Here is a 461,373-nt window from a genome sequence, read left to right on the forward strand (position 1 = left end):
TGCTGACGGTGGTTGTCACACCCCCGTTTACCCTGGTGAAACCAAACAAATTGATTTTGATATCGATCAACCAGCTGCTACCCTTTGGATGCACGCCCATCCATGTCCATCCACTGCCGAACAAGTTTGGCACGGTTTAGCTACCGCTGTCGTGGTTAAGGATGAAGAAGAAGCTAAGCTCCCATTACCACGGAACTACGGTGTTGATGACATTCCTTTGATCTTACAAGACCGTCGTTTCCACGAAGATAACCAATGGGATTACCAAGCTGATTATGATCCAGATGGTGTTGCTGGACCAACCCCAATGATTAACGGAACCATCAATCCATACTTTGACGTTACTACCCAAAAGGTTCGTCTTCGGGTTCTTGATGGTGCTAACCGAAGAGAATGGAGACTCCACTTTAGTGATGATTTGAAATTCACCCAAATTGCAGGGGACGGTAGCTTGTTACCCCACCCCGTTGACTTTACGAAGGTTTTAATTGGTTGTGCTGAAAGAATGGAATTTGTTGTTGACTTTGGTCAATACAAGCCTGGTGATGAAGTCGCCCTATACTCTGATAACGTTCCAATCGTTCGTTTTAGAATCCACGAATTCGCCAAGGACGATACTGAAATTCCAGAAACACTGACTAGCACCCTTCCAGATCCAGAAGTAACCCCTGATGCACCAATTCGGAAGGTTGTAATGTCTGGAATGGACGAATCAGTTGCCCTTAATGGTAAGAAATTTGATATGAGTCGGATCGATACCAAGACCAAGTTGAACAACGTTGAATACTGGGATGTTACTAATTCTAATGATATGGATGGTGGGATGCTTCACCCTTACCACATGCATGGATGTGTATTTAAAGTCGTTTCTCGTGATGGTAAAGCTCCTCATCCAAATGAACTTGGCCTTAAGGATACGATTGAAGTTAATCCTGGTGAAACTGTCCGTCTTAAAGTTTGGTTCCCATGTGTTGGAGTGTTTATGTACCATTGCCACATCATTGAACATGAAGATGGTGGGATGATGCTTCAATTTGAAGTTCCAGATCCAAAGCATCCAGATGAATTACCACAACCATTAATGGATCACCATACATTAATGAGCGCCTTCGCAAAGGAACGGGGCGTTAAGATGGAAGACCTTCATTTAGGTGGAATGGAATCTTATCATAAAATGAACATGAAAATGTAAAAATTGTTTGACATTCCATTGAAAAAATATTATAGTAATAAAGATGGAAAAAAGAAAAGATTACTAAATCGGAGGTGGACAAAATGACAGAATTAACATTTGATCCTGGAGCGACGAGTGAGTCGATGATGGGAAAGTCGAAGTCATTTAATAAGTCGCCAAGGAGTTTTCATGGTAGATAATTAATGACAGCCGATTTTCCCGAAAAACATTAATTTAATTGTTTTAATCTAATCAATCTTTTTCATATTGAAAAAGTAATTATCAAGCAATCGATGGTTAAAATAATTACGAAGCGTGTCCTATAGGAAAATTAGTTGTTGTTGATTATCTCGGTGTCTTCAATTATTCTAAGGTATTGACGTACTTATAATTGAAAAGGTAATCACGTTGCTTATGATGCTCTACTAGATGGGGAACCATTTGGGGAGGTACTGAACAACAATTTTAATTTTAAACTAAATTTTAATTTTACATTTTATCTGATAAACTAAAAAAGCATTCAAACTTTTGTTTGAATGCTTTTTTAGTTCTTAATTTTTAACTGGTAAGTATTCTTGAACATACTTATCGGACTGTTCTGAATTGAATTCTCCTTCAGACTTTCCAATAATAACGGTAGCAAGTGAATTCCCAACCACATTAACTGCGGTCCGCCCCATATCAACAATTCGATCGATTCCAGCAATAAACGCAAGGCCAGTTACTGGAATCCCAACTGTAGAAACAGTTGCAAGCAACACCACAAATGATGCTCCAGGGACTCCTGCCATTCCCTTAGAAGTAATGACTAATACCAATAACACCATGATTTGTTGGCCAATTGATAAGTGAATATTATAGGCTTGGGCAAGAAAAATAACTGCTAATGATTGATAAATTGCGGATCCATCAAGGTTAAATGTATATCCAGTTGGAATTACAAATGAAACAATCGATTTATCAACCCCGAATTTCTGCATTTTATCAATTAACCTTGGTAATGTTGCTTCCGAACTAGCAGTTGAAAATGCTAATACAATCTCATCTTTAATTACAAATAAAAGGTTTTTAAGGCTAAATCCGAATAGCTTTGCAGCTAATCCCATAAATACTAAGATAAATACTAACATCGTCGCATAGGCTAAAAATACAAAGTAACTAAGTGGCGCTAATGCCCCTACCCCCATTTGTGCAAGGGTCGCACCAATCAGTGCACAGACCCCGATCGGTGCTAAACTCATCACCCAGTTAGTAACCTTAAACATTACTTCTGAAACAGCAGTTAGAAAATCAATAATGATCTTACCACGTTCACCAATTGCGGCAGTTCCTAGTCCAAAGAATACTGAGAAAACAATCACTGGCATCATATTGCCATCACTTAATGATTTAAAAATATTCGTTGGAATCAAGTTCATAATCGTTCCCCAACCGCCACTTTCCTTAGCAGCATTGGCAGTTGATACATACTTACTAATGTCCTCACCCTTTAAGGCATGAATATTAATAAAGTCACCTGGATGCGTAAAATTAGCAACTACTAACCCCAATGCAATTGCAATCGTGGTCATAACTTCAAAGTAGATGATGGTTTTTCCACCAATTCGCCCTAGCTTTTTAATATCACCAATACTGGCAATTCCAACAGTTAAACAAGAAAGAACGATCGGCAACACAATCATTTGAATCAGATTAATGAACATCGTTCCAATATTAGACATTGTAGTAATCGCCGTTTGATTCTGGTAAAAGACAATTCCTAATACAATCCCTAACACTAATCCAATCATGATTTGCCAACCAATCGTTAGCTTAAACCTCTTCATAAAAATCCTCTTCCCATATTAATATACTATATGTAAATTATTATCATTATAATTTGCATGACTTATTATATTTTATCATAAATAGGTGATATTTTTGTATATTTATTAAAACAAATAAAAAACATCCGTAAAATTAATTACGAATGTTTTTTGTTTGCGTGGCAACGTCCTATCCTTGCAGGGGGCGATCCCCCAACTACTTTTGGCGCTCAAAAGCTTAACTTCTGTGTTCGACATGGGAACAGGTGTATCCTTCTGGCCATCATCACCACACTATTTATCTGTGAGAACTTCGTTCTCTCAAAACTAGATAATATTTTATTCTTCCATGAGAACAACCTTACTTGGTTAAGTCCTCGACCAATTAGTACTGGTCCGCTCCATGCATCACTGCACTTCCACTTCCAGCCTATCTACCTGATCATCTTTCAGGGGTCTTACTTCCATAAAGGAATGGGAAATCTCATCTCGAGGTGGGTTTCACACTTAGATGCTTTCAGCGTTTATCTCATCCATACATAGCTACCCAGCGATGCGCCTGGCGGCACAACTGGTACACCAGCGGTATGTCCACTCCGGTCCTCTCGTACTAAGAGCAGCTCCTCTCAAATTTCCTACGCCCGCGACGGATAGGGACCGAACTGTCTCACGACGTTCTGAACCCAGCTCGCGTACCGCTTTAATGGGCGAACAGCCCAACCCTTGGGACCAACTACAGCCCCAGGATGCGATGAGCCGACATCGAGGTGCCAAACCTCCCCGTCGATGTGAACTCTTGGGGGAGATAAGCCTGTTATCCCCAGGGTAGCTTTTATCCGTTGAGCGATGGCCCTTCCATACGGTACCACCGGATCACTAAGCCCGACTTTCGTCCCTGCTCGACCTGTATGTCTCGCAGTCAAGCTCCCTTCTGCCTTTACACTCGTCGAATGATTTCCAACCATTCTGAGGGAACCTTTGGGCGCCTCCGTTACTGTTTAGGAGGCGACCGCCCCAGTCAAACTGCCAACCAGACACTGTCTCCCACCACGATCAGTGGTGCGGGTTAGAGTGTTCATACAGCGAGGGTAGTATCCCACCAATGCCTCCATCGAGACTAGCGTCCCGACTTCTATGGCTCCTACCTATCCTGTACAAGCTATACAAACACCCAATATCAAGTTACAGTAAAGCTCCATGGGGTCTTTCCGTCCTGTCGCGGGTAACCTGCTTCTTCACAGGTATCTCAATTTCACCGAGTCTCTCGTTGAGACAGTGCTCAGATCGTTACGCCTTTCGTGCGGGTCGGAACTTACCCGACAAGGAATTTCGCTACCTTAGGACCGTTATAGTTACGGCCGCCGTTTACTGGGGCTTCGTTTCTGGGCTTCGCCGAAGCTAACTCATCCACTTAACCTTCCAGCACCGGGCAGGCGTCAGCCCCTATACTTCATCTTACGATTTTGCAGAAACCTGTGTTTTTGATAAACAGTCGCCTGAGCTTTTTCACTGCGGCTGCACATAGTGCAGCACCCCTTCTCCCGAAGTTACGGGGTCATTTTGCCGAGTTCCTTAACGAGAGTTCACTCGCTCACCTTAGGATTCTCTCCTCGACTACCTGTGTCGGTTTGCGGTACGGGTAGTTAACTACTAACTAGAAACTTTTCTCGGTAGTGTGACATCAACGACTTCCCTACTAAATTTCGGTCCTCATCACACCTTGTCAACGCGGTATTAAGCATTTGACTCAATACCTGACTTAGTGCTTGAACATCCATATCCAACAGGATGCTACGTTTAGCCTCCTACGTCCTTCCATCGGTCAAACATAGTTAACTAGTACAGGAATCTCAACCTGTTATCCATCGCCTACGCCTCTCGGCCTCGGCTTAGGTCCCGACTAACCCTGGGAGGACGAGCCTTCCCCAGGAAACCTTAGTCATTCGGTGGATCAGATTCTCACTGATCTTTCGCTACTCATACCGGCATTCTCACTTCTAAGCGCTCCACCAGTCCTTACGGTCTGGCTTCATTGCCCTTAGAACGCTCTCCTATCACGCAACATAAGTTGCGTCCACAATCTCGGTAATATGCTTAGCCCCGGTAAATTTTCGGCGCAGAATCACTCGACTAGTGAGCTATTACGCACTCTTTAAATGGTGGCTGCTTCTGAGCCAACATCCTAGTTGTCTATGCAACTCCACATCCTTTTCCACTCAGCATATATTTAGGGACCTTAATTGGTGGTCTGGGCTGTTCCCCTTTCGACGGTGGATCTTATCACTCATCGTCTGACTCCTGGATATAAATCAATGGCATTCGGAGTTTATCTGAATTTAGTAACCCAAGACGGGCCCCTCACCCAAACAGTGCTCTACCTCCATGATTCTCGACTCCAAGGCTAACCCTAAAGCTATTTCGGAGAGAACCAGCTATCTCCAAGTTCGTTTGGAATTTCACCGCTACCCACACCTCATCCCAGCACTTTTCAACGTACACGGGTTCGGCCCTCCGGTGTGTTTTACCACACTTTCAGCCTGGACATGGGTAGATCACCTGGTTTCGGGTCTATCACAACATACTATATCGCCCTATTCAGACTCGCTTTCGCTACGGCTCCGACTTTTCATCTTAACCTTGCATGTTATCATAACTCGCCGGTTCATTCTGCAAGAGGCACGCTATCACCCATTAACGGGCTCTAACTGCTTGTAGGCACATGGTTTCAGGAACTATTTCACTCCCCTTCCGGGGTGCTTTTCACCTTTCCCTCACGGTACTGGTTCACTATCGGTCACTAGGGAGTATTTAGCCTTGGGAGATGGTCCTCCCGGATTCCGGCAATGTTTCACGTGTATTGCCGTACTCAGGATCCTGAACTGAGGGAATTAGATTTCGTCTACAGGGCTATCACCTTGTGTCGCAGAACTTCCCAGATCTTTCGACTATCTAATTCTTTGGTAACTCAAATGTTCAGTCCTACAACCCCACCGAGTAAACTCGATGGTTTGGGCTGTTCCCCGTTCGCTCGCCGCTACTGAGGGAATCGAATTTTCTTTCTCTTCCTGTGGGTACTTAGATGTTTCAGTTCCCCACGTCTGCCTTTCAATGAGTATGAATTCGTCATTGAATAATAAACGATTAAATTTATTGGGTTTCCCCATTCGGAAATCTCCGGATCAAAGCTTACGTACAGCTCCCCGAAGCATATCGGCGTTAGTCCCGTCCTTCATCGGCTCCTAGTACCAAGGCATCCACCATGCGCCCTTAATAACTTAACCTATTACCACTTAGTGGTATTTGGTTAATTGAGTAAATACGAATAAAACTAATTTAAAAAACTCAAAATAACGCGGTGTTCTCGGTTGAAATTGTATTTAATACAATTCAATAATTTGGAAAAATTAAAATATTATCTAGTTTTCAAAGAACCAAGTATTATGACACTTACGTGTCAATGGAGAATAGCGGGATCGAACCGCTGACCTCCTGCTTGCAAAGCAGGTGCTCTCCCAGCTGAGCTAATTCCCCATACCATTTAAATTAAATCAATCAACAAGTGATTAATAATGGGCCTAAATGGACTCGAACCATCGACCTCACGCTTATCAGGCGTGCGCTCTCACCAACTGAGCTATAGGCCCAAAGAAGCGTGGTTCCATAGTTTGAGAGTAGACCTCTCAAAACTAAACAAAACTATGACTGTGTAAAGTTCCGAATTATTCCTTAGAAAGGAGGTGATCCAGCCGCAGGTTCTCCTACGGCTACCTTGTTACGACTTCACCCTAATCATCAGTCCTACCTTAGGCGGCTAGCTCCTCAAAAGAGGTTACTGCACCGACTTTGGGTATTACTAACTCTCATGGTGTGACGGGCGGTGTGTACAAGACCCGGGAACGTATTCACCGTGGCATGCTGATCCACGATTACTAGTGATTCCAACTTCATGCAGGCGAGTTGCAGCCTGCAATCCGAACTGAGAACGGCTTTAAGAGATTAGCTTGACCTCGCGGTTTCGCAACTCGTTGTACCGTCCATTGTAGCACGTGTGTAGCCCAGGCCATAAGGGGCATGATGATTTGACGTCGTCCCCACCTTCCTCCGGGTTTGTCACCGGCAGTCTCACTAGAGTGCCCAACTTAATGCTGGCAACTAATAATAGGGGTTGCGCTCGTTGCGGGACTTAACCCAACATCTCACGACACGAGCTGACGACAACCATGCACCACCTGTCATCCTGTCCCCGAAGGGAACGGCTAATCTCTTAGCTTTGCAGGAGATGTCAAGGCCTGGTAAGGTTCTTCGCGTAGCATCGAATTAAACCACATGCTCCACCACTTGTGCGGGTCCCCGTCAATTCCTTTGAGTTTCAACCTTGCGGTCGTACTCCCCAGGCGGAATGCTTAATGCGTTAGCTGCGGCACTAAAGGGCGGAAACCCTCTAACACCTAGCATTCATCGTTTACGGCATGGACTACCAGGGTATCTAATCCTGTTTGCTACCCATGCTTTCGAGCCTCAGCGTCAGTTACAGACCAGACAGCCGCCTTCGCCACTGGTGTTCTTCCATATATCTACGCATTTCACCGCTACACATGGAGTTCCACTGTCCTCTTCTGCACTCAAGTTTCTCAGTTTCCGATGCACTTCTCCGGTTAAGCCGAAGGCTTTCACATCAGACTTAAAAAACCGCCTGCGCTCGCTTTACGCCCAATAAATCCGGACAACGTTTGCCACCTACGTATTACCGCGGCTGCTGGCACGTAGTTAGCCGTGACTTTCTGGTTAAATACCGTCAAAGCTTGATCATTTCCTATCAAACTTGTTCTTCTTTAACAACAGAGTTTTACGAGCCGAAACCCTTCTTCACTCACGCGGCGTTGCTCCATCAGACTTGCGTCCATTGTGGAAGATTCCCTACTGCTGCCTCCCGTAGGAGTATGGGCCGTGTCTCAGTCCCATTGTGGCCGATTACCCTCTCAGGTCGGCTACGTATCATTGCCTTGGTAGGCCATTACCCCACCAACAAGCTAATACGCCGCAGGTCCATCCTAAAGTGATGCAAACGCATCTTTCAAACAAAAACCATGCGGTTTTTGTTGTTATGCGGTATTAGCACTTGTTTCCAAATGTTATCCCCCGCTTTAGGGCAAGTTACCTACGTGTTACTCACCAGTTCGCCACTCACTTCGATGTTAAGTCAAGTTAATGCAAGCATCAACTATCATTAACGGAAGTTCGTTCGACTTGCATGTATTAGGCACGCCGCCAACGTTCGTCCTGAGCCAGGATCAAACTCTCATCTTATGATGAAAAGCTTAACGTTAGCTCTTCTTAATATTTGTTACTTTTTAAAGCGAATTGACTTCGCATAAGTTTTTTGTACTTCATTTAAAATGAAGTTCCTTACACATTTTTTGTCATAATTTTGTTCAGTTTTCAAAGATCTACTTTTGTGCGTCGCTCTTAACGACAACTATTTAATAATATCAAATTGCTAACTGGATGTCAACGATTTTTTAAAATTAAATTTTGAATTATCAATCGCAATCGCTTTAACGCGTTGCTCAAATGACAACGTTTTATATATTATCAATTATTCAAATATAAGTCAACATGTTTTCAAACTTTTTTTCAAATTTATTTTCAAACTGATAAATCAATACTCTATTAACTTTTTACAAACTTGTATTTTAATCCAATCGGCAGCTTAAAAAATAATGTATACTAAAAAATAATTATCACGATTGAAATCGAAGGAGAATTTAAATGGAAGAAGTTGTAATCGTTAGCGCAGTTAGAACCCCAATTGGTAAATTTGGCGGAAGCTTAAGTAAATTATCAGCCGTCGAGCTTGGAACCATCGTTACTAAGGAAGCAATTAAACGTGCGCACCTTAACAATCATCAAATTGATCAAGTCATCTTTGGAAACGTCCTTTCAGCAGGAGCGGGACAAAATATTGCCAGACAAATTCAAATAAACGCTGGGATTAGTGAAACTAAAACTGCATTCACCGTAAATCAAGTCTGCGGTTCCGGGCTTCGTGCAGTTAGATCGGGACAAGCAGCGATTGCAGTCGGTGATGCAGACATCGTCGTCGTTGGTGGAACAGAAAGCATGTCAAATGCACCATTCATAAACAAAGAAATGCGTTTCGGCCATAAACTTGGTGCAATTACAATGGAAGATACTATCCAAACAGACGCTTTATTAGATGCTTTTTCTGGTCAACCAATGGGTGCTACCGCAGAAAAGGTAGCTGAGCAATTCAACATCTCAAGACATCAGCAAGATGAATTTGCTTATCAATCATATCAAAAAGCAATCCTGGCACAAGATAATAACTACTTTAAAGACGAAATCGTTCCCATCAAATTAAAAAATGGCGTAATCATTAAAGATGATGAAAGCGTTCGCCGTGATACAACCATGGAAAAACTTGCTAAACTGAAACCAGTATTTAAAAAAGATGGTAGCGTCACCGCTGGGAACGCAGCCAGTCTAAACGACGGTGCTTCTGCACTCGTTTTGATGACTAAAAATAAGGCCGACCAATTAGGAATTGAGCCGCTCGCTACCATTAACGGCTACCAAGAAACTGGCATTGATCCATCCATAATGGGATACGCACCATATTATGCAATCAAACAATTGGTGGATGCTCAAGGAATTAACGTTAGTGACTTCGAGCAAGTCGAACTAAATGAAGCGTTTGCAGCTCAATCACTTGCAGTTATTAATGATCTAAACATTGATCGTAACCGTGTCAATGCAACGGGTGGTGCCATTGCCCTGGGCCATCCCCTTGGTGACTCCGGTTCTAGAATCATCGTTACATTAATCAACAACTTAAAACGTAATCATCAAAGTAGAGGTCTTGCAACCTTATGTATTGGTGGTGGAATGGGAATGGCAATGGATATTTCCATTTAGTCTATAATTAACCGTTAAATCTTTTTGATTTAACGGTTTTTGTTTAACTAGTTTCTGTTAAGAGTCATTACTGCATGGTAAAATTAAAGTAGTTGAGTGACTCAATTATATTTATCGAGGTGATTAAGTACATGCCAGTCAACACAAGTTTTTCAGCAATAATCGTAATGGGTGCCCAAAACATATATGTGCAAATTATTGATTTAAATAATTCCCAAATTGTGGAGAACACTCGTTATGATATCGACCTTGGAGAAGATGTTTTCTCCGAAAGAGTTGTTCATAGTAATACCGTAAACGAAATCGCAACTGCTTTAAAGGTAATTCGGAACCTACTTGATGAATATCAAGTTAAGTCCTATCAATTCTATGCAACCCATGCATTTCACGAAGCCAAAAATTCGGAATTCGTTAGGGAACAATTAGAAGAACGGAGTCATTTCGATATCCAATGGATTAGCCAAAGCCAAGAAGCACTTTATCGTAATCTGGCTACTAATACTTATCTAAAGGATTTTGACCAAATTACCCAGAAAAATACTCTTTTGATCGACATCAGTTCAGGAAGCGTGGAGCTGATCGCCTATAAACATGGTAAATTCACATCATCTAGGACCCTTAAACTAGGCCCACTTCGGGTTTATGAATCAACACGTGATATTAAGGAGTCTGCTCCCGACTACTTTGCAATCTTACGAGACTACATTGACAGTAGATTAATTGATTTTGTTAGATTCCTCCCTGATATCGAAAAAACTGAAAATGTTATTTTAATGGGTTCATCGATATCAATTTTAAAGCCACTAATTAGTGACCTGCATAAAACACTCAAAATCTCAATTAACGAATTTAATGTCCTTTATAATGAAATCAAGAAAAGCAACGACCAGATGCTGGTACAAAAATACGATGTAGATGAAAGCGACGTTCCGCAAATCTTGCCCATTATGACAATGTTGCACGAACTATTTAAAAACTTTAATACTAAGCATCTATGGGTATCTGATCTGAAATTCATCGATGGCTTATCTTATGATTTAATTTCTAAAATTAGTGGCAATAAGAAAAACGATGCGTTGAAAGATCAAATTTTAATTTCAGCTCACAATTTAGCTAAACAATATCGGGTCGAGGCGCGCCACCAAGAATTTGTTGAAAAATTTGTTATGAAGCTCTTCGACGAACTCAAGTTTCTCCATGGTTTAAACGCTAGAGACCGCCTCTTATTAGAAATATCGGCCATTGTGGATGACGTTGGTTCTTTCATCAACAATCACAATCACTATGTTCATTCAGAATATATTATTCAAAACTCAGAAATCATTGGACTCTCGGAATCAGAACTCCGCATGGTTGCCGCAATTTCTAGATACCACAGCCATAAGGCAACCTCATCAGCTTTAAAGCATCTTGATAATCTAAATATTGACCGTCGAATGAGGATCATGAAAATGGCTGCCATTTTAAGAATTGCTGATGCATTAGATGCTAGTCGGAAACAAAAAATCAAGTCCATTGAAATTGGTACTGGCGATCCCACTCAAGTAATCATTACCGCAACTGCAGATCAAGAAATTGAATTAGAGAAGCTCAATTTTAACCGTAAGGGAGCATTCTTTGAATCCGTATTCGGTGTTAAACCTACATTGAAAGGAAGATTAAAAATATGAAGTTCGATAATCCAGAATACTTCAATAGCCGTGAACTAAGTTGGCTCGATTTTGACAGCCGCGTTTTAGATGAAGCCAATGATACTACTAACCCCCTCCTTGAAAGACTAAGATTCTTGGGAATTACCCAGAGTAATCTAGATGAATTTTTCAACATTCGGGTTGCATCCCTGCATAAACTCGTTTCAGTTGGCTACGAAAAACCAGATGCAGCTGGTCTTACCCCATTACAACAACTAAAGGGGGTTTCCAAAAAGGCCCATGCGTTAGTTGATAACCAATACAACATCTTATTTAAGGACATCCTTCCTAAGATGGCGAAACGCAACATCCACCTGCTTAAAATGGATGAACTCAATAATCGCCAAAAGGATTTCTTGGATGACTACTTCCACCAAAAATTATATCCAGTTTTGACCCCCCTTGCAGTCGATGTTTCAAGACCATTCCCATTCATTGCCAATAATACGTTGAACATCGCATTGATCATTACCAAAAAGGGCCACAGCAAACAGGAATCATTTGCTACCGTTCAAGTTCCAGATGTTTTCTCACGGGTCATCAAATTACCAGATGCCGTAAACGACTTCGTACTCCTTGAAGAAGTTATTAAATACTACGCTGGGGAATTATTTGTTGGCTATACTGCACATGATTTAGCATGTTTTAGAGTTACTCGGGACATGGATATCGAAGCGGATGAAGATACATCTGACTTAATGCGTGAAATCAAGCATGAACTGCGTCAAAGAGAACGGGGGCAGGTAATGCGACTAGAGATTGAATCTAGTATGAGCAACCGCCTTCGCGATCGTTTGATCAATGAATACCACCTTGATTACGATGCAATTTACGTTGTCGATGGTCCAATTGACCTTACATTTGTCAGCAAGTTGATTAAACAAGTTACTTACCACCCGAACTTGCTCTTCCCTAAATTTACACCGTACTTCCCTGCTCCACTTAAGGATGAAACGATGTTTGAGGCAATTTCTAAAAGTGATGTCTTTGTCCACCACCCCTATGATTCCTTCCAACCAGTATTGAATTTCATTAACCAAGCAGCTAACGATCCAGATACTTTAGCAATTAAGATGACTCTTTATCGGGTTTCACCTAATTCCCCAATTATCAAATCACTAAAGCGGGCTGCACAAAATGGTAAACAAGTTACCGCATTGGTGGAACTAAAGGCTCGATTTGATGAAGCTAACAACCTTCATTGGGCAGATGAACTAGAACGGGCTGGTTGTCACGTTATCTACGGACTAGTTGGTTTAAAGGTGCACAGTAAATTAACCTTGATCGTTAGAAAAGAAGAGGATGGAATCAAGCGTTACATGCACATGGGAACTGGTAATTACAATGATGTTACCGCTAAGCTATATACCGATATGGGAATCTTTACCGATAACCAGGAAATGGGAATTGATGCTACTAACATCTTTAACATGTTATCAGGATTTTCAGAACCCCCTTACTTCCATAAACTGACCATCTCCCCTAACGGAATCAGAAATTACCTAATGGAACGTATCGATGATGAAATTGAAAACGTGAAGGCTGGTAAGAAGGGTTTCATTCAAATGAAGATGAATTCACTTTCTGATACAATTATCATTAAAAAGTTATATGAAGCCAGTGCTGCTGGAGTCAAAATTAACTTAATCGTTAGAGGAATCTGTAACTTACGGGTTGGAATCAAGGGAGTTAGTGATAATATCACCGTCCATTCACTAGTTGGCCAATTACTTGAACACAGCCGAATTTATTATTTCTACGCTGATGGTGAAGAAAAGGTATTCCTCTCTAGTGCTGATTTAATGAAGCGAAACCTCAGCCGAAGAGTGGAATTATTATTCCCAATTCTGCAGGATGATATCCGTGAACATATTATCAGAATTTATGATATCCTTTGGAATGACAACGTTAAAACGCGGGTGCTACAACCAGATGATACTTGGCCACATGCGAAAGCAGACGATCAAGAACCATTAAACGCACAGTCATTCTTAATCGAAAATCGTAAAAAGATTGCTGATTCATTGTTCGATCATGACTTTAAAAAACCTGCTAAACGGAAAAACACTAGATTCATGCCAATTCGTAACCATAATGGAAGGAAGCTTTAGTTAATGGAATATTTCGCAGTAATTGATTTAGGTTCAAACTCAGCTAGATTAGCCGTTACCAAGATTAAAGATGATGGCACATTTGAAAACGTCATTGAAAGAAAAGAAGCCGTTCGCCTTTCCGAGAACATGGGTGAAGAACGCACGTTAAAACAACCTGCAATTGATAGAACGATTACCGCTCTTAAGGCTTTTAAGGATTGTTTCAAAGACTTCCCTAATTTAAAGATTCGGGCCGTGGCCACCGCCGCTACTAGAATGGCAGCTAACCAGGCCGATTTTTTAAAGGAAGTTAAGGATAAAACTGGAATTACGTTAGAAGTCATCGCTGGAACAGAAGAGGCTTATTACGATTACCTTGGGGTCATCAATTCCTTACCCATCGTCAACGGCATCATTATGGATACCGGTGGCGCCAGTACCGAACTAATCCTGGTCCAAAATAAGCGAATCGTTAACCTGATCAGTTTACCAGTAGGTTCGGTCACCCTTTCTGAAGAAGATGTCAATCCAGATAAGGTCTCCGCTGCACAAATGTACCGCGTTTTTGACCAACTCAATGATATTTATAATGATATCTGGTGGCTTTACCGTGGCACTAACCTTCCAATCATTGGGCTCGGTGGTTCTAATCGGACCCTTGCTAAAATTAAGCGACGGAATGATCCTGATAGAAGACACTGGGATGACATCCACGGCTTCCACTTAAGTGCTAAGGAAGTAAAGGAAATTTTCTTAAAGCTAGTTGACTCGACCCTTGAAGAACGTAAGAACATCCCAGGGCTATCCAAGGAACGAGCTGACATTATTGTGGGTGGACTTGCTCCTGCAATGTCATTGATCTGGCGGCTCAATTCCGATCGGATGATTTTCTCTAAGCAGGGATTACGGTTCGGGGTTCTTTATGAACACATTGAAAAACTAAGAAACGTAGAAACCCAAGAATTTATGCAAATGCCAAAGGAGGATCAGGAAAACGATGATTAAATCAGACTTTGATGTTCAAATTAAGTTAATGATTATGTACATCATCGGAGTAATCGTCGTATTATCCTTACTGGCCTATCTCATTTACCGACGCAAAAAGCTATTTACGAAGTTCACCACTCCGCTAATGGTCGTAGAACTAGTTATGATTTATGTATTAGTAACGGTCATTCGATTATCATAATCAAAAAGCAGGCCCGCGGGTCTGCTTTTTTAATTTATTTAATTACCACTTTGGTTCCCATTGGAACGTTTTGGTTAATCCACTTTGCATCTGGAATCGATAACCGAATGCAGCCGTGTGAATTAGCGGTTTTGCCTAATTCTTCAGCTTCAGACTTAATATATTGACCGTTTGCGTTCGTTGGAACGGTATGGAATAGATAAATCCCATGGTCCTTCCATGAAGTCCAATAACGCGCACCTTCTTTAGATTCCTGATTATAAAAGAAGTTCCCCCGCTCAGCTTGAATATAGTAGGTTCCACGCGGCGTTGAATTATTGGCCCCCGTTGAAGCATTCATGGTATACAAGACTTTATTAGTAGCACTCATAATAAAGACCCGTTGTTGCTTAATCGATACTTTGATCCAATTGTGACGACTTAATTGCATGTTTGGATATGGTTTATTTTCGGATGGTTTCCGCCAATTAATCTGCGTTTGTTTAACGGTCGATTTAGCGGTACTTAATTTCTTTTGGTGATAGCTATAAGCACTGACCGAATTAGAACTAGCATGTTGATTGTTATTACTGCTACACCCACTTAGCATTAGGATCAATAGCAGCGGGAATAATAAAAATCGTTTTGGCATTTAAACACCTTCTTTTACCATTATTTTATAATTGATTCAATCAATAAATCAATAAGCACTTACTAATCATCATCATTGATTCGGACTAGCAGGTGCTTATTATTTAGGTTTATTTATTTTCAGAACCGTTAATATTAATGTTATCTAACTTAGTGACATTAATATCTTCAACTTCTGTCCAATTTAAGTTCAAATGATTTCCTTCGTGGAAGAAGAATCCAGTCATGGTCTTATAGCCATCATTAATAAACAATTCAAATACCGTATTATCAAGGTATAGTGAACAATTTTCAACCTTATCATTGTTAAAGCGAATGCTTCTTGTTTCATCTTGACCATCGTTTTCAACATCCTTACGATGAAGGGTCAACTTCTGACATTCGTTATCGATATCAATTACCAAGTGTGTATTGCCAGCAGTAATTGCAACTTGGTTATCAGATTCTGGATTTACTTTGAAGTTGATCAAACTTTGCTTTCTAACTTCCATCCCATTAAACGTATCCTCGGAGCCCAATGCTAATGACTTCATTTCATGAACTGGTTTTTGAATCAAGTGACCATCTTTCACACTTAATTCACGAATCATGGATAAACCACCTTCCCAACCTTCGTCATCGGAAGGATAGGTAGTATCTGGGAGCCCTAGCCATCCACAGATCAAAGTCCGTCCATCGGGAGCATTAATCCCTTGGGCAGCATAAAAATCAAAACCATCATCTAATTGACGCATCTTAGATGGATTAATTAATTTCATCGTTTCCCAATTAATATCATCGGCAACAATATAAGCATTTGGATGAACATTATCGTACTTAAATGAGCTCTTATCAGCTCCCTGTGGACAAAAAGTCAGTACTGGATGCCCATCGACGAACAATAAGTTTGGACATTCTGCCATATATCCCAAGTTATCATTCCCAATATCTAGTTTGCTATAGAATTCCCAATCACGATCAACGTTAGCAGAACGATATACAACCACTTCTCCATTTTCATCAGTGGTTTGCGCACCGATAAATGCATAGTAATAATCATCATGCTTAATTACTTGTGGATCTCTGAAGTGTCCAGTGACGCCCTTTGGTGGGTTGGCAATTAAGGGCTTTGCTAATTTTTCAATATTATTATCCTTGTCCATCCAAGCCCCATCTTGATATGGATGACGAACTTCATTCATCTTTTCCCAGACGTTTCCAGTGTACATTAAGAATAACTTGTCTCCGACTGGAATCGCAGAACCTGAATAACAACCATGCCGATCATACTTAGTATCAGGGACCATTGGTTTATCAGTGTTCTTCCAGTGTACTAAATCATCAGACACCATATGCGTCCAGCTCTTTAACCCATGAATTCCACCAAATGGAAACGCTTGAAAGAACATGTGCCATTGACCATTAAAGTATGAAAAACCGTTCGGATCATTTAATAATCCAGTTTCAGTTTGAATGTGATATCCTAAACGCCAATGTGACTTTGCGATTTGTGCCTTTAGCTCATCAATTCGTTCACTTGGCCAGTCTTTATACAAACGATTTAAGCGTTCTGTATTCCAATATTTTTTATCCATAATTTAAGCTCCTTTATCAAAAATAAATTTAATTATATTTTACCATAATTATGTTTTATACCTATACTGATAAATTGCATATGATATGATTATAATATAAAAAACATTGCGGGAGGGGTTCCAGTGCCAAATAACGAATTGTTAAAAATATTCTTAAATCATCAAAATAAATGGTTATCAGGAAATAGTCTAGCTGAGCAGTTAAACATTAGTAGAACGATGATTTGGAAGCACATCAATGCGCTAAGGGAAACTGGGTATCAAATTGAGCGTAAACATAATCTGGGGTATCGTTACATCGGCACTGATAAATTAAGTGCGACAGCAATTGAACATTTTTGTTTACAATCAGTCCAGGTCCACGCTTTTAATCAACTCCCCTCCACTAATAAATACGCAAAAGAACTAGTTAACCAAAACGTCATCGAACAGCCATTTGCAGTCATCGCTAATCAACAAACAGCTGGTTATGGTCGACGGGGACGGCAATTTTATTCACCAGCTAATTCAGGACTCTACCTGACAATTGCCGTTCCAGTTGGTCATGACTCAACAATCGATCCAGGACTATTAACTACTACGACCGCAGTAGCAATCGTAAAAGCATTAAAACAAAGTTATCCAGATGTTTCATTTCAACTCAAATGGATCAATGATATTTGGGTTAATAATCACAAGGTGGGCGGCATTATGACCGAATCAATTATGGATATTGAATTAATGCAGCCTTCGGTAATCATCGTTGGAATTGGGATTAACCTTGCGACTACTGATTTTCCCGCTGAAATCGACCAACCGGTTGCATCGATTGGGACCCAATTAATCGATCGAAACAAAATCGCTGCTGACATCATTAATCAATTCCTGAAGAGCTATCCCACCTATCAAACGGGACAAGCAATGGCTGATTACCGTAAATTGTCGGTCGTCATTGGCAAGCAAGTCACCATTAGCACTAAAAAACAACCATTAGTTGGGATCGTTGATAATATCGCAGATAATGGGGCGTTAATTTTAAAAACCGCAGATGGTAAAAAACATCAAATCATGACCGGAGAAGTTACCAAGGTTAGGATTACGACTAACAAAGAAACCGATTCATAATGAATATGGTTTCTTTTTTTGTAAATTCATGTATAATAGTTAACCGTTAAATAAAAAAGGTTAACTATTATGGAGGAACCCATGAAAAATAGGGATTTATCACAGATTGCAATTATGATTGCTTTAATTATCGTTTTAGGAATGATTCCAGGAATCCCGATTGGCATCATCCCAGTTCCAATTGTTTTGCAAAATTTTGCGATCATCTTAGCTGGACTACTATTAGGCGGCCGCAATGGAACGATTGCAGTTGCTATCTTTATTTTATTAGCAGCACTGGGGCTGCCGATTCTATCTGGATTTAGAGGTGGGCTGCCAGTTGTGCTAGGCCCAACGGGGGGTTATATATTAGCATGGCTACTGACGCCTTGTTTAATATCACTGGGTATCCAGATAATTAGTAAATGGAAAAAAAAGCCGCTTAATTTTAGCGAACTATTATTAGTAACACTGTCAGTTAGTATTATATGCATCTACCTAATTGCGGTTAGTTGGCTCAGTATTCAATCTCACATTCCATTCATGGTTGCATTATCGGCGAACGCTCTGTTTGTTCCGGGGGATGTGATTAAAGCAGTGATTGCAGTGATCATTGCCATGCGCTTAAATCAATCACTTCACTTAAATAAACCATATTAAAAAAGCGACCATTTATGGTCGCTTTTTATGGCTAAAGTAAATTTAAAATTAAACCAATGTTGACAAACATCAAGGTAATTGCAAATGCATTAAATAATATACTCCGTTTTTCAATAAAGATTCGCACCACATCGGCATCTAAATCATCATCAGATTCAAAAGCATGAATATCAACTTGATGATGTTCACGATAAATTGCAATTAACGTTTTTGATAGTGTTCCAATAATTACAATTACAAATATCATTAAGGCCAAAAATTTAGTTAGTTTCGTAAATGGGACCACGGCCATGATCAATCCCGAACATAACAAACAGGCAATTTGGGCGATAAAGCTCCAAAGGCGATGCTTACCAATAAAATCAACTTTGTGAGCATTGAGACCAGTGGCTCGCATAAATTGCCAATACTTAATTCCCAATGCAGCTGAAACCAAAACCGCTACTACGGGACAAACGAACGTTAACGTTAATAAGATTAAATAAAATAACAAGTTATTCCTCCTAACTGATTTATGAATCGTGAATTGGAACTAATTGATTGATTGAGAGTAGATACAAGAATCTTTTTTCAACGGGGCGCCCTAAAATTTTAGATAATGCTAATCCATATAAATTAACCTGTCCGCGGTACTTATCAATGATTCGTTTCAACTGCGCATCCCGATTACGTTGCCCAACATAATCAGTCTTATAATCAAATAAAATTACCCCATCTTCAAGCACCAAATAACCATCAATAATTCCATGAATTAAAATCTTTTCATCAGCAGCAGGATTAAATCCATCGAAAATCTTATTTGCAGACATGATCAAAGAAAACGGCGCTTCCCTGTGTAGCTGATTGGGATGTTCTAGGATCAATTGCCCTAATTTACTATCAAAGAACTGCAAAATTGATTGCCGATTGATTTGGTCTGCAACCCGATCAGCAATTACTCGATCAACGACTAACCGTTTGATCAACTTATCTAGTGATTCCTTTGTTGGAGCCACATTCAGATCTATTTGCTGTAAGATCAAATGCGTTGCCGTCCCAATCTCAGTAGGCTTGGGCTTAGTAACCGTTTGTAAAAATTCTGGCTGGGCAAAGTTGCTGGCAACATAACGATTAGTTTGTTTATCAGCATCACTTAATCCTTCGAAATCCCCCATTTGAATTGCATCAGGATCATCAAAAACCTGCTTTATCTCTGAGACCGCCTGATAAGCGGTTGTAGTTGTTGCTGTGCGATTGGGGTATTGATAATTCATAATGGAACGAATTTGTGCAGCATTATCAACATCGAGCCCATTAGCAACCTTTTGATTCATTTGTTCAATGAATTCATGACGATCATTTTCTAATTTAGCGGGGGCATTTTTATATAGATCAGATGGATGGATAAACTGAAGTGATAAATTAGTATCATCATCTTTCAACCCATCAAATGTATCACGATTATTAAATGAAACTTTTAAATGGGGGTGGCGCACAACAGCAGGCAAAATCCAATCTAAATAGGTTTTTGCACTGCTTCTCAAGGCTGGGCGCAATAGTAGTTGATCGCTTTGCGCCGCCTTATGCGACCACTCCTCTAAGATATCAGCATCCTTTTTTTGCGGCTTCAAAGCACCCACAATAAATAGCTGCTGTTCCGTTCTCGTCAATGCAACGTATAGTTTCCGCATCTCTTCATCCAGCGTATCATTATCAATTTGGCTTTGTACCACTTGCCTTTGGAGGGTGGAAATTTTTTCACGATTATCGGCATTAAAATAGGTAATCCCTAGTCCCAAATCATCATCCAATACATATTCACCCCTGGAGTCTTGCATATTGAACTGGTGATTAGCATCGATCAAAAATACGATTGGGTATTCCAGCCCCTTACTTCCGTGAATCGTCGTTACTTGAACCGTATTATCATCTGGATTGGCAGCGGGCTCAGCAAGGTCATTATTACCATCGCGCATCCGTTCAATAAAGCGCACGAATTGGAAGAGCCCCTTAAAACTACTCTTCTCATATTGGGCTGCTCGATCGTAGAGGGCGTGAAGATTAGCTTGTCTTTGTTTTCCAGCTGGCATCCCACCAATATAATCTAAGAACCCTGTTTCTTCATAAATACTCCAGATCAATGGCACTAGTTCCTTTTGTTGAGCAATATTTCTGAATTTAACTAACTGTTCCAAGAAGCGATTGACCCGTTCAAATACCTGATCACCAAACTCGGTTGGCGATTGTTTATGATAATTCCGCACAAAACTAGTCACGGCATTATAATAGTCACCAGTTTTGGAGTTAATCCTCAGATACGCAAGCTGATTTTCATTTAACCCTACGATTGGTGAGCGCAGGACTGCGACCAAGGGAATATCCTGATATGGATTATCAATGATCGTAAGCAATGACATCATAATTTGAATCTCTGTCGTTTTAAAATAACTCTGGGTGTTGTTGATTGTCACTGGAATATTGTGTTGGGCGAAAACATCTGAAACCACCAAGTTGTTCTTTTTTGTCGCAGAAATCAAGGCAATGTCTGAGAACTTCACTGGGCGCGTTCCCTGTGCATCTCCACCTCGATCATAGACTAGTTGACCATTATTCTTTAATTCAATGATTTTTTGGGCAACTAGTTCCACTTGACCATGGATTCCATCTTCAATTTGAAACTGCTCGTTCAATGGTTCTGAGTCATTAGAACTAGGATCATCTTGATTGAGGTAGAGCAAAATCTCAACATTTGATTCTAAATGCTCGGGATAGTAACCAGCTCCCGCAACTAAATTATTATCACCCTGGTATTCAATTTTGCCGACTTCCCGACTCATAATTTGATTAAAAATTAAGTTCACAAAGTTATCCACATTTTTCATTGAACGGAAATTTTCCTTTAATAGGATGGTCCGATCTGGATTATCGTCCAATTGATAACGATCCATCCGTTCCAAAAACATTTCCGGAGCAGCTAGTCGAAAGCGATAAATCGATTGCTTGACATCCCCCACCATAAACATATTTTGCGTGTTGCCAGATTGATCATGGGTAGCAATCGTAGTTAAGATCGCATCTTGGAGCCGATTATTATCTTGGTACTCATCGACCATAATTTCATGATATTGTTCTTGCAAAGTAGCACGTACGTTTTGCTTACCATTGGGATGATTAAAAATATCAAGAGCAGCATGTTCGATATCAATAAATTCCATCAAATGACGTCCGTGCTTCAATTCTTGATAAGCATCACTAAAGCGCTTCACCACTTCCACTAATTTTTCAATTAACTGATTCGAAGCCTTCATCACCGCCAAATTTGTCTGCTCGTCGCTTGCAAAGTAACGATCCGCAACTTTTTTCAACTGATCTTTGGCAATGTTACGTAAATTCATCACCTGCTTATGGGCCTGCTTTTCTATTTCATTGGCCCCCCGAATATGTGGAAATGTAACAAGCTTACTATTGAACTGAGCCCTTAATTGATTCCAAGATTCAGTATCTAAATCCGCCTTTAATTGTTCAATGTAGGCGACTTCACTTTCTTCAAAAGCAGCCTCTTTTGCTAGTTGTTGATCCTTCGCAAAATCAACCGCTGCTTGAAAATTAATTTGCACTTGATTCAACTGGTCCAATAAAGTTGGTTTCAAATCATTTTGGTAAAAGTCGCTTTCAGTAATCGTCCCGTCAACATGATAAAAATTAGGTAAATTGGTCAACCACTCACGCGGATCTCGATTAACATTCGCATATTCGTAAAGATTATAGACTAAGTTAGTCATTCCATCGTCTGAACGGTCATTAGAAAAGTTTTCAGTCAACCGTGCAAAGCTGCCGTCCTTATCGTTGGCATAATAGTCTTCACGGATATTATCCCAAACTAAGTCTCGTAACATTTCGGTTTCCGTTTGATCAATTAAAATTCGAAAGTCGGGATCTAGGTCAATGATGTAGTAATAACTTTGGACGATCTTTTGACAAAATGAATCGAGCGTACTAATGTCTGCAACCGGTAGTTTGCGAACTTGAACATTAAGATGGTTTTTCAACTTTTGATCATCAGTACTGCGGATGGTTTCTTGAAGAGCAACTAAAATCCGATCCTTCATTTCCTTAGCAGCAGCACGGGTAAACGTAACGATCAGCATTTTATCAATCTCTTCATAATTAACTAACTTATTGATGACGCGATCAACTAGGACCCGCGTCTTCCCAGAACCAGCAGATGCAGAAACTAATACATTCCCTTCAAAGTCATCATAAACCGCTGTATGTTGGGACTTAGTGTATTCCATTTTCTCGTTCCTCCCTTAATTTCTTAATTACATCAGCCATACTTAATTCCTCAACATTACGATAGTTATTTTCAGTTAACAACGGGTCGAACTGCATGATCGACTTGAATGGTGAATACTGCAGTGCGGTCCCCTTTTTATCCTTAAACGGAGCTAAACTAACGTCACCACTAAGAATCCTAACCCCAGCGTTTTCAATTAACCTTTCGGTATGTTGTAAAATCAAGTCTAAATCTTCAGCAGAAATAACATCACTGCCCTTTCTTAAACCACTATCCTTATTGATTCCAAACGGATAAATTAATGAGCTTCCGCCCCCTTGAATTTGACTATCAATTAAATGCAGGAGCTCATCATCATTGACTAAGAGGCCTTTATACTTCTGCTTTTTCATAATAGCAGTTTCAAAATTAGTCTTATTAATATCAGTTTGCGACAATTTAGGGTTAAACACGTGGAAGTATAGTGCACCTGCTAATTCAGCCTTTTGGTCATCAGTAAAGCGCGCCAAGTTCTTTTTAATCACATCCAAGTAGGTAAGCAACTGCATGGCGGTTCCATCATAAGCTTTCCCAATTTCAAAGTCCTTATCTCCAGACTTGTAATCAACGAGTTCCAAATAACGTTTGTCAGGAGCATCCATTGCATCGATTCGATCAATTCGGCCCCGCACACTCACCTTTTGACTTCCAAGAATCAAGATTCGCTTAGAAATATCGAACGTCAACGGGGCTAAATCATTCGCCGTGCCATCACGGCCAAACGTAATTTCGGTTTTTTGAGGGCGCATCGGCGTCCACTTACTTTGCCAGTGCATCGTCAATGCCATTCGTTCCACAGTCTTGATCAATTGTTGTTTTAAATACCCCATTCGATAGGAGCTTTGTAAAATGGCATATTGATAGTTATTGGGATCGTTCAGTATTTGATCAGCAATCTCATTAACGAATTGGTTTAAGTTCTGCTCATCAAGATCCTTAATATCAATATGCTCATCGTGGATGCGTTTCATCAGCAGATCTAATGAAGCGTGGTAAAATTCACCTGCACTGTTCGGCGTTAATTCAAATACCTCCCGTTCATGAAGCTTTAGACCATATTTTAAGAAGTACTCATACGGATTAGCGTAGAATTTCTCTAATTGAGAGATTGAAGTTTCAATTTCATTGCCATACAGTCCAGTAATAATTTCATTGGTCAACTTAGTTGGGGTATTGTTGTAATCCAAGCCCCCTAATAGTTTTTCGGTCAATGCCTTAAAGGATTCGTTCTCGTTGATCAAGTCATGATATACCAATAACCATTCCGATGACAGCGGGCGTTGATAATACTTGTGATCATAACTAGCCTGAACTAAATAACTTAATGTCGTCCGCATTGTCCCCACGTACGGCAATATTTCTGCGCTATTAGCAACTGGAGTGCCAACATAATGGGATTCTTTAATTTCAAAATGCTTTTTAATCAGAGCAACATATGGTGAAATCTGAACCCCAGTTTCTTTATCGCTATCATTTGCTAAACAGTATGAAAAGATCAACCGTTCGCTCCCCGTCATGAATGCAAGGTAGTTCAGATAGGGATCGTTTGCCATCTGGTTTTCACTAGTATCACGAATATATTGATTACTCGAAAAGTATTTTGTTAAATCATCACGATCACTATCATTAAATAAATTATCATTTGTAATCCGATCAGGCATCACATCGTCAGTTGAACCAACCATGAACACTACTTTATAGTCTGGCATTTGTACGATTCCACTTTCTGAAATCGTTACTTGGTCCAACGTGGAAGGAATTTGTGAATAATTAGCCCCTTCGAACCCCGCCTTTAAGAGTGCCAAAAAGTCATGCAACTTGAACTCATTGCGATCCCCTAAAACGGTCACAAAATCATCCAATAAATCACAGAACGTCTGCCAAACTTGCTCTGGCTGGGCTGCCTGTGATAAATCGCCATCAGCGATCGAATCTGCTCGCCATTGTTGCATGCGCTCGACCACGCCTTGATCAACTAAAAATTGGTACAACACCTTAGCAGCACTCTTAATATCCTTTGCTCGTTTGATCTTTTTAAAGAACGGGGGCAATGTCTGTTTTACATAGTTGCGAATTCGATTAATCTTTTTATCAATAAATTCATTAGGCAGTTGCTTCGTTTTAAAATCACTTTCGTTCAACCAAACGTAGTGCCAGTCGGCATCTTGCAGCCACCGAAAGCCCTCGTAACCATTCTTTAGAATAATATTTTCCGTAAGGGCCAGATCATCCCTAAAGGCCTGAATATTCATAAAGTGACCATCGGCTTCGCGTGGCACTAATAATTCTGTTTTTAAAAGGCGCATTATATCATCATAACGGTAATTTCGGTGCCCATCACCTGGATCCACACTAAAGAGCGCATCGATCAATTGGACTAATGGATGGTCGACCATTGATTTTTGAACATCGTTAAAATATGGAATTTGCTGCATGTTAAAAATGGGTTCAATGATATTTTGGTACTTGTCCAAATGCCTCGTTAAAACTAAAATATCGCGGTATAAGTATTTACCACTGGCCACTAATTGCCTAATTTTAATTGCGACTGCTGATAATTCTGAGTAAAAATTATCAGCTTTAACAACCTGAATATTGTCACTATCAATTGGATGATTTTTTTGATCATCATCTACGCCACCGGTTTGAATCCAATAATTGCTTAAATCAAATAACTCTTTATTAACACGCATTACATCTGCAGATTGATCCATCATGATTGGAATATTATTATCACGGGCAAATTGATATAAATGATGGTACAGCTTAGCTGGTTGAAGGAATAGGTCAGGTTCACTTGGAAGATTAATTGCAGGACGATCTAGATTTAAATCAATCACAACGTCAGCTGATTTTTTCATCATGATCGTCACTAGTTCACGTTCTTGGGCGGTGAGTTGGGAAAAACCACTGATCAAAAAGTGCATATTTGATAAGTCATTACGCTCTAAAAACTCACATAGCAGCTTCAACGTGTCATTTTGATGAACAAACTGACCAATGGTGGCCGACTCAAATGCTTTATAAATAATAACGAAATCATGTAGTTTATCCCGCAGGTTGGGATTCAACGATTCACGATTCGTATTATAAAGGGCTTCAAGATCATCAGCGTTTAATTGGCCAGCTTCCATTTCTGAAATCTGGCTTGCAATCTTATTAATGAATCCAGGTTGGCCACTTTCTCCTCTGAACACGGTTAATTCATCTTGATGATCATTGATGATTTGATAAATCAACATGTTAACGCCTGCAGCGCTTAATCTAGGAATCTGATAAGCTGACTCATGGCTTAAAAAATACCAAGCCAATCGGGTCAATGAAAAAATTTGAACGTTCGTTTGTGCGTATACATCATCTTGATTATGGTTAAGTCGTTTCAATGTCTTTACTTCTGATTCAAATTTAATATGGTTCGGAACCAAATAGAAGTACCTGTCATTAGGCTGACTTTGTAATTTTTGTAATAGCCAATCGGTTAATTTTGCAGCATGATCCATATCAGCAGTTCCCAGAATAAATTGCAGTGCCATTATCATTCTCCCCTTCAATTATGTAAAAAGTCATTGACGATTTGCCAATGACTAATTAGTTGCCAATTTATTTTCAGCAAGGACTTCATTAATACATTCATCCATTGTTTGAACCAGTTCTTCCATATTTTCAGCACCCTTCATGCTGGCAGAAGCGGCATCATGTTCAGCAACCGCCCAGCGAGCCAGTGCATCAGTGACAGGAACAAAGTCGCGAAGGATCCGCATTGGCGTTTCACTATTGCGTGCCTGTTTCATATTTTCGTATCCATTGCGGTCAATCACCAATCGAACATTTCCATTCAACATTGGGTCAAAGGTTTCAAAAATAATAAAATGCGAAACTTGTTGTGCTCTCGATAATTGTTCTTTTACTTGATCTAGCTTTTCACGAGTTAAATCCATTATTTAAACACCTCTTTAGTATTTTGCACCAGTCCAATTGACTGATTAACATATTTATTGTCAATTGCTGCTGAAACAGCAATTTTTGCAACTGTTTCACGTGAAACAATTCCTGCTGGCATTGGCTGCCCTTCATTATAAATCTGTAAATCACCATCCGCTTGGTTAACTAACGTCACTGGCCTTAAAATGGTGTATGGAATTTCCTCCTCATCAACTATCTTGATTGCATATCGTTGTTGATTCAGATATTGCCTTACGTCGCTAACTTTCTCCGGATACTTCAAACTACCTTGCACTTCGTTATCAATCCCCGCAGTTGATAACATTACAAAATCATCAATTTGACTATTACTGGAACGAATTGCATCAAATAGACCTTCAAACGCAATATCCACATCTAGTGGGCCTAGGAACGAGATGATAATATCAACTTTTTCGATAAATGGTAAATAGATTTTTTCATAAGTCACATCCACTTTTTGATCATCTAATTCAATCACTTTCACATCATCAATGTGCTTTAATTCTTGAACTGCTAACTTGGCAATTGACTTTTGACTTCCTAATACCAAAACGGTCTTCAATTCAATTCCTCCTCATTAATTTCACTAATTTAATTATACCTAATATGCTAACCAGATTTAAATAGCAAAATGTTTTTAAATTGCGTTAATTGGTATCATAATAATATTATTAGTATGAAATATTTTTTTAGGAGGAATTATTTATGAAGGAAAGAAATGTTCAAATTGGTAAATCAGGGGTTCTCAGCACGCCCCTTGGCCTGGGTACCAATGCTGTGGGCGGCAACAACTTATTCCCTAATTTAAACGATAATACTGGGATGGAAGTTGTCAAAACCGCACTTGATTCTGGAATTAAATTGTTAGACACTGCATTTGCATATGGAATGGGGCATTCGGAAGAATTGATCGGCAAAGTTATTAAGGACTATGACCGTGGTAGCTTTGCGATTGCCTCCAAGGGTGCTCAAGATGTGGTCGGTGGCAACGTTCAAGTAAATAACGATCCTAAATTTTTAAAACAAGCAGTTGAAGAAAGCTTAGAGCGGCTTCATACCAATTACATTGATATTTTCTATATTCATTTTCCAGACGATCACACCCCTAAAAATGAAGCAGTCGCAGCACTAAATGAACTTAAAACCGAGGGTAAGATCAAAGCGATTGGTGTTTCTAATTTTTCAATGGATCAACTAAAAGAAGCTAATCAAGACGGCTTCGTTGATGTCGTTGAAGACAAATATAGTTTAGTAGAACGCGGGGCTGAATCAGAACTATTCCCATACCTAAAGAAAAATAACATTGCATTCGTTCCTTACTTCCCATTAGCTTCGGGACTGCTAACTGGTAAATACGATAATGCGGCGGTTAATTTTGCGGAAGATGATATTCGGCACAATAATCCTAATTTTCAAGGAGCTCGATTTGCTAAAATCATCGCAGCGGTTAATAAAATCAGACCATTAGCTGAGCAACGTCAAAGTACGGTCGCACAAGTCGTTTTATCTTGGTACATCAAAAATCCTAATATTTCAGTGGTGATTCCAGGTGCTAAGCAACCAGCACAAGTGGCTGCAAATGCTAAGGCCATGGAAATTCAACTCTCTGATGAAGAATACCAAGCAATTGACGATGCGTTTGCCGCATTTAAGTAATTTCCCCCTTTTAGGCCTTAAAAGATAGTTATTGTTCGTGAATTTGCGCAAAAGTTAACATTGTGTTAAGATGTAGTTTGTGATTTTATTGAAAACCGAATATTTAACAAGGAGTGGCCTCATAATGGGAGCTAAAATAGCTAACTTTTTTCACTTTGACGAATTAGGTACGAATTTCAAGACCGAAACAATTGCCGGTCTGACTACCTTCGTCTCAATGGTTTACATCTTATTCGTAAACCCAAACGTATTAAGTGCTTCAGGCATGGAAAAGGGGGCTGTCTTTACCGCAACCGCCCTTGCTACTGCCATTGGATGTTTCTTGATGGGTCTAATCGCCAACTATCCAATTGCACTATCCACTAGTTTAGGGATGAACGCATTCTTTGCCTACTCTGTTTGTATCGGAATGAAGGTTCCTTGGCAAACAGCTTTAGCTGGGGTATTCCTAGCATCATTGATTTTCTTGATCTTAACCCTGTTTAAGATTCGTGAAATCATCATTGATGCGATCCCGAACGACCTGAAAAGCGCCATCAGTGGTGGGATCGGGTTATTCATTGCCTTTCTTGGTTTGAATCAAGGGGGTATAGTTACCGCCAGCAAGAGTACCCTGGTTGAACTAGGGTCCTTCCACGTTGGGAGTACCTGGTTAACCATCTTCGGATTGGTCCTAACGCTGGTCTTAATGTCAGCACGGATTCCTGCTTCCATCTTTATTGGAATGGTTGCTACGGCAGCCCTAGGGATGATCACTAAGTTGATTCCGCTTCCTGGTCAATGGGTATCTGCAGTGCCAAGCTTGAAACCAATTTTTCTACAATCGATCAAGCACATCACTGATATCAACACCGCCCAGTTGTGGATCGTCGTATTAACCTTCTTATTGGTTAGTTTCTTCGATACTGCCGGGACGTTAGTTGGCCTCGCTGAACAAGCTGGCTTCATCAAGAATAACAAGATTCCGAGAATCGGGGGCGCATTGCTTGCTGATTCTACTGGAATGGTGGCTGGTTCATTACTCGGGACTTCCCCAGTGGGTGCGTTCGTTGAATCATCCGCCGGAATTGCCGTGGGTGGCCGTTCAGGATTTACGGTAATCGTTACCGGGATCCTCTTCATCTTAGGAACGTTCTTCTCACCATTGTTGGGAGTGATCACTGATCAAGTTACCGCCCCAGCATTGATCATCATCGGAATTTTAATGGCCCGCTCACTTAAGAACGTCCATTGGGAACACTTTGAAATTGCTGCTCCAGCATTCTTGATTACATTGGGGATGCCGCTGACTTACAGTATTTCAGATGGGATCGCCCTTGGGTTCGTTATCTACCCAATCACCATGCTTGCTGCTAAGCGTGGCAAGGAAGTTAACCCAATCATGTACGGATTGGGCGTTGTCTTCCTAATCTTCTTCTGGGTCTTAAATGAATAGTTAATTTAAAAAACCACGAAACGGAAAATTTCCGCTTCGTGGTTTTTATTTTGCCTAAATTAACACGCTAGTTGCGACTTCTCCCTAACTTTAATACTATCAGTAATATTTATTTTTATACAAATAGTTAAAATAAATCATTAATAAATTCTAAAGATGATTGTTAATCGTTATATAAGTATGTATACTACTAACATGTAATATTTATTAGGTTATCCTAAAAATATGATTATTAACATATAACTATGTTCATAATGTCTAATTACCCCCCTGTAGCAAATACAAAGGAGTGTATTGAATGCTTAATGTTAGGAACCTGTCCGTTTCCTACGGCGAAACGCCGGTATTTTCGGACCTATCAATTCAAATTGATTCCGGTAAGATCACTGGAATCATCGGCCCCAATGGAGCTGGTAAATCAACGTTCATCAAGGCCGTCCTCGGCTTGATTAGATCCCAATCAGGGACCAGTGACTATGATGGCAAACCGATCAAGGCGATTCAAAAACAAATTGCCTATGTAGAGCAACGGAAGGACATCGATTTGACCTTCCCGATCAGTGTGTTTGACGTCGTATTGACTGGTAATTACGCCCACCTCGGGTTGTTCAACATGCCTGGTAAAAAGCAAAAAGCAGCTGCAATGGATTCGTTACAACAAGTAAAAATGAATGAATTTGCTAACCGCCAAATCGGCAATCTTTCTGGTGGGCAGCTTCAACGGGTCTTCGTTGCCCGCGCCATTTTACAGCAAGCCGACATCGTGATCTTAGATGAACCGTTCGTTGGAATCGACCTGCAAAGTGAAAACGCCATTATGGCCATCTTGAAACAATGGCGTGACGAAAATAAGACGATTCTAGTGGTTCACCACGACTTAAATAAGGTCCACAACTACTTCGACGATTTGATCATTATGAACCACGGCATCGTTGCTAGCGGCCCTACTGAGCAGGTCTATACACCTGAAAACATCGGGAAAGCATTTAGTGCTGACCTTTCCGCCGTCTTATTCGACTCAAAGGAGGCCCAATCATGAAAATCGCAGCATTTATCGAAGCGCTTGGTAAGTATGACTTCTTACAAAGTGCCATGCTCACCGCCATTATGGTCGGGGTCATGTCCGGAATCATCGGTAGTTTCATCATCCTGCGTGGAATGTCATTGATGGGGGATGCGATTTCTCACTCCATCCTCCCCGGGGTTGCGGTCGCCTACATGTTAGGCATCAACCTATTAGTCGGCGCATCGCTTTTCGGGGTTTTAGCCGCCCTCTTAATTGGTTTCGTTTCGACGCACAGTAAGATTAAAGTCGACACCTCGATTGGAGTCGTGTTCAGTTCGTTCTACGCCCTCGGGTTCATCCTAATTTCGCTGACCGAAAGCTCGACCAACTTACACCACATCCTCTTCGGGAACATCCTAGCGGTCAGCAATTCCGACATGGTCACGACTGCGATCGTATTGGGAATCGTGCTCCTCTTCGTTGTGATTGGCTACAAGGAACTCTTAATTACTTCGTTCGACGAAACGTTCGCTAAAACTTACGGACTGAAGACGCAACTAATTCACTACGCCTTGATGTTAGTATTAACGTTAGTAACGGTATCAGCTCTGCAAACCGTCGGAATCATCCTAGTCGTTGCAATGTTGATCACCCCTGCTGCGACTGCATTCTTCTGGACGAACCGTTTGTCCGTGATGCTAGTCTTCTCCGCAATTTTCGGGACGGTTGCTTCCATCGTGGGACTATACCTCAGCTACACGTTCAACTGGGCATCTGGTCCTGCAATCGTAATCGTGGCAGCAATCCTATTCTTAATTTCATTCGTCTGCTCACCTAAGCAAGGGTTCATCCGTTTAAAAAATAACATCCAGAAAAGAGGAATTTAAATGAAGCGCATCTTAATCGCACTGGCATCCGTTATCGTCCTAGTTGGTGGAATCTTTTTATTCATCAACCAGCGCAGTGCTAGCAAATCGGCAAACTCCACTAATGATAAAAAGGAACTCAGCGTCGTTACCACCAATTCGATTTTAGAAGACATGGTCAAAAACGTTGGGAAGGACCGCATTCACGTCTACAGCATGGTCAAGCGTGGGACCGATCCGCATGAATATGAACCACGCCCAGAAGACATTGCAGAAACCACTAATGCCAACGTTGTTTTCTACAACGGACTGAACTTAGAAACCGGAGGGAACGGTTGGTTCAAAAAGTTAGTCAAGACCGCTCATAAGCAGTTCGGCAAACAGGTCTTTGCAGCCAGTGAAGGCGTAACCCCACTGCATTTGACCACCAACAAGAACGAAGTCGACCCCCACGCTTGGTTGGACCTAGCTAATGGGATTCAATATGTTAAAACCATTACCAAGGTCTTAAAGGAAAAGGATCCGCAAAATGCAGATTATTTCCAGAAGAATGCCGATGCTTACATTGCTAAGCTATCCAAGTTGAATCAAGAAGCTAAGGCTAAGTTCTTAGACATCCCCGCAAAACAACGGGTCTTAGTTACTTCCGAAGGCGCGTTCAAGTACTTCTCCAAGGCCTACCACGTTAAGCCGGTCTACATTTGGGAAATCAACACCGAATCCCAAGGGACCCCAGAACAAATGCGCCGCGTCCTAGCTGCCATCAGAAAGTACGATGTAAAACACCTCTTCGTTGAATCATCAGTTTCACCAAAATCAATGGACAAGGTCTCATCCGAAACAGGCATCAAGATCTATTCCAAGATTTTCACCGATTCACTTGCGAAGGAAGGCACCGATGGTGACACCTACTACTCAATGATGAAGTGGAACCTAGATCACATCCACGATGGGTTAGCAAAATAAGCAATAACTAAAAATAGATTGGTCCTCAAAAATGAGTGCCAATCTATTTTTAATGTTTTAATTTAGCATCAATTTGTGTCAACACCGCAGTTAAATCATCAGGATTATTCACAAAGTCGTACTTGTCACCATTGATCTTTAACTTCGGACTAATGTCGTAGTTCTCAAACCACTGCTGATAAGCCACCCGCAGTTCGCGGTAGTATTCCAACAGGTCATCAGACTGTTCAAAGTCCCGCCCCCGTTGGTGAATCCGCTTTAACTGGGTTTCCAGACTGACTTCAATGTAGACCAGCATATCGGGCCGCTTCTTTTTGGCTGCGTATGGCAATTCTTCCATCATGTTGTCCAACAAGTCATGGTAAACAGCGGCTTCAGTGTCATTGATGTTGCCCAACTTATGATTCAAGTCGGTGAACAACGCATCTTCGTAAATCGAGCGGTCCAAGACGTTATTATCATCTTGTTGCGCCTTTTTAATCATCTCAAAGCGTTTGTTCAAAAAATAAATTTGCAGCAAAAAGCCGTACTTTTGCTTATCCTGATAGAACAGTGGCAACACAGGATTGTCGCCAACTGGTTCATAAAACGCCTTGGTGCCCAGGTGTTTGGACAGCCGTTCGGTCAACGATGACTTGCCCGCACCGATGGTTCCTGCTAATACGATCATTGTCATAATCTGCCCCTTTCAAATTAAGTGATTACTTAGTTGCTAAACGCTTGGCAAACCATGGACTCTTGGTAAACGCCAAGATATCATTACCGATGTAGAGCATGTAGGTTACGAATAGGACTGGTGAAGCACTCCCCTGTGCTGCGGTAATTCCCCACAGAATCACTGATAGCACCCCTTGTGCCAACCAGAAATAGTAGGTTTCGCGTTTCTTCAACGTGGTTAGGATCGCACCCATGATTCCAGTCGTTGCTGAAATCGAGTCGATCAATGGCCGTGGACTATCAGTTAAACTGGTCAATAACGTGTGCATGATCAACACGACAATAACAAAGCCAATTACGTATGGAAACCAGTTCTTGCAAGTCTGAGCAGTAGTTTCGCCCCGCAGACCAGAAATCCTGTTTTCAGCATCTTGATTCCAGCTCGGCATTAACAGGACTGGCACATCTAACAATACGATGTAGCTGAGCTGCATCACAATTTCCATGTAGTTCTTGGCGCTAAACGCAACCGCAATTAGTAAGATCGCACTGATCAATCCCAACCATCCATTGATCGGTTTGGCGTTGTTAATCGCTAGCACGCAGGTTAACCCGAGTGCCCCAGCAATGAACGTTACGATACTAATCGTAGTAATCGGACTGCTGAGCGTTAACGCTAAGTTAAACCCCAACCCAAAGAACAGTAGGATGTATGATTGGACGTTCCAACCTAGTAATTGGCTCCATAGCCACTTAAAATAATTCATTTGAAAAGCTCCTAGCACAATATATAGTATTAAAATAACTATCTATATCTATATATAGTTATTTTAATCAACTCGTTCTATTATACAGAATTTAAAATCGATTTCAATCTTAGGGATTGAACGATTAGATCGGGAACGGAGTATTTTTTTAAGCATGCTAATTTTAAAATAACCAGGATAAGAATTGTCATGCATATTAATATTGGAGGGAACAACATGAATTTTATCAAGGGAGTCGCCTTTCTCTGGCTAATTTTAATGCTGATTGCCTGCCTAATCATTTTTGTAATGCGGGGATGTTTCGATTTGATCGTCAATCACACTTACGACATTCATTTTTATATTTTTGAAATGGGCAAATATGCCATTCAAGGCTTAGTATCTGCCGTTTTGATTCAAATCGGTGAAAGTATTATTGAAAGACACAAACGGAAACAAAAATAAGTGGTGAACTGCCCTTCCAATTTGAATCAATATTCATACGGAACTTTTTTAGCCGTTGGTGGTTTGTAATCTTTCAACATTGCTGATATAATGGCTTTTATAATCTCGCAGGAGGGATGCCCTATGGCTAAAAAAGACATTAATAGTAAAAAACCCCATACTGTTTATTTAAGCGATCTAATTTACCAAGAAATTAATGGCACTAACATAAATGGCATTAAAACATTCTCTGAAAAGGTAAATTACATTTTAAATAAATACACAAACCAAGATCAGAAAGTAGCAAACAATGATGATATCGAAGACCGTCATGACCAAAAAATAAGGTATATCGACCTTTTTGCTGGAATCGGTGGAATTAGATTAGGATTTAGTGAAAACGATAAACAAACTCAGTGTGTTTTTTCAAGCGAATGGGATAAATTTGCAGTGCAAACTTACGAGGCCAATTTTAAAGAAAAACCATTCGGTGATATTACTAAAATCAAAGCTGAGGATATCCCAAATTTTGATGTATTATTAGCCGGCTTTCCTTGTCAGCCATTCAGCAGTATCGGTAAAAGAGAAGGGTTTAAGCACAAAACGCAAGGCACATTATTTTTTGATGTCCTAAGAATTATTAAGCACCACAAACCCAAGGCATTTCTTTTAGAAAACGTTCCCGGCTTATTAACGATCCAAGAGGGGCAAGCATTCGAGATAATTAGGCAATCACTAGTAGATAGTGGATATAACGTCTACCACAAGGTCTTACAAGCAACCGATTATGGATCTCCCCAATCCAGAAAAAGAGTAATAATTGTCGGTTTCAGAAAAGACATCGATAGCTCTAATTTTTACTTCCCAGATAGTAATGATCAAAACACTTACGTTGGGGAAATATTAGAAGATAATCCCACTGGATATTCTATTTCTAAAAATTTGCAAAAAAACTACTTATTCAAAAAGGATGACGGGCATCCATTTGTCGTAGATAAAAACACTAAAAAATACGCAAAAACTTTAAACGCTAGCTATCACAAAATACAACGATTAACGGGGACGTTTGTAAAGGGTGGTGAAACTGGAATAAGGTTACTTTCAGAACTAGAATGTAAGAGGTTACAAGGTTTTCCAGATAATTTCATAATTCCAGTTTCAAGAACCCAAATGTACAGACAAATGGGAAACAGTGTTTCAATCCCAATGATCAAAGCAGTTTCCAAAAACATAAAAGATGTTTTGCGAAACAAAAAAATAGACGTCAAGGGAAACCATGCTACTATCCAGTTAAATCTAATATAGAAAGCCATGATTAGTAATGCCAAACTATAAAAAATTCAATATTGGAGAATGGTCTGAATCCTATGTTTTCCTTAGGTTGTTATCCTCAAACGGAACTTTAAACATAGCCGATAATAACTTAAATTCTATTCCTAACCAATTTTTCACAATCAAGGCAATTATTAAACCAGATGTTATTTATGAAATAACCAGCCAAGATCCAGAAATTCACATTCAAGAAAAAGACAAGCCTTCATTTTCAGTTAACAAAAATCAATTCTTACATTATTCGAATTTTTTATTAGACAAATTATTAAGCAAAAAGGGAAATTTCGAAGTTCCAGCCGTTGAAGACTTTCTTAAATCAGTAAAGCTAGATAGTTTAAAAGCAAAGAGCAAGTTAAAAAGTGATATCGATATTAAAATACACGATCCATTCACAAATACAGAACCAACAATCGGTTTTAGTATTAAATCTTATTTAGGTAGCCGCCCCACCCTTTTAAACGCATCACAACAAACGATTATTAATTACAAACCTTCTAAGGAGCTAACTAATAATTTAACTCCCACCGAATTGGACGCTCTCAACGCCAAAGGAACTATATTAGACAAAATAAATCGATTAAAAAGTAAAAATATCAATTTAACATTTAATAATCTAAACTCAAACACCTTTGAATTTAATTTAAAAATGATAGATTCGGAAATGCCTAGCATTTTAGCTGATTTATTTTATTGTTCTTATTTTGTACGCGGCAAAAAGATCTCTAAGGTTGTAGATTATTATTGTGATAATTTTCATAAAAATCACGATTTAATAGAATACAAGGTTAAAGAACTTTTGATTAGCATTGCATTAGGAATGGTGCCCAATACCAAATGGGACGGTTTGGATCAAGCTAACGGCGGCTATATTGTCGTAAAACAGACTGGCGAAATCGTGGGTTACAACATATACGAAAGAAACAAGTTAAAGGGTTATCTCTACAATTCAACAAGTTTCGATACCCCCTCTTTAAGTCGATATAATTGCGGAAACATTAATGAAAGAGGAGAAATGAGCTTAGGCTGTATGATTAGGTTTTGGCAATAATAAACAAACGACCCCGATCGGTTGAACAGGAAATGTTCAGCATATCGGGGTCTTTACTTTGGAGAAAAATAATAATTATCGATGTGGTCTAATCGATTTTTAAATCGCCATGCCAACAAATGCTGCTAAAATTCCTAACAACGTGGTTGAAATGAAATATAAGCCAGCCCATGTCGGACGCTTAATCTGAAGCCTTACCGTTTCATTCATAAACGTGGAAAACGTGGTATACCCACCTAAAATCCCACTGCCGATTAGATAAGCCATTGAACTATCAGCAAGTTGCCCAGCTAACAAACCCAGGAGAAACGACCCTGACACGTTGATTACCACGGTAGCGAGTGGAAATTCCTGCCACCCCATTTTGTTTCCAATCAATTCGATCATCGCATAACGAATCACCGCACCGAACGCAGCAGCGAGTCCGACAATTATAATTTTAGATAACATTATTTTGCACCCGCCTTTGCAATTAAGTAGTTCGCTAATTTGATTCCAACTAATGCGAATATATATCCAAAGACTAAACTAATTGAAAGATACCAAAAAGAATTAATTAGTGAAGTTTTGAACAGCTTTACAAAATCAACCGTAAACGTTGAAAAAGTGGTAAAACTACCAATAAAGCCAACGCTAATCCCACTAAGGAGTTCACTTGAGATTTTGAATAACAATGGCAAAATGCTAACCAGAAAGGCTAGTAAGAAAGTCCCTAATAAATTAATCGCAATAATCATTGCAAAGTGATCGTTTCCAGATAAAAGCGTTAACCATTCGCGAAGTGCCCCGCCAAAGAAACCAAAAAAGATAATATAAATAACTTTCCGCAATTTAAATTGCCCCCTTATTATCCCCTTATCGTATCACAATTAAGATATCTTATACTTTAGTTAATAAATTCACAAAATATTTAAAAATTATACCAATTAATTTTTTATTCATGCAATCGGTTTAAATATGAATAAATATATAAAAAGACATGATTTAAGCTAAAAAGTTTGTGAAACTGTTAACTATCATTAGCATTAAATCAACATTTAACTTTGCTTACATCATGTTGTAACAATGTGACTTTATTCATTTATAAATCCAATTATCTTTATATTTAGATAAAATGGCAGTTGATTATTTATCAATAATCATTAGTATTATAGGTGTAATCAATTGGTGCTAAACGCTAAATGTTTGGAAACAAATGGTTATTTCATATAAAATAGTTATTGAAGCTGGGTCATCCGATCTGGTTAAAAAATTTATATTATTTAAAGGGGATATTTACACATGAAAGCATTAGTATTAACTGGTACTAAACAAATGGAAATCCAAGATTTAGATACTCCAACTCCAAAGCCTGACGAAGTCTTAGTTAAGACTGCTTACGCTGGTATCTGTGGTACCGACGACGCACTTTACAACGGTCTTCCAGGTTCAGCAGACGCTGTTCCTCCAATCGTTTTAGGTCACGAAAACTCAGGTGTTGTTGAAGCTGTTGGTGCTAACGTTACCCAATTCAAGAAGGGTGATCGTGTTGCAGTTGACCCTAACATCTACTACCCTAAGGACAAGTACTTCCGTGTTGACCGTCCACAATTAGCTGAAGACCTTTCAGCTGTTGGTGTTACTCGTGATGGTGGTTTGGAAGAATACTTCACTGCTCCTGAATCAGTTGTATACCACGTTCCAGCCAACCTTTCATTAAAGGCTGCTTGTTCAACTGAACCAGTTTCATGTGGGGTTCACGGTATCCGTCGTCTTAGCTTACAACCACATTACAAGGCTCTTGTTATGGGTGATGGTTACATGGGTCTTCTATTCGTTGAATTATTAAAGGCATACGGTGTTCAACACGTTGACTTAACTGGTCGTCACGATGACAAGTTAGCCGAAGAACAAAAGCTTACTGGTGCTGATCACGTAATCAACACTGAATCTGGTGACATTAACGAAGAATACGACATCGTTATCGAAGCCGTTGGTCGTCCAGAAACTCAAGAAAAGGCAATCGAAGTTGCAGGTAAGGGTGGTCAAATCCTTATGTTTGGTGTTGGTCGTCCAGATCAAACATTCACTGTTAACACTTACGAAGTATTCCAAAAGGAATTAGACATCAAGGGTTCATTCATTAACCCATACTCATTCGATGACTCCCTTGCATTAATGGCAAGTGGCAAGATTGATGTTGAACCACTTATCAAGAACGTTCTTAAGCTTGACGAAGTTGTTGGTAAGCTTGATGGTTCTGACAAGCGTCCTGGTAAGTCAGTTGTTGAACTTGACGGAAGCTTGAAATAATTAATTTCTACGGAGGAAAATAAGATGGCTTTACAAGATTACTTTACTGGACTCCAACACGTTGGAATTCCTTCAAAAGACTTAGACAAGACCATTGCTTTTTACGAAAAGCTTGGCTTTGAACAAGCAGGTTTATTCCACAATGGCGAAAACCGTTGTGCTTTCATGAAATACAACAACCTTACCATTGAAACTTGGGAAGGTGACCCCGTTACTATGAAGAACGGTGCTATCAACCATTTCTCAATGAACTGTACTGACGTTGACAAGGCTTTCGAAGCTGCTAAGGCTGAAGGCTTTGACATGGTCAACGATGAAATTCAATCCATCCCTTCATTCTGGGATCATGGTATTCGGTTCTTTAACATCTTAGGACCTAACCACGAAACAATTGAATTCTGTCAAATTCTTGACAAATAAAAACTAAAAAAAGCGCTGGTGATTTTCCACCAGCGCTTTTTTTGTACATAATTACTTGATGCCCTGAACCGCATTATAGCCAAAGTATTTTTCAGCTAACTTAGTAAGGGTCCCATCCTTCTTCATTTCAGCAATTGCCTTGTTCAATTTAGCAATCTTACCAGTATTGTTCTTAGCAAATGGTAATGCTACGTTGACGGTTGCAGCACTTCCCTTTAGGATCTTCCATGCATAATGCTTTTGTTTGATGATAGCAGAGAGGTTATTTCTGGTATTAACCACCCCATCAACGTGTCCTGCCAATAGTGCTTCGTAAGTTAAATCACGGGCATCAAACATCTTAAACTTGATCTTATTATTGTAGTTCTTTAGGTTTTGCGAGTTATTGGATGCTGAGGCTCCTGAAACGGTTTTACCTGATAATTGATCAATGTTATTCAAACTTGACTTCTTATCAACGGCAACTGCGGTTTCTTCCTTATTGTAAACGTCAGTAAACTTGTACTTCTTGGCCCGTTCTGGAGTTACGGCGATGTCATTGGCCACCGTGTCTAATTGACCATTGTCAACTTGACCTAAGAGCCCATCGAATTCACCAGTCACCCATTTAACCTTATAACCAGCTCTTTTAGCCGCATCGTTTAAGACATCGACATCAAAACCAGTTAATTTGCCATTGGCCTTATAAGTATTGGGATAACTAGTGCCCGTTACCCCCGCTTTAATTACATTCTCACTATTTTTGGAACCGTTGCTAGTTTGGTTGAAATAAAAGAACCCCCCAGCAATTACTACTAATACAGCTACGATTGCGCTAATGATAATTCCACGATTTCCAGTTTTCTTCATATTAAGACAACTCCTCTACTTTTTTAAAATGCATTTCTTTCGTAAAATTCTTAATTCTGTCTGGACCATGTTCAGAAAATAATTCATCAGTTGATCCATGGTACTTAACTGCGCCATCTTCTAAAAAGACGGTACTGTCGCTAACCTCTCTGGCAAACTCAATTTCATGCGTCACGATCACCATTGTGATGGATTGTTGAGCGAGCTTGGAAATAATATTGAGTACTTCTTTGGACATTTCTGGATCGAGTGCGGAAGTAGGTTCATCAAAGAGGATGATCGATGGTTGCGAAGCGATGGCGCGGGCGATTGCGACCCGTTGTTGCTGACCACCTGATAAACTCACCGGATAGTTGTTAGCAACGTTGGCTAACCCCATCTCGGTCAATAACTGCTGGGCCTTAGTATGTGCAGCGTCCCATTTCAGTTTATTATTTAACAATTCTGGGGCCATTACGTTCTCTACCGCCGTCATGTTCCTAAATAAGTTAAAGCGTTGAAACACCATTGCTGATTGCAACCGATATTCATAAATTAATTTTTTCGTGGCTGTTTTAGGGGTCAGCTCCACATCATTCACCGTAATCGATCCACTAGCGAATGGTTGTAAGTAATTAAAAGTCCTCAGAAGCGTGGTTTTCCCTGCTCCACTGGGCCCAATGATTGCTGTGACCTTCCCCTTTTCAATCTGGAGGTTAATATCTTTTAAGATCGGCGTGCCGTTGATCACAACCGATAAGTCCTTCGTATTAATTGCATTCATAAGCTTAAATTCACCTCCGCTAGATTAACTCTGGTATGGAATTGAAATGTGTTTTTCAATGATGTTCTGTAAAAATGTATAGATAATAATTAAAATCCAATATAAAATCCCAACCGCTAAGTATGTTTCAAAATACTTAAATGAAGCTCCAGCTAATAGCTTCCCTTCGGAAAACATTTCGGTAATCCCTAGCGAAAAGGCTAACGATGTTTCCTTTATCAAGCTGATAAAACTGTTCCCCGTTGATGGCAATGCGTTCACGAATGCCTGGGGAAAGACGACGTATCTAAACAACTTCGCAGGCTTGATGTTCAGCGTTTTTGCGGCTTCGATCTGACCACGATCGACTGAATCGATTGCTGCCCGAAAAATTTCTGCCAGGTAGGCCGATTGCTTGAAGCCCAGCCCAATAATCACGGCAATGAATGCTGGCAACCCTCTAAAGAAGGGAAATATCTGCGGTAATCCATAGTAGATGATAAATAACTGTACTAAGCTAGGCATCCCCCGAAAAAATGAAATATAGACGTTCGCAACATAATTCAAAGGATGGTTTTTAGAATATTTCAATAACATGATCACTCCACCTAATACCGTTGCTAAAATCATCGACAACAATGCGAGCAGCAATGTAATTGGAATAAACTCAATTAACGTTGGAAAAACTTCAATAAAATATTTAAAATCAAAATTCATCTTTCAACTCTCCTTTGTTCAGAGTAGCTAACCCCAAATTATTTAATTGGGCTGCTCTTTCAAGGATCGTCTGATCTAGGATCTTCACCATATAAACCGTTAAGTGATCAGCGTATTTACGTTGTGTAGCAATTGGTTCATAGCCAATCCCGTTATAAAAAGAAGCAAGCCATGGGTGTTCAACTGCCGTTCCTAATGTAACAGCGGGCGAATGCATCTGTAATTTAATCACGTGTTCTTCGACCCAATGAATGAGCTTTTTCGAATAACCCTGGTGTAAATAATCACCATTAGTGGCCACCCAGCCTAGATGGGGTACTAAATATGGGCTTTTATTCAATGACCATGGCAAGCGAACCGAAACCGTTGCAATAATCTTTTCATCATCAACCGTCACAAACGTTTTCATCGTCGCCATTTGCTCTTTCATTTCTGCCATTGTGATCGTTGCTGCTTTAAAATGAATCCCTAATTCTTGATCAGCTTGATATGCAGAATGCAGTAAATCATTCAGTTGTTCTAACTCTGTCGCTTTAATTTCCCGATTGATCGTTGTGATCACTCACACCCCCCTTAAAACGTGATTCAAGTCCTTGATGCTACCAGTTTTTAAAATCGTGAGTAGTTGTTGCACATCTAAATCGACCCCGTTATTAGCAATTGCGTTTTGTAATTTGGCTAAGATTTGAGCATTTGAAAGGCGATTTTTGGGAGACCCCTTAGGCGTATTAACCGCAATTCTTTTAACGGGCCCATTTTTTAAATGGACTTCCAATTCAATTGGCCGGTCATCAGGGGATTGAGCAACTAGGTCGTTTTGCCTTGCGAACAGGGATTTCGTTTCAGTTTTAAATAAGTTGGTTGACACCTGATCATCGAACAATTGATCATCAACATCACCATTTTTCAAAATTTGCCAAAAGATATATTCGATCGAAAACTTCCCCGCTTGGCCAGTAGCAGGCGTGGTGTAACGTAACACCTTATCGCCCCCCGCCACGAAATGAAAGATGACTTTTTGAATGTCAGCAAGCTGCGTCCCCTGTTGATAAAGCAACTTTGCAGCATCATAACCAGACATCGCTGCTGAACAGAATTGGTGGAGCTTGAACCAGATTCCAGGATCAATTATTTGCGGAGGGTTGAACCATTGAGCAGTAATGCGCTCGACATCGAGTGGTTGGTTTGCAACCACGATGTTCCAGCCGTTTTCATTGTTAAAAACATCCTGGTTCGTGGTTAAGCTACCCTTTAAAAATAAAGCGGCTTGCACGGCATCACTGGCTGCTAACCCAGCATGTAGTGGTTTGGTATCACTCCCCGCTTCGATTCCTAGGCCTGCAGATTGGGTCGCCGCAAATGACAGTAAGCTCACGATCTCTGCCACTGATAATTTTTGCAACTTTGCAATCGCAACAACCGCCCCAAACACCCCGAGCGTTGCAGTCGTGTGGTAGCCCATTAACTTATAGGCTGGGTTTAATTGCGCGCCTAGTTGCGCGGCAAATTCGACCCCGACCACGGATGCGAATAAAAAATCATTCATGGTAACCGTTGCATCGTTCAAACTCAACAAGGCTGAAAAGATGACCACGCTGGAATGGCCCCTTAAATTTGATTGGACATCGTCAAAATCAAGATAATGGGCGGCAAAGCCGTTGAACAAGGCGGCCCGTTCAGGCGTTGTAGTTAGGGATTGACCAATTAGTTGTGCCTGCCCATCCTTCAACGCTAACCGTTTCGCAAACCGAGTCACCGTTGGTTGCTGACTGGCACTCACCAAGCAGCTAATGTAGTCGATCAAACACTCCCGAGCAATCGGCAGCGTCTGTAAATAATCCTCCTGGTGGGTATTAAAGATTAACTCTGCCAGCCGTTTCGTATTATTAGTTGCCAAATTTCTCAGCTCGATCGTTTGCTTCTTCCCAAATGCTATCATCGGGGCCGAGCGGAATGATTCTTGGCAGGTCACTTTGTGGAGTATGGTCAACTTCATAGAACCGTTTTCTCATTGAATCAAAGTCGGTGTTGTTCCCAAATGCGGGGATTGAATAAAGATCCTTGGCATAGTTCCAGAGGTTTGGATAATCAACTAGCCGCTTCTTGTTCACGTAGTATTTTTGGTAGAACACCAGGTCGAATCTGGATAGCGTTACGAACAGGTTAATATCAACTAGGGTTACCTTGTCACCGAGTAAGTAGCGTTGCTTGGATAAGCGGTCTTCTAACCAATCTAATCGATTGAAAATGCGGTCGTACCACTTCTTATAATCAGCTTGTGAGCGCCCGTGACCCGCTTCATTGACGGCGTAGTTCACGTCCATCAAAATAATATCGCTCAAATTATCAATATCCTCTTTTAAATCATCAGGATATAAATCAACGTCTTGATTAGTTTGGTAATCCTTCCAGGCATCGCTCAATTCCTTGATTAGATTGTTGTAGTCGTTATTAACGACCTTGCCCGTTTGAATATCAACAAGTGCTGGAACGGTATTGCGTTTTTGATAATCGGGGTCAGCTTTCTTGTATGCTTCGCCTAGTGAATGAATCTTAAGGACTGGATCTTGGTGATTCTCATCTAGATCAAAGAACCAATCTCCGACAACCCCGGCTGGTCTCAATGGATCAACAACGCCCTTTGAGATGACCTGGTCTAAGCCGAGATAATCAATGGCGATCGCAATCCGATTTGCCCATGGACAGTGGCGAGACCAGATTAATCGATAGCGCCCTGGTTCAACTGGTAGGGTCCCGTCTGTAAATTTATTTTGAAATGCTGGACCTTGATATGCCGCAAACTTAGCCCGTTCATTAAAGTTCGACTTATCACCTGCATTCGCATAGTCCTTTTGTTTTTCGTTGGCCCTCGGGTTAGCTACCTTCGACTTCGAAAAATCAATTGGACATGCTTGTAAATCTTGAGATACTTCAATTTTGGCTGCTTCTGCTTTTAGTTTGTTATCACTCATGTTTAAATCTCCAATCTATTGATTAATAAATTCATCCTGTAATCTAAGTGCGCCGTAGTAATACCATTCATAGGCCGTTTGAATCGCCTTGTCACTAATCACTAAGTCTGAATGGTGCCAGTCTGAATTCCCCTCACTGCCGATAAAGGCGAAAACACTCGGCACTTTGTCGGTATAATCAGAAAAATCTTCACCAGCATTTGATGGATCCCCTTCAACGAAATTAGCATGGCGCTTCGTTTCATCAATGATGACATCGGTCAGCTTCGGATCATTCAAAACCACCTTGGGGCCATTGATCCATTGAATATCAACAGCCAAGTTAAACGATGCTGCCTGACCATTTACGACTTGATAGAAACGTTGCTTCGCTAATTTTTGAGCATCTAAATTAAAATTACGATTAGTCCCCTCAAAGCTAGCTTGTTCTGGTAAGACGTTCCAAGTATTACCAGCTGCAACGTGGGTAACTGATAAAACGGATGTGTTTTTAGGATCTTCATTTCTGCTAACAATCGTCTGGAGGGCGGTAATCGTACTTGCTAAGCCAACGATTGGGTCATTTCCTAAGTGCGGCATCGCAGCGTGGGTTCCCTTCCCCTTGAAGGTCACTTTAAACTGATCAACGGCAGCCATTTGACCACCCTTTAAAATACTAACTTCACCAGCTTTTAAGTCGGGTTTGTTGTGAAAACCAATGATCGCTGAAAGCCCGTCAATCCCACCAGCATCAATCACCTGCTTTGCCCCTGTATGAATTTCTTCACTGGGTTGAAAGATCAACCTTAGTTTGACCTTTAAATCATTGCGGTGTTCTGCGAATAAATAAGCAGCCCCTAGTAAACCAGTCATGTGTAGGTCATGGCCACAGGCATGCATGACGCCTTGATTAGTAGAGGCAAATGATAATCCAGTTGTTTCTTGAATTGGTAGGGCATCAATGTCAGCCCTAAGTCCAATGATAATTTTAGAATCACGTGGGCCGATTTCCGCAATCACCCCAGTATTTAAACCTTTTGGAGTAACAATCCGATAATCAAGTTGCTCTAAAATATTTTTAATATAATCAGTTGTTTTGAATTCATGATCAGATACCTCTGGATGCGCATGTAGGTAATGACGAATGTCAACTAATCGCTGATCTAAATCACTAGTAGAAATAAAACATCAACCTTCCTCCAAAAAATTTCAAAAAAAAGACCAATTAGACTGATAAATCGTCTAACTGGTCTTTTTTAAGATGGTGAATATTTTAAAGTTTCAATTCGGCCACAAAAAGAAGCGAATTTTCTTAAAATTAATTTCAACTAGCCCGTAAACTAATCAAAACCCCAGTTAGACTTAACTTATTGCATCTAACTGAGTTCACTAAAATAACTTCACTTAGATACAGACGACGCAACGCCTGTATCCAAGAATACAAACGTTGCTAAATCATGCAGCAAGCAAAGCAACAGCAACTAAATTCGAAGTGATTAGTTATTTTAGTCATAAGAAAATTCCTCTCTTTTATTTGATGAGTACATTTAAACACACATAATATAATCTTGTCAACATCTATTTTTAATCTTTTCTAACCTGAATGCAATCAATTATTCATAACCATTGCTAAATCAACGTTAAAAATGATAAAAAAAATACATTTAGTTATTTAATCATAACTAAATGTATTGATGTTACTTAACTGCTTTAATAAAACTCTTATTCGATGTAAAGTGAGTTCCATCTAAGCCAATTGTAATTGTCTTAGTTCCCTGTTGCTTAAAGGAACTAACGTCTAGAATCGTGCCGCTCTTAACGTGTTTTACACGGTGATTTGAGCTATTGTAGATATAAATTCCATTTTTAGCAATCACCTTAACTTTTTTAACCTTCTTCGAAGAGTAATAAACCTTACTATTAACTTTTGGTTTCATGACGTTAATCGTAACTTTCTTCTTGGTACTGATCGAATGTTTACTTACACTTGAACCATCGGTAGTTGTGTTATTACTGTATGAAGTGGTCCCAGAACTAGATTTAGAAGTTGAACTAGCACTTGAAGAAGCAACTGCAGAACTAACGGAAGAAGCTGCAGATGAACCAGCAGAGTTAGCGGATGAAGCCGCACTACTGGTAACAGTTGCAGAGCTGCTTGCTGTGGAAGTAGTTGCGCCACTACCAACCCAAAATGACATTGGCTTCCCACCATCTGGAATCACAGAGGCATCGACCTTTTGATTCAAAGCGGTACTATATTCACTATCAGTGAATTGCCATAATCCATAGGTATATGAAGGATCAGGTTCACCAGCCCCATAAGATGCTACCCATAAAGTATCATAGTCATTTTTAGAATTACCAATGGTATTACTCATAAAGTAAAGCCCACTGTATAAAACGATTGGTCTAGTCGTCAACGTCCGCATTTCTGCTGCCCAAGATGATGTCGCAGCATCCAGTGTGGCACTATTCATTCCGTTCGTTTGTTCCAAATCATTAACGTAGAATCGTGCATTCGGCACCCGATTATAAAGTGTCTGGGCCTCACCCTGTGCTTGAGCAACAGAATTATACAGACTATAGCTATACACACCATATGGCACATCGTATTTATCTAACAATTTAAGGTTATTTTGATAAACGCGATCAGCATAATTACTGCCATATTGAACTCGAATAATCACAAAACTAGCTTCATTTTTTAACTTTTGAACTTGTGAATCGGTTAGCGCATTTTGCCATTCGGACAAATCATACGCTGGATTCATTTGAACAGAAGCGTGTGCTGTAAAGCTGGGTTTTCCTAATTTCGCAACGTTAACCAGCCCTAAGGTTACGATTCCAGTTGATAATACTAGTCCTGCTTTCGTTAGTACATGTCTTATCTTCTTCATATCTAGGATCCCTTTTTATTAATTATTTAGCGTCAATTGCCGATTGCATTGCTGTTTCTGGAGTACTTCCAGTCGCGGTGTGAACAGTCTTGCCTTCTTGCCATTTAACTGTTGTTTCATTAGAGTCAATATCCGCACTTACATGCCCGTAACCGCTTGGAATTGGTAATGTATGGCTTTGTAAGTAAGCAACCATCTGCTTAGCTGCAGGAGTAGCGGTATCGCTGGTGTTCACTTCAGTCCCACGTACTGTTAATGACCACCGTCCCATGTTAAAACTAACGAACACTTGTCCGGCACCAGCATCCTTAACACCAGTAATTCCACTGCCTAAATCAACAGTTGGTAATCCAGAAGTTGAGGCCTTTGATTGATAACCGACCTTGTTCTTAGCAGCCTCTTCGCTTGCGTAAGTCTTTGAAGAAACCTGGCTATCACTACCTGCATTTTCTGATGAACTGTTGCTCATGCTGTCACTTGTGCTTTCTGAGCTAGAAGAACTAGAGGATGCTTTTGATGAATTCTCTGCACTCTTCTTAACCACGTGTGTCTTGCTACTGCTATTTTTCATTGACGCATTTTGATTATCACTATTCTTACTTCCACAGCCAGCTAATAGTAAACCTAGAATCGCTACTGGAATTAATTTTTGGTATGTTTTCATCTTTAAATGTTACCTCCTGAACGGTAAAAGAACTTTGTAATTAGTATACCAAATTGTGTTATAAAATAAACCTTAGTCACGATTTTTTAATTTATCGTAACCAATTGCAATTAGGTAAAAAGCGCTTTCTATCGCTGCTATAAAGAAACTGACTGGCCAATCTGTAATATAACTGAAATATAATCCAGCCCAGGTCCCAACCAATGAAAAGATAAAAGTTAGCAAAATCATTCCCCAAACATTATGCACAAAAAACTTTGCAGCAGATGCTGGAATCGTCAATAACGCAAAAATTAATAATGATCCAACGATTTGAGCAGTTACACTAACCGTTGAAGCTAATAGGATCAAAAAGATAATTGAAATCAGGGTGTCATACCCTGCATTAAAATGAGAACCCGTCCCATCAAAAGAATTGTATTTTAGTCTTCGATAGATTAGTAAAATCGCAATAATAATAATCACGCTTAAAATAATTAACGTTTTTAAATCATTAACCCCAATCCCAACGATGCTACCAAATAAGATATTCGTTGCATAACTAGATTGGGTATTGGCTAATGAAAGAAATAAAATCCCTAATCCAATGAATAATCCAGAAAACACACTGATTGAAGATTCACGTCGACTAACTCGATTACCGACAGTCCCAATCATTAAGGAACTTAAAATTGTGAAGATCAGCATTCCAATTACAGGTGAAGTACCCAGAAATAATCCAAATGCTGCTCCAGCAAATCCAATTTCTGACAAAGTGTGGGTAAAAAAGGAAGTTTTTCTGGAGACAACAAAAACCCCCATGAACCCACATAAAATCGATATAAAGAAGCTAGCAATGAAGCCATACCTCATAAATGCGTAAGCTAACATTATGCTTGGCCCCCCCTTACTTCATGCATCACACCATGCTTATTTGCAATTTCTAAATTATAGTCACCAAACCGTTTAATCAATTCAGGATCGTGGGTAATAAACATTACAGCAGCTCCAGTTCGTTTAATAATATCTACCACCACTTGAAGAAGATAGATTCTAGAATCCTTATCCAAACTAGCAGTAGTTTCGTCTAAAATTAATAGTTTTGGATTAGTAACTAACGCCTGTGCTAAATAGGCCCGTTGCTTCTGTCCACCCGAAGCCCGTCCCAAAGGTTCGTTTTCAATTTCAGTTAGTTTAGTCATATCAAGCACTTTTTGAATTCGGCTTTTTTCTGATTTAGTCAACCATGGCAAAAAAGAATTTTGCAAGCTAAGGCTCACAAAATCCTTTATTTTAATCGGATAATCATCGTCAATGTTCCGAAATTGTGGAACATATTGGACTTGATCCGGCCGAACCAAAAAGTGAACCTGTTTTGTCTGATGCCGTTTACACTTTAATAATGCCTTTACCAAGGTTGTTTTCCCAACTCCATTTTCACCAGTCACGCAAGTAAGTGCGCCACCATAAATAGAAAATGAAAGGTCATTAATCAAAGTTTGGTCATCAACAGCAACATCAAGATGTTGAACAGTTAACACTTTTGATTTCAATACTATTTCTCCTTTTGAATTGCTAATAGATTCTTGTATTGAGAAGCCATCCAATCCTTGTAATCCATTCCATCAGGCATTGTTTCTGTAACCTTAAGAACGGGTACTTTGTATTGGTTAGCCATCTTAACGAGGTTTTGAACAACCTTGTCGCTGGCTTGGCTATTATCAACAAAGAATGCAATCTTCTTGGACTTGATATCATTTTGAATTTCCTTGATATCGGATGGTGATGGATCAGTCCCCTTTTCAACTGACTTAGCGTAGCCGTTATCAGCAACCTTGTAACCAATTTCTTGTAATGAGTAATCGAAAACTGGTTCACTAACCCCAACTAGCTTATTGTTAGCCTTATTAGCATTATCCTTAAGCTCATCAATCAACTTCATATTTGAGTCAAGTGACTTAATGTACTTAGCAGCATTCTTCTTGAATTCATCCTTGTACTTAGGTTCTTTCTTACCGAATTCAGCTGCTAACTTATTAGCTAACGTAGGCATCGTCTTGCTGTTATACCAGATGTGTGGATTGTCACCAGTTTGTTTGCCCATCAAACTACCGACATTAACAGATGTTAAATCATCTGGTCCGTTGCTAGTTAACTTCTTCATCCATGAATCGTATCCCAATCCATTGTAAATAACGAAGTCAGCTCCAGCAACTTGTTTTGCGGTCTGTGCAGTTGGTTGGAAATCATGTGGGTCAATCGTTGATTTGGTGATGATTGACTTAACAGTCCCGTGGTTACCCAAAACAGCACGGGCAGCATCACCATAAAAATCAACGGAAGACACAACGTGAATTCCCTTACTACTTTCACTCTTAGAGCTACTACACCCTACTAAAACAAACACCATGCTTAGTACAACAACTAAGCCCATCAATGATCTCTTAACAAATTTAAACATTATAAAATGTTCACTCCTTCAATTTATACTGCCCCCAAAAGCAATAAAAATTGATTTAATATCGTATTTGCTAGATAATCTTAAATAAGGTTAAAATTATTCTATTTAACCAATCATTAACATTTTACTTGAAAATTACAAGGGTGGCAAAGATTATGAATAAAAAAATCCGTTCTTTTTTATCAGCTTCCCCAGGTGTTTGGATGATTCGATTAATTATTACTGCTTGTATTGTCGGAATCATCGTTATTGAAGCTGGAATTTACCTTGCACGTCCACTAGTTACCGCTCATTCAATCAACTTAAGATCGAACCCTAAGATATCATCTAAGTTAGTTAGTCGGATTGAGAATGGAACGCGCTTAAAAGTAATTAAAAAGAACGCAGAGACAGACTGGTGGTATGTAAAAGCTAATGGCCACACCGGTTGGGTTGCCTCGTGGTTGATCAATCAAACTAAATACAATGCTAAAACAGCAAATAAAATTGCTGAATCAACAATTGTGTTGGATCCAGGCCATGGCGGAGAGGATACTGGGACCCTATCACATTTTGGTAGTGGTGCTGATAATGAGGAAAAAACCTACACCTTACCACTTGCACTTCGGGTTCGTGATTTACTCAGACCGACTTATGCACGGGTAATTATGAGTCGGACCACTGATAAAACAGTTGGTCTTCAAGAAAGGGCTGATTTATCTAATAATTCGAAAGCTAATTTATTCATGAGTTTTCACTATAACTCCTCCAACGTTGCTAATGACGCAACTGGCTTTCAAATTTTTAAATATCACAATAATGCCGATATTTTTGCCGAAATTTTAAATAATAATTTTTCAGGCCTACCATTGGTCAATCGTGGCATTGATTTTGGTAACTACCTCGTTCTCCGTAACAATAAGCAGCCCGCCGTACTGATTGAAATGGGCTTCATGGATAATTCAAAGGATCTCCAATACATTCGTAACGCAGATTATCGTAACACTGTAGCAAAAGATGTAGTAAAATCAATGAAACAATATTTGGATGCGGAGTGATTAATGATGATGAATCTATGTACTTTTAATTTAGATAATGCAGAGATTAAGTTAGCAATGCCAGAAATTCGATTTGCAAAACCACTCTATGCATTAATTGACCAAGATCGTGAATCACTTGCCCGATATTTACCATGGGCTGCTGAAATGGAGGGGCCTGATGATGAGGCTAACTTCTTAGAATTTGCACGGGAACAATTCGTTGATTCTAAATTATTCCTATTCGTAATTCTTTATAACGATCAACCTGTTGGCATGATTGATTTACATAACATTAATAATGATAATCATTCAGCTGAAGTTGGTTATTGGCTATCAAGTCCTGTGCAGGGGCGCGGAATTATGACGAATGCATTAAAACAAATGATCATTAACGTCCAGCCAGAGTTACAGTTGCATAAAATCACCGTAATTGCCGATGTTGAAAATATCGCAAGTCGATCAATTCCCCAAAGATTAGGGTTTGTTCACGAAGCCGTCTTAAAAGATCATATTTTCTCAAATGGTCAATATCACGATGCCGATGCTTACATTCGATTGTTCAATAATTAAGAAAGATTGGAATTAATTTACTAATCACTTTAAAATAATATATAATTAGATTGTTAGTATTTTTTAAAATTTATTATTAAGGAAGGTTTTATATGCCAATTTTAATTGGAATTTTACCAGCACTTTTATGGGGGATTGGTCCGCTAATCGCCACCATCGCTGGAGGACGTCCAATTGACCAACTAATGGGGACCGTTTATGGTCAAGTAGCCGTTGGTTTAGTGCTTTATCTTATCTTTAGGCCAGAGTTAACGCTAAGTGGTTTCATTTGGTGTTTTGCTGGAGGAGCACTTTGGGCAATTGCACAATTAATGCAGTTCGCTGCATTTACAAAGATGAATGTCTCAACCGCAATGCCAATTTCAACTGGATTGCAATTAGTGGAAATTCCATTAATTGGGGTTATCGTCTGGGGTGAATGGGGTTCAGCAACTTCTAAAATGATTGGTTTTATCAGCATCTTAGTTCTAATTGTTGGAATCACATTAACCAGTATTCAAGATGGTAGTGTTGAAAGACCTAAAATGGATTACAAATCTGGGTTAACCCTCTTAATTGTTGGTTCATTAGGTTACACTGCTTGTTCCGTGTTTCCACGGGTCCCAAATGCAGCCGGTTTATCTAGTTTATTCCCACAAACCCTTGGGATGTTCTTTGGTGCATTAGTACTTGGGTTGTACATGCAAAGTAAAGATCATAAACCACTATTCTTTACTAAGCCGACATTAAAGAGTACTTCAATTGGGATTGCTGGTGGTTTCGGGGTGCTTGCATATTTAACTTCTTTAAAGCTAAATGGGGTTGCAACCGCCTTTCCACTAACCCAATTAAACGTTATCATTTCTACATTAGGTGGAATTGTTATTCTCCACGAACACAAAAATAAAAAGGAACTTACATTTACCATTATTGGATTAATTCTGGTAATCGGAAGTGCCTTCATGATTAGTCAACTAGATTAACGTAAATAAAAAATTGTGCTGCAATCGCAGCGCAATTTTTTTATTTAGTCATCCATTAACATTAGTTTTTTAATTTATTTATAAACGACTTTAAATCTTTCAAACAGGCACGGCATTTGGGGATTAAAACGCTGGCCAATTTTTGCATATTCACGTTTAAACAAATTCAAATGAGTCCTTTTCCAATGCCTTAAAGAACGATCACCATCTTGATGAGCATTTTCAGCTGACACTTGATCAAATGCTATTGTCTCAATCGATTCAGTTCGTGTAATACAAATCGGCGATTCAGATCCATCTAAAATGACATTGTAGTCCCCCACTTTGGGAACATCTTCGTTATTAGGAGCGTATAATCCAACTGCCGATGAAGAGGTAGTCTTTACCCCATTAGCGATTAACTTAGCTAGCTTGTCAGCCTGCCTTTTCCCATTTCCATCAGAATAAACATCAAAGTAATCCACGTTGTACAACGCAGTAGTATTTAGAAATTGTTCCCAGTATTGTTCAATCTTAGCAGTTATCATATTAATGCCCCCTCAATATTTTTAATCATTATAAGGCTAAAAAATGCCACCGGAAACAGATCCGATGGCATCTTTAATTGATGTTAATTGATTTAATCACTACTTAATTGCTTTAATGATTACTTAATAATGGCTTTTTGAAATATTTTAACTGGATTCCAATCAAGATTATTTAACAAAATTACGGTACCAATCAAAAATCGCCCGTGCCTGTTGCTCTGGCAGGTAACGATAATCATTTGCTTCGGCTTTAAACCCGCGGCGAATATCAATTGATAGGTGGGCGCGTTTGGAACGTACCATCCAAATCGACTGACGGAGGTTGATGCTTTGAATTTGGTGCCAATTGATTATCTGGGTCTCACGGGTTAATAAACTGGCAGTCTGAACCGCAATTTGGTCCGCATTAATCTGCGTTACGGCAGTCACCCGCCCCTTATAGATTCCATTTAAAATCGCCAGGACAACGATAATCACCGTGAGGACTACCATCCAGGTACTCCCGAAATTGGTAAAAAAGGCAACCCCAGTTAAAGAACCTAAAAAGACCAGGATCCAAAACACGCCGTTTCTAGCAAAGAGCCACTGACTATAGTGATCACCAGCCTTAAAATTAATTTGCCGATTGGGAATTAAGTCAATAAAATGATTCACGACTTGAAACGCCTTTTGATCCTTGACTACGGGCATTACGGTTACGACACTTTTTTCATCATCACGACCAGAGTTTGTGACCAAGTCCATTTGAACGGTCGTTAAGTGAAATAGTTGCCGAACTGCGTTTTGCTTAAAAATCACCGCTTGAATCTTATTGATCGGCAGATTAATCGTCTTACGTTGGAAAAAGCCCTTTTCAATCACCAGATGATCACCCTGCTTCGTTAAGGTGAACTTATAAAACTTGATGAATGTTTTGACTAACCCAACTAGCATCAACAGTAGCACCAAAAAGATGATTGACTCCACGATACGGTAAATGCTAGTCGCAAAGTTATTGTAAACATTGATTGCGCTTCCTACGTTCAAGTGTAATTCGTTCAAGATCGCCACAAGGGCAAAAATTTCACCGAAAAAGTGGATATCGGTCAGTCCAAACGTGAACATGTCTGTACCGTTAATGCGGTATTGATCGCCCGATTTAGCTTGAGTTGAATGTAATTCTTGTTCAGTGGTTTGCTCTTCTGAAACTTCACTTCCAGTTGCATTGCGATGATACTTTTCGATCAACGGTGCGATTGAAGTATTAACTGCGGGGAGCTTAACCTGACTCTTACGGTCGTCTGATCCAGCGGTGTTGACTACCACCTCTTCGACTCCGAACGGTCGCAAGAAGAACCACTGCCGATTTTGAATCGTTTGAATTCGATCATATGGAACGTGGCGTTGTTTCTTGAAAATAATTCCGTGACGAATAAATAGCTCGTTCGGCAAAATCGAGTAGCGAAAGGTAGCGTATTTAATAACGGCTAAAATCGCTATTAAAACCAGAAAGATGGCTACGCTTAAAAATGGATTCCGATTCGCTAAGAAAAAAACGACCAGGGTAACCCACCCATTTTTAAACGCTTCACCGATAAACATTAATATCGCCAACGGATGCAAGTGTTTATTGTGCATTCTTGGCCTCCAATGCTAGTTGCATGACCCGATTCTTTAACTCTTCGGCATGCTGCTTGGTGAGGGCATCGATTGAATGGCTCGAACCCCCAGTATCAATGTCGATCTGGTATAACTTCTGGCTGATCAACAATGGTCCCTGATTCAAGTCAACGTTTTGCACCCGCGCGATTGGAATTGCAATGTGGTGTCTAAAAAAGAAGCCCTTTTCGATCTCAACGTCGGTCTCGTTGACCCGAAAGTGATAGAAACGATAACGGTATGGAATCAACAATAATTGCGTGACAACGGACAGGATTCCTAGACCAATGATAATGAATGTCCCGAAATGCGGTAACCACGACCATATATTAATAATAAAGGCGTAAGCAGCGCTGCCGAGCACCCAAAAACAGGCCTCGATCAGGGCGCTAAATAGCCATACTAACTTAACACGGTTGGGTAAACTTTGCATGGTTCGCTCCTTAAAAGTCTGCGTCAGCACTTCGATTAAAGTACTTTACATAGTAGTTATCATTTTGTAGGGTAATTTTTGTCACCGTCGTATTATCTGGTTCTTGAATCACCATTACGTCAGTCGGGTTGCCTAGTGCAGCTAAAACAGCGGCTTTGATCGTAAAGCCATGCGTTACTACAATGATTTTTTGGTCAACACCTTGCTTATTAACGTCAAGCATAAAGTCATCAACCCGTTGAATCACAGAATCAAAAGTTTCACCATCTGCTAACAATGAATATGATGGTAATACATCGTTTAAGACAGGATCGAACACTTCAGGATGGTCTCTTTGTAAGTCAGCATTCTTCTTACCATCCCACTTACCATATGAAATTTCTAGCACCCGTTTATCCAAAGTAATCGGGAGTTTCGCAGTCTGGTTCAAATAAGCAGCCGTATCTTGAGTCCGCTTCAAAGGACTAGCGATAATCCGATCCGCAAAGGAAATATCAAAGTTTTCGTATAAATTTTGGGCTTGTTGCTTACCCTTCTCAGAAAGATAGGTAATCGGGGTGTTAATACATCCCTGCTTTAAGCCCGCCGCATTAGCAGCGGTCTGGCCGTGGCGTACAAAATAAAAATCAGTCATGTTGGTCCCTCCAAGGTTAATTTTCTATAATTATCTCATATCTAATATCTCAAAACAAAAGCATTTTTAATTTTATATTGCATTTTAAAAAGAGGTGTGTTAAATTTAGGTTATAAAGAAGGGGAGGATTTCTAATGAACATTACTATTTATAATCTAAATAAATTTAATATCGTTAGCTCAAAAAGTTCCTCTCGGTCTACAGTGACATTTATGTAGGCCTATTTAAAATGACACTTTAGTCTGGTCTTGCATAGATGTCTTCTACATCACTGCGGGACCGGGAATTATACCCTTGAAGAAGCTCCCGCAGTGAAATTATTGCGGGGGCTTTTTGTTTCCACTTTTTTATAAAAAATCCACATAAGGGGTCTTAATTGATGACAGTTTATAATTTTTCAGCTGGTCCAGCGGTCTTACCAAAGCCAGTCATGGATCAAATTCAAAGGGAGCTCCCATCGCTCCAGGGTAGCGGAATGAGCATTTTAGAGATTTCACACCGTACCCAGCGTTTTCAAGATATTTTGGATAACACTAAGCAAGATTTGAAAGATCTGCTTCAAGTTCCTGATAATTATGAAGTCCTATTTTGTCAAGGTGGTGGAACTGGTCAATTTGCTGCCGTACCACTTAACCTAGCCAATCATCATCGTAAAATCGCATTGCTCGATAGTGGCCATTGGGCATCTGGAGCTGCTACCGAAGCTGCTGACTTAGGATATACGGTGGATGTCGTTGGTAATACCAAGGCTGAAAAGTACCAATCACTACCATATCCAGATCGCGAACTATCATCTAGTGAGTATGACTACCTATACACAACCCTTAATAACACGATTGAAGGTACTACTTATCACAATGCCATCCTGCCTGACCATAAGGACATCACCCTCGTAGGTGATATGTCATCCAACTTCATGGCAGAACGTTACAACGTAAGTGACTTTGGATTGATCTTTGCAGGAGCACAAAAGAACCTGGCACCCGCTGGGGTCACGATCGTCATCGTTAGAAAAGATTTAATCGACCCTGCAGAACACACGCCAAAGATTCTGAATTATGAACCATACGTTAAAAAAGATTCGATGTTCAACACGCCACCAGTATTTCCAATCTATGTCGCAGGGCTAGTTACCCAGTGGCTTAAAAACCTCGGCGGCGTTGATGAAATGGAAAAGATCAACAAACAAAAGGCAGCCGTATTATACGACTATCTTGATGAATCCAAATTATTCAAGAACCATGTCAAACCATCACAACGGTCATTGACTAACATCACATTCTCGACTGGCAACGCAGATTTAGATGCTCAATTCGTTGACTTTGCGACCCAAAACGACCTTATGAGCGTTAAGGGCCACAGAAGCGTTGGCGGACTTAGAGCCAGTCTTTACAACGCCATGCCAATTGATGGTGCCAAAGCATTAGTTGATTGCCTACACAAATTTGAACAAACCCACTAGGAGGAATTTTAAAATGTACAACGTAAAAACTTATAACGCAATTTCACAAGCCGGAATCGACAACTTATCAGATCAATACCAAGTTAACCAAACTGATAATGCAGATGCATACTTAATTCGTTCTGTTGACCTACACGAAGCAGAATTTCCAGAAAAATTAAAGGTGATTGCTCGGGCTGGTGCTGGTTTCAACAACATCCCATTGGACCGCGTTACCGAAGCCGGAATCGCAGCCTTTAACACCCCTGGTAGTAACGCCAATGCCGTCAAAGAATTAGTGATCGCCATGCTCGTAGCTTCCGCTCGTCACTTATTCTCAGTAACCAAGTACACTGCTGAACACATTGACATCGATATCTCACTGATGAAGAAGACCAATGACCGCTTCAAGGGAACTGAATTACTAGGCAAGAAATTAGCCGTTATTGGTTTGGGACACGTGGGTTCATTAGTTGCCAATGCTGCGCGCGACTTAGGGATGGAAGTAATTGGTTTTGACCCATTCCTTTCATCAGATGCAGCTTGGAACGTTTCGAACCAAATTGAACGTGCTAATTCAATGAAGGCAGCGATTAGCGACGCTGACTTTGTAACCGTCCACGTTCCAAAGACAGAAGACACGACTGGATTAATTGGTGCAGATGAAATTAAAGCCATGAAAGATGGCGTTCACCTATTGAACTACTCACGCCTAGGCATTGTTGATAACCAAGCCGTTGTAGATGCCATCAACGCTAAGCACGTGGCTTCATACATCACTGATTTTGGTCAAGACATTCTCCGCGATAACGACGATATCGTTGTCACTCCCCATATTGGTGGATCAACTGAAGAAGCAGAAGCTAACGGTTCCGTTCGGGGTGCCAACATCATCATGACCTACCTCGAAACTGGAAACGTTAAGGGCGCATTAAACCTGCCCGACTTAAACGTTCCATTCAATACTCCTTACCGAATTACGTTAATTCACGAAAACATTCCAAACATGGTGGGACAAATCGCTACTAAGGTGGCTGATTACGACTTAAACATCGAAGGAATGAGTAACGCCGCTAAGGAACACACTGCCTATACTGTCATTGATTTAGATCAAGAACCAACCCAAGCAGTAATTGATAACCTATCCCAAATCAATGCTGTGATTAGAGTACGGGTCATTAAGAATCAAAAATAAGCCTTGATTAATAATTATATTCAAGGTAGAATACATGTAATTACAAAGCATTTTAAATTAGTCCTGTGAGGCTAGCAATTGACGGTGCATATTTCTATCCATTTCCGCTTAATCGGGAGTGCTTTAAAGCCGGCTAGTCTTACAGACTGGTCGGCTTTTTTATATAGAAAGGTGAAACTGATGAGACCAATTATTATTGCGCTGGATTTTAAAAACCAACAAATTTGTTTTGATTTTCTAAATCGGTTTACCCATCCTGAAGAACTATTTGTAAAGGTTGGGATGGAATTATTTTACTTTGCGGGACCTAGTATTATTACTAAATTACGTAAAATGGGCGTCAAAGTGTTTCTTGATTTAAAACTGTATGACATTCCCCACACCGTTGAAAAAGCGGCAGAACAAATTGGGCGCCTCGACGTTCAAATGACCACGATCCACGCTGCTGGTGGAGCTGAAATGATTCAAGCTGCCAAGCGCGGTTTAATCAACGGGAGTCAGACCATTAATGGCACCCCTGCAAAATTATTAGCGGTGACCCAATTAACATCCACTTCAGAAGCGCAAATGCAATCAGAACAATTAGTTGACGCTAGTCTCAAAGAATCAGTCACCCACTTAGCTAAGTTAGCCGCTACCAATGGAGCCGATGGAACCATCTCATCAGCACTAGAAACGCCACTAATTCATGATGCTGCTGGCAACGAATTTCTATGTATCAACCCAGGGATTCGGTTGAAAAATAATAGTACCGATGATCAAAAACGAATCACCACTCCCGCTCAAGCCCGTGAATTGGGTAGTAACGGAATCGTTGTGGGGCGGGCAATTACCCAGGCAAAAGACCCACAAGCTGCATATCAAATTATTAAACAAGAATGGGAAGGATAATTAACATGGCACTTAAAATTGAAAAACAAATCGCATCAGGACTACTCAGAATCAACGCAGTCACTTTATCACCCAACAAGCCATTTACCTGGGCTAGTGGAATCAAATCGCCGATCTACACTGATAACCGACTCACGATTGGCTATCCTGATTTAAGAACCCAAATTGCCGATGGCCTGGCCAACATGATTAAGATTGCATATCCAGAAGCCAACGTAATCGGCGGGGTAGCAACTGCAGGGATTCCGCATGCCGCACTAGTTGCAGATCGACTAAACTTACCAATGGTCTACGTTCGTTCCAAGCCTAAGGACCACGGTCAAGGACGGCAAATCGAAGGCCATCTCCCAGCCGATGCAAAGGTCGTATTGATTGACGATTTAATCTCAACTGGTGGTAGTGTCTTAGATGCTGCTAAGGCGGTTGATAAGGAAGCTGATGCAAAAGTCATTGGGGTTGCTGCTATTTTTACCTATGAACTATCAGACAGCACTAAAAACTTTGCAGATGCCAAAATTCCATTGACCACCCTCACTAACTATTCTAGCTTAATTGAACAGGCTAAGGATGAATCATTGATTACTCCTGAAGATCATAAATCACTATTAAAGTGGCGCCAAGATCCATGGAGTTGGGGTAAATAAAAGTTAGGCATCTTTCAAGGAAAAGTGACGAATCGCTTGATTTTGTATCTTTTTTGTACTATTATTACAATAATGTACATTGTGAATATCCAATGTATTGAGCTAATTATTACTATCCTAAAAACTTTCTTTTGAAATCTATAAAAAGACCATACGGGGCTGTGTGGTCTTTTTATCTATTGACGGGGAGGAATTAATTACCATGAGTAAAGTATCAATGGAAAAAACAGAAGCTAAAAACAAGCAACAAGCCACTAATGCCAATTCTAGACATTGTGATTGTGCTACTCGCAAACAAGCCTAAACTAAAAGCCAGTTCGAACTTAAAATTCGAACTGGCTTTTTTATTTTAGTATGCGAATCAAAAAAATTAATATTTTTGATTTCGTGATAAAATTCTGCCATGGCGCATTTTATCGTTGATATGACTCTGCTAAATTGCCCCTTCTGGATCCATTTATGAAAGATAATAATAGACACGCAAAATAGGTCGTGGTATATTATATCGTACACGATGTAATTAATTATTATCGTTATGAATTCTGTTTCAGAACATTATATTTTAAGAAAGAGGGAAAATCTTTATGTTTAAACACACTCGTAAATTGCAATACAACGCTAAGCCTGATCGTCCAGATCCATTAATGGCACGTCGTCTACAAGAAGCTCTTGGTGGCCAATGGGGTGAAACCACTGGGATGATGTCATACCTTTCCCAAGGTTGGGCATCCACTGGAGATGAAAAATATAAAGATTTACTTCTCGATACCGGGACAGAAGAAATTGGACACGTGGAAATGATTTCCACGATGATTGGTTACCTCTTAGAAGGTGCGCCAACCACTGCGACTGAAGAAGCAATCAAAAAGGACCCCTCCCTTGCTGCCGTTATCGGTGGGATGGATCCAGAACACGGCCTCGTTCACGGAATGACTGCTAGTCTGAACAACCCTAACGGTGCCGCTTGGAACGCCGGTTACGTTACTTCAAGTGGGAACCTCGTTGCCGACATGCGTTTCAACGTGGTTCGTGAATCAGAAGCCCGCCTTCAAGTTAGTCGGCTTTACTACATGACTGAAGATGAAGGAGTTCGCGACATGCTTAAGTTCTTATTAGCTCGTGAAACTCAACACCAACTTCAATTCATGAAGGCTCAAGAAGAATTGGAAGAAAAATACGGTGTGATCGTCCCTGGTGACATGGGTGACATCGAACATTCAGAATTTGCCCACACCATCATGAACTTCTCTGATGGCGACGGTTCTCGGGCCTTTGAAGGACAAGTGGCTAAGGATGGTCACAAGTTCGAATTCCAAGAAAACCCTGAAGCAATGGGTGGCATTCCAAAAACTAAGCCTGCTGATCCACGCTTCAAGAACAACCAAGGTTAATTTAAATTGAATCACCTCACTTGCTTATGATGCATAAGTATCGTAAGTAAGCCTAATAATTAAGAAAACGGCGCTGAATTTACTTTCAGTGCCGTTTTTTTGCGTTAAAGTTATTTTTTTAATACCCTTAGATAAATATCAACTGCCAATAACGTCTTAACATTACATGATTAAATCATGACTTTGTTTATTATAAGATTGGTGCCAATAGTCTACTAAATTGCTGCTTAAACCGCAGCCACCTTGATTGTTGACTAAACATTTCCGATGTAATCAGCTTACTACTTGCCATATCTTGTTTATAAATATTAACTAGCTCTTCGCCGATTTTTTCATCGTACATAAACGCATTAATTTCGAAATTCAGCTTAAAGCTGCGGTAATCAAGATTGGCTGACCCGACTGAAGCGACCTTCCCATCAATTACCATTGTTTTAGAATGAATAAAGCCATTCTGGTAGAAATAGATTTTAATTCCATCATCAGCTAGTTGGCGAGCATAGTACTGCGTCGCCCGATAAACGAATGGGTGATCCGGCTTACATGGTACCATAATTCGAACATCGACCCCTGACATCGCAGCAATGCGGAGCGCATCAATCATGCTATCATCTGGAATCAAATATGGCGATTGAATCCAACAGGTCCGTTCCGCCATTTGAATCAACTTAATGTAGCCGACCTTGATTTGTTCCATATCAGAATCAGGCCCACTGGTCACGATTTGCATATCAGTACTTCCATCCACCTCAGTTACAGGGAAGTGTTCTGGACTGTCGTCATCCATTGGATGCTTATCGTCAGTGGCGTTCCAGTCTAGGATGAACTGCGACTGCAACCCGAACACCCCGGCGCCAACCACGCGAATGTGGGTGTCACGCCAGTGGCCGAACTTTTTCTTGCGCCCCAGGTATTGATCACCAATGTTAAAACCACCGACATAGCCTACCTTGCCATCAATTACAACGATTTTGCGGTGATCCCTAAAATTAATCCGAAAATCAAAAATGGCTGAATGCGTATGTAAAAATGGTTCTGCAATTCCACCAGCTTCAGTAAGTGGTTTAAAGAACTTTGCATTGGTTCCCATCGAGCCCCAACTATCATAAATCACCCGCACCGTGACCCCCTGCTTAGCCTTTTCAACTAACAAGTCACGCATTTGAGTCCCAATCTGATCACTATAAAAAGTGTAAAATTCAATGTTAATACTGTGCTTAGCAGCTTTAACCTCAGTCAACAACCGATTAAAAAGTTGATTGCCATCGGTAAATACGGTGACGGCATTTTTACGGGTTAGGAATGAATCGTCCATATTATCAAATAATCGAATCAGTCCCCGTGACTTATAAGCCACCCGATCAGCTGGAATCGACTGGACGTTTTTAAACATCCCTAATTGCTTATCCAAAATCTTGCGCATGTTGGCAACGTTTTGCGCTTGAAATCTAAATAACCGTTTCTTGGGGAGCTTCCGCCCCAAAAAAGCGTAGATAATAAAGCCCACCCCTGGTAAAAACGAGAGTACCAATAACCACGCCCAGGTGGCTGCAATATCACGTTTTTGTCTAAACACGGTCAACAACGCTAGTCCCGCATTAATCCAAATAATTACATCAATAATATTGGTTAGCATCTATATCACGAATCCCTCCTAATTTTAATATCTAGTATTTCTAATTATCCGATTTTGCTTTGAAAAGATAGGATTATTAATTTTACTGATCAACCAGCATTACTAATACACAATCGTGTATTGATTTATATCTTACACCATTCATTATCAAATGAAAAATTAAAAAAGCGCCCTCAAATTAGGACGCTCAGAAAATAATATTTAGTTCTTACATTTTAATAGCCTGATTGGTAATCAAATCCACTATATTTTTTTGGACCAATTTTCTTGGCGAGTGATTTGGTCTGGTAGTAATGCGCGATAACTGAAATCGTAGCTCCTTCAGCTTCGGTTAACACCCGATGACCCCCAATTGTTTTAACGCTATAAAAAGACCCGTCTCCAGCAGATTGTTGCCAACCACGGAAATTATACCAGGTATTGCCATTATACTTAAACACAGTTGCATATGACCAAGCAGCCGTCTTAGAAACTTCCTTTTGAAGCTTTGCATTATAAGGATGGAATTTCGTTGCACTTGCATTTAGATGCAGTGTATATAACTTTTTCTTGCTGCCATCAAAGCCAATGTAAGTATACCAAGTCCCCTGAATACTCTTAGGGAAAGACTTTACATATGTAGGCTTACTTGCATTGGCCTTCGTTTCAAAATCACTAGCAACAAAGATTGAACCAGCTAGTGAAGTTAGTAATAACATGCTTAGTAATGATTTCTTTCTAAGAACCATAAATATCATCTCCGTTGATAATCAATATGAAACAATTTAAATATATCAGAAATTAATTTTAAAAGCAAAAAAGCGATATTTTTAATATCGCTTTTTAAATTAAATAACTGAAGCTACTTTTTATCATTGGCATCCCAAATCTTCTTTAAACTCGCCATCCGACCGTATTGATCAGCTTGATCGATTGGTGTCACGATTAAGTTACTATCAGATTGAGCTAATCCAGCAAAGGCATTGATCGATTGATTTTCAAAGTATTTTTCATCAGCATTCGCTAATCCAGACTGAATCGTATCAATTCGATATTTTTCAGCATCAGCTTTAATTCGCGTTGCTTTGGCATTGGCGTTAGCAGTGGCAATTAAGGCTTCGTTTTGTGCCTTGGTCCGCAGTTGAATTGACTGGGCATCCCCTTCGGCCTTTGAAATTTCAGCCTTACGTTCCCGATCAGCGGTTAATTGCTTATCCATTGCTTCTTGAATCGCTGAAGATGGTGTCAATTCATCAATATTAATGCGGTCAACGTTGATTCCGTATGTATTAGTTAAATCACCGATGGCCTCAGCTAAATCCTGGTTAATTTTAGCGGTGGAGCCGAGCACTTCGTTCAAGTCCATTCGCCCCACGATATCACGTAAATGCCCCCGTACTAATTGGGACATTGATTCAACTGAATCCGTATTTTCATATTGGTATTTAGCTGAATCAGTAACGTGATAATTTAAAGTCACGCTAGCGGAAACTTCCGCATTATCCTTAGTGATAATCGAATACTTCTTCAATGAGATTGGGCGCATTGCAAGGCTAACGGTCCTAATCTTTTGTAAAAATGGAACGTAAACATTTAACCCTGATTGAACGGTTCGACTGTACTTCCCTAGGGTTTCAACTAACCCTTCGCAATTTTGTTTAACGATTTTTAATCCAAATGGCATCTTAAAGGCCTCCTTTTTTATTTTTGCCGAAGCAATAACACGTTTCCATTGGTCCCCACCACTTCATATTCTGCCGAAGCAGATGGTTGTGATTCATTCAGTAGGTCATAACGGTAGTAAATCCCCTGCATTAAAACCAGTCTGCTCTTTTTGCTAATTTGATCCCCACTCACGGTGCGACCAACAAACTGGCGCTGCTCTAAGGTACCACTTTTAACGGTCGTTCTCAACACATTTTTAATATATTCATCGACCGTCCGATGTTCAACTTCAGCAGCGCGCTTAATTTGATCGGCTAATTGCGCATCCAAATTGATTGTAAACTTGATGTTTCACACCTCCCTAAATTGTTTCACGTGTAACATTATCACATTAATTGTTATTATTACAACCAAAATATAAATCGTGATATACTAAATTATAATTATTATAAGACTTGGAGGACTCATGGATGGCTACTAACTTACAATTACGCAGTATGTTAACTTTGGAATCACAACCAGGACCATTTATTTCAATTTTTGTCCCACTTGATAACGTTCGTGATCGTGACTTTGTTACCAATTTAGGTAATCGGGTGAAAAATTCCTTTGTTAATAAATATCCCGATAAAGATTGGTCTCCATATCAAGATAAATTCAATAAAATGCGGATTCCGAGAATGCTCGGCGCGAGAAATACCAAGGGGCTTGCGATTTATGTTGGTCCAACAATTTTAAAAGTATTTAAATTAAACCATGAAGTTAATGAATCGATCATTATGGATGATACCATGAAAATCATTGAACTAATCATGGATACCCAGTTCAAGCACATCCAAAGATCACATCACCTTTTTGATGCAGCAATCAAAAACATTAAAGTGCACTACCATGAAGCTAGTCAAATGGAACTAACCAGTGATAAATTAGACGACATTGTAAAGCTAGCACCAGCTGGACGAATCGATGCCCTAATTATTAATACTGCTGCTTCCCAAGAAGCTAAAAACCATATTTTAAATGACCTTGCCATTACCGTCATTGGATTTGGCGGAAACGTTTTCCTATTAAACAACAGTGAAATGCCTGAAAATAAGGGAGTTGCAGTGATCAAAAGGGGTTAAAAAAGACACTCATTGAGTGTCTTTTTTTATCTCACAAACGGATGGCCACCAGCAACGATAACCCCTAGTAAAATTACTACTATTAGAAGCGTCGCTAAAATTAAAACCATCCGTTTATTGAGTTGATTATGCTTTTGTTTTGCAAATGAAACCTCAATGACACCAATTAATCCAAACGCTGCAACTACTTTAGCCACGGCAAGAAATGGACTGCGCGCCCAGGCGTGCGGGAATAAAACTATTCCACTAACAATAAAAACTAAGTAACAAAACCGAACTATCATTACATAGAATTGGTTGCCACTACTAAGCGATAGGGCCATCACTGTAGAGATAATCATAATCAAAGCAAAAATGATGTGAAGCCATAATAGCATCCTAATTCCCCCAACTAGTCATCCCTTGTTTTTTTTCGCCTTTTTTCAGCCAATAACTTTTCGGCAGTTTTGGCATTAATTTTAACGGAACCATTAGCGTCCAACAGTGGAATCAAAGAACTACCATATCCACCATATTCAACGCCAGTTTCACGATCAACATATACTGAAACGCCAGTAAAAGATTCCTCTAATAATTTAAAGCGTTTTGCCATCTGTGTGTCGCCCCCAGTCTCTTTCCCATTTATTTTACCACAAAAAAACGTATGACTTGAATTACATCAGTCCTACGCTTTCATTACAATTTAACTTAGGGAATCCCATGGAGCTAATTCGACTGGCGATTGGTTCAATAAATCGCGTTGGGCATCGGAAAGATACTTCTTATTGATCACTACTTCGTAAACAAATGCATCCATCCAGCTGTCATCCATAGTAAAGTAGCCCTTGTTGCCGTTCTTATCGCCCCAACTATTTTCTACTTTCCAACGGACGGGTTCATCATTAACTAAGTCAACTCCAGTTAACACCATTGCATGTGAAACTTCAGCTTGATGGTATTGAAAACGTTCGGCTTTACTCATCACCAGATCAATATTAAACAATTCAGCTCGATGATAAAGATTAGCATCTAAAATCCCCTCTTTGCGTTCCGATTGTTCAACAACGTCATTGCCAAACCAAACGGTCCCGCCATCCTTTAGTTGTTGAATGGCAGTTGCCTTCAAAACATTCATTGGTAGATTTAAAAATTGAATTTGTTTGCCACCGACAACGTTATTTTGACTAGGCAAACTATATAGTTGGTTGTACTCCTTATCAGGAGCATTAGAAAGTACCACATAATCATCCAGATCATCTGTAAAGTACTTATCAAAAAATTGCTTGGGAGTTAACCCTTGGTCTAAATGGTAGTTTTGTTTATCATCCCGATACTCAAAATCAAATTTTTCAGGTGGAACCCCGACTGAATACCCAACGATGCGGTAAACTTCACTCAACATTTTTTGCCGTGCTTGCGTTAGTTCTTCATCACTAACGCCGTCATTCACTAAATTCCGTAAACGCATTCCATCACGCCGTAATTTTAAGTTCAATAATGAATTAAGGTCGCGAGTATTTTTGGTAACGTTATTTTCTGGGAAAACGCTCGTGGGAACGACCCCATATTTTTGGACCAACGCAGCTGACATTGCCCATTGGCCACCATCATTACCAGGCCCCGCAAGATAAAATTGAACTGTTCGATCTGTAGTTGGTAAATTAGCCGTACTAATCATCCGATCATAAAAAATGTTCGCACGTTCAATTTTATCCCAGAAAAAGAGGTAGCTTTGCGATAGTTCAAAGTCCTTTACACCATACTTTTCAGCAAATTGATGCCGTAAGTTATTTGTAAGCGAAAATAACCAGCAACGCCCACTTTGCCGTTGATTAGTCACTCCACCGGTCTTAACTTCCACTGAAAAAACATGGTTAGTCCGAACGGCAGCTTTTGGATCCTTTGCAACGTTATTGACACCATTTTGTTGGATTGCACGAGCAATTACATCTGCTTGAGGTTGCTTAGCATAATCTTCTTCAAGTGCTGCAATGTCAGCATCAGTTAATTTATTATTATTTTCTGTCATTATCGTTCCTCCAATTTCATATTAATCCCATGCGTTCAATTCGATTGGGGTCTGTGTGAGCATTCTTTGCTGTTCATCAGTTAAATACTGCTTTTTAACAATCACTTCATAAACAAAGTCTTCCATCCAGTCATCAGCCATCGTGAAATAGCCCGATTCACCGACTTTGCTGCCCCAACTATTTTCTACTTGCCATTTAGTCGTCTTTCCATCAATAACGTCGACTCCGGTGAACGTCATTGCATGGGAAGCTTGCGCCTCAGAATATTCAAAACGTTGCTTCTTAGTCATGTCTAAATCAACATTAAATAACCGATCACGACGATATAGCTTACTATCTAGTAATCCTGGTTTAGTATCGGATTGAGCACCCACATCGTTACCGAACCAAACTGGTTCGCCATCCTTTAGCTGTTGTAACGCCATTCGTTTTAGATCCGCCATTGGTAAGTTCAAATAATGAATGTGTTGGCCCCCTACCACGTTATCCGATACTGATTGTTGGTATAGTTTGTTATAAGCACGATGGGGATAATTACATACGGAAATATATTGATTCAAATCAATTCCAAAATACTTATCATAAAATTGTTTGGGGGTAATATTTTTATCAATATGATAATTGTCCTTATCATCTCGGTATTCAAAATCAAACGTTTTTGGCGGTACGCCAATACTCATCGCAACAATGCGGTAAACTTCAGTTAACATTTGTTTTCTAAATTTACTGATTTCATCTGGGTTGGCACCATTGTTAATTAGTTCGCGAAGCTTCATTCCATCCCGCCGTAGTTTGAATGACAATAATCGGTCGAACTCAGCGGTATTGTTAGCAACTTGCGTTCTTGGAAATGCTGCGTCTGGCAATACCCCATACTTTTGGACAAGCGCAACGGCCATATCCCACTCACCACCGTCTTCATCTGGTGATGATAAGTACACTGATAATTCACGATCACTTGTATCCTTAGCAGCCGTTCTAATAATTTGATCATAGTATGCATTGGCCCGTTCGATTTTATCCCAAAAGAATAAGAAGTTAGATGATAGTTGAAATCCCTTTACATTATACTTTTTAATAAATTCATGCCGTAAAACATTCATTAATGCAAACATCCAACAAAAACCAGCTTGTTTTTGATCAGTGATTTGATCATTTTCACTTGCTTTTAAATCAATTGAGAATGTTGGATTTAACCGTACTTTTACTTGATTATCAATCGCAACCTTATTAATTCCATTTTCCTGGATTGCTCTCGAAATAACGTCTGCTTGTGGTTGCCGATTATATGCAGATTTAAAACGTTCTAAATCGGTGTTATTTAACTCATTTGCCATTCTCGATTCCCCCTACGCTAATAGTTTTAAAAATATTTGTAACTATACTATAATTTTCACCCAATTAAAGCAAATTAGTAGAATTAAAAAAGAGCCCCCTTAACAAGGAGCCCTCAATCAAGGCAATCAACTAAGCTTTTGATTTGGCAATATCATCATAAGTGCTTGTCATTTTTTCAATCACAGCAGTTAAATTAACATCATTTAAATCAACAGTGGTCGTTAAACAATGGTATGGACGATAATAATAAATTTTAAAATCACTACCATCGACCCGATGATTAGGTAACTTTTCAAAGTAGTTTTCTACAGTGGATAGTTCTGGATAATCCTTGATATCAAAAACACCCCAGTCTTCCAATTGAAGTGGAATCAATACCCGAACTTGATGGTCGTTATGAACTTGGAACTGGATTTCGCAATCTCCCTCATTAACAAGTCCCACCATTGCCCAGTAAGGTGTTTCTGGGATGATTTTTAAATCTGAAATGCTGTAGTTACTATTTGCTTTAACAGATTCAACAGCAGATTCAATTGTATCGATCATCTTCATTAAATCATATCCTTTCTCAATATTAATACAGATTAAATTATACCATTATATTAGATAAACAATTACTATTATCTATTGGATTTAGCTGATTTTTAGCATTTTTTGAAACATATTTTTAAATATTATCTATATAAATAAAGATTATCAAAAAATTTTATAAAGGTGACTATTTTCATGTATTATTTATTTAATAATTGTGATAACATATTAATTTGTGAATGATAGATACTTTTTGTTAGTGAAATTTTAGAACTTTTTCAGTAAAAAATATGTTTTTAAGTGAGAGGTATTAATATGTTTTTAGGAAGTAAAATTGCTCAACAACGTAAGGAAAAGAATATCACCCAAACTGATTTGGCAAGCGATATTTGTACTCAAAACACAATTAGTAAGATTGAAAAGCACAATGTGCCACCAACTACTAAGATTTTAATCAAGCTATGTCAAAGAATTGACCTCACATTAAACGATGTCTTTTCTGACTTTAGCCGTCCAGATAGTGACGTAGATGCACTTTTGAATAATGCTGAACATTCACTATATAACTACAATCATGAAAATGCAGATGAGATTGAAAGCAATATCGCTAAGCTAAAGAATTATCAAATCGAAGCTGAAGCACTGGTCCAATTTCAATTCATCAACGCATTCTTAAAATTTAGACAGGGACAATTCGAAGATGCTATCTTTGAATGTGATAAAGTTCTTGCAAGCACCCGTAGTGAAGATGCTAACGTTTACACAACCTTGGCTTACACAATTAAGGGTGATTCTTACAAAAAACTTGATAAGATCAGTAATGCTGAATACTACTTCAACATTGCGGATAAATTTATCAAGAGCTACAAGTCAGAAAAGGGCCTTGATTACAGTTCTATTCAGGTCATCTTTATTTGTAATCAATTAGCTCACTACTACATTTTAACTAATGAATTTAAAAAAACGATGCGGGTTGCAAAGACTGGAATTCAGTTAAATGATCAACTCCACACGACTTACTTTATGAATTCACTATTCAACACCGCTTTTGAAGCTGGTAAAGAACTTAATTTAGAACCCGCTTTGTTAAAGAATTATCAAAAATTCGCTAATTTATTTGAACAATACAACGGATTTGAAAGTATTAACGCATAATAAAAGGATCCTGATTATATTATGATTAACATTAAACAACACATTCGGATGTATGCTGAAACGGCAGTTCAAAATGGTGACTTAGCAACTACTGAAGATGTTCAATCTTTAGCCCAAGCTGATCACAAAACATGGAATGTTTCGGTCAAACATTTCCAAAACAATAATGGTGTTATCAACATTACACTAGCGCCTGTTTCAGAATCAAAAGATTATCAAGTATTGGATGGCAATAATAATATTATTTGGCAAGGTCAATTCACAGAAGCAAACTTTAACTCTATTATTCAAAATGTTCTAATGAAAATAAATATTATTTAGCTATTAAAAATAAAAAAGAAGTTCACACCATGATTGATGTGAACTTCTTTTTTATTCATATGCTAAAGAATTAATATTCTTTTGTTGTTGTTTATTAGTATTATTGCTGTTGAAAGGCCATGGCCATTCAAAGACGTGAACCACTCCCATGATCTTATCCTTTGGAACGAAGCCCCAGTAACGACTATCGTTAGAAACGCTTCGGTGATCACCTAATACAAAATATTCACCCTTGGGAACCGTAACGGCTTGTTTATTCTTCGGCCAATTAGCAGCTAATTTCTTAATGTCCCAATTTGTAATCTTATAAGTTGGCACCTGAGTCCCCGTGGTTTGTTCATAATTACTAATGAACGTTTGGGAGACCTTCTTATCATTAACGTAAATCGTCCCAGCCTTGAAAGCTACCTTGTCACCAGGAAGTCCGATAACCCGCTTCACATAATAATCGGGATTCCCAGATGCTTGGGGATCTTCTCCAGAAGCATTAAAAACAATCACACTTAGATGCTTAATTTTTGCTTGGCGGTAAACAACAATGGATTGATTGTTCTTAAGGTTCGGTTCCATCGAAGGACCACTTACTCGCACCTTAGTAATTAAAAAGTTGTTTACTAATCCAAGGACTATCAATGTTACCACAATTGGTAAAATATAGTCCAAGATAAATTGAATCACTCTATTTTCTGATTTCACAATAACGTCTCCCGTTTCAATTTTGACAAATTTATTCATATTATAACATTTTATAGCAAATGTTTGCGATGTTGATATTTTCTTAAAAAAGTACCTGTGGATAAATTATCCACAGGTACTTTTAATTCTAATATCCCAACGAATTGATGTTATAACGTTGCTGACTATTTGTATTGTACTTATTGAACGGCCATGGCCAACCATAAACATGAACCACGCCCATAATCTTATCCTTTGGAACGAATCCCCAGTAACGACTATCATTAGAAACACTACGGTGGTCACCTAGTACAAAGTACTTACCCTTTGGCACGGTAACGGCACCTTGATCAACCTTCCAATACTTAGATAGGGTTTTTAAATCCCAATTTTTAAAGGTTGGAATCCCATCAGAAGTATTTTGGACTTGTGTCCCAGTAGTTGCTTCATACTTACTGATGAAAGTCTGTGGGACTTTTTTATCATTAACATAAACGGTTCCATCTTTAAAGGCGACTTTATCCCCAGGCAACCCAATAACCCGCTTAACATAATAATCAGCAGTCGGGGTTGCGCTAGGATCAACTCCACTAGCATCAAAAACAATCACGCTCTGATGCTTAATCGGTGCTAGCTTCCAGACGACCAATAATTCCTTATCGTTTAAGTTAGGCTGCATTGACGGCCCGCTGACCCGCATTTTATCAACAACAAAAACCCTTAATAAAACCACGAGCACAATTGCAAACACGACTGGAAAAACATAGTCACGAATCGCTTGGAATATTTTATTTTCTTTCAATTTGAAAAACTCCTAAATTTATGTAATTTATAACTAATATATACCTTTTTTAAAAATTAAATACTAATTTAATTAGTTTATAAGAAAAAATTAAAAAGCCATGTTGGCATTTTAATACCAACATGACTTCTTAAATAATGATTATTTAGTTTTGGCAATCCGTCCCTGTTGAATGTAAACACTTAAGATCGCGATATCAGAAGGATTAACTCCACTAATCCGTGATGCCTGTGCAATACTGTGTGGTTGGATCTTTTTGAGTTTTTGATGTGCTTCAGTTGCCAGACCGTCAATTGCGTCATAATCAATGTTTTCAGGAATCTTCTTTGCTTCCATCTTCTTTAATTTTTCAACGTTTTCTTCAGCCTTTTTAATGTAGCCAGCGTACTTAGTACGAATTTCAACTTGTTCGATCACCCGCCGACCAAGTGGCTTAGCTGGTTCTGGAATGAAACGCTTCAAGATGTTGTAGGTAACATATGGGCGCCGTAGAAATACTGAGGCCAAAACCCCATCTTGTAACGGTTTATCCCCATGTTCTTGAATAAATTGGTTGACCTCATCGTTCGGCTTGATCCGAATGCTGTTCAGGCGTTCAATTTCACCCTCCACAGCTGCTTTCTTTGCTAAGAATGCTTGATACCGTTCTTCTGAAATAAGGCCTAATTCGTATCCCTTTTCAGTTAACCGCATGTCAGCATTATCATGCCGCAAAAGTAATCGATACTCAGCCCGACTAGTCAATAACCGATATGGTTCGTTGGTCCCCTTAGTTACCAGATCATCAACCATAACTCCAATATAGGCTTCGTTCCGTTTCAAAATCAATGGATCCTTGCCTTGGGCGCGTAATGCAGCGTTAATTCCAGCGTACATCCCTTGTCCCGCTGCTTCTTCATAACCTGAAGTCCCGTTGGTTTGCCCCGCAGTATAAAGATTCTTTAATACCTTAGTTTCAAAGGTTGGTTTCAATTGGTATGGATCGACAACGTCATATTCAATCGCATAACCAGGCCGCATCAATTCAGCATTTTGCATTCCAGCAACTGAATGAATCATGTTTTGTTGAACTTCTTCTGGCATTGAAGTCGACATCCCATTCACGTAGTATTCTTGGGTTTCGCGTCCTTCTGGTTCCAAAAAGACCTGGTGGTGATCCTTATCAGCAAAGCGCACGACCTTATCTTCAATCGAAGGACAATAACGAGGTCCAATTCCTTCAACGGTTCCGTTAAACATTGGTGCCCGCCCTAAGTTTTCCCGAATGATTTCATGGGTCTTTTCATTGGTGTAGGTCAACCAACATGACAGTTGATTCTTAAGGTCAAGGTATTGACTATCTGGCGTTTCGTAACTGAAGTGGTTCACTTCTTCATCACCAGGTTGTTCAGTCGTTTGACTAAAGTCAATCGTATTCCCATCAACCCGTGGTGGAGTTCCAGTTTTGAACCGCTTTAATTTAAAGCCTAAATTCTCCAAATTCTTGGATAATTCTAGGGCTGGTTGGGTATTATTAGGCCCGGATGAGTATTGTAACTCACCGATAATAATGCGACCACGAGCAGCAGTTCCAGTACATAGAACCACCGTTTTAGCGTTATATTTAGCACCAGTGTTGGTAACGACACCCTTACAAACCCCATCTTCGGTAATCAATGAATCAACGATTCCCTGCCGTAACGTCAAGTTCGGTTGATTTTCAATCGTTTGCTTCATTGCGCGGTGGTAGGCATGCTTATCAGCTTGGGCCCGTAAGGCTCTCACTGCAGGGCCCTTACCCGTGTTTAGCATCCGCATTTGAATGTAGGTTTTATCAATGTTGCGACCCATTTCACCACCCAGGGCATCGACCTCACGCACCACGATTCCCTTGGCAGGCCCTCCAACAGAAGGATTACATGGCATAAATGCGACCATTTCTAAGTTGATCGTAAGTAATAATGTTTTGTTGCCCATTCTGGCCGCTGCTAATGCCGCTTCACAACCAGCATGTCCGGCCCCAACTACGATCACATCATAGTCTGGGCCTTGGTAAGTCTGCTTAACGTGACTTAAAATTTCACTCATAATTTCCTCCAAAAAGTTATCCACATGTTAATTACTTTTTATTTTCAATAAAGTTATCCACAGTTACTTTCCTAAACAGAATTGACTGAATAATTGATCAAGCAACTCGTCGTTATAGCTATCTCCTGTAATTTCACCCAGAAGCTCCCAACAACTAGTCATGTCAATTTGCACCAAATCAACAGGCATGTCGTTTGCAATTCCGTTAATAACATCATCTAAAGCAGCAGTCGCTTGGTTCAACAATCCAATGTGTCTTGCATTCGTTACCATTACGTTAGATTGTGAATTTTCAATTCCCTCTTCAAAGAAGAGTTTGGCAATCCGTTCCTCAAGTGACCTAAGTCCGTCAGCCTTCATGGCAGAAGTGGAGATGATGTTATCCTTACCAACTAGTTGTTCAACTTCAGCTAATTCAATCTGCGTTGGTAAATCGGTCTTATTTAAAATGACGATTCGTTTCACATCATTGGTCAAGGTTAACAATTCACGATCTTCGTTCGTTAGTGGTTCACTAGAATTGAGCACTAGAAGTACTAAATCAGCACTGTTGATTGATTTACGGGAACGTTCGACCCCGATTTTTTCCACTTGGTCATCAGTTTCCCGAATCCCAGCAGTATCGATCAATTTAAGTGGCACCCCACTAACATTGACGTATTCTTCCAATACATCCCGAGTCGTCCCAGGGACGTTGGTAACAATTGCTTTATCCTCATGCAATAAATGGTTGAGAATGCTAGATTTACCAACATTGGGCCTACCAACAATCGCAGTGGCTAACCCATCACGGAGCACCTTCCCCTGTTTGGCAGTCTTTAATAATTGCTGTAAGCTAGCCTTGACTTCATTGGCCTTACTTAACAATAACTTAGTCGTCATTGTTTCGGCCGCATCATATTCTGGATAATCGATATTGACTTCAACGTTGGCCAAAACATCTAAAATGTCCTGTCGTAAGTTCCGAATCAGGTGGGAGAGATTCCCGTCCAATTGATTTAATGCTGCTTTCATGGACTGATCAGTCTTGGCTTCGATCAAATCCATTACCGCTTCAGACTGTGATAAATCAATTCGCCCATTCAAAAATGCCCGCTCTGTAAATTCACCAGGATTCGCCATACGCGCCCCGTTGCTAAGCACAATTTGTAAGATGCGGTTCGTTGCAACAATTCCACCATGGCAGTTAATTTCAATCACGTCTTCTTTGGTGTAGGTGTTGGGAGCCCGCATTACTGAAACCATTACCTCATCGACGGTTTCGTTGCCGTTTGCTGGATCAACAATATGTCCATAATTAATAGTATGGCTAGCAACTTGGTTGAGGTCTTTTCCACGATAAATAGCAGTAATTACCTTCATTGCATCTTCACCACTAATCCGCACGATTGCAATCCCACCTTCACCAGGCGGAGTCGAAATTGCAGCAATGGTATCGAATTCAGTTGTCGTTAGTGCCATATGATGACTTCCTTTCTTTCATTTCAAATCAATTTAAAATACAAAAAAAGTGCCCACACCACGCCCTTAAACCGCGTGGATAAAGCACTTTCACTACTTCATCTAGCTATATTAATTTTTACACGACAAATAACATTTATATCATATATTGATATAAACGGTTTGTCAATTTGGTTGCTTATTTATTTTTTTACTTTGGGACCACTACTACTGCGCGATAGGGCTCTCTTCCAGCCGAGTAGGTACGAACGTATTGATGGTTCTCTAATGTTTTATGAATTTTCTTTCTTTCAAATGATGGCATCGGATCTAAGTAAACTGGTTTCCCCTCTGCTACAACGTCTCGAGCTGTCTTTTCTGCCAATTTTTCTAAAATATCTAAGCGCCGTTGACGATAATTAGCGGTATCTAATTCAACAACGACATGGTAAATTCCTAATCGATTTAAATAAATCTCAGCTAAAGTTTGAAGGGCGTTGATTGTTAAACCATGCTTACCAATCAATAATCCTTCTTCTTTTGTTTCAAAATCAATCTTAACCGTTTTACTATTTTTAAAAATTACTTTTGATGTTGCATGGATGCTTAATTGAATTACAATTGCATCCAAATATTGTTGAAGCTGATCAACTGCTTTTTTAATTTCATCTGAATTACTAGTTGGTTCATCATCCTCATTTTGAGAACGACTGAACTCAATGCTAGCTGACTTAGCAGCATTCGATGCCCTTGTATTAATTTCTTGGTCATCACTTGATGACTTTGGTGTTTCTTCTGCTGTTTTTTGAATTTCCGTTACTTCAACAATTGCATCGCGCTTGCCAAAGCCAAGAAATCCCTTCTTTTCAGTTTGAATTACTTTAATATTTGCTTGATTTTTTTCGATTGCTAGTTTGTTGAGTCCGTTTTGAATCGCTTCCTCAACATTCTTTCCGGTAAACGTGTTCATGAATGTGAATCCCCCAATAATTTTTGAATAACATTATAATGATAGCACAAGAACAACAAAAAAAGACACCAAAATAAGTAGATTTGGTGTCTTTTAATTAAGGTTTAAATTTATTTTCGACGGCTCTTCTTCGCCTTGCGAATTGCCTTAGCAACTTTACGTTCATGTTCCTTACGAACAAATTCCTTTTCTTCACGTTCCCGTTGAATTTTCCATGGGTTTTGAAGAACGAGAGTTTGGACAGCTTGGAACGCATTGGTAATCACCCAGTAAAGTGATAGTGCAGATGGAACGCTTAAAGCAGTAAAGAAGATAATCAATGGCATCCCAAACGTCATAATAGTTGTCATACTATTCTTTTCGGGTTGAGATTTCATTGCAAGCCATGAACTAACAAAAGTCAATAAAGCAGCCAAAATTGGTAGAACAAAGAATGGATCTTTATCACCAAGTTTTAGCCATAAAAATTGACCAGACTTCAAGATTTCAGTTCTTGAAATCGATTGGTAAAGTGCGTAAATAACCGGCAATTGGACAATTAATGGTAAACAGCCCGCAATTGGATTAACACCAGCTTCTGAATAAAGCTTTTGTTGTTCTTCACGCAACTTTTGCATTGTTTCAGTATCCTTTGAAGAATACTTCTTTTGCAATGCCTTTAACTGTGGTTGAATTTCTTGCGTTTTCTTCATGCTCCGAGTTTGGAAAATCATCAAAGGTAAAATGATGATTCGGATAATAATCGTAAATACGATAATCCCAATTCCATAACTGGAACCGAATAGCTTAGATAACCAAATGATAGCACGTGAGAAGTTTAAAACAATTCCCCCGTCCCAAAAACCAGTACTATGATTAGTAATTGGAGTCGTACTACATGCACTCAATAGGAAGACTAAACTAAAAACAGAAGCTAACGCTAAGTATCTCTTTAGTTTTTTATTCAATTTTTTGATCCTCACTATAATTAGGACTAAGTAAATTTGCTAATTTTAATACATGAATCAAATTATACTTGATGGCTTTCATCGATTGGCCTGAAGCATGGGGACGAGCAATCACTAAAATATCAACATCACTGCGCAAAGCAGGTTTTAATTCTAAAAGTGATTGTCTGATCCGTCGCTTTACCCAGTTTCTATGAACTGCGTTTCCAATTTTTTTACCAACAGAAATCCCAACTCGAAAATGAGGTTGACTAGGTTTGTCCATTTGATAAATCACAAACATCCGATTAGCCACTGAGTTATGGTTTTCAAATACCGTCTGGAAGTCAGCTTCCTTTTTAACGCGATATGATTTTCGCATAATCCATCTCCAAGTAACGATTCAAAATATACATAATAATGAAAAAGACCACTGAATGGTGGTCAGTGATCTATACAGACAATGATTTTCTGCCTTTTCTACGACGACGTGCTAACACTTTGCGTCCGTCACTAGTTAACATGCGTTTACGGAAACCGTGTACGCGAGCACGATGACGTTTCTTTGGTTGGTAAGTTCTCTTCATTACTAACCCTCCTTAGACTTGTTCAATTTCTATTTAAGTTTACAATACAATTCCTAAATATAATAACACAACTCAAATTAATTTTAAATAGTTATTTTCCGAAACATTCATAATTTTTTATCAACAGGGTTGTGGATAAAAAATGTTACTCAACTTTTAAATCAAAAATATTTAATAAGTTATCCACATGTTATCCACATGTTATCCACATATCCACAGCCTGTGGATAAAGTTATCAACAGGTGTGGATAAGTTTTTATAAATGTTTATATATTAACATTACAAGCCCTTTTTTTATCCACAGCCCCTGTGGATAACCTGTTTTTTTACGATTATTTTATCTGTTATCCACAGCCTGTGGATAAAGTAATCCACAGGGTGTGAAACAAATTTATTTTCATTCACAGCCTGTGGAAAACTCATAATTTTAATGCTAAAATATTTTTTGTATTTTTAAGAAAGGAGGTAGGCATTTTGGATGCTAATTCTCTATGGGAAAAAATTAATGATCATCTCAAAAATGATTTTACCCCCGTCAGTTACCGAACTTGGTTTAAAGATGTAAAGCCAATTAAACTAGATCATAATCGATTAACACTTCAACTTCCTTCTGATTTACACATTGACTATTGGCAAAAAAACATTACCAGCAAGGTAATTGAATACTCCTTTCAAATCACTGGCAAGGATATTAATCCAATATTAGTCACTGAAAATCAAGTTGAAGATGAAAAACAAGAGCAAGCTGAAAGCAAACCGTTTCCACCTGAAGAAGAAAAAAATAATCAGTTAAATCCTGATTATACATTTGATAAATTTGTGGTGGGCCGCCCAAACATGTTTGCCCAAGCTGCTGCCCTCTCCGTTGCAGAAGAACCAGTGACTATTTATAATCCCCTTCTTATCTATGGAGGTGTGGGATTAGGAAAGACCCACTTAATGCAAGCCATTGGTAATTTTATATTAGAACAAGATCCCACCAAAAACGTCGTATTTATTACTAGTGATAAGTTTACTAATGAATTTGTTAGCGCCGTTAAAAAGGATGCCCATGGTGGCAACGAAATGGAAAAGTTCAAAGAAAAATATCGAAATGTTGATACCCTACTAGTTGATGATATTCAATTCTTTTCTAGTAAGGATAAGACCCAAGAAGAATTCTTTCATACATTTAATGAGTTGCATAAGGATGGTAAAAAAATTGTCATGACTTCTGATCGATTACCTAACGAAATTGCAAAGCTGCAGGATCGACTAGTTTCTAGATTCAACTGGGGACTTGCGGTCAGTATTGACGAGCCTGACGTTGCGACCAGAACCAAGATACTACAAAGTAAGGCTAAATATGCCAATATTGAAATTACAGACGAAGCACTAGAATACCTCGCTGAAAGTATTAACTCTAACGTGCGGGAGCTAGAAAGTGCATTATCAAGAGTTAAGGCTTTTTCTGAGCTTAAGGGAAACCACGTTAAGATCAATACCAACTTAGTAAAGGAAGCGATGGGTGGAATTGATTTTTCAAGTCGAGTTGAGAAAAACGTTGATATTAATGACATCCTCCAAAAAGTCGCCTCCTATTATGACGTTTCTGTAGATGATATAAAGGGCAAGAAGCGTTATAAAGAAATTGTTGCCCCTAGACAGGTTGCAATGTATCTATCGCGGGAACTTACAAGAATTTCTTTACCTAAGATTGGCAAAGCTTTCGGTGGCAAGGATCATACTACCGTTATCCACGCTTATGAAAAAATAAAGAAGGCATTGGATAACAATGATCCTCAAATTAAAGATGAGGTCAATGATTTAAAAACTGAGCTACTTCGATAACCATTATCGGTATTAAAATGATCATTTGATGTTATAATTTCAACATGTGTTTTGGATGTTTTTATTTACTTATCCACAGGTTATCCACAGGAAGTAAGGACTTATCCACAGGTTATCCACAGGGTTAATCCCTTACGCACCATGCGATTAGCTTACATTTGGCTGACTTATCCACAGGACTTATCACCATCATTTATATAATAACTTATTACTACCACGCCAGGAGGAAATCATAAATGAAATTTTCAATTAAAAGATCTGCTTTCATCAAAAGTTTAACCACTGTATCTAGATCAATCTCTTCAAAGACTACGATTCCAATTTTAACTGGAATCAAAATCACTGCTGATAACGAAGGATTAATTCTTACCGGTAGCAATGCAGATATCTCGATTGAAACTCAAATTAAAAGTAATGACCCTAAAAACGAATTAGTCATTAGTGAAGAAGGCTCAGTAGTATTATCTGCTGGATTCTTTATTAGCATTGTTAAAAAACTACCAGAAGTAACAATGACCGTATCGGTAGGAAATGATTTACAAACAACCATTAAGTCTGGTCAATCAGAATTCACAATTAATGGATTAGATGCCAGCAATTACCCTCACCTACCAGAAATTGATACTGATGATTCCGTTACTTTTTCTGGTGATATCTTTAAAGAAATCATTAGTCAAACTGTAATTGCTGTATCTACCCAGGAAAGTCGCCCTATTTTAACTGGGGTTCATTTTGAATTACGTGATGGGAAATTATTAGCAGTCGCAACTGATAGTCATCGACTCAGTCAACGTTCGATCGAATTTTCAGGTAGTGATCGTGAATATAGTTTCGTGATTCCAGGAAAGAGTCTGAACGAACTTTCCAAAATGATTGGTGATCATCAAGACCTTGAAATGAGAATTGCTGAAAACCAAGTCCTATTTATTTTTGATGATAACTACTTCTATTCAAGATTGCTCGAGGGGAACTACCCCGATACTTCACGTTTAATCCCTGAAGAATCAACAACTAAAATTCAATTAGCCGCCCCTGAATTATTAGCTTCAATTGAACGGGCTTCAGTCCTTTCACATGCTTCTCGAAACAACGTAGTTAAATTAACTATTATGCCAAGTGATGTTAAAATTAAAATTACTGGTGATTCTCCAGACGTTGGGACGGTTGAAGAAGAATTAGAACCTGACTCAGTGACTGGCGATGAATTGGAAATCTCATTCAATCCTGATTACGTTAAGGATGCTTTACATTCATTTGGGAAATCAATGATTGAAATTTCATTTTCTGCAGCATTACGGCCATTCACTTTAAAGCCAACTGAAGATGGCGATAGCTTTATTCAATTAATAACACCAGTACGGACGTTCTAGGGTCCGAATAAAAATTCTTTTGTGGGGTGGTTTAAATGTCAAAATTAGAATCAGTTCAAAAATGGACAGCTGAACAAGGAGCAGATGTTACCTACATCAGTAATCCAAAGACGATTGAATATTTAACTGGATTTTATAGTGATCCAGTTGAACGGGTTTTAGCTTTAGTGGTATTTGCAGATCAAGAACCATTTATATTTGCACCAGCACTAGAAGTTGAAGTTGTTAAGGGGACTGGTTTCAGCCATCCTGTTTATGGTTACTTAGACCATGAAAACCCATGGCAAATGATTGGCGACCAAATTAAAAAGCGGGTTGCAGACCCTAAACACATTGCATTGGACAAGGCCTACTTGCCAGTTGCTCGTGAAGAAGCTTTACAAAATGTGTTAACTAGTGCCGCTTTTGATATCGATGTGACTTCATTTATTGATCACATGCGCTTATTTAAAACTGCTGATGAAATTGCGAAACTAGATGCTGCTGGTCGCGAAGCTGATTTTGCATTTGAACAGGGATTTGCTGCGGTTAAGCCTGGCGTGACTGAAATGAGTATTGCTGCCAAATTGGAATACGAGTTGAAAATGCGTGGGGTTAGTAACATGAGTTTTGATACCTTAGTTCAAGCGGGTGCCCATGCAGCTAATCCACATGGTGATACCAGTGAAATTAAAGTTCAAAACAACCAGTTAGTATTATTTGACCTAGGAACGGTTCATGATGGTTATATTTCAGATGCATCTAGAACCGTTGCGGTTGGGAAACCAACTGATAAGGAATTAGATATCTATAAGGTTTGTTTAGAAGCCCAGTTAAAGGCAATGGATGCAGCTAAGCCAGGCATTACTGCAGAGCAACTAGATGCGGTGGCCAGAGATGTTATCAACAAGTCTGGTTACGGTGAATACTTTATCCACAGACTCGGTCATGGGATGGGGATGAGTGAACACGAATTTCCATCAATCATGGAAGGCAATAAGATGGAATTACAACCAGGAATGTGTTTCTCGATTGAACCTGGGATCTACATTCCAAATGTTGCTGGAGTCCGAATCGAAGATTGTGTTCACGTCACTGAAACTGGTGTTGAACCATTTACTCACACTTCAAAAGAACTAACTTATGTTGACAAATAAAAATTAACTTAAATTAAAGCGTGGAACTAATTATTTAGTTTCACGCTTTTTTTGCGTAATTTCAGCTAAAATTTACGATTTAAGGTGTTTTTTCTTTTATTAGACTAATTACATATAATCAACTTAAAATTGCTGTAAAGGCCTGATAATGTGATTACAGTGTACTTTTTGTTATTTTAAGGTTATAATAGAGGTTGTAAAAGAGGGGTGAAAATTTGAAGAAAACTGTTTTTATCTCTACTCCGTATATAACATTAGGACAAATGTTAAAGGAGGAGACAATTGTAGGATCTGGCGGTCAGGCAAAATGGTACCTTCGTGAAAATACAGTCTTATTGAACGATGAACCAGAAAATCGGCGTGGTAAGAAATTGTACGATGGTGACAATGTCTCGATTCCAGACGTTGGGATGTTTTTCATTCGAGCAAAGCAGGATGATTAATGAAAATTGCTAAATTAGAATTAAACCATTTTAGAAACTATGAGCATTTAGCGGTTGATTTCGATAGCGGAGTAAATGTCTTATTGGGTAATAATGCCCAGGGCAAAACGAATCTATTGGAATCAATTTATGTATTAGCACTGACTAAGAGTCATCGCACTAATAATAATCACGATTTAATTCAATGGAAAAACCAAAGTGCCCAGTTGAAAGCCTTAGTTAATAAGGAATCTGGTAAGTTAGACTTAGAATTAAATCTTAGTAAAGATGGGAAACTATCACGGGTTAATCATATTGAACAGCCTAAGCTATCATCTTACATTGGTAATTTGAACGTAGTTTTATTTGCCCCAGAAGACCTTTCAATCGTAAAGGGGTCCCCTCAGATTCGGAGACGTTTTATGGATATTGAGTTTAGTCAAATGAGTAATCAATACCTTTATAATAGTGTTCAGTATCAACGGGTTTTGCGGCAAAGAAACAAGTATCTTAAGTTATTGCAAATTAAAAGAGCTTCTGATTTATTGTATTTGGATGTTTTATCTGATCAACTAGCTGGTTATGGTGCAGAGATCATTTACCATCGGTTGATGCTACTAAAAAAATTGGAACAATGGTCGAGTCAAATTCATGCGACGATTTCACAAAACCAAGAGCATCTGAGTTTTAATTACGTTACGCGCTTAAGAAAAAAGCAGTTAGGTTCGGTTAAGGATATCTATGATGGGCTAATGCAAGCGTTTCAAGATGAACGGAATCGTGAAATTAAAATGGGCACATCCGTTTTAGGCCCCCATCGTGATGACTTAAAATTTCAAATTAACCGAAATGATGTTCAGACGTTTGGTTCGCAAGGTCAGCAACGAACAACAGCATTGTCTGTTAAGTTAGCTGAAATTGATCTAATGAAGTCAGAAACTGGTGAATATCCAATTTTATTATTAGATGATGTTTTATCAGAACTAGATGATGATCGACAAACCCATCTGTTAAGAGCAATTCAAGATAAGGTTCAAACGTTTTTGACAACGACGAGCTTAAGTGGAGTTGCTAAGGATTTGATTCATGATCCAAAAGTATTTCATGTTAACGATGGAAATTTAAATGTTGATTGATGATTTGTGATTAAAGGAGGAGTTAAAGGTGACTGACGAAGAAAAGCGACGTGAAAAAGAAGCTGAAAAGTATAATGCCAGCCAGATTCAAGTTTTAGAGGGCTTGGAAGCCGTTCGGAAGCGACCAGGGATGTATATTGGTTCCACTAGTGTTCAAGGCCTCCACCACTTGGTGTGGGAAATTGTTGATAACGGAATCGACGAAGCCCTCGCTGGGTTTGCTGATACCATTCATGTAACGGTTGAAAAGGACAATAGTATTACCGTTACTGATAATGGACGTGGGGTTCCTGTTGACACCATGACTAAGACTGGGAAACCAGCTTTGGAAACGATTTTCACTATTCTGCATGCCGGTGGTAAGTTTGGCGGTGGCGGATATAAGGTTTCTGGTGGACTCCACGGGGTTGGGGCATCAGTAGTTAACGCCTTATCAACAGAATTAGACGTGACTGTCAAACGTGGTGGTAAAGTTTATTACATTGACTTCAAGCGCGGCCACGTTCAAGATCAAATGAAACAAATTGGGACCACGTCCGAAGAAGAACATGGGACCAAGGTACATTTTGTTCCAGATCCAGATATTTTCACCGAAACCACTACTTATGATATGGACACCTTGACGAATCGGGTCCGTGAACTGGCTTTCTTAAATAAGGGCCTTCGGATCACAATTCGGGATGAACGGCCTGAAAAACCAATTGAACATGATTTTCATTATGAAGGCGGTATTAAGCATTACGTTGAATACTTAGATGAAAATAAAGATACCCTATTTGAGACGCCGATTTATGTTGAAGGCAATGAAAACAATATTAACGTTGAAGTAGCCCTTCAATATACCGATGATTACCATAGTAACCTCCTAACCTTTACGAATAACATCCACACAATTGAAGGTGGAACCCACGAAGAAGGTTTCAAACGGGCCTTGACGCGTGTGATCAACGACTATGCTCGCAAGAACAACCTCTTGAAGGGTAAGGATGCTAAGTTGACTGGTTATGACGTTCGTGAAGGCTTAACTGCTGTTATTAGCATCAAGCATCCAGATCCACAATTTGAAGGTCAAACTAAGACCAAGTTGGGGAACTCCGATGCACGGGTTGCTACGGATCGAATTTTCAGTGAACATTTCAACCGTTTCCTATTGGAAAACCCGAGCGTTGCTAGAAAGATCGTTGAAAAGGGATCAATCGCATCCAAAGCACGGGTGGCAGCTAAGCGGGCGCGTGAAGTTACTCGGAAGAAGAGTGGCTTGGAAATCAGTAACCTGCCAGGAAAGTTAGCTAATAACACTAGTAATGACCCTAAGATTTCAGAATTATTCATTGTCGAAGGGGATTCTGCTGGTGGATCAGCAAAGCAGGGACGGTCTAGATTAACGCAAGCAATTCTGCCAATCCGTGGGAAAATTCTAAATGTCGAAAAAGCAAGCATGGATCGGATTTTAGCAAATGAAGAAATCCGTTCGTTGTTCACTGCCATGGGAACTGGTTTTGGTGATGATTTTGATATTTCTAAGGTTCACTATCATAAATTGATCATCATGACCGATGCCGATGTCGATGGTGCACATATCCAAACTTTATTATTGACGTTGATTTATAATTACATGCGCCCATTGTTAGATGCAGGGTATGTTTACATTGCGCAACCACCTTTGTATCGTTTAAGACAGGGGAAATTACAACGTTATCTTGATACTGATCAAGAGTTACACAAACTGTTAAGTGAACTACCAGGTTCACCAAAGCCACAAATTCAACGTTACAAGGGGCTTGGTGAAATGGACCCAGAACAACTTTGGGAAACAACTATGAATCCAGATAATCGACATCTACTGAGGGTCGATTCTGAAAACGCTGCTGGCGCTGCCCAGGTATTTGCAATGTTAATGGGGAACCAAGTTGAACCACGGCGGAAATTCATTGAAGAGAATGCTAAGTTTGTTGAAAACTTGGACGTTTAATTAATTGTTACACGTGTAACATCATGATTCATGAATTTAAATGTTTCACGTGTAACATCGATTAAAAATAGACCATGAATGGAGGCAAATAAAGTGGCCGACGAAGAGATTGTAAATCACCGCATCACAGATATTGATTTATCCAAAAAAATGAAAACATCATTCTTGGATTATGCAATGAGTGTTATCGTTGCCAGAGCGTTACCAGATGTTCGGGATGGACTGAAGCCCGTTCATCGCAGAATCCTTTACGATATGCATGAATTAGGGGTGACCCCCGATAAGCCGTACAAAAAATCAGCCAGAGTAGTTGGGGATGTGCTAGGTAAGTACCATCCTCACGGTGACTCAGCTGTTTATGGTTCCATGGTCCGAATGGCGCAAGACTTTAGTTATCGCTACATGCTAGTCGATGGTCATGGGAACTTTGGATCCGTCGATGGTGACGGCGCTGCCGCAATGCGTTACACCGAGGCACGGTTAAGTAAGATCGCGTTGGAAATGCTTCGTGATATTAATAAGGATACCGTTGATTTTCAAGATAATTATGATGGTACTGAAAAAGAACCGACCGTATTGCCATCTCGTTTTCCAAACCTATTGGTCAACGGGGCTTCTGGGATTGCCGTGGGGATGGCTACAAATATCCCCCCACACAATTTAAGTGAAGTAATTAGTGCCATTCATATTTTAATGGGTAACCCAGATGCAACGACTGCTGATTTAATGGAAGCATTACCTGGTCCTGACTTCCCAACTGGTGGGGTCGTAATGGGTAAATCTGGCATTCGAAAAGCATATGAATCTGGAAAAGGAACAATTGTCCTACGGGCTAAGGTTGATATTGAAGAGGTAAGGGGTCATCAACAAATCGTTGCGACAGAATTACCTTACATGGTCAACAAGGCCAAGTTGATTGAACGGATTGCCGATTTAGTTCGTGAAAAGCGAATCGAAGGAATCACAGACATTAAGGATGAATCCGACCGTGAAGGTTTGCGGGTCACGATTGATGTGAAGCGCGATGCAAGTGCGGAAGTTGTTTTGAACAACCTCTACAAATTAACGCTGCTACAAACTTCATTTAGCTTCAATATGTTAGCAATCGTTCACGGCGCACCGAAAGTCTTAAGCCTAAAAGAAATCCTGCAAAACTACTTGGAACACCAAGTAGAAGTGATCAAACGGCGGACTGCCCATGATCTTAAACGGGCTGAAAATCGTGATCACATTCTTCAAGGGTTGTTGATTGCGCTAGATCATATTGATGAAATCATTCGAATCATTCGTGAATCCAGAACGGGTGCGATTGCCAAAGCTCAATTGATTGATAACTACGATTTATCTGATAAGCAAGCTCAAGCAATCTTGGACATGCGATTAGTACGGTTAACTGGTCTTGAACGCGAAAAAGTTGAAGAAGAGCATCAAAAACTGTTAAAAGATATCGAAGAATTCAAGGCCATTCTAGCTAGCCGTGAAAAGGTAAATGAAATTATCTACAATGAATTATTGGAAATTCAAGATAAGTTCGGGGATGAACGGCGGACCAAGCTATTGGTTGGTGAAGTTCTAAGTATTGAAGATGAAGACTTAATTGCAGAAGAAGATGTGATGGTTACCTTGACCCACAACGGGTATGTCAAGCGTCTCCCAACTTCTGACTTTAAGACTCAAAATCGCGGTGGTCGTGGGATTCAAGGTATGGGTGTTCATAATGATGACTTCATTGAACACCTAGTTGCCACTTCTACTCACGATACGCTCCTATTCTTTACCAATGCAGGAAAGGTATATCGAATGAAGGGATATGAAATCCCTGAATATGGTCGGACTGCTAAGGGAATTCCAATTATCAACTTGCTAGGAATTAAACCTGAGGAAAAGATCGAAGCGGTAATTAATGTTTCTGCTAAAAATAAGGAGGAAGAAAAATTCCTATTCTTTACTACCTTATTAGGTCGTTCCAAACGAACATCAATTAATGAGTTCTTCAATATTCGGAGTAATGGACTTAAGGCAATTAGTCTAAAGGAAGATGATGAATTAATTCGAGTTTCAGTTGTAAACAAGGAAGATAATATTATTATTGGAACCCATCAAGGCTATGCAGCTAGTTTTAAAGCGGAAGATGTGCGCTCAATGGGAAGAACTGCGAGCGGGGTTCGTGGAATTAATCTTCATCCAGATGATTATGTAGTCGGTGCAGACGTGTTAGCTCCAAATAGTTTCGTCTTTGTTATCTCTGAAAAGGGGTATGGGAAACGGACGCCAGCTAATGAATATGCAATTAAAGGACGTGGCGGGAAGGGAATCAAGACCGCTAAAATTAGTGCTAAAAATGGTCCCATTGCAGGATTAGCAACCGTTGACGGTGACGAAGACATCATGTTGATTACCGATAAGGGTGTTACGATTCGATTTGATGCGAATAACGTATCTGAAAGTAGTCGGGTTACCTTAGGAGTTCATTTAATTAGAATGGATGGCGAATCCAAGGTTGCTACAATGGCTAAGGTCGCTAAGGAAGACGATTCTGAAGATTCAAGTAACGAATCATAAAAAATTTAAAATAAAATAACGGCTTTTTAGCCGTTATTTTATTTGTCTGCGTATTTTAACTATGTATCGAAAATACTCATCTCGTTATTAATTTTATTGATTATTTTTAGCAAGCATGCTATAATTTTTACTTGTGAATATTGGTGTTTTCCAATATTTTCCTTGCCCCTTAGAATTGGCTATGGGGCCTCAGACCACAAGGAGGTGTAACTCATGGAAGAAAAGAAATACGAAATTACTTACATCATTCGTCCTGATTTAGATGAACCAGCTAAGAAGGAATTAGTTGATCGTTTTGACAAGATCTTGACTGATAATGGTGCTAAGATTATTGATTCAAAGGATTGGTCAAAGCGCCGTTTTGCTTACGAAATTGGTGGTTTCAATGAAGGTACTTACCACATTGTTAACTTAACTACTGATAAATACGAAGCATTACAAGAATTTGATCGTTTATCCAAGTATAGTGATGGTATCTTACGTCAAATGACTGTTTTAAGATAATTAAACTGATCATTGTAATAAAAGAGAGGAGTTTTTCAGCATGATTAATTCTGTTGCATTAACTGGACGTTTAACCCGAGATGTAGATCTTCGATACACACAATCAAAAAGAGCGGTTGCTCATTTTACATTAGCGGTAGATCGTAACTTCAAGAGTGCCAATGGTGATCGAGACACTGATTTTATTAGCTGTCAAGCTTGGGGGAAAACAGCTGAAACCCTTTCTCAGTACGTACACAAGGGAAGCTTAATTGGTGTAGAAGGTCGTATTCAGACTGGTAGCTATGAAAAACAAGGAACTCGCATTTATACTACTGATGTTGTTGTTGAAAACTTTTCATTTTTAGAATCACGTAATTCTGCTAACTCTAATCGGGGTGCAGCAAGTGTGAATAATTTTGGTAATGGTGGTTACAACAACGATAATGGTTCATCTTTTCAAAATGGAAATATGAATGGATTCGATAATCATGTTTCTGGGAATGGTAATTATAATAACCCCCAGCCTAATAATGGTTGGAACGGTGGGAATCAAACCCCATTTCCAAATAATATGAATGGTGGTAACCAAACTCCATTCTCAGATAATATGAATGGTGGTAACCAAAACCCATTTTCAGATAATATGAACGGTGGGAATCAAACTCCATTTTCAGATAATATGAACGGTGGGAACCAAACTCCATTTTCAGATAATATGAACGGTGGGAACCAAACTCCATTTACAGATAATATGAATGGTGGGAATCAAACCCCACATTCAGACAATGTGGATGGTGGACACCAAACTGAAAATTCAAATCCTAATGATTTGAATAATAATCAAAAACCTGATTCAGGTAAAGATGATTATAATGATCGAAACGACAATAAAGCTCCTTTTAAAGGGAAAGATGATAAGAATAATCGAAACTTAAAGCTTTCCGATGATAATTTACCATTCTAAATTAAACTTAAAATTAGAGTTGTTAAATAAAAATCAAATTATAAAGGAGTGAAAATAATGGCACAAAGAAGAGGCGGACGTCGTCGTCGTAAGGTCGATTATATTGCTGCTAATCATATCGATTACATCGATTACAAGGATGTAGCTTTATTAAATCGTTTTACATCAGAGCGTGGTAAAATTTTACCTCGTCGAGTTACTGGTACCAGCGCTAAGAATCAACGTAAGTTGACTGCTGCTATCAAGCGTGCTCGGATCATGGGCTTAATGGCCTTTGTAAGCGAAGACTAATCAGATTAGTTAGAAGGGGAGTGGGATCAATTGGTCCTACTCCTTTTTTTACTATCAAAATCAGATTGTGATAAAATATAGTTATCTCAAAATATAAGAGGTATCATAATGAAGAAAAAAGATTCATTTAAAAACATACCACCCTTTCTTAAAAATAAAAATTTAAGATGGGTAACCTTGTTTACTTCCGTTTTATCGATTTTAGGAACGGTAATTGCATTTCTTTATAGTATCTACACTGGAATAGTCCTTTTGACATTTGTTTGCATTGGCTTGGCGTATACTTTCAATTTATTGAATCATTTAAGCGCTAATCGTAATCAGTATATTTCGGATTTATCATATCGGATTCACCGTGGTGAAAGCGAAACAATGCTTGAAATGCCAATGGGTGTGATGATTCTAAGTGATGATCAAAAAATCGAATGGGTTAATCCGTACTTACAACCATACTTTGGTGATCAGGTTGTGCTTGGGAATACAGTAGTTGAAGTTGCACCAGGCTTAAATTCTTTAATTTCCAAATATTGGAATTCGAATGAAGCAAATGATGTTACTTGGAACCACCATCATTTTTCAATGTTAGTTCAAAAAGAATTTCATACCGTTTATTTAATGGATGTCACTAGTTATTACGATATTGAGGAACGTTATAATAATGAGAAGGTTTCAATTGGAGAAATCTTTTTAGATAACTATGATGAAATTACTCAGTCGATGACCGATCAAGAAATTTCTAATCTTTTGAATTATGTCACCAATGAGCTAACTGCTTGGGCTCGTGAGTTCGGGATGTATTTAAAGCAAATTGATGATGATCATTTTATGATTATTGCATATGCTAGATCGCTAGCTGAAATCGAGGATGATAAGTTCAAGATTTTAGATAAAATTCGTGAAAGCACTTCTAAGCAAAATTTCCCATTAACACTGAGTGTCGGAATTGCTTATGGTGATGACAATTTAAATAGTCTGGCTGATCAAGCCCAAAGTGATTTAGACCTTGCGTTAGGACGTGGGGGTGACCAAGTGGTTGTTAAGGCTAAGGATAAAGAGGCCCGTTTCTATGGTGGAAAAACAAATCCAATGGAAAAACGGACTCGTGTTCGGGCACGGATGACTTCACAAGCCCTTCAAGAAATTATGAAGGAATCAGATCAAATCTTTGTTCAGGGTCACCAACGTCCAGATATGGATGCAATTGGAGCTTGTTTTGGAATCAGAAGAATTGCTAAGATGAATAATAAACAATGTTGGATCGTTGTTGATCAATCACAATTGCATTCTGATGTAAAACGCTTAATTGCAACTAGTAAGGATTATCCAGAAATTTATGATTCGATTATTACTCCTGAAGAGGCTCTCCAAAAGGCAACTGATAATAGCTTATTGATTATGGTTGACCATTCAAAACCATCAATGAGTATTTCTCAGGATCTTTATAAACGTTTGGCTAGTCGGGTGGTAATTATTGATCATCACCGCCGTGGTGAGGAATTCCCTCCAAACCCAATTTTGGTTTATATTGAGCCTTATGCATCATCAACTTGTGAATTGATTACGGAAATGTTTGAATATCAATCACAAGATGCAGAACCAATTAATAAACTAGAAGCAACAGCCATGTTGACTGGAATCTTTATTGATACTAAGTCCTTCTCGATGCGAACTGGAACCAGAACGTTTGATGCAGCAAGTTATTTGCGGTCTGCTGGTGCTGATTCTGAGGAGATGCAACAGTTCATGGAAGAGAATGTGGATGATTATCTTGCTAGAAACCACCTCATTTCTTTGGTTAGATTTGTGGATAAAGATCGTCATATTGCAATGGTGATTGGTGAAGATGATAAGACCTATGATCCAGTTACGGCTGCTCAAGCCGCTGATTCAATCCTCTCCATGTCGGGAGTGGAAGCTTCGTTCGTTGCAACCCAACGTCCTGGTGGAGTGGTTGGAATTTCTGCTCGTAGTAATGGAGAAGTAAACGTTCAAATAATCATGGAACGGCTTGGTGGTGGAGGTCATTTATCAAGTGGAGCTACTCAAATCAGTGATAAGAAAGTATCTGAAGTTGAACCAATTTTAGTTGAAACGATTAAAGATGTTCTTTCAGACGAGACGGATTCGGATAGTAATGATAAAATAGATGAGTAAGATTTAAAGAGTCTGATTTATTTAATTAAATCAGTACAAAGGAGTGGATTCTAAATGAAAGTTATCTTTTTAGAAGATGTTCGCGGAAAAGGAAAACGCGGCGAAGTTAAGGATGTCCCACAAGGATACGCACAAAACTTTTTAATTAAGCATGGTAAGGCTAAGGCTGCTACTGGTTCAGCAATTGGTAAGCTTAAGGCTGAACAACGTGCTGAAGCTAAAAGTGAAGCCGAAGAACTTGCGAATGCCAAAGAATTAAAAACAACCTTGGAAAATGATAATACAGTTGTTGAACTAACTGCTAAGGCTGGTTCAGATGGACGTTTATTTGGCTCAATTCCAAGTAAACAAATTGCCCAAGCATTGGATAAACAATTTAATATCAAAATTGATAAGCGGAAAATTGAATTATCAAATCCAATTCGCTCACTCGGTTATACAAACGTACCCGTTAAATTACACCCAACTGTGACTGCTACAATTAGAGTTCATGTTGATGAAAAGTAATGATTTGAGCTATTAAAACAATACCAAGAAATACTGGGGCCAACACGCTCCAGTATTTTTGATTAAAAATAAAAAGAGGAAATCCAATGAGTAATGAAGTAATGAGTCAAATGCCACCGCAAAATATTGATGCAGAAAAAGCGGTATTAGGTGCAATTTTTCTGGATACTGAATCATTGCCGGATGCTATGGAACAACTGCAATCTGATGATTTTTACAAAAATGCTCATCGGATCATCTTCCAGGCAATGGAGGCATTAAGCGATCGTGATGATAAGATCGACTTTGTGACCGTAGTTGACTATTTAAAATCAAACCAAAAATTAGATGATGTTGGTGGCCCATCTTATTTAGCAGAACTATCCCAGTCTGTTCCGACCGCTTCTAATATTGCATACTATGCCAAAATTGTTCGCAATAAATCAATTGCTAGGAAGCTAATCGAAACGGCGACTAGTATTGCCACCGAAAGTTACAATAATAGCGATGATATTACCACCCTATTAGATGATGCTGAAACTAAGATTTTACAAATCTCCGAAAATCGTGGGCAATCAGGATTTAAACAAATTGATGATGTTTTAAAAAATACGCTTAGTGATATTAGTAAACTAGCTAAAAATAGTGACACTGTAACGGGAATTTCAACTGGTTTTCAAAAGTTAGATGAAATAACCACTGGGCTGCATGAGGGTGAATTAATTATTCTAGCAGCACGGCCGGCCGTCGGGAAGACTGCATTTGCTCTGAATGTAGCCCAAAACGTTGCTACTAAGTCAGATAAAACGGTTGCGATTTTTAGTTTAGAAATGGGCGCAGAGCAATTAGTGAATCGAATGATTTGTGCTGAAGGTAGTATCGATGCCAATCACTTACGAACTGGTAATTTAGATAACGATGAGTGGAATAACCTAATCGTAGCGATGGGGAGCTTGTCTAGAGCCAGTGTTTATATTGACGATACCCCAGGAATTAAAATGTCAGAAATTAGGGCTAAGAGTCGACGCTTAGCTAAGGAGAAGAATAACCTAGGCCTAATCGTGGTTGATTATCTTCAACTAATTGAAGGTGGCAATCGTGAAAATCGACAACAACAAGTTTCTGCAATTTCACGCCAAATGAAAAAATTAGCTAACGAGCTAAAAGTGCCCGTAATTGCGTTGTCACAACTCTCACGTGGGGTTGAACAGCGTCAGGATAAGCGGCCAGTTCTTTCCGATATTCGTGAATCAGGGTCGATTGAACAAGATGCAGATATCGTTGCCTTTCTCTATCGGGATGACTATTATGAACGTGAAGGAAATAATGATGATGATAATAGTGACCCTAAAGAGGATAATGAAGATATTGGAGAAGTTGAAGTGATCATTGAAAAGAACCGTTCTGGAGCCCGAGGAACGATAAAGCTCTTATTTGTGAAATCACATAATAAGTTCTCATCTATTTCATACATGGATGATGGTCGTTAAATAAAGAAGTGTTCTTTTGAACACTTCTTTATTTTTTTACTTAATTATTTAAATAACCTTAAACGCTATATCTTATTTTTATAAATCACTGTTAAAATAAGGATAATAAAAAAGAATGGAGCATTAAGCAAATGCAAATTACATTTAGACCACCTAATATGGATGATTTAGACGAATTGTTACACGTGGAACAAAGTTGTTTTGAACCTGAAGAAAGAGCCAACAGAAAAGACTTCATTAACTTTATCAATTATCTTCCCCAAACAACTTTGATTGCTGAAATGGATGGTAAAGCTGTCGGAATGTTGATCGGTAGGACCACTAACGATAACTTATTGAACAATGATAGCTACACGAAGGACTTAACTCGAAAACCAAGCGATAAGTATCTGGGAATATTAGGACTTGCGGTTTCTCCTGATTACCAAGGATTGGGAATCGCAACCCAACTATTGGACCGAATTGAAGAACTGGCCAAAAAACAAGAACTATCAAGATTGATCCTTGATTGTCGTGAACGCTTAATCCCATTCTATGAAAAACATGGGTTTGAACTATTGGGACATTCAAATTCTAATTTTGGTGGAATTGAATGGTTCGGAATGCAAAAAAGTTTAAAATAATTTTTGATTTTCACAAAGTGGGGTTAACTGCTAGAACGGCAGTTAATCCCGCTTTTATGTTTACGCATACTATATATTGTGCTATCTATCATTCATAACACATACATATTGTGTTTGGTAGTCTTTTTCTTCTAATAATTATGTAATAGGATGGAAGTAATGATTAACAAGGAGTGATGGATTTTGCAACGAACGACGATAACGTTTCGTTCTAATATGGTTAGCAATCGGATGAAACAATTTCTAAAGGGATGTGGCCCAGGGATGATTGTAATGCTAGCTGATACGGATGCTGGTTGTTTAATAACCGCCGCTCAGTCGGGATCCAGATTTGGTTATTCAATGATTTTACCGCAATTATTGTTGATACCGATTTTATTTATGGCCCAAGAGATGACGGTTCGCTTAGGAATCATTACCAAAAAGGGACATGGTGAATTGATTCGTGAACACTTTGGGAGTAGTTGGGCAGTCCTTTCCGCAGCGACGTTATTGATTTCAGTTGTTGGTGCGTTACTGACTGAAATGATTGGAATCGCTGGAGTTGGGGAACTATTTGGAATTTCCAAATGGGTGACAGTACCATTGGCAACCCTTTTACTAATTAGCATCGTATTCCGTAATTCCTACCATCGGGTTGAACGAATCGGGGTGGCGGTCGGTTTATTTGAACTACTGTTCATCATTGCATTATTTGTCGTTAAACCGAACGGGAATGACATTGTTAACGGCATGCGTTCCATGCCCACTCATGATTCATCATATTTATACTTAGTCGCTGCCAACGTTGGGGCGGTCATCATGCCCTGGATGATTTTTTATCAACAGGGAGCGGTAATCGATAAGCAATTAACGCCAAAGATGATTCGTAGAGAACAATTAGACACTGGAATCGGCACGTTGATTACTCAGGGAATCATGATTGGTTTTGTAGTTTTATTTGCTGCGATTACGACTCAAAATGGTCAGCTACCATTAAATACGGTTGCGGACCTGGTTAATTCATTAGTGCCGTTTTTAGGTAGTGGGATGGCCAAAATAATTATTGGTGGCAGCCTGCTTGGCGGAGCTCTTGTTGCCGCAATCGTGGTCAGTTTGTCTGGAACTTGGGGGATTACAGAGGTTTTGCACATTCGCCATAGCGTCAATGACCGCTTTAATAAGCAAAGTTTCGGTTTCTACTTCATATTGATCTTGATTTACATTAGTGGTGCCGCAGTGGCCCTTCTCAATTCTCATACAGTTGAATTAGCGGTGCTAGTAGAGGTGCTCAACGCCTTGATGTTACCAATCGTGCTGGGATTCTTGTTATTGCTAGAAGCGAAGGCACTTCCTAAAAAGTACCGAATGAAGGGGCTTTATCGCTGGATTGTAATTAGCCTTAGTTTAGTTGTGATGGGATTTGGAATCTATATGGTCGGACCAACTCTCCAAATTTGGTAAAGTGCTACTATTCGGCGGTTCTTTAATGTAAAATGAATTGCAACGGTGGTGAAAACGATGGTATTTTTATTATTATTACTTTTATTGATATTTGGTGGAGTTTCATTATTTTTTAGTTGTTTAGGAACGATTTTAGCGATCGCGGTAATCATTGCACTGATCATAGTTGCATCATGGATAGTTCTATACGGTGTAATCGTGCTACTTGTATTTTACTTAATATACCGTTTTTGGAAATGGCTATTAATTAAGCATCCCCGCTTAGTCCAACGCCTTAACCTAATTCGCTTTAATGAATGGCTCATTCGAGCTAATAATGGGAAAACAAAGCAAAATGTTTTAATTTTGCTAGTTGCGGTGTTAATCATAATTTGGCTAATTCGTAGGTGAAAATATTATCTGTCTGATATACAGATGTGCTATTATTGACCTATTAAGTATTTTTCATAACTAAGGAGTAATTCAATATGCTATGTATTATGAATTTTAAGACTTTAATGCCTGTTAGAGAACAACAAAAAATGATGGATGATGTTGAAAAACATTCTTTTAAGCCTGACTTAATCATTTCACCAGTGATGTTGCAACCTAATCATTTTAATCATTTCCAAGAAGCATCCCAAAACATTACAATTACCAAGCGGACTGTCGGTGAACCATCCGCTGATGAATTGCATTACCTTGGCATCAAGTATGCTTTTGTTGGACACTTGGAACGGCGGATTCAGTTACACGAAGGATACGACATTATTCACAACAAGCTGGAAAATGCCCTGCGTCATAAAATTGTTCCAATCATCTGTATGGGATCTCAAAACGATGAAGATGGAATTGAAGAAGAATTCAATAAAATTGTTGGGGACTTGGACTTAAGTAATCATGAAGTAATCATTTCATGGGAATCAATTAAGTCGACCTTGGAAGGCAAGCGGCTTTATACTGATGAGACTGCCGAACGGACCTTCAAAGAACTCAAAAAGATTCTCTCTAAGTATGACAATGTTAAGTATCGTTTAGTATTGGGTGGTCACGTTGAACCACGAGAAGCTAAATTAGCTAAGCAACTTGGGATTGACGGGGTCTTAATCGGTGATCGGTTCAAGACTTTTGAACAACTTGATACGATTTTAAAACCATTATCATAATAAAAAAATGCACTTCATTTTGAAGTGCATTTTTATTAATCATTGAATAGTGATGAATATTTGTAAATTGCGGCAATCATTCTTGCTTGGTCTTTAGAACCCTTTTTATCATTTAAGGTGGTAACGATCAACCGTTGACCGTTATTCTTACTCGTACTTACTAAACAGTAGCCAGCAAGTGGAGTATAACCCGTCTTGAGGCCATCGACCTTAAGGGCGGGATTGTAACTACTACCACCAGGAAGCAGTTCATTTTCATTTTTAAGCGTTTGACCATCTAAAGTAGCGTAACGATGATTAGCATCGTTGACGATTGATGGATATAACTTAAGTAGGTGTTGGGCAATGGTTGTTATTGCTCTTGCGCTGACTTTGTTATAATCAGAACGACTACCGTATTTGAATCCGTAACGGTAAAGGTCTGTGTTTTCCAATCCAGATGCTGAAACAAAATGGGCTTGGTTGGCAATTCCCCAAGCATCAGCTTGCTTATTCATCATTGCGATGAATTTATTATTTGATCCAGCAACGTATTGGCCCAAAGCAATCGCAGCGCTATTTGATGATGCGATCAAAGCGGCTTTATAAAGGCTGCGAACGGTATAACGACTCCCTGTGTTCATCCTAAAATTACCTAGATCATAACTCTTGCTCATCTTACTAAGGCTACTGGAAATCGTTACTAAGTGTCCCCATTGATTTAATCTTTTGGCCTTTTGAATGGCGAGGTAGAGGGTCAATAACTTGGTGGTAGATGCAATTGCATATTTAGTACTACCATTTTTGGAATATACAAATTGACCGGTACTAGAATCCATTGCAGCGGCTGCCACTGCACTATTCTTAAGTTTGCTAAGTGCAGTTGCGGAAGTAATTAGCTCATCATCACCACTGATTCCTGTTGAAGCATTGTAATCTGGTGTATAACTAGCATTTGTAACCGCAGTTGTAGCAACCGTACCGAAAGTCACGGAGGTCACTAAAATAATTGAAAATCTTTTGATACTTGATTTGTGAAACATTCAATTCACCTCTAAAATTTATGTAATTATATTAATCATATTCCTAAATGAACATTTATTTATAAATGTTATCCTTTTGTAAATTAAAATTCACGATTATGAAATAATAATCATGGATTTAGGGTTATTTAACTAGTTGATTTTTGACAATGTTTAAATTATAAAAATAAAGAGGAGCGATTTAATATGGCGATTCAACATAAGGAAACGATCCCCGACGACATCAAAGTCTACGGGGCTAAGGTCAATAACTTAAAAAACATTAACGTATCAATTCCTTTGAACGCATTCGTTGCGATCACGGGAGTTTCTGGTTCTGGCAAATCATCACTTGCGATGGGGACACTGTATGCCGAGGGGGCGCGGCGTTATTTAAATGCGCTTTCTACTTACACACGGCGGCGAATTGGACAAGATTCCCATCCCAACGTTGATAAAATCGAGTACTTACCATCAGCAATTGCACTACGACAACGGCCAACGGTTCCTGGGAATCGCTCGACCGTCGGTACCATGTCTGAGGGGTTGAACGTTTTACGATTAATGTTCTCACGGCTGGGATCTTATACCTGTCCGAACGGTCACACGGTGCCACCCACGATTAAGGTGGCCCAGGCAATGGATGTTGAGGGTCATGAGATGGGCAAGATTCAGTGTCCAACCTGTGGGGTTAAATTCTCCGCCCCCAGTGCGGAATCATTTGCATTTAATGCCGAGGGGGCATGTAAGGAATGTCAAGGGACTGGTAAGGTGCGCCAAATCCTTAAATCAGCGTTGATCGAGGATGAGAACGAAACGATTGAAGATGGTGCCGTTGCTTCTTGGCACTTACCAGGTCGAAACTTCATGCCAACTGTTGCTAGGGAGGTAGGGATTCGCATCGACGTTCCATTTAAGGATCTGACCGCACGCGAAAAGGACCTCGTGTTCAATGGACCTGGTAAGAAGTATCAAATCAGCATGCCATCTAAGACGGGACGGGTGTTCAACTTGAATGCGAAGTATGAAAATGCATTCGCAGCCGTTGAAGATAGTATGAAGACCACCAAGAATCCCCGTTCGATCAAGCGCTTGAATCGCTTTTATGCCTTTGATACATGCCCACGTTGTCACGGGCAGCGGTTTGATCCAGATGTTTTAACAACAAAGCTATTTGGCAAAGACATTGCCGAAGTCAGCGAGATGACACTCCTCGACTTAGTCCCATTTTTAGCTGATTTAGATCATTCATTACCAAATGATATGCATGAACTGGTAACTAGTCTAATCAACGAATTTAAGGCGGCCATCAAACCGTTATATGACCTGGGATTAGACTACTTAACATTGGGGCGTGCTGGGAATACATTATCAACTGGTGAATTGCAGCGGATTCAATTGGGCCGAACGCTAAGGAGTCAAACGACCGGTGTTTTATACGTATTAGATGAACCCTCAGTGGGGCTACATGCCGCGAACGTTGCTGGCTTGATCGAAATTTTGCGACAATTAGTTAGCCAGGGGAATTCATTGGTCGTGGTGGACCATAATATTGATATCATTTCAGCAGCTGATTACATCATTGAAATTGGCCCGAAGGCAGGACGCCTGGGTGGCCAGGTAATTGATTATGGAACGCCTGATGAGGTTAAACAAAAACCCAATTCGATCATTGCACCTTTTTTAAAGGGCCAGGGAAAGATTATCGAACGTCCTCAAGCAGCTGCAAATCAAATTTTTCAAAATGGGCAACTTGAGCTCCACATCACAAAGCAGCATAACTTAAATGACGTTGGGATTAAGATTCCAAAAAATCGGCTGACCGTCTTTTCAGGATACTCTGGAGCAGGTAAGTCAACGCTAGTCATGGGCGGATTGGTCAAAGCCATGCAATGCCAAGCAGATGCGCAGCCACTGCCAAATTACATTGACCACTTCAACAGCAACGGCCTTAGTCGGGTGATTGAAATTAATTCGGTCCCCATTGGTAAAAACGTACGTTCCACGGTGGCAACGTATTGTGGAATTTGGGATCCAGTGCGCAAATTATTTGCCAATACCCCTTTGGCTAAACAACACCACTGGAACGAAGGGCACTTCTCCTACAACGTTAAGGACGGGGCCTGCCCTAATTGTCAGGGGACGGGAACGATCTCACTAGATGTTCAATACCTTCCCGATATGACGATGACTTGTCCAGTTTGTCATGGGAAGCGTTATGCTCCTGATACCCTAGCTGTAAAGTGGCATCACTACAGCATTGCCGATATTTTGGCGTTGTCAGTTACCGATGCGTTGCAAGTCTTCAAGGATGAACCAAAGATCGCAGCCACCTTAAATGCACTTGCACAGATGGGGCTCGGTTACTTGATCCTGGGCGAAAGTACGCCCATCTTGTCCGGTGGTGAGGCGCAACGTTTGAAGCTGGTATCTCAAATGGGGCGCAAGCAAGATGATACCCTATTCGTATTTGATGAACCATCTGTCGGGTTGCATCCCAAGGACGTTGAGGTCTTGAACCAAGTTTTTCAACAGTTAATTGATAAGGGTGCGACAGTCTTTGTGATCGAACACGATTTGGACGTGATCATGAATGCCGATTACGTCATTGATCTGGGTCCTAAGGGTGGTAACCTAGGTGGTAAAGTGGTGGCTACTGGCACCCCAGTAGACATCGCTAAATCTAAGGAAAGCCAGACGGGCAAGTATTTAGCAAAGCGCATGCAACTGGACCGACTGTTGTAAACAATTGTGATTAAATTTAGGTGTATAATGATGATGCATCCTAAATTTACATAAGAGGGTAATCAAATGAAAAGATTATTTTTGCTTCTATTTGCGGCGGTTAGTCTTTCGATGGCTGGTGCTACAACAGTGAATGCTGCGTCGCTGAATGGCTATTGGCATAATAGTGATTTAAAGGTATTGGTAAGTGGTAAGCGGGCCAACGTTAATGGTCAGTACGTCAAAATTAAGCAGACCAGTGCTAATCATTGGCGGAGCGTTGCTAATAAATCTTCCCAACCATTTTCATTAGTAAAGAGCGGCAACAAGTTGACCTTTATTTCTGGGATGGATAAGGAAGTGCTTCATAAGTAAAAAAATGGTAACTGACTAAGGGTTAAAGTCGGTTACCATTTTTAATTTTCATAAAGTTGATGTCCAATAAATGCCAAATGAAAAGGCTACCCAAAATGAATTGAATAGCCTTACATCCCGCTACACCCAACGGTTTATTTTATAAAAAACGCTACTGACATTCATACTGACATTGAATGCCAAAATAAATGCCATTGAACAATAATTCTTAATATGAAAAATCTGCTCTAGAATGCAAAAAAAGCTATTATGATAGGCCTTTAAACCTTATCATAATAGCTACTTCTCATTTGATGGGCAGTCAGGGGATCGAACCCTGGACCCACGGATTAAGAGTCCGTTGCTCTGCCAGCTGAGCTAACTGCCCAAATGTTTCGGAAATCGATATCACTAAAATATCAACGATTTATATAATATCATTTGAGAAATAAAAAGGCAACCCTTTTTTTCAAAAAAGTTTAAAAAAGTTCTTTAATTGCATTTTAATACAATGAACAAAGGGTATGTCCGTGATATAATTTAATTTGAAGCTGATAATTTATTAGCTGTTCAAACCTAAAAGTAATCGAAAGTACCAAAAAAAGAAAATATAACTAGAAATCGTTTTTTAAGAGGTAAATTAAATATGAAAAAAATTCTTGTAGTAGATGATGAAAAGCCAATTACTGATATTGAAAAATTCAATTTGGTAAAAGAGGGCTATGATGTTTCAGTCGCTTACGATGGAGAAGAAGCACTTGAAAAAGTCGATGAAGAAAATCCAGACTTGATTATTTTGGATTTAATGCTTCCCAAAATCGATGGACTAGAAGTTGCTCGTCAAGTGCGGAAAAGTCATGACACACCAATAATCATGGTGACAGCTAAGGATTCTGAGTTAGACAAGGTGTTAGGGCTAGAATTAGGGGCTGATGACTATGTTACCAAACCGTTCTCAAATCGAGAATTGGTAGCGCGGGTAAAGGCTAATCTACGTCGGCAAACCGCTAATGATAACTCTTCCGATGATGATAACCAAGATATTAAAATCGGTGATTTGGTAATTCATCCCCAAGCTTACTCAGTTACCAAACGGGGCGAAAGCATTGAATTAACGCACCGTGAGTTTGAATTATTACATTATTTAGCACAACACATTGGTCAAGTGATGACCCGTGAACATTTGTTACAAACGGTGTGGGGATATGACTACTTTGGTGATGTCCGCACCGTAGACGTTACCGTTCGACGGTTACGTGAAAAAATAGAAGATAATCCTAGTCATCCAGTATGGTTAGTGACCCGCCGTGGGGTTGGTTACTACCTTAGAAACTCAGAAAACGAGTAGGGGGACTAGCTTTTAAAGGGGTATTCCTGTTTTGAATAAGCGATTCAAGTTCTTTCAATCAATTGATTTTAAAATGGCATTAGTGTTCGTTTTGATGCTATTAGTAACTTTGGAAATTGTCGGTGGCGTTTTTGTTACCCAGTTGGAAAAGAAAAACGTACAAACATTTGAAAATCAGCTACAATTACCAACTTATGTTAATAACGCTCTAACCAACCAACTTTCCAAAACTAATACTAAAAAGGCTGACGCTTCGATTCGTTCGCTGCTTTCTGATATTGATAATAATAATGATAATCAAGTGCAGATCATTGATAGCAAGGGGATTATTCGGGGGACTAATCAAGCGAATAATCAAGCTATCGTTGGCCAAAAATCGGTTGATTCAGGCATTAAAGATGCCATTCATAATAATAAAACTGTGACGAGGACGATTCAGCCTGATGATAATAAGTACTTTATTAAGGTAACGCCTCTTTTGCGGAGCCAAAATGGGGACGTTGTCGGTGCGATTTACATCAAAGCGAGTCTAAATCCAGTTTATACAACGATTAATAATATTACGATCATCTATTTAGCTGCTGCTGCAATTGCGGTGCTATTGGGTATTTTAATGTCGATTGTGATTTCACGTGCGATCACCCGTCCGATTGATGAAATGAAGAAGCAGACATTGCAAATTGCGCGAGGCGATTATTCTGGACAAGTGCAGGTCTATGGAAAAGATGAGTTAGGACAATTAGCAATGGCGGTCAACAACCTTTCTGTGAAGGTTGAAGAATCACAAGAGACGACTGAATCTGAACGGCGGCGGCTGGATTCAGTTCTTTCTAACATGACCGATGGGGTGTTAGCTACTGATCGACGTGGAAATATTATTATTGTTAACTATGAAGCTGCAAAGTTCTTGGATTTAGCTGAAGAACACATCATTGGGCATTCAATCCTTGATATTTTAGGGATTCAAGATGATTACTCCCTCCGTCAATTACTAGAACAACCAGAAGAGATTTCATTAGATTACACCCATGAGGGGCGTGATTTAATTTTGCATGCCCATTTTACATCGATCCAACGGGAGTCTGGTTTTATTAGTGGGTTAGTGTGTGTATTACGGGATGTTACTGAGCAACAAAAGATTGATAAAGATAGAAAACAATTTGTATCTAATGTTTCCCATGAATTAAGGACCCCGTTGACCAGTGTTCATTCGTATATTGAAGCTTTACAGGATGGGGCTTGGCAAGATAAGGAAATTGCCCCGAACTTCTTGAAGGTTGCTCAAGACGAAACTGATCGAATGATTCGGATGATCAACGATTTATTGACCCTTTCACGGATGGATTCCGGGACTCAAAAAATCAATAAAGAGATGATTAATTTAAATGAGTTGTTCAATTATATTTTAAATCAATTTGATATGATCATTAAGAACGGCAATAAAACCGAACAGGGAATTGACGTAAATAATAACTATAAAATCGTTCGTAATTTTACTAAACAAACTCTGTGGGTTGAAATCGATGCCGATCGTTTTACCCAGGTGATTGATAATATTATGAACAATGCCATGAAATACTCACCAGATGGAGGACAAATCACCTGCTCACTTTATGAAACTCATAATCAAGTTATCTTGAGCATTTCCGATCAGGGACTAGGAATCCCGAAGAATGCAATTGACCATATTTTCGACCGATTTTATCGGGTTGATAAGGCGCGCTCCAGAGCCCAAGGTGGGACTGGATTAGGGCTTTCTATTTCGCGTGAGGTAATTGAAGCACAAGGTGGTCATATTTGGGTTAAAAGTGAGGATGGCAAGGGTTCGACATTCTTTATTTCGCTCCCTTATGAACCAATGGAGGAGGATTTATGGGATGAGAATTAATCGCTTGGGAAAATATTTACTACCTTTTTTACTGACTGTGGCAGTGATCATTAGTATTATTTTATCTGGATCGCTTTGGTTGAATCCATCGCATTATAAAAATAATGCTTCTAGCAGTGCAGGTACGAATATTAAAAATCAACTAAATAACAAGCCATTATATGATGTTTATGCACCGACCCAATTAATGCATATTGATGAAAATGGTAATCAGCATTTATTAGTTAATCAATCGATTAACTTAATTGGTGAAATTAGGGAGGACATCCATAATTTTAAGGATGTGAAAATTGAATCCACTACCTTTGGATCTAAGGAAGAATACCTTAGATTGTTGAGACGTTCTGATTCATATATGCTCAATTATTCTAGCCAAGTTTCAATGCCAATCTTAAACGAATTTATGAATAAGAGTTTTGGTAAATTTCCTGATTATAAGGTGAATCGGGTAATTTTGCCATTGGATGATTCCAGACACATTTATTTATTAAATGATAATGGGTACAGGATTTATAAGATATCAATTAAAAAGCATAGCTTAAGTAGTTTGAATGACTTTTTGGATACTAAGATGAAACGAATTGATGTTTCAATGAAATTTTTCAATAACCAACCACTAATCTACTTTAAAAAAGATCAAGAAATGCCTCAGTATGCTTATTTAGTGAACGTTCAACAGCAAAATTACTATGTTACCAGATTGCTAGGCGAGTCGCTGAACTTTAACGTTAAACATGAAAGTCATTCAACGGTTTATAATGACCAAGACTCCAAACAGATAACTTTTTATAGTAATAATGATGTTAAGTACGTTGATGAACGACCAAAGTCCATCCCAGATAGCCTGAATCAAATTTTGTATAATAATTATAATATGTTAATTAATTCTGGAATCTCACTGGATAATGTGAAGTACTTTGGTTATAACGATAAGAACCAAACCACGACTTATCGTGGCTATGTTGAAGGATTTCCAATTTTTAATAACATTAATTCTGGGTTCATTAGCATGCAGGTAGATAATAACTCTTCATTAAAATACCAATTCTCACTGGCTAGTTTACAAATTCCAGTCCCAAGTGGGGTGCCTGATGTAAAGCTACCAAGTACGGAGGATGTTTTGGAAACCCTTAAGAAATTAGGTTATAAGAGCAATAAAATCAATGGAATTGAGTTAGGGTATAGTTGGCATGGTAGCTCTAAAACGGATGTATTGGTTAACTTAATTCCAACTTGGTATGTTCGTTATGGCAATAATTGGATTAGTTACGATGATATTTTAGCTGGTAAATAATGGAGGATAGAAGATGAACTTTAAAAGAATTCAAATTATTTTTTTAATTACGTTTATAATTATCGACATCATGCTATTTTCCATTTTGAATCAGAATATAAATCCGCAAACGCAAACTGATGGTTCTGGGGATTCAAACATTATTAAAGAAATGCGAAATGATCAAATTACGTTAAAAACGCCAACTAAGACGAATGGTAACGGGTACTATATTTCCGGAACTCGTGATGACATAATTAGGCAATCTGTTGGTCAATTAGAAAATCAAACGACTAAATTTAGTAATCACACCTTGCAAAGTGAGTTTAAACGACCAATTGCAATGTATTCATCTCATCCTGAAGAAAAGTTGAACCAGTTGATCAAGAGTGATTCATTTGTTATTAATGGAAGTGACTATCAATATAATAGTCAACTATCCAGCAGTTCAACCATTGTTTACGTCCAAAAGTCATATGGTTCTCAATTATATTCAAATTATGGAGAGATTCGTTTTAACATTAGCAATAATGATGGTGATAAAAGATTGGTCAGTTATACTCAGACTTATTTGGATAACTTAGTAACGCTTCGTGAAAAATCACAGACAATTTCTGAAGAACAAGCATTAAGTGCGTTGTATCAATATAATGAAATTCCTAATAATTCACGAATTGAATGGACTAGCTTGTCATATACCCAATATATTGCCGTTAAACAAAACTATATTTTTATTCCAACATGGATTATTGCATATAAGACGGCTAACTCTGATGGGTTACAAATTAAGTGTATTAATGCGTTTAGTGGTTCGATCATCGATAATGATAGTCTCAAAAATCAACTGGCAAATATGTAAAAATAATTAGAAATGCGTGATTAAATAAATGAGTAATGATTCAAATATAATGCGGGTTAGTATTCTCTCTAGCGGAAGTTCAGGCAACGTCGCATATATCGAAACTAATGAGCACCAAATTTTATTGGATGCGGGATTGAGTGGTATCAAAATTAGCAATTTGTTGAAAAAAATCGATCGTTCAATTAATGACATCGACATGCTTTTTGTTTCACATGAACATTCTGATCATGCGAAGGGGGTCGGGGTCCTAGCCAGACGCTGCCCGAAGCTGAAAGTTTTTGCTAACCAAGAGACTTGGGATGCCTTCCCAAATTCAATAGGTGTAATTGCAGAAAAACAACGGGTCGTTTTTCCAGTGGGCACGATTCAAGAATTCGATGATGTTAAAGTGCAAAGTTTTGGGGTTTCCCATGATGCAGCACTGGAACAATGTTATATGTTCCAAAGCGGGACTAAGAAATTTGTTCTAATTACTGATACTGGATATATTTCAGAAACGATTCAGAAATACATTAATGATTCGAGTGCATTCGCATTAGAATGTAATTACGATGTTGAGATGTTAATGAACGGATCTTATCCTTGGCCTTTGAAGCAACGGATTATAAATGATACTGGACATATGTCTAATGAAGATGAGGCTGTTGTTTTGGCGAACGTAATTGGCGATGATACCAAGGCGATTTTTATTACCCATCGAAGCCATCATAACAACACTAAGCTAGTTGCCCATCAAACAGTTGCTAATATATTGACGGCCAAGGGGTTCGATGTTGAGAATGATTTTTCAATTTATGATACAGATGTATGCGAACCAACAAAATTAATTAATTTATAAAATGGTAAAAATAAGTTAAAACATTACCATTTCTAATTTAAAATTAGGTATGATATGTTAAAAGAAATAAGGGAGGAAGCGTTTTATTAACGCGCTGTCTATGAAATCAAAATCGCTACTTTTTAAGGTCGGATTGACTTCTCTTGTTACGGGGCTCCTTGGTGGAGGGATTGCATATGGTGGCATTTCCTATCTCCAAAACGATAATCCAATTACTGGAGAAGTAGCTGTTCCTAATGGATCCAATTCTGGCGGAACTGCTCAAAATAGTAATTTAAAAGTAAATGTTCAAACTCAGGCTGAATCGGTTTATAAAAACGTCAAAAATTCAGTTGTATCAGTTATTAATCTCCAAAAGGTTAGCTCATCTAGCGACTCCTTTGCATCATTATTCGGTAATTCTTCTAAGTCATCTGGTTCTACTTTGCAAACCACTAGTGAAGGTTCTGGGGTGATTTATAAAACGAGTGGTGATAGTGCTTATATTGTTACTAATAACCATGTGGTTGCTGGTTCTTCAGCTTTGCAGGTTATTTTGAGCAATGGGCAAAAAATGCAAGCTAAAATTGTGGGGAAGGATTCAGTTACTGACCTAGCAGTTATTAAAATTAGCTCTAGCAAGGTGACTCAAGTCGCTTCATTTGGTGATTCCGATAATATTAAGGTCGGTGAAACTGCGCTTGCGATTGGTTCTCCATTGGGAACGAATTACGCTTCATCTCTTACCCAAGGGATCGTTTCGGCTAAGAATCGTCAGGTGCCACTTACGACAGAAAGTGGGCAAGCCACCGGTAACTACGCTTCTGTAATTCAAACCGATGCCGCCATCAATCCTGGTAACTCAGGTGGCCCATTGATTAACCTAGCTGGCCAAGTGATTGGAATCAATTCGATGAAGTTATCCTCTGATACCTCTGGGACTAGTGTTGAAGGAATTGGATTTGCAATTCCAAGTAACGAAGTTATTAAGATCATTAACCAGTTGATCAAGAGTGGAAAGATCGTGCGTCCTGCACTGGGGATTGAATATGTTGACCTATCGAATGTTTCAAGTAGCGATCGAAAGTCCATCTTAAAACTTCCTGATGATGTTACTTCTGGAGCTGCAGTTATGACTGTTACTGCAAATTCACCAGCAGCTAATGCTGGATTGAAGAAGTACGATGTAATTACCGAATTGGGTGGCAAGAAGATTACTAATCAAGATCAAATTAGAAATATCCTTTACTCCTATAAATTAGGCGATACTGTTTCATTGACTTACTACCGTGATGGTGAAAAGAAAACTACTAATGTTAAACTAACTGAGGAATCTTCTCAATTAAAGGTTAATAATAGCAGCAGTAGTAGTAGTTCTCAAAAATAAAATGTTTCACGTGAAACATATAAATAAGCGGCTTTCCAATTAATTGGGAAGCCGCTTATTTTTTACCATTGTGGTTGATCTGAATTATCAGAGATTTTTTTGATGTATTGCTTATTTTGATTTGACCTAAAGGCCTTAACAATTTTTTTATAGACCTTTTTATTTCGATCATTTTTATTCACTACGATTACATTTACATCAGCATTATTTATTAGTCGCTGTGGTTCTAAATAAAGTGCCTGTTTAGTAGTTAAATGGTTTGCCATTGCAAAGTTATTATTTACGACCGCAATTGTAGAATCACTCATATCACGGACGGTTTGGGATGCATCAACGGTGAAAAATCTAAATTTATGCCGATTTTTGGTTACATCGCTAACTTGGGGTGTTGGATCGTGATTGAGCTTTAATACCCCTGCATCCTGTAATAGGCGCAGTGCACGTGCTTTATTAGCATCATCACTTGGCAATGCAATCGTATCTCCACGCTTAAGCTCCGATAACTTTTTGATGGAGCGCGAATAAATCCCCATTTGTGACGTATAAGTTTTACCAATTGCCGTTAAGTTAGCCTTATTTTCATGATTCCAATCCTTTAGGTAGGCATTAGTTTGAAAGGCATTGATATCAATCTCATTGTGGAACAAAGAGCCATTGGGTTGATCATACGAACTGAACTGGGTTAGGACTAGGTCGATGCCCTGCTTTTTGAGTTTATCAACTGTTGGTTGCCATATTTTAACGTCAGTATCAATAATGCCGATTTTTACTCGCGTTGCTTTTTTACCACAACCCGCAAGGCTAATTGTTAAAAATAGGATTGCAATAATTGCACTCAATCCCTTAATTGATTTGTTCAAGTTGAATTCCCCTCAATGCTCATATTATTATTAATCGTATTTTAACATAAATTAAGCCACTAATATTGACAAATATTTTATTCCTTGTATACTTAATGTAACGTTTTATAACATATGGTGAATTTAAGGAGATGCATTTTGATGCGGATTGAAAAAGATTGTGTTGGCGAAATGAAAGTTCCAGACGATGCTTTATATGGGATTCATGCTTTACGAGCAGCTGGTAACTTCCCAATAACAAAGGAAAAGAACGACCCCTTGTTAATTCAAAGTTACATTGAAATTAAAAAAGCAGCGGCTCAAATCAATGCTAATGCAGAAACTCTAGATCGAAAAAAAGCAAGTGCAATTGTGGATGCATGTGATAAGTTATTACATGAAAAGGACTTTTCAGCTTTTATCGTTCCATCAATTCAAGGTGGGGCTGGGACTTCTACTAATATGAATACGAATGAAGTTGTTGCCAACGTCGCAATGAAATTGCATCCAGATGTTAAAATTCATCCTAATGATGACGTTAACCAAAGTCAATCAACTAATGATACCTACCCAACTGCTGGTAAAATGGCAATGCTAAAGCTACTGCCACCTTTACGTGCACAGGTAAAACGATTGGTTGATCAATTTAAAAATTTAAGCAATCGCTATAGTGAAACCATTAAAGTAGGGCGGACTCAGTTACAGGATGCTGTTCCCACTACATATGGAAAGAGTTTTAATGCTTATGCAACTCTGTTTACACGCGATCTAAAACGAATCAGTGCGGCAACAAATGAATTAAAGACCGTCAGCCTTGGCGGAACTGCAATCGGAACGGGGATTAATGCGACTGATTATTACCAGAAACATGTAGTAGAAGCTTTGAACGTTGTTTCAGGACTAGAATTAGCGACTGATGAAGATTTAATTGACGCAATTCAAAACAGCGACCATTTTGTTACGTTTTCTGGGGTGTTAAAGACATTGGCACTTGACCTTTCAAAGGTAAGTAACGATTTGAGATTGTTAGCAAGTGGTCCTAAGGCAGGATTGAACGAATTGGCCCTGCCTAAGCGCCAGGCGGGTTCATCTATTATGCCAGATAAAATTAACCCGGTAATTCCTGAAGTAGTTAATCAAGTGGCGTTTGAGGTTGCTGGTTTTGATACGACAGTTTCGATGGCTGCAGAGGCCGGTCAACTAGAATTGAATGCCTTTGAACCAATCATGTTTAAGAGCATTTTGACTGCTGAAGAGCATTTAACAGGGGCGATTAAAACTTTGGTAGATAACTGTTTGAATGATCTTAAAGTAAATGAAGAACAGTGTGCTGCTGATGTTGATAATTCCGCAGTTACTGCAACCGTTCTAAGTCCTAAGATTGGTTATGAAAAAACAACTCGCCTAATTAAAAAGGGCTTAGCAGAAAATCGATCCGTTAAAAATGTTGCGATCGAAGAGAAGTTATTACCAATTGATGAAATTGAACATCTTTTTTCACCAGCTGTACTAACGAATGAAGAAAAATAATTATGTGAGACCTTGATTTGTGATCAAGGTCTTTTTTATTCTTAAATATTCATTTTGGGAAACAAGCTGAATTGATTGTGAAAAATAATTTTTAAAATGTTAAAATATTCTAGTGTTTATAAGGAAGTTAATTTAACATTTTGTGAAATATCAAAATAAACAACGTGAAACAATTGCGCTTCACGTTGTTTTAATAGTAATTATTCATTATTAGGCTGTTATTGGATTAATCACTTATCAAAAATCAATATATGGGTAAAAAAATTGTCCCAAACACAAAATACAGGGGTAGTTATCCACAAGTTATCCACAGGTTTATGAAAAACTGTGGATAACTAATAAGGAGATGTATAAAAATGAACATAAAACTGGTAGTGGTTGGCAAATTAAAGGAGAAGTATTTTAAAGCGGGGATCCAAGAATATGCTAAACGCCTCTCGCGATTCTGCAAATTTAAAATCGTAGAAGTCCCCGATGAGCAAGCTCCTGAGTCCCTAAGTCAAGCCCAAATGAATGATGTGATCGAAAAAGAGGGGGCCCGAATTTTAGCAAAAGTTAGTGATCGGGAGTATGTATATGCACTTGCTATTTTAGGGAAGGAACGTTCTTCCGAAGAATTTGCTAAGGAAATCGATCAACTGGCGACTTATGGTCATTCCGACATTACGTTCGTGATTGGTGGATCGTTAGGGCTATCAGAAGCGGTATTAAAACGTGCCGATACCCAGATTTCATTCGGGCGGTTTACACTTCCCCACCAATTGATGCGTTTAGTCTTAACTGAACAAATTTACCGTGCATTTATGATCAATGCTGGATCACCATATCATAAGTAGTCAAATTGGATTATAATTAACCCAATTAGATGATAAAGGGGCTGAATTTATGGCTAGAAAAATTGGAATTATTGGATTGGGACACGTTGGTTCAACGGTAGCCCATCAAATTATCGTTGCTGGATTAGTTGATGACTTAGTATTGATTGATCCAAACGAAGAAAAGTTACAAGCGGATAGTTTGGACTACTTACAAGCAATGCCAAATCTAGGAACCAAAACGAATATTATAACGAATGATTACGATGCGTTACAAGATGCAGATATTGTGATTTCAGCACTAGGTAACATTGGCATTGAAGAAGATGGCAATCGCTTTGGTGAAATGGTGTTCAATATCCAACAAGCTAAGCAGGTTAGTGCAAAGCTCAAGGCAATTAATTATCAAGGGGTTTTAATTGTCATTACCAATCCATGTGATGTGATTACCCAAGTTTATCAACAGTTTACTGGTTTTGATAAAAAGCGGGTGTTTGGGAGTGGAACGATGCTCGACTCAGCACGGATGAAGACGATTGTCGGCAAACAGTTTAACGTTGACCCCCGTTCAGTTAATGGCTTTAACTTGGGTGAACATGGTAATTCACAGTTTACAGCATGGTCAACAGTTTCAGTTCGTGGTCATTCTATGGCTGAGTTGAATCAAGATGGCCACTTGGATCTAGATGCATTATCACAACAATCAATTAGCGATGGTGATAAGGTCTTTTTCGGTAAAAAGTATACTAATTATGCCATTGCAGCAGCTGTTACTAGGTTAGCAACGATTGTGTTAAATGATGGGAAGACCGAAGTGGTGGTCTCCAATTACCGTCCTGATTTCAATAACTACATGTCATATCCAGTCATTGTTGGACGGCATGGAATCATTGAAGATGTGCCAATTAATTTAACTGATGACGAAAAAGAGAAGTTAGCTAAGTCCGCTCAATTTATTACCGATAATTTTAATCAATATAAGGATGAATAATAACAAAGCCACCAGGGGAAATCCCCATGGTGGCTATTTTAGTTTGATTTAATTGATTAATTTGCTGGTTAAAATGGTTTATTCGTTATGCCGCCAAAGCCAATACCCATAGATTGAGTTGATTAACTTCATAATTTGCAATGCTAGCATGGTTGTGGATGCTGGACTAAGCGCTTGAAATTGGTTGAACCAAATGACAAGACTAATAACGTTTAAAATGATCCAGGCAACCCACTGCGAGCTATATCCGTAGGTCATTAATATCTGGCCTACGATACCAAGCGGGAGTAGGGCGGCATCGAGGTAGATCTGTGTGCCGTTTAACGCCTTGCTGAAATGTAATACGACCAAGTAACTAATGATACATACAATTGTCCAACAAAGGCCCTGTAAGAATGTCATCTTCCGAGCATTCAATTCGCGGTGGTCAGCTTGGCGATTGATTTCTGCATTCCAAACCGATAGGCCCACGAATTGCATGACCCAGTAAAATAACTGGGAAGCGATATCACCAATGAGGCGATTCTCGGCTGCGATAATTAACCACACACTGACGCTGATCAAGCCCCAAAAGTAGTTGGTAATTCGTCCTTGGTCAACCAAGATGAGGTTGAAGACGGTTGAAATCGTGGTAGCTAACCCAATCCAACCGAGCCAGGAAAAATCCTTAGCAAATATGAATACGATAATGTTTGTAATGGTCATTAACACCATTAAGATCATTGTAAATGGTTTTAATGAAATTAACTCATTTACGATTCGCTTCGGATTAAAAATAACTCTTAAATCATTAGGGATGCGGATTAGGCCGTTCCAAAATGATGTGATACTAATTGTTTTCATTTAAAAATCTCCTTGTTGTTTTTAGCCAGCCGTGTTCGGAAGCAACGCTGGTTGTGTAATTTAAAATTACAGCAAATTAATCATTTTTAATTATACATGATTATGGTAATAAAAAAAGTCGCTCAATGAGCGGCTTTTTTAAAACTAATCTACGTATGCATGGGCAAAATCCCAAAGTGGACCGTTAGGGAAGTACTTAATCCCCTTGATATTGGACTTAATTACTTCAGGCATACTCTTTTGGTAAAGTGGAATTACCCCTTGATCTTTCATTAAGATCTTTTCAGCAGATACTAAATCATCCCACCGTTTTGCTGGATCATTGGCATCTTGATCCTTTGAACGTGCAACTAGTTCATCGTATTGTTTGTTCGACCACTTAGAAGTGTTGATCGCGTTACCGGTCACCTTAGTTTGAAGTGGTGAAACGGGGTCTGTGATGGATGGGTTCCAACCAGAAACACTGATTTGGTAATCAGACTTAAGTGTCTTACCTGTAACTGTGGTGTGTGGTAATAATTCGTTCGTAACCTTTAAGCCAGGTAGTTTCTGGAATTGGCTTTGAACAAATTCATTTACCTGTTTACTTGAATCATCATCACTATTTAGGATTGATACATTAAGGCTCTTGATACCAACTTCGCTTAGGCCTTGCTTCCATAGTTGTTTAGCCTTTGTTAGGTTGTAGCTAGAAGAATCTGGGACGTAAGCGGCATCAGCGAAGTCCTGCCCATTTCTAGATGCGAGCTTCTCTTGAACGAATCCCTTAGCAGCAAGCGATCCATCACCTAAGATATCATTTACTAATTGGTTTCGGTTGATCGAAAGTGAAAGGGCCCGTCTAATTTTCCAATTCTTGAATGCGGGAACTGTCGTTTGGTTAACAGAAAGGTAAACCATTGAAAGGGTGTTTCGGTTAACTAATTGCTTGCTATTTTTAAAGTTTTTAACTTGTTCTTTTCCAGAAAGTTGTAATTCATCCAATTTACCAGTTTGGTATTGGTTTAAACCAGTTTGTGGATCTTTAATAACGTGGTAGTTAATATTATTTAGCTTAGTGGCGCTAGCATTCCAGTAGTAAGGATTTTTCTTAAGCGACCATTTATCATTGCTACCAGTCCATTTGGTAACCGTGAATGGTCCATTGGAAACAATCTTTTGGCTAGTGGTTCCGTAACTGGATCCATATTGCTTAACCACGGCTTCGCTTTGGGCGTAGAAGATTGGTAGCGTAACTAACGTCTTGAAGTAAGTTTGTGGTTTTACCAAATTAAAGACGAGCTTGTATTTACCCTCTGCCTTAACCCCTAGGGTCGTTGGCTTTGCCTTACCACTTTGAATTGCATCGTATCCAGTAATGTTACCAAGGTAATAGGCCATTTGAGAAGCAGTCTTAGGATTGGCGCTTCTTTGGATCCCATATACGAAATCTTGGGCAGTCAACGGTTTACCATTACTCCATTTAGAGTGACGTAGGTTGAAAGTATATGTTTTACCATCCTTAGATACTGAATAACTTTTGGCGATCCCAGGCGAAACTTTATTTTCACCTGCAAGGACCAATAATCCCTGGTTGCTATTATAAAGGGTTTGATCACTAATTTGATCAACGGCTTTGGATGGATCTAGAGTGGCAATTGATGCAGGACTCATCCATTCCAAAGTCTTCTTGGAACTAGCATTAGAATCCGAAGAATTCTTGGTGTTGCTACACCCAGCTAACACCAATACTGCTAGTGCAGCTGTTAATCCAAATTGACTTAATTTTTTAAAACGGGTTGCCATAAAACTTCACTCCAATATATATAAATTAATTTTAACAAACAAAAAAGCCCCGTTAGGTGTCGACTAGCGACATCTAACGAGGCTTTTCTAAATTTTTCATGCTATTAATTAAGTGTGTTCAATTAATCTACTTATCTAGCACAAAAAGATTCTAGAAACATTGCAATCGTCAATGTCGACTAAAATTGAACACATACAAAATTCAGTTTTTGGGTCTACAAATAACATAGCAATATTTCCTCCGTTCGTTTTAAATTAATATTAATATATCATTAAGAAAATATTAAAGCAAGTGTAAATTTTAATTAGATTAAATTTTTCCAACCTTCATGCATGATCGAAGGGAATAGTGGCGCCAGTTGTTCCCTTTGTTCACGGTTGAGCTTCAGTGCGATTGCTGGTAAAACTCCATTAATGAAATCTTCGGCCTCTTCACTTACTTCAGTAGCACCAACTAGATGGTCATCATGATCAAAAATTAATGCTTGATCAGCAATCTGATCTTGAGTAATTTGTCGGAACCATGCTCCCGTAACGTCGCTTTCAACTAATTTGTATTGTTCGGGATGGGCCTTTGCTTCCTCAACTGATACCCCAGCTTCAGCGATGCGAGGTGATGTAAATGTCACGGTCGGAACCACGTAGGGCTGCATGTCCTTGTCAGTATCGCCCATGATAAAGTGGGCGATGTAATTAGAATGATGAGTTGCGGTCGGGGTCAACTTAGGTTGGTCGGTATCAGCAACATCACCTGCGGCAAAGATATTCGCAATGTTGGTCTGCATCTTACCATTAACCTGAATCCCATGGTCACTATAATTAATTCCTAGTTCATCTAGTCCATAACCAGTAAGGTTGGGATTCCGTCCGGTAGCATCTAAAATCCAATCGGTAGCTAATTTTTGGCCATCTCGATATTCAACAACGAGTTGGTCATTCTCCTGAGTAATACCAGTTACGTTTGCGTTGGGGATGAATTTAACGCCACGCTTAGTGAGGTCATCGACTACCTTTTGAACGTATGGTTCATGAAATTTACGTAACGCGCGGTTACCGTGCATCATGATGGTGACTTCGCTACCGAATGCATTGGCAATCGTTGCAAATTCCATGCTGATGTAGCCAGAGCCGATGATCGTCATTCGTTTGGGGAGCGGTTCAAGGTCTAAGAAATCCTTACTATCATGAGTCAATTCAATTCCTGGTACGTTTAATTTATTTGGGTGCAGCCCAGTTGCAATTACGAATTGATCCGAAGTGAATTTGTGCCCATCAATGTCGACAGTATGGGAATCCAATAACTTAGCCCAGCCCCGAATGACATCGATGCCCGCATTGACGAATCGTTTTTCCATATTCTTATCTAGCGGTCTAATCACTTGATGCTTATGTGCCATGTTAGCATCCCAGCTCATTTTTAAATCGCCCCGTGCGATCTTAGCCAATCGTTCCTGGGTTCTAGCTAGTTCAACGGCACCATCTAAAACGACCTTAGCGTTACAAGCCCAGTTCGCACAGGTGCCACCGACGCGTTCAGCTTCGATTTTAGCAACTTTGTAGCCATTTCGAACTAGTAGTGACGCCCCGTCCGAAGCATGCCCTGCGCCAATGAACATTACATCGTAATCGTATTGTGGATTCTTCATGCTGCTTCCTCCTTAATATATCTACCTACAAAAAAGGAGCGTTATAATAGCGCTTCTTTTTGGTTATTCGCTGAATCATTTCAACTGAATAATATTGGGGGTTAATAAATATCAATTAACATCTTTCATGATATCACAAAATAGATTGTGTACAAGGTATTTGTTTGCTTTCGTCCCATTAACCTACGATACCATTCCACTAAACATTTAGATAATTAACTTTGCACACTTACTAGTCTTATAATAAAATTATATTAAGTTAAATTATATATGGGAGTGGTTGTTTATGGGTGATAAGCCAAGATTTGGCACTTATTCTGATAATGATGATGATCAAAATAAATCGCGATTACATAGAAAAGTTAATAATAGTTCTAGGCTTAACAATCGGAACAAAAATGGTCATATAGCAGTCCTTGAATGGATAATCAATGTTTTTAAAATGCAACCACTAAGCTTTTGGTTGGTTCAATATGGTTTCGGAATCATTGGTTTTATTATTTATGGCTGGTTTTTTATTAATTCAGGAATATATAATTTATTGAATTTGGTATTATATCCATTTACAGTTACGATTTTAAGAGAAATTGGCAGCAAAGTTGGTGATAGTAGCACTTTTAGCCAAATGTTTTTTGCATCATCGCTCTCGTTATCAGTTAATGGTCTGGGCTCCCGTGCCGTTATTATCTGGATTTTGATAAAACTATTTATCTTTATGTTGAGATATGCCTTTAGTTTTTTGACGGGGATATTTGGATTAATTTATATCGTTGTGCAAGCAAGGAGATTTTATAAGTAATTGGGGGGAGTGATATTAATGAAACATGTAATTTTAGTGGGTGATGGTTTTGGGAAGTGCCATAACCTTAAGGATGCAATTAATCAAGCTAAAAGTGGTGACCGCATTATTTTAGATCCAGGTGAATACAAGATTGATAACTTGGAGATTCCGCATAAAGGTTATGTTGAACTTTGTGGTAATGGTAATTCTCCAGATGATGTTATTTTGCATACGCACTTGATTATCAATGGTGGTGGTACAGCAAAGCTGGAAAAAATAAGCTTAATTAACGAAGGCGCACAATATAATCTATGTAATATTAAAAATGATAGTAAGCTAATCGCAGATAATGTTGCCTTTGAAAGCAATGCTGATAGTAACTATCCGCTGCTTTGGCTTGAGAACAGCAGCTGCATTCTGACTTCCTGTAATGTAAAACATAAAGATAATGGTAATGGAATTTGTGCCATCAATGATAGTTATGCGTTAATCTCTAATTGTGATATTACTAAACCACACGTTGCTAGTTCTAAATTGGAAATACAATCTAGTAAAGTTCATGGAAGAATTAATGTTAAAGATAATGGATTATTAGAATCGGACCACTTGTATTTAGGCGACGGTCCTAAGGAAAGTGAAGGTTCTGAAAATAATGATATAATTTTAATCAAGAATCACTCAGTTGTTAATATTAAGACATTGGAGCTATTTGATGATTTTTCAGAAGGATTGATTTTTGACAGTGATTTAAATATTAATGTTACTAAGCCTGAGAATTCCTTTGGCACTATTAGTAATAATAACTGTAATGTTAATGTTCCAGGATCAATTAATTTAAAATTAAATCAACCGACCCCCCTAAATGATGAAAAAATTAATGTTCCTGAAGATAATCTAGACGAACTAGATGCCACTGATGAACCAGCAATTGATCAATTACATCAAATGATTGGATTGCCAAATCTGAAAAAGCAAGTTGATGCATTTATAAAAGTTACCAAGTTCAATCAAAAAAGAGCAGCTCAAGGGGCGAAAACGACTAATCAATCTTTACATTCAGTATTCCTTGGTAACCCTGGAACTGGTAAGACCACCGTTGCTAGGTTAGTGGCGAAGGTAATGTTTGAAGAGGGTGTATTGCCAAAAGCAAACTACGTTGAAGTAAGTCGTCAGGATTTAGTGGGCCAAACGGTAGGCTCAACTGCTCCTAAGACCCAAGCAGTATTAGAAAAAGCCAACGGGGGCGTATTATTTGTTGATGAAGCCTATACCCTTTTTAAAAGTGGGGGGAGTGATTTTGGGCAAGAAGCGGTTGATACGATCCTTAAGTACATGGAAGACCATCGTGATACGATTATGATTATTTTTGCCGGGTACATGAAAGAAATGAATGATTTCTTGAACATGAACCCTGGCTTATCTTCTCGGATACCAAATAAATTTTATTTTGATGATTATAAGCCAGATGAAATTGCCAAAATTGGAATCTTATATCTTCATGATCATGACTTTAATGTTGATGAAGAATACTATGCCAATGCAATTAAGGAAGCATTCAAATCTAATAATGATAATAGTAACGGAAGATGGGTTCGTAATTTTAATGAAAAATTGATTTCAACCTTTATTTCTAATCAAACCAATGATGAATCTGAAGATGTTCCGACAATTAAAAATTCCGATATTGATGAATTGACAGGTGGTAATAAACAACAGAAGGGGCAAGAAGTAGACGCCTTGTTGGATGAATTGAACTCAATGATCGGATTACAAAAGGTTAAGGATTTTGTGAACAATTTAGTCAATCAAGTTAAATTGGAGCAAAAACTAAAGGGTAAAATCCCCGAAGATAATGCTACTTATCACATGATTTTTTCTGGGGCACCTGGAACGGGAAAGACCACCGTTGCTAGAATAATTGCTAAGTTATTCTACAATTTAGGGATTTTACCTAAGGATACCGTGACCGAAGTATCACGCCCTGATTTGGTTGGAGGATATCTTGGACAAACCGAGTTAAAGACTAAAAAGGTAATTAGAGATGCAATGGGTGGAGTTTTGTTCGTTGATGAAGCTTATCAATTAACGAATAGTGGTTACCCGTAGTGACTACGGGAAGGAAGCCATAGAAACGTTTATTACTGAATTAGAAAATAATCGTGATAAATTCATTGCAATTTTTGCCGGGTATACTGACGATATGAACAAATTTCTCGATGCCAATGAGGGACTCCGTTCTAGAATTCCATTAACGTTGGAATTTGATGACTACACACCTGAAGAAGTGGCGCAGATCGTTAAAGCCATTATTGATAAAGACTGGCAAGTAAACGATAAATTATTAACATCGATCGTTGCTAATAAGTATGAACAGCTGCCCCAAAACGAACGTTCAAACGGTCGTTGGGCCCGTAACTTTGCGCAAAAATTGGTCAAAGAGCAAAAGGTTTGGTTGGGTGAGCACCTAGATGAAGTTGGGGATGACTATCTCCATATTCAAGATAGCCTGTTAATTGAAAGTATTAGGTGGTAATATTCATTGTCTCATGTTATATGGAAATAAATTGAAACTGATCTGGAGGGAATTATAATGAAAAAATGTCCTAGATGTGGCGATTTAGTAAGTGAAGATACGCGCTTTTGTCCCAATTGTGGTTATCAATTTAACGAATCAGCAACAAGCAGTGCGGAACATCATATTTATGATTCTGCTGAGCAAAATGATAACCTTGCCGAAGGGGCTAGAAACGTGAACGTTTCCAATGGCGAAGAACAAAAGCAACCAAAAAGCAAAGCGAATAAATTGGTGATTACATTAATCACAGTGATCGTCATCTTGGTCCTGATTGGAATTGGTGCTGCTTACATCTTCATATTTAGTCCAGGTAACAATAATTCAGCAACACAAAATAGTGCTAGTTCCAGTAGTTCATCTAGTAGCGCTTCTGCTAGCAGTAGTTCTTCAGTTAGTACCAGTTCTGCTGATAATAGCCAATCGAACAGTACCTCTAACGTTACGATCTCTGCTGATGATGCCAATGACGTTTTAGGGAACTTATTTAGTTCAGTTAGTGAAGATGTTTCTGACAGTGGGAATGCAAGTGATATTGCCGATAGCTTTGTTGATGGAACTGCCAATAGTAGCTACCAAGATATGAATGGTTGGGTCAAATTACAAAGTGGAAACTCTAACGTAGCCTCCGTTAATATTGAAGTGCAGAATTTAACTACTCGTGGCAACGTGGCAAGTTTCCAGGCTAAGTATGATTTTGAACAAACTGGTGGTCAGCCAGACCATATTCAAATCTATGATTTTACTGCCAAGATGATTGATAATGGTGGTGAATTAAAGATTCAAACCTTAGCGGGAGCCTCTAAACCAACATCCGATTATGATGAAAACAACTAATGAAAAAAGCTGCTTACGGTTAAATACCGATGCAGCTTTTTTTATTTGCGGTAATTTTGAACGGATTTGGCATCTCATGTGCTGAAGCATTTAACATCTTAAATTATAATCGTTATTTTTAAATAAAAATTTGATATAATTATAAGGATAGTGAAAAACAAGGAGATGTTTAATATCGAGGCTTCAATCGAACAATGTACCGTAAATGATGTTCGCCAACTACAATCAATTAGTCGCAATACCTTTGCTGACACTTTTGGCGCAGATAATACCCCGAAGGACATGGCTAGATATTTAGAAGCAGCATATAATATCGACAAGTTAACGAAAGAAATTCAAAATCCTGATTCATTCTTTTACTTTATTAGGGTGGATCAAGAAGTTGCCGGATACCTGAAATTAAATATGGGTCCTGCCCAAACCGAAGCAATGGGGCCTGATACCTTAGAAATCGAACGAATCTACGTTGAATCCGCATATAAGCACCAAGGACTGGGGAGCCAATTGTTTGCTAAGGCGCTCTCGGAAGCAAAACAACACCATAAGACTGAAATTTGGTTGGGCGTTTGGGAACATAATGAAAATGCGAAGGGTTTTTATGCGCACAAGGGCTTTGTGCCATTTGGTGACCATGTCTTTATGGTCGGATCTGATAAGCAACGTGATATTTTAATGAAAAAGACACTTTAAACGAAGCCTTTTTATTTGCTCTATAGTTAACTATAAGGTTTATGATATTGATAAATATAAAGGAGGTTATTGAATATGACTTTAAAAGATAAGGTAATTGTAATCACGGGAGCTAGTTCTGGAATGGGTGCTGCAACGACCAAGTTAGCCGTTGATCAGGGAGCCAAGCTAGTAATTGGTGCACGAAACGCTGAAAAGTTAAACGCTTTAAAGCAAAGTACTAGTCATCCAGAAAATGTGATTGCTAAGGTAACCGATGTTTATCAATTAGACCAAGTTGAGGCATTAGTAAAAACTGCTGTTGATGAATTTGGTAAATTAGATATTATTTACAACAATGCTGGGATTATGCCCCAAGATACAATTGCCGATAGTGACCCTAAGAGCTGGCAACAAATGGTTGATACCAATATCATTGGGGTCTTGAATGGAATCAAGGCCAGTCTTCCCCAAATGCATAAGCAGGGACATGGGTTAATTATGGCCACTGATTCAGTTGCTGGACATGTGTTATACCCAGGTTCTGCAACTTATAATGGGACTAAGTTCGCTGTTCGTGCAATTATGGAAGGCCTGCGCCAAGAAGAACATGGCAATGGTATCAAGACGGGGATCATCTCACCAGGGGCCGTGAATACGAATTTGTTCGATAGTGTAGGGAACGAAGAAATCGCAGCGAACTTAAGAAAAATGGTTGCGAATAAGAACATGGCATTAAGTCCTGAAGACGTTGCAAATGCAGCAATTTTCATGATGAGTCAACCAGACACGGTAGATGTCAATGAAATTCTTGTTAGACCAACTGGACAAAGCGTTTAATGCGAATCAATCAGGTTGCCAAGCAATTTAACGTGTCACCACAAACCCTTCGTTATTGGGAACGTATCGGGTTATTAACCGATGTCAATAAGGATCGGAGTGGTTATCGTGATTACAATAATGTTAATTTAGAGCAATTAAATTTTGTAATTTGCATGCGTGGCACGGGGATGCCAATTGTAATGCTTCAAGAATATTTAAGGTTGTTTCAGCAGGGACAATCAACAATTGATGATCGAAAAGCCATTTTAATCGCACAATTGAAAAATATTGATCACCAGATGGTATCTTTGCGTAAGGCTAAGCAACTCCTAAAATATAAAATTGAACATTACGATGAACTATTTAAAAAATAAAAAGATAACGATTAATTTAATCGTTATCTTTTCTTATTTATAGGGTTCATTTCTTAAATAGTTGTAGTGGGTATGCTTGTTTAGCAAATCGTAAAATTGAATTCCACAGATTTCTTTGAACAGTAACTGGAAATTTTGATAGTACATTGGAATTTCACTGTCTAACCAAACGGTAAGGATATCAATAATGTTGCTAACAACCAATTTTAACTGATAATGATTAACGTTTGGCATTAGTGTTGTCACTAAATAAATTGCCCGTTCTCTAACGAATGATAGCCAAATTTCTTTCGCATCGCAGGTCTGCAGAATCTTTAAGCGATCACGTTCCTCATAAATAATCGGAATTACTATTTCCACAAAAATGTCTAAGAGATTGCGCGGGGTGATTTTCTGAATCCCCATTGAATTAATTTTATGATAGTAATTTTTAACAATAAGGTTTAAAAAATCTTTTTCAAATCTTTTGAGAATGTCAATTTTATTATTAAAATGTTTATAAAACGTACTTCGCGAAACATTAGCAGTATAAATAATTTCACTATCTGTAATTTCAGTCAATGACTTTTGATTGATTAAAATTAAGAAAGCATCAATGATTTTGCCCTCATTACCTTGCATTTAAAAATTCAGCTCCTTCCACAATTCCATTAATTGAAGAGTTAATTAATTTATTTAACTTTAAGTTGATCGTGTCATAGTCTGAGGCTGATTTTTCTTGAATCCAAATTTCAATTGCAGAAGTGGTAAACATTGTAACTAGTTGCATAATTAAATTACTTACTTGGTGTTTGATCATGGTCGTAAGCAACGCGTCGTACAACTCCTTTTGTAGCGGATCCTTCCAGAGGTAATTTAATTTAGATCGATCGAGGTCATAAAGTAATTCCAGATTTTCATTGAAGACGGGTAATAAAATTTCAAGCAACAGTTTAGTATATTGATTAACATTCTCAATTTTATCAAAAACACTATCCTCAATTTTCTGGTTGATAGGGATGATCATTTTAGTTTCAATTGTTTTACTGATTGCATTGATTATATCTTCACGATAGGTAAAGTAATTATAGAAGGTTCTTTTTGAAATTTTAGCTTTTTTAATAATATCATCGTTGCTAATTTCAAAAATGGACTTTTCTTGAATTAAATCAAAAAAAGATTTGATAATTTTAGTTTTGGTTTCCAATTTAACAAACGCTCCCTAAATAATATTGTTAATATTATAATCTCAATTAGATAGTGGTCAACTAAAATTATAAAATAAAAAAATTACAAAAAAAAGAAGCGATTCAATTACTAACAACAAATTTAACATTTGACTGTGCTAGTGATTGAGCGCTTCTTTTTATTATACTTCCCAGCTGCCACCAAAAAGATATTCTTTTAAGTCCTCTGCAGATGGATTATCTTCAAACCCACGGAATGGCTTTAGTGCTTGGAGGGCACCATCTTGGTATTCACGGCCGAGCTTAACAGCATATTCAACTAATGAATTATCCTTGATCTTTTCTTGAAGTTGACCACTAGGGGTAAGGCGTGGATATTTAACCCGTAGTTCCATATCTTGAATAATTTCTTGATATTCAGGGCCAGCTTGAATTGAATTAACAAAAAATTTTAATTGCCGAATCAATGATGCAGCATGTAATTTATACGTACATTCATCTGGCTTTTCTAGTGCCACATTATCATTCATTTCATTAGCTCGGTCAAGCGTTTTAACAACTTCGCTCGGCTTTAGTGATGGACTCATGATAAAGTAAGTGGCCATTAATCTTAGGAATCGGATGGTACCCGTTCTGATACCGACTGAGCTACTTGGATCCAAATCTAACATTCTGAGTTCGATATATTGAATCCCAGACTTTTTCATCTTATCCAAATCATTATCACCACGGAGTCTTACGGGTCCTTGACCTTCTGCGGTGGTTAATAAAGTCTTATTTTTAACGGCTTCATTCATTGAATCAACATAGGTATCTAAGTTAGTGTAGTCAGCAAAGAACTTAGCCCCAAATCCGAAACTGGTGCTTTGCCGTAAACTACGGACGGGATGTTTAGGACGATTATCACTGTCAAAGTAGTTTTCTTCAGCGATTGGACTAGCACCGAATAGATATGTAATTAACCACCGATATCTAATGAATCCTTGCGCCATCGTCATGTACAAGTAGTTCTTAACTTCTTGTTCAGACTTAAACCGATTTGGAAAGTTCTTATAGATAATGCTAATAATGTGTGGACGAATACTTAAATTAATGTGGGTACCACAAGGAGCCCCTTCAGAAATACTGTGTTTTTTTAACCATGTTTCGAAGTATTTTTGTTTCTTAGGAGTGGTGTGGGCAATGAGGGTCTTATCCTTAACCTTAGGCATGATTGGTGGCATCGATAATGGCCATAAAATTTCACCAGGAGAAAGGGCAGTCCGTAATGAAGTATTGATCCCGTATAAGTAGTGAACCGCATCAATGGCGTTTTTAGCAGGAGGGGTAACGACCTCAGACATTGCCTCTAGAAAATCGTTAGTTATCCATGGGTTGGTGGTTTCATCACCAATGGTGTTTGGATATGGTTCTGTACTTAGGTGGCCAGTTTCATCGGCACGATCCATTTCAACTTCCAGACCCATTTTAAAGTCTGATGTTTTTGAAACGGCTTCGTTTTCAAATATAACTTGTCCAATTTTACTAAACATAATAATTCCTCCCTTGACTGACTATAGTTATGGATAATGATATTACTAAAATAATTATAAGTAAAATTAATTTTTATGATTGTTAGATTAAATTAAGTAATTTGATTAAAAGAACACTGATATATCAATTTTATTATGAACTATAATTTAATCATTAGTTTTTTTAATGTATCTTTACTGTAAATTAGATTGACTTATTAATGATTGGTAGATAGAATATTAGACATTATTAAGATAATAAAGATGTAAATTAATTATATGGATTCAGTTATTAGTTCTATTCAGCGAGCACTGTTGGATGGAAGGGTGTTAGAGCTAATGACTTAAAGATTGATTATTATTGTTCGTTTTACGAGATGAACTGGTGGTGCCCATTATCGCACGACAGAATTTACTGTTTCTGTATGAGATGGCATCTGTGAAGATGACTTAAAATTGGGTGGTAACGCGTTCGAACGTCCCTTAGCTAAATGCTAAGGGGCGTTTTTGATTCGAAGGGAGTTTTGATAAATGAGTAAGATAGGATTTAAGAATGCAAACATTTTTGATGGGGTGAATAATGAGATTCAAAGGGCAGCTTGGATGGTCGTTGATGATCAAAGTGGGCGAATCGAACAAATTGGTTCGGGAACGATGCCAACGACTGATCAAGTAATTGATGTGGGCGCCAAGTACATAATGCCTGGAATGATCAATGCCCATACTCATATTACGGATGACCCATCAGAGAGTGACGGTGGGGTGAAAAACATTACTGAGACGATCGTTGATGCAATTCATTTCATGCATCAGTTTTTAAAGTCTGGTTGTACTTATATTCGACAGTGCGGGAGTACTTATGGAGTCGATATTCAAATTAACGACTTAATTAAAAAGGGAAAAATCAAACACGTTCCCAATATGATGGCTTCTGGTCGAGCATTTACCATGACTGGTGGGCATGGTGATTATCCGCATGGTGGCTACATTGTTGACTCTGAAGATGAAATGCGCAAAAAGGTGCGGGAAAATTTCAAATTAGGTGCTGACAGCATTAAAGTTATGGCTAGTGGCGGTGTAATGTCACCGTGGGATGCGATGGATGAAGCTCAATTGACCGTTGATGAAATTAAAGTGGCCGTTTATGAGGCTCATAACAAACATGCGATCATTGCTGCACATGCAGAAGGGACTTCATCGATTCAAAATGTAATTGATGCGGGTGTTGATTCGATTGAGCATGGCTTTTATGTAACTGAAAAGCAAGTTGAAGAAATCAAGCAACGGGGCATCTACATCGTCCCAACGATTACTGCCGCTTGGTCAGTGGTTACGTATGGTGCAGATGAATTACCGAAGTGGGAACATAAGAAGATGAATGATGCAATTGAAGATGTTTATTCTAATATTCGGATGGCATATGAACATGGTGCCAAGATTGCATTAGGAACTGATGCTGGGACGCCATATAATGATTTTACAATTACGACACCAAAGGAATTAGAGTTATTAGTTGAAAAGGAAGGTTTCACGAACTTTGATGCCTTGTATACTTCCTATCGTGCCGCTGAATTGATGCAAATCGATAAGGACTATGGTTCGATTGAGAGCGGTAAGGTTGCTGATTTTCTAATTATTGATAACGATCCACTTACTGATATAAAGGCGGTTCAACAAGTTGATAAGGCCGTCTATAAAAATGGAATTAGGGAATTTTAAGGTTAAAAGGTTTAAAATTATAACTTTGCCAATGCAGAAAAAAGGCATCCATTTCTGGATGCCTTTTAATTTTGCAATGTGAACAATTTATTCGCTATACGAGTCTGATTCTGAATAATAAGCACGTTTGGCTAATGAAAGATTTCCAATAATCGATAACTTCCGATTCGAATTGGAAGGAGCGACGATGTAATCATCGATCGAACCAACGTCAACGTAGTTATTTAACACCTTAGCGAATTGTTTTTTGATTTTTTCGAGCTCAACTTCGTTAACGATGTCGCCACCGATAATAATTTTTTGTGGACGGACCATTAACGTTGCTTGGACCGCCGATTGTGCAATGTAATAAGCACAAATATCCCAAATGGGGTTGAACATCGAAATTTCCCGATAACTTTTTCCAAAGCGGGCTTCAAATGCTGGCTCAGATACTAAGCCCTCTAAGCAATCGCCCTGGTAGGGACATGTTCCTGGAAAGGTTTGATCATCTGGATGGCGTTCTGGATAAATATGGCCAATTTCAGGACTACCTTGATAGCCAATTAATTCGCCATCGTTCACGATTCCAGCACCAACCCCCTTACTAATGGTAATATATACTAGTGATAAGACGGGGTCGTTTTTTAAAATTGAAATAATGTATTCACCATAGGCAGTACTATTTACATCGGTGGTGAATGACATTGGTAACTTGAGATACTGTTTGAGGGTTCCTAATAGGTTCACATTGGACCAGTTCTTGCGCGATGAGTCCATAATGTAGCCATACTTGGAAGAATAATTTCTTAATTCGAGGGGGCCAAATGATGAAACCCCGATTGCTTTAATTTGATCGAAGCCCTGAAAATAGTTCACGACTTTTCTCAACGTCTCTTTGGGATCTAATAGTGGAAAATCAACTTTGTCTTTGATGTCGACATGTCCATCACCAACGGCACAGGTTACTTCATTATCGCGAAATTCAATACTGCCTAATAGCATGAGACGATTCCTCTTTTCACAGGTTAATTTAAAACATTTGATAGTTTAAAAATAGCACATTAAGAAAGCGCTTTCAATTATTTTGCCCTAAAAAAAGAAAAAATAAAAAAAGAAGGTGCTTTTTATTGAAAACGCTTTCAAGTAATGCTATCTTTTACTTGTAGAAAAGAAAAATTCTATTGATTGAAATAAAAATAAGTAAAATAATTTGAACCAATTAGAGGTGGTTACAATGTTATTTGGAAGTATTGAAGCCGGTGGAACTAAGTTCGTTTGTGCAGTCGGCAATGAAGATTTTGAAATTAAAGATAGCATCCATATTCCTACAACGACCCCATCGGAAACGATCGGGCAATGTGTTGAATATTTTAAAAAATTTCCAGAAATTAAGGCGATTGGGATTGCATCATTTGGCCCAATCGAAGTGCGGGTAGATAACCCAAAGTATGGCTATATTACTGATACGCCTAAAAAGCACTGGTCAAATACCAACTTTTTAGGAACCATGAAGAAGTACTTTGACGTCCCAATGTATTGGACGACTGATGTTAACGGTTCTGCATATGGTGAATACATCACCTCGATTAAAAATCATAATCCAGTGCATTCATTAGTTTACTACACCATTGGGACTGGAGTTGGGGCTGGGATCGTTAATAACGGTCACTTCTTAGGCTACATTGGCCACCCTGAAGCTGGGCACGTTAAAATGAAGCGTGCAGAAGGTGACAAGGACTTCAAGGGAATTTGTCCTTACCATGGTGATTGTTTGGAAGGGCTTGCCGCAGGGCCTACTTTCGAAGCACGGACTGGTAAGAAGGGTCAATTCGTACCATTGACTGATCCTGCATGGGATTACGTTGCTTACTACGTTGCTCAAGCCGCAGTTCAAGCAACGCTGTTCATCCGTCCTGAACGCATCATCTTTGGTGGGGGAGTCGTAAGTGAAGAGTTCTTGGATATGGTACGCGTTCACTTCAAGAACATCTTTAACGACTATGTTGCCGTGGGTGACTTGAATGAATACATTCAAATGCCTAAGGTAGCCCACAATGGTTCGGCCACCGTTGGGAACTTTTCGTTAGCACTCAAGCAATACTACAAGGAAAATATCGTTAAAATTTAATATAATCTGTATGAGGTGATTGTAATGACAAATGTATCATTTGATGAATCAGCATTAACAAACTTTGTAGCACCAAACGAACTTAAAGAAATTAAGCCAATGTTAGACACTGCTCGTGATGAATTAGTCAACGGGACGGGAGTGGAAAGCCAAATGCGTGAATGGCTTACCCTTCCAAAGGACTATGATAAGGAAGAATTTGCGCGGATTCAAAAGGCTGCTAAACAAATTCAATCCGACTCGAAGGTCCTTGTCGTAATTGGAATTGGTGGTTCATACCTTGGTGCAAAGATGGCATTAGATTTTCTTCACGATAATTTCTATGAAGCAACTCCTGATGACCAACGTGAATTTCCACAAGTGATTTTTGCAGGGAACTCAATTAGTGGCTCATACGTTAACGACCTTGTGAAGTTGATCGGCGACCGTGATTTTTCAGTGAACGTCATTTCAAAGTCTGGGACCACCACTGAACCTGCAATCGCATTTCGGGTGTTTAGAAAGTTATTAGTTGAAAAGTATGGTGAAGCTGCTGCTAAGCAACGAATCTACGTTACCACTGATGCTAAGAACGGTGCGTTGAGACAAGAAGTTAAGGCTAACGGTTACGAATCATTCATTATTCCAGATGGAATTGGTGGTCGTTACTCAGTCCTTTGTCCAGTTGGTTTATTACCAATCGCAGCTTCTGGTGTGGATATTAAAGAATTAATGCAAGGGGCTGCTGATGCACAAGACTACTACAATGCTAAGCCACTTGCTGAAAACGGGGCACTCCAATACGCTGCATACCGTAACATTCTTTATCGGAAGGGTTACACTAACGAAATCTTGGAAAACTATGAACCAAACCTACGTTACCTTTCAGAATGGTGGAAGCAACTTGCTGGTGAAACAGAAGGAAAGGACAATAAGGGGATCTACCCAAGTTCTGCTAACTTCTCTACTGACCTGCATTCATTAGGTCAATACATTCAACAAGGGGTTAGAAACCTAATGGAAACCGTTGTGATGGTCGACCAACCAGCTTCTGACGTTGACGTGCCAAAGACTGGTGATAACGGTGATGGAATCGAATACCTTGAAGGAAGAACGATGAACTACGTTAACAAGAAGGCCTTTGAAAGTGTGATTCTAGCCCACACTAACGGTGGCGTACCTAACATGGTCGTATCCGTTAAGGACCAAAGTGCTTATAGCTTAGGTGAATTGATCTACTTCTTTGAATTCGCGATTGCTGTTTCAGCTTACTTGAACGGCATTAACCCATTCAATCAACCAGGAGTGGAAGACTACAAGCAAAACATGTTTGCATTGCTCGGCAAGCCTGGTTACGAAGATTTGAAGCACCAAATTGAAATTAATGCGGCTGCTAAGAACCAAAAGCAAGCCATTAATAGTCAAGAATCAAAAGACGCTGCTAAGTAGTGTGATTAGAATTAAAAAAGCCCAGCTAATGTTAGCTGGGCTTTTTGTATGCAATGGTAGTTGAACAGCGCTATAATATTAATAATTATTTTAAAGGGAGGGTTGGTCAATGCATTCAAATCTTTTGAAGTTATTGCTACTTGCTAAAAAAATGAAAATTATTGTGATTGTAATTGACCGCCTTCGAGCGGTGTTAAAACCGATTTCTGTTGAATTTGGAATCGAATAAGATAGAAAGAGGTTTTAACGATGAAATGGATTTGTAAACGTTTTGATGAATTAACGAACCACCAGATTTGGGAAATGTACCACATTCGTGCTGAAACGTTCTGTGTGGAACAAAACCGCACGACCGTTGATGCAGATGAACAAGACCTGACTGCCTACCACGTGATGGGCTTTGATGATCAAGGCAAGTTGGTTGCGTATGCCCGATTTTATGAAGTCGATTGCGTGCTAGACTTTGGAAGGGTATTGACCGTTCCTTCCGTTCGTGGAACTGGAATGGGTAAACAGCTCATGGACTATTTGTTGGACCAAATTGAACGGGTATATCCAGGGCATCGTAAAATTGTGATTACCGCCCAGGAAGATAAACAGGGCTTTTATGAAAAATTTGGATTCAAGACCCAGGGGGATGTCTTTATTCATGCCCAGACCCCTCACATTACAATGGTTAAAGAAGCACGGGAGGAATAATGAATGGCTGATGTTTATATTCGGAAGGGTACACTAGCTGACTTGCCAGCAATTATGCAGGTCATTAATGATGCTAAGCAGTTGCTAAAGGAAAGTGGGAGCACTCAGTGGCAAGCTGGTTATCCATACGAATCGACTTTACAAGCAGATATTGAAAATGGGATTAACTACGTTTTAATTGATGCTGGTGAGATTGCGGGAACGGCATCGTTACTATTTGATGTTGAACCCACTTACCATGATATTGATGGAGCTTGGCAAAAGCCGACCGATCGCTATTCCACGATTCATCGGATTGCAATTGCCAGTAAGTTTCGTGGTCAGCACCTTAGTTCCTACTTTCTATCCAACTTAATTACGGTGACTGCCATTAATGGGATTCAAAATGTTCGTTTTGATACTCATCGACTGAATAAGGCAATGCAAGCTGCTGGAGAGCGTTTTGATTTTAAATACCGCGGGATTGTTGAAGTTAATAATACTGATGATCCAAAGCGCTTAGCTTACGAATTGAATCTATAAGATTTAATAATTGGTTGAACATAATTAATAAGAAAATCAAGATAACTTTATGATTCAATGTTTCACGTGTAACAATAAAATCTAGTTAATCAATCAAGTTGCTTTGCAATTCTATTACTTTCCGTGGCCAACCCCACGCATAACATGATCAGAATGTTCAACTGCTTCATTAATAATGTCAAAAATATGCGGATCATCAACTTTGTATTCTTTGGACTTGCCGACTTGCTTGACGCTGACCAGTTGGAAGTCACGCAAAATTTTTAATTGATGCGAAACGGCTGATTGCTCAAGTCCTAGGGCAACCACCAATTGGTTCACCGTTTTAGCCTCGTTATCTAATAGGTATAAGATTTTTAAACGGTTAACGTTACTAAGCATTTTAAAGATAGATTGAACTTCTAATAAATGTTGTTCGTCAATTTTAAATTTCGAGTTCAAATGAATCACCCCTCATATTAATAATATATTATCAAAAATTGCAATTGCAAAACAACTTCTTAAAGAATGTTAAAAGAAATTTACATTGCCTTAATTCCTTTCGTTTATGGCAAAAATATAGTATCATTATTGATATACCAGTATGTTAATACAGGACAATATTAATTCATGGTATATCTAAGGTCGATTCTCCATCAGGGAATTAGGCCTTTTTTTCGTGCCTTCAAATATTCCAAACTATTTTCATCCTTGATCTAGCACACTGGATCTAACTTTGATAAAATTTATTTAGATAGAATGAATACAGTTGATCCAAAAAAATATATACATATGGGGTGTAAGAATGGATTTTAGAGAAAAGGTTAATCCAAGTGTGCAGAGTATTTCCGATGTTTTTAGTATGAATCGTTATCGGATTCCTAGTTATCAACGGGGTTATTCATGGGAAGATGACCAAGTTTTAGATCTGTGGGAAGATTTGATGGAAGTTGTAGATGGGGCTCGTGATTCTCACTTCTTTGGTCAGTTAGTAACTTTTGATACGGAAGATAGTCGTCAAGAGATTATAGATGGACAACAAAGAATCACTACCAGCCAATTATTACTTGCCGTGATCAGTAAGCATGCCAATCAAATTCAAAACGAATTATTTGATAATAATAATGATACAAATCGAAACTTGATTGGTTTAATTACTACCATTACATCAGCTTTGAATAATGCTTTAGATAGTGGGAACCGATTAACGATTAGTAAGTCTAGCGATGAAAGCGGCGTCCAGGATGCTTTCAATAATTTGTTGCGCAATGGACTTGTTATTAATAATCCTTCATCTAATAAGGCCATTAATAACATGAAGAATACCTATCAAAAATTTGATACTAAAATTAGTGGCGAATTGAAAAAGATGAACTTAATGGAGCAAGCTAAACGCTTGAGTGCCATTTATGATGCATTTTACAATCGCTTTTATGTTGTGAAGGTTCTAGCACCCAATAGACAGGATGCGTTTACGATTTTCCAAACTTTAAATAGTCGCGGAGCTGACTTAACTGCATCTGATATTATCAAGAGTCACATTATTTCCCTAATGAGTGTTAATAATGGCGAACCCAACCAATCAAGTGGCTCTGAATCGGCAAGTTCCGAATGGAATATTGTTGATAGAACCCTGGGCAGTGATAGTAAAAAAATCAATAATTTTATTCGCTCCTATTGGGGAGCAAAGGTTGCCCATGTAACTGAAAATAAATTGTATCGGAAGGTCATTAAGGCAATAAACACGCAAGCGGATGCGCAAGAATTTCTAAAAGAGACCTCTGACTTAGTACATCTATACAAGTTGTTGAAGGACTATGGCAATCGGAAGGAATATAAAAATCCGCGAATTAATTACATCTTAAGTATTTTAAGTAAGGCTAATTTTACCCTTTACTATCCAATTATGCTCTCACTAGCACATAATAAATTTTCTGAAGATACGATCCTAAGGGTGCTATATAAGATAATTTCGATATTTGTAAGATATCGTTTAATTTGCAACAAGACGACGAATTCATTGGAAAATGGTTTTTCAAATGTAGCAATTAAAATCTGGAACGGTGAGTTGAATAATTCTGATGCAATCGTAGCAGATTTGAATCGATATAACGTTAGCGACAATGAAGTTAATTCTTCATTTACTAACTGTCATAAAGAGGGCTCTTCAACTGGTCAAAAACGTTGGGTTTTAGATTATTTGTTAGCTAGTATTTATGAATTCACTTTTGAAGATGTTTTTAAATCAGACATTGAAATGTATGATACTGTTTTTGCCAAAAATGATTACGTCCCAATGCATATTAATGAAGAAATTGAACCTGAGGATCTGAGAAACTATCTGGGGAATTGGGTAATTATAGAAAATACGATTTATTCTAATCCATCTAAAAAATATAATATTCAAGAAACGGTGGCAATGCTTGAAAAATCTAGTTTGAAATCTAATAAAAGGCTAGCTGATCAAATTAAGAACAATGATTACCAATGGAACTTATCAGATATTGAAAATATGCAAAAAGAATTAGGTAAAAATGTAACCAGTATCTGGTATTAAAGTGGGGAGATATTAAATGAGTAATTATGATTATAAAAACTTATCTTATTCTAAGGACTTAAGAGATATTCAAATTCCCAAGTTTCAACGTTCATTAGTTTGGAAAAAGCATCAAAAAATTGATTTATTGACTACTTTGCATCGTGATTTTCCATTCGGTTCCCTGCTTATTACCCCGATTCAGGGAAGTGATAAGAAGTATAATTTGCTCGATGGGCAACAACGCCTATCTACAATTAAGGATTATGATAATAACAAGATCAAGTATTGGAAGGAACTGGATAAGCAACATTATTTAGACTTATTTAATCGATTCAACCAAATTCTAAAGGAAACTGATGTTAAACCGCTTAAGCAAAAGGACTTTGACTCATTAATTGATAATGAATCAGAGGTTAGTCATTGGCGGAAAGACATGATTGAAAAGGTTAAACGAGAAGATAATGACGAAAAGCGGATTAAACTTTATGAGGCGTTCGATGAAACCATTTTGCCCTTTATTAATCTGGTAAGTAATGAAGTGAGGGACTATATTGACTTAGACCATTTAGATATTCCAGTCCTAGAATTTACTGGCGATGAGGTTGACCTACCAGAAGTATATGAGAATCTAAATAAGGGTGGGGTCCCATTAAACAAGTATGAAATATTGAGTGCTTCTTGGTTTGATGAAAAGATTGTTATTCCTAAAAATAGTTTACATGGAAATGAAATATTGAACTTAGTCAAAAATTACTATAATGAATTAATTCAAGATGGTACTTTTGCAATTTCTGATTTTTCGGAAGATGATATCACAAGGACTCGTGAGATAAACCTAGCTGAATTCGCCAAGGCGTTGGGGGCGTTGGTCGTAAACAACTTGCCAGCACTGATTAAATCCACTTCTTCGGTGATTGATGAAATTGGCTTTGGCTTAATGGGCATTATTACAAATGTTGATAATAAGCGGATCGCAATCATTCATAATAAAAAGGGCTTCATTCAAAAAAACATTAATCCCATTGTTGATAAAGCGTATGTATTTGCAAAGCGAATTAATGCGATGTTCGAGAGAATCCTAAATAAAAATATTTTTTACTCCGATGATGGGCATGCTAAAAAAGATGAGTATGCATATGGTTTATCATCAACATTTAAAGTTCTTTCCTATTTTGCTAGTATGTGGGATTTAGATGAAAGCGATGTTAAGAAAACGCTAGACAATATTCCGGCGTATTATGTATATGATAGTATTGCCAAGGTATGGAACGGGCATGGTGATACGCGGTTATTTGATTACTATAGTAGTAATATGCGTAGGAACTACCTTGAGCCGATTGATACCAAAACATTTCAGACTGCATTTAAAGCATGGATTATAGACAATCCCAATGTTCATGTTAAATTTAACGATGAAGTGAGAGCACTAATTACGATTCACGCTAACTTAACGTACCTTAAATCTGGGGTGCCAACATCTGAAGACTACGAATTTGAGCACGTGATCCCAAGGGCACGGATTCTTAAATATGATGCAAAGCCAAATTTTACGCATATTGCTAGTTTAGGGAATGGGATGTTTTTACCCAAAAAATTAAATAATAAAAAAAGTTCTAATACGCTATATGAATATAATATTAAAAATCCAGACTTTGACTACAGTTCTTTAATTAAGGAATCTGATTACTTTTCAAAGAATCAATTTAATAAAATTTTTCTGGAACTTGAGAATAAACAGTTTAATCAAGTTAACGAATTAATTGACAAGCGTTCTGAAGAAATGGCGAAAAGCATTATTGAGGGATTGGATGCACGGAATAATGTATTTCATCGGACTGCTCCTAAACAGGATTCTAACAAGTTAAGCCGCTATTAGGATTGAAAAAATTTATAAGTGTAATTCCCGACATTTTGCCTGAACTCGTGTATAATAAAAAACAGTCGCGCTTCTAAGGATTTTGTGAAGGAGAATGATTATATATGGCAAACTTATCAGATTCCCAGATTTTACAGTCACTTTTGCATTTAAGCGATCAGCAGGTTGAAACTGCATTTAAGCATAATCCGAACCTGCTGCAGCTAATTGCCACAAAACATTTAGACCGTTCATATTTAAATGATGAACAGCTTGAACAGTGGAAACTGATCCGTCAGCTATATTACCGTTGTAATGACGAATCACTTAACTTTGGTCGAAAACTAATTGACATTGATGACTTCACTGATCGATTAAAGCAATATTATCACGGGAAACGTTATGAAGAAGCCATTGTATACGGCATTCAGGGTGATGGTAAATTAGTCGATTATGTATCCGTTGGAAACGGGAGAGGTGAAAAGGCGGTCATTAACGTCCAAGCAATTGTTGAATTTGCTGCTGAATCACGTTCTGATGCGATTATTTTTGTTCACAATCACCCATCACCAGTAGATAGCGCTGAGCCTTCTAAAGAGGATATTGAGACCATGAAACTTATAAAGCAACTCCTTGATATCTGTGGCGTTCCATTAATTGATAGTATTATCTTTTCTGGGAATGATAGCTACTCCTTTGCGCTTGAAACTGACCTTCTTGGTAAGAACTTTAAGGGACATTCAAGACATTCAAAGGGGGACGCCTAGTTTGCTCACGCACCTAAAAAATGTATTTGGCAGACCGGTTATTATCATCTATGCATTAATGGCTGGAATCATTCACTTTATTTTATTACAAATTCCGTTTAACTTCGGTGGCAAACTAATGCCTAGTAATATGATGTTGATGGTTAATATGATTTGCTTTCCATTCTGTTATATGGATCTTAAAGTAATCCCAAATTTAAAGCTTGAAGAAATGTGGCATGATTTCAGATTATGTTTGAAAGATCCCGATAAATATGGGACATTTTTTAAGTGGTACCTGATATGCATACTATCAATTCCAGTTTATCTGTGTTCATTCTTCTTAGGACCACTAGTAGTCATCCTAGAGATTATTAATTACTTAATTATACGTCGAGAATCTAATCAAGGTAAGTAAGGGAGCGGACTATATTGAGAAAAAATGACAATATCTATATTTTGGTTGTAACTGATGATGATGGATCAATTTCGATGCCAATGGAACTTACCGTTGGAGCTGATGGGGTTAACATCCCACCCTACGTTGTATCTGCATTTGCAGTTAAAGCTAAAGACGGCATAATTAGAATTCCATTGAGCGAAGTTGGTGAAATCAAGACTGCTGAATTGAACGAAGATGCTATGATTAAGCGCCGACTTGATGGATATCGGCCATTTTTTGCAAGTACATCCACTGAAGTTGCCCGCTTCTTTTTGAGTAAGGACAGATTAGATCACCGTAAGTTAAACTATTTGGTATACCTTGCTTTTGTTGAATATCTAATGGTCCATAATCACAGCAAGGACAATATTAAAAAACTTTTGTTCAGCCGCAGCATTTCAGTTGAAGGGTATGGCCCTAATTGCCTGCGTCAATTGTCTGTCTCCAAAGATATTCATGGAAATTATCGGCAGCTTGATCCAAATCATGCTGATGATGGGCTAGATAGCGACATCATTAACATATTGAATCGGGTTTGGCATCGGTATCAAAATGCCAGCGCCGATAAGTTGGAGAAGTTGATTGCGGGGACCTATGCAATGACATTTGCGTGGTTTAGCCAGGGTGAATTAGATATTAATACCATGAATCCGAATGACATCTACCAATGTTATGATGAAGATAAACGATAATTTACTGTTTGGCTGTATCCATATATAATATAGATAAATGGGGGGAGATTTTTAATGCTATACGCAATTATAATTATTTTAGCAATTCTCTTCGGAATTTATATTTGGAGAGCTAGTAAGCATCAACAACGGCAAGCTGAAAAGGTTCAGCATCGGGTTGATGTGATTAAAGATAGTGATGATAATGACGTTCAATTAAAGCACTTGAAGCAACTGCTTGATTCGGGTGCAATTGATCGTGAAGACTATCAACAATCAAAACAAAAAATCTTAAAAAATAAAATTTAATAATTAGAAGATCGGCTGATGAGTATTGCTCGTCAGTCGATTTTTATTTACGGATGTATTTTAAAAAAATCATTTTGCAATTTAATACATTACTTTTACAATCTATTTACTTTAAATTTAAAATGGTTGGCTATAATGAAGACATCATAAACTTAGGAGTGAAAGAGAAAATGATAAAGCCATTCAAAAAATTTGTGTTTGTTTCTGCAACCTCGTTGACCTTATTCGCCAGTGTTACTCCCTCACTAATTAACGCCGTTACCACTACTGCTAATGCTAGTTCAATTAGCACCCTTAAAAAGCAAGCTGGAAAGCAAATTAAGCTTTCTGGAGCTGTTAACGTTCGTGATCTTGGTGGTTACACTAATAGTAAGGGTCAAACCATCAAGGCCAAGAAGTTGATTAGAAGTGCCCAATTGAACAACTTAACTAAGGGCGATATTAAGAAGTTAACAGATACATACCATGTTGGCGTCGATGTCGACTTTAGAACTCCCAAGGAAGTTGCTAAAGCCAAAGATCCTAAAATCAAGGGCGTTAAGTACGTTAAGGCCCCAGTAGTTTCAGACAAGGAAAACGAAGAAGACATCAAGGTTTATAATAAGGATGGGGAAAAGGGAATGATTCTCTACTACACCTACTTTATTAATAAAACTGGACGGACTGAATATCGAAAATTATTTGATGAATTATTAAGTACTCCTGATAACAAAGCTGTTCTTTACCACTGTAGTTACGGAAAGGATAGGACCGGTTTCGCCACTGCATTAATTTTAACTGCATTAGGTTTTGATAAGAAGACCATCTATAAGGACTACCTTCTTTCCAACAAGTACCGTGCAGCTGCTACTAAGGCTGACTTAGCTGAAATGAAGAAGAATGGTTCATCCGCTAAGGATATTAAGAACGAATACTATAACGATATCGTTGAAAAGCCATATCTTGATAAAGCTTATTCACTTGCTGAAAAGAAGTATGGTTCAATGATGGGCTACTTGAAGAAGGGGCTCGGTCTTACGAACGCTGATATTCAAAAGCTACAAAGCAAATATTTAACCAAGTAATTATTAATCAATCCATTTAAAAAAGCATTGCAGGATTTTATTCCTTGCAATGCTTTTTTATTATCCAATTGCTTTTTTAATTTTCGCAACTGCATCCGCTAATGCAGCTTCGTCAATAATTAATGGTGGCAATAATCTTAACGTGTTGCCCCGTGCAGAGAGGGTTAATACTCCATCATCTTGGAGTTTTTTAATTACGTCGCCGACCTTAACATCATCAGTTAAATGAATTCCGATCATTAAACCAGTGCCAGAAATACTTTTAACGTGGTCGAGTGGTTTGATTTCCTTATTTAGCATTTCAGCTAATTTAGTACCCTTAGCTTGAACCGTTGCTAAAAATTCTGGAGTTAGTTGGTCTAAAACAGCATTTGCTGATGCCATAACGACCTTGTTGCCACCAAAGGTATTTCCATGGTCACCAGGTTGAAAGGCCTTCGCCACGGATTCCTTAGCCAACATTGCACCAACGGGGAGCCCATTGGCAAGTCCCTTAGCAACCGTAATGATGTCTGGTTGTAAGTCAAATTGTTCGAATGCGAACTTGTATCCAGTCCGCCCCATCCCTGATTGCACTTCATCAACGATCAAAAGGGTGTTGGTTTCATGACACTTGGCTTGAACGGCTTGTAGCCATTTCTTATTACCAACGTTAACGCCACCTTCACCTTGAACGACTTCTAAGATGACTGCGGCAGTTTCTTCAGTAATCGCTGCTAATGAAGCATCGTCATTGTATTCTTCGAACTTAATGTCTGGAACCAATGCAGCGAAGCCATCCTTAATGTGAGGGTAGCCAGTCATGGAAAGTGATCCGTAGGTCCGACCATGGAATCCAAAGTTGAAGGCAACGATTTGGGATTTGCCAGTGGCTTTCCGTGCTAACTTCATTGCAGCTTCGTTGGCTTCGGTCCCAGAGTTACAGAAGAATGCTTGATAACCCTTTGGACAAAGTTTTTCAGCTACTTGTTCGGCCTTACTATTGACATATAGATTAGAGATATGCCAGATGTGGTCAACTTGTTTTTTAACGGCATCCTTAACCTGTTGGTTACTGTAACCGAGGTTACAGACCCCGATTCCAGAAGTTAAATCAATGTATTCCTTGCCGTTTTGATCGATTAAATGGTAGTCATGACCATCAACTGGTTCGATCGGAAATTGTGCGTATGTGTTAATTAAACTTGTCATTAAATATTTCCTCCTAATTTACGATTGCGGTGCCGACTTTACTTAAGTCGTTCGTGATTGAGACGTGCTTGATGCCATTATCAACGGCCTTGAATGCAGCATTGACCTTTGGAATCATCCCGTTAACTAGCTTTTGGCTTTCAACGAGTTTAACTGCGGTTTGGTGGTCGAGTTGACTTAACACCTCGTCATCTAGCATTACCCCAGGAACGTCAGTTAATAGGATCAATTGGTCGGCATTGACCATGCTAGCAATTGCTTCGGCAGCCATGTCGGCATTCACATTGAGCTTTTGGCCTTCCGGACCAATGGCGATGGATGAGCAAAGACCAACTGATTGGTATGTCATCACATCGATGTAGTTCGCCTTGACCTGATTGATTTCACCAACTTCACCATAGGTAGCCTTATCAATGTAGTCACCCAATAAAAATGGGTAGTTATCAGAATTCATCATGGTACTTTTAATGCCGTGGGCGCTAAACTGTTTGTGTAGTTCTGGTTGAATGATGCGGTTTAAAACGTTGCTCGTAATGTCCATCAGCTGTTCATTAGTGACCCGAATCCCGTTGATTTTATGGGCTGGTTGACCGATGAATTTACCACATTCAGAAATGAGGTTACCCCCACCGTGAACGATTAAAACCTGTTCGCCTTGTTCTTGAAGGGTCTTAATTGAGTTGAAAAAGTCTGTGGTTAAGTTTTTAACCATGTTACCACCAATTTTAATTACGATCATAATCATTACTCCTCGTATGCTGCGTTGATTTCAACGTATTTATAAGTTAAATCACAGCCCCATGCAACGCCGCTGTAATTACCAGCAGCTAGATCTACTGTGATGTTAATTTCATCATTGCCTAGTTGTTTTCTAAGTGCATCCATGTCGATATCTTGAAGTTGACTGTTCTTAACGACTTCGGTGCCTTCAATGCTAATCGCTAATTGGTCCAGGCTGATCTTAGCTTCGGTCTGGCCAAGGGCTTGAACGATTCTTCCCCAGTTAGCATCTTCACCGAAAATCATCGCCTTGATTAAGTTGGAGCCAACGATTGCTCTTGCAACGTGGTTGGCATCTACTTGACTAGCAGCATGGTTAACGTCTGCTTCGATTAGTTTGGATGATCCTTCTCCATCACGGGCAACTAACTTTGCGAGGCCAGTGAGGACATAGTTGAATGCGTTCACGAATTCATTGAATTCTGGATGGGTAGCATTGAGGGGTTGATTACCCGCTTCACCATTAGCAAGGGCGATTACCATGTCATTGGTGGACATACAACCGTCAACTGTAATTTGGTTGAACGAATTTACGATCTTAGCACTGAGGATCGATTGGAGGACTGATCCTTCAATGTTTGCATCGGTCGAAATAAAGCTAAGGGTGGTTCCCATGTTCGGATGGATCATCCCGGAACCCTTGGCAAACCCAGTGACAGTTATGGTTTGACCATCAATTTCAGTTTCGACACAGACCTTCTTGGAAGTGGTATCTGTGGTAATGATTGCTTCTGGAGCGTCCGTGCTATCAGAGAGGGTGAGATGATTTAAGCCATTTTCGATAACGTCCATTTGCAGTTGCTTGCCAATGATTCCAGTGGAGGCAATTCCGATTTCATCTGGTTTTACGTTGAGCTTATCTGCAACCCACTTGGCTTCGGTGTTCACGTTTTGAATTCCCTGTTCGCCAGTAAATGAGTTTGCGTTCCCACTGTTGACCACGACGGCCTTTAGCTGATGCTTAGCATTAATGTGTTGCTTAGTTACTTGAACGGGGGCTGCTTGAAATTGATTCTTGGTGTAGACCCCAGCTGCAGCACATGGTTGATCAGAAACGAGCCAACACATGTCTAATTTCTGATCAGCTTTAAAACCAGCGTGAACGGCACCAGATTGGAAGCCCTTAGGCCATTTAAATGCGATGATTTTCATATTGGATCCTCCTATGGTAATACTGGGGTTAATTTAAGCCCGTAGTCAGCGTCAAATGCAAAGAGTTGATTGAAGTTTTGGATGGCTTGGCCCGCAGCACCCTTGATCATGTTATCGATCACACTGTCGACCAATAGGTACTTAGTAACGGGGTTGTAACTAAGTCCGATGTGGCATTCATTGGTACCAACGACACTCTTAACGGTTGGTAATTCGGTTGTAGAAACCTTTACGAATGGATGATCCTTGTACAACTTAGCAAATTGTTCTTGAATCGTTTCTTCGCTTATTCCATCTTTAATCTTTACATAGATCGAACTCATAATCCCACGGTTGAACGGTGCTAGGGTGGTCATGAATTGGATGTGGTCAATCTTTGGATTCCATTGCTTGAGCATTGCCATAATTTCTGGGATGTGCTTATGTTCATTTGGCTTGTAAATTTGCAGGTTATCATGGGCTTGTACGAAGTGGCTTGATTCAGTCAATTTCTTACCAGCTCCCGATAAGCCAGATTTTGCATCGATGACGATGTTATCAAGATCGGCGATATCCGCCTTGATCAGTGGAGCGAGCCCTAATAGCACTGAAGTAGCGTAACAACCTGGGTTAGCGACGTAATTCTTACCAGGGTTGTTAGTAATATCTGCGAGACCATAATAAGCGTTGTCTAATTCGGTTTGTGGAGCAGCTGGTTTTTGGTACCACTTTTCGTATTCCTTTGGATCCTTTAGCCGAAAGTCGCCTGATAGATCAATTACTGGAAAGTCGGCAGCAAAGAATGGTTCAGCTAGCTTAGAAGTAATGCCAGCTGGTGTTGCAAAGAAAACGGCATCGTTTTCAGTGATGATTTGCTTCGCATCATATGGCTTAACCGCTTTAGTGTAGTAAGCGTATTGTGGGGCTAATGTTTTCAATGGAACGGATTCCTTAAGATCATGTTGATAAATATTGATTTTAATGATGCCGGGATGCTTTTGAAGGAGTCCGAACAATACCATTCCTGCATAACCTGTGATTCCAATAATTGCAACGTTCATTTTAAAACAACCTTTCGATTTCTAAATTTTGGGAATATACATATTACCGAGCGTAGCGGCGATGATGGCCTTGATTCCATGTTTTCTGTTTTCTGCTTCGTCGAATTGGCGAGCGTATTTACTGTTGAAGACTTCATCGGTAATTTCTAATTCACTGAGGTGGTATTTTTCGAAGACTTCTTGGCCCACTTCAGTATTTAAGTCGTGGAATGCTGGGAGACAGTGCATTACGATTAATTTTTCATTATATCCATATATGTTACCGGTCTTTTTGAGGGCACTCATGTTAACTTGGTATGGTTTTAACAGATTGATTCGTTCTTGCCAGTTATCTTCACCCATTGATACCCAAACGTCAGTAGTTACTACGTTGGCACTCTTTAAACCACTGTCAAGATCAGCAGTGATTTCAATCTTAGCACCACTTTCATCGGCATACTTTTGTGCGATTTTGATTACATCGTAGGCAGGGGTTAATTCCTTAGGGCTAACGATGGCAACGTCAATACCAACCATTGCACAACCAACGAGGAGGCTGTGGGCAACGTTGTTACGACCATCACCGAGGTAGGCGAGCTTCACACCCTTGAACGAACCGAAGTTTTCCTTGATCGTGATCAAATCAGGAATCGTTTGGGTAGGGTGCCATTCATCAGTTAGACCGTTCCAAACAGGAACGCCTGAATACTTAGCCAGTGTTTCAACGTCTGATTGCTTGTAACCACGGAATTCAATTCCGTCATACATACTACCCAATACCTTAGCAGTATCGGCAACTGATTCTTTGTGTGAAAGGTGGATATCATCCTTCCCCAAGAAAACGGGGTTAGCACCAAGCTCAAATGCAGCAGTGGTGAATGCAGATCTAGTTCGTGTTGAATTCTTTTCAAAGATGAGGGCGAGGTTCTTACCTTCAAGGTACTTAGTGTAGTTATTTTGCTTTGCTTCTGCTTTTAAGTGGAGCCCGAAGTCAACTAAGTAGTTCATTTCGCTTGGGGTAAGGTCAGTTTCAGCAAGAATGCTTCTGCCATGGAATTGATTTGAAAAGAAATTGAATTGATTTTGCATAATGATTCCTCCGTTAAATTTAATATACAAGCTATATGTATATAATGTGCTTATTTAGAATTTATATTCATTATATTATCACTAATCATAACATTATTCAACTTTTTTGTGTATTTTTATGCCGTTTTATTTTAATTAATTGTATATATATACTAATAATATTCATTTTAACGGTTAAAAAGCCTTTATTATGCATACATCTTTATTCATTCAAATCAATTGTGTTGATTTTTGAATGGGCGTAAGTTAGGTGATGAGGTGAATAATAATGAATATTTTAGTTGCAATTGCAAATGATAATTTTAAAATCGATCAAATTAAGCAGTTGTTTGATAAGGATCAAGCTTTTGCTAATGACCAGCTTTACTATGATTTTGAAAACCCATCTGTTGATCTAGATCAAATTGACGTTATGATCGGCTATGGTCATGATGAATTGAATTACATGTTGGAAAGTGCCAACTCGCACTTAAAGTGGGTTCAAGCCCTTTCCGCCGGGGTTGATTACTACCCACTAAAGAAGATGCAGGCTAAGGGGGTGATTTTGACCACGGTCAATGGTATCCATGCTGAACCAATTGCCGAATCAGCAATTGGCATGATCTTAGGTCAATATCGCTTCCTATTAGAATCAGCTCGCAAGCAGGGATGGCTAAAGCCGACCCATAGTTTGAAGATGATTCATGGTAAGCATGCTGTCATCTTCGGCACGGGCCACATTGGACAACGGATTGCAGAATTACTGGATGCCTTTGGGGCGCAGGTGACGGGGGTGAACCACGATGGTCATTCCGTCGCTGGTTTTGCCAACACCGTTAGTAATACTGATTTGCAAAATCCCGCCATTACCGCGGCTGACATCATTGTAAATGCGCTGCCACTAACCAGTGCAACTGAGGGAATATATAATGAAGCGTTTTTCAATTCTTTAACGAATCAACCGATCTTCATCACCATTGGACGCGGGCCTAGCACCAATACCGATGATTTATTGGCGGCGATCGATAATCGTCAATTAGGGGCGGCGGGACTAGATGTGACCGATCCAGAACCACTGCCTGCTGATCATCCGCTCTGGCAACGGGAGAATGTTTTGATCACTTCGCATATCTCAGGAATCCATGCTGAATATTTAGAAGAATCATTGCAGATTTTGAACCAAAACTTGGCGCAGTTTAAGCAGGATGGGACAGTGGCAGTTAATGAAGTAAATTATAATAAGGGGTATTAAAAACCATAAAAAATAAGCTCCATCAGAAATTTCCTGATGGAGCTTATTTTAATTTAGCGAATCGCTAATTATGATCGACTACTTAGTAGAAGCGCTGTTCAATTGAAGGTTACTCCAGAAGTAGTTGTTAGCAGGGGAAGTAGTGTAGTTCACAACCCGCTTGTTAACTGGTGACCATGAAAGTGAGAATGCGTTAGGAGCGTAAGCTGTTTGATCATTCATGAATTCTTGCCAATCCTTGAATTGTTTTACTCTGTAACTTTCGTTCCAAGCCTTGTCATTGTTCATGTTAGCCAAGAGTTGGTCGTTTTGCTTGTTTGCAAAGTGTCCCATGTTAAATGCTGCTGAGGTACCGAAGATTCCAGTAGGAGTTGGTTCACTATTAGTAGTGAAGGCACCGGTATAGAAATCAATCTTGTTTTGTTGTGGCTTTTGTAGGATTGCGTAGAAGCTGTTCATTTCCATTGGCTTACCACCAGCGAATTGAACGTTCAAGCCTAGCTTGTGCCATTGTTGCAATTCGTATTGTTGAATTGCAAGGGTAGTGCTAGTTCCTTGCATTGCACCGTAGTAGATCGTAAGTGGTTTCCCATTTGGTTGGGTTCTCCACTTGCCCTTCTTCTTGTAACCAGCTTCATCAAGGAGCTTTTCAGCCTTCTTGAAGTCGTATGGGAAGCCGGCAGCTTTACTGTCGTAGTACTTCTTAAATGCTGGAGGAAGGAGCGTGTTAGCGTGCCAGCTAAGTCCGTAACCGAACTTTTTGTAAACTTGATCAAGGTTAAGTGAGTACATCAATGCTTGACGAAGGTTCTTGTTACCCATCTTAGCGTTCTTGTCGGTAACACTAACGCCTTCCTTGTTCGCATGACCAAGGACGAAACCGAAGTAACTAAATGAAAGGGCAGGGGAACCAACGGCAGTGTAATCACTCAACTTCTTGACTTGAGGATATTGACTACTTACACCACCAAATGCGAAGTCGTACTTCTTAGCCTTAAATGCAGCAGCGAAGTTACTTTGTGAAACAACTTGGATCGTGATGTTCTTGATCTTAGGAGTTGGGCCGAAGTAGTACTTGTTAGGAACCCAAGTAGTTGATTCACCTTGTACTTGTTTAGAAAGCTTGTAAGGTCCAACGAAGATTGGGTTCTTCCGAACTTGAGCACTGGAAGCAAGCTTGTCAATTGGAACGTTCTTAAAGTATTCGTATGGTTCAGCAGCTTGCCACATCGTAGAATTACCTAAGTACTTCAACGAAGGTGGGAAACTATTGAACTTAATCTTAAGGACATTGCCGTTTTGGCCATCTGGGTATGTAAATCCGGAAATTGTCTTAGCCTTACCAGCGTGATATTCAGCTAACCCATCAATCTTGTTCATATCAGCTGAGTATTGTTGGGAAGTCGTCTTAGGGTTCGCAATGATTTCGTAGGCGTATTCAACGTCCTTTGCGGTAACCTTCATCCCGTTTGACCACTTAGCATCTTTACGAACGGTAACGGTCGCGGTCTTGGTAGCCTTATCAAGCTTCAAATTAGCTAAACCACCATCAACAATCTTGTAGTTCGCATCAACATTGAACAGTGCTTGTTGACCTGGTGAGTATACATCGCCATCTTCAGCATTAACTTGTAATGTAGGAGATGTAATTCCGGCGAATGGTGAATTATTAACTTCAGCAACTTTTAATGTGCTGTTGTTCCCACTAGTGGTTCCCTTTCCTGAGGTATTATAAGAAGTGGGTAAATCGGCATGCTTTGAGCTGCCGCTATTATTGCTGCTGTTTGAACACGCAGCTAACGTAAGTGCTGATAGCATCGCAATTCCTGCTGTCAGCCATTTTTTATGTTTAATCATAAACAATTCCTCCAATAGTGAAACGATATTTTTTTGAAACTAACTCATAAACAATGTTCACCACCTGTTATGTAAATCTATTAATTATTTTTTAATAAAAATATTATAGATAACATTCTAATCATTTTTTAATTAAAATTCAAGTGTTTTATTAAGATTATTTTTAATAAAGTTAAAAATAACTAAAAAATCGGGCGTTTGCCCGATTTTAGTGTGTTATAAAATTAAAAAAAGATTAGTTACCACGTCTTTGCATAACGCTAGTTGATCTTCTAACTGCCTGCCCGATGTAACTGATGGCAAGACACATGATCACCACTTCCGCAGCAGCTGGCAACCAGTTCCACCAGTATTGCGTAATGTTAGTAGGGTCACTGGCGTTTCCAATTAACGTCCCTAGTGAAGGAGTGTTCAATGGGAGCCCAAACCCAAGGTATGATAGTCCGGTTTCAACCCCGATATTTTCGGCGAAGGAAAGGGTCGTATCAACAATGATGAGTGATGAAATATTAGGCATAATTTCGCTAAAGATAATTTTTAGATTGCTAGCGCCAGAAGTTTTAGCCGCAAATACGTAGTCGCGGTGCGCTTCTGAAGATGTTCTCGAACGAATTAGCCGAGACGTCCCCATCCAGTAGAAAATCGAAAGGATTAACGTCAACGTAATGGCATTGTAGTGGGGAATGATGGTTACCAAAACAATGATGAACATTAGCATTGGAATGATCATCATAAAATCATAGAGTCTTTGCATTGCTAAATCGACAAACCCACCAAAGTATCCTGAAATCAGCCCGTAGGCAATCCCAAAGGTGGACGAAATAATGGTCAAACCAATTGCGATACCGATTGAATTTCTAGAACCAACGATTAGTTGCTTGGCGATCGAACGCCCAGAAGCATCTGCTCCTAACCAATATTCTGGAGTGAATGGCTTGCTGAAACTATCCATGATGTTAGTTTGCATCATGGCACTTTGGTTGATGAAAAACGATGCGATCACCGTAAATAAAATAAATGATACTAATGCAATAAGTGAAATTAAGGCGAGTTTGTCGGCCTTAAATTCGTTCCAAATCACCCTCAGTTGGGAGGGCGAGGCATTTTCCTCAGCTTCCTTAGTGAGGCGTGCTAAATCATCAGCACTTAAGTTGTTAATGTTTAAAGTTTTGTTCTTCATTTTTACCCCTCCTATTCAACCCGAATTCTTGGATCAACGACACTTAAGATGATGTCAGATAACAACGTCCCAAGGAGGTTCAAGAATCCATATAGTAGCACAAGAGCGGTAATAACAGTGTAATCACGATAGCTAATTGCATTTAGGAATAAGAGCCCCATTCCAGGGTATGAGAAGATTTGTTCCGTAAAGATGGAACCGCCTAATAGTCCTGTGATCGAATAACCCGCAAATGCGGTAATTGGCAACAGCGAATTTCTAAAGATATGGTGTTTGTAGATGTCCTTTACTGGCACCCCTTTAGAACGGGCCGTCTTAACGTAGTCGGAACGCTTAGCATCGATCACTTCAGAACGAAGGTATTGCACGATTCCAGTGGTCCCAAAGAATGCTCCTAAAAGGGCGGGCAAAATGATGTGCCCAATTCTGGAAAGTAAGGTACCACCAAGTCCGCTGGCGGTTGGGGAAACGGAGCCGCTAGTTGGGAACCAGCCGAGTCCATATCCAAAAATCCAAACCCCAAGCACCAAAATAACGAAGAATGGAACTGACATGGTTACGTATGAGTAGATTCGTACCAATGAATCTTGCCACTTACCTTCATGCTTCCCGGCATAAATCCCGAGTGGCAACCCAATTGCGTATGTAAGGACCATGGTAGCAAGTGCTAACCAAAGGGTGTTACCACCCCGTTGCGCAATCAATGTTGTAACTGGTTCTTGGTATTCATAACTCATCCCTAAGTTACCGTGGAATAAGTGGACTAACCAATTCCAGTATTGTTGATACCATGGATCATATAGTCCGTTGATCTTCATCAAGTGATGCATCTGAACGGCATTTAATTTAGGGTTAATGGCTCCTGTAAATGGATCACCAGGCATGGCCTTTGCTAATAGGAACACAAGGATGCTAAGGATAAATAGTTCTGGGATCATAATTAAGACCCGTCTTAAAATTGTTTTCCACATTAGTCTGCCACCTCCTGATCATTGGATTTTTTAAGTTCAGCAATGGCTGTTGCTGGTAATGCCACCCAGTGAGTAGGCGATAGTTGTTGAAGGGGCAAGGCCAATCCTTCGTCATCGTAGTACTGATCGCTTTCTTCACGGTATTTTTGTTCAATTGCAAGGCGGTGCTTGCGGTGGGCTTCGCGTTCATCGACGTTGGTACTTGGAATCGCAGCAAGGAGGCGCTTCGTGTAGATGTGTTGGGGGTGGTTGTAAATTTCATCACGGGTCCCAATTTCAACTAAACGCCCCCGATTCATGATCGCAATATTGGTACACATGTGCCGAATAACCCCTAGATCATGGGAAATGAATAGGTATGAAACGTTGAATTCCCGTTGAATTTTCTTCATGAAATTCAAGACCTGCGCCTGAACTGATAGATCCAAGGCAGAAACTGGTTCATCCGCCACGATCAATTTAGGGTTAGTGGCAACGGCCCGAGCGATATCAATTCTTTGTCGTTGTCCACCTGAGAATTGGTGGGGGTACTTATAAATTGATTCAGCACTGATCCCAACAATATCGAGGAGTTCGATCACCCGTAGTTTGATCTCTTCCTTATTTAGATCGGTAAAATTATGCAGTGGTTCAGCAATGATATCGTAAATCCGTTTTTCAGGATTCAAACTGGACATTGCATCTTGGAAAATCATTTGGACATCCTTATTATATTGCATTTTATTACGGACGCTTTTTTTGGTAATATCTTGCCCGTCGTAAATGACTTCTCCAGACGTCGCTTGTTCCAGACCAACGATCGTTTTACCAGTTGTTGATTTTCCAGAACCGGATTCGCCAACGAGGCCAAACGTTTGGCCAGGTTCAATCTTAAAGCTGACCCCGTCAACGGCCTTGACGTTGTTTACGATGCGGTTCCAAAAACCGCCTCGCACTGGGTAGTAAACTTTTAAGTCTTTAACTTCTACTAAACTCATACAGCACGGCCTCCTTTAGCTTCATCTGGGAACGTAAAGTTCTTATAGCAGATACATCTGACGAAGTGACCGGCCTCTACTTCATGCATCGTTGGGTGTTCTTCGTGTTGATCAGCTGGGACCCATGGAATCCGTGGGGCGAACTTATCACCAGTCTTAGGCATCTTCTTAAGTGATGGCACCATTCCGTTGATCACGTATAGTTCATCGTTTTCAGAATCTGCTTGCGGAATCGAGCGGATCAACGAACGGGTGTAGGGATGTTCGGGGTGCGTGAAAACCTGCTTTGTGCTCCCCAGTTCAACAATCTCACCAGCGTACATAACCGCCACTCTGTCTGCTGATTCAGCAACCACCCCTAAATCATGGGTGATCAAGATGATTCCGATGTGGTTTTCCTTTTGAATTTTACGAAGCAGGTCCAAAATTTGGGCTTGAATCGTAACGTCAAGGGCCGTCGTGGGTTCATCGGCAATGATCAAGTCGGGCTTACATGCGATCGCAATTGCAATCATCACCCGTTGTCGCATCCCACCGGAAAGTTGATGGGGGAATTGATGCCCCACTAATTTTGGATCATGGATTCCAACTTGGTCGAGTAACTCGATCGCACGGTCGTAACGTTGCTTAGCGTTTAAATCGTTATGGTAAAAGAGGGTCTCACCAATTTGATCACTAATCCGTTTGAGCGGATTCAATGCTGACAATGGATCTTGGAAGATCATCCCAATCTTGCCACCCCGAATTCGATTGTACTGTGCTTCGTTTAATGAAAGTAAGTCTGTTTTACCTTCAAAAATAATTTTCCCCGAAGTTTTGGAATCATTGGGATTTTGTAATCCCATGATGGTCGTGGCAAGGGTACTCTTCCCACAACCAGATTCACCAACAAGTGCTAAAATTTCATCTCTGTTAACCGTAAGATTAATCCCTGAGATGGCGGGATAATACTTGCCATCGATTTTAAAGGACGTCCCAACATTTTGGATATCTAGAATTTGTTGATGAGCTTTACTTGCATCTGTCATTTTAAACCTCACCCTTCAATTGTTATTACCTTTAATGATTATTTCATTAATGCACTATATTCTAATGATAATTTAATCAAAAAGCAAGGATGATTTGAAAATGATAACAATATTATATTAAATGATTATTTTTATCTAAATTGAATGATTAAAATTAAATTAGATTGGTCGATTTAAATCCAAACAGGAATATTTTGATGAGTAATTTAATCATAATTGGAGTTTAAATCCAATTTGAATTTAATTAATTGAAAATATTTTAAATCCCGTTAATAGTTTGTATATCAACGTTGAAAGGGGATTCTGGTTAACCTATTTGGGACTAAATTAAAAAAGAATTAGAAAAACTGTTGACATTCCCAACTAAACTTCGTAGAATGTAATCAATTAATCAAATCGAATTCAAATAAACAAGATGATCAGGAGAGTAACGATTAAAGATGGTTCAGAAAGTCTACGGTTGCTGTGAGTAGACCGATTCGATATTCGTGAAGATGGCCTGTAATTTGGCGGCGTTGATATTTAAACGTCGATGGGGTGGCAACCATTATTCACTGCACACGTTGTTAGACGTTAGTGAGGATATTTGTGTAAACAATTATCGAAATAGAATGGTACCGCGGAAATCCGCTTCTAGTATATACACTAGGAGCGGATTTTTTTATTTGAATTATGAATCGAAGGGAAGTAACAATATGCCAAAATTTAACGGACAACCATTGCACTACGATATTGTCGGAAGTTTCTTAAGACCAAAAGAATTAAAGGATGCTAGAAAAGACTTTGAAAACCATGCTATCGACCATGATCAACTCACCAAGGTCGAAAACGAAGAAATCACCAAGTTAGTTGCCAAGGAAAAAGAAGTCGGCTTAAAGATCGTGACCGACGGAGAATTCCGCCGCAGCTACTGGCACTTGGATACCTTCTGGGGCTTTGATGGAATCAAGCATACCAAGCAAGAACACGGGTACATCTTCCATGATGTTGAAACCAGAAATGATTCGGCCCAAGTCGAAGGGAAGATTAAATTTAACCCGAACCATCCGGACCTAGTTGCTTACAAGTTCCTCTACAACTTGACGAAGGATGACGACTCGATCGTAGCGCGCCAAAGCATTCCTTCTCCAGCGCAACTATATGCAGAACTAGTGCGGGGCCCTGAAAATATCGCTGCCTTGGAAAAGTTCTATGGTAAGGATACCGATGCATTGGTTCATGATGTTGGTCAAGCATACCATGATTTGATCATCGCCCTTTATGAAGTTGGTTGTCGCGATGTGAAGTTTGACGACTGTACTTGGGGGATGCTTGCTGACAAGGACTTCTGGAAGACAATGACCGATAACTATAACGACATCGAAGATTTACAGAAGCTCTACTTACGCTTTAACAACGAAGCACTCAAGGACTTGCCTGATGATTTGCGGGTCAGCACCCATGTTTGTCGCGGGAACTACGCTTCTACTTGGGCTGCGAGCGGCGGTTACCAACCAGTTGCACACACGTTGTTTTCCGAAGAAAACGTTTCAGCCTACTACTTGGAATTTGACGATAGCCGTTCCGGTGATTTCACACCATTAAAGGAAGTTACCCCTGGCAAAGAAGTCGTGTTAGGGTTAGTGACCAGCAAGAAACCAGAATTAGAAGAACCAGCTAACTTGGTTAACCGGATTCATGAAGCAGCTCAATATGTCCCATTGGAAAACTTATCATTAAGTACCCAATGTGGTTTTGCTTCAACCGAAGAGGGTAACCATTTAACCGAAAAACAACAATGGAAGAAAATTAAATTAGTAATCGATACTGCGAATGAAGTTTGGCAAACGGTGCAAAACTAATTCGCATTCACTGAAGGGATGAGTAACTAATTGCCCCCGTCACAGAAAGCTGCGGTTGATGGAAAGCAGTACGGAGGGGTTAGTGAAAATGGTCCTGGATCAATAATCGTTAACGAGCGACTAAGCAAGTTAACGGCGCGTCGAACGCGTTACCAACGAAGAGATGGTGGTCGAACGGCCACTAAGTAGGGTGGTACCGCGTATGAATTACGCCCCTAGGTTCATTAAGTGTGAATCTGGGGGCGTTTTTTAATTGCTAGTAAACGAGGGTGATAAGAATGGCAACAGATGTAATTAATTTCAAAAAAGTTAATAAGTCTTTCGACACCGATGATGGTGTTAACCACGTATTGAAAGACATTGACCTCTCAATTCCGAAGGGCAAAATCTTCGGGGTGATTGGTTACAGTGGAGCTGGAAAGTCCACTTTGATCCGTTGTATCAACGGCTTAGAAAAACCAACCGATGGAACGGTAACGTTCAATGATCAAACGGTCAACGAACTAGACCACAAATCATTGTTGAACCTGCGCAGTAAGATCAGCATGATCTTCCAACAATTCAACTTGATGCCTGGTAGAACGATTGCTGAGAACATCGCATTACCGATCAAGTACCGCGGCTTCTCCAAAGAAGAAGTGGCCAGCAAAGTCCGTAAACTCTTGGACTTAGTCGGGTTACCAGATAAGTATTCCGCATATCCTTCTTCATTATCAGGGGGGCAAAAGCAACGAATCGCAATTGCGCGGGCGTTGATCAATGACCCAGAAGTGTTGCTCTGTGATGAAGCAACGAGTGCTTTGGATCCTGAAACGACTGATTCGATCCTGGATTTATTAAAGCAGTTGAATCGCGACTACGGGATTACGATCATCATCGTGACCCATGAAATGCACGTGATCGAATCGATCTGTGATGACATTGCGGTGTTGGACAAGGGGAGCATCGTTGAACAAGGCAATGTTTACTCGGTCTTCTCTGATCCGAAGGAAGCGTTGACGAAGAAGTTCATCAACACCACTTCGAACCTGAAAATTTCACAAGAACTGGTCGACACGATCAACTTGAGACCTGGACAGAAATTGATCAGATTGAGTTATCGAGATGGTGAGACGGTTACCCCATTGATTTCCGATATTTCACGGAAATTCAATGTGAACGCAAATATCATCATTGGGGATATCAAATTGATTCAAAAGCAACTATTGGGTGGTTTGATTATCGTCTTAGATGGTAAGCAGGCGGATGTTGATTCTTCTGAACAATATTTACAACAACAAAAAGACGTTGAAGTGGAGGTGATTGATAATGCTAGATAAGTATTTTCCAAACGTTGGTGCGAACTGGCAAGCATTTACAGAATCAATCCTAGAAACGATTGAAATGGTGATCATCGCTGGTTTGATATCCTTCGTCGTGAGTTTAGTGTTAGGGATTATCTTAGTGGTTACCCAGTCTGATGGGATTGCACCCAATCGGGTCGTCTGGAACATTGTGGATAAGTTGATCAACCTCTTCCGATCGATTCCATTCATCATTTTGATCGTTGCGTTGATTCCACTTACGACCGCGATTTCTGGAACTGCGATTGGGGTACGAGGGACCATTTTCCCACTGGTAATTGGGATCACGCCCTTCTTTTCCAGACAGATTGAATCAGCATTGAACGATACCGATTCTGGTTTGGTTGAAACTGGTGAAGCGATTGGGTTGACCAATTTCCAAATCATCAAGTCGATCTACTTACACGAAAGTATTTCAAGTTTAACCAGAATGACCACTACGACCATCGTGAGTCTGGTCGGGTTGACCGCCATTGTCGGAGTTGTTGGTGGTGGGGGCTTAGGAAACTTTGCCATCCAATATGGTTATCAACAAAACCAATTCGACGTAACGTTGGCATGTATCATCGTGTTATTGATTATCGTAACGATCGTCCAAATTTTAGGAACATTAATATCTGAAACATTAAAACATTAGGAGATGGCATAAATGAGCAAGAAGAAAAAATTACAATGGACATCCTTAGGGATTGTCGGAGTATTAGTCGTTATTTTAGGATTCGTGATTTTCTCAGGAAAGGGAAATTCCAATTCAACTAGTTCTAGTTCTGATGGTGGCAAGACCAAGGTCGTGAATGTCGGGGTTACTGGTTCGACCGATATTCCAATCTGGAAGGAAATCAACAAGGAATTGGCCAAGGAACATATTTACGCCAAGGTCAAGGTCTTTAGTGATGGGGATGCGTTGAATCAAGCAACTGCCAACGGGCAAATTGATATTAACTCATTCCAACACTATGCATTTCTAAAGCAAGAAGAACAACAAAAGCATTATAAGTTTGCTGTCATTGGTCAAACATACATCCAACCATTGAACATCTACTCCAAGAAGATCAAGAGCGTTAAGGACCTCAAGGATGGCGATAAGATCGCAATTCCAAACAACCCAACCAACGCTGGACGGGCTTTGAAGGTGCTTGAAAAGGCCGGTTTGATCAAGACTAATCCTAAGAAGGGTTACTCCCCAACTTTGACTGACATCACTAGCAACCCTAAGCACCTTAACATTATTGAAGTTGACCCTGCTGCCATCTTGAAGTTATTACCAAACTTTGCAGCTGGAATTACGAATGCTAACTACGTTCAAGCTAACCACATGAATCCAGCTAAGGATTCCATTTTCCAAATCGCACCTGATATTAAAGATCCATACAACAAGCCTTGGATTAACATTTTGGTAACACGGGAATCAGAAAAGAACAACGCTACATTTAAGAAGGTGGTTAAAGCATACAATTCTAAGGCAGTTTATGATTTAATCAAGAAGGAATACCAAGGCGTTGATGTTCCAGCATTTAATTACTAATTTGATAAGTTTAAATTTTAAAAACAGGAAGGTTGATTATTTATGGCTAAAGTAGAAAGTTTCACACTCGATCACACAAAGGTTCATGCTCCATACGTTCGTTTAATTACTGAAGAAAAGGGTGAACACGGCGACGTAATTTCCAATTACGACCTCCGCTTAGTTCAACCAAATGAAGAAGCAATCCCAACCGCTGGGTTGCACACCATCGAACACCTCTTGGCAGGCTTGCTTCGTGACCGCCTTACTGGCGTGATCGACTGTTCACCATTTGGTTGTCGGACTGGTTTTCATTTAATCACTTGGGGTTCACATTCCACTGAAGACGTTGCCAAGGCATTGAAGAGCTCCCTAGAAGAAATTGCTAACAACGTTGAATGGAAGGACGTTCAAGGAACAACTGCTGAAAGTTGTGGAAACTGGCGTGACCATTCACTTTTCTCCGCTAAGGCATGGGCAAATACGATCTTGGATCAAAAGATTAGCACCGACCCATACGTTCGGAAAACGATTTAATTAGGCTAATTTAACTGAGGAGGGATCGGCATGGCACTTTTTGACAACTACATCGTTCGCGCAATCTTACTGGTGGGTTTTTGGGTGGCATACCTGGCCCTCGTTAAGTTCGCGTTTCGCAAGAAATCATCGGATCAAAAATATAAGCATAAGTAAAAAAGATGAACTCGTCACGAGATGGCGGGTTCATCTTTTTTTGGTTTGAAAGCAGATTGATTGAAATTAATGAATTTGAACGCATATAATATGGGCATCAAATAAATTAAAGAGGGCGTTCAAATGAAAATTGGATTTATTGGGACTGGAGTGATGGGAACTGGGATGGTTCTCAACTTACTCAAGCATGATTATGACGTAACCGTTTATAATCGGACGAAAGCACATGCTGAAACCGTTATGAATGCAGGTGCTAAGTGGGCAGATACCCCCAAGGCATTAGCAGCTGAAGTCGACGTAGTGTTGACGATCGTTGGGTTCCCACAGGATGTTGAGGAAGTATACTATGGCGAAGACGGGTTATTTCAATCTGCCAAGGCGGGCCAAACGTTGATTGAAATGACCACCAGTAAGCCGAGTTTGGAAGTTAAAATTGCTCAAACTGCTGATTCCAAGGGAATTAAGACCCTGGATGCACCAGTTTCTGGTGGTGATGTTGGTGCTAAGAACGGGACGCTGACCATCATGGTGGGTGGTGAGCAGGCTGTTTTTGACGAAATGAAGCCAGTTCTAAGCGCGATGGGGAGCAATGTGAACCTGTTTGGCGACCATGGCAAGGGGCAACACACTAAGATGGCCAACCAAATCATGATTGCCGGAACCATGACTGGATTATCTGAGATGTTGGCCTACGGGAAGGCGGCCGGGTTGGACCTGACCGCGTTGGTCAAGACCGTTTCCCAAGGTAGTGGGGACAACTGGAGCCTGGATAACTACGGGCCACGGATTTTAGAAGGCGACTTCAAGCCTGGGTTTGCGGCGAAGCACTTCTTGAAGGACCTTCGGATTGCTCTGCAGGAATCCGAAAAGATGGATGTGCCACTTCCAGCAACTGAGCAGGCCAAGTCACTCTACGAAAAGGTGGTCGATCAAATGAACCTGGGCAACGATGGAACCCAGGGGTTGGTGAAGTTGTATGAGAAGTAAGATGAATTAATAAAACGCAGAAGGATATAAATTGACTTTCTAATCAACGAAACTATATCATATAGAGAAATAAAGAGCCCTGATTGTAGTCAGGACTCCTTAATTAGCAAGCTGCTTTAAAAGCAGTGGCTCAGTTAGATATTAAACAGCATTAGCCGCTCACATCACTTCGCCAAAAGCTTGGGGCGGCTTTTTTGTTACTTTCGATCGTTGAACTACACGAATATATTATTGTTTTGATTGTAACTTGCTAGTGATTGGTTTAATTAATGCTTACTAATTAATAGTGTAACTGTTAATTTTTATTAAATTAATTATCACCAAACATTTCATCATGAGTACCAATGTTGATAGCAGTTACAATTAAATCACCATAGTTAATAGAATAAGTTACTATAATATCATTTAATGGATTTGATTTACCTCCCTTAGGAGTATCTCTAATGTGAAATTCTCTGTAATCGCTTAGTTGGTAAGATAACTGATGATCATTGAATTCCTCTGGCAAACTATTCATATCTAAAAGTACATCAATGGCATCACGAACTTCGCTAACTATTGATCTATCAAGCTTAGCCAGCTTTTTAAGGTTTCGGTTAAACTCGGGGCTAGGTCTAAATCTTAATTTTGCCATTAAAACTGATTCCAGTACTCATCATTAGATTTAACAATCGGATCAGGAGCAATGATTCCCTGGCGAATTAATTGGTCACGCGCAATGGCATGCATTTTTGTATCTGGTTCTGATTGAGCAAACTTTTCAAGCCAATTTAATTTTTCCTGACTTACCACTGCAATCGATTTATTATTACTTCTAGTTACATAAATAGTTTCATTTTCATTATTAATTTGATCTAAATATTTTTTTAGTTCATTTCTAAAGTTGCTTTGGGTAATAGCTAGCGTCATTTTACCAGTCCTCCTTGTGGATTGTTTATAGTAATTGTACGTTATTTAGTACATTGATTCAATTGATAGTTATTTTATTTGCTATTTAAAATCGAAACATTTAAATTGACTTTCTACTCAGCGAAGCTATATCATATAGATAAATAAAAGAGCCCTGAGTGCAATCAGGACTCCTTAATTAGCAAGCTGCTTTAAGAGCAGTGACTCAGTTTAACAAGAAATTAAATAGAATTAGTCGCCCGCTTCACTTCGTCAAAAGTCTGGGGCGGCTTTTTTGTTACTTTCGATCGTTAAAATACACGAACATCGTAAACAACAACGATAGTTCTTGTATCAACAATGATAACGCTTGGTAAGCGTTCATCGTAACTAACTCGTTGCCTTCCATTAGATTTATGATGCATAAGCATCACCTCCAATCAAAGTCCGAGCCACCGCCCTCAAAACTAAATGCTAATTGAAAATAATTATACCATATGTAAATATTGAATTAGATCAAAACTTTTAAATTGACTTTCTACTCAACGAAGCTATATCATATAGATAAATAAAGAGCCCTGATTGCAGTCAGGACTCCTTAATTAGCAAGCTGCTTTAAGAGCAGTGACTCAGTTTACAAACAACTATAACAATTAGTCGCCCGTATCACTTCGCCAAAAGCTTGGGGCGGCTTTTTTGTTTCGCCAAAAATCATACGATTTATATAAAAATTCCTATCGTTAGAACTATGTTAAACTATTATCATTACACTACAAAGGAATGATTAATAATCAACTATTTTAAAAGCATTGCCATCATCATTTCATACCTCATCCTATTGGTTGGAGTGATTATGGTTAGCGTCGGCTGGTCACTATTTAAATTCCGTGCCCTTAGAAATAAGCCAGCCTGGGATGGATGGGGTGGCAAGGTACTGAAAGCTGGAATTTGGGTATTGATTCTCGGTTTGATCTTAACTGGGGCATCGTTATATTTACTTGGCAATTAAAATTAAAAAGCGTCCACAAGTTATTTTTACAAACTTGTGGACGCTTTTTGGATTGTATCAGGTTAATTAATTTTAAATACTTGGTGCGTTATCTTCCTTCCGTCTCAAGATACTTGAGAGGTAGATTAGACCTGCAGCCACAATTCCAATAATCAAGATTACCCATACCGCAGGGGCCATTGTTGCAGATCCGCTTTGGTAGTAAAGGGAGTTGTTGAACATTTGGAGACTGAAGCGTAGTGGCAACCAACTGTAGATGAAGGTTCTGTAGAATGAACCCAGCATTTCTGGAGCGTAACTCATCATTGAAGTGGAGAAGATCCAAACCACAATTAGAATTGGCCAACCACCTAACCCGGTCCAGTCTAGAACTGTGGTTTGAATTAGGTAGAATACGAACATGTTGAAGAATAGCAATAGAATTGCCTGGCTAACATTCGGGAACGGAACGCCGTATGCGCTGAGCAAGAAGTAAATGGTAAATGATAGTACAACCGACATAATTGCACCAGATAACATTTGACTGTTAATTTCAGAAACTGAGAAGTGGCCATCTGGACTAGCCTTCTTGTGTTCACGCCATAGTAGAATTGCTGGCACCATAGAACCAAACCAAGCGAGCACTACGAGTAGCATTGGAGCAACACCATGGGCACTTTTACTTGGAATCTTATGAACAGTGGTCGTTTTTACATTAATCGAGTTGTTGACGGCAGCCCATTGAGCGGCAGTTAATGAAACGTTCTGCTTGGCAAGTGCAGCTTGTTTTTGTTGAGTCACCCGTTGGTTCAATGCTTGTCCCATGTTTGTAAGGGCAGTGGTTAAAGTGTTAGCAGCAGTCGCGTTCATCCCTTGGTTAATGATGACGTTAATTTCAGCAGCTGCAGGCTTGTTACTTAATTCAGCGGTAGCAGCTTTCAGTTGAGCTTGCATTTGTGCTGGGAGAGTCGTCTTTTGTTGAGCAGCAGTGAGTTTTTGACTGATAACCGTTGCCTTCAAGTAATTTTGTTGACTAGTTAAGTTATCATCAAAATTATTCTTAATGACCACTGCCCCGTAGTACTTCTTATTCTTAAAGCCATCTGTTAGCTCTGACTCATTCTTGACCTTGACCCACTTAATTGCAGCGGATTTTTTATCAAACTTTTTCTCCAACTGACTTTTAATTTTATTACTGGTCGTGCCGTTTGAACTATCTACCAATGCGACTGGAAGTTGTTTCATCTTCATGGTGGTATTGGTACCAACCTGTGCGACTGAGAATAGTCCAAGGACTACGATCATTAAAATGACGTATAGCCAGAATGCTTTACTCTTAATAACTTTGAACATATTAATGATCCCCTTTGAATTAATTTAAGATTCTATATACTATCTTAAATTATTCTAAAGGTGATTCAATCATCAATTTACGATAAATGTCTTATTTTCAAAACAAATTAAAAATCCCTTTGTTGGTCACAATGTTAATAAAGGATAAAATTTGTTCTTCACTATACTGGGGCTTACTCAACCAAAGTTTAATGATCCCAACTAATCCCGTAGCGTGATAGCTACAAATTAAATCAATTTCTGAATCAGAACGATTGGGATTGATTTCTCTTATGGAATTTTTAACCATATCAAATAGCTTATTTTCAAGACGGTCGTGAAAGCCGCTTTGTGATCTGGGGCTAATTAAAATGCTAAGGTTATGCTGATCATTTGCAAAAATATCGAAAATGCCACGGATGTTATCTTCATCAAATAGGGAATGGGTGGTTTGAAAATGATCAATTATTCGATAACGTTGCTGTTCTAATTTTTCAATCATTTGATCTTCATAGAATTCAATTAACGCTTCCTTATCAACGAAGTAGCGATAAAAGGTACTGCGGTTAACGCCGGCTTGGTTAACAATATCATTGATGGAAATTCGATTTAGCGGGCGCTTGGTCAGTAATTCTAAGGTTACATCAATTAGTTTAGTTCTAGTTTGGTTGGCCTTTTTTTCGTAAACTCCGATAGTGATCACATCCTTAAATTTAAATTATACACAAAAAGACCACCACATTAAAAATGTGATGGTCTTTATCGATTTAACTATTTAACTTCTTCGCTAGTTTCTTGATCCCGTTGATCAGGAATTGCTGAATTAGCATGTGAGATACTGTAAGTGAAGTAAATGATTACCCCGATGATGAACCAAACGACGGAGTAAACCTTAGCTTCGTAATCAAGCCCTAAGAAGATGGCGAGTGAACCCAAGAAACCAAGGGCAGGGAAGATTGGGTAAAATGGTGCCTTGAATGGAGCAACTGGCAAGTCCTTACCTTCACGTCTTCTAAGTGGGTACATTGCAAGGGATACGAACATGAATGCGATCAAAGTCCCAGTTGAAATCAATTCAGCCAAGAATGTGAATGGGAAAACCCCACCCATGACGATTCCAACGATTGTGATAATCCAAAGGGCAACGCTTGGCAAGTGGTTCTTGTTAAGCTTACCAGCAACCTTAGGAAGCATCTTGTCACGACCAAATGAGTAGATCAAACGTGAACCAGCCATCATCATGGCGATCAATGCAGTGAACATTCCAAGAACGGCAACTGCAGTAACAACTGAAGAAATGATTACGTGACCTTGTTGTCTCAATGCCCAACCAACTGGTTCAGCATTGTTAGCGTAGTTAGTGTATTTGAACATTCCAACCAATACTAATGAAACAAAGACGAAGAAAATCGTACCGATGATCAATGAACCAATGATACCACGAGGCATTGTCTTCTTAGGGTTCTTAGCTTCAGCAGAGTTAGAAGCAATTGAATCAAACCCAATGTAGGATAGGAAGATGGTTGAAGCACCAGCGTAGATTCCTTGCCAACCACCAAAATCAGTTCCTGGCTTATTAGCAGGAATAAATGGAACGTAGTTTTGCGCCTTAATGGCAGTAGCACCAACCACAATAAACGTAACGATGGCAAGTAACTTAAGTACAACCAATAGGTTAGCAACCTTAGAACTCTTATCATCACCCAAGAATAGGATGAAAGAAACGATTGCAACGGTTAGGACGGCAATAATATCAACGACCCCACCGTTAGTTCCTAGTCCATATGCGAGGGAGTTAGGTAATTTCCAACCTAATGGTGAAATTAATCCCTTCACATTGGCGGAGAGCCCAGATGCCACGAAGGCAACGGCAATTAAGTATTCAGCTAGCAACGCCCAACCGACGATCCAGCCCCAGAACTTTCCAAACACCACGCTGACCCATGAATAAGCGGATCCGGCAAATGGTAATGATGACGCCATTTCAGCATAGTTTAGGGCAACTAAACCAGCAACGATGGCAGCAACTAAATATGAGAACACAACCGCTGGACCAGTATGTAGCGCAGCCACAATTCCTGGAAGCGTAAAGATTGAAGTGGAAAGGATGGTCCCAAGTCCTAATGCCAAGAAATCCTTAACGGTTAGCTTCTTTTCGAGGGCCTGATCCTTCTTTTGATAAAAGCGGAAGTCCACTTTTTCATTCATTTTTTTCCAAACAGACATACACAAAACTCCTTTTATTTTTACCAGCCAATGCCTTTCAAGGCCGCTGAATCTTTAATTATACCATTCTTTAAATCATTCATGGCATGTTTTATAATTTCTAATCCTTCGTATAGTTCTTCCTTAGTAATGACTAACGGAGGTTGGAACCTTAAAATATTACCGCGAACGGTAATCATTAACGCTCCTAGTTCAAAAATGCGATAAATTAACTTAGTTGCTGCTTTATCATCTGCCTTTCCAGTATTAGGGTCAACGATGTTAATTCCACCATTTAAACCGTATAATCGTACGTCCCCGATGAAATTGAATTGCTTTTTTAAGTCTTGGAAGTACTGTTCGGCATATTGACCGAGTTCATGACTTCTTTCAACGAGGTGCTCTTCTTCAATAACATCTAAAGTAGCAAGAGCTGCTGCTGCTGAAACCGGATTTCCAGCAGTCGTATAAACATTCCCAGGGGTTCCTAATGAATCCATAATTTCCTTCCGTCCCACTACGGCACTGAGTGGTAATCCCGAAGCAATTGACTTACCAACTGCAATTAGATCGGGATGGATATCTGGGAAGTGGTCAATTGACCACATTTTACCAGTTCGGCCTAACCCTTGGTTAACTTCATCGATTGCTAATAAGATGCCATTTTCATGGGCGAACTCAGCTACCTGTCTCATGTATCTTTCTGGGACCTTAGCAAATCCACCATCACCTTGAATGGCTTCGATTTCAATTAACGCTGTTTCATCAGCGGGTAAGTAAGTGTCAAATGGTAATTTAAAGGCTTCGAACATTCGATCGATAAATTCGTCTTCAGTCTCACCTTCATGTTTGTACCAAGGACTAGGGAAGGGCACCTTTACAACACCAGGTAACAATGGCCCGATTTTTCTAGTCATGTTTAAGCTCACGCCTGATGTTGTAATGGAACCATAAGTAGAGCCGTGATAAGCACCGGTGAAGCTAACTATGTATTGACGTCCTGTATAGGCTCTCGCAAACTTAATGATTGCGTCGTTAGCATCTGAACCTGAATTTCCCCAGGTAACCTTAGCAGCCCCCTTGATCGGCGCAATTTCAGCCAATCTTTTTGCAAGCCTAGTTTCCGGTTCGGTCGCAAAGTAAGCGGGGGTATACTGAATTAGCTTAGCAGCTTGATCTTGAATGGCTTTTACAACTTTGGGATGGGAATGACCAGTATTAGTGGATGATGCGCTGGATAATAAATCAATGTATTTATTACCGTCAGCATCCGTTAAAATGGCTCCCTGACCAGATTTGATAACGATGTCAAAGTATTTAATTCTGGAAGCTTTTGCGTAATATTTACGCTCCTCTTTTGTTAAATGCTTATTTTCGTTTGCCATGTGAACAACTCCTTCATTAGTTTTATCAATTTAGATGTGATTAAAATTAAAATTGATAATTGATTCTAATTAGTTTTTAATTATATATGGATTTATTAAAATGTCAAATCGAGATTGAGTGATGGACCTTGATAACTTACTAAAATAAAAGGGCTGAAGCGCAATTGCTTGCGACTCAGCCCGTTTTTTATATTTAATCATATTTAATTGTAGTAATTACCAAATTCCATTGCCATATATAAATCATTAGTACCAGCAGCATGATAAAAACTAATCCCGACTTCCTTATTATTTGAATCCATGTCATTGACGTAGTGACCATGTTCATTACCGTCACCATTTTCAGGACCCTCAGCTTGAAAGGCAGTGATAATTTTGTTGCTAACAGAAGCGGGGGTATCACCGCCAACGTAGAAGGACTTCCCCAGATTTTCAGCAAGGAAAGTAGAGTGCTTATTAATATCAAGGCCTAGTTGTTGTGCATCATCATATGCAATTAGGTTGTTGTTCGCATCCCGATGATTGAAGTTAGATGCAATTTGTTGTGCCCGCATTTGAGCAATCTTAGTTAATTGGTCATTGATCGTTAGTGAAGCAATCCCTGAAGCATTTCTAATTGCGTTAAGTTGGTTGAGTGCTGATTGAGAAATTGCGGAAAGGGTATTAGGATCGTCCCAGTTAACGCCACTTTGATTCATTAAACTTAAAACGGTACTACTTGGGTTATTGCTAGCTGCGTTACTGTAATCCATGTTAGGGATTGCAGTGGATGCATTCGGATCGGTATTGGTTGTCTGATTTGTATCCGTTGATGGATTGCTATTCGTGTTTTGAACTGCGGTAGATGTTTTTGTTGTATTAGTGCTTGAGTTTGTTTTTTTCTTAACGGTAGTTGTCTTAGTTGTGATCTTATTAAGAGTACTTAATTTGAACCAGCCGACTTTATTACCATTTTTAGTGAGGAGTGCGTATTTGACCCCATGAACCGAAGCAATCGATGCCGATGAGAATGACCCAGAGAGCTTGTAATTGCTTTTCCCCTTTACCTTTTTAGAGGTGGGTAAACTATTGTACATGGTTGTTTTTTTAACTTTTGATTGGTATGTAATCGTTTCTTTTGCTTGAGCACTTTCAGTTACTTTAAAGCTGGACAAAGTTACAAATGCTAAAATGCTGGTAATTAAAAATTTATGATTGCTCATACAAAGGACCCCTTAATTATGAAATATTATATTGGATTAACAAACTTAGTATAACGTATTTTAAATCTAATTTCGAAATTTTTTAGAACATAAAAAAAACGAAGCCATTTAATTGGCTTCGTTTTTATCGATATATCCAAACGTCCTTGTCAATATCTATCCTAACCCTTTTTTATTAAACATCAAGTAAAAGCAACTTATTTTTCGATATGCAGGGTCATTGCATTGATGGCAACGATCACCGTACTCATTGACATTAAAATTGCTCCAACCATCGGGCTTAGAATGATTCCAGCAAATGCTAAGATACCAGCGGCTAATGGGAGGGCGATAATGTTATATCCAGCTCCCCACCAGAGGTTTTGGACCATCTTATCTTCAGATGATCTAGCGAGTTTCAACAGGGCGATGACATCCTTTGGATCGCTATTAACTAAAACAACATCGGCTGAATCAATCGCAACGTCAGTCCCAGAACCGATCGCAACTCCTAAGTTAGCCTTAGCCAAACTGGGGGCATCGTTGACCCCATCACCAATGAACATGACGGCACCAGCTTGTTGATACTTGGTAACTAATTTTTGCTTGTCTTCTGGCTTCAAATTAGCTTCCACCTTAGTGATACCAAGCGTTTTGGCAACCTTATTCGCAGTTTGCGCATTATCACCAGTCAACATTACAGGTTGGATATTTTGGGAAATCAAGTACTTGACCATCTTATCTGAATCAGGCTTGATTTGATCACCTTCAGCAACTAGGGCAAGAGCTTTACCATTAGCAACTAAATAACTAACCGTATTCCCCTGTGAAGCAACTTGGTTGAATTGTTGTTCATCAAATTGAATCTTTTGTTCAGTGAGGTATTTACTAGAAACCACTTGGTAATCCTGGCCATTAATGGTTGCTGATAATCCAGCACCAGTAATTTGCTTAACGTTCTCGGCACTTTCTAGCTGCAACTTCCGTTCCTTAGCAGCTGCTAAGATCCCACTGGCTAACGGATGGCTAGAAGTTTGTTCGGCACTAGCAATCAACTTAAGGGCATCGTCATCTGAAAGTGAATCAGAAAGACTCTTTACCACGTTGACCTTGAATTGCCCCTGGGTTAGTGTCCCAGTCTTATCCATTAGTGCATATTTTAACTTCTTGGTTCCTTCCAATGCATCCCGATTTCTAATCAATAATCCATTGGTAGCCGCAAGGGCTGTCGTCCGTGAAACGACCAGTGGAATTGCCAGCCCCAATGCATGGGGACATGCAATAATTAAAACGGTAACGGCAGTGGTAGTGGCAAATGAAACACCACTTACGAAGCTCCAAATCAGCCATGCAACAATGGCGATGGATAATGAAGCGTAAAAGAGGTAGCCAGACACCTTATCAGCAAGGTTTTGATTCTTCGACTTACTGTTTTGGGCGCTGGAAACTAAGTCCTTTACCTTGGAAAGGTAGCCAGAATCACCAGTCCCTGTAACCTTGAATTGAATACTACCATCATCATTGGTAGAACCACCGATCACTTTATCATTGACATTCTTGTCAACACTTCTGGATTCACCAGTAACTAGCGATTCGTTGACCTTACCACTACCATCGATAATCACACCATCGGCTGGAATTTTTTCACCAGCTTTGACTAACACGATGTCGTTATTTTTTAAGTCATTTAATGAAATCGCCTTAAAGCTACCATCAGGTTGCTTCACACTGGCGGTGTTAGGCAATAAATTAGAAAGTTTATCAACGGCGGAGCCAGCATTCATGATCGTATTCATTTCGATCCAGTGCCCCAATAACATGATGACGATCAGGGTAGCTAATTCCCAAAAGAAATTGCTGACCATCGTGCCACTATTAGATAAATTATTGTGAATCACTGAATAAAGGCTGTAAACATACGCAACCGAAATCCCCATTGAAATTAATGACATCATGGCGGGTTGTTTCGATTCTAATTCACCCTTAGCACCACTAAAGAATGGCTTGCCACCATAGAAGAATAAGATGGTCCCTAAAATGGCAACGACCCAATCCGATCCCTTAAAGAAGAACTGGAAGGGCAGCTTCATGCCCATCATTGGTGACATGATCAAAATTGGAATCATTAAGACAAAGGAGACCCAGAACTTTTGTTTTAGATTTCCCATGTTCATCATGTGGCCACCATGCATCATCATCATTCCGCCACCGCTCATGTCCATGCCTTTCATATCATGGTGACCATGACCCATGTCCATGCCTTTCATATCATGATGACCGTGATCCATGTTCATGCCTTTCATATCATGATCACCATGACCCATGTCCATGCCTTTCATATCATGATCACCATGACTCATGTCCATGCCCTTCATATCATGATCACCATGACCCATGTCCATGCCTTTCATATCATGGTGACCATGACCCATGTCCATGCCTTTCATATCATGATCATCGTGATTCATTTTCATACCGTGGTGGTCTTGATCGTCATTACCGCTGTCTTCTGAATCCTTGTCATCATGGTGTTGATGGTCGTGGCTGCAGTGCTTATGACCATTTTCATCAACCGTACAGCAGCTATCATGCTTATCATCATGGTGCATCTTTTGCATATCCTTATCATTCATTTTCATACCATTCATCTTATCGTCTTTCATTCCATGTCATCTCCACATCTCATGTATTGATCATCTAAACAGTTACATTGAACCTTATCGGGAGCCGTTTTCTTCTTTTCGTTCAATTTATCGATTAACATTTGGATATCATCCTTGCTGATCGAAAAATTATCGATAATCGTCCCGACTTCTTTGCCCACTTTCATCTCACACATGTTATTGAATAAGTCGACTGAAACAGCATTCATGGCATCCTTTTCACTAATGTTTGGTGAGTAGATGTATCCACTGCCGTTCTTTTTAGTGTTCAGATAGTTTTTATTCTTGAGCCGAGTGATTAACGTTTTGGTAGTTGACGGCTTCCAGCGGTTCTGTTTTTCCATTTCATCAATGATGCTTCTGCTCGTACACTGCTTTAGCGTCCAAACGATTCGCATTACGCACCATTCAGAATTAGTAATACTAACTGTATCATTCACCATATCACTTCCTTTATCGAACTGCTCTACGGGTATAATATACCATTTCGGTTTACATGTGTAAACAAAAACGCTCAATCAGCAATTTGAATCAATTTATGATTAAATGGAATTAATAATTACGCAGGAGGAATTTTAATGGCAAAGTTTATTTTTAATCCCAATCCAATCGCAGAACTTGCTAATGAGTACGATTTGATCGTGATTGGTTCTGGATCAACTGGGTTGGTCGCTGCATTACAAGCATATGAGTTGGGGTTACATCCAGTGATTTTAGAAAAGATGGGTCAACTCGGTGGGAATACCAATCGGGCATCATCAGGGATGAATGCTGCCGAAACTGAGGTGCAGTTAAATCATCACATCGTGGATAGTTTTGATGCTTTTTACAACGATACCTTTATTGGCGGGGACAAGCAGAACAACCAAGCGATGCTGCATTACTTTACAACGCACGCGGCATTGGCAATTGACTGGCTCGCCGACCATGGAATTAAATTGGATGATGTTACGATCACTGGCGGGATGAATACGAAGCGGACGCACCGTCCTAGCAGTATGGCCCCAATTGGTAATTTCTTAGTCACTTCGCTTTTAAAGTTGATTGAAAAAGCCCACATTCCAGTTTTTAATCAAGTCACCGTTCAAAAATTGATTAAAGATGCTGATAAGGTGACTGGGGTGGTTGCAGAGCTAACCGATGGATCCCAAAAGCAGATTAACGGATCTGCCGTGATTCTGGCAACGGGGGGGTTTGGCGCTAGCAAGTCCGTTATTGCAAAGTATCGGCCCGACCTCGTTCACTACCGCACCACGAATCAACCTGGGGCGACTGGCGATGGGCTCAAATTAGCAACCGATATTGGAGCGGCCCTTGTTGACATGGATAAAATTCAAGTCCATCCCACCGTTCAGCAGGATAACGACCATGCCTTTTTAATCGGTGAGGTGGTGCGCGGAGAGGGAGCAATTTTAGTTGATGCGAACGGGAAACGGTTCGTAAATGAGCTAGCGACCCGAAAGAACGTTACCGCTGCAATCAATGGGCTGGCGGATAAGAGTGCCTATCTAATTTTTGATCAGGGAGTTCGTGAACAGGTAAAGGCAATTGAATTTTACGACTCAATTGGGCTGGTGGAACATGGCCCTAGTTTAGCCGAACTAGCATCAAATATCGGCGTTGATCCAGAAACGTTGCAATCAACCGTTGAACAATGGAACCACGCGGTCGTAAATCATTTCGATGAATCATTTGGGAGAAGGACGGGAATGGAGCGGCAATTGAGCCATGCCCCATTCTTTGCGATCCACGTTGCCCCAGCGGTTCATTACACGATGGGGGGCTTAAAGGTCAATCAACTGACCCAGGTGCTGAATCACGATGGGCAGCCAATTGCAGGATTGTTCGCTGGTGGCGAAGTAGCCGGTGGTTTACATGGTGATAACCGAATTGGTGGGAACTCGATTGCAGAAACCGTCATTTTTGGTCGTCAGGCAGGGCAACAAGCGTATCGCTATCTTCAACATGATTAAACAAAAAACCATTTCCGAATTTCCGGAAATGGTTTTTAAATTAGTCTAAACCGTTTAAGTTATTAGTGTATTGACTGAGTCGTAAGACCGTCTTGGGATCGGTATGGTCAGCTGAGACCCCGTCCTTTCTGTCAAGTCCATCGATTTGTTTCATTTCATCATCGGAAAGGCTGAAATCAAAGATATCAACGTTTTCCTTGATTCTTTCTGGTTTGGCACTTTTGGCAATTGAAACGATGCCGCGTTGGAACAACCATCTGAGCATTACTTGACCCACGCCCTTACCGTGAGTTTCGGCAATTTGCGAAAGGGTCGGGTTAGTAAAGATATGGTCGTACCCCTGCGCAAATGGAGCCCAGGCTTCTGGTTGGATGCCATAACTCTTAAGGTAATCGACCGTGGCCTTTTCTTGGTTCCAAGGGTTGATTTCGATTTGGTTGATCGCTGGTTTAACCTTGTTGAATTGAGCTAGATCGGTAATTTGATAATCAGGGAAATTAGAAACCCCGATCGATTTGATCTTACCAGCAGTTTGCGCTTCTTCCATTGCCCGCCAGGAACCATAGTTATCACCATAAGGTTGGTGAATGAGGTAGAGATCGAGGTAGTCTAATTGTAATTTTTCAAGGGAACTATCAATCGCTTTCTTGGTCTTATCGTACCCGTTATCGCTGATCCAAACCTTGGAAGTAACGAACAACTGGTCACGTGGAATCCCATTTTGTTTGATTCCCTGGCCAACTAAAGCTTCATTAGTATATACCCGTGCAGTATCGATCAATCTGTAACCAGCACTAATTGCATCATCAACGATGTCAGCAGTGTTAGCGGGATCGGTCAACTTGTAAGTCCCAAAACCAACCGCTGGCATCTTGTTACCATCATTTAATTCAAAGAATTCCATTCTAAATTTCCTCCATTATTTATTCCCAGGAATCAGTATCGTCTGGGTTATTAAAATTTTGTTCATCAGAATCGTCAGGATCGTCGTCAACTGGATTGTCATAGTCATCGCGATCTTCGGCAGTATCTTCGCCAATGTCATCCGTGATGTCACGATCATCATCATCGGCAGTGTCAGTGTCAAAGTCATCGGTCGTATCATCGTCGTTATCGTCCCAATTGTCGTTGTTATCATCGGGAGCGTTATCATTAACAACTCGGTTTCCATCACCACTCAAATCTTCGAGTGGATCTGCGTCTTCATCACTGTAATTATCTTCATCAAAAATATCATTTAAATCATCGATGTTATCAACATCGTCATCATCATTTTTGTATGACATACTTATCACCTTACTATTTAAGATTTTGATTTTAGTTTAGCACAACCCCATTCAAGATTATATTAATATGAATTTGATTCTGGAACAATTAAATAAATTCCAGGTTAGCTTGACATTTTGTTAGGTTGCGGTATTATATAAGTAGAAACAAACGAATCGAGAATATCGGCTAAGAATGATAACAGGTAAACGGTGTTAAGTCACTATTACCTGTTATTTTTTTATCATAAGATGGGATGGTGACTTACTTGGAACAATGGCAAAAAGATTGGGCCTACAATAAATATTGGGTAATGGCGCATTCTCAACAGGCGTATAATCATATTCGCCAACTGGCTAAGAATAATGATTGGACGGCTGCCAAGCGTATTGAGTATCAACAGCTCCTTTTGGATTTAGAGCATCTCCAGCCGACGAAGGCGACGCTTACGACTTCATACCAGCATGTTTGGGGCTACTTTAAGAAGGTGGCGACTCCTGAAGAACGGAACCAATACGTTCAGTTGTTGGATCAATTAACCCCAGATGATGATCGATTGGGACCGTTTTTAGTGACGCTGACTGATAAATATCAAGTGGATTATCTGTTGGATTCCAGAATAATTCAAGAACTAAGGAGGGACGCTTAGATGCGACTTTGGCACCAGAGTTTGATTACCAAACTCCCCCGCCAACAATTATTAGGTCAGCACCGTGAAGCGTGTGCACTACGCGGAAATGGATGGGGAAAGAAGCATGCGACCGTTGATTATGTATTTAACTATTCGCCGTATAAGCTATTTCAATTTCATGAATTGGTAATGGCTGAAATGCATCGGCGTGGTTATCACCCAGACGAACGGTGGGCAGATCCCAATTACCGTGGCAGTACCTGTGAGCCATATCATGACCTGCCACCAGTTGATCTAACAACGCCGATCTATCCCGAACACGATGCAGCGTACCTGGCAGAGTGTTTAGCCAATTTAAGAACGAAGGGGATTGAAATTGAATAGATAGGTTGTGTGCTAATTAATTGCTAAAAGTTCATTTCTATTTATAATATTAACAAGATAGTTATGAAAGGGGATTTTATGATGGATCAAGCAAGACAAACAGAGGTTTTAACGTCATTACGGAGAACCCGTTCTCACATTATCAACGCTTTGGATGGTACGAATGAAAAAAGTAATGTGATTAAAGATATTGACCGCTTCGTTAACTTTTTGAATACGACCCCACTAGATCAAATTACTGAAAAAGATGTTGATTATAATTACTCAATTATCAAGGCTGAAATCAACTGTTCACTAAACTGCTTTACCCATGCTTTGAACGCAATTAAATAGTTCCAAACAAAAATCCCATGCCTGAGATCAACAGCATGGGATTTCTTACTGCCCCGGTTGGACTCGAACCAACAACCTACGCATTAACAGTGCGGTATTCTACCATTGAACTACGGGGCAAGAAAATGATATTTAATTACGCTCCCAAGGGGAGACAACTGCTCAAGTTGGACTCGAACCAACAACCTACGCATTAACAGTGCGGTATTCTACCATTGAACTATTGAGCAATGAAGTGATTTAATTATGCTCCCGAAGTGGGAAGCAACTGCCCCGGTTGGACTCGAACCAACAACCTACGCATTAACAGTGCGGTATTCTACCATTGAACTACGGGGCAAGAAGTAAGATTTAATTATGCTCCCAAACGGGAGACAACTGCTCAAGTTGGACTCGAACCAACAACCTACGCATTAACAGTGCGGTATTCTACCATTGAACTATTGAGCAATGAAGTAATCTAATTATGATTCCCAAAGCGGGAGGCAACTGCCCCGGTTGGACTCGAACCAACAACCTACGCATTAACAGTGCGGTATTCTACCATTGAACTACGGGGCAAGAAAGTAAGATTTAATTATGCTCCCAAAGCGGGAGACAACTGCTCAAGTTGGACTCGAACCAACAACCTACGCATTAACAGTGCGGTATTCTACCATTGAACTATTGAGCAATGAAGTGATCTAATTATGCTCCCAAAGTGGGAAGCAACTGCCCCGGTTGGACTCGAACCAACAACCTACGCATTAACAGTGCGGTATTCTACCATTGAACTACGGGGCAATAATAACTTGATTGAAATAAAAAGGACTCGCATCTTTTAAGTGAAATGCGGGTCCTTTTGGTATTACAGAATTTAAAAGGGTATCCACACTTCCGATTAAGTATGGATACAAGTTAGTTTTAGGCGGTTACCACGCTAAAGAAATACCCATACGAATTACAATTATTATTATTACTATTTCGATTATTATTATTGTAATTTGAATTGGTATTATTATTAAATGACTTATTTGCTACAATCATCTTTTTCGTTAGCATGGTTTCGCCTCCTTATATTTCGATTTAATTGATGTTTTTATAATAATATGATTAGAAAAGAATGTCAAGGTTTATTTTTATTTAAGTTATTTTTCATATATGAGAATTTAATGATAATTCATCTCAAACCGTGCCCTTAGTTAATGAAACGCTTTTAAAGCCGCTGTTACATTTAGATTACATTTTATGATTAATCTTTATAACAGAATATTTAATATTATATAATTATGATGTTGTTTTTTCGGAAAGTACGGGAGTGATTAAAAATCTTAAATTATAAAATAAAGCGCGGCATCTATACGCTTTCAATTACAACTGCGACCTTTATTGGCGCATTGACAATTGGTAGTAGCCGTGTGTTAGCGGATACGAATGCTAGTGCTGCTAGTAATGCAGCTGTTACATCTACGCAAAGCAGTAATGCTAATGTTAATAGTAGTAGCGCAAGCTCAGCCGCTAGTGGGCAGAGTGAACCCGTTTCAAATAGTACAAATTCAACTAAATCCAATAGTAGTAATGCAAGTTCGGCTGATAATCGGCAACAAACTAGTGCTAGTTATGCAAAGTCATATAAGTTAAGTTCAGCTGCAAGTAAGGCCGTCAACAGTAGCACTTTGAAAGCTAATAATGTCAGTAAGTTAAGTGCAGACAAGCAATATGTTAAAGAACAAGGCAGCATGAGTGCAAAAATGAAAGTTACGAATGCAGATGCTAATGTTTATTCTGCGCCAGCTAAAACTAAGGATGCTGAAAAACTGGGGACTGCAAGTAGCTTAGGGTTAACTGATCAATGGTTGACCGTTAATTACCGTAAGTACACCAACAAAAAAGAAGGCTATTTCCGAGTAACTAAGGATGGCACTGATTATTATATTGATGGCAAAGACATGGAATTTGACCTTAGTGGGTTAGACAGTGGGAATGCTAAAATTGAAGCTGCAATTAAAGCTGGTGAAGCATTGGTTGGCAAATCACCTTACTCATGGGGTGGAGGTAGAAATGCAGCCAGTATTGCTGGGCATCATTTTGATTGCTCCTCATTCATTAGATATATTTACGCTAAAGCAGGGGTCAACGTTGGTCCAGTAGCATCTACTACTACTTATACTTTAGCTAGGCAAGGACGTTCGGTAAACTACAATAGTATGAAACGTGGTGACATCTTCTTCTTTAACGATAAGAAGGAGGGGGCATTTTGTCACGTTGGAATTTATCTTGGTCGGGGGCTGTTCTTAAATGACTCCCCATCGACCGATACGCACGGGGTTGGCATCTCTAGCTTATCAGATCCACACTGGTCAAGAAGGGTCAATCACGTAGTTAGACGGATCGTTTAAATTGATTGAAAGCATTGCTATGATGGCAATGTTTTTTTATTTGTCAGGTTTTAAATTTTTGTATAATACCATAAATTATGAAACAATATTAAAGTAACGTAGCTACTACGTGTTAAATTAGGAGGATTTGAAATGAAAGATACCAAAACATTATTTCAACACGGAACATTAGCCCTTCTAGTTCCTGGTCTTTTTGATGGAACTATTAAAATGGACGAATTTATGAAACATGGTGATACTGGAATCGGAACGGGAGAGGGTCTTGATGGCGAATTGATCGTTGTTGATGGCACTCCTTACCAAATTGATGGGGCAGGCAACGTCAACAAGCTAGACAGTAGTTTTACACTGCCATTCGGGAACATGCACTTTGCTGATTACAAGCCTTTTAAGCAGTTTACTGATTTGGACTTTGCTAAGTTTCCAGAAGCAATCCTTAGTGCAGGGGGCTTGGAAAACAGCTTCTTTTCAATTCAGCTTCATGGCACTTTCAAGACCATGAAGACCCGTTCAATCTACAAGCAAGAAAAGCCATACCCAACCTTAGCTGAATGTGCTGGGAAGCAACACGTCTTTGATGGAACTGATAAAACTGGGACCGTGGTTGCTTATTACTCTCCTCAATTATTCAACGGGGTTGCCGTGGGGGGCTTTCATAGCCACTTCTTAGCGGATGATCTCTCACAAGGTGGACACATCCTTGATTTCACTGGCTTTAATGGTTCAGCTGAAATTCAAGTGTTTGAAAATCTAGACCAATCTCTACCAGTTAACAATGCCGAATTTAAGAATCATGATTTTTCAAAGGATGACATTGCTGGTGCAATCGAAGCATCTGAATAAAAATATGTATAAAAAAAGAGGTGCTGATTTTAAATCAGAGCCTCTTTTAATTTTGCTTATTTGTAGTCGTAAACAATTTGACCGTTACTTACGCTTTGCTTAACCCATTTGTTTTGGTCAGAGATGTAAACGTAAATGTTAGTAGGAGTTTTATCTGAAGCATTCTTTACTACATACCATAAAGTACCATTCGATGCTTTGAATGTGCTAGATACCTTTGCATCTGATGAATCAGGAGCATACTTAGAAAGATAGTAAGTAGTTGATGAGCTTGAGCTTGAGCTGTTACTTGAAGAGGTACTAGTATATGGGAAAACATTAATGTTAGTGAATTGAAGATCATTTGATTCAGGAACAGTTACCGTTTGACCACCCATTTGGAGTTGGTATAGAAGTGAACTTCCAGTATTAATAGCCTTAACTTGGTATTGATCACCAGGATTAATGGTAACACCATTAGCGGTGTATGCCTTGGAATTAAATGCTAGGTATGCATTACCATAGTCAGTTGCTTGGTAAATGTCAGGAGTAACGGTTTGGTAATTACTACTTACTGTAACGACTTGTTTGTTGTTGGTGCTGTTAGTGTTATTTGATGAATTATTACTAGTGTTTTTACTACTATTGTTACTACTACTATTATTATTGGTAGTAGAACTAGTAGCTTGTTTAGTTACCTTCAACCAACTTGAGCTATTTGTTAGTTTAGAATCATTTATGATGTAGTAGGTAGGAACATTCTTTTTATCAACCTTAACAAACATCCAAACGTTATTACTTCTTATAATAAAGGATTTGTATCCCTTTTTGATTGTTTTAGTTTTTTTGGTCAAAACAACCCCTTTTGTTTTTTGGCCATTAACTGTTTGGGTAACAAGTTTACCAACGTATCCTTTGACATCCTTAGTTGTTTCAACATATCTAGCAGTTTTTGTCCAATATGATGAAGATGCCTTTGGAGTAGTTGTACTAGTCTTTTTACTAGTTTTCTTACTAGTAATCTTGCTAGTCTTCTTACTAGTTTTTTGGGTGCTAGCTGCATTTGCATTTACACCTGCTAATGCAGGAGTTATTCCCAATGTGACAGTAGCAGCTAATGCTACTAGTGCATTTTTGTAATTCATAAATTAATTCCTCCATTAATATTTAATTCTGGTTCATTTTAACATGGATATAGACATTCGTCTAAGGTTAGAACTATCCTTAAAGATTGTGTACAACATATTTGCAACTGAAATTTCAATAGTCTACAATGGTAAACGTAAATTAATTTAATAGCATGGGAGTTGATCTTAATGAACAGTAAAAAGATGGTTGTTGGAATCGCAGCTGTAGCATTATCAGCATTATTAGTTGTTCCAGCAGGGGCTAATGCAATGAGTGGTCATTCCAGTTCAAAGATGAGCAGTTCATCAATGAATATGAGCTCAATGAAGAGCAGCTCAAGTAGCATGAGCGGAATGGATATGAGCTCAATGACAATGAAAACGAATGGTGGCAAGGCTCCAAAGGGACTTAAAACCGCCAAAAATGCCAAGTACCCAAAGGGCACTAAGGTAAGGATTAAGGCTAGCCATATGCCTGGAATGAAGGGAGCCACTGCCACGGTTACGGGTGCATACAATACTGATCTTTATACCATTGACTTCACCCCTACGAACGGTGGATCTGAAGTTAAGAACCATCAGTACGTAGTTGATAAAGAAATTAAGACGGCTAAAAAGGGTCAACTAAAGGTGGGCACCAAAATTACCGTTGAAGCCGATCACATGAGTGGAATGAAGGGCGCCAAGGGTAAGATCGTTTCAATCAAGAAGGGCCCTGCCTACATGGTTGATTTCAAGGCGACGAATAGTAGTACCGTTTATAAGAACCACAAATGGCTTGCTCAATCTGATTTAACTAGTATTAAATAACATTATTAAAAATCATGGTCACTACATTTTAGTAGTGGCTTTTTTGGTGCAATGGAAAATAATTTGTTATCATAGAATAATAATAGTATAAATGAGAGTGATTAAAAATGATAAAAAAACTATATATGTATGGGCTAGATGATCCGTACTGGTTCTATACCGGAGTTATTTCTGCAATTGTATTATCGGCTTCTGATTTTAAGAAGTTATGGTGGCTAGTAATAATCTTTTTATTGATTTCGGGATTAGCAGTAATTAAAACATTTCGGAAGTTTCAAATCATTAACAGCCTTTTGACCGACCAAGAATTATTGTCAGTAAGAACGGGGCTTGATTTAAGTGTAGGAACTGGTTATTCAACCATTCGTTTAGCCAAGGCCGCTTTAAATGGTAAAATTACTGGAATCGAAGATGCTTATCAAGGCACTGCTAACCATGCGCGTGATAATGTTTATAAGCGTCGGGTTGGCGATCGTGTTAATGTTATGCGAGGAGACATTACCTCCCTACCATTTCCAGATGATAGCTTTGATGTGATTACTGGTAATTATAGTAAGCAAACCGAGCTTTATATTACTAACCATAAGCGTAGAATTGCGATTTGTAATGAAGTGGCGAGGTTGATCCAAAAGGATGGTAGTGGCAAGATTCTAATGGTGAACTCCAGACGGCAAATTCATAAGTTAGCGGTGGAATTCAGTAAAAAGCCAGGCTTTCAAGTTTACATTGCTGATCCAGAATTAAAATTTAAATTTGGTTATGCTGCTTTGAAAATTGAGGTCAAATAAAAAAGATGATTAACCTTGGGGGAGGAAAATCATCTTTTTTATTATAGATAGAACGAACATATGTTTGTCTTCGCTTATTATAATACTATTGATTACAAATTTAGTCAAACGTTTTTCGTTATCATTTTATGCTTTTGGTTCATAGAAGATTAGGATGGTCATTGCGTATGATAGGAATATCGCAAAACAGCCTAATCCGATTAGATAGCCAATTTCAAATTCTTGTGTTTGGTTACCTAACGTAGATATCATCGTATTGTTCAATAAATTAATTGCAAAATTTAGGATACAAAGAATCGCCCAAGTGAATAAAAAGGTTCCAGACATTTTGTTACCAGTAATCGTAAGGTGTTGACGATGGATGATTCCAAACGTGGCAACGGTGAGGAATAATACGATTGAGATCAGCGGAAAGTTCATTCCACCAACATGGAGAAATTCGAGGTAACTAGGAACGATCCAAATGGCAATAAAATAGTATAAAAAATGTAAAATCTTATTTTTACGGTTGTTTTTAGCATGATACTGCTCGATATTCTTGTCGGGTTGAATAATAATTAAACACTCCTTAATATATTACAAAAAAGAATTATACAAGAAAAGTGCGACCATATCAATGCTTTATGAACATTTTACGAAACTAATGGCTCATTTTTTGAGCGCGTTGGAAAAAGTCTTTAAATAATTGGTTTTCTTCGGGCATGTGTTTCCAGATGTTTTCGGGATGCCATTGGACACATTGGACTGAAGCATCATCGTTCTCTAACCCTTCGATGACCCCATCAGGAGCGGTTGCTGTGATGTGAAGGGCAGGGGCGACTTGCTTAGCTGCTTGATGATGGAATGTGTTAACGAGGGGATGGGTTCCGATACTTTTGGCTAATTGACTGTTTTTATCAACGTTAATGTGATGGGTTGGCATGAAGCCGATTGATTTTTGGGTATGCTGAATTAATGGATGGTCAGTTGCTTGAAACTGGCTGTTTAGGTCTTGGTATAGGGTCCCACCAAGGGTAACGTTGACAATTTGTAGTCCCCGACAAATAGCTAAAATCGGTTTGCCCATTTCAATGGCGGATTTAACTAACTGCATTTCAAAATAATCACGGGGTAAATATGAGATCCCGCTATTGACGGCTGGTTCTTCATTATATAGGATCGGTGATACATCGGCGCCCCCGGTAAAGATAACGCCATCGACAGTTTCGAGTAATTCTGGCGCCATTTCTGGTTTAACGACTGGGAATACAACTGGCACGATGCCATTTTCGGTTAGGGCGTTGACCAAGGTCCGTTGGGCAATGTGGGACCTAGTCATTCTAAAATTCGGGGTAACATCCATATTGATGTCTGCAGTAATTCCAATTCTCATACTTAGCTTCCTTTCAATTACAAAAAATACTTAACAACTAATTATAAATCCGTCTTAATGAAAGTAAAGACAACTAGCGGTATTTTAGATTATAATAAGGTTGATATTTAAAATTTGGAGATTTGAATTAATGAAACGACAATACACAGGGCTGAACTGGCCAACTTTACTTGGGACGTTATTGGTGAGTTTCTTCCTAATGCTTTTTTTATCTACTTCTTCACCACTTTATGCCACGAACCCATCTCCAGACGCCAACATAATGATGACCGTTGGAAAGGGGTTCTTGCATGGTTTAATGCCATACCAAAATTTATTTGATAATCGGGGCCCGCTAATTTATCTGTTATATTCATTGAACGCATTAATTAGTTATCGTTCGTTTATTTTAATCTACGGACTAGAATCGCTTTTGCTGTGCCTTGATTTAGTGTTATCCTATTGCATCTTGAATCATTTCATGCGTCGTCGCTTAGCATATCCATTGAGTTTGTTTATAATTCCACTGATGTTCAATGAATATTTCTTCCAACATGGTGATACTCCAGAGAGCATTGTGATTCCATTTTTACTATTGATGATTTATCAGTTGCTCAAACATCAAGACCTAAAATTTACTAAGTCCACTTTGTTTATTCAGGGATTCTTTGTAGGGGTCGCATTTTGGATCAAGTACACCTTTTTATTTCCATGGTTTGGGATTGGATTGGTGCTAATGATTGCCTACCTATTGCAAAAACGATATCAAGACCTGCTGAAATTGATGGGATGGGGCTTCTTGGGGTATACAGTCGTTACGTTACCAATACTTATTTTGTATCAATTGCACGGTAGTTTACTTACGATGCTGAAGGTCTACTTTTGGTTCAACGTAAAATACTATCAACACAGTAATTTTGATCTAACCCAATTGATTAAATTACCGCAAACTGATGTGGTCGCCCGATGGGTCGAAATAATCGTATTGGCAACGATGCTAGCAATTTTAATTTTACCAAAGGTAAACTGGACGATTAAAAGCGCACTGTTGACCAGTTTAGTTTTGGAAACATTATCGATTATTACCGTAAAGGTAACGGCCACTTATTATTACACTTTAATTTCTGTTTTTAGCATTTTGATTGTGGTGATTATCGGAAGTTTGTTGCAAAGGGGACTTCCTAAGATGGTAATTGAAAATCCATTTTTGATTTGCCTATTAGTGATACTTTCAGCATGTGGTTTATTAGCTACCAACCATAATTATCGTTATTCAAAACTATATCCGCATAATGAAATTTATAGTGTTGATCATCAAGCAACGGTGCCATATCAGCAACGCTTCGCTAAGCTGATTAACCGTAGTAGTGACCGTTCATTGCTGGCGTATCGGACGATTGACGTGAGTTTATATACTACTTTGGGCACGCTTCCCCATTCCAAGTACTTTGTGCAAAATAATTTGGACTATCCACCAATGAAACACTCACAGGGCCAACAGCTCCGTTCATTAAAAAATAAATTTGTGTTAACGATCTCATTACCGCCTGATCAACCTGGCAGCGCCACGAAACGCTCGTTAAAGAAATTATCCAATAAAACGTTGCGACGTTACTACCACCTAGTTGATACTGCGACGGTTTTAAAATATACGTCCTCTGTTCAACAATACGTTCTAAAGTACTACTTATATGAACGGAACAATTGATTTAAAGCCACTTCGAATGAAGCGGCTTTTTTTAGTCCTTTATCCTTGACTTAAAGTTAACTATAAGTGGTAAATTAAAACTAATCAATTGATTAAAGGAAGTTTTGCAATGCAAAGATATTCAATTGGCGAATTCGCTAACTTAGTTGGCCTGACTACCTATACACTGAGATATTACGAAAGAGAGCATTTGATCGTACCAGATCGCGATGAGCGTGACCGCCGCTACTATACTGAACAAGATGTTAAGTGGATCGGCTTTTTACTGCACCTCAAGGGGACTGGGATGTCGATGGAAGAAATCAAACGCTATGTCCAGTTACGGGCACAGGGGGATGGGACGATTTCGGAACGACGTAAACTATTGGCATCAGTCAAAGCCCGTAGTTTATCTCAAATCCGTGAGATGCAAGCCAATCTGGCCGTGTTATCGCATAAGATCGATTGGTACGATGGTAAGCTCAATCATACTGTCTCAGAGGATTTTGAACACTACTTACAACGATTTAATAATTAGGGAGATGTTGAATAATGGCAAAAAATGAAGATGTTAAACAAAACGGTGGCCTATTCGGTTTAGGGCCCAAAAATGATGCATACGCAAAATATTTTACGGGTCAAAGTTACTTAAATGGATTGGTGAGCCCTGAAAAAGAAGTTAATGTAGGCGTTGGAAATGTTACTTTTGAACCAGGTTGTCGGAACAACTGGCATATTCACCACGATGGCTACCAAATCTTGTTGGTCACAGGTGGTGAGGGCCTTTATCAAGAAGCTGGTAAGCCTGCGCGACTACTTCATCCAGGCGACGTTGTTGTTACTCACGATGGTGTTAAGCACTGGCACGGCGCTACCCCAGATAGTTGGTTTGCCCACGTTGCAATCACCACTGGGACTCCAGAATGGCTCGAAGCCGTTTCAGACGAACAATTTGAAGCTGCGTTTAAGCAGGGAAAGGATAATGCGTAATGGCTAAACAAACTGCTGGACACGATAACTTAGGTGATTTTGCCCCTAAGTTCGCTGAATTGAACGATGATGTTTTATTTGGAGAAGTTTGGTCCAGAACGGATAAACTCTCCGCACATGATCGGAGCATGATCACGATTTCCGCTTTGATTTCAGGTGGTAACTTCGCTCAGTTGAAGCCCCACATGACGATCGGTAAAAACAACGGCATTACCCAAGAGGAAATTTCTGAAATGATCACCCACCTCTCCTTTTACGTTGGTTGGCCTAAAGCATGGTCAGCATTCGGAATTGCAAAGGAAGTATACGGAGCTACCAAATAGCAACGAACGTTAAATGATATTAATTTAATGGTAGAATAAAAAATAAAAGCACGTTATCCGAAAAATAAGATGACGTGCTTTTATATTTAAAAATAGCTAGGGAACGAGTCGAACGTTCCTAAATTGCCGAAACTAGCTGCCGTAACCAAATAATAAACTATGTCCAAAAGAAAGGAATCTGATCATAGGTGGGATGAACACACCTAATAGCTAGGAAGCGAGTCGAACGCTCCTAAATTTACCGAAACTAGCTGCCTTAACCAAATAATAGACTATATCAAATTGGAAAGGAGTTGATGATAGGTGGGATGAACACACCTAATAGCTAGGAAGCGAGTCGAACGCTCCTGGATTTACCGAAACTAGCTGCCGTAACCAAATAATAAACTATGTCCAAAAGAAAGGAATCTGATCATAGGTGGGATGAACACACCTAATAGCTAGGGAACGGGTCGAACGCTCCTGGATTTGCTGAAACTAGCTGCCGTAATCAAATAATAGACTATATCAAATTGGAAAGGAGTTGATGATAGGTGGGATGAACACACCTAATAGCTAGGAAGCGAGTCGAACGCTCCTAAATTTACCGAAACTAGCTGCCGTAACCAAACAATAGACTATATCAAACTTGAAAGGAGTTGATGATAGGTGGGATGAACACACCTAATAGCTAGGGAACGAGTCGAACGCTCCTGAATTTGCCGAAACTAGCTGCCGTAACCAAATAATAAACTATGTCCAAAAGAAAGGAATCTGATCATAGGTGGGATGAACACACCTAATAGCTAGGAAGCGAGTCGAACGCTTCTGAATTTGCCGAAACTAGCTGCCGTAAGCAAACAATAGACTATATCAAATTGGAAAGGAGTTGATGATAGGTGGGATGAACACACCTAATAGCTAGGAAGCGAGTCGAACGCTCCTGGATTTACCGAAACTAGCTGCCGTAACCAAATAATAAACTATGTCCAAAAGAAAGGAATCTGATCATAGGTGGGATGAACACACCTAATAGCTAGGAAGCGAGTCGAACGCTCCTGGATTTGCCGAAACTAGCTGCCGTAACCAAATAATAAACTATGTCCAAAAGAAAGGAATCTGATCATAGGTGGGATGAACACACCTAATAGCTAGGAAGCGAGTCGAACGCTTCTGAATTTTCCGAAACTAGCTTATAATAACCTAGCCTTGAATTCTAGATTATTGTTGAACAAGTTGACTCAATGCATTAAATCGATTTACAAACTCTTTGTATGTGATTGCCTTAGGATAGCTATTAAACTTCATCTTAATGATTTCATCTTTATCAAAAAATGAGATTAATGATTTAATCTGACTGGTATAGTGGCGAACTGAAGAGTATCCTCTATATGAATTCAATAAATACTTATCTTTAATACAATAACCATCTCGACTAGAATTGATTTTAATATTAACTTCATTTGAATGGTCAATCTTAGTTTCAAATAAATCTAATAATCTTTTTTTATATCTATCCTTTAAAATATTAGTTGCTGAATCAGAATAATTACTAGTGCTGGGCAGAATGTTCATTTTAGTTAACAGTTGATGCCAAGCTGGACTGTTATCTGAATTAGGGGAACAGAGTAGCTTCTTATCTAGTTGATTATCATTTTTAATTTTTTCAACTGCATTTACAATAGTTTGTAGTTCATTAGGGTTAGATGTAATGTTAATATTATTCAATACTTCTTTAGTGTTCATTTATAAAACTTCCTTTCTATTAATAACTTTCATAACTTTCATAATTGGTTTTAGTGCGGCTGCCTTTCTAGCCGCACTTCAGTTAATTCAAAAAAGCAATGGTTCATAATTATTACCACTGCTTTCTAAAATATTTATGTTTCAATCCTTACAGATTTGATTTTAGACTGTGGGCGTACCTAACCCACAGTCCCATTTGAAGATTGATCTTTTTAATGGTGGCTAAGGGCTTGATTGAAATCAACTAACTCAAGTTTCCATGAATTAGCACTAGCTAACATTTTAACGATGCTTGCCCACTGTTTAGCGTTTTGAATACCATTGAAGTTATTCTTTAACCACTTGTTTAACCATGAATTTGTTGCATTATAGACAAACTTTGAATTAGTGGTTACGTATAAATCATTAGTACTGAGATTAAAATCTTGACTGGCTTTAATCAATGCATAATAAAGTGCATAAACCGCCATTTGATTTCGATTTGAGTTTCTGACTGGATGCTTACTACTTTGACGTAAGCGATTATTACCACTTGCTGTATCAAATTCAATCACATAGTCATAGGTAAAGGACTTTCCCTTTGGTTTATTTACTGTCTTGGAATTTGATCTAGTATATATTTTTATTTCTCCCATGTTATCACTCCTTTTGATTTATAAATTTTAACAGCTAGGGAACGAATCGAACGCTCCTAAATTCACCAGAACTAGTTACTCAATGCTATTCTTCTGCATAATGAAGAGTATTATTCAATTTATTGAGCCGATTTACGAATTCATTATAAGTAATTGATTTTGGATATTTATCAAAACTATTATTTAAGATTTCATCTTTATCATAGAATACAATTTTATGATTAATGGCTTCAAAATGATTGTAAAGCGCTCGATAACCACGAAAAGCTTTATTAAATGCAGTATTCTTCATACAATACATTTGATCTTTTGGCATCCATTTAACATATACTCGATTCGGTGCAATCAATTTGGTCGAGAAAGTTTTGAGTAGCAGTGTTTCATATTGAAATTTTAAAACTCTTGTTGCTGATTGAGAATGATTGCTTGTGATTGCAAGAAGGTTCATTTTAATCATTAACCTTTTCCAATCCTTATTTTGATCAATATTATTTGAAAGCTGGAATTCCTTATTAGGACTTTCACTGTTTATTAAAATGATATTATCTAATAGGGATTTTATTTTGTTAAAGGCAATTGGGTCATTAGTACATTGAAGCTCGATTAAGAAATCTTCAGTTTTCATATTAGAAGCATCCTTTCTAAAATTGATATCAAAAAAAGCAGTTGCAAACACATTACAGCTACTTTTTAATAGTTACATATTAAATTTTTGTATTCATTATCCTTGATTGTGCATATTGATGAATAGCTATTGCGAATCCACTTGTACTTAAGTGGAATAAACATAAGATATTATTAGTAATAAACTTAAATATAAAACATATAACATTTATTACAAATATGGTCATAAGACTCCGCGTACTTAAGCGGAGTCCACTTATCAATATTATTTTTTTTAATAGTAGAACTTAATTATGTATAATATTTCTCCTATAATTATAGTAAAAACGTCCTTACAAGCAGCCAGCCCCACCTGGTTTCTGCTCATCAGCCAACATAACTTTCGATTAACGATCATTATGGAACTACTTATTTTTACCCTCATAGCTCGTGATTTTTCAATCAATGGCATTGCCCTAACAGAGATTTTGTTTATTGTGCTGTATTTGTCGTTCGCATGTCCAGCACTTACGGAATGAAATTATTTTCACTCACGAAACATTTTATGGTTAGGCTGCTTTAACCTCTCACGCAGAAATCTACGGGTAGCTATATAGTGCCACCAAACCTAGTATTGGCTCAATTTTACACCTAAACAAATGTGCTTGTCAAACTAGCTGTTGATAAAAAAACCCGCCACGTTCATGGCGGGTTTTTGATTATTTGAAAGGATCAACCTTGTAGGTGAATTCATCCTTAACTAATTTAAAAGTTCCTAAGAATTTCCATTGTTTAGTATTTTTCAACCAAATCTTTAAATGCTTGCCACTTTTAGTGACTTTCATCATATCTTTAGCATCTGATGTAGATTGAGTTTGAGTTGCTTTTAATTGGTAGGTGCTCTTACCTGTTTTCTTATAATATGGAACCCCTAAGATTGGGTAAGCAGAGTGCAGAGTTTTATAACCCTTCCCGTTATTTTTGAAAACGCTAGCATCAGAAGCCACAGTCCCATAGTTAAAGCTTATATTCGTACGATAATAAAGATTATTCTTTCCTTTAATCTTCTTATTGCTCAACCAAGTGTGCTTTTCATCATTAGTGATTGCACTAGGGACGCCCTTATGCCAAGTACTAGCATTTGCAGATGTAAATGATGCTCCAGTTGTGAATAAAGCTATTCCCACGATTGATGCCGTTACTAGATTGTTTATTTTCATATGGCTTCCTCCGATATTTTAATTAACTTTTACAATTAATAGTATATTACGATGTATAAAAATTTTAAAATAAAAAATAAGTACAATTTTGCCAGCTTTTCCTGGGTTCCAGTCTCATGGTCAACAATTATATAACTACATCTTCTATCCTTAATTCTCGTTTAAATGCACACCTGTTTGTCAAAAGATTTCTTAACAACATCGCTGATGTGATTTTAATGGGTTGAAGTAGATTGATTAAAATTATTTTATAATATATTATCACAAATATTTATTTGAATTTTATAACATATTTAAGTTAGATGATATAATTAAAAATATAGCAGATGCTTTGAAACATTGATACATAAACGTTTATATAACTGCATAAACAAGGGAGATTTTTACAATGAAAATTAAAAACACACTTGTAAGCTTTATGACGGTGATGATAACCGTCTTGACCCTGAGTCCCATCGCGACGCCTGCCCATGCCAACCCCAATCCACTAGCAGGCAAGGATCCTCGGGTCATCAACACGATCTTAAATAACTTTAATGTCAATTTAACCAACCGCTACTTACTTTATGATCCGAATCCATATATGAGTAATGCGAATTATAAAAAAGGGACGAAGGTGCTTTATACGGCATTTAATACCAGCTTACAATTCAAAAAATTTCCGACCGGTGAAACTAGCACTCGATACGGGACTCGTAACGTTGGGACAATTGCAAAAGGTAAAGTTATTAAAAAGAAATTAAGTGACTGGGGAATTATTTATTATCAAGTTAAATTTAATAATATTAAAAAGCCCTATTGGGTCCTAGCCGCCGATTTAAATTTAACAAAGAATCCCAATAAAGATAACACCACGGTCACTGATGCCGAAAACCAAGACGTGGGGCTCAACTATGTTAACTATATTCGTGATCAACATGGGTTAGAACCATTAACTTGGAACGATCATCTATATATCTTAGCGCAGGAACGGAATCAACAACTTTCCCAAGCTAAATCAATCTCCCATTATGCTGCTGATGGTAGTTTGCAAGTTAGCGATTTAATTAAACAACATGGCTGGAATGAAGATGAAAATGGGATTGGGGAAAATATCGCTAACATATATCCAGCAGCGACACCCACCGAAACCATGATCAACATGATCAACGAATTCACGTACAACGATGCCGTGGGTGAAAATTGGGTCCACCGTGATAACATCTTAAGTTCCATCGCCACCCAAATGGCCATGGCAACCATCTACAGCGACGGGATATATTACCAAACCATGTTATTCGAATAGAATAATCAAGGAGATTTTTACAATGAAAATTAAAAACACGCTTTTAAGCTTTTTGACGGTGATGATCACCGTCTTGACCTTTAACACCGTCGCGACGAACGTACATGCTGATAGCAATCCATTAGCAGGGGGCGATCCAAAAGTTATCAACACGATTTTAAATAACTTTAATGTCAATTTACCAAATCGTTATTTAATGTATGATCCAAATCCATATATGGCTAATGCTAATTATAAAAAAGGAACTAAAGTAACTTATACTGCATCTAATACTAGTTTACAATTCACACAAATGCCTGAAAATGAAACAGATACTCAATATGGAACTCGTAAAATTACTACAAGTGCAAATGGTAAAATAATTAAAAGACAAATGAGTGATTGGGGAATTGTTTATTATAAAGTAAAATTTAATAATATTAGCAAGCCTTATTGGGTCCTAGCAGCCGATTTAATTCTACAAAAGAATCCCAATAAAAATAATACCACTGTTACTGACTCCGATAACCAAAACGTTGGACTTAACTATGTGAACTACTTACGTGACCAACACGGACAAGCCCCATTAACTTGGAATGACCATCTTTATGAATTAGCTAAAGAACGCGATCAGGAAAATATCCAAACCTGGAAAAAAAATAAAACCGCATCTCATTATAATGCTGATGGTAGCTGGAAGGTTGATAGTTTAATTCAACAACATGGTTGGAACGATTATGTGATGGGTGAAAATATTTCTGACACCCCAGCATCCTATACTCCAACCGATACCATGATTAACATGGTCAACGAATTCGTTTATAACGATGCTGTTGGAGAAAATTGGAGTCATCGCTACAATATTTTAAGATCTGACGTTACCCAAATGGCAATGGCAACCACTTACAGTGACGGCATGTATCACCAAACCATGTTATTTGAATAGCATCAAACTATAAAAGCAGTGACTCTTCACTGCTTTTCGTACATAAACGTTTATATAACTGCATAATCAAGGAGATTTTTACAATGAAAATTAAAAACACGCTTTTAAGCTTTATGACGGTGATGATCACCGTCTTGACCTTTAGTACCGTCGCTACGACCGCCCATGCTGATAGCAATCCATTAGCGGGGGGCGATCCAAAAGTTATTAACACAATTTTAAATAACTTTAGTGCCGATTTACCAAATCGTTATTTACTATATGATCCCAATCCATATATGCCTAACGCCAATTATAAAAAAGGAACTAAAATCATTTATCAAAGATCTAATACTAGTTTACAATTCACACAATTACCAGAAAATGAAACTGATACTCAATATGGAACAAGAGAAATCATCAATAGCACCAAAGGTACAATAGTAAAAAAACACATGAGTGACTGGGGAATTATGTATTACCAAGTTAAATTCAATAATCCTAGAAAAACATATTGGGTTTTAGCATCAGATTTAATACTTCCAAAAAATTCTAATAAAAATAATACTACGATTAATGATGAAGATAATCAAAACGTAGGACTCAACTATGTTAACTATATTCGTAGTCAACACGGACAATCTCCATTAACTTGGAATGATCATCTTTATACTTTAGCACAAGAACGTAATCAAGAAAATATTCAAAGTTTAAAACAAACAAATAATATTGACCATTTTAATGCTGATGGAAGTTGGAAAGTAGACGATTTAGTTAAACAACATGGATGGAATGATTATGTAATAGAAGAAAACATTTCCAATCAAAGATCATCAGATACACCAACAGATACCATGATTAACATGATCAATGAATTCACATATAATGATGCCGTAGGTGAAAACTGGGGTCATCGTGAAAATATTTTAAGCAATAGCCCTACACAAATGGCTATGGCCACCACTTACAATGACGGCATGTATTACCAAACCATGTTATTCGAATAGCATCAAACTATAAAACAGTGACTCTTCACTGCTTTTCGTACATAAATGTTTATATAAATGCATAAACAAAGGAGATTTTTACAATGAAAATTAAAAACACACTTTTAAGCTTTTTGACGGTGATGATCACCGTCTTGACTTTTAGTACCGTCGCGACGAACGTACATGCTGATAGCAATCCATTAGCAGGTGGCGATCCAAAAGTTATCAATACAATTTTAAATAACTTTAGTGCCGATTTACCAAATCGTTATTTAATGTATGATCCCAATCCATATATGCCAAATGCCAATTATAAAAAAGGCACTAAAATTATTTATCAACGTTCTAATACTAGTTTACAATTCACACAACTCCCAGAAAACGAAACTGATACTCAATATGGAACTCGAAAAATTACCAATAACACTAAAGGTATTATAATTAAAAAACAAATGATTGATTGGGGAATTATGTATTACAAAGTTAAATTTAGTAATCCTAGAAAAACCTATTGGGTTTTAGCATCGGATTTAAGATTACAAAAAAATCCTAATAAAAATAATACCACGGTTACTGACGCTGATAATCAAAACGTCGGACTTAATTATGTTAATTACATACGTGATCAACACGGACAAAATCCATTAACTTGGAATGACCATCTTTATACTTTAGCAAAAGAACGTAACCAAGAAAATATCCAAACTTGGCAAAATAATCAAAGCATCGACCATTTTAATACTGATGGAAGCTGGAAAGTAGATAATTTAATTCAACAACACGGATGGAATGACTATGTAGTGGGTGAAAATATTTCAGGTTCAATATCATCTGATACACCCACCGATACTATGATTAACATGGTCAACGAATTCGTATATAACGATGCCGTTGGTGAAAACTGGGGTCACCGTTACAATATTTTGAGATCTGACACTACCCAAATGGCCATGGCAACCACTTATAGTAAGGGCATGTATTACCAAACCATGTTATTCGAATAGAATAACCAAGGGAGATTTTTACAATGAAAATTAAAAACACACTTGTAAGCTTTATGACTGTTCTGCTCACCGTCTTGACCTTTAACACCGTCGTAACGACCGTCCATGCTGATAGCAATCCATTAGCGGGGGGCGATCCAAAAGTTATTAATACCATCTTAAATAACTTTAATGCCAATTTACCAAATCGCTATTTAATGTATGATCCCAATCCATATATGCCTAACGCAAATTATAAAAAGGGAACCAAAATCATTTATACTCGTTCTAATACAAGCCTACAATTTACTCAATTACCTGAAAATGAAACCGATACTCAATATGGAATTACTAAAATAAACGGTAATAGTAAAGGTTCAATCATTAAAAAACAAATGAGCGATTGGGGTATCATGTATTACCAAATTAAATTTAATAATTATAAAGGTAATTACTGGGTTCTAGCTTCTGACTTAAGATTGCAAAAAAATTCAAATAAAAATAATACCAAAGTAAATAATTCCAGCAACCAAAACATCGGACTTAATTATGTAAACTATTTACGTTCTCAACACGGACAAAATCCATTAACTTGGAATGATCATCTGTATGAATTAGCACAAGAACGCAACCAAGAAAATGAACAAACTTGGCAAAATAATAACCAATTATCACATTTTAATAATGATGGAAGCTGGAAAGTAGATTCATTAGTACAACAACATGGATGGAATGATTATATAATGGGTGAAAATATTTCAAACACCTACTCATCCGATACCCCGAATAATACAATGATCAACATGGTCAACGAATTCATGTATAACGATGCCGTTGGTGAAAACTGGAGTCATCGTTATAATATTTTGAGATCTGACGTTACCCAAATGGCCATGGCCACCACTTACCATGATGGTCTATATTACCAAACCATGTTATTCGAATAGCATCAATATTACCAATCTAAAAGCGAGTGATGATTATCACTCGCTTTTTTATACATTTAACCATTTTGCGTTTTTTGTTGCTGAATTAATATATCACAAACATCCTTATTAGTAATGACCTTATTATTATAATAGGCTAGAGAATGTCTAAATTTCCTTTGCTTCCGTTTTATCCCGTTAATTAGTGATTCTTTTGAATGTATTAAATACTCAAACTCTCCCGCCTCAAAAGCTTCGGTTTGTTTAGGGGATAAAAATTGGCGCACGATTGGGTCACCGTCCATTAAATAGTCGATTAATTGCGAACATAGCTTAATTTCTTCGTCACTAGTAAGAATATTCTTTGCTTTAATAAAATCATACTCTCTACCATATTCGTCGGTAATTAAATTAGCGTTAAAAAAAAGATCTGGATTCTCATCACGAAACTTCTTCATGGTTTCCCATATTTCACGCTTACCCCTATTTGCTAAGGGGACATCAAAAAAGTCTGATTTATACATATTTATTTTGATTCTTTTAGCTTTGGGATATTGATTTAGTTCATCCATATTTACAATTAAGGGATAATTGCTATCTAGAAAATAACCCGGTAGAAAATATTCATCCATTAGGATATTGTTCCTAGATCCGCTTTTACCATTTTTGGTTGCATTATAAGGGGCAGCAACATGATAATCGCTTCTGTCATTGATTTTATATGATTGTAGAGAACTATAATTCATCGGGGCAACTTTAGCTTGGAAACTGATTGCATCACCCTCGTTGAGATTACCCAACTCTTGAATTGAACTACTGTATGGAACGCATCCAATTTGATTGAACAAAAACACTTGATTGTTTACTGTAATGTTTAAATCCTTTAAAAGGATTCGGGTGTTGATATAATGCTCATTTGAATCCTTTGGTGAACTTACAGGTAGATAAACTCCTGCATAAGTCCCACTAAATTGATACCTTTTATTTCCATCTAATTGTTCAACTTGCTCAGTAGTGATAACGTCCACATAAATCATCCCTTTAAAAGTATTCTAAATGTATTTTAACACCTTAGTTGCAAATTTTGATTTTATTTATCCTTATTTACCACTCGTTTGCTGATTTTAACCACTTGCCAATAATCAACGATTTTAGATTATTTTGTAGCTATAATGATAATAATCATAAATCGAAATGAGGGAATCGTAATGGCATTATTACAAGTAAATGGTTTAACCCAACAATATGGCAATAAAATAGCTGTTAACAATATTGATTTAAACATTGAAGCTGGTCAATTGGTGGCATTTTTAGGGCCAAATGGAGCCGGAAAGTCAACGACGATTAATATGCTGACGGGTATCAAAAAGCCCAAGGCCGGTACGATTAGCTTAGATGGCTTAAAACCTAATCAACATGAATATCGTCATCAAATTGGTGTCGTGTTCCAAGACAGTGTTTTAGATCGCGACTTGACCGTTAAACAGAACTTAATGTGGCGGGCTGGGATGTATAAGCACATCGACTATGATTTTGTTGATCGCCTAATGAAGGCGTTCGATATTACTTCGATCGCCAAGCAAAAGTACGGGTCACTTTCTGGTGGGCAACGGCGGCGGGTCGATATCACACGGGCATTGCTACATAGACCACGCTTGTTGTTCTTAGATGAACCCTCAACGGGATTGGATATCCAGACGCGCAATAAAATTTGGGAAGTCTTGAACCAACTCAGAGCGCAATATCAGCTCACAATCATTTTGACGACCCACTACCTGGAAGAGGCTAACATCGCCGATTACGTTTACGTCATTGACCACGGCCAAATTATTGCGGCTGATACCGTTGATGATCTAAAGGCAAAGTATGCTAAGGATGTTTTGACGATTACGACTGATTCCGTTGACCAAGTGGTTGCACTAGTCAATCAGGACTGGCCAACGAAGGTCGATGGAAAGCAGGTAAAAATAATGGTACCAAATGTCGATGCAACGATTCAATTCTTGAACACCGCGCGGCCATTGATTAAAGAAATGGAACTCAAACGTGGCGATATGAACGACATCTTTGTCGCCCTAACTGGAAAGGAGATCAGATAATGATTAATTTGATTAAACGGAACTTAACGATTTATTTTGCCAACCGCAGCGTAGTTTTCTTCTCCATCTTTGCTGCATTGATTTCATTTGTTCTATACCTCTTGTTCTTAAAGAACGGAATGCAACAATCATGGCAGTCGGTTCCAGGAACCAGCAAGCTTTTGGACCCCTGGTTGATTGGGGGAACTTTATCGGTTACTGGATTGACTTCAATTGGGGCGGCCATTAGTCAAATGGTCAAGGACCGTGAAGATAATCATTTAAACGACCTTGAAATGACCGATCTATCAACTAACCAGATTCAAATGGGCTATTTGGTTGGGGCGGTCGTCATCGGGACCTTGAACCAAATCGTGGCCTTTTTGATCATGAGTATCTACTTCCAATTTGTCGATGGCATCAAGATTGCCTGGGACCAAAGTGCCGCCATCTTTTTGATCGCGTTGTTTAGTAGCTTTGTCTGGACGGCATTTAACCTATTGATCTACTCGTTTATTAATAAACAACAGATGGTCCCAACCGTATCTTCAATCATCGGAACCATTTCTGGTTTCATGGCAGGGGTGTACGTGCCAATCAGTACGATGCCTAGTATTGCACAAACGATTATGAAGTTTACCCCATCACCATACGTTTCAGCTGCATATCGGGATGTTTTAATGAAGGAACAACTACATGCTTCATTTAAGCACCTGCCCGCATCCGTGCTTAAAAACTTCCGTCTTTCGATGGGCGTCGACTTAAAAATTAAGAGTACCCTACTAACATTTACAGATGTTCTGCTCGTTTTGGGTGGTTTCTTACTGCTATTTATTGTATCTTTATTAGTAGCAAACTATCTCAGAACGAAAGAAGTTGGGGTCCATGCAAGTTGATTTTCACCAAGATGATCAACTATCACCAGATGAAATCAAACTATTAGTTAGTGCCAAGCAGCTAACACCAAAAGTCGTGGAATTGATCAATCGATTGGCCGAAATACCAACCAATTCAGCTTCGGTCCTGCCGTTATCCATTGATGACCGAGTCGAAATGGTCAATTTAAATGATATTATTTCGATCGAAGTCTTCGGCAGTGACCTAACGATTGCAACTACGAACCATCAATATTCATTTCACGGCCAGTTGAAGAATATTTTAGCAAAGATTAATGACCAGCGGTTCATCCAGATTGCTAGGGGGACCGCAATTAATATTGACCATCTCAATTCACTGGAAGCCGGCTTCTCTGGTAATATGACGGCGTTTTTAGACCATGAAGTGAAGTTGAACGTTAGTCGAAAATACCTACCAGATTTGAAAGCGAGGTTGCGAATGTGAAAAAAATAGTGAAAGAGTGTGTGCGATTTGGGTTAATTGGAATGTGTATTGGCTCTTTCATTTTTATGTTAAGTGCCGCTGTTTATCGCCAATCGCTAATTACCCGCTCGGATATCCTTACCACCTTATTAATGAGCTTTTTGATCGGTGAGTTATCAATGATTTTTCGCTATAGCCACTTACCGTATCTAGCTAAATTAGTGATCCATTACCTCGGAACGAACGTTTTAGTGATCGTGACCGGAATTTATAATCACTGGATCGATAACTGGATTTCGTTTATTATTACGTTGGCGATCGTATATGTGATAATCGTAGTTGTTCAGTATAAAATCTATGCGCGCGATGCCAGTAATATTAACCGTTTGATTCAAAAACGGAAGCAAAACCAGCGTTAATCAATTTAATAAATATTTAGCAGTCACGCCATAATTGGGGTGGCTGTTGTGTTATATTAGTAAATAATATAAAACAAGGAGTTTAGTATGATTTTATTGTTATTGGTTATCATTGGATTTATTATTGGCGGATTTATCATCTCAATGGGGGGTGGTGGAGCTGCATTTTACCTGGGCGTGTTGACCGGTTTAATGCACATTTCACCAGCCAGCGCAACAGCAACGTCATTGTTCACGGCTTTACCGTCATTATGTATCGGTGCATACAGCCACTACCGAACCGGGAATATGAAGTTTAAATTTGGCAATCGCATGTTGATTACCGCTGTTCCGGCTACCGTGATTGGTAGTATTTTAGCGGGTTATTTATCTGAAACCGTTTATAAAGTTTTGTTGTTCCTCTTGTTCCTTTGCTTAGGTGCTCAGATTTTATGGCAGTCTTTCCGACCCCGTTCAGCTGATCAACAAGCGATGGTCCCCGCATTAAGTCTAGGCAAAGCCCTCTTTTTTGGGGCCCTCAGTGGACTGATGGTAGGAATCGCCGGATTAAGTGGTGGTAGTCCGCTAGTAGCGGGGATGTTATTGATGGGCTTATCAATGCAGCAAGCAGCAGCCACCTCTTCATATGTATTGATCATCACGTCGATCGTAGGCATTGTAATGCACTCTACTGCTGGACGGATTGCATGGTTGCCAGGTTCAGCATTAATGATTGGGGCAATTGTCGGAGCTGCATTAATGCCATTTGTTTTAAATCACTTCGATCCGCGTAAGGTCACCAAAACGCTGCGGCCGATTATGGGGATTGTTATGATTATTATGGCAATCACGACGATTATTTAAGGAGGAGTTCAAATTGCACAAAAAACTTAGCATCGGGGAATACGGCAATCGGATTTTGTTAATGATCATCATGGTACTATTGATTGAATTTATTCAAGTGCCGATTGCACTGGTTAATAGCTATCATCAACCAGTGGCACAGCTCTTATTGGTGGTTGGCTATTTCATTTTTTATGCGGTAATGATTGCAGTTGCTTGGCATTATTACAGAAAATACCATCCCGCACCCATTGGTAAAATGAATGGTAACGCATTTTGGACGGTGATTGCAGTATTTCTAATTGTGAGGGTATTTAGTGTCGCAATGGTTTTATTCTCGCAAAAGTTTTTCAATCAAGAACAATCCAGTAACCAAAATGCAATTAATAGTTTACTGTCTTCTAATAAAATTGTTCTGTACTCAATGTTATTAGGGATTATCGTCCTTTCGCCAGTACTTGAAGAACTAGTATTTCGGGGGATGCTTATTGATGGATTATTAAGTAATGTTTCTACGCTTTGGGCAATGGTGATCAGTGGGGCAGCATTTGCGACCGCCCATGCATTTAGTAATCCGTTTTTATTTATGGTTTACGCCTCAATGGGTGCTGGAATGGCGTTTATCTACCGTAAAACGGGGACGATTAAAGCGAATATTACATTCCACATGCTAAATAACCTTCTAGCATCAATTTCCTTCTTACCATTACTATTTAAATAAAGCAGGGGGTAGATTAGAATGAATCGGAAATTATACCGTTCAAACCAACGGATTTTGACAGGCGTGCTTGGTGGGATTGCCGAATACTTTGGTTGGGATGCAACATGGGTGCGGCTTTTATATGCGGCAATTACGATTTTTAGTGTTTTCTTTCCAGGCATCTTTTTTTACATTGTTGCGACATTGATAATCCCTAATCAGCCTAACCGTCGGAATATCGATGCTGATGAATATGATTCCAAAAATTAAATCTTTAAGACTAACTCTGGATGAAACATCCGGAGTTTTTTTGTTTATTAAATTTTTTTGTAACTTGAATGTAACAATATTGAAATCAGTCTGTATTAGTTTTGTTTTAATTTAGTATTATTTTTTTCCTATAATGACAATAGTTAAAAAATTATGAATAATAAACTAATCAAAATATCATTTATTTGGGGATGAAGATATTGAATTATAAAAAAATAATCAAATTGATTTTAGTACCATTGGCTTCAGTTACCATTTTTGCGGGTGCGACTACAGCACACCAACCAGCCGCTAATGCTGCTAGCAAGAAAGCGGTCAAAGTAGCATACAAAGTTGCTTTATCAAAGCTAGGTTCACCATACGTTTACGGTGCTGTTGGACCCACTTCATTTGATTGTTCAGGATTTACTCAATACATATATCAAAAAGCGAACGTTTCAATTGCTCGGACAGCTCAGGGACAATACAATACGACTAAGCCAGTATTAAGAAGTAACCTTAAGAAGGGTGACTTGGTATACTTCGGCGATGATTCAAGTTCAATTAGCCACGTTGGTTTCTATATCGGAAATGGGCAAATGATCGATGCCCAAAATAATGGGGTAATTACCGAAAGTATCGACGCTCCATGGTGGAGTATCGTTGGATATTCAAGACCTTAATTGATCAATAAATAAGGCGGAATCGTAAATAAACGGTTCCGCCTTTTTGAAACCAAAAAAATAAAGCCGCTGATTATTTGATAATCAACGGCTTTATTTTTATTTGATGTTCACAATTTCAATTAGGTTCTTGTTAGCAGAGAAGTAAGTCCCATTATCAGTCTTAATTCTGTAAGTGTTACCAAACTTGACTGGGGTTCCCTTAACTGTATCACCCTTATGGAGGGTTACTGATGCCCGATTCGTTAATTTAACATCTGTATATTCATTTAAGTTATTACTCAAAACCTTAAATTCGGTTCCAGTGGAGATGTAATTACTTGATGAAATTTGGACAACGTGTGGATTCTGTACGGTCTTATTAACAGTGGTGCTTACCTTTGAAGCAGAATCAGATTGGCTAGCAGTAGCAGAGGTAGTGCTACCACCGATCCAAAATGAAAGTGGCTTTCCATTAGCAGGGATTTTACTTGCATCCACGCGCTTGCCTAATGCAGAACTATAATACTTATCGGTATATTGCCATAAGTCATACTTGTAACTAGTGGATGGCGCAACCGAAGTGTAACTTGCCAACCAAATGGCATCGTAAGCACTTTTAGCAGAGGTGAAATTCCCCATGAATGATTGGTAACTGTAAAGCACGATTGGTCGATCGGTTAATTGACGAGCCCGATTTGCCCATGCTACCGTTGCACCATTCATCGTCCCAGATGTAACGTTATTTGATTCTGCATCATTAACGTAGAACAATGCTTTCGGTGCGGCTTTAATTAAGGTAGATGCTTCGTTAGCCGCTGAGTTAGCGTTCTTATAAAGGCTGTAACTGTAAACACCATATTTAACGCCATACTTAGAAAGTTTTTTAACGTTATTTTGGAACACACGATCACTGTAACTAGAACCGTATTGCACCCGTAAGATTAAAAATTCAGTTTCTGATTTTAATCTCTTAGCTTGACTATCGCTTAGATTACCTTGCCACTCAGATAAATCGTAGATCGGTTTACTTGCAGCGCTAGCAGTAGCGCTGAATATCGGTGCAACAATGGCGAGCCCTAAAACTACGACCAAGCTGCAAAGCATTTTTAACTTTTTATTCATTATTTCTTTCACTCCATATTATTTTAATTACTATGGACTAGTTTAACATTAAAGAATGGATAAAAAGGCCTTGCAATCGTTTTAAAACCAGATTGTAACTTTATGGTAATAGTTTTATTTTGATTGAAAATTATTAAGAGAGGGGAATTAACCATTTTAACGGTTAATTCCCCCTTCTTAATCAATATAGCGCCATAAAAATAAGATGGCAGTTACCAGTGCAGCCCAGCCAAAACATTTGATACGTTCCTTAGCATTGACCTTATTGGCACGGTGTTCCTGATTTTTACCTGTAAAATATTTCATGATAATAATTCGCTTTCTATCTTAATTTCGCTTAACGTTAGTCATGGCCTTAGCGTTGACCCATTGATTAAATTCCGTTTCCGTGACCCCACTTGCTAATGCAGCAGCTTTAAGCGTAGAGCCATCTTTTTGCGCCTTTTGGGCAATTTTGGCACTGCGTTCATACCCAATGTGTGGACTAAGGGCGGTAACTAGCATTAGTGAATTATCGACAAGTTCAGTCATGCGAGATTGGTTGATCGACAATCCCTGGACCAAGTGTTCGTTAAATGAGTTGATGGCCTCAGTTAATAAATTACTACTATCTAAAAAGTCGTAAATGATAACGGGTTTATAAACGTTCATTTCGAAGTTTCCCTGACTATTTGCAATGTTAATGGTTGTATCATGGCCAATCACTTGAGCACTCACCATCGTTAATGCCTCGACTTGAGTTGGATTGACCTTTCCAGGCATAATCGATGAACCGGGTTCGTTGCTAGGGATGTTCAATTCGTTATAGCCTGCGCGTGGCCCACTAGCTAGGAATCGAATATCGTTACCGATTTTAATTAAGTCGGTTGCAAGCGTTTTAAGGATCCCATGCACCATTGTAATCCCCGTGTGGTTAGCCAGCCCCTGGAATTTATTAGGAGCCACCATAAATTGAATTGCCGTTTGTTTGCTTAGTTGTTCTACCATTGCCTGATCGAAACCAGTGGGGGTGTTCAAACCTGTCCCAACTGCCGTAGCACCTATCGGGAGCTCTAATAGGGTATCGCGGTTGTCCCTAAGGTAGTCTAAATCATGTTGTAGTGCACTGACCCAGCCGCTGATTTCTTGCCCAAAGGTAATCGGGGTCGCATCTTGTAGGTGGGTGCGGCCAATTTTCACCACTTCGGCAAACTCAGCTTGTTTCTTTTGAAATGCATCGATTAAATCAGCGAGGGCGGGAATTAATTGATCAATGGATTGGGTTGCTGCCATCATCATTGCAGTCGGAAAAGTATCATTCGAACTTTGTGATCGGTTCACATCATCATTTGGATGAATGGCCGCAGTGCCTGCCTTTTGATTGGCAATGTGGGCAATTACTTCATTTACGTTCATGTTGGTTTGAGTCCCACTACCAGTTTGGAAGACCACGAGTGGGAATGCATCTTGATGCGGTTGACTTAGGATTTGATCAACCGTAGTACTAATTAAATCTTGCTTTTCTGCATCCAAGTTCCCAATTTGATGGTTGACGATTGCTGCAGCCTTTTTAATTTGCAGGAGGTTATCAATCACCTCGTCTGGCATCTTTTGGCCAATCTTAAAGTTATTATGACTGCGTTCGGTTTGGGGCCCCCAGAGGACATTTTTAGGGACCTTTACTTCACCAAGTGAATCTTTTTCAATTCGATATTCCAACTTAAACAACCCCTTAACTAATTTACTTCTAATTATAATTAGGGAATTAAAAACATGTCAAAGCTTAAGCAGATTTATAAAAATATTTAGATTGTTAATCGATTTTGCTTCAATCGTTAACTAATGTTAACTAAAAAATTAAAAAATTTAGACTTACCTAAAAAAGACTTTAAAAATTATTAAAATAGTGTACAATATTCATTGGTTAAGAAATTTTTATATATTTAGATTGTATCAATCAGAAAATGATACCTTACAGAAAGGTGGAGTTTCACGTGAGTGAAAAACACAGTATGATTCACTACGCTAACGGTCCTTCCTTGGAAGAAATTAATCATACCGTTACCGTACCTAGAGATTGGGGCTTTTGGAAGACCTTGTTTGCTTATTCAGGTCCTGGGGCATTAGTTGCCGTTGGATACATGGATCCAGGTAACTGGTCGACTTCAATCACTGGTGGACAAGATTTTGGGTACCTCTTGATGTCGATTATCTTAATCTCAAGTTTGATTGCGATGTTACTACAATACATGGCGGCTAAACTTGGGATTGTGACGCAGATGGATTTGGCGCAAGCCATTCGGACGCGGACTTCAAAGTCGCTTGGAATTGTTTTATGGATCATGACGGAATTTGCCATTATGGCAACCGATATCGCAGAAGTTATCGGGGGTGCGATTGCATTGAACCTGTTATTCCACATTCCACTTGTGGTTTCAGTGTTCATCACCGTATTCGATGTTTTACTACTGCTTTTACTTACCAAGATTGGGTTCAGAAAGATCGAAGCAATCGTTGTTTGTTTGATCATTGTGATCTTAGTAGTGTTCGCCTACCAAGTGGCATTATCAAATGCTGACTGGGGTGGCGTATTCAAGGGATTAATCCCAACTGCAGATACCCTTTCACAATCAAGAAAGGCTTCCGATGGATTAACTCCTTATGCTGGAGCATTAGGGATCATCGGGGCAACTGTTATGCCACATAACCTTTACTTACATTCAGCTATTTCACAAACTCGTGATTACGATCCAAAGGATAAGAAGGACGTTGCTAGAGCAATCAAGTTTACGACTTGGGATTCTAACATCCAATTAACCTTTGCATTCTTCGTTAACGCATTGCTATTGATCATGGGGGTTGCCGTATTTAAGACTGGTGCCGTTAAGGATTCATCATTCTTCGGATTGTTTGATGCCTTGAACAACACTTCAACTTTAAGTAACCCAGTTCTAATTAGCGTTGCTAAATCTGGTATTTTATCAACATTGTTTGCCGTTGCTTTATTAGCTTCTGGACAAAACTCCACGATTACTGGGACCTTAACTGGACAAGTAATCATGGAAGGATTCATTCACATGAAGATGCCACTATGGTTACGGCGTTTGGTTACTCGGATGCTTTCCGTTGTTCCCGTTTTAATCTGTGTATCGCTTACTAGTGGTGAATCAGAATTACAAGAACATACCGCATTGAATAACCTGATGGAAAATTCACAAATCTTCTTGGCATTGGCATTACCATTCTCAATGTTACCATTGATCTTAATGACTGATAACAAGAGTCAAATGGGTGAAGAATTTAAGAACACCCTCTGGGTTAAAATTTTAGGTTGGATTTCCGTCCTTGGTTTGATTTACTTGAACTTAAATGGACTTCCATCAGCAGTTGCTGGGTTCTTCAGTGATAACCCAACCGCAGCTCAAACTAGCATGGCAAACACGATTGCCTACATCTTAGATTTCCTTATCTTAGCATTATTAGTTTGGACGATGGTTGAATTCTACTTTGGTAACAAGCGGATCGAAGCTGAACGCCAAGCAGAACAATCACAATCAAAGGGTAACGCATAATCAACCAATTTTAAATAAGAGGTGTAAGTTATGGATCAATTTCAACGGATTTTAGTGGGAGTCGACGACTCCGACGACGCGATTTTAGCCTTTCGCTACGCAATCGAACGTGCTAAGGCTGATAATGCTCAATTAATCTTAGTTTCCGTTTTGGAAACCGAAGAAATTAACGTTTATGAAGCTTTATCTAGGGATTACGTACACGGTGAAAAGAAGGACTTGGAAGAACATATGCAAAAGTATGTTGAACAAGCCAAAAATGCTGGGGTCAAGGATGTTCAAGCAATCGTTGCCTCTGGTGATGCCGGAGAAACCATCGTTAAGGACGTGATTCCGCATGTTGAACCAGACTTATTAGTGATCGGATCACATTCCAAAAAGGGAATTGCGCGTCACTTTGGAAGCCAAGCTTCTTACATGGCTAAGTACTCACCAACTTCAGTAATGGTGATTAGATAGTTTAAATTAATATGAAGCCCCGTCATTCTATTATGGAATGGCGGGGCTTTTTGTTTATAATGTGGTAAAGGGATTTGATAGGATGATTAAAACGAATACTTGGCAATATCGGGGAATACAAATACTGTGTGGTTGCTACTTATTGGTGGTAGCCTGGCTATGTTTTACCCCGCGGTTCCCCGTCAACGTGCAACTAGGTAGCTATCCAGAATTAGCGTCGTTCACTTATGGGCACGCCCAGGTTGTTTATATGCCATTTCAGGAGTTATTTACGGAGGGCTTTTGGCTCAATGTAATCATGACCATTCCATTAGGTGGTTTTGTGTGGTTGCTAACCCCACTACCAATGGGGCTCAAGCAAGTGTGTGGACTGGGCATATTAACTGGATTGTTCATCGAATTTGGTCAGTTATTCTTAGATAACCTAGCTAATTTTCAGCGCACCGTTGATATCAATGATGTGATTTCAAATTGGTTCGGGGTGGTAGTGGGGTACTATCTTTTACGATTTATAATGAGGAAGTGGATTCAATGGCGGAATTAATTCGAGTCTTAGAACGGCACCATAATTTGATTAAAGTGAAGTATCGCGGGGAGTTCGGCTACTTTTGGCCTTCGACGAATTTGACTGGTGATGCGCGTATTCAATCATTTGATGATGCTGATAACTATTTATTAACTAAATTAAATTTAACTGCGGATGCCACCATTTTAGTCCCACTTGCCTTTGATCCAGAACGGTTGATCTTTATCATCCAGGTTCTCGACAAGCAACTCATTCAAGCCGGTGGCGACGGAGAAGTCGGCACCTTTCAAGTGACCGCAAATGGAGATGTAAATAAAAACGATGTTGATTAATTTCAACATCGTTTTTATTATGAATTGCTTAATTGGTGATAGTAATTCATCATTGTGATTTGGAAGTAGGGGTAAACGAAAATTCCTAAAATTGGAATCACCGTGTACGAAGTAGAAATGTTCAATAGGATCCACCAGCCAATGAAGCTTAACTGGAGCCATAGTAATTCAGCCTTGTGCCCAACCATCATCTGACGACTCTTGGTGATTGCTTGAAGTGGCGAGATTTTATTACCACTCACGTAGGCATCACGGTAAATATAGATTGACTGTGAGTAGGAATAGGACTTAATAATTCCTGGAATGATAAGTAGGCAGGTCCAAAGGATGATAAAGATAAATTGAATCAAAATCGTAATGATTACACCAAATACCATTGGTGTGCTAAAGAGCTTGGTCGACTTATCTAGTGGATGCTCCCTAGTGGCATTATTTCTAATGATATCTAAAATTTGAAATGAGATCCCAACTAATACAATTGTGGTGATGATCGAAATCAGGTATAAAAAGTTAATTTGGACTCGAAATTGACTGTAGTATGATGCAACGGCACTACTACCAAGGTTAATGTTAGTCAAAATGTCCCTAGAAATCTGACTAGAAAGGATTCCACCAATTGATTCTAGAATCAAATACGGTAAAAATAAAATAAAGTAGAAACGAAAATGCTTTAGAAATTCTTGATTAGCATCTTGTTTCAACGTTGAGAAGTTCATTGCGGGCCTCCATAAATTTGATTTATTAGTATTTTAACACAAAAACGCCGGGAAGCGTTGAAGCCTCCTGGCGTTAGTTTGATTAGTCGATTTTAAAGCGTTTAGAAACCCACTTATCTAATTCTGAAAGCGTTAATACTACGATTCCAGCGGCAATTGAGATTAGCCAACCTGACAACGGAATTCCATCAGTCTTGAATAGTTCTTGCATGAATGGAACGTAGGTTAGGATAATTTGGAGGCCAATCATTGCGCCAATGATCCAGAAAGCAGCTGGATTACTGAACAGGGCCTTGGAGAAGAGTGGTTCACTCGTTCTGATGTAGAACAGGTAGAAGATTTTCCCAAACACGATTACGTTAACGACGACGGTACTTGCGACCTCAATGCTCCAACCACTAGCGATTAGAGTATCGAAGACCACGATTCCACAGATTGCCATGATTGAAGAAATATAGGCCATTCGAATCATATCAGCCTTACTTAACAGCGAGCTATTGTTATCGCGCGGTTTCTTCAGCATGATGTTCTTTTCAGCTGGTTCGAAGATGAACACGAATTGAATCGTGATTGCAGACACCATGTTGATCCATAGTAACTGTGTAGCGTTCAACGGCATATCGTTCTTAGTCAAAATCGTAAATGCAATGATTAACCCTTCGGCAAACGAGGTCGGCAGTAAGAATCGGATACTCTTTTTGATGTTATCGTAGATTCTGCGTCCTTCCTTGATGGCGGTCGAAAGCGTCCCGAAGTTATCATCGGTCAAGACCATGTCAGCGGAATCCTTGGCAACGTCGGTTCCCTTGATCCCCATGGCCACCCCGATATCAGCCCGTTTTAAAGCGGGGGCGTCGTTGATCCCGTCCCCAGTCATTGCAGTCACCTTACCTGCAGCTTGGAGTGCTTTAATAATCTGCAGCTTGTTTTGTGGCGTAGTCCGAGCGAACACTTGGTTCTCTAAGACGGCCTTAGTGAATTCGGCATCATCTAGTTGATCCAATTCAGCACCTGTAATCGCGTGAATTTCAGGAGCCAATCCGAGCTTTTCACCAATTGCCTTAGCAGTTACGGGGTTATCACCAGTGATCATCTTCACTTCTACGCCAGCTGCGTTCATTTCCTTTAGTGCTTGCACCACTTCTTCGCGCGGTGGATCGATGATTCCAGCCAACCCGAGGAATTGAATTCCAGAGTTGATCAATTCATGGTTAATTTCATTTGTGTTCTTGTCAACAGGCTTGTAACCAACGGCAATCACCCGTTTTCCAGTCTTGGAAAGCGCATGGACCTTTGTTTCCCAACTTTCAACGTCAAAGTCTGGATCGGTCTTTTTAGCTAGGGCTAAAACCTTATCTGGTGATCCCTTTACAAAGAGTTGTTTATTTCCCTTCGGATCAACCACGACCTTCCCCATGTAACGGAAAGCAGAATCGAACGGCAGTAGGTCTACTTCTTGGTAGTTAGGAGCATCCATTGATTGCATCCCCTTGTGATAAAGGGTCAAGAAGGCTCCATCGGTGGGTTCACCATTAATCTCCCAAGCACCAGCTTCTTGATTTAAGGTCGTATCATTAGCCTCAAAACCAGCGGTCAGGAATAACGAAAGCTCCTTGCTATGCACTGGTTGATCGTTGGCATCTAAAATAAGGCCCTTGGGTTGATAACCAGTCCCAGTAACGTGGTAAGTCCCGCTCGGTAGTAACACGTCAGTGGCGGTCATTTCGTTTTGGGTTAACGTCCCCGTCTTATCGGTTGCAACGACATCGACAGAACCCAGCGTTTCAACGGCTGGTAAGCTTTTGACGATCGTGTGTTTATTTTTGGCCATGTCGCTAACCCCACGTGATAACACTACCGAAGTCGTAGCGGGTAATCCTTCAGGAATTGAACCCACGACCATGGCAACTACGGCTAGGGCTAATACTGAGACGGAGTAGGTTTCAAAGTATAGGCCGATTAAGAATAGCAGTACCGAAACGCCCATGATGACGTATGAGACCCACTTCCCGAGTTGATCTAATTCCTTCATCAACGGGGTCTTTCTTTCGGTCGCGTTATTTACTTCTTGTGAGATTTGACCAATTTCAGTCTCGTTCCCAGTGGCGATAACCACCCCAGTCCCACTTCCAGAAGTAACGGAAGTGTATGAAAAGGCGATATTAGCCTGTTCAGCAAGCGAAGGGTGGGCAGCAGTAATGACGGCTGCATCTTTTTCGATCGAATCGGATTCACCAGTCAAGGCCGATTCTTGAATCCGTAAGTTATCAGTATCAACTAGCCGTAAGTCAGCGGGAACACGGTCTCCGGCTTCAAGGAACACAACATCGCCGACCACAATGTCTTTGGTGGGGATGTCGATTCGCTTGCCGTCGCGATAAACCGTGGAATTCGTGGCTAGAATCGATCTGATTTTTTCTAATGCGTTGGAAGCGTTTGCTTCTTGATAATAACCAATAATTGCATTTGCTAACACCACCAATGCAATGATTAGTGAGTCTGAGTAGTGACGCATTAATAGGGTTATGACAGCAGAAATGATTAGTACATAGATAATGACTTCATTAAATTGGCGTAGGAATAGCTTTAGTTTGGAATCCTTCTTGAACTGGAGTTCATTCGGTCCATTTTGGGCTAATCGTTCACTTGCTTGTGAGCTTGTCAGTCCGCTTTCAAAATCTTTAATCTGATACTTATTCTGAATTTCCTGGTCAGTTAATTGATAATCCTTCATAATATAATCTCCTTTAAGTCTAAATCAAAACGTTAAAATAATGATTTAATTACTCAATTAGAAAATAATGAAGGGCAATGATGAACCTTGGTCTTAAAAGATCAGGGCCACTATCCATGTGCTACACCTCCTTGTATATTGATAATTATTTTACCAGAATCAATGAACTTTTTGTATATATTTTAAGTTTTTTTAATAAATTGATGGAAAGTCGCTATAAATACTGCTAAAATAAAGTTATTAAAAATATAGAGGAGCTTCGCATATGAAATCAAAAAAACTATTAATTGGATTATCCATCGCAACCGTTTTAGTTGCCGCACCCGTTGTTTCTGGTGTTGTTAATGTTAATGCTGCTACTAATGCGCCTGCTGGCCAATTTAGTAGAATGAGACGGAATAGTCGCCCTCAACGAATGAGCCACTTTAACATGTCAAAGAAATTAGCAGGCTTGAGTAAATTTAAGCATCTTAAATCAAACCATTCAGTTCCAACTCAAGGAACACCAAAACCAAACACTAAATAATTATTAATGTTAAAAAGCTAGCCAGGAAATTTCCTGACTAGCTTTTTGTTTTAAAACTATTTAGCTGATTGTGATAATTTAACGTAGTAGTTAGCATAGGTTAGCTTAGTGTATGGAGTCACGAAGAAAATCCCCGCGATTCCCGCAGTAATATAGCTTAATAGGTACCAAGGAATGAAGCTTAACACCAAGAGGAAGAACTCAAGTTTGTGGCCATTCATCAATTTGCGACTAATAGTAACCGCTTGGTTATAACCAACTGGGTTCTCAGCATCTAATGAATCCCGAAAGATATATTGGGCCTGGGAGTAGGCGATTCCCTTAGCTGTAACAAATGCTGTACAAGCAATTGAAACGAGGGCCATGATAATTACGATGGCGATAAAGATAGTGCTGTTATTACTTCCAAATTTAACTGCAGCACTATATGTTATGATAGTAACTATCAACGAGAGGACTGTCCAAGCGAACATATAAGCATACTTAATGACCCCGACCACGAAGGCGCCAAAGAAATAATCCCCACGGGTAAAGATGTTAAGGGCCTTCTTGAAACCACCAGTAAATTCGGTTTCTTGGCCCCGCATGACTTTGATCATTACTAACATTGCACTGAGTAGTAGTGCATTGTTAATGTAGAAAGTAATGCTAGATAATTGATTACTGTTTTGTGTAATATTACTAAAATTCCCAATGATCACATTATGAAAAGATGTATAAATATATACAAATAAAGCTCCAGAGCAGATTATGCCAAAAAGGTATGTTGGAACCAACAGCATTAATAAGAACCCATAGTGATGAACTAATTGTTGCTTCGCTTCAGATTTTAAATCAGAAAATTTCAAAAATACCACTCCTTATAATGATATTTTTATTATACATAATTACTGCTGTAGTTTAAAGCAATCTTAATATTTAAGGGTTCATGGTCGTTACTGCTGAATTAAATTTAGAATGTTTTTCTTTAATTCCATTAATTCGTGAAACGGATAGCTTTCGCGATTCAAAAAGAAGAATTGCCGTTCAAAGTTGCTGCTCAATGGCTCAAAGGGAATGCCAACTGGCAATACATCCCTAGAAATAATCGATTGCCCGATCCCTGCGGCCAACAAACGCACGATTAAATCGTTATTATCAATGAGGATGCGTTTGGTAGGGTTAACATTCCGTTGTTTAAAAAATTCTTCGGTATAGTGGTACACCCCAGAGCCATTTTCACGTTCCAACCAAGTATCGCTAGCGAAGTTTCCAGCATGAACTAATACGTCGGTATGAAAAGCCGTTCGTTCAATCGCGGGGGTAACGATCGCCTTTTCGATCAACCCGAACTCAAGTTGATGGTTCTCCATTTGCTCGGCAATCTTAGTTGAGTTAGTCACCGTTATCTTGAGACTGACCGATTGAGGCAGGGTGAGCTGCTTTAAAACGTTCGTAATCACTACATCGGCGGTGGTGTTGGAAATCCCCATGCGGCATTGGATCTTATGGGGATGGTGGTTGGTCAATTGACGCTGAAGGGCCTGTTCTTTTTCGAAGATGCTGACGCCGTCGTTATAAAGTTGATCAGCTAAGCCGGTCGGGGTGACCTGACTGCGTGAATTACGGGTGAACAACTTGGCTCCTAAGAGCTCCTCTAGTTTTTTGATCTGTTGGGAGACTGATGATTGAGATACGAAGATTTGTTTAGCCGCGAGTGAAAAGTTGCGATTTTCATACACGGCGCGAAAGGCTAAGAAATATTTGAAGATGGTTGATCATCCTTTCTATTCGATTTGATAATAGTAACTATTACAATTATTAACTTCTCTTATTAAAAGTCAATTGTTATAATTTAATTATTAATTACATAGGAGCTGATTTAAATGGTAAATACGCTGAAAGAACGGACGCCAGGTTTTGCGGTAGCCTTATTAGTCGCAATCGTGAGCCAACTGCTAACGCTGTTCATTCCAGATGTGGGAGCTGCCACAATTTCAATTATCCTAGGGATTATCCTGGGCAACACCTTTGTAAAACAAAAGGTGTTAGGTGCTGGAACTAAATTTGCTGAGAAACGATTGCTGGAATATTCAGTAATGCTATTAGGACTGACGATTACGTTCCAAACGATTATTCAACTGCATTGGACGGGCTTATTATTCGTGATCTTACAAATGAGCATTACGATTACCGCAGCAATCATGATCGGTAAGTGGCTACAATTCGACGATGGAATCTACCTTTCAATGGCTGGGGGGAATGCAGTGTGTGGGTCTTCTGCGATCGCTTCGATTAAGCCGGTCATTAACGCAAGTGACGAAGATGCGGGAATGGCGATCACGCTGGTCAACCTCATGGGGACCGTCTTGATGATCTTACTGCCGATCTTAGGAACGGTGGTGTTCGGCAACGTTGATTTGACCCGCGGGGCGTTGATCGGGGGGACCGTTCAATCGGTCGGGCAAGTAATCGCGAGTGCAACGATGGTTAATCAACCCACGGTCGAATTTGCAACGCTGTTTAAGATCATGCGGATCATCATGTTGGTAGTGATCGTAGTGGTCTTTGCCAGAATCCACAAGCACAACGTCAGTGAGAAGCAAACGATGGAAGCAGTGGAGCAAGATGTCAAGAAGCATAAGATTGATTTTCTCCCTTGGTACGTACTCTGGTTCTTGATTTTCTGTATTGCCAATAGTTTGATCCATTTGCCTAATTTTGTGGGGGCGTTTGCTCACTTCCTCAGTAGCTGGTGTGAGATCATTGCCTTAGCCGCAATTGGACTACGGTTGAACTTGCAAGCCTTTTTGAAGGCCGGCAAGTGGTTTGCGATTTATAGTCTCGGGGTCGGGGCGGTGCAAGTCGTTGCTGCGTTACTCCTAATTAAATTGCTAATTCATGGTTAATATACTTTTATTATAAAAAAAAGCAACTTTTTTGTTAAAAAAGGTTGCTTTTTGATTTTAAATTGTGATATTCTTATATCAACAAATAAAGATATCATTATATGAAAATATGGAGGAAGTTATTATGGAACATAAAATCGCGGAACAAAATGGAACCCACGTTCACTCAATGAAGTGTGGACACACGAAGTTATTACACAACGGCCACGTTGATTTTGTAGAAGCTAACGGTCACTTACACCACGCTGATGGCGATCACTTTGACGAATGTGAAATTGCGGTTGATAGTGTGCACCCAGATCAAGAAGTGCATGTTGTTGACGCTGAATTACATGATGATAACTGTGGCCACCAAAAGGTTGACCATGGCGACCACGTTGACTACTTAGTTAACGGTCGGCTTCAACACGTTCACGGCGATCACGTTGATGATCACGGTGCCGTTGATCCAGTTAAATAATTTTAAAATCTAAATTAAAAACCAGTTTAGTCAGGGGTATCCTAACTAAACTGGTTTTTTAGTTGTGAATTTAAATTAGAAGAGGTAAACCTTACTTTCAAATGGTCTGAGTTCAGTTCCTTGATCATCTGCGTAGTTCCCAATCAATAATTGGGCCCCTTGGGGGACTTGATAATCACGGGAAACATCTTCAGCCGTAAAGTTATTGATCGAAATTAACGTTAAATCATTGTAGTGGCGCTTGTAGGCAAAGACTGCATCGTCTGTTGGGTCTAATTTTTCAAATCGACCGTAGCGAATGATGTCGTTGTCCTTACGGAGTTGAATTAATTTTTGGTAATAGTAGAAAACGGAATCCTGATCGACTAATTCATCCGCTGCGTTGATTTCAGGGTAGTTAGCGTTGAGGCGGTACCAAGGTTTAGCAGCGGTGGTAAAGCCAGCGTACTTACTATTATCCCATTGCATTGGGGTTCTGGCGTTGTCACGAGAACGGGAGGCCAAGAAGCTAAGCATCTTATCCGAGCTGATCAAGTGTTCTTGGTCAACGAGTTGTTTGTAGGCGTTGATCGATTCAATATCTTCGTATTGATCGATGCTAGTGAAATGGCCGTTAGTCATCCCTAGTTCTTCACCTTCATAGACGTATGGGGTTCCTTGCAACATGTGTAGCGTCGTGCCAAGCATTTTCGCAGCCCGCACTCTGAATTCTGGTTCGTCGTTGGCAAATCTAGAAACCGCCCGTGGTTGATCATGGTTGTTCCAGTAAAGACTGTTCCAACTTTTACCGTCGAGGCCTTCTTGCCATCTGGACAGCGAGTGCTTTAATTCGGTCAATTTAACAGGCGCATCGTTCCATTTTCCGAGGGCTTTGGTCGTCCCAAATGATAAGCTGACGTGTTCGAATTGGAAGATCATGTTCAAGCCACTGCCGTCCAAGTTCGCATATCTAACGGCATCTTCGGGGTTCGTAGAAGGCATTTCGCCGACCGTCATGACGTCGTATTTAGATAATACCTTATCGTTCATTTCATTCAGGTATTCCAATAGATGGGGACCGTTAGTCGTCATTGGTTCACATGGCGCAAATTCTGACCCCTTTGGTACGGGACCGTTAGGCAGACCCTCAGGTTTTGAGATGTAGTTGATAACGTCCATTCGAAAACCGTCAACGCCCTTGTCGAGCCAAAAACGCATCAGACTGTAAACCGCTTCGCGCACTTCAGGATTTTCCCAGTTTAAATCGGGTTGACCTTCCGCAAAACAGTGGAGGTAGTATTGGCCCCGTTCTGGAACGAACGTCCATACGGAACCAGAGAAATTGGATCCCCAGTTATTTGGTTCGTGGCCGTCAACGGGGTCACGCCAAATGTAGAAATCAGCGTACTTATTATCACGGGACTTCTTACTTTCTTGGAACCATTCATGTTGATCAGAAGTATGGTTGACCACGAGATCCATTAATAACTTAATGCCCTTTTCATGCATTGCACTTAGCAGCGAGTCGAAGTCAGCCATTGATCCATAAGCTGGTTGGATTGCTTGGTAGTCTGCAATGTCGTAACCATTGTCCTTGTTAGGTGATTTATAAATGGGGTTTAACCAAATCGTGTTGGCCCCTAATTTTTTAATGTAATCAAGGCGGTTTTCGATTCCCTTCAAGTCACCGATTCCATCGCCGTTACTATCTTGAAAACTCATTGGGTAAATTTGATAAACAACTGAATCCTTGAACCAATCGTTTTTTGACATATTCCAAACTCCTCCTTGGTAATTAAGTATTGACTATATTTTAGCATAGTTCAAAAGAACGCCTTAACTAAATGAATTGGCTTAAAGTAAAAATAATGAACAGCCGCTATAGCTTTTTCCAGACTTCATGGGTGATGGATGGGAATAGCGGGATGATCGATTGAATCTGCTTTGGATTCATCTTGAGTGCAATCGCTGGCAAGAGCGAATTGATGGCGTTATCTGCTTGTTCACTCATTTCAGTGACCCCGACTAAGTGTTTGGCTTTATCGAATACCAATGCTTGTTTAGCAAGGTGTTGATGGTCAACTTGACGGAACCAGCCCTTCGTTAAATCGGCATGAATGACCTGGTATTGATCACTAGACTCTGCTTGTGCAATTGACACGCCTGCTTCCGCAATTCGTGGCGATGTAAAAGTGACCGATGGAATGACGGGGTCTTCGATCGGTTGATTGGTTTCACCACTAATGAAGCGAGCGATGTATTTAGATTGAAAGGTTGCCGATGGAGTGAGGTTAGGGTACTTGGTATCCGTAATGTCACCAGCGGCGAAGATATTTGCTACGTTGGTCTGTAGGTGTTCATTGACCTTAATACCATGTTGATCATATTCGATCCCCAATTCGTCCAGTCCGTATCCAGCAACGTTTGGGACCCGTCCCGTTGCATCTAAGATCCAATCGGTAGTTTGAATCTGATGCTCTCCATATTCAACGGAGAAACGGTCGCCATCCTTAGCGAAGCCGCTGACGTTAGCGTTCGGGATAAATTGCACCCCCCGTTTACTCAAATCAGATACCACTGCTTGAGCATAGGGTTGGTAGAACTTGCGCAACGCCTTGTCACCGTGCATCATCACGGTCACGTGGGCACCGAATTGGTTAGCAATCGTCGCGAATTCCATGGCGATGTAGCCGCTGCCGATAATCACAATGTCTTTGGGAAGTTCATCCAGTGCTAGGAAATCTTTGCTATTATGTGCTAACTCGGTGCCTGGGACTGCAAGTTGATGCGGGTGTAATCCCGTTGCAATCACGATTTTATCAGCAGTCGTGACTTTTCCATCGATATCAACGGTGTGTGGATCGCGCATGGTCGCCCAGCCATGGAGCATGTCGATGCCCAAGTTGGTAAACTTATTTTCCAATCCATCAGCGAGTGGATCGATGACCGCATGCTTATAGCGCATGTTAGCAGCCCAATCCAATGTTAATTTTCCGTTCACGACGGCTTGCATCCGTTCTTGCTGGCGGGTTAGTTCGACTGGTCCATCTAATACGAGTTTGGCATTACAACCCCAGTTAGTGCAGGTGCCGCCGACTCTTTGCGCTTCGACCTTTGCAACGCGGTAGCCAGCTTTAGCTAGTTGCGGGGCCCCATCGGAACCATGGCCAGCACCAATGAATAAGACGTCATAATCATACTTTGTCATTCGCAATTCCTCCTTAGTGTAACAAAAAAGCGAAGCACTAATTGTACTTCGTTTTTTCGTTAGTTATTAATTAGTTAATTTTAAATTAGATGGTTGCCCATACATCACTAGCAACTGATGGGAAGATTTGGATAATCCGCCCGATTTGTTCCTTCGTTAACTTAAATTCAATTGCTGGCAACAAGGTGTTGATTGATTCAACAGCATGGGAACTAACTTCAGAAGCACCAACTAAGTGGCCTTCCTTATCGAATACCAATGCCCGTTCTGCAACGGTGTCGTTATCAACTTGGTAGTACCAGTCATCCTTTAAGTCAGTCTTAACAACCTTGTAGTTATCATCCTTTTCGGCTTCAGCAACTGAAACTCCAGCTTCTGAGATCCGTGGGGAAGTAAAGGCGTTAGTACCAACGGCAGGGAAGTCGATTGGAGCATCGCTTTGTCCTGATAGTAATCCAGTGAGGTAAGTGGATTCGAAAATAGCAGTAGGGGTCAACTTAGGTTGCTTGCTGTTAATCACGTCTCCTGAAGCGTAGATGTTTTCAACGCTAGTTTGGAGATGGTCGTTAACATCGATTCCGTGACGTTCGTCAAACTTAACGCCAACTTCTTCAAGGCCAAAGCCATGAACGTTAGGAACCCGACCAGTAGCATCTAAGATCCAGTCAGTAGCTAAGGTGTCGTTTTCACCGTATTCAACAGCAAATGCGTCGCCATCCTTCTTGAATCCACGAACGTTACTGTTCTTGACGAAGTGCACACCACGTCTTTGTAAGTCAACTAAGACCTTCTTAACGAATGGTTGGTAGAATGGACGTAATGCTACGTCGCTGTGAAGCATAACGGTAACGTCAGCACCAGCGGCGTTAGCAATGGTAGCAAATTCCATGGCAATGTAACCACCACCGACAATCGTGATCCGCTTTGGAAGGTGAGTTAATGCAAGGAAGTCCTTACTATTATGGGTTAATTCAGTTCCAGGAAGATTTAGCTTGTGGGGAGTGAGTCCAGTAGCAATTACGATCTTATCAGCAGTCTTCTTTTCGCCGTCAACTTCAACAGTGTGAGGATCTGTTAATTTACCGTAACCCTTGATAACATCGATGCCAGCACTAGTCATCAAACCTTCGATGGCACCAGGTAAAACATCAATAATGGAATGCTTGCGTGACATATTAGCAGTCCAGTTAATGGTTAATTGTTCACCATTCAATTGATCTTTAATTCTTTCTTGTTCACGAGTTAAAGCAACGGGTGCATCCAAAGCAATCTTAGCGTTACATCCCCAGTTAGGGCAAGTCCCACCAATTGCTTCAGCTTCAACAACAGCAACTTTTTTACCAGTGCCTGCTAAAGGAATCGCACCATCAAAGGTACCATGACCGGCACCTAAATAAAGAACATCATAATCGTAATTTGTAGCCATAAAAAATGCCTCCAATTAAGTTATTTTTTATCCATTTTTATTCTACATTTTTACTACATTGTTATTCTAGCATTTACTTTGTTTGTGTACAAAGCATTTGCTCATTGAAAATCAAAAGGCGCCAAGTGTTGATACACCAGCGCCTAATTGGCAATTAATATTTAGGTTCCCATTTTGTATCTTGAATGGCTTGGTCAACGTCTTGAATCTTTTCACGGGTCAATCCTTGTTGCACAGCACTATTGGCAACGGCCTTAGCAACCGTTTCCGAGAATGCATAGAGCTTAGAAACAGGTGGTAAAACAGCAGCACCAGGTTTTTTAGGATCGACGATGCCGCTTAATGAATGGGCGGCTGCAGAAATCATTTCATCGTTTAATACGCTTGCGGTCGAAGCAATTGCCCCGAGCCCTAATCCAGGATAAACCAATGCGTTGTTAGCTTGGCCAATTTGGTAGGTAACCCCGTTATATTCAATATCATCAACTGGGATACCAGTACCGATCAATGCCTTACCGTCGGTCCACTTCAAGAGGTCTTCAGCCTTTGCTTCCGCTAACTTAGTTGGGTTGGAGATTGGGAAGATGATTGGCCGATCGGCATGGGCGGCCATTTCCTTGATGATGTCTTCGGTGAACGAACCCGGTTGAGTCGAAGTTCCGACCATGATGGTAGGGTGGACAGCTTTGACAACTGCGGCTAGGTCGGTGAGTGCATCTGGATTATCAAATTCAGACCGTGAGCGGGCGAATGGTCTTTGTTCTGGGGTGAGTGAATCATCGTCATCGAACAAAAGCCCCTGTTTATCAACGAGGTAGAAGTGTTTTTTAGCTTCTGCTTCACTCAACCCCTGTTGAACGAATTCTGCACATACCCGTGAAACGATTCCAGCCCCAGCAGTTCCAGCTCCAAAGCAGAGGTATTTTTGGTCTGTGAGCTTTTCACCCGAGATGTTAAGAGCACCTAGGATTCCTGCCAATACGATGATTCCAGTTCCTTGGATATCATCATTAAAGACGGTGTATTGTTCCTTATATTTGTTTAAGATGTTAGCAGCATTGGAACGCCCGAAGTCTTCGAAGTGTAGGTACATGTCAGGAAATAGCTTTTCGGCAGTTTCTACGAATTGGTCAACGAATGCGTAGTATTTTTCACCGTAAACTCTTTTTTGGTGGTTCCCAAGGTATAACGGGTCGTTCAACAACGCTTCATTATTAGTGCCAGCATCTAAGATGACGGGAAGGACTTGCGATGGATCGATTCCAGCAGCGGCAGTATAAACCATCAGTTTTCCAACGGCGATATCGACACCGTTCGTGCCCCAATCACCAATCCCTAAGATTCCTTCGGCATCGGAAACTACGATCAGGCGAATGTCACGCCCGTCAGCAGCGTTTCTTAGTGATTGTTCAATCGAATCTTGATCATTAATCGATAGGAAGGTCGCGTTTTGTGGTTGAACGAATAATTCGCTGTAGTTTTCAATTGATTCGGCAATCGTTGGATCGTAGACGATCGGCATGAATTCAACGACGTGTTGACTAAATAACTTGTAGAATAGCACCCGATTTTCGTTGAAGAGCGTCATTAAGAAAACGCGCTTTTCAATCGCTGATGGTTTGGATTGAAATTGTCCATATGCTTGGGTAGCTTGATCATCTAGTGATTGAACGAATGGTGGCAGCAATCCTTGTAAGCCAAGGGCCCTTCTTTCCGCCATCGTGAAAGCAGTGCCCTTATTTTTGAATGGATCATTTAAAATGTTATATCCCATTGCAAGTCCTCCTAGTAAAGATGCTAAAGTATTTATAATAAATTAATATTAATCCTTACGTTATTTAATAGTCAAAGATTAGATTTGTGATAAAATATTTTTATAAGGAGTCGTTGAACACTTGTGAAAGGGGTATTGAATGAATACACGCGATTTAGAATATTTTATTGCCTTGACAGAAATTAAAAATTTTTCTAAAGTAGCTCATGAATTTAAGGTTAGTCAACCGACGATCACATTTGCCTTGCAACGACTCGAACGTGAGATGGATAGTAAATTAATTATTAGATACCGCAGTCAAGAGCTGACAATCACTGATAGCGGAAACCAATTATTGCTCCATGCTAAATCGATCATTAAGAACGTTCAGTTAGCTAAGGCTGAAATTGCCAATTTTAAGCGTGCAAAGTTAATATTGGGGCTTCCACCGACGATCGAAAACCATTACTTTGCTAAGGTCGCAGCGCGCTTGAAGCAGCATCACTTATTAGATAAAATTGAGACCGTTGAATTGGGTTCTGCTGCTACTTTGAATGCGCTTAAAAGCGGTCAGATCGATTTAGCATTGCTGGGCTCGGTTAATCCGTTGGAAGAAGCGACGATTATTTCAGAGGAATTTGATCGGCGTCCGTTCGCAATCTATGTCTCGAAAGACAATCCTTTGGCACAACAGCAGGGGGTGTTCTTTCAGGATTTAAAACGCGAGGCCTTTATTCTTTTTAAAAGCGGTTTTATTCATAATAATGTTATTAACGCGATGGCAAAACGTAATCACTTTCGGCCACAAATTATTTTTCGTTCCAGTGGGATTCATAGTATCTTGAACATGATTCGGGAAAACGTTGGAATTGGGTGTTTCACCACCCTTGTTTCTGATCGGAATCCAGATGTGGTCAAGGTCGACCTATTGGATCAAGATGTGCCTAGTTTCGTTACCAGCATTGTCTATCGACGTTCCCATCTTTTTAATCAGCTGCAATCTGAAATTTTAAATCAGATTAGGGCTGCTTTGATTAATAAATAGGAGGTGAAAAAATGAAGGGAGTAGTATCTACTAAATCAGGGCGTTTAGCAGACCTAAAAATTGAATCGGTACATCGCCCCGAACCAGCTCCTGATCAGGTGTTGGTCAGGGTAAAAAATTCATCCATTAACTACCTAGATTATTTTCGTTACGCTAAGCCTGAACGAGCTAGTCGAAAGGCACTTAATTTTAGAATGTTCGACCGCTTCGTGAACCCCGCGATCAATAAGATCATGGGTTGCGATTTTGCTGGCATCGTTGAGGGAGTCGGCACCGACGTTCGCGATATCCAAGTTGGTGATAAGGTGTTCGGAATCACCGATGACTTTCAATACGGAGCGTGGGCTGATTATGTTTGTGCGAACGAAAATAACGTTGCTTTTACGCCCTCAAATTTAAACTTTAGGGATTGTGCAGCCTTACCAATGGCTGCTGGGACTGCTGTTACCGCTGTGAACGGGGCCAAAATTGATTTTAATAAACGGGTCTTGATTATTGGAATCAGTGGTGGGGTTGGACAATTCGCACTGCAATACGCCAGCTCACTGGGTGGCGAGGTCACTGGAGTTTGTGCCACCGAAAATTTAAACGTGGCTGCCAATTTTTATTTAGCAGATCTGATCGAGGCGAAACCGAACTGGCAAAAGCAATTGAAGGGTAAATTTGATAGCATCATTGTGGTCAATGGGCATCGTTCGCCTAGCTACATTCGGCGATTCTTAAATCCGAATGGGTACTACGTTGAAATCCATCAAGGAAAGCGCGGGATTGAAACGAATCCATTCGGCGACATGATGGAAGTCGGCTTTAGATGGTATCAAGGGCATTTTGAACACCTCTTTGTTAGACCCGATTGGCTTTGGAAAGTAGCGAATCTCGCTCAACGGGGCGTTTTGCATCCAGAAATCGATGCTACTTTTTCAGTGCGCTACATTAAAGATGCAATTAAGTATGCGATTAAAAATCCGATTGACGGTAAGATTTCGATCACAATGGATTTTGATGATCAAAAATATAATGAAGAACGCTAGCATCACTGGTTATCCAGTGGTGTTTTTGTTTGCCCTGCATCGAGTGTTGACAAAGAAATTTCGATGATTGATAATTGAAATAATTTTACATAATTTGATTGAAATGGGGAATCTAAATGCAAGTTGATTTACTAGTCAAGGGAAACAATGTTTTAAATGTTTACGCACGCCGATTTGAGGCGAATCAACTTTGGATCGATGGGGGCAAGATCATTGCGACTGGAGACCAGCCATTCACTGCCGAACAAACCTACGATGCTCATGATCAATACATTGTTCCAGGTTTTATTGATAGTCATGTTCACGTGGAAAGTTCTTTATTAGTCCCTTCCGAACTAGCGAAGGTCATTTTGCCACTTGGGACGACGACTATTTTTACCGATCCACACGAAATTGCAAACGTTGCTGGTGTGCCAGGGGTTCAATATATGATTGATGATGCGCGACAAACCCCTTTGGACGTTGATGTAATGTTACCATCATCAGTTCCTGCGACGCCTTTTGAAAATAACGGAGCAACCTTGAGCGCTGATGACTTACGTCCGTTTTATCGTGAACCAGAGGTCAAGGGGTTAGCCGAAGTGATGGATTATCCAGCCGTTTTAAAGCGCAGCCCTGGCATTATGGCTAAAATTAATGATGCTCTAAGCCTAGGCTACCAAGTTGACGGTCACGGGGCTGGTTTTAATCGTCAAATGTTAGATACATACCGTCAGGTGGGGATCAATACCGATCATGAAAGCGTGAACCAATCACAAATTGCAGCGCGTCTGGCGGAGGGCTTTAATATTTTCTTGCGTGAAGGGACCGTGGAACGTGATTTGCAAAATACGATCCAAGTCGTTAATGAAGGCAATGCCCAACAATTTTCGTTTTGTACCGATGATAAGTTCGTCAACACCATCTTAGCTGAGGGGGGCATCAATTACTGCGTCCGCCTTGCGATTGAGTTTGGTATTCGGCCCGAAACTGCTTATACGATGGCTAGTTATAACGCGGCGTTAGCGCATCGGGTGCAGAATTTAGGGATGTTAGCCCCGAATGCCGCTGCTGATTTATTAATCGTTTCTGATCCGTATCAAGTTGATGTTCAACGGGTAATGAAGGCGGGACATTGGATAGAGCAGCGAGATTTAGATACTAAACCCCTTGCCTTTGCGGCAGATTCGGTTCATCACCACGTTACGAAAGCAGATTTGAAGTTGCCGTTAGTTGGCGAGCATCCAGAATGTAATGTGATCGGGATTCAAAATAATCACATTGAAACGGATCACCTAGTTTTACCCGTTCCAGTTCATGATGGGCAATTTAGTGCGGATCTAAAAAATGATATTTTGAAAATGGTCGTGGTGGAACGCCACCATGACTTAGGAACGGTAGGGGTTGGATTAGTTCACGGCTTTAACCTTAAATCGGGTGCGGTGGCGACTACGATTGCCCATGATTCACATAATTTAGTCGTTGTCGGAACGAATGATGATGCAATTTTTAGAGCACTGCAGGCTGTCACTAAAGTGGGTGGCGGCATTAGCGTGGTCGACGATGAAAAAGAATTGGCAACAATGCCACTGGCAGTCGGGGGGTTAATGTCTAACAAAGATTGGCAATCAGCCAGTGAGGATTTGACCAAGATTACCAATGCCTACCAGCAAATTAGTGGTGCAATCGACTTTAATCCATTCATTACCCTCTCTTTTTTGACACTGACCGTCATCCCTACGATCAAGCTCACTGATCAAGGGCTCTATGACTTTGAAAAACAATCATTTATTAATGTACAAAATAAATCAAAGCGCATAAAATAATTACTAAGGATTAGACTATCTACGATTAGTTTAATCTTTTTTATTTTCATTTATTAATTTGTAAATGCAAAAATAAATCAATAATCGTTAGACTGATATTTTGTACAAGACTAATCCTTTATTATTTCTTTAATATCAGCCTTTGATGGACTTTTTGTATAGTAAACTCCACGATAAAATGATAATATAATTACATAAACAAATGTCAATTATAGTTCGAATCGATCTAGTTAATCGGAAAAGAAAGAAAGGGGCCTAATAATTTTGCTCTATAACAAATTTAAAATTAATAAAGTAAATGATAAAAAAGTACTTCGGAAGGTTAAAAAACAATGGGTAGTGGTCTCACTATCAATGTTTACAGTATTAGGTGCGGGCGTGTTGTCTGGACAATCCGTTTTAGCGCATGCGAATACCAGTTCTTCTAATTATTCTTCATCTAATGATGATAGCGATAGTAATAACACTAGTAGTGTCGCTAGTGATAGTAGCCAGCCAACGGTTGCCTCTTCCCAACAAAGCGGTGCCGCTAGCGTTACCAGTTCTGAAAATAATTCCAGTGAAAGCACGGTCAGCGCATCTTCAGATGCAACGATCATGAATTATAGTATCAGCAGTAACAGTTCAAGCACGGATACTAGTTCAGCCGATCAATCAAGTGGTAGTAGTAATTCTGCCAGCGTGATTAGCAGTGTTGCATCAGTTTCATTAGAGAGCAGTAGCAGTTCTTCAACGACTTCAAAGAGCTCTAATGCATCTTCATCAGCATCGAAAAGCAGTCAATCATCCAGTAACGTCAGCTCAAGCAGCGCAGAAGATGCTAATAGCAGTGCATCTTCTGCCAGCGTGAACCAACTCTCCGCCGTTACCGTCAGCGCTGATTCATTATCTGGGATCAACGAAAGCGACTTGTTAGCCAGAGCGGCCGTTGAGATGACTTCTGATGTCGATGTAACGACCAATAGTTTGACTGATCGAGCAGCCAGCACTTCTGATAGTGCCGACTACAGTAGCCTACCTGCCGAATCCGGCAGTGTTGCCTATGTTGGAACTTGGGCTGCGTTTGATGCTGCCATGAGAAACACCAGTGTTGCGGTGATTAAGGTCACCGATGACTTTGGGAATAAGGGGTCTGGTGGAAACAATATTAACCTTAGTAGTAAATCATCGATCACCATTGATGGGCAGGGGCACTCAATTGACTTTGGGGCCGCTGGTTATGGATTTAACGGTGGGGCTGCCAATGCCGTAGTAACAGTGAAGAACCTTACCATGTACGGGACCAACTACTATGGCCCGATTAAGATTGGGACCGCAGGGACCAATAAAGCCGGAACGATCAACTACTCTAATATTACCTATACTGGATCACAATTGGTGAACGCCACCAACGCTAACGTGCAGATTTTTGGAACCGTAAACGTTAATTCGGTCGGGAAATACACCAGTGTGATCAATGGAAATGACTTCCAGACAGTTGTTACCCAGGGAAACAGAAATGACGGTTCTGTCAACCAACAAAATCTCCAAATTTCACAAATGTCCTTAATGAAGGGCAGTACCTACAATGGGTATGACTTCGGGGGGAACGTAATCGACCTTTCCGGTGGGTTAACGTTAAATGAAGGCTCAACCATGAACCTGGTGCCTAAAAATGGTAGTGGAACGCCTGAAGATAACGTTGATGGAGCCAACTCCGTCGGATTAATCGTTCGGAAGGGTGCCAACGTGACAATCAATAACGCCACGTTAAAGGTCGCTCCGCAAGCGAACGCTTCTGGAATCAACGTTAGCGGAGACATTACTGTTACCAATAACGGGGTCTTAGACATTGAACACGTTGATAACCCTAAGTCTGCCAACCCAAACGTAATTGCCGGGACGGTGCTCGTGAATAACGGGGGGACCTTCATCGCCCACGGGAGTTCTGCCGTTAATTCTAACTCTGGGTCATTAATTAGTATCTCCGGGAACTTGAACGTCTTGAACGATGGGAATGCCGAAATTTCGACCGATGGAGCGACTGGGTCTAAATTTACATTACTAAGTAATCAAGGAAACATTTTGATCAATAACCCCGGGAAAAGGGTGATCTTCAGTCTGAACGGGGTCAATAACCAATACACGACCGGTGCCGGGACCTTATTTGCTAAAATTCCGTTAACCGCTTATTCAGTTGTGACTCAAGTTGACAAGGCCATTGATAGTAACGCCCAATTTTACGTTAACGTGAACAACAATAGCGTTAAGGTCCTAGATGCCTCCGGTAAGGAAGTCACTAACAGTGTGTTAAGTCAGTTTAACAATGGGACCACGACCTACCTGAAATTCTCAGCCGTACCAAGTGTATTCTTTAACGGGAATTCGAACCTAAGAACGACCGTTAATAACGCCGCTTCTGGCTACGATGTGGTTACAAAGTTAATTTTGGCTAATATTCCTGCTAACATAAGCGACTTGCCTGAGTCTTCAAAGGAAGTTTACGTTCGGGTCACCACGAATGGGAAGAACGAAGTCAGAAGTACGGGGGTGGTGACCAACCCATACCAACCAGCCACTAGTACCGTTCCTAACAATGCTAATTACTCCAATCAATATACAATTAAGTTGCCACTTTCCGCCTTTACTAAACAAGCGGATGGCCGCTACACCTACACGTTAGTTGAGCCATTGAACGCTGTTGGTGCTACTACACCGACTACGGTCACGGTGACAGCGCAATTTGGGGTGTCAAACCAAAGTAATACGATCAAGAATTCTGGGAACAATACCACGACAGAAACGACGATTAATAACCCAGGTAAAACGCCTGACGTTGCTGATACTGGTACTCAAACTGGAACGATCACTAATAATGCGCAAAAGGATACCTCCTCTTCGAATGCGAGTTCAGCAGCGACCTTAGCTAATACCGCTAGTAGCTATGCTGCCGAAGCTAGTAAAGCGGCCCACGGGTTCTCTTCAGCTTACAGTGGGGCCAACCAATTTAACGAACAAACAATTGCCGACTCGAATGCAATCAATGAACTGAACGATTCATTGAACGCAATGCTGGGGACTTTAGATCAAAATAGTAATGCGGTTAATCGTGATGACTACCTTTCTGCTTCTGCAGCGTTAAGTAGTGCCCAAAGTGCTTTGAATAGCTACAAGAGCAACGCGAGTTCCTACGCTGCTTCAGCATCCGCATCTAATTCCGTTGCCAATCAACTTGCCGTAGATGCAAGTAGTCAAGCTAACGTTGCCAGTTCTGCGGCCTCAGTGGCACAAAGTCTGGCCAGTGCAATTGCTTCGGTTCGGGATGATAGTCAATACGCAAGCCTATCTAGTGCAGCAATTTCTGCGGCCTCTGCAGCCAGTGCTGCTAATTCGGCGGCCTCAACTGCTGCCGCTTCCGCAAGTACGCAACGTTCAATTGCCTCTGATGCAGCTTCTAATGCTAGTAAAGCGGCTAGTTCAGCAGCTTCCCTTTACAGTAATGCCAATAGTTTATTTAATTCGATCACCGCGGAAGACTACAATATTGCGGCGAGTGAAGCAGTTAATAATGCTTCGCTAGCTGCTTCTAATGCTTCTAATGCGCAAAGACAAGTCAACTCAATTGAAAATAGCGTTGGAACCGATTCAAGTGCAATTGCATCGGCTTCTTTAGGTGTGTCGAATGCCAATAGCGAAGCTAGTTCGGCTGCTAGTGTGACTGCTAGCTTGGCTTCATTACATCCGCACGATGCGACGATCAGTAGTGCTAACAGCGTGGCTAGTCAAGCTGCGATAGATGCTAAAAGTGCGTCTGAACAGGCAACTGCGCTTAGTTCTGCTGCTACTTCAATTGCTAATTCTGCCGCCTCAATTAGCCAGGCAGCTTCCAATGCACTGTCGAGTGCTGCAGCTGCCAAGCAAAGTGCGATTGATGCCGCGAGCGTAGTGGCAAGCTATTCTGCTGCTGGTAATTCAGCTCAAGCATCGACAGCGCTTCAATCCGCACAAAATGCTGCGAGTGCAGCTAGCACGGCTGCTTCGGTTGCATCACAAGCCATTTCAAGTGCCTATGCGGCCTCCCAAGCTGCTAACGATGCGTCGAATAGTGCGGTTCAACAAAGTACTGCCGCCGCTTCTGCCAGCCAAGTTGCATCGAACGCAGCTGCTGATGCGTTATCACAAGCAGCAACGTTAATTAATAGTAGTAATGCGATTGCTAGTTCAATGGCGTCAGCTGCTTCTTCAACCGCTAGTTACGCTGCCGTTGGTCAGTCGAATGCTGATGGGGCTAGTCAACATGCTAATTCTGCCGTTGATTATGCCAATAGTGCGTCAGCTGAAAATAGTCAAACCACTTCATACCAAAATCAAGTTAGCGCTGACAGTAATCAGGTTTCATCAATGTTTAGCGCTTACCCTAGTGATGCAGTCATTAGTAGTGCTGCATCCATCGTTAATAGTGCTCAATCAGTAGCAAGTAGCGCCCAATCAGTTGCTTCTGCAGCTGCTAGCGTTGCGCAAAGTGCTGAAAACGATGCTAATAGTCAGGCTGCGATTGCTGCTAGCCAAGCTGTTGTTGCTTCTAATGAAGATGCAGCAACTAAGTCGGCAATTTCAGCTGCTAGTCAAGCCGTACAAAATGGTGATTATTCATTAGCTAGTTCTTACGCTGCAGTCGCTAGTCAAGCCGCTTCACGCGCTAGTGATGCTGCAGATGTCGCAAATCAAGCTAACGATAATGCTAATGCTGCTGCTAATGCCGCCCAAACTGCACAAGCCAATGCTTCCAATGCGCAACAAGCTGCTTCCCAAGCAGCGCTTGATGCTAGTAATGCGACCAGCCAGGCTGTAGAACGGATCAATGCTATCAACACGGGAGCGCTAGACTCGGCCAGTTCCCAAGCATCATCTGCTGCTCAAGCAGCTAGTTATGCAGCCTATGGGAGTAGTGCCGCTAATGGTGCAAGCCAGGAAGCTAGCTTAGCCCAAAGTGACGCTGCAAGTACCGCTGATGCGCAAAACAAGACCAGTTCATTTGCTAGCGACACCAGTAGTGCCGCTAATGGCGCGCAATCGGTCGCTAGTCAATACCCAAGTGATACAGTCATCAATAACGCTTACCAACAAGCAAGTAGCGCTTCTGCTAAGGCCTCCGCTGCCAGCACGGCTGCTAGCGATGCCTTAAGTGCTGCTCAAAGTGCCCGTGATGAAGCGACTAACCAATCATCGCTTGCTGCTTCTTATGCTTCTGATGCTGCTGCTCAAGAGAGTGCAACTAAGGCGGCATCTGATGCTGCACACGAAGCACTCAGCAATGGAAATCATTCCCTGGCTAGTTCCTATGCTTCCGTTGCCAGCACTGCTGCCGATAAGGCTAGTGCCGCTGCTTCAGGTGCTAAAACGGCCCAAGATGCAGCTAAGACTGCCGCTCAAACTGCAGATCAACAAAATTCCACTGCTCAACAGGCTGCTAAGGATGCTGAAGATGCAGCCAATGCAGCTAACGATGCATTGAACCAGATCGGTGAGCGTGTCAAAGAGCTGAACAACCAAGCTAGTGATATCGATACAGCATTATCGAATTACACCAGTCAAGCTGGTTCAGCCGTTAACCTAGCAAGTAGCGCTGCCACAGGTGTGAATACTAATACTAGTGCGACCCAATCAGCCTTGACAGTGGTTTCTGATTTTTCAAATGCAGCTAGTTCTTACGCTGCTCAAACTAATGATAAGAATACGCAAGCCCAATCTATCGCCTCCGTTTACCCAACTGACGATGTGATTCAAAGTGCCGCTAAGGTCAATGTTGAAGCCTTAAGTAGCGCCAATGATGCTGCTAAGAGTGCGGCTAGTGCAATTACAATTGCTAAATCTGCAGCTGACGAAGCGATTGCGCAATCTTCCGCTGCAGCCGAATATACTTCCAGTGCCAACGCTGCCGCTAGCGCCGTTCAAAGTGCTGTCAATGCAGCTTCTTCAGCATTGAGTGTTAACGACACTGTAGCCGCTCAATCATACGCCTCACTTGCTAGTGCGGCCGTCATCCATGCCAGCATTGCAGCCACAAGTGCGCAAAGTGCCAGTGTGATTGCTGCAGCTGCCAGCGATACTGCTAAGCAACAATCACTAGCGGCCTCACAAGCGCAAACAAATGCTGCAAATGCCTTTAATACTGCCAGTTCTGCGCTTGATGTAATTAATTCACGGGCCAATAGTTCTGCAAATAGTAAGGCCAGCTCGGCTAATTCAGCTGCAAGTGTTGAAAATAGTGCTGCGAGTCATGCAGCTTTCGGTTCATCCAATGCTTCTGGGGCGAGCCAATTTTCTGATGCAATTAATTCATACGCTAGTCAAGTCAATCAAGATAACGTTGCAACCAATAGCAACGCCGTGGTTGCCAATGAAGCCAATCAACTAACTAGTAGCTTAGCGAACAATCATTCTGATAATGCCGATGTTGTTTCAGCGAATAGCAAGGCTAGTTCAGCTAATTCCGTTGCTAACTCTGCCGCTAGCGTTGCTTCGAATGCAACCCAGCAAGTTGAAACTGCTAAGAGTAACGCTGCGACTGCCTATTCCAATGCTTCGATCGCTGCTAGTCAAGCCAGTGAAGCTGCGCAACAAGCTTCACTAGCATCGTCGCAAACATCCAGTGCTGCCTTAGCTGGTGATCATTCTGCTGCAGACAGCTATGCGAACCAGGCTAGCGCTGCAGAAGTTGCGGCCAGCAATGCTGCTAATTCAGCTAACGCTGCTTATAGTGCCGCTGAAGCTGCTAATCAACAAGCAAGTACGGCCTTTAGTACTGCAGCTTCTGCTAGTTCGACTGCCGCCCAAGCTGCTAAGGATGCTAATGATGCCGCTAGTTCAGCTGTGACTGCTGCCAATAATAGTGCTAACACAGTCGCTAGTAAGGCTAGCAGTGTGGCTTCCGTTGCCAATAGCGTTGCCAGTCTAGCTGCCTCTGGATCATCCGATGCTTCTGGAGCAAGCCAACATGCTGATTCAGCTTCTGATTTAGCTACTAACACCAGCAGTGTCTATCCAGATGTGTTTAGCGCTCATAGCTCCACTGCTAGTTTTGCAGCCGATGTTAGTTCAATGGCAGCTAATAATCCAAATAACGAAGTGATCAAGAGTGCTTCTGGCACCATCAGTTTTGCCAATAGCTTTGCTGCACAAGCTGATTCTGACGCTTCCCAAGCGGTGCAAGATGCTAATAGTGCTAAACAAGCTGCTGATGGCTACTCACAGGTGGCCTCTGTTGCTGCTTCCGTTGCTGCTAGTGCCGCTAGCTACACTGCTAGTGCCTCATCAGCAGTTGCCAGTGCTGTTTCTAATGGCAATATTGACCTAGCTTCTTCAATTGCGAATGCCTCATCGTTGGTAGCAAGTAGTGCTAGTTCTGCAGCCATTAAGGCTAGCGAAGCTAATTCGAATGCGGCCGCTCAAGAGTCGCTTGCTAGCGCTGCTTTAAGTAAAGCCAATAGTGCAAGTAACATCGCTAGTGAGGCGCGTGATGCTGCTCAGAGTGCTTTTGATGTCGCTCGCAACAACGCAGGGAGTGGAGCTAGTTACGCCAGTTCCGCAGCTGGTGCTAATTCACAAGCCACCCAAAACAGTCAAAATGCAACGACTGCGATTAGTAATGCCCAAAATGATTTAACACAAATTACAGATGCTTCATCACAAGCAAGCGCTGCTTCCACCGCTTCCATACCAAATGGTAGTGCTGTTAACAGTGCAACCAGCGTGGTGAACAGCTTAAACAGCCTGAATAGCAATAACGCATCAGTTGCGAGTGCTTCTGCAGCCATTAGTAATGCCGCAATTGACACTGCAAGTGCCTCTGCCAAGGCGTTAGAAGCATCCAGTGCTGCTAACCAAGCTAGCCAAGACGCCATTGCTGCAAGTCAAGCTGCTGATGAAGCGAATGCTGCCCTTAGTCAAGCCACCAGCAACGCCTCATCTTATGCTGCTGCTGCTTCACAAGCTGCTGATCGAGGCGATCAATCTGGCGCATCGATTGCCGCATCGAATGCCGAAGCTGCTTCTAATGCCGCTAGTTCAGCAGCGGGCCAAGTCCAATCCGCTGTCGATAAGATCAATTCTGCAGCCCAAACTGCCACTAGTGCAGCACAAGAGGCCCAGAATCAAAACGTGATTATGAGTTCTGCTGCACAAGCTGCATCGAATGCTGCCAGTGCGGCATCACAAGCAATTGCAGATGGCTTGAACAGTGATAGTAATAAGGCTTCTTCCGCTACCGATGCAGCCTCGAACGCTGCCAGTGCCGCTAGTCAGGCAACTAACGGTTCTGGATCAATCCCAGGTGCGAGTCAAAATGCTAGCTCTGCGAACCAATTGAACAGTCAAGCTAGTGCTGCCAACAGTGCAACCAGCGCCTTTGCATCCGAAGCCTCCACCGCAGCTGAAAATGCGGGGAACTTTGCTTCTAATAATCCTGGCAATTCAGAGATTGCCTCTGCCGCTAGCGTTGCTAGTTCGGCGAACCAAGATGCCCAGGCGGCTTCAACGGCTGCCAGTCAGGCTTCTGGGAATGCTTCAAATGCTTACTCGACTGCCAGTTCTGCCGCTGATGTTGCTAAATCAGCAGATGCAATCGCTAGTTCCGCTGCTTCCGTTGCGGCTAGTGAACACGCTGCAACGTCTCAAGCAGTTGCTAATGGCGATAGTAATGCTGCTTCCGCCCATGCTGCCGCTGCCGAATCAGCTGCGAATGTTGCTAGTTCTGCCGTCCAAGCAGCAATCGATGCTAGCAATACCGCTAGTTCTGCAGCTCAAGTAGCATCTAGTGCTACCAGTCAAGCTAGTTCAGCTCAAGTAGTTGCTTCAAACGCCATTTCAGCGGCTCATTCTGCTGAACAAACCGCCAGTGAATTGAATAGCTTTGTTTCCAGTGCTAACAATGATGTTCAATCTGGAAATAGTGCCGCTAGCGTTGCATCAAGTGCGGCTTCATCCAATGCAGCGCAAACGAATTCAATTGCTAACTCATTGATTAGCAGTGCCGTTGATTCCGCGAACCAATATTCACAAACCGCTAGTGCTGCTAATTCAACAGCCACCGGATCGACAAGCGTTGCATCCAGTGCTAATAGTGAGGTTCAATCACACTTTAGCAGCTACTCCAATAATCCAGCATTAAGCAACGCTGCCCAAACTGCCAGCGAGGCTTATTCAACTGCAAGCAGCGCCAGTGTGATCGCTCAATCAGCTAGTCAACAGGCTTCAATCGCCAAATCGATCGTTGATTCAGCCACGAATGCCGCTAGCTACCAAAATTCGATCGCAAATTCTGCCAATAGTGCTGCTGCTGCCGCAAGTCAAGCAGCTTCGCAAGCATACGCTAATTCGCAATTTGCTGATGGAAATAGTTATGCCCAAGCTGCGGCGAATGCAGCGAAGGATGCTGATAGCGCTAATTCGAGGGTATCAGAAGCTAAAAATAATGCAGATGAAGCCCTAGCGAATGGCAGTAATGCTGCCTCAGTAGCGAGTGGGGCTGCTGCAACGATCAGTGCGGCTACCGATGCGGCGCTTAGTGCCAGCTCAGTTGCCCAATCGATTGTGAACGCACTTGCCGATGGCGCAAGCAACGTCACCAGCGATGCGAACCGCGCCTCGAGTGCTGCCGCATCCGCGAAGGTCGATGCTAACAACGCTAATAGTGATAGCACCTCCGCTTCCTCCGCAAATAACACCGCCAGTGTTGCCGCTAGCAATGCTGACGAAGCTGCTCAACAAGCGCGGGAGGCATCGAGTGCCGCTAGTGAAGCCAACTCAATTGCCAGCGCGGCTGCATCCAAGTACTCAGATGCTTCTGGGATGAGCTCCGCCTCTGCGAAGGCTTCCAGTGCATCCGAACAGGCTTCAATCGCTGCTTCAATTGCTAATTCAGCTAATCAAGAGACCCAAAAGGCATCCACGCTTGCAAGTAGTGCTGCCCAAGCTGCCCAGAACTTTAGCACCGATGCAACTAGCTATGCTAACGATGCATCTAGTGCCGCTGCTGCAGCAATCAGTGCCGCTAACAATGGTGACAGTGCGGCTGCGAGTGCTTATAGTAATGCTGCTAAGGCGGCTGCTGATTCTGCAGAAGTTGCTTCAAATGGGGCTTCCAGTGCCTACCAAGCAGCTTCTCAAGCCACCCAGAGTGCCTTTGATGCTGAATCAGCTGCTAACTCTGCATATCAAACGGCAGTTGATAACGCCACGATTGCGAGTGCGGCTGCCGATGATGCTCAATCAATCGCAGCATTTGCAGACGCCTCACTTAGTGCTAAGCGGGCAAGTAACGCTGTTAATTCAGTTGATAAGGCCAGTTCAGCAATCAACGTTAATGTTAACGATGCTGCTAACAATTCCACTAACGCTAGTTCAGCTAGTTCTGCTACCGATTCAATTAACACGGCCGTTAGTTCAAATGCGACGGCTGCTAACACTCAGGCAGGTCAATATTCCAATAACCCAATTATCAATTCTGCCGCCACGGTAATCAGTAATGCCGTTGCTCAAACTAGTTGGGCGAATAATGATGCTAGCATCGCTAGCTCTGCTGCCGCGGCCGCTAAGTCAACTGTTGATTCCGCCGCTAGCGTTGCGAGTCAGGCATTGATCGATGCACAAAGTTACTACGCTGCTGCTAGTGCTGCCGCTTCGAACAGTGATCCGGACACCGCCGCAACGGCTGCAAACTCCGCTGCTGCCGCTGAAAAGCTAGCTAGCCAAGCTGCAATCGATGCAAGTAACGCTGATGTTGCAGCGTCGAGTGCTGCTACGCGAGCCAACAGTGACCTTGCCGTTGCTCAATCGGCTGCTGAATTGATCAATGCAGCTAGTTCTGCAATCAACTCCGCTGCGATTGCTGCTGATGGATTGGTAAGTGGTGTTAACAGTGATGCTGATCGGGCCAGTTCCGCTGCGAACGCCGCTTCAGATAATAACACTGCGGTGCAAACGGCATCTAATACCGCCCAAAGTTCAGCCGACCAAGTAGCTGCTAACAGCCAAGCGGCCTCTAGTGCCGTTACCAACATCGATAGTGCGGCAAGTGCAATTCAAGCTGCTTCATCAATGGCTGCTAACGCTGGTTCCAGCGATCATGCTGGAATCTCCAGTGCTGCTTCCGCAATTACGAGTGCTCAAAGTGCCGCTAGTTCGGCCTCTGCCGCCATCGCTAGTGCCAATAGTGGGGTTGAATCCGCCACTGCGCAAATGAGTACCGCTAATGCTAACGCTAGCCAAGCACAATCAGCAGCCGCTGAATACGCTTCATTGGCTTCGAGTGCCGCTTCTGCAGCGCTTTCCGCTAACGCCAGTGGGGATCTCTCCGCTGCTCAAACTGCTAGTTCAGTTGCCAAGCAAAATGCTGATAGTGCCGCCAGTGCCTTTAATTCAGCCTCCGCTGCGCAAATCCTAGCTAGCAGCGCAAGTGCGGTGATCAACGATTTAACGCAAAGTGCCAATGCCCAGTCTGCAGTTGCTGATGCTGCCAGTGCCGCTGCGAACAAAGCAATCAACGATGCTAACTCGATTGCCGCCTCTGCTGATGCTGAAGCAAGTGTCAAACGGGCTTCAGATGCTGTTTCACAAGCATTCGATCAGTCCATCCAAGCCAGCAACGATGTCGATGCTGCCACGATTGCATCCCAGAAGGCCAGTGCTGCCTTTGATAGTGCTACTTCTGACAATGCCGTTGCATCTAATGCTGCTAATCAAGCCACAAGCATTGCTAGTCAATATCCAAACCACAGTGCGATTAGTAGTAATGCTTCTATTGCTGACTCCGCTGCTAGTGTAGCAAGTAGTGCCCAACAAAGTGCCGCTGCCGCTAGTTCAGCTGCATCTGTTGCTAAGGATAGTGCATCGTATCAAGCATCTATTGCGGCTTCGAATGCTTCACAAGCCAATGGATACCTTAGTCAAGCCAGTGAAGCTGCTAGCAAGGGGGATCTTTCTGGTGCCGCTAGTGCTGCCGATCAAGCTTCCGCTGCTCAACTAAGTGCCGAACAAGCTGCGAACCTGGCAAGTGAAGCCACTAATGCTGCTAATACTGCTGCCGAACAGGCGAACTCGGCTTCGACGGTTGCTAGTCAAGCTGCCGAACAAGCTCAAAATGCCAATCAAGCAATCAACTCGGCAGTAGATGTAATCAACAATCTAAATAACAGTGCGAATGCCGATGCACAACGGGCATCAGTTGCTGCTGATGGGGCAACCGATACCGCTAATAATGCGGCAAATAACAATCTATCGACCGCAAGTGATAGTGACAAGGCGAGTCAAGCCGTCGTTGCCGCTAGCAACGGGTCCTTAATTGCCAGCCAAGCCGTCTCAAATATGCAAAGCGTGGTAAGTGATGCAGCTAAATATGACATCCCAGCGATGAGTTCATATGCATCGATCGTAAATAGTAATGCTGAAATGGCTAGTCAAGCTGCAAATACAGTTTCAGTTGCCAACAGTAATGCGACCTCAGCATTGAACGCGGCCGAATCCGCTACCGATGCGGCAGAATTTGCCCAAGACGACGCTAATTCGTACGCGGCGGTGGCTTCATCGAATGCGGATGCCGCGACTTCAGCTGCATTAGCTGGTGATAACTCCAATGCCACTGCATTTAGTATTGCTGCAAGTCAAGCTGCCGATTCCGCCGCTAGTGCTTCGAACGCTGTGCAAACGGCATCGAGTGTAGCAGCGAATGCGAGCCAAGCTGCATCTAGTTATGCGGCCCAAGCAGCTTCTGCAGCGGATCAATTAAGCCAGGCTGCTCGAGCGATGAGCAACGCGACTCAATCCGCCCAGTCAGCAGCCGGGTCCGCCAATGCTAACGAAAGCAAGGATCGGGCAAGTAACGCTGCCAATGCCGCTCACAGCAACGCTACCGTGACTGATAGCTACCGTAGTCAAGCCGATAGTTCGACTTCACTGACCAACGATACGGCTAGTGATATGCAACCAGTGATTGATAGTGTGGTCCAGACCAATGGCTCAGTGGCCGACCTACTTTCTAATTACCCAAGCAATGCAACGATTTCCAGTGCTGCCCAGGCTGCTAGTGAGGCTACTGCCCAGGCGAGCGCAGCAAAGGATGATAAAAACGCAGCGACGATTGCGGCAAGTAACGCCAATAGTAAGGCTGCCGAAGCGACTTCATTGGCGGTTTCAAATGCTGAAATTGCCGATTCGCTAGCGCAACAGGCTAGTTCTGCCGCCTTGAACAACGATCCTAGTGCCGCCGCTAATTTTGCCGATCAAGCCAGCCAATACGCTAACGAAGCAAATCGTTCAATCGCAGCCGCTAGCCAAGCCGCAAGTGATGCTGATGCCGCCGCAAGTAAGGCGATCGCAGCTTCGAATGCTGCCGATGCAGCGTCCGCATTGGCGCAAAGTGCCTATAACACCGCCAGTGCTGCCGCTGATTCCGCTAACCAGACGTCTGATGGGGTCAATAATGATGTCAATACTGCATCGACGGCCAATTCACAAGCTTCCGCCCAAGCAGATCAAGCGGGACAATCATTTACCGCAACCAGCAACGCTGTTAATTCTGCCGCCTTGAATGCCAGTGATGCTGCTACTTCTGCTGAAGCAGCATCCCAAGCTGCTAAGGTGGCGAGTGCAGTTGCCAACAGTTACAGCGATGCTGGCATTAGCAATGCTAATTCAACTGCTGCCAGTGCCGCGAGTGCTGCTTCTGAGGCCGCAAGTCAGGCTGATGCTGCTGCGAGCCTCGCTAATAGTGCCAACCAGGTTGCCAGCGCTGCTAATAACACCGCTAGCACCGCGGCTCAAGATGCAGCGAAATACTACAATGATGCATCTAGTGCTGCTAGTCAGGCCATTAGCGCCGCTCAAGCAGGTGATCAATCGACTGCTGATCAATTCAGCAATACCGCTAAGCAAAATACCGCAGCTGCCAATTCAGCTGCGAGTGCCGCTAGCACCGCGTTGAGCACGGTCAACTCTGCGAGTGTCGTTGCTAGTCAACAGGCTGATCAAGTCATTCAAGCTAGTACCGCTGCCAGTCAAGCCAATTCAACCGCTCAATCTGCCGCCCAAGCTGCACAATCATTAGCAGGTTCGATCGATGCCAGTCAAAATGGTGATCGGGCTTCTTCAGCTGCGAGTCAAGCGAATGCGACCGTAGTCGACGCTGATCGGTATGCATCCGCGGCCCAAAATGATTCGAAGGCCACTGATGAAACGAATGCGAAGACGAGTGGCTTTTCACAAGCCGCTTCAACTGCTGCTGCCGAAGCCGCCGCTCAAGCTGCCAGTTACTCGCAAAATACGGTCATTAGTTCCGCTGCTTCAGTTGCTAATTCGGCGAGTCAAGCCATTGATCAATTGATCAGTAGTGCTAATGCTCAATCCGCAATTGCCAACTCAGCCAGTGCATCGGCATCTAATGCTGCTCAACAGGCTAGTTCCGCTGCTTCGGTTGCGAATGATTTTGCAGCACAGGCCAGTTCTGCTGCTAAGCAAGCCGACAAATCTGCTGCGGCATCATTAGCCGATCAAGCAAGTAGCGCCAACCAAGTCGCTAGCCAACAAGCTAACCAGGCCAAATCTGCTGCTGATAGTGCCGCAAACGCTTCCAATGCTGCGGTCGAATTAGCCAACCAAGCTAGTCAACAGGCTGCAATCGCCAGTGTCGCTAATTCAACTGCTGTAAGTGCTGCCGAATCAGCCAGTGCCACGATCAATCAAGCCAACGCCAATAACGAATTGGCTGCCAGTGCTGCGAGTCAAGCTAGCGCTGCTAATAACGGTGCCAACTCAGCTGCGAATGCAACGAGTGCGGCTTCATTAAGTGCGAGCCAAGCCGATTCTGCTGCATCCCAAAGTGCCAGTGTTGCTCATGATGCCTACAACCAAGCTGTTGCTGCGTCCGAAGTGGTCGCTAAACATGGTGAGGTTTCTGGAATGAGTGCGGCCCTTCAAGCTGCTAGTGCCGCTGACCAAGCCGCAGCGAGTGCCGCAAATTCTGCTAACGCTGCCCACCAAGCTGCTGAATCCGAAGCGAACCTTGCAGCGAGTGCGAACGCTACAGCCAGTGCTGCCAACAGCAATGCTAGTTCCTACGCCGTTGCTGCTTCCGAAGCGGCTGCTGCTGCCGTTGATGCTGCTAACCAAGGGGATAGTGAAAATGCGAACCTGTACAGCTTAGCCGCCAGCGCAGCTGCTAACAGTGCCGTTGAAGCGGCCCAAGCAGCTAGTCAAGCGAGTCAAGATGCTGTGAACCACAGTAATGCTGCTAACGACCATGCTAGTGCGGCCAGTGGGTTCAACAGTGCCGCCAGTGTTGCCAAGAGTAATGCGTTAAGTGCGGCTGAACAGGCTCAAGACCTGGCTGCCTCTGCCGATGCTGATCAAAGTGCCAAACGAGCATCGAATGCCGCCCAGGAAGCTAGTCAAGCTAGCCAAGCGGTTGCCGATAACAGTGGGGCGGTGGCTGCCGATGGTCAAGCAGTTTCCAATAATGCGCAAACCACTTCGTTGAACAGCAACAGTACCTCACTTATCGCTAGTCAAGCCGATACGCTTCGTTCTAACAATCCAAATAATAGTTCCGTAGTCAGTGCCGCCAGTGCTGCCGATTCAGCTAGTGCATTGGCTAGTTCTGCTGCACAGACGATCAGTTCTGCTAACGATCGGATCAGTGCAGCTAACGATACCGTGAACCAACAATCCAGTATCGCTAATTCTGCATTCAGTGCTGCGAACTCGTTGGCTAGTCAAGCTCAATCCGCAGCAAATAATCACGATTCAGCCACCGCCGCTGAATTGGCCAGTGCTGCCGTTGCCCAAGCCGACCTAGCGAACCAAGCATCCAGCGCTGCCAGTGCTGCTCTTGAGACTGCTGATCAAGCTGCAAAGGACGCCAGTGCTGCTAATTCCGCTGCCCAATCTGCCGCTAGTGAAGCAACTAACCAGCTCAATGCTGCCATAAGTGCTGCTAATACTGCTGGTGATACGAATAAAAACGTGGCTAATGATGTTGCAAGAGCTTCGAATGCCGTCGTTGATGCGAGCGCCGCTGCTTCTGGTGCCAACCGCGATTATAGTGGGACAGCAACCGAAAGTGCGCATGCTAGTTCATCGGCTTCATTAGCAAGTAGTGCTTCTGTAGCGGTTAGTTCTGCCAACCAAATTGCCAGCCAAGCAGTCGATGCGGTAAGTAGCATTGCTGCGCAAAATTCAAACGTTCCATCAATGAACTCGGCCATCAGTGCTGCCAGCGAAGCATATGCTAAGACTAGTGCTGCTAATTCCGCTGTGAGTGAAGCTAATGCTAGTGCCCAATCTGAATTGGCCAAGGCCAAGCAAGCTGCCAGCGATGCCGATGCTGCACGTGATAGCGCGATTGCTGCCGCTGCTGCTAATGCATCGAACGCTTCATTGGCAAATAGTTATGCGGCGCTTGGGGATGTTGAGAACGCTGCTAAGTATAGTCAGGCTGCGAATGCTTTCGCTAGTGCTGCCGAAACCCAAGCTTCGATTGCTAAGGATCACAGTGAAGCTGCCGCTAATGCTAGCTCAGCTGCTGCTAGTTATGCCCAAACTGCTAAAGATGCCTCCAGTGCCGCTGCTGATGCTGCTAACGATGCATCAAATGCGGTCAAGGCTGCTCAATCATTAGTTGATGACTTTAACGCTGGTTCCAGTGCGCAACGGGCATCTGAAGCTGCTGAAAATGCTAAGCAGGCTGCTAGTTCAGCTGCGACCGATAGTCAAGCAATCACCACGGCAAATGATAATGCGAGTGTTGCATCCAGTGCTGCTAATAGTACTGCCATGGATGCTCTAATGGCTTCTAGCAAGGCGTTCGACCTGGTGGTTGCCAACCCGCAAAACCAATCTGTCGCAGTCGCTTCGAGTGCTGCTTCCGTTGCTGCTAGTCAGGCCGTTGCCGCTAGTTCTGCTGCTAATTCTGCATATTCATTGGCTCAATCAGCAAGTACTACCGCTGATCAACAAATCTCAATCGCCAACCAAGCTAGTTCTGCTGCTAAGAGCTTTGCTGACTTGGCTCAATCGGCTGCTAATAACCACGATCCAAAGACGGCTGCAGAAATGACCAGTTCAGCGATTGCTCAAGAACAAGTCGCTTCGACTGCCTCTGATGCGGTTAAGGCTGCGTTGTCAGATGCGCAAAAGGCTGCCCAATCCGCTGCTGATGCATCGAATGCCGCCAGTGTTGCTACTGATGCCGCCAATAAGGCCACAACCGATGCCATTAATGCTGCTCAACAAGCGAGTGCTACTAATTCTGGTGTCGCAAGTGATATTGAAAAAGCAACCAATGCCGCTGAAGATGCTGAAGCTGATGCCGCTGGTGCCAACCGTGATTACAGTGGGACTAGCAGCGAAAGTAGTCACGCTAGTTCATCCGCCTCACTTGCAAATAGTGTGGCAAATGATGCTGCAAGTGCAAACCAAGCTGCCAGTGCTGCTGCAAATGGTGCAGAGCAATTAATGAGTAGCGCTTCCGACGTTTCAGGAGTAAGCAGTGCCGTTAGCACTGCCGTTCAGGCTGCCAACGATGCTAGTGTTGCTAGTTCGACTGCTAGTGTTGCAAACGCTAGTGCTCAAGCTGAATTGGCGAAGGCGAGTGTTGCTGCTTCTGCCGCCAATGTTGCTCGTGATGGTGCATTGAGTGCCGCTGCTGTTAACTCAAGTAACGCTTCATTAGCCAATAGTTATGCTGCGCTTGGGGATGTGGAAAATGCGACGAAGTACAGTCAGGCTGCTAGTCAAGCTGCCGTTGACGTTGCTAACTTTGCATCCGCTGCCAAAGAAAATAGTATATTGGCATCATCTGCCAGTGAAGCTGCTTCCAGTTATGCACGAGATGCTCTGAGTGCATCAATCAGTGCCGCTAGCGCTGCTCAATATGCTGCCAGTGCATCTAGTGCGGCTCAATCGCTGGTAAATGACTTTAATGCTGGATCAAGTGCGCAACGGGCGAACGAAGCGGCTCAGAATGCATCGATCGCCGCTAGTGGTGCCAACGCTGATAACCAAGCAGTGGTAAGCACAGCTAGTGGGGTCGATACTGCATCTAGTGCGGCTTCAGTTAACGCGATCCAAGCTGCCAGCGTTGCCGATGAGGCCAACCAATTATTTGCTGCACATTCGCAGAACAGTTCGCTTGCCAGTGCTGCTTCAGCTGCTAATTCAGCTGCTAGTCAAGCAGTAGCTGCCAGTCAAGCTGCCACCGACGCACAAAGCACGTTCCAAAGCGCTAGTTCCGTTGCTGATCAACAGAATCAAGCGGCCCAAGCTGCTAAGGAACAGGCAAGTAGCTATGCTTCATTGGCTCAATCCGCGGCCTTAGACCATGACCCTGTGACTGCTGATTACTTGAATAGCCTTGCGATTACCCAAGAACAGGCTGCCCAATCAGCTTCTGTTGCTGTTCAATCTGCGCGTGCAGCTGCTGAAGCGGCCGCACAAAACGTCAGCCAAGCTGTCCAAGCTGCCAGTGCTGCAAATAGTGCGACTGCTCAGGCAACTCAAGCAGCCCAATCGGCTGTTGACCAGGTCAATGCTACGAGTGCGGGAGTTGCTAACGATATCGCACGGATAAGCAATGCAGCTATTGATGCCAGCTCTGCTGCTGCTGGTGCCAACCGTAATTACAATGGTGCCGAAATTCAAAGCCAAAATGCTAGTTCATCGGCCTTGATTGCAAGTAGTGCGGCTTCATTCACTGCCAGTGTTGCTGAAACCACTAGTTCTGCCGTTAGTGCAATCAACTCGATTGCCGCTCAACATGCGGGGCTTTCTGGAATGAACTCTGCAATCATGAATGCTGGTTCTGCTGATGCCACTGCGAGTGCTGCAAACCAGACTGCCAGTGCTGCTAACTCCGCTGCCCAAGCTGAATTAGTCAAAGCGAGTCAAGCTGCTAGTGCTGCTAACGTGGCGCGCGATGCCGTGGCCAGCTATGCACAAGTTAACGCTGCCAATGCATTCTTAGCCAATAGCTTTGCGAATGAGGGGAACGTTGATAGTGCTAACTTCTACAGTCAAGCCGCCAGCGTTGCTGCTGATTCAGCTGCCACTCAGGCTACTAGTGCGAACGACCAAAGTGCGATTGCTTTCTCCGCTAGCATGGCTGCTGAAAGTTATGCTAATCAAGCCAAATTTGCTGTAACTCAAGCAAATATCGCCTTTTCGATGGCTAGTTCTGCAGTTGACGATGCCAACCTATTAGCAAATGGCTTTAACGCCAGTGCGAGTGCACAACGGGCTTCCGAAGCCGCTGAAAATGCTAAGCAAGCTGCTGCATCAGCTGCGACCGATAGTCAAGCGATTACTAATGTCTCATCAGCTGTCGATATGGCTTATACTGCTGCTGACATTGCTAAGCAAAGCGCCAGCGCCGCTGCTGCATCAGCTGCCAATCTGCAAGCTAATAATCCAGAGAACAAAAATATCATTAGTGCCGCTTCCGCAGCACACCAAGCCGCTATTCAAGCCAGTGATGCCACCCAAGCCGCTAGCATTGCTGCTGCTAACGCGAGTGCCGCTAGTCAAGTTGCCGATCAACAAACGCAGGTTGCTAACGACGCACGCGATGCCGCTAGTTCATATGCCGCCGTTGCCGCATCCGCTGCTAAGAACTTCGATCCAGAAACGGCCAGCGTAGCCACTAGCAACGCCATTGTCCAAGAAACGGCTGCATCATCTGCTTCCGATGCGGTTAAATCTGCGCGGGCAGATGCTGAACAGGCACTACAAAGCGCGAATGCTGCTAATTCTGCTGCAAATGATGCGAAAACCGCTGCAAATAACGCATTGCAGGCTGCCCAAGATGCTGCAGCTGATGCTTTCAATAACAACGCAACGATTGACAAGAACGTTGCCAGAGCCAGCGCGGCTGTGAATGATGCTGCCAGTGCTGCTTCTGGTGCTAATCGCGATTACAGTGGGACTGCGACCGAAAGCAATAACGCTAGCTCATCCGCTGAATTAGCAAGTAGTGCCGTCGTTGTTACGAACAGCGCTGCTGCTACCACTAGTTCTGCGCTTAGTGTAGTTAACTCGCTGGCCACTGCGCACCCATCCGTTTCAGGAATGAGTAGTGCGGTCAGCGCAGCCACTGCTGCTAACAGCGTCGCTAGTTCCGCCAATGACGTAGCGAATGGTGCTAACTCCGCTGTTCAATCAGCCCTAGTAACTGCTAGTCAAGCCGCTAGTGCTGCCAATGTGGCGCGGGATGCAGCAAGTAGCTTTGCACAGGTCAATGCCGATAATGCTGCGCTTGCCAAAAGCTATGCTGCGGTTGGTAATATTGATGAAGTGAGTGCCTATAGCTTAGCTGCGAGTCAGGCCGCTGATTCTGCTGCTGCTCAAGCAACGATTGCTAAGCAACAAAGCACGAATGCTTCATCCGCTAGTGTTGCCGCTGAAAGCTATGCTAAGATTGCCACCGATGCTGCTTCTGCAGCCAGTGCTGCTGTTGTTCAGGCGACCTCCGCAGCTGGTGATGCCCAACTATTAGCGGATGGCTTTAACGCTAGCACCAGTGCACAACGGGCAAGCGAAGCTGCTGAAAATGCTAAGCAGGCCGCTAGCTCTGCTGCAACTGATAGTCAAGCAATTACCGATGCATCTTCTGCAGTGAATACGGCTTCCAATGCTGTTGATGCTGCTAAGCAAAGTGCGATTGCCACGGCCTCATCAGTAGCGCAAATCCTAGCTGATAATCAACAAAACCAAAACGTAGTTAGTGCTGCTGCTGAAGCTAACCAAGCGGTCAGTCAAGCTACGGCCGCAAGCGAAGCTGCTCACCAAGCCGCTGCAACTGCTAGTGCAGCCAGCCAGGTCGCCGATCAACAAACTAAGGCGGCTAACGATGCGCGCGATGCTGCTAGTTCATACGCAGCCATTGCTTCATCAGCTGCTAATAACAACGATCCAGAAACGGCATCTGCAATGACCAGTCTTGCGGTTGAACAAGAAACAGCCGCTAGTTCTGCTTCCGATGCAGTGAAGGCTGCGCGGGCGAATGCGGAACAGGCTTTACAAAGCGCCAATGCTGCTGCTAATAATGCTGCTGCCGCCAATTCCGCCGCCAACAATGCATTACAAGCTGCCAGTGAAGCTGTTGCAGCCGCTGGTGACACTAGTGCTGCCATTGCTAAGGATGTGGCAAAAGCCAGTGCTGCTCAAAACGACGCTGCGATTGCTGCATCAGGTGCTAACCGTGATTACAGTGGGACTGCGACCGAAAGCAACCATGCCAGTTCGTCGGTCTCATTAGCAACCAGCGCTGCTTTGATAACTGATAGTGCAGCGACGGTTACCAGTGCCGCTAACAGTGCGGTGAGCTCAATTGCGAGTGCTAACCCTGGAATTTCAGGAATGGCTACGGCATTAAGTAACGCCAGCGTTGCAAATTCCGTTGCCCAATCCGCGAATAGCACTGCTAAATCTGCCACTGCTGCTGCTCAGAATGAATTAGATAATGCTAGTCAAGCTGCTAGTGCAGCCAATGTGGCTCGCGACTTGGCAAGCAGTTTTGCAAAGGTCAATGCTGACAACGCCGAACTTGCTAATAGTTATGCAACGCAGGGCAACACCAGCAGTGCAGCTGCTTACAGTCAAGCTGCTAGTCAAGCCGCTGATTCAGCTGCGGCCCAAGCAACCATCGCTAATTCCAACAGTCAGTTAGCATCATCTGCAAGTGTTGCTGCTGAAGGGTATGCGAACCTTGCCAGTGCGGCTGCAGTTGCTGCTTCAGATGCAATTGGTAGCGCTAACGCAGCTCGTAGCGATGCACAATTACTTGCTGACGGTTTCAATGCTGGTTCCAGTGCCCAACGTGCTGCCACAGCCGCTGAAAATGCTGCTAAGGCTGCTAGTGCGGCACAAGATGACCAACAGGCCATTAATAGTGATTCCGTTGCGATCGACACAGCATCGAACGTTGCTTTGGATAATGCACAAAGCGTTGCCGCTGCCTCATCTGCGGTTGATAAGGTCCTTTCTGCTAATCCAACGAACCAAGCGGTAATTAGTGCCGCTAGTGCTGCTAGTTCCGCAACTGTTCAGGCGAATGCTGCAACGCAATCAGCTAGTGCTGCGACCGTGATTGCTTCATCCGCTAACGTGGTTGCTGATCAACAAACCAAGGTGGCGAACGATGCACGCGATGCTGCTAGTTCATATGCAGCATTAGCATCATCGGCTGCTAAGCACTTCGATCCAGAAACCGCAAGCGTTGCTACCAGTAATGCAGTGGCAATGGAATCCGCCGCTAATTCAGCTGCCGTGGCTGCCAGTGCTGCTCGAGTTGATGTAGAACAAGCATTGCAAAGTGCAGCTGCCGCTTCACTCGCTGCCATCAGTGCATCCGAAGCTGCTAAGACGGCGCTAGATGCTGCCAACTCTGCCGCTGGGCATGCTGGGACGCTCACCAGCAGTGTGGCTAGCGATACTGCTCGGGCAAGCGCCGCCGCTGCAGATGCCAGTTCTGCTGCTTCTGCTGCCAACCGTGACTACAGTGGGACGGCAACCGAACCTAATAATGTCAGTTCATCAGTTTCATTAGCAACGAGTGCTGCGAATACGGCTGCGAGTGCAAATACCATTGCGAACTCAGCTAATGATGCTGTGAACTCAATTGCTGCTAAGCATCCTGGGATTGCCGGAATGGATCAGGCAATTCAAAACGTTGCAAACGCATTATCAGTCGCAAGCTCCGCAAATGCGACAGCTAATGCTGCCCAATCAACTGCCCAATCTGAATTAGCCAATGCGAGCCAAGCTGCGAGTGCTGCTGATTCAGCTCGCGATGCGGCAAGTAGTTTTGCACAGGTGAATGCTGAGAATGCATCCCTTGCAATCAGCTACGCTGCTACTGGGAACTCTGATAGTGCAACTGTTCACAGTCAAGCCGCTAGTTTAGCTGCTAACAGTGCTGCCGAACAGGCTGCGATTGCTAAGGCGAACAGTCAAGCTGCATCTATTGCTAGTTCGGCTGCTGAAAGTGCCGCCCAAGCTGCAGTGATAGCTGCTTCAAATGCCAGTGCTGCAGCTAATAGCGCTAATTCAGCGGTTAGTGATGCAAAGCTCCTCGCAGATGGCTTCAATGCTAATACTAGTGCACAACGGGCTTCTCAAGCAGCTACCAATGCTGAACAGGCTGCGAGTGCTGCTGGCAATGATAGTCAAGCTATCACGACTGCATCATCAGCGGTTAGCAATGCTTCGAATGCTGTTAATGCTGATCAACAAAGTGCGATTACCGCTGCTTCCTCAGCTGCCGCATTGCTTGTTGAGAACCCAACCAATCAACAAGTCGTTAGTGCCGTTAGTGCTGCCAACCAAGCGGTCGCAAGTGCGAGTGTCGCTACGCAGAATGCTAGTGCTGCGTTCGTCGTCGCTACATCCGCCAGTGTCGTTGCCGATCAGGAAACTAAGGCCGCTAACGATGCACGGGATGCCGCTAGTTCATATGCAGCAATTGCACAATCAGCTGCTAAGAACTTCGATCCAGAAACGGCGAGCGCCGCAACTAGTAACGCAGTATTAATGGAATCTGCTGCTAGCTCGGCTTCAGAAGCTGTCAAGTCAGCCCGCGCTGATGTTGAACAGGCATTGCAAAATGCGAATGCTGCGGCTAGTGCTGCTAAGGCGGCCAATGAAGCTGCTAATGCCGCATTACAAAGTGCGAATACGGCTGCTACCAATGCTGGTAACGGCAGTGCTGCGATTGCTAAGGACGTTTTAAGAGCTAGTGAAGCTGCCAATGCCGCTTCCTCAGCTGCATCCGCTGCGAACCGCGATTACAGCGGGACTGCTAGCCAAAGCAATCACGCTAGTTCATCGGCTTCCTTAGCTGCGAGTGCGGTTGTTGTTATCACTAGTGCATCTGCAACCGTTAGTGCAACCAATGCAGCGGTAAACTCGATTGCAAATAACCATCCAGGCGTTTCTGGAATGGATCAAGCAATCAGTGCCGCAAGCGTTGCCAATGCTGCTGTTCAATCAGCCAATGCTGCTGTAAGTGTTGCTAATTCTGGGGCACAAGCTGAATTAGATCATGCTAGTCAGGCTGCTAGTGCTGCCAATGCTGCGCGGGATGCTGCCAGCAGCTTTGCAAAGGTCAATGCCGATAATGCTTCGTTAGCAAATAGTTACAATGCATTAGGCGAGACCGCAAGCGCTAGTTCATATAGTACTGCTGCGCGTCAAGCAGCAGATGCTGCGGAATCACAAGCCACCATTGCTGAGCACAATCGGCAGTTAGCATCTTCTGCAAGTGTTGCTGCTGAACAATTTGCAAGTACCGCACGTGCAGCTGCAATGATCGCTGCGAGTGCAGTGGCCAGTGCTAATTCTGCATTGGGTGATGCCCAACTATTAGCTGATGGCTTCAATGCTAGTGCTAGTGCACAAAAGGCTGCGGATGCCTTTGAAAGAGCAAAGAGTGCTGCTAGCTCTGCTGGTAACGACAGTAACGCCATTACTGATGCTTCAGTAGCGATTGCGACAGCCTCGAACGCTGCTGTAGCCAATACGCAAAGCGTTGCAATTGCTGCTAGTTCAGTCGATCAAGTTCTTAGTGCTAATCCAGCCAACAAGAGTGTTGCCAGTGCTGCTAGCGTTGCTAAATCAGCATTGAGTCAAGCAACTGGAGCGAACCAAGCTGCAAGTGCTGCTGCTTCATTAGCTGTATCGGCAAGTGGGGTGGCTGATCAACAGACCAAGGTCGCCAATGATGCACGGGATGCCGCTAGTTCATATGCAGCCGTAGCATCAGATGCTGCTAAACGCTTTGATCCTGAAGCAGCCAGTGTTGCCACTAGCCTTGCCATTGATAAGGCCAATGCGGCTTCGACTGCCTCCTTAGCGGTCAGTTCCGCTCGTAGCGCTGTCGAACAGGCATTAAGCACCGCTGCTAGTGCCTCGACAACTGCTAGCTCAGCCTCTGAAGCTGCCAACGCAGCATTAGATGATGCCAATGCTGCTGCTGGGCATGCTGGGACGTTGAACAGTAGCGTGGCTAGTGATACTGCACGTGCAAGTACCGCCGTTGCTGACGCTAGTGCCGCAGCATCGGGTGCTAACCGTGATTATAGTGGCACTGCGACTGAACCGAATGCCGCCAATTCATCGGCTTCTTTAGCAAGTAGTGCAGCTACGACTACTGAACATGCATCCTCAGCTGCTAATTCATTTAATAACGTCGTCCACTCGATTGCTGCTGCTTACTCGGCAGCACCTGGCATGGATCAGGTGCTAGCAAGTGCTGATTCTGCATTAGCAATCGCTAGTGCTGCTAATTCAATCGCAAGCGCTGCAAATGCTACCGCCCAGGGTGAATTAACAAACGCTAGTTCAGCTGCGAGTGCTGCTAACTCCGCTCGTGATGCCGCAAGCAGTTTTGCTAAGGTAAATGCTGATAATGCTTCACTAGCAATTAGCTACGCTGCACAAGGTGACATGCAAAGTGCTGCTGAATACAGCCTTGCTGCTAGTCAAGCTGCCAATGCGGTTGCTGATCAAAATGCGGCTGCTAGGGCAAATAGTCAAGCAGCCTCGCTTGCTAGTTCTGCTGCTGCCAGTGCTGCTCAAGTCGCTAAGAACGCAGCTATCGATGCCAGCGCGGCCGTCGTTAAGGCCTCCGCTGCGGTCGATAGTGCTAATGTGATCGCCGATGGATTCAAGGCGAGCGTTAGTGCGCAACGGGCAAGCGAAGCCGCTGTAAATGCTGCGCACTCAGCTGATTCAGCTGGGGTCGATAGCCAGGCAATCACAACCGCGTCATCTGCGATCACCGTTGCCGCAAGCACTGCTGATGCTGCTGTACAAAGTATCTCAGCAATTGCCAGTTCTGCTGGACAAGTCCTTTCTGCTAATCCAGCCAACCTTCAAGTTGCTAGTGCAGTTAGTGCAGTTAATGCAGCCGTTAGTCAAGCGTCTATTGCTAGCCAAGTTGCTAGTGCTGCTGTTCAAAGCGCATCAGCAGCTAGTTCAATTGCTGATCAACAAACGCAGGTCGCAAACAGTGCACGGGACGCTGCTAGTTCATATGCAGCAAAGGCCCAATCTGCTGCTGATCACCTTGATCCACAGACTGCTTCTACAATGACGAGTTTGGCAGTCAGTACTGAAACAGCGGCCTCCTCAGCATCTGCTGCTGTGCAGTCTGCACTTGCTGATGTTCAACAAGCATCGCAAAGTGCCAGTCGTGCTGCGGATGATGCTAAGGCTGCTAATGCTAACGCTCAATCTGCATTGCAAAGTGCAGTTAGTGCCGCTAGCGTTGCCAGTGGGACGCAGCAAAGCGTTACTAGTGACGTTGCATTAGCCAGTTCTGCGGCTTCCGTTGCTAGTGTAGCTGCATCTGGGGCGAACCAAGATTATAGTGGGACTGCCAATGTAAGCAACCACGCTAGTTCGTCTGCTTCCCTTGCCAATAGTGCAATGAGCACTGCTCAAAGTGGTGCGCAAAAAGCTGCCAGTGTTGCTGCATCAGCCAGTGCCGTTGCCAGTGGGAACGCTTCAGTGCCTGGCATTAGCGCCGTCAGTTCAGCAATCAGTTCTGCAGCAGCAATTGCTTCGACTGCCGCTGTGAATGCCGCTTCCGCTAATTCAGCCGCCCAAGCTGAAACGATGAAGGCTAGTCAAGCTGCTAGTGCTGCGAACGTGGCTAAGGCTGCTGCAAGTAGTTATGCACAGGTGAATGCGAATAACGCATCGCTTGCCAACAGCTATGCTGCTCAAGGCGACACGGTGAATGCTGCGAATGCTAGTCAGGCTGCTCATCAGGCAATGGTGAGTGCTGAAAGTCAAGCTGCAATCGCACTGCAAAACAGCCAGGCTGCAGCGAATGCCAGCCAAGCTGCTGCTAGCTATGCATTAACTGCAGTTTCGGCCACTAACCTAGTTGCTTCAGCAAGTGCCCAGGTGAACCAATCAGCTACTGCGATTGCTACGATGGTAAGTGCCAATGGTGGATTACAATCATTAGCGGTTACGAGTGCTGCAATTAGCTCATCCGTGAGCCAGGCAAGTGCTTATAACGCCACCGTAGTTCAATCCACGGCAAGCGTTTATAATTACGCCTCCGTTGCCAGTGTTGCTGCATCACAAGCCAATAGTTATCAAGTTTATGCCATCACGGCGGTTGGTAGCATTAGCTCATATGCAGCTGCTAATCCTGCTAACTCCCAACTAAGTAGCTTGAATAGTCAAGCTAGTGGGTTGAACCTGACGATTAATTCTGCAAGCATCGTTGCTAGTCGGAATGCGAGTCAGGCCAGCGCTTACACTAGTCAAGCTGCTAGTGCTGCGACTGCATTATCCAACGCTAACATGGTAGTAACGACCGCGCGTTCAAATGCTAACAGTGCATACTTGGCTGCTTCTAGTGCTTATGCTGCTGGTAGTTATTCATTAGGTGATAGTTTGGCTGCTACGTTCAAGGGATATGCTGCGGTTGCTAATTCCGCAGGGGCCGATGCAGCTAGTGCGTACAGTGCATTCAATGCTGCTAGTTATTCAGCAAGTAGTACCGCTAGTGTTGCAGTGAGTGCTGCTGTAGTTGCTAAGTCGGCTGCTGAGATGCTTAGTGGATTCGTTGCTCAAGCAGCTGGATTGATCTCCAATAGTCAAAGTTCAGCTGTTCAATCATCAGCAAGTTCGACTGCTGCGTCCAGTTCCGCTTCGGCAACGTCATCGGCAGCTTCATCAGCAACGTCAACTACTTCCTCAGCCACCAGCAGTGCCTCTGCTGATTACGATAATTTCTTGAAGGGTATCAGTGATGCTAAAAAGAAAATTAATAATGGCGATCTGGCGACCGATAGTGCTTATGTTGCTGGCCGGACTGGCTATTTAGCCGGAAGCAAGGCTGGTTATAATGGTAAGCAACCGACTGCACTTGCTAGTGACGCTTCGCAATACGAAAGGGCGTATGCACTAGGTGCTAGTGCTGGATATGTTAAGTATCAAAGCCAAGCAGCCGTTGGGAAACAAAAAGCCAATAGTAGTTATCTAGCGCTAAGCTCGCTAAAGAACCGCTCGAAGGGTTATCGGGATGGTTACCTTAAGGCTTACAACGCTAAGTTAGCCAAGCATCCTAAGTATATCTACGCAACTGATTCGATTTACTCCTATAAGGGAGCAACGTTCAACACTCATTTACGGAAGGTATTACACCCTAAACGTTCACGGACGAATGCAATTCAATATCGGATCAAAAAGATCGTGATGACCAAATCTGGATTAATTCGTTACTATGTCAAAGCACTGATCAGTGGACATCAAGCTGCTAAGTACAGCGGCTACATTACCGCTAATCGGAAGTATATTGTTAACACTTATTACCAAAGCACTCCTGCTACCAAGCAAGTTCGAGTAATTAACAATAAGGGGATCAGAATTCATTCCGCAACTAAGTTCGATCGGAATAATTCCACCTATGTTAAGAAATCAACTAAGCTAAATGTGCAGCGAATTGTTAAGTATAAGGGCATTACCCGCTTCTATATCGGGAATGGACAGTATATTACAAGTAACAAAAAGTTCGTTAAGTTTATTTAACCCGTTTAAAAAAGAAATTAAATTGATAAAAAATATCAATTTAATTTCTTTTTTTTTTGAACCTAAATCAATGATTATATTTCTAATAAGTGGTACACTTAACAGCATAAGATACTGTCCACAAATGGATAGATTGTTTTTATACTAATAGATTTAAAGACGCAAAAGGGGATGTCCTCATGCTTTATAATAAATTTCAATTTAATAAAGTTAATGATAAAAAAGTCCTTCGGAAAGTAAAGAAGCACTGGGTAGTAGTTTCACTATCCATGCTTTCATTACTAGGAGGAGCAGCGGCAGTGAGTCATGGAACTGTCACTGTTAAGGCCGATGCTAATACTAGCTCTACATACGGTTCTGGATCAGCTAATGAAGATGAACAAAGCACTTCTGATGCTGGATCTAAGACTAGCGCTTCTGATAGTACGACTAGTTCTGCTAGTGCTTCAAGCAATAGCTCAACCACTTCAAGTAGTAGTGCCAGCTCAACGACTTCTAGTTCAGCTAGCAGCGATACTACTAGTTCGGATAGTAAATCAACTACTTCGTCAAGTGATAATACGAATAGTTCATCAGCTGATGATAGCTCTGCTAGTTCTGCAAGCGCTTCTGCTAAATCAGAAGAAAGTGCTGGTTTTGCTGCGGCTTCATTAGCCGAAAAGAACGGTACTTCAGTACCAGCTAGTTCAGATGATAATTATAACAAAGGGGTCTTAGAGTATGATGCTTCGGCGGCTTCAGCTGCTACAGCATCATCTTCTAACTCTACTACCACTAGTTCAGCTGACTCCAATAGCTCAACGACTAATTCAGGTTCATCATCAGCCTCAACGACTAGTGATGTTACCAGTGATGTAATTAGTTTCCGTGATGGTGATGGTTCAACAACTCCATCATCGACCTCAGCTCAAATCAGTGCTGCCATCAGTGCTGGTTTCTCAGCTGCTGCATCTGCAGCTTCAGCTGGTAAGACGCTAGCTAGCAGCTCAGATCCTAACTATAATAGCGGAATTGCAAGCTACACGAATTCAGTAGCTTACAGTTCGGCTTATTCTGCTGCATACACCGCATCTTCAAATGGATCGACGTACTCATATAGTGGAAGTAATTCCAGCCTCGCTAGTGCGGTCGCTTCTGCTACTAGTGACTATAGTGCATATAGTTCAGCATTCGCTAGTGGACTTTCTGCTGCTTCTTCAGCTGCATTTTCTGGAACTAGCGTTAGTGCTCAAAGCGCAAGCGGATTTTCTGATGGGGTTCAAGCTTACTACGCCGCTAATGCTGGGGCCGTGGCTGCTTGGAATTCATTGCATCCAGATGACACTAAGTCTGCCGATTCAGCAGGCTCATTTAACGCTAGCAATGCGTTCTACGTGCAAGGTTACAATGCCACAATCAATGCATTCAATACTTACAATAGCTTAAATGCTAGTGCTGGGACTCAATCAGGTTCTGCCATCTATGGCTCTGGTGGTCTTGGCCAACAAACTAGCTACACCAGTGGTTCCGTTAACCGTAATAATTCAGCCCAAGTTGTGAACTCACCTAGTGATAGTGCTGAAGCAACTTCTGGGAATAACGTTACCAGTGGCACCGCAGGTGTTTTGACTGGGACTGGAATTAACACCGCAGCCCCAACTCAATCGCTAGCTTATAACTACGCCATTGACTACTTCCTGGGTCGCCAGGGGGCTTATGATGCTGAAACCGGTCGTTGGAACGGGGCCGATGGTAAGGGTAGTTACACGGTCTTAAATACCAGTACGAACACCAATAACCCTTACATCCAGGCCTACAATGGAGCGCAAGCTGCAATTAATAACGAACAAACTGGAAGTATTCAATCGGTTACTAACTTAACTACGGCCCAAAAGAGTAGCACCACTAATAACTACCAGTATGGTTATAATGATGTTGCCAATAAGGTTAATAACCAGAATAATTACTTCCTTACTTACAACACTCCTAATGCAACCTTAGATACCCTTCTTGCCCTTTCTAACAGTGGAACGAATACGATTAGATTTACTAGTGATTATAACTATACTTCGGCGGGTTCTTCCGCTCCTTCTAATTCAAACCTTAACATTGTTGTTAATGGTCAAAATCACGTTGTTGATTTTGGTCAAATGCATCAAAACCCATATAACATCGGTAGTTTAACTGTGGAAAACTTTGCTAAGATGTATGGTACCAACGAATATGGGGCAATTAACCTTTATAATTCAACTTCAGGGACTTTAACCTATAGAAACCTTAACTTTGAAGGATCTCAATTGTTCTATGGGATTAATTTACCTCAATTATATATTGATGGTGGGGTTAGTATCATTAGTGAAGGTCAATACACCAGCCCATTTAGAACTAATCAAACCACTGATAACTCTAACCAACAAAACATCGAAGTTACCAACATGGAAATGCTTCCTAATTCTTTCTATTACGGTAAAACCCAAGATGGTAACAATATTGAATTGAGAGGGAATTTAACCCTTGACCAAGGAGCTACCATGAACTTAGTTCCAGATGGAGCTGGTGGTGAAAATAACATTGGGAACGTTACTGGCCAGAGTGGTAACCGTGGATTGATCGTTGCCGGGAACGTTAACATTAGTAAGAATGCCAACCTAAATATCACCCCTGGTGATCGGTTAGCCGATGCGATTGCTGTTAAGCAGGGTGGAAATGTTAGCGTCAATGGTGGAAAGTTTACCATTGTTTATAATTACAATGAAAATGATACTAACCCAACTTACATTGCCGGGAATGTTAACGTTCAAGATGGTGGAACGTTTGACGTTCATACCACTAGTGGCGCTAATAATATCGGTGGTGATTTAGTTACCCTTTCTGGTAATTTAAACGTTCAAAACCGTGGGAACTTATTAATCTATGCTGATGGTTCTAATACTAATCCAGCAATGACCTTACTTAATAACTCCGGGAACGTTACCATCAATAACCCTGGTAGTAACGTTATCATAAGTAAAACCGGTTTAACTTATGATTCATCTAAGGCTGGTGCCGGTAAGTTCTTCGTTACTACGCCAATTAGTGCTTATTCCGTTATTGGTCAAATTGATGGTAATACGGATCAGAACCCACAATACTTGATCAGAATTAATACCACATCTAGCAATGGTGGAAACGTAATTTCTGTTCTGAACCAAGCTGGGCAGACAGTTGCTGATGGTACGTTAACTTCATTTGATAACGTTAATAATAAATATCTATCATTCCATGCCGTTCCAACCGTTTATATCAGTGGGCAACCATATTTAGTTACGAATAGTAGTGCACTAAGCGGCTATTCAGTAGCAACTAAGTTGGAGCTTGCTAACGTTAACGCAACAAATGGATATGTTTACGTTCGGGTAACAAAGAATGGTACAGATGAAACACCAAGTTCTGGTGATAATCCAGCTAGTGCTGCTACTAACGCTAGCGGAATGATAGTTGATCCTGATCAAGCTGCCTTAAGTTCTAGTGTTACTGATTCTGATTATCGGAATGCATACACAGTTGCAATCCCAGTTTCTAACTTTACATCTAATTCTGATGGGACCTACACCTACACCTACACTCGCGCATTAAACGCAACCAGTGCTACTCCTACCGACGTTAAGATTGACGCTCAATATGGGGTTACTAATAACCAGGCTGAAATTGTTAATAGTGGGGGCAGTACGGTTGCTACCAACACTACCCATAACCCTGCTACTTCATCAATTGTAAATAACAGTAGCACCACTAGTGGGACCATCGCTGGGAATGCTCAGGCTCCAGATAACACTGGATCATACACTAGTGCTGCGCAATCTGCATCCGTTAGTGCCGGTTCATACGCTGCTGCTGCTCAATCAGTAGCTAGTGGGATGACTTCATACTCTAGCGTTGCATCCAGTGCATCTGCTGTGGTTTCCAGCTTTAACAGCTCTGCACAATCAATTGCAAGTAACAGTAGTTCATTTGCAAGTAATTCTAGTTATTCAGCAACGGTCAGCTCTGCTGTATCCGCCATTAGTGCTGCTAACAGTGATGCTAGCGTTCAATCATCATTAGCTAAATCCGCTAGTGTAGCGGCAAGTAGTGCAATTGCGTCTGCCTTTACGGCTTCAACGGCTGCTAGTTCTTACGCTATTTTAGCTTCCAGTGCTGCCAAAAGCTTTGCTGCTGTTTCAGGAGCAAGCGCCCAAACCTCAGTTAACAACTTAGTTTCTAGCTATGCTTCTCAAGCTATTGCAGCAGCAGCATCTGCATACAACCAATCCTCCGCCGTTACTTCAATCAACGCCAGTGGATCTTTGGCTGCTTCTAAGGCTGTTTCTGATGAAATGAGTGCTGCAATTGCTGCCTTTGCGCTCAGCTCTGCCTACACCAGTGCTCAAGCTTCTAGCGCTGATTCACTAGCTAGTCAAGCTAACTCCGAAGATGGCACGATCAATAACAACAAGTCCGCTGTGGATTCAGACTTCACCAGTGTTAACAGCATTGCTAGTCTTTACCCATCTAATGCGGATATTAAGAGTGATCAAGTAGTTGCTACTTCAGCTTCTGCTACTTTGTCATCCGCTTACGCTGCTGGTTCAGCTGCTAATTCAGATGCCCAAGTGGCTAAAGCTTCAGCTGATGCTGCTGAAAGTAACGCATCATCAGTTGCCGCTGCAGCTTCTGCTGCCGTATCGACTGTTGCTGCTCAATTATCAGCGGCCCAAAGTTATGCTTCTGCTGGTAATAGTGATTCTGCACAAGCTGCATTAATTGCTGCTGGTTCTGCAAGCACCAATGCATCGACTGCTGATAGCAATTTGAACAGCTACACTTCCGCCGCTTCTGCTGCCAACGTGAAGGCTTCTTCCGCTGAATCAGTGGTTGCTGCTAACTTGAAGTCTGCGAGTGCCGCTGCTACTGCAGCTAATTCAGCTGCTGCTAATGCTAGTTCAGTTGCTACCAGTATCGCTAAGAGTGCTGGAGATAATGCTAGTTCCATTGCTTCCAATGCCTCTAGTGCCGCATCGACAGCTGCAACTGGATCTGCAAATGGGGCTTCTGATGCCTCCAACGTATCTTCACACGCTAATTCGACTTCCGTAGATGCCTCTAGTGCTGCATCTTATAATTCAAATGCTAATGGTGATTCCAGCGCTGCCTCGAGTGCCAATAGTGCTGCTCAATCAGCTGCTTCCGCTAATCCAGGCAACAGTACCGTTTCCAGTGCTGCTAGTGTTGCATCCTCTGCCACTTCAACGGTTAGTTCTGCTGCCAGTGTTGCATCGGCTGCTAATTCGGCTGCCCAGGATGCCAAGAGTAAGGTTGATAGTGACAATGCCAAGGCTTCTAGCGCTAACTCAGTTGCTAGTTCTGCTGCGATTGCAGCTAGTTCTGCATCCGTAGTTGCTTCGTCCGAAGCTGCTGCCGGGAACCAATCTGCTGCATCCAGTGCGGTTTCAGTTGCTTCTGCTGCTGCCGCTGCTGGTTCGACTGCAGCTAATGATGCATCTGATGCTAACACCGATGCCAGCACACAAGCCTCAGTTGCCTCGAGTGCTTCCGCTGCTGGTAAGGCTGCTGCAAGCACCGCTTCTTCTGCTAACGCTACGGTTCAATCCGCTAACAATGTTATTACCTCAGTCGCTGGATCGGCTACTGCTGATGCTAAATCCGCTGCAGACGCTGCATCAAAGGCTTCTGCTGATGCATCTAATGCTGCAACGCCATCATCCAGTGCTAATAGTGCTAACGATGCTGCCAAGAGTGCATCATCTGTTGCTAGTGCTGATTCTGCAGCCGCTGGTTCCTCAATTGCATCCTCAATTGCCCCAGCCCAAAGTGCTGCAAACAGCATGAACAGTGCTTACCCAAGTAACGCTGCCGTAAGCAGTGCTTCTGCTGTCATCTCAAGTGCCGCATCGACTGCTAGTTCCGCTGCCAATGACGCAACTTCAGCATCCAATGATGCCAACTCCGCCAGCGCTGCTGCTAGTTCACACGCTGCCGCCCAAAGTGCCGCTGCGAGTGATGCTAGTGCCCAAGCTGCTACTGCTAAATCCGCTGCTGCTGCTGCTAGTTCCGCTGCCAATGCTGGGAATACTGACGCTGCTAGTGCTGCTAACTCCACTGCGCAAAGTGCTGCTGCGCAAGCATCTGCCGATAGTAGTAACGCAACTTCCGAAGCTAACGCTGCATCCAGTGAAGCTGACAAGGCCAAGAGTGCTGCTTCTCGAGCATCTAGTGATTCTGCAGCCATTAGTAGTGCTGCCCAATCCGCAACCTCTGCTGCATCTGCTGCATCTGCAAACGTAAATGGTGGATCAACTGCTAATAGTAACGCCAGTGATGCCGTTAAGAGTGCCGACAGTGCTTCGATTGCTGCATCCAGTGCCGCAACTGGTTCTGCTAACGGTGCTTCTGATGCCTCCAATGCATCATCACACGCTAACTCCGTTGCTTCTACCGTTGCCAGTGTTACTGATTCAAGCAATGCTACTAGTTTGGCTACTTCATCCGCTAATTCATATGCTAATGATGCTAAGACAATTGCTAGTGCTAACTCCGGTAATCAAGCCATTTCTAGCGCCGCTTCCGTTGCTAGTTCTGCTGCTTCTGTTGCTGCATCCGCATCTAGTGATGCCGATAATGCTAGTTCCACTGCCTCTGCTGCTAAGTCACAAGCTGACTCTGACAATGCCAAGGCAGCTAGTGCTAACACGACGGCTAGTTCCGCTGCTTCCGTTGCGCGTGCTCAATCAACCGCTGCCAGTGAAGCCGCTGCGAAGGGTGATTCAGCTGGCGCATCCAGTGCTGCGAGTGCTGCTAATTCCGCAGCCGTTGTAGCATCCAATGCTGCCACTGACGCATCGAATGCCAATGCCGACGCTTCTTCAGCTGCAGATAGCGCCAATGCTGCTTCTGCGAAGGCATCAACTGCTTCATCAGTTGCATCCAGTGCCAACGCTGCTGCTCAAGCTGCTGATGCTAATGCTTCTTCAATTGCTAAAAATGGTGATTCTGCTGCGAACGCTGCTGATTCCGCTGCGAAGGCTGCCAGTGAAGCGGCATCCGTTGCCAATCAGGCTGCATCCAACGCTACCAGTGGGGCTTCCAGTGCTAATACGGCTGCAAATAGCTACTCAGCTGAAACTAGTTCCGCTTCCAGCACTGCTGCTCAATCAGCAACCTCAGTTGCTTCAGCGCAAAACTCAATCAGCTCAATGACGAGTCAATACCCAAGCAACGCAACCGTAAGCAGTGCTGCTGCTACGATTTCTAGTGCTGCTGGGGTAGTTAGTTCTGCTACTAAGGACGCCACTGATGCCTCTAGTGATGCTAACTCCGCCAGTGCTGCTGCTAGTTCATATGCTGCTGCTGCTTCTACAGCTGCGAGTGATGCTAATGCCCAAAGTATGGCTGCTAGTTCAGCTGCAGTAATTGCACACTCCGCTGCCTCCGCTGGGAATACTTCATTGGCTAGTTCAGCTGCCGCAACTGCTAAAGCTGCTCAAACCGCTGCTGAAACCGATAGTAGTGCTGCCGAAGCTGCAAGTACTGCTGCTGATTCCCAAGTTGCTTCTGGAAAGGCTGCCTCTGAAAAGGCATCTAGTGCTTCTTCCGCAATTGCTAGTGCTGCTCAAGCTGCTAGTGCCGCTGCCAGTGCCGCTGCTGCGAATACTAATGCTGGTTCAGGCGCTAATGCCGAAGCTTCAACTGCAGTTGATAATGCCGACAAGGCTTCCAGTGAAGCATCCAGTGCCGCCACTGGTTCCGCAAATGGATCCGCTGACGCCTCGAATGCTGCATCCCACGCTAACTCAGTTGCTTCAGACGTTGCCAATGTTTCTAACTCCAGCAACGCCACTAGTTTAGCTAATTCATCTGCCCAATCTTACGCTGGGACAGCTTCTGCGATTGCATCTGCAAATCCAAATAATACGGTGGTATCCAGTGCGAACTCAGTTGCCCAATCTGCTGCTGCTGTCGCTTCATCCGCATCTAACGATGCAAACAGTGCTAGTTCCACTGCCGCTGCTGCTAAGTCACAAGCAGACTCTGACAACGCCAAGGCATCCAGTGCTAACATCGTTGCAAGTACTGCTGCATCTGCAGCCCGTTCTGCATCCAGTGCCGCTAGCGAAGCCGCTGCCAATGGTAATTCATCCGCTGCTCAAAGTGCTGCCGATGTTGCCAGTCAACAAGCATCCAGTGCGCAAAGTGCTGCTACTGACGCTTCAAATGCGAATGCCGATGCTTCTTCAGCTGCATCGAACGCTAGCGCTGCTTCAGCTAAGGCCTCCACTGCATCATCCGTTGCATCGAGTGCCAACGATGCTGCTCAAAAGGCCGCTCAAGACGCTGCCAACGCTGCTAACGGAGATAAGGCCACGACTGCTGCCGATAGTGCTGCTTCAGCTGCTAAGAGTGACGCTTCTGCCGCTGCTAATGATGCTTCCAACGCCTCAAGTGGGGCTACCAGTGCATCATCTGCAGCTGATGACTACTCTAAGGCTGCCAGCTCTGCATCTAGCACCGCTGCCCAATCACTTAGTTCGATTACTGATGCATCCAGTTCTGCAAACAGCTTGAAGAGTGCTTACCCAAGCAACTCAGCTGTTTCGAATGCGGTTGCTTCAATTACGAGTGCATCATCCACTGCTGCATCCGCTTCTAAGGACGCTACTGATGCCTCCAGTGCTGCTAACTCAGCTAGTTCTGCCGCTAGTTCATACGCATCTAATGCTAGTTCAGCTGCTAATGATGCCAGCACCCAAGCTTCGATCGCTAGTTCCGCTGCATCCGTTGCACACTCTAAGGCTTCTGCCGGTGATGCTTCTGGTGCTAGTGAAGCTGCTACTTCCGCTGAAAATGCCCAAAAGGCTGCCGATACCGATAATGCAACTGCTTCTTCTGCATCTGCTTCCGCTGCCAGTGAAGCTGCTGCTGGTTCAAGCGCTGCATCCAAGGCCGAAAGTGCATCCAGTGTCATCTCAGATGCTGCTAAGGCCGCTAGTGAAGCCGCTTCCTCCGCTGCTGCGAATGCAAACGCTGGATCAGGTGCTAACACCGATGCATCCAACGCTGTAAACAGAGCTAACCAAGCCTCCGTTGACGCATCCAGTGCCGCAACTGGTTCTGCCAGTGGTTCAGCTGATGCTTCTAATGCTGCATCACACGCTAACTCAGTTAACTCCGATGTTGATAGCGTTACTGCTTCTAGCAACGCTACTAAGTCAGATGCTGCAGCTGCTACTTCTTACGCTGGTGATGCTTCCAAGTTAGCTAGTTCTAACCCAAGCAACACAGCGGTTGCCAGTGACGCTGCCACTGCTTCCACAGCTGCTTCCACTGCTGCATCTGCATCTAGTGATGCTGATAATGCTAGCACCGCCGCTTCCGCTGCCAAGTCACAAGCTGACTCTGACAACGCCAAGGCATCCAATGCTAACAGTGTTGCAAGTACCGCTGCTTCTGCAGCTCGTTCTGCATCCACTGCTGCTAGTCAAGCTGCTGCCAATGGTGATTCATCTGCTGCCCAAAGTGCAGCCACCGTTGCTAGTCAACAGGCTGACAGTGCCCAAAGTGCTGCTACTGACGCATCGAACGCGAATGCTGATGCTTCTTCAGCTGCTGCTAACGCCAGTGCTGCATCTGCTAAGGCATCCACTGCTTCATCCGTTGCATCCAGTGCCAACGCTGCTGCCCAAAAGGCCGCTCAAGACGCTTCTGCGAATGCTAATGCTGGCGCAGGTGCCAACACCGAAGCTTCTAACGCTGTTGATAGAGCTAACCAAGCATCCATTGCTGCATCGAGTGCCGCAACTGGTTCTGCCAGTGGTTCTTCTGACGCTTCAAATGCTGCATCACACGCTAACTCAGTTGCTTCAGACGCTGACAGTGTTGCTAATTCTAATACAGCTACAAGCAGTGATGCTTCCAGTGCAATTTCATATGCAAGTACGACCGCTTCCATTGCATCTGCTAACCCAGATAACAAGGTCGTATCCAGTGCTAACTCGGTAGCTAGTGCTGCATCTGCTGCTGCAAGTTCAGCTAGCACTGATGCCTCCAATGCGAATGCATCTGCTAGTTCTGCTAACACTCGGGCTAGTTCCGACAACGCTAAGGCCGCTAGTGCCAACACCGTTGCAAGTAGTGCCGCTTCAGCTGCTCGTTCCGCATCCGCTGCCGCTAGTGAAGCCGCTGCCAAGGGTGATTCATCAGCTGCCCAAAGCGAAGCTACCATTGCCAGTCAACAGGCTGACAGTGCCCAAACTGCTGCTACCGACGCATCCAGTGCAAACGCCGATGCATCCAGTGCCGCTTCTGACGCTAGTGCTGCATCTGCGAAGGCCTCCACTGCTTCATCCACTGCCGCTAGTGCTAACGCCGCTGCTAAGTCAGCAGAAGAAGCTGCAACCGCTAACGTTGACAGTGGAAACGCTGCTAACAAGTCCGCCGCTGCTGCTTCTACTGCTGCATCGACTACCGCAAGTGCCGTGCCATCAGTTGCCAGCTCCGCAACTGATAGTGCCAAAAGTGCTTCAGCAGTTGCTAGCGTAGTAAGCTCCGTAAACAGTGCGATCTCACAAGCTACGACTAGCGCATCTGACGCTAAGGATTCCGTTGCTTCAATGGCATCTAACAACCCTGGCAACAGTGCCGTTAACAGTGCTACTTCCGTTGTAAGTAGTGCTTACTCCGCTGCTAGTGCTGCTAGTGCCGACGCATCTCACCAAAACTCAATTGCTCAATCAGCAAGCACGACCGCATCTGTAGCTAGTTCAGCTGCTAGCTCAGCTAACTCCGCTGCTGCTGATGCTGCCAGTCAAGCTGCTGCTCAATCAACTGCTGCCAGCAATGCTGCTAAGGCAGGGGACACCAGTGCTGCCTCAACTGCTGCAAGTAACGCTGCTTCATACGCAAGCAAAGCTTCTGATGAAAGCAACGCTGCGAACTCCGCAAGTGCTTCTGCTGAAGCTGCAAGTAAGGCTGCCGATTCTGCTAAGGCAGCAATCGATAGTGATAGTACAACTGCTTCGAATGCTGCTAATGACGCTAGTTCCGCTGCTGCCGCTGCATCAAACGCATTGGACAGTGGCAACCAATCTGCTGCTGCATCTGCTGCCGCTAAGGCTGGTCAAGACAGTACCGCTGCTGGAAGTGCATTCAGTTCTGCTCAATTGAACTCCAATGCTGCTTCCAAGGCATCTGCTGATGCTAGTTCTGCTAACTCACTTACTAGCAGTGATGCTGGTGCCGTTAGTTCTGCATCTGCTACAGTTAATAGCTTGAACAGTAACAACAGTGATAACCCAGTTGTATCCAGCGCATCATCTGCAATTGCATCCGCATCCGCTGTGGCTTCATCAGCATCATCTGACGCTGTGACCGCTAATAGCGCTGCGAGTGCTGCTAAGGCATCTGCTGACGCTGCCGTTGATAGTGCTAAAGCTGCTTCAACTGCTGCTTCAAATGCTGCATCCACTGCTAGTTCATACGCTAGTCAAGCTGCCTCTGCTAAGGGGAACGATGCTTCCTCATTAGCTAGTCAAGCTGAATCTGCTGCTGCTAATGCTGACACTGCTTTGAGCAGTGCTAACAGCGCATCTAACGCTGCGAACTCCGCTGCCCAAAACGCTACTAGTGCTGCTCAACGGGCTGCTTCTGATCAATCAGTTGCATCCAGTGCTGCTCAAGTTGCATCCAATGCTGCTACTGACGCATCTAACGCCGTTTCTGCTGGAATTTCCAGTGCCAACAGTGTGGTTAGTTCAGCTAACTCCGTAGTACCATCTGCATCAACTGCTACTTCTAACGCAGCTAGTGATACTAGTGATGCTAGTTCAGCTACTAACAAGGACTCATCAACCGCAAGTTCAGCTAACTCAGCTGCTAAGTCAGCTGCTGATAGCGCTGCCGTTGATTCTGCTGATGCTGCTTCGATTGCATCCGCAAATCCATCTGATGCTTCACTTGCTTCAGATGCTAGCACCGCATCCAGTGCCGCTAGTGCTGCTAAGTCCAACGCTAGTGACGCTAGCTCAGCTTCCCAAGATGCATCTTCTGCATCATCCACTGCATCCAGTGCCAACTCAGTTGCATCCAGTGCCAATGCCGATGCTAGTTCAGCTAATACTGACTTCTCATCTGCATCTGCTGCTGAATCATCTGCTGCTAAGGCTAATAACAGTTCAGCTGCCGCTAGTGCTGCCAGTGCTGCAGCATCAGCTGCTGCTAAGATTCAATCCGCTGCTTCGGTTGCTAGTGCTGCATCTAATGCTGCTGCTAGTGCTAAGGCTGCTGGTGATAAGGCTGCCAGTGTTGCATCTTCTGCTGTTAGTGCCGCTGCATCTAATGCTGCCGTTGCCAGTTCTGCTGATAGTGATGCCAATGCTAAGAGTAGCGCAACTTCATCCGCTAACTCCGCTGATTCACAAGCAGGGAACAGCATTGCTAGTTCAGCTGTTTCTGCTGCTACTTCCGCTTCCAGCACCGTTGCACCAATTGCTAGTGCTACTAATACTAATGCATCTAATGCTGATAGCTATGCTAAGGTTGCTAGTGATGCCAATAGTGGTGCCGGCGTTTCATCAAGCGTTGCATCCGGTGACTCTGGTGCCGTAAATAGCCTTGCTTCTCAATATCCACAAAACAAGATCGTTTCAAGTGCTGCTGTTGTTGTTAGTTCCGCAACCAGTGTGGTTAACTCAGCCAACACTGTTGCATCTAGCGCAAACTCAGTTGCTTCTAACGCTAAATCTGCTGCTGATGCTGCTTCAAACGATGCTGTTCAACAAAACTCAGTTGCTAGTTCTGCTGTTGACGCCGCTAAGAGTGCCAGTTCCGCTGCTGCTTCTGCTTACTCAGCAGGTAGCTACGCTGCCGGTGACAAGTACGCGCGGGTAGCTTCCCAAGCTGCTGCTGATGCTAGCTCCGCCGTTACTAAGGCCCAAGGCGACTCATCCACTGCTAGCCAAGCCGTTGTTGACGCATCTAATGCTGCATCAACTGCTACTTCCGCATCGATCGTGGCATCCAGTGCTGCTTCTGATGCTAATACCGCATTGGACTCCGCTAATAGCGCTGCCAATGCTGCTAATGCATATGCTTCCGGTGCTGCTAAGAATGCAAGCATCGCATCATCTGCTGCTAGTGCTGCTGCTAAGAACAGTAATGGAACCAGTGATGCCAACTCAGTTGCTTCTAACGACGCATCCAACGCTTCCATCTCATCCAGTGTGGCATCGAGTGCCAACTCGATCGCTTCAGATGCTAACAGTAATGCATCGAGTGCTAACTCAATTGCTATTTCTGCACTATCTGGTCACTCTAGTGATGCTTCCATTGCATCTGATGCCTCAGTTGCTAGCTCTGCTGATAACGTTGCATCCAGTGCTAACAACCAAGCATCTAGTGCTACTGCTAGTGCTAGTGCCGCTAGTGTTGCCGTTGCATCTGCTTCTGCAAATGCCAATGCTGCTACTTCAACTGCTAACGCTGCTAAGTCTGCAGCTTCAACTGCTGCTAGCGAAGCTGCGAGTGCTGCTGCTACTGGTGATAACTCTACTGCAGAATCAGCCAGTGTCGTTGCTTCACAACAAGCAAGCATTGCATCAGCTGCTGCTGACTCTGCCAACACTGCTCGTTCAACAGCTGATAGTGAATCAGCCGTTGCATCCAGTGCTGCTTCCGTAGCTAGTTCTGCTGCTTCAGTTGCCAGTTCTGCTGGTGCCGTAGCTAGTCAAGCTGCTGCTGATGCCCAAAGTCGGGCTGCTAAGTTGGATTCATCCAATGCAGCATTAAACTCCAACCGGGCTTCCAATGCTGCGAGTGCTGCTTCTGCTCACGCATCCAATGCTGACAGTTACTATAAGGCTGCTTCAATTGCCAATGACAGTGCCCAAAGTGCAAGTGCCGTAACTAGTTCATCAGCTAGTGCTACTAGCACTGCCACTACAGCTGTTAACTCAATTGCTAGTCAATACCCAAGCAACTCGGTTATTAATCATGCCAGTGCCGTAGCTAGCCAAGCTAGTTCTGCTGCTGCATCTGCTAATGCTGATGCTTCCGTTGCCGGGAACCAAGCTAGTGCCGCTGAGTCTTCTGCATACGCTGCTAAGAGTACCGCTGACGCTGCCGCTTCTGCTGCAAGTTCAGCCAACGCTGCTGCTAAGTCTGCTGCAAGCACTAGCAACCCATACGATTCAAGCGCTGCCGAATCTGCTGCCAGTGCTGCTGAATCTGCTAATAGCGTTGCATCCACTGCTGAAAACAATGCATCCGATGCCGCTTCTGCTGCTAAGTCTGCATCTGATCGGGCCAACACTGACTCATCAATTGCTAGTTCAGCTGCTCAAGCTGCTTCTGCTGCTCAAAGTACTGCTGAAGCTGCCAGTGCTGCTATTAATACTGCTAACAGCATTGCTAGTGATTCAGCCAAGGCATCGAGTGCTTCATCTGCAATCTCAAGTGATTCTGCTAACACCGCAAAGGCTGCTTCTGAAGCCGACACTTCTGCTAACAGCGTTGCAAGTAGCAATGCCGATGCAAGTAACAGTGCCGCTGCTGCTGGTTCAGCTGCCTCTACTGCTGCTTCAATGGCCAGTGCTCACTCTGACAACTCAGCAATGAGTAATGCTGCTTCTGAAGCTAACGCTGCTGCATCTAGTGCTGCTGCTGCCTCCACTGCCGCATCGAGTGCTAACTCTGCTGCACAATCTGCACAAAGTCGGGCTAACAGTGATAGTGCGAAGGTATCCAGTGCCAACTCAGTTGCATCAAGTGCATCGAGTGCCATTGCTTCCGCATCTGCTGCGGCCCAAAACGCTGCTTCAAATGGGGATCCTTCAACTGCTGCTGCTCAATCTAAGGTTGCTAGTGAAGCCGCTGCCTCAGCTGCTCAAGCTGCTGCTGATGCCAGTGCTGCTAACAATGATGCTTCAAGTGCTGCAAGTGATATGAGTTCCGCTAGTGCTGCTGCTCAATCTGCAAGTACGAACGCATCCACTGCTAATTCCGCAGCCCAATCCGCAAATAACTACATCCACACCATCAATGGAAGTGGATATGATGACGTTACCTCAGCCGAAAGTGCTGCTCGGGCTGCCTCCATTGCTGCAAGTTCAGCAGGGGACACCGCCGGAAGTTCTTCCAATGGTGCTGATAGCTTCGCAGCCGATGCTTCTAAGGCATCCGCTGCTGCGAGCGCATCATCTAAGACTGCTGACGATTCAATGGGCTCAGTTAACTCAGCTAATTCTGAAATTACTTCCCTTCACAGCAATAACCCAAGCAATGTTATTGTTAACAGTGCATCCAGCGTAATCAGTGCTGCTTCTAAGGCTGCTAACGATGCTTCAGATGCTGCAACTTCTGCATCATCATCTGCTAATAGTGCTTCCGTTGCTGCTAGTTCATTTGCATCTGCAGCTAATACTGCAGCTCAATCCGCAAGTGTTCAATCATCAGTTGCTGCATCTGCCGCATCTGCTGCTAGATCTGATGCCAATGCTGGTAATGTTTCAGCTGCTTCTGCTGACGCTGCCAATGCCATTGCTGCTAAGAATTCCGCTGACGCATTGAACAGTGCTGCCAGTGCTGCTCGTGATTCCGCATCCAGTGCCCAATCCGTTGCTAGTGATCAAGCAACCAGTGCAGCTAGTGCCCAAGTCGTTGTATCTAGTGCTGCCGAAGCTGCTTCTAAGGCTGCTTCTGAAGCTGCTGCTAACGTTGCTCAAGTATCTGGTGATAGTTCCGTGGCCAGTTCTGCTGATTCAGTTGCATCTAGTGCCGTTGCACCAGTTCCATCTGAAACTGCTAATACTGACTCCAACGCTGCTGCTGTTTCATCCGAAGCCGATAGCGTAAAGTCATCATCTGCAGCTGTTGAATCTGCATCTGTTGCTACTAGCTCTGCTGCTGCCGTGGTTAACTCAATGATTTCAGCTAATCCATCAAACAGCTCACTTGCTTCTGCATCATCTGCAATTGCTAGTGCCACTGCTGCTGCCACTGCTGCATCTAAGGATGCTAATGCTCAAAACTCAGCTGCTCAATCTGCATCTACTGCCGCTTCAATCGCAAGTAGCAATGCCAATGCTGCATCCACAGCTGCATCCACAGCATCCGCTGGGGCTGCCAAGGAATCCGCTGCTGCTAGTTCCGCTTCCGTAGCTGGTGATTCCAGTGCTGCTGATAGCGCTGCATCTGCTGCGAAGTCATATGCATCTGATGCTGTGACTGCCGCTTCCTCCGCTGCTGCTGCTAATAAGGCTGCCAGTGATGCTAGATCCGCTGCTGACTCCGCATCTGCTGCTGCTGATAACGACTCAAAGGCCGCTTCAGAAGCTGCATCCGCTGCTGCTAGTGCCCAAAGTTCAGCTGGTAGCACCATTGATAGTGGTGAAGCTTCTAACGCTGGAAGTGATGCTAAGCATGCCGGCGACGATAACAGTGCTGCTGGTTCAATCTCGGCTGCTGTATCCAATGCCGCTAATGATGCTTCATTGAAGTCCAGCCAAGCTAGCGTTTCATCCAGTGAAGCTAGCGAATCAACCAGTGGGGTTAACTCCGCTGCTTCCGTTGTTAACAGTATCTTCAGTAATAACAGTGGTAATTCTGTAATTGCTAGTGCTTCATCCGTAGTTAGTTCCGCAAGTTCAGCTGCTAACTCTGCATCTTCTGATGCAACCAGTGCCTCTGCCGATGCTTCTAAGGCTAAGTCAGATGCTGACGTTGCTTCGTCTAATGCTAACAAGGCCTCAACTGCTGCATCTACCGCTGTATCCGAAGCTAATTCATATGCTTCCGCTGCATCTGCTGCTCACGGTTCTGATGCTAAGTCACTTGCTGATAAGGCCGCATCCGCTGCTGCCGATGCTGATACCGCATTATCAAGTGCCACTGCAGCATCCACTGCTGCTGCTGATGCTGATAGTCGGGCAGCTAGTGCTTCTGCACGGGCTGCTGCCGATTCTAAGACTGCTGCTGATGCTAGTTCTGCTGCATCTGCTGCCACTGCTAGTGCCACTGCTGCTAGTCAAGCTATTTCCAACGCCGGAAGCGCTCAAACAATTACTGCTGGTGCTGGCAAGTTCGTTAGTGCTGCATCAGTTGCATCTAGCGATGGTAATAGTGCTGCTGCTTCAGCCGTATCTAACGCATCCAATGCTGCAACTAGTTCCGCTGCAACCAGTGGTGACGTTACTAACTTGAGTTCTAACGGTGACGTAGTTAACAGCATTGCATCTGCAAACCCAACGAACTCTTCAGTTGCTTCTGATGCTAGTCTCGTTGCTTCATATTCAGCTGATGCTTCTAAGGCATCTGCTGCTGGATCAACTGCTGCATCGAATGCCGTCATTGATAGTTCTAATGCTAACTCATTTGCTCAATTAGCATCTAGTCAATACGCTGCTGCTGTTGCTGCATCCAGTGCTGCACAAAGTTACGCTAACGCTGCTACTAGTTACGCTGCCAGCGGTGATAGTGCTAATGCATCCACTGCTGCTAGCCAAGCTGTTTCAGCAGTTTCCGCTGCTAGTCAAGCTGCTTCGAACGGTTCATCATACACTAACCAAGCCGTTAGTGCCGCTCAAAAGGCAACTGCTGAATCACAAAATGCAGCTTCAGCTAAGGCCGCTACTAATAGTGATGCTAACAATGTTTCAACCATTAAGATCAGCCTTGCTGCTTCAGTTACTTCAGTTAACAACGCTGCATCTAGTGAAGCCGCTTCTGCTCAACCAGTTGCATCCAGTGCTTCATCCGATGCCAGTGCTGCTGCTTCTGGAACTGTAGTTAACAGTAATTCTGCTGATTCCAGTTCATCACTTGCTAGTTCCGCTAACGATGCTGCAAGTACTGCTGCTGCTAACGCCAGTGATGCTGCTTCAGCTGCCGTTAACGCCGCATCTAACAACCCAACTGATTCATCAATTGCTAGTGATGCTGTCGTTGCTGCTTCTGCTGCTAAGGTTGCATCCAGTGCTGCTGGAACTGCCCTTAGTGCATCTAGCAACGCGCGGGTAGCTTCATCTACTGCCAATAGTGCTAACTCAGTTGCTTCATCAGCTAACACCACTGCTGGTAATGATTCATCTGCTGCATTGAGTTACGCTATCCAAGCTGATTCAGCATCTAGTGCTGGTAACATGTCAAATGCTAAGAGCTACGCTGACTTAGCATCCAGTGCCGCCGCTGCCGCTGCTGCTCAAGCTGTAATTGCTAACAATGCTTCTGCTGCTGCCGCTCAAGCTGCTAAGGATGCATCTAACGCTGCTTCTCAAGCAATTGCTGCCAATACTGTTGCACAATCAGCTAACGCCGTTGCTTCTGCTGCTGGTAGTGATGCTACCAAGGGAAGTACTGCTAACTCATCTGCTGCAACTGCTGATACCAGCGCTGCATCTAGTGCCAACTCAGTTGCACCAGGATTTGCAAGTGGGGCATCTGTAAGTGCTAGTCAAGCTAGTTCTGATGATCAAGATGCTGCTAAGTACTCTAGCGAAGCATCTGCTGCTAATAGTGGTGCCGATGTATCATCATCCGCAGTTAGTGCTGATAGTCAATACGCAAGCAATGCTGTTTCTGCTAACCCAAGCAACACCGTTGTTAGCTCCGCTGCTTCCGTAATTAACTCTGCCAACACTGTTACTTCAAGTGCTTCAGCTGATGCTAGTTCTGCCAATGCACAAGCTTCAACTGCTAAGTCAAATGCCGATGCTGCTGCTAATACCGCAAGTTACCAAAACTCACTTGCTCAAAAGGCCGCAACCGATGCATCAGCTGCTAATTCAAACGCCTCATCAGCATACGCTGCTAAGGATTACTCCGCTGGAAACAGTTATGCCAACGCTGCAGTCCAAGCTGCATCCAATGCATCAACTGCCAGTTCCAATGCCGCATCTGCCGCCGCCGCTGTTAAGAGTGCTACTGATTCAGCATCTGCTGCTAATGCTAAGGCACAAGCCGACTCAGTTGCTGCATCTAATGCTGCATCTGCTGCCTCTGCCGCTAGTGCTGCCATCAGTAATGCTGTTCAAACTCAAAATTCACAAACCAGCGTTGCTTCATCCATTTCAAGTTCAGCTTCTGCTGCTGAAAGTGAAGCCGCTGATGCTAATACCAATACTGGTAAGAACAATGCTGCTACTTCATCTAACGCGAGTGCAACTGATTCAGTTGCAAATCAAGTTAGCTCCGCTGCTAGCCTAGCTAGTTCACAAGCTGATGCTGCTAACAGTGCTTCAAGCGTAGCTTCATCAGTAATGAGCGATGAAAATTCAGCTGATCCTGCTACTACTTCAGCTCTTTCAAGTGATGCTTCAACCGCTGCATCTGCTGCATCTGCTGCAAATGATGCTAAGACTTCTGCTGCATCTGCTAAAACCGCTGCAGATTCTGCTTCTGCTAGTGCTAATGATGCTTCAACTGCTGCATCTAATGCTAGAAGTAATGCAACCTCAGCTAAGAGCGCTGCTACTAGCCTTGCTAGTTTAGCTTCATCTGCTGCCGTTGCTGGTAACAGTTCCGCTGCTGATAGTTATAATAGTCAAGCTAAGTCCGCTGCTGATGCTGCCAGTTCACAAAACGCAAGTGCTCAAAATGCAGATTCAGCTGCTGCTAGTGCAAGTACGGTTGCTTCAACTGCTGCATCTAATGCTTCAGCAGCTTCAACTGCTGCAAGTCAAGCTTCCTCAACTGCATCTAGTGCTGCATCTGATGCTCAATCCAGAGCTGCTAAATACGACGCTAACCAAAGTAAGAAGCGGGCATCCAATGCTGATTCTGCCACTGATAGCGATGCTGCCGCTGTTTCTGGTAACAGTTCCGCTGTTAATAGTGATTCAGCCGTAACCAGTGCTGCTGTTTCTAACACTACGGACGCTTCAAACAGTGCTAATTCTGCTGCTAGCGCCACTGCATCACAAGCCTTAGCTCATCCTAAGAACTCCGTCATTGCTAGTGCTAACTCAACTGCTAACTCAGCTTCAGCAGTTGCTAGTCAAGCTGCTAACGATGCTAGTGCTGCTAACGCGATCGTAAGCAGTGCTTCAGGAGTTGTAAATTCTGCTTCTGCCGCAGTTAGTGGTGCGCAAAGTGCTGCTTCCGATGCTTACTCATCAGCAGCTAGCTACGCTTCTGCAGCTAGTGATCCAAACGCTACTCCAGCCCAACGGTCAACTGCTAGAAGTGCCGCTGCAAGTGCTGCTGATAGTGCTGCTTCACAAGAACAAATTGCATCTAAGGCTGCTGCTGCAGCAAGCAACGCAACTAACGATGCTGCAAATGCTACGAGTCGGGCTAGTCGGGATCAATCAATTGCTTCAACTGCTGCTTCTCAAGCTGCTGATGCCAATTCTGCTGCTAGTGCCGCTGCCGCTGCTGGAACCCAAGGGGATGCCAGTGCCAATGCTTCTTCATCCGAAGCTGCTAGTGCAAACACTGCTGCATCCAACGCTGCCAGTGGTGCTAACAATGATGCTGTCTTAGCATCTAGTTACGCAAGCAACGCAAATTCATCAACTAGCCAAGCTTCTGCTTCTGACAGTCTTGCATCTAGCGTTGCCACTTCTGCAAACAGTTACGCTTCTGCACATCCTGGCAACAAGGTGGTTAGCTCCGCTGCTTCAGTTGTTAACTCCGCTGCTTCAGTTGCCAGCTCCGCTCATGCAGACGCCAACTCTGCTAACTCCGATGCCCAATCAGCTAAGAGTACCGCCAGTGCTGCTGCTCAATCAGCAAGCAGTGCCAGCGTAGTTGCTAGTTCTGCTGCTACACTTGCATCTAGTTATGCTAGTGCTGCTAAGAGTTACGCTAGCGATGGTGATCAATCAGCTGCTGATAACGCCAATGCATCAGCTGCCGCTCAAGCCGCAACTGCATCAACTGCTGCATCAAACGCTGTTGTTGCTAGTCAAACTGCATCAACTGCTGTTAAATCAGCATCCAGTGCTGCTGCTAGAGCTGCTAGCGACGCTAAGACTGCTGCAGATGCTGCATCGACCGCTAGTTCAGCAACTAACGATGCCAATAACGCCGCTAACGCTGGTGATCAAGGTTCCGCTAGTGCCAGCGCTGCTAACTCGGTCGCATCCAATGCTAACACCGCCGCATCTAACGCTGCCAGTGGTGCTAACAACGATGCTGCCTTAGCATCTAGCTACGCTTCCGATGCTAGTGCTTCAACTGATACTGCATCTAAGGCTGACACGAATGCTGCTTCCGATGCTGCCAGCGCCACTGCCTTCTCATCTGCACATCCAAATGATAAGGTAGTTAGCTCCGCCGCTTCAGTTGCGAACTCCGCTGCTGCGGTAGTAAGTTCAGCACATGCAGATGCCAACTCAGCCAACTCTGATGCACAATCAGCTAAGTCGGCTGCATCTAACGCCGCTGCTTCTGCAAACACTGCTAGTGTCAACGCAAGTCAAGCTGCCAGTGCTGCTGAATCTGCCGCTAGTGTTGCTAACAGTTACGCCAGTGCAGGGGATGCCGACTCCGCATCCAGTGCTAACGTAGTGGCTTCTAACCAAGCTGCTGCTGCTAGCCAAGCTGCTAGTCAAGCCATCGTTGCTAGTCAAACTGCATCCACTGCCGTTGTTTCCGCATCGAGCGCTTCTGTTCGGGCCGCTTCTGACGCCAAGGTTGCTACCGACGCTGCTGCATTAGCAAGCTCCGCTAACACGGCTGCTTCTAACGCTGCCGCAACTGGTAACCAAGGATCAGCTAGTGCAAGTACTGCTAACTCCAGTGCTGCCAGTGCTAATACCGCTGCATCTAACGCTGCTAGTGGTGCTAACGACGATGCTTCTAATGCTGCTAAGTACGCAAGTGAAGCTAGTGCTTCAACTAGTGATGCAGCTAATTCTGATAGTTCTGCTGCTGATGACGCTACTTCCGCTAATAGCTACGCTTCCGCACATCCTGGCAACAAGGTGGTTAGCTCCGCTGCTTCAGTTGTTAACTCAGCTGCTGCGGTTGCCAGCTCCGCTCATGCTGATGCAAACTCAGCCAACTCTGATGCACAATCAGCTAAGTCGGCTGCATCCAACGCTGCTGCTTCCGCTAACTCGGCTAGCGTTACCGCCAGTCAAGCTGCAGGTTCTGCTGAATCAGCTGCCAACGCCGCTAAGGTATTTGCTTCTAATGGTGAAGCTGAATCTGCTGCCAGTGCCAATGCGGTTGCTTCACAACAAGCTGCCGCTGCGAGCCAAGCTGCTAGCGAAGCCGTTGTTCAAAGTCAAACTGCATCCACTGCCGTTGTTTCCGCATCGAGTGCTTCTGTGAGAGCCGCTAATGATGCCAAGACTGCTGCCGATGCTGCTAGCTTAGCTAGTTCTGCTAATAACGATGCTAAGAACGCCGCTAACGCTGGTGATCAAGGTTCCGCTAGTGCCGATGCTGCTTCCAACAAGGCTGCTAACGCTAACACCGCTGCATCAAATGCTGCTAGTGGTGCTAACAACGATGCTGCCTTAGCATCCAGTTACGCTGCCGATGCCAGTGCTTCAACGAACACTGCATCGACTGCCGACACCACCGCTGCTAGTGCTGCTGCATCTGCGACTGCCTTCTCATCAGCACATCCTAACAACTCTGTAGTTAGTTCCGCTGCTTCAGTTGCTAACTCCGCTGCTGCGGTTGTAAGTTCCGCTCATACCGATGCAAACTCCGCTAACGCTGATGCACAAGCAGCTAAGTCGGCTGCATCCAGTGCCGCTGCTTCTGCTAACGCTGCCAGCGTTACTGCTAGTCAAACTGCCAGTGCTGCTGAATCTGCCGCTAGTGTTGCTAAGAGTTACGCAAACGAAGGAAATGCCGACTCTGCATCCAGTGCTAACGTAGTGGCTTCTACCCAAGCTGATGCTGCTAGCCAAGCCGCTAGTCAAGCTGTTGTTGCTAGTCAAACTGCTTCAACTGCCGTTGTATCTGCATCTAGCGCTTCCGTAAGAGCCGCTAGTGACGCTAAGGTTGCTACCGATGCTGCCAGCGTGGCAATCTCCGCTAATGCCATTGCTTCCAACGCTGCTAACGCCGGCAACCAAGGATCAGCCAGTGCAAGTACTGCTAACTCAGTTGCTGCTAGTGCTAACACAGCTGCTTCCAATGCTGCCAGTGGTGCTAACAACGATGCTTCCTTAGCAGCTAGCTACGCTTCCGATGCCAGTGCTTCAACTGACACAGCATCGACTGCTGACACCAATGCTGCTAGTGCTGCTGCGACTGCGACTGCCTTCTCATCAGCTCATCCTGCTAACAAGGTAGTTAGTTCAGCTGCTTCAGTTGCTAACTCCGCTGCATCAGTTGCAAGCTCAGCTCATGCCGATGCAAACTCCGCTAATGCTGATGCTCAATCCGCTAAGTCGGCTGCATCGAGTGCCGCTGCTTCTGCTAACGCTGCTAGTGTTAACGCAAGCAACGCTGCTCAATCCGCTGAATCAGCTGCTAATGCTGCTAGCGTCTTCGCAGATAATGGGGACACTGTTTCCGCTGCGAGCGCCAACGCGGTTGCTTCACAACAAGCTGCCAATGCCAGTGTAGCTGCCAGTCAAGCCGTTGCCCAAAGCCTAGTTGCTTCGACCGCTGTTCAATCAGCATCGAGTGCTTCTGTACGGGCTGCTAATGATGCCAAGGTTGCTACCGATGCTGCCAACATCGCAAGCTCAGCTAACACTGCTGCTTCGAATGCTGCTGCAACTGGTAACCAAGGATCAGCTAGTGCAAGTACTGCCAACTCAGTTGCTGCTGGTGCTAACACAGCTGCTTCTAATGCTGCCAGTGGTGCCAACAACGATGCTAGCCTAGCATCCAGTTACGCTGCCGATGCCAGTGCTTCAACTAACACTGCATCGACTGCCGATACGACTGCTGCTAGTGCTGCTGCAAGTGCAACTGCCTTCTCATCAGCAAACCCAGCTAACAAGGTAATCAGCTCTGCTGCTTCCGTTGCTAACTCGGCTTCTGCTGTGGCTAGTTCAGCCCATGCCGATGCTAACTCTGCTAATGCTGATGCTCAATCAGCTAAGTCAGCTGCATCAAGTGCTGCTGCTTCTGCTAACGCTGCTAGTGTTAACGCTAGTCAAGCTGCCAGTGCCGCTGAATCCGCCGCTAGTGTTGCTAACAGCTACGCTAGTGCAGGTGATGCTGAATCTGCATCCAGCGCCAATGTTGTAGCTTCTAACCAAGCTGCTGCTGCTAGTCAAGCTGCTAGTCAAGCCATCGTTGCTAGTCAAACAGCTTCAACCGCTGTTCAATCAGCATCGAGTGCTTCTGCTAGAGCCGCTAGCGATGCAACGGTTGCTACCAATGCTGCTAACACGGCTGCTGCTGCCAACAGCGCTGCTTCATCCGCCGCTGCTGCTGGTACTCAAGGATCAGCTAGTGCAACTGCTACTTCCAGTGAAGCTGCTAGTGCAAACACGGCTGCTTCGAATGCTGCTAATGGTGCCAATCAAGATGCCAGTGCCGCTGCTAGTTATGCAAGCAATGCTAGTTCATCAACTAGTGCTGCTACCTCTGCAGACGGTCAAGTGAACTCCGTTGTATCTGCTACGAACAGCATTGCTTCGGCTCACCCTGACAACGTGGTAATCAAGTCTGCTAACTCAGTTGCTAATTCAGCTGCTTCAGTTGCTAACTCTGCAACTTCAGACGCTGTAATTGCTAACTCCGCTGCTCAATCCGCTAAGAGTGCTGCAAGCTCCGCTGCAGATTCTGCTAACCTTGCTAGTTCGGTTGCAAGTTCTACCGCAACGCTCGCATCTAGCTATGCTAGTGCTGCTAAGAGTTACGCTAGTGCTGGTGATGAATCTGATGCTGCGATTGCTAATGCATCCGCTGCTGCTCAAGCTAACCTAGCTAGTTCGGCTGCTGTTCAAGCTGTCAATGCTTCCGTTGTTGCTTCTAATGCTGCTCAATCAGCATCTAGTGCCGCAGTGGTAGCCTCAAATGACAACTCAGCTGTAGCAAATGCGCTTGCAATTGCATCCCTTGCTAACTCAGTTGCTAAATCAGCATCCGTAAGACAAAGTGCTGCTATTCAATCAGCATCACAAGCTTCAAGTAGTGCGGCTGCTGAAAGTAACGCGACTGCTTCTCAAGCATCTAGCGCTACCCAAGCTAACTCAGCAACTTCAATCTACGCTGGATCAGCAAGCGCAAATGCTTCTCAAGCTCAATCTGGAGCTTCAGCTGCTAGTTCTGCAGCCCAAGTTACTTCACTCATTGCTTCTGGAGCAACTCAAAACAGCAGTGCTCAATCATATGCAAGTGAAGCTTCTGCAGCAACTGTTATTGCTTCATCCGCTGCTTCTCAAGTAGCGAGTGCAAATGCAATTGCTCAATCTAACAGTAGTATTGCTAGTTCTGCTAATTCGGCTGCTGCATCTGCCAATGTTCAAGCAAGTGCTCAAGCCAGTGCAGCTGTATCATTTGCTAGTCAAGTGGCTAGTGCCGCCAGTGCAGGTAACTTCTCTGCTGTTACTTCATTGAACTCACAAATGAACGCTGCTAATAGTGCTGCTGCTTCATACTACAGCTACGCTACTTCCGTAAACTCAGTTGCAACTTCCGCTGCCAATGCTGCTGCAATTGCTCAATCAGTTGCTAGTTCCGCTAATGTAACGGTTCAAAATGCTAACTCAGTTGCGCAAAGCGATGCTGCCGCTGCTTACGCTGTTACGCACTTGTCTAATAATGCTAGTCAATACGCTTCAGCTGCTAACGCTTCAACTAGTGTAGCTGCTCAAACGTTCAGTCAAGTTAGCGGTAATGCTAACTTAGCAAATAGTTACTCAGTTGTTGCTTACACCAACACTTCAGAAACTGCAACGCCTGCTAGTTCCGCTGTTCAAATTGCTAGTCAAGCACTTAGTCTTGCTGCTCAATCAGCTGGTAACCAAGCATTGATCAGTTATGCTGCTCAAGCTAGTTCTGCTGCCGCTGTTATTACTTCCGCATCTGCTGATGCTGTAATTGCTAACAGCCAAGCTAGTTCCGCTACGGTAGTTGCTAACTCTGCTGCTTCTGCTGCTAATTCAGCTGCTTCGATTGTTAACAGCGCTCAAACCGCTGCTAACAATGCGAATACGAATGCTTCACTCGCTTACTCACGTGGTGATGCTGCACTTGGAGACAGTTACGCATCAGTTGCTTCCGCAGCTGCTGCATCTGCTGCCTCAGCAACAACGCAATTGAGTTCTGCTAACTCAGTGCTTGCTTCTGCTACGGTATTGGCAAGTTCAGCTGCTAGTCGTGCTGCTAGTGATTATCAAACGATCATCCTAGCTGCTAAGGTCATCTTCTCAGGTGAATCTAACCTAAGCTCAACTGCTGACTACTACAAAGAAGGGGTTTCTGACGCTAAGGACGATTCTGGTAAGTCTTCTGAATACGCAAGTCAACCTACTTACCTTGGTGCTTATGATGGTTACAAGGCAGGATACAAGGGTAAGACTGCTAAGTCAGACTTTACTGGTGAAGCTAGTGGTTATGAAACTAATTACGACAAGGCTTATGCTGCTGGACGCGCAGCTTACTTGAAACAAGTTGCCGCTGGTAAAGCTGCAGCCAAGGCTGATACTAAGTATGCGAAGGAATCATTAGCTGGTAAGTCTGCTGGTTACAAGTATGGATACGTTAAGGAATTCAATGGTAAGTTGAAGAAGCACCCACTTTACATCTACAACACCAAGGGCGTTTACGTTCACAGTAAGGCTACCTTTGGTAATGGTGTAAAGGTTGCTGGATACGCCAAGAAGGCTCGTAACAAGATCAGTGAATTTAAGGTTTCTAAGATTGCCCTTTCTAAGAGTGGCTTGGTACGTTACTACGTTAAGAGTCATTTGAGTGCTAACTCGACTAAGGGTTACCTTACTGCTAACCGCAAGTACATTGTCAACGCTTACTACAGTAAGAGTGAAATGGCTAATGCAGGTAGCAAGACCGTTAAGGTAATCAACAATAAGGGAATTCGGACTCATAGTTCAAAGACCTTTAATTCAGAAAGTGGTAAGTACTACAAGCGTGGCAAAGAACTTCATGTTAATCGGGTTGTAAACTACAGAGGTTTGACTCGTTTCTACATCGGTCACGGTAAGTACATTACTAGTAACAAGAAATTTGTTAAGTTCGTTTAATACAAATTTTTAAGTAATTGAAAATAGGTTTCCAAAATCGATTTAACCGATTTTGGGAACCTATTTTTTTTTGAATAAATTTAACGAAACTAAATAGAATTAAATGAATTATTTGTCTATTAGTGATAGAATGACTGTATGTAGTTGTGTACTAAATTATTCTTTCTAACGTTCGTAATCTTTAAGCAAATGAGGGGGATACTTTATGCTTTATAATAAGTTCAAATTCAATAAAGTGAATGATAAAAAAGTTCTCCGTAAAGTAAAAAAGCAGTGGGTAGTTGTTTCATTATCCATGCTTGCTTTACTTGGTGGAGGATCAGTATTTGAACATTCCGTGTCTGCTCATGCAGATACAACCAGCGCTAACGCTAATGTCAGTGCGACTACTAGTGGTACATATGGTAGTGATGATAGTTCAAACGTAGCCACGTCTAGTGCTACAAGTTCTTCTGCAGATAATAGTTCTACTGCTAGCCAAACTAGTGCAAGTAGTACAGCTGATAGCACTAGTGCTAGTTCAGATGCTAAATCGACGACTAGTTCCAGTGCGGATGCTAGTCAGACAAGTAGCTCTAGCAGTACTAATTCAAGTTCATCTTCAAACAGTGAAGATGCTAGCTCAGCAGTTAGTGCTGGTTTTTCTGCTGCATCTTCAGCTGCAAAAGCTCATACTTCAGTGCCAAGTAGCGCTGATTCTAATTTTAACAAGGGTGTTTCTGAATACAATTCTTCAGTAGCTGCTGCATCATCATCATCTGATGCCAAGAGCAGTGCTGCTAAGTCTGGTAGTTCTGCTAATCAATCCAGCAGCGATGACGGTTTAAGTGATCGGAATGGAACTGATGGCGATAGTAATGGCGATTCTGATGATTCCAGCGCAGCTAGCTCAGCATTTAGCGCTGGCTTTTCAGCTGCATCTGTAGCTGCGAAGGAAGGCAAGAGTGCTTCTGATACTTCAGACGCTAATTACAATAGCGGAATTGCTAGCTTTGCATCTTCAGCTTCTAGTGCCTTTAGTGCTGGGGTTGCCGCTGCCGAATCAGCTGCAAAGGCTGGGAAAACGGTTTCCAGTTCTGACGATACTTACTTTAATAGTGGGGTTGCTAGCTACGCCTCATCTGCATCCGCAGCTAGTTCATCCGCATTTAGTGCTGGTTACTCAGCTGCTGCTTCCGCAGCTGCTAAGGGTAGTACCGCTGATAGCAGTTCAGACGATGCATACAATAGTGGAATTGCTAGTTACCAATCCTCCGCATTTAGCGCTGGATTTGCTGCTGGTTCATCCGCCCAAGCTGCTGGAACGTACGTTTCCAACAGTAGCGACCCTTACTTTGAAAGTGGGGTTGATAGCTTTAATGACTCCTATTCATCTTCAGCATCCAGTGCATTTAGTGCTGGGGTCTCTGCAGCTGCTTCAGCACAATCCGCTGGGACGTCTGTTGCTAGCTCTAGTGATTCCTACTTTGAAAGTGGGGTTCAAAGCTATACGGCCTCTGCATCCAGCGCATTTAGTGCTGGGGTCTCCGCAGCCGCATCAGCACAATCCGCTGGGACTTCCGTTGCCAGCAGCTCTGATGCTAACTTCAATAGTGGGGTTACCAGTTACGTTAATTCATATAATTCAGTTGCTTACAGCATTGGTTACTCCGATGCTTATTCAGCAGCTTCTAATGGATCATCGTTTGCCACTTCTAACACGAACTCCAACTACAAGAGTGGGGTTAGTTCCGCCCAAAGCGCATACTCTGCTTATAGCGCTGCCTTTACCAGTGGACTATCAGCAGCATCTTCCGCTGCGTTCGCTGGGACCAGTGTCAGCGCCCAAAGCGTCAGTGGCTTCTCAGATGGGGTCCAAGCTTACTACGCCGCTAATGCTGGGGCAGTAGCCGCTTGGAACTCACTCCATCCAGATGATCTGAAGTCCGCTGATTCAGCTGGCACGTTCAATTCAAGCAATGCATTCTACGTCCAAGGGTATAATGCGACCATCGATGCTTACAATACTTATAGTAGCTTAAACTCCGGTGTCGGAACTCAGTCTGGCTCCGCAATTTATGGTTCTGGTGGAGTCGGTCAACAAACCAGCGTTACTAGTGGATCTGTAAACAAGTCCAAGGCTGCCCAAGTGGTTAATTCACCTAGTGATAGTGCTGAAGCTACTTCTGGTAACAACGTAACTTCCGGAACTGCTGGTAATATTGTGGGAACCGGAATTAATACCGCAGCTCCTACCCAAGCATTAGCCTACAACTATGCGATCGACTACTTCTTAAGTCGGCAGGGGACTTATGATGCCGCTAATGGTCGTTGGAACGGAGCAACTGCAAATACCGGGGCCTACACGGTCTTGGATACGACTAAGAACACTAATAATCCATATATCCAAGCCTACAACGGGGCTCAAGCTGCCATTAACAACGAACAAACTGGTAGTTTTACTGCGGTTACTAATTTAACGACCGCCCAAAAGCAATCTCTAAGTCAAAATTACCAATACGGTTATAACTACGTCGCTAACTTGGTAAATAGCCAAAGCGTCTTCTTTGTCACCTATAACACGTCTAACGCAAACATCACTAACTTCTTCTCTGGGACCTTTGGTTCTGGGACCCATGAACTGCGGTTTACGTCAGATTATAATGCTAATTCTGCTGATACCACTGCTACGCTAAATGGGACCAGTGCCGATGTTATCGTTAATGGTGCTAACCATACCGTTGATATGCAAAAGTGGCACTACAATCCATATAACTTGAAGAGTTTGACGATTGAAAACATGTACAAGATGTACGGTTATAACATTTATGGGCCAATTAACCTATGGAACTCAACTTCTGGGAGTTTGACCTACCGTAACGTTAACTACGAAGGATCACAATTATTCTACGGGACTAGCTTACCAAACCTCTATATTGATGGTGGAGTGAGTGCAATTAGTGAAGGTAGTTACACCAGTGCCTTTAACGTTGGCTTTGCCACTCAAAACAATAATCAACAAAACATTCAAGTTACCAACATGGAATTACTCCCTAATTCCTATTACTATGGTCAAACTGAAAAGGGGAACAACATTGAATTAGGTGGAAACCTGGTCTTAGACCAAGGTTCTAACATGTACCTGGTTCCTCGTGGTTCTGGTGGTGAAAATGCCGGATCCGGTGGGGACCGTGGATTGGTCGTTAATGGTAACGTTACCATTAACCAAAACGCTAATTTAACTTCCGTTCCTGGCGATAACCAAGCTGACGCCCTAGTTGTTAACCGTGGTGGGACTGTTAACATCAATGGTGGGTCCATGAACTCCATTTATAACTACAACCCAACCGATTCGAACCCAACCTGGATTCAAGGTAGTGTGAACGTGCAAAATGGTGGTCAAATCACTGCCCACGCTACTAATGGGATGACTAACTTCGGTGGGGACCTCTTTACCATTTCCAATGGTGGTACCTTAACCGTTCAAAACCGTGGGAGTTTCCAAATTTATTCTGACGGTACCAACACTAACGGTAACCTAACTTTACTTAACAACTCCGGGACCGTTACCATCAATAACCCTGGTAAAGATACGATCTTAAGTAAGCGGGGGTTAAATAACGATACTTCCACTACCAGTGCAGGTAAGTTCTTTAACACCGCCCCAATCAATGCTTATTCCGTCTTGGGTCAAGTTGATAGCCAAAAGGATTCCACTCCTCAATACCTGGTTCAAATTAACGGGAATAGTGGGAACGTTATTAAGGTCTACAACCAAAATGGGCAAACTGTTTCAGATCCAACCATTAGTAGCTTTGATAACAACAATTCCGGCTTCTTGGCATTTAGAGCCATCCCGACCGTTTACATCAACGGGAACGCCGCACTATCACAGAACTCAAGTGCAACCTCTAAGTACAACATTAATGCGAACCTTCAATTGACGAACATTAACAGTACCGATGGGTATGTTTACGTGCGGGTTCAAACCAACGGGACCGATGAAAAGCCAGCAACTGGTGATAATGCATCTAACGCCAATACAAATAGTAGTGGGATGCTGACTGATCCTGACCAAGCCGTTGGGAACGGGCAAGATTCCGACTATCGTAACGCCTACACCACCGCCATTCCAGTAACTGCGTTCACTAAGACCGGTGATGGGACTTACACTTACAATTACGCGCACCCAATCAACGCGGTTTCTGCTGCGCCAACCGACGTGATCGTAACTGCGCAATATCAAGTTACTAACAATAGTGTTGAAATTAAGAATAATGGTAGCAATACCGTTATTACTAACGTTACGCATAACCCGGCTGCTGCGCCAGTCCAAAATAATTCTAATACCGTCAGTGGGAAGATTACCGATAACGTGATCGTTCCTGATAGTACCGGAACTTACAATAGCTCTGCGCAATCAGCTAATTCGTCCGCCGCTTCATACGCAAGTAACGCTGCGAACGTTTCTAACGTGGCCACTTCTTACTCAAGTGTGGCTTCATCCGCTTCGTCTGTAGTGAATGATTACAATAGTTCAGCCCGTTCATTAGCAAACGACAGAAATACCATGAGCCGTGACAATAGCTACGCCTCTGCCGTTATTTCTGCATCGAGTGCCATTAGTTCATACAGTTCTGACGCTAAGAATCAATCATCGATTGCTAGTTCCGCTAGTTCCGCAGTTAGCGTTGCGATTTCGAACGCCCTTGCTCAATCCAAGGCCGCTTCTTCCTACGCTGCTGCTGCATCGAATGCCATTACTCAATTTAGTAGTGCCGCTAGCCTAACGCCACAATCATCAGTAGCCAGTGCACAAACTTCGATCAACAACGCTGCCTCGACTGCCGCATCGAATGCGCAATCTGCTGCTTCCGCTGCGTTATCATACTCGGCTGCGGTAACTTCGATCAATGCTGATGGGGTGAAGGCCGCTTCCCAAGCGGTTGCCGATGAACAATCCGCTGCCATCCAAGGCTTCGTATTGAACTCATTCTCCGCTAGTTTAGCAGCTTCTAACACCGGTTCGATCGCAAGAAATGCTGATTCATTAGCTTCCAAGGCTAATGCAGAAAATAGTCAAATCATTGCTAACAGCAACCAAACTGCTTCCGATGTTTCTAGCGTAAACAGTATTGCTAGCGTTTACCCATCAAATGCTGATATTCAAAGCGCCCAATCAGCCGCTAGTTCTGCAGCTTCACTAATGAGCTCCGCTTCTTCAGTTGGTTCATCAGCAAACAGTGTTGCTCAATTCGCTAAGAGTACAGTAGATAATGCGATTACGAGTGCTAAGAACGCATTTACTAATGCTAGTTCGTATGCTTCAGATGCCCAAAGCTACGCTACTTTAGCCCAAAGCTACGCTAGTTCTGGCGACTTAACTGACGCCCAAACTGCATTGTCTAATGCTGTTAGCGCAAGTTCTAATGCCACATCTGCTCGGGCTAGTTTACAATCGTATAACTCAGTTGCTTCTGGAGCTGCTAATACCGTTTCATCAGCCGAATCGGTTGTTTATGCTAACTTGAAGTCCGCTAGTGTTTACGCAAGTAGTGCTGCTGATGCCGCATCGAGTGCTAATTCGATTGCCACTAGCATTGCTAACAGTACTGGAAACAGTGCTTCTTCCAACGCTGCCAATGCATCGAAGGCCGCTTCGACTGCTGCGAGCGGGGCTTCTAACGGCTCTTCTGACGCATCGAACGCTGCTTCGCGTGCTAACTCAACTAGTTCTGATGCATCGGGTGCTGCAACTAACAACCAAGCTGCTAATAGTGCTGCCCAAGCCGCTAATGGCGCTAATAGCCAAGCCCAATCCATGGCTGCTAAGAATTCTGGCAATAGTTCCGTGACCAGCGCCGCTGCAGTGGTGAGCTCTGCTGCCAAAGTGGCTAGTGATGCCGCTAGTGATGCTAACAGTGCCAATACCTCTGCCCAAGCTGCTAAGAGTAGCGCTGACGCTGCATCCACAGCTGCATCTACTGCTAATTCTATCGCTAGTTCTGCTAACCAGGCGGCCTCTTCCGCTTCTGCTGCCGCTAGTTCTGCTGCTGCAAAGGGTGATCAAGCTGGTGCGGCCAGTGCTGCTGCCTCCGCTGCCTCCGCTGCCCAAGTGGCTAGTGATGCGGCAAATAGTGCTAATAATGCCAACTCATCAGCCGAAGCTGCATCGACCGCTGCTTCCAATGCTAGTTCAGCCGCAGCCAGTGCTAACAGTGCTGCCCAATCTGCCAACAACGCTGCCCAATCTGCCAACAGCATTATTAACAGCATTGCCGGTGGGGCCCAAAGTGCTGCCAACCAAGCTGCTAGTTATGCTAGTCAGGCCTCTAACGATGCTAGTGCAGCTGGTCAATCTGCTACTAACAGTAATAATGGTGCCGATAGTGCTTCATCTGTTGCTTCTAAGGCTTCTTCTGAAGCCAGTGCCACTTCAAGTGCTGCTAAGGATTCAATGGGTTCAGTTACTTCTGCCCAAAGTGCAATCAATAGCTTAAATAGTGATGCCTCTGGCAACCCAACCGTAAATAGTGCTGCCGGTACGATCTCCAGTGCTGCTTCGACTGCTAACTCTGCATCTGGTGATGCCACTGACGCATCGAGTGCTGCTAACTCAGCAAGTGCTGCTGCTAGTTCACACGCACATGATGCTAGTTCCTTCGCTAGTGCCGCTAGTTCTCAAGCATCAGCTGCTTCAGCCGCTGCATCCGCAGCCGCTAGTGCTGCTAGTGCTGGGAACACTGATGCTGCTAAGTCGGCAGACTCAGATGCTGCTTCAGCCGCAGCCGAAGCCGCTACCCTTAATTCTTCCGCTGAATCTGCTCGTTCTGCTGCTGAAAATGAAGCTTCACAAGCCGTTTCGGCTAATTCTAAGGCCTCAAGTGCCTCTGCAGTAATTGAAAGTGCTGCTAAAGATGCCTCTAACGCTGCTTCCGCTGCTAGTGCTGCGGTCGTTACCTCTAACGATAATAGCGCTGCTAATAGTGCTGCTAAGGCTGCTTCAATTGCTGCATCAAAGGCAGACGATGCTGCATCAAATGCCTCCAGTGGTGCCGATAGCGTTGCCTCTGCAACCAGCAAGTACTCTAGTGAAGCTAGTGCCGCATCGAGTGCTGCTAAGGACTCCATGGGTTCAGTTACTTCTGCCCAAAGTGCAATCAACAGCTTGAACAGTAGTTACTCCAGTAACCCAACCGTAAGTAGTGCTGCTGGGACCATTTCCAGTGCTGCTGCTGCTGCGAGTGCTGCATCCAGTGATGCCACTGATGCTTCCAGTGCCGCTAATTCAGCTAGTTCTGCCGCTAGTTCGTACGCATCCACTGCCAATTCCGCTGCCAGTGCTGCTAACCAGGAATCTTCAATTGCCTCCTCAGCTTCGGTAGCTGCTAGTTCCGCTGCCGCTAATGGTGACACCAGTGCTGCTAGTTCTGCTGCCTCTGTAGCTAAGGATGCACAATCCAGTGCTGAGTCTTACCAAAGCGCTGCTGAAGATGCAAGTAAGGCTGCTGATACTCAAGCCACCGCCGGTTCAAATGCCGCATCTAAGGCTGCTAGTGCATCTAGTGCTATTTCAAATGCCGCCGATGCCGCATCTAAGGCTGCCGCTAGTGCTGAATCCGCTGCCAGTGCTGCTGATGCTAACAGTAAGACCAACGGTGATGCTAGCACGGCTGCTGCTAATGCAGATAAGGCCGCAAGTATTGCTTCGAGTGCCGCTAGTGGTTCGGCTGAGGGATCTTCCGATGCCTCCAACGCCGCTTCACACGCTAACTCAGTGAGCGTCGTGGCATCTAGTGTTGCCAACAACAATTCACAAACCGCTCAAAGTGCTACATCCGCAAATTCATATTCAAGTGCTGTTAAGTCATTAGCATCTAATGATCCAAGTAATGCGGTAATTTCCAGTGCTAACAGCGTGGTTAGTTCTGCTGCATCCACGGCAAATTCAGCATCGAACGATGCATGGAATGCTAACTCTGCTGCTCAATCAGCCAAGAGTCGGGCGGATAAGGATAGCTCCGCCGCTTCGGTCGCTAATTCAGTTGCAAGTTCTGCCGCATCCGTTGCCCGTTCAGCATCGACCGCTGCTAGTGAAGCCGCTAACTCCGGAGACTCATCAGCTGCTTCTGCCGCCGTTAAATCTGCTCAAGATGCCGCTTCCACGGCCTCATCTGCTGCTTCAGATGCATCAAACGCCAACGCTGATGCCTCATCCGCTGCTTCAGACGCTAATTCCGCTTCCGCTAAGGCTGCAACCGCTTCTTCAGTGGCATCGAGTGCTAACGATGCTGCTGCTGCCGCTGCTAGTGATGCATTCTCAGCTGCCAATGCCGGTTATGCTTCCGCAGCCCAAAGTGCTGCTGACAAGGCTAAGGCTGATAGTATCGCTGCCGATGGTGCCAACGGTTCCGCTGCTAACAACGGGACTGATGCTTCACTCAAGTCCAGCCAAGCTAGCGTTTCGTCTAACCAAGCCAGTGATGCTGCGCAAACTGCTAGTTCAGCTACCAGCTTCGTTAACAGCTTGAACAGTAATAACAGTGCCAACCCAGTTGTTTCCAGCGCTTCCGTAGTCGTATCCAGTGCGAACTCCGTTGCGCAATCCGCATCTGCTGACGCCACAAGTGCATCTAGTGATGCTTCCAGTGCTAAGTCTGCCGCTGATAGTGCCACTGCTTCGGCTGCTAAGGCTTCGACCGCTGCTTCCAACGCTGCTTCGGCTGCCCAATCGTACGCTAATGCTGCTAAGAGTGCCGATCCAGCTTCCGCATCCAGCATTGCTAGCCAGGCTGCTTCCGCTGCTTCTGATGCTGATTCAGCATTATCCAGTGCCAATGCCGCTTCTAACGCTGCCAACTCCGCTGCTCAAAAAGCCACCAGTGCCGCTCAACGGGCTGCTTCTGATCAAGCCGTAGCCTCCAGTGCTGCCCAAGTTGCTTCTAACGCTGCTGCCCAAGCATCCAGTGCGATTGCATCCGGGATTTCCAGTGCCAACAGCACCGTTAGTTCCGCCGGTTCGGTAGTCCCATCTGCATCCAGCACCGCTGCGAGTGCCGCTAAGGACGCTAACGACGATAGTTCTGCAACTAATGCAGACTCATCACAAGCCAGTGCCCTGAGCTCCGCTACTAGCTCTGCCGCTAATAGTGCTGACATCGATGGTCAAGATGCCGCTTCAATCGCATCTGCCAACCCAAGCAACGCTTCGATTGCATCCGCTGCGAGCCAAGCCCAAAGTGCTGCTAGCGTTGCCAAGTCTGCTGCCAGTGACGCGAACTCAGCTTCACAGGACGCATCAAGTGCATCCGTGACCGCATCGAGTGCTAACTCCGTGGCATCCAGTGCTAACGCTGACGTTAGTTCCGCTAACAACGACTACTCATCAGCCTCCGCCGCTGAATCATCAGCTGCTAAGGCTAACGATAGTTCCGCTGCTTCCAGTGCCGCCAGTGCTGCTTCATCCGCTGCTGCGCGGGCTAAGTCCGGTGCCGACACCGCCAGTTCAGCTGCTTCCCAAGCCGACGCTGCTAAGTCAGCAGGGGATTCCGCCGTTGCCAAGGCTTCCAGTGCCAACAGCGTTGCTAATTCAGCTGCTGGGGTTGCTAGTTCTGCAGATAACACTGCTAACTCCCTCAACAGCTCCAACTCCGCTGACGCATCTAGCGCCGCCAGTGCCGGAAACAGCACCGCCGCTAGTGCCGTTAGCTTTACCAGCTCAGCATCCAGCACCACTGCGCCATTAGCTAGTTCCGCTAGTGTCAATGCCGCCAGTGTTGATAGTTATGCTAAGGTGGCCAGTGATGCTAATAGTGGGGCCGCAAGCTCCACCAGCCTCGCTAATAGTGGCACTGCTCAAATTAATAGTTATGCTTCTCAATACCCATCCAATACTGCAATCTCCAGTGACGCAAGTGTAGCTAGCTCAGCTAACTCAGTTGCTAACTCGGCCAACAGTGTGGCTTCCAGTGCCAACAGCGTTGCTCAAGCCGCTAAGTCCGCTGCTGACAATGCATCCAGTGATGCTAGTCAACAGAACTCAGTTGCTAAGTCCGCTGCTTCAACTGCTCTTTCCGCATCCAGTGCTGCTTCCTCAGCTTATGCTGCCGGCAACACCAAGGACGGGGACAAGTACGCTCGGCAAGCTAGCCAAGCTGCCACTGACGCTAGTTCCGCTACCGTCCAAGCATTATCAAACGCTTCCGTAGCTAGCTCCGCCGTTGCGACTGCTTCTGATGCTGCTTCAACCGCTACTTCCGCATCTAGCGTTGCCTCCAGTGCTGCTGGTGATGTTGCCAAGGCATTATCAAATGCCAATAGCGTTGCCGGGGGTGCCAACAGCGCCGCTAACGGGGCTGCCAGTGATGCCGCTAAGGCTTCCAGTGCTGCTTCCGTAGCTAGTTCCCAATCAGCCGTTACTAGTGGTCAAGCTAGTGCAACTAGTAGTGACTCCGTTGTTACCAGCTCTGCTGCAAGCGTGGCTTCGAACGCCAAGGCTGGTGTCGACAGTGCTTCGGCTGCTGTTTCACAAGCTAGTTCCATCGCTTCACAAGCTGGTCAACCAGACTCATCGATCGCTTCCGATGCAGCCGTAGTTAGTTCCGCATCTGACGTTGCTTCCAGTGCCAACTCAGTGGCTAGTTCCGAAAACGATGTGGCTTCATCTGCTAAGGCATCTGCTGACGATGACAACAGTAAGGCCAATGCTGCCGACTCCGTAGCATCCGCTGCTAAGGATGCCGCTTCATCTGCTGCCTCCGTTGCATCCGACGCTGCTGCCAAGGGTGATCCATCGACCGCTGCTTCAGCTAGCGCGGTTGCTTCACAACAAGCCAGCACCGCTGTTTCAGCTGCTAGCGATGCTAGTTCCGCACGCTCCAACGCTGATAGTGCATCGAGTGCTGCATCCAGTGCCGCTAGTGCTGCTAAGTCCGCCGCTTCGGTTGCTCAATCAGCCAGCCAGGCTGCTAGTCAAGCTGCTTCCGATGCTCAATCCAGAGCTGCGAACGTGGACTCCGCTAACACTTCGTTGAACCCAGACCGGGCTTCCAACGCCGCTGCTAACGCCGCCGTTCACTCCAACAATGCCGGTAGTTACGCATCCGTTGCATCATCCGCTAACAATGGAGCCCAAACACAAAGCAGTCAGGCCAGCGATTCCACTAGTCAAACTAGTTCCGCTGCCTCCGCTGTTGCATCAATTGCGAGTGCTCATTCTGACAATTCAGCGCTTTCCAACGTGAACACCGCTGCGACCCAGGCGAGCCAAGCTGCATCATCTGCTAACAACGATGCTTCAGTTGCTGCTAACCAAGCCAGTGCTGCTAAGGATTCTGCTCTTGCTGCATCGACTGCTGCAAGCAAGGCCGTAGATTCCGCTAACGCTGCTAACTCAGCTGCTCAATCAGCTAAGAGTGCGCAACCTTACGACTCCAGTGCTGCTAGTTCGGCTGCCGATGCTGCTGCATCCGCTAACGCCGTGGCTTCCAGTGCCGAAGCTAACGCATCACAAGCTGCTGATTCAGCAACTTCTGCTTCCAACCGGGCTGCTACCGATTCATCGATTGCTAGTTCCGCTGCCATCGCTGCTAAGTCAGCCCAAGATGCAGCGACTGCCATCAGTGATGCGATCGTAAACGCAAACTCAGTTGCTAGTTCTGCTAGTGTCGCTGCTTCTAGCGCCGCTTCAGACGTTAAACCACTTCCTAGCACCGCTTCATCACGGGCAACTTCAATTAGTGCTTTGGCATCCAGTGTTTCCAGTGCCTACACTTCCGCTAGTGCAACCGCTAGCGCTGCTGCTTCCAATGCTGCAAATGCCCAATCATTAGCGAGTGCAAACCCAGCTAACTCAGGCATTAACTCTGCGGCTTCGATTGCCAACAGTGAAGCTGCCAACGCTTCTGCTGCCAGTGCTGCTGCCTCCGCGGCTAACGCTACGATTCAATCAGCTAAGAGCACCGCTGCTTCAGCATCATCAACGATTTCGAGTGCCAACTCTGCTGCTGATTCGGCTGCTTCTGCCGCTTCACTAGCTAGTGTGGCTGCTTCATCCGCTGCTGCTGGTGGTGATCCATCCGCTGCCTTTAGCCAAGCTAGCGTGGCTAGTTCTGAAGCCGAAGTGGCTAAGAAGGCCGATGCTGCTGCTAAGGCTGCTGACTCTGATGGTTCAGCCGCAGAATCTGCTGCTACTTCCGCTTCTGCAGCCTTTAACTCTGCTTCTTCAGCCTTAGACTCAGCAGCAACTAAGATTTCAAGTGCTAATAGTGATGCCAACTCAATTGCCGGGAACCAATACGCATCTGCTGCACAAAGCGCTGCTGATAAGGCCAAGGCCGATAGTGTGGCTGCCGATGGTGCCAACGCATCCGCTGCAAATAACGGGACCGATGCTTCATTGAAGTCCAGTCAAGCTAGCGTTTCATCCAGTCAAGCTAGTGACTCGACTTCCTTAGTTAACTCAGCTGCTTCCGCTGTTAACAGCTTGAATAGCTTGAACAGCAACAACCCAGTTGTCGCTTCCGCTAGTTCAGTTGTCGCTTCCGCAAGCTCAGTTGCTAGCTCCGCATCCGCCGATGCGACCCAGGCTTCTTCAGATGCTAATAGTGCTAAGGCCGCTGCCGATAGTGCGACCGCCAGTGCTTCGCAAGCATCTACCGCCGCATCTGAAGCTGCTTCGAAGGCGACTTCATATGCTTCAGCTGCGAAAAGTGCTACTGGCCCATCCGCTTCAGCTCTGGCCAGTCAAGCTGCCAGCGCTGCCTCCGATGCTGACACTGCATTATCCAGTGCCAACGTTGCTTCTAACGCTGCCAACTCCGCTGCCCAAAAGGCTACCAGTGCCGCATTGCGGGCTGCCAGTGATGCTGCCTTAGCATCCAACGCTGCCAACGATGCTACTAACGCCGCCAACCAAGCCTCCAGTGCGATTGCTTCCGGAATTTCCAGTGCTAACAGTGTGGTTAGTTCCGCTGGATCGACCGTTTCATCCGCTGTTGCTACTGGTTCCAGTGCCGCTAGCGTTGCTAACTCCGCAAGTAATGCCACTAACCAAGATTCAGCCACCGCTAACTCGGCTAACTCACTTGCTAGTTCGGCTGCTAACAACGCCAACTTGGACGCCCAAGATGCTGCTTCAATCGCTTCAGCCAACCCAGGCAACTCATCAATCGCTTCGGCTGCTAGCCAAGCCGCTTCTGCTGCCAAGGTTGCTAGTTCGGCTGCCAACACCACCAGTGCTGCTTCCCAAGTTGCATCCAGCGCATCCAGTGTTGCCAGCTCCGCTGCTAACCTGGTATCCAGTGCTAACAATGACATCAGTTCTGCTAACAGCGACTACGCTTCCGCATCCGCCGTTGAAGCTTCCGCTGCCAAGGACAGTAACAGCGCCTTAGCATCTAGCGCTGCCAGTGCTGCTGCTTCTGCCGCTGCTCGGGCTAAGGCTGGTGCTGATACCGCTAGTTCTGCTGCTGCCGTTGCTTCCTCCGCTGCCGTTGATGGAAGTAGTGCTGCTGCTAAGGCATCCAGTGCCGCTGCCGTAGCTAGTGCTGCTAACTCGACTGCCAACGCCGCCGACAGTGCTGCCAACTCAATGAACAGTGCTGCCCCAACTGATAATTCAGATGCTGCTAACTCCGGAAACAGCATCGCATCATCTGCTGCCTCCGCTGCTAGTTCGAACGCCAGTGCTATCTCACCATTTACGAGTCAAACCAGTGCTGATGCATCCAACGCCGATAGTTATGCTAAGGTCGCAAGTGATGCTAACACCGGGGCCGGGAGTTCAACCAGCATTGCCAATAGTGCCGCCAGTGCCGTTAGCAGCTATGCTTCACAATTCCCAAGTAACGCCGTGATCAGTAGTGCTAACAGCGTGGCTAGTTCCGCTAACTCAGTTGTGAACTCCGCTGACTCTGATGCTTCCAGTGCCAACAGCGTGGCTGCCAATGCGAAGTCAGTTGCCGATGCTGCATCTAATGATGCCAGCCTCCAAAACTCCGTTGCTTCATCCGCTGCCGCTGCTGCTAGCCTCGCCAAGAGCCAAGCTTCATCCGCTTACGCTGCCGGAAGTACCACCGCTGGTGATCGTTACGCACGGCAAGCTAGCCAAGCCGCAACCGACGCTAGTTCGGCTGCTGCCAAGGCCCAATCCGATGCTGCTAACGCTAACTCAGCCGTTTCGAACGCATCGAACGCTGCAAACACCGCATCTTCTGCTTCCGTGGTTGCATCCAACGCTGCTAAGCAAGTAACCAGCGCTTACAGTGATGCTTCCAACGCTGCTGGTTCTGCCGCTGGCTTCGTCAACGGGGCCGACAGTGATGCTAAGAAGGCATCCAGTGCCGCATCCGTTGCTAGTTCGAACGCTTCGGCTGCCAATGTTGCGCCTGGTGTTTCCAGTGCTTCTTCAGTAATTAACTCGGCATCCAGTGCCGCTGGTTCATTCAGCGCTGCTACTAGTGCCAACCAGGCTGCCATCTCCGCAGCTAGTTCCGCTGCTGCTGCTGCCGGTCAACCAAGCAACGCCCAAATCGCGAGCGATGCTGCCGTTGTTTCATCTGCTGCCGTGGTTGCTAGTTCTGCTAGTGGGACTGTTTCAAGTGCTAGTTCAGCATTCAAATCCGCTAGTGACGACGCTAGTTCCGCAATGAGTGCTGCTCAAGCCGCAACCAACGCCGGAAGTGCTGCTGCATCCGCTGCACGTTCAGCTGCTAACGATGCATCCAGTGCTGCTGCCAAGGGTGACAACTCCGCCGCTGCTTCTGCAAGCGTGGTTGCTTCTCAACAAGCTTCCTCCGCTGTGGACGCATCCAACGCCGCTGTTGATGCTCGTTCCAAGGCCGCTAGTGCTTCTGCAGTTGCTTCCAAGGCCGCTGCTGATGCTGCATCCGCTGCCGCTGATGGTGCTTCCGCTACCGCGAAGGGGAGTGCTGCCGCTGCCGATGCTCAATCACAAGCTGCAAACTTGAACCCATCTGATCCAACACCAAATGCAAATCGGGCTTCCGCCGCTGCTAGTGCTGCCGTTTCAAATGCGGCTGTCGTTTCCAGCTACGCTCCAATCGCATCTGCTGCTGACGATGGCGTTAAGACGACGCAACCACAAGCCAGTGTTTCTGGGAGTGTTGCTAGTTCCGCAACTGGGGTTGTGAACTCAATTGCTTCACAATACCCAACCAACCCAACGATTTCGGCTGCATCAGTGACTGCAAGCAACGCAAACGCTGCTGCTAGTTCCGCTGCTAACGATGCCGTGATTGCTTCTCAACAAGCCAGCGACGCAAATAGCCAAGCTGCTTCTGCCGATGTCGTTGCCAAGGGGCAAGCAACTACTGCCAGCGCCTTGAGTGCTCAAGCGAAATCACTTGCTAGTGCGCAACCATTTGATTCATCCGCATCCAGCGCCTTAGCTAGCGTTGCCAGTGCCGCTGAATCAGCTAACTCAGCTGCCAGTGCTGCACAAAGCAATGCTTCGGTTGCCGCTAGTTCCGCTCAATCAGCATCCGAACGGGCTGCCATTGATTCATCATTGGCTAGTTCCGCTGCTCAAGTTGCTCAAAATGCCGAAATTGCTGCTAACAGTGCCAGTGCTGCATTATCCAGTGCTAGCGCCACCGCTAGTTCCGCTGCACCGGCTGCTTCATCCGCTGCTTCCGAAGCAACTAGTTATGCTAGTGGCGAACCAAACGGTCCAAGCGACGCTAATAACGCCGCTTCTCACGCCACTTCCGTGAGCGTCATCGCTTCTAGCGTGGCCAGTGCTTACAGTAACGCTAGCTCGGTTGCCACTTCCGCTAGTGAAGCTGCATCCAGTGCTCAATCGGTTGCCAGTGACAATCCAAGTGATTCTGCACTGCAATCAGCCGTTTCAATTGCCAACCAATACGCATCGAACGCCTCCGCTGCCAGCTCTGCTGCTTCGTTCGCCAACTCCGCTGTTCAATCAGCTAAGAGTCGTGCCGACGTAGCATCCAGCACCGCATCCAGTGCCAACGCTGCTGCTAACTCCGCTGCCTCTGCCGCTAAGTTAGCCAGTGAAGCTACTTCTAACGCCGTTGCTAATGGTGATCAATCGACCGCCACTAGCCAAGCCGTCGTTGCTAGTCAACAGGCTTCGATCGCCGCTAGTGAAGCTGCCGTTGCTAAGTCAGCAAATGATGATGGTTCGGTTGCTGCCGGCCAAGCTTCAACTGCTGCTTCTAACTACGACTCAGCTAGTGCTGCATTGAGTTCCGCTGCAACCTCATTGTCCAGTGCAATGAACAGCGTTGCTTCACTCGCCAACAACGGTTACGCATCCGCTGCTTCCGATGCCGCTGCTCGTGCTAGGGCTGATAGTGTAGCTGCCGAAGGGGCCAACGCATCCGCTGCTAACAACGGGACCGACGCTTCATTGAAGTCTAGCCAAGCTAGCGTTTCATCCAGTCAAGCCAGTGATGAAACCAGCGCCGTTAATTCCGCTGCTTCATATGTAAACAGTTTGAACAGTCTTAATAGTAATGACCCAGTTGTTACTTCTGCTAGTTCTGTGGTCGCATCCGCAAGCTCCGTTGCTAACTCAGCATCCGCTGATGCAACGATTGCTTCCTCAGCTGCCAACAGTGCCAAGGCCGCTGCCGATGCTGCGACCGCCAGTGCGACCCAAGCATCATCTGCCGCATCTGTTGCAGCTTCCAAGGCCACTTCATATGCCTCAGCTGCCCAAAGTGCGACCGGCCCAGCTGCTTCAACGCTTGCTAGTCAAGCTAAGTCAGCTGCTTCCGATGCCGATGCCGCATTGACCAGTGCCAACGTGGCTTCCGATGCTGCTAACTCGGCTGCGCAAAACGCAACTAGTGCCGCATTGCGGGCTGCTTCTGATCAATCATTAGCATCTAATGCTGCACGGGATGCCACTAACGCCGCTAACCAAGCTTCAAGTGCAATCTCCGCTGGAATCTCCAGTGCCGATAGTGTGGTTAGCTCCGCTGGTTCAACGGTTTCATCAGCCGTTGCCACCGGTTCCAGTGCTGCTGGGGTTACGAACTCCGCCAGTGCTGCCACTAGTCAAGACTCAGTTCAAACTAGTTCTGCTAGCTCAACCGCTAGTTCCGCAGCTAACAATGCTGCCTTAGATGCTCAAGATGCCGCTGCAATTGCGTCTGCTAACCCAACCAATTCATCGATCGCATCTGCTGCTACTCAGGCATCATCAGCTGCTAGCGTTGCTAACTCCGCATCCAGCGTAGCTAGTTCCGCTTCTCAAACCGCATCTAGTGCATCGAGTGTTGCCAGCTCTGCTGCCACCGTTGTATCTAGTGCTAATAACGATATTAGTTCCGCTAATAGTGACTACAACTCCGCATCAGTTGTTGAAGCATCCGCTGCAAAGGCAAGCAATAGTGCATTAGCATCTAGTGCTGCCAGCGCCGCTGCTTCCGCTGCTGCTAGAGCTAAGTCAGGTGCAGCCCTTGCTAGTCAAGCCGCTGCTGCCGCTTCATCCGCTGCTGTTGATGGTTCCAACGCCGTCGTTGCTGGTAACAGTGCTGCTATTGCTGCGCAATCCGCTGCCGTAGTTGCATCCAACGCCGATAGCGCTGCCAATGCCATGAACAGTGCTAAGCCATCCGATACTTCATCGGCCGCTAGTGCTGGTAACAGTATCGCATCCAGTGCCGCTAGTGCTGCTAATTCTGCAACTAGTGTGACTGACCCAACCGTCAGTGTCACGAGTGCAGACGCATCCAACGCTGATAGTTACGCTAAGGTTGCTAGTGATGCTAACACAGGGGCAGGAAGTTCCACGAGCTTCGCTAACAGTGCTACTAGTGCCGTTAACAGTCTCGCTTCCCAATACCCAACCAACACCGTGATCAGCAGTGCCAACAGTGTTGCTAACTCTGCAAATTCCGTTGTAAACTCTGCTGATTCCGATGCCGCTAGTGCTAACAGTTCTGCTGCCAACGCTAAGTCGGTTGCTGATTCTGCTGCTAACGACGCAAGCAAGCAAAACTCAATTGCTAACTCGGCTGCTTCGACTGCTAACGCTGCCAAGAGTGCTGCTTCCTCCGCATATGCTGCTGGAAGTATCACTGCTGGTGACCGTTACGCACGGCAAGCAAGTCAAGCTGCAACTGACGCTAGTTCCGCTGCGACCCAGGCACAATCAGATGTTACCAACGCTAGTTCCGCCGTGGTTGCCGCATCCAATGCCGCATCCGTTGCTGCTTCTGCTTCGGTAGTTGCATCTAGTGCTGCTAAACAAGTTGCCAGTGCTTACGATGATGCTTCCAACGCTGCTCAATCAGCAGGGGGCTTCATCAACGGTGCTGATAGTGATGCTAAGAAGGCTTCGAGTGCCGCTTCAGTTGCTAGTTCCAATGCTTCTGCTGCTAACGTTACACCTGGCATCTCTAGTGCTTCATCAGTCGTAAGTTCAGCATCCAGTGCTGCTAACTCGTTCAATGCTGCTACCGATGCGAACTCGGCTGCCATTTCATTGGCTAGTTCCGCTGCTTCTGCTGCGGGTCAACCAAATGATCCTAAGATCTCAAGTGCTGCCAGCGTTGCTTCATCCGCTGCCGTAGTTGCTAGTTCTGCTAGTGCTACCGTTTCCAGTGCTAACTCAACGTTTAACTCTGCTAGTTCAGATGCGAGCGCTGCGATGAGTGCTGCTAACACCGCTAGTGATGCTGCCAATGCCGCTGCTTCGGCTGCTCGTTCCGCTGCCAACGCCGCATCGAGTGCTGCTGCCACTGGAAATAACTCCGCTGCCGAATCTGCCAGCGTGGTTGCTTCACAACAAGCATCCAGTGCCGTTGACGCATCCAACGCTGCCGTTTCTGCTCGTTCAAAGGCAACTAGTGCTTCGGTCGTTGCTTCTCAAGCCGCTGCTGATGCTGCTTCTGCTGCATCAGCTGGAACTTCAGCTACTGCTGCTGGTAGTTCCGCTGCTAACGATGCCCAATCCGAAGCTGCGAACTTGAATCCAGCTGACCCAACACCAAACTCCAACCGTGCTAAATCAGCTGCAAGCAATGCTGCATCGAATGCTGCCGCAACTAGCGACTACGCATCGATCGCATCATCAGCACAAAGTGGGGCGGTTCCAACCACTTCACAAGCTAGCGTCTCTGGAAGCGTAGCTAGTTCTGCTACCAGCGTCGTTAACTCGATTGCTTCGAAGTACCCAAGCAATGCTGCCATCTCGGCTGCTTCTAACGCTGCTAGCGTTGCCAACAACGCCGCTAGTTCAGCTGCTAAGGATGCTTCAATCGCATCTGATCAAGCCGATGCTGCTAAGGCATCTGCTGAATCAGCATCAAGCGTTGCTGCTTCCGCTGCTGCTAAGGCTGCCGATGCTTCCAAGGCTGCTGCGAATGCTGCTAGTGCGAACCCATTTGATTCTTCCGCTTCTTCAGCATTATCCAGTGCTGCTGATGCTGCTCAATCAGCTAATTCGGTCGCATCTGCTGCCCAAAGCAACGCTTCAGTTGCTGCCAGTTCAGCTCAATCAGCATCGACTCGGGCTGCTATTGATTCATCATTAGCGAGTTCCGCTGCTGCTGCTGCCAAGGCTGCTCAAGACAATGCCGTTGCTGCTAGTCAAGCCCTAGATGTAGCTTCTAGTGCTGCTTTGATCGCACCAGACGCTGGCAAGTACGTAAGTGCCGCCAGTGTTGCCAATAGTGATGCTGCTCCAGCTGCTACTTCTGCTAGTGACAATGCATCGAATGCCGTTGCTAGTGCATCTGCAACTGCTCCTGACACCGCTGCATTGAGTTCTATGAACTCAACTGTTTCTAGCATCGCTTCTGTCAACCCAACTGATTCTGGGGTTGCCAGTGCTGCGAGCGTGGTTGCTTCTTATGCTAATGATGGTTCCGCTGCTTCTGCTGCTGGTTCCCAAGCCGCATCTAATGCAATCGTAGCTAACTCAAATGCGAGTGTTAATGCTAGCTCTGCTGCTGCTCAATACTCCGCAGCCGTTGTTGCATCTGCTGCTGCTAAGTCCTACGCTGCTGCTGCAAATAGCTTTGCCCAAAGTGGTGATAGTTCCAATGCAGCCCTTAATTCGAGCTTAGCTAGTTCCGCTGTTAACGCCGCTTCTCAAGCTGCTGTTGACGGATCATCATATGCCAACGCTGCCGTTAGTTATGCTCAACAAGCAACGACACAATCACAAAGTGCTGCTAGTGCTAAGACAGCAACCCAATCAGCTGCCAATGCTGCTAATAAGGTTCAAGTGAGCCTAGTTGATTCAATTGCTGCTGCTAATAGTGCTGCTTCTAGTGAAGCCAGTTCAGCTCAACCAGTTGCAGCTAGTGCTTCCGTTGTTGCTAGTCAAGCCGCTTCAGGTGCAAATGTAAGTAGCAAGAATGCCGATGGTAGTTCATCCGTTGCTAGTTCTGCTAACGATGCCGCTTCAACTGCTGCATCGAATGCTTCAGATGCTAACAGTCGGGCTGCCAGTGCTGCATCTGCTAACCCTAAGGATTCATCAATTGCTAGCGATGCTGCAAAGGCTTCTGCTGCAAACTCGGTTGCCCAAAGTGCTGCCTCTGCTGCTACTCAAGCATCTAGTGATGCATGGGCTGCATCAAGCGCTGCTTCTAGTGCCAACGATACTGCTTCATCAGCAAACTCTGCTACCGATAGCTTCTCAGCCGTAGCTTCTAATGAAGCAAACGCTGCTTACCAAGCATCTTCTGCTGGTAACGTTTCGGCTGCTAAGTCACATGCTGACGCCGCATCTAAGGCTGCTGCTGATGCTGCTGCTCAAGCTGCAATTGCAAGTGCTGCTTCCGATGCTGCATCTAAGGCCGCTGCCGATGGATCTGCTGCTGCCAGTCGAGCTACTAGTGCTCAATCGGCTGCTGAAAGTGCTGCTAAGGATGCTTCTGATGCAGGTAGTTTTGCCTCATCAGCAGTTTCATCCAATGCCACTGATTCATCCAACGGTAACAGCGTTGCTTCGAGTGCTAATAGCATTGCTCCAACATTTGCTAGTGGGGCTTCTGCAAGTGCTTCGAATGCCAATGCTGATGCTCAACAAGCATCTAAGTACGCTAGTGAAGCTAGTTCTGCAACCAGTGGGGTTAATAACACTTCCGCTGCTGTAAGTAACCTAGCATCATCTGCTAGCTCAGTTGCTGCCGCTAACCCAAGCAACACGGCAATTGCTTCCGCTGCTGCGAAGGTTAGTTCCGCAAACGTAGTAGTATCAAGCGCTGCATCCGATGCCGCTATCGCTAATTCACAAGCTCAATCAGCAAAGGCTGCTGCTAACGATGCTAATAACACCGCTAGTGTGCAAAATTCATTAGCTCAAAAGGCTGCTGCTCAAGCTAATGCTGCTAGTTCTGCTGCTTCATCTGCTTACGCTGCTAATGATTACGCTGCTGGAAACTCATTGGCAAGTACCGCTGTTCAAGCTGCTTCCAATGCTGCTACGGCAAGTGTTAACGCTTCATCTGCTGCTGACGCTGTGAAGTCTGCTACCGATCTTGCATCTAGTGCTGATTCACGGGCATTGTCCGATTCAGCCGTTGCTTCAAAGGCTGCTGACGATGCTAACAGTGCTGCTAGTGATTTGAACAGTGCCGTTGACAAGCAAAGTGCACAAACTAGTGAAGCTTCATCAATTGCTAGTTCAGCTACTAACGCTAATAGTGCTGCTTCAGATGCGAATGCCAACGCCAGCGATCACAGCGCTGCTACTTCTAGTGTCAATAGTGCTACTACTTCAGTTGCTAATAAGGCATCCAATGCTGCTTCAGAAGCTAGTTCTTATGCTAATGATGCCAGTGCTGCATCCAGCATTGCATCCTCAGTAGCTGCTGCCGAAGACGATACTGATCCAGCTACGAGCTCTGCGTTGACTAGCGATTCATCGATCGCTTCATCAGCTGCGAGTGTAGCCAGCGCTGCTAACAACGCCGCTAGTGCTGCTAAGGATTCAGCTGCTAAGGCAAATGAAATTGCTAGTGCTGCTGCTAACACCGCATCTGCTGCTCGGTCAAACGCTGATTCAGCTGCTAGTGTTGCCGTTAGCTACGCAAGTCAAGCTTCATCTGCTGCTGTGCATGGTGATAGCTCCGCTGCCGATAGTTACAATAGTCAAGCTAAGGCTGCTGCTGATAGTGCTAGTGCCCAAAACTCAAGTGCGCAAGCTGCTGATAGTACTGCTGCTAGTGCAAACTCAGCTGTTTCCAATGCAGCTCAAAGTGCTGATGCTGCATCATCTGCTGCTAGCGTAGCTAATTCGACTGCATCATCTGCTGCATCTGATGCAGAATCAAGAGCTGCTAGTTATGATGCTAACCAAAGTAAGAAGCGGGCTTCCAATGCTGACTCTACTACCGATAGTTACGCCGGTACGATTGCTAGTGATGGTTCAGTAGTATCAAGTGCATCATCTGTTACGAGCCAAGCTTCAGTTGCTACCAGCCAAGCTTCCTCAAATGCTAGTGATGCTGCTAGTGCAACTAGTTCATATGCTAGTGCAAACCCTAACAACTCATTGATCGTGAGTGCTAACTCCACTGCCCAATCCGCTTCTGCTGTTGCTTCCGCAGCTTCTTCAGATGCTTCCGTTGCAAACAGCATTGCGGTAAGTGCTTCTGGAACCGTTAGTTCTGCTTCTTCAGTTACTGCAGCTGCTCAAACAGCCGCTTCTGCTGCTTACGATAAGGCTTCATCCGCAGCTTCCGTTGCTGCCGATTCAAACGTAAGTCCTGAATCACGTGCGGCTGCTCGTTCAACAGCAGCTGATGCCGCTAACAGTGCCGCTGCCCAAGCTAAGATTGCATCTAGTGCTGCTGATGACGCTGATAACGCTGCCAATGCAGCTGCGAATGCTGCTAGTCGGGCTAGTCGTGATCAATCGATTGCCAACACTGCTGCTAGTCAAGCTGCTGATGCTAAGAATGCTGCCGCTAGTGCAGTTGCTGCTGGTACTCAGAACAAGACCAACGCTGACTCAGCTGCCAATGCTGCTTCTACAGCCAGCGAGACCGCCAGTTCCGCAGCTAGTGGGGCAACTGCTGATGCAACGTTAGCTTCTAAGTATGCTAGTCAAGCTAGTGACTCAACTAGCGAAGCTACTAAGGATAACGCTACGATTTCTGATGCTGCTGCTGAGGCAAACAGTTATGCTGTTACCCACCCATCAAATGCGATCGTTTCATCCGCAGCTTCCGTTGCTACTTCGGCTTCAGTCGTTGCTAGTTCCGCTACTTCTGATGCTGTAGTTGCTAATTCACAAGCTCAATCAGCTAAGAGTGCTGCTAGCGCTGCTGCTTCCTCTGCTAACTCAGTTGCATTTGTTGCAAGCAATGCTAATACTGCTGCTCAATCTGCTGCTGTTGCTGCTAAGAGTTATGCTAACGATGGTAATAACTCCGCTGCTGCTAGTGCCAATATCATTGCTTCGATGCAAGCTTCAATTGCAACTTCTGCCGCATCTGCTGCTGTTGTTGCTAGTCAAACCGCATCGACAGCTGTTCAATCAGCTTCTAGCGCATCCGTAAGAGCATCCAACGATGCTGCTGCTGTTAAGGCTGCTCAAGTCACTGTTGATGCTGCCAAGGCTGCTGCTAAGTCAGCTGCCGATGCAGGTGATCAAGGTTCAACGAGCGCTAATGCTTCATCATCAGCTGCTTCAAACGCTAATTCGGCTGCTGCTAAAGCAACTAGTGGTGCCAATAATGATGCTGCTTTGGCTTCTAAGTATGCAAGTCAAGCTAGTGATTCCAACAGTGAAGCTGCTAGTGCTAACTCTGTCGTTTCAAATGCTGCTGCTGATGCTACTAGTTATGCTTCGACCCACCCATCAAATGCGGTTGTTTCATCAGCTGCTTCAGTCGTTGTTTCTGCTTCGGTAGTTGTTAGTTCAGCTGCATCTGATGCTGCGATTGCAAATGATCAAGCTCAATCGGCTAAATCAGCTGCTTCAACTGCAGCCTCAGTTGCAAACGATGCTAGTTCAGTTGCTAGTGAAGCTAACACCGCAGCTTCTACTGCAGCTTCAACTGCCAAGAGCTATGCTGATGCTGGAAATGCTGAATCAGCTGCGAGTGCCAATGTAGTTGCATCTAATGCTGCTGCTAAGGCATCTACTGCTGCATCAAATGCCGTAGTTGCTAGTCAAACTGCATCCACTGCTGTTCAATCAGCTGAAAGTGCCTCAGTAAGAGCAGCTTCCGATGCTGCCGTTGCCAAGGCTGCTGAAACTGTAGCTAAGTCTGCTAGTGAAGTTGCTAAGTCAGCTGCTGATGCTGGTGATCAAGGTTCAACGAGTGCTAACACAGCTTCTAACGCTGCTGCTAATGACAGTTCGACTGCATCAAGCGCTGCTAGCGGTGCTAATAATGATGCTGCTTTAGCTTCTAAGTACGCTAGTCAAGCTAGTGATTCTACTAGCCAAGCTGCTTCGAACAATGCCGTCGTTTCGTCAACGGCTACTAACATCAGTAGTCTTGCTTCTACGCACCCAACGAACCCATTGATCAGCTCTGCTGCAGTTGCTGTTAAATCAGCTGCCGTAGTTGCTAGCTCAGCTGCCTCCGATGCCGTAATTGCTAACTCAGATGCTCAATCTGCTAAGTCAGTTGCATCTGCTGCTGCAGAAGCTGCTAACAATGCTAGTTCAAACGCTAGTGTTGCATCATTTGCTGCTTCGACTGCTGCTGCAATTGCTAGAAGTTACGCAAATACTGGTAACCCTGTCTCTGCTGCTAGTGCTAACGTAGTTGCTTCAGAAGCTGCTGCTAAGGCATCTGTAGCTGCTTCAAATGCTGTCGTTGCTAGTCAAACTGCATCCACTGCTGTTCAATCAGCTGCTAGTGCATCCGTAAGAGCAGCTTCCGATGCTGCTGCTGTTCAATCAGCTGCTACGATTGCAAATGCTGCTAGCGCTGCTGCTGCATCAGCTGCTGCTGCCCAAAGTGCTGCTGTTCAAGCTGCATCAGCTGCAATCAACAGTGCATCTGCGCAAAGTGCTGCTGCCTCTGCACAAGCTAATAGTGCAAACAGTGCCAATGCGTTTGTTAGTGCGAATGCAAACTCAGTGAATGCTACGACTTCACTAGTTCAATCAGCAAGCAGCGTTGCTCAATCAGCTGCCCAAGCTTCAACGAGCATGGCTGCCTTAGCACCACAAAACAATAGCGCTCAAACGTATGCAAGCATTGCGGTTTCCGCTAATACGGTTGCTGCATCTGCTGCTGTAGTTGCTAATAACGCAAGCGTTGCTGTACAAAGTGCTAATAGTGTTGCTGCTTCAGCTAATGCACAAGCTTCTGCTGCCAACGTTAATGCTAGCTCTGCTGCTGCAACGGCTGCCTCATATGCCGTTGCTGCTGCTAGTGCAGCTGCTATTGGTGATAACAGTGCAGTTAGCTCACTTAACACGTTAGTTAACTCCGCTAATGCTGCGGCTGTTAGTTATAACAACCAAGCATCTGCTGCCAACGCTAGTGCACAAGCTGCTGCTTCTGTTGTGGCTAGTGCCCAAATCGTGAATGCATCTGCTGCTTCCGTTGTATACTCTGCTGCATCTGCTGCACAAGCTGCTGAATCAGTTGTTTACGCTGTAACGCATCTATCTAACAATGCGAGTCAATATGCATCCAATGCATCCTTCGCCGTTAATAGTGTTGCGCAAAACTACGGTTACGTTAGTGCCGCCGTTAACTTAGCAAATAGCTACTCAGTTGCTGCTAGTTCAAGTACGTCAATGACATCACTACCAACTAGCTCTGCTCAACAAGCCGCAAACGATGCCCTCAGCTTAGCTTCTCAATACTCTGGGAACGTCAGCGTGGCTAGTTACGCTGCCGTTGCAAGTTCAGCTGCGACGACGATCACCTCAGCATCAGCCGATGCCGTGATTGCTAATAGTCAAGCTAGTTCCGCTACGGTAGTTGCTAATTCCGCTGCTTCAGTTGCTGCATCTGCTGCTAACGCTGCGAATGCTGCTGCTGCAACTGCTAACTCAGCAAACGCTGCTGCATCATTAGCATATGCTCGTGGTGATGCTGCTGCTGGTAGCAGTTACGCTGCTGTTGCATCTGCTGCTGCTGATAGTGCTAACAATGCCGTTGCACAAGTTGCTACTGCGAACTCCTTAGTTGCTTCCGCTACTTCTGCTGCTAGTTCTGCTGCATCCCGTGCTGCAAGTGATTATCAAACCATCATTCTTGCTGCTAAGGTCATCTTTGGTGCTCATGACTCTGCTGTTTCTGCAGCTGCAGTTGACTACTACGATGAAGGAATTACCGATGCGAAGAGCGAATACAAGAAGGATCCAGAGTATGCAAGTCAACCAACTTATCAAGGTGCTTATGACGGTTACCGTGATGGTTACAATAATAAGACTGCCAAGTCAGACTTCACGGGTATGGATGCCGCATACCAAGCTGATTATGCTAAGGCATATCAAGAAGGGCATGATGCATACCTTAAGGAAGTTGCTGCTGGTAAGGCTGCTGCTAAGAAGGCATCGTTCTACGCTGAAGAATCCTTAGCTGGTGAATCTACTGGATACAAGTATGGATACGTTCAAGCATTCAATGCGAAGTTGAAGAAGCATCCACTATATATTTACAACAGTAAGGGGCTTTACGTTCACACTAAGGCAACCTTTGGTGAGGGTGAAAACGTCAAGGGTTACTCTAAGAAGCCACAAAACAAGATCAGTGAATTCAAGATTACTAGAATTGCACTTTCTAAGAGTGGTCTCGTTCGTTACTATGTAAAGAGTCACCTAACTAATACCGGCGTTAAGGGTTACTTGACTGCTAACCGCAACTTCATTGTCAACGCTTACTACCGTAAGGGTGAAATGACTGCTGCTGGTTCTAAGACGGTTAAGGTAATCAATAGCAAGGGTATCCGTGTTCACAGTAACAAGACCTTTAGCTCTAATAGTGGTAAGTACTACAAGCAAGGTAAGAAATTGCATGTTGACCGGGTCGTTAAATACAAGGGCTTGACTCGTTTCTACATTGGAAACGGCAAGTACATCACAAGTAATAAGAAATTTGTGAAATTTGTTTAATCCCGTGTCATAATTAAAAACTCCATGAATTCAGATTTAATTCTGAGTTCATGGAGTTTTTTTGTTTACAGTTAATTAAAAAGTGAGAAAATAGATTAGATAAATGCTAAAATGTTTTAAAGGTACATATTAAAATGATTATTTTTAGATGGTGGGGATCAGGATGCTTTATAATAAATTCAAATTCAATAAGGTTAATGATAAAAAGGTGCTCCGCAAGGTAAATAAGCAGTGGATCGTGGTATCGATTTCAATGTTCGTGTTGCTGGGTGGGAACGCGATGCTTAGTCATGCGCAAACTGCGTATGCTGATAGTAATAATAGTAGTAGTGAGGATCGTTCTACTGCAACTAGTGTTGTTACGAGCAGCGCCAATGTCAATCAATCAATAAGCGTTAGTGGGACCTTTGCAACGAGCAGTGCAGCCAGCGCCGCTAATTCTTCTTCAACTAGCGCTGCTTCCAGTAGTGCATCATCTAAAAAGAGTGCGGATAGTTCTGCCAGCAGTGATGTTACCCCCAGCACATCAACTGCGCTTAGTGCTTCTTCATCCACTAGTGACACTAGTGAAGCAACCTCATCTTCTACGACCACTAGCCAGCCCTCAGCAGCTTCAACCAGTGCTAGCCAATCAGCTAGTAGTTCTGTAAGTAGTACCAGTAATAGCGATAGTGATCAAGTTAGCGTCCGCATTGAATTAGAAGACACCGACAGCTCGCTTACCGCTAGTCAAGCCTACAGTAGTGGGTATGCAGCGGCCTCACTTGCGGCCCAGAATAAGACCAGTGTGACAAGTGGTGATGCTAATTTTAACAGTGGGGTGCAGGCCTTTCAGTCTTCCCAAACCGACTTTAAGAGTGGGTTTGTCGCAGCTTCTTTAGCCACGCAAAGCAGCCAATCAGCTAGTTTTGGAACTAGTGCGTTCAACAATGGGGTGCAAGCCTACTATGCTACGAATGCTGGGGCGGTAAATGCCTGGAACTCGATTCATCCTGACGATCCGAAAAGTGCCGATTCCGCTGGCACCTTTAACTCGAGTAATACTTATTATGTCGACGGTTATAACGCCTTGATCGATGCTTATACCACCTATTCCTCACTAAATGCCTCTGCGGGGACTCAATCTGGAAGTCCGATTTATGGTTCTGGTGGGCTGGGCCAACAAACCAGCGTTACGAGTGGTTCCGTTAACCGCAGCAATTCTGCAGTCGTGTTAAATTCACCTAGTGATAGCGCTGAAGCGAATTCGAGCAATAACGTTCAACCGGCCAGCAGTGGGGAGGTCAGTGCCACTACTTACGTTCCCAGTGCGGCTGATCAACTAGTGGCTTATAATTACGCCGTTGATTACTTTTTATCACGGCAGGGAGCTTACGATGCTGAAACGGGGCGTTGGAACGGTGCGGATGGCAATGGTGCCTATAGCGTCTTGAACACCACTACCAACGTAAATAATCCATACATCCAAGCTTATAAGGGTGCAAACGATGCGATTAATAATGAACAATCTGGGAATTACTTTGCGGTTAGCAGCGTCCCCAGTGGGCAAACAACGACCTATAATTACGGCTGGAATGACGTTGCCAATAAGGTGAACAACCAAAACATTGCCTTTGTGACCTATAATACGTCCACTTCTAATATTGATAGCTATTTTGCCCGTAGCTACATTAACGGCAATAGTGAGTTACGCTTCACCAATGATTATAACTACACTTCTTCTGGGAGTAACACCGCCTATGGTAGCAACATGAACATGATCGTCAACGGGCAAAATCACATTGTAGATTGGCAACAAATGCACCATAATCCCTATAATGTTGGCAGTTTAACGATTGAAAACTTTGCCAAAATGTATGGCTACAACGTTTACGGGCCGATCAACCTCTGGAACTCAACGTCCGGGAGTTTGACGTACCGCAATATTAATTATGAGGGCTCGCAGTTATTCTTTGGTAATAAGCTACCGAACCTCTACATCGACGGTGGAGTCAGTGTCATCAGTGAGGGGAGCTACACCAGTCCGTTCAATAAGAACTTTACGACCCAAAATAATAACCAACAAAACCTCCAGGTTACCAATATGGAACTGTTGCCGAATTCATACTACTATGGTGTGACCCAAATGGGGAATAACATTGAATTAGGTGGCAACTTAGTGATGGACCAGGGTTCTAATATGTATCTAGTGCCCCATGGTCGTGGTGGTGAAGATGCAGGTAACGGTGGGGACCGTGGTTTGCTCGTAAACGGAAATTTGACGATCAACAAAGACGCCAACTTAACGGTCGTGCCTGGTGATAGCGGTGCCGATTCGATCGCCGTTAATCAAGGGGGCAGCCTCGTGATCGACGGGGGCAGTTTTAACTCGATCTATAATTACAATCCGATTGATAATAATCCAACTTGGATCCAAGGAAACGTCAGCATCCAAAATGGAGGAACGTTGACCGCCCATGCGACCAATAGTGCCAACAGCTTTAACGCCGATTTGGTCACGATTGCCAACGGTGGTTTATTAAACGTGCAAAACCGTGGGAATTTAATCATCTACGCCGATGGGGCCAATACCAATTCGGGATTGACGTTGCTGAATAACTCAGGGACCGTGTTGATCAATAACCCAGGGCAAAACGTGATCTTAAGTAAGGTCGGGCTAAATAACGACCAAAGTGCGATTGGCGCTGGGCGTTTCTTTAACACGACGCCGATCAACGCCTATTCCGTAATCGGCCAGGTCGATAACCAACGGGATGCCAATGCCCAATACCTGGTTGCGATTGGTTATCCAGGGACTGGAACGAATACGATCAGTATTTGGGATCAATCCGGGAAGGCAATCTACGACCCGAACATTTCTAACTTTAATAACTACACTTCCAAGTACCTAGCGTTCAACGCCGTGCCAACTGTTTTCTTGAACAGTACCCCAGCGTTGTACCAAGATGCGACCGCTAAGACCAAGTACGGGGTCACCGCGAATTTAATTTTGAACAACGTTAGTGATTCCGATATTAAGAATAACTACGTCTACGTGCGGGTCAGTACGAACGGCATCGATGAAAAGCCAACGAATTCGGCTGGCTTTATTACCGATGCGAACGGGATGATCGAATCGAACCAAGCAGTCGGGAACGGCCAGGATACTGACTACCGCAATGCTTACACCGTTGCCATCCCCACGGGAGCCTTCACTAAGGTTGGCGATGGTTCGTATACCTACCAATTCTATACTTCATTGAACGCCACGACCGCGATTCCCACTGACGTAATCGTTACGGCACAGTTTGAAGTGACTAATAACAGTATCGAAATTAAGAACAGCGGTAATTCGATGATCACGCAAAACGTGACGCATAATCCCGCCACTGCAGCGGTCGTGAATGGTAATTCTACCAACAGTGGGACGATTACTGATAACATCGTGGTCCCGAACAATACCGCCATTCCAGCTAGTGATGCTGCGGTCTTCAGTAATGCGGCCTCTTTAGCCGCTAGTTCCGTTGCTTTAACAACTGGTTCTGGTCAGGATTATTCTGCCATGGCATCCTCCGCCTCAGTGGTAGTTGCTAATAATTCCACCGCCGTGCAGAGCCTTGCCGCTGACAGCAGTGCCATGTTGAACCCTAGTTATTCTGCAGCGGTATCATCAACGGCATCTGCTATCAACGCTTACAGTGTCGACGCTAAAAATCAATCATCGATCGCTAGTTCGGCGTCTAGTGCCGTGCAGGCCCTATTAGCATCTGCGAACGTGCAGGCTGCCAATGCTAGTTATTACGCGGTGATCGCTGCGAATGCTTCGCTTGCGTTCGGTAGTGCTTCGACTAAGAGTGATCAATCAGCAATTAATGCGACCGCGTCCGTAGCCGCCCAAAATGCTTCGATGGCGGCTTCTTTGGCAACTCAATATTCAACTAGTGTCAATCAAATCAATTCAGCTGGAATGCTAGCCGCTCAACGGGCAATCGTTGACGAAAGTGCCGCTTCAATTGCGGCTTCGACGTTGAATAATTCTTATAATTACATAATTATTTCAAGCGTTTCATCAATGGCTAATGGCACTGATGCCAACGCGTCAACGGCGAATAATGAAAATAACGGAATTATTGCTGCAAATAACAGTAATAATTCATTTTCGGCTACGGTTACCAGCATTGCCAATCTCTACCCAGCTAACTCTGCCATTCAAAGTGAACGCTCGAAGGCCGAGGCTGCCGCTGTTTTAGTCTCATCGGCCGTTGCTGCTGGTTCCAGTGCTAATTCAATGGCCCAGGTTGCCAAATCAACTGCGGATGCCCAGATCAGTAGCGCCAGAGCGGTTTCGCAGGTCGCTGACTCAGCAGCGTCGCAAGCAAGCGTTCAAGCCAGTCTTGCCCAAAGCTATGCCCAAGCTGGCGATTCAGCGAGTGCGGCTGCAGCGATCGCGTCCGTTGCGTCCGAGAATGCAATCGTGCAATCAGCCACTAGTCAGATTCAGCAGTTTAACTCTGCTGCCGTTATTGCTTATCAATCTGCTAGTGCTGCGGAATCGGTGGTTGCCGCCAATAGTAAGGCTGCTAGCAATGCTGCTGATGCTACAGCGAGTGCCGCCGTGGTTGTTAATTCGATTGCCAGTAGTTTAGCTAGCAGTACTGCAGCAATCGCTAGTGATACGATGGCATCGGCCTCCAATGCTGCCACGAATGCTGCCAGCACAGCTAATGCTCGATTGAGTTCTGCCAACGCTGCTGTTGATGGGACCACTGATGCTAGTACTGCTGCTTCCCAGGTTGCAAATAGTGCAAGTCAAAATAATAGCACGGTGCAATCGATCGCCGCGCTAAATAGCGGCAATTCCTCAATCGCAAGTGCTGCCCAGGCTGCTAGTTCTGAGGCGGCAGTGGCTAGTACGGCGGCCCAAAGTGCTTCCGTTGCCAATAGTACAGCCCAATCGGCACGCGTGGATCTCTCATCGGCTAATTCGACCGCCTCGCTGGCTAACTCAATCGCTAGTTCAGCAATGATCATTGTTACATCTGCGTCAGCTGCTGCCAAGAGTGCTGCTGATCAAGGGGACCAAAGTCTGGCATCTAGTGCTGCTAGTTTAGCCAGTGCGACCGCCAACATCGCCAGTAGTGCTGCCCAGAATGCGATTAGCGCTAATTCTGCAGCTGACTCTGCTGCCAGTGCAGAAAGTGCCGCTCTTTCTAATGCAACGAGTGCACAAGCCGCTGCTGATTCCGCCAGTGCAGCGATTGTAATTTCTAGCGGATCCGTGGTTAAAATCGTCAACGGGGGAAGTAGCGCTGCTGATGATGCTGGTCAAATCGCCAGTCAAGCCGCTCGCGATGCTGCTGCTGCCATGAATGCGGTATCAAATGCTAACAGCGGTGCGGATCAAGCTTCAACCAATGCGGGGGTCTTTTCTAAGGCCGCTAGCTTATCGTCGAGTCAAGCAAGTGATTCATTGCCGATCATTAACACCGCTAGTGCCGTTGTTAACGATTTAAAATCGAGTAATTCAAGTAATAGTATTGTTGCATCAGCGTTAGGAGTCATTAATTCCGCGTCCGTGGTTGCAGCTCAAGCCAGTGCCGATGCGACTGTTTCATCAACGACCGCTAGCACTGCCAGTGTCGCTGCGGGTTCGTATGCACAAGCTGCAGCTGTTTACGCTAATGCTGCTAGTAGTCAAGCTGCAATCGCCAGTAGTGCTGCACAGGTAGCTGGAAGTGCTGCAGCGGCCGGGATGGTCGATGTAGCTAAGAGTGCCGATGCAATCGCCAAAGCTGCTGGGAGTCAAGCCGCCATTGATAATCAAAATGCGCAAACTAACAGTCAATCCGCAGATGATGCAGTTGCTAAGGCCTCAAGCGCTGTAGTTCAAGCGCAAAGTGCGTCAAATGCAATTTCTGCTGCGGCGGTGAATGCTAGTAATGCTGCTAAGGTTGCCACTGCGAACGTCCAGATCGGTAGTAATGCCAATTCGACTGCTAGCTCGGCCGTAATTGCCACCAATAGTGATGCCAGTGTTGCTTCAAGCGCTGCGTCTGGGCAGTCCAACGGGGCTTCCGATGCCGCCAACACCGCATCACGTGCTAATTCGATTAGTGCGATCGCTTCTTCGGTTGCGTCCAACACCACCACGACCATTAGTGATGCGAACACGGCTTCCGCATATGCTAACGATACATCTAATTACGTTAGCGCCAATCCAAGTAATGCGGCTGTGATTTCCGCTAATCAAGTCGCTCAAAGTGCGGCTACTTCTGCTGCATCCGCTGCTAGCGCTGCCGTCGTTGCCAATAGTGTTGCTCAATCGGCTAAGAACCAGGCTGATAGTGCCAGAATCGTTGCTAGTAGTGCAGCCGTCGTTGCAAGCACTGCGGCAAGCATTGCCAGTTCGGCCTCCGTGGTTGCAGCTAGTGATGCAGCGTTAGGGGATTCGAATGCGGCGAGTGAAGCCGCCGTTGTTGCCAGTCAACAGGTCGTTATTGCCAGTACGGCTGCCGATAGCGCTACCAGTGTCAATACAATCGCCAGTCAAGCAGCAATAGCAGCAAATAGTGCGGCAGCTGCTCAACAAACGGCCTCGTTGATTGCGCAGAATGCCGCTGTGATCGCCTCTTCTGCCGCTGCGGTTGCTTCTGCGAACTTGAACGCTGGTTCTGGCTTTAACAGTGCTGCTAGTACAGCGACTTCAATTGCGAACAATGCCTCTGCACAAGCTTCGATTGCATACACGGGGTCAGTGAATGGTGATTCGAACGCTATTAACACATCTTCCTATGCCAACGATGTCGATTCGATTGCCGCTAGCGTTTTGGCCAGCCAAGTTGCAGTCCAGAACGGTTCGCAGTTTGCCTCTAATGTTAACAGTTTGACCCAGTCGATTGCCAAAAACAACCTCAATTTATCGGTCCTTGCTAGTTATGCATCGACCGCCAGTGCTGCGAATGCTGCGGTCAGCGTTGCCAATTCGTTAGTCTCAGTTGCTAACAGCGCTGCGCAATCGGCTAAGGTGCGTGTTGATTCGGATAATATGGTAGCTGCTAGTGCTAATCACACTGCGAGCGTGGCTGCCCAATCCGCTCGTGATGCTTCTGTGGCCGCTAGTCAAGCCGTTGCAACCGGGGATCGAAATGCCGCTAGTAGTGCTGCCGCTGCTGCCAGTCAACAGGCCGTGATCGCTAGTCAAGCTGCGATCGTGGCTGCCCAAGTGAATGGGGATGCGAATTTAGCTTATCAAGCCGCACAACAGGCATCTGCGCAAGCTCAAACCGCCGCTGATAGTGTCGCCAGTGCAAATGCAACCGTTGGCGCTGCTTTTGCAACCGTCAACTCGATCGTTGCTAATCAAGCCGCCAGTTCAGCTGCTAATAACGCCAGTGATGCATCGTTGAAGGCCAGTCAGGCGAAACTTTCATCGCTGCAAGCAGGCAGCGCTAGCGCTCAGGTCAGTTCCGCAATGAATCAAGTCAACTCGCTGGCTACCAATAACTCTAGCGATTCATCCGTTGCGAGCGCAAGCTTCGTTGTGTCATCAGCTAATTCGGCCGCAATTTCGCTATCGGCTGATGCTACCAACGCTAGTTCTGCTGCGGTCGTTGCACAAAATGCGGCTGCTCAAGCTGCTAAGGGGGCGCTGAATGCAGCTAGCATCGCAGCCAGCGCCGTGTCACAAGCTAACTCAGCAGCTAGTTTAGCGGCTGGTGCTAGTGGGACCGATGCCATTCAATTATTATCATCAGCTAATGTAGCGGCTGCTGCTGCTGCCGATGCAGTCAATAACGCCGTAGCTGCTTCTAACGCTGCGAACAATGCGGCGCAACAGGCTACGAGTGCAGCACTACAAGCAGCCTCTGATCAAGCAATTGCTTCTAACGCTGCCGTAGAAGCAATCGCTGCGGCCAATCAAGCCCTAGCTGCCGTTGCCAATACCATTGCAAGTGCGAATGCGACCACCGCTTCTGCTGGAAACGTAATTGCTGGTGGATCCAGTGTCTCCACTAGTGCCCAATCACAGGTGAATGGCGATTTGCAAACGGCGAGTGCTGCCACTAACGCTGCTAGTGCGACCAATTCGCTTGCGAGTTCTGCAGCTAACAATGCCTATCTGGCAGCCCAAGATGCAGCTAGTCTTGCGGTTTTAAATTCCAATGATTCTGCCATTAGTTCTGCTGCCAGTCGGGCTAACTCGGCCGCAATGATTGCGAGTTCGGCGGCCGTTGTAGCGACCGCCACGTTTGCGGTTGCAGCGAGTGCCACGTTTACGACTAATTCTGCTGTGAATGCTGTAAATAGCATTACTGCTGATATGTCGAACGCCCAATCCGATTATGCATCTGCTAAACAGGTGGAAAGTGGTGCTGCCAGCATTGATAATGGCGCACTGGCTACCAGTGCCGCGAGTGTTGCCGCTAGCATTGCTGCACGGGTCGCTTCATTTGGGGTTGCGTTAGTGAGCGTTGCGAGTGTTGCTGACAGCGCCAATGCCGTTGCCAATTCTGCCAATCAGATCGCCACTAGTGCGAACCAAGTGGCTGCCGATTACAATTCGATTGCGGTGGCTGCTGATCAGTTAGCCAACCGTTTGAACCAGATCAACATCGGAAATGCCGCTACCGCTAGTGCTGGGAATAGTCAGGCAACTAGTGCCGCTGCTCAAGCACATCAAGATGCAGCCTCGATTGAAACAATTAATCAACAGGGCCGCATTAGCGATAACACTGCTGATCGGGATGCTCAAATTGCTAATTCTGCAAGCGGTGGGGCTTACGGGAGTGCATCACTAGCGAACAGTGCCAATAACCAATTAGCACAGCTGGCTAGTCAATACCCAGTCAACCCGCTGGTCTCATCCGCTGTTAACGTTGCCACATCAGCAACTGCGGTCGCCACTTCTGCTTCGGTTGTTGCTAATGCCGCTAATCAAGCCGCGGTGAGTGCCGCTTCCATGGCTGACGCTGCTATGACCAATGCTAATCAACAAAGCTCAGTCGCCGCTTCGGCCGTTGCTGCTGCGGAAACCGCAAAGCAGTTAGCTTCGTCTGCATATGCCAACAGTCAATACGGGGCTGGTGATCAAGCGGTTCGACAAGCAGTTAAGGCCGCTCAAGATGCTGATGCGGCCGTTATTAATGCCCAGTCAGCTGCGGTGAGTGCTGCGAATGCAGTATCGAGTGCGTCCAGCGCCGCTTCCGTTGCTGAATCCGCCTCAGTCGTTGCTTCGACCGCTGCTTTGAACGCCACCACGGCACTTAGTAGCGCTAGTACGGCGGTTAGCATTGCCAATCACTATGCGGATCAAGCTGATCTGGATGCTAAGCGGGCTTCGGTAGCTAGTTCGATTACGGATTCCAACGCCAGTCAAACGGCCGTTGAACAATCGACTGCCATTAGTGCAGCGCCGACAATGGCTAGTGCGATTGCATCAATTGCGGTGGTGAACAGTGCTAATGATTCCGCGATTGCTGCCATTTCGATTGCAGCTTCATTAGCAGCCTTAGATAACCATGGCAATGATTCTGAAATTAATAGTGATGCCCAAGTGGCAGCATCTGCACGCGCTGCAGCTAATAGTGCGAATGACGTAGTGAGCGCTGCGAATTCGACATTTAACGCTGCTAGTGTGGTTGCAGCTAGCGCCAATAGTGTAGCAAAACAGGCGCATGCGACAGCTAGTACTGCTGATTCACTGGCGGGGGATGCTGCTTCAGTGGCTAGGAATGCCGCCAACGATGGTGATACGCAGGCTGCTGCTTCCGCTGAAGTAGTGGCTGCTAGTCAAGCCGCCGTTGCCAATAGTGCTGCTAATGTTGCTGCCGACGCACTTAGTCAGGCTGATCAAGCTAGTGTTACCATGAGTCAAGCGGTCGTTTCTGCCACCAGTGCAAGCGTTAATGCTTCGAATGCGGTTATCATTAGCAGTTCGGCTGCCAACGATGCTCAATCTAGAGCGGCCACGTTCAATGGCTTATTGAACTCGATTCGGGCCAGCAACGCTGCTGTTGCGACTTCAAATACGGCTGATGGTGTCGCTGCGATCGTAAAGGCGACTTCTCAAGCAGCTGCTAACGCTGATCAAATCAATCAAAATACGCAAACCACTAACCAACAAGCAATTAGTGCCACTAACGTTATCAATTCGCTCGCTAATAAGAATGCTACTAATTCAGCACTTGCGTTTATTAGCGGCATTGCGAGTCAGGCCGCATTTGCTGCTCAATCAGCGACGACCGATGCTTCGATAGCCACCTTGCAGGCCAATGCTGAACTGGATGCAGCCCAAAGCGCCAACGTTAGTGCTCAAGCGGCCCTCAGTGCGGCTGATTCAGCGAATGCAGTTGCTAGAAGTGCCTCCAGTGTAGTGCCATTCGATGCAACAGCCTCACAGGCGACTTCTGCTGCAGCTGCGAATGCGATTGCTGCTGATCAGGCGGCTTCTGTGGCCCAGTCAAATGCGGTCGTTGCTAATAGCCTCGCTAATTCAGCTGTTCAACGGGCGCAGGTGGATTCATCGCTTGCGATTTCAGCTGCCGCTGCTGCTGCTGTCGCCCAATCGAATGCGTTGATCGCAAGTCAGGCAATTGCAATCGCTGATAGCGCCCAGGTGAATGCTGATAATGCTAGTCAATACGTTCAAATGACCAGCGCGGCAGTTGAGAGTGTTGGACCAATTCGCACTTCCGCTGCTGTTAACGCCGCTAGTGCCGCTGCTAGTTCTGCGGCGATTGCTAATCCCCTTGCTAGTTTGACCAGTAATTCTGCCGTGATCGATAGTATTTTTAACAATAATCGGACGGACGAAAGCGCAGTGGCCGTTGTGAATAGTGCGAACTCAGCCGCAAGCGTGGCTGCTCAAGCCTCAGCAGCTGGTTCGACTGCCGCCCAAGCTGCCAGTGCCGCTAGCGTTAGTGCCAGCATTATTGCTAGTCAAGTGGCGAGCCAATTACAAGCTGCCAGCCTAGCTTCTGTTGCCGCGCAAAGTTATGCCGCTACCGCCAGCAGTTATGCTCAACAGGGGGACAAATCCAATGCATTGATCAGTGCCAGCCTCGCTAGTTCGGCGGTCAACGATGCTTCGAACGCCGCAGCATCAGGGTCATCTGATGTCTTTGCTGCGGTCAGTGCTGCTCAACAAGCAACGATTGCGGCCCAAACGGCGTTAACAGCGAAGACGACCGTTGAAAATGCTAATTCACTAGTTGCAACGTTGATGATTAGCCTGGCAAACTCAGTTGCGCAGGCCGATTCACGGGCGGTGAGTTCCGCCGCTGCTGCCCAACCAATAGCTGCCAGTGCGGTTAGTGCGATTAACGCCGCTAGTGGTGCGATTGCCAGTGGGAGTGCTGAAATTAGTGCTCAATCCGATAGTGCCAGTGTTGCAAATGATGCGGGGAGTAGCTTTGCCAATACCGCTGCACTGGACGCCAGCCTAGTTGCTAGCATTGCGACTAGCCAGCCCAATGATTCAGCAGTGGCTGCTGCTGAACGGCAGGTGAATTCCGCTGCCCAACAGGCTGCCAGTGCCGCTAGTGATGCGTTGGTTGCTTCCCAGGCTGCTTATAGTGCTGCTAGTATTGCTACCGTTGCTAAATCCGCTGCCGATTCCGCTAGTCAAGCTGCCAATAGTTATTCCGCACTAGCCATTTCTGCTTCTGATCAAGCGACGATTGCTAGTCAGACCGGCAACGTTTCAGAGGCAACTTCATTTGCAGTCTTAGCATCATTGAATGCTTCTAAAGCTGCTGCTCAAGTAATCGTGGCTTCCCAGGCAGCCAGTGCTGTTTCTGAGGCCCAAACCCGCGCTGCATCCGCTACCGTTCGGGCGGTTAGCAACGAAGCGGTGGCCAGTCAGGCCGTTGCCGATGCTACATCCGCAATGCAGGTAGTCACTAAGGTGGCTGCATCGAATGCGACTGCGGTTGCGAACGGGAATGCAGCGGCAAGCAGTGCCAATCAAGTGGCTCCAAGTATCGCTGCTGCTACCGATACGATTGTTCGTTCGATTAACGCTGACGTGGCGCAAGTCAGCCGTGCTGCAAGTAAGACGAATGCTGCTACTAGCGTTGCCAGTGATTCTAATACGGCCATTAATGAAATGGTCAGTGCTGCAGGAAAGGTAGTGACTGCTAACTCCAGCAATGCCGTTATTCAGTCGGCTGCAGCACAGCTCGATTCAGCTAGTCAAACGGCTAGCAGCGCAGCTTTTGATGCCTTAGTTGCTAATCAACAGGCCCAAGCAGCCAAGCAGGTTGCTAACGATGGCAGTAACGCCGCTAGTTATCAAAATTCCCTGGCCCATCAAGCAGCATCGAATGCACACTTCAATAGTTCGGCGGCTGCGGCTGCGTACTTAGCAAATGATTATCCAGACGGGAATCGTTATGCTAGTGCTGCTGTGCAGGATGCTGTGAATGCCAGTTCCGCCATGCAAGCTGCCATCTCTGTTGCAGCTGAGGTATCGACTGCGACGGTTGCCGCTAATTCTGCTGATCAACGGGCACAAATTGCAGCTTCGATTGCAGCACAGGCCTTTAACACCGCTAGTGATGCTGCTAACGCCCTAAGTCAGGCTTACAATCTACAAACGATTCAAACTAGTGAAGCCAGTTCGATTGCCAGCTCCGCAGCTGCAACCGATAGCGATGCCAACGCCGCACATTCATCAGCGGGCAATAACACTGATACTACTTCTAATGATGCTGCGTTTGCGGGTTCGCTCGCTGAAGTTATCATTTCAAAAGCCTCACTAGTTGATTCACAGGCTGCTGATACGGTCTTAGCATCTAGTGTTGCCGCTAGTATCACTGCCTCTGAGGGGATTAACGATCCAGCCACCGCTGCAAATCTAAAAAGCAACGTTGCGATCGCTGCGCAAGCGACCAGTGTTGCTCAAAAGGCGCGCAGCAATGCAATTGCGGCGAAAACGAATGCCTTGGCTGCACTATCTAATGCGATAGCTGCGTCTGCTAATGCGACTGCTGCACGTTCAGCAACCTCAAGTGCTGTGGCGGTGGCTAGCAGTTATGCTAGTCAGGCTTCGTCTGCAGCTGTTTTGGGGGCCAGTTCAATGGCTGATCACTACATTAATTTGGCCCGTTCCGCAGCGTTGGCAGCAGCTGACTTTGATATGCAAACGCAATCTGCCGATTCACTAACGGCGAGTGCGATGGCGGCTGCAATGGCGGCTGCTAACCAAGTGAATGACAACCAGTTGATCGTTAGCAACGCGGCCTCCGTGGCGTACTCAAATGCGCAAAACGCCCAGTCACAAGCTGCTAAGTATGACGCAGATCAAAGTCGCAAGCGTGCATCAGCTGCTTCATCGGCAGTCGTCGATCATTTGGATAGCGTTAGTGCTGATTCAAATCAGGTCACTATCGATGCCAATGCAGTTAGCCAAGCGCAAGCCACCGTTAACGATGGTCTATCGCAAGTAAGCGGGGCGGTAATCTCAATCCAATCGCTCGTTAGTGCCCATCCTAAAAACTCAATTATTAGCAACGCCAACTCAATTGCCCAGGCTGCATTCCAGACCGCTTCAGCGGCACGTTCTGATGTTGCCGTTGCTAGTGGAGTCGTATCTAGTGCGACTCAAGTGGTGAACGCTGCAGCTACGGTAATTACGAGTGCTAATGCTGCTGCTTCTTCAGCCTATCTTGCTGCTTCTAGTGCAGCGTTTGCTGCCGCCGATTCCCAACTGACGGTTTCACAACGTTCGGCTGCTAAGGATGCTGCCGCTAGTTTCGCTGATGGTGCAACGAGTGCAGAATCATTTGCTGCCAGTGCATCCGTGGTTGCCAGCATTGCGACTAGTGATGCGAACGAAGCTTTCAGTCAAGCCCAATCGGATACTACGATTGCCAATACGGCTGCTAGTCAGGCCCTAAGTGCTAATGCGGCGGCCCAAGCGGCGGCCCAGAACAATGATCAGCAAAATAGTGCCGCAATTGCAACGATGAGTGCTGCTGTTAGCAGTGCCGCAATTGCGTTGCAACCAAATAGCAGTGTTAATGCCAATGCTAGCCTAGTTGATGCTTACGCAAGTCAGACCAGTGTTTCCGATCAGACTGCAGGTGTGCTTAACAACGCAGTCATCAGTGCGGCCAACACGACGAGTGCAATTGCCCAAAGTGCTGCTAACAACCGCTTGCTGAACCAAGAGTTGCACAGTGCAAATTCGATTGCCGCAGCTGCTAGTTATGCAAGTGCTGATGCTGACCTAGCGAACGCCCAGGCGCAAGCTTTAAAACAGTCTGCTGATGCGGCAGTGATTGCTGCTAGTGTTGCTGGGCAGGGGGCGCAGAGCCTTGCGAGCCTAGCGAATAGTTATGCAATGGCGGCGCAACAATTTGCGAACGCTGGGGATGAATCAGCGGCATTTAATGCCAACGCCCAGGCTGCAGACCAGGTTGCAAACATTGCAACGATGATTGCATCTGCGAACGCTGCTTCACAAACTGCTGCTGGGTTGATCAGTGCGGCTGCGAGTGCTTCGGTGCGGGCGGCAAATGATGTCCTTGCTACGCAATCATTAGTAACGGCTGCTAATTCAGTCGTTGCAGCCGCTCAATCGATTGCAGCTGTTCAGGCTGCAATCAATAGCGTTGCCAACTCGAATGCATCGCTTGCTAATCAGCAACTCAGCCTGGCTGCTCAATACGCCAGCAGCGCTGCTGCATTCAGTCTGACTGCTGATTCGGACGTAAATGTCACGAGTGGTCAAATTAGTGAAGCGCAGGCCAACAATACGATTGCATCAAGTGCGACCGTGTTAACTAGTAGTGTCGCTGCTGCCCATCGCTTGAATAGCAATGCCCAACTGTACGCTAGCATTGCTGTCTCGGCTGCTAAGGATGCAATCGAGCCGACCTCTGAAATCGTTAGCGCCAATAGTACTGCTGTGCAGGCGAGTGCCGCTGCGCTTGCTGCGAACTCCTTGGCTGATTCTAACTACAGCGTTGCAAGCAACTACGTGCAATCGGCACTGAGCTATGCAACACTGGCCTCCCTAGCTGCGAATGCTGGGCAATACGACCAGGCGAATGCTTATAACAGTAGTGCAGCTGCGATCAGTCGGCTGACGCAAAGTTACGTTGACAATGGGAATCAGGCCCAATTATCGGCTAGTTCAGCCACCAGCGTTGCTAATTCTGCATCGGCGGCTGCGGCAGCTGCTTCTTACACCGTCAGTTTAGATGCCAGTGTTGCAAAAAGTGCGGCTTCCATGGCAATCTGGGTAACGACGCTTTCGAACGAGGCGCAACCATATGCAAATAGTGCCACCGATGATCGTTATGATGCTACCAATGGGATTACAACTGCGAGTGCCAACTTTAACTTGGCCAGCAGTTATGCACTCGCCACTAGTTCCAGCACCGCTTTAACTTATCTACCCGCTAGTTCTGCTCAACAACTGGTTGGCCAAGTCTTGAGCATTGCCAGTCAGTACAATAACGTTCCAGCGTTTAGTAGTTACGCAACGGCAGCCAGTTCAGCAGCTGCGATGATTGCCAGTGCTTATTCCGATGCGGGGCTTGCTAATCAAATCGCCAGTTCTGCTGCGGTGGCGGCTAGCAACGCAGTGTTAGTGGCCAACGGGGCTTACGTTACCGTCACGGATGCGAATTCGACTGCGAATAGTGCTAACTTAGCGGCATCAGTTGCGTTTGCCAGTGGTGACTATGTGAACGGACGGATGTATACCTCGGTTGCTAGTAGTGCGGCTGCTAAGGCGGCGTCTGCTAACAACAGGTTAGAGCATGCGAACCAGACCATCTATGATCAAAATCAGATTGCCGCTTCCGCAGCTGCACGGGCGGCTAGTGATTATCAAACGATCGTTTTAGCTGCCAAGATCGTGTTCGATCAGACGAATGCTGCTAAGGCGGCGGCTGCAAAAGATTATTACTTTGAAGGCTTGGCAGATGCCCAGGCCAAACTCAAGATCGATACTGATTATTTACAACAACCTACCTACATGGGTGGTTATCAGGGATATCAAGATGCCTTTAATGGTAAGACTGCCAGAACTGACTTTACTGGGCTTTCGATGGTCTACCAATCTGATTATCAAAGATCATACCAAGTTGGAAAACAGGCCTATGAACAGGCTGTTAAATCAGGCAAACGGGCTGCCGTTAAGCGGGGGTCGATTGCAAAGAAGACGTTGCAGAAACAATCCGCTGGGTATATTTACGGTTACTTACTGGCGTTTAACGCTAATTTGAAAAAGCATCCGCTTTATATCTATAATCGTAAAATGGTTTACGTTCACAGTGCGGCCAACTTTGCAAAGGCTAATCGGGTGAAGCGATACGCTAAACATCCCCAAAACCAAGTCCATGAATTCAAGGTCGTTCGAATCGCAATGTCTAAGAGCGGCTTGATTCGCTACTTTGTCAAAACCCACCTTGGCGGGACTTTAACGTTCGGCTATTTGACGACTGATCAACGCTACGTTGTAAATGCATATTACACCAGCGCTGAAATGGCAAAGGCGCATAGTAAGACCGTTCAAGTGATTGCTAAAACGGGGGCGCGGCTACATCGGACCCCTGGTTTTAAGAACGATCAACAACGCTACTACCATTCGGGTGCTAAGGTCCATGTAAAACGGGTGGTTAAATACAAGGGCATGACGCGGCTATACGTCGGCCATGGCCAATATCTAACCAGTAACAAGAAATTTGTGAAATTTATTTAATCCATATTAAAAAGCGGGGTTGTTTTAAAACAACGCCGCTTTTTAACTGATTCAGAATTTGAATATGCTATAATAAAAATTATGATAATTAATAAATAATTTAGAAAAGAGTTGTTATTATTCAGATGTCTCAGTCTGAGTCTTGGAAAAAGAATTTGTGGGTACTGTGGTTCGGTACCTTCATTGATGGGATGGGATTTAGTGAGGTCATTCCATTTCTGTCGTTGTACGTTAGTGACCTGGGCCACTATTCAAAGGGGCAGCTATCTTTACTAAGTGGACTCGTGTATGCGGCCTCCTTTGTGGTGGTCATGATCACCGCACCGATCTGGGGCCGCTTTGCTGATCGCCACGGCCGCAAGCACATGGTGTTACAGACTGCCTTGGGATCGGCGGTGACGCTCGGGTTAATGGGGCTAGTCACCAGCGTTTGGCAATTAGTCTTACTGCGGGTCTTGCAGGGGTTCTTTGCAGGGGTGATTCCGAATTCGACCGCACTAGTTGCGACCGAAACGCCCAAGGAACACGCTGGGTACGCGATGGGGATCATCACGACGGGGTATGTCGGTGGTAATCTGATCGGTCCGATCTTAGGTGGAATCTTGGCCCGTATTTTTAACATTCGGATTACCTTCTTTATTACGGCGGGATTGCTATTGATTTCGTTTTTTATTACCTGGTTCATGGTCAAGGAAACTTTCAAACCCGATCCAGAAAGAGCTAAAACCGCGTTGTTCGATATTCACCTATTGAAGGGCTTTCCTAAACCCCGTTTTGTGATTTGGATGTTATTAGCAACGGTAATTATTCAAGCGGGACTGTTTTCGATTTATCCGATCATTAGTTTATTGGTCAAACAATTGATGCATAATCAAGGCCCAGTAACAATCGTGGCTGGATTGATTGCCTCTCTACCCGGAATTTCGATGTTCATGACTTCCTCAATCTGGGGCCGCTTGGGTGATAACCACGGCACGCACCGCGTCTTGATACTGGGAATCGTATTCTCTGGTCTGTTATATTTCCCCCAGGCGTTCACGACGAGCGTGGTCATTTTAGGAATCTTACGGTTCTTAGTGGGGGCTGCCAATGCCGCTGTTTACCCAACGATCCAAACGATGTTAGCCAAGGAAACGCCTAGTTCCTTGACGGGAATGGTCTTTAGTTTGAATCAAGCGGCCCAAGCGCTCGGTGCCGTTATTGGTTCAATGATTGGTGGGATTATCTCAAACGTCTTTGACTATGGTGGCGTGTTCATTTTTAACGCTGCGATGTTATTAACCGTGTTAGTATTAATTATGTGGCGGGTGCCAGAATTGCGTTGGAACTCCACGAATCCGCACCCCAGGGAGGAAAAATAATGGCGAAGAACTTAAGAATCGTAGAAGTAGCTGATAGTGGGATTGCTGAAAATGTTTTGGCCCAACGTGCGATCGACGTTTCGCAAAAGCAACTCCGTGACTTACTCTATCAAAGTCAATATAAATCCGAAAATCAGGGGATTTACGTTGCTAAGTATCGTTCCTATCATCCAGATTCGGATACTTACGATGCGGAAGAACCTTATGATCAATATTTGGAACACTTGATCGATGATTACCTGGCTGATTTTGCAACCGAACGGGCTGCTGCTAAGGATCATTTTCATCAGGAAATGTCAGTCGGGTATTACATCGAACTCTTTGTTGCCAAGCTTCACCGTAAGTTTGAAAACCACCAGGATCAAGATTCATTAGTGATGGTCGATGGTTACGAAAAGGAACTCAAAGAATTAAAATAACTAAAAAAGCTGATGCTACTCAAATGAGTAACATCAGCTTTTTATTTAGTATAGATCATCACTGCTCTTTTTGGCTTTTTCAATATCACTTTGGTTGTATTTCGCAAAGTAGATAATCGTCATGATGGCTAAGAATATGATCCCGATGATCAATGGGACCCGCGTTGCATCGTTAAAGAACATGAAAATAAGCGTTAAGATCAAGAAGAAAATCGTGATGTAATTCGTATATGGAGAAAGGGGCATCTTAAATGGATGGCCCTTCATTTCTTCGGGGTGCAACCTTCTGAACCGAATTTGGCTGATCAAGATGACGAACCAAGGCACCATTCCAGGGAGCACACTCGAACTATAGACCATTACGAAGATTTCACCAGCACTCTTGAAGAAAATTGGGAGGATGAAGTTTAAGATGACCCCAACAAAGATTCCTAGTGAAATTGCACCGACCGCATAGAATGGCACTCCATGGCGGTTAATCTTCAAGAAGCGCTTTGGCAACTTGTGGTCTTCGGCGAGTAGCAATGTCATCCGACTGGCACTGTAGATTCCAGAATTAGAACCAGAAAGCGCAGCGGTCAAGACCACAAAGTTAATGATTCCAGCCGCAGCCGTGATTCCGAGCTTAGCGAAGGTTTCCACGAATGGTGAACCAATTTCACCGATCTTATCCCAAGGGTAGATACTAAGGATCACAAAGATCGCTCCAATGTAGAAGATCAAGATCCGACCGATCGTGGATTGAATCGCTTCGATCAATGATTTCTTAGGGTTGGCGGCTTCACCAGCAGTGACCCCGATCAACTCAATTCCTTGATACGAACCCAATACAATCGCGAGGGCAAAGAAGAAGCCCTTGATGCCACCGGTAAAGAAACCGTACTTCCAAATGTTACTGATGCCGACTGGATGACCACCATGGCCGAACCCGAAGATGATGACCCCCAGTCCAGCAATGATCATTAAGACGATCGTAACGACCTTGATCATGGCGAACCAGTATTCGAGTTCCCCAAAGGCCTTAACGGAAATTAGGTTCGCAACCGCTAGTGAGATAATGGCGATCAATCCTGGAATCCAACCAGGTAATCCTGGCCACCAGAATTTACAATAGGTCCCAATCGCAATCACTTCACTCATTCCAACGACAATGTATTGGAAAATATTGCTCCAAGCGGTTAGGTATCCGAAAACGGGGTGCATGTACTGGTTCGCAAATTGGGCGAATGATCCAGTTACGGGGTGAACATAGAGCATTTCACCGAGCGAACGCATGATTAAGTATAGAAAAATTCCTGCAATCGCGTAGTCGATCAATACGGATGGTCCTGTCCAACCAATCGTAGATGATGAACCCATGAACAGGCCGACCCCGATTGTTCCTCCTAACGCAATCATTTGCATATGGCGGGGTGCGAGGCCCCGCTTTAAATTTGAATCTTTTTCTGACACAACTAAACACTTCCTCAAATAAAGTCAACAGTACAATATTAATGAACAACTGTTCATTTGTCAAGGATGAATAAAAAAACGCCCCTGGCTAAGCAGGGACGCTGTTTGAATTATTTATTTATCAAAAATTTCTTTTCCTTGATTCTTACGCCGTTGTTCTAAATCGCTTTGGTTGTACTTAGCAAAGTAAATGATTGTCATTACGGCTAAGAAGATCGCACCGATAATTACTGGTACTCGCGTATCGCTGTTGATCACCATGAAGATCAAAGTGACGAACAACACGAAGAGGGTGATGTAATTAGTGTATGGAGACCAAGGCATCTGGAATGGATGGCCTTCTAGTTCTTCTGGATGCAACTTTCTGAACCGCATTTCACTCACTAGGATCACGAACCATGGGACCATCCCAGGAAGGATACTAGAACTGTATACCAACACGAAAATGTCCGATGCGTTCTTAACGAATAGTGGTAAGACGACGTTCAAGATGACCCCAACGAAGATTCCGGCTGAAACGGCCAAGACGGTGTACAATGGCACCCCGCTCTTAGTGAGTTCCAAGAACTTCTTAGGTAACTTGCCTTCCTTTGAAAGCAGGTAGGTCATCCGACTGGAACTGTAGATCGCGGAGTTAGAACCAGAAAGCGCAGCGGTCAAGACCACGAAGTTAATGATTCCAGCAGCAGCGGTGATTCCAAGCTTGGAGAAGGTCAACACGAATGGTGAACCTAACGTCCCGATCTTGTCCCATGGGTAGATGGAAACGATCACGAAGATTGCTCCGATATAGAAGATCAAGATCCGACCGATCGTAGATTGAATTGCTTCAACGATTGACTTCTTAGGGTTATCGGCTTCACCAGCTGTTACCCCAATTAATTCAACCCCTTGATAAGAACCCAATACGATGGCGAGGGCGAACAAGAAGCCCTTGATTCCACCAGCGAAGAAACCGTTCTTCCAAAGGTTACTAATTCCAACTGGGTGACCGTTGTGGCCGAACCCAAAGATGATGACCCCTAGGCCGGCTACGATCATTAAGACGATCGTAACGACCTTGATCAATGCGAACCAGTATTCAAGTTCTCCAAATGACTTCACGGAGAAGAGGTTCGCTAAACATAAACTGACGATGGCGATCACTCCAGGGACCCACCCAGGGAGGTTTGGCCACCAGAAGTGACAATAGGTACCAATCGCGATCACTTCACTCATTCCGACTAATACCCACTGGAAGATATTACTCCAAGCGGTTAAGTATCCGAATACGGGATGCATATAGAGGGTCGCGAATTGAGAAAATGCCCCAGTAACTGGGTGCACATAAAGCATTTCACCCAGTGCACGCATGATGAGGTATAAGAAGACCCCCGCCAATGCGTAATCTAACAATACTGAAGGACCGGTCCAATTGATCGTGGAGGAAGCCCCCATAAATAGTCCGACCCCGATCGTTCCACCAAGGGCAATCATTTGCATATGACGAGGAGCTAACTTACGTTCTAGTTCTTCGTTCTTTTCTGACACATTTACACCTTCTTTAAAGATTTTTAAAAATTGTAATAGTATCTTACAAGAAGACCCATTATTTAGTCAAGTCGATAAAAACTAAAAAATAAAACTTAACACTTTCTATTCTACCCTAAAAACGAATGAATTTGTATTAAATTCTGAAATAGTACGGAAAAAGGTTAAAAAGGGGACAAAAAAAAGCTCCCTCAGTGGGGAACTTTTTTATTTATTCTTGATTATCAATTGCGGTTTGTAGGCGGTTTTGAATGTCTTGGACGTTCTTGAGCGCTTTTTTGAATTCTTCGTTAGTGTAGCCCATCTCATTTAGGCACATTTCTGTACAATTGGTAATTTTACCCTGTAGCTCTTGGCCGTGTGGAGTAAGCGATACGATCAGACGTCTTTCATCTTGTCGATCGCGTTTTCTAGTGATCCAACCTGCTTTTTCTAAGCGTTTTAACAGTGGGGTTAAAGTCCCGTTAGTTAAATCAAGCTCCTTGCTTAACGTATTAACGGTTACGCCATCTTTTTTCCAAAGGGTCAATAAAGTAATGTATTGAACGTAAGTTAAATTAAATTGCTTTAATGGTTTTTGGTATAACTTATTATATAACTGGTGGGTTCTAGATACTTGGAAACAGAGTTGTTTATCTAAATCGATACTAAAGTCCACAATATCTCCTCCTGGCTTAATTAAAAATTTTGAACGTACTATTAATTATACCAGAAAAATAGTGAATTTTAACGCTTTATCGGCTTCATATATAAAAAGAGACATAAAGCTAAAAGTGTAAATATAATCCCATAGATAAGGCTTCCTGAGATTGCTTCTGGACGGTATAGCTTAGTCAAAGTATGGTTAATTGGTTTGATCAACTGGTTTTCAACCATTAAGAAGTTGAAGGGTTCCCATTTTAATAGGCGGTAGCGGTAAACGAATAAAAATCCGATCCAAGCAACCCCTAGACCACCATAGTTAATCCCGATTCCAGTCGCAACGGCCCCTAGTTGACTCTTGATGCCTCTAAACAACACCATGAAGAAGATGATCATCGCACTCATGATAAACATGTGAATCGCATTCCCGTAGATAACGGTATTGAACTGGGCGAATGATTGCATCCCTTGCCCCTTAAATAGCGATACTTGAAGTCCGATCACTAGGGCAATGCTGATTAGCAAGAAGAAGCCATATGATACGGCCAAGAAAATAATTTGTGCTAAAAACACGATTGCTTTGTGATGGCCTTCGTCAATTAACTTAGCGAGAAATTCACGGGTATGGGAACTTCCGAACGAGAGGCTAGCAAGAATCATCATTAACATCCCAATAACCACGTTAGCGGTCCCGAGTGATTGAAAGAAGTTATCGGCGTTGATTAAATCACCGAACGCTCCCCAAAAAGCGACGATGATAATGTACAGTGCTAAAATCGCACCAAAGATAAGCGTGAGCTTGCCCCGCTTGGCAAACGTTTCTTTAATAGCAGTAAACAAAACGCGGACCTCCTGATCCTAGTAAAATCTAATATTAATATAATATTTAGAGTTTATCACTTTTTGATATCCAGTCAATAGAGATTAGATTGCAAACAAAAAGCTTAAATCATTATTATGAAATGATTTAAGCTCGGGTGGATTAGATATTGCGTTTGTTAAAGATCAGGTAGCCCAGGGCGATGAAGATAATTCCATAAACGAATGCTCCTGCTGTAATCATTTTCAAGGATAGGTGGGTTAATTCTTTGAATGCGCTTGTATCGTATTGGTTCTCGACCATGAAGAAGTTAAACGGATTATATTTGACCCATTCATACTTATTGATCAAGATTGCGAGGAGCTGACTGATGATCTGGGTGGCGAAAATGGATGCGACCCCAGCTCCAATCGAAGCCCCAGAGCTTTTGGCAATGTTGCTGATCAACAATACGAAGCTAGCGATTAAGAATACATAGATCGCTTGACCAACTCCTGCGTTGACCATTTCTTTAATCATGTGGTCGCTAACTGACGTATTGTTAAAGAAGATCAATTTCAAAACGAACGTGAAGCAATTGTTAACGATGACAATGATCGCATAGATCCAAACGAGGGTGATGATCTTGCTTAAGTACACCTGGAGTCTAGAGTATTGTCTAGCCAATAGGTTTTTGATGGTTTTATTAACGAATTCATTGGTAATGATCGTACTAGCAATCACGACCATGATGATTTCAACGATCGATCTCGATTGCCCATTGGTGGTTAAAAATTCAGTGGGGCTAATGATCTTGAACTGTTTGATCGCGATTGTAATCAATAATTGATAGGCCAACAATAAGATCAGTGAAATCCAGATCGATTTACCCTTGATGGCCTTGTAGCCTTCCTGTCTTAGTAGCGTGAACATTATTTTGCCTCCTTTTGATTATCAGCCGTTAATAATTTGAGTAGTGATTCTTCCAAGTCAGCGCTAGCCATTTGGACATTCGTAATTTTAATTTGTGCGTTCACCAAGACGACTAGGACATCATTCAACGTGTCTTGCTTAGCGGGCACTTCAACTTTTTTATCGTTAATGCGGGCATCGAAGCCAGCGCTTTTCAATACGTTAGCTGCTGCATTAACATCGGTGGTTTCAATCTTAACTAATTGATTGTCACTTGAAAGGAAATCAGCAGCACTGGCTTGTTTAACCACGCGACCGTGATTGATGACAACGTATGAATCAGCGATTCGAGCGAGTTCATCTAAGAGGTGACTGGAAATTAAAATGCTGATTCCACGGCTCGCAAGCCGCAACAAGAGGTCACGGAGGTCATGGGTCGATTGCGGATCCAAACCATTCATCGGTTCATCTAAAATCAGCAATTTAGGATGGTTCAACAACGTAATTGCGATCCCTAATCTTTGGCGCATCCCTAGTGAGTACTTCTTTGCCTTCTGATTGGCGAACCGTTCAATTTGGGTTTCCTTCATGATTTGTTGGATTTCTTCCTTCGTGGTCTTGCCCTCATTATAGAGGTGTAAATGTTCGACCCCGGTTAAATTATCATAAAGGGCAGGGGTTTCGATCATCGTCCCAACGCTTGCTAGTGCCTTGCGATTATGCTTAGTCAGGGTTTGATCATCAATTGTAATCTTGCCTAGGCTATAGCTCGTCAATCCCACGATCGTTTTCATAATCGTCGACTTACCAGCCCCGTTCGGTCCGATCAAACCAAGGATTTGCCCGACTGGAATCTCAAAGCTAACGTTATGGAGCACTTGCTTGCGGCCATATTTTTTATTCAAGTTAATTACTTCTAAAATTGCCATTTCACTTCTCCTTTAGTTAATTACTTATGTAACTAACTATATCATATTAGTTTTAAATAGCAACCTTTTTATTTCATAATCGTAATAACATGTAATTAACCTGTAATATTTTGATAACGATTGCGTAAGATTTTTACTGTAAAGTATAAAACATTGAAACGAACGAATAAAATCATGGATACGAATCTCAAGGAGGAAAATCTTTCTTATATGTTAATCAAAAAAATTGTTTTTACTATTCTAGCTACCGCCTCAATGTTTGGCTCATTTATCGCTACTTCACACGAAACTGAAACCACTGCCAGTGCAGATGCTACGACGACTTTATCAAAGAGTGACGCAGCTGCTAAGAAATGGATCGCATGGCACGAATCAAAGAACTCATACACCGCCAGAAATGGTAAGTACTATGGTAAATACCAATTGGGAATTGGTTTATTACATGGTAACTACTCAGCTGCAAACCAAGAAAAGGCTGCTGATAAATACGTTTTAAGTCGTTATGGCAGTTGGTCAAACGCTAAAAAGCACTGGTTATCACATAACTGGTATTAAAATTTAAATAAACCTTTAAAGGACCATGTTTATTAATAAAACATGGTCTTTTTTTTGATTTATTGAGTATAATAGAACTAATAATTATTAGAGAGGATTTTTTGTCATGGATAAGATGCCTGCTTTTTTAAACAACAAAAAATACCTACTGATCAATGAAATTTTGAGTGCGATTACCCATGGTATCGGGGTCGGATTAAGCATTGCAGCTGCGATCGTTTTGATCGTTCACGGCGTCCATGAGGGTGGGGCGATGCGGATTACGACCTTTTCGATCTATGGGGCGTTGTTGATTATCTTTTATTTAGCATCAACGCTCTTCCATAGCCTATACTTCACTAAGGCTGAACATGTTTTTCAAATTTTTGACCATTCGGCAATTTACCTGTTGATCGCTGGGACCTACTTACCATATTCGTTGGTAACGATTGGTGGGAAGCTAGGTTGGGTGATCTTCGGGGTGATTTGGTTCATGGCGATCTCAGGAATCATCTATAAGTCGATCTGGATGGGTAGGTTCAAAGTGGCTTCGACCGTAATCTATGTGGTCATGGGATGGTTTTGTGTGCTAGGCATCCATCGTTTACTTCAGGGATTGGGTTGGCATGGGTTTATCCTATTGCTGCTCGGCGGAATCGCATTTACGGTCGGCTCCGTCATCTATAGCTTTCGGGCCATTCCGTTTGGTCATGTCATCTGGCATATTTTTGTAATGATAGGCACGATTTTAATGTATTTTTCAATTTATTTTTATGTATAAATATAAAAAGAACTTTGATCACTTAACTGAAGTAATCAAAGCTCTTTTTATTTTGGTTCGAAGACGTTTAAGATAACCACGCCCGCGATAATCAAGGTGAGTCCTAGCACCGTGATGATTGTAATTTGATCCTTCCAGATCAGAACGGATACGACGGTCGCTAAAATCAGACCAACACCGCTCCAAGTGGCATATGCAATGTTCAATGGGATCTTAATCATTGCGATTGAAAGGAAATAGAAGCATAATGTAAATGAAAAGATTGAACCTAATGCGGGCAACCAGTGGGTGAACCCCATTGAGGCCTTCAATAGGTTGGTCCCGATCATTTCACCAATTATTGCTAAAAACAAGAACAGGTAGTAATACATTTGCATGGCTCCTTAATTAGCATTACAAGTTCATTATAGTACAGAATATTGGGCTTGGGCATCTTTTTTGTATTTTTTACTGCTTTTAACTTACAAAAAGTAAGTTGTTGTGTTATGATAGTAACATCAAATCAAATTAGTAATATTCAGGGAGGAATTTACCATGAAAAAAGAATTTTTAGACTTAGAAAAGAAGCGTCGCACGATTTACGCATTAGGTAAAAACGTTAGCCAATCACCAGAAGAATTAGTACCATTCTTAGAATCAGTAATTAAGGAAACTCCTTCAGCTTTCAATAGCCAATCCACTCGGGTCGTATTTGCATTTGGCAAGTACCAAGACAAGGTTTGGGACATCGTTGCTGATAACTTGAAGAAGGCCATGGGAAGCGACGAAGCATTCGAAAAGAACTCCAAGGCTAAGATTGATGGCTTTAAGAATGCTTTTGGAACGATTCTTTGGTTCACTGACACTGACGTTGTGCACGGCTTAGAAGAACAATTCCCAGCTTACAAGGATAATTTCTACGACTGGTCCGAACAAGCTCAAGGAAACGCTCAATACGCTGTTTGGACTGCCCTTGCTGAAAATGGAATCGGTGCTAACCTTCAACACTACAACCCACTAATCGATGCTGATATCGCTAAGGAATTCGACATTCCTAAGAGTTGGAGACTTCGTGGTGAAATGGACTTTGGTTCGATCGAAGCCCCAGCTGGTGACAAGGAATTCATGGAAGACAGCGAACGTTTCCGCGTCTTTAAGTAATCGCCTCAATAAATCATTAGTGATCCTATAAATAATGCTTAAAAACCAAAACTAAAATAGTTTTGGTTTTTTTGTGGAAAAAATTGACATTAGATGAAATTATGTAATATAATTCTATTTAACATGAAATTGATTCAATTTAGGGGGATTAAATATGACAAAGTATAACTTTTCAAGCAGAGTGCCGTTGACCAACGATAACCCATTTGGTGAAGTATTGACCGTTGCTAGTAAGCCTAGCATTGTTTCATTTGCAGGTGGACTACCTGCACCAGAACTATTTCCAGTAAAAGAGATCAAGGATGCCGCGGATTACGTACTCGACGAATACGGGCAAACCGTTCTTCAATACAGCGTTGCGCAAGGAAACTTACACCTTCGTCAATTGATCGCTAAGTATATGCGGACGCGTGGCTTAGACGAAGATCCTGCTAATATGTTGATCACGACCGGTTCTCAACAAGGATTGGACGTCATTGCTGAAATGATGATCAATCCAGGCGACGTAGTCATTAGCGAACGGCCGACTTATTTAAGCGCACTAGATGTTTTTAAGACCTATGGTGCTGAAACGGTCGGCGTTGACGTTGATGAAGATGGGATGAAGATGGATGAATTAGAAGCCACTTTAAAGCAACACCCCACTACTAAGATCATCTACGTGGTGCCTAATTTCCAAAATCCGACTGGTAATTCAATGTCGCTAGCTAGAAGACAACGCTTAGTCGAACTAGCTGACCAATATGATGTCATCGTAGTTGAAGATGATCCATACGGTGCGATTAGATACGCAGGGAAGCAAATTGCACCGATTCGCTCCCTTGATAAGAACGGGCGGGTCATTTACACCGGCACGTTCTCTAAGATCTTAGCACCAGGTTTGCGCATGGGGTGGGCTAGTGCTGCTCCTGAATTGATTGCCAAGATGACGCTTTTGAAGCAATTTGAAGACGTGCACACCGATAACTTTACCCAATACGTGATCGCCCGCTACATGGAACACAATGATATGCAGGCCCATATCGATCAAATTACCGAAGCATACCATGCACGCGGTGAAGCAATGTATGCAGCAATTCAAGAACACTTCCCAGCAGGGACTGAATTGACCCATCCAGAAGGGGGCATGTTCCTCTGGGTGAAATTACCAGGCAATCCAGATATCGACAGTTTGTTCGATGAATGTATTAAAAACAACGTTGCCTTTGTACCAGGCACACCATTCTTCCCTGATAATCCAGAAACGAATACGATGCGGATGAACTTTTCGAACCGCTCGGTTGACGAAATCAAAGCTGGAATCAAGGTGATGGGTGCGGTCATTAATAAAATGCTAGTTAAATAATCGAATTTTTAAACGACGGTTCTAATGGGCCGTCGTTTTTACGTTCTTTACACCGATAATTTACAAGTCCTTTACCTTCGGCTGATACAATTAATCCGAAACGGAAAGGGATGGAATTATGAAAATAGATCGAAGTCGGGTAAAAATTTTGGCAATCGTCATCACGATGGTAGCGGCGATTACGTTCGTTAACTACCAAGCATTGGCTAAGGTGACTAAGAGCGCCCAAAGTAAGGAACAAGAATGGACTGCGCGCGTCGATAAGTTCGCTAAGCAACGGGCTAGTCATCACTACGAAACGATCAGCTGGAACACTCGTGATCTGGGTGGATATGTAGGAGCGAATGGCAAACACATTAAGGACGATGCGATTTTTAGAAGTAACGCCTTGAACGACATCAATCAAGCGGGATCGGACATGGTGGCGAAGTTCAACATCAATAAGATCATCGATCTACGTTCATTGACCGAAAAGGATGGGGTCAAAGACCTCCCTGATCCAAATGAGGATGGCAATCAATCATCATTGTTGGCCAATGTGCAATACTTTGATTATCCAACCAATACGGCGGCGGAAAAGCAAAGCTATAAGGCAGAAAAGAAAAAAGAGGGACAGATCTATACCTATGGCAAACCGTTCACCACGTATCGCTCGGCACGGACTTCTTATCGGGAAATCATCGAGTTATTGTTGAACAATCAAAACGGCGCGGTAATGTATCACTGCTTGAACGGCCATGACCGAACTGGATTAGTGACGGTTGTATTACTATCAGCGCTCGGCGTTGATAAGGATACGATTTACAACGACTATCTATTGACTAATTACTACCACCATAAGAATACGTACGTCGAACAAGTTGGCCAATTGGACCGCTTCTACGCAACGGTCGCTAAGTACTATGGCAACATGCAAAATTATATTCATAAGGGAATCGGCATTTCAGCCGCCCAGGAAAAACAACTTCAGGCTAAGTATTTAACGAAATAATAAAAAGCACTTCACCAGGTTTACTGATGAAGTGCTTTTTATTAATGAGCCTTCTTATTTAAATTGAATAATCTATCACCAAAACGGTGGCTGTGTTGTGGATATGGGACCAAGACCAACTTGCTGTTGATCAACTGGCCGAGATACACTTGTTCGATCGTCAGGTTTTGTTTATTGACCTGATCTTCGACCCACTTTTCATCCCGATTAATTCGTTCGAGTACGGATTCGTCGACCTTACCATCAGTGATCAATGGGTAGCGAATCGATTCGTCGCCGTAACTAGTGATCGTCATCTGGCCGTTTTGTTCGAGCACGGCGCTTTTAACGTCTTGGAAGCTTCCGATGTTTTCTAACCGCAGCTTAAACGCTAAGTCCGAACCAGACATCCCGTTCTTCAAGGCGTTATCCACGATGATATTACCATTGGCAATGATCTTTTGGGGATTCCCAGTCAACATTCGCTTGAAGAAGTCCGACTGCCGAACGAGCAGCTTACTACCAAAGATGATCAATGACCAGATCAATAAGACGATGAAGAACTGCAAGATCGTGATCGCATCATTATAGATCATCCCACCGATAATCCCACCAAGAACATAGTTTTGTAATTGGTCGATGGCATTGGACGGCATCAAGTTCCCCTTCCCGGAGAGGTTGATTTGAATTACTAACATAATGAACCCGATCAATAGTTTCAACGCCAGTTCAACGTAGACGTTGTTCAAGAAATTAAAGCTAAAGTGATTGGCAGTTATGTAATTAGGCTTGTTATAGACCAGATTAGTGGGCGTCAAGCTATAACCGCTTTGGTCGTTGTTAAAAGTCACTTGGTAATATTGCTTACCGGCTTTGATCGTCATCCCATTTTGCAACGTCGTCGAATTGGCGTACATTTCGGAAACGGGGACGTGCTTTTGGGCACTGATGTTTTTCAACACGGTCGCCGTTTGGCCAGACTGGCTAGAACTCGACTGCATGCTCACGAAATTGCTGACCTGCAGACTGGCGAATAAAATAGCTGAGAAACTCAAGACAACGAAGAAGTCACGATACTTCAGGTTAGTCCGGTTCCGTAAGTATAAAATTCCTAAAATGATGAACGCAATCACAAACGCTGCTGCGACGATTGATAGCCAAAACCCTAAATTACTGAAGTTTTGGGTTAAATAATGGTACGAGTATAAATTCATTAAAATTCACTTCTTACCTAAAGATTTGATTTACATATTTATTATAATCGAAACGAGACGATTTTTCTATCAAAGTCGAATAATCATTATTACAAAAATGGATGCATTTTGTAATTTTTCTTAATCAAATTGCAACTTAGTTGAATTCTTCCCGTAGTATTGATTCTTTATAATGAACTTATTCAATTAAAACAAAAATAAAAAAAACGAAAACAAAAATGGAAAGGGAATTATTCAACTATGATTAACGCTTTAACTAAACGCCTCTTGGTAATTTTAACCGTTGCAACATTGACCATCGTTGCCGCTACTTTTGCAGGGAGCAAAGCAGTCCATGCTGATTCAGCTGGCCAAAGCCAAAACTTTGACCAGATGTATCGTTTGGCTAAATCAAAGCTAGGGACTCCTTATTCTTACGGTTCAACGGGGCCTAGTCGCTTCGATTGTTCAGGATTCACCCAATACGTTTATAAGGCTGGTCACAAGAGCCTAGCTAGAACTGCCCAAGCTCAATACAACACGACGAAAAAGATTGCGGCAGCAAATCGGCAAAAGGGTGATTTAGTATACTTTGGTTATAGCAAGCATAGTATTTCCCACGTTGGTATCTACATCGGTAATGGTAAGATGATCAACGCCCAAAACCGCGGGGTCGTCATCGAAAACGTTTCCTCACCATGGTGGCACTCAGTGGGCTACTCACGTCCATAAATAAAATTCAAATCCAAAACGTCAATGGAGCTATCCATTGGCGTTTTTATTTTTAACAAATTAAGGGTGGAATGGATTGTTTTTATTTTCTGAACGAGGTTTGCTATAATTCATTTAAAGAGATGGGGTAACTACTGAAATGGAAAAATTATATTGGGATATAATTAAGTTTAACGACAAAAAATTATATTTTACCGTAAATAACAATGGGCTGAATTTTATTTCAGACTCAGATCAACACATATCGCAAATCTATGACTTCTATCCAAATAGCCAGTTCGAATTTCGTAACCAACGGGATGTGACGACTGGATATGTAGAACGCTTTGAAGACTACATCCTAGGTGAAGAAAAGCAGCTGGACATACCCATCGACATTAGCGGGGCGGGCGATCCGGCCTTACAAAAGATTTGGCAGCTGATTCGAACGATTCCGTATGGTTCGTTCATGACTGCTGAAGATGTTGCTGAAAAGGCGGGCGTCTCTGAAACAGTCGTGATGCAAGCGGTTACTGACTCGCCGTTAACGATGGTCATCCCAGTCCATCGGGTCATCTGCCCGAATAACATGAACAACAGTATCCGCGGGGGTTCAGCAATGCGTTCGCAATTATTAGAGATGGAAGCAATGAATGGATTAGACGATCTGGAATAGGGGTTTCATTATAATGAAAAAATTAGTAGCATTATTATCAACGGCGCTCGTTGCAGTCACACTAGTCGGGTGTGGCACTAATCACTCGCAAAGCACGGGGACTAACGCCACTAGCGAAACTAAGATTACCGCCAGTCAATTACCGAATTTAGATTATTCATCTGGCAAGCAGGCCGTCGTCGAGGTCAACGGGGGTAAGAGTACCTTAGATCCGACGAGCTGGCGGACCAATAAGATCGAGTATGCAAATTTAGATTCAAATAATCGGACCTCAGCCGCGAATACGGCATACTTAGAAAAGCGTAACGTCGCTGATGGGGCGTTGCGGACACGGCAGACGGTATATCCTACGGGCTGGCACCAAAAGTTCGTCAATAACGATGCGATTATTAACCGTGGGCACTTGATCGCCTACAGCCTATCAAAGGGAATCGATACCGATGGGAATTATCAGGCAAGCCTGCAGTCTGGCGATCAAAATAATTTGAAGAACCTCTTTACCCAATCGGCATTCAGCAATCAAAAACTACAGACGATCTATGAGACCCTGGTCAGAAACGCACTGAAGGATAACCAAAAGGTCGTCTATCAAGTCCAACCGATCTTTAGGGGCAGCGAATTAATGGCCCGCGGGGTTCATTTGCAGGCCATCTCGACGAATCGGAAGCTCGATTTTAACGTCTACTTGTTCAACGTCCAACCAGGGATTAAATTCGATTACGCCACGGGCCGTTCGCAAATCGATAATACGATGAACGTTCCTGCACCAGATAAGGTCGGCTACTATCAAAATGGCCAACGCCATTATTCGACCGTTAGCAAGCTCTTGGCTGGCTATGCGGCCTACAAGACTTATCAACACTACCAAAAACGCAGGACGGAACGTCAATATCAAACCCATTATAGTGATAATCGCAGCACCTATAAGGCTCATCGGATCTTTAAACACCGTTAGCAGCTTTGCGTGTATCAAATGATTGACATATTTTCAATAATCGTTAAGATAGTAATTGTAGTTTAAATGAAGGGGGATTACTTGAATGAAAATTGTAATTACTGATGAAGCAAAGGCCAAGATTACAAAAGTTGCTGATCAAAATTCCAAGCTCCTGTTGAGCTTAGATGATGGGGTCGGACCATTCTCAGATGTTGGTTCCTGCGCCGTTGACACCTCTTTTGATTTGGTGGTCGTGGATGCTGATTTCGCTACCCCAGACTTTGATAAGGCACTCGACAGTGACTTGGGTCCCATTTACTACAAGGGCTATTCAGGACAATATATCGATGCTCCGGGTCTAACGTTGACGGTTCAATACAACCAGTTGGCGTTGAAAAACGACAGTGGATTAATCGATTCCGCCATTGCAATTCTCGATAAAAAAAGTGTTAAATAACATGCCTTAAAAACTGATTTCGTTTGAGATCAGTTTTTTTGTTGCCCTGAGTCGCATTAGTATAATTAATCGCTGATAATTGATACAATATGCTTACTAATTAATAATAAGGAGGCTGTTTAAATGGCAAATATTCTTGTGATCGGTGCCCATGGACACGTAGGTAAACTGGTGGTTTCAAAGCTATCGCGAGCTGGTGATCACGTATTCGCAGGCTTTCGTGATGAAAGTCAATTCACGACCGTTGCCAACCTAGCGCACGTAACGCCAGTAAAGTTCGACTTGCTGGGCGGCCCTGAGGAAATGGCCAAAATCATGACGGCCCATTCGATCGATACGATCGTCTTTAGTGCGGGCTCTGGTGGCAACACTGGTGATGATATGACGCTTTTGATCGATCTAGACGGGGCGGTCAAGACGATGGATGCCGCTAAACTCGCGGGGATCAAGCGCTACGTGATGGTCAGTGCCGTTGCCGCCGATGACCGCAGCTATTGGGCTAAGACGGGGGCGTTACAACCATACTACGTGGCTAAGCACTACGCCGATCGCTTCTTAAAGGCAAGTGGGCTCGACTACACAATCTTACGGCCAACAATGCTCACCAATGATGCGGGGACTGGCAAGATCGCGGTCGACGGGGATCGCATCGGTGGATCGATTCCACGCGATGACGTGGCCTCAGCAATAGTCGCAATCTTGGCGAACCCGAATACCAAGCAGCACATTTACGAAATTACGAGTGGGGATGCGCCAGTCAACTCGGTTTTTCAAGTTGAGTAGTCTCCTTAGTTATGGTAAAGTAATAACAAATAGCTAGTTACAACGAAAAAACGTCCTAGTCCAGCGATGGTGACCAGGGCGCTTTGTTATGTAAACACCATTGTATGGAGGGAAAAATATGATTACAGTTAGCGACATGGGACTTCAGTTTTCTGGTAAGAAGCTTTACGAAAATGTTAATTTAAAATTCACGCCCGGTAATTGTTACGGGGTGATTGGTGCCAACGGTGCTGGTAAATCAACATTTTTAAAGTTGCTTGAAGGCAAGATTGAACCCACTAGTGGTAATATCTCGATTGGCGAACACGAACGGATGTCTAGTTTGAACCAAGATCACTACGCATTCGAAGAGTTCACCGTCTTGGACACGGTGATTCAAGGGTACAAAAAGCTCTACGAGATCATGAAGGAAAAAGACGCCCTCTACGCTAAGCCCGATTTCTCCGATGAAGACGGGGTCCGCGCTGCCGAACTCGAGAGCGAATTTGCTGAAATGGACGGCTGGAATGCCGAATCAGAGGCTTCCCAACTCCTGCAAAGCATGGGAATCCCAGAATCGATGCACGACTTAAAGATGAGTGAATTGACCGAGGGGGAAAAGGTGAAGGTCTTACTCGCCCAAGCCCTCTTTGGTAAGCCCGACATCTTATTATTGGATGAACCGACCAACGGGTTGGACAACCACACCGTTGAATGGTTGCAAAACTTCCTGGCTGACTACCCCAACATCGTGATCGTCGTCTCCCATGACCGTTACTTCTTGAACCAAGTATGTACGATGATGTGTGATGTCGACTTCCAAAAGATCCAAATGTACGTTGGAAACTACGACTTCTGGTTGAAATCCAGCGAGCTCGCCAATAAAATGCGTGCTGATTCCAACGCCAAAAAAGAAGATCAAATCAAGGAACTAAAGGAATTTATCGCCCGCTTTAGTGCCAATGCTTCCAAGTCCAAGCAGGCGACTTCACGGAAGAAACAGCTTGATAAGATCACCCTGGACGATATCAAGCCGTCTTCACGGAAGTATCCATTCATTAATTTTGAAAAGGAACGCGACCTGGGTAACGACCTGTTGCGCGTGGACAAGGTTTCCAAAACGATCGATGGGGTCAAGATCTTAGACAACGTGACCTTTACGCTGCGGCCAGGTGAAAAGACCGCCATTATCAGCCGCAATGACTTGGCGACCACGACGTTAATGCAGATCATCGCAGGTGAGATGCAGCCAGACACGGGCTCCGTTACCTGGGGGCAAACGACGAAACGCTCATATCTACCTAAGAACTTCAACGCTGAATTCGACGGCAGCGACCTTTCGATCATGGACTGGTTGCGCCAATACGCCCAAAAGGATGAAAGCGACAATACCTTTATCCGTGGCTTCTTAGGGCGGATGCTCTTTTCTGGAGAAGCCGTTGATAAGAAGGTCAACGTCTTATCCGGGGGTGAAAAGGTGCGTTGTATGCTCTCCAAGATGATGTTGCAAAAGGCCAACGTCCTCTTGTTCGATGATCCGACTAACCATTTGGACATGGAATCGATCACCGCGTTGAACGACAGCTTGATCTCATACCCAAGCTCGATCATCTTTACTTCCCATGATCACCAATTCATTCAAACGATTGCTGATCACATCATCGAAGTTTCTGATAAGGGGATCGTGGAACGGGCTGAGACCAAGTACGACGATTTCTTGGACAACGCAGATATTCAAAAACAAGTTGCAAAACTTTACTAATCAATCGGGAGTTGGCATTTGGTGTCTACTCCCTTTTGTTTTATAATGATTTCAATGGAGTTGATGAATAATGAAGCAAAAGTGGCAACTATGGGCCGCGATCCTCTTGTTGGTCGCGGGGCTTGCAATGTTAAGCATTGAACCCATCAAGACCGCATTGGTCGCTGGGTATCGGCCGACGATCGATCGCAAAGAGGTCCAAGCTAATCAACAACGGACTCAGCAGGCCAACTATAATATGAATCAAGTCAAGGCGGTCACGATGAATCAAGTCATCAACGCCCGCTTGCATGCTAAAAACGTTAAACTCGTTGGGCAAATCATCGCGCCTTCGATCAATTTGCACTTACCGATCGGCCTCGGGGTCGATAATGAAACGCTGATGCTCGCTGCGGGAACGATGCGAGCGGACCAAAAGATGGGTGAGGGTAATTATGCGCTAGCTGGTCACCATATGATCAACAAGCAGGCGTTGTTCTCGCCATTTTACAATCAAGGCAAAGTGGGGATGAAGGTCTACTTGACTGATATGCATAAAGTCTATGAATACCAGATCACTCAGCGTAAGATCATCAGTCCCTACGCAGTCAGCGTGGTCGATAACACCAAGCAAAAGCTGCTCACGTTGATCACTTGTAACGATAGCGGAAGCAAGCGGCTATTGCTACGCGGGCGGTTATTACAAACGATGAGTCTGAACAAGGCTCCCGCATCTGTTGTCAAGATGATGCATCAAAAGACGAATAACTATAATGTTTTAGCTGGATATTAATTAGTATCAAAAACATTTTGAATTCTCCTTAAGAAAATGCTATATTAATTATGATAATTCTTAAGGAGATGTACATATATGAAAATGAAAAAGACGCTTTTAATGACCGCCTTATCACTAATGCTAGTGGCACCGACCGTTTTAGAAGCCTTCAATACTGAGGCCCAAGTAACTGTTAATGCTGCTAAGAAGCATAAGGCTAAGAAACATACAAAGGTTAAGCACCATAAGAAGGTTAAGAAGACCAAGAAGTCTAAAAAGGCTAAAAAGAACAATTCAACAACGCCCGTAAATACCACCCCTTCTAGCACCCAGAACCAAAATACGACTCCATCAACGACGACGACTGCGAATAACAATACCCAACCAGCAACGACGCCCGTTAATAATGACCAAACCGCATTCAATAATGCCGTTAGCTCACTAGGAATTTACGCTAACCCAGGTGCGCAAAATAGTTACACTGTCGGGGCAGGGACACGCTTTAACAACGGCAACTACACTGACTACCGTGACTCATTGAATGCGATCACTTCTGACATGGGTTCGACCGATGCTTACGATAATACTAACTTCGGGAATAAGGCCGTAATGGTTTTCCAACAACAAGCTTCAGAATTAGCCCAAGCATTCAAGGGCCGCTTCTCCACTTATGATAACCAAGTCATTTCAGATGCTGCTTCAAAGGTTCAACAAAACTGGGCGAACGGCAGTACGACTGCCAGCGCACGGGATCAACAATGGAATAACATTGTGAACCTATTGAACGGCTTAAGTGGTGGTTTTAGTAAATTAAGTTAATTCAATTACGCAAAAAGCTCGATTACTTCTGGAATCGAGCTTTTTTACGTTCAATTTGCTATAATGGGGGCAATAAGGAATTTAGGTGAGATGAATGAAAAATATTGGAAAAAATAAGTTGCTAATCGCGCTGTTAGCGTCAACGGGCTTGGCATTCGGACTGATCAATGGAAACCACGGTCCGATCGCCCATGCCAAAACGGAAACCGTTGCGCAAGCCAAGGCTAACCTTAACCAAGCCACTGCGACCTTAAAAGCTGATTCAAAGCATCAGGGGTTATCGGCGACTTATCAATCAAGCAGAAATCAGGCGGCATCGAAGAAGCGCCATGATCTGAACAAGTATTATTCTGCCGAAAAGACCTACTTAAAGCTAGCCAAGTTATACAACGTGCGTTACTACTATGATTTTGATCGCGTTGGTGACTACGTAAAAGTGGCGCAAACGGTCAACGTTTATAACAACAAACGCTTTACTAGCCAGCACCACATCGGGCAACTAAAGCGTGGGACCAAGGTGAAAGTGAATCGGATTATTCACTACGGTAAGACAACGCGGATCGAGTTTGCTAACCACCACTTTATTACTGGCCTCAAAACATCAATTAATAAGATTCGATAATAAAAACGCCTCTAAATTGAAAAAATTTAGGGGCGCTTTCATTTCTGTGTTATAATTTAACAATTGTCAAAAACGACTTTGCAAAAATAAGTGATTTACGGTTATTTAATAAAACTCTTTTTCCCAGTAATGTATTGGTTACCAGTAACTTCGAAGACGGATGAATTATCAGAGGTAATGATCTTTTTAACCGTAATGGTCGTGCCTTTTTTAACCTTCTTGAGCCGATACTTCTTAACGAGGTGTTGGTTACTGTAAGTGTAAAGATTCTTTTTGGTGGTGATCGTCTTGAAGGTCCCATCAAATGAGTAGTAGTAATCTTCATTATAGTTATTTTCAGCAATGAGCACGCCTCGTTCAGCAGAGCTCAAACGTTTGTTAGCACTACTGATGGCCTTTTTGGTCTTAGCTTTCTTGAGGGCCTTCTTAGCACTTTTGACCCGACTCTTTGCTCTGGCAACTTCGGCCGATTGGGTATCGTCAGCATCGCTGCTGGTACTATTCGCACTGCTGCTTTGGCTAGTGGCAGTCGATGCACTGCTGGCAGCTGAGCTCGCACTGGATTGAACGCTAGTAGCGCTACTACTAGTGGCACTGCTGCTTTGGGCCGAACTCGTACTTGCTGAACTAGCGGATGAAGAGCTAGCTGATGATGCACTGGAAGTCGTCGAGCTAGCGACTGAACTCGTTGCACTGGTCGAACTACTGCTTGCTTCTGAGATCGACTTGTTAGCAAGCCCTAACACCAAATTAGTGGCACTGCTCATGCTTGGGACCAAGCCGTACGCACTGTTTAGGTACGCCATTACTTGGGTGAAGGCAGATGATGCAAGGCTAGCGGATCTAGATCCATCGGCAATGTTACCACCTGTGGTCGTAGCAGTACTAGCGATCGTAACGGCAACACTGATCTGGGCGTTCAATGCTTGTCCAGCAGATGCTAAATTATTGGCAGTGGTATTGATGAGTGCTGCCGTGGAGTAGGCACTCGCAGCGTTAGAAGCATCATAACTAGCACTGATATTAGTGTTAGCACCGCGTTGGGCTTGGCTAACGGCTGTCGAAGCAGCACTCGCAAGGCTATTTACGATCGATACTTGGGCAGCAAGGCTATTGTTGGCACCAGAAACGGTATTACTGAACACCGTTGTGTTGGCTAAGTAACCAGCTGCGGTATTATCGCTGGCAGTTGATTGGGTCGTGGCAGCCGAACTAGTCGTGCTATCAGCATTGGCGTTGACGCTAACGCCAGCTGCCATTCCTAATAGTACGACGGATGATAACACGAGCCATTGTTTTTTAACTTTGTGGAGAACTTTACGTTCCTGTGGGTTTGATTTTTGATTATTCATAATTAAGGACTCCTTATTATAATTAATACTTAAATCATTTATAACACAATCATTATTTAAATACTATCAATATTTCTTTACAAAACGGTTTTTTAAAAGTAAAAATTCCTTAATAATCATTAATTTTTACAAGATATGTTGTTATAATAAGTCGTAAGTATTTTTTGCATAATTGTAATAAATATGCAGGGATTCCTAAAAAAAGCGGGGTGAGTTGATGCTCAAAACTAAACATATGATTGCAGATGCATATTTAAAATTGGTGCGCGATAATTCGCTATTGAACGTTAATAACGATGACATCATTAATACATCTGGCATTTCACGAGGCACATATTATAACAATTTTGAAAGCCAACAGGATATATTAGATTATATTCAAGTGCAGATTGAACATGAGTTAGTGGCACCGATTCGGGATGGACTCGCTGAATTAAATGCTGCTAATTTGAACATGGAACAGGCAATCTCAGACATTGCCAAGGTGAGCGTTCCGTTCTTATATGCCCATTCAGACCGAATTATGGTTCTGAGTGAATGTACTTTAAATCACATTTGGGAAAATCCATTGATTGAAGTCTTTAAATCCTTTGTTGCTGCTAAAGCCAAGCACAATGGCATATCGACTAAGAATGTGAATATTATTTTGAACTACATTGTGATCATTATTGAATCCTGGATTACAGAACCCAATCCTGAGGATCCAGAGATGTTCATTGCGGATTTTGATCAACTGTATAAACAAACAATTACGGGTTTAATTTAAGGAAAAGGATTGATTACATGGCAAATTCAAAACAAAAAATTGTTAATGCATTCTTATCCTTGATTAATCAAAAATCAATTTTGAATATTACTAATATTGATATTATTAATGAAGCCGATGTGGCCAAGGGGACTTTTTACCATCATTTTCATAGTAAGGATGACATTATTAAATATTCCGAATGTCAAATCGATCGTGAATTAATTCATGGTTTCGTGGACAAATATCGGCATGAGAAGAATAAGGAACTGACACCAGAGCTATTCGTGGAAATCTTTAGCAAGACTGCGATTCCAATCATCTATAAGAACCGTGATCAGATTCGAGTTCTCAATGGTACTGATGTAAACGAAATTTGGCAGCATTACCTAGAAATTCATTACCTGCGCATTATGAAAAAGCTATTCCCAGAGGATGATCTTTTTCACGTGCGACTATTCATTAAATATGTTAATTTAATTATTTCACTATGGATTTCTAGCTTAATTCCAATGGATGAGAAAGAATTCCAAAAACGCTTCAAAGAGTTACTAGAATCAAAGTTACTGGATGCTAAAAAATAAGATTGCTACATATTATGTAGCAATCTTATTTTTGTCATCGCTTATTTCTTAGCACCTTTACATAGGCATAAATCAAGATGATTTCGACGGCTGAAAGAATGATTTCTAAGATCGTATTGAAGCTGTCCGAAAAATAATGCGTCAAGAAGACGTAGTGGATTAACAAGATCACGGCCACCACGACCAAAGCGATTCGTAAAAAGTTGAGCTTACCCAATGAATTCACCTGCCTAGTTAATATCTTGTCTTTATTATACATGATTAATCAACTTGGTGGGCGTGCCAAATCTGTGCCAGGCGCTGCCTTAATTGCTGGTCATGGGCGAAGACATACAATCCCTTGACCCCGCGTTTCATCAATACGTTCACCGAATTGAGCACTAACGTCTGTTTGACCTTAGCAAATACTTTCGGATCGGTGATGTCACTACGCTTCTTCAGTGATTCGACATCGGTGAACTTACTGAGGTCAACATAGAGGTGGTCTTTTTCATCGATCTTGATCGGCGGCCCCAGGATGACGCCCACGTAGTTAAGGTCAAACCCCTGGCAAGTAAACATCGAACCGACTTCATTAATGGTCGCGGGAATTTCTGCCCACGGGGTCTGGGTATAATTATATTGGTCCCAGGGCATTTTAAAATCGCCCTCAACGACGTAGTGTTTACCACCGTCAAGCGTCGATGGATAACCAGAGGTCGCAACGATCCGCGATAGGCCGACGCGCTCGTTTTGTTTGACCACGAGTTTGCGCATTGCTTCGGCATCGTCAAAGATCCGAAAGTCATAGTCAGCACCTAAGTCGCGTGGCAACTCGGTCAAAGTCCCATCAGTGAACGTATTGATCCATTTTACCAACCCATCGCTAGCGTTCATTCTAAACTGGTGGGTCAGATGGTATTCGCCCACGGTGTAGGGAGCAATCAGCTTCTTCAGCCGCGCATCGGTCCAAAAACTCTTGGTCCGCAACACTTGACGGTGGTCAAAGACTAAGATCGTAACCTGAGAACGCTTGATGATTTCGCTCAACTGGTTATCCTGGTAGAAGTTATTGTATGCGTCGCGCCTGGAAAGCAGTAGGTGCGCTTCATCGATGATCGTGATGTCAGCATGCCCATCTTGCTTAGCCATCTGGTTAATAAACGAGGTCGGGCGATTGAAGTGCTTTTTTAAAACGTGGGCTTCCTTGCCAGCGATTTGTTTGTAGACCTTTAGGATCTCGGGATGGTTCACCAAAAAGTAATTGTGGGTATTGGCGAGCGGCCCCTGTTTGGCAGCTGCTAATTGTTGAAAATCATAGAATAATTGACTTAAGATGACGCTTTTGCCGGTCCCAGCATCGCCATAAATGACGTAAACAGCGTGGGTTTGATCATTGATGTGGTCGATTGTAAATTGCTTGATGCCATTGATCATTGCCTGCTGTTCGGCAGTGAGGTGATGGTGATCAGCAAGGAGCTTATCAACGGTTGAATTAGTCATAAATAATCCCTCCTGTATAAAAGATTTGGCTACAATATATTTAAAATTATACTAAATATGTCATATAATAGTATAAGATATTAAGGAGGTCCTTATCTATGAAAAAGAATTCAAATAAGGAACATTACAAATTATACAAATCCGGGAAAAAATGGATTGCAGCGATGATCATGACGACTGCCGTTGTGTCTGTCGACTATGTCGCAGGGCACGATCACGTTTCAGATACTTTTGGAACGACAGTAGCTAGGGCTGATTCGACTCAAAGCCAAAGCAGTGCTGACGATCAATCCGCAAGTAGTGCTGCCACCACTAGCCAATCAACTAGTGCTAGTCAGTCTACTGGCAGCGATGCCGTTACTACGCAAAGCAGTAGTTCCGATACGACGGCCAACGTAGCCGCTGATAATGATTTATTATCATATCGGATCGCAGAAGTTTCTGACACCCCAGCCACTGATTCCGCCAATAGTGTCGCTAGCTACGCTTCTTCGGCTAGCGCTACGGTTTCTGCTAACGCAAAGGTTGCCAGCAGCGCCAGTTCATACGTTGCTAGTGTTAGAGCAGCAACGTCCGTAGAGGGGAAAGCATATGAAAACGACAACGTTAACAGTGCGTTTGCATTACTAGCGAGCGTTGATAGCGTCAATAACGAATCCAATTCACTAGTCTCAAACATTTATAATTCCTATTCAGCGGCATTCTCATACGCTAGTGCGAATGCATCGGGTGCCGATCAATCTACGGCCGAAAGCATTTTAGGGTCACTCTTCAGTAATCAATATTCCCCAGCTGCTTCTGCTCGCGATAGTGCGATTGGCGATCGGAATGGTTTCAACAATAGCCTGGGCGCATTTAATACGGCCCCAGCATATCCTGCCACGAGCTCTGCCAATAGTGCATCCGCATTGGCCAGCAATGCAGTCGTGAACGCCCCTAGCAATGCACTAAGCAGTGTCAGCAGTGCAGCCAGCTTGGTCGATAGCGTCGCTACCCTTGTGAACAACAGTGGGAAGCGTTCGAACAGTGCAGCAGTTGATGCGGCCGCTAGTGCTGCTAGTTCAGCGAACAGCGTTACGAGTGCCTACCAATCAGCAGTTAGTTCATTAGCTTCAGCCGAGAGTGCATATTCTGCAGCCAGTGCATTTGCTGCTTCACAAACGGCTGGCAACCCCGACAAGAGTTCTGCTGAGGGGATCCTAGCATCAGCATCATCGGCAGTGGCATCCGCTTCCAGTACGGCCGCTCAACTATCGAGTGTGAATGATTCGCTGCAATCGACTTGGAATTCGATTCAAAATACTGAAGACACGTCATCGGCAACTAGTTCTGCCACGAGTGCTTCTAACGTGGTGAGTTCAGCGAGTGCAGCCGTTCCAGGATTATCTTCAGCAGTAAGCAGTGCCAGTTCAGTGATTGCTAGTGTCGGTTCATTGGTCGATAAGAACGGCAAGAGTGCGGAAAGCTCTAACGTTACGGTCGCCGTAGCTGCCGGCAGCGATGCTGCTAATGCCGCTGCTTCAGCTAGTGCTGCCTTCAGTGCTGCCAATAGTGCATATTCCGCTGCCAGTGATTTTGCTGCCAAGACTAGCGCAAAGTCAGATCAAGCTAGCGCTAAATCGATCCTCGCATCGGCTGCGACTGCCTTATCTTCAGCAGCTAGCGTTGCTTCATCACTATCGACTGCCAATAGTGCGGCCCAAAGTGAATTAAGCTCGATCCTAGCTCATTCTGATGCAGTGGCTTCTTCATCAACGACATCAACGGCTTCTTCATCCGCTGATAGTGGCTATGTCAATTACGTTCACTCTAACGGTTACCAATTGTCAGGAGGGTTAAGCGTTGCCTCATCAACTGGGAATGACTCGGCTAGCTCAGCAACGCAATCATCCACGAGCGCATCTTCATCAGCTGCTAGCGTTGTCCCATCAACAACGTTCCCACAATATGAAGAAACGGTTAAGCCTGATAAAGTTTCAGATTCGCCAGTCTTTAAAAAGTCCAATAAGCATGCCAAGGTGACTAAAACAGCGGTTAAGAAGGCCAAGGATGCTGTTACAAAGGCTAAGCAAAAGTTAGCTAAGGCTAAAACCACTAAGGCTAAAAAGACGGCTGAGCAAAGAGTGAAGACCGCAGAAAAGAAATATAAAGCCCTTAACAAGGCATATAAGGATCAATAATCGATCCATTTAAAAACCAGTCTTTTAGAGACTGTTTTTTTTATTATCTAAATTACATATTTTTTACAAAATAATGATATGAATTAATTTGGTTTTAATAATACTAGTGATATTATTAAATTATAAAATGTTAAGGAGGGTGTTAATATGAATCAAAATTCCAATAAAGAACACTATCGTTTATATAAGTCTGGTAAGAAATGGGTTGCCGCAATGATCATGACTGCTGCGGTCGTGTCCGTCGGCTATGTAGCTAACGATAATACCTCAGCTAAGCCATTTGCTACTGCGGTGGCTAAAGCAGACCCTGTAACAGTTTCAGACGTTACATCCACTGCTGATAACGCTTCCACTGCCGCTTCTGTCGCTGCTGGTTCAAGCAGTGCCGCTTCCGATGCGGTAAGTTCATTTAGTAGCTATGTTGCAAATGCCTCGACTGCTGTTAATAACAGTGGTCGCTACTCTGCCAGTGCTCAATTGTCTAGTGCCGAAAGTTATCAATCGAGTGCTCAACCATTAGTAGCTAGCTATTACAATGCAGCTAACTCAGCAAAGGATTCATACAATATCGCTTCCAGTTTCGAAAGTACATATGCTTCATCAGCTACTTCTGCTGAAAAGAGTGCTTCAAGCTACAGCGATGCTTCAAGTACAAATGTTAATACTGCCAGTGCGGTTAATACTTTAACAAATGATGCAAGTGCTAAATCATCTGAATTTGCTTCTTTGGAAGCGGTGTTAGCAAGTCTCCAAAGCCTGCCATATTCAGCAACTAGTACTGCCAATAGTGCTGCCTCAGTAGTTGACTCTGCTAGTAGCACCATTAGTAGCGCTGCCGCAGCGGTCAATTCTGCCCAGTCCGTTGTGACGAGTGCCAAGAATTCATTGGACGATCTTTCTAGTGGTGACGTTTCAAATGCATATAGTTTAACTAGCACGGCAGCTAGTGCAGCCAATGCAGCTAGTGCAGCGTTAAGTGCCGCTGCTCAGGCTGAAAGCGATGCCAGTGTAGCAGTTTCCAATGCCGATTCAAGTGAAAAGACTTCTGCGCAATCAACCTTTAATTCACTATCAAGTGTATTTAATACTTTAAGTACTTCTGCGCAACCCGTTGCAAGTTCAAACAGTGCCGTTCAAAGCGAATTTGCATCGTTATTCTCAGCCACCGCACAGGCTTCCTCAGTAGCTAACTTGATCAATTCATTCGAAAATGATCAAATATCAACATTCAGTGTTATTAGTAGTGCCAATTCAGTTGTGGCAAGTGCCGCTAAACTAGGTAACAATGCGACCGCAACGGATAAATCGACAGCTTCTGCAGCGAAGTCACAAGCGACTAGTGTGTATGACTCGTTAGAAGCAGAAAAGAGTATTGCTACTAGTACGATTGCAAGTGCAACTGCCGCTGCTTCTGCCGCCATTGCCAAAGCGCCTTCAGGGGCCGATAAAGCAAACGCAAGTTCTTTATTATCATCGTTATCATCAAATGATATTAGTAGCAATGATAGCAGTTTATCGGATCTATATAATGTAATGGTTTCTAGCTATAATTCAGCATTTCCAGCACCGACAGCTAGTCCAGCGACTACCACTACGACGACCACTGATAATAACTCATCAGGTTACGTAGAATATGTCAAATCAACTGGGAACTTGCTATCGGGTGCTGCGACACCTAGTTCAGCATCATCAACGCCTTCATCAACTAGTGCATCTCCATCATCGACGCCTGCTTCATCTGCAACTAGTTACGTGCCATCGACTGATTTTCCAGACTCGCAAGCACCAATCAAACCCGATTCACTTTCAGAAAAGCCAGTTATCAGTGATACTTCCACCCAGAAGCCTCATGATGATCAAAAGCAAACTCAAACGACTACTGATACTGATAAAACCAAACCTAAGTCAGTTAAAACAACAAAGGAGACCAACGGGAATGTAAAGCACCTGCGGAATGTTAAAACAACGAGTGTTGCTAATCACCAACAGGTTAATCGGACGCAGTCAAATGCTAAGCAATTACCACAAACTGGTGAAAGCAATGTTGCTAAACGAACCGCATTGATCGGTTTATCAATGCTCGTGGTTTCAGCGGCCTTGTTTGGATTATACAAGCGGCAAAAATAGTGCGATCAGATACATTATTTTCGTACAGAAAATCCGTTTCCAATTTTATTTTTGGAAACGGATTTTTTATTGGATAATGTGCTATACAGCGGTTTTTTAACAATAATTTTACAAATACAATTATATACATTTTTTTCAGATAGTGATATCATATAGACATGATATAGTTTGGTTACATAAACCTAGATTATATAATTCTATATAGAAATTTTAGGAGGTTTTTTCTTATGAAAAACACTAACAAAGAACACTACCGTCTTTACAAGTCCGGTAAAAAGTGGGTTGCAGCAATGGTCACTACTGCAGCTTTAGTATCATTCGGTTACGTGGCAACTAATGCTAACGTTAACGCACCATTTGCGGTGACTGCACATGCGGCAGATGATGCTTCTGCTGCAAATACAGCAGCTTCAAGTGCAGCTTCAGTAGCTTCAAGTGCAGCTTCAGTAGCTTCAAGTGCAGCTTCAGTAGCTTCAAGTGTTTCTGCTAATGGTAGCAATGTAACAAGTGATGAAGTAGCATCAGCATCATCAGCTGCATTAACAGCATCATCAGCTGCATTAACAGCTTCAACAGCTGCATCAACAGCTGTATCAGCTGCATCAATAGCTGCATCATCAGCATCAACATCATCAGCTGCATCAACAGCTTCATCAACAGCTTTATCAGCTTCATCAGCAGCTTCATCAGCAGCATCAGCAGCATCAGCATATTATCAAACAGCATCTTCAGCATATGCTAAATCATCAGCTGTTTCTGTTGCATCATCAGCTTCATTAGCTGCTTCAACAGCTGTTACTTCTGCATCAACTGCAGTAAGTTCTGCTAGTGTTGTTGTTTCATCATTCGCAAGTGTAGAAAGCTATGCTACTCCTTCAGATTATGCATCAGCATCAGCAGCTGTTTCTGCTGCATCAGCAGCTGTTTCTTCTGCTAATTCATTATCAGCAGTTGCAAACGCTGCTTATAATGTAGCTTCTCAATTAGGTGGTGATGTTTCTGCTCTTAGTGCCACTTCACAATCAACATCTATTTTAGCAGCTGCTACTTCTTCTGCAAGTTCAGAAAGTTCAGCATTTAGCTCAGCTGCATCTGTTTATGCTAAGACTGCTGGATACGTTAACCAAGCTAACTCAAACAACAACAAGTTATCTGGTGAAACTTCTTCAGCAAGTTCTGCAACTAGCAGTGCTGCATCAAGTGCTACTTCATCATCAGCTACTTCATTTGTGCCATCAACTGATTTCCCACAATATGAAGCACCAATCAAGCCAGACAAGGTTTCAGACAAGCCAGTATTCAAGGCTGAATCCGAAAAGAAGGCTACTAAGGCTGAAGTAAACAAGGCTAAGAAGGCTGTTAACGCTGCCAAGAAGGCTGTTAAGGCTGCTAAGACTTCAAAGGCTAAGAAGACTGCAGAAAAGAAGTTAGCTTCTGCTGAAAAGGCTTACAACAAGGCTTACAAGTCATACAAGGGTTAATCTTTTATTTAATCTAAGTAAATTAAAATAATCTAATTTTTGATTGAGCTGATCATGTTTTCATGGTTAGCTCTTTTTTTTATCCTGATTATCAATATATTTGTAAACTTTAAACTATACATTGTAAATTCTTAGTGTTAGTATATAGGTACAAAATATAGTTTAGTTACATAATTTAGATGCGTAAATATCGAGGAGGTAATTCTATGAAGAATACTAACAAAGAACATTATCGTCTTTATAAATCTGGTAAAAAGTGGGTTGCTGCATTGGTAATGACCGCTGCATTCGCTACTGCATTTGTGGCAACTCCATTTACGGCATCGGCTGATCCTAATGCTGCTCATACTGTTTCTCTTACTGATGGTTCAAATGGTAGTAGTGCAGATTCAACTACATCATCTGCAGCATCAGGTGCTTCAACTGCATCATCTACTACTTCCAATCCATCATCTAGCTCTTCAACTGCATCATCAGCTAATAGTGATTCTTCAAGTGCAGCAAATGATAGTTCGGCTAAAACAGGGCCAGACAGTACTACTAGTAATACTGTAGTATCAACATCATCCGCTTCTACTAGCGGTTACGTAAGTTATGCTAATAGTGTCAGCAAGCTATCTGGTGATGGTTCAACCGCTTCTTCTGCAAGTTCGACTACAGCATCTAGTGCATCATCAACCGCCACAAGCTCATCAGCTACTACTAGCCACAAGGCCAAGAAAGCTAAAAAGGCTAAGACTACCGCAGATACTACTGAAAAGAAGACCAAAAAGACTACTAAGGTAGAAGTCGATGCAGCTAAGAAGGCTGTAGATAAGGCTAAGAAGGAAGTCGCTAAGGCTAAGACTAAGAAGGCTAAGGCTGCTGCTGAAAAGAAATTCAAGGCTGCCGAAAAGAAGTACAACAAGGTCGAAAAAGCTTACGCTAAGGATCACAAAAAGACCACCAAGAAAGCTAAGAAGACTACCAAGAAAGCCAAAACAACTAATAAAAAGGCTAAGAAAACTTCTGCAAAAAAAGCTAAATAATTCCTACTAAACTATATTTTGTTTCTAGAAGCGACTGGGTTACCAGCCGCTTCTTTTTTGTCCAATTTGCCAAGTTATTGTAAAATAAACTTAAATCATAAATTAAGGATGCTATTCATGAAAAAATTTACCTCAATGCTGCTATCAATCGTTATTATTACTTCATTATTTGAAATCGCAAGCTATCAAAATACTGCACACGCTAAAACGACCACCGTTTTTTATCCCTCAATGGCTAGTCAGTATCTACCGAACCTAAGAAACGGGAAAACCTATCAATACAATAGTGATAATAATCGCTACGTCCTAACTAATTTCCCCCAAAACGAAACCGATACCACGAATGCACTTGATAACAATGTGATTGCGAACTTATCGGATTTCAAGGTTAAATTACTGCGCCAAAAATTAGCATCGTGGGGGGTGAAGTACTACTACGTTCAATTTGCTAATCGCGAACGGGGCTGGGTCCAAAATCAAGACCTGCACCCAGTCGGTTTTTTAAAGCATCTTGTGAACAGGAAACCACAGTCCTACTCTCAAGTCGCTAAGGCAGCGTTTAACTACATTAACTACGTCCGCTTAAGTCATGGGATTAGTAAATTGAAGTGGGATTACGCCTTGAATCGAATCGCTAACGTGCGTGCAAATCAGCTATTTACGACCGCTAATCATAATAATGAGCAGGGGTATCCGTATCGTTATCAAGTGGCCAGTCAACTGGGCTATCCGAACTTAGTGAATCACCTGGGCGAGAACGTGGCTAAAACGCCAGATTACGTCGGCAGATCCGTTCAACAGGGGGTAATTCAAAACCTCAATGCAATGCTGTATGAAGATAGTGGGCCATCACAGTGGGGCCATCGGAATAATATTTTAACTTCGCACTACACTAAGATTGGGGTCGGCATTGATTCTAGCAGGGGAATGTTATTAATCGCATATGTTTTTGAATAAAAAAAGCTGGCGGCTGCCAGCTTTTTGTGTTCATGATTCAATTAATTTTGCAGGGTGCCAATTGCATTAGCCATTTCAGAGAAGAAGACCTTTAAATTATCCCATTGGGCGGTGCTTTGTGAATCGCTGCTGCCTACGTCGATCGCACTATTCGTTAATGCATCACGCATGTTCGATAACTTGGTGTTTTCATCAGCTGAAAAGCGATTTCGAAAGGCAACGTATAATGATTGGGCTGCCATTTGCGCGTTAACGGTATCAAGGGTTGAATATTGATTATTATTATTCATATCACTAACAATGTCATTGAGTGAAGCCGAAATGTCACTGTATTTGCCATGATTATAATTAGGGTTATCAGTGGTTTCCGTAGCGTATGGGTCAGGGTTACTAGTTCTATAGTTACCAAATGCCTCTGGATGGTCTTCAGTAATCTCATTGTAATTATTGTAATCATTAGCAAACTGATCTGCTGAATTAGTAGTATTCGAATTATTACTACTGGTGTTATTAGCAGTATTCGAATTATCACTGCTGGTGTTATTAGTAGTATTTGAATTATCACTGCTGGTGTTATTTGAGTTGTTATTAACAGCAGGGGTAGCCTTATGCTTCTTCTTATTGACCTTCTTTTTATTGACCTTCTTTGCTTTCTTATGGTGCTTTTTAACTACCTTTTTATGCTTCTTAGCAGCATTGACAGTGGTAGTGGGTTCGATTGCACTTAATACGGTGGGAGCAATTAAACTAACTGACAAGATCCCCGCTAATAACATTTTTTTAATTTTCATATATGTACATCTCCTAATTTTTATTCATTAATTAATATATCATTCATAATTGTGATTGACAAATTAAAAGGCCACCCGTGTCGCTGCACTGGTGGCCTGAAAATGATTATTTAGTTAACTGTGCGATTAATTCATGGATCGCTTTGACGTACTTATCGAGCCGCGCCATTGCTTGGTCCTTTGATTCATCTTCGACTCCTACGTAGAACTTCACCTTTGGTTCGGTCCCAGAAGGGCGAATCGTGATCCAAGAACCATCAGCAAGCCAGTATTTTAAAACGTTTGAGGAAGGCATGTCGATTTCTTCTTGCTTGCCATTATCAAAGGTTCTCGTGGCGGTCGCAAAATCTTCGATCGCAGCCACGTGTTCACCAGCAAATGCAGTCATTGGGTCATCACGGAGTTGTTCCATGATCGCAGCCATCTGCTTTTGCCCGTCCAGGCCTTCGAATAATTTAGAAATCGTTTTTTCTTCGAAGTAGCCATATTTTTGATACATTTCTTGGAGCCCATCGTATAGCGTCATGTCACGGTCCTTGTAGTAGGCGGCGACTTCGGCGAGCATCATCGTGGATTGGATCGCATCCTTATCGCGGACAAATGGGCGGATAAGGTAGCCGTAGCTTTCTTCGAACCCGAACAAGAAGCTGTGTTGTTGATTTTCCTCGAACAATTTGATCTGTTCTGCAATGTACTTGAAGCCGGTCAACACGTTTTTAGTATCAACATTGTAATGTTCAGCAATCTTAGTTGCTAATTCAGTCGAAACGATCGACTTCACGATGATCCCGTTCTCAGGAAGCGTGCCAAGCTGTTGCTTAGCTTGTAAGATGTAGTTCAGCATTACACTCGCGATTTGGTTTCCGGTCATTAACTTGTATTCACCATCTGGTTGACGGACCGCCGCACCTAATCGATCGGCATCGGGGTCGGTTTCAATCAAAATGTCAGCGCCGACTTGCTTCCCCTGCTTGATGGCAAGGTCGAAGGCTTCACGGTATTCTGGATTGGGGTGGGGAGTCGTTGGAAACTCTGGATCAGCAATCGTTTGTTCGGTCACCATTTCAAAGTTCCTGAACCCAGCAGTCGAAAGCGCCCGCCGTCCGATGTTCTTGCCCGCCCCGTGCAGTGGCGAGTATACGAACTTCAAATCCTTGCCGACGTTTTGAATTAATTCTTCATTAATATTGACCTTTTTGGCTTCATTTAAATATGCTAAGTCGATATCTTCCCCAACGACGCTTAGGAGGTCTCGTTCACGCAGGTCATGAATGTCAGCAGTTTGAATTGCGAAGAGGTCGCTAGCCTTGTGGGCGGATTCAGTAATGATGGCCGATTCCTTGGGTGGCATCTGGCCGCCGTCTTCACCGTAGATTTTAAAGCCGTTGTATTGCTTAGGGTTGTGCGAAGCCGTGATCATGATTCCAGCATAGGTGTGGAGATGACGGACGGCAAATGATAGTTCGGGGACGGGGCGGATATCATCAACGATAAATGATTTGATGCCGTGCGCTCCTAATACTTGGGCCGAAGTGTACGCAAAGTCGCGCGACCCATAACGGGGGTCAAAACTGATTGCGACCCCGCGCGCCTTGTCAGCAGGATCTAATTGATCCATCAGCATTGCCAATCCTTCGGCTGCTTGGCGGACGGTATAGATGTTCATTCGGTTCAACCCGGCCCCGATGATTCCACGCATTCCGGCGGTCCCGAATGATAGGGTCGCACCGAACGCATCTTCAATTTTTGCTTCATCATTTTGCATTGCATCTAATTCACGTTTTAAATTCACCGGCATGTCTGCTTCAGCGTGCCATTGATCGTAAATTGATTTAATCTTCTCATCCATGTGTTTGATTCCTCTCTTTAGTAGGCTTTAGCGGTATGTAACTGTTTGCTGATTTAACACTTAAAATTATAATTCAAATCCAGAATTTAAGTCAATTCTAGCGGTGGCGAATTAAGAAAATATACGGGAACTTAAGTGATTTATAATCTAGATGTTACATAATTTATTATGTATCACATTATTAAGATTAATGGATTCATCGGAAAGATTGTATAAAATAGGTATTTTCATGTTATAATGTATCGTTGTCAATTAAATTAGCAAATTTTAGTTGGCTCAATTTTTCTGATTGAGATATCATAGATATTGAAACATCAGACATCCATGGTGACGATTGGGTCACTATGACAAATGGATATTAAGGAGATATTATGAGTACTTTTTCAATTATGGCTACCGCTAAGGCTGTTCCAGATAAAGTGGTAACTAATGATGATCTGGCTCAAATAATGGATACTTCCGATGAATGGATCAGTCGACGGACTGGCATCAAAAGACGCCATGTGGTGACAGATGAGACCAACACCTCGCTTGCGACAAACGTAGCTAAGCAATTATTAGCGAAGACCCACGTTAGCCCAGAGGACGTTGACTTTATCGTGGTCGCCACCATGTCTGGTGATCGATTAATGCCATCGACTGCAGCAGCCGTGCAGGGCCAAATTCAGGCTAACAATGCCTTAGCCTTTGACATTAGCGCTGCTTGTTCTGGTTTCTCATACGGGTTAGATGTGATGAATGCGCTGCTTGCGACCCATCCTGATTCCACTGGAATCTTGATTGGGAGTGAAGCATTAAGCAAGCTCATCGACTGGCACGACCGCACGACCGCCGTATTGTTCGGTGATGGGGCGGGGGGCTTGTTAGTTACTAACCGTGCTACTGAGACGTCTGGCCAATTCCTCAGCAGTCAGCTCAATACCTATGGCGCTGATGGGGATGCCTTGACAATGGGGCAGATTGCTAACCATTCGCCATTTGCGAGTGGGGCCGTTCAATCTGACCTGCCATTGCGCATGGATGGCCATCGTGTATTTGACTTCGCGATTCGGCGGGTCCCAGAATCCATTCGTGAGGCGGTAGCTAAGGCACACCTTAAGTTATCCGATGTGGACTTTTTTATTTTACACCAAGCGAACCAACGCATTGTTAAAAGCGTTGCCCGTAAGCTGAAATTACCATTTAACGACCGCTTCCCGATCAATATCGATGAATACGGAAATACTTCCGCTGCTAGCGAGGCAATTTTACTCGCTGAATTGGTGGAAGATGGTAAAATTAACCGTGGGGACATCCTAGTGATGACCGGCTTTGGTGGCGGTTTAACGACCGGAACTGTTGTAATTAAATATTAGAATTTAAATTTTATGGAGAGTGAATTAAAAATGGCAGACAAGAACGCAATTTTCGACAAGATCAAATCAATCGTAGAAGACCAAACTGATGATGTAAAGGCTGACGACATTAAGTTAGACACTAATTTCAAGGAAGACCTTGACTTAGACAGTTTAGATATCTTCGAAATCATCGACGAATTAGAAGATGAATACGATATCGAAATCGATAGTGACAACGACATGTCAACTGTTCAACAATTAGTTGATTACGTTGCTAGCCAAGTTGACGCTAACTAATTAGCTTTCTTCAATTAGGAGGGTTTGATTTTGAATCTCTGTTATTTATTTAGTGGCCAGGGAAGTCAGTTTGCAAACATGGGTCAAGACTTGTACCAGGCCGAACCGTTATATAAACAAACGGTGGATGAAGCATCAGATGTATTGAATTTAGACCTAGCCGATCCTAAAAATTTTGATGATCCAGCAAATGTTCAAATCGCATTGTTGACAATGAGTACTGGGATTGCTCGTATTTTAGACACCCAGTTACCCATGCCAAAGGCAATGTTTGGACTCAGTCTGGGAGAGTATAGTGCTTTGGTATCTGCTAAAGCACTTTCTTTTCAATCTGGACTAAAATTAGTTCGCGATCGGGCTAGATACATGGATGAAGCTGGTCAAGCAAACCCCGGAGCAATGGCTGCGGTCCTTAATTTGGATCCGCAGGTCGTTTCAGAAGTCTGTGACGGCATCGACGGGGTCTATCCAGCAAACTTCAATACAGTGAAGCAAACCGTTATCGGTGGGACAGCCGATGCGGTCGCAAAGGCAAGTGCAATTATGAAGGAAAAGGGTGCCAAGCGTGTCGTTCCGATCAAGGTCGCAGTCGCTTCGCACACCCCATTAATGCAACCAGCTAGTGAACAATTAGCCGTTCGCCTTGAATCGGTTGACTTTGCCGAACCTGCCACCACCGTGATGAGTAATACTTTGGTTGCCCCATTTACTAAGGATAATTTAAAGTCCACCCTAGTAGATCAGTTGGTCAACCCTACTCATTTCATGGGTGACGTCGAAGCAGTCGACCAAATGGGCATCGATGCCTTTGTGGAAATTGGACCAGGTAATACCCTGAGCAAGCTAGCTAAGAAGACTGCTAATCAAGCGATTTATAATATCGAAAGTGTTGATACATTGAATGATTTTAGAGCCAAATTGGAGGATTTCTAATATGACAGACAAGCGCGTGATTTTAGTGACCGGTGGGACCAAGGGAATCGGATTAGCAACAGCTCAGCTACTAGCTACCGACCCTGCTAACTTTGTTGTCGTAAATGCACACCGTGCGTTGGGCGCTGACAAGACCGCTGAATTAAAAAAGCAATTCGCAAATGACATCGATGTCGTAATCGGTGACGTTGCGAGTGAAGAAGACGCGAAACGCATGGTCGATCAAGTCGTTGAAAAGCATGGTACCATCGATGGTTTGATCAACAATGCGGGAATTACTCAAGATAAGCTATTGACTAGAATGGGGACCGACTCCTTTGAAGCAGTGTTACGTACTAATTTAGTCGGGGCCTTTAACATGACTAAGTTTGCCATGAAGATCATGCAAAAGAAGCGGACGGGTTCGATCGTGAACCTCTCCAGTATTGCGGGCCTGCATGGTAACATCGGCCAAGCTAATTACTCTGCTAGTAAGGCTGGCCTAGTTGGGTTGACCAAGACGACTGCTCAAGAAGGGGCACTCCGCGGGATTCGTTGTAATGCCGTTGCTCCTGGGATGATCAAGTCCGACATGACTGACAAGCTGAGCGACCGTAATATCGAAAAGTGGGAAAAACAAATCCCACTCGGCCGCTTCGGGAGCACCGCAGACATTGCCGATGCAATCAAATTCTTGATGAACAATAGTTATATTACCGGTCAAGTAATCACCCTTGATGGTGGATTGACAATTTAAGGATAGTAGGAGTTTTTATTAAAATGGATGAACAAGATGTCGAGAAGTTAATCGATAAATTTGACCATTCCAATCTGACTGAATTACGGATTGAAGGTCAATTATACTTTAGTAAGTTAGACCACCCCCAACAAGTAGTTGCAGGACCAGTGGCTGCTAGTTCTTCTGAACCAGCCGCTGTACAACAACCAGCTGCTGTTAATAACGACGGGGCTAAGATCAAGGCTCCGCTAGTGGGGATCGTCTACTTTGCACCCAGTCCAGAAAAGCCAGTCTTCAAAGAAGTTGGCGACCACGTTAAGAAGGGCGAAACCGTTTGTGTGATCGAAGCAATGAAGGTCATCAATGACGTTAAGAGCCCCGTTTCTGGAACCATTACTAAGCAATTAGTATCCGATGGGGACATGGTTGAATACGACCAACCCATCTTTGCAATCGAGGAGGACTAAGTCGTGAGTTTCGAAGTTGATAAATTTATCCCCCAACGCTACCCATTTCAAATGATCGATCAAATCGATGAAGTGCGGCCCGGCGAGGGTTCAAAAGCAACTAAGTACTTAACGATCAATGAATGGTTTTTCCAAGGTCAAAATAATCCCGTCATGCCACGGCCAATTGTGCTAGAATGCCTAGCACAAACGGGCGTGGTATCGCTGTTATCTATGCCTGAATACAAGGGACGCAACGTCTTTTTTGGTGGCATCAAACAAGCTGAGTATCAAGACGACTTTAGACCTGGCGACAAGCTATCATTATCAGTTGAGATGACAAAGTTAAAACACCAAATCGGTGTTGGTCACGGCACGGTGGTTCGCGATGGCGAAGTCATCTGTACCGCTGATCTAGTCTTTGCGATTGAATAAGTAAAGGATGGTTGGATGTTTAAGAAAGTATTGATCGCAAACCGTGGTGAAATCGCGGTCCAAATCATTCGGGCGTTACGGGAAATGGGGATTCAATCAGTGGCGGTATATTCGACTGCTGATCGTGATAGCCTGTTCACTAAGCTCGCTGATGAAGCCGTTTGTATCGGTGGACCCCAACCAGGCGAATCCTACCTTAATATGGAAGCAATCATTGATACTGCGATCCTAACGGGTAGTGATGCGATTCATCCCGGCTACGGTTTTCTATCTGAAAACGCTGAATTTGCGGAAATTTGTGAACAGTGTCATATCAAGTTCATTGGCCCGAGTTCAGAAGTAATTGATTTAATGGGGAACAAGGCGCATGCCAAGGCGACCATGAAAAAAGCCGGCGTGCCCACGATTCCCGGGAGTGACGGCGCCGTTAAGACCGTTGAACAAGCCATCACAGCTGCCCATCAGATCGGCTACCCAGTCATGCTGAAGGCCGCTGCTGGTGGGGGTGGTAAGGGGATTCGTAAGATCGTCGATGACGATGCAATGCGCGAAATTTACCCGACCACCCAAAGGGAAATCAAACTATCATTTGATGACGATACCCTCTACTTGGAAAAGGACCTAAGCGATGCTAAGCACATTGAAATGCAAGCGATTGCAGATCAAGCGGGCCACATCGTATACTTCCCCGAACGGGACTGTTCTCTCCAACGGGGGCATCAAAAGATCATCGAAGAAAGTCCCTGTATGCTGGTGAGCCAAGACCAACGTGATTACTTAGGTTCACTATTGGTAAAGGCGATGCAAGAAATCGGCTATGAAAATACTGGCACGATCGAATTCTTGCTCGATGAACACAACATGCAATTCTACTTCATGGAAATGAATACCAGATTGCAGGTTGAACACACCGTGACCGAAGAAGTCGCGGGAGTCGAACTCATCAAGTCCCAGGTCATGGTCGCAGCGGGGGCGGACCTGCCCTACAAGCAAGCTGACTGTGCACCGAAGGGCTTTGCAATCGAATGTCGGATCAACGCCGAAAATCCAGCAACTGGGTTTACCCCTTCACCTGGCAAGATCAAAGCGCTGCGCTTTCCATTCGGAACGAAGGGCGTGCGGATCGATGCGGGGGTCGAAGCGGGCGATACAATTTCGCCATTTTACGATTCGATGATCGCCAAAATCATTGTGCACATGCCAACGAAGGCGCAGGCTGTCAATAAGATGCGGCGTGTCATCAAGGAATTCAAGATCGAGGGCGTGGTTACCAACCAAGCCTTTCTTTATGACCTCTTGGATGACGAGCACTTTAAGGCAAGTGACTTTAATAATATGTACATTGAGAATTCATTCTTGAAAGCGTGGTTGAATAAAAATGACACAACCAAATAACGAACCCGCCAATCATTACCAAGCGTTAATGGATCAAATCCCAGACCACCTCTTTGTGAAGTGTCCGATCTGTGGCGAAAGCTTCTATTCCAAGAAGCTCGGCCAGTTCAAGGACTGTCCTAATTGTCACTACGGTTTTCGGATCGGGGCGCAACAACGGATCAAAATGATCTGTGATGAGGGCTCATTCAAAGAAATTGATGTCCACGTCAAGGCTCCCGAACGCTTCAAAGATGACGCCAAATACATGGGCAAGCTAGCAAAGTCACGCAAGGTTACCAACATGGACGAAAGCGTAATGACTGGGATCGGTAAAATCGATGATCAACCAGTCGGCATCGGGGTCATGGACTCCCGCTTCATCATGGGTAGCCTCGGGACTGCCACTGGTGAAAAGATTACGCGCCTCTTTGAAAAGTGTACCCAAGAGGGCTTACCATTGATCCTCTTCACCGCCTCGGGTGGGGCGCGGATGCAAGAAGGAATCAATTCATTGATGCAAATGGCAAAGGTTTCAGCCGCAGTAGCTGATCACAGTGCTAAGGGCTTATTATACATAAGCGTTTTGACTGATCCGACTACCGGTGGGGTAACCGCCAGTTTCGCAATGGAAGGTGACATTATCGTCAGTGAACCGCACACGTTGATCGGCTTCGCTGGACGACGGGTCATTGAAAAAACGATTCAACAAGTCCCACCAAAGGACTTTCAAAGAGCCGAAACGCTGCTTAAAAATGGTTTCTTGGATCAAATCGTGCCAAGGCCAGCTTTAAAGGCGTTCTTAGCTAAGTTGTTAGCTTGGCACTAATCAAGGAGGACTGATGATGACAGAAAAACGCGCTTACGATCGGGTCTTGGCGGCTCGGAGTAGTGATAAAATTAGTATCCAAAAATTAGTCGCTGGGATTACAGAAGACTTTGTAGAGCTGCATGGCGACCGTGCTTACGGTGACGATCCTGCGGTTTACGCCGGAATTGGGATTTTGAACGGCAAACCAGTAACAATCGTGGGCATCCAAAAGGGGAATAATAATGAAGAAAACCTCGCCCGTCATTTTGGTTCTGCCGAACCGGATGGCTACCGTAAGGCCCTGCGGCTGATGAAGGCGGCTGAAAAATTCAACCGTCCCGTCATTACCCTGATCAACACGCCCGGAGCATATCCAGGGGTGGAAGCCGAATACCACGGCCAGGGGTACATGATCGCCCAATCGATCATGCAGGGCTTGAACCTGACCGTCCCATACATCAGCGTGATTGTTGGTGAAGGGGGAAGTGGCGGTGCATTAGCCTTAGCGGTCGGCGATGAAGTCTGGGCCTTTGAAGACAGTGCTTATTCAGTGCTATCCCCAGAGGGCTTTGCGACGATCCTTTGGAAGGATTCAAGTCGCGCCAAGGAAGCTGCCGATCAAATGGGCTTGACCGCAGAGGAACTGCTCGCTAATCACATTATCGATCGGGTGGTTCCAGAGGTGAAAAGTGCTGCTGATCTAGCCGCCTTTAAAACCGCATTAGATGCAAAAATCAAAGAATTAGAAATTAAACCGGTCGATCAGCTCCTGGCTGATCGCCACGCTCGCTATCGGAAGTTTAACTAATGAATGGAGGAAATAAACTCATGGCTGGAATTTTAGATGGTAAAAAGATTGTCATAATGGGTGTTGCAAATAAAAAGAGTATCGCGTGGGGTTGTGCCCAAGCATTATTGGATCAAGGGGCCGAAGTCATCTTGACCTACCAAAACGATCGGATGAAGCGTTCATTGGACAAGCTCTTAGCTGACGTTGACGTTAAGATGTTCGAATGTGACGTTGCAGAAGACGCAAACGTGGAAAAAACCTTTAATGCGATCCACGAAGAAGTCGGTAATATCGACGGGGTCATCCATGCAATCGCCTTTGCGGATAAGGAAACCCTTGAAGGCGGCGTTAAGAACGTCAAAAAGGATGGCTTTAACCTCGCCCAAGACGTTAGTGCCTACTCATTTATTTCAGTTTCTCGTTATGCCAGTGCCATCATGAACGAAGGCGGTAGCATTGCTACGCTTACTTACATCGGGGCCGTTCGGGCAATTCCGAACTACAACATGATGGGGGTCGCTAAGGCTGCTTTGGAAGCTGAAATGCGCTACTTAGCTGCCGAATTAGGAAAAGAAAAGAACGTGCGGGTCAACGCCATTTCAGCAGGGGCAATCAAGACGCTTGCCGTGACTGGCATCAAGCACCACGGTGACCTATTGAAGATGTCAGAAGGCTTTACCGTCAATGGTAAGAGCGTGACCCCAATGGACGTTGGTAAATCAGCTGCATTCTTGATGAGCGACCTTGCTTCTGGAGTGACTGGTGACGTTATCTACGTTGATAACGGGGTCCACTTGATCGTCTAAGATGCTGCAATTAAGAATCGATTCGATTCAAAACCCACGCTACCAAGCACGGTTTAAAAGTGACAATCTTGGCAAAATGTATAATCCCCGTCAATCAATTGTCGGGAAATATTTGCTAGCCGACTGGCTCCAAGTCAGCCCGCAGGTAGTTGCCAGCGGGACACTTTTTGATCACGGCCCGCACGGGAAACCAAGGCTAAAGAGTGGGGCGTTTGAGTACAATATTGCAAACTCTTATGATAAAGTGGTCTTAGCAGTTTCAGACCAGCCGATTGGCGTCGATCTAGAAAAGCTCAGGCCCTATGATTATCACCGCATCCACCGTGCATTTCGGCAGGATGAATTAGATTACCTTGCGCAATTAACTGGTGATGACCTGCTGTGGGCCACCTTTAAAATCTGGACGATCAAAGAGGCGGTCTTGAAGCTAGTCGGGATGGGAATTCCCGGCGGCATCAAGAGTATGCAAATTGACCTAACGACCTTTGCCCATGCCGATCGCTATGGCCAGTCCATTCGGCTAACACCCTTGTACGTGGGCTTTGATTACGTCGGTACCATCGCACAATTTGAAGAATAAAGCTTTTTAGGAGGATAATAATGGCTGTTTTAGATATTACTGAAATTATGGATTTAATTCCTAATCGTTACCCCATCTTATACATCGATCGGGTGGACGAATTAGTTCCAGATGAAAAAATCGTGGCAACAAAAAACGTTACGATCAACGAAAACTACTTCCAAGGACACTTCCCTGGTAACCCTGTAATGCCTGGGGTCTTGATCATCGAATCAATGGCCCAAGCTGCATCGATCTTGATCTTAAAGAGTGAAAAATACAAGGACAAGACCGCTTACATGGGTTCGATCAAGAACGCGAAATTCAGAAAGATGGTCCGCCCAGGTGACGTGATCAGATTTGAAATCACGATGAAGAAGCAACACAGTAACATGGGAACCGTTGATTGTATCGCATTCGTTGGTGATAAGAAGGCTTGTCAAGCCGAATTATCATTCATCGTGCCTGATAAGAAGCGCCCAGAAGCAGAATAGGAGGGACCATTATGGAACATCGTGTCGCTGTAGTCGGGATTGGTGCTGTTACGCCACTAGGTAACGATTCCAAGACCTTCTTAGACAATATCTTTGCAAACAAGACTGGGGTCGCACCCATCACGCATTTCGATGCTAGTGATACTGGGATTACGGTCGCAGCCGAAGTAAAGGACTTCGATCCATTAAAGCGGATCCCAAAGAAGATCTCCAAGCGGATGGACGACTTTTCGCGCTACGCCGTTTATTCAGCCTTTGAAGCCATGGAAATGGCCGGTCTAGAAAAGGGCAGCTACGACCCAGATGACATCGGGGTGATTTATGGTTCTGGAATCGGGGGATTGACGACGATCCAAGAACAAGCCATCAAGATGCACGACAAGGGACCAAAGCGGGTCTCACCATTCTTCGTGCCAAACTCGATCATTAACATGGCCGCTGGGAACATCTCAATCAACTTGGATACTAGAAATATTAACGAAGCGGTCGTTACCGCCTGTGCTTCTGGGACGAATGCGATTGGGGATGCCTTCGAACGGATTAAATCTGGAAAAGCTACCTATATGATTACCGGTGGTTCTGAAGCTTCGATCAATGAACTCGGGATTTCAGGATTCGCCGCATTGACAGCCCTCTCTGATTCAACCGACCCACTGCGCGCTTCAATGCCATTCGATAAGAACCGTTCTGGTTTCGTAATGGGTGAAGGAGCCGGGACATTGGTCCTTGAAGATTACGACCATGCGGTAGCACGGGGTGCCAACATCCTAGCTGAGATTACTGGTTATGGTTCAACGGGGGATGCCTACCACTTGACGGCTCCTCGTCCTGACGGGAGCGGTGCCATCAAGGCAATGCAAGAAGCGATCAAGGAAAGTGACATGACCGCATCCGATGTTGATTACATCAATGCACATGGGACGGCAACGCCTGCGAACGACTCTGCTGAATCAGAAGGAATCGCCAAACTCTTCGATGGGGTCAACGATCACGTGATGGTAAGTAGTACCAAGGGTCAAACTGGACACGCACTCGGGGCGGCCGGCGCATTGGAAGCGGTCATCATGATCGGAGCAATGCAACGGGGTGTCTTACCGGTGAACGTGGGGATGTTTGATTTAGATCCAGAAGTCAAGACGACCATTGTGACTGATGAAAACAAAAACGCACCGCTTAATTTTGCATTAAGTAACTCGTTAGGCTTTGGTGGTCATAACGCAGTGCTTGCATTTAAGCGCGCTAATTAGTAAAATAATTAAAAAGCTAAGTTGTGCTGACCAGCCAATTTGGCTTTTTAATTTCAAAAACATGTGATTTTTTTAACTTTTCACTCTAAATTGAAGAATGATTGTGTTATAATACAATCACAATGTTTAAGGATAAACATTGCAGTAACCGTTATTATATTTTATTTTCTTACACGCTGGTTACGAAAATTACAGCAATATTAAAGTATGTTCGATATTGTACAAATCACGTATTTTTATGCTATAATACCAGTTGTTATGTAATTGTTGCATGGCGGTTACATAATGCCATTTCGGCATTTTGTTTTGTCCTGTATTAGCATATTAGAAAGTAAGGCAATCCTGCCTTGCAAAAATTATTTATGAGGTGATCTTTTATGAAGTTCAATAAGAACCAATATCGTGTTGCAAACGATAAAAAGGTTATGCATAAGAGACACAAACAATGGGTTGTATTATCCACTGTTGCGTTCTCCTTATTAACTTTTTCAGCTGTAGAAGCTACTTCAGCACACGCTGATAACGTTTCTGCAACTACTACAAATACTACTACTGATAGTAGTGCTAATAGCTCAGCTACTTCCAGTGCTACTAGTTCAGCTACTAGTGCTGATTCAAGTGCTACTAGTTCAGCAAGCTCAAGCTCAGCTACTTCAAGTAGTTCAGCTACTTCAAGCTCAGCTAGCTCAGACGCAAGTGCTACTAGCTCAGCAAGTTCAAGTGCATCCAGTTCATCAGCTGCTAGTTCAGTTGCATCTGACTCCCCTGCACAAAAGAAGGCATACGACGACGCTAAGTTAAGCGCATTCCGTGCTAACTACGATTCCGCTAAGAGTGTTTACACTACTAGCGCTACTAAGGCAAACAAGGCTGCTTACTTAAAAGCTCGTGCTGCCGTTGATAACGTTAAGTACCTTTACGCACAAAAGTACGATGGTGCTAACGTTTTAACTTATAACTACAATCGGATCTTAGCTGCTGGTAACTACAAGGTTGCCCAAGCTGACGTTAAGCTTTCAGACGCTAAGACTGCTGCTGCTAAGAAGTCAGCTAAGAAGGCTTTAGCTGCTGCTAAGGCTAACTTAAAGACTTTCAAGGCTAACTACGCTAAGGTTGATAAGTTACGGAAGGCATTTAACAAGGCTGGTTCATACGACTTGAACGTTACTTTTGACGTGCCAGTTGTACCTACTAGCTCATCAAGTGCTGTTGTTTCATCAGCTGCTTCAGCTAACTCATCAGCTTCATCCACTGCATTAACTGATACTCAAGCATTATCAAATGCTTTCGTTAACGCATACAAGTTAGCACAAAGTGGTTACAGCTTCAGTGCTGCTGCTAATTCATTAGCTTCAGAAGTTAACAAGAACCTTTACGGTAACACATTTACTCTTCAAAACAGTCAAGTAACTAGTGACTCCGCTGTTTACTACAACACTCCAGCTGCTGTTAAGTACGCTCGTCTTCTTGATGCATTAGCTAACACTGATTCAGCAACTAGTTCAAATGCTGATTCAGTTGTTGCTTCAACATTTGCTTCACAAGCTGCTGCAATTGCTAATGCTGCTAGTGCTGGGTTAGTAAGCTCATCAGATGCTGCTACTAAGTCATCTGTTGCTAGTGCAATCAGTAACTACGCTTTTGCTACTGGTTCATCTGCTGCTGTTACTGTTAACGGTACTTCAGAAGTTGTTTACCTTGGTGCTAGTTCAGGTAACGATGCTCAATACCTACCAAACTTATTGAGCAACGCTGCTAACTTATACTCAGTTGCTGCTAATAACCTTTCAGCTGCTGTTTCAGCTGCTGACTGGTCAAATGCTAGCGCATACGCTGGTCAAATCTTCTCATACCAAGCAGGTAACTTCTCAGCTGCTCCTGGTTACAATAATTCAAGTGCTAACTCATCAGCTGCAAACTTTGGAGACGGTGTATACAACTTAGGTTCAGCCGTTGCCAGTGTATTCGTTAAGGCTGGTAACTCATTAGCTTCATCAGTTGGTGTTTCAAACACTGCTAGTGCTGCCGTTGTTTACTCTGCAACTTCAAACGTTTACAACCGTTTTGCTACTTTAAGTTACGATCGGAATGTATACAGAAGTGTTGCTAGCGATTCATTATTTGTTGCTAACTCAAGTGCAGCTTTATCTAGTGCAGTATCATTAGTTCAATCATTAACTGGATCAGCATTTATTGATTTTGATAATAGTGGTGTTTCTTCTACAGCAGCTAGTTCAGCAGTTTACACTAGTGGTACTAGTACTTACTACCTTTCTAACGGTTATGTAGTTTCTGGTGCTACTGTTTACTCAGATCTTAATTCATTTGCATCAGCTGCTAATTTACAACTTTCTGCTGCTAGCGGTAAGTACAATGCGTTGGTTGCATTATCTAATGCCTTATCAGCTCAATCATCAGCTGGTGTACTAGTTAGTGGTTATTCAGACCCAACTAGTATTAATAATGCATATAATGCATTATCTTCAGTTGCTTCTGCATTTAGTGCAAATGCATCTGCAACTGCTCAAAATGTTACAACTATTCAAGGTGTTGTTAATACAAATAACCAACCTGCCACTGGTTCTAGCGCATTCTCAAGTTTAACTAATGCTACTGGACTTGATTTAACTGGTACTGGTTTTAATGCTTCAACATTTACTATTTACTCTAGTGCTGTTAATTCTGCATATGCAGCTGCTTCTGTAGCATCTAGTAATGCTAACACTAAGGGAGCATCCGGTGCTTCATTAGCTGCTTCTGTAGCATCTTCAGTTGCTAGCGCAGTTGATTCAATTGCTAACGCAGTTTCAAATGCTGGCCAAAACAGTGCTGCTCTTGCAACTTCTTTAGCTTCATATAGAAATTCAACTAAGGGTCAAGATAATAAATACCTATATGATAGTTTGTTCGCAAGTGGTACTCCATTATCATATGCTGCTAATGATTTTGTATTTAAGAATTCTGGTTTAAGTGATGCTTCTGTTGTATCATTTGCAGCATCACTTGCTGATTCAGCTAGTGCATCTGCTCGTTACAACAGTAATGTTACTTCTGTAGCTTCTCTTAGTGCGTCAGCTGTTTACTCAGCCGCTTCTAGTGTAGTTAATACTGTTAGTGCAGCTAACAATGTATTTAGTACTTCAACTGCTGCACTTAATGCTTATCTTCCAGCATTATCTTCAGCAATCAACTCAGCTCAATACGCTGCACGAGTTGCATTTAGTGTTGCTGATGGTGCTTACCAATCAGCAGCCAATAACTACAGTTACTATGCTTCTCAAGCTACTCAATATGCATACAACTCAGCTGCTTCAGCTGCTGCATCAAATGCTGCATCAAATGCTAAGGTTGCTATGAGTTCAGCTTCAGCTGCTAAGCAAAGTGCTGCTAATGCATTCTACGCAGTTCCTACTTCAGTTGCTAACTCAGCTATTGCATCTGCTTCTTCACAATTGAATAACCAGATTTCTAGCGTAACTTCAGCTGAATCAGTTGCTGCCGATGTATTTAACCCATACAACGTAAGCTTCTTTTCAACTCTTAACAACTCAAACAACAAATAATAAGAATTAATCTTATTACGACGTTGAAATTAGTTTAATAAAACTTTTCTGTAAGGCTCTGACTTCGGTCAGGGCCTTTTTTTTATCTAAAATTTTATTTTGAGATAAAAAATTGTATAATTAATTAATATAAATATGTTTTGCAAAAGAGGGATTGGAATGGCCAAAAAATCAAATGCAAATAAAGTTAGATATAAAATGTATAAATCAGGAAAGTTATGGTTAATTAGTGGCATTACGTTTGCGACGCTTGGGACTACGGCTTTGTTTACCGCTCCAGTTGCTAAGGCGGATTCAAATGCTGATCAGGTCACCCAAACTAGTTCCGCTAGTGATTCTGCTGCCGTGGTGGCTAGTTCAGCATCCGTTAGTTCGATTTCGGCTGTTAGTGCTAACAGTGCTGTTTCGAGTGCGGTGAGCGTTGCTGCTTATGACAGTACTAAGTTGAACGCTGCCTCTGGGGCAGTCTTGAGTAATAGCGCTTCCGTTTCTGCTAAGATTAACAATTCAGAAGCCTTGATGACGAATACGATTTTGAATCAAAACTTCCATTATAATACGCCGCGCGGGTATTCAAATGACCTCCAGACGATCCTCCCCCATACCGATGGGAGCGGGAACGTTAATTACTACGACGTATACTACCTCTATAATCCATACCCCAGTCAGATTCAGTTTGCTGATGAATGGTACCATGCGACGACGACCGACTTTAAAACTTTTCAGGCCTACGACAGTGCTGACCCGACGGGGTTAAATAACGTTGCCATTCCTGATCCTGACTATCAAGATGAAAACGGCAAGGCGGGGGGCCAAATCGCTGCGAACAATACGACCGATGGAATCCCGTGGGAATACGCTGCGACTGGTTCGGTCCTTTACAATGACGGCCTATTGAAGACTGACCAGTGGAACAATCCAATCGATGCAAATGCCAAGCTCGCTTATTTTACCTCGTTTACCAGTACGGGTGATCAGCAGACCTTTCTCGCCTACAGTAACGATGACCAGCAATTTCATCCCTACCGCTCGACGCCCGTAATGACGCGGCAGCAGTTTGGCATCACGGTCCAGGATTTTCGTGATCCCTACGTTGAACGGGTCAATAATAAGTTGGTCGCCTACGTTTCTGGTGGTTGGTCCAAAAAGATGTATACGTTTACCAGTACCGACGGCATCAATTGGGACTATAACCCCGCCAATGACATTAATTTAGACCAGGGGACTGCGATGGAGGTCGAAACGCCGATCGTTAAGACTGTGAATGGACAGGCGTTCATGTTTTATAGTTGGTCCAATGGTGATGCTGCTAGCGACAAGGCGATTGCCTACATCAATGGTTATATCGACAGCGACGGTCTCTTTAAGACCAACAGCAGCAGTAAAATCACGAATTTAGATCAATCTGCATATAAGGGCGATACATACGCTGGGAACTTTACCAATGTTGATCCTGACACGCTCGTTAATATTAACTGGTCGGGTAGTTGGCAATACTCATTGCTTTCTAGTCTTTATACCTACACTTATTCTAAACACAGTGGGAGCTTTACGTTACCGCGCCTGTTGCAAAATGTGAACGGCACTTTGTGGTCGACGCCGATCGAACCGAACAATCAATTGGTATCGACCATTAAGGTCGCTAAGAACGCCTCGAAGAAGAGTTTTATCATTGGGACCAATAATAAGCTGGACTTTACCTTTGATAATCCGAACAGCAGTCACACGATCAATTTAAAGCGTGGTGAGTCTGATATCTCGATTAAGGTCGGGAAGGGGCGCTTGGTATTGAGCAGAAAGAACTCGATTAATAGCCTGTTGGCCAAGCAGGTTCAAATCCCACTGCCGAATGCCACGACGGCTAAAATGAGCCTGTATTTGGATAATTCGACGTTGGAAATTTACCTACCCGAGTCGAACATGCTATATAACGTTGTCAATTTCACCAGTAACCAAAATGACCCGTATAAGCTGACTAGCAATACTGGGGCGACGATTGATAACTACGAATTTAATGCCAATTATCCTGCCTTGACGGTTGGTGAGCTCAATGCGACGGTCCAGCATTTGAATGGTTACATTGCTGATGACAATGACTCCTTGCAGCACCTGCAAAATGTGATGAAGCGTTATTATCAAACCAACATCAAGGGAAATGACTATTACTTTGCGAATTCCCAGGCGACGACGGCGACTGCTCAGCTCAGCGCCGCCCAATCATCAATATCAGTGGCCAATAGTTATGTTGCACGGGCCAATGCGTTATCTAATGATGCGCGGGGCAGCCTATACCTGACGCTTGCCAGTGCGGCGTATAATAGCGCCTCGACTGCTGAAACCTATGCGACGCAGGCAATCATGGCGGCCAATAATACGATGGCGGCCGATGCCCCCGCTGATTTTAAGAATCAGACGACCATTAAGGGCAATCGGGTTCAGTTCGTTGATCAAAAACAAGTCAGTGGTAAGATGGTGACCGACAAAGCGGGGAATACGCACTATTACGATTCTCTGACGGGCTATCAGCTGACGAACACGTTCTACTTTAAGAATGGCAAGTACTACTACTTCGATCAAGCGGGAAATCTGGTCAAGAATCGGTTCGTGCAAGCCGCTGCGAACACCAATTACTACTACTACTTCAATCAAAAGGGTCAAGCGCTGACGGGCCACCAAGTCATTGGTCACAAGCACTACTTATTTGACGGCAATGGAATCCAGGTCCGTGATCAATTCGTGAAGAGCAAGTCGGGGAAGTTCTATTACTACGATGCCAAGGGCGTTTTGGTAACCAAGTCGAGAACGGTGAACGGGCACAAGTTGAAAATCAATCGCAATGGTCAGATCTTAAACCGCAACCAATTGTTAACGGTGCGCGACCCGATTACGCATCAGTTAAGCACTTACTACTTGGATCACAACGGGTCTGCTTACCACGGCATCAAGCGGGTCGGCCACTTCCTGTATGATTTCGGGAAGAATGGCAAGTCGATCAATGGGGTCTTTGTGTTGAATGCTCATAATCAAGTGGCGGGATTTTATGACCAATATGGTTCCGTGATTAAGTTGGAATACGCAAAGGCGTTCGACAAGGATGAATACTACTTCTTTGATAAGAACGGCAAGGCGGTCAGCGGCAGCTACACCGTCAATGGAATCGATCAATACTTTAACCCGAAAGGGGTCTTGGTAATGAACTCATTTCTGTACTTTAAGGATGGTCGAATCAAGTTCGCAGAGGCCCACGGGAATATCTATAAGAACTTCTTGTTCGAAGAGGGCGGCAAGCAATACTACGCCCAAGCCGATGGGTACCTATTACAGGATGCGACCAAGGTGATTAACGGCGTTGAATACAGCGCTGATCATAGTGGGGTCCTAACGCCAGTTCAATCTAACTCCCAATCGGTTTAATAAAATAAGCACACCAGTTTTGCGCTGGTGTGCTTATTTGTGTTTATAACAATGTATTCAATTTGACGTTAAACAATTGGTAGTATTCATCCTTAAACTCCTCTGGCGGGATCGGAATCGGGCTGGTGATCCAAAGTTCGATTATGTCGAGGGTAAATTTGACGAGCAGGTGGAGGTAAAAGTCATTGGCCTTCACGTCGTCTGAAAAGCGGCTGACCGTCCGTAAGTATTTGTATTCTAAATATTTTTGCCATGCGCCGTTGAGGTCCGAGCGATACAGGATCCGAATCTTTTCACGTTGCGCATAGATCGCAGGAATCGTCGTGTCCGCCACACACCGCAGTAACGTATCGAGTGAATTCGCATGGCGTAAGTATTCACCATGGTCAGTAATGGAATGGATGATTCGACTATCGATATCATGAAAAATGAATTTGGCGATGGCCTTTTGACCGCAGAAATTGTTATAGAAAGTCCCCTTGGAGATCCCCGCTTGCGCAATAATGTCGTTATTGGTGATTTCCTCGCTATCGTCGTTTTGATCAAGGAGAATTAAGAAGGCGTTGGCAATTTTAAGCTTCGTTTTGTTCACTATCATCCCATCCTTATTACAGTTGTTTAACATTAATATTACAAAATTATAACATTAATTTGACCTCGGGTGCAAAATATAAGGTGTTTCAATCTTTGGCAGTGAAACACTAACGGCGATGGTGTTCATTTAAATTGGGCTGATCAAGTCGAATCGATGCTAGAATCGCTCAAAGTGGCATTTTATTTACGTTAAAATTGCAGTTATGTTACAAAAACGTTACAAAACTTTGACCACGGGTATAATGGGCAGGACATTTAACGGGCTTTGATTTTACTGGTTGTCAACATTTAGAACGTAAGTCTAATTTTTAAAAACTTGTTAAGAAATAAATAATTGGTTAAGATAAATGTACATATTAAGCAGCAGAGCCTAGCCATGGGCCCCTGATAATTGCTTTTAAATCGATATCATAAACAATTAATTGCTAACTGACCATTAGTAAGACCTTTAAATCAGCACATGGTGATCGACACTCGCTCTGTTGTAACATAGAAAGATACACAATTACATTTTTTCTATCATTCACATATTTCAAACATATCTCTCATTCTGATAACCCCGTTGATCATTGATCGGTGGGGTTATTTTTTTGTTTGTACGAATGGTTCATCATTTTGGCAAGGGTGTTCTTCGATGGTGGCATTTAAAGTGGTTAAAGCATATAATACAATGAGGAAAATACATCGGTGATTACGATGCCGATTAGAAATGATGGTGAATCAAATGAAGCAATGGCTGCGCTTTATAACACTTTCAACAGCCACGCTCGGCTTGGTAGTATTGAGCGTCCATCAGATGCGGGCACAAGCGGCCGAATCCTACTATGCGAATTTGAACCAAAATGCGCTTAGTAATCCGCAACAACTCCAGTCGGGCAACGGTTTAGCTAATTATGATAAGAAATCGTTGACCACCGTTGGCAGTATTCCACCAACGGTTATTTATAATGGGAAATTTACGCACACCCAGTATCAAATGGACCAGCAAAACCCAAGTCACAGCTATACTGATCAGCAGGGGACGACCACCTTTAATACTGATTATTATCTGCCAAAGGGCTTTCACGCCGATTCAAGGGAGTATGGGAACTATCAGAGTACGGTCAAGGTCGGTGATAATTTCTACTTTGTTGAATCACTTGGCGATTCGGTCAAGCAGGGTGTGATCGCTAAGTACAACACGAACGATCTGACCAATTTAGGCGTGCTCGGTGGCAATGGCGACGGGCGCGACCTGATCTGGAAGGCCTATACCTACACTTCGCCATACACCAATTATGGCAAGCAGAACCTAAAGGATGAGGCGAATTATGAATCGCGGCTCCAGGATGCTAAGTACAGCGACCAAGACTCCCAAAATGCGGTGACCAATGCGAATGCCCAGTTGTTAAGCGACCAGCAAGAAGTCGATCAATACAACCAGATGTTGGCGAAGACGACGAAGGAAGCCAACCAGTTTGCGGCCAAGCAACAAGCAGCGTTGGTCAAGCAACGTCAGTTCAATGATAAGGTCGTCAAACAGTTGACCGCCAGTAACTACGTGACCTACTTCAAGCAGGTGGTTGCGACGAGCAGTAAGGCGGCCAATCAGATCGATGTGCAACGCAAGCGTTTGGTCCAGCAGGTCAAAAAGGCTGGCAAGGCCGAACGTGGGCGGTTAAATGCGCAGTTGCAACGCTTGGTCAAAAAACAGCGCGGTGTGACTGCACAGTTGAAGGAAAACCAAAAGGCCCTTCAGCGCTTTAATACGGGGGTCGGCAAACGCTACACCGCCGCCGTGCAAAACGTTAGTGATGCAAACGACTTGGTGAATCAAGACCAACAAGATGTCAATACGGCCAAGCAGAACGTGACCAATAATACTCAGATCGTCAATGATGAACACGCGTTGTATCAAAAGTACGAATCGATCGTATCGGCCGCTCAGGTCAGTCCCTTGTTGAACATTGGCCACGGGCAGACGTTGTCGTATAATCCCGTAACGCAGAATCTATACCTCGTCCAAGACGATACGTTGCAGAACCTGCCCGCTGGCGGTGAGAATACGATCACGGAATTAAGTCCAACGACGCTGCAGCCAATAAAGCAGTTCAATTTTCCACTCCAGCACGGCAACGATAATTACAGTATCAACACGTTGACCTTTGATACGGCTGGTAACGCCTACTTTGGGCGTAAGGAATCGTTCGTTGAAGATAACCAGAAGAGTTATTCGACCTACCAGATCTACAAGGGGACGTTGGATGAAAATAGCGGGGCGGCTAATTTTGCCCCCGTTCCGCAAAATATTAACTGGGGGGGCTATAGTAACCAGAACCTTTCTTACGATGCGTTCAATAACCGTTTATACATCGTTTCTGACAATATCATTACCTCCGTGCCCGCTGATAAACTCGCGGCTGGCACCGTGCAACCGAGTGACGTTAATTACATGTCGTTTAACATCAATCGGGAGTTCGAAGATTTGACGTTCGATGCGCAGGGGTACGGGTACTTGTTGACCCTCTGGGACCCAGAAATTATGAAATCACAAGCTCCAATGAATTAAAAAAAGTCTGATGCGTTCGTGCGCGTCAGACTTTTTGCGTTATTTCAGTGGATCATGTTTTGGTGAATTGGTACTCTTTTTAGCGGTCAACTTGCCAAGGTTTTGGCCCTTCTTTTGACGGGAGACTAAGTTGTCCTTGATCGTTACCTTGATCTTTTTGCCTTCCTTGGTGACCCGATAGGAAATGTTTTCGCCGAGCACAACCTTCTTCGGGGTGATCAAGTAGGTGTTTTTAGCGACCTTTTTATAATGTGGTGTTAGGATGATGCCCTTCGTATCGCTCGTTGAAAAAGCTTTCCCACTTTTATGAAAGCCCATTGAAACGTAATGGATGCTCTTTTCGGGGGTGTAGATGAAGTATCTGCGGTAGGCACTCTTTTCGCTGTAGCCACCGTGTTCTTTCTTATCGGTCACCCACATGCTGGCCCGCGTCACGATCTTAGGGAGTCCAGTGTGCCACTTGTTCTTAGCGGCGTTTACATTCGTGACCCCAGTGAACGTCAAGAGTGCTAATGAAGCGACGGTCGCACTCAATAGTGGTTTGAATTTCATTTTAATTCCCTCCTAAATGGTGCAAAAAGCCCGTTAATTGTTGATTCTCAAACAATTAACGGGTCTTTAATTGCAATTAATTATTTAAGCACTTTGTCGACGACCCCTTCAACGGAATCCTTCGCCAATGGCTTGTATTCATTTTTCTTAGCATCTAATTCGTATGCTTCGACATCGTTTAAGCCGTCCACGTCAATGTCCTTGTAGTCCTTGCTGTCGTTGACCGCTTTTTTAACTTCCTTGCCAGTTCCGTATAATAAGAACCCGCGGCTATCCTTTTTGAATAGTAAGTCAGCTAATGTCTTGCGGTAATCTTCAGCTTTGGAATCGCTGTGGTCGATCGTGTCAACAAGGTTCAAAAGGGTGTTCCAACCATCAGTAGGGGTGATGGTATCTTCCTTTGCGCTCTTCTTAACGTCGTTTAAACGGTGTTCAACTTCTTTGGTCCCTGCATGTTTGTTTTGTTTATCACTCATATTAAGTACCCCTTTAAGATAAATTTGAAACAATATACCACTAATGTAGCACTATCTACTTAAGAGTCAAGCAATAAGGCTTAGTTAACGGGACTGAATGGTTGGTCGCCATCGAGGATCTGCTTGGTGTTGTTGAGTGAGATTTGGACCATGTTCTTAACGGCCGCATCGGTGTAAAAGGCGATGTGGGGCGTTAAGATGACGTTCTTCATTTGCAATAGTTCGTCGATGAACGGGTTGCCAGTCTTATCACCTGGGAGCTTTTGGGAGAAGTAGGCATCTTCGTTTTCGACCGTATCGAGACCTGCGGATTGGATTTCACCATTCTTTAAGGCGTTGATCAAATCGGGGGTGTTGACGACTTTTCCCCGTGAGGCGTTGATGAAAATGGCGCTGTCCTTCATTTGTGCAAAGCGCTTGGCATCCATGAAGTGGAACATGTCATCGGTCAATGGGGTGTGCATGGTCACGATGTCTGCGGTTTCTAATAGCGTGTCGTAATCAACGTAGTCGAGCGTATCGGCGAGTTCTGGACGGTGGATCGGATCGGTCGCGATCACCGTGGCACCGAGCGCCTTGAAGATGCGGGCAACCGTGCTACCGATTTTTCCTGCTCCGATGATTCCAACGGTCAGGTTGTGGATCTCAGGGGCTTCGACACCACCCCAGCTGAAGTCGTTATGGTGTTCGTTGACTTGGATCATATGGATATGTCTGAGCATCGCCATCGTAAGCGTCAACGTATGTTCTGCAACGGAGCGGGGCGAGTAGGCTGGCACGTTGGTCACCGTGATGCCGTTTTCGCGCGCTGCCTTAAGGTTGTAGCTTTCAAATCCCGTACTGCGGACCGCTAAGTTCTTAATGCCGTGTTCGGCCAGTGCAGCGTAGACCTTGGGATCTTCCAGTGGTTCTAATTGGAGGACCGAGATGCCGTCGTAGCCATCGACGATGTCGACGTTAGCTAACGAGAGTTCCTTTGGCGTCGTGTCGACCGTGACGTCGTTTGCCTGAGCCCATTCCTTTGCTGCTGGTTGTTCATCTGGTCTAGTGCCTAACATTAAAATCTTCATTATGAATTCCTCCTAAAAATAAAAAGCCACCCATACTATTAATGGGTGGCTTTAACTATTATGCCGCCCCACGCTCGCTACGGAAAAGTAACTGCGTGGGTGGTTTTAAAATCACTTGAAAAAGGATTTTGACAACACACAGTTACTAAATAAAGCGTGCGAATTGCCAAAATCGATAACTAATATTTAACTGAATTTCGGTTGTTGTCTGCATTATTAAAAACTCCTTAATATATTAGTCATTAATATCATACAATTTTAATCTAAAAAGTCAAGATTTTCTTTATTTTGTTTAGGATTGCTTAAGCCTAATTGCAAGCACGAACCGAATATAAGATAATTGATTCATTCACTAAACAGAAGAAAGCGAGATGGAGATTATGGCAATTTTGGTTACAGGTGGTGCGGGATACATTGGTTCACACACCGTTGATAACTTGGTGCATGACGGCTATGAAGTGGTCGTTATTGACAATTTATCAAATGGGCATCGCGAGGCTGTTAACCCCGACGTAGAATTTTACGAGGGGGATGTTCGTGATCGTGAATTTTTGGACTATGTTTTCGCCCACGAATCAATCGACGCGGTGATTCATTTTGCTTCTGACTCGATCGTGGCGGATTCGATGAAGGATCCCTTAAAATACTTTGATAATAATGATGGCGGGACGATTTCGTTGCTCGAAGCAATGCGGGACCATGAAGTTAAGCGGCTGGTCTTTTCGTCGACTGCAGCGGTTTATGGGCAGCCAGAAAAGATGCCGATCACAGAATCAACGCCTAAGCACCCCACGAATGCTTACGGACAAAGCAAGTGGATCATGGAACAAATGGCGCAGTGGGCTGACCGTGCTTATGGCATCAAATTCATTGCGTTGCGCTACTTTAATGTCGGTGGTGCTAGCAAGGACGGCTCGATCGGTGAAGATCATAACCCAGAGACGCACTTGATCCCGATCATCCTTCAAGTTGCCAGTGGCAAGCGCGACGTCTTTAAGATGTTTGGGACCGATTACAACACCCCTGATGGGACTAATATTCGTGACTACGTGCACGTTGTCGATTTAGCCAATGCCCACGTGCTCGCCATGAAGCGCCTGATGGCGGGTGGCGATTCAACCGCTTATAATATCGGTTCTTCGCACGGCTTTTCGAACCTGCAGATTCTAGAAGCAGCGCGCAAGGTAACGGGCGATCCGATCGAAACCGAAAAGGCTCCCCGTCGGCCAGGAGACCCTGACGAACTAGTTGCCGATTCAACACGGGCGCGGACCGAATTAGGTTGGCACCCCCAATTTGACGACATCGAAGTGATCATCGAAGACGCATGGCGGTTTGCCCAAAAGCACCCGCATGGATTTGCAAAACGGTAAACAAGATAATTGCAGTTTGGCCCGGATTATTTTACGATAGTGGCGTAGATAAATAATTACAGGGAGGTACCATCATGGAAGGATTAACGACCACCACCAAGTTGAACAACGGGGTTGAAATGCCTCGGCTCGGCATGGGGGTTTGGAAGAGTGATAACGAAACTGCTAAAAATTCAGTGATCGCAGCCCTAAAGCACGGTTATCGGATGATCGACGTTGCCAAGCAATACGGTAACGAAGCTGGAACTGGTGAAGGAATCAAAGAAGGCTTAAAGGAACTCGGCATGAACCGTAAGGACCTATTCGTAACGACGAAGGTCTTTAATGGCGATCAAGGCTATGACTCCGTTTTACACGCCTTTAAGGGGCAATTAAAGCGGCTCCAATTGAGCTATGTGGATCTCTTATTGATTCACTGGCCAGTTGACGGCAAGTACATCGATACTTGGAAGGCGATGGAAAAGCTTTACCATGATGGTAAGGTCCGTGCAATCGGGGTTTCTAATTTCAATAACGAACGCATGGATGATCTATTAGCCCACGCCAACGTGACGCCCGCCGTTAACCAAATGGAATTTAATCCCGTCTGCCAAGATAAGGACATTATCGAACACGATAACCACCTCGGCATTCAAGTCGAAGCATGGTCACCACTTGGCGGGGGTGAATCATTGAGCAACCCTGAAATTAACAAACTCGCTGAAAAGTATGGCAAGTCCGCAGCCCAAGTCATTTTACGTTGGGACTGGCAACGCGGGATCATTACGATTCCAAAGTCATCGCATGAAGAACGAATCGTTCAAAACAGCGACATTTTTGATTTTGAACTTTCCGATGAAGACGTTGCTACGATCAATAAGTTGGACCAAGATAAGCGTTCATTGACTTACAACATGTTCAAGTGGCACAACCCAGCTGGGGCGCCCGATGATGTTGACAAGTGGCCCGACTCACCTGCTGATTACAAAGCTTAATTTATTAAAATAAACGAAAAGTGGTTCTCCAAAACGGAGGCCACTTTTTTTGCGTATTTAAGGGGTAAGGGGGGTGCTTCGATGGATAATTCAAATGATGGAAAAAATGCTGATGTTTTAAACTCGTTGGAGTTGATTAAGGCCGATATTGAAAGGATTAATCATCTTTATCAAGACGACCCAGATAAAGCGGCTGCTGAGATTCAGAAATTATTTGAAATCGATTAAATTATACAAAAGGACTCCTCAATTCGGGGAGTCCTTTTATTAGTGTTTTCTTAATTTTGGTCTAAATATAATCTTTCAAACACCCTTTCATTAGTGTTATGATATAAGGGAGTATTTATTAAAATGTTTAATGGGATTTCTACCTAAAAAATAATCTATATCATTAAGGGAAGTGGTAATTATGACTGAAAAATCTACTGAAAATGATTCTTCACAACCAATGACTTTGGCTGATAAGCAAGCAGAACTTCGCAAGTTCGTGTCGCTTTCTGATATTCAGTTACAAGCGCTCATCGACCGAATTTCTCCAGATGCTAGAAGTCGTAAAGTGATGCAAGCAGATTTAGCCAAGCAGAGTAACCTCATGAAATCGCAAATTGAAAAAGTTAAGTCCATTCAAGAAGCCGATCAACTTTACGAAAAGTTTGAAAAACAATTCAAGTAGAAGTCATATTTATTACTATCGAACTCATTATTAATAACGTTAACAGGAAGGTGCAATACTGATGGGATCAGAAGCTAATCAAATAAATTCATCAGCTAGCGACACACTATCATACGCTTCTAGCGCAGCGGTGGCAGCATTTAGTTGTGTTGATAGTAAGTACGGAGCGGCTGCTAAAGAATCAATTGACGCCATTGTGCAATCAATGGCTTCAGACATCCAAGCTACCGATGTGGCCCAAACCGACATTATCCAATCACTTACATCTAAATCGGTATCATTAATTAATTCAGCAGCTAAAAAAGTGGTCTTTGAATATGCGAACCAAGCAATTTCAAATGCCTTTGCTGATGCCAATGCTCGCGCACAAGGCTTAGAAGATACTGCCAAAAGTAGTGCCAATGTCGCCATTTCATATTTTGCGGGTTCTGCCTATGGAGAAGCATCTAATTATGCAACGCCATCAGAAGCCGTTTCCGGAGTGAATGAATTCACTGCGGCTCTTAATAGTGCAATCAATAATGCTAATTTTTCATCAGCGAACGTGGTCTTGACCAGCGCTGCTGATTCCTTAGTGACCAAGACGGAAATCCTCGGCACGCCTTCTGCCGATGCTGCGCATTCCGCCATTGCGAGCGCTGTGGATCAGATTATTAATACCATCAAGACCCAAGCTGCCGATATTGATGGAGCTGAATCACTGGCCCAAAGTGGGGTCGGGGATCTAGAAGCGATCGCAAGTTCTGCGGTCATTTCATCGGCAAACGAAGCGATCGAAGCGACTTACCACCGCTTTAAGAGCGACTTAGTAAAGGTTTCCGATGCTGTGGCCCAAGATGCCCTGGCTGCAATGGAAGACGTGGTCGCACCCACTTATGACCTCGTTGAATCTAACGTAGCAGAACCAGAAAGTGTCAGCAGCAATGTTGATGAAGCAATCGCTTCAATGGGCTCCATTTTTAATAGTTATGGGAACGACCTAGTTGCTGCTGGGACTTCCGAATACGCCAGTGCTGCTGCTAGTGCAGTTGCTTATTTAAGTGGCGATGATTTATCGAATGCCAATAGTATGATCGCCAGTGCTTCTGCAGTTGTCTTAGCCAGTGCTAAGGCCATCAATTCCAATGCCGCCGATGCGGTCGATCGCTTCTACGGCTTGATTCCTGCTGCTTCCGATGCAATCAAGAAGATCGGCGAATCCGTCAACGATCGCTACGTTACTCGCCAATTGAGTGCTGCGGACGCTTCTGCCGCTGCAGTCATTGACCACCTATCAGCTGATCTAAAGGCCGCTGCTACTAATACGATCAATAACTATACCGCTCAAGTCCACCAACAAGTAGCCGGACTATTAAGTCAACCAGATGCTTTACAAACGACCATCCGTTCTGCTGGCCATGAGATTGCCTCGATGGCTTCTTCAGCAGTGGCTGGTGATCCATATGCTGCGACGCTTCATTCGATCGCCAGTGCAGTTGCATTAGCTAACGACCAGTTGAGCCAGATGCATGGTGATGCGGCATTGAACGCTTCTAGTGCTGTCAACGTGGCTGCTCAACAAGCCTATGGGGATGCATTAGCTCATCGGGATGCCGCCATCGACTTGACGCAGATCGGCGAAAAGATCGATAGTACGATTACCCAAGTTATCAGAAGTTATGCGACCTCAGCTGCATTCGAGCGCCTGGATGCGGCTTCAAATGCTGCTCATTCAATGATCGAACAACTCAGTAACGTTGCTGATCAAACGGCTGCTGCCAGTCAGGTCAGCCAGTTGCATACGGACGCAAAACGGGCAGTGACTGAATCACAGAACGTTTATTTAGCAACGAACTCAGGCGTTGACACGATCAATTCAGTTGCCTCAGCGCTAGTGGATAACGATCCGACTGTTTCTGCTTATTACGCAGTGCAAGACGTACTTAGCTCCACTGCTTCAAAGGGAGTTTACTTAGACTCACTTAGTCGTGATAATGCAGATAGTGAAATTGCAGGGGTAACGAGTGCGGCTAGTTCGGCAATGAACGAAGATATCGGAAACGCCAATGCCCTGGGCAAAGACGTTGAACGCGCTTCTTTAGCTGCCGATGAAATCGTCAACCGCTATAACGTCAATTCCGCCCAATCAGAAATGGGGAGCCTAGCAAGTAGTGCTAATCATTACATGGAACACATTGGGGATGCTGAAATTGCGGGCCAGGCTTCCAGTGCAGTCACATCGATCCAAGATTCGTTGACTGCGACCTTGAATCGGGCAGCGGACCGCCTTTCCACGATCTCGCTTGCCATGAGTTCTGCTTATTCCTCCATCGATAGCATCACCGCACGTTATGTCGGAGCCGACATCGTTGCCGCTGCTTATTCCAACGTCAACGCACTCGCTAGTTCCGCTGCGCAGGCGACCGCTCAATTCGATGACTATAATCATGCCAATGCTGACAGTGAAGTCGACAAGCAAATTTCACGGGCGTTGAGCAATCTCGCTTCGACCCATGACCATAATGAAGTCGCTTCACAAGCTAGCCAGACCGTTAATTCGATCTTAAATCGTTATACTTTGTCATACACTAACGTGGCGCTAAGCAGTGCGGCTGATTCTGCCAGTCGCTACTTGGACTCGTTTGGTCTCTTAGGGACAGAAGCTTCGATGCATATCAACCACTACGTTGATATTGCGCATTCTAACGTAAATAAGGATGCCAAGTACTCTGAAATGGTGCTGCTCGACTTAAGAAATGGTTTTGCTACGATTGATTCATTCGTGGATGCCACCGTTACTGGTGATTTACAGGCTTCTGCGATCAGAAAGGTCCAAAGCAATGCTTCGGCGGTCCTTTCCGCGCGCTCCGCTGCTGATTTTGACTTTGCTAACTTTAGCAGTGCGGTTGCCAAGGCTGCTGACACTAATTGTGAAACGATCAGCCAGATCAAAGATGGCACGACCGTTAACCAATTGATCAGCGTTGCCCATGATGAAAACGAACGGAATTTTAAACACAACGTCATTGGTTCAGCTACCAATGAATTAACGCTAGTTGCCGATGATGTGCGCAAGCGCTTAGTGGCCGCTAATTTGACCGCTGGTGCGACCGTTGACCAAATCGTTGCTAGATACACGCAATTGATCGAAAAGGACGCTTTAACGCCTCAATTCGCTGAATTAGATAGCCAAAATGGGATCAAGGCGTTGAAGGAATTCTTCTTTGATACGCTCAGCGACCAACCAAAAGTTGCCCAAAACTACGCGATCGATTCACAAGTGGCCTCCGCTAGCTCGATGGCTGGGCAATACCTAGCTGATTCAGTCGCCCTAGACCGTGATTTATACCGTGCAGCTAGTTCGGCTACCAGTCGGGTCAATAGTGCTGACAACGAATTTGAAGTTTCCAATGCCGCTGCAGACCTCAGCGCAACGGTTGATTCGATTGCTAACTCACACATCGCCTCCAGTGCGCTTGAAACTGTGCAATCCGCCACTAGTAGTGCAAATGCACGGGTATCAAACATCAAAGACACTGGGAAATTACTCGATGCCAAAAACGAAATTCATTCGATGGCCCAAGATGGGGTCACTTTGATCAAGGCGGACTCCTACCTACCAAGGGTTGTTAATACCGATGTAAGAAACACCTTGAGCAAGTTAGACTCAATGACCAGTGCTGCGGTTAGCGATGATTTGGCTGCCGATACGGTGGCTAAGATCAACTCCTTGACCGCGAGTGCCAGTGCAGGGGGGCGCTTTGAAAACAGCAGTGCGGCTTTAAACTTTGATAGCCAAGTTGCTAAGCTGGTTTCTGCGACCCACTCAGCCGTTGCCGATGCTGATAATGAAGTCGTCGTTGAACCACGGCTGGCATCGCTTGCGACTAATTTAGATCAATTAGCCGACCAATTTAAGTTATCCTCCGTGCATGCACAAGTGAGTGCAGCGGCCGTTGATGCTAAACACCAATTGGCACACCTACGGGGTCAAGACCAATCGGCATTGGCAGGCCAAGTCGATTCGATCGCCGATCAGATCAATGCGCATCTCAAGGCTGATTTGAACCACTCCCAGGCCTTGAATACCGATATTAACAATGTCTTGCTTGCATTAGATAACTTAGTGACTAGCCAAGTCGCTGCTAATTCCTATGCGGTGGCGGATCAAGCCCTCCGCTCAGTAGTAACACAGGCTAACAGTACGGCTGCTACGATCTCGGGGAGCATTGCTGCGAACCTCAGTAGTGAAATTGCCAGTGCGGATAGTCAATACGCCCACCAGCTCGCCGAAGTCGCTGATGATGCAGTATCAAGCGTTGCTGACCAAGCGGTGGCTGCCATTCAGACGACCACTAATAACTATGTCACTGCCTATGCGGCTGACATGATCGCAAATACACGCGAACAGCTCTTGGCTGCTGCGCGGGCTTATTCAGGTGTGCCGATTGATAACTTAGAAGGGCAGTTTAATGCGATCATTGAAAACGGGCTGGAAAATGTCCAAAACGATAGCCATGACATTGATTTGGCGCTTTTGGATGCCAATAACATCATTGCTGCCTTAAACCAAAAATTTAATCAAATCGTGAACGCAAGTGGCGAAGCCAAGTACCAACACACGCTGGATCATTTGAAGCAATCCGCTTTTGACTATGCTGGCAGCATGGATAGCTTTGCGATTGCCAACATGCACAGTGCCCTCAATAGCGCTGCGAGTGCCGCTAGTGGCCAATCAGCAGTGGCGAGCGAAGCAATGGCGGGGATCGTAAATTCCTATCACGCTTCCAATGCCAAGGCCGAAGTGAGCGTTGCTGCTAGTACTGCACATAAAGCGGTGTTGCAATTAAGCAACGTTACTAAGATCAGTACGTCTGCTGCCATCAATAAGGCAGTGGATTCTGCTAATACTGAGATCATGGCTGACGTTGTTGACGCTAGATACACCAGTCTAGACGCTAAGGACGGGATTGCAGCCATTAACTCACTATTGGATTCTGCAATCGCTAACGACTCGGTGGCTGCGACTAGAAGTCTCGCCGCCAGCGCAACGAGCGTGGCATTTGAACGCATGGGTTCGATGACGACCCACGATTCCTTGGTGGCTGCAAATGAAATTCAACAAATCGTAGATCGGTTCGTTGGCAATCATCGTGCCAAGGAACGCATGTTTGAAGAAATCGGGACGGTTACTAATCACTACCTAGAACGTTCCGCAAGTCAAAGAATCAATGCCAAGGCCGATGCTGTTCGGACCCAATTGCAGGACAGCTCTAATTTGGCCGCTGGAAAAGCAGCAATCAAGGAGACCATCGTTGATGCGATGGGCAAGATCGAATCGGATATCACAAACCCTGCCTACTTGGCTTTAGATATCGACAACGCAATGATTGCCCTCGATCGGATCTTGGATAAGTACCAAGATAACCAAATTGCGATAATCAATGCCAACATTAATTCGGCCGCTCAACAGCTGACTGGAATTGCGCATGGGGATGGAATCGAACAAAGCAACGTTAGTAGTGCAGCCGCCAGTGTGGCACGGATCGCAATTCAAAATATCGCGACCGTTTCAGCGGATTCGAACGCCGTATCTGCGTTTACCGCCTCCGCTAATGCACAATTTACCGAGTTGCGTAAATCTTACTTTGCGAATTCCGCTAACTCGGTCATCCAAAGTGCGATCAGTAGTGCGCAGGTCAATACCGAAGCGATTGCCGATTCATCAAATGCAGCGCGGATTAACGACCAGTTCAGTGGCGTTGCCGAAAGTTTCAAGCAGGTGGTTGCAAACGATGCGATTAATGCAAGTTTAGCAGCTCTGGATGCTGATAACGCGGTTCTTGAAATCGAGCAAATTAACGCCCAAGCAATTTTGAACAATCCATTAGCTTCTGCTAATTACGTCATTAACAGTGCGGTTAGTGATGCTTTTAGTAATGCATATTTAATGACGCAAAGCCAAAGCGATAATTACGAAAGTGCGATGGCAAAGGTGGTTGAACCACTTAGCAAGCTCAGGGATCCAGACAGTCAAGATCTGACCCTGACCGTAAGTTCGATTCAAAATAATATCGCCTCGGTTGCCAATAGCTATTACGGGGCGTGGGCTACCAGTGCCGTTAGTAAGGCGGCTTTTGATCTATTTAGTGCTGCTAATCAATACAATGGTGCGGTTGCTAACAGTGCCGTAACGCTTACTAGTAGCTATCAAGCACAGTTCACTAGCCAGGTTGCAAAGGACGGCAGTGCGGCTGATTTAATCGTATTGGACGCTCAAAATGCAGTCAGTGCGATTAATTCGACTGCTTCTGAAGCCGCTGCCAATGATTCGATCGCGTTTGCCAATTCAGCGATCAGCGAACAGATCAGTAGTGCCAATTCCGTGTTGACCGAATTAACTGGCCACACCGATAGTACCGCTGATATGCAAATGGATAGTGTGGCGAACCAGGCGAATGAAAAGCTGGGTTCTGTTTACAGTAACTTGAATGCCGTAATGATGGTGATCAGCTCTGCCTCTGGTGCAATGCGTGAGATCGCCAATTTAGTAGTGGCCAGTTCTGCCCATACGGCCGTTGCTAGTGCCGCTGATTCATTGATGGTCAAGGCCGGTCAATTGGCAGAGGGGAATACCCAATCCGATCTGATCAGTACGGTTAAGCAAAGCGTTGAACACCTTGATAACAATATCGATGCCAATACCAATTACCCAGTCTCAGTCTCAATGGCTGCTGTTAATGGGATTCAATCAATGGTGGCAGGCCTAGTAGAAAGCTTTAAGGAAAATCGGGCGGCCAGTGCTGAAATTGCATTACAGTCATTGGCCTCATCCGCCGCTCAGCAAGTTGGGGATTTAGATTCATTTGCCAGTGCTAACTTCAGTAGTGCCGTTGGTAGTATCAATAGTCGGACCAACGCATACCTAGCCGACCAATTGAACAGTCCCAAGCGTATCGATTCAGAAATCAAATACGCTGGCGAAACGATCCAAAGCTTGATCAGCGAAGCAATCGCTAATTCTGCTAATGGATACGTTCACAGTCAGGCCAAAAGCGTTACTGATCAGTTAGCAACGATTGCGGATGCTGATTTGCGCAGCCAAGTTGATAGCCAGATTGCATACCAGTTGAAGAAGGCCGACTTGATGATCAAGAGCGATGCCTTTGATTACCAACTGGCACGCTTGGATGCCTACAATAACGTAAAATCCGTTAGTGCGATCGCAGCCTCTGCATTTGCGACCGACTCAGGAGCAATGCAATCAATTGCCAATAGTGAGGCACTATCTTCTGCCCACGTGAAGGTCGGCAGCTTGAATGCGACTCAGGTGGTAACCTTTGATAGCCAGATCGCAGCACTAAGTCCAAATGATATCGCTGAATACCGCCTCGGGTTAGATTCGATTGCCAATCGGTTCATTGAAAATTCCGCCAATGCGGTCTTGGATAGAACGTTAGCGAGTGCTAACCACAGTGCCAATGTGATCAGCGATACGAATAATCAAAATAGTTTGTTGCACGCGATTAACCAACACCGTCAACAGGCTAGTTTAGCAGTGTCGATTGATGCCCATAATGCTAAGTTTGCTTCGTTAGATGCGAACAATGCGGCTAGTGCCATTGCTTCAATGGTGAACGATGCGATTGAAAAAGACCCCGTTGCCTCAGCCAGCGTAATGATTCAAAAGGCGGTTAGTTCAGTAACCGACGGGATGAGTTCACTCGCTGCTGACCAACAAATTCGGTTTAATAAGCAGGTCGCTAGTTTGACCAGCAATGCGAACATGTCATTGATCGGGCCGTTCGCCGATAAGAATAACGTGATTAGCCAGGCCAGCAGCCAAATTGCGAGCCTCGCCAATGCGTACATGATTAGTTCCGCCTACAGTGCCGTCGGTGAACTAGCTTCTTCGGCGAGCGCTCAGACAGCCGATTTAGCTGCGAACGATTCGTTGAGCGTAAAGACCTACATCGATAGTGCATTGAGTTCTGCTGACTCACAAATCAGCCTGCACAGTGATTTTGCTTCGTTAGTGGCCGATGCGGTTTATGATGCTGCTAACACCGTTGAACACCTTGCAAGTGATGCGGTCAATAATTCACCAATGGCTGCCGCAAAGCATAGTTTGGCATCCGTACGCAGTAGTGCGACCGTGATTGCATCGTCGCTTAGTGGGCGAAATGCCGCTAACTTTAGCAGTGCGATCGCAAGCGTGGCACAACAGGCGGTGGATAGCTTTACCCCTGATGATGCGACAACCAACCAACAAGCATTACAAAATGCAGCTCAATTAATGCGTAACATCTCTAACTTCCATGCTGCCCAAGGGGCAATTAATCAAGTGATCGATGCTGCCAACGAAGCTGAAAAACAAATTGACCGATTGGCCGATAACTACAAGCGTAGTAAGGCCTTTACCGAAGTTGCCAATACGATTGATGAATACCGCTTAAGAATTCAAAATGATACTGATAACCTAGCGTTGATCAATTTAGACGTGATCAACGGTAAAAATGAAATGGCTAGACTAGCAAGTGCAGCCATTCAAGACGATGACGTGGCCAGTGCCGTTGCGGTCTTAGATAGTTACGCTAGTTCCGTGACCGACCAAGCCCAGAATCTGAACTCCCTAGCGAGTGCAAACCTAAGTAGTGCCGTTTCGGACATCACCAGTAAGGCCGTTAACAACATGCAGACGGTTTGGAACCAACCCGAAACGCTCAAGACGGTGCGCCAAGCAGCTGCGGTGCAAATGGATTCACTCTTGGACAGCTACGTTACTAATTCTGCGATGGACCACCTGGCTTCAATTCGTAGCGCCATTGACGAACGAATCGCAAGTGTCCAAACGACCTCCGTTGCCGCTCCGATTAAAAATGCGTTGGACGGCATTCAAGGTAGTATTGCAAATCTAGTAACGCAGGATGCCCATTCACAACCATTTGTTCAATTAGACTTAAATAACGCCCGTCAATTGATGAACAGCGCTGCGAATAGTGCGGTCACTGCTAACGTTTCGGCTAGTGCTGCCTATCAAATTAATGATTTTGTAACGGTTGCCAATAGTCGGGCTCAACACTTAGTCGGGAGTGCTGCCGATAACTTCAGTAGTGCGATCAAGAGTGTGGCGCGGCAAGCCAGCCAAGCTGCGCATGGGGTAACTGATTATCGGACGTTAGATACGATCATTACCGCAACCGATAAGGAAGTTAACTCAACGGTTAGCAACTATCTGGTAACCTCTGCCCATTCTGCATTAGCGAATGCGACTAGCTCTGCGAATGCAGCACTGAGAGAAATCAAGGGACAGGTCAGAGCAGATGCCAATAAGTTGCTTAACTCTGGTGCGAACTCAGCAGCCCAATTAATTAGTAACGATGCCTTTGACGATCAATTGATCAGCCTCGACGTAAAGGAAGGGACTAGCGCGATTGCTTCAGTCACTAGTTCGGTAGTTGCTAGCCAACCATTTGCGAGTGCTTATTCAGTGATCGCTTCGACTGCGGAAGCTGCAATGCAACGCGTCGGCAGTCTCGATTCATTTGCATTTGCGAACCTAAGCAGTGCGATGAACCGCTTTAATAACGAAGCGCGGGCTAGCTTAGCAGCGTTGGGTGCTGATGATCAATCGATCAAGACGATCGAATCCAATACGGTGACTTCGATCAACGACGTGGCGAATAGTTACGTTGCCAGTTCAGCTTCTGAATTGGTAACTGCGGCTACTAATTCGGCATACAGTGTCATCAATCAATTTAATAACGAAGAGGCATCCGCAACGGCCAATGAGACCATTAACGATACGTTGACCAACGTTGCGAATGAATTTGCCAAGGATCGCAATAACGCTTCTTTGATGGCCTTAGATGCTGCAAATGCGATTGATTCGATTCATTCTGCAGCCCAATTCATCACCACGACCGATGAAGTCGCTTCTGGTAACATCTATCTCAGCAATACGGCTGATTCAGCATATTCAGCAACTGCTGGTTTAGGGAAGACGACCCAGTTGGACAAGCAGATCAAAGACATCATTGCCGATACCAACAGTCGTTTTGCTAACGACGAAGATGTTGATAACGTATTAAATGATGCGACCGATAAAATTGAAAAAGTTGTTAATAACTTCGTTACGATCGTAGCGGAAGCCAAGCTAGCTAGTTTCTTGAGCACCACCGATGCGCGATTGAAACGCTTCTTGAACAGTGATGGGTACTTGAACGCCCAGACTGAATTAGCTAACTACGAAGCCAGCGCTAAAAACGTTCTGCACAAGGATGCCCACAGCGGGGAATTAATTCAACTCGACTTGCTCAATATTGAAAACCACTTGACCAGCCTTGCCGATTCACTAGTGGCCGACCAAAGCGATGCCGTGGCATTGAGCGCGGTGGCTGATAAGGCGAGTGCAGCGGTGCAAAATGGTTATCAACAAGTCGCTGATGATTACTACTTGAACTTCAGTAGTGCCGTTAATGCGGTGGTTCGATCATTTGATGCCAACAACGTTTTGGCCAATAGTGAACAAGCCTTTAGCCAAATCGATAGTTTGGCACAATCATATGTGGCAAGCCAGGCAATTTCATCGGTTGAAAAAGCAACCGTGAAGTTAGACGCCCAGGTCAAAGAATTGAGTAACTTCGTAACCCAATCTTCGGCCTACAGTGCGGTCCACGCCATTGCTAGCCAAGCCGTGATCAATATTCAAAGTGATAACGCTGACTTTGGGGCGGTCTCATTGGATACTGACAATGCGATCAGTTCTGCGAACGCCATCTTAGATAATGCGATCACTAATGATTCGGTTGCCGCTGGTAAGCGTAGCGTTGAATCGATTTACTCCTCTGCAGCTAGTTTTGCGACTGGCTTGAACTGGAGCGATTCAGTTGAATTCAGCATGACGCTTGCAGCGCAATCCGCTCAGGCTTCATTTGGGGCGGACGCTAATAATGCGTCGATTGCTGCTTCAACGGCTAGTTTCATTAACGCTGCTGCTAACCGTTACGTTGCCAGTTATGCTAACTCTGCGATCGAATCGACCGCTAGCGTTGCGATTATTAACTTGAGCAAGATCGGTGACGCTAAGCTGCGGAGTAACTTTACCGGAGTAATTGACAACGTTGTTAGCGATATCAAGCAAAACGTTGCGAGCGATAACGCTGATCAATCATTAGTTGACATTGATGTGCAAAATGGGATCAACACCATTAATAGCATCGCTGATTCAATGGTTCGTGAAGGCCCAGCTGCTGCGGGGCAATACCTGATTGCCAGTGCTGCTAGTTCCGCAATGAATAGCATGGCGGCAGGAAGTCCAATAGATGAGGCCAACTTTACTAGTGCCATCGATAGTGTGGCTAATCAAGCCAGCCTATCCGTGAGCTTAGTAAGCAAAAACTTAGTCCTAGTTAACAAGGCTGCCCATTCGTCTTCCAACAAGATGAACAAGTTAGCCACTAACTACCGCAATTCACTGGCCCAATCGAAATTGAGTAGCAAATTCGATTCAGCTAATGCGACGGTAAGTTACTTTAGTGATGCGCAGTTACAATCTAGCATTGCCAGTGGGATGGATTCTGTACGGGAACACTTTAGTTCCTTGATCAGCGCCGATGCCTCTAGTGCCGATTACGTTGATTTAGACCTGGAAAATGGAATCAGCGAGTTGAACCGCATGCTCACCAGTGCTGCTGCTAAGGATCCAGCTGTTAAGACGCGCTTCTTATTGGATTCAGTGGCTAGTGCTGCGGCAAATCGCTTGGCAACGCTGAGTGATAGCGTTCAAGCTAACTTCAGTAGTGCCGCTGCTAAGATCAATTCACAGACCAACGGGATGGTCTCATATGCTGCCAGTGATACGAACCTAGTATCAGCAGCAACGAGTTCGACCGTGGCTACTTTTGAAAGCATTGCAGATAGCTACATGGCGACCTCTGCCGAATCCGCGGTTAGTCAAATCGTTGCGGATGCAGAAAAGACCTTGCAGTTATTTGCGAACGTTGATGTCCGTCAACAAGTGCGGACCCAGATCGAACAATTCCGCATCGCTGCCAACCAAACGATTCGCGAGGATGCCTTCAATGATGACCTCTTAGCATTGGATGTGCGGAATATGCAACGCAGCGTCTCGAATGCATTGAACAAGACGATTGCTAGTGATATCTATGCTTCTGCCAACCACCATGTTCAATCGGTCGCTGCCTCATTGACTGCGACTAACGGGTTGCAAAATGCCGTTGAATCAACACGGATGCAATTACAAATGTCCAGTGCGGCGAGTCGGGCCAGTGCTGATATCACGGGTGCGGGGATGAATAACGACTTAATTAACGTGACCGTTGATTCGACAGCTTCTTTAATGAACAGTATTGCACAGCAATTCACTGTTCATGATGCCCAAAGTCAAGTGGCTAGCTTTGCCAATAGTGCGAAGGCTGCCTTGAGTTGGTTTGCAACGCATAACGACGCTTCATTTGCTAGTGGCGTATCCAAACTCACTTCGTTGATGAACAATCAGATCGACTACTATGCAGCCGACCACAATGCTCGTCAATTGATGTTACAACGTGGCAAAAAGCAATTGACGACTTACGTTGCCAGCCTCGTTGCAGCTGATCCACAAGCCGCCACGAGTGCTGCCGTAGCTAGTTTTGCTACTTCAGCCATGAGTGCGGTAGCCTCGATTAGCGGTTCGGTGCGTGCTAACTTCGATAGTGAAGTTGCAACGATGACCAATAATGCGAATGCAATGAACCAAAAAATCGTGTTGGATAGCGCAACCGCAGATCAATTGACTGATTCAGTTGCCGATGCCTTCACGCAGGTGACCAGAAAGTACATCGCAAACGATGGTTACGATTCATTAGACACGCTTGCTAATTCTGCGACCGAACGTTTCCAACAATACGGGGTGGGTGCAGAACAAGTTGCTGAACCGCTTCAAGAGTTCATTCGTGAATATAACAGTATGGTCGATAGCGATGCAGGGGTTCAACCAACGGTTAGCCTAGATTGCCGCAACGCTAAGGATGAAATGAATGACTTTATCGCTGACGTAGTTTCCGATGACTTAGTTTCCTATGCTAAGTGGGCGGTTCAACAAACCGTTGACTCAGTTACTGATAGCATCGGTGCAATTCAAAATGCAAGTGCTTCTGCTAACTTTAGTAGTGCGGTTGCCTCTGCAGTAGACGTTGCGAACGATGAGATTGATCGGACGCCATACGATGAAAACCTAGTTAATCAAAAGATAGCTGCAGCATCTGATCAGTTAGGGAGTTTGGCACACCGTTACGTGGTTGATTCTGCCAATGCGGAATTACAAAGTGCCCATTCCAGTGCTAGCCAGTTGATCAGTCAATTTAGCCTAGCCGATTCACTCGCTACGATCGCTAGTTCTTATTCCGAAATGGTAAAACGCGATGGCGATAATAGTGCGTTTGCTTCGCTGGATGCTGATAATGGTTCGATTGCAATGGATCAGTTTGCAAAGAGTGCGGTTAATGCCGCTCCACAAGCAGCGCTCAGCTATCAGGTTCATTCCGTTGCGGCTAAGATCAATCAGGCTGCTACGAGCTTTGCCAGTGCGGATCAAATTTGGTTCAGCAGTGCAGTGGCCAGCGTCGTTAGTGCCGCTACTGGGATCTCAGTCGTTGATGATCGGCACCAAAAACAAGTTATTGCCAGTGCTGATCAACAGATGCATTCTGTTGCCAACCGCTTCATTGCTAAGACTGCGTTGGCTGATCTAGACGTTGCGGTAAGCAGCGCTGCCCATCGGGTCGCTATTTTGCATAATGATGCTGCCGAAGCGGTGATCAGTAATGCTGCCGTGAGCGCAAACAGTGCGGTAATTGCTAATTCTGCTAACCCACTTGCGACTTCGCTCTATGCCCATGATGGGAAGGTCGCTGCGCATTCATTGGCGAACAGCTTGATTGCAGACCAACCATTAGCGACTGAAATCGATCGGGTCAATCAACTAGTTGACTCAGCTACCCACGGGGTATTGATGAGCGACAGCTTGGCTGACATGAACTTCTTAAGTGCCGTTGCAAAGCAAAGTAAGCAGGCTACCGATGCATTCCGTAAGGCTGCTTCTAATCCACAGTCACTTTCAGAATTGGCGAGTCAAGCCCAAAGTGCGATTGCCTCAGTTGCTGATCGCTACGTAGCTGAATCTGCACAAGTGGTATTAGATTCGGCAACGAGTTCTGCAATGACTCTGGTCAATGCGGTTGCGAATAATGTTGAACGTTCGCAGGCTACTAATTGGATCAATAATCAAGTTAGTGATGCGAATGCTGTGATCGCAAAGGATGCAGGGAATGATTCACTGGTTGCATTAGATATTGATAACGCCATCTTGGCCATTAATTCAGTTACTAACAATGCAGCCGAAAGCGATGCGAACCTTACGTTCGATCAGTTTATCGGTGAAGCCTTTAGTAGCGCGACTGATCAAGCCACGATGCTATCTGGGAGCCTAGCTGCTAACTTTAGTAGTGCGATCAACAGTGCTAATACTTCAATTCGGGCTACGAACCAGTCGTTAAGTTCCGTTAACGATGGGGTATTGGACTCTGCTTCAGAAATATTTGCAAACATTGCTTCCACCTACGTTGCACAATCTGCAATTGGAATGGTGGCAGCGAAGGTTGCTGACGTTAAACAACAGTTTAATTTTGATGAAGGCTTTGTACAACAACTGGATTACTTGCAGATGATTGCTAAACAAACGATTCAATCTGACGCTTACGACTTCCAGTTGGCAACTTTAGATGCCGTTAATGCGATCAATTCATTGGATGGTCAATTCAGCGCCGCTGTGGCTACGAACCAACGCCTCGCATTTGATCAAAAATTAGCGAGTCAAGCTAGTTCTGCTAGTGATAAGGTCGGGGTTATGGACTCCCATAGTACGGCCAACTTTAGTAGTGCCGTTAGTCGGATCGCAAACAATGCGAAGAACCAGGCCAATACGTTCGGTAATTCGGCAGCCGCAATTGACATTGCCGCTAGTGCGATGAATAGCTTGGTCAATGGGTACGTTCTAGCATCGGCCCGCAGTTCAATGAATTCGATCGTTGATTCTGCTAACTTTAAGATCGCAACGGTCGATAACTACACGTTAGTTGAAAATGCCATCAATAGTGTGGCCGCAAATACGAGTGCTGCATTGGTTGCTGATAATAACGATTCAGCAGTCGTGTCATTACGGGTAACCGACCTTCAATCACAGGCCGATTCATTAGTGGATGCTGCAATTGCTGCTGATCACAATGCTTCTGCAATGAACACGATTTACAAGCTGGCTGATTCATTGATGAGCGATGCAGAATTTAGTGGGCATGCGAAGGCGTCATTTGCATCAATCACCGCTAGTACTGCTAGTTCTGCTAGCTACAACCTAGTTGGCCAAAGTGATCCAAGAGCGACGATCAATGAAGCTAAGAAGCTCTTAAAGGCTGCTGCAAAGCACTTTATCATTGAGACCGCGACTGAAATCGTTAACAAGGCGTTGGACGTTGCCAATAACCGTGCGGTTGAAATTGACGACATTCATAAGCGGAACAAGACCATTTCTGCGATTGGGACGCAGGTCAGTGATGCACGGAAGTTGATTCAGCAAAATTCGAATAATCCGTTCTTTGCCTACTTGGATGCCCAAAATGCTGCCGTGCGAATTGCTGAGATTACTAAGCAAGCGGTCGAATCTGACCCAGTTGCCAATGCAATCTTAGAAATCGCTCGGGCAGCGGATCAAGTTGTTAATAAGCTAAGACCATTGATCGATTCCAATGAAGAGTTTAGATTGAACAACCGCTTGTTGAACATCGTTGATACGACCAACCGTGCGATTAATTCCGCTGCGGGCAATTGGAGCAACGTTCGTTCACAAGCTAGCACCGCTGAACACGCCTTTAATTCGATCGCAAGTAGTTACGTTGCTGAATCCGCAAACGCAATCGTAGTGAGTGCGGGTGATTCTGCTGCGATCCAGATCGAAGGGTTGGATAACACCGCGACTAGAAACGAAGTTAGCCAATTGATCAACATGTTAGTTGACTCCGCTAGCTCCGCAATCGCTAGTGATGCTAACGAGATTGCATATGCTTCCTTGGATGCTGACAACGCCGCTTCTACGATCAACAGCGTGACCGCTAGTGCGATTGCAGCCGATCCAAGTACGTCTGCGAACGCCACGATTTCCGATCAAATTGCATCCACTGCTGATACTTTAGCGGGGATGGATCGCGAAGACCAAGCAGCGTTCAGTTCTGCAGTCCTCTCGGTTGTTGCTGATGCCAACGTTCAGTTCGCCAGTGCCGCTGAAGATGCGAATGTAATCGCTTCAATTACGGATCAGACGATGACGCAATTGGGGAGTGTGGCCCGTGAATTCGTGGTTACCTCTGCCAAGGCGGTCGTAAATGGTGCTGCGAGTGCTGCGACCCACTTGCTAGACTCAATGTTTGATGACTCATCCGCCACGATTTACAGTTCAGTTGCGAGCGTGGTCAATGAAGCCATTACTGCGGTCAATAGTGACAGTAGTAACTTTGCGACGGTATCGTTGGATGCTTATAATGCTTCTAGTGCCATCGATCAATTAGTGAAGAATAACGAAAACAGTTATGCCCACTCATCGATCGATTCACAAGCTAGCTTTGCGACTTCGCTTGCGAACGTCTTGAACGATACGTTAAGACCAGTCGCAGTCAACGGAATCAGCTTGCATGCCAGTGCTGCCCACAGTGCAGTGAACTTGCACTTTGGTCAAGCTGAGGCGACCCTATCGGACGTTAACTCCGCAGCAAGTGCAATGGATAGCTTAATCAATGAATACGTTGTTAAAGATCCAGTTGCATCTGCCCACTCAGTAGTTGCCAGTGCTGCTTCATCCGCTAATAATAAGGCTGCGAACTTGAATTCCAGCTACATTGCTGAACTAGGCACTTCGATCTCCAGTGCAGCGACCCAGGCAAATACCTTGATTGCAATGAATCCGGCCAACTCGTTGCTGGATTCACAATTAGCCAGCGATGCTGCTAGTTCAATGAACAGCTTCGTTAACATGTTCGAAGCCGCAGCTGCCAATGAAGCAACGACTAGCTACGCTGCTTCTGCATACGCACAAATTGATGTGATGGATGATGAGTTCAAGCAATTGGCTAACAAGGCAGTGGCCTTCGAAGTTGATAATGCGAAGAAGGCGTTTGCTGTGAACGAGGATAACCCACGGGCAATCTTCGATAACGTGCACAGTGCTGCTGATAACATGAAGTTCTTAGTTGCTAATTACACCGCTAAGAATAGTAGTGCCGTAGTTGATGCTAAACAATCATTTGCTACTGATATGGAAAGCTTGACCGGCGATGTTTACAGTCAAGCACGGGTCTTGAGTATCAATAATCGTGGTCAAATCAATAGTTTGACGGGATCAGTTGCTAATTCTGCAAGTGCCAACGTTAGCGATGCAATCACGATTAGTAATGTTGCTTCAACCTTCCACAGTGCGAATGCGTTGATCGGTAGTGTTGCAACGGTTGCGATTGATTTTGCGCGTGAAACTGCACGGGCTGAATTAGCGAATGCCGCTAATAATGCCGATCAAGCGTTGAACTCGATGGAACCAAATGCTAAGCAGGCCGTAATTGCCTCCATTGATACCTTAATGTCAGGGATTCGTGGTCGCATTACGATCGCTACGAACACGGTTGATATTATCAACGATACTAAGCATTCGATTGAACGGATCCAAAAGATGGTCACTTCAGCATTGTCTGCTAACTTGCTCAACATTAAGGATAGCTACAAGACTCAGATCATGAATGCCGCTACGGCAGCATATCAAGATGTGAATGGGCTTAGCTCGAATGCACAATCTTTGACCAATGCTGCCATTAGTATGGCTGCCAGTGATGCGAATGCAAATATCGATCAAACGAACCAATTAGCTGAAATTCAAATGTTGACCAGCGCTGGAATTGCTTCCATTAATGAAGCTTCTAGTGTGGCTGTAAGCAACGTGAAGGCAAGTGGAAACTCGTTGATCGTAAGTGCTGCTAATTCAGCCACTGGACGGACGGCAACGTTGGCCCCTGGTGATAAGTCAGCTGCTAATAGCGTGATCAATTCATTGGCTAACTCTGCCAATACTGAATTGAACATTGCTGGAAACGTAGAAGAAGCTTCCGCTGCGATTACGACTGGGACGAGCGCAATTAGTTCAGCCATTGATTCTACGATTACGAGTGTAATTAGTAGTGCAATGGCAATGGCAAATAATTTGGCTGCCCAAAATGAACGTGATTCATTCAAGCTCCAAATTAAGAGTGCTGCCGATGCTGCATATGCATCCACCGCTAGTCTGGACAGTAGTGCAGCTAGTGCTGTGAATGAATACGTCAGTCGGACCGCTAGTATCGCCGATCGGCAGATTGCTGCTGCAGAAGATGAAGATGAAGTAAACGAAATTGCCCGTTCTGGAGTGGCAGCACTACAAAGTGCGACGAACTCCGCGGCTGGAATTTACGTTTCTTCACTCCGAAGCAGTGCCGAATCAATGGTTGATTCAGCCGCTAATTCAGCATTTATGCTGACCGATGCGTTTAATGAAGCAACGCGTTATTCGATGAACAAGTCGATTGCACAAATTGCTGACGGAACTAAGTTCGAGTTGAAGGGGACTAACGATGAGCATCGGGCCAATGAGTTGATTGACTTAACGATTAGCAATTTGAACCGCTTGATCAGCGAGAACAACTATAGTCAACTGGATACCAATCGGGCTGATGCGAAGTCACAAATTAGTGCCAACGCCGAGGCGGTAATTAACACCTTGGGTTCAGTTAGTGCAATTTCGCGGCAAACGATCACTAAGGCAATTCAAAATGAAGTTGACCTGTTGAACAATAAGGTCAATAAAGCTTACTCAGCCGTTGAAATTCAACGTGTCGTAGATTCTTCCAGGGCTAAATTCGAATCACAGATCAAGACGGTCAGCTCACGTGAATTGCAACTTTCACAAAGTGCTTCTAAGCAAGTGCTGAGTGGAAATTCACAAAACGCGTTAGCTAAATTAACCGGCATTAATGATGTGATTATCGATACGGCGAAGGAAACGATTGATGAATTATTAGCAAAGGCCTATAAGAATATTGATGATGCCAGAACCGTTGAACGGATCACCGATATTACGAATGAAACCAGTGCTGATATTAATCGGATCGTGAAAGAGTCAATTTTAATGAACGATAGAATGAGTTAGGGTGAACCTAACTAAACCAAAAAACGGGAATTTATTTCCCGTTTTTTTGTGGGATGTTCGAATAAAGATTATTAACATTTAAGGAGCGATTTTGTTGCAAGTGAAACGCGAGGGGATTGGTGCCATCCTAGCAATTATCGGGGCCGTTTGCTGGGGGATTCAAGGACCAGTTTCACAATTTTTATTTCAAGATGCTAGCTATTCACCAGAGTGGTTAATGGGCATTAAAATGTCAATTGCTGGAATCTTAATTTTGCTATTTGGACGGGTGATTAAAAAACAACCGCTTTTACAGGTGTGGAAAAGGCCACATGATGCGGCTTTGCTAGTCGTATATGCATTGTTCGGGCTGGCAGCCGTGCAATATTTTTACTTGGTAACGGTGGGGGCGAGTAATGCAGGAACTGCGACGATCTTGCAGAGTTTAGGGACCATCATTATTGTGATCTTAACGGCCGTGATCTATCATCACTTGCCATCTAAAAATGAATCGATCGCAGTGGCCTTAGCATTGTTAGGAACCTGGTTATTAGTGACCAAGGGTGAATTGTTGCACCTGGCGATTAGCGGGCATGCCCTAGTCTTAGGACTATTATTAGCGTTAGCTGGCGCACTGCAGACGATGCTACCAGTGAATTTATTAAAACGCTATGACGTAATGATTATCGTTGGCTGGGCAATGGTGATTGGAGGCGTCGTATTTACGATCGTGCATCCGTTTTGGGTGCATCCCCCTCAATTTACAGTGGGGGGCTTAATCGGAGTAGCCTTTATCGTCATTTTTGGTACAATGGTATCATTCATCTGCTTTACAACTAGTTTGAAGTACGTTTCGCCAACGGTGGCGGGGATGTTAGATACCTTCGAACCACTATCTGCTACGATTGGTTCGGTCGCATTTTTAAACACTAACTTTAACTTTTTAGAAATGGTTGGTGGGGTGTTGATCTTAAGCACCGTCTTTGTGTTAGCGATGCCGAATAGTATAATTCCTAAAAAGTAATTGTAATTAAATGAGAAATAGGTTAAAATAATACTAATAAATATTCGGATTGGGGTTTCGTAAAATGTGTTTATTAGGGTTAAAAGTCAGTTTAGTTAATCGAAAGTTCTTCCTAGACTAATGCTATTTGCTGGTCAAGGAGAGCTATTATTCACGTGCGAACCTTATCACTAGTAAATAGCGTTATTATTTGCTAGTGGGGCATGGGAGCCATACTAGAAATGTATGGCTCCTTTTTTGTTATTCGGAATGATTATGTTTTAGAAAGAGGGAAAACCATGAGTTTATTATCTAATATGTTTAGAAAAGAAACGCTGGATAATTATATCGATCAAGATAGTAATTTAAAGCGGACACTCGGTTCCTGGGATTTAATCGGAATGGGCGTCGGGACCGTTATCGGTGCGGGGATCTTTATCCTGCCCGGAACGGTGGCCGCTACTACTGCAGGACCTGGAATTATCTTTTCGTTTATTATTGCTACGATCGTCTGTTCACTCAGTGCGATGTGTTACGCTGAATTTTCATCATCACTACCAGTTGCGGGGAGTGCCTATTCTTACGGGAACGTGGTCTTCGGTGAAGTGATTGGCTGGGTGTTAGGCTGGGCGTTAGTATTGGAATACACGCTGTCGGTGGCCGCAGTTGCGACTGGTTGGTCAGCGTACTTCCAGACATTTCTGGCTGGATTTGGGATTCACATTCCAAAGGCGTTAAGCAGCTTTTACGACCCTAGCAAGGGGACGTACGTTAATCTTTTTGCGATCTTGATCGTCTTATTGATCGCCTTTATTTTAACGAAGGGGACCCAGTCTTCTTCACGGATCAATAACATCATCGTGATCGTTAAGGTGTTGATCATCGTATTGTTCTTAGTTGTCGGAGCCTTCTTCGTGAAGCCAAGCAACTGGAACCCATTGTTACCATTCGGGGCTGGTGGAATCTTCCACGGGGCCGCAGCGGTCTTCTTTGCTTACCTTGGGTTCGATTGTGTGTCATCAGCTGCTTCTGAAGTGAAGAATCCTAAGCGCAACATGCCAATTGGGATTTTAGGGACGCTCGTTATTTGTACGATCCTATATGTATTGGTTTCATTAGTATTAACTGGAATGGTGCACTACAAGGACCTAAACGTAGCTGATCCCGTATCATTTGCATTACAAATGGTGCACCAAAACTTCGTGGCTGGAATCATTGCGATCGGGGCGTTAGCAGGGATGTTCACCATGATGTTGACCATGATTTACGGTGGTTCCAGACTGCTTTATTCAATGGGTCGCGATGGGTTATTACCAAAGCATTTGCACAAGGTTAATAATAATAACGTTCCGCACCACAGTGTGTTGATCGTAACGATCGTGATTGCCTTTATGAGTGGTTTTATCTCCCTTGATAAGTTGGCTAGCTTGGTAAACATCGGGACGTTGATCGCCTTTATCGTGATCTCACTAGGGATCTTACCATTACGGAAACGGCAAGACATTCCTAACAATGGCTTTAAGGTCCCATTGTACCCATGGATTCCACTACTTTCCGCAGTCTTGAGTATCGGGATTGCGACCCAGCTACCTAAGGATACCTTCTACACGGCGTTGATCTGGTTCGTGATCGGGTTAGTAATCTACTTCTCATACGGGATTCGCCACAGTTTACTAAATAAAAATTAGTAATTATCACATTTAAATTTAATCATCATCGTGTAAAATATCCCTTGAGATTAATATAATTACTATTTGAGGTGTAATAATGCAAGACAAGAAACAATTGAAAGAAAATGTCGCACGGGGGATTTTCTGGTCAGCAATGGCTTCGACACTCTGGGCATTTTCTGGAATTTTAATGCAGATGGTTGCTAAGAACGGTGCAATCCCAGTTGATTGGTTCATTTCTGCTAGAACATCAGTTGCGGGGATTTTGTTACTAGTGATTGGGGCCTTCCACGTTAAGAAAGACATCTTCAAGGTATTTAAGGACAAACGTTCGATCATGTTGTTATTGATCTATAGTTTATTCGGCCTTGCTGTTAATATGTCCACCTTCTATATGGCAATTCAAACTGGAAACGCACCGACAGCGACGTTGTTACAATACTTAGCACCAATCTTTATTGTATTGTACAAGTTCATTTTTAGAGGGCATCGGCCTTTGAAGTCTGACGTGTTAGTATTTTTGATTGCATTGGTTGGAATTATCCTCTCAGTTACTAAGGGTGACTTGGGAGAACTTTCCATTCCGTTGGTTTCAATTCTTTGGGGCTTGGGATCAGCTGTTTCGGCTGCGATTTACTACTCAGTTCCACAACCACTTTCGAAGGAAAACTCACCATTTGTGGTTCTGGGATGGGGAACTTTAATTGCAAGTATTCCATTTAATATCTTCTACATTGCAGTCCACCACGCACCATTCTTTATCGCCGCTCCAAAGCAAGTAACTGCCAGCCCATTAGTATTAGTGGGATTAGGTGGCGTAATCTTAGTAGGGACGATTTGTGCATTTTCATCAATGATCTACAGTTTGAAGTTCGCTTCATCAGAAGTGCTTAGTATTGTGGATGCCGTTGAACCTGCGATGACGTTTATCCTCAGTTTAATCTGTACGATAATTCCAATCGCATTCATTCAATCATTAGGGGTACCTTTTGACCTCGTTGAATGTATTGGGGCGGTATTGGTAATTTATTCAATTTACCTGTTGCAACGGATTCACAAAAACCATGTGGATGACTTACCACCAATGGAATAATTAAAAAACTCTGGGTCTGTTCGATTCAGAGTTTTTTATTTGTCACAATAAATATTGCATTCATCAAAAAATCAAATGTAAAGTTTGCGATAATATTAATTTATAAAACTAATTTTAAGTTATAATAATAGTATCCGTTTCGTTACGGATACTTTTTTATATAATTATAAAATAAAGGGGTATCATCATGGCTAACCAAAAATGGCGACGGCTTTGGCCGTATTTAATCATCGCGATCGTTGCGTTGATCGAAATTTTGCCACAGATTTTTACTAAGTCGTTCATTGTGGGAATCGATTCGATTTTTCATATGAACCGCTTTTATGATGCTGCAATGCAGATCAAAACTGGGGATTATAATTATTTCCAATCCTTTTTTGGGTATCAACAAACGGGGCGGGTGATCAATGCCCTCTACGGCCCAATTTTTGCTTATTTTAATGGTCTATTACTACTAATTGTTGGGACTTGGTTCAAATTCCAGTTGCTAACCAGTTGGCTGTACCTATCGATTGCTGGATGGTTGATGTATCACCTATCGATTGCTAACCGCGTTAAACAATGGCCAGCAGTGGTAGTGAGTGCGATGTACTTATTATCCTCACCAATGCTGTCGTGGGTCTCAGGTTCGCAATTTACAGGACTGGGCGCAATGTTCACACCGTTGGTCTTACTAGCTGGGACGCAAATGATGCGCAAAGATAAGATCGCCATCATTCCGTTATCACTTTCGATGACGCTTGTGATCCAAATGCATTTGATGACCAGCATCATCTGTGCATTGGCTTTGATTCCATTCTTCATTGTGGCGTTCATTTATAGCAAAAACCGTACTCACTTGGTATTAGACCTGTGCAAAGCAATCGGGTTGACGTTGTTATTGACTGCCAATGTGTGGGGCGGGATGTTAGAACTCTTTAAATCCAACACCTTATTGCCAGTCGCACCACAATTAGTGATGAGTGAAAATGCATTCAACGTGATCAACACCCACTCATATGTCTTGTTGCCTGTCTATACCGCACTATACTTGTTGGTCACGATCTATGTGATCGTCAAATGGAAGCAATTGAGCCTCTATACGAAGGTCATTTTTGGCAATGCGATCTTATTTCTGTGGTTATCATCTTACTTCTTCCCATGGAATCTGATTCAAAAATGGGTGCCAGGGGTCTCTTATTACATTCAGATGCCCGCTCGTTTTTACGTCGTCTCATTTGCGTTATTGTTCCTATTAGTCGGAATCTTTTTAACGAACGAGGTCAGTCGCGGGATGCAGGTCGTTAGATGGACATTTGCGACCCTGGCGTTTCTTGGAATTTTTGGGATTGCAGAGGGGACCGTCATTTTAGGGACGATTTCGTACCATGCAGACCGAGTAATCGATAATAACACTAATTTAAAGGTTCACACTAAGAGTGTTAAAAAGCTGCGAAATTCGTTGAAATCCGATGATCTAAAGTTGGCGCTGAAGTACATGACGAAATCAACGCCTGATTACTTACCGATCAAGCATTCGATTGCACCAGACGACTACTTCCCATTCCATCCATACCACGCCTATACCGTAACGGCGGTTAAAAAGAATCGTTACCACGTTAAAAAGACGGTCACTAAGCACGGCATGAAGGTCAGCTGGAAGAACCCGACGCACCATACTAAAAAGATCTTGTTGCCAGTCTTTAAGTACGGGCACACGACGGTATCGCGCAACGGCAAACCGTTCAAGCATTTTAAGACCTCAAAGGTCGGTGCTTTGATCGTCAGTTCCCATCCTGGAAAGAACCACTTGGTGATTGGTTATCACATCAGTCGCTGGTTCAAGGCCTTAGTCTTAGTGCAAGTCCTTACCTACATTGGGTTGATTGGGACGATGATTTACCGCAAGTTCAAACCAAAAGCATAATTTAAAATAAACGTTGGTCGCCGATTCGGTGCCAACGTTTTTTAAAATAATGTTATGATAGACAAATAAATAAACGGGGTGAAAAAATGAAGGGGAAATATAAAGTAAATCGCTATATCGGGGTGCCAGTGGAAACTGATAACTCCGGCAACTATCAGATCAAAAAAGACGCTGACGGCAGCTTTAAGTTGCACGATTGGCGGACTGGTAAGCATACCAACGGCAAGTTCAAGCAGGTCGGCCAGATTTTCTTGACTGAAAATAATATGAAGGTCGCAGTGGTGGCTTATGAACCGGTTGCTTTTAACCATCGGCATGAATATACACCGTTGCAACGGTTCACCTCTGAATCGGTCAGCGCGGATTTAATTGCGGACGCAAAAAAAGCACTTGATTCCTAAGAATCAAGCGCTCGATGAGTTAAAATATTGGGTTGTTGGAGGAATGACTATTTCTTCAATACCTTTTCGGCATTAGCCTTAACTTCGTCGTCTGACATGTTTTCATACTTATCCATCTCATCGGAAGTCTTGATAGTGTCATGGTTATTGTTTTCCATAAAATGGTCCCACAATGCATCTCTAACTGGGGTATCTGAATCGCTCCAGTCGTATACTTCACTCATCTTTCTATCTAATGTAGTATCTTCTTCAAATGCCATAATAAAATCTCCTTTACAATATATAGAACTCAATTATTATTATAAAGCAATGTTTCAAAAAAGGGTTATAAAAAGCTCAAAAAATTTAAAGATTTGAAATTTTTACAATAGTAATATAAGATTGCAAGAGAAGGAAAAGTGGTGGATTAAGGATATGAGAGATAAGTTAGCGACAAAACGAAAAATTGTTGCTGGAATGATTAAGTTAATGGATACGATGGATTATAAAGACATTACCGTGAAGGAAATCTGTCAAGAAACCAAGATCTCACGAATGACTTATTACCGTAATTTTCATGATAAAAAGGAATTATTAATCTACCACTTTGATGGTTTATTTACGCAGTTTATTCAAGAGGTATCCGCTAGCCATTCACGGACTTTTTTTGATATCGCAACGATTTTTTTTAATTTAATCAAAGCTGATCAACACGTGATGGAGCTTTTGATCAAGAATGATTTGACCATTATCATTCGGGAACGGCTACGTTATTATATTGGCGGATTGATCGATCAAAGGGTGTTATCATTTCGGGAAAATTCTTCTAAATTACTGATATCATTAATCTCTGGCGGACTAACTGAAATTTTAATTACCTGGACTCAAGATGGGATGCAAGAACCAGTCGAATCACTAGTCATTTTTGCTTCTAAATACATGCACTTTAAAAATTGATACAAAAAAAAACGGTGTGGATAAAATCCACACCGTTTTTCATTAAGTTAGTTAAAAGGATTAACCTTCAACAGGGGTAACGTTAGCAGCTTGTGGGCCACGGTCGCCTTGTTCAACATCAAGAGTAACTTTTTCGCCTTCGTCTAAAGTCTTGAAGCCATCTTTGTTGATTGCTGAGTAGTGAACAAAAACGTCACCATTGTCAGTAGTAATAAATCCGTATCCCTTGTCAGCGTTAAACCATTTTACAGTACCTTGTTCCATAATTAAGAACCTCCATAATTGAAAAATATTGCATGTATCATTAAGCTTGAATCTAAATAAGGAAGTTTTATGCAAAACAAGAACCTTAAAAACTCGAAACTACGTAACACATTGGTATTATAATAGCATTAAATCTTAAGAAAGTCAATCAGTGAACTCGAATCTTTTTTAAGTTAGAATGATATTAATATTAATGTATGGGGATGAGCATTTGAAAACGTTAGTAATTATATCGCATCCAGAGATTGATGATTCGACGACCCAATCGTTTTTACGGGGCGCAACCCGCAATTTAGAGCAGGTCGTATGGCACCCCCTAGATCATGCATATCCAGACTATCAAATCGATGTGCCCAAGGAACAAGCGCTATTGACCAGTGCGCAACGGATCATCTTTCAATTCCCACTTTATTGGTATAGCTCACCGGCGTTATTAAAGAAATGGGAAGATGAAGTGTTGACCAGAAACTTTACCTATCAGAATCAAGATGGCAGACTCGCCGATAAGCAATTAGGGATCGTAGTGACGCTGGGGACGGCTGCTAAGAACTACGTTGCTGGTGGTAGTGAAGGATTTTCGATTTCAGAACTCATGAAGCCGTTTCAAGCCGTTGCGAAACAAGCGGGGATGCAGTTCTTACCGCCATTCGTGGTCGATCAGTTCAACTACATGACGGCCGACCAGAAGGCGCGGTTGCTATTTGATTATCAAAACTACATCAATAATCCCAAACCAAACTCATTTGAGGGTCAACAAAGTTGGGTGATTGACCGCTTGCGTGCTAAGGCAAAACGGGAAGGCGATCCACAAAAGCAGTCGTTATTAGAACTGACGATTGACCAACTGGAGAACCAGCAATCCGAACTAGCGAGTTTAAAGGATCAAATCGCGATGATCAAACGGGGGGATGATGAATAATGGATAATCAACAATGGTTATTAGACCAACTCCAAAAATTTGCTGATGCAGAGACCGACTTTACCGACCGCTGCCTATTTGAAGGAGCTAAAAAAATCGCAGCTGAACAAGCAAAGCGGATCCAGCAGGCCAACGATGAATTAGATGGCCGAGTCTGGAGTCCTAATAAGTGGTAATAGCCCGTTGCATAAGGCTGAACAAAGCTTATTTTTAGATTTGATTTTAGGGTGGACTTTGTATTATAATTAACAGGTATATTTCAAGAATAAGACAGACAAAGAAAAGGAGCGATAAAGTTATGCGTATTTGTCATCCAAACGGTGTTCAAGGCCGTCGTCCAGTTAACCAAAAGAAGGACAAGAAGAAGAACAAAGAAATTTCAGCATTACAAAAATTCTTAAAGCAAAGTCCTGCTAAGTAAAAATAAAACCCAGTATTTAGATACTGGGCTTTTTTTGTCTTTTATTGTTCCAAGTCGTTGGCATTCTTGGGGATGTGATTATGCTTTGATTTTTTCCGTAATTGATCCTTAAATTCATTAATGTCATCAAGGTGGCTACTTTTCCATTGTTGATATGAAGAATGACTATCCATATCATTGGTCTTTAGTCCTGTGTCTAACCAAAATAATGCTGCGGAGAGACTAGGAAAATTGTGTAGCCACAACGTTTGTCCATTATCTGAATCAAAGGCAACGTACGAACGCGCATGGCGTTTCAAAAACGTTCTTTTACGAATTTTGAAGGCTTCTCGCTTGCGCGTTAGTTTATAGTCTGGCAGAATAAACTTGCCGTTTTTCTCAAATTGGGGAAAACGTTCATTTTGTTGGCTTTTTTTATCCTTAAGCATTGCCCAGGCATCTTGGACGGTGATTAATGTTGTATTTAACTTAGTCATCAAAAAATCTCCTTTTACTTTTATTTTCTCACAAAAAGGCTTAAAATCAAAGTCGGAAAGCTTACCGGAGGCGATATTATGGCTCATAAGTACTATGCAGTTAGAAGAGGAAGAACACCAGGAATTTACAATAGTTGGCCACAGTGTCAAGCAGAAATTACTAATTTTCCGCATGCTAGATATAAGAGTTTCTTGACGAAAGAAGAAGCTGAAGAATTTTTACATCAAAGCGATTATTCAGACAATTATACATCGGATTCTGATCTGGTTGCTCCGATTAGAAATGGTGCCATTGTTGTTTATACCGATGGTGGTTCTAGAAATCACGGCAATGTACGTGGCGGACATGTTCAAGATAACGATAAAGCTGCTTGGGCCTATTTAATTATCATGCCTGATGGGACTAATCATAGCGATGCTGGCTGCGAATTAGGTTCCACTAATAATCGAATGGAAATCATGGCAGCATTAAATGCCTTGCAAGTTTTAGTGCAAAATAAATTGAATAATAATCAGATCGATATTGTTGCTGATTCTAAGTACGTTTTAGATTCGATCACGAAGAATTGGCTTTATGGCTGGGTCAACAATGGTTGGAAGACTAAAAGTGGTAACCCAGTTAAAAATATGGAACTTTGGAAAAAGATGTATGAGTTGTTAAAAGAATTCCCTGATTTGAAATGGCACTGGACTAAGGGGCACGCTGAAGATTCTGGCAACGTGTTCGTTGATAAAAAATTAAATGATGCGATGGATAGGATGGGCGAGTCCGGGACGATCAATGTTGCACGGCCTCGACCAGAGAATCCAGCCCCACATGCCGATCAAGATGTGAGGGACAATGCATTAAATCGAATCGATGACTTTTTAAAGAATGGTTCATCGGGAGCAGAAATCGATAAAAATGCTCCTGACCACCCATTATCAAAAGATGAATCAGTTGATAATATTAAAGATATGTTCAATAAGCTGAAGGGCTTTGATGATAACGATAAGTAGTCGTGTTATCATTGAATTGAACAGGATGGTGGAATCATGACAACAGAACGTGAGAAGATGACGGCTGGTGAAAATTATGACCAGTTCGATCCAGAATTACAGGCCCAACGAACTAAAATGCGGAAAGCATTAGGGGCGTTGAACCAAATTTATGATAATCAAGAATTTAATCGGCAATTAAAGTCACTGTTAGCTGATAGTGGTAAGAACCTATTCGTGGAGAATGGAATTGAACTCGATTACGGATTCAACATCCACGTTGGCGATGATTTTTATGCTAACTACCACTTGACGCTTTTAGACACCTGTCCGATTACGATCGGGAATAACTGTTACTTCGGACCAGACTGTGGATTGTATACCCCAGTCCATCCAATCGATCCAGTTCAACGTAAAAATGATGTTGAAATGGGCGCCCCGATTACGATTGGTAATAACGTCTGGCTGGGTGGCCACGTGACGATTCTTCCAGGAGTGACGCTGGGGAATAACGTGGTGGTCGGCGCAGGTTCCGTTGTGACTAAGTCATTTGGTGATAACGTAGTGATTGTTGGGAATCCAGCCCACGTAATTAAGACCGTTAATTAATTTAAAAAATGGGAAATGATTTTAGCCGTTAGTGGTTAAAATCATTTTTTTGTTGACAATTTGGAAATTTTTTTTATATAATAACCGATAGTGCTTACTTTTAGTTAGGCAAAATATATAAGGAGACGAAATACAATGATTATTTAATGGAAAAGAAAATATCATCAAGTGTTTTATTAGCAATTATTGCATCAGGAGTTATGACGTTTAGTGGGGTGACGGTGGAAACATCGATGAACATCACTTTCCCCACGTTGATCAAGGAGTTTGGCATCGGCTTAAGTGTCGTCCAGTGGATGACTACGATCTACCTATTGGTATTATCGAGCATCATTCCACTATCGCGGTTCTTAAAGGCCCGTTTTAAAATCAGTTCTCTATTTATAACTGCCAACTTATTGTTCCTAATTGGCCTATTGGTGGATGCGTTCGCACCATCATTTATCTTCTTGCTGTTAGGACGGGTGATTCAAGGTTTTGGGACCGGAATCGCGTTGCCGTTAATGTTCAACATCATCCTAGAAAACGTGCCACAAGAGCGATTGGGGGTGATGATGGGCGTCGGCTCTTTGATTACTGCCGCAGCTTCTGCCGTTGGACCAACCTTTGGTGGAATCATTGTTAATACGCTTGGTTGGCGATTTATCTTTATTATCTTAATGCCAATCTTGTTAATTTCATTAGTGATGGGGATGTTTTCAATTCCCCACCTGCGTAAAGAACCACTCGTTGCAGAACGCTTTGATATCAAGAGCTTCTTGTTGATCGTGGTAACATTCGCAGGATTAATCATTGGGATTGATACCATTAGTACCAGTAGCTTCTGGAATCCAATGGTGATCGTTCCGATTGTAATCGGTTTAATTGCATTGTGGCTATTTGTTAGGATGCAAAACCGTTCTGCACAACCACTACTGCGCGTTCACATCTTAAAGAACGCGGCGTATGCTAAGTACGTTTTAGCATTTTTCATCAATCAGCTCATTATCTTGGGCTTAGCCTTTGTGATTCCTAATTATGTTCAGTTGATTAATCACAGTGCCTCTAGTACGGCTGGGTTGATCCTATTGCCTGGAGCCGTGTTGGGAGCAGTGGTTTCACCATTTTCTGGCGCATTATTAGATCGCTTTGGGGCTAAGAAACCAATTTTAAGTGGGATTGGTTTGATGGTGATTGCGCTATTGATCTTGAGCATCTTTTCAAGTCAGCTCAGCAATGCCGTTGTGCTCATCTTCTATACTTTGATCATGATTGGTGTTGGCCTAGCATACGGAAACATCATGACCAAGGGGTTGAGTTACTTAACTGGGGACTTACAAGCCGATGGAAATGCCATCATTACGACCGTTCAGCAATTTGCAGGGGCGATTGGAACGGTGGTCGTTGCAACGATCATTACCAAAACGACTGCACTAGTTGCTGGGAACGGCATTCTAGGCTATACGTTCGCATTGCTCTTCTTGCTTGTGATCAGTGTGATTCAGTTCTTAGTGGTAGCATCGACTAAGGAATAATATGTAATATGGGAGCTGTGAACTAACTCCTAAAATAAATGGTCCTTAGCATAGGAAACTTTTCTTATGCTAAGGACCATTTTTAAATTCATTTGGAAATTAAGAATTCCCTAATTTCTCTTCATGATGGTGCTCCAAGAACCAGGTAAAGTAGAGCTGGAATGGAAGCTAAGCCGCATTCTATTCTTTGATAATAGGTGAACATCCATGGATTCATTAATGCTAACCTGGCCTTGACTAATTTTTTTACCAGTTATTTTGTAACGGTTTTTACCAGTATATTTATAGTGAACCTTAGTCATTGCGGATGGATCAGCTTCGGCAGGATAGTCGAATTGAAGGTAATCCGATGAGGTAAAGTTAATGCGGTACTTTTCGTTCACTCTAGGCCCGTTTGTATATCCCTTGGTAGAAACCCAACTACCATGAATACTACTTGGGGTCCCCTTATGTAATGTGGCTGCACTGGCGCTGGCACCTGTAAATAATAGAATGCTAGTTGCTGCTAGCGTTGACAAAATTTTTCTTTTCATTTATTTTCAACTCCAATTATTAATATTTAACAAGTTAATTATACTATAATTTAATCTTTTGTTTCAAACATTATGATAAATTAAAATGGGAATTGCATTCGATAATTATGAGAAGCATTTTGGGATTACTTTCAACAAAAAAGGCAGCATGTTCGCCATCACTGAACATGCTGCCGCCTTACCATTGAATTCCTACTTATAGTAAGGTTTAAAACTTTTTACCTTTTTAAATTTTTCTCCTGCTATAATGACGTGTTTTTTGCTTATTTTTTTGATATGTATCTTGGAACGCTTATTGACGGCATACAAGTACTCACTGTAAATATATTTATTCTTACCGACCTTCTTGTATCGACCATTTGCTGCTGCACCATTTATAGCACCTGTGCTGGAGTATTTTTTATTTTGATCGTACCAAAATGGATTGTAATTAATTGGATCGGTCTTAATATCGTTGATAACAAATGCATCCCGATAGTAACTAGTTTCTCGATCTAATTTCGTTTTTTCAGTATTATTTTGGGTTTTGTGCATTTTAGAAATCCAACGGCCCTTCATAAAATGAGGGGTTCCTTTATGCCACTTTGCTGCACTGGCATTGAATGATCCAGTTAGCGTGAGAAAAGATGTGATGGTGATTGCACTAATCCATAGACGTTTTATTTTCATATTAGTCACTCCTTTATAATTAATTTAATTATCCATCTTTTTTATCAATAAATCTATTTATTTTAATGCATTAATGTAGATTTAATTAAATTAACAAAAAGGGATAAAAAATCCATTAATGATGAACGTTTTATCCCATTGTTTTAATATTTAAACTTATATTTCGTCGTAAAATTAACGATTTTACTTGATTGTTTGTAGTACTTACCATTATATTCCCACTTGGTAGGATGCTTTTTCGAATAACTATTGCCGAGGTACACCTTGATTTGCTTGTTGTTTAAACTTTTGACCTTGTAATAATAACGAATCTTACCTTCACGGGTGCTCAAATAATATGTTTTATGCTTCTTAGTATAGGTAAGTCCGCTATTAATGGAACCACCAGCACTGTTGAATGGATTAGCAGGCTTGGTTTTAGTCTTATAAAATAGTCCTGATTCATCAATTGATTTATTTGTAACGAATAGGATGCTCTTTTGGTAACGGGCATCTTCAACTTCTGGTTCGGCGCGAGCGACCTTAGTCACCCAAGTCCCCTTTAACACCTTTGGAGCGCCCTTAATATTTGTTTTAGCAGCATTAGCGGTGGAGGAACTATTTACCATCCCCACGCCACCCAATACTGTAACAGTTAATGCGATGCTAATTAATTGAGAAAATGGTTTCAATTTCAACGCCCCCTGTAATATGTTTTGTATACTATCAGTATACACTAAAATTAAACATAAGTACTGTAGTTGTTTCATTAAATGGTTTAAAATTTGTTATTGTTTTACAAATTGGGAGTATAATAAGAACATACATTGGTTTAAATTATTAAGAGGGTGTTCACATATGAGTAAGGATTCAAATAGTTGGAACTCCAAAACGCTGTTCCATCGATTTTCCATATTAGCTGTTTCATTGGTCATTACAATTGGGACTGCTGTTTCACCAGCACTACCCGCAATGGCGAAAACATTTTCAAACTATCCGACTTCATTAGTTAACACGGTGGCCACGATCCAACAGATTCCGGCCTTTATCGTGCTATTATTTTCAGCTTCGATTTCTAGAAAATTAGGGATGAAGAACTGTATTGGCTTAGGACTATTGATCATGGGGATAACTGGGATCATTCCAGCATTCGTACCAAACCTATGGGTGATCTTAGTTTCGCGGGCCATCTTTGGAATCGGGATTGGTTTATTGAATTCGCTTGCCATTACGATGGTGAACCTATTCTACACTGGCGAAGATCGTTCGCAAATGCTTGGGAACCGGAGTTCATTTGAACAGGTCGGCCTTTGTATCATGAACATATCGATTGGGCTATTGCTCAACATCAGTTGGCAATTTTCATTTCTTGCATACATCGTTATCTTTGCCGTCCTCGCATTATTCTGGTTCGTCGTTCCACCATTTACCGACGATACGACCACCCAAGTTAATCAAGCCAACCCCCAAGATAGTGCTAAGCAACGGGTCAACTTCAAGGTCATCGCTGCTGGAGTGATTTGTTGCTTGCTAACCATGGGGATGGCTGCCGTTAGTATCTTGACACCTTCGATCGTTGTCAACGCCAAGATGGGGACTGCGACCGATGCTAGTTTTGTCATTACCATTTTCACGTTGACTAGTATGGTAATGGGCTTCTTGTTCGGAAAGATCTACCAAGTTATCAAGCGGTTCGTCTTCTCAGCAGGGATGTTATTCCTCTCAGTTGGGATGTTACTTATGAACTACGCCCACAGCTTTCCAATGTTGATCATCTCCGTGATGGTCATCGGGTGTGCCTTCCCATTAGCCGGTAACTACCTCTTTAACCTAATGGAAGTCGCTGCTCCGAAGGGCTCGAACGCACTTGCTAATTCCGTGTTATTAGTTGGTTGTAACATCGGGACCGCAATTTCGCCAACCGTGATTTCTGCACTGGGCAGTGTGTCACCATTCAAGGGGACGATGCCTGGGATTGGGATGTTTGGGGCAACGATAATTGCGTTAATGGTCATCCTGATCATTTTCCAAATTATTAGTCATACACCAAACGTTGCGAATAAACGGAACAAATACACGATTCATCAATAGATTAAAAAATCAGGTTGCTAGCCAGCGACCTGATTTTTTTGATTATTTAATTCGACAAAACTTAATGACTTCATGGTAGCGCTTTACTTGCCAAGGGCTGATTACGTACTTAGTATTCTTGTTCTTCAATGCCTGGACTGGCAAGACGATGCTCAAAGCAATGCAGGCCAAAAGGGTTAACACTGCGAACAACCAGGTTGACCAGTTCAAGGCGCCAATTTTCGCTAACTTATTGATGAAGACGATTCCTAACGGTAGGAATAACACGACCGTCGTGAATAATCCCGGATTGTACCAGGTCTTGAGCTTGATAGTCATTTGGAAGACGTGCCCTAAAATTTGGAAGAGGCTGAAGAGGATGACCCCTAATCTGAGCCAGTACCAATTTGGTAGCATGATGGCGATTGCATAAATGAACCATGCAATCACGTTGACCAGCATGATTGAAAGACTATTGCCGGGGGAGTGATTCGCCGTTTATGAGCAATTATCTTATGGGATATAATTTAGGCGTCCCTAAACACATCAATAATATATTTTATATTCGGTTACAATTGTTCTATAATAAACGTTAGAAAATGAAAACATAAAATTTGATAGTCATTTTCAACCCACCACCAACGGTTGTGGACGATATACATATCGCTCGTGGCGAGCTGTTTAGTTTCAAATTTTACTATGTTACTTATTTTAATTCGGTAACATTTTTAATTTTTGAGGAGGATTTTTTATTTTTAGAAATAAAAAGATCAATAAGGTGATTTTTATTCCAACGGTCATTTTATTTATCTGTGTTTCAGCAATATTAATGATTGGCGGATCTTCGATTCGCGGCGTTTTAAATTCGATCTTAGCATGGGTGTCAGGTGAAATGGGCTGGGGCTACATGTGGATCTATGTAATTAACTTCGTTTTCTTTATTTTTATTATTCTTAGCAAGTATGGTGGCATCAAGCTTGGTGATAAGGAAGAAAAGCCAGCCTATGGTAATTTTCAATGGGGTGCAATGGTCTTTGCGACCGCCATTGATGCTAGTATCCTAATGCTTAGTATGGTCGATCCATTGCGTTACTTACAGGATCCACCATTTGGTGCGAAGCCGTATTCGCAAGAGGCGTATGGCCTCGCTCATATGTTAGGGCAGTATAATTGGGGTCCGATGGCTTGGATGATGTTTGCTGCCCCAACGATTGCGATTGGTTACATCCTATACGTTAAAAAGTTGAAGGTCCAATCGTTAAGTGATTCAATCGTAATGCTCAATGGTGATAAGTCATGGCAAAGGGTGTTACGAACGGTCGTTAACATTCTCGTGGTGCTTGGAATCATGGGTGGGGTTGGCGCCTCGGTCGGCCTAGAAATTCCGATTATTTCAAAGGTGTTGAGTTCTTTAACTGGGATTCCAGACACATTGCTACTTAAATTAGTGCTATTTGCGATCCTATTTGTGATTTTTACCTTCACGGTCTTCAAGGGGCTAAAGGGTGGAATCGATAAGCTCAGTAACATGCACATCTGGACGGCATTGATTTTCCTAGCAATTGTGTTAGCAATCGGGCCAACGGTGTACATTTTAAATTCTGAAACCAATAGTATTGGATTGCTAATTCAGAAGTTCATCCCGTTAAGCACCAATACGATCCCCAACGGACGGGCTGATACCACTCAACAAGAAACGATTTTCTACTGGGGTTGGTGGCTATCTTACATGCCATTTATGGGTCTGTTCATTGCCAGGATTTCACGGGGACGGACGATTCGCCAAATCGTAGTCGGGATGTTGACCTACGGGGCGCTTGGTTGTATGAGTTTTTATGCCATCCTCGGTGGTTATTCACTCTGGTTGCAAAAGACTGGGACGCTTGATCTAATCCATATTTTAAGCACCCAGGGACAATCGGCAGTAATTGCAGCGGTCCTTTCGACATTACCATTAAAATTCGTTATGTTCGCACTTTACTGTATCTCGTGTTTTATCTTTTTAGCCACCACGATTTCATCATCGGCCTACGTTTTGTCTTCGTTCACCAGTTTGCCATTAGCACGGGGCGAACAACCAAGTCGGGCCAACCGAATGACCTGGGTGGTCATCTTTATCATCTTCTCGTTTAGTTTAGTAATGGTCGGGGGATTTGAAACGATTCAGACCTTCTGTACACTAGCTGGATTTCCATTGATGTTCGTGGTGCCATTCATTCTATACTCAATTTGGAAGATGTTGCGCAACGATGAATCGATTAAAACGATTAAGGTCAAACGTTCTGAATGGCGTGAAGTTCGACGTCAAAACCGTATTCGGCGGAAAAAGATTACTGTTGAGCGGCGTAATGCCGTTGATGGTGATTTGATTTTATCGCCAGATGATCACCATGATGATTAAATAATGACGCTTTAAATTAAAAACATCGGATAAATTTCCGATGTTTTTTTGTATTTAATAAAAAATTAATATATACTAAAAGTGCTGCATAATAAAAATCGCCTTTGGAGGTTTGTTTGATGAAGAAATTTTTGATTGGTTTACTTACTGGTGGGATAGTGATTGCTGGAGTGGGTCTATTAGCTACCCAGGCTGGCAATTCCAATTCTGTGATGGCTGCAATTACGTTGATTAATTCTAAGCAGTCAAAAAAGGAGACTAAGCCTTCAGTTAAGCATACGAAGGATTCAGAAGATCAGATTCAAAAGACAATCAATAAGATGTCACTATCTGAAAAATTAGGGCAGCTCTACGTTGCCGATGTTTCTAGAAATGACGCTGCAGCTAAGGCCGCTGTTAAGAACTACCACCTTGGTGGAGTCATCTTAGGCAGTTCCGACTTTACAGGGAATCGGAGTTCATTTAAAAATCACATTAAGGGAATGCAAAATAGCGCTAAAATTCCGTTAATGATCGGGACCGACCAAGAAGGTGGGACGGTTTCACGACTAAGCATTAATCGGGCCATCTCAGGGTCAACTTACTATCCATCACCACAAGCGGCTTACCACAGTGGTGGAATGAAGAACGTATTGGCCCAAGCTAAACGCTCCGCCCGTTATTTAAAGGCGCTTGGAATTAACTGGAACTACGCACCAGATGCTGACGTTTCATCCAATCGGAACAGCTTTATCTACGCGCGGACATTTGGTCAAAGTGCTGCTAAGACTGCGAGCTACATCAAAGCAGTCGTTCCAGCCATTCAAAGCCAGGGAGTTGCGACTTCACTAAAGCACTTCCCAGGTTATGGTTCGGCTGCTGACACCCACGTCGGGGGTGCCACTACCAACCGTTCACTTTCAGATTTGAAACGAGTTGACTTCCTACCTTTCAAAGCTGGAATTGCTGCTGGCGCTGATTCGATCATGGTAACCCACATCGTGTTGAACCGTGTCGATAGATATCGGCCAGCTTCACTATCGCCTAAGGTGGTTAAACTATTACGCTCTGATCTCGGGTACAACGGGGTTATCGTTACCGATAGTCTTCAGATGGGGGCGGTTACTCAATACGCCAGTGCCCATCGGGTGAATGCCGATGTTCTTGCATTTGAGGCTGGTAACGACATGTTGATGTCTAGTAACTACCGAAGTGGAATTCCAGCATTAAAACGAGCAATTAAGGATAAGCGAATCTCAATTAAACAGGTCGACGCATCAGTGCGGCGAATCTTAGAAATGAAACAAAAAGTTGGGATTTACAAGTAGTCTGTAATTGGAAGCCAAGTTAACGCTTGGCTTTTTATTTTGGAAGGGGGATTGAGATGGATTCAAATCATGTTTCGTTAAAGACGATCTTAGCAATTATTTCAGTAGCATTACTATCATTTTCCGGAATCATGGCCGAAACTTCCATGAACGTAACGTTTACCACCCTGGCTAAAACTTTTGGTAGTGATCTGAATACGATTCAGTGGGTCACGGCCTCCTATCTATTAGCAGTTACGGCAGCCATTACCACCAGTGCCTACACGAACAAGCGGTTTAGCATTCGGGCGGTCTGGTTATTTAGTATCATCCTCTTTATCGTTGGTTCGCTAGTCGGGGCGTTTGCACCGAACCTACCGATTTTAATTTTAGGACGGGTATTAGAAGGAATCTCATCTGGAGTTGCGATGCCATTGTCATTTAACATTGTAATCTACACCGTGCCACGCGCTAAGATTGGGACGTGGCTGGGGGTCTCCTCACTAGTAGTGAGCCTCGCACCCTCGTTTGGCCCAACTTATGGTGGGTTAGTCTTAGACCTAATGAACTGGCGGGCGATTTTTATAATTTTATTGATCGCTCCTGCACTATCCGTGTTGTTGGGCTGGAAGACGATTACCCATGTTGACAATCGTTCACACACGAATGGCTTTGATTTCATTGCGTTTACGTTGTTGACGGTGATTTTAACGCTGAGCTTAATGCTTGTGAACCAAATAGAAACGAATGGCTTTAATTGGCCGTTCTTCTTAGTGATTGTGGTGACATTAGTGGGCTTTGTCTTGCACATCCGCCGTTCAAAACGATCATTTTTGAACCTCGAGCTATTTAAGAAGGGGCAGTTCTTAGCCCTCTTTACGCCGGTTGCGCTGTACATGTTCTCGATGCTGGGATTAGACTTGATCATCCCGAACGTTGCCGAAAACGGCCTGCACACCTCTAGTTTTATTGCAGGATTTTCATTGCTACCAGGGGCGTTGACTGGGGCGATATTGAATCCTTATTTCGGTAGGATGTACGACAACCACGGTGGTAAGCTCCCGATGTATCTAGGGAATGCGATCTTCATGACTGCTGTAGTCGTGATGGCTGTTTTTACCAACCAGTTGGGGTTAATTGCCATTATCGTTGCCTACATTGTCTACATCATCGGGCGGAACATGGCCTACTTTGGGGCCCAAACCGCTGCGATTGATGACCAGGTGCGCTCTGATCAAGCCGATGCCACCGCGATCATTCAAACCTTTCAGATGTTCATGGGTTCGATGGGAACGACGGTGGGGGCGTTAATGCAATCCCATTTTGGGGTGTTTAATGGTTTTAAGATCTTCAGTATCTTTTCGATTTTGCTTTCAATTATTAATGGACTATTGATGTGGGGATACTATGTAAGTAAAAAAAGATAATTCTAACCGAGTGGTTGGAATTATCTTTTTCATTTTAAAGCATGTATTTTTGATCCGCTTCGGGGTCTTGAGAAGTTAAAATCTTAGGACCATCCTTAGTGATTGCTAAGGTATGTTCGTATTGAGCAGATGGAGTGCCGTCTGCTGAAACGTAGTAGGTCCAGTCGTCTTTTTTATCGTAACGATCGGTAATTTGCCAAGTACCAGTGTTGACCATTGGTTCGATCGTAATCGTCATTCCTTCACGCAACCGCATCCCTTGGCCAGCATGTCCATAGCCAGGCACATTTGGTGCTTCGTGAATGGATGGTTGAATTCCGTGACCGATTAATTCACGCACGTCACCAAAATCATTTTGTTGTTCAACGTATTCTTGGATTGCCGCACCGATATCACCGATCCGATTGCCGATCACTGCTTGATCGATTCCAAGGTATAAGGCATCGTGGGTCACTTGCATTAACTTTTTGATTTCATCAGAAACGTTGCCAACAGCGTAACTCCAGCAAGAATCACTTTCAAAGCCATCCTTATTCACACACATATCGACCTTAACGATGTCGCCATCCTTTAACTTAAGGCCCTTGCGAGGAATTCCATGTGCTACTTCATCATTAATGGAGATACAAGTAGCGAACTTGTAGCCGTCAAAACCCTTTTCTGAGGCTTTGGCACCATGGTCTGTAATATACTTATCAGCAAATTCTTCAATTTCCCATGTATCTAAACCAGGCTTGATTAATTTTTGTAATCCTTTATGAACCCCAGCTAAAATCGCACCAGATTCGGCCATTTTTTCGATTTCACGAGGTGATTTTAATGTAATCATCTAATCATTCGCTCCCTTATTTTATTATCTCACCATCTAATTTACTACTTTTGGCCGAATCATGCTAATGAAATTGTTTAAATCGACACTTTTTAATGAAATTAGTTGAATTTTCTAGTATTCTTATATCTAGACAATATATAAGGAGACTGATTTTCGTGACTAAGCATGCAAAACAAACCATCATGTTAGTGGTAGCGCTAGTGATCGTATTAGCAGCTGCAATATTCGTTAGCATTAACAATGATAATGATTTAAATAAAACCAGCAAAAAAGTTAATCGTCCCGTTCCTACTCTGTACATAAACGGTGCGAATTCATCTACTAAAGCTGCGAACCATTTAATGACGATTGGTGAACGGGACGGGGGCAATAAGAGTCTCAGCATTACCTTTAAAAATGGTAATCCCGTTTACAAGGGCAAGTTAACGCAAAAAACTGCTCAGCCACTGATTAAGGTAACCTTTGGCAATAAAACCACTGTATATGATCAAATGCATGGCCTATATAAAGTCTTGGTCCATCTAAAGAGTAAGTATGATTACAATAACTATAATGCAGTTGGTTTTAGTGGGGGTGCGGTTGCTGCTTTAATGACCGCTAGTGACAAGGATACTAGCATCCCAGAATTAAGCCAGTTGATTTCAATTTGTGCTGGTTATAATGGGGTTATGAAGACTAATGATAAGGCTAATTCTAATCATTTGAACAACGATGATAAGCCATTGATCATGAGAAAAGCAACGAAGGAATATCCTTCATATGATGATATTCTAGCCAGTACTAAGACGATGCCTAAGAACGTGAAGGTATTAAATATCTACGGTAATAGTGCGGGCAAGGGCAATAACGATGGCGTCATTACCAACGTCTCTTCCGAATCCTTAAAGTATCTGGTCAAAAAACGGACTGATAACTACCAAGCAATTAAGCTAACTGGTAGTGATGCCAATCATTTCGGATTGTTCAACCATCCCGTTGTCGATCGTTTAGTAGAAAAGGCATTATTTGATAAGCGCTAATCTATTTACTTTTGTTTGTAATCGTTATAAAATATAGTAGTTATCAATTTATAATGATTATAATTTGAGGTGATTAATAATGAACCAAAATGCTGAACAAAAGGTAAGCTATGACTTACATGGCAAACCATTTAACCGTTCTTGGTTTATCTTTGTTCTTCTATTAGGAAGCTTTACGATGTCGATCAGTCAATCATCTTTATCGACTGTTTACCCTACGTTCATGCGCTACTTTAATATTTCGGCGACTACCGTGCAGTGGTTAACGACCGCTTTTATGCTGGTAATGTGCATTATGATGCCGGTCAGTCCATGGTTATTGAACAACATCGGGTTTCGGACTTTATTTATATCTGTAATTATTTTGTTTGATGTTGGATCGATTATTATCTTATTTGCGCCTACCTTTCCGATTATGATGGTGGGGCGGATCTTAAAGGCCGTTGCGGTGGGGATTTTATTCCCATCGTATCAATCGGTCTTACTATACATCACTCCTAAGGATCAACGGGGGAGCACGATGGGACTGGCAGGATTAGTAATGGGTTCTGCCTTAGCAGTGGGACCAATTATTTCTGGGGTCGTACTGAAGTTTACCGATTGGCATGGGTTGTTCGTGTTCTTCATTACAACGGCAACGATTATTTTATTCCTAAGTTTTCATGCCATTAAGGATGTAATGCCCCATAAGAAGAGTAGCTTAGACTACGTTTCCACCTTCTTATTGGTTGGATTTGCAGGGATTTTGTACGTAGTGAATATGATTGGTAAGCCAAACGTCAACTTGGGGCAAGCAATTATTATTTTAGCGGTAAGTATTTTATTCGTTGCCATCTTCGTATATCGGCAATGGACAATGAAGCACCCGCTCTTGCAATTAAAGGTCTTAAAGACTTTTAACTACGATTTATCGGTGCTTTTAACTGGAATTTCTTACATTGCATTGATCGTAACGACGATTGTCTTTCCACTTTACTACCAAGATATTTTAGGGGTGTCACCATTTATCTCTGGGATGGCATTGGTTCCAGGTGCGGCATTCCTTAGCTTCTTGAACCCCTTGACTGGTAAATTAGCCGATCGGATCGGCTTTAAGAAAACCATGTTATCAGGGATGACGATGATTGTATTAGGTTGGTTATTACTGGCCGTGATTCCTGGTCAACCTAACATCTGGGTCATGATTTTATTGGCAATGCTGATCGAAGGTGGGAACGCCTTTGTAATGATGCCTGCTGTTACGTTAGGGGCTAATTCATTGCCACGAGATGTCGTTGCTGATGGGACTGCTGTTACCACGACCGCTCGGCAAATCTTAGGTTCGCTAGGGGTTGCTGTAGCAACTTTAATTTTAACCAATGTTGCAAGAAATCAAAAAGCGAGTGGCATTGCTGAAACCGTTGCTAATCATAATGCTTATCACATTGTGTTCGTGACCATGCTAGTATTAGAACTAGTCGGGTTATTATTTGCATTTATGATTCGTTCACGGACGAACCAAACTAAATAGGAGCCGACTAATGATGTGTAATTCTAAAATAGTTTCTGTGATGTTCTTAATTTTCTATGGTGTGTTGATATACTTTTCATTTAATAACGATATGAATGCTCAAATGATCGCAATGCGAATGATGGCAACTGGAATGTTCTTAGAAGCCGTTGTGGGCGTTTATGAAGCCTTTAAGAAACACAACCACAAAAAATAAAAAATCCTGATGACGAATGTCATCAGGATTTTTTTTCGAATGGTTACTTCAGTGGGTCGCTTTTATAACGGTTGAACCATTCAAGGATATCATCAACTCTTTGAATTCTTAGGTTAGGCAATCCGTTTCTAGAGAAACCATGGAATGATTGCGGATAACGAATGTAATCACAATCGGTGCCAGTTTGCTTGACCGCCGTAAAGTAAGATTCACTCTGGTTGGTAGGGCATCGCATGTCGTACTCACCGTGTTGAATTCTAACTGGCGTCTTTACATTGTGAGCATATTTCAGTGGTGATTTATCCCAGTATACCTCATGGGCATTAGCGTCCTTGAATAAATCAACCCCTAGTTCAGTACGGTTGAACCAAAAACCAACGTCACTGGTGCCATAGAGTGCTTGCCAGTCAGTAACGGGTCTTTGCACGCTGGCTGCTTTAAAGCGGTCGTTATGGCCGATGATCCAACTGGAGAGGAATCCACCATAAGAACCACCAGCAACGAAGAGTTTATCAGCATCTAGGTTCGGGAATTGGTTTAATGCATAGTCTAAACCAGTTAGGACGTCTGAATAGTCATTTTCACCATAATGGCCAATCACATCAGATTCGAATGCTTGACCGTAAGATGTGGAACCCCTTGGGTTGACAAATACGACTGCATAGCCGTGGTTAGCAAGCGTTTGGAATTCATGGAAGAATGTTTCACCATAAGCAGCATGGGGACCACCATGAATGTATAGGATGACTGGACTCTTTTGGCCATCCGCTAAGTTATGAGCGTGAATCGTCCAACCATCTAATTGGACCTTTTGATCTTTGGAGACATAGATAAAATGATCGGACTTAGCATAAGTATGGTCTTTTTCATACTGAGCATTAGGATTGAAAATCGTTGTAACGTCAGCGTTTTGACCATCGATGTTTAGCACTTGGAGTTCACTAGGCTTTTCTTGTTTGGAAACGCTTAAGACGATTTGGTGATCGTTCAAAGCACTGAAGTCATATACATCTTCAATTCCATCATGAAGGAGTTGATATTCATTACCAGACCCTGATAATAGGATGCTGCGGCCATGATGATAGGCATGGAAGACATAATGATCATTATCTAGCCATTGGATCGCCTTACCCAATTTATGTTGAGCAAAGTCAGCAGCTAAACCATTTTCATACCCACAGTCATATTTATCATCACTATTGGTAACGTTAGTTAATTGTTCATCATCAAATTGATATAGCCAAAAGTTATTGACTGTACAATTAGGGTGTTCATTGGTGTTACCAATTAATGCCAATTGTTTGCCATCAGGGGAGAACTGGGCATCTGAGAAGATCCCACCATCAACACTTTTAGTGATGTAAGTTTCCTCTTTGGTATCAACATTGTACATGTATACCCCCTGAGTGGGATCATAATCGGTCTTTAAATCAGGGTGATTGGATTTGGTATAGACAATTTTCATATTATCGGCACTAATTGTTTTTAGATCAAAGTCATGTTTAACATCTAATAGGGTGATCGTTTGGTGCGTATGAACATCAAAGTAAACTAACTCATAACTTAAATCGTTTGGGAGCCACCCAATCCCATCTAACCGATTGAAAATTTTATTAACGTGGCGGGGCACTGGGAAGTCAGATGTTTCATACTTCGTTTTGACCCGTGATTTAGTAATTTTTAAAACGAGCGTTTGCTCATCGCTTGATTTTTTGATTTGTTCAATGTTATTGCCACTGGTAATTTGTTTAGCGGTTCCACCAGTAAGTGGCATTTCCATAATTTGGAAGTGTTTTTGGGCATCTCTGTGTAAATAAAAGAGTTTGCCATCACAGACAATGGGATTGACATTAATCCCACCATCAGCCCAAATTGTGTAGTTCTGATCTTCATCGACACTAGCAATCTTACTGTAATATTGGTTACTTTCCTCATCAATTCCATTTTCAACAAAGAAATAACGATCCCCAATTGCAGTTGGTTGCGTAATGGATTTTAATTTAAATAAATCATGATTTGAAACGCCTTGAGCCATTATCATTCCTCCTTATAAAATAACAGAATCCACTGATATTATAGCACTCAATCGAATGGATTGATAAATTACCAGATGTTGACCCGTTGATCTGGTTCCATATACATTCCATCGCCTGGTTTAACATCAAATGTGGTGTAGAAGTCAGCGAGGTTCTTTACTTGGACGGTCGCTCTTAGTTCGGAAGGGGCGTGAACATCAATCGAAAGCAGTAGCTGTTCTCTTTGTTCAGTCGATTTATTTCTCCAGATGCGGGCCCAGTTAATGAAGAATTCAGCTAAATTACAGTCTGGTTCGGCTTTGGCAGCTTCTTCGGCACAGCTAAGGCCACCAGCATCGGCAATGTTTTCAGAAACGGTTAATTTACCATTGACCTTGCCACCAGCAAATGGGATGCCATCGAATTGCTTGATCATGTTTTGGGCGAGTTGGTCGAAATGTTCGTGGTCTTCCTTAGTCCACCAGTTGTTCATGTTCCCGAATTCATCGAATTGCGAACCATTGTTATCGAAGGCGTGGGAAATTTCATGGGCGATCACGGCACCAATCCCACCGAAGTTTTGGCTCGATGATTGATCTAAGCTGTAGAATGGAGCTTGTAAAATCGCAGCTGGGAAAACAATGATGTTTTTGAAAGGATGGTAGTAGGCATTGACCGTATCAGCACTCATTTCCCACTTAGTTCTTTCTACTGGTTGGTTCCACTTGCTAAAGGAATCTTTGGTTGTGATTTTACCAAATTTTTCAACGTTGCTGATCAACGTACCACCGTCTTCTTCAGTATCGACCTTGTATTGCTTGAAGATGGGGTCAATGGCATCTGGATAACCCACTTGAATGACGAGGGAGTTAAGTTTGGTGATGGCCTTTTGGCGGGTAGCTTCACCTAGCCAATCGTTATCAGTTAACCGTTGCTTGTAGACGTTGATCATCTTTACGACCATGTCATGCACGTCTTGTTTAGCGCGTTCACCAAAGTATTTCTTACCATAGTAATCACCAGTAACTTGATCAAAGACGCCTGTCGCAAGGTAGTAGGCTGCTTTGTCCTTACTAGCAGGTTCTTTTTGTCCTGAAACGGCCCGATTGTATGTCCCACCGAGCACGCGTAAGTCTTCCGATAAAAGATTACTGTATGAAATAGCGGTCTTAACGATCATCCAACTCTTCATTAAATTGAAGTTATTATCATCAAGGAGATCCTTTAAGAATGCAAAGTATTCTGGTTCGGTGTCAATAATCTGATCGGGGGTTTGACCGATTAATTCGGTAACCGCCTTGTTAAGGTCTAACTTATCAGTAGCCTTGACAAATTCACTAAACTTCTTAGGGTTGTAAATCTTAGTGATATCAGCATTTTCTTCCGCTGATTTAACGTTTGGAGCAATTTGGGCATCGTAATGCTTAGCTTCTTCAACCATCGCTTCGGCTTCATCAGCAGAGTAGCCGATCTTTACTAATAATTGCCGTGCCATTTGCGTGTATACAGGCATTAATTGCTTAGCAGCTTCATTGCCAGCAGCATAGTAGGTCTTATCGGGCAGAATTAAGCTAGGTACCCCAGAGAAGAGGGCGTTGATCTTAGCGTTCTTCATGTCGGCTTCGATTTCAAAATTAAATGGCAGTGGTAAGCCTGATAGAATCCAGTCTGATAATTGATCATCTAGGTCTTTGTATGAATCAAGATCTTCGATGCGTTTCAAGATGGGTTTCAGTGGTTCAGCACCGATTTGATCACGTTTTTTAAAATCAAATACTAGTTGGTAGAACTTTTTAAATTCAGCCATTTCGGGATTACTTGGTTCCCATTTCCCCTCGCTAAGGGCTTTAAAATCACTGCGTAATGTTTTTTCGATGTCATCAACTAAATCCATGAAGCCACCAGTAGAAGCATGGTCAGCTGGAATCTTGGCATCCTTTAACCATTCACCGTTAACTGCTTGGTAAATATCGGTTTTGATTAGGGCCTGATTTACTGTGTCACTCATAAAAAAATTCCTCCATATCCAAATTTTGATTAATTATAGTATACAAAAAAGCGGCTCACAAGTAACGTAAACCGCCTTTAAACAAATAGGATCTTCAATGTTATTTATTAATTAAATCTTCAATCGTATTAATGTTTTTCATGTATTTTGGAACGGCCAATCCGACCTTGGCACCGTTTAAGTTAACGCCTGCGTCATCAACTTTGCTTTGATACTGTTTGTAGTACAATCCAGCGGTATTAGGCAGCCATGCGGACACGGTTGCATCAGCAGAACCATTAGCAACTGAGACCCACATTGGTTGCATTTCCATTGCTTGGATCGTGGTCTTATAACCCATTGAATCAAGCACTTGGGCAATTACATTGGTCGATGCAATTTCTGAATCCCATGCAACATAGGTCATCTTGACTGGTTGATTACCCTTTTTCACACCCTTAGTCCATTCGGCAACTTTTTGGGGATTCTTTTTGATCCAATCCTTAGCCGCCTTGGCAGGGTCAACTCCCGCGTTTGTTTGGAGCATGACTTGAGACATCTCAGCAGGCGTCCAGTGGAATTGTTTGAGAATCTGATAAGCGCCTGGATTACTGGTTTTGAGATTCTTTTTAGTGATCGTGTGAATCTGTTCTGTCTTCCCATAAACATTTTTGGGATCCTTTAAGAACTTGAGCGGATACTTGGTGAACATCCAATGCGGTTGCCAACCAGTGATTACGATCGGCTGTTTGTATTTGATCGCCTTATCTAAAGTACTGGTCATCGCAGCCGTAGAACTGGTTTGAAGCTGCCATTTATTTTGGGCTAATGGATATTCGGTCAGGGCCTTTTGAGTCGAGGCCATAATTCCTGCTCCAGCATCAATTCCAGTGATCGTATAGTTGATTTGCGGACCGAGCTTTTCCTTTGGATTATAAGGAGCGGTCACACTCTGGCAAGCCGTTAAAATGAAGGTGATCAAAATGACTGGGACGATCATTAATAGGTGTTTACGTTTCATATGGCCCTCCTTACTTCGTTGGTTGCTTAGAACGGTTAAAGGCCTGCGTAATACGGTCCAAGATGATGGCTAGAATTACGATTGCCAGCCCAGCGGTGAATCCAGCCCCCGCATTGTTACGGCCAACTGCGAAGTAGACCTGAGAACCAAGTCCCATGGCCCCAATCATCGAGGCGATAACCACCATTGAAAGGGTCAGCATCATTCCTTGGTTCACACCAGACATTAACGTTGACTTGGCAAGTGGTAGCTCCACTTTTACTAATTTTTGCCAACTCGTCGAACCGAATGAATCGGCGGCTTCGATTAAGTCACCTGGCACCTGCAATAAACCTAAGTTGGTCATGCGAACGACTGGTGGTAAGGCAAAGATAAACGATGCGATGACCCCAGGAACCATTCCGATTCCAAAGAGGGCGACAGCTGGAATCAAGTACACGAATGCGGGCATGGTTTGCATAAAATCTAAGATTGGTTTCAAGATGGCGGCAACCGTTTTGGACTTAGCCATCCAGATTCCAAGCGGCACCCCGATAATTACGATCAACAGGCTAGATGTTAGCACTAATGATAGCGTTTGGGTCATGTCACGCCAGAACCCTTGGTTCCAGATGAAGAGTAAGCCAATCAATTCGAAAGCCATTAATCCAATGAATTTAGCCTTGCGTAATGCATAAAAGGTGATTGCAAGCACTATGATGATGAACAACCAAATTGGTAAAAGGTCAAACACCCATTGGAAAGCGTTGATAATTGCACCAATGAAGTTAGTGATGCCGTTGAAAAAGCCCACGAATTGAGTTAGCCAGTTTACGAAATGATTGATCCAGTCTGCTACTGGAATTGGTTGTGATTGTGCAAAGAATAAGTTCATTATTTACCCCCCTGACTTCCTGAAAGTGATTCAAGAATTGAACTTCTGATAATAATTCCACGGAGCCGCTTTTGATCATCGACGACGGCAATTGGAACCGCTGTCTTAGAAATTGTTTTGAACAATTCTTTGATCGGGGTGTTCAATTCGGTGGTAGGAATCTCAGTTTGAATTGCCTTTTGAATGTCACGATCATTTTGTTGAATTAATTCGTCGACCGATTGAGCATCTGCTAGCCCGACTAAGTGGCGTTCGCTGTCAACCGCATAGATACTAGAGATTTCGTCATCGCGCATTCTGCGGAGTGCAATTCTAGGCCCATCTTTTTCAACGTTAATCGTAGCGGGTCTGATCATGACGTTTTCTGCAGTCAAGATCTTTGTTCGATCAACACCTTGGATAAATGCCTCTACGTATTCATCCTTGGGGTGTTGTAAGATGTCTTCTGGCGTTCCAATCTGGACGATTTCACCATCCTTCATGATCATGATTCGATCCCCGATGCGCAGGGCCTCGTTCAAATCATGGCTGATGAAGATGATCGTTTTCTTTACGGATTCTTGTAAGTCGATTAATTCATCCTGCATTTCCTTACGGTTCAACGGATCCAAAGCGGAGAACGCTTCATCCATTAATAAAATTTCAGGATCATTAGCAAGGGCTCTTGCAAGGCCCACTCTTTGTTGCATTCCACCGGATAGTTGGCTAGGAAATTCATCATCATAACCATGAAGGCCAACTAATTCAAGGGCATCATGCGCTTTACTTAGTCGTTCATCCTTAGCGATGCCTTGAATTTCTAATCCATAGGCGGTATTTTCGATGATGGTGCGATTGGGGAATAGCGCAAAATTTTGAAAGACCATATCCATTTTGGTCCGTCTGATTTGGCGTAATTCATCCTTAGAAGCACTAGTAACACTACTGCCATCGAGTGTGATTGTCCCTTCGGTTGGTTCGATCAACCGATTGAGCATTCGAATCAGGGTCGACTTGCCACTTCCAGATAGGCCCATGATAACGAATATTTCATTATCGTTCACTGCAAATGAGGCGTTATCCACCCCGACGGTACTACCAGTTTCTTTTAAAATAGCTGCTTTGGAATTGCCGTTTTTCATCATTTCCTTAGCTTTGCCAATGTGTTTACCAAAAATCTTGGTTAATCCTTTGACTTCGATTTTGGTGGTCATAAAATTCCTCCCGAGTTAAAAATAAAGATAGGACGGCAGCCCTATCTAAGCAATAAAATAAAAAAAAGGGCCAGGTGGGCTCTTTTATTTTGACAGGACATAACGTCCTAATTAGACAAACTATATATAATACCTTAAAGAAAATAAAAGTTTGTGTCAAATCAATTAGGAAATTGAACTAACTAAATGTCAGTGGTAAACGTGATTAGATTAGTGTGTTAGAATGAATTATAAATTTTTTTAGATTGAGATGAAAATGATGCAAAAATTGATTGATAAAATTCCTTGGAAATTAATTTTAGGGTTAGTTTTAGCAAGTGTTTTAGTTATGTTCGCAGTGATGCATGATGATGGATTCTATAAACAACCGATCATGTTAGTGCAAAGTGTGACGCAGGGGGAGACCACTACGACCACGGATGAATTTCATAACTCGGATTCACAGACGAATCAAACGTTGAGCGGGATTTTGTTGAATGGTAAGCAAAAGGGACGCCACATTACGGTGCAAAATACCTATTCGACTTCTGAGACAATGGATCATAAGTATGAGGTCGGGCAAAAAGCGTTCGTAGTGGTTCACCCGAGTGAAAACTATCGCACAACGATTAAGGACTACAAGCGCGATGTGCCAATTACATTTTTAGTGTTATTAGCCACTTGTTTATTACTGATCTTTTTAAAGCTAAGTGGGTTAACAGCATTGTTGAGCATTGTGGTCAATACGATTTTATTTGTCGTTGCGGTAATGTTAAATGGCCATAGTCAAGGGACCCAGGTGTTAATGGTGTTTTCTGTGCTAGCGGTCGTGTTCTCAGTAATCACGTTGATCTTAATTTTAGGCTTTACCCGCCAGATGTTAGTAACGTTGCTTTCAACGGTCTTAGGAACCGCAGCTTCGATTTTAATTGCACTAGTAGTCTTTGTCTTTACCCATGAACGGGGGGTTTACTACGAATCGATGCAGTATGTGACCCAATTACCGCGCCCGTTGTTTTTAGCTGCCACTATGATTGGTTCACTAGGAGCGGTCATGGATGAGTCTACCGATATCGTTTCTTCGCTCTTCGCACTAAAAAAGGAGCGTCCCGATATTTCAAGTCGACAGATCTTTTTATCCGGGCAACAAATCGGTAAATCGATCATGGGACCGTTATTAAACGTGTTATTCTTTATTTTTATGGGGGAAACGATTCCAATGGCGCTGCTATTCTTAAAAAATGGCAATACTTGGGGTTACTCGTTTTCAATGAATATGTCGTTAGGAGTCGTGCAAAGCCTCATTAGTGGAATTGGAATCGTAATCTCGATTCCACTGGCAAGTGGGCTTGCGAGCTTAATGATTGAAAAACGGGGGGCAAAAGTCAAATGAGTACAATTACCGCATTGGGTTTGATATTATTAGTATTGATGGTGGTTGTGGGCGGTAAACAGGGCCTTCAGTCATTCATTAGTTTGCTGCTGAACTTTGGCTTTTTATTCTTTGCCATTGTTTTGATTGCGTTTCATTTCTCATCTTTGATAGTCACCCTTGTGACCGGAGTAATCATTTTGTCAATCACGATCTTTCTTAGTGGGACGAGTGATGAAACGAGTCAAATTGCCTTTATAGCTTCCTTAGTGGTACTGGGGTTATTGGTCTTGTTGATCATCCCAGTTGAGCATTGGGCGCAAGTACAAGGGTTTGGGCTTGAAGATAGTGATGACCTTGAGGGGATGTCAATTCTAGTTGGCATTGATTATGTTCAAGTGGCAATCGCAACTGCAATTTTAAGTACCCTAGGCGCAATTGCCGAAGCCACAATGGCAATCGCTTCGGGGTTAGATGAAATTATCGAGCAACACCCAAAGATTGAACCGAAACAACTATTTGCCGATGGGATTTTAGTGGGGAAGCAAATCATTGGAACCACTCTGAACACGCTATTCTTCGGTTTGTTCGGTGGTTCATTATCCCTGTTTATTTGGTTTGCGGGCCTAAAATACTCACTTGGCAGTATTATTAATGACAAGGTCTTTGCTGGGCAGTTCATCATCATTTTATTTTCGTTGCTCGGCGTTATTATCACGATTCCAGTTACAGCATTGGTAATGGCACAACAATATCAAATTAGAAAAAGAAAAAAGGGGAAGGTCGATAAACATGACTAATACTAAATTAGGCGTCAGTGCACAGGATCTATATCAGCTAAAGTCCTTAACCCAACCCAATCCAATTGGGAAACGGGCCTTTTTTGTGGAAAACGGGATTGATAAAGCAGCAAATAAGTATACTTCGCAGATTGCAAGTGTTGATACGGATGGACATTACCAAATCTGGGCAACTGGTGGGATTAACGTTCAACCAGTTGGGACCCATACTGATCTGTATTATCGCCACTTAGATTCTAAGGGGCGCTACCAGTTGATGAAGATGCCCCTTTCTGGCGGGGATGCAGTGCAGGTTACTGATGCCGATTCGATCGTTCAAATGCGCATGACTCCTGATGAAAACGTCTTGGTTTTAAAAAGGGTGCATACGAACGTTTCTAGTAAGTTCAACACCAGTGACCGTCCGCAAATTCGGCATATTACCAAGCTAGATAATCGTCTTGATGGAATCGGTTGGCTTTCTAATGATAAGCGTTACTCGTTGACGATGTTTGATTTGCAGACTCAACAAGAAGTGCCATTGTTCGAAAGTAACTATGACTTAGATTTTCAAGGGATTAGTCCTGATTTGACAAGGCTAGTCTTTATTCAATCTACAATGCATAATTTGACCGACTCGGTTGATGATACGGCGGCATTATACCTTTATGACATTGCTAATAAGAAAAAAACGTGGGTAACCAGTGAAATGCCTAGTGGGATCTTTACCGATGCTCGTTTTTCACCAGATGGTAAAAATATTATCGTGATCGGTAATGATAATCACTACGTTCATGCGACCGTTAACCACCTCTACTTATACCCAATTGATGATGGGAATCTTTACCAACTAAACTTAAATGATGATATCGATGCTGGATTTGCTGGGGGGTTGAGTACTGACTTTGCTCAACAACGCAGTAATCTAAGTATTTTTTGGCTGGATAGTTCACATTACATTTTCCATGCTTATCACCATGGTTATAGTCAGTTATATACCGGAAACTTAGATGGTGACATTCAATTAGTGCGTGATAACCATAGTGAAATCTATGACTTTGTCCCCATTGATGTGAACCATGTTTTGATCAGCGCATCGTCTCAAAAATCACCCAGCGAGTTGAGAATTGTCGACTTAAAGCAGTTCAACGAACGGGGGATTTACAATCCTAATCAGGCCTATGAAGCTACCCATGAGTACGCCGAAGTGGGCGGGTTTACCTATGACACTAGTGATGGCAAGGATAAAATCTACGGTTGGGTAATGCACGCCCATAATTTCGATCCGAATCAAAAATCGCCAGTTGTTTTATATGTTCACGGTGGCCCCCACGATGCATACGGGGAATCATTCATGCATGAATTCCAATACTTAGCCAGTAGTGGATTTGCGGTCGTGTTCTTAAACCCCAGGGGGTCTACTACCTATGGGCAAAAGTTTGAAAAGGCATTAATGGGCCACTATGGTGAAATGGATTACGATGATATCATGACTGGACTACAGGCTGCATTGGATCATTACAGTGATTTGGATGCCGATAAGGTCTTTTTAGCTGGTGGTTCTTACGGGGGCTTCTTTGCGGCCTGGGCGGTTGGCCATACGAATCGCTTTAGAGCTGCAAGTGTTCAACGGCCAATTATTGATTGGCAAGCATTATATGGCACTGGTGATATTGGGATTCGTTACGCAAGTGCTGAATTGGGCAAGGATCTTTATGCCGATGATGCCAATGATTACTACTGGGATCGTTCACCACTAAAGTATGCTGATCAGGTGAAAACTCCCGTTAGAATCCAACACGGTGAATACGATATGCGAGTCCCAACGAACCAAAGTGAGGCGTTCTTTACCGCCCTTAAGCAGACTGGCACCGATGTTGATTACATCCGTTATCCACAGTCTTACCACGGGCTTTCTAGGCATGGGTTGCCGAACTTACGGGTTCAGCGACTAGAAGATGTTACAGAATGGTTCCGCAGATATTTAAATAATGAATCAATTTAAAAGTAAAGCCATCGTTCATTCGATGGCTTTATTTAATTTTGTAATTATGCTATACTAAGTGTATAAAAAATTTGATATGAAAAACAATAAAAGGAGAGTGTTGTGAATTAGTACTAATTCGAAATCTGAGCCGATTGGCCGTAGACATAAAAAGTTAGTGAAAAAATTATTTACCAGGGTGCTAACGGGTTCCGCACAGGGAATCTTGATTGGGGTCCTCCCAGCAGCCATTTTAAAGTATGTATTAGCTCCGTTGATCAACCAAGAGGTCCAATGGGCGATGCACTTGAATGCGATTTTAGTATTATTTAATGTCTTCATCCCAATCTTGATTGGAATGGCAGTGGCAGGCCAATTTAAAATGAAGGCATTAGACACAGGGGCAGTAATGCTTGCCACTGGGGCGGCTTCTGGATCGATTCAATGGGTCTCAACGCGTCCAGGATTTACCGATCCGATCACTAATATTGATAATCCCGTTTCCAGTACCTTTTACGTTGCCAATGGTTCGGGAGATGTCATCAACGCAATTATTGTGGCAACCCTAGCGGTAGTAGCCATTAAATTGTTAGAAAAGTATGCAAATGGCTTTGGATCGATTTCAGTCATCCTAACGCCATTGATCGTGGGTGGCCTAGTGGGCTTGATTGGCTACCTAATGTCGCCATACGTTGGTGCGATTACAACCACGTTAGGCGAACTGGTTAATTCTCTGACCGCCTTCCAACCACTCCTAATGAGCATTTTGATCGCGATGGTCTTTGCATTCTTGACCATTACGCCGATTTCGACGGTTGGAATTGCCCTGGCCATCTCGCTTTCTGAGGTTAGTGCTGCAGCCGCGGGGATAGGGGTCGTCTGTACGACGGTGATTCTATTGATTAATTCATTGCTCGTAAATAAAAAGGGGACTTCGATTGCCATTTTCATGGGGGCGATGATGGGGATGATGACGACGGTATTTAAAAAACCGATTACCATCCTTGCCTTCATTACGACCGCTGGATTGGCAGCGATTCCCGTCGTATTATTCGATGTTCAAGGGACCCCGACCTCTGCTGGACTGGGCTGGATCGGATTTGGATCACCGATTCAATCCATGATTGCGGATAAGGGGGAGCGGGAATTCATTACCCACTTGATTGGGATCGGCCCCGCGTTAATTACTTGGATTATTGTTCCACTTGTTGTTGGAGGATTAGTTAATTGGGCCTTTATTAAATGGTTCAACGCCTACCAACCGGAAGATTTTAAGCATGAAATTAGATAAATTAAAAAGATCAAGGTTAGTCATTATAACTATCCTTGATCTTTTTTTATTTTAAAGGGACATGATAATCCAGATAATGCCCCCGATTGTGACTCCTGATGCAACGACAACTGCGTAAATGATGGTAGCATGCTCTTTAATAAACTGAAACAAAATCCAGCCTCCTATTCTTGATTGTTAGCCAAGAAATCAACGATGGTCGCCCTGTAAAGCTTGATCATATCAAGGTAAGTGGAAATTTCAACGTATTCATTGGGGCTGTGAGAAGTTGTGTTCCCAGGGCCTAACACCACAACGTCCATCTTTTCATTGTGCCGTCTAAATTCAGATGCGTCGGTCCCAAGCGATACCCCGATGGCGGGGAGCTGATCTGGTTCGTGCATGGTATGCTCAGCGTGTTTTTGGAACAGTTCGATTAGGTGGGTATGGTTATCACTTTTGACTGGTAGTTCACTGTGTTCAACCGTTAACTCTAATTCGATCCCTGGTTGAGCATTTAATTTTGTGATCAATTGGTTCAATCGCTCAATTAATTCATGGTTAGAAACTTGGGGGATTGTCCGTACCTTTACGATTTCATAAGCTAGATCGGGCACGGAATTAATTTGTTCACCACCCTTAAAAATATCTGGAGAATAAACTGTCCGCCCGAGTTCAGGGTCTGATTCGGTTAGATTAGCGTAAAATTCTTTTTCAGCAAGGTAGTATTGTATCAATGTATCAATGGCATTGATCCCCATTTGTGGCATTGAGCTATGGGCTGCTTTGCCCTTAGCGGTAACTCGGTATGCCATCCAGCCCTTATGAGCCTTGATGATGAAATGTTGTTCTAATGCATCCGATAGAAAGGCCTTCTTTAAAAGGTTCTTAAGGACTGTTGGTTCGATGGTGATTCCATCACTATTAACGTATGAGCGAAGCCCATGTAGTGAAACCCCACTTGGTTCAGCAATGACCATTGCATCGAGATCGTCAACGTAGCCCTTATCAGTTAAAAACTTAGAACCAGCCGCAGTGAGTTCTTCACCAATCGTCCCAATGAATCGAATCGTACCATTGATTGGGGTTGCCGATTCCGTTAGTTCGATCATTGCGATTGCAAGGTCAGCCAGCCCAGCCTTCATATCAGCAGCGCCACGCCCATACATGCGGCCCTTTTTAAGGGTCCCTTTAAACGGATCGGTTTTCCATGTCCGCTCGTCACCTTGATGAACGGTATCCAAGTGGCCTGAAAGAGCTAACTTAGGGTGGTTTCCATTACCGATTTCAGCTACGATGTTACTGCGATTATGAAATTCAGCAACTAGTTTGGCTTTAATACCATATTCTTGGAAGAGGCGAAGTAGGTACTCTGCAACCGCGGTCTCATTATCGTTGACGGATTTAATATCAATTAAATCCTTTAAAATTTTAATCTTGGTTTCTTTTTCCATATTGTCCTCCGTAAATAGCTATTAAATAAAAGCGCATTATTAAATCATTATATTTTATAACTTAACTAATATCAAATTAAAAAGGCCCCCTCGAACGAGAAGCCCCTCTTAGATTGCGCGATATTTAGAATTGATTCATTAACTTCCCAACTGAGTAGTGAATGATCATGGTTAAGATGCCAATAATGATGTTTCTGATAACTGCGGTTTTGACCAGTCCGTTGCCGAGCTTTGCACTTAAAAAGCCGGTGATGGCCACTGAGATGATCACTGCGACGATGGTCCCAGGCCATTGCACGCTAGCGGGTAGCAATGACATTGCTGCCAGTGGTAAAATCCCACCCAGTGCAGCTGAGAACAGTGATGAAAATGCGGCATTCCAAGGATTCATATAATGCCCCAATTGGAGGTTGTTCTTGACGTTGACCATCGTTTCCAATGGCTTCTTATCAATGAGTTCCTTTGCAATTTGAGCAGCGGTTTCTGGGGTAATACCACGTTCAACGTAATACTGCTTAACCGTGTTAATTTCTCCTTCAAGATCAGTCTTTAGTAGCTTTTGTTCTGCTTTGACAGCGGCAGCTTCGGCATCACGTTGCGAACTAACGGATGCGTATTCACCAGAAGCCATTGAAAAGGCACAGGCTAATAGATCAGATAGACCAGCAATGAAAATGGTGAACGGGTTGGTAGTGGCGATGGCGACTGAAAATAAGACCCCGACGACCGTTAGGATACCATCATTGGAACCTAATACCCCAGCACGGAGCGTGTTTAATTTTTCGGCCATGGTTTGCCGTTGATTTTGTTTAGTTTGTTGCATATGATGAGCCCCCTTAGATTATAAATTCCCGATGACTTTACCGATCAAGTAGGTAACGATCATCGTTAGCATTCCAGAGATAATGTTTCTAAGCACCGATTTAGAACGATTAGCCTGACTTAATACGGCGGCTGAATAACCAGTGATTGCAAGGGCAATGACGACCGCGATGAATGTCATTGCGACCCTTAAATGACTGGGAAACAGACCGATGGCTACTAATGGTAAAATAGAACCAGTTGGAAAAGAGACCATTGATGCAATTGCCGCTGCGTATGGGCTGGTAAATTCATTAACGTTAAATCCATACTTTTCCCGCACCGTTGTGACCAGGGCATCATTATTCATCATTTCTTGAGTTGCCTTTGTTGCTAGGGCAGTATCAATGCCAGCATGCACGTATTTTTGTTTAACGAAATCAAACTCTCCTTGGTAGTCAGCTGCTAGGGCCGCTTTTTGATCGTTGATCGCGTTTCTTTGGGAGTCCTTTTCGGTACTAACCGAGACCCATTCGCCCATTGCCATTGAAACCGTTCCGGCGATCATCCCAGCGATTCCTGAAATAAAGATCGCAAATGAGTTCGCAGTTGCTCCAGCGACCCCGATGACGATTCCTGCGACCGATAAAATGCCATCGTTGGCCCCCATCACGCTGGCTCTAATTACATTGATTTTTTGTGCTAAAGTTGCTTTTGCCATTCTAATCCCGTCCCTTCTTAAAATAATTATTTTTATTACTTTATAATAATTATTAACTAACAACGTTTATTATAAAACAGTTAGATCTAGTTGTAAAGGGTTTATAAATACGAATTTAAAAGTTAGGGGAACAGTACATATTTTTATGGTAACGCATTTTGAAGCAATAAAAAAAGCGATTGCAATCCAATCGCTTCAAATTTAAATTAATTTAACTGTAATGATTTGATGAATTCCTGGTAGGAAACTTCTTCGCCTGTATCAGTGACTTGACCTGAATCAGCCGTAACGTTAGCGTGATGCAAATCGGCTTCGTCAATTTCGATTTGGTAGGTGAAGGTTGCGTTTCCAATTAATTGGATCCATTGATTTTCATCATTGGGATGCACGATCGTTTTGACCATCCCACCTGGGTTAGTCACTTCGATCGGTTGTTCGATGTCGACCATATCAGGATAGTTCAATGCGAACGCAAGTGAGGTAGCTGACATCCCAGTCCCACAGGCGTTCGTGAAACCAACCCCGCGTTCATAGGTCCGCACAAAGATTTGGTTAGGCCCTAAGATCTTAGCAAAGTTGACGTTCACACCATCGGAAAAGTAGGGGTTCTTAGCGTTCAACTGCTTACCAAGGTCACCTAGCGTATCGTTTAAGTCTTGGTCGGTTTCAACGAAGCTGATCAAGTGGGGGTTAGGAACGGCGATCGTTGTGAATTTCAAATGGTCGTTTAATTCAGGGAGTGGTTGGTTAATGATCTTATCCATTCCCAGGTTATCAAATGGGAAGGCTTGTTTTTGATAACGAACGGGCGAGATTTCGACTGCAAAGGCGGTAACGTTATCCGCAAGCTCTGGTTGTCGTTCAACAAATAGGTCGGCCGCTGGGGTTTCGACCTTGAACTCATCCTGGCCGAATTTATCCGAGATGTATCTGGAAACACACCGCAGTCCGTTCCCACACATCGAAGCGCGACTCCCATCAGCATTAACGACTTCCATGCGGCCGAGTACATTGGGGTGATCAGACTTATCGACGACTAAGACACCATCAGCGCCGCCTAATAAGTTATTGGGTTGACAGATGGTCTGGGCCAAGTGGGTCAATTCATCCGCTGAAAGGGGCGTATCTAAAGTAGTTTGATCAAGAATAAAGAATTGGTTCTCAGAACCGTGAACTTTTAATAAATGGGCCATAATGATTAAACCTCCTGGTAACTAAAAAATTGTTTGTAAATATCCTTAACGGCACGGTTGGCATCTGCCTTGCGGGTCCCAATCATGATGGAAATTTGGGATGCTCCCTGATTGATCATGTTGACTTTGATACCATCGGCTGCGAGTGGGTCGATCGACTTACTGAGCGCGTTGGTCTGGTTGATCATGCCTTCGCCGACGACCATGATGATTGAGTAATCACGAATCCAGTTCAACTTATCGGGGTGGAGGGTCTCGCTGATTTCACGACCGACCGCGCGCATCTTTTCATCGGTGAGTTGGCTATCTTCAAAGATGATCGTTAAATCGTCGATTCCAGATGGCATGTGTTCATATGAGATGTCGTGCTTATAAAGGATTTGTAGTAGTTTGAGCGTAAAGCCAACTTCCTTGTTCAACAAGTAGCGATGGAGGTAGAGGGCCGAAAAGTGATTGGAGCTAGCCACCCCAGTAATTTCATGTTCGGATTGGAACGATCCTTCTGGCACGATCAAGGTACCAGGTGCGTCTGGGTCGTTAGTATTACGGACGTTAATGGTGACCTTACCTTCAATTGCTGGAATGATGGCTTCATCGTTGAAAACGGAGAATCCAGCGTATGATAGTTCCCGCATTTCGCGGTAGGTCATTTTCTTGATCGGCATTGGATTGTTAATGATTTTGGGGTTGGCAGCGTAAATGGCACTGACGTCGGTAAAGTTTTCATACATCGGGATGTTCAACCCGCGTGCGACGATTGAACCGGTAATGTCGGAACCACCACGCGCAAAGGTTGCGATGTTGCCATCCTTAGTAACCCCAAAGAAGCCAGGAAAGACGAGCTTTTCATCACCATAGCCGAATTTACCCAGGTTTTGGTAGGTTTCTGGAAGAACGGTCGCACTATTTGGTTCATCGCTCACCACGATTCCAGCTTCGGCAGGATCAACGAAGCGGGTCTTGATACCGAGTTGATTTAAGACGAGCGCCATTAATTCAGCATTTAACTTTTCACCGTGGGCCTTAAAAGCTGCCATTAGGTACTCATCATTTGGATATTGATGAGTAGGTAATGCGGATAGGGTGTCTTTGATGACCTTGAATTGGTCGTCAGAAACTTGAAAATCATTTGCGATTGCTTGATAACGGTCAATGATCGTTTTTAACACCTCACCGGTGTCTTGTTTTTTGATGGTTTGATCTGCGTATTTGATTAATAGGTCGGTTACTTTGATATCATCATCAAAGCGTTTGCCAGGTGCGGAAACAACGATGATCTGGCGGCTAGCATCAGCCTTGATAATGTCGATTACTTTTTGGTATTGGGAACCATTCGCTAATGAACTGCCCCCAAACTTAATGATTTTGGTCACGGTGTGTCACTCCTCTAATAATATTCACAATGAATTCTAACATGATTAAAAATTTAATCAACTGCTGAAAGAATTGACATTATGCGATGAATTGCATCACTATATAGAAATAAAAAAATATAAAAAAAGTTTTTTCGTCAAAACGGTTGACGAAGGGCTAAAAATGCTTTAGTATTTTAAGCAATCGAAGAGGTCGCGACCAAGACTATTAAACCGATCGAGTCACTGTAATGACGAAGACGTTGATTGAAAAGTGCGGTTGCCGAAGCTAGAAGTTCATTACAGTGGATTTCTTGCTGGGACGTAGTTCAATAGGCTGCGGACTGTCACGAGAATAATCTTGTGGAGCGCTTTCGACAATTGAAACCAGAAATTAAGATGGATAAAAACCATTGGGATTCTTTTGTATGGATGTGGACCACACCCATGCGAGAGAATCCCTTTTTTGTTTTCAAGAATAGGGACCCCGTAAAAAACTTGGAGGTAATTTTATGAACGAACAGATTAGCCAATCTGATATTAACGCTGCAGGCCATCTAACCATCGGTGGTTGTGATGCAGTCGAGCTTGCTGGCCAGTACGGCACACCGTTAGTGGTGTACGATGTAAATCAAATCAAGAGTCAAATTCAACACTTTCAAGAGGTATTTAAGAACAACGATGTTGAATATGCAGTCTGCTACGCTAGTAAAGCATTCGCCAACACCGCAATGTATCAACTAGTGAATTCAATGGATTGTCACGTTGACGTTGTTTCAGCAGGTGAAATGAGCATGGCATTACACGCTGGCTTCCCCGCTGAACACATGACTTTTCACGGGAACAATAAATCACGTGCAGAATTGCAAATGGCTGTCGATAACCACGTTGGTGTGATCGCATTAGATAACTTTCATGAAATCGACCTATTAAATGAAGTATTAGAATCATCAGACGCCCACATTAAGGTAATGATGCGAATCACCCCCGGCATTTCAGCCCATACCCATGAATTCATCCAAACTGGTCAAGTTGATAGTAAGTTTGGTTTTGATCTTGAATCAGGCGAAGCCGAACGGGCATTACAGATTATCTTGACCCATTCTAGAATGGAATTGATTGGGATTCATTCGCATATCGGTTCACAAATATTTGAACTAAACGGTTTCGAATTAGCGGCTGAAAAGTTAGTGCAATTAGCTGCTGATTGGAAACAACGCTTCAATTATGAAGCTCGTGTCATTGATGTCGGCGGTGGGTTTGGAATTCGTTATACCGAAGAGGACAAACCCCTTCAACCAGAACAATTCGTCGATGCGATCATTAAAACGATCAAGCAAGCTAGCAAGGACCACGGCTTGACCACACCAGCTGTTTGGATCGAACCAGGCCGTTCGATCGTAGGACCTGCCGGCTATAACCTCTACACGATCGGTTCACGCAAGGACGTTGCCGGAATTCGCTCGTACGTCGCAGTCGATGGTGGGATGGGTGATAACATTAGACCAGCCCTTTACGAAGCTAAGTACGAAGCAGTCGTTGCTAACCGTCCCGCAGCTGAGATCGTAGAACACGTTCACCTGGCTGGAAAGTATTGTGAATCAGGTGATATCTTGATCGATGACCTTCCACTGCCAGAAACCAAACCAGGGGATGTGGTTGTCATGTTCGATACGGGAGCTTATGGGTATGCAATGGCTTCTAACTACAACCTTAACCCGAAACCAGCCATTGTCTTTGTTGATAATGGAAAATCAACGTTAGTTACTAGAAGGGAAACCCCCGCTGATCTAGAACGCCTTGATTTTGGATTAGATGGCAAATAAAAATCATAAATATAATAGTAGAAAAATTTAAAGGAGTAATTTAAAAATGGCACAATTAGACGCACGCGAAATTATTAACTACATTGGAACTGCACCAAAGAAAACCCCAGTTAAGGTTTACTTAAATGGTAAGATCGATCAAATCGATTTTCCAGCAGACGTAAAGGTATTTAAGGGGGTTGATTCAGCAACCGTATTTGGGGATTGGAAACAAGTTGCTCCCATCCTTAAGGATTCAGCCGTTAGCGACTATGAAATTGAAAACTGGACCCGTAACTCAGCCGTTCCATTGCTAGATTTAAAGAATATCAACGCCAGAATCGAACCAGGTGCAATCATTCGCGACCAAGTATTGATTGGTGATAACGCCGTAGTAATGATGGGTGCCATCATTAACATCGGTTGTGAAATTGGTGCTAATTCAATGATCGATATGGGAGTAGTCATGGGTGGCCGTGCCATCGTTGGTAACCATTCCCACATCGGTGCTGGAGCCGTTCTTGCTGGGGTGATCGAACCAGCTTCTGCCGAACCAGTGCGGATCGACGATAACGTATTGATCGGAGCAAACGCCGTTGTGATCGAAGGAGTTCATGTTGGTGAAGGGGCCGTAGTTGCCGCTGGAGCCATCGTTACTCATGATGTTGAACCATACACGATGGTAGCAGGAACCCCCGCTAGAAAGATCAAAGACGTTGATGCCAAAACGCAATCCAAGACGACGCTCGAAGACGATTTAAGAAAGTTGTGATCAAATGCCAGCATTAAAGGAAGCAGATTTAATTCAGATTCGCAGACACCTCCACCAGATTCCAGAATTAGCGTTGCATGAAACCAAAACGCACGCTTATCTGAAATCGATCATCGCACAGTTCGACCAAACGAACCTTTCGATTAGGGAAATCAAATCGCTGCCAACCGCATTATTAGTAAGGGTGCAAGGCAGCAACCCGACGAAAACGATTGGCTACCGCGCAGATATTGATGCATTACCAGTTACTGAGGAGACTGGATTGGATTATGCCTCTCAAAATGCTGACGTAATGCACGCTTGTGGGCATGATATTCACATGACGGTGGCCCTTGGGGTGTTGAGCTACTTTGCGAGCCACCAACCAAAGGATAATTTGATCTTCTTCTTCCAACCAGCCGAAGAAAGTGAAAATGGTGGGAAGTTAGCTTATGAAGCCGGAGTCTTTGAAGGTCAATGGCGACCCGATGAATTTTACGGGCTCCACGATACACCTGATTTACCAACTGGTGCGATTGGGTGTCGAATGGGAACGCTATTTGCGGGTACGACTGAGGTCAATGTTGATTTGATTGGGAAGAGTGGCCATGCTGCCTATCCGCAAAATGCGAATGACATGGTGGTCGTAGCAGCCCAATTTATTAACCAGATTCAAACCATCATTTCCAGAAGCATCGATCCAATCCAAAGTGGCGTGATCACGTTCGGCAAGCTCCAAGCTGGGACGATCAGAAACGTCATTGCTGGTAAAGCACGCATCGAAGGAACGATTCGCGGGCTTACGCAAACGATGATCGAAACGATCGACGAACGGATTCGCGATGTGGCAGCTGGAATTGCCCGCAGTTATAACTGTGAGGTCAACGTGGAGTTGAATCAAGGCGGCTACCTGCCAGTTGAAAACGATCCCAAGTTGACCGCAAACTTTATCAAGTACATGCAACAAGCTGACCAAGTAAACTTTATTGAAACTGAACCAGCAATGACCGGAGAAGACTTTGGGTACTTATTATCCAAAATTCACGGCACGATGTTTTGGCTCGGGGTGGATGATGATTCACAATTACACGCATCCACGTTTACACCACATGAAGAAGCAATTGTACCAGGCATTCACGCCATCACAGGCTTTTTAGAATATCGAATGCAACAGGATTAAGGGGGACTTACTATGTTTGAAAATGCAGATTTAATGACCGCAATTATTACACCATTTGATGAGAACGGCAAGATTGATTTTGACACGTTAGCTGAACTTACGAACCGCTATATTAAGGAAGGTAATCGGGGCTTCGTGATTGGCGGAACCACTGGTGAAACACCAACTTTGACCCATGACGAAAAGATTGAATTATACACTAAATTTGGTCAGATCGTGGATGGCAGAGTTCCAGTAATTGCTGGTGTTGGTAGTAATAATACTGCAGAAACCGTTGAATTCACTAAGGAAGTTAGTCACATCAAAGGAATCGATGCGGCATTAGTTGTGGTTCCATACTACAACAAGCCTGATCAACGACGCATGAAGGCCCACTTTACAACTGTTGCGAACGAAGGCAACATGCCAGTGGTAATGTACAACATTCCTGGCCGAACTGGTGTGACGATGGCAAACGAAACGGTGTTGGAATTAGCACAGAACCCAAACATTGTGGCGGTTAAGCAATGTACTTCAATGGAAGACATGGAATTTCTAGTCCAAAATGCGCCTGCTGATTTTGCCGTTTACAGTGGTGAAGATGCCCAAGCGTTATTCGCAAAGGTCATTGGAGCGCGCGGTGTGATCTCTGTTGCTTCACACATCTACGGTCCTGAAATGCGGGCGATGTACGATGCATTAGAAGCCGGTAACTATCAAAAGGCGGGGGCAATGCAACGGCATTTGACCCCACTAATGGGAGCATTGTTCATGTACCCATCACCAGCCCCCGTAAAGGCCGTTTTAAATGCGCAAGGGTATCAAGTCGGCGCATGTCGGCTCCCAATCTTGCCATTGGATAATGAAGAAAAGCAAGCCCTAGCCGTTCGGTTAGGCTTGAACAAGGATGCATTAAATCATAAGTTAGAGGAGTTAGTATAATGGTAAAAATTTTGTTAGCTGGTTTCACTGGTTCAATGGGGCAAAAGGCCATTACAATGATCAACGAAACCCCCGAATTCGAACTAGTAGCGGTATACGCCCCTAGTGCTGATAAGGAAGCAGCTGATTATGGCTTGGACGGTTCAGTAAAGGTCTTCAATGATTTGAGCCAAGTCGATTCAGATGCAGAAGTGTGGGTTGACTTTACGATTCCAGATTCAGTGCACGAAGACACTAAGTTCGCCCTTGAACATGGTTACCACCCAGTGATCGGAACGACCGGCTTAACTGATGACCAGGAAGCTGAATTGATTGCACTTTCAAAACAAAAACAAATTGGTGGATTGATTGCGCCGAACTTCGGGTTATCAGCAGTCCTATTGATGAAGTTTGCAAAGGAAGCTGCCCAATACTTCCCAGACGTTGAAGTGATTGAAATGCATCATGAAGACAAAAAGGATGCGCCTTCTGGAACGGCATTGAGCACTGCTAAGATGATCGATGAAGTTCGTCCAGAACATGAACAGGGGGATTCAAAGGAAACCCTGCCTGGTTCACGGGGTGGCGATTATCATGGAATTCGAATCCATGCAGTGAGATTACCAGGCTACATCGCTCATGAACAGGTATTATTTGGCGGTTCTGGAGAGGCACTTACGATTCGGCAAGACTCCTTTGATCGTTCGTCTTTTATGCAAGGAGTTAAAGTTGCAGTAAAAAATGTTAAAAAGTTGCCTGAATTAGTTGTCGGATTAGAAAATGTTTTGTAAAATTAAGATAATTCTAATATTAATGAATTAAAAATTTTTATCAGAGAATAAACAATTCAGGAGGAATCAGCGATTATGCCAAACTTATCACCAAAGCTTAGCCGTGTTTACAACCAACGGCTAGACTTAGTAAAACCATCAGGAATTAGAAGTTTTGATAAACAAATTTCAGATGTTGATGGCATCGTAAAACTTACGATTGGGGAACCAGATCTAAATACCCCAGAACACATTAAAGAAGCTGCAATCAAGGCGATCCAAGATAATGATACTCATTATTCTGCTCAACCAGGGACAATTGAATTAAGAAATGCGATTCACCACTACTTATCAGTTACACGCGGATTAGAATATGATCCAAAAACAGAAATCATCGCTACGATTGGTGCGACTGAAGCAATTTATGCGACTTTCGAAACCATCTTAAACCCTGGTGATAAGGTTATCTTGCCTACGCCAACTTTTGCGCTTTACGAACCAATCGTGACGCTATTGGGTGGCGAAGTCATCAATGTTGATACTTCAAAGGATGATTTTTACCTTACTCCTGAACGCTTATCAGAAGTGCTTGCTAAGGAAGGCGACTCTGTTAAGGCAATCCTATTGAACTACCCAAGTAATCCAATTGGGGTTGAATACTCAGAATCATTGATCAAGGAACTAGCAGATGTGATTAAGCAACACAATCTATTTGTTCTTTCTGATGAAATTTACAGTGAATTAACTTATGGTGTTGAACACCACTCAATCGCTGAATTTATTCCAGAACAAACAATTCACATTAATGGGGTTTCTAAGTCCCACGCAATGACTGGATGGCGGATTGGTTTCGTTGCTGGACCTGCTGAAATCGTACAAAAAATTACCAAGACCCATGCATTTATGGTTACTTGTCCTTCAGACATCGACCAAGCTGCTGCGGCAGAAGCATTACAAAATGGACTTGATGATCCGATTTCAATGCGTGCAATTTACGAAAAACGGCGTGATTACATTAGCAACCGTCTTGAAAAGATGAACTTTAAGACTGCCTTACCACAAGGGGCCTTCTACATCTTTGCTAAGATTCCTGCTAATTTGGAACAAGACGATGTTAAATTTGGATTGGCTCTAGCTCGTGAAGCTAGGGTCGGTGTGATCCCAGGAAGTGCATTTGGTCCTGGTGGTGAAGGCTACATTCGGATGTCTTACGCTGCTTCAGATGAAGATATCAAGACAGCCATGGACAGAATTGAAAAATTCCTAGCTCAACAAATCTAAAACAAAGGATGATTTAATATGAAAGAATATAATGTCGCAATTCTAGGTGCTACTGGTGCCGTTGGAATGCGGATGATCGATCAATTAGCTAATTCTACGGTTCCCGTTAAGAACATCAAGCTCTTAGCTTCGAAGCGCTCTGCTGGTAAAAAAATGAAATTTAAGGGCCAAGAAGTGACCGTTGAAGAAGCAACTCCAGAATCCTTTGATGGCGTTGACCTAGTGCTTGCATCTGCTGGTGGGGCGGCTTCAAAGAAATTCTTACCAGAAGCTGTTAAGCGTGGCGCCGTGTGTGTTGATAACACCAGTGCTTATAGAATGGATCCAGAAGTGCCATTGGTGGTTCCAGAAGTCAACGTTGAACAATTAAAGAACCACAAGGGGATTATTTCAAACCCTAACTGTTCAACGATCCAAATGGTAGTGGCACTCCAACCAGTCTTTAAGAAATTTGGTTTGAAGCAGATCGTGGTATCTACTTATCAAGCAGCATCTGGTGCTGGTCAATCAGCTTTAAATGAATTTTATCAACAAGCCCAAGACTACCTTGATGGCAAGAAGATGGAATCCAATATCTTACCAACTGCTAGCGATAAGAAACACTACCCATTAGCATTTAACCTCTTACCACAAATCGATGTTTTCGAAGAAGATGGTTACACCCATGAAGAATGGAAGATGATCCATGAAACTAAGAAAATTATGTTAAACGACATGGATGCTAGTGATATTAAGGTGACTGCTACCTGTGTACGGGTCCCAGTGCCAATTTCACATGGTGAATCGGTTTACTTTGAAGTTGAAGACAAGAATGCGACCGTTGATGATATCAAGGCTGCAATTCGGGATGCAGATGGGGTAACGCTCCAAGACGATCCTGACCACCAAGTATACCCACAACCACTAACTGCTGAAGGTCATCGTGAAACATTCGTTGGTCGGGTGCGTCCAGATCAAGAAAATAAGGGTGCTTTTCATTTATGGGTCGTTGCTGATAACCTCTTAAAGGGAGCAGCTTGGAACACAGTTGAAAACGCAGAACGATTGGTAGAACAAGACCTCGTTCACGTTCCAGAAGACCATTACCAGGCTAAGTAAAATCAATTTTCGTAACTAATAGGGGGTTTTTATTTTGAGTCGCAAGATTCCAAACATTATGGGTACTCAGCACCCAGATAACGCAAACATTCCATTCTTTAAGCATACTCGTCCATTCGTTTCAGCATCACGTGAAATTGATGAAGCATACGAAAATTTCTCGCGATTGAATGCTGACGAATACATGTGGGACTGGGAAGGTAAGCATGCCGATGCTTCAGTAATTAGTCGGCTTTACACGGAACACTATGAATATTTCAAGCAACACCCACTTGGCAAGGATAAGTTCTTAACTTTCCGTTTACCTAACATTTGGGAAGAAAAAGGTTATAGCTTAATGCAAGCAATGACGACCATGTTATTAGCTGAAGATTTTGCTCGTGACCTTGGATTTGAAAACCGTCCATTGTTCGAAGCGATTTTACCAATGACTCAATCCGCTGATCAACTCTTTGAAATGGAAGAAAAATTCTCTCGATTAGCACACTTTAAGGACAAGGAATTTAGTCAAGGCTTTAAGAATGCTGATACACTTCAAATGATCCCATTATTTGAAAGTTTTGAAGCCCAATTAAATGCTCCTAAGGTCCTAAGTAAGTTCGTTGAACTTTACAAGGAACACTTTAACCGTGAAGTGCCTTACGTGCGTGTATTCTTGGCTGGGTCAGATTCTGCCCTTTCCAACGGATTCATTAATAGTATTATCGGAAACAAGTTAGCTTTAACTAAGTTAGCTGAATTTTCTGAAAAATCAAACCTCCCAGTTTACCCAATCGCAGGAACTGGTAGTACCATCTTTAGAGGGGGGCTTTCACCATTAATGATCGATCGCTACCTCCAAGAATTCCCTGGTCTAAAGACCGCAACGATTCAATCTGCATTTAGATACGACTATCCATTAGACGTAGTTAAACCAGCAATTGAAAAGTTACGGACTGGTTTACAAAAGAACGAATTCCATCCAATTAAGGATGAAGACCAAAAAGTATTGTTGAGCATTGCTGGTAAGACTGCTAAGCAATATCACGAAACACTAGATCCATTGATCAATGATCTCCAACCAGTGTTCGACGCCTTTCCAAAGCGGCGTGACAGACACCAACACGTTGGAATCATTGGTTACTCACGGGATGTCGATGGTTACAAGATGCCACGGGCAATCACATTTACTGGAGCTCTCTATTCAGTAGGGGTGCCACCAGAATTGATCGGAACTGGTCGCGTATTACAACAATTGAGCAAGAAAGAATTCGAAACGCTTGTTAAGTACTATCCAAACATTCGTCACGATTTCGCTCACGTTGCTAAGTACTACAGTCCAGCTGCAATGAAGGCCTTAAAGAAGCAAAACCCAGCCTGGGAAGCAGTCGAAAAGGACGTATTAGCATTGGATGAATTATTTGATATCCAAGCTGGTCCAACTGATGCTGACCAAGCAAAACATGCTGAATTAGCAGCCGACTTAGATCGGATCAATGATAAAGAAACTAGAACCATGTTAATCGAACGCCAAGCTAAGTTGAGAAACTTCTTGGGTTAATCAATAATAAAAAATCAGATTGAAAATTTAATTTTCAATCTGATTTTTTTTATGGCTTTAATTTAGCTTGGCATTCCTTACAAAGTCCGTAGACTTCAATTTTAGACTTAGTAGGGGTGAAATCTGGTTCTTGGTTTTTGGTAATATCTTGAAGCTCGGTGTCGAGTTCTTGATAACGGGGATATGTAATATCCATGATTTTACCACAGTTTTCACAAATGGCGTGAAAGTGTGGAGTGCCAAAGAAATCAAATCGGACCCCACCATCTTTATTGGGAAGCTGAATAATGATGTTTAAGTCTTCAAAGAGTCGCAGCGTATTATAAACGGTTGCCATACTAAGGTTAGAGAAATCTTTTTCAAGGGCCTTGTAAATGGTCTCAACAGATGGATGATTATGGTGATTGATCAGATATTTCAAGATAATCTGACGCTGTGGGGTAATTCTAACATGGTTTTCTTTTAAGATGGCAATGGACTTGTCGTAAACAGATTCATTTTTCATATTGCTAACCTCCTGCCACTTTATAATAATTATTAATTAATTACACTTATTTTATAATATAAATGAATTTAGCTAAATAATCAATCAATTGCCTTGAACGTAATAAATCTTTAAAATTCCAATCAAAAAAGACCCCATCCTAATTGAGAATTAGAATAGGATCTTGAAAGGGTTTGACTCGTTTTTAAGACTTCCATGAACCGATTTTTCGATTGATACCATTTAAGAGGCTAGTAATGCTTTTTTGCACTTCCTCTTCAATCAACGCATTTTTAAATTCAGGGATCACTTGGGTGGTAACGTCAACGGCATTCTGATTTAGATTAGTAATGTTAATAATGCCGATTAGATCGCCTTGTTTAGTGCCAATGCCCCAAGTTAATTGTTTGCCAGCCATTACGTTACGCATCGTTTCATTAATGAATGTACTAGTGGTTACAACGTCAGCTGGTTTCATCAATGATTTTTGCATTGTGGCAACGGATGTCAGCTTGAATTTGGTTAACCAGTCCAAGTTATAATGAGCCGTTATAATCGGGTGTAGACCCTCAAAATGATTCAAAATTAACATCTCCACTAATAGGATATAAACCTATTTTACATTGCTGGTTTGGGGAAATAAAGCATCTTTCATGTCAATTTCATCTTGAACGGAGACTTCACAACAACCGCCAATCCATTTAGCATTGGCTGCTTTCCATTCCTTAGCGGCAGCTCCAAAGCTAAATCCAGTGCTTTCGGACCACTCTTTTGTTGATGGATCATAATGTGCACCTGAGTTTGGAAAGACGATGAATGATTGGTCATCGTTAGTTTGATGTTCCGTTAGGTATTTTAACCCAGGGACCGTAAATTCAGGGTGGTTACAATTGAAGCCGTATGCAATTACGTTCGGAATGGTTTCCAAAAGGGCTTGCACTTTTAATAGGTCGGTGCCATCACTGATGTGGTGGGCATCCTTGATCGAGCATGAAACAAATGCATCGACGTTTGGATATTGACTTAATAACTGCTTGATCGCCTTTAATTCTGTAATGTCTGGAATCGTTTCGAAGGCAAGCAGATCAACGCCCGCCTCAACGAGTGCAGCAAGTCGTTTTTGATGGAAATCAATCAGTTTTTCTTCGCTAACACCGTAGTTACCAACGTATTCAGAACCGTCAGCTAAGAATGCTCCGTAAGGCCCGATTGCTCCAGCGACCCAGGTTTGTTGTTCAACGTTGACTTCAGCTTGGGCGCTTCTAGCTAATTGAACTGATTTTTTGATCAGCGCCACGGCTTGTTCTTCAGTATAGCCAGCGCCTACGAACCCAGGCACACTACCTTGGTAAGTGTCAGTAACGGTCAAGTTCGAACCAGCATTTAAGTAGTCCTTGTGGATCTGTTTCACTACGTCTGGGTGGCTATCCAGCGCGCTAGCTGTCCAGAGCTTGTTGTTTAACTCAATGTTACGTTGTTCTAGTCCATATGACATTGCACAGTCGATAAGGATGTTATTTTGTTTTGTTGCCCATTCTTTAATTTTGCTCATTTTGAATTCCTCCATTAGTTTGGTTTAATTTTTTACGGTAGATTAGTTGATAGTACCCATAACAGATGATCGAGAATGGAACCCCGACCTCTAGGGCAATGCGTTGGTTCGGATCAGAGGCAATCCCGACTAGCGAAATTGCACAGATGATGATGACTAGCCATGGCACCAGGGGATATGCAGGCGCCCTGTAGCTGAGTTCATCGAGCTTGTGGCCAGCGGCTAAGAATTGCTTTCTGAAGTTCAATTGGGCCCAGCCGATGATTAGCCAGACCATTACGACCGCAAATGATGAAATTGCGGACAGCGCTAGGTAGACTAACTTGGGTGAATAAATACTAGAGAAGAGTGCTAACAGCCCCCCTAGGATGGTCAATAGCAGTCCATATACTGGAATCCCGTGTTTACTTAGCTTAGCTAATCGACTGGGGAGCGTCTTTTGATCAGCAAGTGACCAAATCATTCGAGAAGCCGCATAGACCCCTGAATTAGCAGCTGATAAAACGGTAATGAATAAAATGAAGTTCATAATATCACTAGCGTATGGAATTCCACAATTCTCAAGGACGGCAATGAAGGGACTGTCGGTTAGGGCTGCTGATTTTTGCGGTAAGAGCGCCCCCATGATTACGATGGTCCCAATAAATAATACGATTAAAATGACTAACGTTTGAAAAATTGCCTTTGGAATCGCCTTCTTAGGGTTATCAGTTTCACCAGCAGCGACACTGATCATTTCGGTTCCTGAAAATGCAAAGTTAGCGGCTAAAATAACTGAAAAAATCGGTGCAAAACCGTTCGGAAATAATCCAGGCTTTATGATTTCCTTGAAGAACGGGGCAAAGTTTGCGTGGTGGACGGGAACGATTTTAAAAATCATGCCTAATCCAATGATGATAAACGCCACTAACGCTAATACCTTGATGATTGACATCCAAAATTCCGCGCGGTTGAAGAATGTGATGTTAAAAGAATTAATGGCGAAGATGATGGCGGTAAAGATAATTGTCAATAACCAAGTCGGCAGTGTCGGGAACCATTTTTGCACCAAAATTGCGAGGGTGACGAACTCAGATCCCAATGCAATCGTCCAGGTCAACCAATATAACCAAGCGGTTACGAAGCCAACTCCTGGACTGATATACTTACTGGCGTAGCGGTGAAATGCACCTGTGTTGGGATCATGGACGGTTAATTCACCGAGGCAAAGCATTACCAAACATACCAATAATGCACCGATGCCATATGCGATGATCGTTCCAACTGCTCCCGCAGATTGAATTAAATATCCTGAACTCATAAAAATCCCAGTTCCAATTACCCCTCCTAAACTAAGGGTAATTAGATGTCGACTTTCCATCGACTTAGTGAATGATTGCTTCTCCATTTTAAATCCTTCCTTCCAAATAAAAAAAGCACCCGCCCTCAAAAAGGACGAATGCTCGTGGTACCACCTTAGTTTGTTGATAAAAAATCAACCTCAGTCCGAAACGGATTCATTTCGGTCCACGGTATCGAGTGGCAGTCGTCACTAGCTAATTATTCACTAGTGAAAAGCTCAAAGACCATTGTTCATTAGTAAATGCCAATCTATTTACACCAACCATAGACTCTCTGAATGTGCATTACTAATTACTTTTTCTCATCGACGCTTAATTTATATTTAAGATTATTATATTTAGATTTAAATATTTTGTCAAATTCTAATTTGTGATGGTGGTATCATTTCGTTTTTAAATTAAAATATGTGATAATATAAACATGAAATAATAAAATAAAAAAGAAAAGGACGAATGATGATGATTGAAAAATTTTTAATCGGAACATACACTAAACGTGCCAGTAAAGGGCTTTATGAAGTTGAATTAGACACTGATAAAAAGAAATTGCAAAACTTACAATTAGTTGCGGAGGCGACTAACCCAACCTATGTGACGTTATCAAAGAAAAACGTTATTTACTCCGTTGCCAAAACGGTCAACGGCGACGATGTTCATGGTGGAGTTTTAGTTTTA

332 protein-coding genes, 10 tRNA genes, 3 rRNA genes, 1 pseudogene, 1 riboswitch and 3 other annotated features (2 of these 350 cut by a window edge) are annotated in these 461,373 nt (G+C 42.9%); of the genes and pseudogenes, 198 read left to right on the forward strand and 148 right to left on the reverse strand.

Features of this window, described 5'->3' with window-relative positions:
* Positions 1-1,192, forward strand: partial view of a multicopper oxidase family protein gene (locus ACSVI6_RS00770; RefSeq protein WP_491719823.1) — the 3' portion only. It extends 353 nt beyond the left edge of the window; 1,192 of the gene's 1,545 nt are visible here — the last part of the coding sequence; its start codon lies beyond the left edge, outside the window; it ends in the stop codon at positions 1,190-1,192.
* A gap of 533 nt (positions 1,193-1,725) precedes the next feature.
* Here the strand turns inward: ACSVI6_RS00770 and ACSVI6_RS00775 are convergent.
* The 6 genes from ACSVI6_RS00775 to ACSVI6_RS00800 form a co-directional block, all read right to left on the reverse strand.
* Positions 1,726-3,000 (reverse strand): dicarboxylate/amino acid:cation symporter, encoded by a 1,275-nt coding sequence (locus tag ACSVI6_RS00775; protein WP_491716836.1) that lies wholly within the window; start codon positions 2,998-3,000, stop codon positions 1,726-1,728.
* 156 nt (positions 3,001-3,156) lie between these two features.
* A 5S ribosomal RNA gene (gene rrf / locus ACSVI6_RS00780) occupies positions 3,157-3,273 on the reverse strand.
* Between the two features lie 71 nt (positions 3,274-3,344).
* Positions 3,345-6,260: ribosomal RNA gene (locus ACSVI6_RS00785) — 23S ribosomal RNA — on the reverse strand.
* 177 nt (positions 6,261-6,437) lie between these two features.
* A tRNA-Ala gene (locus ACSVI6_RS00790) sits at positions 6,438-6,510 on the reverse strand.
* A 39-nt stretch (positions 6,511-6,549) separates the two neighbouring features.
* Positions 6,550-6,623, reverse strand: a tRNA-Ile gene (locus ACSVI6_RS00795).
* An 86-nt stretch (positions 6,624-6,709) separates the two neighbouring features.
* Positions 6,710-8,286, reverse strand: a 16S ribosomal RNA gene (locus ACSVI6_RS00800).
* The 16S, 23S and 5S rRNA genes sit together here with 2 tRNA genes alongside, the layout of an rRNA operon.
* A gap of 462 nt (positions 8,287-8,748) precedes the next feature.
* On the opposite strand from ACSVI6_RS00800, the gene ACSVI6_RS00805 reads away from it, so the two are divergent.
* The 5 genes from ACSVI6_RS00805 (at position 8,749) to ACSVI6_RS00825 (ending at position 14,888) form a co-directional block, all read left to right on the forward strand.
* On the forward strand, positions 8,749-9,915 hold the full coding sequence (locus ACSVI6_RS00805) for an acetyl-CoA C-acetyltransferase (protein WP_491720743.1): 1,167 nt from the start codon (positions 8,749-8,751) through the stop codon (positions 9,913-9,915).
* A 131-nt stretch (positions 9,916-10,046) separates the two neighbouring features.
* The gene (locus ACSVI6_RS00810) at positions 10,047-11,585 is read left to right on the forward strand and encodes a Ppx/GppA phosphatase family protein (RefSeq protein ID WP_491720744.1); all 1,539 of its coding nucleotides are present in this window, start codon (positions 10,047-10,049) and stop codon (positions 11,583-11,585) included.
* The gene (locus tag ACSVI6_RS00815) at positions 11,573-13,717 is read left to right on the forward strand and encodes an RNA degradosome polyphosphate kinase (RefSeq protein WP_491720138.1); all 2,145 of its coding nucleotides are present in this window, start codon (positions 11,573-11,575) and stop codon (positions 13,715-13,717) included. Before ACSVI6_RS00810 ends, ACSVI6_RS00815 begins: the two co-directional genes overlap by 13 nt.
* 3 nt (positions 13,718-13,720) lie before the next feature.
* A complete protein-coding gene (locus tag ACSVI6_RS00820) occupies positions 13,721-14,704 on the forward strand; it encodes a Ppx/GppA phosphatase family protein (protein WP_491720745.1) in 984 nt (327 codons plus the stop codon).
* Positions 14,697-14,888, forward strand: a complete 192-nt coding sequence (locus ACSVI6_RS00825) for a hypothetical protein (RefSeq protein WP_491719827.1) — start codon at positions 14,697-14,699, stop codon at positions 14,886-14,888. The genes ACSVI6_RS00820 and ACSVI6_RS00825 overlap by 8 nt, the downstream gene beginning before the upstream one ends.
* Positions 14,889-14,922: 34 nt before the next feature.
* Here ACSVI6_RS00825 and ACSVI6_RS00830 read toward each other — a convergent pair whose 3' ends face one another.
* Together ACSVI6_RS00830 and ACSVI6_RS00835 are read right to left on the reverse strand one after the other, a co-directional pair.
* Positions 14,923-15,519, reverse strand: a complete 597-nt coding sequence (locus tag ACSVI6_RS00830; RefSeq protein ID WP_491720746.1) for a L,D-transpeptidase — start codon at positions 15,517-15,519, stop codon at positions 14,923-14,925.
* 109 nt (positions 15,520-15,628) lie between these two features.
* Positions 15,629-17,092, reverse strand: coding sequence for a sucrose-6-phosphate hydrolase (locus ACSVI6_RS00835; RefSeq protein ID WP_491716842.1), 1,464 nt, complete (start codon positions 17,090-17,092; stop codon positions 15,629-15,631).
* Between the two features lie 123 nt (positions 17,093-17,215).
* Here ACSVI6_RS00835 and ACSVI6_RS00840 point away from each other — a divergent pair, with 123 nt between their 5' ends.
* Both ACSVI6_RS00840 and ACSVI6_RS00845 read left to right on the forward strand, forming a co-directional pair.
* Positions 17,216-18,196 (forward strand): biotin--[acetyl-CoA-carboxylase] ligase, encoded by a 981-nt coding sequence (locus tag ACSVI6_RS00840; protein WP_491720747.1) that lies wholly within the window; start codon positions 17,216-17,218, stop codon positions 18,194-18,196.
* An 81-nt stretch (positions 18,197-18,277) separates the two neighbouring features.
* Positions 18,278-18,835: a biotin transporter BioY gene (locus ACSVI6_RS00845; RefSeq protein ID WP_491720748.1), complete on the forward strand. Its 558-nt coding sequence runs from the start codon at positions 18,278-18,280 to the stop codon at positions 18,833-18,835.
* A gap of 31 nt (positions 18,836-18,866) precedes the next feature.
* Here the strand turns inward: ACSVI6_RS00845 and ACSVI6_RS00850 are convergent, their stop codons facing one another.
* The 5 genes from ACSVI6_RS00850 to ACSVI6_RS00870 are packed head-to-tail and all read right to left on the reverse strand — an operon-like array spanning position 18,867 to position 27,675.
* Positions 18,867-19,328, reverse strand: coding sequence for a hypothetical protein (locus ACSVI6_RS00850; protein WP_491720749.1), 462 nt, complete (start codon positions 19,326-19,328; stop codon positions 18,867-18,869).
* A 19-nt stretch (positions 19,329-19,347) separates the two neighbouring features.
* Positions 19,348-23,109, reverse strand: coding sequence for a helicase-exonuclease AddAB subunit AddA (gene addA / locus ACSVI6_RS00855; protein ID WP_491720750.1), 3,762 nt, complete (start codon positions 23,107-23,109; stop codon positions 19,348-19,350).
* Positions 23,096-26,683, reverse strand: coding sequence for a PD-(D/E)XK nuclease family protein (locus ACSVI6_RS00860; protein WP_491720751.1), 3,588 nt, complete (start codon positions 26,681-26,683; stop codon positions 23,096-23,098). The genes addA and ACSVI6_RS00860 overlap by 14 nt, the downstream gene beginning before the upstream one ends.
* 51 nt (positions 26,684-26,734) lie before the next feature.
* Positions 26,735-27,088 (reverse strand): hypothetical protein, encoded by a 354-nt coding sequence (locus ACSVI6_RS00865; RefSeq protein ID WP_491716848.1) that lies wholly within the window; start codon positions 27,086-27,088, stop codon positions 26,735-26,737.
* Positions 27,088-27,675, reverse strand: a complete 588-nt coding sequence (locus ACSVI6_RS00870) for an NAD(P)H-binding protein (RefSeq protein ID WP_491720752.1) — start codon at positions 27,673-27,675, stop codon at positions 27,088-27,090. The genes ACSVI6_RS00865 and ACSVI6_RS00870 overlap by 1 nt, the downstream gene beginning before the upstream one ends.
* Positions 27,676-27,818: 143 nt before the next feature.
* Between ACSVI6_RS00870 and ACSVI6_RS00875 the strand changes: the two genes are divergently transcribed.
* From ACSVI6_RS00875 to ACSVI6_RS00895, 5 genes are all read left to right on the forward strand, one after another.
* Positions 27,819-28,769, forward strand: coding sequence for an aldo/keto reductase (locus ACSVI6_RS00875; protein WP_491720753.1), 951 nt, complete (start codon positions 27,819-27,821; stop codon positions 28,767-28,769).
* A 124-nt stretch (positions 28,770-28,893) separates the two neighbouring features.
* Positions 28,894-30,204, forward strand: coding sequence for an NCS2 family permease (locus ACSVI6_RS00880; protein ID WP_491720754.1), 1,311 nt, complete (start codon positions 28,894-28,896; stop codon positions 30,202-30,204).
* Positions 30,205-30,502: 298 nt separating this feature from the next.
* A complete protein-coding gene (locus ACSVI6_RS00885; RefSeq protein ID WP_491720755.1) occupies positions 30,503-31,243 on the forward strand; it encodes a metal ABC transporter ATP-binding protein in 741 nt (246 codons plus the stop codon).
* Positions 31,240-32,097 (forward strand): metal ABC transporter permease, encoded by an 858-nt coding sequence (locus ACSVI6_RS00890; protein ID WP_491720756.1) that lies wholly within the window; start codon positions 31,240-31,242, stop codon positions 32,095-32,097. Before ACSVI6_RS00885 ends, ACSVI6_RS00890 begins: the two co-directional genes overlap by 4 nt.
* On the forward strand, positions 32,098-33,042 hold the full coding sequence (locus ACSVI6_RS00895) for a metal ABC transporter substrate-binding protein (RefSeq protein WP_491720757.1): 945 nt from the start codon (positions 32,098-32,100) through the stop codon (positions 33,040-33,042).
* 49 nt (positions 33,043-33,091) lie between these two features.
* Here the strand turns inward: ACSVI6_RS00895 and ACSVI6_RS00900 are convergent, their stop codons facing one another.
* Positions 33,092-33,712, reverse strand: a complete 621-nt coding sequence (locus tag ACSVI6_RS00900; RefSeq protein WP_491720938.1) for a deoxynucleoside kinase — start codon at positions 33,710-33,712, stop codon at positions 33,092-33,094.
* Positions 33,713-33,743: 31 nt separating this feature from the next.
* Entirely contained in the window at positions 33,744-34,466 is a 723-nt protein-coding gene (gene pnuC, locus ACSVI6_RS00905; RefSeq protein ID WP_491720758.1) for a nicotinamide riboside transporter PnuC, read from the reverse strand.
* A 216-nt stretch (positions 34,467-34,682) separates the two neighbouring features.
* Between pnuC (ACSVI6_RS00905) and ACSVI6_RS00910 the strand changes: the two genes are divergently transcribed.
* The 3 genes from ACSVI6_RS00910 (at position 34,683) to ACSVI6_RS00920 (ending at position 37,269) form a co-directional block, all read left to right on the forward strand.
* Positions 34,683-34,910 carry a hypothetical protein gene (locus ACSVI6_RS00910; RefSeq protein ID WP_491720759.1) on the forward strand — a complete coding sequence of 76 codons (228 nt, stop codon included), beginning with the start codon at positions 34,683-34,685 and terminating at the stop codon, positions 34,908-34,910.
* Between the two features lie 123 nt (positions 34,911-35,033).
* On the forward strand, positions 35,034-36,194 hold the full coding sequence (locus tag ACSVI6_RS00915; RefSeq protein ID WP_491719838.1) for a DNA cytosine methyltransferase: 1,161 nt from the start codon (positions 35,034-35,036) through the stop codon (positions 36,192-36,194).
* 16 nt (positions 36,195-36,210) lie between these two features.
* Positions 36,211-37,269: an HpaII family restriction endonuclease gene (locus ACSVI6_RS00920; RefSeq protein WP_491720760.1), complete on the forward strand. Its 1,059-nt coding sequence runs from the start codon at positions 36,211-36,213 to the stop codon at positions 37,267-37,269.
* A 99-nt stretch (positions 37,270-37,368) separates the two neighbouring features.
* On the opposite strand, the gene ACSVI6_RS00925 is transcribed toward ACSVI6_RS00920, so the two are convergent.
* Positions 37,369-37,719, reverse strand: coding sequence for a fluoride efflux transporter FluC (locus ACSVI6_RS00925; protein WP_491719840.1), 351 nt, complete (start codon positions 37,717-37,719; stop codon positions 37,369-37,371).
* Complete coding sequence (locus tag ACSVI6_RS00930; RefSeq protein WP_491716862.1) at positions 37,719-38,099, reverse strand: fluoride efflux transporter FluC; 381 nt, start codon at positions 38,097-38,099, stop codon at positions 37,719-37,721. Before ACSVI6_RS00930 ends, ACSVI6_RS00925 begins: the two co-directional genes overlap by 1 nt.
* 451 nt (positions 38,100-38,550) lie before the next feature.
* On the opposite strand from ACSVI6_RS00930, the gene ACSVI6_RS00935 reads away from it, so the two are divergent.
* Together ACSVI6_RS00935 and ACSVI6_RS00940 are read left to right on the forward strand one after the other, a co-directional pair.
* Complete coding sequence (locus ACSVI6_RS00935) at positions 38,551-39,561, forward strand: zinc-dependent alcohol dehydrogenase family protein (protein ID WP_491716863.1); 1,011 nt, start codon at positions 38,551-38,553, stop codon at positions 39,559-39,561.
* A 24-nt stretch (positions 39,562-39,585) separates the two neighbouring features.
* A complete protein-coding gene (locus ACSVI6_RS00940) occupies positions 39,586-39,981 on the forward strand; it encodes a VOC family protein (protein ID WP_491716864.1) in 396 nt (131 codons plus the stop codon).
* A 51-nt stretch (positions 39,982-40,032) separates the two neighbouring features.
* Here the strand turns inward: ACSVI6_RS00940 and ACSVI6_RS00945 are convergent, their stop codons facing one another.
* The 12 genes from ACSVI6_RS00945 to ACSVI6_RS01000 all read right to left on the reverse strand — a co-directional run bounded on the left by ACSVI6_RS00945 (position 40,033) and on the right by ACSVI6_RS01000 (position 51,241).
* Positions 40,033-40,830 (reverse strand): transporter substrate-binding domain-containing protein, encoded by a 798-nt coding sequence (locus ACSVI6_RS00945; protein WP_491719842.1) that lies wholly within the window; start codon positions 40,828-40,830, stop codon positions 40,033-40,035.
* Position 40,831: 1 nt separating this feature from the next.
* Entirely contained in the window at positions 40,832-41,593 is a 762-nt protein-coding gene (locus ACSVI6_RS00950) for an amino acid ABC transporter ATP-binding protein (RefSeq protein ID WP_491716866.1), read from the reverse strand.
* Between the two features lie 24 nt (positions 41,594-41,617).
* Entirely contained in the window at positions 41,618-42,289 is a 672-nt protein-coding gene (locus ACSVI6_RS00955; RefSeq protein WP_491716867.1) for an amino acid ABC transporter permease, read from the reverse strand.
* Positions 42,279-42,851: a GNAT family N-acetyltransferase gene (locus ACSVI6_RS00960; protein ID WP_491720761.1), complete on the reverse strand. Its 573-nt coding sequence runs from the start codon at positions 42,849-42,851 to the stop codon at positions 42,279-42,281. The genes ACSVI6_RS00955 and ACSVI6_RS00960 overlap by 11 nt, the downstream gene beginning before the upstream one ends.
* Complete coding sequence (locus tag ACSVI6_RS00965) at positions 42,852-44,186, reverse strand: MmgE/PrpD family protein (RefSeq protein WP_491720762.1); 1,335 nt, start codon at positions 44,184-44,186, stop codon at positions 42,852-42,854.
* On the reverse strand, positions 44,176-45,261 hold the full coding sequence (locus ACSVI6_RS00970; RefSeq protein WP_491719845.1) for a glutathione S-transferase C-terminal domain-containing protein: 1,086 nt from the start codon (positions 45,259-45,261) through the stop codon (positions 44,176-44,178). Before ACSVI6_RS00970 ends, ACSVI6_RS00965 begins: the two co-directional genes overlap by 11 nt.
* Positions 45,262-45,276: 15 nt before the next feature.
* Positions 45,277-46,422, reverse strand: coding sequence for an amidohydrolase (locus ACSVI6_RS00975; protein WP_491720939.1), 1,146 nt, complete (start codon positions 46,420-46,422; stop codon positions 45,277-45,279).
* 515 nt (positions 46,423-46,937) lie between these two features.
* The gene (locus ACSVI6_RS00980; RefSeq protein ID WP_491719846.1) at positions 46,938-48,137 is read right to left on the reverse strand and encodes a GH25 family lysozyme; all 1,200 of its coding nucleotides are present in this window, start codon (positions 48,135-48,137) and stop codon (positions 46,938-46,940) included.
* A gap of 22 nt (positions 48,138-48,159) precedes the next feature.
* Positions 48,160-48,801, reverse strand: coding sequence for a hypothetical protein (locus ACSVI6_RS00985; RefSeq protein ID WP_491720763.1), 642 nt, complete (start codon positions 48,799-48,801; stop codon positions 48,160-48,162).
* A 72-nt stretch (positions 48,802-48,873) separates the two neighbouring features.
* Positions 48,874-49,671, reverse strand: coding sequence for a metal ABC transporter permease (locus ACSVI6_RS00990; protein WP_491719848.1), 798 nt, complete (start codon positions 49,669-49,671; stop codon positions 48,874-48,876).
* Positions 49,671-50,333, reverse strand: a complete 663-nt coding sequence (locus tag ACSVI6_RS00995) for an ATP-binding cassette domain-containing protein (protein ID WP_491720764.1) — start codon at positions 50,331-50,333, stop codon at positions 49,671-49,673. Before ACSVI6_RS00995 ends, ACSVI6_RS00990 begins: the two co-directional genes overlap by 1 nt.
* 2 nt (positions 50,334-50,335) lie before the next feature.
* A complete protein-coding gene (locus tag ACSVI6_RS01000; RefSeq protein WP_491716875.1) occupies positions 50,336-51,241 on the reverse strand; it encodes a metal ABC transporter solute-binding protein, Zn/Mn family in 906 nt (301 codons plus the stop codon).
* A gap of 155 nt (positions 51,242-51,396) precedes the next feature.
* On the opposite strand from ACSVI6_RS01000, the gene ACSVI6_RS01005 reads away from it, so the two are divergent.
* The 3 genes from ACSVI6_RS01005 (at position 51,397) to ACSVI6_RS01015 (ending at position 53,792) form a co-directional block, all read left to right on the forward strand.
* The gene (locus tag ACSVI6_RS01005) at positions 51,397-52,278 is read left to right on the forward strand and encodes an N-acetylmuramoyl-L-alanine amidase (RefSeq protein ID WP_491720765.1); all 882 of its coding nucleotides are present in this window, start codon (positions 51,397-51,399) and stop codon (positions 52,276-52,278) included.
* 3 nt (positions 52,279-52,281) lie between these two features.
* Positions 52,282-52,830: a GNAT family N-acetyltransferase gene (locus tag ACSVI6_RS01010; protein ID WP_491719850.1), complete on the forward strand. Its 549-nt coding sequence runs from the start codon at positions 52,282-52,284 to the stop codon at positions 52,828-52,830.
* Between the two features lie 92 nt (positions 52,831-52,922).
* Positions 52,923-53,792, forward strand: a complete 870-nt coding sequence (locus ACSVI6_RS01015; RefSeq protein WP_491720766.1) for a GRP family sugar transporter — start codon at positions 52,923-52,925, stop codon at positions 53,790-53,792.
* Positions 53,793-53,866: 74 nt separating this feature from the next.
* Here ACSVI6_RS01015 and ACSVI6_RS01020 read toward each other — a convergent pair whose 3' ends face one another.
* The 4 genes from ACSVI6_RS01020 to ACSVI6_RS01035 all read right to left on the reverse strand — a co-directional run bounded on the left by ACSVI6_RS01020 (position 53,867) and on the right by ACSVI6_RS01035 (position 57,024).
* Positions 53,867-54,319, reverse strand: coding sequence for an ASCH domain-containing protein (locus tag ACSVI6_RS01020; RefSeq protein WP_491720767.1), 453 nt, complete (start codon positions 54,317-54,319; stop codon positions 53,867-53,869).
* Positions 54,320-54,487: 168 nt separating this feature from the next.
* Positions 54,488-55,936 (reverse strand): PH domain-containing protein, encoded by a 1,449-nt coding sequence (locus ACSVI6_RS01025; protein WP_491720768.1) that lies wholly within the window; start codon positions 55,934-55,936, stop codon positions 54,488-54,490.
* Positions 55,926-56,390 (reverse strand): PH domain-containing protein, encoded by a 465-nt coding sequence (locus tag ACSVI6_RS01030; protein WP_491719853.1) that lies wholly within the window; start codon positions 56,388-56,390, stop codon positions 55,926-55,928. The genes ACSVI6_RS01025 and ACSVI6_RS01030 overlap by 11 nt, the downstream gene beginning before the upstream one ends.
* 10 nt (positions 56,391-56,400) lie before the next feature.
* On the reverse strand, positions 56,401-57,024 hold the full coding sequence (locus ACSVI6_RS01035; protein ID WP_491716882.1) for a histidine phosphatase family protein: 624 nt from the start codon (positions 57,022-57,024) through the stop codon (positions 56,401-56,403).
* 379 nt (positions 57,025-57,403) lie between these two features.
* Here ACSVI6_RS01035 and serC point away from each other — a divergent pair, with 379 nt between their 5' ends.
* From serC to ACSVI6_RS01060, 5 genes are all read left to right on the forward strand, one after another.
* Positions 57,404-58,486 carry a 3-phosphoserine/phosphohydroxythreonine transaminase gene (serC, locus tag ACSVI6_RS01040; RefSeq protein ID WP_491720769.1) on the forward strand — a complete coding sequence of 361 codons (1,083 nt, stop codon included), beginning with the start codon at positions 57,404-57,406 and terminating at the stop codon, positions 58,484-58,486.
* Between the two features lie 13 nt (positions 58,487-58,499).
* Positions 58,500-59,660: a phosphoglycerate dehydrogenase gene (locus tag ACSVI6_RS01045; RefSeq protein WP_491720770.1), complete on the forward strand. Its 1,161-nt coding sequence runs from the start codon at positions 58,500-58,502 to the stop codon at positions 59,658-59,660.
* Between the two features lie 180 nt (positions 59,661-59,840).
* On the forward strand, positions 59,841-60,551 hold the full coding sequence (gene pyrF / locus ACSVI6_RS01050) for an orotidine-5'-phosphate decarboxylase (RefSeq protein WP_491716885.1): 711 nt from the start codon (positions 59,841-59,843) through the stop codon (positions 60,549-60,551).
* Between the two features lie 5 nt (positions 60,552-60,556).
* Complete coding sequence (pyrE, locus tag ACSVI6_RS01055; protein ID WP_491716886.1) at positions 60,557-61,195, forward strand: orotate phosphoribosyltransferase; 639 nt, start codon at positions 60,557-60,559, stop codon at positions 61,193-61,195.
* 584 nt (positions 61,196-61,779) lie between these two features.
* A complete protein-coding gene (locus tag ACSVI6_RS01060; protein WP_491716887.1) occupies positions 61,780-62,586 on the forward strand; it encodes a manganese catalase in 807 nt (268 codons plus the stop codon).
* A 190-nt stretch (positions 62,587-62,776) separates the two neighbouring features.
* Here ACSVI6_RS01060 and cls read toward each other — a convergent pair whose 3' ends face one another.
* The 4 genes from cls to ACSVI6_RS01080 form a co-directional block, all read right to left on the reverse strand.
* Positions 62,777-64,222: a cardiolipin synthase gene (gene cls / locus ACSVI6_RS01065; protein ID WP_491716888.1), complete on the reverse strand. Its 1,446-nt coding sequence runs from the start codon at positions 64,220-64,222 to the stop codon at positions 62,777-62,779.
* Between the two features lie 215 nt (positions 64,223-64,437).
* Positions 64,438-64,950 (reverse strand): hypothetical protein, encoded by a 513-nt coding sequence (locus ACSVI6_RS01070; RefSeq protein ID WP_491720771.1) that lies wholly within the window; start codon positions 64,948-64,950, stop codon positions 64,438-64,440.
* 113 nt (positions 64,951-65,063) lie between these two features.
* Positions 65,064-65,885 (reverse strand): SPFH domain-containing protein, encoded by an 822-nt coding sequence (locus tag ACSVI6_RS01075; RefSeq protein WP_491716890.1) that lies wholly within the window; start codon positions 65,883-65,885, stop codon positions 65,064-65,066.
* A gap of 17 nt (positions 65,886-65,902) precedes the next feature.
* Complete coding sequence (locus ACSVI6_RS01080) at positions 65,903-66,196, reverse strand: toxin-antitoxin system HicB family antitoxin (RefSeq protein WP_491716891.1); 294 nt, start codon at positions 66,194-66,196, stop codon at positions 65,903-65,905.
* Between the two features lie 140 nt (positions 66,197-66,336).
* On the opposite strand from ACSVI6_RS01080, the gene ACSVI6_RS01085 reads away from it, so the two are divergent.
* A complete protein-coding gene (locus tag ACSVI6_RS01085) occupies positions 66,337-66,990 on the forward strand; it encodes a hypothetical protein (protein ID WP_491716892.1) in 654 nt (217 codons plus the stop codon).
* Positions 66,991-67,016: 26 nt separating this feature from the next.
* Here ACSVI6_RS01085 and ACSVI6_RS01090 read toward each other — a convergent pair whose 3' ends face one another.
* The 5 genes from ACSVI6_RS01090 to ACSVI6_RS01110 all read right to left on the reverse strand — a co-directional run bounded on the left by ACSVI6_RS01090 (position 67,017) and on the right by ACSVI6_RS01110 (position 70,889).
* Complete coding sequence (locus ACSVI6_RS01090; RefSeq protein ID WP_491716893.1) at positions 67,017-67,367, reverse strand: DUF1516 family protein; 351 nt, start codon at positions 67,365-67,367, stop codon at positions 67,017-67,019.
* Between the two features lie 14 nt (positions 67,368-67,381).
* A complete protein-coding gene (locus ACSVI6_RS01095) occupies positions 67,382-67,582 on the reverse strand; it encodes a DUF6440 family protein (RefSeq protein WP_491716894.1) in 201 nt (66 codons plus the stop codon).
* A gap of 90 nt (positions 67,583-67,672) precedes the next feature.
* Positions 67,673-68,998, reverse strand: a complete 1,326-nt coding sequence (locus ACSVI6_RS01100) for a C1 family peptidase (protein ID WP_491716895.1) — start codon at positions 68,996-68,998, stop codon at positions 67,673-67,675.
* Positions 68,999-69,019: 21 nt separating this feature from the next.
* Positions 69,020-70,336 carry a C1 family peptidase gene (locus tag ACSVI6_RS01105; RefSeq protein ID WP_491716896.1) on the reverse strand — a complete coding sequence of 439 codons (1,317 nt, stop codon included), beginning with the start codon at positions 70,334-70,336 and terminating at the stop codon, positions 69,020-69,022.
* A gap of 130 nt (positions 70,337-70,466) precedes the next feature.
* Entirely contained in the window at positions 70,467-70,889 is a 423-nt protein-coding gene (locus ACSVI6_RS01110; protein ID WP_491716897.1) for a hypothetical protein, read from the reverse strand.
* A gap of 294 nt (positions 70,890-71,183) precedes the next feature.
* Here ACSVI6_RS01110 and ACSVI6_RS01115 point away from each other — a divergent pair, with 294 nt between their 5' ends.
* The gene (locus ACSVI6_RS01115; RefSeq protein ID WP_491716898.1) at positions 71,184-72,023 is read left to right on the forward strand and encodes a helix-turn-helix domain-containing protein; all 840 of its coding nucleotides are present in this window, start codon (positions 71,184-71,186) and stop codon (positions 72,021-72,023) included.
* A 21-nt stretch (positions 72,024-72,044) separates the two neighbouring features.
* Positions 72,045-72,344: a hypothetical protein gene (locus ACSVI6_RS01120; RefSeq protein ID WP_491716899.1), complete on the forward strand. Its 300-nt coding sequence runs from the start codon at positions 72,045-72,047 to the stop codon at positions 72,342-72,344.
* A 51-nt stretch (positions 72,345-72,395) separates the two neighbouring features.
* Here the strand turns inward: ACSVI6_RS01120 and lepB (ACSVI6_RS01125) are convergent, their stop codons facing one another.
* The 8 genes from lepB (ACSVI6_RS01125) to rpmH all read right to left on the reverse strand — a co-directional run bounded on the left by lepB (ACSVI6_RS01125) (position 72,396) and on the right by rpmH (position 79,811).
* Positions 72,396-73,040, reverse strand: a complete 645-nt coding sequence (lepB, locus tag ACSVI6_RS01125) for a signal peptidase I (RefSeq protein WP_491716900.1) — start codon at positions 73,038-73,040, stop codon at positions 72,396-72,398.
* Positions 73,041-73,167: 127 nt separating this feature from the next.
* Entirely contained in the window at positions 73,168-73,821 is a 654-nt protein-coding gene (gene lepB / locus ACSVI6_RS01130; protein ID WP_491716901.1) for a signal peptidase I, read from the reverse strand.
* Positions 73,822-73,962: 141 nt separating this feature from the next.
* On the reverse strand, positions 73,963-75,888 hold the full coding sequence (gene mnmG / locus ACSVI6_RS01135) for a tRNA uridine-5-carboxymethylaminomethyl(34) synthesis enzyme MnmG (RefSeq protein WP_491716902.1): 1,926 nt from the start codon (positions 75,886-75,888) through the stop codon (positions 73,963-73,965).
* Positions 75,889-75,951: 63 nt separating this feature from the next.
* Complete coding sequence (gene mnmE, locus ACSVI6_RS01140; protein ID WP_491716903.1) at positions 75,952-77,349, reverse strand: tRNA uridine-5-carboxymethylaminomethyl(34) synthesis GTPase MnmE; 1,398 nt, start codon at positions 77,347-77,349, stop codon at positions 75,952-75,954.
* Positions 77,350-77,539: 190 nt separating this feature from the next.
* Positions 77,540-78,298 (reverse strand): RNA-binding cell elongation regulator Jag/EloR, encoded by a 759-nt coding sequence (gene jag, locus ACSVI6_RS01145; RefSeq protein WP_491716904.1) that lies wholly within the window; start codon positions 78,296-78,298, stop codon positions 77,540-77,542.
* 110 nt (positions 78,299-78,408) lie between these two features.
* Positions 78,409-79,245, reverse strand: a complete 837-nt coding sequence (yidC, locus tag ACSVI6_RS01150; RefSeq protein WP_491716905.1) for a membrane protein insertase YidC — start codon at positions 79,243-79,245, stop codon at positions 78,409-78,411.
* Positions 79,238-79,606: a ribonuclease P protein component gene (gene rnpA / locus ACSVI6_RS01155; RefSeq protein ID WP_491716906.1), complete on the reverse strand. Its 369-nt coding sequence runs from the start codon at positions 79,604-79,606 to the stop codon at positions 79,238-79,240. Before rnpA ends, yidC begins: the two co-directional genes overlap by 8 nt.
* A 70-nt stretch (positions 79,607-79,676) precedes the next feature.
* Positions 79,677-79,811: a 50S ribosomal protein L34 gene (rpmH, locus tag ACSVI6_RS01160; protein ID WP_491716907.1), complete on the reverse strand. Its 135-nt coding sequence runs from the start codon at positions 79,809-79,811 to the stop codon at positions 79,677-79,679.
* 471 nt (positions 79,812-80,282) lie between these two features.
* On the opposite strand from rpmH, the gene dnaA reads away from it, so the two are divergent.
* From dnaA to ACSVI6_RS01240, 16 genes and pseudogenes are all read left to right on the forward strand, one after another.
* Positions 80,283-81,641 carry a chromosomal replication initiator protein DnaA gene (gene dnaA, locus ACSVI6_RS01165; protein WP_491717268.1) on the forward strand — a complete coding sequence of 453 codons (1,359 nt, stop codon included), beginning with the start codon at positions 80,283-80,285 and terminating at the stop codon, positions 81,639-81,641.
* A gap of 236 nt (positions 81,642-81,877) precedes the next feature.
* A complete protein-coding gene (dnaN, locus tag ACSVI6_RS01170; RefSeq protein ID WP_491720772.1) occupies positions 81,878-83,011 on the forward strand; it encodes a DNA polymerase III subunit beta in 1,134 nt (377 codons plus the stop codon).
* A gap of 35 nt (positions 83,012-83,046) precedes the next feature.
* Positions 83,047-84,147 (forward strand): M24 family metallopeptidase, encoded by a 1,101-nt coding sequence (locus tag ACSVI6_RS01175; RefSeq protein WP_491720773.1) that lies wholly within the window; start codon positions 83,047-83,049, stop codon positions 84,145-84,147.
* 215 nt (positions 84,148-84,362) lie between these two features.
* Positions 84,363-84,590 (forward strand): S4 domain-containing protein YaaA, encoded by a 228-nt coding sequence (gene yaaA, locus ACSVI6_RS01180; RefSeq protein WP_219053893.1) that lies wholly within the window; start codon positions 84,363-84,365, stop codon positions 84,588-84,590.
* Complete coding sequence (gene recF, locus ACSVI6_RS01185) at positions 84,590-85,705, forward strand: DNA replication/repair protein RecF (RefSeq protein ID WP_491720774.1); 1,116 nt, start codon at positions 84,590-84,592, stop codon at positions 85,703-85,705. Before yaaA ends, recF begins: the two co-directional genes overlap by 1 nt.
* A 28-nt stretch (positions 85,706-85,733) precedes the next feature.
* The gene (gyrB, locus tag ACSVI6_RS01190; RefSeq protein ID WP_491716911.1) at positions 85,734-87,677 is read left to right on the forward strand and encodes a DNA topoisomerase (ATP-hydrolyzing) subunit B; all 1,944 of its coding nucleotides are present in this window, start codon (positions 85,734-85,736) and stop codon (positions 87,675-87,677) included.
* A gap of 93 nt (positions 87,678-87,770) precedes the next feature.
* On the forward strand, positions 87,771-90,239 hold the full coding sequence (gyrA, locus tag ACSVI6_RS01195; RefSeq protein ID WP_491716912.1) for a DNA gyrase subunit A: 2,469 nt from the start codon (positions 87,771-87,773) through the stop codon (positions 90,237-90,239).
* A 213-nt stretch (positions 90,240-90,452) separates the two neighbouring features.
* Positions 90,453-90,743, forward strand: a complete 291-nt coding sequence (rpsF, locus tag ACSVI6_RS01200) for a 30S ribosomal protein S6 (protein WP_219053897.1) — start codon at positions 90,453-90,455, stop codon at positions 90,741-90,743.
* 40 nt (positions 90,744-90,783) lie between these two features.
* Positions 90,784-91,404, forward strand: a pseudogene (locus ACSVI6_RS01205) (single-stranded DNA-binding protein); the annotation flags it as partial.
* Between the two features lie 339 nt (positions 91,405-91,743).
* On the forward strand, positions 91,744-91,980 hold the full coding sequence (gene rpsR / locus ACSVI6_RS01210) for a 30S ribosomal protein S18 (RefSeq protein WP_491717269.1): 237 nt from the start codon (positions 91,744-91,746) through the stop codon (positions 91,978-91,980).
* 108 nt (positions 91,981-92,088) lie between these two features.
* The gene (locus ACSVI6_RS01215) at positions 92,089-94,134 is read left to right on the forward strand and encodes a DHH family phosphoesterase (RefSeq protein ID WP_491719864.1); all 2,046 of its coding nucleotides are present in this window, start codon (positions 92,089-92,091) and stop codon (positions 94,132-94,134) included.
* A gap of 54 nt (positions 94,135-94,188) precedes the next feature.
* Positions 94,189-94,641, forward strand: a complete 453-nt coding sequence (gene rplI / locus ACSVI6_RS01220; RefSeq protein ID WP_491716916.1) for a 50S ribosomal protein L9 — start codon at positions 94,189-94,191, stop codon at positions 94,639-94,641.
* An 86-nt stretch (positions 94,642-94,727) separates the two neighbouring features.
* The gene (gene dnaB / locus ACSVI6_RS01225) at positions 94,728-96,110 is read left to right on the forward strand and encodes a replicative DNA helicase (RefSeq protein ID WP_491719865.1); all 1,383 of its coding nucleotides are present in this window, start codon (positions 94,728-94,730) and stop codon (positions 96,108-96,110) included.
* 131 nt (positions 96,111-96,241) lie between these two features.
* On the forward strand, positions 96,242-96,733 hold the full coding sequence (locus ACSVI6_RS01230; RefSeq protein ID WP_491719866.1) for a GNAT family N-acetyltransferase: 492 nt from the start codon (positions 96,242-96,244) through the stop codon (positions 96,731-96,733).
* A gap of 216 nt (positions 96,734-96,949) precedes the next feature.
* Entirely contained in the window at positions 96,950-98,176 is a 1,227-nt protein-coding gene (locus tag ACSVI6_RS01235) for an NRAMP family divalent metal transporter (RefSeq protein WP_491720940.1), read from the forward strand.
* A 479-nt stretch (positions 98,177-98,655) separates the two neighbouring features.
* Complete coding sequence (locus ACSVI6_RS01240; protein ID WP_491716920.1) at positions 98,656-99,321, forward strand: triose-phosphate isomerase; 666 nt, start codon at positions 98,656-98,658, stop codon at positions 99,319-99,321.
* Positions 99,322-99,356: 35 nt separating this feature from the next.
* Here the strand turns inward: ACSVI6_RS01240 and ACSVI6_RS01245 are convergent, their stop codons facing one another.
* Complete coding sequence (locus ACSVI6_RS01245) at positions 99,357-100,343, reverse strand: D-alanyl-D-alanine carboxypeptidase family protein (protein ID WP_491720775.1); 987 nt, start codon at positions 100,341-100,343, stop codon at positions 99,357-99,359.
* A gap of 186 nt (positions 100,344-100,529) precedes the next feature.
* Between ACSVI6_RS01245 and ACSVI6_RS01250 the strand changes: the two genes are divergently transcribed.
* Together ACSVI6_RS01250 and ACSVI6_RS01255 are read left to right on the forward strand one after the other, a co-directional pair.
* Positions 100,530-103,067, forward strand: a complete 2,538-nt coding sequence (locus ACSVI6_RS01250; RefSeq protein WP_491720776.1) for an excinuclease ABC subunit UvrA — start codon at positions 100,530-100,532, stop codon at positions 103,065-103,067.
* Between the two features lie 66 nt (positions 103,068-103,133).
* A complete protein-coding gene (locus ACSVI6_RS01255; RefSeq protein WP_491720777.1) occupies positions 103,134-103,421 on the forward strand; it encodes a hypothetical protein in 288 nt (95 codons plus the stop codon).
* 294 nt (positions 103,422-103,715) lie between these two features.
* Here the strand turns inward: ACSVI6_RS01255 and ACSVI6_RS01260 are convergent.
* A tRNA-Lys gene (locus tag ACSVI6_RS01260) sits at positions 103,716-103,788 on the reverse strand.
* 258 nt (positions 103,789-104,046) lie between these two features.
* On the opposite strand from ACSVI6_RS01260, the gene yycF reads away from it, so the two are divergent.
* From yycF to ACSVI6_RS01290, 6 genes are all read left to right on the forward strand, one after another.
* On the forward strand, positions 104,047-104,748 hold the full coding sequence (gene yycF / locus ACSVI6_RS01265; protein ID WP_491716924.1) for a response regulator YycF: 702 nt from the start codon (positions 104,047-104,049) through the stop codon (positions 104,746-104,748).
* A 31-nt stretch (positions 104,749-104,779) separates the two neighbouring features.
* Positions 104,780-106,636: a cell wall metabolism sensor histidine kinase WalK gene (walK, locus tag ACSVI6_RS01270; protein WP_491720778.1), complete on the forward strand. Its 1,857-nt coding sequence runs from the start codon at positions 104,780-104,782 to the stop codon at positions 106,634-106,636.
* Entirely contained in the window at positions 106,626-107,930 is a 1,305-nt protein-coding gene (locus tag ACSVI6_RS01275) for a YycH family regulatory protein (RefSeq protein ID WP_491716926.1), read from the forward strand. The genes walK and ACSVI6_RS01275 overlap by 11 nt, the downstream gene beginning before the upstream one ends.
* Before the next feature lie 13 nt (positions 107,931-107,943).
* Entirely contained in the window at positions 107,944-108,768 is an 825-nt protein-coding gene (locus ACSVI6_RS01280) for a two-component system regulatory protein YycI (RefSeq protein ID WP_491716927.1), read from the forward strand.
* A 28-nt stretch (positions 108,769-108,796) separates the two neighbouring features.
* Positions 108,797-109,609, forward strand: coding sequence for an MBL fold metallo-hydrolase (locus ACSVI6_RS01285; RefSeq protein ID WP_491720779.1), 813 nt, complete (start codon positions 108,797-108,799; stop codon positions 109,607-109,609).
* Between the two features lie 100 nt (positions 109,610-109,709).
* The gene (locus ACSVI6_RS01290) at positions 109,710-110,975 is read left to right on the forward strand and encodes a S1C family serine protease (protein WP_491716929.1); all 1,266 of its coding nucleotides are present in this window, start codon (positions 109,710-109,712) and stop codon (positions 110,973-110,975) included.
* Between the two features lie 62 nt (positions 110,976-111,037).
* Here ACSVI6_RS01290 and ACSVI6_RS01295 read toward each other — a convergent pair whose 3' ends face one another.
* A complete protein-coding gene (locus tag ACSVI6_RS01295) occupies positions 111,038-111,835 on the reverse strand; it encodes a MetQ/NlpA family ABC transporter substrate-binding protein (RefSeq protein ID WP_491720780.1) in 798 nt (265 codons plus the stop codon).
* Between the two features lie 141 nt (positions 111,836-111,976).
* Between ACSVI6_RS01295 and ACSVI6_RS01300 the strand changes: the two genes are divergently transcribed.
* The 3 genes from ACSVI6_RS01300 to ACSVI6_RS01310 all read left to right on the forward strand — a co-directional run bounded on the left by ACSVI6_RS01300 (position 111,977) and on the right by ACSVI6_RS01310 (position 115,150).
* Complete coding sequence (locus tag ACSVI6_RS01300; RefSeq protein WP_491716931.1) at positions 111,977-113,344, forward strand: aspartate ammonia-lyase; 1,368 nt, start codon at positions 111,977-111,979, stop codon at positions 113,342-113,344.
* A gap of 356 nt (positions 113,345-113,700) precedes the next feature.
* Positions 113,701-114,180, forward strand: a complete 480-nt coding sequence (gene rlmH, locus ACSVI6_RS01305) for a 23S rRNA (pseudouridine(1915)-N(3))-methyltransferase RlmH (protein WP_491716932.1) — start codon at positions 113,701-113,703, stop codon at positions 114,178-114,180.
* Positions 114,181-114,229: 49 nt separating this feature from the next.
* Positions 114,230-115,150 (forward strand): lactate/malate family dehydrogenase, encoded by a 921-nt coding sequence (locus ACSVI6_RS01310; protein ID WP_491720781.1) that lies wholly within the window; start codon positions 114,230-114,232, stop codon positions 115,148-115,150.
* Between the two features lie 78 nt (positions 115,151-115,228).
* Here ACSVI6_RS01310 and pnuC (ACSVI6_RS01315) read toward each other — a convergent pair whose 3' ends face one another.
* The 3 genes from pnuC (ACSVI6_RS01315) to ACSVI6_RS01325 form a co-directional block, all read right to left on the reverse strand.
* Complete coding sequence (gene pnuC, locus ACSVI6_RS01315) at positions 115,229-115,993, reverse strand: nicotinamide riboside transporter PnuC (protein ID WP_491720782.1); 765 nt, start codon at positions 115,991-115,993, stop codon at positions 115,229-115,231.
* 144 nt (positions 115,994-116,137) lie between these two features.
* Positions 116,138-117,778, reverse strand: a complete 1,641-nt coding sequence (locus ACSVI6_RS01320) for a peptide ABC transporter substrate-binding protein (RefSeq protein WP_491720783.1) — start codon at positions 117,776-117,778, stop codon at positions 116,138-116,140.
* A gap of 305 nt (positions 117,779-118,083) precedes the next feature.
* A complete protein-coding gene (locus ACSVI6_RS01325; RefSeq protein ID WP_491720784.1) occupies positions 118,084-119,424 on the reverse strand; it encodes a dihydrolipoyl dehydrogenase family protein in 1,341 nt (446 codons plus the stop codon).
* Positions 119,425-119,710: 286 nt separating this feature from the next.
* On the opposite strand from ACSVI6_RS01325, the gene ACSVI6_RS01330 reads away from it, so the two are divergent.
* From ACSVI6_RS01330 to ACSVI6_RS01360, 7 genes are all read left to right on the forward strand, one after another.
* Positions 119,711-120,223 carry a hypothetical protein gene (locus ACSVI6_RS01330; RefSeq protein ID WP_491720785.1) on the forward strand — a complete coding sequence of 171 codons (513 nt, stop codon included), beginning with the start codon at positions 119,711-119,713 and terminating at the stop codon, positions 120,221-120,223.
* A gap of 18 nt (positions 120,224-120,241) precedes the next feature.
* A complete protein-coding gene (locus ACSVI6_RS01335; RefSeq protein ID WP_491720786.1) occupies positions 120,242-122,311 on the forward strand; it encodes an AAA family ATPase in 2,070 nt (689 codons plus the stop codon).
* The gene (locus ACSVI6_RS01340) at positions 122,298-122,738 is read left to right on the forward strand and encodes a hypothetical protein (protein ID WP_491720787.1); all 441 of its coding nucleotides are present in this window, start codon (positions 122,298-122,300) and stop codon (positions 122,736-122,738) included. Before ACSVI6_RS01335 ends, ACSVI6_RS01340 begins: the two co-directional genes overlap by 14 nt.
* Before the next feature lie 57 nt (positions 122,739-122,795).
* Entirely contained in the window at positions 122,796-123,614 is an 819-nt protein-coding gene (locus tag ACSVI6_RS01345; RefSeq protein ID WP_491719875.1) for a zinc ribbon domain-containing protein, read from the forward strand.
* 165 nt (positions 123,615-123,779) lie between these two features.
* Positions 123,780-124,304 carry a GNAT family N-acetyltransferase gene (locus tag ACSVI6_RS01350; protein WP_491719876.1) on the forward strand — a complete coding sequence of 175 codons (525 nt, stop codon included), beginning with the start codon at positions 123,780-123,782 and terminating at the stop codon, positions 124,302-124,304.
* A gap of 75 nt (positions 124,305-124,379) precedes the next feature.
* Positions 124,380-125,123, forward strand: coding sequence for an SDR family oxidoreductase (locus ACSVI6_RS01355; RefSeq protein ID WP_491720788.1), 744 nt, complete (start codon positions 124,380-124,382; stop codon positions 125,121-125,123).
* Entirely contained in the window at positions 125,123-125,479 is a 357-nt protein-coding gene (locus ACSVI6_RS01360) for a MerR family transcriptional regulator (protein ID WP_491720789.1), read from the forward strand. The genes ACSVI6_RS01355 and ACSVI6_RS01360 overlap by 1 nt, the downstream gene beginning before the upstream one ends.
* A 33-nt stretch (positions 125,480-125,512) precedes the next feature.
* Here ACSVI6_RS01360 and ACSVI6_RS01365 read toward each other — a convergent pair whose 3' ends face one another.
* From ACSVI6_RS01365 to ACSVI6_RS01375, 3 genes are all read right to left on the reverse strand, one after another.
* Entirely contained in the window at positions 125,513-126,100 is a 588-nt protein-coding gene (locus ACSVI6_RS01365; RefSeq protein ID WP_491716943.1) for a TetR/AcrR family transcriptional regulator, read from the reverse strand.
* Entirely contained in the window at positions 126,090-126,665 is a 576-nt protein-coding gene (locus ACSVI6_RS01370) for a TetR/AcrR family transcriptional regulator (protein ID WP_491716944.1), read from the reverse strand. The genes ACSVI6_RS01365 and ACSVI6_RS01370 overlap by 11 nt, the downstream gene beginning before the upstream one ends.
* 162 nt (positions 126,666-126,827) lie before the next feature.
* Positions 126,828-128,177, reverse strand: coding sequence for a glutamate--cysteine ligase (locus ACSVI6_RS01375; protein ID WP_491716945.1), 1,350 nt, complete (start codon positions 128,175-128,177; stop codon positions 126,828-126,830).
* Positions 128,178-128,687: 510 nt separating this feature from the next.
* On the opposite strand from ACSVI6_RS01375, the gene ACSVI6_RS01380 reads away from it, so the two are divergent.
* The gene (locus ACSVI6_RS01380; RefSeq protein ID WP_491720790.1) at positions 128,688-129,875 is read left to right on the forward strand and encodes an amidohydrolase family protein; all 1,188 of its coding nucleotides are present in this window, start codon (positions 128,688-128,690) and stop codon (positions 129,873-129,875) included.
* An 87-nt stretch (positions 129,876-129,962) separates the two neighbouring features.
* Here ACSVI6_RS01380 and ACSVI6_RS01385 read toward each other — a convergent pair whose 3' ends face one another.
* Complete coding sequence (locus ACSVI6_RS01385) at positions 129,963-130,859, reverse strand: ROK family protein (protein WP_491716947.1); 897 nt, start codon at positions 130,857-130,859, stop codon at positions 129,963-129,965.
* A 232-nt stretch (positions 130,860-131,091) separates the two neighbouring features.
* Between ACSVI6_RS01385 and ACSVI6_RS01390 the strand changes: the two genes are divergently transcribed.
* The 4 genes from ACSVI6_RS01390 (at position 131,092) to ACSVI6_RS01405 (ending at position 134,634) form a co-directional block, all read left to right on the forward strand.
* On the forward strand, positions 131,092-131,985 hold the full coding sequence (locus ACSVI6_RS01390) for an ROK family protein (protein WP_491716948.1): 894 nt from the start codon (positions 131,092-131,094) through the stop codon (positions 131,983-131,985).
* A gap of 24 nt (positions 131,986-132,009) precedes the next feature.
* Positions 132,010-133,413 (forward strand): glucose-6-phosphate isomerase, encoded by a 1,404-nt coding sequence (locus ACSVI6_RS01395; RefSeq protein WP_491716949.1) that lies wholly within the window; start codon positions 132,010-132,012, stop codon positions 133,411-133,413.
* A gap of 249 nt (positions 133,414-133,662) precedes the next feature.
* Positions 133,663-134,112, forward strand: coding sequence for a GNAT family N-acetyltransferase (locus tag ACSVI6_RS01400; protein WP_491720791.1), 450 nt, complete (start codon positions 133,663-133,665; stop codon positions 134,110-134,112).
* 3 nt (positions 134,113-134,115) lie between these two features.
* A complete protein-coding gene (locus ACSVI6_RS01405; protein WP_491720792.1) occupies positions 134,116-134,634 on the forward strand; it encodes a GNAT family N-acetyltransferase in 519 nt (172 codons plus the stop codon).
* Positions 134,635-134,748: 114 nt separating this feature from the next.
* Here ACSVI6_RS01405 and ACSVI6_RS01410 read toward each other — a convergent pair whose 3' ends face one another.
* Positions 134,749-135,084, reverse strand: a complete 336-nt coding sequence (locus tag ACSVI6_RS01410) for an ArsR/SmtB family transcription factor (RefSeq protein WP_491716952.1) — start codon at positions 135,082-135,084, stop codon at positions 134,749-134,751.
* A gap of 334 nt (positions 135,085-135,418) precedes the next feature.
* Here ACSVI6_RS01410 and ACSVI6_RS01415 point away from each other — a divergent pair, with 334 nt between their 5' ends.
* From ACSVI6_RS01415 to ACSVI6_RS01440, 6 genes are all read left to right on the forward strand, one after another.
* The gene (locus ACSVI6_RS01415) at positions 135,419-137,170 is read left to right on the forward strand and encodes a DUF262 domain-containing protein (protein ID WP_491720793.1); all 1,752 of its coding nucleotides are present in this window, start codon (positions 135,419-135,421) and stop codon (positions 137,168-137,170) included.
* Positions 137,171-137,186: 16 nt separating this feature from the next.
* Complete coding sequence (locus ACSVI6_RS01420; RefSeq protein ID WP_491720794.1) at positions 137,187-139,028, forward strand: DUF262 domain-containing protein; 1,842 nt, start codon at positions 137,187-137,189, stop codon at positions 139,026-139,028.
* 104 nt (positions 139,029-139,132) lie between these two features.
* Entirely contained in the window at positions 139,133-139,774 is a 642-nt protein-coding gene (locus ACSVI6_RS01425; protein WP_491716955.1) for a JAB domain-containing protein, read from the forward strand.
* Positions 139,775-140,185: 411 nt separating this feature from the next.
* Positions 140,186-140,887, forward strand: coding sequence for a hypothetical protein (locus ACSVI6_RS01430; RefSeq protein ID WP_491720795.1), 702 nt, complete (start codon positions 140,186-140,188; stop codon positions 140,885-140,887).
* Positions 140,888-140,941: 54 nt separating this feature from the next.
* The gene (locus ACSVI6_RS01435) at positions 140,942-141,175 is read left to right on the forward strand and encodes an SHOCT domain-containing protein (protein ID WP_491719889.1); all 234 of its coding nucleotides are present in this window, start codon (positions 140,942-140,944) and stop codon (positions 141,173-141,175) included.
* 170 nt (positions 141,176-141,345) lie between these two features.
* Positions 141,346-142,239 carry a tyrosine-protein phosphatase gene (locus ACSVI6_RS01440; protein WP_491720796.1) on the forward strand — a complete coding sequence of 298 codons (894 nt, stop codon included), beginning with the start codon at positions 141,346-141,348 and terminating at the stop codon, positions 142,237-142,239.
* Positions 142,240-142,299: 60 nt separating this feature from the next.
* Here ACSVI6_RS01440 and argD read toward each other — a convergent pair whose 3' ends face one another.
* Genes argD through argF form a run of 5 tightly spaced genes read right to left on the reverse strand, consistent with a single transcriptional unit; the run spans position 142,300 to position 147,470 of the window.
* On the reverse strand, positions 142,300-143,430 hold the full coding sequence (argD, locus tag ACSVI6_RS01445; protein ID WP_491720797.1) for an acetylornithine transaminase: 1,131 nt from the start codon (positions 143,428-143,430) through the stop codon (positions 142,300-142,302).
* 13 nt (positions 143,431-143,443) lie between these two features.
* Complete coding sequence (argB, locus tag ACSVI6_RS01450) at positions 143,444-144,169, reverse strand: acetylglutamate kinase (RefSeq protein ID WP_491720798.1); 726 nt, start codon at positions 144,167-144,169, stop codon at positions 143,444-143,446.
* Between the two features lie 5 nt (positions 144,170-144,174).
* Positions 144,175-145,362: a bifunctional glutamate N-acetyltransferase/amino-acid acetyltransferase ArgJ gene (gene argJ / locus ACSVI6_RS01455; protein WP_491720799.1), complete on the reverse strand. Its 1,188-nt coding sequence runs from the start codon at positions 145,360-145,362 to the stop codon at positions 144,175-144,177.
* An 11-nt stretch (positions 145,363-145,373) separates the two neighbouring features.
* The gene (gene argC, locus ACSVI6_RS01460) at positions 145,374-146,402 is read right to left on the reverse strand and encodes an N-acetyl-gamma-glutamyl-phosphate reductase (RefSeq protein ID WP_491716962.1); all 1,029 of its coding nucleotides are present in this window, start codon (positions 146,400-146,402) and stop codon (positions 145,374-145,376) included.
* Between the two features lie 21 nt (positions 146,403-146,423).
* Positions 146,424-147,470: an ornithine carbamoyltransferase gene (argF, locus tag ACSVI6_RS01465; protein ID WP_491720800.1), complete on the reverse strand. Its 1,047-nt coding sequence runs from the start codon at positions 147,468-147,470 to the stop codon at positions 146,424-146,426.
* Between the two features lie 268 nt (positions 147,471-147,738).
* On the opposite strand from argF, the gene ACSVI6_RS01470 reads away from it, so the two are divergent.
* Entirely contained in the window at positions 147,739-148,701 is a 963-nt protein-coding gene (locus ACSVI6_RS01470; RefSeq protein WP_491720801.1) for an NAD(P)-dependent oxidoreductase, read from the forward strand.
* A 78-nt stretch (positions 148,702-148,779) separates the two neighbouring features.
* Here ACSVI6_RS01470 and ACSVI6_RS01475 read toward each other — a convergent pair whose 3' ends face one another.
* From ACSVI6_RS01475 to ACSVI6_RS01495, 5 genes are all read right to left on the reverse strand, one after another.
* Positions 148,780-150,558: an oligopeptide ABC transporter substrate-binding protein gene (locus ACSVI6_RS01475; RefSeq protein WP_491716965.1), complete on the reverse strand. Its 1,779-nt coding sequence runs from the start codon at positions 150,556-150,558 to the stop codon at positions 148,780-148,782.
* A gap of 235 nt (positions 150,559-150,793) precedes the next feature.
* On the reverse strand, positions 150,794-151,738 hold the full coding sequence (locus tag ACSVI6_RS01480; RefSeq protein ID WP_491716966.1) for an ABC transporter permease: 945 nt from the start codon (positions 151,736-151,738) through the stop codon (positions 150,794-150,796).
* Positions 151,739-151,749: 11 nt separating this feature from the next.
* Positions 151,750-152,709 carry an ABC transporter permease gene (locus ACSVI6_RS01485; protein ID WP_491716967.1) on the reverse strand — a complete coding sequence of 320 codons (960 nt, stop codon included), beginning with the start codon at positions 152,707-152,709 and terminating at the stop codon, positions 151,750-151,752.
* Positions 152,709-153,686, reverse strand: a complete 978-nt coding sequence (locus ACSVI6_RS01490) for an ABC transporter ATP-binding protein (RefSeq protein WP_491720802.1) — start codon at positions 153,684-153,686, stop codon at positions 152,709-152,711. Before ACSVI6_RS01490 ends, ACSVI6_RS01485 begins: the two co-directional genes overlap by 1 nt.
* Complete coding sequence (locus ACSVI6_RS01495) at positions 153,683-154,714, reverse strand: ABC transporter ATP-binding protein (RefSeq protein ID WP_491720803.1); 1,032 nt, start codon at positions 154,712-154,714, stop codon at positions 153,683-153,685. Before ACSVI6_RS01495 ends, ACSVI6_RS01490 begins: the two co-directional genes overlap by 4 nt.
* Before the next feature lie 406 nt (positions 154,715-155,120).
* Positions 155,121-155,352: a binding site (T-box leader), on the forward strand.
* A gap of 57 nt (positions 155,353-155,409) precedes the next feature.
* Between ACSVI6_RS01495 and ACSVI6_RS01500 the strand changes: the two genes are divergently transcribed.
* From ACSVI6_RS01500 to ACSVI6_RS01530, 7 genes are all read left to right on the forward strand, one after another.
* On the forward strand, positions 155,410-156,555 hold the full coding sequence (locus ACSVI6_RS01500; RefSeq protein WP_491720804.1) for a 5-methyltetrahydropteroyltriglutamate--homocysteine S-methyltransferase: 1,146 nt from the start codon (positions 155,410-155,412) through the stop codon (positions 156,553-156,555).
* Positions 156,556-156,561: 6 nt separating this feature from the next.
* Positions 156,562-156,775 (forward strand) — a binding site (T-box leader).
* A gap of 58 nt (positions 156,776-156,833) precedes the next feature.
* Positions 156,834-157,874 carry a methionine ABC transporter ATP-binding protein gene (locus ACSVI6_RS01505; RefSeq protein WP_491716971.1) on the forward strand — a complete coding sequence of 347 codons (1,041 nt, stop codon included), beginning with the start codon at positions 156,834-156,836 and terminating at the stop codon, positions 157,872-157,874.
* Positions 157,864-158,535: a methionine ABC transporter permease gene (locus ACSVI6_RS01510; RefSeq protein ID WP_491716972.1), complete on the forward strand. Its 672-nt coding sequence runs from the start codon at positions 157,864-157,866 to the stop codon at positions 158,533-158,535. The genes ACSVI6_RS01505 and ACSVI6_RS01510 overlap by 11 nt, the downstream gene beginning before the upstream one ends.
* Positions 158,536-158,547: 12 nt before the next feature.
* Positions 158,548-159,423, forward strand: coding sequence for a MetQ/NlpA family ABC transporter substrate-binding protein (locus tag ACSVI6_RS01515; RefSeq protein WP_491716973.1), 876 nt, complete (start codon positions 158,548-158,550; stop codon positions 159,421-159,423).
* A 42-nt stretch (positions 159,424-159,465) separates the two neighbouring features.
* Complete coding sequence (locus ACSVI6_RS01520) at positions 159,466-159,939, forward strand: S-ribosylhomocysteine lyase (RefSeq protein ID WP_491716974.1); 474 nt, start codon at positions 159,466-159,468, stop codon at positions 159,937-159,939.
* Between the two features lie 30 nt (positions 159,940-159,969).
* A complete protein-coding gene (locus ACSVI6_RS01525) occupies positions 159,970-160,095 on the forward strand; it encodes a hypothetical protein (protein WP_491720805.1) in 126 nt (41 codons plus the stop codon).
* A 123-nt stretch (positions 160,096-160,218) separates the two neighbouring features.
* Positions 160,219-161,082: an NAD(P)-dependent oxidoreductase gene (locus ACSVI6_RS01530; protein ID WP_491720806.1), complete on the forward strand. Its 864-nt coding sequence runs from the start codon at positions 160,219-160,221 to the stop codon at positions 161,080-161,082.
* 310 nt (positions 161,083-161,392) lie between these two features.
* On the opposite strand, the gene ACSVI6_RS01535 is transcribed toward ACSVI6_RS01530, so the two are convergent.
* Entirely contained in the window at positions 161,393-161,716 is a 324-nt protein-coding gene (locus ACSVI6_RS01535) for a type II toxin-antitoxin system mRNA interferase toxin, RelE/StbE family (RefSeq protein WP_491720807.1), read from the reverse strand.
* Positions 161,716-161,991, reverse strand: a complete 276-nt coding sequence (locus ACSVI6_RS01540; RefSeq protein WP_491716978.1) for a type II toxin-antitoxin system Phd/YefM family antitoxin — start codon at positions 161,989-161,991, stop codon at positions 161,716-161,718. The genes ACSVI6_RS01535 and ACSVI6_RS01540 overlap by 1 nt, the downstream gene beginning before the upstream one ends.
* 817 nt (positions 161,992-162,808) lie before the next feature.
* Between ACSVI6_RS01540 and ACSVI6_RS01545 the strand changes: the two genes are divergently transcribed.
* Entirely contained in the window at positions 162,809-162,979 is a 171-nt protein-coding gene (locus ACSVI6_RS01545; protein WP_491720808.1) for a hypothetical protein, read from the forward strand.
* Between the two features lie 72 nt (positions 162,980-163,051).
* On the opposite strand, the gene ACSVI6_RS01550 is transcribed toward ACSVI6_RS01545, so the two are convergent.
* The 7 genes from ACSVI6_RS01550 to ACSVI6_RS01580 form a co-directional block, all read right to left on the reverse strand.
* Positions 163,052-164,311 (reverse strand): YhgE/Pip domain-containing protein, encoded by a 1,260-nt coding sequence (locus tag ACSVI6_RS01550; RefSeq protein WP_491720809.1) that lies wholly within the window; start codon positions 164,309-164,311, stop codon positions 163,052-163,054.
* 97 nt (positions 164,312-164,408) lie between these two features.
* Positions 164,409-164,993, reverse strand: a complete 585-nt coding sequence (locus ACSVI6_RS01555; protein WP_491720810.1) for a TetR/AcrR family transcriptional regulator — start codon at positions 164,991-164,993, stop codon at positions 164,409-164,411.
* A 68-nt stretch (positions 164,994-165,061) separates the two neighbouring features.
* Positions 165,062-166,516, reverse strand: coding sequence for an APC family permease (locus ACSVI6_RS01560; protein ID WP_491720811.1), 1,455 nt, complete (start codon positions 166,514-166,516; stop codon positions 165,062-165,064).
* Positions 166,517-166,536: 20 nt separating this feature from the next.
* Positions 166,537-167,880 (reverse strand): aspartate aminotransferase family protein, encoded by a 1,344-nt coding sequence (locus ACSVI6_RS01565; protein ID WP_491716983.1) that lies wholly within the window; start codon positions 167,878-167,880, stop codon positions 166,537-166,539.
* 203 nt (positions 167,881-168,083) lie between these two features.
* Positions 168,084-169,082, reverse strand: a complete 999-nt coding sequence (locus ACSVI6_RS01570; RefSeq protein WP_491720812.1) for a CAP domain-containing protein — start codon at positions 169,080-169,082, stop codon at positions 168,084-168,086.
* A 197-nt stretch (positions 169,083-169,279) separates the two neighbouring features.
* Positions 169,280-171,328: a heavy metal translocating P-type ATPase gene (locus ACSVI6_RS01575; protein WP_491717270.1), complete on the reverse strand. Its 2,049-nt coding sequence runs from the start codon at positions 171,326-171,328 to the stop codon at positions 169,280-169,282.
* Positions 171,329-171,720: 392 nt separating this feature from the next.
* Positions 171,721-172,164: a CopY/TcrY family copper transport repressor gene (locus ACSVI6_RS01580; protein WP_491716985.1), complete on the reverse strand. Its 444-nt coding sequence runs from the start codon at positions 172,162-172,164 to the stop codon at positions 171,721-171,723.
* Positions 172,165-172,302: 138 nt separating this feature from the next.
* On the opposite strand from ACSVI6_RS01580, the gene ACSVI6_RS01585 reads away from it, so the two are divergent.
* On the forward strand, positions 172,303-173,697 hold the full coding sequence (locus tag ACSVI6_RS01585) for a flavocytochrome c (protein WP_491720813.1): 1,395 nt from the start codon (positions 172,303-172,305) through the stop codon (positions 173,695-173,697).
* A gap of 40 nt (positions 173,698-173,737) precedes the next feature.
* Here the strand turns inward: ACSVI6_RS01585 and ACSVI6_RS01590 are convergent, their stop codons facing one another.
* Together ACSVI6_RS01590 and ACSVI6_RS01595 are read right to left on the reverse strand one after the other, a co-directional pair.
* Positions 173,738-174,601 carry an aldo/keto reductase gene (locus ACSVI6_RS01590; RefSeq protein ID WP_491716987.1) on the reverse strand — a complete coding sequence of 288 codons (864 nt, stop codon included), beginning with the start codon at positions 174,599-174,601 and terminating at the stop codon, positions 173,738-173,740.
* Between the two features lie 19 nt (positions 174,602-174,620).
* A complete protein-coding gene (locus ACSVI6_RS01595) occupies positions 174,621-174,983 on the reverse strand; it encodes a hypothetical protein (RefSeq protein WP_491716988.1) in 363 nt (120 codons plus the stop codon).
* A gap of 248 nt (positions 174,984-175,231) precedes the next feature.
* Here ACSVI6_RS01595 and ACSVI6_RS01600 point away from each other — a divergent pair, with 248 nt between their 5' ends.
* The 3 genes from ACSVI6_RS01600 to ACSVI6_RS01610 all read left to right on the forward strand — a co-directional run bounded on the left by ACSVI6_RS01600 (position 175,232) and on the right by ACSVI6_RS01610 (position 176,311).
* Positions 175,232-175,612 carry a YbgA family protein gene (locus ACSVI6_RS01600; RefSeq protein WP_491720814.1) on the forward strand — a complete coding sequence of 127 codons (381 nt, stop codon included), beginning with the start codon at positions 175,232-175,234 and terminating at the stop codon, positions 175,610-175,612.
* Positions 175,613-175,978 carry a TIGR02328 family protein gene (locus ACSVI6_RS01605; protein ID WP_491720815.1) on the forward strand — a complete coding sequence of 122 codons (366 nt, stop codon included), beginning with the start codon at positions 175,613-175,615 and terminating at the stop codon, positions 175,976-175,978.
* An 81-nt stretch (positions 175,979-176,059) separates the two neighbouring features.
* The gene (locus tag ACSVI6_RS01610; RefSeq protein ID WP_491716991.1) at positions 176,060-176,311 is read left to right on the forward strand and encodes a hypothetical protein; all 252 of its coding nucleotides are present in this window, start codon (positions 176,060-176,062) and stop codon (positions 176,309-176,311) included.
* A gap of 48 nt (positions 176,312-176,359) precedes the next feature.
* Here the strand turns inward: ACSVI6_RS01610 and ACSVI6_RS01615 are convergent.
* The 8 genes from ACSVI6_RS01615 to ACSVI6_RS01650 all read right to left on the reverse strand — a co-directional run bounded on the left by ACSVI6_RS01615 (position 176,360) and on the right by ACSVI6_RS01650 (position 177,352).
* Positions 176,360-176,431, reverse strand: a tRNA-Asn gene (locus tag ACSVI6_RS01615).
* Between the two features lie 38 nt (positions 176,432-176,469).
* A tRNA-Asn gene (locus ACSVI6_RS01620) sits at positions 176,470-176,541 on the reverse strand.
* 38 nt (positions 176,542-176,579) lie between these two features.
* Positions 176,580-176,651, reverse strand: a tRNA-Asn gene (locus ACSVI6_RS01625).
* A gap of 38 nt (positions 176,652-176,689) precedes the next feature.
* Positions 176,690-176,761: transfer RNA gene (locus ACSVI6_RS01630), tRNA-Asn, on the reverse strand.
* A 39-nt stretch (positions 176,762-176,800) separates the two neighbouring features.
* Positions 176,801-176,872 (reverse strand) — tRNA-Asn (locus ACSVI6_RS01635).
* A 40-nt stretch (positions 176,873-176,912) separates the two neighbouring features.
* Positions 176,913-176,984: transfer RNA gene (locus tag ACSVI6_RS01640), tRNA-Asn, on the reverse strand.
* A 38-nt stretch (positions 176,985-177,022) separates the two neighbouring features.
* Positions 177,023-177,094, reverse strand: a tRNA-Asn gene (locus tag ACSVI6_RS01645).
* A gap of 120 nt (positions 177,095-177,214) precedes the next feature.
* Positions 177,215-177,352, reverse strand: coding sequence for a hypothetical protein (locus ACSVI6_RS01650; RefSeq protein ID WP_491716992.1), 138 nt, complete (start codon positions 177,350-177,352; stop codon positions 177,215-177,217).
* A gap of 335 nt (positions 177,353-177,687) precedes the next feature.
* Between ACSVI6_RS01650 and ACSVI6_RS01655 the strand changes: the two genes are divergently transcribed.
* Both ACSVI6_RS01655 and budA read left to right on the forward strand, forming a co-directional pair.
* Positions 177,688-178,689 (forward strand): C40 family peptidase, encoded by a 1,002-nt coding sequence (locus ACSVI6_RS01655; protein WP_491720816.1) that lies wholly within the window; start codon positions 177,688-177,690, stop codon positions 178,687-178,689.
* A 132-nt stretch (positions 178,690-178,821) separates the two neighbouring features.
* Positions 178,822-179,532 carry an acetolactate decarboxylase gene (gene budA, locus ACSVI6_RS01660; protein ID WP_491720817.1) on the forward strand — a complete coding sequence of 237 codons (711 nt, stop codon included), beginning with the start codon at positions 178,822-178,824 and terminating at the stop codon, positions 179,530-179,532.
* 56 nt (positions 179,533-179,588) lie between these two features.
* On the opposite strand, the gene ACSVI6_RS01665 is transcribed toward budA, so the two are convergent.
* Positions 179,589-180,656 carry a hypothetical protein gene (locus ACSVI6_RS01665; protein ID WP_491720818.1) on the reverse strand — a complete coding sequence of 356 codons (1,068 nt, stop codon included), beginning with the start codon at positions 180,654-180,656 and terminating at the stop codon, positions 179,589-179,591.
* Positions 180,657-180,827: 171 nt separating this feature from the next.
* Between ACSVI6_RS01665 and ACSVI6_RS01670 the strand changes: the two genes are divergently transcribed.
* Both ACSVI6_RS01670 and ACSVI6_RS01675 read left to right on the forward strand, forming a co-directional pair.
* The gene (locus ACSVI6_RS01670) at positions 180,828-181,448 is read left to right on the forward strand and encodes a YdhK family protein (RefSeq protein WP_491716996.1); all 621 of its coding nucleotides are present in this window, start codon (positions 180,828-180,830) and stop codon (positions 181,446-181,448) included.
* A 107-nt stretch (positions 181,449-181,555) separates the two neighbouring features.
* A complete protein-coding gene (locus ACSVI6_RS01675; RefSeq protein WP_491716997.1) occupies positions 181,556-182,236 on the forward strand; it encodes a class I SAM-dependent methyltransferase in 681 nt (226 codons plus the stop codon).
* Between the two features lie 126 nt (positions 182,237-182,362).
* Here ACSVI6_RS01675 and ACSVI6_RS01680 read toward each other — a convergent pair whose 3' ends face one another.
* Entirely contained in the window at positions 182,363-182,656 is a 294-nt protein-coding gene (locus tag ACSVI6_RS01680; protein ID WP_491716998.1) for a hypothetical protein, read from the reverse strand.
* Between the two features lie 220 nt (positions 182,657-182,876).
* The gene (locus ACSVI6_RS01685; protein ID WP_491720819.1) at positions 182,877-183,608 is read right to left on the reverse strand and encodes a gamma-glutamyl-gamma-aminobutyrate hydrolase family protein; all 732 of its coding nucleotides are present in this window, start codon (positions 183,606-183,608) and stop codon (positions 182,877-182,879) included.
* A 130-nt stretch (positions 183,609-183,738) separates the two neighbouring features.
* On the opposite strand from ACSVI6_RS01685, the gene ACSVI6_RS01690 reads away from it, so the two are divergent.
* The 4 genes from ACSVI6_RS01690 (at position 183,739) to ACSVI6_RS01705 (ending at position 186,587) form a co-directional block, all read left to right on the forward strand.
* A complete protein-coding gene (locus ACSVI6_RS01690) occupies positions 183,739-185,295 on the forward strand; it encodes a hypothetical protein (protein WP_491720820.1) in 1,557 nt (518 codons plus the stop codon).
* Positions 185,296-185,404: 109 nt separating this feature from the next.
* Positions 185,405-185,812, forward strand: coding sequence for a MerR family transcriptional regulator (locus tag ACSVI6_RS01695; protein ID WP_491717001.1), 408 nt, complete (start codon positions 185,405-185,407; stop codon positions 185,810-185,812).
* A 14-nt stretch (positions 185,813-185,826) separates the two neighbouring features.
* Positions 185,827-186,264 carry a cupin domain-containing protein gene (locus tag ACSVI6_RS01700; RefSeq protein ID WP_491720821.1) on the forward strand — a complete coding sequence of 146 codons (438 nt, stop codon included), beginning with the start codon at positions 185,827-185,829 and terminating at the stop codon, positions 186,262-186,264.
* Positions 186,264-186,587, forward strand: coding sequence for a carboxymuconolactone decarboxylase family protein (locus ACSVI6_RS01705; protein WP_491717003.1), 324 nt, complete (start codon positions 186,264-186,266; stop codon positions 186,585-186,587). The genes ACSVI6_RS01700 and ACSVI6_RS01705 overlap by 1 nt, the downstream gene beginning before the upstream one ends.
* Before the next feature lie 1,200 nt (positions 186,588-187,787).
* Here the strand turns inward: ACSVI6_RS01705 and ACSVI6_RS01710 are convergent.
* The 4 genes from ACSVI6_RS01710 to ACSVI6_RS01725 all read right to left on the reverse strand — a co-directional run bounded on the left by ACSVI6_RS01710 (position 187,788) and on the right by ACSVI6_RS01725 (position 190,770).
* Positions 187,788-188,312: a hypothetical protein gene (locus tag ACSVI6_RS01710; RefSeq protein WP_491720822.1), complete on the reverse strand. Its 525-nt coding sequence runs from the start codon at positions 188,310-188,312 to the stop codon at positions 187,788-187,790.
* Positions 188,313-188,524: 212 nt separating this feature from the next.
* Positions 188,525-188,947 (reverse strand): ribonuclease H family protein, encoded by a 423-nt coding sequence (locus tag ACSVI6_RS01715; RefSeq protein ID WP_491720823.1) that lies wholly within the window; start codon positions 188,945-188,947, stop codon positions 188,525-188,527.
* An 85-nt stretch (positions 188,948-189,032) separates the two neighbouring features.
* Positions 189,033-189,572, reverse strand: a complete 540-nt coding sequence (locus ACSVI6_RS01720; protein ID WP_491720824.1) for a hypothetical protein — start codon at positions 189,570-189,572, stop codon at positions 189,033-189,035.
* 697 nt (positions 189,573-190,269) lie between these two features.
* Positions 190,270-190,770: a hypothetical protein gene (locus tag ACSVI6_RS01725; protein ID WP_491720825.1), complete on the reverse strand. Its 501-nt coding sequence runs from the start codon at positions 190,768-190,770 to the stop codon at positions 190,270-190,272.
* Between the two features lie 388 nt (positions 190,771-191,158).
* On the opposite strand from ACSVI6_RS01725, the gene ACSVI6_RS01730 reads away from it, so the two are divergent.
* From ACSVI6_RS01730 to ACSVI6_RS01750, 5 genes are all read left to right on the forward strand, one after another.
* Positions 191,159-192,055 (forward strand): CAP domain-containing protein, encoded by an 897-nt coding sequence (locus tag ACSVI6_RS01730; protein WP_491720826.1) that lies wholly within the window; start codon positions 191,159-191,161, stop codon positions 192,053-192,055.
* Positions 192,056-192,077: 22 nt separating this feature from the next.
* A complete protein-coding gene (locus ACSVI6_RS01735; RefSeq protein ID WP_491720827.1) occupies positions 192,078-192,980 on the forward strand; it encodes a CAP domain-containing protein in 903 nt (300 codons plus the stop codon).
* A gap of 83 nt (positions 192,981-193,063) precedes the next feature.
* Positions 193,064-193,966: a CAP domain-containing protein gene (locus tag ACSVI6_RS01740; RefSeq protein WP_491720828.1), complete on the forward strand. Its 903-nt coding sequence runs from the start codon at positions 193,064-193,066 to the stop codon at positions 193,964-193,966.
* 83 nt (positions 193,967-194,049) lie between these two features.
* A complete protein-coding gene (locus ACSVI6_RS01745; protein ID WP_491720829.1) occupies positions 194,050-194,952 on the forward strand; it encodes a CAP domain-containing protein in 903 nt (300 codons plus the stop codon).
* A gap of 23 nt (positions 194,953-194,975) precedes the next feature.
* Complete coding sequence (locus tag ACSVI6_RS01750; protein ID WP_491720830.1) at positions 194,976-195,878, forward strand: CAP domain-containing protein; 903 nt, start codon at positions 194,976-194,978, stop codon at positions 195,876-195,878.
* Between the two features lie 56 nt (positions 195,879-195,934).
* Here the strand turns inward: ACSVI6_RS01750 and ACSVI6_RS01755 are convergent, their stop codons facing one another.
* Positions 195,935-196,885 (reverse strand): hypothetical protein, encoded by a 951-nt coding sequence (locus tag ACSVI6_RS01755; protein ID WP_491720831.1) that lies wholly within the window; start codon positions 196,883-196,885, stop codon positions 195,935-195,937.
* Positions 196,886-197,065: 180 nt separating this feature from the next.
* On the opposite strand from ACSVI6_RS01755, the gene ACSVI6_RS01760 reads away from it, so the two are divergent.
* From ACSVI6_RS01760 to ACSVI6_RS01795, 8 genes are all read left to right on the forward strand, one after another.
* Positions 197,066-197,956 (forward strand): ABC transporter ATP-binding protein, encoded by an 891-nt coding sequence (locus tag ACSVI6_RS01760; RefSeq protein ID WP_491720832.1) that lies wholly within the window; start codon positions 197,066-197,068, stop codon positions 197,954-197,956.
* Entirely contained in the window at positions 197,956-198,831 is an 876-nt protein-coding gene (locus tag ACSVI6_RS01765; RefSeq protein WP_491717015.1) for an ABC transporter permease, read from the forward strand. The genes ACSVI6_RS01760 and ACSVI6_RS01765 overlap by 1 nt, the downstream gene beginning before the upstream one ends.
* The gene (locus ACSVI6_RS01770; protein WP_491717016.1) at positions 198,821-199,276 is read left to right on the forward strand and encodes a LytTR family DNA-binding domain-containing protein; all 456 of its coding nucleotides are present in this window, start codon (positions 198,821-198,823) and stop codon (positions 199,274-199,276) included. The genes ACSVI6_RS01765 and ACSVI6_RS01770 overlap by 11 nt, the downstream gene beginning before the upstream one ends.
* The gene (locus tag ACSVI6_RS01775) at positions 199,273-199,674 is read left to right on the forward strand and encodes a DUF3021 domain-containing protein (RefSeq protein ID WP_491720833.1); all 402 of its coding nucleotides are present in this window, start codon (positions 199,273-199,275) and stop codon (positions 199,672-199,674) included. Before ACSVI6_RS01770 ends, ACSVI6_RS01775 begins: the two co-directional genes overlap by 4 nt.
* Positions 199,675-199,764: 90 nt before the next feature.
* Positions 199,765-200,517: a sulfite exporter TauE/SafE family protein gene (locus ACSVI6_RS01780; protein WP_491720941.1), complete on the forward strand. Its 753-nt coding sequence runs from the start codon at positions 199,765-199,767 to the stop codon at positions 200,515-200,517.
* A 13-nt stretch (positions 200,518-200,530) separates the two neighbouring features.
* Positions 200,531-201,217 carry a CPBP family intramembrane glutamic endopeptidase gene (locus ACSVI6_RS01785; protein ID WP_491717018.1) on the forward strand — a complete coding sequence of 229 codons (687 nt, stop codon included), beginning with the start codon at positions 200,531-200,533 and terminating at the stop codon, positions 201,215-201,217.
* Positions 201,218-201,235: 18 nt separating this feature from the next.
* Positions 201,236-201,466: a PspC domain-containing protein gene (locus ACSVI6_RS01790; protein ID WP_491720834.1), complete on the forward strand. Its 231-nt coding sequence runs from the start codon at positions 201,236-201,238 to the stop codon at positions 201,464-201,466.
* A 191-nt stretch (positions 201,467-201,657) separates the two neighbouring features.
* Positions 201,658-202,128 carry a C40 family peptidase gene (locus ACSVI6_RS01795; RefSeq protein ID WP_491719934.1) on the forward strand — a complete coding sequence of 157 codons (471 nt, stop codon included), beginning with the start codon at positions 201,658-201,660 and terminating at the stop codon, positions 202,126-202,128.
* A 99-nt stretch (positions 202,129-202,227) separates the two neighbouring features.
* Here ACSVI6_RS01795 and ACSVI6_RS01800 read toward each other — a convergent pair whose 3' ends face one another.
* The 3 genes from ACSVI6_RS01800 to ACSVI6_RS01810 all read right to left on the reverse strand — a co-directional run bounded on the left by ACSVI6_RS01800 (position 202,228) and on the right by ACSVI6_RS01810 (position 204,930).
* Positions 202,228-203,232: a GH25 family lysozyme gene (locus tag ACSVI6_RS01800; RefSeq protein ID WP_491719935.1), complete on the reverse strand. Its 1,005-nt coding sequence runs from the start codon at positions 203,230-203,232 to the stop codon at positions 202,228-202,230.
* Positions 203,233-203,409: 177 nt separating this feature from the next.
* Positions 203,410-203,538 carry a hypothetical protein gene (locus tag ACSVI6_RS01805; protein WP_491717022.1) on the reverse strand — a complete coding sequence of 43 codons (129 nt, stop codon included), beginning with the start codon at positions 203,536-203,538 and terminating at the stop codon, positions 203,410-203,412.
* Between the two features lie 21 nt (positions 203,539-203,559).
* Positions 203,560-204,930: a class II fumarate hydratase gene (locus ACSVI6_RS01810; RefSeq protein WP_491720835.1), complete on the reverse strand. Its 1,371-nt coding sequence runs from the start codon at positions 204,928-204,930 to the stop codon at positions 203,560-203,562.
* 245 nt (positions 204,931-205,175) lie between these two features.
* On the opposite strand from ACSVI6_RS01810, the gene ACSVI6_RS01815 reads away from it, so the two are divergent.
* From ACSVI6_RS01815 to ACSVI6_RS01830, 4 genes are all read left to right on the forward strand, one after another.
* A complete protein-coding gene (locus tag ACSVI6_RS01815) occupies positions 205,176-206,783 on the forward strand; it encodes an Nramp family divalent metal transporter (protein WP_491720836.1) in 1,608 nt (535 codons plus the stop codon).
* Between the two features lie 30 nt (positions 206,784-206,813).
* Positions 206,814-207,242, forward strand: coding sequence for a universal stress protein (locus ACSVI6_RS01820; RefSeq protein WP_491717024.1), 429 nt, complete (start codon positions 206,814-206,816; stop codon positions 207,240-207,242).
* Between the two features lie 82 nt (positions 207,243-207,324).
* Positions 207,325-207,786 carry a VanZ family protein gene (locus tag ACSVI6_RS01825; RefSeq protein WP_491720837.1) on the forward strand — a complete coding sequence of 154 codons (462 nt, stop codon included), beginning with the start codon at positions 207,325-207,327 and terminating at the stop codon, positions 207,784-207,786.
* The gene (locus ACSVI6_RS01830; protein ID WP_491720838.1) at positions 207,774-208,100 is read left to right on the forward strand and encodes a hypothetical protein; all 327 of its coding nucleotides are present in this window, start codon (positions 207,774-207,776) and stop codon (positions 208,098-208,100) included. Before ACSVI6_RS01825 ends, ACSVI6_RS01830 begins: the two co-directional genes overlap by 13 nt.
* Positions 208,101-208,117: 17 nt before the next feature.
* On the opposite strand, the gene ACSVI6_RS01835 is transcribed toward ACSVI6_RS01830, so the two are convergent.
* Entirely contained in the window at positions 208,118-208,816 is a 699-nt protein-coding gene (locus tag ACSVI6_RS01835; protein ID WP_491720839.1) for a DUF975 family protein, read from the reverse strand.
* A gap of 82 nt (positions 208,817-208,898) precedes the next feature.
* Positions 208,899-211,550 carry an HAD-IC family P-type ATPase gene (locus ACSVI6_RS01840; RefSeq protein ID WP_491720840.1) on the reverse strand — a complete coding sequence of 884 codons (2,652 nt, stop codon included), beginning with the start codon at positions 211,548-211,550 and terminating at the stop codon, positions 208,899-208,901.
* A gap of 265 nt (positions 211,551-211,815) precedes the next feature.
* Between ACSVI6_RS01840 and ACSVI6_RS01845 the strand changes: the two genes are divergently transcribed.
* A complete protein-coding gene (locus ACSVI6_RS01845; RefSeq protein ID WP_491717029.1) occupies positions 211,816-212,076 on the forward strand; it encodes a hypothetical protein in 261 nt (86 codons plus the stop codon).
* 56 nt (positions 212,077-212,132) lie between these two features.
* Here ACSVI6_RS01845 and ACSVI6_RS01850 read toward each other — a convergent pair whose 3' ends face one another.
* Together ACSVI6_RS01850 and ACSVI6_RS01855 are read right to left on the reverse strand one after the other, a co-directional pair.
* Positions 212,133-212,924, reverse strand: a complete 792-nt coding sequence (locus ACSVI6_RS01850) for a DUF975 family protein (protein WP_491719941.1) — start codon at positions 212,922-212,924, stop codon at positions 212,133-212,135.
* An 87-nt stretch (positions 212,925-213,011) separates the two neighbouring features.
* Positions 213,012-213,827 (reverse strand): LysR family transcriptional regulator, encoded by an 816-nt coding sequence (locus ACSVI6_RS01855; RefSeq protein WP_491720942.1) that lies wholly within the window; start codon positions 213,825-213,827, stop codon positions 213,012-213,014.
* A gap of 114 nt (positions 213,828-213,941) precedes the next feature.
* Here ACSVI6_RS01855 and ACSVI6_RS01860 point away from each other — a divergent pair, with 114 nt between their 5' ends.
* Together ACSVI6_RS01860 and ACSVI6_RS01865 are read left to right on the forward strand one after the other, a co-directional pair.
* On the forward strand, positions 213,942-214,964 hold the full coding sequence (locus ACSVI6_RS01860; protein WP_491720841.1) for a YeiH family protein: 1,023 nt from the start codon (positions 213,942-213,944) through the stop codon (positions 214,962-214,964).
* A gap of 124 nt (positions 214,965-215,088) precedes the next feature.
* Positions 215,089-215,424: a hypothetical protein gene (locus tag ACSVI6_RS01865; RefSeq protein ID WP_491717032.1), complete on the forward strand. Its 336-nt coding sequence runs from the start codon at positions 215,089-215,091 to the stop codon at positions 215,422-215,424.
* A 75-nt stretch (positions 215,425-215,499) separates the two neighbouring features.
* Here ACSVI6_RS01865 and ACSVI6_RS01870 read toward each other — a convergent pair whose 3' ends face one another.
* The 4 genes from ACSVI6_RS01870 to ACSVI6_RS01885 all read right to left on the reverse strand — a co-directional run bounded on the left by ACSVI6_RS01870 (position 215,500) and on the right by ACSVI6_RS01885 (position 221,811).
* Positions 215,500-217,176, reverse strand: coding sequence for a glycoside hydrolase family 13 protein (locus tag ACSVI6_RS01870; protein ID WP_491717033.1), 1,677 nt, complete (start codon positions 217,174-217,176; stop codon positions 215,500-215,502).
* 106 nt (positions 217,177-217,282) lie between these two features.
* Positions 217,283-218,611 carry a dihydrolipoyl dehydrogenase family protein gene (locus ACSVI6_RS01875; protein WP_491720842.1) on the reverse strand — a complete coding sequence of 443 codons (1,329 nt, stop codon included), beginning with the start codon at positions 218,609-218,611 and terminating at the stop codon, positions 217,283-217,285.
* 85 nt (positions 218,612-218,696) lie between these two features.
* Complete coding sequence (locus ACSVI6_RS01880) at positions 218,697-220,037, reverse strand: dihydrolipoyl dehydrogenase family protein (protein WP_491720843.1); 1,341 nt, start codon at positions 220,035-220,037, stop codon at positions 218,697-218,699.
* 154 nt (positions 220,038-220,191) lie between these two features.
* Complete coding sequence (locus ACSVI6_RS01885; RefSeq protein ID WP_491720844.1) at positions 220,192-221,811, reverse strand: malolactic enzyme; 1,620 nt, start codon at positions 221,809-221,811, stop codon at positions 220,192-220,194.
* A 139-nt stretch (positions 221,812-221,950) separates the two neighbouring features.
* On the opposite strand from ACSVI6_RS01885, the gene ACSVI6_RS01890 reads away from it, so the two are divergent.
* The 9 genes from ACSVI6_RS01890 to ACSVI6_RS01930 all read left to right on the forward strand — a co-directional run bounded on the left by ACSVI6_RS01890 (position 221,951) and on the right by ACSVI6_RS01930 (position 326,869).
* On the forward strand, positions 221,951-222,835 hold the full coding sequence (locus tag ACSVI6_RS01890) for a LysR family transcriptional regulator (RefSeq protein WP_491717037.1): 885 nt from the start codon (positions 221,951-221,953) through the stop codon (positions 222,833-222,835).
* 11 nt (positions 222,836-222,846) lie between these two features.
* On the forward strand, positions 222,847-223,866 hold the full coding sequence (locus tag ACSVI6_RS01895; protein ID WP_491717038.1) for an NAD(P)-dependent alcohol dehydrogenase: 1,020 nt from the start codon (positions 222,847-222,849) through the stop codon (positions 223,864-223,866).
* A 116-nt stretch (positions 223,867-223,982) separates the two neighbouring features.
* Entirely contained in the window at positions 223,983-225,671 is a 1,689-nt protein-coding gene (gene ade, locus ACSVI6_RS01900; protein WP_491720845.1) for an adenine deaminase, read from the forward strand.
* A 264-nt stretch (positions 225,672-225,935) separates the two neighbouring features.
* Entirely contained in the window at positions 225,936-254,243 is a 28,308-nt protein-coding gene (locus ACSVI6_RS01905) for a DUF5776 domain-containing protein (protein ID WP_491720846.1), read from the forward strand.
* Between the two features lie 179 nt (positions 254,244-254,422).
* Complete coding sequence (locus ACSVI6_RS01910; protein WP_491720847.1) at positions 254,423-281,377, forward strand: DUF5776 domain-containing protein; 26,955 nt, start codon at positions 254,423-254,425, stop codon at positions 281,375-281,377.
* 205 nt (positions 281,378-281,582) lie between these two features.
* Positions 281,583-308,396, forward strand: a complete 26,814-nt coding sequence (locus ACSVI6_RS01915) for a DUF5776 domain-containing protein (protein WP_491720848.1) — start codon at positions 281,583-281,585, stop codon at positions 308,394-308,396.
* Positions 308,397-308,559: 163 nt separating this feature from the next.
* On the forward strand, positions 308,560-325,089 hold the full coding sequence (locus ACSVI6_RS01920; protein ID WP_491720849.1) for a DUF5776 domain-containing protein: 16,530 nt from the start codon (positions 308,560-308,562) through the stop codon (positions 325,087-325,089).
* Between the two features lie 125 nt (positions 325,090-325,214).
* On the forward strand, positions 325,215-326,450 hold the full coding sequence (locus tag ACSVI6_RS01925) for an MFS transporter (protein ID WP_491719952.1): 1,236 nt from the start codon (positions 325,215-325,217) through the stop codon (positions 326,448-326,450).
* Positions 326,450-326,869 (forward strand): hypothetical protein, encoded by a 420-nt coding sequence (locus tag ACSVI6_RS01930; protein WP_491717045.1) that lies wholly within the window; start codon positions 326,450-326,452, stop codon positions 326,867-326,869. Before ACSVI6_RS01925 ends, ACSVI6_RS01930 begins: the two co-directional genes overlap by 1 nt.
* 45 nt (positions 326,870-326,914) lie before the next feature.
* Here ACSVI6_RS01930 and ACSVI6_RS01935 read toward each other — a convergent pair whose 3' ends face one another.
* The 6 genes from ACSVI6_RS01935 to ACSVI6_RS01960 all read right to left on the reverse strand — a co-directional run bounded on the left by ACSVI6_RS01935 (position 326,915) and on the right by ACSVI6_RS01960 (position 333,133).
* Positions 326,915-328,273, reverse strand: coding sequence for an amino acid permease (locus ACSVI6_RS01935; protein WP_491720120.1), 1,359 nt, complete (start codon positions 328,271-328,273; stop codon positions 326,915-326,917).
* Positions 328,274-328,435: 162 nt separating this feature from the next.
* A complete protein-coding gene (locus ACSVI6_RS01940; protein WP_491717275.1) occupies positions 328,436-329,803 on the reverse strand; it encodes an amino acid permease in 1,368 nt (455 codons plus the stop codon).
* Between the two features lie 259 nt (positions 329,804-330,062).
* Positions 330,063-330,509 (reverse strand): MarR family winged helix-turn-helix transcriptional regulator, encoded by a 447-nt coding sequence (locus ACSVI6_RS01945; RefSeq protein WP_491717046.1) that lies wholly within the window; start codon positions 330,507-330,509, stop codon positions 330,063-330,065.
* Between the two features lie 68 nt (positions 330,510-330,577).
* Positions 330,578-331,333 carry a hypothetical protein gene (locus ACSVI6_RS01950; protein WP_491717047.1) on the reverse strand — a complete coding sequence of 252 codons (756 nt, stop codon included), beginning with the start codon at positions 331,331-331,333 and terminating at the stop codon, positions 330,578-330,580.
* A 142-nt stretch (positions 331,334-331,475) separates the two neighbouring features.
* Positions 331,476-332,225, reverse strand: a complete 750-nt coding sequence (locus tag ACSVI6_RS01955) for a DUF2705 family protein (protein ID WP_491720850.1) — start codon at positions 332,223-332,225, stop codon at positions 331,476-331,478.
* Entirely contained in the window at positions 332,225-333,133 is a 909-nt protein-coding gene (locus tag ACSVI6_RS01960) for an ABC transporter ATP-binding protein (protein ID WP_491720851.1), read from the reverse strand. Before ACSVI6_RS01960 ends, ACSVI6_RS01955 begins: the two co-directional genes overlap by 1 nt.
* Before the next feature lie 210 nt (positions 333,134-333,343).
* Here ACSVI6_RS01960 and ACSVI6_RS01965 point away from each other — a divergent pair, with 210 nt between their 5' ends.
* Entirely contained in the window at positions 333,344-333,688 is a 345-nt protein-coding gene (locus ACSVI6_RS01965) for an aggregation-promoting factor C-terminal-like domain-containing protein (protein WP_491717050.1), read from the forward strand.
* Between the two features lie 115 nt (positions 333,689-333,803).
* The gene (trhA, locus tag ACSVI6_RS01970) at positions 333,804-334,448 is read left to right on the forward strand and encodes a PAQR family membrane homeostasis protein TrhA (protein WP_491717276.1); all 645 of its coding nucleotides are present in this window, start codon (positions 333,804-333,806) and stop codon (positions 334,446-334,448) included.
* 47 nt (positions 334,449-334,495) lie between these two features.
* On the opposite strand, the gene ACSVI6_RS01975 is transcribed toward trhA, so the two are convergent.
* The gene (locus ACSVI6_RS01975; RefSeq protein ID WP_491717051.1) at positions 334,496-334,819 is read right to left on the reverse strand and encodes a DMT family transporter; all 324 of its coding nucleotides are present in this window, start codon (positions 334,817-334,819) and stop codon (positions 334,496-334,498) included.
* Between the two features lie 163 nt (positions 334,820-334,982).
* On the opposite strand from ACSVI6_RS01975, the gene ACSVI6_RS01980 reads away from it, so the two are divergent.
* The 3 genes from ACSVI6_RS01980 to ACSVI6_RS01990 all read left to right on the forward strand — a co-directional run bounded on the left by ACSVI6_RS01980 (position 334,983) and on the right by ACSVI6_RS01990 (position 337,924).
* Positions 334,983-335,588 carry a nitroreductase family protein gene (locus tag ACSVI6_RS01980; RefSeq protein WP_491717052.1) on the forward strand — a complete coding sequence of 202 codons (606 nt, stop codon included), beginning with the start codon at positions 334,983-334,985 and terminating at the stop codon, positions 335,586-335,588.
* A 154-nt stretch (positions 335,589-335,742) separates the two neighbouring features.
* Positions 335,743-336,933 carry an aminotransferase-like domain-containing protein gene (locus tag ACSVI6_RS01985; protein ID WP_491720852.1) on the forward strand — a complete coding sequence of 397 codons (1,191 nt, stop codon included), beginning with the start codon at positions 335,743-335,745 and terminating at the stop codon, positions 336,931-336,933.
* Positions 336,934-337,051: 118 nt separating this feature from the next.
* Positions 337,052-337,924 carry a tyrosine-protein phosphatase gene (locus tag ACSVI6_RS01990; RefSeq protein WP_491720853.1) on the forward strand — a complete coding sequence of 291 codons (873 nt, stop codon included), beginning with the start codon at positions 337,052-337,054 and terminating at the stop codon, positions 337,922-337,924.
* A gap of 41 nt (positions 337,925-337,965) precedes the next feature.
* Here ACSVI6_RS01990 and ACSVI6_RS01995 read toward each other — a convergent pair whose 3' ends face one another.
* Positions 337,966-339,117: a DUF3290 family protein gene (locus ACSVI6_RS01995; protein WP_491717055.1), complete on the reverse strand. Its 1,152-nt coding sequence runs from the start codon at positions 339,115-339,117 to the stop codon at positions 337,966-337,968.
* A 240-nt stretch (positions 339,118-339,357) separates the two neighbouring features.
* Here ACSVI6_RS01995 and ACSVI6_RS02000 point away from each other — a divergent pair, with 240 nt between their 5' ends.
* From ACSVI6_RS02000 to ACSVI6_RS02040, 9 genes are all read left to right on the forward strand, one after another.
* On the forward strand, positions 339,358-339,828 hold the full coding sequence (locus tag ACSVI6_RS02000; RefSeq protein ID WP_491717056.1) for a C40 family peptidase: 471 nt from the start codon (positions 339,358-339,360) through the stop codon (positions 339,826-339,828).
* 139 nt (positions 339,829-339,967) lie between these two features.
* Entirely contained in the window at positions 339,968-340,483 is a 516-nt protein-coding gene (locus ACSVI6_RS02005; RefSeq protein WP_491720854.1) for a methylated-DNA--[protein]-cysteine S-methyltransferase, read from the forward strand.
* Positions 340,484-340,496: 13 nt separating this feature from the next.
* Entirely contained in the window at positions 340,497-341,438 is a 942-nt protein-coding gene (locus ACSVI6_RS02010) for a DNA/RNA non-specific endonuclease (RefSeq protein WP_491720855.1), read from the forward strand.
* A gap of 85 nt (positions 341,439-341,523) precedes the next feature.
* The gene (locus tag ACSVI6_RS02015; protein WP_491717058.1) at positions 341,524-341,877 is read left to right on the forward strand and encodes an iron-sulfur cluster biosynthesis family protein; all 354 of its coding nucleotides are present in this window, start codon (positions 341,524-341,526) and stop codon (positions 341,875-341,877) included.
* Between the two features lie 123 nt (positions 341,878-342,000).
* Complete coding sequence (locus ACSVI6_RS02020; RefSeq protein ID WP_491720856.1) at positions 342,001-342,660, forward strand: SDR family oxidoreductase; 660 nt, start codon at positions 342,001-342,003, stop codon at positions 342,658-342,660.
* A gap of 118 nt (positions 342,661-342,778) precedes the next feature.
* A complete protein-coding gene (locus ACSVI6_RS02025) occupies positions 342,779-344,401 on the forward strand; it encodes an ABC-F family ATP-binding cassette domain-containing protein (protein ID WP_491717060.1) in 1,623 nt (540 codons plus the stop codon).
* A 70-nt stretch (positions 344,402-344,471) separates the two neighbouring features.
* Complete coding sequence (locus ACSVI6_RS02030) at positions 344,472-345,173, forward strand: class A sortase (protein ID WP_491720857.1); 702 nt, start codon at positions 344,472-344,474, stop codon at positions 345,171-345,173.
* Positions 345,174-345,251: 78 nt separating this feature from the next.
* On the forward strand, positions 345,252-345,974 hold the full coding sequence (locus tag ACSVI6_RS02035; protein ID WP_491720858.1) for a hypothetical protein: 723 nt from the start codon (positions 345,252-345,254) through the stop codon (positions 345,972-345,974).
* 94 nt (positions 345,975-346,068) lie between these two features.
* Positions 346,069-346,596: a DUF5776 domain-containing protein gene (locus ACSVI6_RS02040; protein WP_491720859.1), complete on the forward strand. Its 528-nt coding sequence runs from the start codon at positions 346,069-346,071 to the stop codon at positions 346,594-346,596.
* A 101-nt stretch (positions 346,597-346,697) separates the two neighbouring features.
* On the opposite strand, the gene ACSVI6_RS02045 is transcribed toward ACSVI6_RS02040, so the two are convergent.
* On the reverse strand, positions 346,698-347,948 hold the full coding sequence (locus ACSVI6_RS02045) for a DUF5776 domain-containing protein (RefSeq protein WP_491720860.1): 1,251 nt from the start codon (positions 347,946-347,948) through the stop codon (positions 346,698-346,700).
* Positions 347,949-348,165: 217 nt separating this feature from the next.
* Here ACSVI6_RS02045 and ACSVI6_RS02050 point away from each other — a divergent pair, with 217 nt between their 5' ends.
* Both ACSVI6_RS02050 and ACSVI6_RS02055 read left to right on the forward strand, forming a co-directional pair.
* Positions 348,166-348,714, forward strand: coding sequence for a TetR/AcrR family transcriptional regulator (locus tag ACSVI6_RS02050; RefSeq protein ID WP_491720861.1), 549 nt, complete (start codon positions 348,166-348,168; stop codon positions 348,712-348,714).
* A 17-nt stretch (positions 348,715-348,731) separates the two neighbouring features.
* Positions 348,732-349,277, forward strand: a complete 546-nt coding sequence (locus ACSVI6_RS02055; RefSeq protein ID WP_491717066.1) for a TetR/AcrR family transcriptional regulator — start codon at positions 348,732-348,734, stop codon at positions 349,275-349,277.
* A 34-nt stretch (positions 349,278-349,311) separates the two neighbouring features.
* On the opposite strand, the gene ACSVI6_RS02060 is transcribed toward ACSVI6_RS02055, so the two are convergent.
* Positions 349,312-349,536, reverse strand: a complete 225-nt coding sequence (locus ACSVI6_RS02060) for a hypothetical protein (protein ID WP_491720862.1) — start codon at positions 349,534-349,536, stop codon at positions 349,312-349,314.
* Positions 349,537-349,538: 2 nt separating this feature from the next.
* A complete protein-coding gene (locus tag ACSVI6_RS02065) occupies positions 349,539-350,759 on the reverse strand; it encodes a DUF2075 domain-containing protein (protein ID WP_491720863.1) in 1,221 nt (406 codons plus the stop codon).
* Positions 350,760-350,857: 98 nt separating this feature from the next.
* Between ACSVI6_RS02065 and ACSVI6_RS02070 the strand changes: the two genes are divergently transcribed.
* The 5 genes from ACSVI6_RS02070 to ACSVI6_RS02090 all read left to right on the forward strand — a co-directional run bounded on the left by ACSVI6_RS02070 (position 350,858) and on the right by ACSVI6_RS02090 (position 358,532).
* Positions 350,858-352,939 carry a KxYKxGKxW signal peptide domain-containing protein gene (locus ACSVI6_RS02070; protein ID WP_491720864.1) on the forward strand — a complete coding sequence of 694 codons (2,082 nt, stop codon included), beginning with the start codon at positions 350,858-350,860 and terminating at the stop codon, positions 352,937-352,939.
* Between the two features lie 147 nt (positions 352,940-353,086).
* Complete coding sequence (locus tag ACSVI6_RS02075) at positions 353,087-355,066, forward strand: KxYKxGKxW signal peptide domain-containing protein (protein WP_491720865.1); 1,980 nt, start codon at positions 353,087-353,089, stop codon at positions 355,064-355,066.
* 227 nt (positions 355,067-355,293) lie between these two features.
* Positions 355,294-356,547: a KxYKxGKxW signal peptide domain-containing protein gene (locus ACSVI6_RS02080; RefSeq protein ID WP_491720866.1), complete on the forward strand. Its 1,254-nt coding sequence runs from the start codon at positions 355,294-355,296 to the stop codon at positions 356,545-356,547.
* Between the two features lie 206 nt (positions 356,548-356,753).
* Positions 356,754-357,575, forward strand: a complete 822-nt coding sequence (locus ACSVI6_RS02085; RefSeq protein WP_491720867.1) for a KxYKxGKxW signal peptide domain-containing protein — start codon at positions 356,754-356,756, stop codon at positions 357,573-357,575.
* Between the two features lie 117 nt (positions 357,576-357,692).
* Positions 357,693-358,532, forward strand: a complete 840-nt coding sequence (locus ACSVI6_RS02090) for a CAP domain-containing protein (protein WP_491720868.1) — start codon at positions 357,693-357,695, stop codon at positions 358,530-358,532.
* Between the two features lie 41 nt (positions 358,533-358,573).
* Here the strand turns inward: ACSVI6_RS02090 and ACSVI6_RS02095 are convergent, their stop codons facing one another.
* Positions 358,574-359,323: a hypothetical protein gene (locus tag ACSVI6_RS02095; protein WP_491720869.1), complete on the reverse strand. Its 750-nt coding sequence runs from the start codon at positions 359,321-359,323 to the stop codon at positions 358,574-358,576.
* A 106-nt stretch (positions 359,324-359,429) separates the two neighbouring features.
* A complete protein-coding gene (locus ACSVI6_RS02100; RefSeq protein ID WP_491720870.1) occupies positions 359,430-361,172 on the reverse strand; it encodes a phospho-sugar mutase in 1,743 nt (580 codons plus the stop codon).
* A 371-nt stretch (positions 361,173-361,543) separates the two neighbouring features.
* On the opposite strand from ACSVI6_RS02100, the gene ACSVI6_RS02105 reads away from it, so the two are divergent.
* From ACSVI6_RS02105 to ACSVI6_RS02175, 15 genes are all read left to right on the forward strand, one after another.
* Positions 361,544-362,527, forward strand: a complete 984-nt coding sequence (locus ACSVI6_RS02105) for a beta-ketoacyl-ACP synthase III (RefSeq protein WP_491720871.1) — start codon at positions 361,544-361,546, stop codon at positions 362,525-362,527.
* Positions 362,528-362,557: 30 nt separating this feature from the next.
* Positions 362,558-362,806 carry an acyl carrier protein gene (locus ACSVI6_RS02110; protein WP_219054050.1) on the forward strand — a complete coding sequence of 83 codons (249 nt, stop codon included), beginning with the start codon at positions 362,558-362,560 and terminating at the stop codon, positions 362,804-362,806.
* A gap of 30 nt (positions 362,807-362,836) precedes the next feature.
* On the forward strand, positions 362,837-363,739 hold the full coding sequence (locus ACSVI6_RS02115) for an ACP S-malonyltransferase (RefSeq protein WP_491720872.1): 903 nt from the start codon (positions 362,837-362,839) through the stop codon (positions 363,737-363,739).
* A gap of 1 nt (position 363,740) precedes the next feature.
* A complete protein-coding gene (gene fabG / locus ACSVI6_RS02120; RefSeq protein WP_491717078.1) occupies positions 363,741-364,475 on the forward strand; it encodes a 3-oxoacyl-ACP reductase FabG in 735 nt (244 codons plus the stop codon).
* Between the two features lie 23 nt (positions 364,476-364,498).
* A complete protein-coding gene (locus ACSVI6_RS02125; protein WP_491720873.1) occupies positions 364,499-364,924 on the forward strand; it encodes an acetyl-CoA carboxylase biotin carboxyl carrier protein in 426 nt (141 codons plus the stop codon).
* Between the two features lie 3 nt (positions 364,925-364,927).
* Positions 364,928-365,338, forward strand: coding sequence for a 3-hydroxyacyl-ACP dehydratase FabZ family protein (locus ACSVI6_RS02130; RefSeq protein ID WP_491717080.1), 411 nt, complete (start codon positions 364,928-364,930; stop codon positions 365,336-365,338).
* Between the two features lie 15 nt (positions 365,339-365,353).
* Positions 365,354-366,733, forward strand: a complete 1,380-nt coding sequence (locus ACSVI6_RS02135) for an acetyl-CoA carboxylase biotin carboxylase subunit (protein WP_491720874.1) — start codon at positions 365,354-365,356, stop codon at positions 366,731-366,733.
* Positions 366,717-367,541: an acetyl-CoA carboxylase, carboxyltransferase subunit beta gene (gene accD / locus ACSVI6_RS02140; RefSeq protein ID WP_491720875.1), complete on the forward strand. Its 825-nt coding sequence runs from the start codon at positions 366,717-366,719 to the stop codon at positions 367,539-367,541. The genes ACSVI6_RS02135 and accD overlap by 17 nt, the downstream gene beginning before the upstream one ends.
* A gap of 16 nt (positions 367,542-367,557) precedes the next feature.
* Positions 367,558-368,331, forward strand: a complete 774-nt coding sequence (accA, locus tag ACSVI6_RS02145) for a carboxyltransferase subunit alpha (RefSeq protein ID WP_491720876.1) — start codon at positions 367,558-367,560, stop codon at positions 368,329-368,331.
* Between the two features lie 20 nt (positions 368,332-368,351).
* The gene (gene fabI, locus ACSVI6_RS02150) at positions 368,352-369,119 is read left to right on the forward strand and encodes an enoyl-ACP reductase FabI (protein ID WP_491717084.1); all 768 of its coding nucleotides are present in this window, start codon (positions 368,352-368,354) and stop codon (positions 369,117-369,119) included.
* 1 nt (position 369,120) lies between these two features.
* Positions 369,121-369,699 (forward strand): 4'-phosphopantetheinyl transferase family protein, encoded by a 579-nt coding sequence (locus tag ACSVI6_RS02155; protein ID WP_491717085.1) that lies wholly within the window; start codon positions 369,121-369,123, stop codon positions 369,697-369,699.
* Between the two features lie 20 nt (positions 369,700-369,719).
* Positions 369,720-370,172 (forward strand): 3-hydroxyacyl-ACP dehydratase FabZ, encoded by a 453-nt coding sequence (gene fabZ, locus ACSVI6_RS02160; protein WP_491717086.1) that lies wholly within the window; start codon positions 369,720-369,722, stop codon positions 370,170-370,172.
* Between the two features lie 11 nt (positions 370,173-370,183).
* On the forward strand, positions 370,184-371,419 hold the full coding sequence (gene fabF, locus ACSVI6_RS02165) for a beta-ketoacyl-ACP synthase II (protein WP_491717087.1): 1,236 nt from the start codon (positions 370,184-370,186) through the stop codon (positions 371,417-371,419).
* A 377-nt stretch (positions 371,420-371,796) separates the two neighbouring features.
* Positions 371,797-374,982: a hypothetical protein gene (locus tag ACSVI6_RS02170; protein ID WP_491720877.1), complete on the forward strand. Its 3,186-nt coding sequence runs from the start codon at positions 371,797-371,799 to the stop codon at positions 374,980-374,982.
* Positions 374,983-375,141: 159 nt separating this feature from the next.
* A complete protein-coding gene (locus tag ACSVI6_RS02175; protein WP_491720878.1) occupies positions 375,142-378,396 on the forward strand; it encodes a KxYKxGKxW signal peptide domain-containing protein in 3,255 nt (1,084 codons plus the stop codon).
* Between the two features lie 43 nt (positions 378,397-378,439).
* Here ACSVI6_RS02175 and ACSVI6_RS02180 read toward each other — a convergent pair whose 3' ends face one another.
* The gene (locus tag ACSVI6_RS02180; protein ID WP_491719978.1) at positions 378,440-378,988 is read right to left on the reverse strand and encodes a TetR/AcrR family transcriptional regulator; all 549 of its coding nucleotides are present in this window, start codon (positions 378,986-378,988) and stop codon (positions 378,440-378,442) included.
* Positions 378,989-379,714: 726 nt separating this feature from the next.
* Here ACSVI6_RS02180 and ACSVI6_RS02185 point away from each other — a divergent pair.
* Entirely contained in the window at positions 379,715-381,538 is a 1,824-nt protein-coding gene (locus ACSVI6_RS02185) for a hypothetical protein (protein WP_491720879.1), read from the forward strand.
* 39 nt (positions 381,539-381,577) lie between these two features.
* Here the strand turns inward: ACSVI6_RS02185 and ACSVI6_RS02190 are convergent, their stop codons facing one another.
* The 3 genes from ACSVI6_RS02190 to ACSVI6_RS02200 all read right to left on the reverse strand — a co-directional run bounded on the left by ACSVI6_RS02190 (position 381,578) and on the right by ACSVI6_RS02200 (position 383,639).
* Positions 381,578-382,090, reverse strand: a complete 513-nt coding sequence (locus ACSVI6_RS02190) for a hypothetical protein (RefSeq protein WP_491720880.1) — start codon at positions 382,088-382,090, stop codon at positions 381,578-381,580.
* Between the two features lie 80 nt (positions 382,091-382,170).
* A complete protein-coding gene (locus ACSVI6_RS02195) occupies positions 382,171-382,566 on the reverse strand; it encodes a hypothetical protein (RefSeq protein WP_491717093.1) in 396 nt (131 codons plus the stop codon).
* An 80-nt stretch (positions 382,567-382,646) separates the two neighbouring features.
* Positions 382,647-383,639, reverse strand: a complete 993-nt coding sequence (locus ACSVI6_RS02200; RefSeq protein ID WP_491720943.1) for a D-2-hydroxyacid dehydrogenase — start codon at positions 383,637-383,639, stop codon at positions 382,647-382,649.
* Between the two features lie 377 nt (positions 383,640-384,016).
* Between ACSVI6_RS02200 and galE the strand changes: the two genes are divergently transcribed.
* From galE to ACSVI6_RS02250, 10 genes are all read left to right on the forward strand, one after another.
* Positions 384,017-385,009 (forward strand): UDP-glucose 4-epimerase GalE, encoded by a 993-nt coding sequence (galE, locus tag ACSVI6_RS02205; RefSeq protein WP_491717278.1) that lies wholly within the window; start codon positions 384,017-384,019, stop codon positions 385,007-385,009.
* A gap of 74 nt (positions 385,010-385,083) precedes the next feature.
* Complete coding sequence (locus tag ACSVI6_RS02210) at positions 385,084-385,983, forward strand: aldo/keto reductase (protein ID WP_491720881.1); 900 nt, start codon at positions 385,084-385,086, stop codon at positions 385,981-385,983.
* Positions 385,984-386,064: 81 nt separating this feature from the next.
* Positions 386,065-386,211, forward strand: a complete 147-nt coding sequence (locus tag ACSVI6_RS02215; RefSeq protein ID WP_491717095.1) for a hypothetical protein — start codon at positions 386,065-386,067, stop codon at positions 386,209-386,211.
* Between the two features lie 181 nt (positions 386,212-386,392).
* A complete protein-coding gene (locus ACSVI6_RS02220; protein WP_491717096.1) occupies positions 386,393-386,656 on the forward strand; it encodes a hypothetical protein in 264 nt (87 codons plus the stop codon).
* 61 nt (positions 386,657-386,717) lie between these two features.
* Positions 386,718-405,911 carry a hypothetical protein gene (locus ACSVI6_RS02225; protein WP_491720882.1) on the forward strand — a complete coding sequence of 6,398 codons (19,194 nt, stop codon included), beginning with the start codon at positions 386,718-386,720 and terminating at the stop codon, positions 405,909-405,911.
* A gap of 100 nt (positions 405,912-406,011) precedes the next feature.
* Positions 406,012-406,914 carry a DMT family transporter gene (locus ACSVI6_RS02230; protein WP_491720944.1) on the forward strand — a complete coding sequence of 301 codons (903 nt, stop codon included), beginning with the start codon at positions 406,012-406,014 and terminating at the stop codon, positions 406,912-406,914.
* A gap of 278 nt (positions 406,915-407,192) precedes the next feature.
* Positions 407,193-408,581, forward strand: a complete 1,389-nt coding sequence (locus ACSVI6_RS02235; RefSeq protein WP_491717098.1) for an APC family permease — start codon at positions 407,193-407,195, stop codon at positions 408,579-408,581.
* A 79-nt stretch (positions 408,582-408,660) separates the two neighbouring features.
* Positions 408,661-409,656: a DMT family transporter gene (locus ACSVI6_RS02240; RefSeq protein ID WP_491717099.1), complete on the forward strand. Its 996-nt coding sequence runs from the start codon at positions 408,661-408,663 to the stop codon at positions 409,654-409,656.
* Between the two features lie 187 nt (positions 409,657-409,843).
* A complete protein-coding gene (locus tag ACSVI6_RS02245) occupies positions 409,844-411,562 on the forward strand; it encodes a hypothetical protein (RefSeq protein ID WP_491719984.1) in 1,719 nt (572 codons plus the stop codon).
* A gap of 86 nt (positions 411,563-411,648) precedes the next feature.
* Entirely contained in the window at positions 411,649-411,963 is a 315-nt protein-coding gene (locus ACSVI6_RS02250) for a DUF7671 family protein (RefSeq protein WP_491717101.1), read from the forward strand.
* 47 nt (positions 411,964-412,010) lie between these two features.
* Here the strand turns inward: ACSVI6_RS02250 and ACSVI6_RS02255 are convergent, their stop codons facing one another.
* A complete protein-coding gene (locus tag ACSVI6_RS02255; RefSeq protein WP_491717102.1) occupies positions 412,011-412,223 on the reverse strand; it encodes a P8 family protein in 213 nt (70 codons plus the stop codon).
* Between the two features lie 154 nt (positions 412,224-412,377).
* Here ACSVI6_RS02255 and ACSVI6_RS02260 point away from each other — a divergent pair, with 154 nt between their 5' ends.
* Positions 412,378-412,899, forward strand: coding sequence for a TetR/AcrR family transcriptional regulator (locus ACSVI6_RS02260; protein ID WP_491717103.1), 522 nt, complete (start codon positions 412,378-412,380; stop codon positions 412,897-412,899).
* Positions 412,900-412,959: 60 nt separating this feature from the next.
* On the opposite strand, the gene ACSVI6_RS02265 is transcribed toward ACSVI6_RS02260, so the two are convergent.
* The gene (locus ACSVI6_RS02265; protein ID WP_219054080.1) at positions 412,960-413,163 is read right to left on the reverse strand and encodes a cold-shock protein; all 204 of its coding nucleotides are present in this window, start codon (positions 413,161-413,163) and stop codon (positions 412,960-412,962) included.
* A 211-nt stretch (positions 413,164-413,374) separates the two neighbouring features.
* Between ACSVI6_RS02265 and ACSVI6_RS02270 the strand changes: the two genes are divergently transcribed.
* From ACSVI6_RS02270 to ACSVI6_RS02280, 3 genes are all read left to right on the forward strand, one after another.
* Positions 413,375-414,082: an NAD(P)H-dependent oxidoreductase gene (locus tag ACSVI6_RS02270; RefSeq protein WP_491720883.1), complete on the forward strand. Its 708-nt coding sequence runs from the start codon at positions 413,375-413,377 to the stop codon at positions 414,080-414,082.
* Positions 414,082-414,258 carry a hypothetical protein gene (locus ACSVI6_RS02275; RefSeq protein WP_491720884.1) on the forward strand — a complete coding sequence of 59 codons (177 nt, stop codon included), beginning with the start codon at positions 414,082-414,084 and terminating at the stop codon, positions 414,256-414,258. The genes ACSVI6_RS02270 and ACSVI6_RS02275 overlap by 1 nt, the downstream gene beginning before the upstream one ends.
* A gap of 122 nt (positions 414,259-414,380) precedes the next feature.
* Positions 414,381-414,503 carry a hypothetical protein gene (locus ACSVI6_RS02280; protein ID WP_255552537.1) on the forward strand — a complete coding sequence of 41 codons (123 nt, stop codon included), beginning with the start codon at positions 414,381-414,383 and terminating at the stop codon, positions 414,501-414,503.
* A gap of 41 nt (positions 414,504-414,544) precedes the next feature.
* Here ACSVI6_RS02280 and ACSVI6_RS02285 read toward each other — a convergent pair whose 3' ends face one another.
* Positions 414,545-414,979 (reverse strand): hypothetical protein, encoded by a 435-nt coding sequence (locus ACSVI6_RS02285; protein ID WP_491717106.1) that lies wholly within the window; start codon positions 414,977-414,979, stop codon positions 414,545-414,547.
* A gap of 78 nt (positions 414,980-415,057) precedes the next feature.
* Between ACSVI6_RS02285 and ACSVI6_RS02290 the strand changes: the two genes are divergently transcribed.
* The 3 genes from ACSVI6_RS02290 (at position 415,058) to ACSVI6_RS02300 (ending at position 418,080) form a co-directional block, all read left to right on the forward strand.
* Entirely contained in the window at positions 415,058-415,978 is a 921-nt protein-coding gene (locus ACSVI6_RS02290) for a ribonuclease H family protein (protein ID WP_491719987.1), read from the forward strand.
* Positions 415,979-416,014: 36 nt separating this feature from the next.
* A complete protein-coding gene (locus ACSVI6_RS02295; RefSeq protein ID WP_491720885.1) occupies positions 416,015-416,566 on the forward strand; it encodes a sugar O-acetyltransferase in 552 nt (183 codons plus the stop codon).
* 146 nt (positions 416,567-416,712) lie between these two features.
* Positions 416,713-418,080, forward strand: coding sequence for an MFS transporter (locus ACSVI6_RS02300; protein ID WP_491720886.1), 1,368 nt, complete (start codon positions 416,713-416,715; stop codon positions 418,078-418,080).
* A gap of 110 nt (positions 418,081-418,190) precedes the next feature.
* Here the strand turns inward: ACSVI6_RS02300 and ACSVI6_RS02305 are convergent, their stop codons facing one another.
* From ACSVI6_RS02305 to ACSVI6_RS02315, 3 genes are all read right to left on the reverse strand, one after another.
* On the reverse strand, positions 418,191-418,613 hold the full coding sequence (locus tag ACSVI6_RS02305; RefSeq protein ID WP_491719989.1) for a hypothetical protein: 423 nt from the start codon (positions 418,611-418,613) through the stop codon (positions 418,191-418,193).
* 192 nt (positions 418,614-418,805) lie between these two features.
* Complete coding sequence (locus ACSVI6_RS02310) at positions 418,806-419,282, reverse strand: hypothetical protein (RefSeq protein ID WP_491720887.1); 477 nt, start codon at positions 419,280-419,282, stop codon at positions 418,806-418,808.
* A 143-nt stretch (positions 419,283-419,425) separates the two neighbouring features.
* Entirely contained in the window at positions 419,426-419,953 is a 528-nt protein-coding gene (locus ACSVI6_RS02315; RefSeq protein WP_491720888.1) for a hypothetical protein, read from the reverse strand.
* 166 nt (positions 419,954-420,119) lie between these two features.
* Between ACSVI6_RS02315 and ACSVI6_RS02320 the strand changes: the two genes are divergently transcribed.
* On the forward strand, positions 420,120-421,352 hold the full coding sequence (locus ACSVI6_RS02320; RefSeq protein WP_491719992.1) for an MFS transporter: 1,233 nt from the start codon (positions 420,120-420,122) through the stop codon (positions 421,350-421,352).
* Positions 421,353-421,394: 42 nt separating this feature from the next.
* Here the strand turns inward: ACSVI6_RS02320 and ACSVI6_RS02325 are convergent, their stop codons facing one another.
* A complete protein-coding gene (locus ACSVI6_RS02325; protein WP_491720889.1) occupies positions 421,395-421,793 on the reverse strand; it encodes an HXXEE domain-containing protein in 399 nt (132 codons plus the stop codon).
* Positions 421,794-422,118: 325 nt separating this feature from the next.
* Here ACSVI6_RS02325 and ACSVI6_RS02330 point away from each other — a divergent pair, with 325 nt between their 5' ends.
* The 3 genes from ACSVI6_RS02330 to ACSVI6_RS02340 all read left to right on the forward strand — a co-directional run bounded on the left by ACSVI6_RS02330 (position 422,119) and on the right by ACSVI6_RS02340 (position 426,445).
* Positions 422,119-423,732, forward strand: coding sequence for a BCCT family transporter (locus ACSVI6_RS02330; protein ID WP_491717281.1), 1,614 nt, complete (start codon positions 422,119-422,121; stop codon positions 423,730-423,732).
* A gap of 119 nt (positions 423,733-423,851) precedes the next feature.
* On the forward strand, positions 423,852-425,039 hold the full coding sequence (locus ACSVI6_RS02335) for a glycoside hydrolase family 3 protein (RefSeq protein WP_491720890.1): 1,188 nt from the start codon (positions 423,852-423,854) through the stop codon (positions 425,037-425,039).
* 56 nt (positions 425,040-425,095) lie between these two features.
* Positions 425,096-426,445, forward strand: a complete 1,350-nt coding sequence (locus ACSVI6_RS02340; protein WP_491720891.1) for an MFS transporter — start codon at positions 425,096-425,098, stop codon at positions 426,443-426,445.
* Between the two features lie 34 nt (positions 426,446-426,479).
* On the opposite strand, the gene map is transcribed toward ACSVI6_RS02340, so the two are convergent.
* A complete protein-coding gene (gene map / locus ACSVI6_RS02345) occupies positions 426,480-427,274 on the reverse strand; it encodes a type I methionyl aminopeptidase (protein ID WP_491720892.1) in 795 nt (264 codons plus the stop codon).
* Positions 427,275-427,432: 158 nt separating this feature from the next.
* Between map and ACSVI6_RS02350 the strand changes: the two genes are divergently transcribed.
* The 3 genes from ACSVI6_RS02350 (at position 427,433) to ACSVI6_RS02360 (ending at position 430,002) form a co-directional block, all read left to right on the forward strand.
* Positions 427,433-428,296 (forward strand): alpha/beta hydrolase, encoded by an 864-nt coding sequence (locus tag ACSVI6_RS02350; protein ID WP_491717117.1) that lies wholly within the window; start codon positions 427,433-427,435, stop codon positions 428,294-428,296.
* Positions 428,297-428,375: 79 nt separating this feature from the next.
* The gene (locus ACSVI6_RS02355) at positions 428,376-429,806 is read left to right on the forward strand and encodes an MFS transporter (protein WP_491720893.1); all 1,431 of its coding nucleotides are present in this window, start codon (positions 428,376-428,378) and stop codon (positions 429,804-429,806) included.
* A 13-nt stretch (positions 429,807-429,819) separates the two neighbouring features.
* Positions 429,820-430,002, forward strand: coding sequence for a hypothetical protein (locus tag ACSVI6_RS02360; protein ID WP_491717119.1), 183 nt, complete (start codon positions 429,820-429,822; stop codon positions 430,000-430,002).
* Between the two features lie 43 nt (positions 430,003-430,045).
* Here ACSVI6_RS02360 and ACSVI6_RS02365 read toward each other — a convergent pair whose 3' ends face one another.
* The 5 genes from ACSVI6_RS02365 to ACSVI6_RS02385 all read right to left on the reverse strand — a co-directional run bounded on the left by ACSVI6_RS02365 (position 430,046) and on the right by ACSVI6_RS02385 (position 437,092).
* Positions 430,046-432,037: a S9 family peptidase gene (locus ACSVI6_RS02365; RefSeq protein WP_491720894.1), complete on the reverse strand. Its 1,992-nt coding sequence runs from the start codon at positions 432,035-432,037 to the stop codon at positions 430,046-430,048.
* A 68-nt stretch (positions 432,038-432,105) separates the two neighbouring features.
* Positions 432,106-434,025 carry a M13 family metallopeptidase gene (locus ACSVI6_RS02370; protein ID WP_491720895.1) on the reverse strand — a complete coding sequence of 640 codons (1,920 nt, stop codon included), beginning with the start codon at positions 434,023-434,025 and terminating at the stop codon, positions 432,106-432,108.
* Between the two features lie 100 nt (positions 434,026-434,125).
* Complete coding sequence (locus ACSVI6_RS02375) at positions 434,126-435,025, reverse strand: glycine betaine ABC transporter substrate-binding protein (RefSeq protein WP_491717122.1); 900 nt, start codon at positions 435,023-435,025, stop codon at positions 434,126-434,128.
* A gap of 10 nt (positions 435,026-435,035) precedes the next feature.
* Positions 435,036-435,899: an ABC transporter permease gene (locus ACSVI6_RS02380; RefSeq protein WP_491720896.1), complete on the reverse strand. Its 864-nt coding sequence runs from the start codon at positions 435,897-435,899 to the stop codon at positions 435,036-435,038.
* On the reverse strand, positions 435,899-437,092 hold the full coding sequence (locus ACSVI6_RS02385) for a quaternary amine ABC transporter ATP-binding protein (protein ID WP_491720897.1): 1,194 nt from the start codon (positions 437,090-437,092) through the stop codon (positions 435,899-435,901). The genes ACSVI6_RS02380 and ACSVI6_RS02385 overlap by 1 nt, the downstream gene beginning before the upstream one ends.
* A 259-nt stretch (positions 437,093-437,351) precedes the next feature.
* Here ACSVI6_RS02385 and ACSVI6_RS02390 point away from each other — a divergent pair, with 259 nt between their 5' ends.
* From ACSVI6_RS02390 to ACSVI6_RS02405, 4 genes are all read left to right on the forward strand, one after another.
* Positions 437,352-438,464, forward strand: a complete 1,113-nt coding sequence (locus tag ACSVI6_RS02390) for a YibE/F family protein (protein ID WP_491720898.1) — start codon at positions 437,352-437,354, stop codon at positions 438,462-438,464.
* Complete coding sequence (locus tag ACSVI6_RS02395; RefSeq protein WP_491717126.1) at positions 438,461-439,243, forward strand: YibE/F family protein; 783 nt, start codon at positions 438,461-438,463, stop codon at positions 439,241-439,243. Before ACSVI6_RS02390 ends, ACSVI6_RS02395 begins: the two co-directional genes overlap by 4 nt.
* Positions 439,236-441,227: a S9 family peptidase gene (locus tag ACSVI6_RS02400; RefSeq protein ID WP_491720899.1), complete on the forward strand. Its 1,992-nt coding sequence runs from the start codon at positions 439,236-439,238 to the stop codon at positions 441,225-441,227. Before ACSVI6_RS02395 ends, ACSVI6_RS02400 begins: the two co-directional genes overlap by 8 nt.
* A 157-nt stretch (positions 441,228-441,384) precedes the next feature.
* Positions 441,385-442,497, forward strand: coding sequence for a PTS sugar transporter subunit IIC (locus ACSVI6_RS02405; protein WP_491720900.1), 1,113 nt, complete (start codon positions 441,385-441,387; stop codon positions 442,495-442,497).
* A 164-nt stretch (positions 442,498-442,661) separates the two neighbouring features.
* Here ACSVI6_RS02405 and ACSVI6_RS02410 read toward each other — a convergent pair whose 3' ends face one another.
* The 5 genes from ACSVI6_RS02410 to ACSVI6_RS02430 form a co-directional block, all read right to left on the reverse strand.
* Entirely contained in the window at positions 442,662-443,930 is a 1,269-nt protein-coding gene (locus ACSVI6_RS02410) for a M20/M25/M40 family metallo-hydrolase (RefSeq protein ID WP_491717129.1), read from the reverse strand.
* A 124-nt stretch (positions 443,931-444,054) separates the two neighbouring features.
* Positions 444,055-444,753: a VIT1/CCC1 transporter family protein gene (locus ACSVI6_RS02415; RefSeq protein ID WP_491720003.1), complete on the reverse strand. Its 699-nt coding sequence runs from the start codon at positions 444,751-444,753 to the stop codon at positions 444,055-444,057.
* Positions 444,754-444,771: 18 nt separating this feature from the next.
* On the reverse strand, positions 444,772-445,452 hold the full coding sequence (locus tag ACSVI6_RS02420) for a VIT1/CCC1 transporter family protein (RefSeq protein ID WP_491720901.1): 681 nt from the start codon (positions 445,450-445,452) through the stop codon (positions 444,772-444,774).
* A gap of 206 nt (positions 445,453-445,658) precedes the next feature.
* Positions 445,659-446,645, reverse strand: coding sequence for a diaminopimelate epimerase (dapF, locus tag ACSVI6_RS02425; RefSeq protein WP_491720902.1), 987 nt, complete (start codon positions 446,643-446,645; stop codon positions 445,659-445,661).
* Between the two features lie 5 nt (positions 446,646-446,650).
* Entirely contained in the window at positions 446,651-448,018 is a 1,368-nt protein-coding gene (locus ACSVI6_RS02430) for an aspartate kinase (RefSeq protein WP_491720903.1), read from the reverse strand.
* A 179-nt stretch (positions 448,019-448,197) separates the two neighbouring features.
* A riboswitch (Lysine riboswitch) is annotated at positions 448,198-448,380 on the forward strand.
* A gap of 129 nt (positions 448,381-448,509) precedes the next feature.
* On the opposite strand from ACSVI6_RS02430, the gene lysA reads away from it, so the two are divergent.
* The 8 genes from lysA (at position 448,510) to ppcA (ending at position 457,322) form a co-directional block, all read left to right on the forward strand.
* Positions 448,510-449,823: a diaminopimelate decarboxylase gene (gene lysA / locus ACSVI6_RS02435; RefSeq protein ID WP_491720904.1), complete on the forward strand. Its 1,314-nt coding sequence runs from the start codon at positions 448,510-448,512 to the stop codon at positions 449,821-449,823.
* A 46-nt stretch (positions 449,824-449,869) separates the two neighbouring features.
* Positions 449,870-450,574, forward strand: a complete 705-nt coding sequence (gene dapD / locus ACSVI6_RS02440) for a 2,3,4,5-tetrahydropyridine-2,6-dicarboxylate N-acetyltransferase (protein ID WP_491717135.1) — start codon at positions 449,870-449,872, stop codon at positions 450,572-450,574.
* Between the two features lie 4 nt (positions 450,575-450,578).
* Positions 450,579-451,733: an N-acetyldiaminopimelate deacetylase gene (locus tag ACSVI6_RS02445; RefSeq protein ID WP_491717136.1), complete on the forward strand. Its 1,155-nt coding sequence runs from the start codon at positions 450,579-450,581 to the stop codon at positions 451,731-451,733.
* A gap of 12 nt (positions 451,734-451,745) precedes the next feature.
* A complete protein-coding gene (gene dapA / locus ACSVI6_RS02450) occupies positions 451,746-452,654 on the forward strand; it encodes a 4-hydroxy-tetrahydrodipicolinate synthase (RefSeq protein ID WP_491717137.1) in 909 nt (302 codons plus the stop codon).
* Positions 452,654-453,424: a 4-hydroxy-tetrahydrodipicolinate reductase gene (gene dapB / locus ACSVI6_RS02455; RefSeq protein ID WP_491720905.1), complete on the forward strand. Its 771-nt coding sequence runs from the start codon at positions 452,654-452,656 to the stop codon at positions 453,422-453,424. Before dapA ends, dapB begins: the two co-directional genes overlap by 1 nt.
* 75 nt (positions 453,425-453,499) lie before the next feature.
* Positions 453,500-454,684 carry an aminotransferase class I/II-fold pyridoxal phosphate-dependent enzyme gene (locus ACSVI6_RS02460; RefSeq protein WP_491717139.1) on the forward strand — a complete coding sequence of 395 codons (1,185 nt, stop codon included), beginning with the start codon at positions 453,500-453,502 and terminating at the stop codon, positions 454,682-454,684.
* An 18-nt stretch (positions 454,685-454,702) separates the two neighbouring features.
* Positions 454,703-455,782: an aspartate-semialdehyde dehydrogenase gene (locus tag ACSVI6_RS02465; RefSeq protein WP_491717140.1), complete on the forward strand. Its 1,080-nt coding sequence runs from the start codon at positions 454,703-454,705 to the stop codon at positions 455,780-455,782.
* 58 nt (positions 455,783-455,840) lie between these two features.
* On the forward strand, positions 455,841-457,322 hold the full coding sequence (ppcA, locus tag ACSVI6_RS02470; RefSeq protein WP_491720124.1) for a phosphoenolpyruvate carboxylase: 1,482 nt from the start codon (positions 455,841-455,843) through the stop codon (positions 457,320-457,322).
* 49 nt (positions 457,323-457,371) lie between these two features.
* Here the strand turns inward: ppcA and ACSVI6_RS02475 are convergent, their stop codons facing one another.
* The 4 genes from ACSVI6_RS02475 to ACSVI6_RS02490 form a co-directional block, all read right to left on the reverse strand.
* Positions 457,372-457,827 (reverse strand): Fur family transcriptional regulator, encoded by a 456-nt coding sequence (locus ACSVI6_RS02475; RefSeq protein ID WP_491717141.1) that lies wholly within the window; start codon positions 457,825-457,827, stop codon positions 457,372-457,374.
* Between the two features lie 184 nt (positions 457,828-458,011).
* Positions 458,012-458,389 carry a hypothetical protein gene (locus tag ACSVI6_RS02480; RefSeq protein WP_491720906.1) on the reverse strand — a complete coding sequence of 126 codons (378 nt, stop codon included), beginning with the start codon at positions 458,387-458,389 and terminating at the stop codon, positions 458,012-458,014.
* 30 nt (positions 458,390-458,419) lie between these two features.
* Entirely contained in the window at positions 458,420-459,358 is a 939-nt protein-coding gene (mmuM, locus tag ACSVI6_RS02485) for a homocysteine S-methyltransferase (protein WP_491720907.1), read from the reverse strand.
* The gene (locus tag ACSVI6_RS02490) at positions 459,345-460,745 is read right to left on the reverse strand and encodes an amino acid permease (protein ID WP_491717144.1); all 1,401 of its coding nucleotides are present in this window, start codon (positions 460,743-460,745) and stop codon (positions 459,345-459,347) included. The genes mmuM and ACSVI6_RS02490 overlap by 14 nt, the downstream gene beginning before the upstream one ends.
* A gap of 40 nt (positions 460,746-460,785) precedes the next feature.
* Positions 460,786-461,016, reverse strand: a binding site (T-box leader).
* A 141-nt stretch (positions 461,017-461,157) separates the two neighbouring features.
* Between ACSVI6_RS02490 and ACSVI6_RS02495 the strand changes: the two genes are divergently transcribed.
* On the forward strand, positions 461,158-461,373 hold the 5' end (the start) of the coding sequence (locus ACSVI6_RS02495; RefSeq protein WP_491717145.1) for a lactonase family protein. It continues 840 nt past the right edge of the window; the window shows 216 of its 1,056 coding nt (coding positions 1-216); it begins with the start codon at positions 461,158-461,160; its stop codon lies beyond the right edge, outside the window.

This window comes from Nicoliella sp. ESL1106 (assembly GCF_058509965.1).

Coding starts and splice junctions, on each gene's coding strand:
- fabZ (WP_491717086.1), top strand. CDS start 369,720: ATGGCTGTTTTAGATATTACTGAAATTATGGATTTAATTCCTAATCGT.
- ACSVI6_RS01540 (WP_491716978.1), bottom strand. CDS start 161,991: ATGACGCTAGCTATTACCCAAAGCAACTTTAGAAATGAACTAAAAAAA.
- ACSVI6_RS01515 (WP_491716973.1), top strand. CDS start 158,548: ATGAGCAAGAAGAAAAAATTACAATGGACATCCTTAGGGATTGTCGGA.
- ACSVI6_RS01930 (WP_491717045.1), top strand. CDS start 326,450: ATGGCGAAGAACTTAAGAATCGTAGAAGTAGCTGATAGTGGGATTGCT.
- ACSVI6_RS01570 (WP_491720812.1), bottom strand. CDS start 169,082: ATGAGCAATCATAAATTTTTAATTACCAGCATTTTAGCATTTGTAACT.
- ACSVI6_RS01815 (WP_491720836.1), top strand. CDS start 205,176: ATGATACCTTACAGAAAGGTGGAGTTTCACGTGAGTGAAAAACACAGT.
- ACSVI6_RS00825 (WP_491719827.1), top strand. CDS start 14,697: ATGATTAAATCAGACTTTGATGTTCAAATTAAGTTAATGATTATGTAC.
- trhA (WP_491717276.1), top strand. CDS start 333,804: ATGCCTGCTTTTTTAAACAACAAAAAATACCTACTGATCAATGAAATT.
- argC (WP_491716962.1), bottom strand. CDS start 146,402: ATGAACGTTGCAATTATTGGAATCACAGGTTATGCAGGAATGGTATTG.
- ACSVI6_RS01120 (WP_491716899.1), top strand. CDS start 72,045: ATGATTAACATTAAACAACACATTCGGATGTATGCTGAAACGGCAGTT.
- ACSVI6_RS01720 (WP_491720824.1), bottom strand. CDS start 189,572: ATGAAAACTGAAGATTTCTTAATCGAGCTTCAATGTACTAATGACCCA.
- ACSVI6_RS01725 (WP_491720825.1), bottom strand. CDS start 190,770: ATGAAAATAAACAATCTAGTAACGGCATCAATCGTGGGAATAGCTTTA.
- ACSVI6_RS02400 (WP_491720899.1), top strand. CDS start 439,236: ATGACTAATACTAAATTAGGCGTCAGTGCACAGGATCTATATCAGCTA.
- ACSVI6_RS01680 (WP_491716998.1), bottom strand. CDS start 182,656: ATGAACTTTCCGCTGATCTCAATCGTATTATTCCTCACCGTTGCCACG.
- ACSVI6_RS02260 (WP_491717103.1), top strand. CDS start 412,378: ATGAGAGATAAGTTAGCGACAAAACGAAAAATTGTTGCTGGAATGATT.
- ACSVI6_RS01230 (WP_491719866.1), top strand. CDS start 96,242: ATGCAAATTACATTTAGACCACCTAATATGGATGATTTAGACGAATTG.
- ACSVI6_RS01730 (WP_491720826.1), top strand. CDS start 191,159: ATGAAAATTAAAAACACACTTGTAAGCTTTATGACGGTGATGATAACC.
- ACSVI6_RS01550 (WP_491720809.1), bottom strand. CDS start 164,311: ATGTTCAAAGTTATTAAGAGTAAAGCATTCTGGCTATACGTCATTTTA.
- ACSVI6_RS01985 (WP_491720852.1), top strand. CDS start 335,743: ATGACAAAGTATAACTTTTCAAGCAGAGTGCCGTTGACCAACGATAAC.
- ACSVI6_RS01610 (WP_491716991.1), top strand. CDS start 176,060: ATGGATCAAGCAAGACAAACAGAGGTTTTAACGTCATTACGGAGAACC.
- ACSVI6_RS02045 (WP_491720860.1), bottom strand. CDS start 347,948: ATGAATAATCAAAAATCAAACCCACAGGAACGTAAAGTTCTCCACAAA.
- ACSVI6_RS02065 (WP_491720863.1), bottom strand. CDS start 350,759: ATGACTAATTCAACCGTTGATAAGCTCCTTGCTGATCACCATCACCTC.
- ACSVI6_RS02240 (WP_491717099.1), top strand. CDS start 408,661: ATGCAAGACAAGAAACAATTGAAAGAAAATGTCGCACGGGGGATTTTC.
- ACSVI6_RS01690 (WP_491720820.1), top strand. CDS start 183,739: ATGAAACGACAATACACAGGGCTGAACTGGCCAACTTTACTTGGGACG.
- ACSVI6_RS01860 (WP_491720841.1), top strand. CDS start 213,942: ATGGTAAATACGCTGAAAGAACGGACGCCAGGTTTTGCGGTAGCCTTA.
- ACSVI6_RS01695 (WP_491717001.1), top strand. CDS start 185,405: ATGCAAAGATATTCAATTGGCGAATTCGCTAACTTAGTTGGCCTGACT.
- ACSVI6_RS00875 (WP_491720753.1), top strand. CDS start 27,819: ATGAAGGAAAGAAATGTTCAAATTGGTAAATCAGGGGTTCTCAGCACG.
- ACSVI6_RS02265 (WP_219054080.1), bottom strand. CDS start 413,163: ATGGAACAAGGTACTGTAAAATGGTTTAACGCTGACAAGGGATACGGA.
- ACSVI6_RS01510 (WP_491716972.1), top strand. CDS start 157,864: ATGCTAGATAAGTATTTTCCAAACGTTGGTGCGAACTGGCAAGCATTT.
- ACSVI6_RS02250 (WP_491717101.1), top strand. CDS start 411,649: ATGAAGGGGAAATATAAAGTAAATCGCTATATCGGGGTGCCAGTGGAA.
- ACSVI6_RS02445 (WP_491717136.1), top strand. CDS start 450,579: ATGCCAGCATTAAAGGAAGCAGATTTAATTCAGATTCGCAGACACCTC.
- cls (WP_491716888.1), bottom strand. CDS start 64,222: ATGCTAACCAATATTATTGATGTAATTATTTGGATTAATGCGGGACTA.
- ACSVI6_RS02040 (WP_491720859.1), top strand. CDS start 346,069: ATGAAAAATATTGGAAAAAATAAGTTGCTAATCGCGCTGTTAGCGTCA.
- ACSVI6_RS01255 (WP_491720777.1), top strand. CDS start 103,134: ATGAAAAGATTATTTTTGCTTCTATTTGCGGCGGTTAGTCTTTCGATG.
- pnuC (WP_491720758.1), bottom strand. CDS start 34,466: ATGAATTATTTTAAGTGGCTATGGAGCCAATTACTAGGTTGGAACGTC.
- ACSVI6_RS02465 (WP_491717140.1), top strand. CDS start 454,703: ATGAAAGAATATAATGTCGCAATTCTAGGTGCTACTGGTGCCGTTGGA.
- ACSVI6_RS02360 (WP_491717119.1), top strand. CDS start 429,820: ATGTGTAATTCTAAAATAGTTTCTGTGATGTTCTTAATTTTCTATGGT.
- ACSVI6_RS01890 (WP_491717037.1), top strand. CDS start 221,951: ATGAATACACGCGATTTAGAATATTTTATTGCCTTGACAGAAATTAAA.
- ACSVI6_RS00775 (WP_491716836.1), bottom strand. CDS start 3,000: ATGAAGAGGTTTAAGCTAACGATTGGTTGGCAAATCATGATTGGATTA.
- ACSVI6_RS01895 (WP_491717038.1), top strand. CDS start 222,847: ATGAAGGGAGTAGTATCTACTAAATCAGGGCGTTTAGCAGACCTAAAA.
- mmuM (WP_491720907.1), bottom strand. CDS start 459,358: ATGAGCAAAATTAAAGAATGGGCAACAAAACAAAATAACATCCTTATC.
- ACSVI6_RS02210 (WP_491720881.1), top strand. CDS start 385,084: ATGGAAGGATTAACGACCACCACCAAGTTGAACAACGGGGTTGAAATG.
- dnaN (WP_491720772.1), top strand. CDS start 81,878: ATGAAATTTTCAATTAAAAGATCTGCTTTCATCAAAAGTTTAACCACT.
- ACSVI6_RS01530 (WP_491720806.1), top strand. CDS start 160,219: ATGAAAATTGGATTTATTGGGACTGGAGTGATGGGAACTGGGATGGTT.
- mnmE (WP_491716903.1), bottom strand. CDS start 77,349: ATGGCACTAACGACAACTGAATTCGATACCATTGCTGCAATTTCGACT.
- ACSVI6_RS01710 (WP_491720822.1), bottom strand. CDS start 188,312: ATGAACACTAAAGAAGTATTGAATAATATTAACATTACATCTAACCCT.
- ACSVI6_RS00830 (WP_491720746.1), bottom strand. CDS start 15,519: ATGCCAAAACGATTTTTATTATTCCCGCTGCTATTGATCCTAATGCTA.
- ACSVI6_RS00885 (WP_491720755.1), top strand. CDS start 30,503: ATGCTTAATGTTAGGAACCTGTCCGTTTCCTACGGCGAAACGCCGGTA.
- ACSVI6_RS02050 (WP_491720861.1), top strand. CDS start 348,166: ATGCTCAAAACTAAACATATGATTGCAGATGCATATTTAAAATTGGTG.
- ACSVI6_RS02055 (WP_491717066.1), top strand. CDS start 348,732: ATGGCAAATTCAAAACAAAAAATTGTTAATGCATTCTTATCCTTGATT.
- ACSVI6_RS01875 (WP_491720842.1), bottom strand. CDS start 218,611: ATGACAAAGTATGATTATGACGTCTTATTCATTGGTGCTGGCCATGGT.
- ACSVI6_RS02190 (WP_491720880.1), bottom strand. CDS start 382,090: ATGAAATTCAAACCACTATTGAGTGCGACCGTCGCTTCATTAGCACTC.
- ACSVI6_RS01500 (WP_491720804.1), top strand. CDS start 155,410: ATGCCAAAATTTAACGGACAACCATTGCACTACGATATTGTCGGAAGT.
- ACSVI6_RS01105 (WP_491716896.1), bottom strand. CDS start 70,336: ATGGCAAATGAGTTAAATAACACCGATTTAGAACGTTTTAAATCTGCA.
- ACSVI6_RS01955 (WP_491720850.1), bottom strand. CDS start 332,225: ATGTTCACGCTACTAAGACAGGAAGGCTACAAGGCCATCAAGGGTAAA.
- ACSVI6_RS01940 (WP_491717275.1), bottom strand. CDS start 329,803: ATGCAAATGATTGCCCTTGGTGGAACGATCGGGGTCGGACTATTTATG.
- ACSVI6_RS00810 (WP_491720744.1), top strand. CDS start 10,047: ATGCCAGTCAACACAAGTTTTTCAGCAATAATCGTAATGGGTGCCCAA.
- jag (WP_491716904.1), bottom strand. CDS start 78,298: ATGAACACGTTTACCGGAAAGAATGTTGAGGAAGCGATTCAAAACGGA.
- ACSVI6_RS02410 (WP_491717129.1), bottom strand. CDS start 443,930: ATGGAAAAAGAAACCAAGATTAAAATTTTAAAGGATTTAATTGATATT.
- ACSVI6_RS00915 (WP_491719838.1), top strand. CDS start 35,034: ATGGCTAAAAAAGACATTAATAGTAAAAAACCCCATACTGTTTATTTA.
- ACSVI6_RS02025 (WP_491717060.1), top strand. CDS start 342,779: ATGATTACAGTTAGCGACATGGGACTTCAGTTTTCTGGTAAGAAGCTT.
- lysA (WP_491720904.1), top strand. CDS start 448,510: ATGAACGAACAGATTAGCCAATCTGATATTAACGCTGCAGGCCATCTA.
- ACSVI6_RS01300 (WP_491716931.1), top strand. CDS start 111,977: ATGCGGATTGAAAAAGATTGTGTTGGCGAAATGAAAGTTCCAGACGAT.
- ACSVI6_RS01990 (WP_491720853.1), top strand. CDS start 337,052: ATGAAAATAGATCGAAGTCGGGTAAAAATTTTGGCAATCGTCATCACG.
- ACSVI6_RS01685 (WP_491720819.1), bottom strand. CDS start 183,608: ATGAGAATTGGAATTACTGCAGACATCAATATGGATGTTACCCCGAAT.
- ACSVI6_RS01015 (WP_491720766.1), top strand. CDS start 52,923: ATGCCAATTTTAATTGGAATTTTACCAGCACTTTTATGGGGGATTGGT.
- ACSVI6_RS01110 (WP_491716897.1), bottom strand. CDS start 70,889: ATGAAGATGATCGATACAATTGAATCTGCTGTTGAATCTGTTAAAGCA.
- ACSVI6_RS01085 (WP_491716892.1), top strand. CDS start 66,337: ATGGCTACTAACTTACAATTACGCAGTATGTTAACTTTGGAATCACAA.
- ACSVI6_RS01350 (WP_491719876.1), top strand. CDS start 123,780: ATGTTTAATATCGAGGCTTCAATCGAACAATGTACCGTAAATGATGTT.
- ACSVI6_RS02005 (WP_491720854.1), top strand. CDS start 339,968: ATGGAAAAATTATATTGGGATATAATTAAGTTTAACGACAAAAAATTA.
- ACSVI6_RS01440 (WP_491720796.1), top strand. CDS start 141,346: ATGATAAAGCCATTCAAAAAATTTGTGTTTGTTTCTGCAACCTCGTTG.
- ACSVI6_RS01275 (WP_491716926.1), top strand. CDS start 106,626: ATGAGAATTAATCGCTTGGGAAAATATTTACTACCTTTTTTACTGACT.
- ACSVI6_RS01770 (WP_491717016.1), top strand. CDS start 198,821: ATGCAAGTTGATTTTCACCAAGATGATCAACTATCACCAGATGAAATC.
- ACSVI6_RS00895 (WP_491720757.1), top strand. CDS start 32,098: ATGAAGCGCATCTTAATCGCACTGGCATCCGTTATCGTCCTAGTTGGT.
- ACSVI6_RS01870 (WP_491717033.1), bottom strand. CDS start 217,176: ATGTCAAAAAACGATTGGTTCAAGGATTCAGTTGTTTATCAAATTTAC.
- ACSVI6_RS01925 (WP_491719952.1), top strand. CDS start 325,215: ATGTCTCAGTCTGAGTCTTGGAAAAAGAATTTGTGGGTACTGTGGTTC.
- galE (WP_491717278.1), top strand. CDS start 384,017: ATGGCAATTTTGGTTACAGGTGGTGCGGGATACATTGGTTCACACACC.
- ACSVI6_RS02285 (WP_491717106.1), bottom strand. CDS start 414,979: ATGACTAAGTTAAATACAACATTAATCACCGTCCAAGATGCCTGGGCA.
- ACSVI6_RS02010 (WP_491720855.1), top strand. CDS start 340,497: ATGAAAAAATTAGTAGCATTATTATCAACGGCGCTCGTTGCAGTCACA.
- ACSVI6_RS02185 (WP_491720879.1), top strand. CDS start 379,715: ATGAAGCAATGGCTGCGCTTTATAACACTTTCAACAGCCACGCTCGGC.
- ACSVI6_RS01560 (WP_491720811.1), bottom strand. CDS start 166,516: ATGTCTGTTTGGAAAAAAATGAATGAAAAAGTGGACTTCCGCTTTTAT.
- ACSVI6_RS02300 (WP_491720886.1), top strand. CDS start 416,713: ATGGAAAAGAAAATATCATCAAGTGTTTTATTAGCAATTATTGCATCA.
- ACSVI6_RS01290 (WP_491716929.1), top strand. CDS start 109,710: ATGAAATCAAAATCGCTACTTTTTAAGGTCGGATTGACTTCTCTTGTT.
- ACSVI6_RS01585 (WP_491720813.1), top strand. CDS start 172,303: ATGGCAAAGTTTATTTTTAATCCCAATCCAATCGCAGAACTTGCTAAT.
- ACSVI6_RS02030 (WP_491720857.1), top strand. CDS start 344,472: ATGAAGCAAAAGTGGCAACTATGGGCCGCGATCCTCTTGTTGGTCGCG.
- pyrF (WP_491716885.1), top strand. CDS start 59,841: ATGAGACCAATTATTATTGCGCTGGATTTTAAAAACCAACAAATTTGT.
- ACSVI6_RS01405 (WP_491720792.1), top strand. CDS start 134,116: ATGGCTGATGTTTATATTCGGAAGGGTACACTAGCTGACTTGCCAGCA.
- ACSVI6_RS00945 (WP_491719842.1), bottom strand. CDS start 40,830: ATGAAGAAAACTGGAAATCGTGGAATTATCATTAGCGCAATCGTAGCT.
- serC (WP_491720769.1), top strand. CDS start 57,404: ATGACAGTTTATAATTTTTCAGCTGGTCCAGCGGTCTTACCAAAGCCA.
- ACSVI6_RS01715 (WP_491720823.1), bottom strand. CDS start 188,947: ATGGGAGAAATAAAAATATATACTAGATCAAATTCCAAGACAGTAAAT.
- yycF (WP_491716924.1), top strand. CDS start 104,047: ATGAAAAAAATTCTTGTAGTAGATGATGAAAAGCCAATTACTGATATT.
- ACSVI6_RS01175 (WP_491720773.1), top strand. CDS start 83,047: ATGTCAAAATTAGAATCAGTTCAAAAATGGACAGCTGAACAAGGAGCA.
- ACSVI6_RS01980 (WP_491717052.1), top strand. CDS start 334,983: ATGAAAAAAGAATTTTTAGACTTAGAAAAGAAGCGTCGCACGATTTAC.
- ppcA (WP_491720124.1), top strand. CDS start 455,841: ATGGGTACTCAGCACCCAGATAACGCAAACATTCCATTCTTTAAGCAT.
- ACSVI6_RS01520 (WP_491716974.1), top strand. CDS start 159,466: ATGGCTAAAGTAGAAAGTTTCACACTCGATCACACAAAGGTTCATGCT.
- ACSVI6_RS02060 (WP_491720862.1), bottom strand. CDS start 349,536: ATGTATAATAAAGACAAGATATTAACTAGGCAGGTGAATTCATTGGGT.
- ACSVI6_RS02390 (WP_491720898.1), top strand. CDS start 437,352: ATGCAAAAATTGATTGATAAAATTCCTTGGAAATTAATTTTAGGGTTA.
- ACSVI6_RS01535 (WP_491720807.1), bottom strand. CDS start 161,716: ATGGCAAAATTAAGATTTAGACCTAGCCCCGAGTTTAACCGAAACCTT.
- ACSVI6_RS02015 (WP_491717058.1), top strand. CDS start 341,524: ATGAAAATTGTAATTACTGATGAAGCAAAGGCCAAGATTACAAAAGTT.
- ACSVI6_RS01250 (WP_491720776.1), top strand. CDS start 100,530: ATGGCGATTCAACATAAGGAAACGATCCCCGACGACATCAAAGTCTAC.
- ACSVI6_RS01245 (WP_491720775.1), bottom strand. CDS start 100,343: ATGTTTCACAAATCAAGTATCAAAAGATTTTCAATTATTTTAGTGACC.
- ACSVI6_RS01415 (WP_491720793.1), top strand. CDS start 135,419: ATGGATTTTAGAGAAAAGGTTAATCCAAGTGTGCAGAGTATTTCCGAT.
- ACSVI6_RS01480 (WP_491716966.1), bottom strand. CDS start 151,738: ATGAAGAACAAAACTTTAAACATTAACAACTTAAGTGCTGATGATTTA.
- ACSVI6_RS02125 (WP_491720873.1), top strand. CDS start 364,499: ATGGATGAACAAGATGTCGAGAAGTTAATCGATAAATTTGACCATTCC.
- ACSVI6_RS00950 (WP_491716866.1), bottom strand. CDS start 41,593: ATGAATGCAATTAATACGAAGGACTTATCGGTTGTGATCAACGGCACG.
- ACSVI6_RS01285 (WP_491720779.1), top strand. CDS start 108,797: ATGAGTAATGATTCAAATATAATGCGGGTTAGTATTCTCTCTAGCGGA.
- ACSVI6_RS01335 (WP_491720786.1), top strand. CDS start 120,242: ATGAAACATGTAATTTTAGTGGGTGATGGTTTTGGGAAGTGCCATAAC.
- ACSVI6_RS02000 (WP_491717056.1), top strand. CDS start 339,358: ATGATTAACGCTTTAACTAAACGCCTCTTGGTAATTTTAACCGTTGCA.
- ACSVI6_RS01035 (WP_491716882.1), bottom strand. CDS start 57,024: ATGACTGATTTTTATTTTGTACGCCACGGCCAGACCGCTGCTAATGCG.
- ACSVI6_RS01090 (WP_491716893.1), bottom strand. CDS start 67,367: ATGCTATTATGGCTTCACATCATTTTTGCTTTGATTATGATTATCTCT.
- ACSVI6_RS02225 (WP_491720882.1), top strand. CDS start 386,718: ATGGGATCAGAAGCTAATCAAATAAATTCATCAGCTAGCGACACACTA.
- ACSVI6_RS01880 (WP_491720843.1), bottom strand. CDS start 220,037: ATGGCTACAAATTACGATTATGATGTTCTTTATTTAGGTGCCGGTCAT.
- ACSVI6_RS02320 (WP_491719992.1), top strand. CDS start 420,120: ATGAGTAAGGATTCAAATAGTTGGAACTCCAAAACGCTGTTCCATCGA.
- ACSVI6_RS01395 (WP_491716949.1), top strand. CDS start 132,010: ATGACAAATGTATCATTTGATGAATCAGCATTAACAAACTTTGTAGCA.
- ACSVI6_RS02370 (WP_491720895.1), bottom strand. CDS start 434,025: ATGAGTGACACAGTAAATCAGGCCCTAATCAAAACCGATATTTACCAA.
- argB (WP_491720798.1), bottom strand. CDS start 144,169: ATGATCGTAATTAAAATTGGTGGTAACATGGTTAAAAACTTAACCACA.
- ACSVI6_RS01385 (WP_491716947.1), bottom strand. CDS start 130,859: ATGCTATTAGGCAGTATTGAATTTCGCGATAATGAAGTAACCTGTGCC.
- ACSVI6_RS00985 (WP_491720763.1), bottom strand. CDS start 48,801: ATGAAAACATACCAAAAATTAATTCCAGTAGCGATTCTAGGTTTACTA.
- ACSVI6_RS02085 (WP_491720867.1), top strand. CDS start 356,754: ATGAAGAATACTAACAAAGAACATTATCGTCTTTATAAATCTGGTAAA.
- fabI (WP_491717084.1), top strand. CDS start 368,352: ATGGCTGGAATTTTAGATGGTAAAAAGATTGTCATAATGGGTGTTGCA.
- ACSVI6_RS01800 (WP_491719935.1), bottom strand. CDS start 203,232: ATGAATAAAAAGTTAAAAATGCTTTGCAGCTTGGTCGTAGTTTTAGGG.
- ACSVI6_RS02095 (WP_491720869.1), bottom strand. CDS start 359,323: ATGAAAATTAAAAAAATGTTATTAGCGGGGATCTTGTCAGTTAGTTTA.
- ACSVI6_RS01010 (WP_491719850.1), top strand. CDS start 52,282: ATGATGATGAATCTATGTACTTTTAATTTAGATAATGCAGAGATTAAG.
- addA (WP_491720750.1), bottom strand. CDS start 23,109: ATGGAATACACTAAGTCCCAACATACAGCGGTTTATGATGACTTTGAA.
- ACSVI6_RS01045 (WP_491720770.1), top strand. CDS start 58,500: ATGTACAACGTAAAAACTTATAACGCAATTTCACAAGCCGGAATCGAC.
- ACSVI6_RS02135 (WP_491720874.1), top strand. CDS start 365,354: ATGTTTAAGAAAGTATTGATCGCAAACCGTGGTGAAATCGCGGTCCAA.
- ACSVI6_RS01280 (WP_491716927.1), top strand. CDS start 107,944: ATGAACTTTAAAAGAATTCAAATTATTTTTTTAATTACGTTTATAATT.
- ACSVI6_RS01400 (WP_491720791.1), top strand. CDS start 133,663: ATGAAATGGATTTGTAAACGTTTTGATGAATTAACGAACCACCAGATT.
- ACSVI6_RS01965 (WP_491717050.1), top strand. CDS start 333,344: ATGTTAATCAAAAAAATTGTTTTTACTATTCTAGCTACCGCCTCAATG.
- ACSVI6_RS02110 (WP_219054050.1), top strand. CDS start 362,558: ATGGCAGACAAGAACGCAATTTTCGACAAGATCAAATCAATCGTAGAA.
- ACSVI6_RS02155 (WP_491717085.1), top strand. CDS start 369,121: ATGCTGCAATTAAGAATCGATTCGATTCAAAACCCACGCTACCAAGCA.
- ACSVI6_RS01670 (WP_491716996.1), top strand. CDS start 180,828: ATGAACAGTAAAAAGATGGTTGTTGGAATCGCAGCTGTAGCATTATCA.
- ACSVI6_RS00890 (WP_491720756.1), top strand. CDS start 31,240: ATGAAAATCGCAGCATTTATCGAAGCGCTTGGTAAGTATGACTTCTTA.
- rlmH (WP_491716932.1), top strand. CDS start 113,701: ATGAACATAAAACTGGTAGTGGTTGGCAAATTAAAGGAGAAGTATTTT.
- ACSVI6_RS01360 (WP_491720789.1), top strand. CDS start 125,123: ATGCGAATCAATCAGGTTGCCAAGCAATTTAACGTGTCACCACAAACC.
- ACSVI6_RS01025 (WP_491720768.1), bottom strand. CDS start 55,936: ATGCACAATAAACACTTGCATCCGTTGGCGATATTAATGTTTATCGGT.
- ACSVI6_RS01375 (WP_491716945.1), bottom strand. CDS start 128,177: ATGTTTAGTAAAATTGGACAAGTTATATTTGAAAACGAAGCCGTTTCA.
- budA (WP_491720817.1), top strand. CDS start 178,822: ATGAAAGATACCAAAACATTATTTCAACACGGAACATTAGCCCTTCTA.
- ACSVI6_RS01240 (WP_491716920.1), top strand. CDS start 98,656: ATGAATTTTAAGACTTTAATGCCTGTTAGAGAACAACAAAAAATGATG.
- pnuC (WP_491720782.1), bottom strand. CDS start 115,993: ATGAAAACAATTAGTATCACATCATTTTGGAACGGCCTAATCCGCATC.
- ACSVI6_RS00935 (WP_491716863.1), top strand. CDS start 38,551: ATGAAAGCATTAGTATTAACTGGTACTAAACAAATGGAAATCCAAGAT.
- ACSVI6_RS01650 (WP_491716992.1), bottom strand. CDS start 177,352: ATGCTAACGAAAAAGATGATTGTAGCAAATAAGTCATTTAATAATAAT.
- ACSVI6_RS02295 (WP_491720885.1), top strand. CDS start 416,015: ATGACAACAGAACGTGAGAAGATGACGGCTGGTGAAAATTATGACCAG.
- ACSVI6_RS00980 (WP_491719846.1), bottom strand. CDS start 48,137: ATGAAGAAGATAAGACATGTACTAACGAAAGCAGGACTAGTATTATCA.
- ACSVI6_RS01310 (WP_491720781.1), top strand. CDS start 114,230: ATGGCTAGAAAAATTGGAATTATTGGATTGGGACACGTTGGTTCAACG.
- ACSVI6_RS01435 (WP_491719889.1), top strand. CDS start 140,942: ATGCTATACGCAATTATAATTATTTTAGCAATTCTCTTCGGAATTTAT.
- ACSVI6_RS01095 (WP_491716894.1), bottom strand. CDS start 67,582: ATGGCAAAACGCTTTAAATTATTAGAGGAATCTTTTACTGGCGTTTCA.
- rplI (WP_491716916.1), top strand. CDS start 94,189: ATGAAAGTTATCTTTTTAGAAGATGTTCGCGGAAAAGGAAAACGCGGC.
- ACSVI6_RS02235 (WP_491717098.1), top strand. CDS start 407,193: ATGAGTTTATTATCTAATATGTTTAGAAAAGAAACGCTGGATAATTAT.
- ACSVI6_RS02375 (WP_491717122.1), bottom strand. CDS start 435,025: ATGAAACGTAAACACCTATTAATGATCGTCCCAGTCATTTTGATCACC.
- ACSVI6_RS02100 (WP_491720870.1), bottom strand. CDS start 361,172: ATGGATGAGAAGATTAAATCAATTTACGATCAATGGCACGCTGAAGCA.
- dapF (WP_491720902.1), bottom strand. CDS start 446,645: ATGGCCCATTTATTAAAAGTTCACGGTTCTGAGAACCAATTCTTTATT.
- ACSVI6_RS00805 (WP_491720743.1), top strand. CDS start 8,749: ATGGAAGAAGTTGTAATCGTTAGCGCAGTTAGAACCCCAATTGGTAAA.
- ACSVI6_RS02415 (WP_491720003.1), bottom strand. CDS start 444,753: ATGCAACAAACTAAACAAAATCAACGGCAAACCATGGCCGAAAAATTA.
- accD (WP_491720875.1), top strand. CDS start 366,717: ATGACACAACCAAATAACGAACCCGCCAATCATTACCAAGCGTTAATG.
- ACSVI6_RS00920 (WP_491720760.1), top strand. CDS start 36,211: ATGCCAAACTATAAAAAATTCAATATTGGAGAATGGTCTGAATCCTAT.
- ACSVI6_RS02310 (WP_491720887.1), bottom strand. CDS start 419,282: ATGAAAATAAAACGTCTATGGATTAGTGCAATCACCATCACATCTTTT.
- ACSVI6_RS01845 (WP_491717029.1), top strand. CDS start 211,816: ATGAAATCAAAAAAACTATTAATTGGATTATCCATCGCAACCGTTTTA.
- ACSVI6_RS02175 (WP_491720878.1), top strand. CDS start 375,142: ATGGCCAAAAAATCAAATGCAAATAAAGTTAGATATAAAATGTATAAA.
- ACSVI6_RS01000 (WP_491716875.1), bottom strand. CDS start 51,241: ATGTTTAAATTTGTTAAGAGATCATTGATGGGCTTAGTTGTTGTACTA.
- ACSVI6_RS01075 (WP_491716890.1), bottom strand. CDS start 65,885: ATGCCATTTGGATTAAAAATCGTTAAACAAAATTGCGAAGGGTTAGTT.
- pyrE (WP_491716886.1), top strand. CDS start 60,557: ATGGCACTTAAAATTGAAAAACAAATCGCATCAGGACTACTCAGAATC.
- accA (WP_491720876.1), top strand. CDS start 367,558: ATGACAGAAAAACGCGCTTACGATCGGGTCTTGGCGGCTCGGAGTAGT.
- rnpA (WP_491716906.1), bottom strand. CDS start 79,606: ATGCGAAAATCATATCGCGTTAAAAAGGAAGCTGACTTCCAGACGGTA.
- ACSVI6_RS01825 (WP_491720837.1), top strand. CDS start 207,325: ATGATTAAAACGAATACTTGGCAATATCGGGGAATACAAATACTGTGT.
- ACSVI6_RS01425 (WP_491716955.1), top strand. CDS start 139,133: ATGGCAAACTTATCAGATTCCCAGATTTTACAGTCACTTTTGCATTTA.
- ACSVI6_RS00990 (WP_491719848.1), bottom strand. CDS start 49,671: ATGTTAGCTTACGCATTTATGAGGTATGGCTTCATTGCTAGCTTCTTT.
- dapB (WP_491720905.1), top strand. CDS start 452,654: ATGGTAAAAATTTTGTTAGCTGGTTTCACTGGTTCAATGGGGCAAAAG.
- ACSVI6_RS02020 (WP_491720856.1), top strand. CDS start 342,001: ATGGCAAATATTCTTGTGATCGGTGCCCATGGACACGTAGGTAAACTG.
- ACSVI6_RS01605 (WP_491720815.1), top strand. CDS start 175,613: ATGCGACTTTGGCACCAGAGTTTGATTACCAAACTCCCCCGCCAACAA.
- ACSVI6_RS02325 (WP_491720889.1), bottom strand. CDS start 421,793: ATGCTGGTCAACGTGATTGCATGGTTCATTTATGCAATCGCCATCATG.
- ACSVI6_RS01575 (WP_491717270.1), bottom strand. CDS start 171,328: ATGAAAGGCATGGACATGGGTCATGGTCACCATGATATGAAAGGCATG.
- argF (WP_491720800.1), bottom strand. CDS start 147,470: ATGCAAAATCAATTCAATTTCTTTTCAAATCAATTCCATGGCAGAAGC.
- ACSVI6_RS00940 (WP_491716864.1), top strand. CDS start 39,586: ATGGCTTTACAAGATTACTTTACTGGACTCCAACACGTTGGAATTCCT.
- ACSVI6_RS01070 (WP_491720771.1), bottom strand. CDS start 64,950: ATGGTTCTTAGAAAGAAATCATTACTAAGCATGTTATTACTAACTTCA.
- ACSVI6_RS01420 (WP_491720794.1), top strand. CDS start 137,187: ATGAGTAATTATGATTATAAAAACTTATCTTATTCTAAGGACTTAAGA.
- ACSVI6_RS01750 (WP_491720830.1), top strand. CDS start 194,976: ATGAAAATTAAAAACACACTTGTAAGCTTTATGACTGTTCTGCTCACC.
- ACSVI6_RS02490 (WP_491717144.1), bottom strand. CDS start 460,745: ATGGAGAAGCAATCATTCACTAAGTCGATGGAAAGTCGACATCTAATT.
- ACSVI6_RS01835 (WP_491720839.1), bottom strand. CDS start 208,816: ATGAACTTCTCAACGTTGAAACAAGATGCTAATCAAGAATTTCTAAAG.
- ACSVI6_RS02245 (WP_491719984.1), top strand. CDS start 409,844: ATGGCTAACCAAAAATGGCGACGGCTTTGGCCGTATTTAATCATCGCG.
- ACSVI6_RS01910 (WP_491720847.1), top strand. CDS start 254,423: ATGCTTTATAATAAATTTCAATTTAATAAAGTTAATGATAAAAAAGTC.
- ACSVI6_RS00820 (WP_491720745.1), top strand. CDS start 13,721: ATGGAATATTTCGCAGTAATTGATTTAGGTTCAAACTCAGCTAGATTA.
- ACSVI6_RS00860 (WP_491720751.1), bottom strand. CDS start 26,683: ATGGCACTGCAATTTATTCTGGGAACTGCTGATATGGATCATGCTGCA.
- ACSVI6_RS01805 (WP_491717022.1), bottom strand. CDS start 203,538: ATGAAATATTTTACAGGTAAAAATCAGGAACACCGTGCCAATAAGGTC.
- ACSVI6_RS01100 (WP_491716895.1), bottom strand. CDS start 68,998: ATGACAGAAAATAATAATAAATTAACTGATGCTGACATTGCAGCACTT.
- ACSVI6_RS01365 (WP_491716943.1), bottom strand. CDS start 126,100: ATGCAAGGTAATGAGGGCAAAATCATTGATGCTTTCTTAATTTTAATC.
- ACSVI6_RS00955 (WP_491716867.1), bottom strand. CDS start 42,289: ATGAATTTTGATTTTAAATATTTTATTGAAGTTTTTCCAACGTTAATT.
- ACSVI6_RS01215 (WP_491719864.1), top strand. CDS start 92,089: ATGAAGAAAAAAGATTCATTTAAAAACATACCACCCTTTCTTAAAAAT.
- ACSVI6_RS01495 (WP_491720803.1), bottom strand. CDS start 154,714: ATGACAGATGCAAGTAAAGCTCATCAACAAATTCTAGATATCCAAAAT.
- ACSVI6_RS01470 (WP_491720801.1), top strand. CDS start 147,739: ATGAATATTTTAGTTGCAATTGCAAATGATAATTTTAAAATCGATCAA.
- ACSVI6_RS01745 (WP_491720829.1), top strand. CDS start 194,050: ATGAAAATTAAAAACACACTTTTAAGCTTTTTGACGGTGATGATCACC.
- ACSVI6_RS01345 (WP_491719875.1), top strand. CDS start 122,796: ATGAAAAAATGTCCTAGATGTGGCGATTTAGTAAGTGAAGATACGCGC.
- ACSVI6_RS01325 (WP_491720784.1), bottom strand. CDS start 119,424: ATGAAGAATCCACAATACGATTACGATGTAATGTTCATTGGCGCAGGG.
- ACSVI6_RS00925 (WP_491719840.1), bottom strand. CDS start 37,719: ATGTTATCTAAAATTATAATTGTCGGACTCGCTGCTGCGTTCGGTGCG.
- ACSVI6_RS02395 (WP_491717126.1), top strand. CDS start 438,461: ATGAGTACAATTACCGCATTGGGTTTGATATTATTAGTATTGATGGTG.
- ACSVI6_RS01490 (WP_491720802.1), bottom strand. CDS start 153,686: ATGAGTTTAGTAGAAGTTAAAGACTTAAAAGTTTACTACCCAGTGCGA.
- ACSVI6_RS02035 (WP_491720858.1), top strand. CDS start 345,252: ATGAAAATGAAAAAGACGCTTTTAATGACCGCCTTATCACTAATGCTA.
- ACSVI6_RS00900 (WP_491720938.1), bottom strand. CDS start 33,712: ATGATCGTATTAGCAGGAACCATCGGTGCGGGCAAGTCATCGTTGACC.
- ACSVI6_RS01865 (WP_491717032.1), top strand. CDS start 215,089: ATGGAACATAAAATCGCGGAACAAAATGGAACCCACGTTCACTCAATG.
- ACSVI6_RS02280 (WP_255552537.1), top strand. CDS start 414,381: ATGCGTATTTGTCATCCAAACGGTGTTCAAGGCCGTCGTCCAGTTAAC.
- ACSVI6_RS01975 (WP_491717051.1), bottom strand. CDS start 334,819: ATGTATTACTACCTGTTCTTGTTTTTAGCAATAATTGGTGAAATGATC.
- ACSVI6_RS01485 (WP_491716967.1), bottom strand. CDS start 152,709: ATGTGGAAAACAATTTTAAGACGGGTCTTAATTATGATCCCAGAACTA.
- ACSVI6_RS01030 (WP_491719853.1), bottom strand. CDS start 56,390: ATGCAAAGTTTACCCAACCGTGTTAAGTTAGTATGGCTATTTAGCGCC.
- ACSVI6_RS01820 (WP_491717024.1), top strand. CDS start 206,814: ATGGATCAATTTCAACGGATTTTAGTGGGAGTCGACGACTCCGACGAC.
- ACSVI6_RS01665 (WP_491720818.1), bottom strand. CDS start 180,656: ATGAATTACAAAAATGCACTAGTAGCATTAGCTGCTACTGTCACATTG.
- ACSVI6_RS02090 (WP_491720868.1), top strand. CDS start 357,693: ATGAAAAAATTTACCTCAATGCTGCTATCAATCGTTATTATTACTTCA.
- ACSVI6_RS02365 (WP_491720894.1), bottom strand. CDS start 432,037: ATGGCTCAAGGCGTTTCAAATCATGATTTATTTAAATTAAAATCCATT.
- ACSVI6_RS01525 (WP_491720805.1), top strand. CDS start 159,970: ATGGCACTTTTTGACAACTACATCGTTCGCGCAATCTTACTGGTGGGT.
- ACSVI6_RS02420 (WP_491720901.1), bottom strand. CDS start 445,452: ATGGCAAAAGCAACTTTAGCACAAAAAATCAATGTAATTAGAGCCAGC.
- dapA (WP_491717137.1), top strand. CDS start 451,746: ATGTTTGAAAATGCAGATTTAATGACCGCAATTATTACACCATTTGAT.
- fabG (WP_491717078.1), top strand. CDS start 363,741: ATGACAGACAAGCGCGTGATTTTAGTGACCGGTGGGACCAAGGGAATC.
- ACSVI6_RS01920 (WP_491720849.1), top strand. CDS start 308,560: ATGCTTTATAATAAATTCAAATTCAATAAGGTTAATGATAAAAAGGTG.
- argJ (WP_491720799.1), bottom strand. CDS start 145,362: ATGAAAATCATCGCATTTAAATGGCCTAAGGGCTTCCAATCTGGTGCC.
- ACSVI6_RS01060 (WP_491716887.1), top strand. CDS start 61,780: ATGTTTAAACACACTCGTAAATTGCAATACAACGCTAAGCCTGATCGT.
- ACSVI6_RS02195 (WP_491717093.1), bottom strand. CDS start 382,566: ATGAGTGATAAACAAAACAAACATGCAGGGACCAAAGAAGTTGAACAC.
- ACSVI6_RS02105 (WP_491720871.1), top strand. CDS start 361,544: ATGAGTACTTTTTCAATTATGGCTACCGCTAAGGCTGTTCCAGATAAA.
- ACSVI6_RS02335 (WP_491720890.1), top strand. CDS start 423,852: ATGAAGAAATTTTTGATTGGTTTACTTACTGGTGGGATAGTGATTGCT.
- ACSVI6_RS01700 (WP_491720821.1), top strand. CDS start 185,827: ATGGCAAAAAATGAAGATGTTAAACAAAACGGTGGCCTATTCGGTTTA.
- ACSVI6_RS02355 (WP_491720893.1), top strand. CDS start 428,376: ATGAACCAAAATGCTGAACAAAAGGTAAGCTATGACTTACATGGCAAA.
- map (WP_491720892.1), bottom strand. CDS start 427,274: ATGATTACATTAAAATCACCTCGTGAAATCGAAAAAATGGCCGAATCT.
- fabF (WP_491717087.1), top strand. CDS start 370,184: ATGGAACATCGTGTCGCTGTAGTCGGGATTGGTGCTGTTACGCCACTA.
- ACSVI6_RS01590 (WP_491716987.1), bottom strand. CDS start 174,601: ATGGAATTCTTTGAATTAAATGATGGTAACAAGATGCCAGCGGTTGGT.
- ACSVI6_RS01565 (WP_491716983.1), bottom strand. CDS start 167,880: ATGGCAAACGAAAATAAGCATTTAACAAAAGAGGAGCGTAAATATTAC.
- ade (WP_491720845.1), top strand. CDS start 223,983: ATGCAAGTTGATTTACTAGTCAAGGGAAACAATGTTTTAAATGTTTAC.
- ACSVI6_RS00910 (WP_491720759.1), top strand. CDS start 34,683: ATGAATTTTATCAAGGGAGTCGCCTTTCTCTGGCTAATTTTAATGCTG.
- ACSVI6_RS01885 (WP_491720844.1), bottom strand. CDS start 221,811: ATGGGATATAACATTTTAAATGATCCATTCAAAAATAAGGGCACTGCT.
- ACSVI6_RS01735 (WP_491720827.1), top strand. CDS start 192,078: ATGAAAATTAAAAACACGCTTTTAAGCTTTTTGACGGTGATGATCACC.
- ACSVI6_RS01005 (WP_491720765.1), top strand. CDS start 51,397: ATGAATAAAAAAATCCGTTCTTTTTTATCAGCTTCCCCAGGTGTTTGG.
- ACSVI6_RS02305 (WP_491719989.1), bottom strand. CDS start 418,613: ATGAAAAGAAAAATTTTGTCAACGCTAGCAGCAACTAGCATTCTATTA.
- ACSVI6_RS01705 (WP_491717003.1), top strand. CDS start 186,264: ATGGCTAAACAAACTGCTGGACACGATAACTTAGGTGATTTTGCCCCT.
- ACSVI6_RS02380 (WP_491720896.1), bottom strand. CDS start 435,899: ATGAACTTATTCTTTGCACAATCACAACCAATTCCAGTAGCAGACTGG.
- ACSVI6_RS01915 (WP_491720848.1), top strand. CDS start 281,583: ATGCTTTATAATAAGTTCAAATTCAATAAAGTGAATGATAAAAAAGTT.
- ACSVI6_RS01830 (WP_491720838.1), top strand. CDS start 207,774: ATGGCGGAATTAATTCGAGTCTTAGAACGGCACCATAATTTGATTAAA.
- dapD (WP_491717135.1), top strand. CDS start 449,870: ATGGCACAATTAGACGCACGCGAAATTATTAACTACATTGGAACTGCA.
- ACSVI6_RS01840 (WP_491720840.1), bottom strand. CDS start 211,550: ATGAAGGATTATCAATTAACTGACCAGGAAATTCAGAATAAGTATCAG.
- ACSVI6_RS02215 (WP_491717095.1), top strand. CDS start 386,065: ATGGATAATTCAAATGATGGAAAAAATGCTGATGTTTTAAACTCGTTG.
- ACSVI6_RS02475 (WP_491717141.1), bottom strand. CDS start 457,827: ATGAAAAATGAATCTGTTTACGACAAGTCCATTGCCATCTTAAAAGAA.
- ACSVI6_RS01115 (WP_491716898.1), top strand. CDS start 71,184: ATGTTTTTAGGAAGTAAAATTGCTCAACAACGTAAGGAAAAGAATATC.
- ACSVI6_RS01995 (WP_491717055.1), bottom strand. CDS start 339,117: ATGAATTTATACTCGTACCATTATTTAACCCAAAACTTCAGTAATTTA.
- ACSVI6_RS01380 (WP_491720790.1), top strand. CDS start 128,688: ATGAGTAAGATAGGATTTAAGAATGCAAACATTTTTGATGGGGTGAAT.
- ACSVI6_RS01235 (WP_491720940.1), top strand. CDS start 96,950: ATGGTTAGCAATCGGATGAAACAATTTCTAAAGGGATGTGGCCCAGGG.
- ACSVI6_RS01790 (WP_491720834.1), top strand. CDS start 201,236: ATGAATCGGAAATTATACCGTTCAAACCAACGGATTTTGACAGGCGTG.
- ACSVI6_RS02275 (WP_491720884.1), top strand. CDS start 414,082: ATGGATAATCAACAATGGTTATTAGACCAACTCCAAAAATTTGCTGAT.
- ACSVI6_RS00835 (WP_491716842.1), bottom strand. CDS start 17,092: ATGGATAAAAAATATTGGAATACAGAACGCTTAAATCGTTTGTATAAA.
- ACSVI6_RS01355 (WP_491720788.1), top strand. CDS start 124,380: ATGACTTTAAAAGATAAGGTAATTGTAATCACGGGAGCTAGTTCTGGA.
- ACSVI6_RS01675 (WP_491716997.1), top strand. CDS start 181,556: ATGATAAAAAAACTATATATGTATGGGCTAGATGATCCGTACTGGTTC.
- ACSVI6_RS01960 (WP_491720851.1), bottom strand. CDS start 333,133: ATGGCAATTTTAGAAGTAATTAACTTGAATAAAAAATATGGCCGCAAG.
- ACSVI6_RS01330 (WP_491720785.1), top strand. CDS start 119,711: ATGGGTGATAAGCCAAGATTTGGCACTTATTCTGATAATGATGATGAT.
- rpmH (WP_491716907.1), bottom strand. CDS start 79,811: ATGAAGAGAACTTACCAACCAAAGAAACGTCATCGTGCTCGCGTACAC.
- ACSVI6_RS01390 (WP_491716948.1), top strand. CDS start 131,092: ATGTTATTTGGAAGTATTGAAGCCGGTGGAACTAAGTTCGTTTGTGCA.
- ACSVI6_RS01765 (WP_491717015.1), top strand. CDS start 197,956: ATGATTAATTTGATTAAACGGAACTTAACGATTTATTTTGCCAACCGC.
- ACSVI6_RS02255 (WP_491717102.1), bottom strand. CDS start 412,223: ATGGCATTTGAAGAAGATACTACATTAGATAGAAAGATGAGTGAAGTA.
- ACSVI6_RS02290 (WP_491719987.1), top strand. CDS start 415,058: ATGGCTCATAAGTACTATGCAGTTAGAAGAGGAAGAACACCAGGAATT.
- ACSVI6_RS01505 (WP_491716971.1), top strand. CDS start 156,834: ATGGCAACAGATGTAATTAATTTCAAAAAAGTTAATAAGTCTTTCGAC.
- dnaB (WP_491719865.1), top strand. CDS start 94,728: ATGAGTAATGAAGTAATGAGTCAAATGCCACCGCAAAATATTGATGCA.
- ACSVI6_RS01760 (WP_491720832.1), top strand. CDS start 197,066: ATGGCATTATTACAAGTAAATGGTTTAACCCAACAATATGGCAATAAA.
- ACSVI6_RS02220 (WP_491717096.1), top strand. CDS start 386,393: ATGACTGAAAAATCTACTGAAAATGATTCTTCACAACCAATGACTTTG.
- ACSVI6_RS01595 (WP_491716988.1), bottom strand. CDS start 174,983: ATGTCATACAAAAATGATGATGACGATGTTGATAACATCGATGATTTA.
- ACSVI6_RS00970 (WP_491719845.1), bottom strand. CDS start 45,261: ATGAGTGATAACAAACTAAAAGCAGAAGCAGCCAAAATTGAAGTATCT.
- ACSVI6_RS01475 (WP_491716965.1), bottom strand. CDS start 150,558: ATGATTAAACATAAAAAATGGCTGACAGCAGGAATTGCGATGCTATCA.
- argD (WP_491720797.1), bottom strand. CDS start 143,430: ATGACAAGTTTAATTAACACATACGCACAATTTCCGATCGAACCAGTT.
- mnmG (WP_491716902.1), bottom strand. CDS start 75,888: ATGAGTGAAATTTTAAGTCACGTTAAGCAGACTTACCAAGGCCCAGAC.
- ACSVI6_RS00845 (WP_491720748.1), top strand. CDS start 18,278: ATGAAAAATAGGGATTTATCACAGATTGCAATTATGATTGCTTTAATT.
- ACSVI6_RS00880 (WP_491720754.1), top strand. CDS start 28,894: ATGGGAGCTAAAATAGCTAACTTTTTTCACTTTGACGAATTAGGTACG.
- rpsF (WP_219053897.1), top strand. CDS start 90,453: ATGGAAGAAAAGAAATACGAAATTACTTACATCATTCGTCCTGATTTA.
- ACSVI6_RS01320 (WP_491720783.1), bottom strand. CDS start 117,778: ATGGCAACCCGTTTTAAAAAATTAAGTCAATTTGGATTAACAGCTGCA.
- ACSVI6_RS02170 (WP_491720877.1), top strand. CDS start 371,797: ATGAAGTTCAATAAGAACCAATATCGTGTTGCAAACGATAAAAAGGTT.
- ACSVI6_RS02460 (WP_491717139.1), top strand. CDS start 453,500: ATGCCAAACTTATCACCAAAGCTTAGCCGTGTTTACAACCAACGGCTA.
- ACSVI6_RS02080 (WP_491720866.1), top strand. CDS start 355,294: ATGAAAAACACTAACAAAGAACACTACCGTCTTTACAAGTCCGGTAAA.
- ACSVI6_RS01935 (WP_491720120.1), bottom strand. CDS start 328,273: ATGCAAATGATTGCGTTAGGAGGAACAATCGGGGTCGGCCTGTTCATG.
- recF (WP_491720774.1), top strand. CDS start 84,590: ATGAAAATTGCTAAATTAGAATTAAACCATTTTAGAAACTATGAGCAT.
- ACSVI6_RS02075 (WP_491720865.1), top strand. CDS start 353,087: ATGAATCAAAATTCCAATAAAGAACACTATCGTTTATATAAGTCTGGT.
- ACSVI6_RS02340 (WP_491720891.1), top strand. CDS start 425,096: ATGGATTCAAATCATGTTTCGTTAAAGACGATCTTAGCAATTATTTCA.
- ACSVI6_RS02385 (WP_491720897.1), bottom strand. CDS start 437,092: ATGACCACCAAAATCGAAGTCAAAGGATTAACCAAGATTTTTGGTAAA.
- ACSVI6_RS00865 (WP_491716848.1), bottom strand. CDS start 27,088: ATGGATTTAACTCGTGAAAAGCTAGATCAAGTAAAAGAACAATTATCG.
- ACSVI6_RS01740 (WP_491720828.1), top strand. CDS start 193,064: ATGAAAATTAAAAACACGCTTTTAAGCTTTATGACGGTGATGATCACC.
- ACSVI6_RS01020 (WP_491720767.1), bottom strand. CDS start 54,319: ATGATAACTGCTAAGATTGAACAATACTGGGAACAATTTCTAAATACT.
- ACSVI6_RS01795 (WP_491719934.1), top strand. CDS start 201,658: ATGAAGATATTGAATTATAAAAAAATAATCAAATTGATTTTAGTACCA.
- ACSVI6_RS02070 (WP_491720864.1), top strand. CDS start 350,858: ATGAAAAAGAATTCAAATAAGGAACATTACAAATTATACAAATCCGGG.